The following is a 330,488-nucleotide window of genomic DNA, read 5'->3' as shown; positions in this document are numbered from 1 at the left end:
CCTGAAAGATGATCAGGTTGATAGGTCAGAGGTGGAAGCATGGTGACATGTGGAGCTGACTGATACTAATAGATCGAGGACTTAACCATCGCTTTAAAAAAATGAAATACCTTCTTATTATCTAGTTTTGAAGGAATGAAAATTTCTTCTTGCATTTTCTCAAAAAGACGTTATAATAATATATGTCTTGAAAAAATGTTAACATTGTTTGGTGACGATAGCGAAGAGGTCACACCCGTTCCCATTCCGAACACGGCAGTTAAGCTCTTCAGCGCCGATGGTAGTTGGGGGTTTCCCCCTGTGAGAGTAGGACGTCGCCAAGCTTATATTGTTCCGCAGTAGCTCAGTGGTAGAGCATTCGGCTGTTAACCGAACGGTCGTAGGTTCGAGTCCTACCTGCGGAGCCATTATTGGAGAGCTGTCCGAGTGGCCGAAGGAGCACGATTGGAAATCGTGTAGACGGGTAACCCTGTCTCAAGGGTTCAAATCCCTTGCTCTCCGCCATTTATACCTGGCCCGTTGGTCAAGCGGTTAAGACACCGCCCTTTCACGGCGGTAACACGGGTTCGAATCCCGTACGGGTCACCATTTAGACAACATATTGGAGGATTAGCTCAGCTGGGAGAGCATCTGCCTTACAAGCAGAGGGTCGGCGGTTCGATCCCGTCATCCTCCACCATTTTTCAATAACATCAAGTTGTTTCTGCATAAAGGATTGATTATTTCAACCCATTGAAACGCTCAACACGAAAACTTGATGCATAAAAAGAAACATTATTACCGTCGCGGGGTGGAGCAGTCCGGTAGCTCGTCGGGCTCATAACCCGAAGGTCGCAGGTTCAAATCCTGTCCCCGCAATCTATGGTCCCGTGGTGTAGCGGTTAACATGCCTGCCTGTCACGCAGGAGATCGCGGGTTCGATTCCCGTCGGGACCGCCATTTTTATTGTTTGGCTCAGTAGCTCAGTCGGTAGAGCAAAGGACTGAAAATCCTTGTGTCGGCGGTTCGATTCCGTCCTGAGCCACCATAGTAGTGCCGGTGTAGCTCAACTGGTAGAGCAACTGACTTGTAATCAGTAGGTTGGGGGTTCAAGTCCTCTTGCCGGCACCATGTTTCATCCATATGCGGAGGGGTAGCGAAGTGGCTAAACGCGGCGGACTGTAAATCCGCTCCTTCGGGTTCGGCAGTTCGAATCTGCCCCCCTCCACCATCTTTATTACAGGGGTATAGTTTAAAGGTAGAACAGAGGTCTCCAAAACCTCCAGTGTGGGTTCGAGTCCTACTACCCCTGCCAATTTCAATCCTATAATGGCGATTGTGGCGAAGTGGTTAACGCACCTGATTGTGGTTCAGGCATTCGTGGGTTCGATTCCCATCAGTCGCCCCATTTTTAAAAACATGGTATAATGATTACAACGTTATTGGGCTATAGCCAAGCGGTAAGGCAACGGATTTTGATTCCGTCATGCGAAGGTTCGATCCCTTCTAGCCCAGCCATATGCGAAAGTAGTTCAGTGGTAGAATACAACCTTGCCAAGGTTGGGGTCGCGGGTTCGAATCCCGTCTTTCGCTCCAAAAACGTTGGCGGCATAGCCAAGCGGTAAGGCAGAGGTCTGCAAAACCTTTACCACCGGTTCGATTCCGGTTGCCGCCTCCAACAAACATGCCGGTGTGGCGGAATTGGCAGACGCGCACGACTCAAAATCGTGTTCCTCTGGAGTGCCGGTTCGACCCCGGCCACCGGTATCATGAAAGCTTATAGAATCAAGGTCTCAACTTAAATGTTGAGGCCTTTTTTCTTTGTCTTTAATACGACAAAACTAATCCAGAATCGTGTGCGGCGAATCGTGTGCTTAGGAGGTCGTAATGAGAAGACGTAAAGAATTAACAGAAGATGAACTAAGAATTATTAAGAAGAAGATTTCAGATGAAGAAGCATAAGAAGCCTTTTTTAAGGATTGCTATTTAAGAAACTTAAGACGAGCGACGATTGAATACTACAAAAATGAATTTCATGGAGCAAAGAAGATTATTAATAAGCAGCTCGTTGAATCGTACAAAAGGACGTAGAAAGCTTAATTCTCCAGAGTAAGGAACTTAATGAAAGTTACTACTATTAACACCCGATTAAGAGCTCTAAGAGCATTCTATAACTTTTTATGTAAGAGCAAACTTATCGATAAGAACCCAATGAAGAACATCAAATTATTAAGGATTGACAAAGACAATTGAAGCATGGACAAATTGATCCTTATGAGATATTTGAAGGAAGATTAAATGATTCCAATGTTCAATTAGTTAACTGGTAAGATTTATATAATCCCTAGAAGTCTCAGGATGCTCTGTATTGGTTTCCAATAAATTTTATATAAATTATATAGGGAATAGTTTAATGGCCAATACAGAGTGATTATTAATCCCATCTAATCAATTTAGATTTAGATGATTTTTATGATTTATAACTTATGCTCAATTTTTTTATTATAAAATATAAAATTTTATATCTATCTATATGGTTACTTAATAGTTTAAGATTATTTGTTAATAGTTTATGTTAATATAATAATGGTTAGCTTATCCATAAAAGGATGTAACTGAAATGAGTGATAATCTAACTATGACTCGGAGGAACTTATAATGAATAAATTTAGATGGTCAATGGTTGGACTTATAGTAGCTGCAGCAGCTATTTCAGTAATAATAAAAATCAATCAGAACGCTAAAAATTATGAAGCAAAGCAAGAAGATACGGCTCCTGTTTTGGAGACAACGGAAGTGGAATACGAGACAACTGAAGAAGAAGATACGGAAGTAGAAACTATAAAAAATGAACAAATTCTATATGAACTAGGTCTTGGCCCATCTTCAAAAAGAGAAGACGTTATGAAAACAATGCATAGTATGACTCATCAAAAAGTAGTTTCTGAAGAAAAATGGTACAACCTTGAAATGAATTCTGAAAACATCAATGCAGTCTATGAATTCATTAATGATAGCGAAGTTATCGACTATAAAAGTGAATTGCTAAGAATCGTAGGAAACTGGAAAGAAGGAAACTTCGACAATATAGTGGAAGACCACAATTACCTTTGGGGAGAACAAAATGGAAATGTTGGTAAAGCTACCGGAGTTCTTACTCCTGAACAAGAAGCTGAATTTATCGAGGAGAACTTTTAATAAGCAGAAAAAAAACGGCCTATCGTGAAGTGAACCCAAAAAGTTAGACACTATATTTAGTTAGGCTACCTTGAGGGCATGAACCCGGTAATCAACCGGGCTCAAAGAGCTTCTTGAGGAAATAAAGATTTGGTTGGATGATTTAGTTGTACTACCCGATATATCTAGTTAGAAGAGCTGATATTCTTCAACAAACTAGGCTGATGTATGTAAAAATTTTAAATGAAGAGATAGGGAGTCTAATTAGTGGGCTCTTTCTTTTTTGATTATCATACAAAGAAAGTGCATCCCTAATAAAAAATATCCGTTTTATTTTTTCAGTGCTATTTGGGAGGAGGTTAATACTAAGACAAAGATTTACAGGTGTAGTCGATAGTTATTGTAATAATCGATAACAATCGACACGTCTTTGAGGTCATGAGTAATGGCTGTTTAACTGATAAAAAAATGATTTTTTCAACAACCGTTGATATTACTGATTATATAGCGTTTATGGAATATAATAGGACTCAAAAACGTGTTCCTCTGGAGTGCCGGTTCGACCCCGGCCACCGGTATCACCAATAGCGAAGAATCGCTATTACATCAAGCTTCACACTTAATTGTGTGAAGCTTTTTTGTGTTCATGTCGCATTACAGAATATGTACAAATAATGTGCGGGGGTAGTATGCAATGGTTTTTAATCACTCAAGAATGAAGGGAATTGAAACCAAGGAGCATACAAAATCGAATCAAACAGTTGGCAGCTTATCGGAGATCAAAAGGTGATAGAATCTTATGCACTGAAATCGTTTATTTTATCAAAGTGCACGTTTGTTCTAACGATTAAAAATAAAAACGAATGGGTCAAAGAGCACTAACTCTACCATTCGTTTTTTTTAAAAATAATTTAGATTTCAATATTCATAGCATTTAGGTCTGCTTCCGTATAGCCAGAAGAGGATAGTGCGATTTCAATTTTTTCAGCAGCCTTATAATCAAATAATTTAAATTTAGACATTAAAGCAAAAGCATTTTGATTTTCAATTGCCAAGGCAACAGCTTCCACGTCTTGCAGTAATTTCAGGTCTTCAATGTAGAATTGGGCGGTTCTCATCGCTAAATACTCATTCATTGTAGTCGAACTGTAGAAAAGTCTTGTTAAAGTGGCGATTGCGTTAGGAACGAAAATCTTATTCATAATTACCCCTCCACTATTCGTAATATTCTGTCATTTGATTCACCATTAGTATGAGTCACACTAAAAATGTTGTCAATCTTTATCTTTTGAGCATTTTTACTCACCATTTGTTTAAAGTAAATCTGTACTCAAATTAAGTAAATAGAAAACAGACACTTTTCCAGAGGCAAAGTGATGCACCAAAGCGCACTAAGTAAGCAAAAGAATGAATGTTGCTGAGTTACGAAACGAAGATCCTTTCTGTGTTCTAACATTTCAAAGGGCTTATGAAACAACAGATCGTTATAAACTGTGAAGAAGGCGGGCTTCCACGTTACGCAGCTCTCCAGATGAAACACTATCAGCCACAATTATTTGCAATGTTCTCGTAGCTGTCATTCGTTTGTCTGGATGCTTCATTTGTAGACGCTGTTGTATCGCCCGGAAAAGTTCATTATTTTCTGGACGGTTGGCGTTATAGATTTCTTGTAAACTCTTCGATTTTCCCATGGCTTTTCCTACTTTCCATCAAGTGTTAAATACATATGAAAGCTTATGCGATAATATATATTTCCGTATAAGCTCTTCTAATTCCTTCTTTTTTAAATTAAATCTTCTTTAAAGAACAGTGAAGTTGCTTCGATTTTTTACAAGGCGTTGGCTTATCTGTCTTACAGCTTGACCTTTGACGTATATGTTGTTGTTTTTCTTTGTCTTTATGGAAATAATTCAGAACCTGTACATCTAAATTTAAAACTAGGAAAGTTGCAGATTCCTGGTTTTTTAAATAATATCGATGAAATATGGTAATAAATAATAAAACCACTATCTAAAGAACACTTCACAAAACAAATTTTCTAAGGGGCGGGAAATTGTGAACAATATGGGATGTCAATGCAGTTCCAATGAAGAATTACAGCAACTGGTCGATGAGGCAAAAAAATATACAAATATGGGAACAGTGGCAGACTATATACCGGCTCTTGAAAAGGCGAATCCTGGGGATTTGTCTGTTGCAATTTACTATCCTGACGGAAAAGGATATTGTGCTGGGGATGTAACAGGTAAAATGACCCTGCAAAGCATCTCAAAAGTTTTGACACTTGCTCTGGTATTGATGGAAAAGGGAGAGGAATATGTCTTTTCCTATGTAGGAAAAGAACCTACCGGCGACCCTTTTAACTCGATTGCCAAGTTAGAGACAAACAAGCCATCCAAGCCGTTAAACCCGATGATCAATGCAGGAGCATTGACTGTGACCCACATGATTGCAGGTAACAGTGTAAATGAGCGATTTCAGCGTATTTTACATTTTATCCGGGAGTTGACGCAAAATCCTGCTATCGGTTTTAATGAAGATGTTGCCCGGTCAGAATACAATACAGCAGACTTAAATAGGTCGTTAAGCTATTTTTTAAAGCAGCATAATGTAATAGATGAGGATGTGGAGGAGTTAATCGAATTGTATTCGAAGCAGTGTGCCATTGAAATGGACAGTCAGGATTTAGCGAGGATAGGCTGTGTGCTGGCCATGAATGGGAAAGATTTACTGACGGGAAAGCAAATCATCCCCGGGGACATTGCCCGTATTTGCAAGACATTCATGGTTACTTGCGGCATGTATAACGCATCAGGTGAATTTGCCATTAATGTTGGCATACCGGCTAAAAGCGGTGTGTCAGGGGGAATCATGGGGGCCGTCCCCGGAAAATGTGGGATTGGAATTTATGGTGCAGCGCTGGATGAGAAGGGGAACAGCGTTGCCGGGATGAAAATCCTGGAAATGATGGCGAAAAAGTATTCCTTAAGTATGTTTAATTTGTAAACATTGAAACCATTACAGAGTCTACCGGATGATATTAATTAATTTTTTTATTCGAAAGTTGTCTGGATTAAATCGTAAGCATACGGCTTAGGAGAGTCAGAGAAGAGAGAGAATGAAGTTTGAAATAGAGCTTTTTCGTTATGTTATGTTATGTTGTGATGTTACAGGAAGATGAAAAGGGCCTATCAGATATAAATGAGTTTCAGTTTAAAGCCTTAAAGAAACAAGCATTTACTTCCAAGGAAAAAAAGACCTCTGCACATAAGGGCAAGGTCTTAAGCTGGTTATAACAAGTTGGAGAAAAGAGATACTTTTTTATATAAAGCATTTACCTCTTTATTTCGATGTTCCCCGATTTCATTTCTTAGCTGGCCTTCCATATCGGTCATTAAATCAGCTAATTTCAATGCCTTTTGTCTGTCGGAAATATTGCTGCGAATGATATATTCATATTTTGCATTGTATTCAGTCAGTGACATTTCTTCCGTCCTCCCATAGTACAAAGTCATTTAAACTGTCCTCTGTTACTTCATCAGCAATCCCAATGTACTTTAGTGTAATTTCAGGATATGAATGGTTAAGGATCATTTGTAACTCAGCAAGGTTCTTACTTCGTTTATAGTGCCAGTACCCAAATGTTTTCCGCATGGTATGGGTACCGACGCCCTCGATGTCCACCATGTCCGCTGCTTTATTAAGCTGTCTGTAAGCCTGTATCTTACTTATTGGCTTATCGCCCTTGCGTGAGGGGAAAAGCCATTCACCATCAATGGTGGCTATATAGGCTGCCAATTCATTACATACATTGTTAAGCTGTATCATTCTTGGCTTTTTTGTTTTCCCTTCCTTGATGACTACCTCCATCTTGCATTTAATGTCCTTTATCTTTAGCGATAATAAATCAGTTACACGCAAGCCGGTATTTATGCCTAACAAGAACAATATGTAGTCTCTCTCGCTGCAATGTCTTTTCAATGACCATTTCATATCATCTAATTTTTCCAATGATCTGATTGGTTGAACGTCTATTAAATGTTCTTTCGGCAAATGTGTTCACCCTAATGGAATCAGTATTTTGAATGTATACTTTTAAGAGTAACACTGAAAAAGGATGGAAGTCAATTTGAGGAGTATACTGATATTTTTTTGGACTGCCCATTTTATAGGGTTCGGAGTATTTTAGTTGTTTAATGAATAATAGCAATAAAAACTTCTGGAACTTGATATAACGAAAATAGTAATATTTTTCTAAACTAGTGTTATTGATGGATATTTATTAGATGAATTAATTCATTGTGAATTTATTATGCTTTAGCAGGATTGGGGAAACCACCATGAAGAAAGTTTTAGCTATATTGAAAAAGGTACTGCCTTTAAGGTCAAGGTTGATTACTATGGCAATTATGATAGCCGTTTTTTACTGCATGTTCTTGTTCGCAGACCTGGAGAATGAAAAGGCAGACAGAGAGCGTCATAACGAGCGATCAGTGAATTTTGAAGAGATGAGCGATCAAGAGTCTGAAGAAAATCCAGCAGGTTCTTTGGTGAACTATTGTAAAGATAGCGCTAACGAAAGACGTTCCTCCAGTTGGTTTGGTATTGAAGAAAACGAAATGGAACCTAGCGAATACACGGTCGAATGCATTGAACACTTGGAATAGCAGCATTATGAATCACCCGGAATTTTGAAATTCAGGATTCACATCAAGGACATCCGGGACGTCAGGCTTATCGGAACAAGATGCGATTTGGGAAAACGTAATGACATTGCGGAACATTACCAGGAGGTCACATCCAAAGATTTTCTGGTTGGCTTAATGGAATGCACGGAGAATAATAATTGGTTTGGAAAATAAGGACTTCACTGAAATGATTGGTGACGAACCGGGTACACAGCGGGGGAGGCCCTATTTGTTGCATCATTGACATTAGCCTGTTTGGATCTTAACCAAACAGGTTTTTAGATGAAAGGAAATCCAAAGGAAAAAATGGAATAGAATATAATGAAGAATGAAGGAAAATTTTTCACCCCCATATCTTTTTCTCTTTCTGAAACGTTTATAGGATAGAGGGTGTTGAAGGAGTGAGAAAAATGATAAACAAGTTAAGGGAAGATATTTCTGAAGAAAAGGATAACGGTGCGATTTTGCGTGAAGTCTATCCTGAATTGATTAGGTTTTGCCGATTCCTGACCCAAAATAATTGGGATGGGGATGATTTGGCACAGGAAACGATATTGAAGGCAATGCAGGGCTATGGGAAGAAAACGGAGATAACAACAGCTTTATTGAAGACAATAGCCCGAAATTCCTGGATTGATACGATACGAAAAAGGAAAAAAGAATCCTTAGACGATCTGTTGGATACCGAACAGCAGGGGTCAGTTGGGGAAAATGTCTTTGAAACGGTTGAATATATAATAAAATCCCTTACCCCGAAACAAGCTGTAGTGTTCATATTAAAGGAAGGATTCCTCTATCGGTCAAAAGAAATCTCAGATTACTTGAACACCACGGAAACGGCTGTAAAGGCCATCTTGAACCGTGTGAAAAAGCGTTTTGACAATGACGTTGAAGAGCGTAGGTTGTCTTGCGTGGAAGATTGGCAGGATGAGGAGGAACAGAGGCTCATGTCCCTGATGACACAGGCTTTAAAAGCCCAAAATCCTGATATCCTCATTAGAAGCATCCCATCTTTCAAATCCCTGAACAGTGAATCGATGATTCCTAAACTGATGAATCGTTCGATTCTTTCCAAATCAAGCTTCACTCCTTCAAACACACTCTCAATGGCTGCATAGCCAATTATATTGTTAGGAGGAAGAAGAGATATGACCACCATTCCATATGTAATTGAGCAATCAAGCAAGGGTGAGCGCTCGTACGATATTTATTCCAGACTTCTAAAAGACCGTATCATCATGATTGGGGAAGAGATCACCGATCATTTAGCCAATAGCGTGGTTGCCCAATTGTTATTCTTGGCAGCTGATGCACCTGATAAAGAAATTACCATCTTCATAAACAGTCCAGGGGGATCGACCAGTGCCGGTTTCGCCATTTATGATACGATGCAATATATTAAGCCTGATGTCCGGACTGTATGTACGGGGATGGCTGCATCATTCGGTGCCATGCTTTTATTGGCAGGTACGAAAGGGAAAAGGTGCGCTTTGCCAAATAGTGAAATCATGCTTCATCAACCGCTTGGTGGGGCGAGGGGGCAAGCCACGGAGATTGAAATTTCTGCCCGAAGGATTTTGAAGCTAAAGGATCATATCAATCAAATCATCTCGGAAAGGACCGGTCAGTCTATCGAAAAGGTGGCGAAGGACACAGATCGTGATTATTTCTTAAGCGCAAATGAGGCGAAGGATTACGGTATAATCGATGAAATAATCGTTCAGGCTAATTAATCCTGATAAAAACGCCATGTAAGCTCAAAATAATCTGGACGAAAACGAAAGGAAACTGCCGATATCATATCGGCAGTTTCTTTTTACCCTCTTACATTACTCCATATATTTATCCACAAAACCCCATATCTTGTTCCAATACTATTTTGGATCCACTACCTCAGCTTCACAATGCCCGGCACCCGGTATTATCAATTTTTCTTGAAGTGACGTATGAATCTTCTTGAAAAAATAGAATGGTACCTTGGGTAATTATCGATATCTGAAACTGTATTTCTTATTGAAGGGCTGAGAAGGTTGGATGTCTTCCTTTTCTGGATAGTCCATCCATTTAATATGTTAAAATAAATATTATCTGACATTATCAATATCTTGGAGGAAGTTTTTATGAAGAAAACGCAAAAGGTTTTACTTATTAGTGGAATCACTGCTGTTGCATTATTCGGGGTGGGGGTTGCTTCCTTTAAAATCATGGAGAACTCCAATGAGTACGAAAAAGCTCAACTGGTAATTGAAGCCAGGGAAGCCAAAGAACAAATTGAAAGAGAAAGAGAAGATGAAAAAATCGAAGCCCAAAGGGAAGCGAAAGCGAAAGCTGCGGAACTTGAAGCGAAAACAGCGATATATGATGGGATCGAATTTGAAACAGGACTTGATGAAGGCTCAACCGAAACGGAAGTGATGGACGTCATGCATAAAATGACTCATCAAAAGGTTCGCTCGCAAGATAAATGGGGAGCTATACCGATGTCCCCTAAGATTATTGAAGAAGTTTATAAAATAGTGGATTCAAGTGATTTTCAGCATAGAGATAGATTGCTGGCCATCGCTGGCCGGTGGCGATACTTTGATTTTAGCATGATCGTTCAGGACCATAACTTCTTTTGGGAAGACAAAGAAGGCACCGTTGGAAAAGCCCATGGAACATTAAGTCGGGCAGAAGAGGTTGAATTCATTGAAGTTAATTTTAAATGAGGGGAAAGTACTGAAAATGCCAAAGGGCGGGTGGCAAGACCTGTTCAAAAAGAAAACACTCAAACCTCCTGCAATAAGGCCAGTTCCTCAGGAGGTTTGAGTATTTTCGAACCTTTCACTCGATACAGGTGTTTATTTTTTAATAATTAGTCTGCTGGACTCGTTCTCCTTGTTTACGGGAACGTCTTTTCCGACAGTGACCCTGCGAACGACTCGGTGCTGGTCCCCGTAATCGGCAATAGCGTAATGCTGCGTGGCTAGGTTATCCCAAATGACCACGTCCCCTTCACTCCATTGCCAACGCACGGTATTTTCTAAGCGCGTGACGTATGAATCGAAGATACTTAATAATCTTTCGGATTCGCTTGTTGTATATCCTTCCACTCTACCAGCAAAGCCACCTAATAACAAATGCCTTTTTCCGGTTTCTGCGTGCACGTGAACGACTGGGTGCCTTGTTTTATAAATGGTTGATTCGAATATATCACGATATTTCTTTTTAACCTCATCATCGATGTTTTCAGTTGGTTTGAATTGAGCATAATCATATTCATTTGTATGGATCGCCCATAGTCCGTCAGCTAATTTCTTCAATCCATCCGGCAGGTCCTCATATGCTTCATTCGTATTTGCCCAGACTGTATCTCCGCCAACGTCAGGGATGGTTACACCTCTTAAAATGGAGTATTTTGGAACTTCTGGAACGAAAGTGACATCAGTATGCCAATGGTTTGCTTTTGCACCCCTTTCCGAATCAAGTTCGAAAATATAGTTAGTATTGTCTTTGACCGGTACTGTAGGATGTGCATAAGGCTCACCCAATAGTTTGGCAAATGCTTCTTGGCTGGCATCGTCCAAATGATTTTGTCCTTTGAAGAATACGACTTTATGATCGTATAATGCTTGTTTGATTTCATTGAAAATAGCTAAATCCAAGTCTCCGCTTAATCGGACTCCTTGAATTTCCGCTCCAATCCTTCCTGCTACCGGTACGACTTTTAATTGTTGTGTTTTAGTTTCCGTCATAATCAATCTCCTCCTGTAAGGTATGTTTTTTTATTTTTTAAAGGCTTCATCAATGTATTCATTGTGGATCTGATTTTTAAAATTAAATGATTTCTTGATAAAACCCACACCAGCTAAAGTATCGATGGATTCTTGTTGTGCTTTGATGGCATCTTCGGTAAAGAAGATATTTGGTTCTTCGGCCGTTATTATTGTCTTGACCGTACCCACAGGCAATTTAGTTTCTTTGGAATAAATTTCAGATGCTTCATCTGGATTTTCAATTTGCCAGTCGGCAGCTTTTTTATAAACCTTTAAATAGGCCTCAACAATTTCAGGATGCTCTTCGGCAAAGCCCTTACGTGCAATGATTGCACCAGGAGCCAATATTTTTCCTTTTACTTTAAGTGCGACAGCATTCCCTTTTTCAATATTATTAAGGTAATAAGGGTTCCATATCGCCCAGGCGTCCAATTGTTTGGTTTCAAAAGCTGCTTGAGCATCATCCGGTTGTAAATTGATGAGTTTAATGTCATCAGTCGTTAAACCATGGGCTTTCAAAGCCTTGATTAAATACACATGACCCGTTGTCCCCGAGGCAACCCCCACCGTTTTTCCTTTTAAGTCTTCAATCTTCTTTATGTTACCTTCTGCTTGAGCCAGAATCCGGACAGATGACTCACCCCGACCTGTTTGTGCAATCACTTCGAATGGCAGATTCTTATCAATGCCGGCAATCAGTGCACCATCCCCTAAAAAAGACAGGTCAACCCGATTGGAAGCAAGGGATTCCAAAAGCGGAGGACCACTCTGGAATTCACTCCACTCGATTTGGGCATTCAGTTTAGAAAACTCTTCGTTGAACAATCCCTTTTCCTTTGCAACGACCAATGGTCCCATCTTGCCATTTAAGGCAATATGAACTTTCAGTGGATCACTTTTCCCGGAAGCTTTGCCGGCATCGGAATTACAGCCTGCCAATACAGCGATGCTAATGATGGCAAGTAGTACTGCGGTTAACCTGTTACGATATTCCTTCATGAATTCCCTCCTTTTTTAATACACTTACCACATCTGGATAGTCAGATTAATGACAAAAAAGAGATTCAACGAAGAGTATGCCGGGGTTACTCTTCATTGAATCTCCGGTAGTCCAGTTGATTCACTTGACCTTTATTTAATTGGCTCCAGTGTAAAGCGGATTTGTGTATGAATGCATCTTAACAGCTGTTAGAATTATCTGTCAATTACTTTTTACGATTAATCCGATAAAATAAATTGGTATTAGGTGTTGATTATAAATAATCGATAAGTTAATATAAAATGAAATATTGAATCGACTAGTTAACTAGAGATTCAGCAAAGGGACAATTTGTGCCTTATTGCTGGATCTCTATTTTTTTATTTGAGAAAGGGTGAGGATATTGGTTGCGACATTAGAAATTAATCAAGTAAGCAAAACATTTAAGAATGAGAATGAAAGTGTCCATGTTTTGGATAATTTAAATTTGACCGTCAACAATGGTGAATTCGTCACCATCATTGGTCCGAGCGGCTGCGGGAAAAGCACATTATTAAAGTTGATCGCAGGACTTGATTCAGACTTTGACGGCGCGATCATGGCAGGGGATCATCCGGTTAGCGGCCCTTCTAAAGACCGTGGTTTCATTTTTCAGGAGCATCGCTTATTTCCTTGGCTAAACGTGGAGAAGAATATTGCAGGTAACCTTCCATTAAAGAAACCGGACATTCGAAAAAGGGTGGATGATTTGATTTCACTTGTTAAACTAAAAGGATTTGAAAAGGCGTATCCACGCCAATTATCCGGTGGAATGTCGCAGCGTGTTGCCATTGCCAGGGCTTTATTACGTAATCCGGAAGTATTATTGCTGGATGAGCCATTCGGTGCATTGGATGCATTCACGCGAACGCATCTTCAAGAGGCTTTACTAGAAATATGGGAGAGGAATAAGACAACGATGGTGCTTGTCACCCATGATATAGATGAATCCATCTTTTTATCGAGGAAAGTGGTCGTCATGGATGCAAAGCCTGGACGGATTAAAGCTATCGTTCCAATTGATTTGCCATATCCAAGAACTCGAACAAGCAAAGCGTTTCAGGAATTCAGGTCCGTCATATTAACCCAACTTGATCATCATTCAGTAGAAGTGGAAGATTGGAGCATTTAAATAAAATTTTGAAAAAAGGAAGGATGAAAATTATGTCTACACAGACCGTTGCTCAAAACAAGCCGCTTGTCATAAGGGAAACGACAAAGCAATCCAAACTCGCCAAATCGGCATTGCGGGGTTCGGTCCTTCCCTTTGTCGTGTTGATTGCATGGCAAACATTAGGATCGGTTGGCATCCTGCCTGCCCAATTATTCTCATCACCTTTATTGATCGTCAGGACTTTCATTGATCTCGTTCAGTCGGGGGAAATGGGCATCCATTTACAAATCAGTTTAACGCGGGCTCTTCTAGGCTTTGCATTAGGTGGTTTTTTAGGATTATTGTTTGGAGTCATCGTTGGCATGCAAAAAAAATCCGAGGAATTTTTAAACCCAAGCATTCAAATGTTACGAACAGTCCCTTTACTTGCGATTACCCCTTTATTCATTATGTGGTTCGGATTTGGTGAACTGTCTAAAGTGCTGCTTATTGCTTTAGGTGCTTTTTTTCCTTTATATTTACAAACTTTTTTGGGCCTTCGGAATGTGGATAAAAAACTGTACGATGTTGCCCTAATCTTGGAGTTTAGCCGTCGGGAACAAATAACGAAGCTCATGATTCCGGCAGCTTTACCAAACATATTACTTGGTATCCGTTTAGCCTTAAGTGCGGCTTGGATGTGCCTGGTCGTCGCTGAATTGCTGGGTGCGGATAGAGGGGTGGGCTTCATGATCCAGGATGCCCGTTCATTCATGCAAACGGACGTCGTATTCGTAGGCATCATCATTTTTGCCCTCGCTGGTAAAATCTCCGACTCGTTTGTCCGCTTTTTAGAGAATCATTTGCTGAAATGGCAAGATAGTTTTAAAGCCTAATTGAAAAAGGATGACCGCCCGGTGATGGGTGGTCATCTTTTTCTTATTATGTTATGGATATATGTTTAATCTATTTCTTTATATAAGGGCAAATAAATGGTGAACGATGTTCCTTTGTTCACTTCGCTCTGTACCACGATTTTCCCTTTGTATTTTTGAACGATGGAATAACAAACGGTCAGGCCGATACCGGTTCCCCTATCTTTTAGTGAATAAAATGGGGTACCTAGTATTCCAAGCTGTTCTTTTGAGAGGCCAATTCCTGTATCCGTTATTCGTACTTTTGCCATAGTGCGTTCCTGCTCTGTTTCCACCTTAATGAATCCGGGTTTGTTCATTGACTCAATTCCATTTTTCATGATATTGACCAGTATCTGTTTAAGCTCGATAGGATTCATGTTAATGTGCAGGTCGTCACGGAAATCCAGGAGAAAGCCTATGTTGCGATTATTGGCGAAACTGGTTAAGAGTTCGGAAATCTTTTGGATTTCATAATTTAAAGGAATGACCTGTACATTATCCGTTTGCGGTTTTGCCAAAGACAAATAGTCATTGATTATCACTTGTGTATATTCAAGTTCTGTAAGCATGGTCTGTACATAAAATTTTTCCGTTTCATTCAGTTCCTTCTCTTGATCTAATAACTGGGCAAACCCTTTCACGACTGTAATCGGATTACGTATCTCATGTGCAATGGTGGCAGCTAGCTGTCCGACTGAGTTCAATTGCTTAGCCTGCTGTATTTCCTTATGAAATGCATTAGTGGATTCCATCCTATTATTGGTTCCTATGAATACGAATACCAATATGATTTGTATGGCGATGAAATTAAGCGTGTTGCCGAAACTATCCAAAGCGACATATTCATAAGTGTATTGAAGATCCGTTTTTGAAATGATCAAGATGGAAGCGGGACCTAATATGATATTTAAAGCAGCGACAACATAAAACCCGATTTTATCAAAGAGAAAAATGGGAAACAAGGGTGCTATAGCAAATAAAGCCAGCATGATTGCAGTATCTGGGAATATCCAGAATTTGCTATATGAATAAACAGTAATTAAGAAAATGAATAGGGTCTTATAAAAATTGACTTCTGTTTTTAAGAAAAATAACAGAGAAATTATCATCCCCGATATTAAAATGACCTGTAATGTCATCTCGTAGGGATTATCTTTCCAACTTATAGGTGATACAGAAATCCCAACTAATAGTAAAAAGGATATCATTGCCATGAATGCCTTCAGTATAAATCGGTGTTTGTTTTGATAATATTGATAATTTTTTAACATAATTCCCCTTAGGATTAATATTCTGTTTGTTTAATAGTAATATGATACTAGTTTTTTGTAAATCAGAAAAGATAGATTTTGTCACTAAATAGTCACTCTGCCTATACTTTAGAAAGGGCATGGTTCGGGTGGAGTTTAGTAGCGGGAAGGGGAGGTCAGGGAGTTGAGGTAAACAGTCCCTCCAGGCCCTCTTGGTATGTCAACATTGGTACATCTCATCTAATATCTGGAATTTATCGTCTCTAAGTTTGGTTTAATATGGATATGGAAGGCTTAAAGTGTCAATGAAACGGTTAAATAACGGAGTAGTAAGGAGTTGTGTAATGAGAAAGGTTTAGAAATATTTAGTTATGTTCATTTGGGCGACTGTTCTTTTCTACTATTTCAATATGTACATCCCAAAAAACTTTTTATATTTTCTTATTGGATTACCAGTATCCATGTTTAGCACATTTTTCATTTATGATTTTAAAAAAAAGAGGATTTTAACGGGTTTTTAATCATTTAAGCTGTCATCCGAATTTTGAATTAGGTACAACAAACTACATGAATGCCCTGTGTTTGATAGGTTATTTTAACCATTTTAACTAATATATTATTTCTTTACATTATATTTGCTGTAAGTTCACATTCCCCTTCTAAAATGATGGTAATAGTAGGAGGGAGAGAGGGAAAATGAAAACGAATATAAAGAAATTCGGTTTTTGTATGATGAGTGCGGCTTTTATATTGCAGGCTACTTCCATCGGGGCCCTAGCTGCAAATGGAAATCATTCCAATTCATCTATTTATGAGAAGAAAATCGTGAATATCGCACATAGGGGAGCTTCTGGTTATGCACCTGAACATACCATTCCCGCTTATCAATTGGGAGAACAAATGAAAGGCGACTACATAGAAATCGATCTTCAAATGACCAAGGATGGAAGATTGATAGCAATGCATGATGAAAAGGTGGATCGTACAACGAATGGTACTGGGCTTGTGAAGGATTTAACGCTGGCAGAAATCAAGAAACTGGATGCCGGTACATGGTTCAATGAAAAATATCCGCAATTGGCAAAAGAGGTATATGAAGGGTTAACGGTTCCCACTCTTGAAGAAGTCTTTAAGAAGTTCGGAAAGCAGGCCAATTACTATATCGAAACAAAGTCCCCTGAAGTATATCCTGGAATGGAAGAGGAACTTCTGCAGGTTCTGGAAGAATATAAAATGGTAGATTCAAAAGGCCGTACCAAGAATGTATTAATTCAATCGTTCAGTAAAGAAAGCCTTATGAAGGTTCATGACATGAATCCAAAGTTACCGCTTGTGCAACTTTTTTCTTATAAGAACCCAGCAACCATTTCCGATGAAGAACTGGAGTCCATTAAGGAATATGCAATTGGCGTTGGCCCGAACTTCAATAAGGTAGACGGACAATATGTGAAGATGGTTCGCGACCATGACCTCCAATTCCATCCATATACAGTAAATGAAAGAGCGGATATGAAAAAGGCTCTTGAATGGGGTGCAACGGGGCTGTTTACGAATTATCCCGATGTATTCAACGAGGTACTAAGTGAGTATAAGCACAATAATAAAGTTCCTAAATAAATGGTTTCATAGGTGAGTCCCGGTTTTCCGGGGCTTTTTTTGTCATCCAGGTGCGGCATGATGAAGAGATTCTTGGGGAATTAGATGTTCATAGGCTTAGTAGTCTTTTTTGACGGGTATATCAAATGTATTAAGAATATTTTAGGAGGTTGAATATGAAGGCTGTAACTTTTCAAGGAGCAAAAGATATACAGGTAAAACAAGTTGAAGATCCGAAATTTCAGCAAAAGGATGATATCATCGTCCGAGTGACTTCAACGGCTATTTGCGGGTCCGACCTTCATATATATCAGGGTGCTTTGCCGACGCATAAAGATTATGTCATTGGCCATGAACCGATGGGCATCGTCGAAGAAGTGGGTCCGGAAGTAACAAAGGTGAAAAAAGGGGACAGGGTTGTCCTGCCTTTCAACATTTCTTGTGGGCACTGTTATTATTGTGAACATGATATGGAGAGTCAATGTGATAATTCCAACCCCAATGAAGCGGTGGATACAGGCGGGTACTTTGGTTTTACAGAACGATATGGGAACTATCCAGGCGGGCAGGCAGAATATTTAAGGGTACCATATGGAAACTTCATGCCGTTTGTCATCCCGGAGTCATGTGAACTTGAAGATGAAGCGCTTTTGTTCATGTCCGATGTGCTGCCAACCGCATATTGGAGTGTAGAGAACGCTGGCGTCAAGAAAGATGATACGGTAGCGGTATTGGGCTGTGGGCCGATTGGCTTGATGGCTCAGAAGTTCGCTTGGATGAAAGGAGCAAAAAGGGTCATTGCCATTGACAATCTTCCTTATAGACTCAATAAGGCTAAACAGATGAATAAGGTTGAGGCGTATAACTTCGATGAATATAACGATATGGGCAGCTACATTAAGGAAATCACTTCAGGCGGGGCAGATGTGGTCATAGATTGTGTGGGAATGGATGGCAAGAAATCAACGATAGAGGCGATTGAGCAAAAGCTGAAACTTCAGGGTGGAACGTTAAGTGCGATCGAGATTGCACTTAACGCCGTACGTAAATTCGGCACGATTCAACTCACTGGTGTATACGGATCCAAATATAATATGTTCCCATTAGGCAATTTATTTGAGCGGAATATTAATCTGAAAATGGGACAAGCACCGGTCATTCACTACATGCCCAAGCTTTTTGATAAGATCACGGCTGGAGAGTTCGACCCCACGGAAATCATATCCCATAAAGTCCCTCTAGAAAAAGCGAGTGAGGCTTATCAAATCTTTAACGATCACGAAGATGAATGTATTAAAGTGGTGCTAAAGCCATAATGTGAAGCTTATAAAAGTCCAATGCCTTGAGCTGCATTGGATTTTTTAGTTGAATTCATAAATAGATTAAAGTTAATGGTGTATTATCGATAAACGTATAAATGAGGTATGAAATATGAATGATAATTATCAGGATTCGTGGCTTTCGTATCAACGAATCCCGAAATATGACGATTGACCCTTCAGTGTTGAAGTAGCGTATGAATTGAAAAAAGAGTTGCTATAAAAATAAGATGCAAGTGAACTTGAATAAGGGTTTTTGGTAATGAAAAGTACTATTTATATTATATAATGATACTGTCAAAAGGAGGACGTACAGATGGTATATAATTCGGCAACAGAACTTTGTGAAGGGTTTGGGTATCCGCCCGTTCACGTTAAATTGACGATAGAGATCGTCGATAAGAGATTGGGACCTGTAAAGGCGGAAGCAGAGATTGCCATCAAGCCTGTTAAGTCAAAGGAATATCTGGAAGTATTGGTTGAAGAATTGGAATCGGATCATATCTTTGCTGATGAAAATGGCAGTATCTATGGCAGCTTCGGCATCGATCAAAGCATCCAGATATATGATGAAGTCCTGACTACCATTCCGTTCGATGAGTTGATCGGAAATGAAAATTGGAAAGAGACAGTTAAGGAATCCATCACTGCGGATAAGCTGAGGGAACAACTGGGGAAATCTCTCAATGATTATCAATTCAGTGATTTGAGCGGAAAATATAAATTCAGGAAAAGATGTACGATAACAGAACTACAATTCATAGATTAAACGATAAATGGAGAATGCGAAATGCGTTCTCTTTTTTCGAAGCTATCAGAATTAACGCTGGATCTTTAAGAATTTTTAAACATATACACAATGTCAAGGAGAGTTCAGTAAGGGTTTAATGGTTTCAACATACTTTTTTTGATAGTTTTACATAGGGTAATATATTGATAAGGGCTTTTTACAAGAAAAAGAAACGTATATTTTAAAAGATAAAAAGGAGAAGATATGAAAATTGGTTTGGTACGGCATTTTAAGGTGGCACATGAATTTCCTACTGGGAGATATGTGACGGCGGATGATATGAAGCAATGGTTTGAGGACTATGATGCAGCCGATATTATTTATGGAACGACTTTATTTGGCGTGGAGGAATGGCAGGAATGTTATTGCAGTGATATGTCGAGAGCTGTCAAGACAGCGGAACATATTTATCCAGGTACGGTTCATCGGATGGAGGAGCTGCGGGAAATACCTTCCCCGCCTCTTAAAGGAAGGGTAAAGCTGCCATTCATCCTTTGGGCCATCTGGATTCGCTGCTGCTCGGTGTTCAACAAGCAAACAAGGGCGGAAATTAAGATCGCAGAGCGTAGGATCAATAAAGTATTGGATGAAGTCTTTGCAAAGGGGGAAAGGGATGTTCTGATCGTGAGTCATGCCGCCCTCATGGTATATATAAGGAAAGAGCTGATCCGACGGGGGTTCACCGGTCCAAAATTCAAGATTGCCAGTAATGGAAAGCTGTATGTATTTGAAAGATGATAAGTGGATTAGGGTTTCCCAATAGAAAAGGTAAGTCATTTTCCGAATAGTTATTCTTTTTTTATCGGTTGTGGTTTATTATTGTAATAGTGTAATTTTTACGAATTCAATAATAGGGAAAGAGGGGTGGACATTTTGCTGAAGGCAGTTTTTTTTGATTTAGATGATACATTACTATGGGATCAGAAAAGTGTAAAAGAGGCTTTTGTGGCCACATGTGAAGTGGCCAAGGAGAAATATGATCTGAATGTCGACGAGTTTGAAGAAGCTGTGCGAAAGGAAGCGCGTGAGCTTTATTCTTCTTACGATACATATGCATTCACACAAATGATCGGAATCAACCCATTTGAGGGGCTATGGGGAAATTTTCAGGATGATCATGATGAATTCCGGAAGATGGCCGGGATTGCACCGGCTTATCGGAAAGAAGCGTGGACGAGAGGGTTATTGGCATTAGGGATCGATGACCCGGAATTTGGGATTGAACTGGCAGAACGTTTCCCTGCGGAGAGACGCAAAAAGCCATTTATCTATGAAGAAACATTCCGTGTTCTGGATGAATTAAAAGGGATGTATAAATTGCTATTGCTTACGAACGGATCTCCTGAGCTGCAAAATACCAAACTTGAAATTACTCCTGAACTGGTTCCTTATTTCGACCAAATCGTGATATCAGGTGCATTTGGAAGAGGTAAACCGGATGCCTCCATTTTTGAGCATGCTTTGGAAATCATGGAGCTTGATAAGGATGAAGTATTGATGGTCGGCGATAATTTAATGACCGATATCCTTGGAGCATCACGAGTAGGTATAAAGTCGGTTTGGATAAATCGCCATGATAAGGAACGGAATGAAGTGATTCCAACCTATGAAATCAAGCATTTAGAGGAGCTTTACCCAATCCTTGAGAGCCTGGGGAATTAATTAACAATCCTCTCCAAACAACAAATTTTGGAGAGTTGTAATGAAAATATTAGGTCTTTCAAATTATTTACAGAATGAAAAGGGTGATATATAGTTACCCTGTAATCAATTAAATTATTCAGACTAGGGGTGTCCAATAAAAGTTGGGCTGAGAGAGAAGCGCTTAATCTTCTTAACCCTCAGGACCTGATCTGGTTCATACCAGCGTGGGGAAGTTAGAATCTACTAAACAATGACTTTTCAATTGGTCATTTCTGTAGTCATACTAACGTTAGCCAGGTCTTAAATATGAGATCTGGCTTTTTCGTGCGAAATGGATTGGATTTTGTCCTTTTTAAATGAACTTAAAAAGGAGAAATGAAATCATGATGAGTAATTCTGTAAATGACATGAACGTTTCAATTATGTCCAGTTTTGCCGGGAGTAAAAAAGTGTATGTTGAGGGATCTAGACCCGATATTAAAGTACCTATGCGTGAAATTAAGCTAAGTCCGACTACAGGGTCATTCGGCGAAGAGGAAAATCCGCCTTTGCGAGTTTATGACACAAGCGGTTTTTATACGGATTCAGATTATCCCATTGATATTCGTAAAGGTCTTGCCCCGATTAGACGAAACTGGGTTCTGGAACGGGAGGATGTTGAAGAGTATGATGGCCGTGAAATAAAGCCTGAAGATAACGGGTATAAAAAAGTTGAGTCACAATCCAACGCCGAAATTTTTCCGGGATTGAAAAGAAAACCATTACGTGCAGTGAAAGGGCAAAACGTAACCCAGCTCCATTATGCCCGTAAAGGTATCATTACTCCAGAAATGGAGTTCATTTCGATCAGGGAAAATGTAGCCCCTGAGTTTGTAAGAGAAGAGGTAGCTAGCGGGCGGGCTATCATTCCGGCAAATATTAACCATCCTGAAAGTGAGCCAATGATCATCGGACGTAATTTTCATGTGAAAATAAATGCAAATATTGGGAATTCCGCTGTTAGTTCATCGATTGAAGCTGAAGTGGAGAAAATGACTTGGGCTACACGTTGGGGTGCAGACAACATAATGGATCTTTCCACAGGAAAGAATATTCACACGACCAGGGAATGGATTATCAGGAATTCACCTGTGCCAGTTGGGACGGTTCCGATATATCAAGCATTGGAAAAAGTGAATGGAGTCGCGGAAGATTTAAATTGGGAAGTTTTCCGGGATACATTAATCGAGCAGGCTGAGCAAGGTGTCGATTACTTCACCATACACGCCGGTGTGCTTTTGCGATACATTCCCATGACAGCAAAGCGAGTTACGGGAATCGTTTCCCGAGGGGGCTCCATCATGGCACAATGGTGCTTGGCGCACCACCAAGAAAGTTTTCTCTATACTCACTTTGAAGAGATTTGTGAAATAATGAAGGCGTATGATGTCTCTTTCTCTTTAGGTGACGGCCTCCGTCCGGGCTCCATTGCAGATGCAAACGATGAGGCTCAATTTGCTGAATTGGAAACACTTGGGGAACTGACGAAGATTGCTTGGAAGCACGATGTTCAAGTCATGGTGGAGGGACCCGGTCACGTACCGATGCATTTGATTAAAGAAAATATGGATAAGCAGCTGGAGGTCTGTCAAGAAGCACCATTCTATACCCTGGGACCATTGACAACGGATATAGCTCCTGGATACGATCATATCACTTCTGCGATTGGTGCTGCCATGATTGGATGGTTTGGAACGGCCATGCTTTGTTATGTGACACCGAAAGAGCATCTGGGACTTCCGAATAAAGAGGATGTTCGTGTAGGGGTCATTACTTATAAAATTGCAGCCCACGCAGCTGATCTTGCTAAAGGCCATCCCCAGGCACGAAAACGGGATGATGCCCTTTCGAAGGCTAGATTCGAATTTCGTTGGAGAGATCAATTCAATCTTTCCCTCGATCCTGAAAGGGCAGTTGAATATCACGATGAAACACTTCCGGCAGAGGGTGCCAAAACAGCCCATTTCTGTTCAATGTGCGGACCAAAATTCTGTAGTATGAGGATTTCTCAAGACATCCGTGATTTGGCGAAGGAAAAGGGTCTGGGTTTTGAGTCGGTAATCGATGAAGGTCTTAAAGAAAAAGCGAATGAATTTAGGAAAACGGACGGCGAAATCTATCTATGATTCCGACGAGAGGGAGAATTCGATGAATCGGGTAATCCAAATAAAAGTTGAAATGAAACAGTTGGAAACTCAATTGGAACAGCTGAAAAGGGAACTGAACATTTTTCGAGAGAATTGTAATCATGAATTTGTAAAAACTGATTATAGTCAACAATGCACAAAGTGCCACTTAATCGAAAGTCTGCAATGGTAATGATTCCTTAATCGTCCTTTCATTATCGGAATTAATCCCTTAATCATGTTGGGCATCCAATCACGATGTCAACATGATTAGGGGATATTTCATTATATTTACATACTTGTTTTATTAATATGAAGAGGAGGAGGGACAAGCCAGCCTTTTTCCTTATTCAATCTTAGGAAGTCAGCACCCAATGCAGCTTTATTCGTATGGAATTGTGCGAACATCTGTGCAATATCTTCTCGGATGCATTGACCCATGATTTGGCTGCAAGCAACTAATCCTGCATTAATATCGATTGATACTGAAGCAGAGATTTCAGGATCTTGAAGACGTGCCCCGACTGGAATATCCTCCAAATTAGCTTTAGGCCTTTCAGGTGGTGATGGAGGCAGTCCTACGTTATTTTCTTTTAATAATGATTCAAGTTGGTCATGTTCCTGTTTCCCTTGATTGATCACTTCAACAAGTAATTTATGCAGGTCCTTGTCGCCAGTATGATTAAGCATAGTTTGATGACTGGCAATCAGCCCTTTTGTAGTTGTTAGAAATGCCCATGTTCCAAACACCTCTCCGTAATGCATAGGCTCTTCTTTCGGATTTCCGCTTAAAATTCCCATAACCATCCTCCTTGAAATTCACTATTTAACGCATTTAAGTTACCCTGAATTCATCCAAGTATGCATCAAAGATGTTTGAATGTTAGAGGGCTTTTAATGCTTAACCTTTTATTCCTTGTAGCCATTCTTGATAACATTCATCACAGAGCATTTCATTTCTATCCGTGTCAGTAACTTGAAACGTTACGACATGGATTTTTTTTTCTTCCGTGTCATCACTACAATAGAAGCATTGATGTGTCATTGGAAATCCTCCCAAACATATAAAGTGTTTATAGTTTAAAACGCCACGTTTTTTTTATACAGAAAACATGATGTAGCAGCTTATTGGTCTTCTTGGAAGAGTTTAGATTGAATAATCCAGTTGGGGTTTAACATACTAAACTTGTTCGCATCATTGATAAAACGAGGAGGGAAATACAATGCAAAACCAATATCAACAAGGTCAAGTACACCAGAACATGCAGACGGGTGCCATTCCCCCACAAATGAATCACGGTGGTCACGAAGTATTCGATGTACATGAAGTGTTGTCGGGAACGATTGGTACTTTAAACACGTATACTCTTTTGCGTCAGCATATCCAGGATCAGGAATTACTTGATATTCTGGATCGTCAATATCAGTTCATCCAAGATGAATATAATATTTCACTGGAGTGCTTCCAATCGGGCCAGGATCCTTCTAAACGGACTCAGAGCTACAAAATGAATCAAGGTAACGATTTTATATATGGATTGACACCAACTCAGCCAAAGAAACCTTTGCAATCCGTATCGGAAATTACGGATGAATGCATTTCAGGTTTGATGCTTGGAGCTGTTAAGTCTGCAGCATCCATGAAAGCGATGGCAGCGCTTGAAATAACGAATCCGGTGGTTCGCCGCGTATTTGCAGATTCCGTTCCGAACTGCATTGAAATGGCATATGAGATTTCGATATATCAAAACAAACATCATTACTATCAAGTTCCGCAGCTTGCACAGCAGGATATGCAGCAAATGTTGAATTCATATGCTCCCGCACAAGGAAATAACAACAACATGAGTCATTAAAAGCATTTGTCAAGTACAGAAAGAAGGGATAGGACTATTTGTCCTATCCCTTCTTTCTTACTGTTTCATCTGATTTATATCTTGGATGCATTCCTGGACGAGGGTTACAGCCTGACTCATGGCGGCTCCTCCGCCGAATGCTGCGGTCACACCAATTGCTTCAAGAATTTCCTGTTCGGAACAGCCTTGATCAAGACATCCTTTTGTATGGTAGATAATACAGTATTCATCTTGTGAATATAAGCTTATTCCTAATGCAATAAGCTGTTTTTCTTTCTGGGATAATTGACCTTCTTTAAAGCACTCTTCCGTAAACGAATTGAATTTCTCTGCGAGAACAGGCATTTTATGCGTAAAGGCACCGATTCCAGCTTTATAATCACGAAGAGCATTTTCAGTAGAATTGTTAGCTTCAAATTCCATTTTCCATTCAGCTCCATCCTAAATTTTTTTTTTCATCAAAAATTAGTATGAGCTAAATGTTGGACGATTAAACAGAAACATAGGAGTTTAACTAAGTAATATGTAACCGTCCTTCCTACAAGGCAAGTGATTCCTTGGGCCGGGTGGCTTTGAACCATTGATAGCAAAGGATGCAAATAAGTGCAACGTCAATGGCATCACCGGCATAGTACATTAACATTCCTCCATTTTCCGCTTGTTCCTTTGTGACTCCGCTTGGAGGATGGGCAAAAATATACTTAGAAAGGATATCATGGCCGGCCAGTGAAATTGTAAATACGACAGCACGAAACATGAAGCTGAATCTGTGGGGCGTCGGGTCCATATAAATCATAGACGCAGTGAATAGATAGCCCGCTATGAACACGTGAAAATGCACTAATGCATGTAGAAGGGCATTATGATGCATCAACCCATATAACTCAGTCGTATAAAGTATCCAAAGCCCCCCAATATTAAGCACAGAGGCAGTGATTGGATTGCTTATAATGCGCAGCGGCCAACTTTTCAACACCTTTGAAAGGCGTCTTGCTGATTGTACATCAAGTGTTCGCAGTGCAAGAGTAATAGGTGCAGCAAACACTAGTAGGATGGGTGCAATCATTCCAAGCAGTAAATGACCAACCATATGCGCCGTGAAGTCCATATGCGCGCGATTGGCTATGGGACCTATAATTGCAGAGGCTGCACAGATGGTGCCAAGAATCAAAAAGAGCGTACGGAATAAGGGCCATTTTTTATAGCGGCGGTTCGAAATTACGGCAGCTGCGATATAAATCACTATCACAAGCGCCAAAAGAATCAATAAAATCGGTTCAAAACCAGCCCCATTATCATGAATATGACCATTACTGTGCATTGCTGGTATCTTCTTTCATTTTAAGTAAGCTGCGCCTTGTTTGAATGACGAGGATAATGCCGATCAGTATCATGATTGTGGCTGCAATGTTCCAAATCAAGTCGTATGGGAGAATATCGACATTGTAACGGATTTGATGGAGGCGCATGAGCTTGTGCTGGATGATTCCGTCATATAACTGGAAAGAACCTGCCCCGAGCAAAACTCCCCCTATCCACCTTTTCAGCCATAATCCCTTTCGACGGCGAAGGTCAGCGAACATGAATAACGACCCGACCGTTGCGAACCAGCTTAGGGCATGAAATAAACCATCCGAGACCAGCCCAATATTGGATGTGGACTTGTCATAGAAATGGTGCCAATGCAATAGTTGATGAAAGATGGCCTCATCGATGAATGCCACCAATCCGATCCCGAATAGACAACCGGACCATAGATTACGAGAGGAATAAGTATAACGTAATTGTGAAATAGATTGATCTTTTTGATTTCGGGGCTTGAAATCCATTTTCCATCCTCCTTTTTAATCTTCCTATATATGGTTATTTCTACTTTACCCTGTATTGTAAAGTTATAGACAGGTAAATGGACCTTTTATAAATCTTATTTATTGAGCGATTCATAGCCCAAAGATAATCCTTGGCTTTTTAGTTCAGTAATCATTGTTAATGGTATGTAAATTTTTTCTAATTATTGTTCATTATAACTGGATTCAGGTTTCAAGCATGGACAGGCGGGTAATAAAAAACCGTACATCATATAAAAAAGGAGGAGTTAATATGTTTCGCCATCAAAAAGAATTGCAATTTGAAGTTAAGGTAGATCGACCAGATCCGATGCTTGCACGTCAAATTCAGGAAGTGTTAGGTGGACAGTTTGGGGAAATGACTGTCATGATGCAATATCTTTTTCAGGGTTTCAACTGCCGTGGAGAAGAAAAATACAAAGATATGCTGATGGATATTGGTACAGAGGAAATTGGACATGTAGAGATGCTTTGTTCGCTCATTAGTCAATTGCTTGATGGCGCTTCTCCGGAAGATCAAGCAGAAGCCGCAAAAGATCCTGCTACAGCAGCCATCATGGGTGGAATCAATCCCCAGCATTTGCTCGTAAGTGGCCTTGGGGGACTGCCAACCAACTCGAATGGGGTGCCTTGGAACGGATCTTATATTGTAGCCAGCGGAAATCTATTAGCGGACATGCGATCGAATCTTCATGCTGAAAGCCAAGGACGCCTTCAAGTGGCCCGTTTATATCATATGACCAAAGATGAGGGGGTACGTGCCACCTTCCGTAAAATGTTAGCCCGTGATCGTTACCACCAATATCAATGGATGGCGGCCATTGCAGAACTTGAAGAAAAAAATGGCGTTGTCGTTCCCGCGTCATTCCCACCGGAAGCGGAAATGGAATCTCAACCGGAAGCGTACGAATTCTGGAACTTGTCAGAAGGTAATGAATCAGCAGACGGACTGTGGGCAACAGGGAGCGCCCCAGATGGTACAGGAGATTTTGTTTATGTAGCTGAACCAGTTGCAAAAGGGCAGATCCCTAACCCTAAGGTTCCGGCAGCACAATTGCATCATGACCTGGATAGAAGTCAATCGCTTAATAAAAGGTAATAGAAACTTTTCAAAAAAAGCTCGATGGCCCCTAAAGGGACATCGGCTTTTTTTATTCTATATGTTTGCCAAAACCTAATTATTTGCTTGTGGATATTTTTTGGAGTAGCATAGTTTCCATCTTCAAGACAAAACATTTTAAAAGCGTGGTCACTAATTTAATAGTAAGGAGTGGGACAAATGAAAGCAGTGGTAGTTAAAGAACCGGGTGGAGCAGAACAATTACTATTAAAAGATTTTTCCAAGCCCATGCCCGGAAAAGGGGAAATATTAATTAAGGTGAAAGCCTCTGCTATAAATAGAACGGATATTGTTTCACGAGAAGGGAAATCCGGTTATATGGCCAATCCAATATTGGGGATTGAAGTTTCTGGGGAAGTGGTGGAAACAGGGGAAGGTGCAAATATACAATTAGGGACAAGGGTGATGGGCCTTGTAAACGGCGGCGGTTATGCTCAATATGCCTTGATGCCGGCTGATAGAGCGATGAAGATCCCGGATAACTTGTCATTTGAAGAAGCGGCAGCGATTCCTGAAGTATTCTTGACGGCGTACCAAACCTTGTTTTGGTTAGGGGAATTGACGGATCAAGATACGGTATTGATTCATGCTGGCGGAAGCGGTGTAGGCACAGCAGCTATCCAACTGGCAAAAAAACTGACAAAAGCAAAGATCATCACTACAGCCGGCTCAAAGGAAAAATTGGATTTCTGCCACTCATTAGGAGCGGATGTCTGTATCAATTATAAAGAACAATCTTTTGATGAGGAAATAATGAAAGCTACAAATAATCAAGGAGTGGATATTATCCTGGATTTCATCGGTGCTTCTTACTGGGAGAAAAACCTTAAAAGCATAAAAACTGATGGACGATGGGTACTGATAGGGATTCTAGGAGGAACTGTAGTCGAGAAGGTGAACTTGATGGAACTTCTCTTAAAAAGAGTTCAATTAAAAGGCACTCTATTAACGCCTCGGAGTGATGAATATAAAAAAGAGCTAACGGAAGAATTCGTTACAAAGGCCATGCCGTTGTTCCTCCAACATGAAATCAAGGCAATCGTGGATCATGTCTTCCCTTTTGAAGAGGTACAAAGGGCGCATGAACATATGGAAGCAAATAAGAATTTGGGTAAAATCATTTTACAGGTAAATGAATGATTAAAGAAAACAGCTTCGAAGCATGTATGGAGAAAGTTACCCAGAATTGCTACATTATTGGGCGGCCTCTTTTCATGGTGCTTGATAAGGAAAAGGTGGAATATGGGTTTTGTTAATGGCATATCGTTGAAGAATGAAATACGGGCAAAGTATAATGAATATATACAAAGTCAAGATGCTCTTCATTGGTATCTGTTAAAATGGGGGAATCGTAATGAATGAACTCAATGCATTATTCAGGAAAAGAATAGGGCTCCAGGAAGATGTGAAACTGACATTTGGGAAATTAGATGAAATTCTGGATAAAACTGCGAAAACCATTCCGTTTGAAAACTTATCAATCATGGCATCCCATCTAAGTGATATCAATAAAGCCAATATCATGAACAAAGTCCTCGTGAGGAATGAGGGTGGATTATGCTATGAATTGAATGCAGCCCTTTATTTTTTCCTAAAGGAAAATGACTTTGATGTATTCTTGGTTCGAGGTGTCATCTATAATCAGGGGTGGATGACCATAGGAAGGACCCATGTTACCATTCTATTGAACCATGAGGGCCAAACCTATCTGATCGATACGGGTTTTGGCGGGAATCTGCCTTTAAAACCAGTTCCGTTGAACGGAGAAACGGTCATTTCCCAAAATGGTGAATTCCGAATAAAAAAAGAAAGTACCGACCATGGAGATCATATTCTTGAATTAAAACTGAAACATAAAGATCGCGATTGGAGAATAGGGTATGCATTCGATTCTTCAAAACCCGTAGGAAATGTAGCGGAACTTAATGAGGTCCAAACGATCATCAGGGAAAATCCCCAATCGCCATTCAATAAGCATCCATTAATCACCCGTATGACAAACAACGGGAACATCACTTTAACTGATACATCCTTTACACGGTGGGATGATGGGAAAGTGACGAAAGAAGAAATAGATGGAACACGATTTAAAGAGTTAATGAAACAGCACTTCGATAGATAGTGGAAAAGGACTGAATATCAAAGGAGTCCATACCGAAAGACTGTCCATTCTCGACAGTCTTTTTATGAATACAATGATCGTCGAGATCCAGCTAGATGCTTGCTCTGATTAGGCATGGCAGCCAGTCGGCGGAAAGGGAGCGGATTTCTGAAAACTATAGGCAAACTCGCTTCTTCGAATTTGTCTACAGTCTGAAAATATTCATTATGGATTGTTTTTACTATTCATTCAATAGATTTGAATTCAGTGGGGTGAGAAGGATATGGAGAGGAAGAATCGATTGGTTTTTACTAGATCGAATGCTGCTGCTAAACGAAAATTCGATGAAGCGATCACCATTTTGGAATATAGCGTAATGCTCGTTGAGCTCTTTGGATTAGAAGAGTTCAATAATATAATTGCCGGACAGTTAAGGCTGATTTTATGTGAAACGAAAAATACGCGCATAAAGCGGGAAAAGGTCACGATTGATCAATCCTTAATAAAGAAAATCAATCCTAACCCAAGATTGTATCCTATTAAAGACTCCATTCAAATGAGCAATGTTATTACGGAAGACATCTTCGATTATACTAAACAGAGGATTGAGCTAAAGCTTTGGAGAAATCAAATTATCTATAAAACCGATATCGAAGGAAAAATACAGGAAATTAAAATCATTGATTTTATTAAGGAAACAGCTAATAAGATTGGCGGTGCACAAGCTGAATCAAGTTTCCCTAATAAGTCCATTGTTTCGGATGGTCATACCAAAATCATGTTAAGAGGAATAGCGAAAGGGTTATTCAAATCCATAGGCAGGGATTATAAAAAACATGCCTCCATGAACCTTTCACATATCATGCAAAAAATCGAACAATCAGCTTTGGGAGACTAAACATAAGAAGGACTTTTGGCAAAGTCCTTCTTGCTTGGTTTCCAAGCAATATCCGTTAGGATTGAATACCTCAAATAACCTCTATCAATAAACCATCTCTTTTTACTTCTGTTAAACCACTCCCAATAGCATGCTGTTCACTTTTATTATTAAAGGTATATAGAAGAATGGGGAATTCCCTGATTAGATAACAAACAAACATTGAGGCCGTATATGTAAATGTAAAGACTTATTAAATTTACACTAAAATCCAGCTATAGACGCTTGAGATAATTTATAATGATATTCCGAATATAGTTTCACGTGGAAAAATAGACTCAATATTGAACCGTACCCCATACAAATAAATCAACTAAAGATAAATAGAAAGAGATGATGATATGAAGGATTTTGATGAAAACCTTCCTGACGAATGGCTGGAACTAGTAACATTGGCAATGAAATCGGATGTTACAAAAGAGCAATTCAAAAAGTTTCTTCAAGAAAAGTCGAATAGCAATAAAAGTAGCGATTGTGGTGGCTAATGAACGCCTGAATTGAGGCAGGACTATTGCAAAAAAAGTATGATGCTTCATTTCTTTTGCCACGAGTGTACTCCATATTTTCTGCATATTTAATTGGTAAGATGGATGTAATCATAAGGGAGGTTTTATTCAATATGAAAAAAAGAACAAAATTGCCTATCATCTTATCATTATTAGCAGCCCTGTTTTTAGTCCTTGGCGCATGTTCCAACAGCGATGATAAAAACAAAGAAGAAAAAAAAGAAAAGGAACATAGTGAAATGGACATGAACCATTCTAGCACGGGTGATGTTCCAGAAGGATTAAAAGCTGCAGAAAATCCAACCTATGAAGTTGGAAGTCAAGCGATTATCGAATCAGGTCATATGGAAAGCATGAAGGGGGCGGAAGCAACAATAGTGGGTGCCTTTGATACGACTGCTTATGCAATTTCGTATACGCCTGCAACTGGCGGAGAAAAAGTTGAAAATCATAAATGGATCATTCAAGAAGAAATCAAAGATGCAGGTGAGAAAACATATGAACCCGGAGCGGAGGTCACAGTTAATGCTTCTCATATGGAAGGAATGAACGGGGCTGTCGCTGAGGTTGAATCTGCTGAAAAAACGACTGTTTATATGGTCGATTTCACACCGACTACTGGCGGAGAAAAAGTGAAGAATCATAAATGGGTAACGGAAAGTGAATTATCAGCATCTGAATGATTTAACATCATGATTTGCAAAACAGAAGAAAAAAATAAGTCTAGGTTATCCTTCATGGTTATGAAACTCTCACTAGGTTGAAGAAATTTGCGACACTCCTGCCGAATAACTGGCTAGCCAAGACCCCATAGACGCTTGCTTTGATGAATCTTGGCAGACAGTCGGCGGAAAGGGAGCGGATATTTGAAAGCAACTGGAACGCAACTCGCTTTTCTTCAAGTTCGTCTACAGTCTGAAGGAATGGTAAACAAACCATTCCTTTTTTTGTGATTGAATTATCTTGAAAATTATTTTGCTCTGTTAATATGGATTTATAGAAATGTAAAAATGGGGTGCAAGTATGATGACTGGATTAACTATCAGACCTTTTATGGAAAATGACTATGAGGCGCTGAGCAATTATTGTTTACCTATAGAACAAGCAATCTATACTTCTTTACCTTTGAAAGTTATCGAAGACTTCAGGAAGGATAAATATAACCTCCCCATGGTCATTTATTTAGATGAGAATTTGATTGGATGTTTTGCCTTATATACGGATAAAGCGGGAAATCAATATACAAGTAATGAGAATGCGATTCTTCTAAAATCATTCTCCTTGGATTTGCGCCATCAAAAAAAGGGGCTAGCTTTTAAGACTTTAAAAGTGTTGCCTGATATGATCAAACTAAGTCATCCAGATAAAGATGAGATTATTCTAACAGTGCATCATTCGAATGTTCCAGCGATAAATTTATATAAAAAAGCTGGATTCATTGATAAAGGATACAGATTCAATGGGGAAGAAGGGGAGGAATTTATTTTCCACTTTGCTCTGGATTAAACAAATGAAATACTTCGGGAGAGTAAGATAAAAGAAAGACAGGCACCCATGAGACGATCATCAGAAAACATAGGAAATGGACAGTCCACGGAAAGGGGGCGGATTTCTGAAATCAATGGGAACGTTTTTCAAAGAAAAAAACTGTAGGCAAACCCGTTTTTCGAATTTGTCTACAGTCTGAAGCATTTAAACGATGCTTATTTATTTGGAAGGTATTCCATACGATATGATTCAGAATTCATGGAATCCATCCTGCAATTTCTAATAACGTCAGAACGATCTCAAAGACAATGAGGATTACAATGATCCATTCTACGAATAGTCCCCTGATCGAATGGCTGATGTTAGAAAACCCATCCATAATGTTATATAAAATTTCGGTTTTACTTTTCAAGATTTTATACCGATCATTCAATTCAAAAAAATCAAGCATGCTGTCATAAAATTCGCCGGCAATGCTGCTTGTCCATGTAATATCAGGTTTGTCCAGAATCATGATGTACGCTAGGGTATTATACTCGTGACGTACGATTTTTGCAGTCGTCCTCGCTAGTTCCTTATTACCGATTCTCAGCTTGCCTTTTTCCAGTCGGTCTATCATGGCTTCGAGCTTGTCGTGGATTTTTCCGAGTTGTTCCTCAGTTTTTTCAAGTGCCACCGATTTTGCGAGAATGGTGGAAATTAATTCAGGGTAGAAAAATTCATATTTAGGCACAACTACATATTCGTCCGTCAAATTGATGTTTTCAGTTTCACTGAAGTGAAGGCTGTAATCGTCTGTATATCTATCTAAATTGTCGAGATCAATAATCGGCTCGAAAGAATGGATAAAGGATGAAAATTCCTTAATCTCATTCGGGTGTGAGTAATTGATGAAGACAATGCTGCCAAAGGAAAAAACCAGCACCTGCTGCGATTCGTCCACATTTTTATTAAGGATGGAACTTAGAATATCGCCTTTAAGGATTAAAGGCTCTTCCCAGGTGAATTTTTTTGGAATGCCGCAATGAATGGCGATTTTGTTCAAATCGATTTCATTAGTGATTGCAAATGCTTTAAAGGTAATTGGTTCCATCTATATCACTCTCTTCAACAAATTGGTCTTTTTTCGATTCTATTCTATTCTTACAAAAACATGCTTGAATAATTCTTGAAGGTAGAAAAAAGTTCACTGACTGTTCAAGTGAATATAGAAAGAGATCCTTATGATCTGGTAACTAAACGAATAACTTCCATTAAGGATAAAAAAATTTCAACAACAGAAAAATATGATTTCACTGTTTTTAAATAACCAATATTCCATAAATTTCTTCAGAAGGTATATGGATAAAAGATGAAAGTTTCGTAGAGATGTCATGAACATAAATCCCGCAATCCAGTAATATGTTCGTATGTTTTTTTAATAAAACCGGTATGTGCCTACTCTCACTTTGGCCAATGAACATCGTTTGATTTCTAACTGCTAAACCGCGAGTATAACCAAAGCATTTAAAAATATCTTCCTCATTTCTTTTTACTAGGAATTCACCTGAAACACAATAATACATCTTATTATCATAATGAAGTACGCTGTGAGGTTGAAGTAATTTATCATGACAAATCTTAACCACGTTTCTTGCCTGTAAAGAATATTCAAGAATCTTACCTTGGTGGATTGTTTTATTAGTGAAATAACTTGCTAAAGAGAGGGGATTTTTCCTTGGAGGATATGAAAACATTGATACATATAGCTTATCATTTGCTATATACAAATCGTTGACGTGGCAAACATCGTCATTTTCAGGTGAAAATCTAATTTCATCAATTCTTTCCAAATCGTTTTCCAAATCATAAACACCAATTGAGTTAGTTTTGGTTTCAATAATATAAGCCTTATCATTATCTATTGCTACACCATGTAAATCTAATTCTGTAGATAAAGCCTTATTCTTAATAACCTTTAAGCTTTCATCCAAAATGAAGATTCCATGAGAATTGGAAATTACGACAAAAGAGCTGCCGTATTTTGTAATGCCTGTGCATCCAACATTTAAAATCTTTTTTATTTCATATTGTTGTTGTTTAAATTGGACTAAATATAGACCGCCTTTATGATTGCAGCATGAAATTAATATTTTACAATCATCTATGGGTATCATGTATGATCGCACCTCATTTTTTTAGACAATTTGTTTTCTTATATAGTATGAATTTTTATTGTAATGGTGTAGACAAGTTATGGGGGGGAATAGTGGACTTTTTATAACTGATTAAAACGTTTTGAAATGGGATTTATGTCCTGAACTTTCAAGTCCTATTAATAGACTTAAAATACACTAGTTTATATGCAAGAGGGCGTTTCCGCTAAATGGAACGCCCTCCTTCTTTATGTTGCTGTTTATATGCCATTAATGAAACTTTACAAAAGCCTATAAAAGTTCATGAAAACTTTACTTTTATTTACAGAATTCTCATATTGATGTCAATATTCAGTAATACATGTTTGTTATAATCGGTTGACGGTTTTAAAGGTGATTGGAAAAGAGTCTCTTAAAAATCCTTCATTTACAGATAAGTAGCAGGCCGATTGAAGATGACTGAATAGTAGGAGTGAACAAAAATGGAGGAATCTATAAATCTATATGAGCTTACATTTAGTGAAAAAGATAGATATGTAATCATTACGAATGCTTATCCACATGAAGATCAGTTATATCGAAATGGGTTTATCCACCGAAGAGTCAAGGCTTATCTGGATGAGGGTTTGAAGGTTGATGTCTTTGTTTTGCATCCTGCCTATAAAAAAGCAGAAAAGTATACGTATGAAGATGTGCCTGTTTATCGTGGAACTGAACAGCATCTGCGCATTTTCTTAAATCATAAAGTACATAAAAAAGCGCTCATTCATTTTGTTAATCCCAAAATGGTACAAGCGATAAAAGAAACGAACACAGATTTACCGATAATTACCTGGATACATGGATTTGAAACGGAGGCATGGCATAGAAGGTGGTTTAATTTTCTTGAAAGCCCTGAAAGCTTGCGGAAGATACTTGAAATGTCGGACGACTATTATGTAGCACAGCTTTCTTTCATGAATTGGTTTTATCAAACGAATGAGTTGGATACAACCTTTGTTCATATTTCCAAATGGTTCAAAGAACATATAGCGGAATGTGATGCAAGAGCAGAATCGAAAAATTCAGTAATCATTCCTAATGTAATAGATGACAATCTCTTTACCTTTATTGAAAAGCCAGTTGAAATGCGGACAAAAGTCCTTTCAATCAGGCCATACGCTTCGCGAAAATACGCCAATGATTTATCGGTGAAAGCAGTTCTTGAACTATCGAAGAGACCATACTTCGATAAGTTGGACTTTGCATTTTATGGTGATGGAAAATTATTCGATCAAACCGTTGAGCCAATCAGGGATTTTGAGAATGTAACGATTCATAAAGGTTTCCTATCTCAGGATCAAATCGCTGCATTACATAAGGAGTATGGGATTTTCCTTTGCCCGACCCGTTTGGATTCTCAAGGGGTTTCAATGTGTGAGGCAATGTCGAGCGGGCTAGTGCCGATTTCAACAGATATTACGGCAATCCCGGAATTCGTTAAACATGACGTTTCTGGCCTTCTAACAAAACCTGAGTCTCCTATCGAAATTGCTGATGCAATAGAGCGCTTATATTACAACCCGGACGTATTTTTAAGAGTGTCAAAACAAGCTTCTCAGTCGATTAGAGAAAAATGCGCGGTAGATGTTGTTATTAAAAGAGAATTGGAGATTATCCAAGGTTAATGGAAGGGAGTTTTTTCAATATGGACGAACGAAACGAATATTGGAAAACTATGTACGAGGAACTCGAATTACAAATGAAAGACATGATGTCCATGACATTGGAGCTCATAGAGGGCAATGGCACTGAAAAGCAAAAAATCATTGAGAACATTACAAAAGAAAACAATATGCTGCGAGAAGAATTAGAAAAAAGTAAGATCGCTCAAAAAGAAAATATTAAGCTTAACAAAGAAATAAGAAGACTTAAGTTACTAGAACACAAATTCAACGTTACATATGCAGGGAAATTCACGTTAAAATATCTTGCGCTTAAATCATCTATTAAAGAACAAATAAAAAAATAAAGATTCATATCAGATTTCAGTCATTGGAGTGAAAACTTTGAATTCACATGAACTAGTTGAAAACAGAAAAATGAAGGTACTTCTATTTGGCTTTATTGACATGAATTCAATGGATGGATCTGCAGTATTTTTATCTTCCTTAGCATCGACCATTGCGCTAGATTCCAACATCGAAGTTGACTTACTTCTAGCTAGCCCAGTCAAACGTGATATCCTAATTCAGCCTCTTGAGAAATTTGATAATATAACCATTCTCAATCCTTTTGTCGATCCTTTTTTCAGTGCCACCGATGATGAATGGGTAAAAAAAGGTGTCATTGATTTTGATATAGCTGAAATGCTCATTACTCATTATTGGAGTCAAAAGGGATATGATTGGCTATTTGTTAGAAGCATTGAGACTGTTGAAAAAATAGCAAAGCATAAGCATATCATAAAGAATACTTTAGTTTATGCTACAGGATTGACTCACATAGGCCAGGATGTTGATGAAGAAAAATTTGAGAGCATCAAAAATATATATGATCAGTGTGCGTATTTCTTATGTCAAACAGAAGAGATGTGCGAATTTGTCATTGAGATTCTTAATTTGAATAAAGAAAAAAACAAAGTTTCCCTGCTTACCCCGATGATACCAAACATTGAATCAGCAGAAGGGCAGACCCGGTTAAAAAACAAACTTGTATATACAGGAAAATTCGACCCTGATTGGAAGACCATTCCGATCATTACTGCTTTTAAAGAATTAAAGCGCGAAATTCCGAATCTTTCACTTGATGTTGCGGGGGATAAATTCAAATGGGTTAAGGATGATTCTCAGTTTAAGGAAGAAGCGGCATACCTTCTTAAAAATACAGATGGTCTTACATGGTACGGGGCATTGACAAGGGAGAATGCCCAACAATTAATCGTGAACAGTGATATTGGGATAACCTGGAGAAGTGAGGAAATGGACAGCAGTCTGGAACTGTCTACAAAGCTATTGGAGTATGGGATTTTAAGGAAGGCTGTAATAATGAATCCAACCAAAATGCATATAAAGCTTTTTGGCGAAGATTACCCGTTATATGCTGTTACAGAGAAGGATTTTCGTGACACTGTCAAATTAGCACTAAGCAATAAGGATATATATGAGTTTGCGGCAAAACGAATGTATCAGGTCAGCAGGCAGTTTTTATTTTCGGAAGCAATAAAAAAACTGCAAGTACTATTATGGAGCAAGCGTATTACAGATTTTGTAGAGCAAAGCACAAATATGTTTTATATTGATGTAGATGACTTTGATGAACTGAATAAGCATGCACCATCAAATAAAGTGAAAAAATTCTCTGCAGAGTTAAATATTGACGAAGTTTTCACCTGCATCGTCAAAAACATACCAGAAGAAATAAAGCGAGTCGAAAAACTGTTTAAACTGTCTGGATATGGTCAAATCATTTCAGCAGAAAAAGCCGGATGTTATACATTTCTCCACATCCATAAAAGTTATGGAAACTTTGAACAAAATTTTCAAAATAACATGCCATATTTAAAAACTATAGGATTTGAAACCTATGGAAATCCTAAATTAAAGCCAAAAGATGTGGAAATTTCAATGAAGGAACGGGCAACTGCTGATAAAGAAAAATATGATATGAAAGGGAAAAATAAAGAATTAGCTAAAGAAGTAAAGCAATTAAAAAAACTGAACACAGTTCAACTTAAACAAATTACTAAGCTAGAAAAACAAAACCTGGCACTTGGACGTAAATATGATTCACTTTCGAAGTCGAAAATGGGTAAAATGACATTCAAGTATTGGGATTTAAGAAAAAGGCTTAACTTTTAAGAAGGTAAACCTGCAACAAAATAATAGACCATGCAATGGAGGACACACTTCTTAAATATATATTTTCAAATGAAAGCCCCTGAATGCTGCTTTGCTAACAGGGGCTTTTGTCATTTATCGAGAAAAGGAGCAAGGATTCTTGCAAACTTTTTATGTATGTTATCGATTTCTGCAGTATGTATAAAGCTGAAAGCTCAATAAACTATCTGTGAATTCCCTTTAGCGGTGTTATAATATTCTGAAAAAGGAGGAGAGATGATGGAGGAGATTGTGGTAAAAGCGATTCAAGATGATTATCCAGATGCATTTGCATGGTGTTATGGATGCGGTCGTTTAAACGAAGAGGGTCATCACTTTCGAACCGGTTGGCAAGGTGAGCAAACAAGGACAATTTATACACCACGTCCAGAGCATATCGCAATTCCTGGATTTGTTTATGGCGGCTTGATTGCTTCTTTAATTGATTGTCATGGAACAGGCTCCGCTGCATTGGCAATGCATCGTAAAAATGGGCATGAAGTTGGAGATGGAGTGGAGCCTCCCAGGTTTGTGACTGCATCACTGAAAGTGGAGTTCGTAAAGCCAACCCCAAATGATGTGCCATTAACAGCCGTTGGGACGATTCATGAGGTTCATCCAAAGAAATGGAGAATCGAAACAGAGGTATTTGCCATCGATAAACTTTGCGCCCGTGGAGAGGTCATCGCTGTGGTGATGCCAAGTACTTTTACAAGCAAAGAGTGATCCGGACCCTTTGAACAGGCCAATAGTAAGCTGATTGATAAAAACGGATTCAAAAGCAGAATTAGGTTTTTTTTATTAAAGGGCCGTCCAATTATTTGGACGGTTATTTAGTGTATCTGAGTATCCATTTCAAGCATTTTCATACCATTATATGATCATCTGGACCGTATTCTATCTCTTCTTTCGCTTCCAAGTGAAAATATTGAATGATGGACTTGATAAAAGAAGGAATTGAGAGCGGATGTGGATTTAAATAAAGAGACACCCCTCCCTGGTCGTAACGGCTCCAAGTCATTTCTTAATTTTGTATCATTATCATTTCATCATAGATTAAGTTTTGTCTAAGCTCAGTTGCTGTTTGCATGGATATTTGCTCATCTTCAACCATTTGCTGAATGATATCACGTTCGATTTGCATTGCAATCAACTGAAAATGACTCACCATCTCTTCAAAGCGATTTGCTTCTTTTTCACTTAATGTTCCGAATGGATTCAAATAACGATTATATCTTTGAATGACAAGCATCACTTCATGACGGTTTTCAGGTGTAGTTTGCTGTTTGATCAATGAAATGGCTTCCTTTGAAGCTTCTTTTTGGGCTTTACGGAACTCCCGGATCAGGTCCGAATTTTTAACGATGGAGTCCTCTAATTTCGCTTCCCATTTCTTATCCCATTTGACATTGATCTTTTTCTTGAAAAGAATCGCCTGCAAATTGATCCAAGCCCTCTTCAGCGAAGATTTTTGCATATAATTTAAGGTTCTTGAAAGATACACTTTATAAAGTTCTAAGGCTGTTTCAGATATAGTTCCTTTTTCGACTAATCCAGAAACGACTTCCAATTCCTTATTGGCCCCTTGCTCCACTAAATCGCGTATTGTCCGATTATCGGGTCTGGTCGTGATTCCCCGTTCCAAATCAATCAGTTGTTCATTCAAATCTTCCATTACTTGATTGACAGCTTTCTGATTATCCATGGTTGCTTCTTTGCTTAGCTGATCGATCGTTTTATTTAAAACAATTTTATATGCCTCCTCAGAGGTTAGGCGTTCATCTTTGAATTCAACCGGTGTCTTTACCAGTAATGGCAAGAGAACCGTAGCCAATGTGACGCTTAACAATATAACGCAAGCTGCGATGAACAAGACTGTATTACGCATTGGGAATAAAGTGTCATCTGGCATGAAATATGGTATGGATAAAGCTGTAGCTAATGTAATCGTTCCATGAATGCCGCAAACGGATGTCAAAAATGCAAATCGTGGTCTTGAAACATTCTCCTCATCAGTGTCCTCGCTATCTTCTGGGTGAACCCTGGACATAATGAATTGCTCTAATGGATTCACTCTGTTTTTTGTAAAAGTATCATGCAGAATGTATACCCAAATAAAACGGATCACCAATAATAAAAGAACAATCAAAACACTTATCCCAAAAAGATTACCCCTATTTATGTTCGACTCAATTTCCTGATAAACAATCGGCAACATAAATCCTAATAAAGCAAATACAAGTCCATTCAAAACATAACCTAATACAGACCATGTATTAGATGATACAATTTGCAATTTAGTTGTGGAATTCTGAAGGCGATCCCGCTCGATGCCATGAATTACACCTGCGGCAACCACTGCCAAGATTCCGGAAACATGGAATTCTTCAGCTACCATATATATGACAAAAGGCGTAATTAGCTCAATAACAATAGACATGGAGATTTCTTCAAGTCCATGAATCCGTAAAAATAATCGTAATTTAACGATTAAGTAGCCCAATAGGATACCTATGAAGATACCGCCTATAGCTACAAACATAAAATTAAGCGAAGCATCCTTTATTGAAAATGCTCCAGTTAAGGCAGCTGCCAGGGCAACTTTAAAAGCCACGATTCCAGCAGCATCATTGAAAAGTGATTCACCTTCAAGGATGGGCATCATATTTCCGGGCAATTTCAATCCTTTTGTAATCGATTGTACCGCTACAGCATCCGTAGGGGTAATTGTAGCTGCTAAAGCAAAGGCGACAGCCATCGGCATATCAGGTATTAACCAGTGGATGAAAAAACCTCCTGCAAAAACAGTCACAAATACTAACCCAAAGGCCAATAACAGAATAGGCTTACGCAATTCAAGCATTTCTTTACGGGACGTATTTTTTCCTTCTGTAAAGAGTAACGGAGCAATAACACAGATCATGAATAATTCTGAATGAAAATCCAACGATAATTGAAATGGCAATAATGAAAGCACTGCTCCCATGGATATCTGATATATCGGTAGTGGAATACGAGGCCATATGGCATTTAATATTGTAGCGATTATTGTAGACACCAATAATCCGAGCAATGTGATTAAGAATGACATAGAATCTCCCTTATCTTCTAATGTTTTAGTCTGATTGCCCATGAAACTTATTTAAAAAGAAAAAAAGAGGTATTTTAAAGCGAATATCCATCCTTAAAAAATAACCCCCATTTTATGGTCTTGCGTAGCTTGTTCAAAAACAATATTTAGCCAGAGACAGTATTTTAATATGTAGCCTCGGTTTTTGATATACCCCTTAGTTATTAATTACAAACAGGATATCACAAGAGTTTACGGTTTATTCAAAATCAACTTATAACATAGCTTTTCAATTATGCTAATGAAAATTAAGTTCATGCTTGGGCACAGGATTTTCTGTATAAAATACCCTTAATGAAGAAACATAGAAAAATGGAGTTAGAGCGACCTGCAAAAAAATGGGGGTAACCAGCTTGATTCGAAATGTGGGTAGATTGTTAAGGAAAACGAAAGAAAAAAAATCCAGTGTACAAAATAATTACCAAGATTCCAAGCCTGCAGATGCACTTGATGCGAATTTCATCCGAAATGTAGAAACACTTCGTTCTGTTTATGATAATTGCTCGGATGTCATGTTCCGCCCGTTCTCCATTTTCGGAAAAACACGCGCGATGCTCATTTACATTGCGGGACTCTCAGACATCGAGGCGATAGAGCAATATGTGCTATCTCCACTCATGCAAGAGTCATCAAAAGAACCACAACCATTAAATGACTTTATTGAACATAAAATGCCTGTTCCTAAAGTGGTAAAAGTGAATATGTTGGCGGATTGCATTGAATCGATTTCCTCTGGAAACCCGATCCTTCTATATGAAGGGGAAAGCGATGGATTTTCTCTAGGATTGTCCAAATGGGAAAAGCGGGCGATTGAAGAACCTGTGGCAGAGGGGGGAGTTAGGGGGTCACGAGAGGGATTTATTGAATCTTTAGAGGTTAATACGTCCCAATTGCGACGCATTATTAAAAGTCCTGCCCTTAAAATACAATCAATGAAGATCGGAACTCTTACCAGGACGAATGTTTCGATTGCTTATATTGATGGACTTGCGGATAAAACACTGATTGAAGAGATTACAACTCGGTTGGAACGAATTAAAATAGACGGTATTTTAGAAAGCGAGTACATCGAAGAAATGATTGAGGACAATCCGTATTCCCCTTTCCCTCAGATCATGACGACAGAACGGCCGGATGTAGCCTGTTCTTGCTTGCTGGAGGGTCGGGCTGTCATTCTTGTAGAAGGAACCCCTTTTACTTTAATAGCACCAATATCCTTCTTTTCTTTGATTCAATCACAAGAGGATTATGCTCAACGTTTTATGGCAGGCACTTTTATCCGTTGGTTACGTTATATTTTTATGGGTTTATCTCTTTTGCTTCCGTCCCTATATGTCGCTATTTTGACGTTCCATCATGAGGCGGTCCCAACCGCACTCCTGCTAAGCAGCGCGGCATCACGGGAATCGGTTCCTTTTCCTGCAATAGTAGAGGCATTGGCTATGGAAATTACCTTTGAAGCACTAAGAGAGGCAGGGGTTAGATTGCCGAAGCAGGTAGGTTCTGCTGTCAGCATTGTTGGAGCGCTAGTGATTGGCCAAGCTTCCGTACAAGCGGGGTTGGTTTCAGCGCCCATGGTCATTGTAGTTGCGATTACGGGAATCGCTTCTTTTATGATGCCTCGTTATATTGCCGGAATTGCTTTCCGGATGCTGCGTTTTCCAATGATGCTGCTTGCCGGTACATTAGGACTGCTTGGTATCATGATGGGGATCATTGCCATAGTCATTCACTTATGCAGCTTGCGTTCCTTCGGCGTTCCCTACTTAACGCCACTGGCACCGTTAAAAGGTCAAGAGCTGAAAGATGTGCTGTGGAGAGCTCCTTGGTGGATGATGACTACACGTCCGCGCCTCACAGGGGATTCTAATGTATACCGTCAACCCGCTGAGCAAGGACCAAATCCAAAAAGGGGAAGTGAAACGGAGTGAATAATGGTTGGAGGCGAACAAAGATATTGGAGAAAGTAAAGAGGCGTCATTTCATGAAAAGCGTCCTTCTTTTGCTCGGTATTTGTGGAACAACCCCTTTTCTAAGCGGTTGTTGGGATCGAGTGGAAATCACTGATTTGGCGATTGTCACAGCAGCCGCCATCGATAAGAAGGATAATGATCAAATCGAACTATCCGTCCAAGTTTTTATTCCAAGTTCAATAAGTAGTGGAGGCGGCGGTCAAGGAGGAGGGAGCAGTCAAGGAGGGGGGGCGGTTACGACATTGGTGAGATATGAAAAAGGCTCCAATATTTCAGATGCATTGTCTAAGCTTCAAAGCAAGCTTCCGCGAAAAGTATTTTGGGGACATTGTAAAATATTTGTATTCGGTGAAAAGTTAGCGAAGGAAGGAATTCAAGAGCAGCTGGATTTTTTGCTGCGCCATCCGCAGCCAAGAGAGAAAGCATATGTGTATGTCAGTAAAGGGAAAGCAAAGCCTATCCTTGAATCTTTGCCACCCTTGGAAAACTATTCAGGGGAAGTGCTTAGAGAACTATCTGATTTACATATCGGGATGCTGGTCACAATGCAGGATTTAGATGAAATGTTAACGGGTATACCTCAAGCGGCCGCACTTCCATTCGTTAAAATTTTACCACCAGGGAAAGGGCAAACGAAATTACAGGGAATTCCTTACATTGTCGGGACAGCTGTGTTCAAAAAAGATAAAATGACTGGGATGATGACGGAAAAAGAAACAAGAGGGCTATTGTGGTTAAGGGATGAAGTGGAATCATATACCGTGACCATAAAACCCAAAGGGGTGAAAGGGAAGATATCTTTAAGTCCAGTGTCAGCCAAAGTCAAGATCATTCCGCAAATTATCAATGAGAAATGGAGATTATTGGTGAGGGTAAAAACAGATGGATCTGTTATACAGAATGGAACGAATTTAAACCTTTCAAATCCTAAGTCTCTAAAAGCTGCAGAACGAGCATATCAAAAAGATATAGAAAAACGCATTGAGATGGCTTTTCTGAATACTCAGCATAAGAAAGCGGACATTTTAGGGTTAGGTAAAGATTTTTATAGGAAATATCCTAAACAGTTTAATAAGGTCGATAACCAATGGGATGAGATATTCGCGGAAATGGAAGTGGAAGTCGATGTTGCGGCCCATATTCGCAGACAGGGCTATATAAACAGACCGGCGGGTATGTCTGAGAAAGAGGTGAAGGACAAGTGAGATGGGGGGCCTTTATGTGTACAACCGTGATCGTAACTCTAATCATTTTGTTTGAATGGCCGAAAATGAAACAAAACCCTAAAAAAGATAAAATGGCATTTCTTACACTGCTCCTCACTGGCTTGGCTCTGTCCATGTTCAATCTCCCACAGATGTCAGGACCCACTCAATGGATCGAAGTTTTTTTCAGGCCTTTTGGAGAGTTTATGGAAAAGTGAGTCTATCAGTAGGTTGCGTGATTTCAAATTATGACAGAAAGGAGGAAGCAGATGGAGAAAGGGAAAATTTCATCATTACAGATGGCATTCATGATGTATCCGACGATTGTGGCAACGGCTATTATCGGGGTTCCCAGCATCACAGCGAAATATGCCAAAACTGATTTATGGCTGTCCCCCATTTTTGCTGCGCTCATTGGGTATCTTACGGTTTATATCGCGTATAAACTGCACCAACTTTATCCACAACAAACGGTGATTCAATTCGCTGAAAAGATCATTGGTCGGATTCCGGGGAAAATTTTCGGTTTTTTACTCTTGTTTTTTTATATCCAGAACACGGGGCTAATCGTTAGAGGATACGCAGAATTTATTGTCGGCTCTTTTCTGGTACGTACCCCGATTAGTGTGATCATGGCATCGATGGTGCTTCTGAGTGCGTTCATCGTACGCGGGGGAATAGAAGTGTTGGGGCGAGCTGCTGAATTGTTTGTACCTGTTTTCATTTTTCCAATCTTTATCTTAATCCTCTTGCTGATTCCTGATCTTGAAGTCAAGAATATATTCCCGATATTGGCGGATGGTATAATGCCCCCAATCAAGGGTGCGATTGTACCGGGGGGATGGTTCAGCGAGTTTTTCCTGATCATTTTCCTTCTTCCTTTTTTGGCGGATATGAAAAAAGGGATGAAATCCGGTATGAAGTCTGTGTTTGCCGTGATGATGACGTTAATTGGTGTGAATCTTACGGTTCTTTTTGTACTTGGGTCAACAACATCCACAAAGCTTTACCCCTTGATGAATGCATCTCGATACATCAGTTTGGCCGACTTTTTTGAACATGTAGAATCCGCTGCCATGGCGGTATGGATAGTGGGGGCGTTTGTGAAAATTTCCGTTTTTTATTATGCATCTGCTTTAGGTACAGCGCAGTGGCTGAATCTCTCCGACTTTCGTCCTATTGTATGGCCGATAGGGATTTTGATTGTCATATTCAGTTTGTGGTCGTTGCCTAGCTCTGTGGATGTCAATCGTAATGATATCAATGTCTTCCCTTTACATAGTATTTTGATGCAAACGATTATTCCTCTGTTATTGTTGGTGATTGCTGTTGTAAGGAAAAGAAATCGTAAAGAAACCGAAACCAGCTGACTGGGCATTTTTTATGCTAAATATCCTATCGATAATGTGCTATCTATGTTCGTACTCGCGCAGAAGGCAGGACCAACTGAATGGATTGAAACTCTTATTAGCCGTTTGAAGAGTTTATGAAAAAGTAAATCTATCAGTGGGTTGCGTGATTTCAAATTTACATACTCTCACAGAAAGGAGGAAGCAGATGGAGAAAGGTAAAATTTCATCTCTACAGATGGCATTCATGATGTATCCGACGATTGTGGCAACGGCCATTCTCGGTGTTCCAAGCATCACAGCCAAATATGCCAAAACTGATTTATGGCTGTCCCCCATTTTGGCGTCTCTCATCGGGTATGCGACAGTGTATATCGCTTGTAAACTGCACAAATTTTATCCGAAACAAACGGTTATCCAATACAGTGAACAGATCATTGGTCGGATTCCAGGGAAAATTCTCGGTTTTTTATTCTTGTTTTTTTATATCCCGATCACAGGGCAAATCCTAAGAAGTTACGGAGAATTTATTGTCGACTCTTTTCTGGTCAAAACGCCGATTAGCGTGATCATGGCATCGATGGTACTCCTCTGTGCCTTTATCGTACGCGGAGGGATAGAGGTGTTGGGGAGAGCTGCCCAATTGTTTGTTCCTGTTTTTATCTTTCCAATCCTCCTTTTAATCGTCTTACTGGGCCCTGATCTTGAATTTAAGAATATATTCCCGATATTGGGGAATGGAATTATGCCTCCAATCAAGGGTTCGATTGTACCGGGTGGATGGTTCAGCGAGTTTTTTCTGATGATTTTTCTCCTCCCTTTTTTAACCGATATGAAAAAAGGGATGAAATCCGGGATGATGTCTGTTTTTGCCGTGATGATGACGTTAATTGTGGTGAATCTTTTGGTTCTTTTTGTACTCGGGTCAACAACAGCCACAAAGAATTATCCCGTGATGAATGTATCTCGGTACATCAGTTTGGCCGACTTTTTTGAACATTTGGAGTCCGCCATCATGGCCGTATGGATAGTAGGAGCGTTTGTCAAAATTTCAGTGTTTTATTATGCGGCTGCTTTAGGTACCGCACAGTGGCTGAATCTCTCCGACTATCGTCCTGTTGTATGGCCGATAGGGATTTTGATTGTAGAATTCAGCTTTTGGTCGTATCCCAGCTCTATGGATGTCAATCGATATGATGTCATTGCATTCCCATTTCATGGAATTTTGATGCAAACGATTATTCCGCTTTTATTATTGGTGATAGCTGTTATTAAAAGAAATAGAAAGAGAAAGAGAGAGGGAAGCAATTCAAGCTAACCTTTTCTGTCACTTGATTTAAGAGACTTTAAAGAGTATGTAATTAAAGTCATGCCCCATTCGAAAAAAGATACTTTTCGAATGGTTTTTTTATGAGAAAACTTAATATCACCAAATGTATTTTGCAGAAGGCTAAAAATAATTAACAATTTTTTTCAAACCGTTTTGAAGTTTGTCCCGTTATCTATAGTACAAAGGCTTTTTAGAAGGGAGAGAAGAAAGACTTGAAAAAGGTCATTTTTGTTGGATGGATATCATTGATGCTAGTACTGTTAGGATTTTCACCGAAAATGGTTCCGAAACAGGGGCAAGCTTTCAACGACGTCGTAAAAGTCTATGGACCAGGTGGACCTCTTGGACCTATCAAGGAATTGGCGGAACAATTCACCAAAGAAACGGGCATAAAAGTTGAAGTAACAGCCGGACCCGAAAATAAATGGATTGATCAAGCCAAACAGGATGCGGATATCATTTACGGAGGGTCCGAGTATATGCTAACAGATTTTATGCATAATCATCCGGAGATCCTTGATGGAAAAAACCGTACAGAATTGTATACACGGTCAGCCGGCATCCTGGTTAGAAAAGGAAACCCAAAGAATATACAGTCCTTGGAGGATTTAACGAAGAAGGGCGTAAAGATTGTGGATGTTAATGGAGCCGGGCAACTGGGGCTATGGGAAGATTTGGCTGGAAGAAAAGGATTGATTCCTGAAATTAGCAGGAATATTACCATTTCAGTGAAGTCCAGTGCAGAAGCCATCGATCTATGGAAGGAAAATTCTAAATTAGACGCCTGGATTACATATGAATCCTGGCATTACCGTCTGGCGGATGTGACGGACCTGGTTCAGCTCCCTGAGGAAGACAAGCTCTATAGAGGAACCCCGGTAAGCATAACAAGTAAGAGTGAAAACAAGAAAAAGGCAAAACAATTCATTGATTATCTTAAAACGGAAAAATCCCATCAAGTATTTCAAAAGTGGGGATGGAAGTAAAATGGCGAGGAGTGAGAGTATATGAAAAAGTGGATGGCATTTTCAGTTTTTATGATGGTCCTAGTTTTGGCGGCATGTGGAAATGAAGCTAATGATTCACAACAAAAGGATCAAGTGGTTAGTGGTACTGCCGAAGAAAAAGCAGTAAGCCTAAAATTATTGGAAAGTGAAACAGCAGGCGAATACCTGGCTGATTCCAAGGGAATGACACTTTACTTCTTCAAAAATGATAAATCAGGAAAAAGCAATTGCATGGGTGATTGTCTGAAAAAATGGCCGCCGTTCATGGAAAGGGATTTTTCTGCCCCTAAAGGATTTGACGAAAAAGACTTTGGAACCATTAAAAGGGAAGATACAGGGGAAGAGCAGGTAACGTACAAAGGATTTCCACTCTACTATTTTGTGAATGATAAGGCAGAGGGAGATGTCAATGGCGAAGGTGTGAAAAATGTTTGGTATATTGTAAATAACAAGACGGTTTTTCCAAAATAAGAAAAAGGGGACGAACACTGATGATCGTTCCTGTTATACGTTTTTTCCAAATTTACTTGTGAGGAGTTGCAGGTGCGATTGAAAGAAAAACTTGATAAGGAATTGATGGCATTAGTAATGAAAAAGCATCGTCCTGCTCTGGAAGAACTTTATGACCGGCATATTAAATTAATCTATGGTTTTATTTTTAAGTTCACAAATGGAAATGCAGAAAAAACTAAAGAGATTGTGCAGTTGGTCTTTTTAAAGCTCTGGACCACAAAAAGCAGTTACAATCCCGAAAAGGGGCACTTTGTAAGCTGGCTTTTGACCGTTACACGAAATGTGTGTGTGGATTATGTCCGTAAAGACAGCGTTCATATCCGGAATAATAAACACATGGACATGAGTCGTCCAATTGACATAGAAGATCCGAATAATGATATAGAAAATGGGCTATTACACAGTGAAATTGCCAATGCAAAAAGTAAGTTAAGCAAGCCGCAAAAAAGGCTGATTGATTTACTGTATTGGAAAGGGTACTCGTTAACGGAAATTGCCAAAATTGAAAATGAACCGGTTGGTACCATCAAGAGCAGACTTCACCAGTCGCTTAAATTGTTGAAAAAGTATTTGGAAGTAGGTGGTTTGTAAATGAATACAGAGTGCGCTAACCTGCTTTCATTTTTATCGGGTGAACTGGGAGAAAAAGAAAAAAAAGCATTCGCGGAACACCTAACACAATGCTCTGAATGCACTAGGGAGTATGAACAAATGACGGAAGCCTGGAATTCATTGAAATGGGATTTCAAAGAAATAGAACCTTCTTCTTCCCTGAAATCAGAGGTTATGAATTTTGTCTTTGAGAATGATGATGAAGTTCCGGTGAGAAGGGAAAAGAATTGGAGTAGTTTTTTCTTTAAGCAGTTTACACCAGTAACTTCAGGACTCTTGCTGGCCACCCTGGTTTTGGCGTTTGTGCTGTTATATTCCAATATCCAACTGAAAAAAGAACTTGCAGCTGACGATTTGCCAATGGAGGTTAAAACGTCGCTATCTTTGCAGCCTGCAGATAAGACCGCTGTAAATATGAATACGGACGGTGCTGCATACATTTTGCAGCAAGGTGAAGAAAGAAGGTTAATTGTTCAGATTCAGAATTTGCCTAGCCTTCAAAAGTCCGAGGTGTATCAGGTGTGGTTGCTGAAAGATGGAAAACGGACAAATGCAGGAAGTTTCAAGCCTGATGAAGCCGGCACAGGATCATTGACTTACAAACTGTCCATTAATGATAAATTCAATCAAATTGGTATCACAAGGGAACCAGATTCAAATAGTACAAAGCCGAGAGGCGAGAAAATAGTTGGCTCTTCATAAAAATAAGAGACTTGCCCGCAAAGGGGAAGTCTCTTATTTACTGTTCGTACCTGAATTTAATAGTTAAGTGATTGATTTAAAATGGAAGCCCATATGAATTGGAATATAAGTGTTTACCATTCACTATCGATCACTAGCAACGAATAACAAGCATGTTTGCTTGGGGGCAAATGGACTTCTTTAAGGATGGACAGACATTGTCATTTTCATGGTACCTATTTATTCATTAAGTCCTCACAGTATTCCCGGATCAATGCCGAGGCTTTCGTTTGGCTGATAGAGAGGTCCTTCGCGACTTTCCTTGATGATTTATATGTTTGGTAAGATTTCCTGATCAATATCCGTTTCGTTTCATCAAGTGCTTTATCGAGAGAAGTGGGGAGATCAATCTGTGTGACCTGTTCAACGTTCTCGGTTATCATTTCAGGCAAGTCGGACATCAGGATAACGGAGTCACTTATTAGGACCAACCTTTCAATCAAGTTTTCGAGCTGGCGTACATTGCCGGGCCATGAATAATGAATTAATAGGTTCAAGCATTCTTCCGAAATGACTTTATTTTCATGATATCTTTCATTGAACTTATTTAAAAAGTTGTACGTAAGGGGAATGATGTCCTCTTTACGTTCTCGCAATGGAGGCAATTGAATATCAATCACATTCAATCGGTAAAATAAATCTTCCCGGAATCTTTTATCATTGACCATTTCTATTAAGTTCTGGTTTGTTGCAGCGACGATGCGGATGTCCACTTTTTTCATTTCACTGCCGCCGACAGGAATGAATTGTTTATCCTGGATTACTTGGAGGAGCTTTGCCTGCAGAGCGAGCGGTATTTCCCCAATTTCATCAAGAAAGACAGTGCCACCGTCTGCGGATTCAATCAATCCGCGTTTTCCAGTTTTGTTTGCACCGGTAAAAGCTCCTTTTGAATAGCCGAATAGTTCGGATTCGAGCAGTTCTTCCGGAATGGCTGCACAGTTGATCGTCAGGAAAGGTTTGCTTTTCCGCTTACTGATCCGGTGGATGAAATGGGCAAGCACTCCTTTACCCGTTCCAGATTCCCCTTGGATCAAAATCGTGGAATCCGTCGGCGCCACCTTTTCACAAAAAGTGAGGATGCGGTTGATTTTACCGCTGTTAGTAATGAATCTCCCCGTTTCATCTTCGTCATGAGTCAATTTTGACTCACTACTGACTTCATTTGCTTTTAACATTTTATATGTTTGTGTTTCTGTGGATGTAGTGACGACCAGTTCAATTTCCCCCGCATCATTTAAAATTGGAATCGCTGATGTCATCAATTCTGCCCCAATATATGTTTGTTGTTTCATGTAGCAAGGCTTTTTCCTTTTAAATACTTCAGGCACGATGGAGGGCGTCCAGTATCCTTTTTCAAATAAGTCCACATTATATTTGCCAATGACATCAGTAGGTTTAAGCCCATAATGGCGCTCACATGCCTTGTTGACGTAAAGAATCCGCTTTTCGCCGTCAAGGACGAAAATCTCATCTGAGGAATGATCAAGAATTTTTAATAGAGTTTGGAGCGTCATCTCGACACTTTCAGTAGAATCCGTACTTTTCATAAGGTAATCCTCTCTTTTCAAAAGGGAATGAGTGAATTCTGAATAAGATTTCATCAAATTTGAGTTAATTATAACTCGATATGATAGCGTTTTCAAAGTGAATTCTAAATATTTCGTTTATCAAAAGCGGTTTCCGTGGTTGGCACGCATATTGCATTATATAAAGTTATCAATTGCTGAAATTGACGAAGTGCTAGGTTTGCATCTCAATAATTATTGCATGAATTGACATGTAAACATAGTAGATCCAGTAAATGGAATTATCTTAAGGAAGACATCTAGGGGGGAATGAGTTTGGAAGAAAAGTATACTGACATCACTATTATCGGGGGAGGACCGGTTGGTTTGTTCACGGCTTTTTATGCGGGGATGCGCCAAGCTTCAGTGAAAATCATTGAAAGTCTCCCACAATTGGGAGGGCAGCTGTCTGCTTTGTACCCTGAAAAATACATTTATGATATTGCGGGTTTCCCGAAAATTCAGGCCCAAGAGCTCATCGATCGATTACTGGAACAAATGGGTCAGTTCGAAACGGATATTTGTCTTAATCAATCTGTAGAGACCATTGTTCGTACTTCGGATGGGATGTTTGCCATTACCACATCCGAAGAAACACATTATACGAAAGCGATAATCATCACTGCTGGGAACGGGGCATTTCAGCCTCGGAAATTAAAAATCGAAGGCGAAGAAAGATTTGAAAATGCCAACCTTCATTATTTCGTCCAGAATATGAGTCAATTCGCTGATAAGAAAGTGGTTGTTTTCGGTGGCGGTGATTCGGCAGTCGACTGGTCACTAATGCTTGAACCGATAGCTGAAAAAGTGACACTCATTCACCGAAGGGATAAATTTCGTGCCCATGAACACAGTGTAGAGCGTTTGAAACAATCCAAGGTGGAGGTCCTGACTCCTTATCTCCCTGCCGAACTGATTGGAGAAGAAAATATAGAAAAAGTGATTGTGACAGATGCGAAGAGTGGAAAACCGCTTGAGCTGGAAGTCGATGACGTACTTGTCAATTATGGATTCGTATCATCAATAGGGCCAATAAAGGATTGGGGACTTGAAATTGAGAACAATTCCATCGTTGTCAATTCTAAAATGGAAACGAATATCAAAGGTATATACGCCGCAGGAGATATTTGCACGTACGAAGGTAAGGTAAAGCTGATTGCTAGCGGGTTCGGTGAAGCTCCAACAGCAGTGAGTAATGCAAAAGTTCATATCGACCCGAGTGCGAAAGTTCAGCCGCTGCACAGCACGAGCACAATGGGAGGAAAAGAGAAAAGCAAAGCGTCCGTTTAATTATGTAAATGGGGGGGAAACCACATGGCTACATACACAATAGTTGACCAGGAGACATGTATCGCTTGCGGGGCATGTGGAGCGACTGCACCGGAGATTTTCGATTATAACGATGAAGGAATCGCCTTTTCAATCCTGGATGCCAACACAGGAATAACTGAAGTATCCGAAGATCTGGAGGAGGACTTGGAAGATGCTTTTGATGGTTGTCCGACAGATTCAATTAAGTTGGCCGCGGAACCTTTTGCCAATATACCAGTGACAGCCGGTTGAAACGGAAGGTCGGATCAATTAGATATCAATCTTTATATCTAGTATGGCAGGAATGCTTGTAATCATTTTTTAGGGGGAAATAATGATGGCTTATAACAAGGTGGAAAATGCTACAAATCGTACATTTGAAAGAACATTGACATATGACAAATATACGGATCCAAAAGTTCTCGAAAAGGAAATCGATTTAGTATTCTCTAAATCTTGGCAGCTTGTGGGTCATGTCAGCCAATTGGAAAAAGTGGGATCATTCTTTACGACAGAGGTAGCCAATGAGCCGATCATAGTGAACTGCGGCCAGGATGAGGTGATCCGTGCTTTTTATAACGTTTGTCCGCATCGTGCTACTAAGCTTGAAAAAAGTGAATCAGGCAAGAAGAAAATCTTACAGTGCAGTTATCATGGTTGGACGTTCAAATTGGATGGGAAATTGAACAAAGCGCCGAATTTCAAAGGCGAAGATGAAGCATGTGTTCAAGATGCCTGTTTACGCTCAGTACGCATGGAAATCTTGGAATCTCTAATTTTTGTAAACTTGGATGATAATGCGAAACCGCTAAGTGAATCTTACGGCGATTTCTTTGACCGTTTAAGTAAATACCCGTTTTTAAGTGAGTTAAAAAGAACAAGTCAAAAAACGAGGGTTATCAAGGCAAACTGGAAAGCGTTCATAGATAACTATTTAGAATGTGATCATTGTCATGTAGCACATCCAAGCTTTGTTGCAGCACTCGATATGGATGATTACCAAATCATTACTTGCGATAACTATTCGCTGCAAGGTTCGATCGTTAAACCGGATAAAAATTACGGAACGGTCGATTTAAATCAGGCGGAAATGCAAGGTGGATCCTTTTTCTGGCTGTGGCCTAACTTGATGTTGACCATTTATCCAGGTCCCGGAAATATGGCAACCATTCAAATGGTTCCGATTGATCACGAAACGACTTTGGCTGTTTACACATATTATTTCCGCGATGAGAATTTGACTCAGGAAGAGAAAGATCTTGTTACGTTTGCCGAACAAGTCCGACAGGAAGATGTGGAACTAGTAGAGCTGGAACAAATTGGTTTCCGCTCCCGTGCCTTTAACAAAGGCAGATATTCCTCTTCGGAAAAAGCGATTGTTCAATTTCATGAAATGGTATTGGAGGCCCTAAATGAGTAAATTAGCGAATCAATTAAAATCAATGAAACAATATCTGATGATCAATGGTGAAAAAGTGGAAACGGTAAGTTATGCTCCGCTATATTCCCCTTATTCCGGGGAAGAAATCGCCCAAATTGCCATGGCGGATAAAGATCTGACGGAAAAGGCGATTGCAGCCGCCTACAATGCACGCGAAGTCATGGCAAAAATGCCAGCTTATCAAAGGGCGGATATATTGGAGAAGGCTGTCGCGTTATTATTGGAGAATGCGGAAGAAGCGGCAGAAATCATATCCCGTGAATCAGCCAAACCGATCATGTTCGCAAAAGCGGAAGTTGGAAGGACCATTGAAACGTATAAGTTCTCGGCTGAAGAAGCGAAACGGATTCACGGTGAAACAATTCCTTTTGATGCAGCCATAGGCGGTGTTGGCCGAATTGGTTACACGTTAAGAGAGCCGATCGGAGTCATAGGAGCCATCACCCCATTTAACTTCCCGATGAATTTAGTGGCGCATAAAGTCGGACCCGCAATAGCTGCAGGGAACACCATCGTGTTGAAGCCTGCTTCGCAAACTCCGCTGTCTGCACTTTTCATCGCAGAAATTTTTGAAAAAGCGGGTCTGCCGGCTGGCGTATTAAATGTAGTGACAGGTCCGGGCAGCACGGTCGGGGAAACGATTGTAGAAAACGATCGTGTAAGCATGATCACATTCACAGGCAGCCCAAGCGTTGGAATCGGCATCCGCAACAAAGCGGGTCTGAAAAAGACCACACTTGAACTTGGCTCGAACTCGGCTTTAATCATTGATAAAGATATAGATATCGATAAAATTATCGATCGCTGCATCATGGGTGCCTTTTCCAATCAAGGGCAAGTCTGTATTTCATTGCAACGTGTATATGCACATGAAGAAGTGTATGAAGAGTTTGTCGAAAAATTCACTGCAGCGGCCAAAAAACTTAGAATTGGCGATCCATTAGATCCGGATACGTATATTTCCTCCCTAATCTCCAAAGGGGAAGCGGCCCGTGTATTGGGCTGGATTGAGGAAACTAAAGGCAGTAAGGCAACGATTGCTGCAGGGGGGAAATTGCAAGGTGACATTCTTGAACCGACAATCATTACAGATGCGGATCATACGCTAAAAGTTTCATGTCAGGAAGCATTTGCTCCGGTAGTCATTGTCAATAAAGTGGGTTCAGTGAAGGAAGCGATCGATCAAGTGAATGATTCCCGCTTTGGTTTGCAGGCCGGTATATACACGAACAATGTGAAAAACGCATTGTACGCTTCACGGGAATTGCATGTAGGCGGAGTGATCATCAATGATGTACCGACCTATCGTGTCGATCAAATGCCATACGGCGGAGTAAAAGAAAGCGGGACTGGCCGTGAAGGCATTAAATACGCTGTGGAAGAAATGACCGAAATGAAATTGGTAGTTTGGAATCAAGACTGAAATCGAGGAGATCATTTATGAAACAATTCAAAATTGCGGTCATCGCAGGAGATGGCATTGGCCCTGAAGTGATTAATGAAGGCATAAAGGTATTAAAAAAAGTGGCTGAACTGGATTCAGGTTTTCAATTGGATTTCACATACTTCCCATGGGGCTGCGAATTTTATGCCGAAAATGGTAGAATGATGGATGATGATGGGATCGATAAGCTGAAAGCTTTTGACGCAATTTATTTGGGAGCGGTCGGGTTTCCGGGAGTTCCAGACCATATTTCACTATGGGAGCTATTATTGAAAATCCGTAAAAGCTTTGATCAGTATGTAAATATCCGCCCAGTGACATTGTTAAAAGGGGCTCACTTGCCTCTCGTTGATGTGAAACGTGAAGATATTGATATGCTGTTCATCCGCGAAAACAGTGAAGGTGAATATTCAGGAGCAGGAGATTGGCTGTTTAAAGGGCAGGAACATGAAGTTGTTCTGCAAAACGGTGTGTTTTCCCGTAAAGGGACGGAAAGGATCATCCGTTATGCTTTTGAAACCGCGAAAAAAGAAGGCAGATCGCTCACGAGCATTTCTAAAGCCAACGCCCTGAATTATTCGATGGTTTTCTGGGATCAGGTATTCGAAGAGGTCAGCAGGGAATATCCTGAAGTCGAAACGGCTTCATATCTTGTCGACGCAGCGGCAATGCTGATGATCAAAGACCCGAAGCGCTTTGAAGTCGTTGTAACTTCGAACCTGTTCGGTGATATTTTAACAGACTTAGGGGCGGCTCTTGCTGGGGGAATCGGCCTTGCTGCCGGTGCCAACATTAATCCTGAAAGGGAATTTCCATCGATGTTCGAACCAATTCACGGCTCGGCTCCTGACATTGCCGGCAAAGGTATCGGAAATCCGCTTGCCTCCATTTGGTCAGCAAGCCAAATGCTCGACTTTTTTGGCTATGAATCACATGGTAAGGTTGTTCTTGATGCGATTGAGCAACTGTTGCTGGAAGCCCGGGTGCTCACGCCCGATATGAATGGAACGGCATCCACTTCCGAAGTGGGGGACCGGGTAACGGATATCATCGAGTCAATCATTTTATCCAAGGTCTGACGTGTTTAATATGATTGCATGGTCATCTGAATATAATGATGCATCCAAGTATTAAGCAATCGTTTATACAAAGGAAGAGGCCAAGGCTTGGATAGAAAAGCACTTGGTCTCTTGTTTTTACGAGCAAGGAGCACGGAATACACTAATCAATGGTATAGCTAAGAGGAGCGGTCATGATGAAAAAAGTTGAAATGGTTGTCGAAAAAAATGTGCCATGCACCATGAGGGACGGAACCGTACTTTATGCTGATGTATACAGACCTAATTTGATTGGGCAGTTTCCTGTTTTATTGACCAGGCTTCCGTACAGTAAGGACTTACCGCAATACTCCCATCGTTATTTGGACACCAATCGTCTTGTTGAAAATGGATTCGTTGTCATCATTCAGGATGTGAGAGGACGCTTTCAGTCAGAAGGAGAATTCAAGCCATTCAGCCAGGAAGCGGATGATGGATACGATACAGTGGAATGGGCGGCTTCACTCTCGTATTCCACAGGGAAAGTGGGCATGTTTGGCCTATCCTATTATGGTTACACGCAGCTGCTTGCAGCGGAAAAAAAGCCTCCACACTTAATCGCCATTTTTCCAGCAATGACGCTGAATGACCAAAGAAATGGAACGGTTTATCGTAATGGGGCTTTTGCCCTCGGCCTTTTTGAAACGTGGACATTGGAATCGATCGTGCCTGATTTACTGAAGCGGAAATATGAAAAAAATAAGGAAAGAACTTCTTCTTATCGAAAGCTTGCTGACGCCCTCAACAACATTGAGGAATTGTATGCATATGCACCTATTAATGATTGGCCGCCATTAAAGGTTCTGGACGATGATAACTTTTTCTTTGAACATTTGAATCACCAAATCGAAGACGAAACTTTTTGGCAGAATTCAAGTATTACTGAGAAATTTGATAGGATACAGCTGCCAGCTTTTCATTTGGGCGGTTGGTATGATTGTTTTATCGGCCCCACTCTGGAAAATTACGTGGAAATGAACAAAGTGAATGACCAACTAAGCAAAACACAAAAACTAATTGTTGGACCATGGAGCCATGGCCTTTTTTCTTCGATCCAGGGGGAACGCTCTTTTGGAGTGCACGCGTCTGGGGATTGGATTGACCTTGAAGAAGATATTACAACCCTTCATATTCGCTGGTTTAATCACTGGCTGAAAGGCATCGATAATGGTATTGAGAAGGGACCGCCCGTGAAAATATTTGTAATGGGGATTAATGTATGGCGTGATGAAAATGAATGGCCGCTTGAACGGACAGAATATACGAGTTATTATTTGCACAGTAAGGGAAAAGCGAATACGAAAACAGGTGATGGGCGCTTAAGCAGAAATGAGCAGGAGGGGGAAAAGTCGGATTCATATATATATGATCCCCGAAACCCTGTACCGACAAAAGGTGGAGCTACACTTTTTTCAAGCCCACTTACAATGGGGCCCTATGATCAGAGCGAAATCGAAAAGCGGAACGACGTGCTCGTTTATACTTCAGAGCCATTGATAGAAGCACTTGAAGTAACAGGTCCGGTTAAAGTGAAGTTGTTTGCATCAACTGACGCAGCGGACACTGATTTTACTGCAAAGCTTGTGGATGAATCACCGGATGGCAAAGCGATTATTTTAACCGAGGGAATCGTCAACGCAAAATACCGGAACGGCCATCATGCTGAAAAAGAACTGAATGGGGAAATCGTTGAATACGAAATTGACTTGTGGGCTACAAGCAATGTCTTTCTTCCGGGTCATCGAATCTTGCTTGAAATTTCATCAAGCAGTTTTCCGCAATATGCCCCAAATCCGAATACAGGGAAATCAATGATCGAAAGCAGTGAAACAAAAACGGCCAGACAAACGATTCATCATAGTAGGGAATTTCCTTCTCGCATTCTATTGCCAATCATTCCTACAAGTGAAAAATGATTATTAATGCAGAGAGGAGAGACTTCATTATGTTTGGTTTTCAACATTGTCACCTGTTTTATGAGTTAAAAACAGTTCAGGTGAGGCGATTAAAACTCAAGAAACAGATGATCAATATTAAAAACAAAATTGTAAAAGTCTTAAATCACTAATATTGATAGGGGTAAAGGGTGAATGGTTATAAATAAAAGCCATTGGCATAACTCTTGCAAATAATAGAATGAAGGGGGTAACAGTTCATCCATTATAATAGATTCCAGGCATAAGGAAATGACCGGACAAATGAAACATATTTTTGTCTCTTATGTTATTTGTAAGCCAAGGAAAAGGTGATTACCTGGAATCTGATCTGCAACTTTAACTAGAGAGAAAATGATAATAGTAGTTTGAAAATTTGTAATGTTTTATCTTTTTTAAGTTAGTAGTGTTAAGGAATAAGATTTGCATTACCTATTATTTTAAGCGCTTTCATAGGCCGTTTCATTAACAGATTTATTAAGAGGGGGACTTCAAATGAAGAAAATCATTGTGCTGCTCAGCGTCATACCCGCAATTGGCTCACTATCTGTGGTTAATCGTGTAGAGCCATATATATTAGGTTTGCCCTTCATTATCTTTTGGGCCACAGCCTGGCTTATTTTGACATCCATCTGCCTTTATATTAGCAGCGTGATCTGTGATAGACAGGAGGAGAATAAATGAACAGTTCCATATTAATCATCACCATGACTCTTGCTTTGGCTTTTTACTTAGGTATCCGCGCAAAAAAGGGGCGCGAAATGAAGCTTGACCAGTGGGCAGTCGGGGGAAGGAACTTTGGTTCTTTAATCATGTTCGTTCTGATGGCAGGAGAGATGTTTTCGACGTTTGTGTTTCTTGGAGCCAGCGGAGCGGCATACCGTATGGGCGGTCCCACTATCTATATATTTTGCGCTCTTACTTACATCGTTCCTTTCTGGATATTACCCCCTATTTGGCGCTATGCGAAAAAACATAATGTGCTGACGCAATCTGACTTTTTCGCAAAAAAGTATAATAGCAAGTCATTGGGTTTTCTGGTTGCTGTTATTGGAGTCCTATCGATGATTCCCTATATCGTATTACAATTAAAAGGCTTTCAGATCATTGTTTCCGAAGCATCATATGGATTGATTCCCCCAACGGTTGCTGTTTGGATCGGAATGCTATGCGTAACTGTTTTTGTGTATGTGTCAGGAATTCACGGTTCGGCATGGACGGCAGTATTGAAAGATATCCTCATTCTTGTCGTAATTGTGTTTTTGGGCATATATTTGCCCATACATTACTTCGGCGGAATACAACCGATGTTCGAAACCCTAGAAGCAACAAAACCGGGATTCTTATTGCTTCCTGATGAAGGGCTGAGCATCTCTTGGTATATTTCCCTTTGCCTGACCATCGCATTGGGCCAATATATGTGGCCGCATTGCTTTGGAGCGAGTTTATCTTCCCAAAACGAATCAGCTCTGAGGAAAAACTCTGCCATTTTACCTCTGTATCAAATTATTCTGGTTTTCATTCTTTTTATCGGGTTTACGGCGGTTTTGCAGATACCGAATTTACAAGGCGGAGATACGGACCTTGCCTTATTTAAAATCGCGAAAGATGCTTTCCCTCCCTGGATTGTTGGTGTTGTCGGAGCAGCAGGCATGCTGGCAGCCCTTGTACCATGTTCGATGTTAATCTTGACGGCAGCCACGATTTTATCAAAGAATATTTACAAAGCTATTAAGCCTGACACATCGAATGAACAGCTTGCCAAACTAACTCGTATATTTGTTCCAATCGTATCATTAGTCTCCTTGATCTTTACATTCTATGGAGGTAATACGATGATTGCGTTACTGACCATGGCTTACAGTTTTGTCCTGCAACTTTTCCCTCCTTTAGTATTCAGCTTGCTTAAGAGAAACCCGGTAAGTAAAGCGGGAGCTTCTGCAGGAATGATTTTAGGGGTGGTGTTAGTCGCTTACTTTACGCTGGCAGAGGCAACAATGGCCACTTTATTACCAAAGGCACCGCATTTCATACAGGATCTTGATATAGGAATCGTCGCCATTACCTTTAACCTTATCGTCATGCTCGCTGTCAGTGCTTTCACAAGAAAAGACCAACAAACGATTCAGGAAGAAGAACCGGTTAAACGAATAATCACTTCTTGATCAAAGGAAGCGTGGTATGTTAGAAACCGGCTTACCTTCTATGACTATCTATAAAGAACTGGGAGTCATCCTCTATAAAGAACCATACAAAAAGGATAGCCTTTGAAGCTATCCTTTTTGTAGTTTTCCAAGCTCGCAGTATTTATTTACTATATATCTGATAAGTAATACGTAATTAAAGGAAATGTGTTAAGTTGGAATAAAATGATTATGGAGGCAGCGATGAAATACGAGATTATCTTATTTGATGTTGATGATACATTGCTAGACTTTGGAATATCGGAAAAAAATGCACTGCATGAAGCTTTCTTAGAGTTCGGTTTGCCTACAGGGGCGGAGGATTATGCGGGATGCTACCAAGAAATCAGTAAGGCATTATGGAGGGATTTGGAACAGGGGCTTATTGATTTAACAAATCTGGGAGTGGAAAGGTTTAAGCGGTTGTTCCTGAAGCATGGGCTTGATATCGATGCGGATGCGTTCGGCCGTGTATACCTAGGACATTTGGGAAAGGAAATACATCTTGTGCCCGGGGCTTTGGAGGTTTGCGAGAAGCTTGGAGGATGCCGGCTGGCCATTATAACAAATGGGTTCACGACAGTGCAGACAGCAAGAATCGGGGGGTCACCCCTTTGCAATACCTTTGAAACTTTGATAGTTTCCCAAGAGGCTGGGTTTCAGAAGCCTGATAGAGGGATTTTTGATTATGCATTTTCCAAATTAAAGATTACAGATAAATCAAAAGCGTTGATAGTGGGTGACTCCTTGACATCAGATATACAGGGCGGATTGAATTATGGAATGGATACATGCTGGTATAATCCCCATCAAAAGGATAATAATCTGGGAATCAACCCCACCTATGAAATCCGGACGTTGACCGATCTTTTGGAGATTGTAGGAATTAAGGACGTTTAGACAGGTATGTGCTTTCTAAAAAGCAGAGGCCGGTTGTCCAAGTGATAGGACGTACGGCCTCTGTTATTACTCATGCCAGGGATTTTAGAATCAGTTTAAATCCAGCTCCTGTGGCTTGAGTGTTTGATCACTTTTGATCCTTCTGCTGAAATGCGGTGATAATATACAAAGCGCCAGGGAAATTGCGAGACCTGCCATCATGAATCCGCCAAATACCAAAGGGGATGGGCCATATGATTCCGCCATGGTGGTCCAAATCAGCGGACCGAAACCTGCAATGGCTGCCGCGACCTGATAACCGACAGATAATCCAGTATAACGGACCTTGGCTGGAAAGAGCTCCGAGAATAACGTCCCTTGTGTAGAAAAAATGGCTCCCCAGATGACACCGAGTACAACTGCCTGCATAAAGTAGAACCAGCCGACCCCTTGCCCAATCATTGTGAAATATGGGATGGCCAAGATGAAAAGGAGAATCAGGCCCCCAAAATAGATGATTTTTCGGTCGATAAAATCAGAAATGTAACTAATGACAGGAATGGTTACTAGCATTGTAGCGCAGCCAATCGTTAAACCGGTCAAGGCTGAATCTTGGGAATAACCAAAATACAGTGTAGTAAAGACGAGAACATAGGACATGATGAATACATTGAAGAACCCATCCCCAATTTTTAGTCCGATCACTTGCAGCACACTTCTCCAATCGTGTTTCAACGTTTCAATAATGGGAACCTTCGCAAGATCGCCGCTATCTTTCTGCGCTTTAAATTCCGGCGTTTCTTCAATGCCACTCCTTACCCAGATTGCCAATGCAATCAGTACACCGCTTAAAAGAAATGGAATCCGCCAACCCCAAGCTAAAAATTGGGCATCGGTTGTTAAGGAACTGATGAGGGTCAGGCTGAACGAACCGGCAACCAAACCGATGGGGACTCCTAGTTGGGGAATGGATCCATATAGTCCACGGACACCCTTTGGAGCAGATTCCGTTGCCAATAGGATGGCTCCGCCCCATTCGCCTCCCAAGGAAATTCCCTGAATCAACCTCAGCACCACCAAGATGGCGGGGGCGGCCAACCCAACCTGGGCATAAGTGGGCAGAACACCGATGAGCATCGAACTCCCTCCCATACCAATAAGAGTGAACATGAGTGCTGCCTTCCGTCCGATGCGATCACCCATATGACCGAATAGGATACTCCCGATTGGACGGGCTGCGTAACCAGCCCCGAAAGTGACGAAGGCGAGAAGAAGTGAAATCGCAGGATCATGATTGGGGAAGAATAGAGTTGTAAAAACCAGGCCCGTTGCTGTCCCGTATAAATAGAAATCATACCACTCAATAACGGAACCGGCTAAACTTGCGAAAAGAACTCGACTTTTTTTCATGATAAATGCTCCTTTAATGCTAAGTTTTTCATCAAAATCGTTTTCAACAATAATAAAGCCGAAAAGAACAAAAATGATGGTTAAGGAATATAAGTAAAAAACTGGATTATTTAGATTATTTTAGAGGGCTTGTCCATACTGGTCAATATATTTCTGACTTTTCTGAAAAAAATGAAGCGAATAACTTAGCTCCCATTACCTGTAATGGAATATAATTAATTCTAAAGTAATGGAAATAAACGATTCGATCTTCCCGGATAAAATGAAAAGTATTAAATTAAAATCATTTAGTATTTTTTATGTATGGAAGAGTGGCAAAGTGGAAATCATGTGGATAAGGAAATAAAAAAGAGGAAAGGAGAAGTTAATAAATAATAATAATCTCCAAGTTATTTAGTATAATAGAAAAAAGGTTAAGGAGTTGGTTTCGTATGGAGAAGCAATTGCCAGGAACATCGCTTGAACCTGAAGAGATGGCTGAAATGGTTTTGAAAAAGGCCCTTAGTGATTACCGGAAAGCACAAATCGAAAAAGAAATCGATCACTCTTTAAGAAATCGTGATAAGGAAGAGTTCCTGCGATTAACTGAAATATTGAAGGGTATTTCATGAAATTTTCTACACTGTGAACAAGACAAGTAGTAATTGATTAAGAAAGTGCACTTAAAAGCCAGCATAGCTTGATAATATAAATATGAGGTTTTATATAACTGGAACATTCTAATTAAATAGCAATCTTTAGTATTATAATATTTTACATTGTAAGCGCTTTCTTGTATAATCAAATAAAGAAAACAATGGAGAGAAGTTATGTAAGTCCGCTTATGGCGGAATTCCCAGGTATTAGTGGCTGAAAAGGTTTATGCACCGGGATAAAAACTAAAGGGGGAAAAGTTATGAAAAAGAATGGAGTGTCGTTAGTTGAATTTGTTCAGGAGGATCGTTTCGAACTAAGCTCCTACATTACTTCTTTATTTAATAAACTGAATGACTATGTTCCCAAAAGTCTTAAAGATAAAAGGTGAATGACAATAAAAAATGGATCAGGAAGATATGCCATAATTTCCTGATCCATTTTTTTGTTTTTGGGATTTAGAGTTTTAAGTAGTGCACTTAAGTCGAAGTCTCACCAATTGACAATGAGAATCGTTAACGAATAAAATGATTCATTATAAGTATATCGATTGAAGTTGTTCAGATTGTTCGTTCAGATGAGAAAAATGGTGGTGAAAGAAGGTAATGCAGAACAAGTAGTAAAACGGTTCAGTGGGGAAGGGATCATAGAAAAGCAGGAAGGGTTCATCGATTTAAGTGTGATGGTGAAAAAAGTGCGACGCGGGGATGAAGAGGTCATCATTATGATCAATTGGGATTCGGAGGCGCATTGGAAGCAGTGGGAAAAGAGTGAAGCCCATATCGCAGGCCATAAAGCGAACCTTGGGAAACCAAAGCCTGAATATATCGTCAGTTCGGAAGGTTCATTATATGAAGTGAAAGCTATAAAAAAGGCAGTGAAATAACCGACTATAAGCTAGCCTGTTTTAAATTCGGTACAATAGAAAAGATATTTCCTAAGTTACTGGGTGGAATATCCCATTTCTCATTCATCGTGTTAGAACAAGGATACGGAATGGTTACCGTTTACATATAATAGCTTACCTTCACTAAAAATTCAGGCTCCCATTATGGGTGCCTCTTTTTGTTGATGAAATCATCCCGGGATTGGTTATGTAATTCCTATTCTGCTGATATAGTAAAATATCTTTTGTTTTTATTAAAATGGAGACAATCATGGAAATGTAAAGAAAAGGGGAGCAGGAAGTTAGTCTGAAAAGTTTACATATATGAAATAAATAGGGATGTTGTTCTTAGGTTAGCTGGAATTCCTATGATAGTGTCAATTGAGCTTAGAAATATTAATATACCAAAATACCTTTACCGATATTGATAAAGTATTGGTTAGTTTTTAAGAACCCCTGGAGATGTTTTTTATTAAATATTCAAGCCTATTCCCATATTTATCAATGTTTTGAAACAAAAGAAGAGAGAATATTATAAAAAATCCAAAAAAAGTGTTTACAGGGAAAAATTTTCATTGTAGTATTTCCTTATAAAGTAAATGAAATCGATTTCATCCCGACTCAAGTTTATGTACAAGCTATATCAGAAGTGGAGTGGATTGGTCCTTACTTTTTCTTCAGGTAGATCTCCTGAAAGAAATGAAATCGATTTCATTTCTCGGAGTAAGAGCTTGAATATTGGGATTGAGCTAGAAAATTAATTGTTTGATCCTAAAAAGAAACATGGATGGATTTTTTCCATAGTCAAATGAAATCGATTTCATTGACGGCGATGTTCTAACAAAATACTTTATTTTAAGGAGGAAAAACATGTCTTCAGTAACACATGAGGTGAAAAAATTAAAAAATTTTATAAATGGTGAGTGGATTGAATCCGCTTCAAAGGAAACGGAAATCGTGTTCAACCCTGCAACTGGTGAGGCGATTGCCGAGGTGCCACTTTCAACTAGGGAAGATGTGGATCGTGCGGTTCAAGTGGCGGATGAGGCTTTTAAAAAATGGTCGCAGGTTGCTGTCCCGAAACGGGCTCGCATATTGTTCAAATATCAGCAGCTTCTTGTGGAGAATTGGGAAGAACTAGCTAAACTGGTCACTATCGAAAATGGTAAAAGCCTATCGGAATCGATTGGTGAAGTACAGCGGGGCATCGAGTGTGTCGAGTTTGCGGCGGGTGCACCTACGCTGATGATGGGCAAACAGCTTCCGGATATCGCGACAAACATTGAATCGGGTATGTACCGTTACCCAATTGGTGTAATCGGCGGTATCACTCCATTTAACTTTCCGATGATGGTCCCTTGCTGGATGTTCCCGCTTGCGATCGCATGTGGCAATACATTCGTGTTAAAGCCATCTGAACGTACACCTTTACTTGCAGCACGCATTGTTGAACTGTTTGAGGAAGCAGGTCTTCCTAAAGGAGTACTGAACATTGTTAATGGAGCACATGACGTGGTTAATGGGCTTCTGGAGCATAAAGATGTGAAAGCTATCTCCTTCGTCGGTTCACAGCCAGTGGCAGAATATGTGTATAAAACAGGCACGGCTAACTTGAAGCGCGTCCAGGCTCTTGCGGGAGCGAAGAACCACTCGATTGTCTTGAGAGATGCCAATCTTGATATGACGGCCAAGGAAATAACAAGTGCGGCTTTTGGGTCGGCCGGTGAGCGTTGCATGGCCGCTGCGGTTGTTGTCGTAGAAGAAAGTGTAGCCGACGAGTTAGTTGGAAAATTGAAACAGGCCGCTGATGCGATTACGATCGGTAATGGTCTGGATGACGGCGTTTTTCTAGGACCTGTGATCCGGGAAGTAGCTAAGAAGAGGACCATCAATTACATCGAATCAGGTATAGCTCAGGGTGCGACCCTTGTACGCGATGGCCGTAAAGATGAGGCAGCAAGCGGCAATGGATATTACCTCGGGGCAACGATTTTTGATCATGTGACACAGGAAATGAAAATCTGGCAAGATGAAATTTTTGCACCAGTGCTATCCGTTGTCCGTGCCAAAGATTTAACGGAAGCCGTTGAGATTGCCAATGCATCAGCACTGGCAAACGGGGCTTGCCTTTATACGGACAGTGCTGCTGATGTACGCCAATTCCGTGAAACGATCCATGCCGGCATGTTGGGCATTAACGTGGGTGTTCCTGCACCGATGGCATTCTTCCCATTCTCTGGTTATAAAGATTCATTCTATGGTGATCTTCATGCAAATGGAACCGACGGTGTGGAGTTCTATACACGTAAAAAAATGGTGACTGCACGCTACGTGAAATAAGTGAATGAACAAAGCATTGCAAGATGGCCCGTTTGGATACGGGCCGGCTTTTAAAAACAAGGAGGTACATATGAGTAAACTGCTTCAAAAACCGGGAAAACAAGAGGTCGCTGAAGGTGTTACAGTCGTTCAAGCAGTTACGAAAGGAAACTCCCCTTTAGAATTTGTTGAATTCAAAATAGTGGAGTTGACTCCAGGTGCTCGATATTCAGAATTTTTAATCAAGAAGGAATGCTGCATTGTCGCTCTTACGGGAAAGATCAATGTGACTGTGGGCGAGGATGTATACCATGATTTAGGGACACGTGATAGTGTATTTGATAAAGTGCCGACTGATAGCATTTACGTGTCAAATGATAAGGGTTTTGAATTGGAAGCGATAACCGAGGCCAGAGTGGCACTGTGTTATTCTCCTTCTGATAAGCAACTTCCGACTAAATGGATTAAAGCGGGAGATGTTGACGTGGAACATAGGGGCATTTTGAGCAATAGGCGGATGGTGCATAATATATTACCGGATTCAGCTCCGTATGCGAATAGCCTTCTCGTGGTTGAAGTATATACAGAAAGCGGAAACTGGTCGAGCTATCCTCCGCATAAACATGATCGGGATAACTTGCCAAATGAGTCATTATTGGAAGAGTCCTATTATCATGAAATGAACCCGCCTCAGGGATTCGTCTTTCAGCGAGTATATACAGATGACCGTTCGATCGATGAGACCATGTCCGTCGAAAACGGCGATGTCGTACTTGTACCGGCCGGTTACCATCCGGTAGGGGTGCCTGACGGTTATGAATCTTATTACTTGAATGTCATGGCCGGTCCGACAAGGACATGGAAATTCTACAATGATCCAGATCATGAGTGGATCCTGAATCGTTAAAGGAAAAGGAGATGTTAACCGGATGAACCATACTTTTAATCTCGATAAGGAATTTGACTTGATTGCCATTGGCCGTGCCTGCATCGACTTGAATGCCAATGAATATAATCGTCCGATGGAAGAGACCATGACATTCACAAAATACGTGGGCGGTTCACCTGCCAATGTTGCCATCGGAAGTGCAAAATTAGGCTTGAAAGTCGGATTCATCGGTAAGCTTGCCGATGATCAGCACGGCCGTTTCATCGAGCGGTATATGCGTGAGGCAGGTGTTGATACATCGAATATGGTTATCGATCAAGAAGGGCATAAAACGGGACTCGCCTTCACGGAAATTAAAAGTCCTGAAGAATGCAGTATCCTCATGTATCGGGATAATGTAGCCGATCTTCATTTAGCACCTTCGGAAGTGGATGAAGAATATATAAAAAAATCAAAGATCCTATTGGTTTCAGGAACGGCTTTAGCAAAAAGTCCATCACGTGAGGCAGTTTTAAAAGCCGTAAGCCTTGCGAAAAGAAATGATGTAAAAGTCGTTTTTGAATTGGATTACCGTCCTTATACATGGAATTCCATTGAAGAAACCTCCGTTTACTATTCGTTAATCGCAGAGCAATCAGACATTTTGATTGGCACGCGTGATGAATATGATGTAATGGAAAATACCGAAAAAGGTACAAATGAAGAGACCGTCCGTAACTTGTTTAAACATTCCGCAGACCTGGTGGTCATCAAACACGGTGTTGAGGGTTCGTATGCCTATGCCAAATCAGGAAAAGTATTTAAAGCGAAGTCCTATAAAACGAAAGTATTGAAAACATTCGGCGCAGGGGATTCATATGCTTCCGCTTTCCTATATGCGTTAGTGAGCGGCAAAGGTATTGAAAGCGCTTTGAAGTTTGGCAGTGCTTCCGCTTCCATAGTAGTAAGCAAGCACAGCTCATCTGAGGCAATGCCCGTAGCAGAAGAAATCGAGGGTTTGATTGCCGAACGCGTGTAAGGAATTTATCTACATAGAGGGGTGAACAGAAGATGGGAACAGTGAGGTTGACGACAGCCCAGGCTTTGATCAAGTTTTTAAATCAGCAGTACATTCATGTTGATGGTGAGGAGTCTCCATTTGTAGAAGGGATATTTAATGTATTCGGCCATGGGAATGTCGTTGGTATCGGACAGGCACTCGAACAGGATGCTGGCCACTTGAAAGTGATTCAAGGAAAGAATGAGCAAGGGATGGCCCATGCAGCAATTGCCTACAGCCGGGAAATGCTTCGAAGGAAAATTTATGCAGTCACTACATCTGCCGGGCCAGGCTCGGCAAACTTGATAGCTGCGGCGGGGACTGCACTTGCCAACAATATTCCTGTCCTCTTACTTCCTGCCGATACATTTGCGACACGTCAGCCGGATCCGGTTCTTCAGCAACTTGAGCATGAGCATAGTACGGCCATTACCACAAATGACGCTTTTCTGGCAGTATCAAGATATTGGGATCGCGTCACTCGCCCTGAGCAGCTCATGTCCAGTCTGATCCGGGCCTTCGAGGTGATGACCGATCCCGGCAAAGCCGGGCCAGCGACGATATGCATCTCACAGGATGTAGAAGGGGAAGCATTCGACTTCGATGAATATTTTTTTGAAAAGCGCGTCCATTATTTAGACCGGAAAGCCCCGGTTGAACGGGAACTGCAAGGAGCTGCCGAGAGAATTAGAGCAAGTAAGAAGCCGATCATCATCGTCGGTGGCGGAGCAAGATATTCCGGAGCTCGGGATATTTTGATGAAGCTGGCGGAAAAGCATAACATTCCACTAGTGGAAACACAGGCAGGTAAATCGACGGTGGAATCAACTTTTCCTAAGAATTTGGGCGGAGTCGGCATTCTCGGTACGATGGCTGCCAATAAGGCTGCCCGCCAAGCAGATCTCGTAATTGGTGTCGGGACCCGCTATACGGACTTTACGACTTCTTCCAAAACTGCATTTGATTTTGAAAGGACAAAGTTTTTGAACATTAACGTCAGCCGCCTTCAAACCTATAAATTAGATGGATTTCAGGTCGTCGCCGATGCAAAAGTGGCGCTTGAAAACCTTGAAGCGTTACTAGTGGGCTATGAAACCGAATATGGGGAAATGCTTGGAGATTGGAAGGCGGAGTGGCTTTCCGAACGGACCCGTTTAAGTTCAGTCACTTTTAGCCGTGAAAATTTCAAGCCTGAAATCAAAGGCCAGTTTTCACAGCAAGTCTTGAATGAATACTCGGATGCATTGAAAACTGAATTGGCCCAATCCACTGCGATGATCGCAATAAACAATACGGTCGATCCGGAAAGTGTGGTGGTCGGTTCAGCCGGATCACTTCCCGGTGACTTGCAGCGCCTCTGGCATTCAAGCGTGCCAAACACGTACCATCTTGAATATGGATTCTCCTGCATGGGCTACGAAATTGCAGGAACTTTAGGAGCTAAGCTTGCTCATCCAGACCGGGAAGTCTATGCAATGGTAGGGGACGGCAGTTTTCTGATGCTTCATTCGGAATTGATCACAGCCATCCAATATAATCATAAAATCAACATTCTATTGTTTGATAATTCAGGATTTGGCTGCATCAATAATCTGCAAATGGAGAATGGCAGCGGAACATATTGCTGTGAGTTCAGAACACATGATAACCAAATCATGAATATTGATTACGCAAAAGTGGCGGAAGGGTATGGAGCCAAAACTTATCGGGCCAATACTGTCGAAGAGCTGAAAGCTGCATTGGAGGATGCAAAGAAACAAACGGCATCTACATTAATAGAAATGAAGGTTCTGCCGAAAACGATGACGGATGGTTATGACTCCTGGTGGAATGTTGGCGTGGCAGAGGTCTCGGAACGGAAAAGTATACAAAGGGCATATGAAGCGAGACAAGAGAAATTAAAAAAGGCCAAACAATATTAAAAGGGGGAAGCGGAAATGGAGAAGATTTCGTGGGGGATTGCCCCAATTGGCTGGCGTAATGATGACATTCCGGAAATCGGAGCTGAAAACACCTTATCCCACCTTTTAAGCGATATTGTCGTGGCTGGATTTCAGGGGACCGAAGTAGGAGGTTTCTTCCCGGAACCGGCTGTCCTGAATAAAGAGCTGCAGCTTCGGAACTTAAAAATAGCCGGTCAGTGGTTCAGCAGTTTCATCATCCGTGATGGCATCGGCAAAGCAGAACGGGATTTCCATGAACACTGCAAATATTTACAGGCTGTCGATGGAGATGTAGCGGTAGTATCCGAACAGACTTACAGTATCCAAGGCGGAAGGTACGATGTATTTAAGGAAAAGCCCCACTTTACTGATGAAGAATGGGGAATATTGTGTACGGGCCTGAATCGGCTCGGGGATATTGCAGGACTTTACAACTTAAAACTGGTGTATCACCACCACATGGGGACAGGGGTCCAGACACTGAGTGAAATTGACCGCCTTATGGAAAATACCGAAAAGAAAGTGCAACTGTTATATGATACTGGACATATTTATGTATCGGATGGCGATTGCATGTCCCTTTTGCAAAAGCATATCTACCGCATTGGGCACGTTCATTTCAAGGATGTGAGGCATAACGTGCTGGAGCAGTGCCGGAAAGTTGGAAAATCATTTCAAGAATCTTTTTTAGCCGGCATGTTCACAGTGCCTGGTGACGGCTGCATAGACTTTGTGGAAGCTTACCATATATTACTTGAAAATCATTATAAAGGCTGGATTGTAGTAGAGGCGGAACAAGATCCGTCCGTTGCCCATCCATTGGAATACGCTTTAATCGCTCGCAAGTATATAAATGACAGGCTGCTCCTAATTCAAGATTAAAAACCGGAAAGAAGTGATTAATTTGAGTAATGATGGAAATCAAATGGCATTCTTACGCAAGATTATTATTATCTCGACGTTAGGCGGTCTTTTGTTCGGATATGATACAGGTGTCATAAATGGTGCCTTGCCGTTCATGTCCGAAGCGGATCAACTTAACCTTAATTCACTTACGCAAGGACTTGTTGCCAGTTCACTTCTTTTAGGCGCGGCACTTGGTGCGTTTCTGGGAGGGAGGCTCTCTGATTATGCGGGCCGGCGAAAAAACATTCTTTTTCTTTCGGTACTTTTTTTCTTTTCCACCATTGGATGCACGTTTGCACCGAATGTTACGGTCATGATTGCCTGCCGTTTTCTACTCGGCCTTGCGGTAGGCGGAGCGTCAGTAACCGTTCCTACTTATTTGGCGGAAATGTCTCCTGCTGAACGACGCGGCCGGATCGTCACCCAAAATGAATTAATGATTGTTAGCGGACAGCTGCTCGCATTCACCTTCAATGCCATTCTTGGGACAACGATGGGTGACAGTTCACATGTTTGGCGTTACATGCTGGCCATAGCATCACTTCCCGCCATACTTCTTTTCTTTGGAATGATCAGGTTGCCTGAAAGTCCAAGGTGGCTTGTGTCCAAGAACAAAAATGAAGAGGCCCTGAAGGTTTTGAAAAGAATACGTAAAATGGATGAGGCGGAATCGGAATTTCAGGGAATCAAAGCGACATTCGAAAAAGAGAACCATGTTAAAAAAGCAACATATAAAGATTTGACCGTCCCATGGATACGGAGAATCGTCTTTCTTGGAATCGGGATTGCCATCGTTCAGCAAATAACGGGTGTTAATTCCATCATGTACTATGGTACCCAAATTTTAAAAGATGCAGGGTTTGAGACAAAAGCAGCTTTAATCGGGAATATTGCAAACGGTATCATTTCCGTTTTGGCCACGTTTTTAGGTATTTGGCTGCTTGGTAAAATCGGGCGCCGTCCAATGCTTTTAACCGGTTTGATCGGGACTACGACCACATTGCTATTGATTGGGATCTTATCTTCCCTTCTTGAAGGGACGGCTGCCCTTCCCTATATCATTTTGTCCTTGACTGTCACTTTCCTTGCCTTTCAGCAGGGGGCCATTTCACCGGTTACCTGGTTGATGCTTTCAGAGATCTTCCCGCTTCAAGTACGTGGGCTCGGTATGGGTGTCACCGTATTTTTCCTTTGGGTCGTGAACTTTCTAATCGGCTTAACATTCCCGGTTTTACTAGATAAAGTCGGATTGTCTACCACATTCTATATCTTTTTCGCATTAGGCATCATGGCTATCATCTTTGTGAAAAAATGTTTACCTGAAACGAGAGGGCTTACACTTGAACAGCTTGAACAAAACTTCCGCAATCATGGAAAAGAACCTACAAAGGAAATGACACAAATAATTTAAGAGTTATAGAGTAATGGACCAGATTTGTATAATAGGAGGAATATGATCATGACATTAAATTTTGGTGTAATAGGAACGGGAGCCATCGGCCGGGAGCATATTAAAAGAATTACAGAAAAATTATCCGGAGGGAAAATTGTGGCTGTAACCGATGTGAATGAAGAGGCGGCAAAGCAGGTCGTGAAACAATATGGACTTGAGGCACTTGTATATCCGGATGACCAATCACTGGTAAACTCGGAAAATGTCGATGCTGTGCTTGTTACGAGTTGGGGTCCTGCTCATGAGCAAAACGTATTGAATGCGATTGAAGCTGGCAAATATGTGTTCTGTGAAAAACCACTGGCAACAACGGCGGAAGGCTGCAGGAGAATTGCCGAAGCGGAAATGAAACACGGGAAGCGTTTGGTGCAAGTTGGTTTTATGCGACGTTATGATAGCGGTTACGTACAACTGAAAGAAGCCATTGATAGAAATGAAATTGGCGAGCCGCTCATGGTCCGCTGTGTACACCGCAATCCAGAAGTGGATGAAAAATATACGACGGAAATGGCTGTCGTTGATACATTGATTCATGAGATTGATGTATTGCATTGGTTAATCAGCGATGATTACAAATCAGTTCAAGTCATTTACCCGAAGAAAGCAAGCCGCGCGCATGCTAATTTAAAAGATCCCCAACTCATCATATTGGAAACGAAGAGCGGGATTGTCATTCAAGCTGAAGTATTCGTGAATTGTAAATATGGCTATGATATCCAATGTGAAGTCATTGGTGAGGACGGTGTTGCATATCTTCCTGAACCAGCGAGCATCGTGACAAGGAAAGGCGCAAAACGGAGCACGAATATCTTGGTAGATTGGAAAGATCGTTTTATGGATGCATATGACATAGAATTGCAGGATTTCATAGATTCAATTATAAAGACAGGTCAGCCGAATGGTCCGACTTCATGGGACGGATACATTGCTGCCGTAACTGCTGATGCTTGTGTAAAAGCACAAGAGTCCGGACAGAAGGAATCAGTTGACCTTGAAGAGAAGCCCGTTTTTTATACAGGAAAAATCACTGTACAGTGAACGTAACTAAGCATTGAAACGAAAAATAAATTATAGGGGGAAAGATCAATGAAACTAGCTTTGGATCCTACGATGTATGCCAATTTATCATTAAAAGAAATGGTCGATAAAACAGCGGAACTAGGCTATGAATATATCGAACTGTCACCGAGGGAAGATTTCTGTCCATTCTATAAATATCCTAAAGTGGATAAGGAACAGATTAAGAATTTGAAACGCTGGTGTAGCGACGCAGGTGTGAAGATATCATCCTTACTTCCGCTTTACTACTGGGCAGGTCCTGATGAGGAACGGCGCCAGGCCGCAGTCCGTAATTGGAAACGTGCCATTGAAGTTGCAGTGGAATTGGATGTTGACTTGATGAATAGTGAATTTAACGGATCTAAATTCAATGAAGTTATCTGTGAAGAGAAATTCATTAAATCAATGGATGAGCTCCTCCCGGTTTTTGAAAGGGAAGGCATTAAACTGAATTTGCAGGCACACCCATTCGATTTCATCGAAACGCATGAGGGAGCGATGGATATGATCCGTGCCCTTGACCGCCCGTGGATCAACCTTGTGTATTCAACCGCACATACATTTTTCTATGATGATGGCAAAGGCGATATCGCCCCTATGTTCGATTCTGCCGGGGATCGCCTGCAACATGTCCTGTTTGCAGATACATTCAATCATAAAGCATCCAACGGACTCCGTTATATCGTCAATCCTCCAGGTGTCGAGGCAACCGTCCACCAGCATTTGAATATCGGCGAAGCGGAAGTTGACTTTGATACGATCTTCAAAAAACTGAAAGAAATGAATTTTGACGGCATCGCGACAAATGCAGTATTTGCTTGGATCGACAAAGCAGACTGGTCAAGTAAGCTTATGCTTCAAAAAATGAGAGACGGATTGGGTTTAGCAGAAAGAATTGGAGGCTGACAGAATGAAACTTTGTTTTAACCAAGCGACAACACTTGAAAATTCCACCTTGGTCAAAGATCTCAAACACTGTGAAAAGCATGGTTACGATTATATCGAAATCCGTACCATGGATAAATTGCCTGAGTATTTGGAAGAGAACTCTATTGAAGACCTAGCTGAATTTTTTAACGCAAATCATATTAAACCACTTGCCTTCAACGCGCTCGTATTCTTTAATAACCGAGATGAAGACGGGCATAAGGCGATAATAGCCGAATTTAAAAACATGATGATCATGGCGAAGAAATTGGGTGTGAAATATGTGGTGGCGGTTCCGCTTGTAACGGAAGCGAAAATATTGAAAGAAGAAATTAAAAACAGCTGTGTGGAAGTATTGACTGAGCTTTCCGAGATTGCTGAACCGTTTGGCGTTAAAATTGCAGTGGAATTTGTCGGGCATCCGCAATGTACTGTGAATACATTCGGTCAGGCATACGATATCGTTGAAACAGTCAACCGTGATAATGTTGGGTTGGTGCTGGACTGTTTTCACTTCCATGCTATGGGTTCCAGTTTGGAAGACTTGAAGAAAGCGGATGGGGAGAAAATCTTCATTTTACACATTGATGATACAGAGGATTTTCCGATCGGCTTTTTGACGGATGAAGACCGGGTATGGCCTGGGCATGGTGCCATAGATTTAGACAGCATATTATCCATCTTGAAGGGAATTGGTTATTCTGACGTCGCCTCTGTGGAATTGTTCCGTCCAGAATATTATAAACTCGATGCTGAAGAAGCCATTAAGACCGCAAAAGAAACGACAATTCAAGTTATTTCGAAATACTTTGCACTACAGAACGCCTGAGTGGATCATGATAATCTCGGGAAAAAGGGGGTGATGGATTAATGCCTTTAGTATCAATGAAGGAGATGCTTTTAAAAGCAAAAGCAGAAAGGTATGCTGTGGGTCAATACAATATTAATGGTCTGGCATTCGCACAGTCGTTTTTACAGGCTGCCAATGAGGAACGAGCGCCGATCATACTTGCAGCATCGGACAGGCTTGTTGATTATCTTGGCGGATTTAAAACGATTGCCGCTATGGTAAAAAGCCTTATCGAAGATATGGATATTACGGTTCCGGTTGCCCTTCATCTTGATCATGGAATGGATGTGGAACGCTGCAAGAAAGCGATCGATGCGGGTTTTACTTCGGTCATGATCGATGGCTCACATCATCCAATAGATGTAAATATTGAAATCACCAAATTGGTTGTCGACCATGCCCGGCAGAGCGGAGTTTCCGTTGAGGCGGAAGTGGGGACAGTCGGTGGGACGGAAGATGGCCTCGTCAGCGGTATTCAATATGCAGATCCCCATGAATGCACGAGGATTGTAAAAGAAACGGAAATAGATGCACTAGCGGCTGCTTTGGGTTCGGTTCATGGCCCATATCAAGGGGAACCTAAACTTGGTTTTGCGGAAATGGAATTAATTTCGAACTTGACGAATGTACCTCTCGTCTTACATGGAGGCTCTGGTATTCCGCTGCACCAAATCAAAAAAGCAATTGAACTTGGACATGCTAAAATAAACGTCAATACCGAAAGCATACAAGTGTGGGCAAAAACGATTCGGGAAGTATTGGCCGTTGAAGGAAAAGTATACGAGCCTCGCGCCATCATCACACCGGCGAAAGAAGCTATCATCTCCGTCGTTAAGAGAAAAATGGCAGAGTTCAATACAAGTGGAAAGGCTTAAGAATGAAAAGGTGTTCCCGATTACGTTGCGGGCACCTTTTTGTATATTCACTTTCTGCATGATGGTGAAATAGTTCTCTGGTCAGAGGAGGTGTTGCAATGACTTTATTACATATCGCACGAAATAGATTTTTGTTTTTAGTGCTGTCATTCATTTTTTGGTTTTCCAATTTCATCTATATTCCCATTTTATCTCCTTACCTTGAGACGATTGGAGGGGATTATACATTTATCGGCATTGTATTAGGCAGTTATGGGCTGATGCAATTTCTCTTCAGGCTTCCGTTCGGAATCTTTTCCGACCTCATAAAAGTTAGAAAACCTTTTATTATCTTTGGTATGGTCGTGAGTACGTTGAGTTGTGTGACTTTCGCATGGGCCGATAGTTTAGGCTGGATCCTTTTGGCCCGCTCGTTAGCTGGAGTTGCCGCCGCAACGTGGGTAGCGTTCACCATTTTATTTTCCAGCTACTTTTCAGAACGTGATCTTCACCGAGCGATGGGCAGTATCTCGTTGGCTGTGGTTCTGGCACAGCTGCTTGGAATGGCGGTCAGCGGATACATTGTCGATTTATGGGGATGGCACGCGCCTTTTTGGATGGGAGGGTTCATCGGTTTCGTGGGTATCGTCCTTTCACTTTTTATTTACGAATCGAACGAAGATTTTCAGAAAGAGCCTATTCAAATGAAAGAGCTTGTATCAGTCATGCTTGAACCGGCACTTTTAAAAGTATCATTTCTATCCATTCTCGCACATGGCATCATCTTCACGACAATGTTCGGCTTCACCCCGGCATATGCTTTAAAGCTTGGGGTCCAGACTGATGAGATCAGCATGGTCATCTTTTCATTCATGATTCCTCATGCCATTGCCACCATGCTTAGCGGGAAAACATTCGTACCATTACTCGGACAATGGAGGTTACTGAAACTAGCTTACGGCCTAACGGCCATTTTTACAGCATGTACGCCATTAATAGATACAAAAGAAATGTTTTTTTTGCTTCAAGGGTTGAATGGATTCTCATTGGGCACTCTTTTTCCATTGTTTTTAGGAATGGCGGTGGAATCAATTCCCCTTGAAAAAAGGGCAACGGCCATGGGGGCATATCAAGCAATCTACGCGATTGGTATGTTTGCTGGACCCTTCCTTGCAGGAGTATTGATTTCGCATTTAGGTCTTTCAGCAGGATTTTATTTCGCGGGATCATTAGGTTTAACGGCTGTGTTCTTTATGATTGTATGGAGTCGCCTTGAAAGGAAAGCAACAAAACATGATTTAAAATTGAACTAAGCGATTTTGAAAGGATGCTAGTTTTAGGAGGCGCACTTATGAAGGTTGGTTTAGTTACTGATATTTTAGGTTATGCCATTTTAAGAGATGCTGGATACGTGAGGATCTGGGAATAGGGACACACGAGCTTGGAAGCGGCAATTGGTCGGATGCCCCACATCTCGATCTCGATGGACTTCTTGGCAGTGCGGCAAACGAAAGCAATTTTTAACTGAATTAAATGTAAGGGGAATTCGATATTTTAACATGAAGTCTAAATTACTTTATAATGGAATTAATGAAAATGACAAAAAGAAATAGGCAGGTGGAGATAATAGTATGAAAATGAGCGATGTGGCGAAATTGGCCAACGTATCTCCTGCAACCGTTTCAAGAGTGCTCAGACAGCCGGATTTAGTCAGCGAGGATACCAAACAAAAGGTGCTGCAGGTGATTGAAGAGATGAATTACAAGCCTCACATGATTGCCAGTCAGTTCAGGACGAAAGAGACAAAGATCATTCTGGTCGTCGTTCCGGATATAACAAGGCCTTTTTTTTCCGAAGTGCTTCGGGGCATTGAGCATACAGCTGTAGAACATGGCTATCAGGTTATATTGGGAGATACGGAGAACGACATTGAACGGGAAAAGGAATACATCGATTTGTTATACAAAAAGCAGGCAGATGGAGCGTTACTCCTTACCGCTAGAATGAATAGGGAAAGCCTGGAAGAACTATCAAATCAATTTCCGATTGTACTGGCCTGTGAATACGTGGACGGTCTGGACATTCCAACTGTTTCGATCGACAATATAAGCAGTGCCAGAAAAGTAACGGAACATTTAATCAAGCTTGGATATACACGGATTGCCCATATAACAGGGCCTATGAACATCATTCTTAGCCGGGATCGACTAGGGGGATTTCAGCAGGCAATGATGAATCATCACTTGAAGGTAAACCCGGAATTCATCCAGGAAGGGGATTATGGCATTGACTCAGGTTATGACCAGATGGTGAAATTATTATCTCTGGAAAACAAGCCTGAAGCAGTGTTTGTTTTTAATGATGAAATGGCGCTGGGAGCTGTAAAGGCAATCCATGATCATGGGTTGAGCGTTCCCGAGGATATTGCTGTCGTTGGTTTTGATAATTTGAAAATAGCATCGATATTTCATCCGCATATTACGACCATTGACCAGCCTAAGTACGAAATAGGGAAAATGGCAACGAACTTATTGCTGACCTTAATGAAAGGCGGAACCATTGAAAAGAAAAAATTCGTTCTGGAAGATGAGTTGATCATCCGCGAATCTTGCGGCTCCAAATTGGAAAAAAGCTTGAAATCATAAATTGTTTGGCAAGATTGCTATGTTAATAAATGAATGGCTTCCTTTTATGGGAGCCTTTTTGCATTTCGACTAAGATGGGAAAAAACTACATTTGGGGAGTTGGCCAAATTATGCTAGGAGGATTTTTCAATGATGTAATTGTAAATTTATCAGCAGGGGATACAATCTCCCTTCAGCTATTTGGTTTAGTGGCTACCGTTGTCTTAACAGGTGGGGGATCTGCAGGGGCTTCACTGACGATCATCCGTTTGAATTAATGTGAGTTGTAACATTAATAATTAGGAAACGTGATATTTTGAATCCCCTTCAACTTGAATAGGGATTTTTTTTGAGGGGCTTCTTATTGGAATTATGGTCGATAATCTTCATAGTTTCACTTCGAATTGCTGTCATATAAGGCTTCAAAATGCGCCCTTAGCTTTAATTAGCTAAGGACCATTCATGGTTTGCAGGGATTTTAGTCAGATGCATTTACAAATACTCTTTGTATTTCTTTAATTTATAGATGACTGTTGGCTGGCTGATGCCTAAATGTTCTGCCATTTCGTATGTGGTTTTACATTGTTTCCATGCTTTTGCAATCAGTTGCCTTTCAACCTTTTCCAGTGTCTTCTTTAAATCGAAATTCTCTCCACATTCCTGTTCGATTGCCAGGAAGGTGGAATCTTCAGGCTGTTCTATTTGCCCTGTGATGGATTGGGGAAGGTGTTCGGGAAATATAATGGGCTCTTCGATGGTCAGGATTAACCGTTCAATTAAGTTTTCTAATTCCCGTATATTTCCGGGCCAATGATAATGAGTCAAAACTTCATAAGTCGATGGGTGGATTTTTTTGAATTTCTGGTATTTATCATTGGTTTTCTGTAAGTAATGCTGAATTAAGAGAGGGATATCTTCTTTACGTTCATGTAATGCCGGTATTTGGATGGGAATCACATTCAAACGATAAAATAGGTCCAATCTGAACTTACCTTGACTTACCATCTCCTTCAAATCTTGATTAGTTGCTGCAACCAGGCGGAAGTTAATATGGTTTTCTTTTTTTCCGCCGATGCGCTTTATCTTTTTTTCCTGTAATACTTTCAGTAATTTAGCTTGCATGGCAAGTGGGAGTTCCCCGATTTCATCTAAGAAAAGAGTCCCGCTGTCAGCCTGCTCAATCAGGCCTTGCCTCCCTTGTTTATTTGCCCCTGTAAATGATCCCGGCTCATAGCCGAATATTTCTGATTCAAACAAACTTTCAGGTATCGTGCTGCAATTCACTTCGATAAAAGGTTCTTTCTTTCGGTTGCTTTGGTCATGAACAGCACGGGCGAAAGTGCTTTTCCCTACCCCGGAAGGTCCTAATAAGAGAATCGTGGCATCGGTTTTTGAAACATTATGGATCGTTTTTAAAATATGCTTCGTTTCATTACTTCTGGCAATCAAATAATGGTAATCCAGTTCCTTTTCTCTTAAATCCTCGACTTCCGTTTGATAGCCTTTTATTTTTCGTTGTAATTGCTCAAATTGATCCTGCAATTGCAAAATCTCGGTTTGATCCTGACCATAGCTGATTACCCTAACGAGAAGTCCGTCCTTATTAAAAATGGGATAGCCAGTCGACATGACAACATGACCCGTTTTCGTTTCTTGCATTATGCGCTTCGCTTTCTTTTCTTTTAAAACAATCGCATTGATGGAGGGTGTGAGAAGGCCTTCACTTTCTAATTGATAGACGGAGGTACCGATATAAGAGTCACTTTTCATACCATAAATCTCCCAAAGCTTTGGGTTGGAATATAAAATGATCCCATCTTGATCGGTAATGAGAATGTTATTATTCGATGTTTCAATAATCTTATTTAGTTCTTCCTCCAGCATATCATCGTACATAAGTTCCGCTCCTTTGGGTTGTGGGATGCTGTTTAATTAAAATATAAATCAAAAAGTCTAAATAATCAAAAATTAAATTAAAAAACAAGAAAATGATTAATTTTTTAATCAATTGAATGAAACAAAATAATGAAAAGCCTCATATACCACAGCGAAATAGTTGGCCTGAATCTTGCTTATGTAATAGATAAGAAGAGAATTTCCATAGCCATTCTATTAGAAAAGATGGAAGTTTGTAGGAAAGCTGCAATTGCAGTGAAGTGAAAAAATTATGGCAGAATTAGAATTTAGGAGGATGTTACATGATGAAGTATCAACCGAAAGACTCATTCAAATCACCCCGTTTTTGTGGAGTGCGTACGTTTATGCGGCTCCCATTTGTTGAACGGGTAGATGAACATATGGATTTTGTCATTACGGGGATTCCTTTTGATTCCGGGCAATCATTTAGAACGGGTGCGAGATTCGGACCAGAGGCCATTCGCGATTTTTCAATCCTTTTACGTCCTTATAATCCAGAACAAGATATTAATATTTTTGACTATATATCAGGAATCGATTATGGGGATATTCCGATCATTCCGGGGTATATTTCTGAAACATATAAAAAAATCGAAGAAGAGCTTACCCCCGTCATTGAAAAAGGGATTATTCCCATTTCATTGGGAGGCGATCATTCCATTACACTAGGGGAGTTACGTGCGATCGTAAAAAAACATGGACCTGTTGCCTTGCTTCAATTCGATGCTCACTCTGATACTTGGGATAGTTATTTTGACCAAAAGTATAATCACGGAACCGTTTTTCGCCGTGCAATAGAAGAGGGTCTCATCGATGTATCGCGATCTCTTCAAATTGGTATGAGGGGCGGTCTGTACGGACCGGAAGATCTTCAGGATGCCCGGGATTTAGGTTTGGGCGTTTATACGACAAACGATTATAAACGTATCGGGGTCGAAAAGATGCTGGGGGTCATTCATGAGCGTGTTGCGAATGGCCCGGTATTTTTATCTTTTGACATTGATTTTTTAGATCCGGTCTATGCTCCGGGAACGGGGACCCCTGAAGTTTCCGGTGCCAGCATTGATGATGCTTTAGCCTTAGTGAGAGGCTTGACGAATATAGATTTTGTTGGATTCGATCTTGTTGAGGTTTTACCATCATACGATCACGGACAAATCACGGCTGCCGCAGCCGCTAATATTGTCTATGAATTCATCACACTCATCGCTCTCGCAAAAAAAGGGAAACTGGAGAAAAAAGAGAGAGTCGGAGATTTGGAAACCCAGCTTAACAATTAGTTTCCTCATTTAACTGTAAAGAAGGAAGGAATCGTTGAAATCCTTTCTTCCCTCTTTACAAAGCGAAAAGAACAATACAAGCCCAAAAGGAGATGTGTAAATGCATATTTTGGATATATCGATCATGATTCTATATTTTTCTGTTTTAATCATTGTGGGAGTAATCGGATCCAAACGGGCAAAAACAGCAGATGATTTCATTGTGGCAGGACGTAATCTTGGTCATTTTATGTATTTATCCTGTTTAGCGGCTGTGATATTAGGGGGTGCTTCTACTCTAGGAACAGCAAAGTTAGGTTATCAGTTTGGGATATCCGGTATTTGGCTAGTGGTGATGATCGGGCTCGGCATAATCGCTATCGGGTTGTTTTTAACAAATAAGATATTTAATTTAAAAGTATTGACGATCAGTGAAATGCTAGAGAAGCGTTACAACTCTCAGACAAGATTGATCAGTGCCCTTGTCTCTGTTATCTATACATTCATGCTGACTGTAACGCAAGTGATTGGGATGGGGACAATTTTACATGTTTTGGCTGGGTGGAATTTAACGGTTTCCATGATAGTCGGGGGTGGGATCGTATTATTTTATACAATATTAGGAGGTATGTGGTCAGTCACCATGACTGATGTCGTGCAATTCGTCATCATGACGATCGGGATTTTCTTTATCATGCTTCCGATGAGCATCTCTAAGGCAGGAGGGTGGGGCTCGCTTAAAGAAAATCTCCCGGCCTCACATTTCGAGTTAGGCAACATTGGCGGAGAGACAATTTTTCAATATTTCCTATTATTTACTCTAGGGGTAGTTGTTGGCCAAGATATTTGGCAGCGTCTTTTTACCGCACGAACCAAAGCTGTTTCTCGTGGCGGAACGGTTGGAGCGGGACTATATAGTGTTTTTTATGCGATTGCAATCAGTATCATTGGAATGTGCGCTTTTATTATCCTTCCTGATTTAGGCGATCCCCAAAATGCATTTACCAGTATAGCGATGGAAACTTTACCTGCAGGCCTATTGGGGGTTGTCATTGCGAGTGTGGTATCGGCCCTAATGTCTACAGCTTCAGGAACTTTGCTTGCTTCGTCCACTTTAGTTGTTAATGACATCATTAAAAAATATATCGGTCCGGGAATGAATGAACGTCAATTTTTAAAAACATCCCGAATTACAACTTTAACGATTGGTGTATTGACCATAATCGTTTCGATATGGATTCAAGATATTTTAGTTGCATTGGATGTAGCTTACGCAATTTTATCCGGTGCTGTGTTCTTTCCGATCATCCTTGGTTTCTTTTGGAAAAGGGTCACGGCTACAGCAGCATTTTACTCGATTCTGTCCAGCATGATCGTTATTATTGTCGGATTGGTGATTAATGGACCTTCCTCCACTCAACCAATCCTGTACGGGCTCGCTACTAGTTTTGTCGTCATCACTACGATCACTCTCCTAAGTCCGAATAATGATCACAGAAACAAAAGTGAAGTAAAGCAAGAAATAAAGGGTAAAGCTGACATGGACACAATGGCTAATTGATGGTTCGGCAAAAAAACGGAAAAATTGAGGAGGAAAGTAAAAATGACAAAGACAATTTCCCTGCAACCCGCAACATTCAATACATTGGAAGAAGAGCGCATTCACAGGAAGGAACGGTTGGCAGCTTCATTCCGTCTTTTTTCAAAGTTTGGTTTCGATGAAGGGATAGCAGGCCATATAACGGTCCGTGATCCTAAATATACAGACCATTTCTGGGTTAATCCGTTTGGGATGCATTTTAGTCAAATTTCCGTTTCGGATCTTATATTGGTCAATCATAAAGGTGATATTGTAGAGGGTGAACATTCTGTGAATGGTGCTGCCTTTGCCATTCATTCTGAAATTCATAAAGCGCGACCGGACGCCATTGCAGCGGCACATGCTCATTCAGTCTATGGAAAGACATGGTCTTCCTTAGGGAGACTGTTAGATCCGATTACGCAAGATGCCTGCCAATTTTACAGAGATCATGCATTATTTGATGATTTTACTGGTGTGGTTTATGCATCCGAAGAAGGGAAACGCATTGCTAAGGCTTTAGGTCAATACAAAGCTGTCATCCTCCGCAATCATGGATTGTTAACTGTAGGCCAGTCTGTAGATTCAGCTGCGTGGTGGTTCATAACGATGGAACGTTCATGTCAAGCACAGATAATGGCTGAGTCCGTAGGTAAGCCTATTTTTATAGAAGAAGAGTATGCAAAGTTGACGGCAGAACAAACGGGAACGGAATATGAGGGATGGCTGAGTTTTCAGCCTCTTTGGGACAGAATCAGAAAAGAGCAACCAGATTTCTTGAAGTGACCATGAAGCAAGGCATGGTATAATCCACAACGGATTGTTTTCCCATAAAAGAGGGAAAAAGGTATCGTAGGTTCTTGAGGAGGTTTTATAATGTCCGGTTCTAAGAAAACAGCACCTTCACTTTATATCAGGGTCGATATACCGGAAAAATACATCAATCAGTTTAAGGAGATTTGTTCAGAAGTTGTTGTCGAGCCATGGGAATTCGGTGAACCTGAACCACAGCCAAAAGTTGATCTATCGAAGTTTGATGTCATTTATACGCTTGGGCTTCATGATAATCTTAACATTATAAAAAAAGCTCCAAAGATTAAATGGGTCCATTCAGACACTGCTGGAGTGGAGGCCATGCTGAATGAAGATATACAAAACAGCGATATCATCATCACCAATGTCAAAGGCTGCACATCTGTTCCGATAGCGGAGCATACAATTGCGATGCTTTCTTCATTAGCAAGAGGTGTACCGACAATGATCAGAAATCAAATAGACAAAACTTGGGTTGAAATTCCTGTGAAAGATCTCGAGAATGCGACAGTGGGGATAATTGGGTATGGTGATATTGGCTATGAGATAGCAAAGAGATGTAAAGCACTAGGTATGACCGTTATTGGGTGCCGCCGGAATCCCTCCAAGAGGAACACAGAATATGAACCTGCTGATTTGATAATGGGTATGGATCAAGTGGATGAGGTCCTTTCCAGGTCCGACTTTGTCGTCTTGGCCCTTCCGTTTACAAAAGATACATCATACTTTTTTAATAAAGAACGCTTAAATAAAATGAAAAAAGGCAGCTATGTAATTAATGTCGGCCGAGGTAATACGATTGTTGATGAAGATTTAATTCATTCCTTGAGCAATGGGCACATAGCAGGAGCGGCTCTAGATGTGTTTGAAGTAGAACCTTTACCTAAGGACCACCCTTTCTGGCAGCTGGAAAATGTCATGGTTTCCCCACATAACGCTTACAACTCTTCCAAACACCTAGATCGGGTAATGGAATTATTCCTGAAAAATTTAAAGCTTTATTCTGACGGTAAACCCCTAATGAACGTTGTAGAAAAAAAACTTGGTTATTAACAGTAATCGGACTTTTGAAAAAAAATTCGAATGGAGTACAAGGGCAGACCCTGAAAAGGGTTTGCTTATTTTTTGTTTAAAAGCCACTGCTTCATCTTTTTCTTGTATAGGACAATCTCTGATCAGGAAAAGCTGGATATAAGGAGGCGATGTATGAATGGGTACTTTCGAAGTTATTTCCCTGATGCTAAGCTTTGGCATGTTTGTAATTGCTATTCTTGATTTCAAAAATCATGACAAGAATCCTTGAAGATATTAAGGCTGGCCGATGTGTTTGATTAATAATGGAAGCGTTTTAAAAAAATGCCGGGTTGTTTAAGAAGGTATTGATTTTCTCGATTTTTTAAATTTGCAGAGAACACCATTAGGAGGTGTTCTTTTTTATTTCCAATGAGTTTCAAGCATATTCAATGCATACATAAGTATCATCTTTGACAAAACAATGATATACAAGTATAGTCTCTAATAGACCGGTTGATATAATTTAAAGGAGTGATCCAGCTATGGCAGAGAAACGAAACTCTAAAGACATTCTTATTGAAGCTGCTTCCCGGCTTTTTCGAATACGTGGATATTATGGTGTAGGGCTTAAGGACATTATTGAGGAAAGTGGTATCCCAAAAGGTTCTTTGTATCATTATTTTCCGAAAGGCAAAGAAGAATTGGCGATAGAGGCGATTATTCATACAAAAGAATTCGTGATAGATGAAATTCAACGGTGCTTTGATGAAATCGATGACCCCATCAAAGCCATTCAGGCTCATATTTTTCAATTATCCGAGGTATTTGGGGATAGTGAAAATCTATTAGGACTGCCAATCGGAACGATTGCAGCGGAAACATATACGACGAGTGAGCAGATAAGAACGGCCTGCCAAGAAGCGATAGAAGATTGGCAATCCATATATGTGAAGAAATTACTCGAGGCGGAATTCAGTGAGAAACGGGCAAAAGAATTGAGTATCGTAATTAATGCTTTGATTGAAGGCGGTATCCTTTTATCCTTAACGGCGAAAAGCGGGGAACCTCTCCAGGCCATTGCCGAACAGATACCATTATTGCTGATAAATAAATAAGTCATACGAAAAAATTATCTTAAGCTAGGTCGAACAGTTAGTAATTGGAGGAAATATTTTATGTCTACAGATGCAACTCAGCAACAAAAACCAGTCATTAGAACGACTCCCATTTTAATTGCATTTTTAATTGCAGGGTTCATTGGGTTATTCAGTGAGACGGCATTAAACATGGCGCTGGGCGATCTAATACAAGAGTTCAATGTCAGTCCTTCCACCGTGCAATGGCTGACAACGGGTTACCTATTAACATTGGGGATATTGGTTCCCGTTTCGGGACTCTTGATTCAGTGGTTCAATACTCGTCAATTATTCATTGCCTCAATGGTGTTCTCCATCATTGGGACGCTCATTGCAGCAATTGCACCTGGGTTCGGCATCTTGATGCTAGCCCGTGTCATCCAGGCAATCGGAACGGGTCTTTTATTGCCTCTCATGTTCAATACCATTTTATTGATTTTCCCTATTCATAAAAGGGGAGCGACGATGGGATTGATGGGGCTGGTGATCATGTTTGCCCCAGCAATCGGGCCGACAGTTTCAGGTTTGATTATTGAAAACCTGAAGTGGAATTACATTTTCTGGGTATCTTTGCCGTTCTTTGTGATCGCTTTACTATTCGGTCTCAAGTATATGCAAAACGTTTCAATGATCACCAAACCTAAAATTGACGTACCATCCATTATTTTATCGACCATTGGTTTTGGCGGAATTGTTTATGGCTTTAGTATTGTCGGAGAACAAGGATGGAGCAATGCGATAGTTCTATCCACGATCATTGTCGGACTTATAGCGCTCTTCCTGTTTGCTGTAAGACAATTCAACATGGATAAACCGATGATTGACTTGCACGTTTTTAAATACCCGATGTTCACATTAGGTTTAATAACCGTCTTCATCACCTTCATGATCATCATGTCATCCATGATTCTCTTACCGCTATACCTGCAAACAGGGCTTGCATTAGCTGCTTTTTCTGCTGGGCTGGTACTATTACCGGGTGGAGTGCTTAATGGTATCATGTCTCCGGTTACGGGGCGCATTTTTGATAAGTTCGGGCCAAGAGGGTTAGTGATCCCTGGCTTCATTATCATGATTGTCATGTTATGGACCTTGACGAACGTAACGACTGAAACGACGATCATTATGGTAGTCGTCATGCATTCCCTACTTATGATTGGTGTTTCGATGGTCATGATGCCGGCTCAGACAAATGGGCTGAATCAACTGCCGAAAAATCTTTATCCGGATGGAACGGCTCTAATGAATACATTGCAACAAGTATCGGGGGCCATCGGTACAACCGTTGCCATTACAATCATGTCAGCATCCCAAAAAAATTATATGGCAAATGCAGAAGATCCGTTCGATCCATCTGCCATCAGCGGTTCATTGACTGCAGGCGTTCAAGATGCCTTTATTTTCGGTCTTGTCCTTGCAATCATTGGTTTGATCGTGTCTTTTTTTATCAGAACAGCACGAGACTAATAAGATATTAATAAAGAAAAATAAATTAGCCAGCAGGGAAAAGAGTTTCTCTGTCTGGCTTTTTTATTGGCCTTTATTACCATATTTTATCAAAAGCTCTAAAATCAGAGTGAATTATTTGAAAATTAACCACTTATCGGATAATCTTACACAATGATAGTTACTAAAATTTAGCTCAGGTAAAGCGGTTAACAGGAGGGACTTAAATGAAAACAATAAAAACCAAAATGTTTGAACCTGTAACAATAGGTGCATGGAACTTAAGAACAAGAACGGCAATGGCTCCTATGACACGGTCGTTTGCCGATAACGAAACTGGTGTTGTGAATGACCTGACCGTAGAATATTACCGAAAACGGGCTCAAGATGGAATCGGACTTATCATTACTGAAGGTGTAGTGATTTCACCAAGAGCAAAGGGCAATCCTGGAGTTCCCGGTATATATACTCAAGAGCAAATCAACGGGTGGAAAAAAGTAACGGAAGCGGTACACGCAGAAGGCGGAACGATTATTGCGCAAATCTGGCATGTGGGCCGTGCAAGTCACCATGAAATTGCAGGAGGACTTCCTCCGCAGGCTCCGTCACCTATCGCTGCAGAAGGTAAGGTTTCACGATTCGGCAAACCTTTTGACATTCCTGAAGAATTGACAGAGACGGATATTGCAGAAGTTGTGAACCAATATAAACAAGCTGCAAAGAATGCAATGGATGCTGGTTTTGACGGCGTTGAAATTCATGGTGCACACGGCTACTTAATAGATCAGTTCAATTCTGACACCTCCAATAAAAGGACCGATCGGTACGGTGGTGATTTAAAACAGCGCCTGACTTTTATGAAGGAAGTGCTAAAAGCAGTTATTGATGCGGTTGGAGTGGAACGTACCCTTATTCGTTTCTCGGCTTTGAAAATTGACCAGCCGTCATACATGTGGGAAGACCCTGAAAAAGCGATCCAAACATTTATTGAAGCGTTCAATGAAACAGGAGTCAAAATGATTCACCCATCCACGATGGAATTTACCAAACCGATTGCAAGAGGATTGACCATGCATGAATTGGTACGCAGCCACTGGGATGGAATTATAGTCGGTGTGGGAGGGCTTGATCCTGAAATAGCAGAAGCCGCACTGGAAAAAGGCATCATTGACGTTGCGGCGATTGGACGTCCGCTTATAGCCAACCCGGATTACCTGGCACGAATTAAACAGGATGAAAAACTTGTTGATTACGAGGCGAAGAAACATTTAGGGCAACTGATTTAATAGAGATAAGATATAAGGAAGGGCTTGTTCATGACAGGACACCGCAGCAACCATACTTCCTTTTCTATAACAGATGCGATTCTTCTTCAAGAAGGGTCGCCTTTTCTTATGAACCTAAAAGGGGAGAGTGGATGGTATATCAATGGAACGTATCATGGTTATCGGAGTGTCCGCGGGTGTCGGAAAATCTACTTTTGCAAGAAGACTTGGAGATAATTTGAATATCGATGTACATCATTTGGATACATTCTACTGGATGCCTGGCTGGGTTGAAGCTCCTTCAGAGGATTTTATTTCTGCTCAGAAGGAAGTATTGAGTCATGACAAGTGGATAATGGATGGCAATTATAGTAATTCTTTTCATTTACGTTCGAAGCTTGCCGATACGATAATTTATTTAGAACTTCCTCTAAGTGTTTGTCTTTACCGGGTGATAAAACGTTGGTTGTCTAATATAGGTAAAACAAGGCCGGATATGGGGAAAGGCTGCAATGAAAAATTAGACTGGCAGTTTATTAAATTTATCATGACCACTTACTTTCCTCGCAAGAAAGAAATGAAAATCAAATTTGCAAATCTTCAAAAGAGTGACCCTGAAAAGGTAATAGTTATATTAAAAAGCAAGCCCGAAATTGAAGGATATTTGTTGAATATGAAGGGATAAGCTTTTTTATCACTTAATTTTGATGACACTTAGAGATTTCAGAAACTGCCCTTAACAAAAATTCGGAATTAATATAAAGCCCAAATGGAAAGGGATCTTCCAATCGAAAATCCCTGAAACTGTAGACAAATTCGAAGAAATCGAGTTAGCCTCAGTTTTTTTATGGCTTGTACAATATGTTTCCGCTGCAGGCACTCGCTTCCGCGAGCGGTCAGGGAGCCTCCTCGGCTTGCGCCTGCGGGGTCTCCCTAGACGCGCTTTCCCCGCAGGAGTCTCTGTTGTACTTGAGTATTGGAATACATTTATTCTGAATGTTGATGATGGACTTTCTTACTTAAAGATGTAAAATATAGATTTAATTGAATTCATCTTATATACATAATGGAGCTTAATAAAGGTTAAAGCGATAATACAATCAGGAGGAAATTTTCAATGGCTTTGTCCGAAATGAATAGTAAATTGTTTAGAATGATTAATAATCTAGGTAAACAATACCCCGATTTAAACCCTTTCTTTGTATTCATCGCTGAATACATGATTTTTTTCTTAGTATTGGCTGTCCTGATATTTTTGTTTTCTCGAAGAAATAAAAATAGAATCATGGTAATCTGTGCAATTATTACATTGGTTATCTCAGAAATATGGGCGAAAATAGCAGGGCAATTCCACACGAATTATCAACCATTTGCTGAGTTGCCCAACGTTAATAAGTTAGTTGAAAAAGCAGTCAATAATTCCTTTCCAAGCGACCATACGATTATATTTTTTTCCTTTTGTATAACCTTCTGGTTATTCAAAAGGGGTTGGGGGTTTTTATGGGGAATTTTGGCTGTCCTTGTAGGTATTTCGCGAATTTGGGTAGGTGTCCATTATCCAGCAGATGTTCTTGTCGGAGCCATCATAAGTATCGTTTCAGCCACAATCGTTTACCAAATTGTTCTTAAGTTAAGTCTGACTAAGGAATTTTTTGGAAATCACGAGAAGGGCGAACAATCCATTCTATTTGCCCTATCCAAACAAAAGAAGGGTAAGTCAAAGGACATTTAAAAAAGAGTTACTTGAAATACTACCAGATTAGCAGACCAAATCGATCATTGTTTCACTTGCACTAGTTGTTATAAGTCTTGTTTCAAGAACCGAACGGAAAGAAGCAGGAAGCAAATGGAGCAGGACAGAAAATGATGTATTTATAAACAAAAGAAAAACTTTTGATGTTTTTTGATAAAAGAATTATTATCCATTAGTTTTAACCATTCTTCAACTAAAAGGTCGATAGTAAAACAAAGGGTTGCTGCGGCAACCTTTTTCTTATGGAACTAGAACTAAAGGGGTAAATGTATACTACCTTTACCTTTTTGGGTGCAAGTGGTTCGGCTTATGGGGAAGGTGGTTCCATCTTTAGTATCGTGACATATGGCTGTCTGGCTACAGTCATCTCCTATTGGACATTTCCGGCAATCTGGAGGTATGCAAAGAAACACCCATTAGTTTCCCAATCTGATTTTTTTGTGAAAAAATATCAAAGTCCATATCTTGGTGTGCTTGTTGCTGTAATAGGTGTTATAGCTTGTACTTGCTACTTAGTCCTGCAATTGAAGGGTTTAGGATATATCGTTTCTGCAACATCCTATGGGGTCATTTCTTCTACAGCTGCCATTTGGGTTGGAGCAATTGGTGTTACCATTTTTGTAATGGTTTCCGGTATTCACGGTTCTGCCAGGACAGCTATTTTGAAGGATATTCTGATTCTTGGCGTTGTTGTATTTTTAGGAGTTTATTTCCCACTTCATTATTATGGCGGTCTTCAACCTATGTATGAGGCCGTTGAACAGGCAAAGCCGAACTATACCATACTTCCAAATCAGGGAATGAGCGTTTCGTGGTATATATCCACTGTTATATTAAGCTCTATTGGATTTTATATGTGGCCGCACGGGTTTTCCCCTATATATGCTGCCTCTAGCGAAAAAGCTTTACGAAAAAACGCAATCCTAATGCCAATGTACCAATTGATTTTATTGTTTGCCTTTTTTGTCGGGTTTGCAGCGATCTTACAGATGCCTGGATTAAAAGGCGGCGACGCCGACCTTATCTTGCTGCAGCTTTCTAAACAAGAATTTGATCCATGGTTTGTAGGCTTAATCGGTGGTACTGGCGTGTTAGCCGCTCTAGTCCCAAGTTCCATGCTGTTGATGTCTATATCAACATTGCTTGCGAAAAATGTATACAGCGTATTCACTCCATCTGCAACGGAAAATCAAATTGCAAAACTGGTAAAATATTTGGTTCCGCTTATTTCTCTAGTAGGGATTTACTTGACCTTTAAAGGTGGAAACACCCTCTTTAGTCTCGCTTTAATCGCCTATAATTTTATTACACAACTTGCTCCTGCCTTTTTCGCAAGTTTGATGAGAAAGAATTTTGTAACCAAACATGGAGCATTTGCAGGGATTATAACAGGAGGAGTACTAGTCTCCATTATGGAACTAGGGAACATAAAAATCAGTCAACTATTTCCTTATCTTCCTCAAGCAATTAAAGATCTGAATGTAGGAATTATTGCCCTATTTGTTAACATTGTTGTTTTAGTGGTGGTCAGCCTGATGACAAAAAACTTTACTTATACTCATCAAGATACTGATGATTTGGATACATCAACAGTAGACAAGATCCTAATGCAAAAAGAATCAAATAGCTAACTCACACGAATTTAAATTCACTTCCGATATGTATATGAAAAGCGAATGCCCTCCAATTAAACTTTTCTGGGAGCGTTTTGTAGGACTGCATTTACAGTTCGGATAACGCTAATAATGAATTGGACTTTTTGGAATCAAAGGTGTCCAGTGGACACAGGGTAATTAAGCGAGTCTCCATTTTTGGATTAAAGGGGGAAGGGGTAACTTTGAGAATTGTCCTATTTGATTGCTTTCTGCCAAATAACTAAGAAGATTATCTGCAAATGAAACAAACCGGTCTGAATATGGCCGGTTTGTTTCATTTAGTTACTCTGTTTTAGAGCTCTGATCTTTATTTCTTTTATTTCCTTTGCTGTTGTCCCCACTAACAGGAGCTTGCCCGTGTAATTGCGGTGAATTTTGGTTACGGCTGCCTTTATTAAATTTTTTTGTCATGTCTAACATCTCCTTTCTTTTTCAAATACAGTTTGTCCCTTTTTGGTGAACTTATGTTTTTCACTTGAAAGGAACATCTTTATCAAGTGATATTTTTCATTCACGGCTAGTAAGGTAGCTCAGTAGGAGGATAGGTGGAATAATCATTACCTATTGAAAAAAGGGGCTCAGCTGCAGGTTGGTTAGATTGAGTTACAGAGGTCTGATTTAAAGTCCTAAAACGCTTGTCGGACCTCCAAGTTTATCGATCTGCATTTCGCCCTTGAGGGATTTAACATAGACAAAGTGTGCAAACTGGCTGTTATGACTGTTGAAAGTTCTAATTATGAAAATGAAATAAAAAATTTAAGGAATGTTTGGGAACTAGAGGATCTTTTTAACATAAGTTCATTCAAGAGGGTTAAATTACATAGTTCTTACTTTATTTTTAATAAGCTTGCAGTAGTAGTTTGTAGCTCTGAAAAAAAGAACAGTATATACAGATAAATGATTTCAAGGATACATGTGGCATTCTTTTTTAAAGCAAGTATAAGCATCTTCATAGTGATCTTTCCTTTCTTATTGTAATTTCATCAATTATACTAATGAATTTATACAAAATCTTCCTCTTTGTTAGATTACCTGCCATTGTTTTTCTGGATGTAAGATTTTGTTGAAAAAGGAGCGTTCACCATGCCAACTGATGAATCCCCATGTAGATGAAGGAGGGCTATTTTACGTGGACAATATTTTCAATAACGCCTGATTTCGCTTGCTATTTGGGAATCCAATAACTGATTTGGGTAAGGGGCATCATGCTTTAACTTAAGGACAGAATATGTACTTATGGATTACTTTTATCCACTCAAAATTACAGTCATAGGTTCCTGTTCCATTTACAGTGATCAAACCAGGTAGAAAGTCGCAACGTTGCTTTTCTGTTCCGAGGGTTTTAGTATCATTACTCGATAAGGTCAATAAAGGAATGCTCCTCACACTTCATTACTACACAGATTAAAAAAAGTAGAAAAAGTCGATTCCGGGTTGAATTAGATGCCCTAACTTAATCACATATAAGAGTTGTTTAATTAGCTAAGCATTTTCTTGTATTTCTCAAGATTTAACTGTTATCAACCAGGCAATCCATCACCATAAATCAGGCATCATAAAACACCAAATCCTCCTTTTGATCTCATGTAACACTGCCATGCCAGGTGTTCGGAAAATGACGAATCATGACATTGCCATATTAGAAATAAAAGCTCTAATGTGAGTGGTAATGAGCAAGAAGTTTTATTTTTTTAACATTCGTTGAATTCTGAAAACTATCGTGTTAAAATTTGGTAGCACCAGCAATCATATTACGTATTTACATATTAATAGGGCCCTATTATTCAGAAGATTGCTAGATTTTTTCACATCTAGACTTTAGTGATTTACTGCGTAAAAATAAAATCAATAGATTGGAGCTAAGTTAATGGGTGTAGATACTAATGCACGTACGAAGAATAAATTAAAAGTTGATTATGTGTTTACAGATGCAGAGAATCAACTTCTTACAAATAAATTTTTGGATTTAAAATGTAATCCTTATGAAGATTACACTTCCTTTCGTTCAGAAATCGAAAACATTGTCGAAAACGATGTTGAAATAAAAGATATTGTGGAAAAAGTAAAAGCTACCGGCAATAGGATTTGGAAGGAAGAACCATACTTATACCTGCAAAACTGCCCTATAGATAAAGATGTTCCTATTTTTGACCATGAATCACCAGTTCAATCAAAAAGAGAGCTTAAAAAAACATATGTTGGGGAAGGTTTTCTTCAATTTTATGCTCAAGTCATGGAAATGCCAGCTATTGGATATATAAATGTAAATGATGGCGATGTCTTTCAAGATATTTATCCCATGAAATCTTTATCAGAAACACAATCACAAAAAGCACTGGTAGCTTTAGGATTCCATAAAGACTTAGCAAATCATTTCGTTCGGCCTGATTTTGTGAATATGTTATCAATGAGGGCCTATGAAGGAAATCAAATCTTTACAACATTCGTCAAAAATATTGATTTAATTCAGAAACTTGATCCTTCTGATTTAAATTTGATGCGTCAAGAACTCTTCTATACACCTTTTGATGATTTATCGACATATGGTAATCGTACTGAATTAGGGCGTGCAAAAAATCACGCCATCCTATTGAATGAAGAAGAATTTGATATTGCATATTTTGAAAATCGGACAGTTGGTCTTACGGAAGAAGCCCAGGTAGTTGTAGATAAAATAAAAGTTTTACTACATGAATTAAAGGCTCCACACCTACTAAAAGCGGGTGAATTCATTTCCTTGTCAAACAATCATTCTATTCATGGTAAGGATGTTGAAAAAATCACGGATGTGGAAAAGCAAAGAACTCGTTGGATAATGAAAACCGTTAATTTGTGGAGTTTAGAAGAACATAAAGAGCACTATGTAGATGGTACAGATTGCATTGTAAACGGATAAATAATAAATCTGTCGGGAGTTAGCTCCCGACAGGTTTATTCCTCTAATAGCTTTGAATTTATAATACATACTAAGTTGCCCAAAGGAGGACAGCGTTATTGATTTTCCAATACGCTAAATTATTATGAATAATAGGTTTCTTCAAAATGCTTTTGAACTTATGGTAACTATATATCCCAATAAAATTGCAATAAAAGATAAAGATATGGTTATAACATATAAGGAATTGGATAGTTGGGCAAATGCTCTCGCGCATTTGCTTGTAAATAAGGGTATTAACGAAGGAGACCGGGTCGCCATTGCAGCAGAAAGATCCATTTCATTAATAGCTGCCATGCTTGCAACGCTAAAAGCGGGTGCTGCTTACGTACCACTTGACCCCTCTTATCCATTAGACAGACTGAGATATTGTATTGAAAAAGCAGAGGTTAATGTATTAATGACTGATGGTTCCGTTCCTGATTTAACCTTTAATCGGAATTCAATAGATTTAAGAGAGCATTCTAAAATTAGGGCGGAAGATCCTCCAATGGTTCTGATTAATAATGAAACGCCAGCCTATATCATTTTCACATCGGGTTCTACCGGACGACCAAAAGGTGTAGTTATTCCGCATCGTGCCATTGTCAATCATATGCAATGGATGCAAAAAGAATTTTCTTGGACTGGGGATGATGTTTTTTTACAAAAAACTGCATCGGGATTCGATGCTTCTGTTTGGGAGATATTTGCACCACTATCGTCTGGTGGTACTATGGTTATCGGTTCATCCAACCCATTTGATATTGCAACTGATATCAAAAGGCATAAAGTTACAGTTGTACAGTTTGTACCAACTGTACTTAAATTATTGTCAGAACAAGAATTATTATCCGATTTTACATCCTTGCGCCTTTTGTTTTGCGGTGGTGAATCATTGCAAACATCATTAGTAAATAAAATCCAAAAGAATTTACCAATACCGATTATAAATTTATATGGTCCTACTGAAGCAGCTATTGATACTACTTATAGAGTTTGTTTGCCAGGTGAAAATCATCTTTTTAGAGAAATCGATTTGGGACAGCCAATCGATAATGCTTCAGTATATGTTGTCGATGAAGAGTTGAATTTATTAGGTGCTGGTTGCGAAGGGGAACTGCTGATTTCTGGTGAAGGTCTAGCTTTGGGGTATTTTGGTCTTCCCGATGTTACAAAAGAGAAGTTTGTTATATGTCCTTCTACAGGTCAATTGTCTTACCTCTCTGGAGATCTTGTTTATATTAGAGAAGATGGTAATTACGAATTTCGAGGACGTAAAGATTTACAAATAAAGTTAAGAGGACTTCGTATTGAACTTGGTGAAATTGAAGAAACCATACGAGGAGTATCTTTCGTTAAAGACATAGTTGTAGAGGTTCGTGAAGAAGTCGAAGAACAATGGCTTGTTGCTTATATACGATGTGATTCTAAGACTTGGGATGAGATTGGTTTAAGAAGCTATATTGAAAAACGTTTGCCTTCCTATATGATTCCTAATTTTTTTGTCCAGATGGATAGTTTCCCTTATTTAGAGAATGGGAAAATGAATCGACGACAATTATCTTTAATACCTTTTAGAAGTAATAATGATTTTGGCGGTATTCATGATAAATGGGAGCAAGTCATTGCGAATATTTGGGAAGATGTCTTAGGAGAAAAAGTTTATTCTGCTACAACTGCATTTGCCTCAGTAGGAGGGCATTCTTTACTGGCAATTCGACTAGCAAACCTTCTTTCCGCTGAGTTTCAAATATCGTTAACACATGGATTTGTCTTTTTGTATCCAACAATTCGAAAACAAGCAGATTATCTGAAAACGAATATTTCAAAGAATGGCAAGAATGCTGTAGTACCTAAGAAATTGGAAAAGATAAACCGAAAATCTGATGCTAATCTTGAAGCTCCATTATCGTTGGGACAACAGGGAATACTATTCTTTGAACAAGAAAAAGGAGCATCTCAATATCATATAGCATTTCTGTTAAACTTTGAAAAAGGTAAAACTACAAAAATAAAAAAAGCAATTTCCTATTTACGAAGAAGACATCCGATTTTATCATCACGAATTATATTAACTAACAATGGTGATTATATACAGAAATATGACAGTTCGCTGAATTCTGAAATAAGTGAACAAACAGTTGAGGAAACGGGCTTAAGAGAAGTAATTCAAACTGAAGCAGAAAGGAAGTTTGAATTAAATAAGGGAGGATTTCGTGCCTCATTATTTAGTACTGACAAGGCGGAATATTTATTATTAACTTTCCATCATCTAATAGTTGATGGTTGGTCATCCCAGTTATTTGTAGACGAGTTGCATGAACTTATTGAAACCGATCTAGTGGAAAATACGGAAATGAATGCTGCATTCTTTCAATTTGCACATCATCAAAATTCAATGGATTTTAGTGAGGGCCTTGAATTTTGGAAGGAGTATCTAGAACAGATTCCGAATCAATCAAGATTTTCAACAAGTATGATGAAGGGGAGTACCCAAACAATAAATGGTAATCATATAAAGTTTTCGCTGCCAAAAGAACTAGAGCAAAAGATACTTTCTTTTTGTCAGAATACATCAATTACAGAATTCTCCATTCATCTAGCAATGGCAGCTTATGTCCTTGCTAGAATGAGTGGTCAACGAGATATTTGCATTGGGGTACCAGTAGCAAATAGAACCTACGAACAGGATTTTGAAGCTATTGGGAATTATGTTAATGTTGTTCCGTTTAGAATTAACTTTACTGAGGATGCTACATTAAAAAGTATTTCCGAAAAGATTGCACAGGATTATGCGGAGATAATAAAGTTTGAGCATATTCCCATTGAAAAAATTATTCCTGCAGTTCTAAAGAGTAGAAATAGTGACTATCGGCCACTATTTCAAGTTATGTTTGTATATAATAGATTTTTGAAAAAGCAACCCTATACTCAATTTAAAATGGAATCGGTTTTAAGTGATACTTCCAAATGCGATCTTAGTTTTATCATAGAACATGATGGAGAGAATTCAACATTCACAATAGAATACTGTAATGATTTGTTTACGGATCATGTAATCTCGGAAGTGAAGCAAGAATGGATCTCTCAAATGCAAAAAATAGCTGATGAAACCATTAAATTTGAAATCCAAGAAAATAGTATTGAAGCTACAATGATAGAAAATGACAAAAACTATCATGCGGATAAAGAAACATTAATGAAAGTTCAAAACATATGGAAGGATATCTTCAGAAACTCAGACGACAATTTAAATAGTAACTTTTTTGAAATAGGTGGCCATTCGTTGTTAGCCATGAAATTTATTGCTCAGCTAAATAAGAAATTCGAGCTAACTTTACCAGTATCCATTGTATTTGATTATCCCACTATACAAGGAATAGCTCATGTTATAACAAACTCCATTAAACCTAATGGCGTAGTACATGTTTCACCAGCTGAGAACCGTCAAAAAATATGGTTTATTCACCCAGCTGGCGGAGCACTTTGGTGTTATAAAGAAATGGCTGCGGAATTAAATGAAATGTTTGACGTATGGGGAATTGAAAGTGCGGAGATTCCTGAAAGTGATAAATATGAAGATGATTTATTAAATATGGCTAAACGATATGCTTCTTATATTCTATCTGTTCAACATGAAGGGCCTTATTATATTACGGGCTATTCGTTCGGTGGTAATGTGGCTTATGAAATAGCTCGTTCCTTTGAGGCTGAAGGAAGAGACGTTGGTTTATTAACATTATTAGACTGTCATTTCAGTAAAGCTCGTGAGTTCGACAAAATGGAGTTTGTTAAATCATATGCTTTAAAGTTTACAAATGGAGCTAATGATAAGTTTAATCCGGATGAGTTAACCCTCATGGACAAAGAAGAACTATTGGAATTCCTTTTAAACTTAGGAAAAGATGGCGGTCATCTCCATATGGATGCAGAAGTTGAGGATGTTAAGAGTGGCTTGGGAATTTGGGAAGCAAATAATGTCGCTATTCATCGGTACAATATATCAGGATCTTTTTATGGTAAAGTTCTGTTTATACGAGCTGAAGAAAATGAGCATGATACCACTGTAGGTTGGGAAAATTACTTGGTTGGGGAACTAACAGTGCGTTCAGTTCCAGCTCAACATTTTACGATCTATAAATCTCCAAATGCTGAAAATGTTGCTAAGATTATTATGGAACAAGTTGCATCTTTAAGATATGTATAAATTTAAGGAAAAAGGGTTTTTAGTATGAAAAAAAATCATATGCGTTGGAGATTTTTTGCTGAGGGTATTCAAAACACTTTATTTTATATGTTATTTCCATTTATTGTTTTATATTTAAACGATGCCTGGAACCCTTACCTAGCATCTTTTGGTTTAGCCATAATTTCAGTATTGGGTGTAATATCAGGTATTTGGGGTGGGATCTTTGCAGATAGGATAGGAAGAAAACCTATGATGATATCTTCAAGTATAGGTTTTCTGGTTGCGACTATATTATTTATCATTGGAAGAATAGCTGGAAGCAATATAATGGTGTTTGGTAGCTTCGGTTTAATGAGTATAGCTTATTCTTCATATATACCTGCAGGAAGAGCTTATATATCTGATTGGCTCGATGAAAAGGAACAAAAAAAAGCTTATGTATTCACCTACCAGATATTTAATGTTGCGGTGACGCTTGGTCCACTTATAGGAAGTTTTATATTTGATTCCATGCCTATTTGGTTTATCGGAACATCCTTAGTATCTGTTCTGACTTTAGTATATATATCACTATGGAAAACTCCGGAATTTCAGGTTAATAGAAAATTAAGTAATGAAGAAAGAATAAATGCAAATGGTAAGTTTACAAAAGCAGTAGTGCTTATAGGAAAAGATAAACGTCTTTTAATTTTTGTTGTTGCCAGTGTATTTGCAGCTCAAGCTTTCATGCAGTTAGAAATATTGCTTCCGTCAACTTTACTAGATCGTTTAACTGAAAGTACATCAATATTCGGTTTTACAATTAATGCTTCTCAAAACTATGCTTCACTGTTAATGACGAATGGGATTTTGGTAATTATTTTAGGCAGTATGGCGGCTAGACTTTCTTCAAAGTATAGCACCCGTTTTGGGTTTGTCGGTTCCAGTATATTGTATGCTTTCTCCATGGTCATCTTTGGTATTTCTCCAAACTATATAGGTTTTTTTATAGGAGTCTTAATCCTTACAGTAGCTGAATTACTTGTTGTTAGTACACAGGATTCTTACATTGCTGGTATTGCGCCTGCTAACCAAAAAGCACAGTACTTTGCTGCGGCAAATATACGATATTCAATAAGTCGAATATTTGCTCCACAATTACTAGCATTTGTACCATTAATTCGGCATGAGGGAGCTTTTCTGGTCGCTGCTTTTTCTTCCTTAATAAGCGCATTCTTATTTTTCATGCTCTTTCAAAAAAGTATATTAGCTTATAATTCAAAAGTTGGACAGAGTATATCGGAGAAAATATAAAAAAAGGCAGAAATATTCTGCCTTCAGAATGTAGACAAACTCGAAGAAATTCGAGTTTGTCTACATTTTTTTTACGGTCTGTACATTGATTTCCACTCCAGGCACTCGCTTTCGGCGGGCAATCCGCCCTCTGCGCCTTCGCGCCTGCGAGGTCTCCCCTGGACTCTCTTTTCCCGCAGGAGTCAGCACTTCACGTTCCACTCAACTTTGTTTTACCATTAAAATAGAATTGCCTAAAGTCTTCATTGTTTTAAAATACAATTAATAAAATTGAGGTGATGAGGATGCTTTCTAAATATAGTTCCATTCAGCGAGATCAACTGGTGCCAGCGAACCACTTGGTTCGTAAAATAGGGGGGGAAAACAATTGAAGAAGTTGAAAACAAATATGGCTTCCCGTTGGTTCTCCATGGTAAAGTGCCTCATTTCTCTACTTCAGGGAAAATCATGAACGACGCTTTAAAACTTCTCAACTCATTCATTAAACTATTCAATTCTATAATTTCGATATTATCAGGGAATTCTAAATGATTTTCTTTTCTGTTATTAATACAAACACTTATGGGATACCCAGGGCCAAGATGATACAACTTAAAACGATAGTTAGACGTATTTCCAATTTTTAAACCTAGTGTTTTTAGCTTTGGAAATTCCTCAGTTGGTAGTTCTAAACTATATCGATTCCTTTTATTCAAGATTGAAAAAGTATTTGGGGAAACCAAAAAACCTGAACCAATACATTTTAACCAGCTTTCCTTCAGTGTCCACATTTTAAAGAAAATTTCGATTTGTTTAGCTTTGGGTGATTTAATTAAATACCTTAATTCTTCACTGCTAAAAGTACTTTTGGCAATTTCAAAGATGTTGAAATCTTTGACTTCCTCTATATCAACGCCTATGGGATCATTATGAATGCCAACAACAACCCAATCACCTGAATGGGAAATATTAAAGTGAATTCTTCCTCCTGCTAGATTGGGTTTCCCATTTTTATCTAAAACAAATTGGATATTTTGAAACGGTTCTTTTAACCTGTCACTTATGAACCACTTAGCTAATAGCTCCCCAAATAAAGAACGGTATTTATCCTTTATCTTTTGTAATTTTTGTATGCTTAATTGTCTTTGTCCAGGACACAAATTGAGCATTTCTTCATAAGTATTTTCATTCAAATTAATTGGTAATTTTAAAGCGATAATCTTCAATTTTGATCTCCTTATTCACCCCAATATTGTAGGCACGAGAATCATTTGAGTGATCTTTGCACACCCGGGGGAGACAAAAATTTCAATTGGTATTTTTACTGGTGATGTCATTTTTGTTTAAAAATTCAATGATTCCACTCACCAATCCAGGGGATAATGGTAGTTCAGGATTTGTATAGGTTGCTAGATTTCCCGCTCGATCTGCAGGGGCTTCTTTCAATACATGATTCATCTTTTCGAGTATAAGTAATTCAGAATCGCTTTTTTCCTTATGTAACGCTTTTGCGTTAGTTGCAGGCACTTGAATGTCTCTATCGCCGTTTACGATTAGAACAGGGATATTCAGTTCCTTTACTGATTCTAGCGGGTTATATCCAATCCAAGAAATCATGTAAGGTTGAACAGAGGGGCGGAATACACTTTGCAGATCAGCACTGACAGTCTCGACTTGTTTTCCTTGTTTTAGCTTTGCCAGTATATCTTTGGATTCCGTTAATAACGATGGTGTAAGCTGCTCTTCAAGCTGTTTGATGAGTACTTGGTCAATAGGTTCGCCTGCACCCGCCAATGAAATGAATATGTCTGTTTCTGTTTTCTTTGCAGCTGCCATTCCAATTAAAGAGCCTTCGCTATGGCCGATGATGCCGACCTTGGAAAAACGGCCATCCTTTTTGGCAAATTGGACCCAAGCAGCTGCATCATCAATATACTGTTCAAATCTCAGGTCCTCTTCTTTTCCTGCCAATTGCATATTTTCACCAATTCCGCGCTTATCATACCTGATGCTTGCAATCCCTTTTTCTGCAAGACTTTCGGCTAACATTTTCAAACTATTATTTTTTCCGGGATTTGCAATGGTGTTACCATCTTTATCGGTCGGTCCGGAACCCGCAATTATAATCATCACAGGAAATGGCCCTTCATGTTTTGGTGTTTCTAAAAGGCCTTTAATGGTTCCATTCTTTAAGTCGGCCTGCACGATTTCACCTGATTCTTTTTCTTCAACTGCCTGATCGGATTTCTTGAGCAATTCAAAGGGGAAGGCTTGCCCTTTTTGAACAAATGTTCCTGAAATCTTTTCCTGATTTACTTTCCCATCAAACGTAATTTGCTGATTTTGGATTTTCATATCAAAAAACAAGTCTGATTCACTTAACCTTATACTTGTTAAGGGGAATTCGTTCAACCCTTGTACAGGAATACTTATCGTTCCATCTTTCTTCGTAAAATGAACAATGATTGGAAGCGGTTGATTTGGGATCTTAATATCTCCCTCCCACCTGCCTTCAATAGCATTCAATGAGCTCACTTCCTTCGATTTCTCTTCCACCTGTACCTCGTCCTTGGTTCTGCAACCTACCATTAATACAGCAGCACTTATGATAATACATATAATCGACAAAAGTCTTTTCATTTGAGCAAGTTCCTTTCTTAACATAATTAGACTCAGTGATTGGATATCTATCTTCATTATAAGTAAGCTTTAATATGAAATACCAATATTTTCCCTTGCGGTTGCATTTGTTTTTCCGTTTTTTAGTGAAGAGGGACGAAAAAAAAATATCGAAGGGACATTCAATCATCGGGAGAGCAAAAGTGGGTGTTGTTTTCATTAAAGATCGTGAAATCATTTCAAAATTAGAATTATTTGAATCAAACATTGACATCTAAAAGAAACTCTTTTAGAGTGGATGTGTAAATTAAATATCCTCGTTAGGTGAGGCTCCTGTGTAGGAGATACGCTACTGCCCAAAAATGTCGAAAGACGCCAATGGGTCAACAGAAACCATCGACATAAGGTGGTTTTTAATGTAGCTGGCTTTGTCCTATGCCACACAGTGCTAAAGCTCTACGAATGGAGGAACTGGATTTATGCTTGTATTTGTCATTCAGTCTTATACGACTGTTTGTATTTGTCATCCAGACAATGTACGCATATATACCGTATTTAGCACCTTCATTTGTAATGGAGGTTTTTTTATTTTTTCCTGGGGGAGAGGAATTTGGATAACTATTCACGACGACATACACGTGAATGAAAACAAGATTTTGGAAGGGGAATAAATATTTTTTTTACTCTTAATATTTAAGGGAAATATTTTTTGGCTCCCCTAAAAAGGAGTGAGTGACGAAATGATAAAAGTCCTGACGGAAGATCAAATGACTTTACAAATCATAAAAGTGTTAAAAGAAGGAAAAAAGAATGAATTTCTAGCAATATTAGAAGAACTCCAACCATATGACATTGCGCGGATTTTTGAGGGGCTGCCAGAAAAACACCATACACGTTTCTTGTTGTTACTTGATTCAGAACAAATCGCTGAACTGATTCAAGAAGTTGAGAAAGTGCATCAATTAAAAATCCTTAGTAAATTAGGAATAGAGAAATCCGGTCATGTAATGGATCTAATGGATAATGATGATCTAGCTTCATTGTTAGAGGACCTATCCCCTGGAAAAATTGAAGAACTTCTTTCAGGCATGAAACAAGAAGAATCAAAAATCGTTCAAAATATCATGAATTATCCCCCTGAAACGGCAGGGCGAATAATGACAAACCGTTTTGTCTGGATCCCCCAACATTATACGGTTCGTGAATCAGTTGAAAAACTGAAAATCTTTGCGGAGTTTTCGGAAACGATCAATTATCTTTATGTAATAGATAATGATAAAAAATTAGTAGGTGTTGTCTCATATCGGGATTTAATAATAAATGATGAATCTGAAAAAATTCAAGATATTATGTATAGCCGGGTTATCTCCGTTTCTGCTTATGAAGACCAAGAAGAGGTAGCTCGTGTTATTGAGCGATATGATTTTTTAGCAATTCCTGTAGTTGAAAAAAATAATGAGTTATTAGGAATTGTAACCGTCGATGATATCATTGATGTTGTCATTAAGGAAGCGAATGAAGATATTGAAAAATTATCGGCATCCGGTAAAGCTATAGACTTTGATACGAAGGCGCACGTGGCCGCATATCGTCGGCTTCCCTGGCTTATTTTACTTTTATTTATCGGATTAGTGTCTGGAACCATTATAAGCGGTTTTGAAGAAACATTGTCCAAAGTTGTTGCACTTGCCTTCTTTATGCCGATGATCGCAGGGATGACTGGAAATACAGGTACTCAATCTTTAGCTGTTGTTGTAAGAGGCCTAATCACTAGTGATACGGATAAAGGAGTCGTGACCAGACTTATTATACGGGAATTGAAAGTTGGATTGATAATAGGCATTACCTGTGGAATATTGATTTCCATCATAGCTTATGTTTGGCAGGGAAATCCGGTTCTGGGATTAGTGGTTGGAAGTTCGTTAGTGATGACCCTAGTTATCGGGACTTTAGCCGGGACCATTATTCCTTTGATATTATATAAATTCAACATCGATCCTGCAGTTGCTTCTGGTCCGCTAATTACAACACTAAATGATATACTCTCGTTACTTATTTACTTTGGAATTGCCACGATGTTTATTTCAAAATTGATGTAGACTATCCATTAAACCAAGTACTGTCCAGGCTGATGTTTTAAATCGGGATTGTGCGGAGCTTGATCATCTGCCAAGCAAACAATAAAAATAGAGTTTTAAGCTGCGGCCTTTTCTCGGTATCCAATCGGGGAAAGGCCGTTAAATTTTTTTGGGAGTGAACCGTATATTGAAATGAAAAATATGGGACATAATAGGCTGTAGCAAGTTTGGGGTTTTCAGGAAAGGCTACATAAAGAGTGTTATGGAAGCAATAGCCAACCATATTCTTTGACCTATGAACTTCATCAGTGATACGCTTCTTTTCGAAATTACGTATTCAAACCAAGGAGGAACAATGATGACACAAACTAAACAACAAATAATCACCCTGGCAAATCGTCCAAAAGGTATGCCTTCGAAAGGGGATTTCAACTTTGTTGAGAGTGAAGTTCCCACACCAAAGGATAATGAGATTTTAGTACGTACACTATATTTATCTGTCGATCCATACATGCGTGGCAGAATGCAAGATACCAAATCATATATTGCTCCATTTGAATTGAATAAGGTCATCACGGGCGGCGTTGTTGCTGAAGTTGTTGAGTCCAAATCGAATTCCTTCAAACAAGGGGATGTCGTTGTTGGGAATATCGACTGGGCAGAATACACAGTTGTCACCGAAAAGGAAATCCGCGTGATTGATCCCAAGGTGGCTCCGGTCACAACTCATTTAGGGATTCTTGGAATGACCGGCTTAACTGCTTACTTTGGTTTGCTTGATATCGGTAAACCTCAAGAAGGTGAAACGGTAGTCGTTTCAGGAGCGGCTGGAGCAGTTGGTTCAGTAGTCGGACAAATTGCTAAGATTAAAGGTGCGAAGGTTGTTGGCATCGCTGGTTCAGATGAAAAACTTGAGTATTTAACGAAAGAGCTCGGATTTGATGGAGCCGTAAATTATAAAAGTGATAGCTTTGCCGCAGATTTAGCCAATGCTGTTCCCGATGGAGTCGATGTTTATTTCGATAATGTGGGCGGCGAGGTGTCCGATGCTGTTTTCACACTTTTGAATGCGAATGCCCGAATACCATTATGCGGAGCGATTTCCTCGTATAACGCAGAAGGAAAAGATCTAGGACCGCGTCTGCAATCGGCGATGATCAAAACGAGTGCACTAATGAAAGGTTTCACAGTTGGAAATTATGCCACTAGATTCCAAGAGGGTGCTACGGATTTAGGTAAGTGGCTTCAAGAAGGAAAGCTGAAGTATGAAGAAACGATTATTGAAGGGTTCGAAAACACGCCTGATGCATTTTTAGGTTTGTTTAAAGGAACGAACCTCGGTAAACAGCTTGTAAAAGTTGCGGAACCTGAATTCGCTCAACTATAAGTTTTCTGGAAATAAAGCTGAGGAAGGTCCTTTGTTGGGATTTTTAAGCAGCTTATGACAAAGCGGCCTTTCGATTTTCAATCGGGGAAAGGCCGTTTTCCTTTCAAGTTAAAATATGATCCTTCATTACCTTTAGTGGTATCTTTTGATCCATATGAAGGATATTAATTATTGGAAGTCACTTCATCAGACATAGCTTTCACTACAGAGGTAATGGAATCTTTAATGAAAGGATAAATTTAAAATGAGTGAAAATAAGCATAGGTCCTCTTCCGAATCTCTGAAATTGGATACGATACATACGACATTTAAACAGGTTTTTGAAATAAAAAAGAATCCATTTCCTTGGATAAAAGCACTAAGTGCAGGTATAGCTGCTGCACTACCTGTTTCATTGGCTTATTATTCGGAAATTTAGCGTACGGTTTACTTGCAGGGATAGGAGGTTTCACTTATTTATACGTTTTTAACCAACCGTATCACCAAAGAGCTAAAAAGATTTTCTTTGTGATGGTGGGTCTTGCTTTATCTGTTGTTTTAGGGACGCTTTTGGCTCCATACCATTTGGGGACAGCCATAATGATGGGTATCATCGGGGCCAGTGTTTTTTTTATAATTGGTGCATTAAAGATTACCGGTCCTTCGGGGGTATTCTTCGTCTTGAGCTTTGCGCTTGCGACAGGTATGCCCGTTGACCAAAGCCTGGCCCCATTGAGTGGTGGCCTCTTAACCGTCTACAATGCATCCCTTGGTGAGATATTCAAAAACAAGGCGAGATTGGAATCTCTTTGGCCCGTTATATTTTCGATAGAACAGTTGGGGTATTATCTAAATGCCAGCTTAAAATCCTCTAAACGGCCAGTCCTTTCAGAGCGGGAGCTTGCTCAGTTGCTGTATGTTTTCGAAACCATGGCGATAGCGGCCGATAAAAGTCGATCACTTACGAATAAAGAAGTGCCTGAAATTGAAGGATACTCAAAAATCCGCCAGGAAATTTTGGACCTACAAGATGCGCTTCAGTTTTGCGGAGAAGCAACTAGCTAATCAATCTATTGATCCTCTTATGGGAGTTCATATTTGAATCCTTTTCTTTAAATGAGTGATTCTTCGCCCTTATTAATAGGATGAAATTGGAAGAATTATAGAAAAGTTTGTAAAAATGCCAGTTTTCATTATAAAATGTAATTACAAAGAGAAAGGTGATGAACCATGTCAAACGTTGCTAAATTTCGTGATTTTTTAACTAGTGAGAAAATCTATATGAATGAGTTGAATGAAGATGGCACCACCTTTTTTAGGGCTGAGCAAAAGTTAAAGGACGGGTGGAAGGTCCTTTTAGTATTTGCTTTCAATCAAGATGAAAATGTGGCGGACTTATTTTGCTTTAATGTCGCCGAGTTGAAGAATCCTGAAAAGAAACAGGATGTACATACACTGTTGAATGAATATAATGCTAATTTTAGGTATTCTAAGCTGTATGAGGAAAATGGGACCATTTCCATTCGGTATTCATACTCCATTGAGGGGGATATCGTACCGGATCTGGCGTTCAGGAAGTTAATCATGCTGCTTGAAACGGCACAGCAGGTTTATCCGCGGTTAATGGAAGTCATTTGGTCTTAAATCATCATATATAGGATGAAAAAGTTCTCTGAATCAGGGGACTTTTTAACATTTTTACTAGAGTGAGTGAATATATTAACGTTACAATACGGTAATTATTAATTTTTTTTAAAAGAACTATTGCATTTTTTCACATTAAACTATATAATTAATTTTGTTGATTGGTAATTCGACAAACTTCTACAAGAATATGCGGGTGTAGTTTAGTGGTAAAACCTCAGCCTTCCAAGCTGATGATGAGGGTTCGATTCCCTTCACCCGCTCCAATACATACTCATAACGTAGGGTTTCGTTACCTGGAGAACGAAGCTTTGCGTTTTAATATTATTACAAGAATTCTACTGTTTACAGTGGGATTTTTTTATTGTCCAAATAGCCTGCATTTTATCTAAGCGGTAATACAGTATGTTATGCCCGAAAACCGAGTTTTTATTTTTTATTACCTCCATCCTGGAGAGTGGGGATTTCGATTCAGCACAAACTTAGTCAATGTGATTAACTACGTTAGTAGAATCAGTTTGACTAAGTTTGTGCTTTTTTTTGTCCAATCTGGCAAGTCGAAGTCTGTTTAGCGACAAAAAGGGATTGGGAGTCCGAATAGTGAGGTGTAGGTTGAAACAAAAGTGCTCCGGCTGAAATCAGCTGAAACGTTTTATTAGAAAAAAATTGTAGGCAATCTCGCTCTTTATGTTTTTTTACTGTAATCCTTAATGAATGGAAGGAATTTGTGACACTCCTGCCGAATAACCGGCTAGCCGAGATCCCACAGCGCTTGAGCCGAGGAGGCTCGGCAGACAGTCCGCGGAAAGGGAGAGGATTTCTGAAATCAACTGGAATGTAATTCTAAGAAAAAACCGTAGGCTGGACTCATCCGAACCAAGTTTAAGACTAGGCAATCCTTTATGCTCTTAAATTCCAGTGATTTTTATTGCCTTTTTTCAGGGTATAGATCGATCGGTTGAATAAAAGGATACTAGCGCACTGGTTTTATTAATTGGAAAAATCATAAAAAGACCCCTTCCGATTGTGGAAAGGGTTTATTTCCGTTCAATTTTTAATTATCCTTCTACAATCGAGTAAGTCCCTTCACCACCATGGATTTCAAGGAACATGTCCATCAGGGATTTCGTCAGCTGATCTGCTTCCGTGATTGGAGTATCGGGTTGTAAATAAATGATTTGGATGGCTTTTTTCGTTTCTTCGGTGACTTTCGTGCGTTCTGCATCAACGTAAGGGCTTCCAAATGCGCCTACATGATCGGCAGATGTAATCATATTCTCCATGGAATTCAAGCGGCCGTTCAAACCTTCATAACCATCTGACGCCTCGCCGATCTTAATCGAGATGTCCCCTGATAATTTTTCCGCATCATAAATGCCGATCGGGACTTCATATAACAGCGAGAAGAAGTTATTTAAATCGATGGCGGAATGGATGGGTGTCAAGTAATTCTGTTTTTTTACTCGACGGTAAAGGGCTTCCACGGAGGGGCGGTACCGTGACGGATTTGTTCCAGTAGCCTTGAAAATCTCCCGCCACACTTTAATGCCGGAAAAGTCGGTCAATTCCTTTTCTTCAAGGTCGAAGAAAAGAGCTTCCTGAAATAGTTGAAGTCTTCCTTTCACCATTTGCGGGGAGGGAGCTACTTCGATGTTTTCATATGTAATGATCCCAACTTTGAATTGAGGGATTTTACTGCTAAGATTAGCTGATACGTTAATTTCCAACCGTTTCACCTCCAAAAATGATTGCAATTAGTTTATCATAGATAGCAATGGTTTGAAAAAGATTCAAGCTTTCAATGGGAATACTGAATGAACGTAGGTGATTAATATGGATATGAACAAATTCAAGCAAGAAGTGATTTTATATAGTAAGGAAATCGGCATCGATAAAATCGGCTTTACATCGGCCACGGCCTTTACCGAATTGAAAGGTCGGTTGATACGTCAACAGGAGCTGGATTATCAGTCAGGGTTTGAAGAAGCCGATATAGAAAAAAGGGTAAGGCCTGAATTGATATTCGATAAACCGCAATCCATCATTTCGATTGCGCTTGCTTATCCTTCGAAATTGAAGGATGCTCCGCAAAGTACAAAAAGTGAGCGCCGGGGAATCTTTTGCCGGGCGTCTTGGGGAACGGATTATCATACCGTTCTTCGTAATAAATTACAGTTACTTGAGGATTTCATTAAAGATAAAGTGCCAGGGGCAATGATGAAATCCATGGTTGATACGGGCGAATTATCAGATAGGGCAGTGGCTGAGCGTGCAGGTATTGGCTGGAGTGCAAAAAACAGTATGATCATCACACCGGAATTCGGGTCTTATGTATACTTGGGAGACATGATAACCAACCTGCCATTTGAACCGGATCAACCGATGGAAGATCAATGCGGGACATGCAATAAATGTGTCGATGTTTGCCCGACTGGTGCGCTCGTTCAGGGCGGGCAGCTAAATTCCAAGCGTTGCATTGCGTTCTTAACGCAGACAAAAGGTTTCCTTCCGGATGAATTCAGAACGAAAATAGGCAATCGTTTGTATGGGTGTGATACATGCCAGACCGTTTGTCCGAAAAATAAAGGAATGGATTTTCATTTTCATGAAGAGATGGAACCCGACCCGGAGCTGGCGAAACCGCTGTTGAAACCCCTGCTTACGATTTCAAATCGGGACTTCAAAGAGACATACGGCCATGTATCTGGCTCTTGGCGCGGTAAAAAACCAATCCAACGAAATGCCATTTTAGCATTGGCCCACTTCAAAGATGAAACGGCATTGCCTCAATTGATACAGGTCATGAAGGATGATCCGCGGCCTGTCATCAGGGGGACGGCGGCCTGGGCAGTTGGGAAAATTGGCCGGAAGCAGGCTGTTTTCGCATTGGAAGAAGCACGAATGAAGGAAACGGATGATGAGGTATTGGCGGAAATTGAGAAAGGACTGCAGTTTACCTTGGAAACAAAATAATATTTAAAATGCAGCCGCCCGGTAAATATTAACGGGGCGGCTTTTTTGGCTTAAAATATTCCGTTACCTTCAAGGAAACCTTTTTAAAAAGTATCATTATATTTATAAAGTTGAAACTCCCACATTTTATGAAATTGTGTTTTTGTCCATGCCCTCATACATACACATTAGCATAGATGGTAAGAAGGAGGGCATGAACTTGAGGGAACAATTGAAACGCCTTTTACAAGAAAGAGTGGAGTTCTATACTTCCGATGATCTGCAACGGGGTGAAAGGAAGTTACATTTGAAGAAGGAAATGATGAGGAACCGTGCTGCGGAAATTGTTCGGGTGAATGCGGCAGGCAAGGTACAATCAAAGAGAAGGGAAGATAATGATACAGTCCTGACATATCACGTGCACCTGCAATATTTATTGAAACAGGAGGATTCATTTTATATAGAAGAAGAAATGGAAGAAAGGGAGGCGCGGTTTCGAAATGGGTATATGGTGGATGAACGTGAGCTGATTCCCAGCTTTGAAACCGAAGAGGCACCGTCAAAATGTGATCCAGGCGCAGATCGTCTCGCATATAAATATGATCGGATGAAGGCTGTCCAATATGCCGAGCGTTGGTGGAACGAATTCAATCCGGCTTATCATAAATTCACTGATGATTGTACGAATTTCATTTCACAATGTTTACATGCAGGAGGAATACCGATGTGGGGGGCCCCAAACAAAAGTAAGGGCTGGTGGATAAGAGGGAAAAGCTGGAGTTATACATGGACGACGGCACATTCTTTATATCATCTGCTTAAAGCCGGGAATGCCATCAGGACAAAGCAGGTCGAGTCGGCCAAGGAATTGAATTTGGGAGATATCCTCTGCATAGATTTCGAAGGGGACGGACGGTTTGATCATAACTTGATCGTAACGGCGAAGGATCAGGACGGGATGCCGCTAGTGAATGCACATACGATGAACAGCCGACACCGGTATTGGACATATGAGGATTCAACCAGATACACACCGAACATCGTTTATAAATTCTTTGTGATTTTGAATGGAGGGTGATTGGTTTTTAGTCTTTTTTGTTTAATGCTATAATTAAGGTGAAGTTCAAACTAGAGGTGAAAATGAAGTGTCAATACATGTAGTTTTATATCAACCACAGATTCCAGCAAATACAGGAAATATCGCAAGAACGTGTGCAGGGACGGATACGTCTTTACATCTCATTCGCCCGCTCGGTTTCTCGACGGATGACAAACAGCTCAAACGGGCCGGGCTCGATTACTGGGAGAATGTAAAGATCCATTATTATGATTCGTTAGAAGAGTTTTATGAAAGAAATGCCGGCGGTGAATTTTATTACTTGACGAAATTCGGGGAGCAGCCACATTCCAGCTTCGATTACAGTGATCAGGACAGTGAGATATACTTCATTTTTGGCCGTGAAACGACGGGTCTCCCGAAAGAGGTGATCCAAGAAAATATGGATCGGTGCCTGCGGATTCCAATGACGGATAAAGTACGTTCACTTAATCTGTCGAACACGGCTGCCATCTTGGTTTATGAAGCACTTAGACAGCAAAATTACCGTGATTTGGATTTAAAAACAAAAGATTGAGTTTCATCAATACTGTCATCGGGGGTATTTCAGCCCCGATGATGGATACATATTCTTTAGGGGTGGGAGCATTGAATAACATTATTGAGAAGATTTTAGATCACCGTTCCATACGTTCTTTTGAGGACAAGCTGTTGTCTGAGGAGCAAATCGATACGATTGTTGAATGTGCCCAAGCTGCATCGACTTCAAGTTATATTCAAGCGTATTCAATCATAGGGGTAACCGATCCGGAAAAGAAAGCCAAGCTTGCTGAACTTGCCGGACCACAAGCATATGTAGAGAAGAATGGACATCTATTCGTCTTTTGCGCCGATTTATATCGTCAGGATATGGTTTCCGAAATGGAAAACACGGACCTGTCCGAATCAATTGAAAGTACGGAGAAATTCATGGTTGCTTGTATTGACGCTGCTCTTGCGGCTCAAAATGCGGCATTGGCAGCAGAATCGATGGATCTTGGCATTTGCTATATAGGCGGGATCCGCAATAATCTCCCAGAAGTGTCAGCGATATTGAATATACCGCATCGCGTTATACCATTATTCGCTCTAGTGGTCGGATATCCGAAAAACCGTTCGGATAAAAAGCCGCGTTTGCCGCTGTCCAATATCTATCATGAAAATGGATATCAGGAGGATAAGCAAGAGTTCATCGGACAACTTGAAGAGTATAATGAAACGATTTCCAGTTATTACGAGCGTCGGACTGAAGGTAAACGAAAAGACACCTGGACCGAGCAAATGGCTGGAATGCTTGGAAAGAAAAGCAGGTTGTACATGAAAGATTATGTTGAGAAGCAAGGATTTAAGAAACATTGATTGTGCGCTTCCCATAAGGGACATCTTCCAAAGTCCTGAGTATGGACCTAGCAGTAAAGATCCCGGAAACATTTCCGGGATCTTTACTGTGTTCATTTGTCATTCGGTAATACGGACCGGCCCAAAAAATCCAGTCAGGATTTCTTCTTATATGCCCATGAAATTACCATTGACAATATATTTAGATAGAATTATAGTAATTAAGTAGTGGATAATGATAATCATTTTCATTTGAGTGTTTACTTACCTATTTTTCAGTAAATGGAGGTTGAAAAATGGTTCGCCTATATACAGAGGATTTGAATATTGGTTATGGTGAACGTTTAATTGTAAAAGATCTCAGTGTGGAAATTCCAGATAAAAAAATCACGACGATCATCGGTTCAAATGGATGTGGGAAATCGACACTTTTGAAAGCGATCACCAGAATCATTCCAAATCAATCAGGTACGGTTGTTTTAGATGGGGTGAATATTTCAAAAGAAAGCACTAAGATCCTTGCAAGAAAAATGGCCATACTTCCGCAGACACCCGAGAGTGCAAGCGGTTTGACGGTTGGGGAGCTCGTATCATATGGGCGCTTTCCCTATCAAAAAGGTTTTGGGCGCCTGACCCAAAAAGACTATGATGTGATTGATTGGGCACTTGAAGTGACCGGCACGAAAGACTTCAAGTTCCGTCCGGTGGATGCTCTATCAGGAGGTCAGCGCCAGCGTGTTTGGATTGCGATGGCCCTTGCCCAGGAAACGGAAATCATCTTCCTTGATGAGCCGACTACCTATTTGGATATGGCTCATCAGCTGGAGGTTCTAGAATTATTACAAAGGCTGAATGTAAAACAGGGACGTACAATTGTCATGGTTCTTCATGATTTAAACCAAGCTGCTCGCTTTGCCGACTATATCATTGCCTTAAAGGACGGGGAAATAGTCAAATCAGGAGATTGCGAAGAAGTCATCACTCATGAAGTGCTTAAGGAAGTATTCCATATTGATGCGGTAATCGGACGAGATCAACGAACGAACAAACCAATGTGCAGCACATACAATTTACTAAAAGGAGATTTGACACAAAATGAAAAAGATAATTATCCCGTTTATACTGCTGTTAGTGTTAATTATTAGCGCTTGCGGTAACGAGTCAGCCGAAAAAGAAAAAAGCTCGGCTTCCAAAAAGGAAAAATCAGGTACCATCACATATCAATCTGAAAATGGTCCTGTTGAAGTTCCGGCAGATCCTCAGCGTGTTTTAGTACTATCTACTTTCGCAGGTAACGTAATGGCTTTGGATGTTAACCTTGTAGGTGTCGATTCATGGTCTAAAATGAACCCGAACTTTAAGGAATTAAAAGATGTCGAAGAAGTGACGGACGAAGACCTGGAAAAGATCATCGAGTTGGATCCGGATTTAATCATTGGTTTATCAACGATTAAAAATGTTGATAAATTAAGTGAGATTGCTCCGACCGTAACGTATACATACGGAAAAGTGGACTATTTAACACAGCACGTAGAAATTGGCAAGCTTTTGAATAAAGAAAAAGAAGCCCAAGCTTGGGTGGATGATTTCAAAAAACGGGCAAAAACAACCGGTGAAGACATTAAAGCCAAAATTGGTGAAGATACAACCGTTTCCGTATTCGAAAAGTTTGACAAACAGTTCTATGTATTTGGAGATAATTGGGGTCGTGGAACGGAAATCCTTTATCAGGAAATGAAGTTGGCCATGCCTGAAAAAGTAAAAGAAGCAGCGTTGAAAGATGGTTACTTTGCTTTATCTTTAGAAGTCCTGGCAGACTATGCTGGTGATTATGTTATTTTGAGTAATAATAAAGACGAGGACAATTCATTCCAACAAACTGATACGTATAAAAACATTCCTGCTGTTAAAAACAATAAACTATTTGAAGTGAATGCGAAAGAATTCTACTTCAATGACCCAATAACATTAGATTATCAATTAGACTTCTTTTCCAAAAGTTTTCTTGGAAAATAATACAGCGAGGGAGAGGGATTCAAATTCCTCTCCTTTTATTCTATAAAAAAGAGATGAGAGAGACAGATGACTAAAGAAAATCAACGTTTCATCCCATTTATATATAAACTGATCATAGGGATTGCTGTATTTATAGGCATGTTCATTCTTTCAATGGCATTTGGTGCAGCGGATGTTACTGTAAAAGATGTCTGGCAAGCACTGACATCAAATGCTGTCGGTGAAAAGCTTTCAATCATCCGGGAAATCCGTTTCCCTCGTGAAGTGGGTGCAATCTTCGTGGGTGCAGCGCTTGCCGTTTCTGGTGCCATCATGCAGGGAATGACCAGGAATCCACTTGCCGATCCGGGGTTGCTTGGATTGACGGCAGGAGCCAATGCAGGTCTCGCCATTACTTTGGCATTTATTCCAAATGCCAATAATTTAGGGATCATGATTGCGTGTTTTATAGGTTCCGCTGTCGGGGCAACCATGGTCTTCGGAATCGGTGCGATCAAAAAGGGAGGATTTTCACCATTAAGGATCGTATTGGCTGGTGCTGCAGTCTCTGCATTCCTATTTGCCGTTTCGCAAGGGGTCGGCATTTATTTCAAGGTATCAAAAGATGTATCGATGTGGACAGCTGGCGGGAATATTGGAACTTCATGGGAGCAGCTTCGCGTAATCGTCCCGTTCATTATAATAGGAATCCTGATCTCCCTTATCTTTTCCAGACAGCTCACAATACTTAGCTTAAGTGAAGAAGTGGCGGTAGGCTTAGGGCAAAAGACAACACAAATAAAGGCGTTTCTTTTCGTAGTTATCATTCTCCTGGCAGGTGCTGCCGTTGCGCTTGTTGGAAATATGGTGTTCATCGGGTTAATGGTCCCCCATATTGTTCGGGCTATCGTGGGTACGGATTATCGATTCATCCTTCCTATGTCTGCGATTTTGGGAGCCACTTTCATGCTGCTTGCCGATACGATCGGCCGTACCATCAATTCTCCATATGAAACACCTGTGGTAGCGGTTGTTGCGATGATTGGTTTACCTTTCTTCCTCCTAATCGTGCGTAAAGGAGGTAAAGCATTTTCATGATCCAGTCAGCATTAGTCAAAAAACAGCGATGGATAATAGGTGCATTAACTGCACTAATCATCATTACGATCATTATAGGGACGTGTTCGGGATATTCCAATCTTTCTTTAGGGCGACTGATTCCAACGCTTTTCGGGCAAGGGACGTTTAAAGAGGAATTCATATTATTTTCCGTCAGGTTACCGCGAATCATCATCACCCTTTTAGCAGGCATGGCCCTTGCACTGTCGGGAGCCATTTTGCAAGGAATCACACGTAATGATTTAGCCGATCCCGGAATCATCGGGATCAACTCAGGAGCAGGTGTTGCCATTGCCGCTTTCTTTCTGTTTTTCCCAATTGATGCAGGTTCGTTTGTTTATATGATCCCGCTTGTCGGTTTTATCGGAGCGTTATTGACGGCCTGTATAATATATACCCTCTCATTTAAGCGAAGGAGTGGCCTTGAACCCGTTCGGTTAGTGTTGATTGGCGTTGGTTTTTCAATGGCACTTTCAGGCCTGATGATTGTCCTCATTTCATCAGCGGAACGAGCAAAAGTCGATTTCATCGCAAAATGGTTAGCGGGAAATATATGGGGCACGGATTGGCCCTTCATTTGGGCAGTTCTTCCATGGTTAATCATCCTCATTCCATTCACTTTATATAAAGCAAATCGTTTGAATCTGCTTGGTTTAAGTGAACCGGTCGCAATCGGGGTCGGTGTATCGATTGAAAAAGAGCGGATCGTATTGCTAATCACAGCTGTAGCACTGGCCGCGGCTGCCGTTTCTGTTACAGGCGGAATTGCATTCATTGGACTCATGTCCCCGCATATAGCTAAATCTTTGGTAGGACCTCGAAATCAACTATTCATTCCGGTTGCCATTTTAATCGGTGGATGGCTATTGCTGCTTGCCGATACGATAGGCCGTAATATAGTTGAACCCGAGGGGATTCCTGCAGGTATCATGGTTGCATTGATCGGTGCACCTTATTTCATGTATTTATTGTTGAAAAAATAAGTTGTTAAAATCCCTTGAAATCATTCAGGGGATTTTATGTTTTTTGAGTCCTTCCGTAATTATTTGTTTTAAATCATGTATTATCTATATCTAATTATTTCATCAGGATTCAATCGTTTCGCTTCGAAATAAAATACTTGAATAAACTTTTTTGTATTTACCCGGGTAGGTGTAAGAACTATTTTTGAATCATTTTGCAGTTCTTTCATCTTTTGGCGAACGACTGTGAAATCAAAAAATTTAGAAGCGTAATTTTCAAACTTCGGATTCGAAAAATCCGTTAAACCGAGCGAAGCAAAATGATTTAACGAATGGTTGATCGTTCTGCGTATTCTCTGTTCGGCAGCTTTTATTTCCCGATTGATATCAACCGGCAAAGCTGATGTTCCGAGCTTTTTTTTGGTGATTTCTACAAAGATCTCTTTAAGGGTAGGGAAATGCTGTCCAAAAGTAAAAGTCCGTTCATACATAAATAAATATTGAAGCATTTCGATTAAATCTTTTGCCCCATTTTCTCCCACGATCCCTAATTCCGATAAAAGGAATTCACCCACCTCCCTTATACTTTTTTCATTAAAATTATTTGATTTATCAACAACTTTTGGCTGCTCAAAATTCAATACACTATTTAAGGAGGCTTGGATATTAGTGATCGATCTTTCTAAATGAATGCGTTCCATAACTTTTCGAATGACTGTTAGTATTTCAATACGATTGATTGGTTTACTAATATAATAATCGATTCCGAGCGAGTATGCCTCACCAATCAACTCCTTGGATTCAACCTGCGAAATCATTATTATTTTCCCGTTAAATGTACTTTTTATATGACGAAGTGTCTCAATGCCATCCCGGATGGGCATTAATAAATCAATAAATAATATATCAATTTGTTTTAAATTCAAAATATGTCCTTCTAATAGACTGCCATCTTCCGCTTCCTCCACCACTTCTCCTAAATCTTCGTTCTCTATAATTTGGCTTAAGTTTGAACGTATGGCACAATCATCATCTGTTATAAAAAAACGCATGGAATCACCCTTTCTGAATCAACTTCTGGATTGGTAACTTTATTGAAAAAACAGCGCCATTAAAACTATTCTCAAACAGGATATCCCCCCCCAGTTCTTTCACGACTTCTTTAACATATGAGAGTCCAATCCCTGTTGAAGGTGTCCCGAACTGATCATATTTTGATGTGAATCCAGGTTTGAATATAACGTTCTGATATTTTTGAGGGATCCCAGGTCCATTATCAGCAACTTTAAATTCTAAATTATCATAAAGCTCACACAAATTTAAACTAATGATTCCCTTTTCTTTAATTGCTTCGACTGCATTGGCGACTAAATTATTTAAAAGAGATAATACGGTATATACATGATAATGTGAATCGTTGTTTCCCTCTAATGAGTATTCAAATTGAATATCCTTTCCTAATGATAAGGCATATTTTTCATTAATTCGGATAATTAAATGAAAAAGTTCAACAGCATTCATATAATCTTTAAAACTCTCATTGGAGATCAATTTGGAGAGACCAGCAAAAATTCGTTGATTATCTTTCTTGACTTCATGCATTTCACCAGCGATGCGCAATGCTTTTTGACTATATTGCTGTGTAAGAACAAGTGGTTGATTTTCCCGTTTTTCCAGTGCTTTTAATTCGCGATACAAATCATACGATTCCTTTGTAATATTCTCTGCATTTTTTAATGTTTTTTTTAAATGAATCGTTTCCTCATATAAATTGGAAATGAGCATCAGCATATGTTCATTTTGTTTTCTGATTTGCCTCTCCCTTGATTGTGCTTCATAAAGTTTCATCATATTAAAAAAGCTCAAAACGATAAAACTGTGGCCGAATGCGATCACGATCATCTCATTTAGTGAACCAAACGTAATCGTTGTATCTAATACAATATATTGAAAGATTAATTCTACGGAGTCGGACAATATTTCGATAATGAGACCAATAAATCCAATAATCAAAGATCTGTTTTGAAAGCGGTTGATTTTCGCAAAATAAAATAGAACGGAATAGGTAAAATAAAAGAAAAAACTAGGATAATGAGCGTGAAAAGCAGAAATCCAGGAGAAATTATCCTGCATGAAAAAGTCGATTAGAATGCGAAATACCACAACCATTGTTCCTGTCAAGATGCCCGAAAATATGGCAGGTGTTTTTTGTAATAATAGTAAAAAGAAGAAAAATGCAGGCACACCAAAACTTACTCGAAACGTTTCATTGAAAGGATAAAAACTCAATTCGCCTGCTAATGGCACAGTTAACAACATCAAAGCAAGGACATAGACCTCTTTTTTCATTAACGTACTGAGATACAAGTCGTCACCTCCTAATTTGTTTAAAAAATCAGTATACAGTTTCATCGGCTTCAATACAACGCTTACTTTGTTCCTGAATTGAACGGCTTATAATCAATTATGGCAAAACTAATCTTTTTTTCTATCCACAAAAAATGGTAACGGGACATGTGAGATGATCACGTTTTTTTAGTGGATTTTATTTTTTAGATTTTGTAGGTTTTCGTATGATTATGTAGTTCCCGATTTAAAATTAACGGTAGATAGAAATTTTTGAAAGCGCTTAACAATTTTTAGAATATTCATTATTTTTTCATCGAATCTATTACATGTAAGCTTGATGGCATTCGGTAAAACGTTCATATAGAAAATATAATGATACAACAACTTAAGAGGTGGAAGAATGTGATTGAAGAATTGTCGAAAGAGTATGACATTCACGTTAATAGTCAAAGAAAATCCGACTTAGATGAATGGGTAGCACATTACAGGTCCTATGCTATTGAAGGACAAACCGCTAATTATATACCGGCATTGAGAAATGCACCTTTATCGCAATTGGGCATTACCATACTGGAGCCGGGTGGAACAATGATCAAGTCAGGAGATTGGGAAGTTCCTTTCACGCTGCAAAGTATTTCAAAAGTGCTTAGCTTCATAGCCGCATGTTTGGGTCGCGGCATTTCTTATGTGTTAGATAGGGTCGATGTGGAACCGACTGGGGATGCTTTCAATTCAATTATTCGTTTAGAAATGCATAAGCCGGGAAAGCCGTTTAATCCTATGATAAATGCTGGGGCGATTACCGTAGCTTCGCTTCTCCCAGGGGATTCTTCACAAAAGAAATTGGAATTTCTCTATGTGCTATTTGAAAATTTGTTAGGGAAGCGCCCGGCAATCAATGAGGAAGTGTATCAATCCGAGTGGCAAACCTCTCATAGAAATAGAGCTTTAGCTCACTATTTAAAAGAGACGAATTATTTGGAATCGGAAGTAGAGGAAGCTTTAGAGGTTTACCTCATGCAATGTTCCATAGAAGTAACCACAGAAGACATAGCCCTGCTTGGACTGATTCTTGCTCAAGATGGTTACCATCCCGTTCGTAAAGAACAAGTAATCCCAAAAAAAGTGGCTAAGCTGGCTAAAGCATTAATGCTTACTTGCGGTATGTACAATGCTTCGGGGAAATTTGCGGCTTTTATTGGGGTGCCAGCCAAAAGTGGAGTATCTGGCGGGATTATGGCACTAGTTCCTCCAAGTGCCAGAAGCGGAATGCCTTTTCAAGATGGATGTGGCATTGGTATTTATGGACCAGCCATCGATGAATATGGGAATAGCGTAGCAGGTAGTTTGTTATTGAAACAAATGGCACAAGAATGGGATTTAAGCATTTTCTGAAATGCAGAAAAATTTGGTTCCGGTGTAATTAATAGAAGCAATAAGGGGACATCCTTAAGATTTCCTCATCAATTTTCAAACTTTTACAAGAGGTGATGTAAATGCAGCAATTACTTTAAGATGTAATTGGACGCACTAGCACAAATCATTAATCCAGTTACTTTTAAACGTAAAATAATTTTGGAAAGAATGGTGAAAAATATATGAATAATATGCAGCGAAAGATGGGAACATTTTCGTTAATGATGGTAGGACTCGGGTCAATTATTGGTTCAGGTTGGTTATTCGGAGCTTGGAGAGCGGCACAGATTGCAGGACCCGCTGCCATTATCTCTTGGATTATCGGGATGGTTGTTATTTTATTTATCGCACTATCTTACAGTGAATTAGGGTCTATGTTTCCTGAAGCTGGGGGAATGGTAAAATACACGCAGTACTCTCATGGTTCTTTTTTAGGGTTTATTGCAGGCTGGGCAAACTGGATTGCAATCGTTTCCGTAATTCCAGTTGAAGCGATTGCTTCTGTTCAATATATGAGCTCATGGCCATGGGAATGGGCACAGTGGACACATGGTTTAGTAGAAAATGGAAGTCTTACTGGAGGAGGCTTGGCAATTGCCTCTGTATTGCTGATCGTCTACTTTTTATTAAATTACTGGACAGTCAGTTTGTTTTCGAAAGCTAATTCATTTATTACAGTCTTTAAGGTCATTATTCCTGGACTTACGATTGGCTCACTTTTATTTGCCGGGTTTCATGCATCCAATTTTACATCTGCAGGAAGTATCGCTCCTAATGGTTGGGCAAGTGTGCTTACTGCTGTAGCAACTTCTGGTATCATCTTTGCATTTAACGGTTTTCAAAGTCCAATTAATATGGCAGGTGAGGCAAAGAATCCTGGACGTTCGATTCCATTTGCAGTAATTGGCTCCATTTTAATTGCAACGGTCATCTACGTTTTATTACAGGTTGCGTTTATTGGAGCCGTTGATCCGTCCATGATTGTGAATGGATGGCAACATTTGAATTTCAATTCACCGTTTGCTGACTTAGCAATTGTTTTAGGCATAAACTGGTTGGTTATTTTACTATACGTAGATGCTTTTATTTCTCCTTCCGGGACAGGAATAACATACACGGCGACAACGTCACGAATGCTTTATGGAATGGAAAAGAATAAATATTTACCAAGCGTGTTTGGAAAACTGCATCCTCTTTATGGTATCCCGCGTCAAGCCATGTTTTTTAATCTGGGTGTATCTTTCTTATTTTTATTCATGTTTAGAGGCTGGGGCGTATTGGCAGAGGTTATTTCAGTTGCGACTTTAGTCTCTTATATTACAGGTCCAGTTACTGTTATGACATTAAGACGCACAGGTCAGAACTTGTACAGACCATTACGTTTAAAAGGATTAAGCATCATTGCACCGCTGGGCTTTGTTTTTGCTTCTTTGGTTCTATATTGGGCAAGATGGCCGCTGACAGGTCAAGTATTATTTATCATTATGGCTGGTCTTCCCGTTTATTTCTATTATCAATCAAAAATAAAATGGAAGGGATTCCGTCAAAACTTTTCAGCAGGGCTTTGGATGGTTGTTTACTTACTCTGTATGATGACCATTTCATACTTAGGCAGTGAAAAGTTTGGTGGACTAAACATAATCCCATTTGGTTTGGATATGGTCATCATTACATGTTTATCACTAATATTTTATAGTTGGGCAATAAAGAGTGGGTTCCAAACGGAATATTTGGAACAAGGGCAAAAAGTAAATGAAGACTTGAGATCGATGAAGAATAACATTACAGCTCAAACTGATAAAAAGGACGCTGTATAAATGGTGTAGCCACTTCATTGATTGGCATGCTCTAACTATTAATATCGATGAAGGGTGAAAAAAAGGGGACGGCAAATTTAATTTGCTGTCCCCTTTTTGGAATTTAAGAAGAGCTGTTATTTTTTTATTTCACACCTGGTTTATCATTATACCCGGCAGTGAAGATAGCGGCTAAAAATGTAATGGTAACCCCAACGATAATAACTGTGCCCATGCTGTGACCTCCCTTTACCCATATTGTCCCACTTAAGTATAGGCTTAGTATACCCTAATTTTTAGCAGTAGTGCACACAATTTTTCTTGTCAGCATAATTCTCTTCAATTCTTCAATGATTAAGCCTGTTTCGATACATGGAGAGCCAAGGGCTATTCGAAACAATGGCCGGCGACTTTTTAAAGTCTGACATGTTTGTCAGACTTGGAGCATAGATTTAAGTATTCTCTGAAAGTGACAGGGGGAGGTTCCTTAATGGATATTTTAAAGAAAATCGAAAAATTTAGAGAAGATGAACAGAAGCTGAAGTGGGAAGGCACCTTCGCAGAGTACTTAGAAATATTGAAAGAAACGCCTTTAGTTGCTCAATCTGCTCATTCACGTGTATACAACATGATCAGAGATGCAGGGATAGAGGAAGTAAATGGGACAAAGAAATACAATTTTTTCAGCGGTCAGTTGTTTGGCCTTGAAGATTCACTGGAAAGGCTCATCGAGGAATATTTCCATCCGGCGGCAAAGCGGCTCGATGTCCGTAAGCGGATATTGCTTCTAATGGGTCCGGTGTCAGGCGGGAAGTCCACACTCGTTTCTTTACTGAAGCGTGGCCTTGAAAATTATTCACTAAAAGACTCTGGTGCCATTTATGCAATAAAAGGATGCCCGATGCATGAAGATCCACTGCATCTCATTCCGCAGTATTTACGGGATGATTTCTTTGAAGAATATGGAATAAGGATAGAAGGAAACCTATCGCCGCTGAATGTAATGAGGTTAGAACAGGAGTATGGAAGCAGGATTGAAGATGTGATGGTCGAGCGTATTTTCCTTTCGGAGGATAAGCGTGTTGGAATTGGAACATTCAGTCCTTCAGACCCTAAATCACAGGATATTGCTGATTTGACGGGCAGCATCGATTTTTCGACCATTGCCGAATACGGATCTGAATCAGATCCGCGGGCCTATCGTTTTGATGGCGAGCTGAACAAGGCGAACCGCGGGATGATGGAGTTCCAGGAGATGCTAAAATGTGATGAGAAGTTCTTATGGCATTTGCTCTCATTGACACAAGAGGGTAATTTTAAAGCAGGACGTTTTGCATTGATCAGTGCCGATGAACTCATTGTGGCTCATACGAATGAAACGGAGTATAAAGCGTTCATTTCCAATAAGAAAAATGAAGCATTGCATTCCCGTATCATTGTCATGCCGATTCCATATAATCTGAAGGTTACCGAGGAAGAAAAGATTTATGAAAAAATGATCCGTGAAAGTGATGTCTCGGATGTTCATATAGCTCCGCATACATTAAGGGTGGCGGCAATCTTCAGCATCATGACACGCCTGAAGGATCCCAAAAAGGGCGATATCGATTTAGTGAAAAAGATGAGGCTTTATGATGGGGAAAATGTCGAAGGATTTAATTCCGCAGACATCAATGAATTGAAAAAAGAATATCAGGACGAAGGAATGAGCGGAATCGATCCGCGTTACGTGATTAACCGAATTTCCTCTACGATCATTCGTAAGGATAATCCATCCATTAATGCATTGGATGTACTTATGTCATTAAAAGCAGGTCTTGACCAGCATCCGTCCATTACGAACGAACTTCGGGAGAGGTATTTGAATTTCATTTCACTGGCACGTAAAGAATACGATGCCATTGCAAAAAATGAAGTCCAAAAGGCATTTGTTTATTCATATGAAGAGTCGGCGAAGATCCTCATGGATAATTATCTGGATAATGTCGAAGCATACTGCAATAAATCAAGGCTGCGCGATCCATTGACTGGGGAGGAAATCAACCCTGATGAAAAATTGATGCGCTCGATAGAAGAGCAAATTGGAATTTCCGAGAATGCAAAAAAAGCATTCCGCGAAGAAATATTGATTCGCATTTCTGCATATGCGCGTAAAGGTAAGCGATTCGATTATAATTCCCATGATCGTTTACGGGAAGCAATCCAGAAAAAACTATTCGCTGATTTGAAGGATGTCGTTAAGATCACTACTTCAACGAAGACACCAGACGAAAGGCAACTGAAGAAAGTGAACGAGGTCATCACGAGACTTATCGACGAGCACGGTTATAATTCCACATCAGCCAATGATTTGCTGCGCTATGTGGGTAGCTTGTTAAATCGGTAATCCATACTTTTTTGCCCCTGCCCCCAATTGGGCAGGGGTTTATGGCCTTTTGCGGAAGGTAAAATGAATGAAAGGTGGACTTCTGAATTCCCTTAAAATCATGCATCTTTTGCTAAAGGGTGATTATAGAAGGCAAGAGATTAAAGCACCGGGCCCTTCTGAGTGGGAGGGAGTCCGGTGCTTTGATTTCTATTTAGTTACATTCAAGCCATACTGTTCAATAAGTGTAATAAGTTGATTCGGTGATAGTTTTTCTTCGCTATGATCGATTTTAATTTCACCATCATCAACATCGATGATCGCGCGTTCCACACCTTCCGTTTTCATAAGTATGGACTCCAGATTTAAAATCGGACCTTCTGACGTTGCTTCCTTTACATAAAGGGTAGTTGTTTGCATATTTCTTACACCTCCTTACATTTGCTCATAATGTCTTTATCTATACCCCATATTTCCATTAGATATGTTACGTTTTGGATTTGGAAATATTGGGTATCAATAAGCAGAGGTGATTGCAAATGAGTAAGGAAGAATTGAAAAAAGAACATGTTCCGGAAAATAGCTCCATGGCTAAAGATTATGAAGAGATGAAAGAACTTGGAAAGCAGATGGAAAATCAAAGGACGAATGAAGAATTGAAAGAGTGGGATAAACGCCCAGGTACAGTTCAACATGAAATAGAGGAAGATAAAGATTGACGAATATCACAACCAGAATCATTCTATCTGTGTAAAAGGGTGTCCAGAAAAACTGCTGGTGCACCCTTTTTGTTGTATTCATTGCTTTTTTGATATGTCCCTGGAAGTCTCTGTTTTGCAGCAGACAATTACGCTGGCATTTAAGTTATCCTATAATCCGACAAAAGAAAACCTGCTAGAAAACGAACAGACCTGATGATCATCAGGTCTGTTCGTTTTCTTGAAATGTTTATTTTGCAGTAGCATTTTTTAAAAACTTTAAAGGGCCTCTAATGCCCATATCAGGACTTGTCTAGTTCGTAGGTAAACGTCCATTATTGAATTTTGTTGTAAATTATCCAGCATCGCTGCATAAGATAGAGTAATACTTTTCTTTTAATCCGTTTTTTCGCACTGTATTTTTGATTGGAAAACCGGAATGATGTGGGCTTTCCCACACTAATTTATTATATGAAGGAATGATGAAAAGCGTGCAAACATTTTTAAGGGGGGAAGAGAATGTCGGAAGAGAGTAATCAACAGTATGTTATCTCACAGGAAAATTGGTCCCTCCATCGGAAAGGCTATGATGATCAACAACGTCATCAGGAAAAGGTGCAGGAAGCGATCAAGAATAATTTGCCTGATCTAATTTCAGAAGAAAGCATCGTGATGTCCAATGGCCGGGATGTTATCAAGATTCCCATTCGCTCCTTGGATGAATACAAAATTCGTTATAACTATGATAAAAACAAACATGTAGGGCAAGGCGATGGAGACAGTAAAGTGGGGGATGTGGTCGCGAGGGATGGCTCACCGTCCGATGCCGGGGCCGGTAAGGGTCAAGGTGCAGGTGACAAGGCCGGCGAGGATTATTATGAAGCCGAAGTGTCGATGATGGAATTGGAGGAAGCACTGTTCAGTCAATTGGAACTCCCTAATCTTCAGAAGAAAGAACACGCAGAGCACACGCTTGAGCACATCGAATTCAACGACATCCGCAAGACAGGCCTAATGGGAAATATCGACAAAAAGAAAACGATGATATCGGCTTTCAAACGGAACGCTTTAAGGGGGGACCCAGGTTTTCATCCTATTTATAAGGAAGATTTTAAATTCAAAACCTGGAATGAGATTCAGAAACCTGATTCCAAAGCGGTTGTACTGGCAATGATGGATACTTCCGGAAGCATGGGGTTATGGGAAAAATATATGGCTCGAAGCTTTTTCTTTTGGATGAACCGTTTCTTGCGGACAAAATATGAAACGGTGGAAATCGAGTTCATTGCCCATCATACAGAAGCGAAAGTTGTTCCGGAAGAGGATTTCTTTTCAAAAGGGGAAAGCGGCGGTACGATTTGTTCGTCCGTATACCGAAAAGCATTAGAACTTATTGATCATAAATATGACCCCGCGAAATTCAATATCTATCCGTTTCACTTTTCCGATGGTGATAACCTAACATCCGACAACGTCCGCTGCGTTAAGCTTGTTGAAGAACTCATGAAGGTTTCCAATATGTTCGGTTATGGTGAAGTCAATCAATACAATCGTCATTCGACATTGATGACAGCTTATAAGAACATCGATAATGAAAAATTCAGGTACTATATCCTTAAGCAAAAGGCTGACGTTTTCCATGCAATGAAGAGCTTTTTTAAAGACGAGGAAAGTAAGAAGTATGCTTAAAGAAATAAGTTAGCTTGTTCTGGATTGTAGGGAAGCGTCATTCTCTCTACAATCTTTTTTTATTTTTCGTTCAATTCCCTATTATCGTTTGGCATGTGAATTCGTTTTATTCCAATGCTTTTTGTATGCGAGGTTCATTAAGTTACATATAATTTTATGAATGAACAAATATTCAAATGAAGCACAAAATAAAAAATGGTTTACCTAAAAGGAGAAGGTGAAACTTACTTATCTGACAGAGTTTAAGGTTGATAATTTACTAAAGATAAGGGAGCCACGAAATGACCGAAGCGAGAACGCCATACATTCCTTCTCAATTTAAACCACAGACCATTCTCTTTATTCGAAATTAAAACCACGAAATAGGAACCTGTCGTACTGCTATCAGTGGCTGGTATGTAAATGGCCCCGGTACAATACCGGGGCCATGGCCGTTTAGAACCTTTTATACCTTTACTGGCTTTATTGAGTAGTTACATATTCATTATTTCCTGCACGCATTCCAACAATGAAAATAAGTGCCGATATTGCGGCCAACATCAATAAGGGAACTGTCCAGCTGTGTGTAATGTCATGGAGCAAGCCGAATAATACTGGTCCAATGGCAGCTAAGAGGTACCCGAATGATTGAGCCATTCCTGATAATTCCGTCGCCTCATGGGTGCTTTGTGTTCGAAGACTAAAGAACATCATCGATAAACTGAATATGGTTCCAACTCCAATCCCGATCAATATCATGCATACTGGTATGAAGAGAGTGCTTCCATATAATATGCCGAATATCCCTGCAATAAGGAAGACGACAGGCGGGACCACTAACAGTCGCTGACTTTGTAAGCGTCCAGCTAAAATTGGCACAAGGAATGTTATTGGAATGACTGCAAGCTGCATGATGGATAGCATCCAGCCAGCTTCATCAGCGTTCAGGCCTTTTTGCTCCAGGATTTCCGGCATCCAGGTAATTACTGTATAGAAAATAAACGATTGCAAACCCATGAAGAATGTAATCTGCCAGGCTAAACCAGAACGCCATAAGTTAATCTTTTTATCCTTTTGTGCCGTTTGTACATCCTTACCTGAGTTGAATGGCCGTCTTATTTGCGGCATCCATAAGAAAACTGTAATAAGTGATAAAATTCCCCAACATCCAAGGGCACCAGCCCATCCCAATCCCGATGATGAAGCAAGGGGAATGCTGATCCCGGAACCTATTGCGCCACATAAATTCATGGAAACAGCATAGGTTCCTGTCATCAAACCGATGTTCCTGGCAAAGTTATGTTTAATCAGACTTGGTAACAATACATTGCCTATTGCAATGGCTAAGCCTATTAAAATGGTCCCTATGAACAATGTCGGCACTCCGCCAACTGAGCGTATCCCAATTCCGATTGTTAGTAATATCAAGGAAAGGAAAAGCGTAAGCTCCATTCCAAAACGCCGTGCTATCCTAGGTGCAAACGGTGATAATAAAGCAAAGGAAAGCAAAGGCAATGTCGTTAATGAACCTGATAATGTATTTGATATCCCCAAGTTATCACGGATCGAAGTGACAAGGGGGCCAACCGATGTTAAGGGAGCCCTCAGATTTGCCCCGAGAAGAATGATTCCGATGATGAGTAGTCCAACTCTGGGTTTAATATCCATCTTTGTTTGTTCTAGTTGATTTGCCGCTTGATGAATGCCCATAATCTCCTCCTTACTTACTCTAAAGATTTTTTGAATTGTGCAATGTATTCATTCACTGTTTCGATTGCCCGGTTCACATCTTGTTCGATGATGGCATCTACAAGTTTGCAATGAATGTTCAAATGAAAGTTCATATCAGAACTCATTTCCACTATCTGATGGATGGATTCATGCAGGGAGTGTTCCATATGTTCGTACAAATCAATCAATAAATCATTATGTGATGAACCCATAATCGATTTATGCAACAGTATATCGGCTTCCTCGTAAGCCTTGATATCCTTTGCTTCGGCCGCTATACTGCATGCTGTTATATGAAACCGCAATCGTTCTATATCTTCTTGATTACGTCTTAATGCCGCTAACTGGGCTCCCTCTCTTTCAAGGGCATGACGGACCTCTAACGTTTCTAATAAACTTGACTGCTGGATCCTTCTTTCAAAAGCAGCCCCCAAGGCACTAGATGACCTTACGAATGTCCCCTTTCCTTGTTTCGTTACTAAAAGCCCTGCATAAACAAGTGATCGTACAGCTTCCCTTAATGTATTTCTGCTTACATCGAACTGTTGGATCAAATCCATTTCAGGGGGAATTTGATTTCCAATTTCCCATTCACCTGATTCGATTAACGATTCGATTTGGGAAACCACTTGCTCTACAAGTGATAATCGATTTGTTTTAGATATGGTCAAGATATACACCTCGGATTTGTAGGATGATTGGTTCATTGGTTATTTTAACATATGTATGTTGGGAAATGGAGCAAACGAGTATTTTAAATCCAAATTTGTTTCCCTTTTATCTTCAGAAAAAAATTTCAGAAATCTGCTCCCTTTCCGCCGACTGCCTGCCTCATAAAAGCAAGCATCTAGCGGGGTCTCGGCAAGCCAGTTATTCAAATTTCTTCAATCCAGAGAGGGTTTCATCCCAAAAGCCGTAACCCAGGTTTGTTTAAAATCATGGTTAGGGGTGAGACCATTTCTATTGATGGAACAGCCAGACTATAGACAAATTTAAAGAAACGCCAGTTGGTCTATAGTTTTTAAAAAAACATTCCAGTTTATTGGAGCGAGTCCAAGGGAGACCCCGCAGGCGCAAAGGCGCCGAGGAGGCTTCCGGACCGCCCGCGGAAAGCGAGTGCCCTACGTTCCAATCGACGTTCAAATTGTTCTAGCACTAAAAAGACTGTAGGCAAACTCGATGAAAATCGAGTTTGCCTACAGTCTGAAGTATATATTTCTATTTTTTTTGTTTGACAATAAAAGAAAGAAGGATAAATATCACTAACGTGACAAGACATACTGTGGTTCCAATGATGTTTTGCTTATTAAAGATAAATGCCAAAAAGATAATGCTTAATGCCGTGATGGCTAATATAGTTGTAAATGGGTACCATTTTACCCGGAAACCTGGTTTGCCAATGTATTGCTTACGCAACTTCAGTTGTGCTGAACAAATACTGATCCATAATAATAAAACTGTGAATCCAGGAATGGCCATAAGGTAGCTTAAAATCAGGTCGGGATACAAATAGGATAAAAACACACCAGCCAATATGCAAAATGTAGTTAAAAATATACCATTAAGCGGGATACCCTTTTTTGTTGTTTTTAAAAATACCTTAGGCGCTTCCCCGTTTTGGGAAAGAGTGAACAGTGTCCTTGAAGTAGCGTATATACCTGAATTTGCAGCTGATAAGACAGCGGTTAAAAGAACGAAATTCATGATATCGGCGGCTCCGGGAAGACCCGTTAAGCTGAAAACCTGAACGAAAGGACTTACTTCAGTACTTACTTGGTTCCAAGGTATTACCCCGCAAATAATAAGTATCGGCAAGACATAGAAAAGAATCACCCGCCACACTGTTCCTTTAATGATTTTTGGTATGACTCGCTGACTATCTTTTGTTTCCGTAACGGCTACACCAATTAATTCTGCACCACCATATGAAAACATTACCACTAAAAGTGCACTTAACATTCCGTCAATTCCTTGGGGGAAAAAACCACCATGTTCCGTGTAATTAGAAAATGAAGCCGAACTAGGAAAAAGTCCTAGCATGATCAAAGCTCCTAAAATAATAAAGGCAATCAAGGTTATTATTTTAATTCCTGCGAACCAAAATTCGAGTTCTCCATAGTATTTTACTTGAAACAAATTTATTCCTATAATTACGGAAGCGCTAAGTATACTTAACAGCCATAATGGTACTGTAGGAAACCAGTATTGTAGAAAGCTTCCGGCTGCGACTATTTCCACAATGATCACGATAATCCAGTTAAACCAATAGAGCCATCCGACAATGAAGGATAGTTGAAACCCAAAGGCTTTATTAATGAGATGCTGTACGTTCAAATTAGGAAAAGCGGTTGCCATCTCTCCTAATGCGGCCATTACAATAAATAACAATAGCCCCCCTATTAAATAGGCTATTACAACACTTGGACCTGCCATATTCAATGTATCGGAACTCCCCTTAAAAATCCCTGTTCCTATCATTCCGGCTAAAGCAATGAACTGGACATGCCTAGGCAATAGGCCCTTTTTTAAATCTTGATGAGTCTTCTCCATTTTATTCATGCCTTTCCTTTTAATAAAATAGTCTATCAGTAAAACCAGGAAGTTCTTTTGTTATCGAACGCTTTCACGTGCTAAAGTACTATGTAAATATATCATGAATCGGAAAAATGTCAATTTAGGCAGGTGAACTGGAATAGATTCCTAATCAGCAAAACAGGAATGGTTTTTATTATCTAAAAGTATTTGGATTTTATGAAATAAATCAAAGGAAAAATTAACAAATCGGCGCAAGGCACTTCCGCACTCTATTGAATTAAATACGTATTGAAAAGAGAGAAAAATAATTCTGTTTAATCGCATTATTACTGACATTTTGTTTGGTAGTGAATAAGATGATGCAATCAGTTCAAGTCCTTGCATAAAAATGAATAAGGAGATGTTTCATATATGTCAGGTTGTGATGGCGGTTTTGGATTTGGCGGAGGTTTCGCCTTTATAGTCGTTTTGTTTATCCTTTTAGTAATTGTTGGAGCCAGCACTTGCGGCGGCGGATATGACGGCCGGGGCACCCAGGGTTACGGAACATACTGCTGAATAACAAAAAAACGACCATTCAAGGTCGGTTCCAGTTTGTAGACAAAAGTGGTTCGGAATTAAAAAATTCCCAATCCAATGAAGACTTTAGACAAAAGGGTCTATCTATAAGTTAAACAAAGTTGATTGGAACGGAAGGTACGAGACTCCTGCGGGAAAAGTGAGTCCAGGGGAGACACCGCAGGTGCAAAGGCGCCGAGGAGGCTCCCGGACCGCCCGCGGAAATCGAGTGCCTGTAGGCAACGTTCAAAGTGTACATAGCGGGAAAAGCTAACGAGACTATCCGTTTTCATATAAAAAGGGGAGAGGGGGCGGCTGTAGGTGTTCGGTTTCTTGTATCGGTTCAATTTCGCTTAGAAATTCCAAATAACCGGTATATACCTGCGAGGCCATCCCTAAATAGTGCAATTCAGTGTGGATGATTCCCTTCCTTGGTGAATGGAGCATATACATTTTTTCATCCCTCCTTTCAAAAAAGAATAGGCCAGTCTGTTAAAGGAGTTAATCCAACCAATATGAATGTTATGTTTATAGGGGTTGATTTCTATCACTTTAAAAATTGGATGCTCCAGGCTCGGAGGCTTCTGCATCTCTTTCTTCTATTACCATGCGCAGTCCACTCTTGGGTCTGAGTGTAAGGGATGGAAGGGGGGTCACTTCATGATGATCAGGTGCAAGCTTTATCCTATACCGCTTTGCAATGCAGGCCAGGACAAACACCGCTTCCATCATGGCAAAATGATTGCCGATACAAACCCGCGGCCCTCCGCCAAATGGAAAGTAAGCGAACGCAGGCAGGCTTTTCATGAAGTTATTTTCAAATCGCTCAGGAATAAATGATTCCGGTTGATCAAAATACTCTGGATCATGCTGCATCACATAAGAACTTATTAGAATCATATCGCCTTTTTTAAAGCGATATCCTCCTATTACGACATCCTCCGTCACATCACGGGATAAGATATACAGTGGCGGGTACAGGCGAAGTGTTTCATGAATGATATTTTGAGTGTATGGTAATTTCATGAAGTCTTCAGGCTTGGGTGTCCGGTGACCGATTATGCTATTCACTTCACTGAAAAGCTTGTCTTGAATTTCTGGATGCTTCGAAATTGCGTACATTGCCCAGGAAAGAGCATTTGCTGTCGTTTCATGACCTGCAAGGAAAATAGTCATTAATTCATCACGGACCTGATGGCTTGTCATACCCAGTCCGTCGTCGGCATCACGTGCGTCCATCAGGATCCCAAGCATGTCTTCATGTTTTACTGTGTCGTTCTTCCGTTTTTCAATAATGCCGTAAATCACTTTATCAAGTCTTTGTATCGCCTTTTTATATTCACGGTTGATTTTGGTAGGTACCCATAATGGCATACGGAAAATCTTTCTCATCCTTTTGACGGTAATTCTTAAAGCGGTTTCCAGCGGTTTTCCAACAATTTCATACCCATCCTTGAATTCCATGCTGAACATCGTCTTGCTGATTATCCCGAGAGTGATGTCCATCATATCCTTCGTTATGATCCGTTCCTCATCATGTTGCCAAGTTGAAATATAATCCATTGTGGTATCAATCATATCCTTGGCGTATTGGCTAATATGATTCTTTTTGAAAGAGGGTTGGATAAGCCTTCTCTGTCGCATATGAAAGTCTTTTTCGCTTGTAAGTAGACCTTCACCGATAAGCGGTTTTAAAACATTGAAGTCCTTGGATTTGATGAAGGATTTTTGTTTTGTTACGAGTATTTGTTTTATTAAATCAGGATTTAAAACGTGATAAACATTTTGGAATGGGCCTAAACGGAATTTAGCGACTTCTCCATATTCCTTGGCCAATCGGGTCAGAAAACCTATTGGATCTGCTTGAAACTCCTTTGTATGTCCGGAAATCAGCCTTCCTTTTGGAACCTTTGGAGAATTAAGGAAGACATCATCATCGTGGTTCAATGTGGTTTTTCCCCTTTCTTTAAAATAATTACATGTAATCATTCTATGAGGATCAGCTAAATTGGTTTGGACAAGTCGTGAAAGAAAGGGCGGATAATTCTATGGAAGTAATAAGGTTATATAAGATAGCCATAAAAAAACTCTGGCTGAATAAAGCCAGAGTTTTTCATGAAAGCTTTAGATTTAATGATGTGGGATTTAACTTCTTTCTTCATCGTCCCTATGTTGGAAACGATCATTTTTTTCATTAATGGGCCCGCCAAATTCTGCATTGATATCCTTAACCACTTGATCTAAAAATTCATCTGATATTATTGGATTATTAGTTTTTTTATGCATGTACAATCCTTTCTGGATATAGTTGTTTGGATAATAATGAAGGATACGTTATCAACATAACCTCACTTTTAATAAATTATTCTCTCTTTGTCCAACATTTTCCCTTGCATTTACATCTCACGGAAGCATTTATAAAAGACTGTTATATTTAGCTTAGTGATTATGGTACGTGGAAGTTACCACCAAATGGGTGAATCCAATGTGGAAATAGCCCAATCACCTCTAGGTAATTGGGCGTGGATTATATTTATTCATTATGGGAACAGCTGCCTTATATATGTTATTAGCTGATCACGAAGTTCAGGTCGTTTCATGGCGAAATCTATTGAAGCTTGAAGGAAGCCGAATTTATCGCCGACGTCATATCGATTTCCTTCGATGATATACGAGTATAATGGTTCCTTTTCTAACAAAAGGTCTAAAGCTTCGGTAAGCTGGATCTCCCCCTTCCGATCGGGCTGTACGGTTTCAAGGATTTCAAAAATCTCAGGTGATAAAATATATCGGCCAATAATCGCCTGTGTTGATGGTGCATCCTCCACTTTTGGCTTTTCCACTAAGTTTCTTACCAGAAATAAATCCTCATATCGTTCTTTGAAATTTACGATCCCATACTTGGAGACATCGGCAGGTGACACTTCCTTACATCCGATAATGCTCGCTTGAACCTTGTTATACCGTTCCATTAACTGCTTCAAAGCTGGAACCTGGCTATCCACGATATCATCACCTAACAGGACGGCAAAAGGTTCGTTACCAATAAAAGTTTTGGCACATAATACTGCATGGCCCAGACCTAAAGGTTCCTTTTGTCTTACATAGTGGATATCCACCATGTTGGAAATGTTCTCCACGATCTTAAGCAGATCATTTTGACCTTTCATTTGCAGAAGCATTTCTAGTTCAATGGATTTATCGAAATGATCTTCAATGGCACGTTTGTTTTTACCCGTAACGATGATAATATCTGTAATCCCTGATTGAACCGCTTCCTCGATAATATATTGAATGGTCGGCTTATCGACAATGGGCAGCATTTCCTTTGGTTGAGCTTTCGTAGCAGGTAAAAATCGAGTTCCTAAACCGGCTGCTGGAATCACCGCTTTCTTTATCATAGCCCAGCCCCTTTTTAAGGTTCTTTTATATGCTTTTTGTTCTACCCTTCATTTTATGTGGCCATTGGTTGACCTATATCAAAAAAGGTTAAAATAAATCCCTGAAAAAGAATAGATTTACCTTTGAAGCAAATATTATGGATATATGAATTTGGTCAAGAGGTGTATATGTTGCCAATTGAAAAACAAGAGAGAAAACAAATCCTTTTTGCCTTACTCGTCATTGTTTTATATCTTTCTCCTTTATTCATCCTTGGAGAAAATGCGCATATTCGCGTACATGATAATTTGGATTCCAACCTTGCCTGGTATAAAGTCCTTTCAGAAAGCGGTGAGTTATTCGGTGCGATAGACGCCAAAATTCCCCAGATCATGAATGGTCTGCCCCGAAATGCCTTTGGCAGTGAGTTCAGTATTATCGTGTGGCTTTATGCACTTTTTCCGACAATGGCTGCATATGCAATAAGTCAGGCATTAACAAGATTCATTGCATTCTTTGGTATGTATATTTTATTAAGGAAACATTTGGTTACAGGAAGCCGATCAGGTTGGATCAGGGTTGGGACATCCTTGGCCTTTGCCCTTACCCCATTTTGGCCATCGGGAATGCTCAGTACACTTGGGATGCCGCTTGCACTTTGGGCTTTTTTGAATATTCGCAGCAAGGACCATTCGTGGAAGAATTATTTGGTCCTTACACTTTTACCGCTTTATTCAAGCATCGTGCTTGGTTTTTTCTTTTTCCTTGTTGCAATGGGCTTTCTTTGGCTAACGGATGTGATCAGGAGAAAAGGGTGGAATATAACGTTCCTTCTTTCGATTGTGTATATGACCTTCATTTTTGGTTTGGTGGAGTATCGTTTGGTATCTTCATTTATTTTTGATTCGGAGCCAAACAGCAGAGATGAATATTTTCACGCAAGGCTGCCGCTCGATTGGGTCATACAGCTTACTTTCAAAAATTTCGTTCTTGGACATACGCATGTCATGACTGTACATGCGCTTATCATCCTGCCGATTACAGTCTTTGCCCTTTATATCATTCTGACCAAAAAACTGTGGAGACAGGAAAAGGTATATGTATTTTTATTCGGCTTGAACTTTGTACTCTCAGCATGGTACGCATTCTGGTTTTATAAAGGCTGGGTTCCTTTGACGGAAAGGTTTCACACCCTGGATACCTTTAATTTTGCCAGATTTCACTTTTTAAGGCCGATGGTGATTTACTTGGGCTTTGCCCTCGCGATAAAAATCATTTGGGAACACAGCGATTATGCTAAGAAAACCCTCTCTATTTTCATCGCCGTTCAAATTATGATCTTAATGGGCTTCAATGAAGAAATCACTTACAATAAAAAACCATCTTTTAAAGAGTTCTATTCAGAAAGCCTTTTTCAGGAAATAAAAGATCATATTGACCTTCCACAGGAAGAGTATCGTGTTGCTAGCATTGGGCTGCATCCTGCAATCGCACAATTTAATGGATTTTACACGCTTGATAGCTATAACAATTTCTATCCGCTTTCTTACAAACATCAATTTCGTCAAATAATTGAAAACGAATTGGCTAAGAATAAAAATATCAGAATTTACTTTGATGAATGGGGAGGACGTTGTTACCTATTTACCGATGAGCTTGGAAAGCATTATATGTTCAAGAAAGGCTCGAAGAAAGAGCTGGAAAATTTGGACCTTAATATGGATTCGTTTAAAGGATTAGGTGGCAAGTATATATTTTCTGCCATCCCAATCAACAACGCGAAGGAAAACGGATTGGTAATAGATAGGGTTTTCACAAAGAAAGGAAGCATATGGAAAATTTATTTATACAGAGTCATGTGAAAAGGGGGGAATAGAATGAATTCACCGATAGTAACGATTGTTGTACCTTGTTATAACGAAGAAAGCGTATTGCAGGATACCATTTCCCAGCTTTGTGGATTGATGAGGGGATTAGTCGAAGAAAACGTTGTTTCTGGTCAAAGTAAAATTCTGCTGGTTGATGATGGAAGCAAAGATCAAACTTGGAAGATCATTTATAAGGAAACGATCAATAATGAATTTGTTCGCGGGCTAAAGCTTTCCCGGAATGCAGGACATCAAAATGCACTCCTGGCAGGATTGTTTACAGCCAAGGAAGCCTCGGATTGTGTGATTTCCATTGATGCAGATTTACAGGATGATATTCAAGTCATCCCTGAATTCATTCGGAAATTCAATGAAGGATGTGAAATCGTATATGGTGTCCGCCAGAAAAGGGACCTTGATTCATTTTTTAAACGAACATCTGCAACCGGTTTTTATAAATTGATGAACAAGATGGGGGTTAACCTTGTCTATAATCATGCCGATTTCAGGCTAATGAGCAAAAGGGCAATCGCGGAGTTGGAACGATTTGATGAAACGAATCTTTTTTTACGGGGGATTGTCCCACTCATTGGGTTTAAGACGGACTCTGTTTATTATGACCGAAAAGAAAGATTGGCTGGAGAAACGAAATATCCATTTAAGAAGATGGTTGCTTTTGCGCTTGATGGCATTACTTCCTTTTCAGTTACACCGATCCGGCTTGTATTATGGCTAGGATGTCTTTCCTTTTTCATTAGCTTACTCTTTGGGTCTTACTTTTTATGGTTAAAGTTTTACGGGCAGACCGAATCTGGTTGGACCTCATTAATCACCTCCATATGGTTGATCGGCGGACTGCAGTTGATTGCTGTCGGCTTGATTGGGGAATATATCGGTAAAATCTATAATGAATCCAAACGCCGGCCTAAATATATTGTTGATCTAGATCTATTTAATCCGCTCGATTTAAAAAAACGGGAGCAACTAGACGATGAACGGAACAGTATTGAAAAACTATCTAAAACACACTAACTCCTTTATCCGTTTTTTATTGGTTGGAATAGTCAATACAGCGGTTGGACTTTCCATCATGCTTTTTCTTATGAATGTTCTTGAATTATCTTACTGGGTCTCCACCTTTTTCGGCAATGGTACGGGAGCTGTAACGAGTTTTCTTTTGAACAGGACTTTTACCTTTAAAAGCGATATAGAATGGCGGCGAGGAGTTGCCCGTTTCTTTTGCGTCATCCTGATTTGTTATTCCGCCGCTTATTCTATAGGCCAAGCTATTGCAGAATCACTGGAAGGATCCGTTCATTTATCCCTACAACAAAATTTGGCTGTTCTCATAGGAACAATCTTTTATACAGTGCTTAACTATCTTGGCCAGAAATACTTTGTCTTTAAAAAAAGCAATTTGAGACCCATTCAAGAAGGAAGGAATTAATTAGGGTGAATCAGTGGAATAGTGCCCCTATTGGACGGGAATTAAAGCGGAATTTGATATTTAATGCAAGTTTACCCTTTTAATGACGATCCGAGCTGGGGCAGATCTGGTTAATTTCTTTCATCGCCATCTCCATGATGCTGGTTATCTTTTCCTTTTCGAACCACCTTTTGTTCATTGACTCCTGGATTATTTTACCTTTATTTACCTCCTTTCCTACCTTCGAATCATGTCATTGCATGACTTATGTAATATACGTCAAGAATAAAACCTCGCTTACAAAGAATAATTCTATTTTTGTGTAAAATTTTCATTTACTTTTCCATTTCACGGGAGTATGATAATCAACAGTTTCATATTTCTAAATCGCTTAAACCTTATGGTGCGGGGGACCCGTTATTGGGATTGTTTACAATCCAAGGGGTGAATCCTTTTTAAAAGGTAGGGCTACTCTTAGGTCCGAATCCGACAGCTAACCTCGTAAGCGTTATATGAGAAGGAAAGTGGAGCTTGTTAGACAAAAAAAATTGATGTCTACAGGTCTATTTAACTATGACTTGTAGGCATTTTTATGTTTCGTCTTGTTTTTCGCTACAGCTGGGTAACATAAACTTATAAATTAACTTTGGTGGTGAATTCTTGATGTTATCTTCTATAAAGAGGTTCTTGATTGGGAGGCCTTTAAAGTCAAATGCACTTGGTGAACAAAAGCTTAACAAAACAAAGGCTTTGGCGATATTATCTTCTGATGCTTTGTCTTCGGTTGCATATGGGCCGGAGCAAATATTGATCGTCCTGATCACGGTCGGTGCTGCAGCATTCTGGTATTCAATCCCTATCGCGATCGGAGTATTGATCTTGTTAACTGCTTTGATTTTGTCCTATAGACAAATCATTTTCGCTTATCCGCATGGCGGGGGGGCCTATGTGGTTTCAAAAAACAATTTAGGTGTCAATCCAGGGTTGATAGCCGGAGCATCCTTATTGGTTGATTATATATTAACGGTCGCTGTAAGTGTTTCTGCTGGTACGGATGCCATCACGTCCGCTTTTCCCGGCCTGCATGATTATAATGTCGTCATAGCCATCATTTTCGTCATTCTACTTACAATCTTGAACCTAAGGGGGGTTACGGAGTCGGCATCTGTTTTGGCCTATCCGGTGTACCTATTCGTTTTAGCATTGTTCATCTTGATCGGTGTTGGAATTTACAAGATTTTGACGGGAGGAGTCTCACCGGAATTGCATGCGTCAATCGGGACACCGGTAGCGGGCATCAGTTTATTTATACTGCTAAGGGCATTTGCATCAGGAAGCTCCGCATTGACAGGGGTCGAAGCGATTTCCAATGCAATCCCGAACTTTAAAGATCCAGCCCCGAATAATGCTGCGAAAACTTTAATAGCTATGGGTTCCTTGCTAGCTGTATTATTTTCGGGAATCGTATTCTTAGCCTATTATTTAAGCATTGTTCCTAGCGCAGAGGTAACGGTCGTCTCCCAGATTGCTGAGGAGATCTTTGGACGGAATTTCATGTATTTCTTCATTCAAGGTACGACTGCCTTGATCTTGATACTTGCGGCAAATACTGGCTATTCGGCTTTCCCTCTGCTTGCGGTAAATCTGGCGAAGGATAAATTCATACCAAGGGCGTTTACGATCAGAGGGGACCGATTAGGGTATTCCAATGGAATTATCATACTGGGACTTGCATCCATCATTTTAATAGTGGCATTTGAAGGACATACAGAAAATCTCATTCCGCTTTATGCGGTAGGCGTATTCATTCCATTTACGTTGTCCCAGACTGGCATGATTGTTAAATGGGTTCGAGAAAAGCCAAAAGGCTGGATGATGAAATTAACCATTAATTCAATTGGTGCCATAATTAGCTTGATCGTCACGATGATATTCTTTTTAACCAAATTTAATCAGGTTTGGCCTGTTTTGATTTTTTTACCTATCATCATTTTAATTTTTCACCGAATTAATAAGCATTATAAAGCAGTCGGTGACCAACTAAGGATAACAACATGTGAGCCGATCTCACCAATTGAAGGAAATATCATTATTGTCCCTGTGGCAGGTATAACTCATGTGGTTGAGAACTCTTTAAATTACGCAAAATCTCTTTCAGCACATCAGGTCATTGCCGTTTATGTCGCTTTTGACAGAGAAGATGAAAAGAAATTCGGAGAAAAGTGGAAAAAGTGGCAGCCGGATGTCAGACTCGTTACGCTGAATTCATATTACAGAAGCATCATTCAGCCATTGACTAAATTTGTGGATACAGTTGAACATAAGGCAAGTGAATCCAATTATAAAGTTACGGTGATCATCCCACAATTCATTCCGAAGAAGGGCTGGCACAATATACTTCATAACCAATCAAGTTTACTGATCCGCGCCTACTTACTTTATAAAAGGAATGTGGTTATTACGACAGTGCCATATCATTTGAAGAAATAAGTTCCATATCTATAACTGGAAGCAAACCTACATAGGTTTGCTTTTTTTATAATCTTATAAAAAAGACAGCAGTACAGGTTTCTTTTCTCCAACTATCGCTCCCGATATTTATCAGCATCGGAAAGCCCTCTTTGTGTTGAACACTATTTTTGCAAAAACACTTCATAAAATTACCAAGGGTCAATCCAAATAAAGCGAACATATTAAAAAGAAGACAAAATGAAATTTAGTGCTTAGTTTTGAACTTACATATATGGGGGTTGAAAATGGATATATTATTAGCTCTCTTGCCAGCAATATTCTGGGGAAGCATCGTTTTATTTAATGTGAAACTCGGGGGTGGGCCCTATAGTCAAACACTGGGTACAACGATTGGCGCCTTGATTTTTTCAATAGGTGTTTATATTTTTGCCGATATTAAGTTGTCATTTCTGGTGTTTGGAGTCGGGGTTGTTTCTGGATTGTTTTGGGCCGTTGGACAAGCTAATCAGCTTAAGAGCATTGATTTAATGGGAGTATCCAAAACGATGCCGATATCTACTGGAATGCAGCTCATTTCAACGACTTTATTCGGGGTCATCGTTTTTAACGAATGGTCTACAATGAAAGCGATCATTTTAGGCGTCTTGGCATTAGTCTTCATTATTATAGGAATCGTCTTGACCTCACTGGAGGATAAAGAATCAAAAGAGGGAAAATCGGGAAACTTGAAGAAAGGAATTGTTATTCTCCTCATCTCGACATTCGGTTATTTGGTTTATGTGGTCGTGGCCCGTCTTTTTGATGTTGATGGATGGTCAGCATTGTTCCCTCAAGCGATAGGGATGGTGATAGGCGGTCTATTATTGACTTTTAAACATAAACCGTTTAACAAATATACGATTCGCAATATCATTCCGGGATTGATATGGGCTGCAGGGAATATGTTTTTATTCATATCCCAGCCCCGTGTGGGAGTGGCCACTAGTTTTTCCCTTTCGCAAATGGGCATTGTCATCTCAACTCTTGGCGGGATCATCATTTTACGTGAAAAGAAAACGAAGCGCCAACTAATTGGAATCATAATCGGAATTATCTTGATCATCATTGCTGGGATTATGCTCGGAATGGCAAAAAGTTAATTGGAGGGTGATTGTATGTATACAGATTTAGAAGGTAAGGTCGTTGTTATAACCGGTTCATCCACTGGTTTAGGAAAAGCGATGGCCATTCGCTTTGCTAAGGAAAAGGCAAAGGTAGTGGTTAATTATCGCACTAAATCAGAGGAAGCGGATAGTGTAATGGAGGAAATCAAAACAAATGGCGGGGAAGCTATTGCAGTAAAAGGCGATGTCACCGTTGAAGAAGATGTGATTAACCTTGTTCAATCAGGGATAAAGAATTTCGGGAAACTCGATATATTCATCAATAATGCAGGAATTGAAAATCCGGTTCCGTCTCACGAGATGCCGTTAAGCGACTGGAATAGGGTAATCAATACCAACTTAACGGGAAATTTCTTAGGCTGCCGTGAAGCCATCAAGTATTTTGTCGAGAACGACATTAAAGGGAATGTTATAAATATGTCCAGTGTACATGAGATGATACCCTGGCCTTTATTCGTTCATTATGCGGCAAGCAAGGGCGGAGTGAAGCTGCTTACGGAAACCCTGGCTCTTGAATATGCACCAAAAGGGATTCGTGTGAACAGCATTGGTCCTGGAGCCATCGCCACGCCAATAAATGCCGACAAGCTTGAAGATCCCGAAAAGAAAAAGGATCTTGAAAGCATGATTCCGATGGGGTATATCGGAAAGCCTGAAGAAATTGCTGCGGTTGCTGCATGGCTGGCATCTTCAGAGTCCAGTTATGTAACGGGCATCACTCTTTTCGCTGACGGCGGAATGACAAAATACCCAGCATTCCAAGCGGGAAGAGGATGAATTTTGTTTAATGATAAAAAAAGAATCCCAGCAGGATCAAACCTGCTGGGATTCTTTTTTTAAAGCATTAACGAGTATGATGATTATACCAGCTAATGAAATTATCGACGACCGTATCGATAAACTGGACAGTCGACTGATGTGTAAGCCTGCCTTCGTTATCGATTTTGTCATGCACTGCACCAACATATACTTCATTCCCGGGAAGGAGTGGGGAGGAGATGCCTATTGCAAATAAGATTTCACGCAAATGCAATTGAGCTTTAACCGTTCCTAATTGCCCCATTGATGCACCCATGATCCATGATGGTTTTCCGATCAAAACTTTATCGACACGTGATAACCAATCGATTGCATTGCCCAATACTCCTGGAATCGTACCGTTGTATTCAGGTGTTACCCACAAGACTGCATCTGCTTTGGCCACTTTACTTTTAAATTCTTTTACAACTAATGGAGGGTCATTTTCAATATCTTGATCATAAAAAGGTAAATCCCGGATGTTCAAGATTTCGAGATCGAACCGATCTTGATATCTAGATTGAATATATTTGGCAAGCTTAAGGTTGTAAGACTCTTTACGGATACTTCCCACTATTGCAACAACTTTCATCTTCAATACCTCCAATGATTTTTATAATGGATAATCATGTAAATTTGTTCCACTTAACCATTATAATTGGAATATAAATGAAAGGGAAAAAGGATGCTTGGGAAAAAGTTGAGTTAGAGCTGAATAAACAAAATTCCTCTCGAACATTCATTCACTTAGGGTTACCCTGCAAAGTCAGACTCGAAAATTAAAATAAATTTGTTTGTGCCTACCCAATCCCATTACTCGACCTCTCCCAACAATATTGCATTTGTTTTTAATTTAATATTATGGCCACTCCTATAGGGATTAAGGCAAAATCCTTTCAGAAAAAATGAAATAAGACGCTTGAAAAAGTAAATAATGAAATTTCATAAAGGGGTAAGTAAAATGAGTTTGTTTGCTTGATAACTATTTCACTAAAATGATAGGAGGGGATGAAGTTGATCTTTCGTACCATTGATACGGACAAAGACAAAGATATTATCGTTAAATTCAGGAAAGATTCCTTTGTTTTAAGTTTTGGATCTGAAGCTGGTTTTGGAGATGAAAATACATATCTGCAACGAATGGGAGAAAGGGTCCGCAAATTTCCGGATGGACAGGTGATCATTGAAAAGAACCAAGTACCGATTGGACAAATGGAACTTCAAATTCGGGAGTATGAAGGAACTGAGATTGGCTATGTAAATTTATTTTATCTTATTCCCGAATACCGCAGTAAAGGCCTTGGCAAGGAATTGGTTCGCTACGCAGAAAACTTTTTCAGGCAATTTAATGTCTCCGAATATCATTTAAGGGTTTCTCCGGATAATGGAAGGGCGATTCGTTTATATACGAATTCAGGCATGATCAAGATAAGGGAAGAAAATGAAATATACACCGTATGGAGAATGAGCAAATCATTATAAAATATAATTTTTAATTATATTAATATAATATAAAACCATCAATTCACTATCCTGTGAAAATATTTTAAGCGATGAAGAATATGGTTGACTTTAAAGAAATTAGAATATATAGTGAAGGACATAATTAAATAAAACGTTAATTCTTATCAAGAGATGTGGAGGGACTTGGCCCTATGATACCTCGGCAGCGGGTTTTTACTTTTGTAAAAATACTGTGCTAATTCCAACGGACGAAAGTTTGAAAGATAAGAAGGAGCTTTACTTAGATAATTAATTTAAGAGTTTACTCTTTTTTATGTCTAAAAGAGGCCTCTTCTGTCTGATGACGGAAGAGGCCTCTTTTGTTTATTCAAAATGTATATGGTTATTTGGAGAATTGGTGCAATTACTCATGAGTTTCGCAGATTTACTCGTGAGTTTCACACAATTACTCGTGAGTTTCGAATATAACCCTATCATTATGAAACTTTGCAAAGCTCTTCTCTCTGGATAATGAATTCGTACAAATAAACAGCATGGGGGGAGATTGGATGATTGAGTTTCAAAATGTTAAAAAGGTTTATCAAACAAAGAAACAGACTGTCGAGGCTTTGAAGGGCATTGATTTGACAGTGGAAAAGGGGGATATATTCGGTGTAGTCGGTTATAGCGGGGCCGGAAAGAGTACGTTGATCAGGCTGGTCAACTTGCTTGAACAACCTTCAGATGGTTCGGTGATTGTTGGGGGCAAGGATTTAACCAAATTAAGCCCTAAGGAATTACGGGCAGAAAAGAAAAAAATCGGGATGATTTTTCAGCATTTTAACTTGCTAAACTCAAAGACCGTTTTTGATAACATTGCCATGCCGCTGGTTTTATCGGGAACTCCGGCTAAGGAAATCAAAAACCGTGTAGGCGAGCTGTTGGAGTTCGTTGGCTTATCGAGCAAGGCAAAGAGTTATCCGGAACAATTATCCGGCGGTCAAAAGCAGCGGATCGGCATTGCGAGAGCTTTGGCTACGAATCCATCGATCTTATTGTGTGATGAAGCTACATCGGCATTGGATCCACAAACAACGAGTGCAGTTCTGCAGCTCTTAAAAAAAATTAATAAAGAATACAATATCACCATTCTGCTAATCACTCATGAGATGTCTGTAATTCGGGAAATTTGCAATAAGGTAGCGGTCATGGAGGGCGGATGTGTCGTTGAACAAGGTTCGGTTTTCGAAGTTTTCGCGAAGCCGCAAACGGATATTGCAAAAAACTTCGTGAGAACGGTCATACATGACGAGATTCCACAAAGTTTTTTAAAAAGCATAGGGGCGCACATTCCGATTATTTGGAAAATTAATTTTATTGGGACTACTTCGGGTACTCCTTTACTGTCTACCATCTCGAAGAAATATGATATTCATTTAAGTGTCTTATCGGCCAATATTTCTGAAATTCAGGAAACGCCTTTTGGGAATTTGATCATCGAAGTGACCGGAAGCAAAAATGAGGTGGATAAGGCTTATCAATATATTAAAGATGAGGGGATTCTCGTCCAGGAGGTGCAGATAAATGGGTAATACGCTTTGGGGAATGGAAATAACGGCAGAGCAGCTGTCGACAGCTTTCGGTGACACACTTTATATGGTAGCCATCTCATTGGTATTTTCCGGATTGATTGGGCTTCCGCTCGGTATCCTGCTTGTCATTACAAGAAAGGGTCACATCCTGGAGAATAAATGGATTTTTAATGTATTGAACCCGATCATCAATATATTGCGGTCGGTTCCTTTCATCATCTTGCTTGTAGCACTTATTCCGTTTACCAGAATGATTGTAGGCAGTGCGATTGGAACGAATGCGGCCATTGTTCCGCTAATCTTTTACGCGGCTCCTTATATTGCCCGGCTTGTGGAAAACTCCCTGTTGGAAGTGGACAAAGGGATCATCGAGGCAGCTCAAGCGATGGGTGCGACGACATGGCAAATCATTTATCGCTTTTTGATTCCCGAGGGACTTAGTTCGTTAATCCTAACATTTACAACAGCGACAATCGGGCTTGTTGGATCTACGGCCATGGCAGGTGCCGTCGGTGCAGGCGGGGTCGGGGATTTAGCCTTGGCTTACGGTTATCAAAGGTTCGATACGATGACGATGATCGTCACAGTAGCGGCGCTCGTGATCATCGTTCAATTATTGCAATCCACTGGGAATTTTGTTTCAAGAAAAATCAGAAGAAGATAAAAATAACAGGAGGTAGGAAAAATGAAAAAAATCTTATTAACGATCATGGTATTGGCATTGGCCATCGTGGCTGCAGCATGCGGGAACGATGAGGGTGCATCAGGCGGTTCTGATGATGTGAAAACAGTGAAAGTCGGTGTCAGCAGCGGAGATACGAGAACATGGGAATACATTGTCGACTTAGCGAAAGAGGAAGGACTTAATATCGAACTAGTCACTTTCAATGATTATATCCAACCGAACCTTGCGTTAAGTGAAGGTGAAATTGATGCCAATTCGTTCCAAACGGTCGCATACTTCGATGAATTCGTTCAAGATCAAAATCTGAAATTGGAGGCCATCGGGTCGACTGTCATTGCACCTATGGGCCTTTATTCGAAAAAACACAAAGATCTTAAAAGTCTTCCAGATGGTGCTACGATAGCCGTACCGAATGAAGCGACAAACTTTGGCCGTGCACTGCTCCTACTTCAGGAAGCTGGATTGATTACATTGAAAGAGGAATTCAATGGATCGGGATCATTGGAAATCATTAAGGAAAATCCGAAAAACTTGAAAATCCAACCTGTTGCTGCCGGTAATACACCGCGTCTATTGGATGATGCCGATGCTTCAGCCATTAATAATAACTTTGCCGTCGAAGCAGGCCTTACTTTGAAAGATTCATTATTCCATGAAAGTAAAACCGCGAAACCATATATTAATATCATTGCGGTTAAAAAGGGAAATGCCGATCGTCCTGAGCTACAAAAATTAGTGGAGCTTTATCAATCGAAAGAAGTGGAAGCGTTCATTGAAAAAACGTTTAAAGGAAACACCATTCCTGCATATGTTTCTGTAGATGAATTAGTGAATTACCAGGATGCTTGGACAAAACCAGCTAATGAAAAGTAATGATTTAGAACAAGTGAAGGAAAGCCGGATGGATTCAAAATGCCTATCCGGCTTTCTAAACCAAAAAAAAGGGGCGATAAGAATATGGCGAGAGAATTAGTGCAGAAGCAGCATCAGCAGATCATTGAAGATCACATCGACTTTCATTCCAAATTATATATCGAAACGAGTCAAGCCATTCATGCTAAACCCGAAATTGGGAATCAAGAATTCTTCGCTTCGGATACATTAACAGGAATTCTTCGAAATGAAGGATTTGAAGTGACCCGCAATATAGCCGGGCATGAAACAGGCTTCATCGCCAAAAAAACCTCTTCAAAGAAAGGTCCCACAATTGCCTTTTTAGCCGAGTATGATGCATTGCCGGGTTTGGGTCATGCTTGCGGCCATAATATCATCGGCACAACGAGTGTTGCAGCGGGCATTTCCTTGGCTCAAGTTCTGGAGGAAACGGGCGGTGAGGTGATTGTTTTCGGAACACCGGCAGAAGAGGGCGGGCCGAATGGAAGCGCAAAAGGCAGCTTTGTGAAGCACGGTCTATTTGATGGGGTGGATGCGGCCATCCTTATCCATCCTGCCGGGAAAACGGGTGTCACAAGTCCGTTTTTGGCTGTCGACCCCCTTGATTTTCATTTTTACGGAAAGTCAGCACATGCAGCCGCTGCACCTGAAGAAGGCGTGAATGCACTTGACGGGGTGATTCAGCTGTTCAATGGAATTAATGCTTTGCGTCAGCAGCTCCCGCCTGAGGTCAAGATCCATGGAATCATTACCAATGGCGGGGACGCGCCTAACATCATTCCTGAATATGCTTCTGCCAGGTTTTACATTAGAGCAACAACATGGAAACTTTGCCAAGAAGTATCCAATAAAATACGTGCTGTTGCTGAAGGTGCAGCACTTGCAACAGGAAGTACGGTAAAAGTTGAACGTTTCCAAAATGAAGTACTTGATTTTGTCATTAATCCAGTTCTGGATGAACTGTTAAAAGAAGAGCTCTCTCAATTAGGGGAAGTTGTGGCCCCTCGAAAAGAGAGTGGCTTTGGCTCGACTGATGCAGGTAATGTAAGCCATGTAGTGCCGACAGCGCATCCTTATATAAAAATTGGACATGATGAGCTGATTGCCCATACGAATGAATTCCGCGACTGTGCCAAATCTCCTGCTGGAGACAAAGCCATCCTGACCGGAGCAAAAGCTCTTGCACTTACAGGTTATAAATTGATTTCGGATAAAGACCTGTTGGATAAAGTGAAAGCGGCATTTCATGAAGCGAAGAAAAAATAAATAAGATGCAGGAAAAAAATGTTGACTGCGGAGCATAGAGTTAGTATTATAACGATACCAAGTAATTAAATAGGAATTATGGGTTAATTGACCGGAAAACCGGAGACTTTCTTTCATGTAAAGAGGTGTCTCCGGTTTTTTTTGTGAATGGGTAAGTCGAATGATTATCAAAAGGAGGATTTATCATGGGGATATTATTACGTAAAGCCATTGAGAAAAAAAGAAACTTCCTGATTAACAAGTTGATTAACAAGGGAGTTTATAAAAAGAATGACATCCATCTATTTGAATTAACCTTAACCGATTTAGAGAATGAATATATTAAAATAAGTAAAATCGAAGAGAAGGAATCCGACGATCATTCCCCCTGTCTAAGTATACATTTCGTATAATATCAGAATAAAAGGAGAGGGTGAAATGAGGAAGGGCGTGGAAGAAAGGCGGAAGGAATTAATTTATAAACTTATGATCCATACTGTAAATAAGACTGTGGAACAGCTTATGAAGTTAACCTTAAAAGAATTGGAAACAGAATATAAAAGGGTTCAAAATGAATGTCATCCCCATAGTGATGCGGGTTCGATACAATGGATCACTACAAAACGGCATTAGGTTGAATGTGTAACCTCAATGTTGCATAAAAAATTTCATCATTTTGCTAACGGCTGCTTGTGCTGATTCTGCATGATATTTTGAATTGTAAGGGTCACTGAATCCATGTTCTCCCTTGAATTTATGAACCTCGACATTCGTTCTTTCTAAAGCTGAAATTAACTCGTCTACATTAAATGATGGCTCTTCTAGTGGGAAAAATAGCAGTACAGGACATTGTGGTGCTAATTCTGCATAATTCCTAATACGTGAACCGTAGTAACCAACTATTCCATCGACACACTCTTCCTCACAGCACAACCAAGCTACAGTTGCCCCTGCACTGAATCCAAGGATGAAAATCTTTTGGTATTCATCTTTTATATTCGATAATATACCCTTTATCTTATGTAAAGCGCCTGTGAAACCTACGTTCTCCATAAAATGTTGATAAGCAACTTCCTCTTGGGAATAATCAAAAGGCGTCTCCCGGTCTAACAAATCCGGACAAATCACATCAAAATCATGATTTGATAATGACTCATAAAAACCCTGTATATGTTGGTTCAGTCCATAAATTTCATGAATGACAATGATGACAGTATCGGACTTTTTCTGTATGTGCATCATTTTTTACCTCCTTATACGAATCCCTTCTATTATAAACTCTATATCCGAAGGGGGATAGCATCGATTTTTTAATAAGCGTCGTAACTTTATTTCAAATCACTTACACTCTCTCCGTCCATGTTAATGGATACTCTAGTGCCTTCAGATTCTGGGTATATTTCAAAAGTGTAAACGAGTTTATCCGAATCAGAGGAATAAGAAAACGTTTCGTAAGGGATTATCTCTTGGATTGTAAAGCTTATTGGGATGCTTTCATTCTCTTTAAGGTTGTTATGTGCACTAGGCATTAATACGAAGATTGCCTTCTCTCCAACCTGGAGTTTAGGAATATTCCATTTTGAACCCGGGGCATACCATTTTGAAATGATTTCATCATCCGTAATCGTATGCCAAACAGTTTCTTGGTTTTCATGAATTAGAATAGAGTTCCTATCATTATTCATTTGACTAACCTCCGTATTTTTCTTGGATTATATAGAAAGTTTAGGAAATATACAAGACCCCACTAAGCTTCTTTAACCACGTGACAATATTGTAAGATGGCAGCTTAAACTGTTAGGAAGAACGATGGCGATTTATTTCCTTTCTCTTTAATATGTAAGAAAAAGAGGAAGGTTGGGTATGAAATGGACTTTTTTGAGTTGAATATCGATGTATTCAGAATGATCAATGACTTAGGGAAACAGTACGATTATTTAAACCCTTCTGCCATTTTCATTGCCGAGTACATGGTATTTTTATTAGCATTGGCAGTCATCTTAATATGGTTCACTCGAAATGAACTGAGTAGGATGATGGTTGTTTGTGGGATGATTACGTTTGTAATAGCTGAAATGATGGGAAAAATGGCAGGGAGATTGCATTATAATAATCAGCCATTTGCCGAATTGGCCAATGTTAATAAGTTAATTGAAAAAGCAGTGGATAATTCATTTCCAAGCGACCATACCATCTTGTTTTTCTCGTTTTGTGTATCTTTTTGGCTTTTCAAAAGAGGATGGTGGCTGTTATGGATCATGCTGGCTTTCCTTGTTGGCATTTCCCGTATTTGGGTAGGTGTCCACTTTCCGGCGGATGTGCTGGCAGGAGCTATACTAAGCACCATTTCAGCCTTGGTGGTTTACCTTGTTGTTCCTAAAATAAGCCTGATTCATAAAGTATTATTGGGGTATGTGCGGTATGAACAAATGGTTCTATCCCCGTTAACTAAATCGAAGGAAAAAAAATCAAAGGATTTGTAAGCGGAACAAAAAACAGGGTTGCTCAGGCAGCCTTTTTTTATAAATACAAAAATACCCATATGATGATACTGATGGTAAAATTAAGTGAAAGCAATCCATCGCAATGGGGGGACTTAATATTGATTGATATCCAAGAAATCAAAGACATTATCAGGCATCGCTATCCATTTCTTTTAGTTGATAGAGTTTTGGAACTGGAAGAAGGAAAGAGGGCGGTGGCCATTAAAAACGTAACGGCAAATGAAGAGTTTTTTACTGGTCACTTTCCCGATTACCCAGTGATGCCAGGTGTGTTGATCGTGGAGGCATTAGCACAGGTAAGTGCTGTTGTCATGCTTACAAAAGAAGAAAATAAAGGGCGGATCGGGCTTTTGGCTGGGATCGATGGATGTCGTTTTAAAAGGCAAGTAAAACCAGGGGACCAATTACGTTTAGAAGTGGAGATTACTCGCTTGAAAGGTCCTATCGGTAAAGGAAAAGCAAGGGCTACTGTCGAGGGGGAAACTGTATGCGAGACAGAGCTCATTTTTGCTTTTGGTGATTGATGGTGATACCGATAAAAAAAGCTTACGGGTATGTGACAAGAATCAATAATGGAGAAACACAGGTATTGGTTTTTCAACATCCCATTAAGGAAGCCGGTATACAGATACCCAAGGGAACAGTGAAGCCTCAAGAAGATGCTTACCAAGCAGTGATTAGGGAAATGAAAGAAAAAACAGGTCTGGAAAATTTTCATGTGGAGAAATTGATTGCAGAAGATTTTTGGGAGAACGTTGATGGTGCCATACATAATAGATATTTTTATCAAATAAGTGTATCGAATGTTCCTGATGAATGGGACCATCAGCCGACGGGTGGAGGAGATGAAGCGGGGCTGACATTTCATTTCTTCTGGATTTCATCCGAACATGAAGTGCAGCTTATCAAAGGGCATGGAGATTATTTAAACCAGATATTTACCTAACCAGCAGTTTATCACAACCGGCCAAGATCATTATTGATCTTGGCCTGCTGTTTTTTAATGATCAGGTTTGTTTCTCGGTAATGAAAGTTTTTACGGTTGGCGGTTCATATGTATTGAATTGATCAAGAAGTCCATTTGGTTCAACATCCACCAGCGCCATGGAACGGAATTTTTCATGCAGGAACTGTTCGTCGGCCATATGATTGAATAAAGAGACCAAAGGATCATAATAGTGATTGATATTCAAGAGTCCGCAAGGTTTTTGATGAAGACCAAGCTGAGCCCAAGTGAAAATCTCAAAGAATTCTTCCAATGTTCCTGGCCCGCCTGGCAAGGCCATGAACCCATCTGCAAGCTCAGCCATTTTTGCTTTTCTTTCATGCATGGATTCCACGACGATCAGCTCGGTTAGGTTCTTATGTGCTATTTCCTTTTTTTCTAGAAAATCTGGCATTACGCCAATTACATTTCCGCCTGCTTCCAAAACGGAATCTGCAACTGCACCCATGATTCCTACACTTGAGCCTCCATAAACAAGGGTAATCTTACGTTTTGCCAGTTCCGCACCCAGTTTTTTAGCACCTTCTACATAGATAGCAGATGCACCTTTGCTTGATCCACAAAATACAGCTAGACTTTTCAAAATATCACATCTCCCATTTAGTAATCTTCCTTTCTTATCATACAAAATTAAAGGGGATTTGTTAAACTTGAATTAAAAAATGAGGGGTGGATGGATATGAACGTCACTGAATTTCAACAATGGGTAAAAGATTATTATGAAGCACGAGGATGGTCAGAATTGGACATTTTCATTCGCATTGGCTTTTTGGCTGAAGAAACTGGCGAGGTTGCACGAGCCATTCGCTCCCTTGAGATTGGCAGGGATAGACCTGATGAAGTTATTGGTTCGTATGGAGAGAACATACAGGAGCTAACCGAAGAATTGGGAGATGTGTTAGGAAACTTGATTGTGATTGCGAACAAGTACAATATCCCCTTGGAAGAAGTGTTCAATGCCCATAAAAAGAAATTATCTGAACGCTATAATCATGCATAAATTCTTTTGATTTAATTGGTGAACATGAAAATCATCCTGGTTTAAACTTGAAGAGCTGTCAATCAGCTCTTTTTCTTATGGGTCAAACGATAGTTGTTTGTTCCATTTAATTCCCTTAAAGGAAATCCTTTCAGCCTTTTATCCCCCGCCATTAACAAAGAATTCACAAAATATGGGTAGTATGCGCGATTGAGATTGGATTTTATTGGGTATAAACTTGGATTAAAGGAATGAACGTTCATTCCGCACCTTGGAAAAAAGGGGGAATCATTATGATCACGGCAGCAAATAAACGAGACAGTATAGTAACCAGCGCTTTAGTGCTTTTCGCAGAACGGGGATATGATGCGACGACAATTCCGATGATTGCTGCATCGGCAGGAGTTGGAGCGGGTACCATTTATCGTTATTTCGAGAATAAGGAAGTGCTGGGCAACAAGATTTTTCAAGAGTACTTGGATATTTTCACTGAAACGGTCAAGGATGGGTTTCCTAATGATGATTCAATTCGCAATCAGTTTCACCATATTTTTAAATCGATGGTTCACTTTACAACCGAGCAGGACCAAGCTCTTTATTTTATTAAAATCCATAGTGGAGCCCATTTTTTAAATGAAGCTAGTCATGCTTGCTTTCAAGGGCTATTGAATTTATTTAAAAATTTCTTTGATTCAGGAAAAGAGAAAAAAGAAATTAAGGAGCTTCCTTCTTCAGCTTTGATTGCCATCATTTACGGAGCATTTCTTGAGCTTGAGCGTCTTGTTCGCATCGGAGAATTAGAACCTGACGCAAAACTTTTGGCAGATGTGGAAGAAAGCTTTTGGGATGCAGTGCGATTGCACGCTTGAGACACTTTTAATATAAACGGAATGAACGTTCATTCCGTTTTCTAAACTATTGTAAAGAGGTGCTAATAAAATGGAAAACACAACTCAGTTTCCGCAGCCAAAGACATATGGCCCCCTAGGCAGCCTGCCTATCATTGATAAGGATAAGCCACTTCAGTCTTTCATGAAGCTGGCACGAGAACTTGGGCCGGTTTTTCAGTTCCAATTTCCGGGACGAATCACTACATTCGTATCCAGTGCTTCCCTCGCTAAAGAAATTTGTGATGAAACAAGGTTCGATAAGAAAGTCGGTCCAGCCCTGCAAAAAGTGAGAGCGTTTGGAGGCGATGGCCTTTTCACAAGTGAAACGACGGAGCCGAATTGGAAAAAGGCCCATAACATCCTGCTGCCCAGCTTTAGCCAGCAAGCAATGAAGGGCTATCATGCTAAAATGGTGGATCTTGCTACCCAACTCATTCAAAAATGGGCTCGCCTGAATCCGGCTGATGAGATAGATGTTCCTGAAGACATGACACGATTGACCTTGGATACGATCGGACTCTGCGGGTTCAATTATCGCTTTAACAGTTTTTATCGGGAGACCACCCATCCTTTTGTCACCAGTATGGTGCGTGCATTGGATGAAGCGATGAGCCAAACACAGCGGCTTGGCATCCAAGATAAACTGATGATCAAATCTAAAAAACAATTCAGGGAAGACATTCAATATATGTTCTCTCTAGTGGATGAATTGATTGCTGACCGAAAACAAAATGGTGATCAGGGAGAAGATGACCTTCTTTCCCATATGTTGAAAGGGGTCGACCCTGAAACGGGCGTATCACTGGATGATGAAAATATTCGTTTTCAAATCATTACCTTTTTAATAGCTGGGCATGAAACGACGAGCGGTCTCCTTTCGTTCGCCATCTATTTCCTCATGAATAACAGAGACAAGTTAAAAAAAGCGCAGCAGGAAGTCGATGAAGTGCTTGGTGATGATGTTCCTGATTACAAACAAGTGAAAAGGCTGAAATATGTCCGGATGGTGCTGAATGAAACGCTTCGTCTGTGGCCGACAGCTCCGGCGTTTTCCGTTTATGCCAAAGAAGATACCATGCTGGACGGAAAATACAATGTGAAGAAAGATGATGTGTTCTCGCTGCTCATTCCCGAGCTTCACCGTGATCCATCCGTTTGGGGTGATGACGTTGAATCGTTCATTCCTGAGCGGTTCGAGAATTTGGAGTCCATCCCATATCATGCTTATAAACCGTTTGGAAACGGGCAGCGCGCCTGTATCGGACAGCAGTTTGCCCTTCATGAAGCGACACTGGTGCTTGGCATGGTTTTACAGCACTTTGACTTGATTGATCATGAAGATTATCAATTGGATGTTAAAGAAACTTTGACTCTTAAACCGGACGGATTGACCATGCGCGTTTCACCGAGGAAGCCGGCGATGTCGTTTACCGTTGCTTCTCCAGAACCAAAATCTGCGGAAAAAGGAGCTACTGCATCTCCAATCGCATCAGCACATGGCACACCATTACTCGTCCTGTTTGGATCAAACATGGGAACAGCGGAAGGGATTGCTCGTGACCTTGCCGAAACAGGAAAGCGACAAGGCTTCAATGCCGAGGTTGCCCCTTTAAATGATTACACCGATCGGCTTCCCCGAGAAGGAGCCGTTCTCATAGTCTCGGCATCTTATAATGGAAATCCCCCTGATAATGCAGGTGACTTCGTTTCCTGGCTGAAGGAAAGCCAGGGTGACACATTGGATGGTGTTCACTATGCGATCTTCGGCTGCGGGGACCGCAATTGGGCCAATACGTACCAACGCATTCCAATCTTCATTGATGAGCGGCTGGAACAAAAAGGAGCAATGCGGCTGTCAGAAACAGGCTATGGAGATGCAAGTGATGACTTTGAAGGAGATTACGAGAAATGGACAGAAGCCCTTTGGCCGAATCTTGCCGAAACCCTGAACATTGAAGTGAATAGGAATGATCGGGTAGTCAGCTCGATTACGATGAACTTCGTAAGTGATGTGAGCGGCACACCACTTGCCCGCACCCATCATGCGTTTACATCCATTGTAAAAAGGAATTTTGAATTACAACATGAAGATAGCGGAAGAAGTACACGGCATATAGAATTAACTCTGCCAGAGGGAATACATTATCAGGAAGGCGATCATCTCGGGGTTCTTCCACAAAATCCATCGGAACTTGTTGAGCGAGTGCTCAGTCGATTTAACCTAAATGGCCAAGATTACGTGAATCTGACTGGGGATTCCGGAAAAGCTGCCCATCTTCCTACAGGAAAACCGGTAAAACTCGAGGAGTTACTATCAAACTATGTGGAGTTCCAAGAGCCCGCAACCCGGTCTCAAATAAGGGCGCTTTCCACTCATACGGTATGCCCTCCACATGTAAAAGAACTTGAAGATCTTCTTTTGGACAGTACCTATAAACAAGAAATCCTGAAAAAACGCATAACCATGCTTGACCTAATAGAAAAGTATCTTGCATGTGAAATCCCGTTTGAACGTTTCCTGGCTCTACTGCCACCTTTAAAAGCAAGATACTACTCTATCTCAAGCTCACCACTCCACAACGAAGGAGAAGCAAGCATCACCGTAAGTGTCGTCCGTGGAGAAGCTTTGAGCGGCAACGGGGAATACAAAGGAATTGCATCGAATTATTTGGCAGAACGCTCCCAAGGAGACAAAATAGCCTGCTTTATCAATACGCCGCAATCCAATTTCCAGCTCCCAGAGCAAACAGGAAAACCAATCATCATGATTGGCCCTGGAACAGGAATTGCACCATTCAGGGGATTCATACAGGCACGTCGCGTTTTAAAGGAAAAAGGTGAAACGCTAGGGATTGCCCACCTTTACTTTGGATGCCGTAATCCTGAACACGATTTTCTCTATCAAGAAGAACTCGTGCAAGCCGAACAAGAGGGCCTTGTAACACTGCACACCGCGTACTCCAGATGTCCCGGTCAAGAAAAAACATATGTCCAGAACCGATTAGCGGAAAACGCCCATGACATCCTTCCTTTATTAAAAGAAGGAGGACACCTATATATCTGCGGAGACGGAAGCAAAATGGCGCCCGATGTTGAACGAACCTTAATTGACAGCTATATGCATATCTATCAAACAACGAGAGAAGAAGCCACAGAATGGCTGCAATCATTAGAGGAGAATGGCAGATATGCGAAAGATGTTTGGGCAGGAGCATAAATAGGAGGAGCAGCGATTCTTAAGGGAATCGCTGCTTTCTTTATGAAAATACGAATAGCGGAAATTCGCGAGAAAACAGCAAAACTCACGAGTAAATAGTGCGAATTCACGAGTAAAACAGCAAAACTCACGAGTAAATAGCTTAAACTCACGAGTAAAGTGCGAATTCACGAGTAAAACAGAGCAAAGTACGAGTAAATAGTGCGAATTCGCGAGTAAAACAGAGCAAAGTACGAGTAAATAGTGCGAATTCGCGAGTAAAACAGCGAAACTCACGAGTAAATAGCTTAAACTCACGAGTAAAGTGCGAATTCACGAGTAAAACAGAGCAAAGTACGAGTAAAGTGCGAATTCACGAGTAAAACAGCAAAACTCACGAGTAAATAGCTTAAACTCACGAGTAAAGTGCGAATTCACGAGTAAAACAGAGCAAAGTACGAGTAAATAGTGCGAATTCGCGAGTAAAACAGCAAAACTCACGAGTAAATAGCTTAAACTCACGAGTAAAGTGCGAATTCACGAGTAAATCAGCAAAATTCACGAGTAAATAGCTTAAACTCACGAGTAAAACAGAGCAAAGTACGAGTAAATAGTGCAAATTAACGTGTATATCGCCCAAACTCTCGATTATATCGCTCAAATTAACGGTATATCGCCCAAACTCTCGATTATATCGCTCAAATTCACGAGTTTATCGCCCAAACTCTCGAATATATCAATCAAACTCACAAATATATCGCTCTATCTCACGAGTGAAGTAATTATTTTGCGCTAATAGAAGAATTGGAACTCATGGGAGGGCATTCATACATTGACAGAGAGCATTTACGGATTCTTTATTCATTGTTAGAATTTGAGAATGTGTTAATACTTTGGAGGCAGTAGAAGTGAGGAATGCCTGGTCAAGATCTTTCCTTTATAAATGGTTTAAGTATTTTTTAGCTTCACTCTCATTAACCAGCCTAGTCATGGTGTGGCATTAACTAACAATAAAGGGGTCACCTAAAAAATGTTTAAGTATACAGTTTGTTTTGTGAAGAAGAATAATGAACTTCTCATGCTTAACCGGGAGAAAGCTCCGATAATGGGTGTTTGGAACGGGGGGGGGCAAAATCGAGAAAGGTGAAACACCTGATATTGGTGCACAGCGTGAGGTATTTGAGGAAACTGGGATAGAGGTGGAGCCCTTTTTTTCTAAAGGAACGGTAACCTGGGAGACTCCAGAAGGTGAATTGGATGGAATATATGTATATTTGTATATGGCTGATGAGGATTTAATATATGAAACACCGAAAAAAACGCGGGAAGGCATTCTTGATTGGAAATCCATTGATTGGATACTTCATCCACTTAATCTCGGAATTGCTGAGATGGTCGCACAGTATTTGCCGGTATTAATGAAAAAAGAAGGTAACTATACATTCACTTACAAAAATGGTCAAATACCTGAAATCACCCTTACTTAAAAAAGGGATACTGCCAACTTGAGTAGTATCCCCTAAAACTCATTTCTCGAATATCGTCCCCTTTTTGAATTTAGATTCCTTAAAGGCGAACTTCATCAGAATAATATAGGCAATGCCTGTCACAATAACGCCGATGATCCAGGCCAGCTCGACTTTAATAAAGGCAGCGCCGGCACCGAAAAGCATGGCGAGCAACGCGCATGGATTATATCCTGCAAATGGCCCATCCTCTTTGTATAAATCGGCAACATTCATTTTTTGCTTTCTTAATATATAATATTCGACTAATAAAATCGAAACGATCGGACCCAAAAATGCGGAATAAATAAGAATGAACAAACCGAGGCCCTTCGCCGAAGAATCCTGTACAAGCACCCAAGGGAATGAGCAAAAGGCAAGAATTCCGGTTATGATAACGGCAACCTTATATTTCAACTTTGTAAGCAAAGTAATGACATATGTTGGCGGAATAATATTGGCAACCATATTTACCGCAATTGCACCTATAACGATAAATGCAGAAACGCCTACTGTGATATAAGGATTATCCACGACAATTGCAAACGCCTTAACGGGATTGGAAATGCCGGTAGCTGAAGCAAGCATTACACCGATTGTCAGTACGAAGCCGTATGCTAGTAAAATGGGCGAAAAATACAAAAACCCTCGTTTTGCATCACTGATGCCAGACCTAAGCTCTCTTGAATAGTCCCCTGCGCTTAAAAAGATAGCCGCATAATTCCCTAAAAACATCATGATGAAAGCAAAGAACGGCAAGCCCCATGACCCTTCAGCGTACACCCATTTTTCCGCGATGACCTCGCTATGTGATGTAAGCAGAATACCAAATACATAGACTAGCGCTAGCATGATAACAATGGATGCAAGCATTTCCACCCATTTGATGGCATGGAATCCATACAGCGAAAGCACAATTTGCACCAATTGAATCGCGACAAAGCATATGACGGTATTATCAAAAGCACCACCTGTAATGACCTTCGCGATTTCGTTTAAAGCAGTACCGCCGATCCAACTTTGAAAACCGTACCAGATGATGGCCGGGATTCCGCGCAAAAGTGATGAAATGATGGAGCCTTTCATCCCGAAGGACATTCTGAGCTGAACAACATAGGGAATACCCGTCCTGTATCCAATCCTATCATTTAAAGCAAAAATCACGGAAATGATAGCGATGGCAATGGCAGCTGCAGTAAATGTCTGTATGATGTTCAACGTTGCGGTTCCCGCTACGACCAAGCTGGCCCCAAGTGTCATATTCCCTAAATTGACGCCGTCTCCAATCCACATGAATGTATAGGATATCGGGCCAACCGTCCTATCTTCTTTTGTTCTTGGCTTCAAAGATTCATCTAAATCCGCAGCATGGTGGAACTCCGCCTCTTCTAAAGCATGACTTTCTAGATATGTAGACAATTTACACTCAACTCCTATTCGTAGTGTTATATGATATATCTAGTGATGTAATAAAAACTAACATGAGAAAAGTATACAGGTTTCATATTTAGTAATCATTAGAAGAAGTGTGAAATTTCAGATATTATTTTGTGCTTTTTAACTAAAAGAATATCAAATGAATTCTTGTAATTAACTGGGGGTAAATGAGTCTTGCTGTCTCGTTATTTGTTTGCAGTAAGTAGGTTGCTGAGGTAGCCTTTTTCTTATGGGAAAAACGGGGCAGGGTAATGTTAAACCTTGAAATTCGTTAAAAAATTATATCAGTGTGTAGAGATATTGGTCTTTTTTATTGACCAAAAATATATGTCTCACGATACGTCTGCCATCTGAAATATTTTTAATGGGGATGATCATATGCACGATGAAACAAGATTACCGCGAAATGGAAAAGACTTTGTATTATTCTTAGCGATTATATCAATACTTTCAGTCAACATTATCCACCACTTATTATGGGATTTAAATTTGGATTCAGTAAAGAAGTGTATTTGGAAACCTTACGAGTAATTCCATTTGTATGGATTTGTGTCATTTTATTAGTAACACTTGTTGTAAATCCTCTAGTTAATAAACTCGTACAAAAGTTTATTGAACCTACGGACGGTTTTAATGCAAGGGTGTTATTCACGATATTATTCAGCGTAACCATCCTGTCCATTTTACTGACGGTTATCGGATCTTGGATTGGCATGAGGGAAATTAGTTTGGAGCCGATTCAGACGTTCTTTTATGACTGGCCACGCAACTTTTTCATCGCATTTTGGGTTGAAGCTTTGATCGCACAGCCGATAGCAAGATTTGCAATGAAAAAATTACATGCAAGCCAGGCCCGTAAAGCAGTAAATGCGTAACATTTAACTAAATTAAAAGCCCATATAGCCGATTGGTTTTATTAAAAAACCAGTCGGCTTTTTCATGCAGAAAAACATATCATTCGTTTTTGCAGTATGAGTCCTACAGAGGAAGATAGCTATATTTTATATAAAAATTACTATCGGTAGGGTAGTGGATAAGGGAAATTTAAACAATTGAAAAAAACTCTAATTAAAGAGTCTGGAAATTTTAGTTATGGCATTTTAATTGGTGAATTTAATTGATAATAATCCCTATATGAACGATAAGATACAATTTTTTTATCCTGAGAATGTGCATCTAACTGCAAAATCTTAGATTTATTGGTTTCTAAATAATAATTATATCCTTCTGTTTCTAAACTATAGAAGGCATAGGAAATTCCAAGCATTTGTTTCTTGGTGACTTTTACATCAGGGTGATGTTGTATTAGATCAGCTAATTGTTGTACAGTTGTTGATGGAATGTCTGCGATATTAAATAATGTTTCCTTAATATTAGTCTTTACTTTATTCAAAGTTGTTTTTGCCTTATGTTTGATTTTGGAATGTCTTGACATAAATATCACTCCTACTCTGAGTATAGTTGGGATTTATTATGCTTATTTCCAATCAGCAAACAAGGTAAACACAAATTTGCGTTAAAAACTATTTGAAAAATGTTCAACCATAAATATTTGGCTGACTATAATAATTTTTGAAGGGGAATTTAGTGATACTTTATGGATTGGCATAGTCCTAACTGTTCTTGTTTATGTTCTTGGTGATTTGTTTATTTTCCGTAATATCAGGTGATACTCAGTTACACAAAAAGAAATATAATTGTAGCTGTATCCGATGAGATTTTAACATTGCAATGGTTTATTTAATGGGACAAGATATATTTGTAGGTGACAATGACCTAATTAATGCAGCACTTCTTTGCTAATGTTGTCGACATGGGAGAATGGTTCGTTCTTTTATAAGTATCTCGATAACAATGTATTGGACGAGAAACCTGTCCATCATAGAGCAACTTCCTAAAGAAAGGGACTCCACAAAGGGTCCCTTTTTAAAATGTATTAATAAAGCTTGAGATTAAAGATACAGTTAAAAAAGAGTGATTGTTTGCAGGCAATATGTTAATAACTTTTACTGCAAGTAAATCAAACAATTTGTTTTAAAACTTCCTAGTATTTTAGTGGATATAATGCATCAGAAAGGGCTTGTTCAACTCGGTGCTTTTGTTCACGATCAAAGGTTGCGGCGGTCTTTTTTATTGTGCTCGGGGCAGGTTAGTTAAAGGTTCGCGAAGGGCGAGCGATGATATATGGATATAAACAATCGAAAGGAATATTGTGATATAGAAATGTTTCAAATAAGCGGGGTTTATTATTTATCGTGACTAAACTTTTTTGTAGTTTAAATCTTGAAAAAGCGGGAAATGTTACTTATACCAAAAAAAGGAGGTAATATAATGACTAATAGCACTTTCTTGCCAACTAAAAGTTCTTCCCAAAATGTAGAGGCAGAACTAAGAAATCAAGAGGTAGAACTAAGAAATCAAGAGGTAGAACCAAGAAATCAAGAGGTAGAACTAAGAAATCAAGAAGTAGAACCAAGAAATCAAGATAGGAATCTATTTTTTAAAGGAGTCATTGTAGGAGGAATCATTGGTGGGGCTCTATCTCTTCGTGATTACCGCACAAGAATGAAGGTGATGGACACAGCTGCAAGTATGAAGGAATCTACAGTAGAATTAATCTCACAGGTGAAGGAAAATCCTAAGGATACAAAGGAAGAGCTCGTTCAACGATTTAACTCAGCTTCTACATCCCTCAAAGAAGCAATTCAGGAAGCTCAGTCCATCTATAACTTGGTAGATGATCAATTGTTAGGTATAACAAAAGGAAAGAAATCGGTCGCTAATAACATTGCCAATGCAGCAAATTTAGTGGATGTAGCGGTTGAAGCGAAGGAGAAAGCGAAAGAAACTGTTACTAAAGTTTCGGAGGCTGGAAAATCTCTAACAGGGTCTCAATTGACTATCTCAGATAGGGAGAAACAAAATATACAAAAATAGCAGACAAAAGGTACAATCAGCCGCCATCCCTGGTGGCTTTTTCTAATTGAAAGGGAAATTCGCTAAGTGTGAAGAAATGCTTAAACGAACAGGTGCTTTACTTCAATAACTAAGTCGTTGCATCAACCTTTATGCAATTGAAGGGACAGGTAAAGGTAGATTTTGTTAATATTAATAGTTGAAGAATATATAGAATATTCGGTTATCATAAACTTGGAGGTGTGGAGGAGGAAAAATGAAGATAATAGAACTGCCAATTGAATTTGAATTTAATGGGCAAAAAAATTACATTAATCCTAGCTTGATTATTTTGAAGAATGAACTAACCTTGGTCGATACAGGGTATCCAAATTTTTTACCTTTAATTGAAAATGAAATTATAAAAAATGGTTATGAAATGAAGAATTTAAAAAATATAATCATTACTCATTATGATATTGATCATATAGGTTCCTTATATGATTTCAAGGAAAAGTATCCTTTGATTAACATTATAGCCAGTGAAGTAGAATCAAAATATATTAGTGGTGAAATGAAGTCAGAGAGATTGGTTCAAGCCGAAGAAATGCTGGAAAATATGCCAAATCAAGAAATCGAATTCGGTAAATGGTTTATACAACAATTAAAGAATTTGAACCATGTTTCCATTGATGAAAAGGTACATGATGGTGATTTGATTTTAGATAACGAATGTAGAGTAGTAGCAACACCAGGGCATACTTCAGGGCATATTTCTTTATATATTCCAAATTTAAAAAGTGTAATAACAGGTGACACAGCTGTTAAAGAGAATCATGAATTGGTCATTGCTAATCCACACTTTTGTTTAAATGTTAAGGAAGCAGAACAGTCTTTAATAAGGATTAAAAATCTTAAAGCTGAAAATTACTATTGTTATCATGGTGGAAAATTCACTTTATAATTGGGTTTTGCTTAAGATTGGAGCTGTCTTTAGGCAGCTTTTTCTTATGTGCTTGAAGTATTTATTGCGGGTTATGACAGCTTCGCTGGTACTACGTAAAAACCGAACTTTTTACAGTTCGGTCAAGCAAAGGTGGGGGGATATAACCTTTGGAAACTATATTGTTTACTAGTTTGAATATTTTTGTAGAATCATAATATATTAATAATTCTGCTGTTCACTTCCAACAGGAAATGAAACCCCCATATTTCGTAAAGCTTCTTTTGCTTGATTTAAATAGGATTCTGCTTGTTCTTGCCATTTGATAATCACTTTAATAAAGGCTATATATTCAGGTCTTGCATTTTCTTCCATTATTTTTAATCCTTCACTTACTTTTTTATCTTGGGTTTGAGCGTTCATTATACAAGCTGTCATTGTTTCTATAATGGTTTGCTGTTGCTCACCATTTTTTAGCCTTTGGGCTGATCCCACTGCGGTTACACGGTGATATGAAGCAGGGATTAGATGGTTATGCATCTCGCGACTTCCTTTTAAATCTTTGGTTTCTGGTATATGGAAAAGCTCACTACTCATAGCACATACCATTTCTTCAGCATATAAACTTTGATGTAACATATATAAAATAGGTTCCCAGTTGTTTACTCGATAATAATAATCATTCGGATACAAAAAAACATCTCCTCTTTCAGTACATTTTATAGTTATCATTTAGGATCGAAATTAATGAAATTGTATTATCCATCATATGTTTATTAATTTTGTCCAGTTCAAATAATATTGCAAAGGTTACACATGATAACTTATTCCTAAATGTCAACTGAATATGTACCTTTACCGCCTATATGAGAAAATACATATAAATCCAACATTTTATCCTCTGAACAGAGATGGAGACTATTGCTGTCATTTTTATTTTGGATTTGGTGGAGGTTTCGCCTTAATAGTCGTTTTGTTTATACTCTTAATCATTGTTGGATGTGGTTGTTTGTAAGGCGGGAGATGGGGATAAAAAAGCTCGACCTTTATTGGTCGGGCTTTTTAAATTTAATCTAAGTATCCTCAATTTTTGAATCAGTTGAGATACTGTTTTAATATTTCTAATCCTATTTTTAACTCATCGAATGAGTTTGTTGAAGATAGTGCAATACGCAAATACATATCAGGGGTGGTCTGTCCGCTTTGAAAACGATTGGAATGAAAAACTCGAATACCGCGCCTTTTCAAATCCGTTTCCAGCTGTAACGCATCATTATGTCCTTTAATTGGAAGCCAACGATAAAGACTGAGAGGATGTCCAACATCCTTTTCTAAAGGAAAATATTCCGAATAAATATCATTTGCAGTCTGTGCAAGCCGTTTCTTTTGAGAAACAATTTCATGAGCCTTTCCTGATAGGATTAGCTGTGTGATAACCTCTGCATCAAAAGAAGAGGTCTTTACATTAATGTTGAAAATGGCCTGGGCAATTTTCTTGCGAAAGGCCTCCCCATAAACCATATAGGCAACTCTCAATCCAGAACATATTGACTTAGAGGTGCCGCAAATATAAACGCTATGTTCTGGGAGTAAATGGAACATTGGCTGCCGGTAGTCGGAGATAATGCCTGCAGTCAGAAATGCATGAATATCATCCTCAATCAAAATTAAACGATGCTTTCGGATGACCGCAGCTAATTCTTGCTTACGAATATCCGACATCATGATTGTGGTTGGATTGTTGCAAGAGGGCATCAGGAAAATGCCGTCAATATTTGTTTGACAACTCTGCTTTTCAAGTTCATCTGGCAGCATTCCATAATGGTCTCCGGGAATGGGCACTAACTTAATATGAAACATCTTTGCCAGCTCGATAAAGTTTGAATATGTGTATAAGTCGGTTGCAATTCTATTACCAGGCTCAAACAAAGCAGCCAAGGCTATGGCCAATGCATTTTGGGCACCGGAAACGATTGCTATATGCTCTTGATCCGCATGAATGCCGAAAGATTCCATCCAGTTTAGAGCTGCTGTTTTTTGATGTGGAATTCCAGTCGGATCGTTGTAATTCAGCAGCTGCTCCAAATAACTTTTGTTCACAGTTTTTTGTAAAGTTTCTGATACAATATCATTGGTTTGCTCAAAAGATGCCACAAAACCAAGATCAATGCTGTTTGCCGTTTTATCCGCGGAAATGGTTATAGAACGAGTGGCATTAGGAGCCACAAAGGTTCCGCTTCCCGTAACGGCATATATCAATCCCTTTACTTCGCATATTTTGTAGGAACGGGTAATCGTGGTGAAGTTTAAGTCTAGAAAATCTGCCAATTCTCGTTGCGGGGGCAACTTGGTTCCAGGTGCTAAAAAACCATTTGTTATATCTTGTTCAAGTAATGATGCAAGAGATTTATAAAAAGGACGCTTTAATGCTTTCTTATCAGGTTTCCAAGACATTGGATAATTGTCAAATGAATTTACGGGCATAGTTCACCTCTACTATCTTATTCCATACAATCATATCATTATTTGTATGGAATTCTAATGATGAAACGGTATGATTTGAGTTGGCTTTAAATGAATATAAGGTGATTAGCCTATCAGAACCCCCGTTTTGATAAAAAGGGGGAATTTTATTTTAAATTGTAATCCATACAATTAACTTGTTTTTTGTACGGATTTTGTATGTTAAGTTTAAATAAATTTAGCCATCAGGATGTGATTTAAATGAAAAAACGAACTCAAATGATAACTGCATTTCGTGCGGCTTTTCCGTACACAGTGCCCATTTTGGCAGGCTTTTTATTTTTAGGCATCGCTTATGGAATCTTTATGAATTCATTAGGGTTCAGTGCGATTTACCCGATATTGATGAGTCTAACGATATTTGCAGGATCAATGGAGTTTATTGCAGCCAATTTATTGCTTGTCGCGTTCAATCCGATTAACGCCCTTTTTCTAACCTTAATGGTGAATGCACGGCATTTGTTTTATGGCATATCCATGCTTGATAAATATAGGGGGACCGGTAAGAAAAAGCTGTATCTGATTTTTGGGCTTTGCGATGAGTCTTTTTCCATCAATTGTACCGTTGATGTACCGAAGGATGTAGATAAGGGCTGGTTTATGTTCTTCGTGACACTGCTCAATCATTGCTATTGGGTGATAGGATCAGCGATTGGCGGCATTTTTGGCTCTTTTGTTAAATTCAATACAGAAGGACTCGATTTTGTTATGACGGCTCTCTTTGTAGTGATTTTCATTGAACAATGGATGAAAGAGAAAAAACATCATAGTGCTCTCGCTGGGCTTGGGCTGTCAGCTGTCTGTCTTATTATTTTTGGCGGAAGCAATTTCATTATCCCTGCCATGTTTGCCATTTTGGGGGTACTCACCTTACTTAGAAAGCCATTAGAGAAAGTTGAGGTGAGTACCATATGACAATGACTTTAACGCAGCAAATCATTACAATTGCGATGGTTGTTTTAGGCACAATGCTTACAAGATTTCTTCCCTTCATCGTTTTCCCATCAGGTAAACCAACACCGAAGTATGTACAGTATCTCGGTAAAATGCTGCCATCTGCAGTAATTGGGCTTTTGGTCATTTATTGTTTAAAGGATGTAAGCTTACAATCCGGAAGTCACGGCATCCCTGAATTTATTGGGGTGGCGGTAGTTGCCCTGCTTCACGTTTGGAAGAAAATGATGCTTCTCTCCATAGCGGGGGGAACGATTGTCTACATGCTGCTGGTTCAATTGGTTTTTTAAATGGATAATAGTCAGCACATCCAATTCACTGATATCAATGGTATTGGAAGGGGCAGGTAATAGTGAAGAAGAAAATTGATGAAGATAAAATTCATGAAAAACACTATGAACAAATTCATGAACAAGTGAAAAACGATCCGTATGCTCTGTCGTTAGGCATTCAGTTAACGAATTTCGAGGCAGGTTTTGCAGAAGCAACGTTAGAAGTGCAAAGCACTATGGTAAATGCATATGGAACTGTTCACGGGGCAGTCATTTATGCTGTAGCAGATCATGCTTTTTCCGTAGCCTGTAATGCCTATGGAAAAACATCATTAGGCCTCTCCACAACCATCCAGTTTATTGAATCAGCTAAACCCGGAGACAAGATAGTAGCCCGTGCAACGGAAGTCAAACGAAACTATCGGACAGGATTTTATCGAATAGACGTCTTTCATGAGGAAAACCTGATTGCAACCATGGAGGCAGTGTCATACCGTAAGGATCATTATTTTATTGAACTTGATGAACAAGATTAAAGCAGTTTAATAGTTTGTTCAGAGCTGTCCTCAAGACAGCTTTTTCATATTAAAGGGTGCTGTTTGTTCTTTGTTCATGTTGTTTAGTGAAGGAATCCTCGATAATATATATTTTGAACGTTGGTAATTTTGTTAAAAAAAGGTATTGTTCCGAATCATTTACATTGCTTTTATTTTGCGAGAAAATAAAGGTACAATTAATACTTATTTAGCTTAGGATTATAGACTATAAACGATAATGAGGTAGGAAAAAATGATTGCAAAAACAGAAGAAGATTTTAATGGTTTGAAGGAAATTGGCAAAATTGTTGCCTCGATAAGAGATGAATTGGTACAAAGAACAATTCCGGGGATTACGACCAAAGAACTTGATGATGTAGCCGGAGAACTTTTAGAAAAGGCAGGTGCAGTTTCGGCTCCAAAAGGTGAATATGATTTTCCAGGCTATACTTGCATTAGCACTAATGAAGAAGTAGCACATGGTATTCCGGGTCTTCGGGTTATTCATGAAGGGGATCTAGTGAATATTGATGTATCTGCTTCAAAGAACGGTTATTTCGCAGATACAGGAATCTCATTTGTAGTAGGGGAGGGTGACGAAGTATTAACGAAATTATGCGACGTTGCTAAAAAGGCATTTGAAGCAGGTCTTAAGAAAGCAAAACCCGGTTCCAAAAAAAGCAGAATCGGAAAAGCAGTATTCGAAACAGCGGGACAGCATGGATTCACTGTTATCAAAAACCTTACAGGACATGGCGTTGGACGTGGTATACACGAAGCACCTGACCATATTTGTAATTATAATGATCCATGGGATAATGAACTATTAAAGGAAGGGATGGTTATCGCATTCGAACCATTTATCTCAACCTTTGAAGAAGAAGTATTCCAAAAAGAAGATGGTTGGACCTATGCAACAGAAAAAAGCTTTGTAGCTCAATTGGAACATACGATTATCCTTACTAAAAATGGTCCGATTATTGTCACCCTTTAATTCAAGCTTAGACATAATGTATAAACATAAGTATTTCGTATACCGTGTAGTAAATTTAAATGGGGTAACGTATAAATTCGTAGAATGTTACTCGCTCTAAAACAAGAAGGATTCGATCACCCACGCAAAAATAAGGGAGTTGCTTTAGCAGCTCTTTTTCTTATGGAGTTAAAGGGGCAGGGAAATACGGTAACTTTATTTGGAAACTATGTTAAGATTGGGGTATTAATGTTGAAAGGCGTTAGAATATGAGTCAAGACAATCCAAAAACGAAGATATACTTTTGGCTATCTGTTACGCTTTTACTCTGTGGAATTATTTCTTGGATTCCTTATTTGGTCTTTAAAATTGAAGTATCTTATGGGATGCTAACATTTGTTCTTAACCCAATTGGAGTAATATTAGGTCCTTTTTCAAACAATAGATTAATAGCCTTAAGCAATTTATTTATGGTCTTTAGTTTTATTCCTGTTATGATATTTGTATATCTAACAAGAGGGTACATTCCTATGCTAGATAGGCTTTTGTTATGTGAAAATGACACTCCTTCTAAAAACAATAAAGAAAAACTTATTGTGTCGCAGTTCGAAAAAATTGTAGTAATAAATAGGATGATAATCGTTCAACTAACAGGTGCTTCACTTCACTAAGGAAGGTTGCTGCGGCATCCTGTTTCATATGAAACTAACGGGGTCAGGTTAGTTCAAGAAGAAAAAGGGAAGATACTAATCAATTAGACTTCCGCTTTACGTTATAAGAGAATAGAATATAAATAAAAAGGTGATTACAATTAAAAAAGTAAAAAGTATCCTATTTTTTCTTCTTGGATCCATATCTCTTTTGATTGGTATTGCAGGGACTGTGTTACCAGTTCTGCCGGGCGGTCCGTTTTACTTATTTGCTGCTTTTTGCTTTGCTAAAAGTTCCAAGTCGATTGAAAACTGGTTCAAAAGCACTTCATTATATGAAAAATACGTTGAAGCATTCCTGCAAAAAAAAGGTATGACTCGAAAAGAGAAAATCAGAATCAATTTAATTGCCGATTTCTTCATCGTAATTTCTGTATTTTATGTGGACATCCCATTAGTGAAAATCTTATTGGTAGTGCTCGCCCTCTACAAACATTATTATTTCATAAAAAAAATTAAGACAATTGACCGAAACAGTACGGGAAAAAGAGCTTTTTGAACCTTCAACTAATGGAGTTGCTTCGGCAGCTCTTTTTTTAATGGAGCTAAAGGGACAGTATAGTTAAATAAGAACAAAGAGGAAATCCCATGGTTCTAAGCGTTATAAGCACCAGTAACAAAAGGCATTGTTTCTTACCATCAGTTCGGTAACAAAGTGCCAACATGCATTAAGTGGGTCCCTGCATAACATCATGTGCGTAAACGCTAGTTTTGCTGACAAGTGGTAGTTTGTTATAGGATAATGGTGATATATTTGATGGGCAAAATATTAGGGTAAAACTCCATAATGAAGGAAGTGCTAAATGATGAATTTAGAAATGGTTATGCAGGAGCTTGAAGCCCTTGGCAAGGAACGAACTAAAAAAATGTACATATCCAATGGTGCACATGAGCCGCTTTTTGGCGTGGCTACAGGCGCCATGAAATCAATTGTAAGGAAAATAAAAATAAATCAGCATTTAGCTGAAGAGCTTTATTCGACAGGCAACTATGATGCAATGTACTTTGCAGGCATTATTGCAGACCCAAAAGCCATGACTGAGTCTGATTATGATCGTTGGATGGATGCTGCGTATTTTTATATGCTGTCCGATTATGTAGTGGCTGTAACTTTATCAGAGTCAGATATTGCACAAGAAGTTTCTGATAAATGGATTGCAAGCGGTGAAGAGCTGAGAATGTCAGCGGGCTGGAGTTGCTACTGTTGGCTTTTAGGTAATCGACTAGACGTTGAATTTTCAGAAAGCAAGATTTCCACTATGCTTGACCTTGTGAAAAATACGATTCACGATTCGCCAGAAAGAACGAAATCCGCTATGAATAATTTTCTATACACCGTGGGGATTTCATATTTGCCTCTCCATGAAAAGGCAGTCGAGACCGCAAAAGCAATAGGAATAGTAGAAGTCAAACGGGACAAGAAAAAAAGCAGTTTTCTAAATGCTTATGAAAGTATTCAAAAAGAAGTCGGTAAAGGAAAGCTTGGTTTTAAACGCAAGCATGTAAGATGTTAAAATTAGCCTCGTGAATTTGAAGTGTAATTTCAATAATGGAGCTTGCTTTGGCAGCTCTTTTTCATTGTTGATGAACCAATACACAATAAATGTGGGGTGAATTATACTTGAAGTCATTTCAACTGAACGAAAAAACAAGATCTTTTTTATCGGAATATCAATTATTTGAAGATGACTTGATACAACAAGTTCAGTTGCAGCACCGTTTGGAATTAGTAGCAGCATTTGGGATTCAAAAAGGAATGCGTGTATTAGAAATAGGTTGTGGTCAAGGGGATACAACCGTTGCAATAGCAGACGCAGTAGGGGAAAGCGGATGTGTTGTCGCAATAGATATTGCTAATCCCGATTACGGAGCACCGTTAACATTAGGTCAAGCAGCAGAGCGTATTAAGAAATCTTCATTAGGAGAACGTATTGACTTCCATTTTGAAATGGATTTTGATTTTTTTGAATCACCTATACCATTTGATGTGGCGGTTTTATCCCATTGTTCATGGTATTTCAAGCAACCAGAGGATTTATTGAATTACTTTAAAAAAATTCGTAAATTGGCAGAACATATATGTTTTGCAGAATGGGACCTCGATTTTACCTGCATTTCTCAACGTCCCCATTTTTGTGCAGTTTCCATTCTGGCATTGTATTCAAACTTCGTAAAGAATGAAGGAAATATCCAAAACTTGTTTCATAAAACTCAAATTCACCAGCTACTCCAACAAGCAAATTTTGAAGTGGTAAAACAACTTACAGTCGATGCAATATTATTACAAGACGGTCACTGGGAAAAAAGTTATGCAAATAGTATCCGTGCAGAATTTATTAAAGTTCCTTACATGATACAAACGTTGATAACTGGTTATTATGAACTGATGAACAATTCGAATGATAAGGAGAATTCATTAAATAGTTTCATTGTTTGTGCAAAGTAATGAGTTCCTCATTTGAAGATATGCTTTTTGGTACTTTAACAAACGAGTTCAAAATCCAGAGCTGCCGAATTGGTTGCTTTTTTGCTTATGCTGATAAAGGAGTAAAAACATTAAATTTGATTAATTCAACTAAAAGTATCGCTTTAATGAGCTGTGACGATCACAATCAGCTCGTTTTCTTATGCAACGAACGGGTGCGAAGTTCATTAGTCTCACTAAAAATAATCAAACTGAATACTAAATCACAAGAAAATCCATTTTGATCAATCTTTTTTCAAAATGGATTTTTTTATTTACGCTAATATCGGGGTTAAAGAGGACATTTTGATTAATCATTATTTCAAAGCTACAGCAGTTAAAACATTTCAGTAACTTCCCATGATTCGACTATTTGATGCGCCAACCTTGGATCATATCCTTTACCCATCAGATAGGCAATAGCTGCAATTTCCATCATTGCATGAGGGACAGATGTTTTTTGAGCTTCGTTTAAACCATACTGTACCCAAGGGCCAACCTGTGACAATGTCTCTTGTTTGAGCTGGTGTGGGTTAGTGTAAGAAGGATACACAATATTACATCCTTTCAAAAAATATAGTTAAATATCACAATCCTATTTTATGCACCTTAACTCATCTCGTGTTCGATAATCTCTAATTTTATAGATAAAAGTTATGGGTCAAAGGATGTCCTTCTTCAACAATGAAGGGAGGGGAGTTTAAGTGGGAAATTGCACAAGTGTTACTAATTAAAGTATTGTAACTTCCTCGAGAAGAAACAATCAACCTAAAAGAATGTAAACTAAATCAGGTTCAAAGTGAAATTTTTGAAATTGGTTAAACTAGGGGTATCGATTGATCCTTCAAAGATTTATAAAAAACGTTGACAAAGTCCACTAATCGCAATAAAGTATTAGTGGATAAAGTCCACTAAAAAGGAAGTCTATAATGAATATAAATAAAAATACCATTGCAGATATCCGGCAATTCAACAGATTTTATACGAATATACTTGGTGTGTTGGATAAGCATATTTTGGATACCGGATATTCTTTCACTGAGGCACGGGTAATTTTAGAAATCGGTTTGATGGAGCAGTGTATAGCAAACAATTTAGTTGATAAACTGGAAATTGATCGCAGCTATATGAGCAGAATAATTAATAAGTTAAGAAAAGATGGACTGGTTATGAAGGAAAACTCGGCCCTGGACAACAGAACTAGTCTAATTCGGCTGACTCCTGAAGGGTTGACTCTTTTTGACCAGCTAAATGAAAGATCTGATGAACAATTAGTGAGGTTATTCCAAGGATTATCACAAAACGAAATAAAAGAAATCCATGCTTCTATGATGTTCATTCAGAAGAAATTGGATAGTTTGGGGAGATTATAGGATGATACGTTTTGAAAATGATTATACAGAAGGTGCTCATAAGCGAATTCTGAAACGATTAATAGAAACCAATGAAGAACAAACACCCGGATATGGAGTGGATGAACACTGTGAAAAAGCGAGAGCCTACATTCGAAAAGAGTGTGATGCTGCAAATGCAGATATACACTTTTTAGTAGGAGGAACACAAACGAATACAACTATTATCGCTTCAATTTTGCGGCCGCATCAAGGTGCAGTTTCTGCAATTACCGGTCATATCGCGGTACATGAAACAGGAGCAATTGAAGCCACCGGTCATAAAGTGCTTACTTTGCCGAGTGATGATGGAAAAATTCAAGCTGGACAGGTGAAAGAATTATATGATGCTCACTGGAATGATGTTACTCATGAGCATATGGTACAGCCAGGATTGGTTTACATTTCTAACCCTACAGAAAATGGAACGACTTATAGTAAAGCCGAATTGGAAGCTTTAAGTGAAGTTTGCCGGGAATGTGGTTTGCCATTGGTATTGGATGGCGCTAGATTAGGGTATGGCTTGGCTTCGAAAGGCAGCGATTTAACCTTGGCGGATGTTGCAAGGCTATGTGATGTGTTCTATATAGGGGGAACGAAAGTTGGAGCAATGTTTGGTGAAGCGGCAGTCATCATGAATGACGCCCTGAAAAAGGATTTCCGCTATTTCATCAAGCAAAAGGGAGGGATGCTGGCTAAAGGGAGACTTTTAGGGATCCAGTTTGAAACCTTATTTGAAGATGGCTTATACTATGAAGTTTCTAATCATGCCGTGGAAATGTCAATGATGATTCGAGAAGCATTTGTTGAAAATGGATTTTCATTACGATATGATTCCACATCAAATCAGCAATTTCCCATCTTGCCGGAAGATGTAATACTGGAATTAGGTAAAAAGTATTCATTCTCCTTCTGGGAAAAAGTCGATGCTACACATAGTGCTGTGAGATTTTGTACCAGTTGGGCTACGAAAAAAGAACATGTTGACATGCTCGTAGAGGATATCAAGGCAATAAAAGGAGAAAAAAATGGCCACGATAGAGTTATATTTAGAGAATAGTTATCTAAAAGAATGTTCGGCAAATATCGTTTCAATACAAGACCGGTTTGTTGTGTTCGATCAAACCATTTTTTATCCAGGCGGCGGTGGGCAGCCTTGTGACCGGGGGATCATTAAACAAGGTGATGAAACATATAATATATTAACAGTAAACAAAGTAGATGGTGAAATTATTCATGAACTGGAACGTCCATTACAGGACATTGATCAAACAGCAGAAATGCAGATTGACTGGTCTTGGCGGTTTCAGAATATGCAGTATCACACATTATTGCATGCCATTTCAGGTTATTTATATAAACATTACAATGCTTTAGCTACAAGCAGTCAAATTGACAAAGAACATGCGAGATTAGAGCTGTCTTTTTCTCCTGGAATAATGGAAGAAATCCCATTTGATTCATTAGAACAATCGATAAAGAAGGTACTGGCACAACCCCATAATGTTAACACGAAAACAATTACCAGAGCTGAAGCAGAGCAAAAAGAAGGGGTTATTAAAACGGTCATTAATTTACTGCCAGCTTCGCTTAACGAAATTCGAATCGTTCAAATAAATGATATTGATGAGCAAGCATGTGGCGGAACCCACGTCAACAACACAAATGAAATTAAAGACTTTTCCATTATGAAAATTCAACAAAAAGGTCCCACGAAAAAAAGGATCAAAATTCAACTATTGGATTAAATTGAATGAGGAATATAAAGATACGTTTTTGTAATTTGGTATTAAGCTAAGTCGGAAGCATCGTCCCTGTTTTTTAATTCAATTGACTATCAATGATGTAAATGATTATTATTACTACAAGAGTTAATTCGCTTAAAGAAGGTGTTGGACTAATATGACCTGGGTTTTGAATGTTTCAAACCACCTAATCGGTAATGCAGAATCTCTAGCTGAAGAAATTGTTGCAGGTGTTCTGCATAGTATGGAATTAGAAATTCCACTGTGGGAAAAAGAGCAAGCCATAAAAATGTATATTGAATTTATAAATTTTTTAGGTGATTCACTTTTGGTCATGGATGAGGGAGTGCCACAAACACTCATTGAATGGAGTAATAAGAACGCAGCTGGACAGGTATCCCCCGAAGGGAAAATTTCAGAGATAATTGTTCGTTATCCGCCAACGAGGGACATTTTTACCGACATTATTACGAAAATCAGCTTAGAGTTTGAGCTTTCATTAAAAGATCATTCCTTCATTATTAAGCGGATAAACAATATGTTGGACATAAGCCTTAATGAAACCATTTTTGCTTTCGAACGCCTTTCCGACGAATATAAGGAGAAAACGCAAAGAGAACTGGATGAACTTTCAGCGCCAATTGTAATGATTAAAGATGGTATGGCGGTACTCCCATTGATTGGTATTATAGATTCATATAGGGCGAATTACATTATGGAAAAAGTCGTACCAAAAATTTCTGAACTACGGTTAAACTATGTGATTGTTGACTTCTCAGGCATATTGAAAATAGATACAGATATTGCACGTCATCTTCATCAAATAGGACAAATGCTTGATTTGCTAGGAATACAAACCCTTACAACAGGGCTACGCCCTGAATTAGCCAAAACCGTTGTAAATAGCGGAATTAATATGTCGGAAATTACTTCTTTCGCAAACGTTAAGCAAGCATTAGAAAGCATTAAATAATACTATTATACCAGCAATATATCTGCTGGATTTTTTTATTCAATGGCTCGGTTAAAACAATTATGTTATGTTTCTTCTTTAGTCCAACGGGGCAGGTCAAGTTCAACAGGTGATTGCTTATTGTCGTGGTTGTTACTGTTTAATGTCAGTGGAGGCTGTTGAACTTCTAAGATCCAAAGGTGTTAATGCATTTCGTTTAGAGGAAGGTATACATGATTGGAAGAAATTTCAGAATGATAAATGAGGTTTTGACAAATGTCTAGTAAAACATATCAAATGAACCAGAGTTACGTAGATTCTCAAGAAAAGCAAAAAATGTTATACAAACGTACATTAATTATTATAAGTATTTCACAAATTTTTGGCGGTGCTGGGTTAGCGGCTGGAGTTACGGTGGGGGCACTTCTTGCACAACAAATGCTTGGCACAGATGCATTTGCTGGACTTCCTTCGGGTTTATTTACTTTAGGGTCTGCAGGGGCTGCTTTAATCGTAGGTAGACTTTCTCAACGTTACGGTCGTCGTACAGGTCTAACAGCTGGTTTTATGATTGGTGGACTTGGAGCAATAGGAGTCATAACCGCAGCTATAATAAATAGCGTTTTCCTTTTATTTGCTTCCCTGCTTATTTATGGTGCAGGAACAGCGACAAATTTACAAGCTCGTTACGCTGGTACGGACTTAGCAAACAATAAACAACGAGCTACTGCTATTAGTATTACTATGGTGTTTACAACATTTGGTGCAGTTGCAGGTCCGAATTTAGTGAATGTAATGGGGGATTTTGCTCTTTCTATTGGCGTTCCATCACTTGCTGGTCCTTTCATTTTATCAGCAGCAGCATTTATCTTAGCAGGTCTTGTACTTTTCTTTTTGCTTCGCCCAGACCCATTAGTTATAGCTAGAACAATAGAAGCGTCCAACCAGGAAAGTAATCGAATGGAATATTCGACTGATACTGAACAAATAGAAAACAAAAGAGGTATTATGGTTGGTGCGACAATTATGGTTCTTACTCAAATTGTAATGGTGGCTATTATGACAATGACACCAGTTCATATGAGACATCATGGACATGACTTGGGTGAAATAGGTCTCGTTATTGGATTTCATATAGCTGCAATGTATCTTCCTTCACTGGTTACAGGTGTCCTTGTTGATAAGTTTGGCCGTACTGCCATGGCTGTTGCCTCTGGAGCTACGCTGCTTCTGGCAGGTTTAATATCAGCGATTGCACCAGGCGATTCTATGATTCTTCTAGTAATTGCTCTTTCTTTACTAGGATTAGGATGGAATTTTGGTTTAATAAGCGGGACTGCTCTTATCGTTGATTCAACTGACACTTCAAATCGGGCTAAAACTCAAGGTACAGTGGATGTTTTAATTGCATTATCAGGAGCTTCTGGCGGCGCCTTATCAGGAATGATTGTGGCCGGTTCAAGTTATACAACATTATCATTTATTGGAGGTTTATTATCTTTATTATTGATTCCAGTGGTAATCTGGTCTCGGGGAAGTAAAAAATAAAAAACTGATTTCTCTACGAAATCAGTTTTTTTTTTGATCTAACAAGTGCTTTACTTCATTGCCAGGAGCTGATCTGCAGCTCCTTTTCTTATGCAACAAACGTGGCATAATGCCCCCTCATATAGCAACATTTGTGGTACCTCAACCACCGCGTAATACTTGCCCCCTTATTTTCTTCAGTATCGACTTCAATCGTTCCATTGTGGAATTCACTTTCACTGTATATCCGTAATGCACTTAAACCCGTTTTTCAATTCATATAAAAGGCTTGAAAGCGATTCTAGTTGCTATGCTGCCGTGCTTTTTTTCATATATTAGGACAAGTCACCATGCAATGAAAGACTCTCTATTATGTTAGGAGGGCAGTCAGTGTATCTATTGTAGGAACAGTCGGGTTTATAGGTTTACTAGCACCTCATGCAGCTAGGAGAATGGTTGGATTTGAACATGGGAAGGTTATTCCAGTCAGTCTTTTTCTTGGAGGAATTCTTTTAACTTCGGCTGATCTTATAGGAAGAATTGTTTTAGCTCCTAAAGAAATTCCTTCTGGACTTGTCGTTGCTCTAATAGGCACACCATATCTCTTATATTTACTGAGAAAAATATAGAATACGCCTCCTTTTTCTTTTTGAATTTAATAACTTCGGTATACCTTATATAAAGTTAGGTGACGACGTGTAAATTAAGGGGCGGAATAATACTTAAAGTAAATAGGGCTTTTAACATGAGAGTTGCTCTGGCAGCTCTTTTTTTTTATGGAGCAAACTGGGTCAATAGCGTCTTTATTTTTAAAATTTTACATGCAATAATTTGTACATTCGTAAAAATAACAAAAAAGTACCGAGGGGAAGTTTAATAGTCAAAGAAATTATTTTTCTGAAACTCTTTATCTTGTCTGATTCAAAAAATGATGGCGGCTATGATGTTCGGATTTTTGCACCTAATGAAAGTTTCCTTTAAAGAAGGTTGCTGAGGCAGCCTTTTTCTTATTGAACGAACAGGTGATACAAAATGGGCAAAGTCTACACAAAAGGAGGTCTTCCAAATGAGTAAAGAATCAATACTAATCGTAGAGGACGAAGAAAAAATCTTAAGATTGCTTGAATTGGAGCTTGAAATCGAAGGCTACCAAGTCGGAAAGGCAATGGACGGAAAGAAAGCCCTTGAAGCGTATCGGTCACGAAAGTGGGATTTGATCTTATTGGATGTGATGCTTCCAGGCATAAGCGGGATTGAGCTGCTTCGGAAAATTCGTACGAAAAACAATTTCACCCCTGTCATCCTGTTAACTGCAAAGGGCTCGGTTGAAGATAAAGTTTCCGGTCTTGATCGCGGTGCGAATGATTACATCACTAAACCTTTCCAAATTGAGGAGTTACTTGCCCGAATTCGTGCGGTTTTAAGAATGCGGACAGCAGCACCTTCAATGGAAGCTGAAGACGATGGATGGCTGAATACTGCTGATTTAAAGGTGAATGTCAAAACACGCGAGGTCATTAGAGGTGAAAGCGAAATTGACCTAACGCCAAAGGAGTTTGATTTACTTCATTATTTACTGAAGAATAAGCGTCAAGTGCTAAACCGGGATCAAATTCTCGAAGCGGTTTGGGGGTATGATTTCTATGGAGAGACAAACGTGGTGGATGTGTATATCCGATATGTTCGCAAAAAGCTCGAATATGGCTTTGATACGCCGCTTATCCATACTGTAAGAGGCGTTGGCTACGTCCTGAAGGATGCAAAATGAGACTGCGCAAGAAAATAAATTTATATACAGCGGTGCTATTCATTTTCCTGCTCCTATTGATGAATGTTTCCATTTATTTTGTCTTTAGTAATCTGATGATGGTGAATGAACTTAATCGTGCGAAAGCGGAGACAGAGAAAATTGCCTTTGATGTTAGTGAAAATGTTAATAATATATCTCCAAATGATTTACTTCGATCCTATCTGCCTATAGATGGCATGATTGGTATTGTAAAAGAGGGTCAACGAAAAGGTACAGCCGTTACATCCAATTCTGAGAAACAATTAAGCAATCGCAATAGCAGTTTTTATCCCGGTGAGAAGAGCGCGATCATCACTTATCATCAGAACAAGTATGTATTCGTTTCAAACCCGATCGTTTGGGGGGATGGGAGTGTAGTTAATCTTCAAATCACCAAAAGCATTTCGGCAACCGAGGAAATGCTCGCTGTTCTGCGCATCGTATTAATCGCTGTAACCATCATTGCCATGATACCTGTTCTGATATCAAGCACTATTCTTAGTAACTTCATCGCCCGTCCGATTCGATCGATGATTGATACGATGAAAGAGATTCAAACAAGCGGACAATTTAAGCGACTTAGCCTGGAAGAAAAAGCAAAAGATGAACTTGTGGAAATGGGGAAAACCTTTAATCACATGATCGATTTGCTGCAAGCCAACTTCGAAAAACAGGAGCAATTCGTAACAAATGCTTCACATGAATTAAAAACACCGCTAACTGTCATCGAAAGCTATGCAAGCCTTTTGAAAAGAAAAGGGTTGGAGCGGCCTGAGTTGTTTGATGAATCCATAGAGGCCATTCATTCTGAAGCCATTAGAATGAGAGAGATGACAGAACAAATGCTTCTACTTGCAAAGCATCAGGAAAAATGGAATATAGAGAAGGAGAACGTCAATCTGACCGATATCATGTCAGACTTAGCAAAAGTATATAAAAATGCGTACAATCGAACAGTGGAGATTTATAGTAGCGATGCAATTGAAGCACTTACGGACGTGCAAAAGTTAAAACAGCTGTTGTTTATTTTTTTAGACAATGCAAGAAAGTATAGTGATGAGCCTATCTCAGTCTACATAGGACAAACAAGTAGAGAAGCATATATCCGCATCGAAGACAGAGGGGATGGAATTCCCCAGGCTGAATTGTCAAAAGTGTTCGATCGCTTTTATCGTGTAGATGAAGCAAGAAGCCGAAAGCAAGGCGGATCAGGTTTAGGGCTTTCCGTGGCAAAGGAAATTGCTGATGCAATTGATGTACGGATTGAAATGGATAGTCTCGAAGGCAGGGGAACGAACGTTACTCTTTTATTTAATTAAACTAGAATGACGTTGGATGGGTGATACGATGAAGAATGGAAGAGTGCTGATAACAGCTGGATCAACTCTCGTTTTTGGTCTGCTATTATTCGTCGGATTTCAATGGTGGGCTCCACCATTATCCGCGGAAAGCTTGACGGAAGAAGAAGTGAACCAGACAGCAAAAGATAAATATCCTGGAACCATTATAAAGACAACGAAAACTGAAGGTGAAGAATATCAGATTGAAATGCAGCTTGAAACCGGGGTATATCTTATTAGTATGGATGCGAAAAACGGAGAAGTTCGTTCTTTAAAAAAAGAAACCATAGGTCATGCAGCAGAAGAATCGGCGGAAAAAACACCCCAAAAGCAACTAACCCAAAATGAAATAAAGGCGCGTATTTCCTCACAAGGCGATCTGGAACAAATTGATTTGGTGCAGGAGAAAGACAACTCCCATTATAAAGCAGTGGTAAATAAGAATAATGAAAAAATCACATTAATTCTCGACCCATATACAGGAGCTATAATTGACTCGACAATGGTAGCAGATAGTATCATTACAGAAAACGAAGCAATCGCGATTGCCGAAAAACATGTAAAAGGAACAGGTGATGATACAGAATTTTATCAACCTTCAGATCAGACACCTTATTATTTGGTCGAAGTTGAATTAGAGGACGATCGAGACGCAGTCGTTCAAGTGGACGGCTACACAAAGGAAGTAAAAACAATCACATGGGAAGATGATGAAGTGGATGATAGAGACGGCCCCGAATAAATCAGGGCGTTATTGGAACAAAACATAAAAAAGGGTGATGCATAGTTAAATATGCATCACCTTTTTTTAGTAAGAAAAATGCAAAAAAAAAGAGAAGGAACTGTAATAATTCTCACCATTTTCTAATCCTTCTATCATTTAACTCTAATTTAATATCTTTAACATGGAATAAAGCACCAAATGATAAAACGGAGCCAAATAAGACCGTTTATGAAAGGCATCTGGATTATTGTACATAGAACCTCATATTTCAACACGAGAAAGGAGAATAAATAATGTCAGTTATTTCCAGCATTCTGGATTACAACAAGACGTTTGTCGAACAAAACAAATATAAAGAGTTTCAAACGACAAAGTATCCAGATAAAAAGATCGTCATCATAACGTGCATGGATACCCGTCTGTTGGAATTGCTTCCAAAGGCGATGGGGTTAAGAAATGGAGATGCGAAAATCATTAAAAACGCTGGAGCTATTGTTTCTCATCCTTTTGGCAGCATTATGCGCAGTATCCTTGTCGCTGTTTATGAGCTAAAAGTGGAGGAAGTGTGTGTGATCGGACATCACGGATGCGGTATGGTGGGGCTTCAATCCTCTTCACTTCTTGATGCCGCAAAGCAGAAGAAAGTCAGTCAGGAGCAAATTGATGTCCTTACAAACTCTGGTATTGATTTATCAAAATGGCTGTCAGGCTTTCAATGCGTTGAGGAGAGTGTAACGAATAGTGTCCGTTTGATTGAAAACCATCCATTATTACCGGATTCCATCGCCGTTCACGGTATGGTCATCCATCCCGAAACGGGTAAATTGGATCGAATCATAGATGGATATAGAAACGTTGTCAGCAAGGGCGAAATACAAATTCAATAAAAGAAGGAGCGATAAAATGATAGATTCTAGCAGGCTTGAAGGATACAACTTAGGCCATTTTCAGAAAGACCTGGTTGCCGGGGTGGTGGTTGGGATTGTAGCGATTCCTTTAGCGATGGCCTTTGCCATTGCTTCCGGAGTAAGACCGGAATATGGACTGTACACATCAATTATTGCAGGAATCATGGTCTCCCTTTTTGGAGGATCGAAATATCAAATTGCAGGCCCGACTGGGGCCTTTGTCCCGGTCTTGTTAGGTGTGGTCATGCAGTACGGATATGAAAAACTGTTAATCGCCGGCTTCCTGGCAGGTATCATGATATTTCTTATGGGTGTCTTCAAACTGGGAAGATTCATCAAGTTTATTCCCCGTCCAGTTACGATCGGCTTTACTGCTGGAATTGCTGTGATTATCTTCTCTGGCCAGATTGCCAATTTCTTTGGGCTCAGTAATTTAAAAAAAGAAGAAGCTTTTCTTTTAAATATGAAAGAAATCTTAATGAACTTCAATACAGTGAATCTCTATAGTGTACTGGTAGCTATCATAAGTTTAACTCTCGTCATATTAACTCCAAAATATTTACCGAAAATCCCTGGAGCATTGCTGGGATTGATTGTATCAACTCTAGTCGCCAGCTTATTCTTTCCAGGTCAGGTAGCTACCATAGGATCGGCTTATGGCGCCATTCCTAATGCATTGCCCCAGTTTCAGTTTCCCCAGATCACTGGCGGTCTGGTGATTGAACTCCTTCCAGCTGCTTTGGTCATTGCCATGCTAGGAGGAATTGAATCACTATTATCCGCTGTAGTGGCAGATGGTATGACCAACAGTAAACATAACAGCAATAAAGAGCTGATGGGGCAAGGATTGACCAATATGATTACGCCTTTATTTGGAGGAATTCCGGCTACAGGCGCCATCGCGCGTACTGCAACGAATATTAAAAACGGTGCAGTCTCCCCTATATCAGGTGTGATCCATGGGCTGGTGGTATTGCTCGTGTTAGTCAGCTTGGCTCCTTATGCTTCAGCCATTCCTTTGGCCAGCATGGCCCCCATTCTGATGTTTGTCGCCTGGAACATGAGCGAACGCAAAGAATTTTCGCATATCTTAAAAGCAAAAACCATGGACTCGGTCGTATTGATCGTTACCTTCGTGTTAACCGTATTGATTGACCTGACAACAGGTGTAGGGATCGGATTACTATTAGCCATTCTATCGTTCGTTAAACTGATGAGCGGTACATTGAAATTATCAAAGGTATTACCAGATCCAGCTGATAAACTAGTTAAACCAGAAATGGTGCAACAAGGTTCAAGCTGCCCGCAGATTAACATTTATACGATAGAAGGACCTTTATTCTTTGGTTCAATCGAAAGGCTGCAAGAAGAAATCGAGGAAATAATGCGTTCTAAACCAAAAGTCCTGCTATTAAGAATGAGCAATGTTCCATTTATTGATACATCGGGAGAAGCCCTTTTAACCGACATCGTGAAGCAATTCAAGTTTCATAAACTACAAGTGTTGATTTCCGGAATTCAACAGGAACCTAAAGAAATGCTGAGAAAAACTGGATTTATTAAACTGGTTGGTGAGGAACAGTTCTTTTCCAGTACGGGTGATGCCATTAATAAAGCTTTATCCAAACTGGATGAGAACCGTTGTAAAGGGTGTAAACAGTTTTCATTTGCTGAATGTACCGCACTCTCACAGCAAGTTCAAAGGCCTGCGTTATTAAAACAGAAACGAAAACGGGAGATAGGATTAACTTGAATCCTAAAGAATAGAAAGGCATCCGCTTTTGGCAGATGCCCTTATTCTTAATCAACTATCTTCTTAATTCGCCATGTCTATAAATGAATACGTAGTAGTCAGGAAGGTTACAAGTAGAAGTAACTCAAATACAAATAGATTCATAAAGACACAATGGAGAGGGAGGGACAGCTGCCATTTACATATTGTGGTCAGTAGCTTCTACAAGTACCTTTGTATGGCACGGGTCAATTTACTGAAGTTAACTTTCGTTAAACATCATAAACCCATACTATTGACCAACAAACCGGTGGGATTGTAATTGATTCAACAGTTTTCCCCTTGTAGGGAGCCTCTCAGCCATAGCGAAAAGCCGGATTTCAATACTTGTTGAATCCGGCTTTTCGTTATTACTCCTATTTGAAGAGTTTTGGGTAGACATGGTGAATAGTGGTCAAAGTATAAACCATAGTATCGTCATTCATAAATGATATTCAATTAATAGAATCGAGGTGTTTAATCTTAATATTATTAAAGACCGCTTTGCCTCCCTCTGAGAAGAGGGATATTCCTTTATCATCAAATTCAGGGAATATTAAATTTGAATGTGCAATCTTTCCATCATCCACAAACACCTCAATACTTGTTTTATCAATGAGGATCTTTAAGTGAACATGTTTCTTGCTAGAATCATATGGAGCAATACTTTTAATATATTGATTACTTGCGTCAGGGTGTTCGGTAAAAGTTCGATTGACATAAGAGTAGTTTTCTTCTGCAAAAATTCCTACGTCAATGTGGCGTGTTTGATCTGCTGATTCCCGAAGCCTTAAGCCTACATTGTTTATGTCTGACCAGTTGATATCGGTCTCCAATTGATATACATCACCTTTTACATCTAGTGTTTTGGAACCATTCACTTCAATTTTTTCATAAGAATCCGTTGTACTCGTCAATTCTTTCAATGCTTCGATAGGTTGTGAAGATAAATAATATAGGTTGTTGCCTGCATGTTTTAGCCCGATTTGGCGAACGATGGAATCCATTCCATTAAAGCCTTCTTTTAGGGTCGGAGTATTATCGGCATAGGCCCAATTATTCATCCAAGCCAGAGCATACCGTTTGTTATATTTATCGCTTTCTGTCCCATCTTCAAATGTAACTCCACCATACCAATCGAAGCCATAATCTAACCATTGCGGTTCATTGTGATCTGGGAAGAATTCCATTCCATCAAAGCTTCCAGTCCAATAGGCGTATGTGTTTGGTTTACCATTCGATTGCCCATTAGCACTGACACCAAGAACCCATTTTAAAGTCCCATCATCCGCCCGTAACAAATAAAGGTCCGGGCACTCGACAATACCTATGTTTTTCGTGACAAAACTGCTCATATACTGCCAATCTTTTAGGTTGTGAGACTTATAAAAACCTATTTTTGTTCCTTCAGCCATGACCATTATCCATTTATGATCATTGTCATCCCAGATGATTTTTGGATCTCTAAAATCTTTCGTTCCTGGATTTGAAATGATAGGATCATCACTGTAGGAGGTAAATGTTTTACCGTTGTCCGTACTATACCATAGAAATTGTTCCTGTTTACCGCCATCCTTGGAAGGCTGCGTAACAATTGCCACAAGAGCATCTTTTCCAAAGCCTGCCGTATTTTCCTTGTCCACAACGACTGATCCCGACCAAGGATCTCCATTATCATTGGTATATTTCGGAATGGCTATTCCTTGATCACTCCAATGCACCAAGTCCTCTGAGGTTGAATGACGCCATTCTGTTCCATTTCCATCCGGATAATCCCCATTATAGAGGTAAAAGTAATGGTACTCTCCATCAATAAAAATCGGCCTCTGAGGATCGTTTTTCCATTTGTCAGGTACAGTGAAATGGTAGTTAGCTCGATACGATTCCTCTTCATGCTTAACTGGTAAAGTTGATTTGACTAAATAGACTAATAATCCGGCAATAAACAATCCAAGTATTAATACAGCCAACGACTTAAAACCTTTCTTATTAAAAACTATTTTGTCCAAGTAAATCACCACGCTTTTATTTTTCCTATTTTGTTCCTAAGATAATGTAAAACTTATTTAATTAAAAAAAGAAAATGTCAATTTTACTGACATTTTCTTTTTTTTGTTAATTTTATGAAACTTCGGGTAAACATTAAATTATTGGTTATTCGTTAGTTGACCCTGTTCCTGAATACTATCTTCTATCACAGCTGTATTTGGCCCTTCAATGTTAAGTGAAAAACTTGGGGCAAAGGTGGATTTATGGTCTTTAAAATAACCTCTATTTGTCATGTAACTTGTGATAACTACATTATCGCTTTCCGGTTGTGGGATAGCATAGTGAGCGTATGTCCAAGTAATATCATAAGGATCAAGATCTTGGTGTAAGACAATTCCTGTTTTATTTAATGGTTTGTATGGGCCAGTTAAAGAATTTGCCACGTAGCCTAACATGTAAATATCTTTATCATCAATTCCATCAATGGTCATTTTTGATCCTCTTGTACTTGTGAATAAATACCATTTTCCGTCTTTTTTAAATATGTTAGGACGTTCAATTTCATCTGTTACTGTATTCGAAACAATCAAGGGTTTCATTTCATTTTTTAATGTATAATCATCGTTTATTTCAATGATGCCAATTGCACCATTTGCTAATTCAGCTAACCCTTTTTTAGAGCTTTGCAGAAGTTTATCCTTTTCAGCTTGGAAGAATTTATTGCTGTTGCCATAGTAAGCTCTGTTGTAAAGTGATTCTTCTCCTTGGTAACCATATTCAGTCCCAGTATTCGCTTCAAAAACAAGGTATTTACGACCATTATCTTCAATATAGTGAGGATCTCTCAATGTATGATTATCACTAAAATTTTCATCACCGAAAGCTTTATCATGTGATTGATAAAACTTGCTGTCTCCGCCTTCATAGATGGATTTGTAATCTTCTACGCCATCCACTTGCAATGTATTAGCACCTGACTCAGATAAGTTTACTTGAGCTGTTGTTAATGTTTGTTTACCGTATTGCTTAGTATCTGGTGAAAACTGTCCGCGATTTGTATAGAATAAGCGAACTTCTCCATCAGACGTGAAGGTTGCAGAACCGGACCACTCTTCTGCTTGATTTTTTAAATAAGGATCATTTGGAACATTCTTATCATTATCATCAAATACTCTGCCAGCATTTTTCCAAGCATCAATGGATGTTTCTCCAACTTTTTTGTAGAACAAGTAAATGAACGTATCACTACCATTTTTAGGGTCTCCAGCTAAACCAAAAACGATATGATAGCCCTTATATTCTGCCACTGTACCATCAGCGTTTTGTAATGGCCAAGTATCCCACACATCCATATCGATTAAATTACCTGATTCGTCATACTTTTTTGCTGAGGGAATGTTTTTTATTGTTGATTCGTCAAACTTGGGAACTGTAAACCTCGCATCGCCTTGTTGATTAATCATTTTTTGCATGTCGTAACGAGTGATTTGTGAAGTGCCATACTTTTCATTGTGATCTAATGGGTCTTTTGCTGCCGCGAAAGTTTCTGAGCGACTGCCTCCTAATAAGATAACTGTACTAAGTGTTATTACTGTTGCTTGTTTGGCAAGCCTGTTAAGGTTCATATGCCTTCCTCCTAGAATGTTTATTAGTATATAAAAATAAAGTCTAGTGGAACGATTACTTTTTGGGAGTAACAGTCCCGGCTGTTTGAAGTACTAATAAAATTATAGGTTAGTCTTAATTCTATGGATATGTCATATATTGATTAGAATTTAGTCTTATATTGATATCGTATTTTTCGACGTACAAAAAAATGCCCCAACAAAGGAGGCAAGAAGTGTACAGAAGTCCTATTTTATTCGCTTGAAGCCCTATCCCATGACTTCTGAAACTCATGCAGTAATTGATCACGATTAAGCTTGTTTCCTACATATAGTTGCATGGCAGCTGCAAACTCTTCTCTTATTCCGACAGGGAAATTAAACCAGTTGGAGTTTAACGTTTTTCCTTCTTTATAATACTGAATTGTTTCATCAGCAAGAGGTCCTAAATTGTCAGCTTCAATGTTAGTAAAAGCAGGAATGAATTTAAAGCGTTTTGTCAAAAACATTTTGCCTTGTTCAGAAGAAACCATCCAATTTAAAAATCTCTTCGCTTCTTTCTTCTTTTCTGGTGTGGTTTGTTTGTTTACAACCCAATAATTCGGTACGCCGACCATCAAGGCTTCCTTCTTAGGTTGATCATTTATTGGTATTGGCATAAATCCGATGTTCATATTCGGTGATTGTTGATCGATCATCGGCTGTATCCAGTTTCCTTGTTGAATAATCGCTGCATTTTTTGAAGTGAATAGATTCACTTCCATGTTGTAATCTGTTGATAGCGGGTTACTGTTTCCATACTTTAATGTTACATCCAACAAATTGATTAGATCATTGAATTTTTGATTATTATATATTTTTTCAGTTCCATCATTTAGGCCTTTTATAAAAGCCGGTGGATCTTCTTGCTCTGTAAAACCGACATTCATTAAGTGGTCACCCAATTTCCACTCTTCATAATATCCAGTTGCAAAAGGAGTAACCCCTGCTTTTTGCAATTTTTCAGCGACTGCTATCAATTCGGTCAGCGTTTTGGGTAATTCATCGATTCCTTCCTTATTAAATATATCCTTATTATAGATGAATCCGTACCCTTCCAGATTAACCGGCATCCCATGAATTTTCCCATCGAATTTCATAGGGGTTAACGCATCTTCATATGAATGTTCGACCCAGGGTTGGTCAGAAAGATCCTCCAAATATTTACTCCACTGTTTGGCACTTTCGTATCCGCTGTTTGTGAAAATATCAGGACCATTGCCAGTGGCCATTTTTGCTTTCAAATCAGCAAGGTCATCCATAGCCCCGCCTACTGTGTGAACCTTTATATCTACATTTGGATTTTCTTTTTCATAAGCAATCACCATTTGTTCGAACTGCGTAGAAATTTCAACTTTCGGATTCCTTACGCTCAAAGTGATTTTTCGCTCTGAAATTTCAGGTTTTTTTGTTCCGCTCTCGGTCTTTGTTTGACATGCACAAAGTGATAGGCTTAATATTCCGATTAAAACTATGTTTAGTATCTCTTTTTTCATCATGTCACCCCTGTAATTTTCTAATTAAGGTGAATTATTTAATTCTGATCTGCATTCTTTTCACCGTTTCGGTATTCGAATGGTGTCATGCCAACCACTTTTTTGAATAGTTTTGAAAAGTATTTCTCATCCTGATAGCCGAGCATTAAAGAGATGGAGTAAATACTTTTTTCGGTTTCTCTTAACCAACGTTTTGCTTGGTCAGTTCTTAGTTTAGTGATGTATTTGGACAGGAGCATTCCGGTTTTTTGTTTGAACTTTCTTGAGATATGTTCGCGACTTAAGAAGAATACATTCGATAGCTTTTCTAAACTCAATTCTTCCATGTAATATTTTTCAACATATGAAACTATGTCCTCTATGCGACGTGCAACATCCAAGTCATCCAAACGGTGGATGGATCTGAAATTTTGATTTTTCATTGCTTTTTGTAATGACTTAAAGGAATTGTGAATGTCCCCTAGTGATTCCAAGGGCTCGCCACAAACAAGGCGAACAGGAATATCAAATTGATGACTGATCCATTCTTCAACGGATAACCAATGGTCAGGTATGGTGATCACTAGACAAAGATTATGATCATTCTGAAGCGCAAATACATTTCCGATTTTCCGCTCAACAAGTTCGTCAGCAAGTAACTGAATGTAGGGGGCAGGATTGTGCATTTGATAAAAGGAAATTAATGTAAGGTTGTATCCATCTGCTTTTGGAACATATGACTCAATATCGTTTTTGTCGAAGTGTTCCCCCATACAAGCGGCAGTAACTAATTGATTGCCCCGAAACCTTTTAACATCTTCATATACACCGGTATCTTTATTAGCACGAACTTCCTCTTCATTCGCCCATGATTTAACGGCTTCTTCCAGTGTTTTGTTAAATGCATCAGCTTCAATCGGTTTCAACAAATAATCGAAGCTGCTAAACTGAATTGCTTTACGCATAAATGAATAGTCGTCAAAACCCGAAATTAAAATCACTTTACCAGGATAAGAAATGGAATCTAGCCACTCGATTAGTTCCATACCGCTCATTCCAGGCATTTTCACGTCTGTAAAGATGATTTCCGGACTTTCCTTCTCTATCATTCTTTTTGCATCATCGCCATTACTTGCTTCTAATAGATGGGTGATACCGTATTTTTCCCACTGCCCCAAATGGCGTATTACGTCACGTACATTGAACTCATCATCGACAATTAAAGTTTTCACAGATTTCATCTCCTTATATGAATGAGTTTTTGAATAGCTACGAAGCAATCTATTCATTAGCAAGCGGGAATTCTAGTGGAATCAATATTTTAACGGAAAATCCTTGTCCTTGATACGTATCCACATCTAGGCCTGCTTTTGGTCCATAATTTAGAACTAAACGGTCATAAATATTTTTCAGACCGATATGATTATGTGAATATGTGTTTTCATGGGGGGACGCATATATATTTTCTCTTAATGTTTGAAGCTCCGCCTGAGTCAAACTAGGACCGGTATTTTCAACGATGAGGTGTAAAAATTCTCCTTGTATTTCTCCATAAATAGTTAAATGAGCATGATAGAAACCTTCTTCATAACTGTGTTTAAAAAAGTTTTCAACGAGAGGCTGAAGAATCATACTTGGAATCGTCATATCAAGAATCGTCTCGCTTATTTTAATAGAATAGTTCACATTGTTTCCAAAACGCTCCATTTGAAGATTTAGGTATGCTTCTATATAATTCACTTCATCTCGAACCAACACCCATTGATTCGCCTTGATGGAGTAGCGCATCATTTTAGATAGCGATGTCAATAATTGGTAGACTTTTGGGGAATTAGATCTTAGGGCAACTGCACCAATAGATTGTAACGAATTAAATAAGAAATGCGGATTAACCTGAGATTTTAATGCTTTGAATTGGTTTTTCCTATTTTCTATTTCGAGTTTATATTCTCTTTCAATGTGTAGATTGATTCGGTTCATCATATCCTTCATATGTTTTTCAAGCTCACCAATTTCGTCTTTTCTTCCATCATCAAAGGGGACATCCATATTTCCACCTTTTATTGTTCTGACTTTCTTGCTAAGAAGTTTAATGGGACGAGTAATTCTGTATGAAATAATACCAATCATTAGTAGCCCTAACAAGCCAACTATTAGTCCAACAATTATATTTGTATAGGCAGTCTTCCGGACATCGTCGAATAATACATGATTAGGGGTTATCTTAACTAATTTCCAATGATTTAATTTTCCTGATAATGTTTTGGTTAAGATAATATCTTCACCCTTAATCTGCTTTTTAAAATCAGGAGTAACGGATTTTCCTATAAGGGACCGATTATTTGCATACATGACAATGTTATGCGAATCCATAAGTATTACAGATTCTTCATCCTTTTGAACAAGGCTGTTACATATACGGGCATAGGCATCTAAATCTATATCAACTGTAATTATTCCGAGATATTCGTTTGAAGGCACATCGACTATTTTATGGTGAAAAGTCATCACCATTGTTTCGTCCGACTGCGGAATGATCGCTGTGTCATTGTAATTTTGAATTTGATGTGGCGGCTCAATCATGTAATTAGAGTTAGAGCTATAAAATTGTTTTATCGGATCCTCATTTAATAAATCGGGTTGAGGTTTCCGCGCACTGACCGTCGCATTATAAACTGTAAACGATTCTTTATCCTTATCAATATAAAACCGAACTTGACGGATTTCGTTTCGCATCAGATAAAAGGTTTCTATACTTTTTTCCATTGCAACCGGGTTAAAATATATCGAATCTTCAAAACCATTCTTAAAAATCCGGAATAAATCGGGATTTCGATATAATATATATGGAAGATTAATCATGTCATCAAAGTATTGCTCCAGTTCTTCAGCGTTATTCTGAAGTTGTTCTTGGCTATTTTCAAGCTCATGTCTCTCCACACTATTTTTTGTATAGCTGTAGATCAGAAACACTGATAGAAAATACGGTAAGATGATAAAAAGAAGTAACATTAACAATAAGCGACTTTGAATGGTTTTCACAGAAGGTGCCCCTTTCGCTAAAGGCCCATTTTTTATTTCATGCAGAGTTTATATAAACGTTACAAACAAATAATCCTTAGCTCCATTACTATGATGCAGTATTTTTGCTTTATTTAGTCTTAAGAGTTTATGAAGGGATTGCTCTAGATGGAATCACTACAGTGATGGCGGCCCGCATAAATTAATTAAGAGATTTAGTCAGTCTTGAATTACTATTTTAAAACTATATCAAATAAACACGTATCGTCAAACATACAAGTGATGCACATTGAAGACATGCATCAAATAACTATTGATATTAAAAAACGAAAAACTCATAATTTATCATTTTTCAAAGTTAGAAGAAAGGAAGAGTATAAATGATTACGAATATAGGAGCTTGTCTAGAAGAATTTTGAATGGGTGTGCTGACAAATCAGGTGAATTACAGTTAAAATCGATTACTTTGTACTTTCATTTTTTAGTTAGGGTCAACTTTTCTTCTACAGGCTAAAAGGTTTTTCAGATACCTTTAAGATAAAGCAAAACGCATGCCCAAGTATTAAGAGCATGCGTGGACTTTTATTCTTCTATGATATCCAACTCTTTCAGGGCTTCAAGAGTAATCGTTTTGGCTTTGCTTCCGCTGCCGTCGATGTTCGTTGCGAAGGCCCATTTTTCTTTGTCCGTTTCGATGTAACCCACATACCAGCCCAATCCCATATCAGAAAGGCGTGTCCCGGTTTTTCCATGGAGAACATATGAGTCTGCTTCTTCATTTATCATGATTCTCTTGACGGTTCTCATATGCAGCTTATCGATAGGCAGTTTTTCTTCTACAAGGTTTTCGATGAATTGGACTTGTTCCCGGGCAGAAATCTTTATGCTGCTGTCGAGCCAAAACTGGTCGATCCCCCCGGAGATATCATGATTGCCATAATCTATCAGGTTCACATATTGCTGCATATCTTCCGCACCGATATCGCGGGCCATTGCTTGATAATACCAGATCACTGAATGCCTCATGGCTGAAGCCAGCGTATGATCTCTGTTCCAATCCTCAAATTCCCTGATTACACCATCCCAACGCTTCACTTCATATTCATCGCTTACCGCTTTTGTCTGTAAGCCGATTAATGCATTCGCGACTTTAAATGTCGATTCTGGAGTGTAGCGTACCTTACTTCTCTGTTTATTATAGATAAATACTTTATCATTTTTTAAGTTTTGAAGTACCATCGTGCCTTCCGCTCCATCGAAAGACTCCCCGATATCCAGTTCTTTCACCTTTTGATCGTTTGCACTTGCATGAATCGTACTCATGGAACCAGTGACTAGCAGGACAAGAATGAAACATAACGCTTGGATTTTCATTACACACTCTCCTTTAAGGCTGGATTGATCGATCATCAGAATAATTTCCATAAAATAGGTTTATAGCCTAAAGTATACCTATTTCTGATAAAAAACGAAACCTAATTCTTGGATTCTGTTTAGATAGTATCGATCAAGGAGGAGTTCAGCAGGTAGCTAATGAATACTAAGAGCAAAAGAAAGAATGGGAGGAATCTATCATGGAGGTTAACCAAAGAAAAATAAATAGTAATGAAAAAGAAATTACATACACACATATTGAAAACGGAAGTCCAGCCGTTTGTTTTATGTTTTCAGGAGCGGGGTACACGTATGAGAAGCCGTTATTCTATTATTCGACGATGATCATGCTTCAAAATCAATATGATATCGTACATATTCATTACGCTTACGACCAGGATATTTTCAAGCATCCATTGGTGGATATTACAAAAGTGATCGTTAATGATATCAATCCCGTCATTACGGAAGTACTTCAAAATCATGAATATAAAGGAACAGTATTTCTAGGCAAATCACTTGGCACCATACCCATCATCAATGGAATCATGAAAAGTGAGCGGTTTATGAAAGCCAAAATGATTTTGCTTACGCCGCTATTGAAGTTCGATTCGATTTTTGATGGGTTATTGAGCAGCAATCATTCAGCACATATAGTTATAGGAGAAAAAGATCATCATTATATTCCAGGTAAAATTCAAGCGATTGAAAGTAAAACGAATATAAGCATGGATAAAATCCCACATGCAAATCATTCATTGGATATTGAACCTTTCGATACTTCAAGGACGATTATCATGCTAGAAGGTGTAATGAATAGAATGGAAGAGTTTTTAAAAATATAGGTTAGCGAAATACAAAAGGGATTCAATCCATGGGTTGGTGGGGGAGAATGTTATAATAAGCGTATTGTAGTTTGGATTTAAGAGGGGAGAAAAGATGGAGGGAACCAATACATTTCATTCAATTGATGAATATATTATACAATTTCCCGAAGAAGTTCAGGAGATATTAAAAACGATAAGAAAAGTCATAAAGGATGCAGCACCGGATGCAGAAGAAAAGATAAGCTATCAAATGCCTACCTTTGTTTTATATGGAAATCTGGTGCATTTCGCTGCCTATAAAAAACATATAGGATTCTATCCAGCTCCAAGCGCGATCTCTGCTTTTGAATCTGCTTTATCTGAATATAAATGTTCAAAAGGGGCTGTTCAGTTTCCACTAAACAAGCCAATTCCTTATGAATTAATAACCGAGATGGTTATATTTAGAGTGGAACAGAATAGAAAGAAAGCAGAAGGGAATTTGAAAAAGAAAAAATAACAAAAACTATTATCGGAATTCACCAAATATTTAACAATTGATTGTGAGATTCAAGACCGAAAGAGAAAGGTGGAAATATTATGTTCAAAAAATTATTCAGTAAAAAAGAGAGTGTGGAACAACTGCTTGCTCCTATAAATGGACAAGTAATAAATATTGAAGATGTTCCAGATCCGGTGTTTTCCGGTAAAATGATGGGGGACGGAATAGCGATTCTTCCTGAGGAGGGGTTGGTCGTATCTCCAATCGATGCAGAAGTGATTCAGGTTTTTCATACTAAACATGCGCTAGGCCTACGCACAAAACATGGCATAGAAATGTTGATTCATATTGGATTGGAAACAGTTAACCTTAATGGTGAGGGATTTGAAGTCCATGTTGCAGAAGGGCAAAATGTAAAAGCAGGAGACAAGCTTGTTACATTTGATATCGAATTTCTGAAAGCCAAAGCTCCAAGCATCGTGACTCCGATTGTTATCACGAATGGCGAGCTAGTTGAAAAACTGGAAAAAACAAATAGTACCCAAGCAAAAATTAATGAAACGGAGATTATGAGTGTTTATTTGAAATAAAAGAAAAGGTACCATTAGACTTCGTGCCTTCTAGTACATTAAAAACAGTCCTTACTGGCGAATGCCGGCAAGGACTGTTTTACTATATCTGCAAGATTTCAGCTTCACTTAGCACAGTGAGCTATTCCAATTGCACATGCCCTAAATCACTATTGAATGATTTAAGATCATTAATTAACTGGTTAATATTTTTGCTTGGACCGCTATCATATAGAGCATTTCTAAATCTTAAAAACTTGGTTCCCTTTTCTATTAAACTATTCAATAGCACATTTTCAGGGAATCTTAGTGTGGATTTCTTAGGAATATCATTCCATTCTTTACTAGCAAAACCATGGTACCATATAAATAATATAGCTGGATTTTTTTCTATTAGCTTTTTCATTTGCCAATCCATAAAACGTTCGGAAAAGCCGCAGTTGCCAATACCGGTATTTAAACAATCATACATTGCCTGTAAAATTGAAAGCCAAATACCATCAACATCATCCCAATCATAAAAGCCCGAGAGAAATTGATTTTGATAAGAGATAATGACTGTGCCGTATAAGGAAGTTCCTTTTGAAGTAAATAGCTGTTGATTTCCCAATTGCTAGGACGAAATGATTGGGATTGATCCTGGTAAAACAACTGAAATCAAAACCAAAAACAGTAAAGAAAATTTTCCGGATACTTCATGTTTTAATACTAATTTTCATATGCATACCTCCTTAAAAGTAATTAATTTTAGAGCATGGTTATATAGTTTTTATTTCAAAAAAGACAAAATGTGTTTTAGTTTTGAAACCATCTGGTATATGAATTTCAATTTTTAGGCGCCATCCAATGTTGAAGCAGCAAGGGGAGAGGGATATACTTCTTGAAAATTTCTTAAGGTAAACTCACAGGTTGTTTTAAAATTGAATCAGCCTGTTTGAAATACTTTAATTAGGTGAATTATGAATGTTCCCCGTGACTAAGGTTGTATCTGTTCAATGTGAATGCAATCACTGCTCTAAGCAGGATAATCGAAAAATGCAGCGAATAGTAGGTGAGTGAACAAATAAATCAAGCGAGGGTGAATTGGATGGGAGTTCAAGCAGAAAAGATCTTTGTAAACTTGCCTGTTAAAGATTTGGATGCCTCAGTAGAATTTTTCACAAAGGTCGGCTTTGAGTTTAACGAGCAAATGACCAACGAAAATGCGACATGCATGGTTATCAGCGAGTCCATATATGTGATGTTATTGGTGGAAGATTACTTTAAAACATTTACCAAGAAAGAAATCCCGGATTCTGCAGCGAGTACCGAAGCCATCGTTGCCCTGTCCGTTAAAAGCAAGGAAGAAGTCGATGAGATCGTGAATAGGGCACTGGATGCTGGCGGAAAGCCTTTTAACGAAGCCATTGATCATGGTTTCATGTACGGTTGGAGTTTTCTGGATATCGACGGACATTCTTGGGAAGTATTTTACATGGACGAAAGCGGATTTAACCAAAATTAAACCAAAAGCAAGGCACAATCCTTCACGAAGGACTGTGTCTTTTTTAATGTTAGTAAGCGATCTTAGCTGAAGTTCATTCATAACAATACTGGGCGAATATCCTTCCACTCATAAACCAATAGATTCAATTCAGCGCCAGCCATTTTGATTTTTTCTGTTTTAAACAATTCAGCACCAAATGCCTCATAGAAGTATCGAGATTTATTATCTTCTAACACCTCAACGAAAATTGTCTTGAATCCCAGTTCTTCGAATTTAAAAAATAATTCTTTGATGAGTTTCTTACCTATCCCCATTCTTTGAAAATTTTCGAGGATATATATAGCAGTTAAATCACCAGAATTCTCAACTTGATTCGTATCCCTTTTCCCGCCATCTATAAATCCAACTATTTTTCCTTCGTTATTTTCTGCGACATAAACATAATTTTCATCTCTATTTATATTCTTTATCCATATGTCTTTCCTTTTCTCATAAGACAGATTATCTAAAAAATCACTCGGCATTATTTCTTTATAAGTAGTTCGCCAGCAATCCACATGGACTATTGCTATACCTTCCGCATCAGCAACCGTTGCCTCTCTTATTAGCATAGTGGTTCCTCCTTTTTTAAGTTTGCTATATTTCTTATAATTTACTAATATTATCCATTTTGCAACTAATCGGCCCGAGATATTCCAAGAATTAACTTTGTATGTTACTATTTTCTATAGTTTGCTTAATGTGGAAGAAGGTATGAGATGAAGCGGATTTTCCGTAGTAAAGTATTTTATTTATTAATCTTCTTGGTTACCTTGGGGATTGTGCTGGTTTTTAATAATGACAAAGAACCGACTGAGAAATTAACTGAAGATGAATTTTTTACAACTTTAGAGGATGGGAAAGTGACATTTTTAGAGTTGGAGCCACAAAAAAGTGTTTATGAAATAAGAGGTGGGCTGGTAGGGTATGAAAAGGATCAATACTTTATCGCGTCTGTACCAAATAGTGAAATTTCACTAGATAGAATGAATAATGCTGCAGAGGAACATGATATAGAAAAAATTGAGATTACGCCAGAAGACGAGACAAGTGGATGGGTCTCTCTTTTTACAACGACCATTCCGTTCATGATCATTTTCATGCTGTTTTTAGTCATATTACTATTTACAGTTGTAATAAAAAGATTGGACCGTCATAGATAATGGAGTTTTCGTCGATATATTCCTATTTTCGGAGATAAAACTATAGATTTCGTCGATATATTTCTAATTTCGCAGATAAAACTGTAAGTTTCGTCGATATTTCTGTTGAGTTGTGACTTCTGCAAAAAAAGGGATAAACATATAATTTGATATTGAAGATTCCAGAATAGTTTGATAGAATGAAATAAATGAAAAAGACTATGTGCAACTGGCGAAACACGGATAACCGTGAGGGAACACATAGTGTCGTAGCCGTTCGCCTGGGCAGAGGTAAGGGATTTTATCCCTTGCCTCTTTCTGTATATTAACAGATATTGAAGGTTTAAAGTCAGTATTTTGAAATTTCAAAACTATCATATTCAAAAGAGGAGCAAACAAAATGAGCACAATTCTTTTAGAAAAAGTGAAAACGATCAAGGCGTTAAATAATATTGCCGAAAGCGGACTGAATGTATTCAACAAAGGGGATTTTACGGTTGATAATGACAGTGAAAACCCTGATGCAATCGTTCTTCGCAGCTTTAACATGCATACTATGGAATTCGGCGATCAGTTAAAAGCAATCGCAAGGGCAGGGGCTGGAGTCAATAATATTCCGGTCGACAAATGTACCGAGCAAGGAATTGTCGTTTTCAATACACCTGGTGCTAACGCAAACGCTGTAAAAGAAATGGTGCTAACGACATTAATGGCTTCATCTCGTAACCTTTTTGCAGGTGTGGCTTGGACAAAGACACTAGAAGGCGAAGGAGAACAAATTCCAAAGCTTGTTGAAGCAGGAAAGAAACAATTCGTTGGTAAAGAAATCAAGGGGAAAACTCTTGGCGTAATCGGTTTAGGAGCGATCGGTGCACTTGTAGCGAATGATGCGCTTGATTTGGACATGGATGTCATTGGGTTTGACCCGTTCATCTCTGTTGATACAGCTTGGAATTTGTCACGCAATGTACAGCGCGCCATGACGATTGAAGAATTGTTTGCAGAATCTGATTATATTACAGTACACGTTCCATTAACTGACGACACAAGAGGAATGTTCAACCAAGAAACATTCAGCATCATGAAGCCGGGCGTACATATCTTGAATTTCTCACGCGGCGAGCTAGTGAATGAAACTGATATGCAAGCTGCACTTGAAAGCGGAAAAGTAGGCAAGTTCATTACAGACTTCCCGAATGAAAACGTGCTGAAAATGAAAAATGTCGTTCCAATTCCGCATCTTGGTGCCTCTACGCTAGAGTCAGAGGAAAACTGTGCGATCATGGCAGCTCGTCAGTTGAAGAGCTTTTTAGAAACAGGGAACATCAAGAACTCTGTGAATTTCCCGAACACTTCCCTTCCTTATACAGGAAACCGTCGTGTGGCAACTTTCCACGAAAACGTTCCGAACATGGTTGGGCAAATCACGCTGGCTGTATCAAGCTTTAATCTGAACATCGCTGACATGGTTAACAGAAGCCGTGGGGGATATGCCTATACGATCATCGACATTGACGGTGAAGTAAACGGCGATATCATTCCTGGATTGGAAGAAAAAATCAAACAAATCGAAGGCATCGTTACAACTCGTATTATCTAATTGGAACCGGAAGAAAGATGATTAATAGTGAAAGCCTCAATTCCTTTAAGGAGTTGAGGCTTTTTTAGGCTTTGTTTATTAAACTAAAAATCTGTCAGGGTTTCACCTCCGTTTTTTCTTCATAATGTACAAACAACATCAAATAGAGTGCGAATAGAAGATGCAAATAAAGTGGAATATCCTTATCGTTTTGAATGGCAACAAATACGTAAATTCCATATAGCAATATAGGAATGGTTAAAAGGATTCTGAGCTTAGTCATATGCCATCCTCCCATTTATCCTCAAATATTAATACATCAAGCATTTGAGCCACTTGAAAATCCTTTTCTGCTATTGCATGTATTAAACTTGTACAATTATTTTCCCTGAGAACATCTGCTAATAATTGTAGGTCCATGGTCATTACTGATGTTTTCATAGTTTCATCCTCCCAATTAACTAAATATTCTGTCACTTCTGTTAATACAATAGTATGAAGTACAGTGCAAATGCTGTCAATCTATATTCCATCTGTACTCATTTTAAGTTAATGGAATTATAATTTATCTACCAAAATAACTATCTCATATATATATATCTACTTAGTGAGTTAGGCAAAACGGTACCCAACAGGGGAAGCATTGCGATCAGCTGAACGCCAGGGAGCAACGTGTTGCGAACCTTAATCAATGTAACCTTACATTCTCAGCCAACCTGTCAGTTCAATATGACTTTTGTTTATCCCTCTAAGTAAAAGAATCGCCCCTATGAAATACAGAGACGATTCCTTATGTTAAACACCCATTCTACACAGAAAGGATTACCCTATATTGTTCTTCCCCAAAAATTCTGATGCTGATGAAGGATATTCGTTGTTAAAAAAGCTCCAACAGGAGGTAATTGCCCGGTATAGGCATTACCGCTAATAGGAAATTCATTCAGAGCTATATCAGTAGTGGCAATCCATGATCCGGACTCACCTGCGTGCAGAGAGGGAGGCTTCATAAGAAAACGTCCTTGAAGAATGAAATGTCGAATTCTACTCTGTTGATCATCAATTATGGTTAAGTTGCCGGAGAAAGTGGCATAAGGTGAATCAAATGCGATTTGTTTGGTGCTTTCATTCCAAAATCCATTAATCGGAATGGGTCTGCCACGAAAATTAACCGTACCAACCACCCTATTTTCTATAATGGAGTTAATGGTAAGTGTGCCCCAAATAATCGTTCTGCCAGCTATTGAAGAGTGGATACCCCATACAGATGGGAATGGAAAGCTAATTGAAGCAGTTCCCTGTGAAGTTACCAATGTTATGCCCTCCTTAAAGGTGGTTTATTTCTGAGGAAGCTCCCTTTTTTAAAGGAACAATCCAGTATATGCAGCACGAGCAGAATAATCCAATAAACAAGGGTGAGTGGGTTGAACAAGTTGGGCAGGGAAGGAATGGAGGGAAATGAGGTATCTACGGCGAAAGTACACTATAGAAATGTGTTGAAAATAGGAAGAGCATCTAGGTGACCATGTAAACGGATTTAAACTGCTAATGAACCGATGTTGAAGACAAAAGCATTAAGAAAAGCAGCTTTTGAAAAAAGAAACTGTAATAGATCGTAAAAAAACATGAAGGAGTGACGGATATGCACAAAAGAGATTGTTCCAAATTGAAGTGTCAGTGTTTCATCGTACCTAACTATATTCTTGAGAATTTGGCACAAAATGAAGTGGAAGAAGCACGGATCAGTTTAGCGAAAAGCCGTCAAATGCGCAGGCGCAGAATTTTGAAAGAATACGATATTGACGGTGTTGTCGCTTTAACTGATGCAGGATCTGGGCGTCATGGTGAATCTGCCCGCCATGTTTATGATTGCAGGGGAGGAACGAAACTCCGGGAGAATGAGGCTAGGAAAGAAGGAGATCGATCAAGTGCAGACCCGGTAGTTAACGCTGCATACGATTATAGCGGAGTTGTGCGTGATTATTTCAAGGATGTCTTGCACCGTAATTCAATTGATAACCAAGGCCTTGATATCATTCTGAACGTTCATTATGGCAATAAATTCACGAATGCCTATTGGGACGGAGATGAAATGGTATTTGGTGATGGCGATGGGGTCATCTTTAGCAATTTTGCCAATTCACTCGATGTAATCGGACACGAACTGACACATGGGGTTACCCAGTTCACAAGTGGATTGGAGTATGAAGGTCAGTCGGGGGCTTTGAACGAACATCTTTCAGATGTATTTGGAGTTGCCATAAAACAATTTCATTTAAAGCAAACAGCAGGTGATGCCGATTGGCTGATCGGTGCTGATATAATGGGACCAACACTGAAAGGGCAGGCCCTCCGTTCGATGAAAGCGCCAGGTACGGCATTTGACAATAAGTTAATGGGTAAAGATATTCAGCCTGATCATATGAAGAACTTCTATAAAGGAGAACGCGATAATCATGGTGTCCATATCAATAGCGGCATACCAAACAAAGCCTTTTATCTAGTATCGATGGAGATCGGAACAGACAAAGCGGCATTGATTTGGTTCAACGCGATGCAGAATTTATTTGCGACGGCGAATTTCAATCAATTCGTGCAAATTGTCATCAAGGCAGCGCAAAAACTTGTTGATAGCGGAGAAGTTACGAAAACAGCGATCAAGACAATTGAAAATGCTTTTAAAGCCGTTGGACTGCCTGAGTAGTCATATTCCATGAATAGGAGGCTCCATCTACCATGCATATCAAATTTAGCTGCATAGGGGGATTTGCCAACCTCGACTTGAATTTTCAGATAGATACAGAGAAATTGCCGAAAGAGAAAAATGAGGAATTGCAGAACTTAATGAAGACAGCTGACTTACCTAATGCTAGCCAAAGTAAAATGGCTGGAGCTAAAGCACAAGGGTTCGACGCGTTTTCATACCAGCTGGATATAGCCGATGAAAAGAAGAAGCAGTCTTACACATTTACTGACATAACAGCTCCAGAGGAAGTAAGACCCTTATTGGATTATCTACGGAATTTAGCAATTGAAATAAAAATGGCAGAATAACCAAGAAAAAGTCTATCATCACGATAGACTTTTTTTGTGGCCTTAAAATTTCACAAAAATGTCATTTTATTTCACTTTTATATGAATTTTGACTGTTTGTTCTCTAATTGGACACATATTAACAAGAAAATAGCAATTTAGAACAGCAGATTTTAAAAGGAAATTCGAAAGTATAGACCTTTGATGGGATTTTGTAAAGAGTCAGCCAATCAAACAGGCGATGCAGTCACAAAAGGGAATGAATTTTGAAAGAGGTAAAATTAGATGGATTTTACAAAAAATTCATAAAATAGGATAATAGTCGCATGGAGGTGAATGACATATCAAGAAATGAAAGTGACGATAGACGGAAATCAAAAAACCCCTAGGTGAGTACGTCCTGGAAGACATCACCTAAGGGCTTGGGAGCAGGAGTATACCTGCCTCTATATCCAGTATACTCCAAAAAAAATGAATGGGGAAATGGGGAGTGAATGGAAGGATGATACGAAAAAACTATTTATTGAATAAGGAAACGGTGGGATTGATGGAGCGTTACGATTCCAATGGTGTGGAGATGTCCACGGTAGTGGAGGGAGAGAGCACATTCCATGTTGCCCAACCGCGCCAGGAAATCCTGAATAACACGTTAAACTACTTTGGGTTGGATCTGGATGGCGGACTTGCAGCAGCCAAATCCGTGCTTGGCGGAAAATACAGGCTGCCAGTCTGCATAAACGCCCAGCAGGGAATGGTCTGGTTCTCCTCCCGCTCATTCCGGAAAAGAGGAGGAGTCTGGTTTTCCTACATCCACATTCGTGACTTAGAGGAAATGAACGAAAAAGAAACGCTGGTCCACACAAGCTATGGACATTGCCTTCCTGTAAACTTAAGCAAAAATCAGCTCGCCTTCAAAAGGGACCAAGCATCCTATCTGCATACGACCTTCCATGAACGCTCATTGGGCAAAAAGACCTTTTATTACGAACCGGGAAGCGGAATCACCTTTTGCAAAGAACCCGGGGAGGTCCATTACAGGGTGAAAGGGAAGGGATAATAAGATGAGAGGAAGACCGCCGAATTGGCGGTCTTTTCTTAGGGGATTAGATAAAGTGAGAGCGGGTTTTATTTAAGTAAACTCTAACTATGGAAATATAGTTATTGTAAAAAGTGAACTGATACATTATGATTAGTAAATAGTTAATATTTAGGGAAGGGAGTACATATTTTGAAACGAACATTTGCTATTATACTATCTTTTGGACTAGTTTTAGGTCTCTCGTTTGGCGCGAATGACGTTGCCAGTGCCAAAACAAAGGTGAAGACTTATAAAAACTGTACAGCATTGAATAAAGACTACAAAGGAGGCGTGGCACGTACATCTTCCGTTAGAAATAAAGGAGGAAAAACGAAATACAAGCCTCACGTTTCAAAGGCGCTTTATGATGCCAATAAAAAAAGCGATCGCGACAAAGACTTTATCGCTTGTGAAAAATAAGAATTATTCAAAGAGACCTTTTATAGGAAGGTCTCTTTAGTTTGTAGACAAAAGGGGTTCCATCTGAATTTTTAAACAAAGTTGATTGGAACGGAAGAGTCCAGGGAAGACCCCGCAGCGCAAAGGCGCCGAGGGCGGACCGCCCGCGGAAAGCGAGTGCCCGGAGAGGAGAGTTCATTTTGTACAAAACTAAAAAACTGAAGCTAAAGCCTATACAGGTCTTTAGCTTTTTTCTCGCGCTTAATCTTCCACTAACAGATATACTTTTTATCTTTCAAACCGTCCAGAATGTGTATTTTCTCGATTTATAAGTGCATCCCCAAGATTGATTCTGCTCATAAGTCTTTCATGGTCCGAAGGAAAACGTTCTTTAACATTTGCAACTCCCTCTATTGTTGGGGTATTACCATTAGGCATAGGACGTTCTTCTCTTTGAAATCCGGGGTTCAAACTATCATTAATCATTACGGGTCTGTCAATTGTATCGTTGTCATCATTATTAGTAGTGGGATTATTAGTTGGGTCTCTATCAAGGTTCCCGGCATTATTAAATGGATCATTGTTATTATCTTGTGGCATATATTTCACTCCTTCGCTTATATTATCCGCTGATAGCATTAATCTATTCGCACGCTGTACTTATCCTTATTTATATCGTAACAATCCTGTCTTTTCTAATCCGCAACAACGCCAATTCTCTTGAATTTGTCAACAAGTACGAAGGGTCAAAAGTTTTTTTTATGCTTTTAAAAAAACTTCTAAATATTATGATTGACTTACATTTTAATTTGTCTTACAATTTCAATGTAAATAGTCAAAACATTCAATCAAATGGAAGGGGAGCTTTTTTAACAAATCTGATTCACTTCATCATGAAGCATGACAACATACAGCACTGTAAACTTTAGGTCAATTCCGGAAATGACCTAAAGCTCTGTCATAATTTCAATATCTGATTGTCCAGAGTTATCAAAGTATTAATGCTTTAGAAGAAATGAAAGCGAATACATTACTCTTTGGAATGGAGTGAATAACATGAAAAATCAATCTAATCTTGCTGAATCCACTGTGATTGTTCCTGAGGTCGTAAGTAAGAAACCAAATTTCATCACGAAGTTTAAAACATCCTATGGTCCGGGAATCCTTGCCGTTTTAACATGGCTTGGAGCCGGGGATCTGGTGACTTCTTCTGTTGCCGGGGCAGATTATGGATATAGTTTAATGTGGATTTTAGCACTGTCATTAATCCTTCGTTTTCTTATCGTAAATGTTATCGCCCGGTTCCAGCTTTGTAACACAGAGGGGTTAACCATACTTGAAGGATATGGACGTATCCACCCATTTTTCGGTTACTTCATGTTTGGTTATGCATTAATAATGGGTCATCTTTTTAATGCCTATATGATTAAGGGAGCGGGAGAGGTATTATCGACCCTGTTCCATGTTAATCAGCCATTCTTAGCTTCAATGGTAGTTGTAGGATTAGTTTTTATGCTTATAGGCAGGAATATATATAATAGAATTGAAAGTGTAATGAAAGTGCTTTTGGCATTATTGACCATTGCTTTCTTGTTCCTGGCCATTCAAGCTACACCTGATGTGGGGCAAATCATTAAAGGGACAGTTGGTTTTAGCATTCCAAGTGATACTGGCGTTCATGGAGCATTATTGGTAGCGGTTTCAATTATCGGTGCAGTGGCAGGCTCGATTTCGAACTTTGTTCATCCATATTTCATGAGGGAAAAGGGCTGGACGAAACCGAGTCATCTAAAGGTCCAAAGAAATGATTTACTGTTTGCCATCGGAGTTTGCATCGTAATCAACTTGGCCATTTGGGTTGTTGGAGCAGAAATTTTAAAACCGAATGGAATTCATGTGGAAACGATCGATGACTTGGCAATGGCATTACAAATGTCGTTAGGACAATTTGGCTGGTACATTTTCTATCTTGGTGTTTTTGGCGTATTATTCGCGAGTGTAGTAGGCAAGTCAACTGGTTTTCCAAGATTGATTGTAGATGCCTTTTACGTAATAAATAAGGATCGTCGCGAAAAATACAATGGTAAATATGAAAAAGATCCAATGTATAAATGGGTAATGATTTTTGTATTGGTTACGCCAATCATTTGGTCCATTCCCGGCATGCCTGGTTTCATTGCATTGACAATTGGCGTTAATGCAATAAACATAATCGGTTTTCCGGTAATCGCAATTGGCATGCTGGTGCTATCAAATAAAAAAAGCTTGATGGGAAAATATAAAAACAATTGGTTCGAAAATATCATTCTAACTTTAGCTTCCGTTTTAGCGGTTTGGTCCGCCGTTCAATTAGCTACTACCTTTTTATAAGATAATGGTAGATTATAGATAGAGGCGTAAAACATAAAGGTTATGTCGACTTTTGATCCCGACGGGGTCCTACTTTATTGGAAGTGAGGTATCGATGATGAAACCGAAAGTAATCATTTATAAGAAAGTGGATCAGGAAGTGCTGCAATATATTCAAGAGACTTGTGATGTCGTTTATTTTGAAGGTCTTGACTCACAAAATCACTCTGAATTCCTTCAAGAGCTGAAGAACGCACAAGGTATATTAGGTTCAGGATTAAAAGTGGATAAAGCTTTACTGGATCAAGCACCGCAACTAAAAATCGTCTGTAATTCATCGGTTGGTTACGACAATTTGGATGTAACCGAGCTGTCCAATCGGGGAATCATGGCTACGAACACTCCCGAGGTATTGAATGAGACGGTCGCAGATACGATTATGGGCTTGATGCTGTCCACAGCGAGAAGAATGCCAGAGTTGGATCAAATGGTAAAGTCAGGGCAATGGACATCGAACATCGGGGAAAAATCGTTTGGGTTGGACGTGCATCATAAAGTATTAGGCATTATCGGCATGGGTGGGATAGGCTCTGCCGTTTCAAAAAGGGCCCGTTTTGGATTCGATATGAACATCTTATATCACAACAGATCCAGAAATGAAGAAGCGGAACAAAAGTATGGAGCTACATACTGTTCTCTGGAAGATCTGTTAAAGCAATCTGATTTTGTCTGCTTGATGACACCGCTGACTCCCCAAACTGAAAAAATGATGGGGGAAAAAGAATTCAAGCTCATGAAAGAGTCCGCGATCTTCATCAATTGTTCAAGAGGGAAAACGGTGGATGAAGAAGCCTTGATCACTGCGCTTAAAACCGGTGAAATTCACGCGGCAGGACTGGATGTCTTTGTACAGGAGCCCGTCAAGGAGGACAATCCTCTGCTTTCCATGAAGAATGTCGTCACTTTGCCTCATATCGGTTCCGCAACATATGAAACCCGCAAGAAAATGGCGATGCTGGCAGCAACCAACCTTGTAGCAGGATTACAGGGAGAAACCCCGCCTACCTTGATCAAAGCTGTGGTAAAGGTAAAGTAATTTATAATAGAATGGATTACTCTGGATAGCCTTATTTGGGGGCTATCCATTTTTTGGTACTGGATTATTATGTTTACTCATCCTGCAATGCAAAAAAAAGCCCTCTCTATAAAGGAGGGCTTTTATATCAATTCCCCAGAACTTTGTTATTCATCAACCACTTCTGCCATTCCATCAAAATCGGAAGTTACGATCGATCAAATAGCTCTGCTCCAGAAATACCAGGGTTTGTCATCTCGTAAGGATTTAAAATAAGATCAAGCTCTTCCTCTGTTAACACGTCATACTGCAGACATAGTTCACGTACTGATTTTCCTTTTAAAATGGCTTCCCGTGCGATACGCGCTGCCACTTCGTATCCAATATGCGGATTAACGGCAGTGATAATCCCTACGCTTTTTTCCACATTCCCTTTTAGACGGTCTTCGTTTGCTTCAATATCTACCAGACAGTAGTCTGTAAAGGCACGGAATGCATTGTTCATAATGCTGATGGATTGAAGCAAGTTGAACACAAGCACAGGTTCCATCACGTTCAGTTCAAGCTGACCCGCTTCAGATGCCAGGCAAATGGTATGGTCATTGCCAATAACCTGGAACGCTACTTGATTGATCATTTCAGGCATGACCGGATTGACTTTTCCCGGCATGATGGATGAACCTGGCTGACGGGCCGGCAAGTTAATTTCCGCAAGGCCTGCACGGGGACCTGAGGCCATTAAACGTAGGTCGTTCGCGATTTTGGACATATTCATCATACATATTTTCAATGCAGCAGAGACTTCTGTATAAGCATCTGTATTTTGTGTCGCATCTACAAGATGTTCCGCCCCAACAAGCGGAAGCCCGCTAATATCCGCCAAATGTTCAACAACACTTTCGATGTAGCGAGGGTCTGCATTTAATCCTGTTCCCACAGCCGTTGCACCCATATTTATTTCATATAAATGCTGGCGTGATTGTTGAATGCGTTTAATATCACGCTCTATTACTCGGCTATATGCTTCAAACTCTTGACCAAGACGGATGGGTACTGCATCTTGAAGGTGTGTCCGTCCCATTTTAATCACATGGTCTAATTGTTGGGCCTTTTTCCTGAAAATAGTAAGCATATATTCCATCGTATTAAACAATTTTTCGAGTGAAATAAGAGTGGCGATATGAATCGAACTCGGGAACACATCGTTTGTTGATTGTGACATGTTCACATGGCTATTTGGACTTAATTGAACATAGTCCCCTTTCTCTTTTCCAAGTAATTCGAGTGCACGGTTAGCAATGACTTCGTTTGCGTTCATATTCATTGATGTACCTGCACCGCCCTGGATGGGATCCACGATAAAATGATCATGCCATTTGCCTTCGATTACTTCGTCTGCTGCCTGAATGATCATTTTACCAAGACCATCGTACAAGCGTTTAGTGTCCATATTTGCTAAAGCCGCTGCTTTTTTCACGATAGCCAACGCTCTAATCAATTCTTCATGAATGCGATAGCCTGTAATCGGAAAGTTTTCGACTGCACGCAATGTTTGGATACCGTAGTATACATGCACTGGTACTTGTTTTGATCCCAAGAAATCTTTCTCAATACGTACGTTATGATTTATATGGATTGTTGACATCGTGTTTCCCCCTTTAGAGTTTATGCTACGTCTGATTGTTTAATAGAACCAACGTAATGGTCTGCTTTTTCCTGGTCAAATTCGCCTTCCCACTTCGACATGACTATCGCCGCCAATGAGTTCCCCACGACATTAACCGCTGATCTTCCCATATCCAAAATTCGGTCGATACCGGCAATGAACGCAACACCTTCCACCGGCAGTCCCATAGAACCAAGTGTTGTTAAAACAACAACAAATGACGCACCTGGAACGCCAGCCATTCCTTTTGACGTTAACATCAATACCAGTAACAACGTAATCTGTTGTGTAATGGATAGATCAATACCATACATTTGTGCTACGAAAAGTGAAGCAAGTGCCTGATATATCGATGAGCCGTCTAGATTAAACGTATAGCCTGTTGGAATAACAAAGGAAGTAATGGATTTCGGGCAGCCAAACTTCTCCATTTTGTCCATAAGCCTTGGTAATACCGACTCTGAACTTGCTGTTGTAAATGCCAAAATCAGTTCATCCTTTAACACTTTCAGGATAACAAAAATGCTTGTCCCAGACATTTTCGCTATAATTCCAAGAATGACGAACACGAAGAATATCATCGTCACATAAACAGCAACTACTAGATTCCCTAAAGGAATTAATGTTGCGATGCCAAATTTGGCAACGGTTACACCAATGAGTGCAAACACACCAAAGGGGGCAAATTTCATGACTAGATTCGTGACCCAAAACATTACTTCCAACACACCTTCAAAGAATCCAAGGATAGGCTTTCCTTTTTCGCCTATAGCAGCCACACCTAAGCCGAATAAAACAGAAAAGAAGATAATCGGTAATAAATCCGCTTGAGCCATTGATTCAAATACATTTTGAGGAACAATATGAGAAATTGTTTCTCCAAAGCCACTGCTTTCAGCCGTCTTTGTTGTTTCTTCATATTTTGAAATATCACTTTTTTCAAGATTGCTTGTATCTAAACCAGACCCGGGATGGAACAAGTTTGCCGCCAGTAATCCAATAACAATGGCAATTGTGGTGACAATCTCAAAATATAGAAGAGTCTTCCCGCCTAATTTTCCCAGTTTTTTTATATCGCCGACTCCCGCTATGGAGACTACTAATGCAGCCATGACAATCGGGATGACAATCATTTTAATTAAATGAATGAAAATGTCGCCGATAGGTACCATAATGGCCATGGCTGTTTCATTACCATGGAATAAAGCACCGACAACGATACCTAGTACAAGTGCAATAAAAATTTGAGTAGCTAAACCAAACTTTTTCATTTAAATTCCTCCTATGATTGGTGTTTTGTTGTTAGCGCTTTCAATTTTTAGATTATTTTAAGTTTATGATCATCCTACTGGAACCTACTGAAACCTACTGATACTTACAAGGGCCAGAAAAAATAATAATTTCAGTCAAAACCCTTCTCTCTTTTTTCCCATTTCATATGTTATGTTTTTAATATAGTGACTGGGGAGGGACCGGATTGAAAAAGAGTATAAGGATATTACTATTGATTATGATTGCGGTGCCTCTTGCGGGTGAATTCAAGTTTTATCCATTCGATGATACATTCAGAGTCAGTTTGGGAACCCCCGTATTTTTCTTGTTTTTACTATGGGGGAGGGGGATCCACCCGATTATTGCAGGCATATTGACGGGAATGAGTGTGTTTGTTTTTCGTTTTTCACTGGCTGTCGGGATACGGGACATATCTGTTGAGGAAGCGATGTATCTTTATGTTCCCGCCTTTTTCTATTACTTCATCTACGCGTTCGCATTTCATAAAACGAAATTGAACGAACGGCATGATCAGCCGTTTATGATCGGGCTTTTAGGGGTATTGATCGAGCTTTTAGCAAGTGTATCGGAAATGGCGATCCGTTCCTTCTTGGCGAATCAGGGCACACCCTTGCTAGCCATTGACCAACTCGTTTTAATCGCCTTTATTCGAAGCTTTTTCGTCCTCGGCTTTTTTAATATATTAAAGCTGAGAGAAGCAAAATTCGCAGAAGCGGAGCAGCGCATGCAAAAGGAACAAATGCTGCTTTTCATTTCAAGTTTGTATGAAGAATCGGTTCAACTGAAGAAAACGATGCAAAATGCGGAAGAAATCACCCGCACTTGTTATGACTTTTACCGTCGGTTGAAATCAGAGGGGACTAATGGAAGCGATCCGCAAACTGCGTTGCAGATTGCCGGTCTCGTGCATGAGATCAAAAAAGATAACCAGCGGATTTATGCGGGGTTGTCGGAACTCATGTCTTCCGAAAACCTGCAGGAATATATGAATATCGAAGAGCTTGGTAACATCATGATCGTGTCCAATAGACGATATGCAGAGTCCCTTCGCAAAGATATTTCATTTTCCTTGCATATAGATGATGACCATCCGCCCTACCATGTATATATGGTATTATCATTAATAAATAATTTATTGGCAAATAGCGTGGAAGCCATTAAAGAAGAGGGATACGTATCCCTGCATGTGAAAAGGAAAGATCATTTCGTGGAGTTTTGCATCAGTGACAATGGCCCCGGCATTGCACCGAAGCAGAAGGAAGTCATTTTTACAGCAGGATATACAAAGAAATTCGATTCGGCGGGAAATCCTTCGACGGGGATCGGTTTATCGTATGTGAAACAAACTGTTGAAAAATTTGGAGGACATATCAGGCTAATGGATAACTATAAAGAAACCGTATTCGTCGTTGGACTTCCGATTGATGCGATTATGGAGAAAGGGTTAACGAGATGAATTATTTCATTATAGATGACGATCCTGCCATTCGAGGAATGCTGACAGAGATGATTGAAGACGAAGATTTAGGCAAAGTGGTGGGAGAAGCAGAAGACGGATCGTTAGTGAATAATGGCTTGCTATTTTTAAAGAAAGCAGACGTTGTCTTAATTGATTTGCTCATGCCAATAAGGGACGGAATTGAAACGATCAGGGCTCTTGCTGATGAATTTCAAGGAAAGTTTGTGATGATTTCGCAAGTGGAATCGAAGGAACTGATTGGAGAGGCATATAGATTAGGGGCGGAATACTACATTACAAAACCGCTGAACCAAGTTGAAATTTCATGCATATTAAACAAAGTGAACGAGCGAATACTGGTGGATCAATCGATCCAGGGCATTCAAAAATCGTTGAACGTGTTTACGGGGCGCCCGAAGTCTTCGAAAGTGTCCTCCTTTCATACAAAAAATATCATGGAAGCCGGACGTTCCTTAATTTCCGATTTAGGTATGATTGGCGAAGGGGGAAGCGAGGATTTACTAAACATTTTAAGGTTCCTCCAAAATGAAAAGCAAAGACTCGGTCCCGCCTACACGTTTCCATATTTAAAGGAAATTTTTGCTGGGATTGCTGCTGAAAAGCTGGGAGATCAAGCGAAAGAGGCCGAAATCCAGAAAGAAATGAAAGCTTCTGAGCAGCGTGTCCGCCGTGCCCTTAACCAGGCGCTCATCCATATCGCTTCATTAGGATTGACGGATTATATGAATCCAAAATTCGAAGCCTATTCATCCACATTTTTTGATTTCTCGGAAGTCCGCAAAAAAATGCTGGAGCTAGAAGACAAAAGCAAAAAAGTAAGCAGCCAGAGCCGCAATAACATGAAAAAGTTTATCCAAGTGCTGTTTATGGAAGCAAGGCAGATGATGAAATAATAAACCGGAAACACAAATGGAATAGATTGAAAATTCACAAATACATTTTCGTATAAAGACAAATCCGTTTATATGGATTTGTCTTTATGTTTTTTTCTCCGTATTTTTTATGAACAGTATGACTTTCTTTCACATCTACAGAAAAAACGAGCAATGAGGCTTTCAAATATGTAGACATAAAAATAACCAGTCAAGCTACTGGCTCAACTGGTTACTGACTTTAAATGTTAAATTATAGTTTAAAACGACGGTTTATTATGACAACTGTTATGAAATATACATTGATATAATTCAGTAATTATGATAAATTAGTATAGAAACACAATTTATAATATATAAAAACAGTTTACCCCTTACTATGAGTATAAGGTAAAACTCACCTCTAGTCAACCCCCATTTTCTCATTTTTTAAAGGAGTGTCTGATATGAACGATGAAATTCGGCAGGAGCAAGAACGTTTGGATGAGGTGATAGAAACAATCACGAAACAAATCAGCAAAATAGAAGGAGAGACTTCACAGCGCAGAAAAGAAGTTGTTAATATCCGTAAACACTTTTGGGATGACCTCAAGGTTAATATCGATACTTTCGATGATTACCTCGAGACCATCATTGGCTTAAGGCAGCAGGCTCAAGCCTTGTCACAAAGCGAAGGCGCACATCGATATTCCTTCAAGAGGTTGTCTACACTGCGCCGCATGCAGGAAGTGCCTTATTTCGGCCGGATTGATATCACTGAAGAAGGGTCTTCACATACGGAGCATATTTATATTGGGACCTCCACTCTTACTGATACAACAGGAGAAAACTTCATTGTCTACGATTGGAGGGCCCCGATTTCGAGTGTTTATTATGACTATCCTCCCGGTCCCGTGGAATACTCAACTCCCGGAGGCGTAATTCGGGGGATGCTGGAGAACAAGTGGCAATACATGATCAAGGGAGGCGTTATCGAATCAATGTTCGATACGAGTCTCACCATTGGCGATGAGATACTGCAGCAGGTGCTTGGCAAGGGAACGGATAAGCATATGCACAGTATTGTGGCCACCATTCAACGGGAGCAAAATAGGATCATCCGGAACGATCGCGGACGTCTGCTCATTGTTCAAGGTGCCGCTGGAAGCGGCAAGACTTCAGCTGCCCTCCAACGGATCGCTTACTTGCTCTACAAGAATCGAGAAAGGCTAAATGCCGATCAAATCATTCTATTCTCTCCTAACTCAATGTTTAATAACTACGTATCCAATGTGTTACCCGAACTTGGCGAAGAAAATATGCAGCAGGTAACATTCCAGGAATACCTGGATCATCGTCTGACTGACTCGTTTCACGTTGAGGATCCTTATGAGCAATTAGAATTTTTGTTGACTGCAGCGGATGATCCTTCCTATAGCACTAGGACAGCGAGTATCCAATTTAAGGCATCAATTCGCTTCTTTGAGATCATCAAGACATACAAACAATCACTGGAGCTATCTGGAATGATCTTTAGAGGGGTAAAGTTCCGAGGGGAAACGCTCGTCTCCGCCAAACAAATCTCGGAAAAATTTTATAACACAGACACCACGTTAAGATTTCACAATAGGATTGAAAAGCTGAAAGAGTGGTTATGTGAGTTACTTGATGAAAGGGAAAAGTTTGAGTTGAAACAACCTTGGGTCCAGGACGAAATCGAGTATCTTAGCAAAGAAGACTATCAGAAGGTATACACCGACTTAGAGAAAAAACGCGGCCTTAATGAAGATTCCTTTGACGATTATGAGATAGAGCATAAAATGCTCGCGCGTATGATTGTTCGCAAGAAATTGAAGACGTTACGCAAACGGATAAAAGCACTTGATTTTATCAATATTAAGGGAATATACAAGCAACTTTTTAACGAACAAATAAGGAACGAACTGTGGAATGAGGGTGAAACAACACCTGCCGAAAGGGAAATTTGCTTATCAACGCAAAAAATGCTGGACGAAGGTAAATTGCATTACGAAGACGCGACTCCATTTTTGCTGCTGAAGGAGTTAATTCAAGGATTTCAGACGAATACTTCTATAAAATACGTGCTTGTAGACGAAGCGCAAGATTATTCCCCGTTTCAATTCGAGTTTTTGAAACGGTTGTTTCCTTCTGCAAGGATGACCGTGCTTGGTGACTTTAACCAAGCAATATTTGCTCATGCCAGCGAACGGGTAGATTTCCAGACTCTTACCAGTTTATACGGAATAAGTGAAACCGAGAGTATAACCTTGGAGCAAAGCTACAGATCCACAAAGCAGATTATAGAATTTACACGTGAACTAGTTCCTGAAGGCCATCGAATTAAGGCATTCGACCGTGAAGGCGAGAAGCCTGTGCTAACCCAAGTGTCCAGCCGTGATGAATTGCACCGTAAAATCATGTCTAAAGTCAAAGACTTTCAAAGTCGTGAGTATAATACAATCGCAATAATCTGTAAATCTGCTGCCGAAAGTGCCGCTGCATACGATGCCCTTAGTGTCCACGGTGAAATTAAACTCGTACAGAAAGGCACAAATGAATATGAACAGGGTGTAGTTGTTATTCCGGCTTATTTGGCCAAAGGTATCGAATTTGATGCTGTCATCATTTATGATGCATCTATGCAAACATATGGTGATGAGAGCCTGCGTAGATTGTTCTACACCGCATGTACCAGGGCTATGCATGACTTGCAGATTTATACGGTTGGCGAACCGAGTCATTTCTTACAAAACGATGCAACGAAGCGTTTTCTTCTGACATATTAGTGCTTCCTTTTTTCTCCTTTAATTTTATTGTTCTTTTATCAAATACTATAAGAGAATCTTAAGAAAAGGAGGAGATGAATTGCCTAACGAGAAAGAAAACAAATCTGTAAGACTTGATCAGGCGGAAACGGGAGAAAGTCATGTGACTGATGCATCAACAATTGAACCAGTTAATGATGGTCATTATCATTATCCAGGGCCCATTGAAGAAGGCTATAGTGGAAATACAGGAAGAGCAGTACAGCCTGCCGGGAAAAAAAATCCTGATATTCCTCTGAACAAAGACACATTTAATTACACTCGCCTTTTAAAGTAGATTCTTTCAACATAGTAGGGTGTTTAAGGTCATTACATTATAGGATTATCGGTTCATGGTAATGCGATTTCCATATTCGAAATATCGAAAACAGCTTTTTTGAAACCTGTGTAGACTTTAGTTCTATGCAGGTTTTTTATTGGCTAATTTTTATAAGTTCCTGATTACAGGGAGACGTTCACAGAAAGAAAGTCCTTCGTTTTTAATTTATAACAGTTCGGACATAATATACTTGGAGGTGAAGGAAATGAGTAAAAAGACAGGAAGAGGCCGCATCGCACCAAGTGTTAACCCGCAGGGACATGGAAAAGATGTGGAATTCTCCACAGAGCCAAAAAGCGAGCTTGAAAACAAGGCAAAAAAGTCCAATACAAAATAAGCGTATTGGGCAAAATTATGGTCATATTTTGTAAAAAATGCCCTTCTCTTAATGGAGAGGGGCTTTTATAATCTAAAAGAAGGCTCAATCTGCAGATGATTGAATATCCAACCCTATTTCGTGTCAGTTCATGATTTTTGTCGATGAATCATAACGTTTGTGGAGCCGTGAAATGTGAAAGAATAGCAGAATGAAGCTGCCTTTTAAAAAAACACCAAATACATACTATGCGGGGTAGGTCGAATACAGTGCCTCAACGGTCGAATATATGCGGGGTAGGTCGAATACAGTGCGTGAACGGCTTAATATTGTGTGGTTTAGGTCGAATACTGTACGTCAACGGTCGAATATTGTGTGGTTTAGGTCGATAAACTGCGTCAACAGCCCAAGACAGTGCAGCTGTTCGAATAAAGTGCTCCGATTTTATGGTTTTTTACTGCGACACTCCGCTTGTGTCGAGGAGGCTTGGCAGACAGTCGGCGGAAAGGGAGCGGATTTCTGAAATCAATTGAACTTTTTAAATAAAAAAACTGCAGGCAAACCGAGTTTTCATCGAGTTTGTCTACAGTCTTAAAGCCCGCCGATAATGGCGGGCCTTTTTAATAATCTTCATGATAAACGGGAAGTGTTACTGAAATCGTTGTTCCCTTATTCAAAGCGCTAGTTATATGAAGTGTACCATTCATCGTTTGGATGGTCTTGACAGCTACCATTGATCCCAACCCAGTCCCTTTTTCTTTGGAACTGTAATAAGGCTCGCCGAAACGATTTATTTGTTCTTTGTTCATTCCTACTCCATTGTCACTTATTTCGATAATGATGTCTAAATTATTTACATAGGAAACAATACTAAGTTCCCCGCCGTTTGGCATCGCCTCTATACCATTTTTAATGAGGTTTAGGAAGCATTGCTTGAAATGTTGAATATTCCCCCGGGTAATGCCTGGAGTCAACTGTTCAGATATAGTAACTAAATTCATGTTAGCCAATGGTTTTATCATTTCAATTACATATCCTATTTCACGGTTAATTGAAATATTTTCCACTTTTTCGATTGCAGGTTTTGCAAATGCCAAGTATTCACTAATAATGGATTCTGCACTATTAAGCTCCCTAACAACATGTTGTATATATTGTTCTCTTACTTCTTGAGTAAGATCAGCAGCCTTTAGCAGTTGAACAAATCCTTTCACAACTGTTAAAGGATTTCTAACTTCATGTGAAATACTTGCTGCAAGCTGACTGACTACCTCCATTTTTTCAAGCCTTACCATTTGTGTTCGGATCAAAATGGCATCTTTTAAAATTTCTATGATATATAAAGCCAAAACGATAATGAAAGGAGGGAGGATAATAAAGTAAAATACATACGCCTCCGTTATTCGAAAATGATCAGACATACCGAGTGAAATTAAGCTGGTTAGTATTCCTAGAAACAAAATTAATAGTATGGAGCCATTTAGCTTATTTTTTCTATTAAAATTTTTGAATTTGGAAGAAAATAGAGCCGTTATAATAAATATAACGATATAAACAATTAACGTTAGGAAATTGAAACCATAGAAAGCAAACCTAAAAGTTAATATGATGACTAACAGGGCAGCCCCTACAGGCCAACCTCCATAAAGTGTCCCTATTATAAAAGGAATTTGCCGGAGATCATGGACACAATATTCGTCGATATAAATAGGAAACTTCATACATAAAATAATAGGAATGCTCATGCATGCAGTGATAAGGGACTTGCCATACTGACTTAACCTTTTGCCATGTTCTAATAAAATGTAATAAATCAAAATACTTACTAAGATATAAAAGAGATTATCTAATATGTTTTGATTAATATAAATAAAATTCATTGAATTCTCCTAAAAAATTAACAGTATGGTCTATTATACAAGAATAACACTAAAAAGGAGAATTTTAATAAAGTAATTTATTGACAGAAAGACATTTTAATTCAAAAAAAGAGTTTTTCGGGGGAAAAAATGCAACTTGAATTATTTACCGATTTATCATTTGTAAATTTGGTTTTACATAATAAAGGAAATATAATAGAGGCAGAGGTGATTTTCATTGAAAAAATGGACAAGAGACATAGAAATTAACGCTCCAATTGAACAGGTTTGGAAGTTTCTTGATGGTTCTGTAGAAAATATGCAAAAAATCATGCCTCAAGTAGTTGAACACAAGCCCGTTAAAATAACGGAAGAAATGGTTGGAAGCGTATATCGCCAAAAATATAGAGAAGGAAAACGAACAGAAGAGTATGATATAGAAACATTGGAATATTTGAATGAAACTAATGAGAAAAAGCTAAAAGTAGGCTTCATACTTGCAAAAATGTTTGAAATTACAGCTTTTTATGAACTAAATAAAATCAATGACAATAGGACTTCCTTTACATATACAGTCACCAGTCGACCATTAAAATGGTTTTTGAAATTACTTTTATTATTTGCCACCGATAAAGTGGTAGTCGAATTTTTAGAACGTGTCAAAAAGGTAGCTGAAGCAGAAACAAGTGGGTCATGAATGAATTAAGTCAATCTTCCGCATTATAGGGGCATACAACTTGCCCATGTTGGAGGGTGTGCTTTGATCGTTTCATTCCACTGCAGGCACTCGCTTTCCGCGGGCGGTCCGCCCTCGGCGCTTTTGCGCCTGTGGGGTCTCCCTTGGACGCGTATTTCCCGCAGGAGTCTCGCACCTTTCGTTTCAATCAACTCTGCGTGAAAACTAAGTCGACACAGCAACACAGATAGAAAAGAATCCATCTTTTTTCAAGGTGGATTCTTTTATTTGTCGTAAAATATAGGGTCTGAGGAGGAGTTTTTGACTGGTGCTTACTCCAAATAGGGAGTTGCTTGAAGTTATTTTTCTAAAGTTATGGTATCGGAGTAGGAGTAATGGCAGGATTAGAAGATGATAAGTAATTCTAAAAAACAGTGGTTAAAACAAAATTAAAATTAGGTGGTGAATTTTGATATTGATGTCTACAAATAAAGAGAATTATAAAAAGGCTTTAAATTTCGGATTATTATTTTATGCGATATTCGTGGGGTTAAGTGGAACAATTTCCTTTGCAGTTCTATTATTTTGGGTTGTCCCAAAAGATCAAATATCAACAATATTAGTTCCTTTACTTTTCATAGCTTTATTTCTCTATGGTACTTGTGCTTTATCTATATTTATTCGTTCAAAAATCAATAAAAAATGAGTGATTATTAGTTGAAACTTTTCCCAATATAAAAGGTAATTGATGGTGGCTAAATTTGATTATATAAAAAATAGTAATCATAGTTTTTTCTTCAATGCAACTGATATCACATGAGTATTTGGTTTAATTAATATTATTAAATATTCCATATATGAAAATCCTGAATTCAATTTTGGGATATTTCAATCTGAATTTTTGGTTATTATAGCATTATGATAAAGCTTCTTATACCGCTGCTTATAAGAAATACTAACAGGAAGAGGAGTAATGAAAACGATGGGTAAGAAAAAAGTTCAGTTACTTGCTTCACTATTATTTATAGTTAGTCTTTCTTTGATAGTTTCAACTTGTTCCTTCCAAGAAAGATGATGTAAGTGACGTAAGTTCGGAGGATAAAAAAAATCTAAAGGTAATGAAATGGATGGTACTTTTGCGGTAGATGTGGATGTTCCACAAGAAACTGTAGGTGATGCGGATTACTTTTTTATCTGCTTTGTTCTATTTAACGATATTCGCCTCTGGGAGAAAGAACAGAAAATTCTAAGGGGCTATGGGTTGGTCCAGGTAGATCTAAATCGAAAGCAATTTCAAGATTAAAAAGCGGGTACACATCTATTGCCTTACAATCCTAAAACCAACTGTTGTTGGCAGGGGTACGGTTAAAGCTAAAACATTTGGTAAGTATTCTACTGCAATTGATGATAAAGTAAAAGTGATTGAAAAAGTTAGCAGTGGAGCTGTATGTAGCAATGGATGAAAATCATGCGTCTGTAGTGCCGACCACCATGAGCAGTGCCGTACCATTCGCCGGTAAATAAAGACCTTTGTAAAAACCAGCCGCCGAGACTTGGTGAACATCACCATTCTTTGCAGCTATTTTAATGATTAACGATCCATCGTTTCTATTTTCAATGCCAAATAACCGACGAAGCGACTTAATGAAGTAGTTGGGAAATAATGGGTCATCATGAGTTCCTTCTGGATTTAACTCAAATAATAGACCGCAACATGTACGAGCTTCCGTTATACCTCAATCTCCATCCCGATGTTCCGTTCTTTCGATTGGCGGTAAACACCTTTTGCCACAGCGAGGTCAAAGTAAGCAGCACCGACCGATTTAAAGAAGGTAATTTCCTCATCATTTTCCCTGCCTGTTTTGGTCCGCATTACAAGTTCAAAAAGCTCCCCGTGAATATCATTGAACGACCAATTTCCCCGATTGGCTGCATGAATGAGTTCTCCTGCTTCATCCTTCACGCCCGCCAAATCGTCGACGATAATTTTAGCAGCGCGTGAAACCGTGGTATTATCCACTTCTTTCATATACGGCAAATAAGACCCGACCCCGTTAATGTGTGTGCCCGGCTTTAAATCCAGCCCATTAAATACAGGCTCGTTCGAGCGGGTTGCACAGCAAATGATATCTGCTTGACGAACAGCTGCTGAAACATCTTCGAAAACTTCAAAAGGAACGGTTACACCGAATGCCCGCAGCTTTTCACCAAATTTCTCCGCTTTCTCTGGTGTACGATTTACTAATAATATACGCTCAATGTCCCTTACGGCTAACACACCAATTGCTTGTTCAAATCCCATAGCCCCTGTGCCGATAATCGTGAGAACCCGGGCGTCTTTACGAGCAAGAAAGTCTGTGGCAATGCCGCTCAATGCCCCCGTTCTGAGACGTGTTAAATAGGAGGCATTCAACAACGCTAAATGTTCGCCATTTTCCGCATCTGACAGCAAGATGACTCCTTGTGTTGTTGCCTTCCCCCTTGAAGGATTCTTTGGAAAAATGGTAACAACTTTGACCGCCGAAACTTCTTCAGATAAATCAGCGCTGGGCATGTAAAGTGCCGATGCCTCGTGTTGAGGGAAAGCAAGAACGGTGCGATGAGGGTTGTCTATTCGTTGAGCACCATGTGCACGTAATACGGCCTTTATATCCGCTATTGCGTCCTTCATTCCATATGATTGTTGAATTTCCTTCTCACTTAATACCAACATTCAATTGTCCTCCTTGAAGTAAAAGATTACATGGCACTAGTATTATGCGTTTCGTCTAATTTCTGATTGCTGCGATCCTTAACTGCCCAAATCGCCGCTAGGGAAAGGACAGATGCAAAAATAATATAAATGGCGACAGGAACATAGGAGTTATTAAACCTATTAAGTAAAGCCGTTGCAACTAGCGGCGCTGTTCCTCCTGCCAGAGCTGCCCCGATTTGATATCCAAGCGTGATGCCGGTATAACGAATCCTTGCATCGAAAATTTCCGAGAACATCGTTCCAAGAACAGCTGTGATGGGAGCCCAAATAACCCCTAAACCTATCACTGTTGCAATGATTAATAGGAGTACCGATTTTTGCTGCAGCAACCAGAAGTATGGGAATGCAAACAGTGCCATCCCAATCGTTCCGCCTATAAACAGCTTTTTGCGGCCAATTTTATCGGATAACATCCCCATGAATGGAATTAAAATTGTCGTTATAATTGTTGCAATCATGACTGCAGTCAATGTAGCTGTCCGTGAGAAACCGAGATTTGCAGTAGCATATGATACGACAAATGTGCTGAAAATATAAAATGGCGCTGTTTCTACCACTTTGGCCCCCACGGCAATAAGCACTTCACGCCAATAATTCTTAAGGGTTTCAACAATCGGCAGCTTTGGAACTTCTCCGGATTCCTTCACTTTTTTGAATGATGGTGTTTCATCAATTCCTTTACGAATCCATAGGCCAAAAAATACTAGCAGAGCACTAAAAATGAATGGTATACGCCATCCCCAAGTCATGAATGCGTTTTCGGGAAGCAGTGTCATAATAGATAAGGCAACGGTTCCTAGCAGCATTCCTATCGTAACACCCATCTGAGGAATGGCTCCGAACAAGCCCCGTTTCTCAGCGGGGGCATATTCAACGGCCAATAATAGCGCGCCTCCCCATTCACCACCAATTCCCAGACCTTGAACTAAGCGCAACGTGATCAATAAAATCGGCGCCCAAATACCAACGGCTTGATACGTAGGAAGAAGCCCCATCCCAAATGTTGCGATTCCCATTAAACTAAGTGTTATAACAAGTGTTTTCTTTCTCCCGATACGATCGCCAATATGGCTAAAGATCACTCCGCCAAAAGGGCGGATGAAGAATGCTAACGCAAAGGATGCATAGGAAAGCAACAGCCCTATTGTCGGATCCTCATTCACGAAGAATAGCTGGTTAAACACGAGAGCTGCAACGGTCCCATATAAAAAATAGTCAAACCACTCAATTGAACTTCCGACTAAACTCGCGACTAAAATTCGCCGCATTTGTTTCTTCTCCATCATGAGTCACCCCTTTAAAATTGAAGTATCACTTCAATTTATGATTTCCTTCATTTTAAATAATTTCAAATTTTCTGTCAATATTTTTTAATAAGTTATTAATGACGAAGCATTCATCAAATTTTGTAATGTATAATGAAGCTAGATACTATGTAAAAAAGGGGGCATCTGTATGCCTTTTGATTCAATCGGGAAAAAACTCAAATTATTGAGGAAAGAGCGAAAACTAACATTAAAGAGTCTGGCTGAACAAACAGGCGTTTCGATCAGCTTTTTATCACAAGTAGAACGGGGAAAATCAAGCGTCACATTAGAGTCATTAAAAAAAATCGCTGATACATTGGATGTCAACCCAAGCTTCTTTTTTTCAGAGGACCGCTCCCAAGAAAATTCAGATTATAATCATGAACAATTTCATTATCAGAATTTATCCAGCGGCATTCGTGATGCTGTTTTTTCGCCTATTCTAGTCACGTTAAAGCCAGGGGAAAATAAAGGAAGCGCTTTTTCTCATAGCGGACATGAATTTTTATTCATTATCGAAGGGAAGTTAACAGTGGAAATAGAGGGAGAAAGAATAGAACTCCATGAACAGCAGTCGTTCATGTTCGATGCTAGAAAAGCCCATTACTGGTTTAACTTCTCGGGTCAAATTGTCCGGTTTTTGGTGGTGTCGTCGAAATAAAGGCAAGGTATATAATGAAAGAAAAGGAGAGTAATCATAGAAGTAAAGAATCAATGAAAATTTTCGAGTAGACGAGTTAATAAAAGCTCCTTATTATTCGGCTGCGTATATCGCAATTGTCCGCTTGGTTTTTAGAGGTAAGCACCTATTTTTTTAAAAAGAAAGAAGTATCAAAGAACAACTAACGTTCTTGATACTTCTTTCTTTCATTTTATTTGAAGGATTAACTGTAATCCCTTTTAATAGGACATGGAAAGTGAGGTATCCTAGAAAGCATACCAAGGCGTTCTTAGCTTTCTCTTATGCTGCTTTCTTTTGTTTTTGGTCCAAGCGATGACTTAGGAAAGTTAGAAGACTTGCTAAGATAGCAACCAGACCACCGACCCATGTCACATTAAGCAAATTTCCCTGATGGTAAACAACTCCGCCCAGTGCGGAACCAAAGGCGATACCGACATTGCTTGCTACTGGCATCAGTGAAGCAGCTAGTCCTGTAGCTTTTGGTTGATAAATACCGGCAAGGTCTATCAAATAAAGCTGGGTGGATGTTGTTAAAAGGATGGCCATTAATGACATCAAGCCAATGTTAATCAATCCAAAGATAAAATGATTTGTCGTCCAATATAAACTGATCAGAACGATTGCTTGCACGAGGAAAACAAACCGGAGGCGTCCGATCGCATTGTAGCTGGCAATTTTACCCGCGAGTATGTTGCTGAAAATGGAAATGAACCCGTAGCCAAACAAGATTAAACTGATTGAACTTCCTGGTGCTTCCATTCCTTTCAGGATCGGAACAAGATACGTATAAACGGCATACGTCGCTCCAAATCCAAGAGATGGGATGAAAAAAGCCATTAAAATTCGCGGGTGTGTTAACAAAGAAAATTGATCACGCATCGAACTGCGAATTGTACTGTGCATAGTAGGCAATACGAAGAAAGATGCCAAAAACGCAATAGCTCCGAGAAAAGTCGTTAACAGGAAGGATGCATTCCAGTCGTACCATTCAGCGATGACAGTGCCTATCGGTACTCCAATCACGTTTGCAAGCGTAAAGCCACCGAAAACGAATGATATAGCAAGTCCGCGTTTAGCGATCGGCATGGTTTCACTTGCAACAACCATGGCAAGTGAAATTAAAACCCCTGTTACAATCGCAGTCAGCATCCGAAGTGCAAGGAGCATGATGTAGCTCGTCGAAATCACGCACAAAGCATTCAGGACGATGAACGAACCTATCAAAAACAACATCCATTTACGCTTTGGAAAATGACTCGTTGCCGACATCACGAGCGGTGTGGCAACGGCAAACGTAAGCGCAAACGCAGAAACGAGTGTGCCTGCTTTGGCATTTGTGATATGGAGACTCGAGGAAATATCGGTTAAGATCCCGACGATAACAAATTCGCTTGTCCCGAGAACAAATGTTAATAAAGTAAGTGTTAAGATGAGCAACCAATGTCGCTTGGATAATTCTGTGGCGTGCATAAATACCTCTTTTCTTAGATGAATGTAAATGTGTCACAGGGTAGATAAACAATTTAACTATAATACCACAAAACATTTTTACGAGGAAAACCCTTGCTTAGTTATCGTTGGTTATTTTTCGATAAATGATAACCATTATCAATTACTCTATTATTTTGAAAGGAATAATCCGATTAATAGATAATACTCATATCTAAGAATGGTATATAAAAAGCCAATAAAATGAGGGAGCTTATTAGGGTTGGAAGTCTTTAACTGTTAATTTGTGTCTTTGCATTAGGTCCTCATTAGTTGATAAAATGATTTATCAGCTGTGTTTCTTTGATGAAACGATAATGAGGAGCGATATGCTTACCTTTCAACAAATAGAAAGTGGGATTTTATGATTAACCTGCATCAAGTGAGTAAAAAATTTTCACAGTTTCAGGCAATTAAGTCTGTTACTTTAACAATACCTAAAGGTGAAATTCATGGAATAATCGGAGCAAGTGGAGCAGGGAAATCAACGTTGCTGCGGCTAATGAATTTGTTGGAGACCCCAGATGCGGGCGAAGTGGAGGTAAACGGCCAAAGATTGAGAACATTGAACAATAAAGCACTTCGAGGGGCACGGAAGTCGATTGGCATGATCTTTCAGCATTTTAATCTCGTGGCAAATAAAACGGTTTATGACAATGTGGCAGCCTCTTTAGAGCTGGCAAATTATCCAAAGAAGGAACGTCGGAGCCGTGTTGTAGAGTGTCTTCAATTCGTCGGATTGGAGAAGGAAATGGAGAGATATCCTGCACAATTAAGCGGGGGACAAAAGCAACGTGTTGCCATTGCAAGGGCATTGGCAAATAACCCGCAAGTGTTGTTATGTGATGAACCGACCTCTTCCCTTGATCCAAATACAACGGCTGAAATATTAGACGTGCTAGAGAACATAAACAAACGCTTCGGTGTGACGATTGTCATTGTTAGTCATGAGCTGGATATCATTAAAAGTATATGCAATCGTGTTACGATCATGGCAGATGGAGAGATTTATGACACTGTATTAATCGAACCAACAGGGATTCAAAAAAGGGATAATCGTCCAGAATACTTCATCGAACAATTAGCAGAGAATGGTGGGCTAGGTCATGCCTGAGATTTTAGTTCAATATGAGGCAGAAATTTGGCAGTCGATTGGAGAAACCATTACGATGGTTGGTGTGTCCATTTTAGCTGCGACTTTGATTGGATTGCCTGTCGGGACCTTGCTATTTCTTTATAGGAAGGGTCATTTGCTTGAAAATAAGTGGGCTTTCTCGAGTTTAAATTTACTTGTAAATATTATCCGTTCATTCCCATTTTTGTTATTGGTTGTTTTTTTAATCCCGTTTACAAGACTCATAATCGGCACAGCCATTGGTACAGCAGCTGCTTGCGTTCCATTAGCGATCATCGCCATTGCCCATTATTCGCGATTAGTCGAGCAATCTTTATTGGACGTGCCAAAGGGTGTAATCGAGGCAGCCATTTCCATGGGGGCTTCCGTTAAGGATGTCATCTTTAAATTTCTTTACGTGGAGGCTCGTTCAGGGCTTGTCCTCGGACTAACAACATCGATTATCAGCTTTATTTCCTATTCAACGATCATGGGAGTGGTCGGAGGCGGCGGTATCGGCGACTTTGCCATCAGGTATGGCTATCAGCAGTTTAAAACAGAGCTAATGATTTATATGATTATCATTATGATTATTCTAGTACAGCTTATCCAATTCATTGGCACGGCTGTAGCCAGAATGATTGATAAAAGATAAATAATGGAGGGAAACATCATGAAAAAAATACTCTTTCTCATGGCAGCAATCATGTTGCTTTTAGTGGGTTGTGGAAAGGCGAATGAAGAAAAAGAGAAAGAAAATGCGCAGAATCAGGAGAAGGAAGAGGTAACATTGAAAGTGGCCTCACTCATTCCCCCAATGACGGAAATTCTTGAGCTTGTTAAACCAAAGCTGGCAGAGGAGGGCATTAACCTGGAAATGGTTGTATTAGGTGATAATGTGCAGCCTAACACCGCACTGGCGGCAGGAGAAGTGGATGTGAACTTCTTTCAACACGTTCCATATATGGAGGAATTCAATCGAAACAAAAATGCCGACCTTGTACCAGTGAAACCCATTTATTTTGCCAATTATGGGGTGTATTCCAAAGAATACGATTCAATCGATAAATTGCCAGAGGGTGCCGTTATTGCCATTGCAAATGATGTGTCGAATATTGATCGTTCATTGGCATTGCTGGCACAGCATAAAGTTATCACTTTAAAGGAAAAAAAGGGTCCATACTATACAATGTCTGATATCACTGAGAACCCTAAAAACTATAAGTTTAAAGAAGTCGATTTATTAATGCTAGCGAGAACGTATGATGAAGCAGATGCGATCGTGATAACACCTGCTTATGCTGCACCGCTTGGTTTGACACCAAAAAATGACGCTCTTCTCACAGAAGGTGTTGAAAATGACTTTGCGATTACATTAGTGGCACGCAAGGATAACGTGGATTCCGAGCCAGTCCAAAAGTTGGCCAAGGCCATGACAAGCCCAGAGGTACGTAAATTTTTAGAAGAGAAATATAGTGAAACGGCCATACCGGCATTTTAATTTTGCTACAAGGAAAGGGCTATTCCTTCAACAGGAATAGCCCTTATTTACGGATTAGTTTAAAATACTGTCCAGCTTGCCAATTTTGTGGCTCCTGGAATATTACAAAACATAAAGAAATATTCTATTAGCCTATCCTCTTTATACTAAAACTATTTCCTTCATTATTAATCCGTTTAGTAAAAATCCCCCTCATTTCTTGAATAAATATAGAAACTCTTCTAAAATATATTTAGTCCATAATTTTACAGTGAATAAAAATATTACATACAAATGAAATCTAGTTATAAGAAAAGAAGTTGAAAGGACTTTCCATTATGTCGATGATTTACGAATCTCAAACACTAGTTTCTGCCATGCAAACGCGTGTCGGACAATATAAGGACTTGAAAGAACAGCTCACAGAATTAAAAAAAGGATTTGAGAGTATCGTTCATTTGGATGATGAGCTGCAGGGTCAAGGCGCAGAGGCAATCAAAGGGTTTTACAAAGCACAAATCGATGTCGTGGATTCTTGGCTGCGCCTGATCAATCGGCATATTGCCTTTTTAAGTGGAATTCAAGGAGATACAATCGAAGCGAATCTTAGTGAAACCATAGTTACGGTTCCTTTTTTAGAGGAAGAGCTGACAAACGCCAATCAAAATTCCAAGGAAATGGTCATAGCCCAAAAACATGATCTGAAAAAAATATTGGCTGGAATTGATGATATCATTCAGTTAGAGCCTTTTTCCGATGATGCGTTCTTTGAAAATATCGAGAAGGCTGAAACAAAACGGACCGAAACGATAGACAAAGTAAACGAAATTGATCATAAGTGGACGGCTGAATATGCTAAATCCGAAGAGGACCAAGCGGCAGTGATGGCACTCATGGAGCAATTGAAAGTATCCAGTACAAGGGGAGGAGTAGTATCCCCGCTCTATTTTAATGCAGCAGCTTATAAAAATAGTGAGGCCTATAAAAACCTGGAAGTAAGGAAAAAAGAAACCGCGCAATATCTCAAGGTTAAGAAAGAGGAAGCGGAGAATCGCCGGATCAAAGACTTGAAGGCGCAACTCGATCATGTAACAGATCCAGATGAGTTTCTCAAAATCGCCAAGCAGATCGGGTATGAAAACTTAGCGCCCACCCAGCAGCAATATGTCATGCAGCTAGAAGCGTCCAAGCAAACCGCAGACATTACAAAAGGAATCGGCGTAGGCCTTTATGATGTAGGTAAAGACTTCGTGACAGGAGTTTGGGACTTTGTCACAGATCCCGGGGAAACAGTTGAAGGCGTAGTAGATTCAATCATGCACCCGATAAAAACCTACAAATATATATCCAAGTCCATCTCGGACTCATATGAACGGGATATGGTAAATGGCGATGCCTATTCGCGGTCTCATTGGGTAACTTATGCCCTCGGAACTGTCGTCACATCAGTAGTAGGAACAAAAGGAGCAGGAGCTGTAACGAAGACTGGGGTAGCGACTACAAAAGCCGCAGCAGTAAAAGGTGCAACGAAGGCAAAAGAACTGGCCACTATCCCTAACCTATTGCCATACAATCCTAAAAACCAACTGTCGTTGGCAGGGGGAGTACCTTATAATGTGGTTAATGGGGTTGGGTTGAAGGATCAGTTAATTACGATGGCGAAAGTGGAGTCTGAAGTTAGTGGAGATGGTGGGAAAAAGTTTACTATAGATACTATGAGGCATGTTTATCATGGAGAGATTAATCGACGTGGAAAAGCTGTTGGTTATCATCACGAGAGTATGATGGGTGGTAAGATAGTTCCAGGTACTGAAGAAACTCCAGATATCAACGGAGTATATAGAGCTAAGGTGGAAGTAAATGGAGTGATGAAGATTGCAAAGTCAACTTTCTTTCCAAAAGATTGGGACAGGGTGAAGGTGAATAACGCTATTAACGAGGCTTTTGAAAACAAAATAAAAGATGGAAATAGATATGTTGGCAGAACTTCATCAGGAATTGATATTGGAATGTACTTAAACCGTGATGGGACAATAGCTACTGCATTTCCTTTATATAAAAATTAAATATCGGGAGATAATTAACTAATGAAATATTCGTATGAATTTACAAGAAACCCATTAGGATATCTAAGGATAATCCTACCACAAGAAATTAACCTTTTCTCAGACTTCATTGAAGATATTGTATTAGAAACAGAAGTGGATGAGTATCTTGATATTGTTCGCAAAGTAATGGAAGGTGAATACGATGAATTTGAAATAGAAGGGAATGCTACCAGTGTCTTGATAAAAAAAGATACGACGGTTCTTCACCACTTTTATATCTTCGATAAGCCAAATGAGAATGAAATGGAAACTGAACAATTTAAAGAACTTATGCTAATATGGAGAAACAAAATTCCAGAAAGATACAAAGAACCTAAGGGTTAAATTTTATAGATCTAAATAAATAATGGGATATCCAAAATAATACACCTTTATGTAATCCTATTATCTGACTGGTTATCCAAATTAATACTAAAGGTGTGATGTTATGTTGTCTTCTAACAAATTAGAAGAACCTGTTTTTCAGTTCTTGGCTGGAACTTTTCATCAGGATATTGAATCTCCAGAAGAGGCATTAGAAGAATTATTAACAGAGGAAAGTAAAGAGTATCTGGAATCTGCTATTGTCTTTTTAACAGATTTTATTGGAAGTAAGTTTTCAGATATCGAAAAAAATGAATACATTCAATCTTGTGCAGATGGAGTGTACTTTCCCGCTCTTGATTTAGAACCACTTCAGTGGCTCTATCAAGTAATTGAACAAATAAAAAAAGCTGTTAAAACAAAATAGACTTATTATGAGGAAAACCTTGATGGCTAAAAGCCTTTCAAGGTTTCTCTTTTGTTTTGGGCTACCTAGTGCCGAGTAAACAGCTTTTGTTTTGGGATTTTGTCACAAATCCTGGTGTAGCCACTACAAAGCGGCTACAGTAAAAGGCGTTACGAAGGCAAAAGAATTAGTCTCAATTCCTAATCTATTGCCTTACAATCCTAATAACGAACTATTTTTGGCAGGGGGAGTACTGAATGCAAAAAGAGGAATTAACAAATTTTATTAATGAACATAACGAATCAGATGACTTTACAGGTGGAGTAGCTGAAAGTCAAGTCAATGTCGTCCAAAATGAGTTAGGGGTGGAATTACCAGAAAGTTATAAGTGGTTTTTAACGACCTATGGTTCTGGTGGATCATTTGGTGTAGATATTTTAGGAGTGGCTAAGTCAAATAGAGCTTCTGTTGTTGTTAACACGAAGAGTTATAGAGAGTCAGGATTGGATAAAGATTTAGTGGTTATTGAAAATGCTGGAGAATATATATATTGTTTAAATACAAGCAAAATGGAGAATAATGAGTGCCCAGTAATAGCGTGGAATAGACAAGGGGGACTTGATGACTACAATACAGCAAAGAACTTTTATGAGTTTTTATCACAAAGGTTATTGGATGCAAAAGAAGCATGGGAAGAAGATTTTTAATATAGATAACTAGTAGCAAATTATATATGGGACATGCCTTTTAGGTTTATGTGGAAATTAATTGGGAAGTTAAATATATAAGAAAACGTAGTTTCGAAAATTTGCATAAAAGGATGTGGTTATAAATGAATAATGATATACCTCTTAAATCAGAAACCCCAATATTAGGAACAGACCACACTATGTTAGATTTCTGGCAATGGGGATTTTCAAAAATTTTAACAAACAACCTAAGGGGAATTTTTGCTGAGTTTTTAATTGGAACTGCTCTTGGCTGTTTAAATCAATTACGAGTTGAATGGGACGCATATGATTTAGTTTATAAAGGCATGAAAATTGAGGTGAAATCTTCTGCATATATCCAAGCATGGCATAAAGAAAAATATTCAAACATCAGTTTTAGTATTGGGGAAAAAAAAGAATATGATTATGAAACAAATACATATAGCCCTACCATAAAACGGCATGCAGATATATATGTCTTTTGTTTACTAAAAGAAAAAAATTTAGAATTAATTGAACCATTAAATATAACACAATGGGAATTTTACGTTGCATTAACTAAAAACTTAGATTTGCATTTTCCCCATCAAAAAACAATATCTTTAAATTCACTAAAAAAAATAGCACAACCAAGTACATATGAAGGATTAAAACAGACAATAGATGGTCTATTGTAAGAGTTTTTTTAACGTCTCTTGGTGTTTTGGAATAATAACAATTAGGGATAATTAAGATAAATAATATAACAGCAAAAATGGTCTTTTAAGAAATATGTAATATAAAAAAAGATAAAGACTTACTAAAACTACTTGATGAAGTAAGAATAGAATATATTTTCCTATCTGATAAAATAGTTGAAGAGAAACCATCGCTTTTAGAAACAAGTTAGAATACTGTATTATTGTTCCACGATTTAATAAAATTATATAATTAATATCTAAAAATCCTCTTATTTATATAACCACAGTCAGGAGCAAATCATGAGCATCGAGAAAAAGCTAATTGTCAATTCAGACAAGGGGAATTTATTAAATGAGTTAATTTCTTCAATAAATGAGTGTGAAAAGTTTTATTTCAGCGTGGCCTTTATTAATTATAGTGGACTACAGCTTTTATTAGATACATTTAAGGGAGCGGAGAAAAGGGGAGTAAAGGGGAAGATTATTACTTCTACTTATCTGAATTTTACTGAAGCGAAGGCTTTAAAGAAAATAAATGAGTTTAGTAATATTCATTTGAAAATTTTTGAAACAGATAAGGCGATTGGTTTTCATACGAAAGCGTATATTTTTGAATTTCAGGATCGTTATAAGGTGATTATTGGTTCTTCTAATATTACTCAAAGTGCCCTTAAGAGTAATATTGAGTGGAATGTTGAGATTATTGCTAAAGAAGATGCTCAATTTCTTAAAGATGTTCTTAAGGAATATGATGGCTTATGGAATAGTAGTGTCGTAGCGGATGACAATTTCATTAGTAAGTATGAAGAGTTTTTGAGTAAATTAAAGGGCTATACGAATACGCATCAATTTATTTATGAAAGCTCTGAATATATCATTCCTAATAACATGCAAAAACGTGCGGTTGAAAACCTTGAGAGGATTAGATCGTTTGGGGAAAAGAAGGCCTTAGTTATAGCAGCAACAGGGACGGGTAAAACATATATGTCTGCTTTTGACGTAAAGGGATTCAAGCCTAAAAGATTACTGTTCATTGTACATAGAGAAGAAATATTAAAAAAAGCAAAAGAGACCTTTGAAAAGCTCCTTTCTAATGAAAAACTGACATTTGGATTACTGACTGGGAATCAAAAGCAAAAAAACGCTGATTATACTTTCTCCACCATACAAACTGTGTCTAAATGCTACGAGGAATTTAAACGAGACGAATTTGATTATATTATTTTTGACGAGGCTCATCATGCGACAAGTCCTAGTTATCAAGCAGTGCTAGAATATTTCGACCCACAATTCACATTAGGAATGACAGCTACTCCAGAGAGAAGCGATCAACAAAATGTCTTTGACCTATTTGATAATAATGTTGCATTAGAAGTTCGTTTACATGAGGCTTTAGAGGATGAACTTGTGATTCCCTTTCATTATTTTGGTATTACCGACATTGAGGGAATTGATTTAAGTGATGTAGATATTGACGATGTAGCGGAGATAACGAAGAGATTAAAGGTTAACGAGAGAGTCGACTTTATTATTAAGAATATGAATTTCTATGGCCATGACGGTGAAAAAAGAAAAGGTCTAGGTTTTTGCGTAACCGTTGAACATGCACAATATATGGCACAAGAATTTAATAGTAGAGGTATTCAAAGTATCTGTTTATCTGGTAATGATTCAGTCGAGCAGAGAGCGTATTATATAAATAAGCTAGAAGATGACCATGATGATTTAGAATTTATTTTCACCGTTGATATTTTTAATGAGGGTGTTGATATTCCTTCTGTTAATACTGTCTTAATGCTTAGACCTACTAACTCTCCGATTGTTTTTATTCAACAGCTGGGAAGAGGACTTCGTAAACATAAAGACAAGACCTTCCTAACGGTACTTGATTTCATCGGGAATCATAGTAAAACGTTCTTAATTGCAATCGCTTTGAATGGAAGCCGTTATTATGATAAAGAGAGCTTGAAGGTTGCTATAGCGACTGGTTTTGCAAATATTCCAGGTTGTACGCATATTCAAATGGATAAAATTTCTGAAGAACGGATATTAGCGCAGATTGATAAGGAAAACTTTAATTCTTTGAAGTATTTGAAGGAAGAGTACTTTGAATTTAAGAAAATGAATCAAGGTAAAATTCCTTTATTATTAATGGATTATATGAAATTTGATGGAGCTCCAGATCCGATTAAGTTTATTAATCGCGATAAAACCTATTTGCAATTTGTAGCTAAGGTAGAAAAAGAAGATTCCTTGAAAAGGCTATTACTAGACGAAGCTTTTGAAGGAGTATTAAGAGAATTATCGTGTAAGTTACCTCTAAAGCGAGTGTATGAATTTGCTATTGCTAAATATCTATTGGATCATGATGATATTTCTTTAGAAACCGCAAAACGTGAGATATTGAAGTTGGCTAAAGAGGTAGATGAAGATAGCGTATTGCATGCCTTGCAGTGTCTAAATCAGGATTTTTATGATCCAGGTCAGAAAAAGAGGAACTTGAAGTTATTTGCTCTTGAAAATGGTCATTTAACTAAGACATCTTCTTATCAAAAGGTTCTACAGAATGAAGAATATAGAACGTATATCGAAGATCTTATTATTTATGGAATCTTTAGATATGAAAAGGAATTTAAAGAAGACTACTATGGTGTGCCACATTTGAAGTTGTATGAGCAATATCAAATGGGTGATGCTGCATTACTATCAAATTATCGCAAAAGTCACAGTGCCTTTAGGGGTTCTGGTTTACTTTCAAATGGAAATCACTACTTCTTATTTATTGATTTGCACAAGGAAGAAGATATTAAGGAAAGTATTAATTACCACGATGAATTTATAAACGAGCGCATTTTTCAATGGCAGACTCCAAATAGTACTGCCCCAATTTCTGAGAGAGGAAAAAATATTGTATTCAACCAGGATAGAGGGATACATTTACATTTGTTTATTAGAAAGTATAAAGAAATAGACGGAAAGACAGAACCGTATATTTATATCGGTAAGGGTAACACGGTGGAATATGAAGGGGAAAAGCCAATTACCGTTACAATGAAATTAGAGAATGAAGTCCCAGCTAGTTTATATACTGAGTTCACTAAAAGAGTATAGTCTTCTCATTTGAGAAGACTATTTTTTTTCATTTATTAATTGTTCCACAGCTGGAATGTCTGCAGGGGCCCATTTTAGAGAACTTAGATTCTCTCGCTTTAACCATATCAGTTTAGAATGCTCATTGGCAGTTGGGGTACCTCCAATGATTCTACATTTTATTGACAGTAGGTTAATAATGAAGGTTTTATACTCATGCGTATTATCATTAAAGATTGAAGTCTCTGTTTCAACCTTGCATTGTAATTCCTCATCAATCTCTCTTTTTAAAGCAGTAAAAATATCTTCTCCCATTTCTACTTTTCCACCTGGGAATTCCCACATATTCGGGATGCTCATAACTGGAGAGCGTAACGCACATAGTATTTCATCTTTTTCATTTTCAATGATGGCTGCAACTACTTTAACTTGCTTCTTCATGTTATCCTCCTATAGGTTTGCTATGATTAAATAATATCATGATTAAGTGAGGTTTGTGATAAATACAAAAATTGGGTAAGTGATATAATTGTAATAAATTTTGAAAATCTTTCGGATTCAGCATTAAGGTAAATGAAAAGTTAAAAATGGGAGTGAAAAGATGGAAATAAACAGAATAAAGTCAGTTCTTAAGGCATGGCTCTTATTAGAATCATTAGTACCAAGCGAGGTTCCTGGTAAAGGTGATATAAAAGGAAATTATTTTAAAGATAATCAAAATAGGGATAAAACACGTTTGATAAAGTTTCATGAGAACCCTTGGGAGAAGGATCAATTAAAAGATAAAGACAAATATCAAGTTCGATACCAGTATTATCTATCCTGTTTTGATTATCATAAACTTGTCCGTTTTTTACGCGATAATTTTAAAAATAAGGACGAGATTATTAATAAGGAGCGTAAAACTTTATTTAGTTTTTCCTTTTCGGTGGACAACAGGGGGCAATATGTAAAAAATTCTATGTTTGTTCCTTTTCTTATGTATGTAATGAAAATGATGATGGAAAATTCAAAAGTGAATTACCAGGATCTCAGCACACCTTTTCGGAGCCAATTGGAACTGTTTGAGGAACAGGCACAGACCATCTTTATTAATGGAGTAACAAAAGAGTCTTTAATAAAGATTCAGCAAGTTTACCAGCAGTATTTTCATCGATTAGAAAATGAACAACTAAACTATTTGGGGATGGAAGTTACTAATGCAGACCAAGAACCTAGATCTAAGAAATTTAACAGCTTCTACCAAGAAGACTTAGAACAAATACTAAAGAAAGGAGAGAATGAAACACTTGGTCAGTTTATTGAAGGAAAAGGGATTGAAGAACGAATAGATATTAATGAAAATCAAGGATATATTGAAGAAGTCTTACAGCCTAAAAACATGCCAGATGGTCGCTGGCCGTCACCAGTAGATCATAGATTGTCATTAATGCAGCAAGTAGCTGTAAATCAAATCTTAAAGAATGACCAAAAAATTAGTTCTGTCAATGGACCGCCAGGAACAGGGAAGACCACGTTATTAAAAGATGTTTTTGCTAACATTGTAGTCGAAAGAGGAAAAGGAATGGTGCAATTTAATAATCCCACTGATTGTTTTAAGAAAGTAAAAACAATCAATCTAAAAGGTTATCACTATCCTATCTATTTATTAGATTCAACATTAAATAAGTATTCTATGGTTGTTGCTTCAAGCAATAATGGGGCTGTTGAAAATATCTCAAAGGACCTTCCTAAAAAGGATGAAATTATTCGTCATGCTGGAAAAAGTAAATTCAAAGATTATGATGAATTGTATGCTAAAGAGGCGAAAGATTTATCTATGTACCCATCAGCAGCAAAAGAACTTTTAGGTGACAACAGTGATACCTGGGGACTTTTTTCTGGCGCTCTTGGAAAATCTGATAATATATCTAAATTTGGTTGGAAGCTATATGGTAGTAATAACAATGGAGATGCTTTTCTCCATCAATTAGAACAGGATAGTAAGCAAGTAAAATTAAAAGATTGGGAAGATGCTGTAAAGGATTTTCAGAATATTTTTGAATTGGTAAGAGAAAAAAAAGAAAAACTTCAAAAATTTTCCAATGATTACAAGAGCACACAAGCTTCAGATATGTTATTAAAAGAGTTAGAGAATCAGCTACCTATTCATGAGCAAGAACAAATGAATATAGAGAATGAGATGAGACATTTAGAACAGCAAAAGCGATTGACGGAACAACAAATTAAAACCTTACCTAAGCAATCCCTTTTGCAAAGAATCCTATTCAAAAAAAATATAAAAAAAATTGAATTGGAAAAGGAATTAAATGTTATTATTTCATTCTTAAAAGAAGTAGAAAAAGAGCTTTACCTAAAAAGAAAACAACTTGAGGAGACTAAAGGGAAGGTAGAAGGATTAAAAGAAAAACTAGCTACTTTTGCAGAGCAGTTAGATTATTATAAAAATCAAGGACTAACTTTACCTGAGGAAGGCTACTGGTCAAATTCGAAGCAGGCATACGAACGGCGCCAATTAAATACAATTTGGCTTACCGACGAACTAAATTTCACAAGGGGATTACTGTTTTTAAAGGCCATGAAACTCCATAAATTAATGCTAGCTTTTAATTTTGAAGCAATCAAATCTACTTTGCGCTTATTAAATAATCGTAAACAATTGAATCTTAATGATAAGGATCATAGATTATATCTTAAGAATATTTGGAAGTCAGTTCATTTAATTACACCGTTGGTCAGTACAACTTTTGCAAGTTTTAGCTCTATGTATAAAGGTGTAGAAGAAGAATGTATAGATTACTTGTTTATAGATGAGGCAGGACAAGCAAGTCCCCAGCAATCAGCAGGTGCTATATGGAGATCAAAGAGAGTAATAGTAGTAGGTGACCCAATCCAAATTGAACCAGTTGTAACAATCGATGAAACAATTTTAGGGGATATTAGAAAGTACTCCAATGTAGATGATAAATATATTGGTACGGGTGCCTCTGTTCAAACATTAGCAGATCTAGCAAATCCGTACGGAATGCTTAACAATTATGATCAATGGATTGGAACACCATTATGGGTTCACAGAAGATGCTTAGATCCTATGTTTACCATTGCGAATGAAATAGCCTATGATAATAAAATGGTATTAGCTCAAAAGAGTCGAGGGAGGAGTGCCTGGTTTGATTGTAAAGGATTGGCTGTAAATCGACAGTTCGTAGCAGAGCAGGGAGATTTAGTGGCAGATCATATTGTTGAGTTATGGGAAAAGGCCTCCACTCCTCCTGATGTATATATAATCTCTCCCTTTACTGCAGTGAAAGATGGTATCAAACAGGTCCTAAAACAGAGGCTGAAAAATATGCAAATTTCTAATGAAGAAATTGAGGATTGGTTGGGGAAATCTGTAGGTACTGTTCACACATTTCAAGGGAAAGAAGCTGACATTGTATATTTGGTAACTGGTACAGATGAAAATAATGATGGAGCGGCTAATTGGTCATGTTCAAAGCCTAATTTACTAAATGTAGCTGTTACACGAGCTAAAAAGGAGTTTTATGTAATTGGTGATTATCAACGCTTTTCTAACAAACCCTTCTATGCATCTATCATAGAAAACATAGATGGGGTTAAAAGTGATAATAGGTCAACATTACACATCTAAATTTTATATGAAAGGGGTTATTAACTAAATTTGTTATTTTGAAACTCGTTTTTTAAATGCAAACAGGATTTATTAAAGGTGGATGTCTTGATATTTAAATTAAACGATGCAAAAGAAGTGATATGTGGATAGAGTCCGCGACAATTGAAAGCTATAAGAAAAAGAGACATCCCCCAAAGGAATGTCTCTTCTCTTTTTATAAACTAATCACACTCATCATCCCCTCATGCGTCGCTTCCTCTATCGTCCGTGGCCCAAGGCAATCCCCAATCTGTTTTACAATAGGCGCATGGCCTTTCATTTCTTCGAATAGTTCTGTGTTGGGTATGCGGCCAAGGGAGAGGACGATGGAGTCCCAGTTTGTTAGTTCTTGTTTTTGTTGGGTGAATAGGTTCCGGATGATGACTTGATTTTCTTTGATTGCCCCGATGTCGTAATGGGGTAGGAGTGTGACGTTTAGGTTGTATAGTTTTTTTAGGTATTCGTTCCTGAGATATTGGTGGACGGTTTCGCCGATGTGCAGTCGTGATGATATGAGTGTGACTCCATGTCCTTTTTCGGCTAGGTAGATGGCTGCTTCCATGCCGGGCCAGTCACCGCCAAAGTCGAATACCAAGATGTTTTCCCCCACGTTTTTGGTTGAGCTGAAGAGGTCATCACTCATGATGATCCGTGGGTCATCGATTCCTTCGATGGCTGGTGTATAGGGCCGTGAGCCTGTTGCACAGATGATGGCGTCCGGGTTCGATTCGGATATTTCTTGGGCGGTTGCGGTTTTGCCTAATTGCACATTTATATTGCTTCTCATTAGTTTCCTGGAGTAGTTATCGAGCATTGATTCTGCGAGTTCATGCCTCATTGGTGCTTTGCGCATGGTGCGAAGCAGGCCGCCGATTGATTTACTTTGATCGATCAGTGTCACGGAATGACCGAGATAGTCCGCTGTTATGGCTGCCTGTAATCCGCCAGGTCCGGCGCCGATGACTAGGACATTCTGTTTGTTTCTTGTTTTCTTTAATTCTGGTAAGATCCATGCTTCTTTACCTGTTGTTGGGTTTTGGACACAGCCAATCGGCAGTCCTTTATGATAGTGACCGATACAGGCTTGTAAACAGCCTATGCATGCATCGATTGCTTGCAGGTCGCCGTTTCTTGCTTTGTTGGGCATATGCGGCATCATGGGGACCGATTGCCATATCAAGTGTATTTTCAAAGAAGGTAACGAAAGAAGGCGCCTTTTGGAGCATCGTATTCGGATTCGTTGGCGTGATACTCGGAGAAAGTCTCGGCATGTTCGGAATCAGCCTTCCCGTTTACCTCAATCCTGTCATCATTGGTTTACTCTTAAGCATAGGCGCACTTATCATTGGCTCCAAGTATGGAACGATCACCATCGAAGAAAGGGAGTTTCAGGCAAATATCCTTCAAACCCCCATTGAAATAGACGAGCAAAAAGAAATGAACATCACCCGCAGATACCCAGCTTATTTAATGATCAGCGGCGTCATGATCATCATGGTTACACTAGTGTTTTATTATTGGCCAATCAATATGAATTGATTGAACGAAACTATTGTACTGGCAGGGGGAAATCCCTGCCTTTTTTGAATGAAAAAAAGTGTCCAGGTTTCCCTAGACACATTACGGATGAATAGTAACTGGTGTCCCGATTGGAACAATTCTTGATAATTCCTCCACGTCCCGATTATGCATGCGAATACAGCCTTTTGAGACGGCTTTACCGATCGAGCTGGGATCATTCGTTCCATGAATGCCGTAGTGCTCCTTGGATAGACTCATCCACATTGTACCGAATGGGCCTCCGGGGTTGGGGGCTTTATTAATGATGATGAATTGCCCTACTGGTGTACCGAAAAGCATTCTTCCAACAGCGATTGGATATTGTTTTTGCAGTACTCCATTTTTAAGCAGTCTTAGCCTGCGATTGTTAACGGACACATCGATCTGAAATGGAATGGTATCAGCAGGGGGAAAACCAGGGATCATGATGGGTTGACCAGGATAAATGACATTTGGATTTATGTTCGGGTTAGCAGCGATGATGGCCGATAGCGGTTTCCGATAGTCCCTGGATATCTGTGTCAGTGTTTCACCTGGTTTAACTGTATGAATCAGTCTGAACACCTCCATAGGTTATAGTTGTCATGTTTCATTCTATGTGATTTTTCAAAAGTGTTTCGTAAATCGTTGTTAGCTGTTATCTGTTTTTAATGAAACTTATATGTTAAGTAACTTAGCCGAAAAGAAACCGAAATGAACTTTTGTTAAAATAAGTTTTTATCGAAATGGATTTTTGTTAGTTAAAGAGGGGGAATAAGGGTGGAGGAACATGTGAAAAAGGCTTTAGTAGAATGGAATGAAGAAATCAGTGATGTGTTAAATGGGATAGAAAAAGAGTATGAAGAAGTTAAGCGTGATCTTCAGGTTTATTCCTATAAATTCAATATTACCAAACAAGTTGTACAATCCACTATAAATGATGAAATTATTCGAAACATCCGTGAGCTCTATCATAAACCTTTCGAGCAAAAATTGAACGAATTGAAAGAGTCTATAAAAGAGCTGGAAGAAAAGAGAAAGGTTTTTCAAATGTTTGTCGATAAAATTGAAAAGGTTAGTGAAAGAGAAGAAGGAAAACCGCAAATATCAGTCATATAAGGCAGCGAAGGCTAGGATAATCATAGCGACTCTACTATTCTATACACAAAAACCATGGCAGCGAATATAACTGCTTTTTTTTGCTGGAATTCAAAAAAAGTAGCCCCTTGTTTACCCCAACATCTACCCGGGTACACTATCCTATAAACAGGTAATGGGGGAATTCTATGTGGAATGCGGTCTTTTGGGGAGGGGTTTCGGGTTCTGCAGTCCTGATTGGCGCACTAGCCGCCATCTTCATTCCGATAAAGAAAAACATCATTGGCTATATTATGGCTTTTGGTACGGGTGTATTGATTGGTGCCGCGGCATATGAACTGCTTGCTGATTCGGTGAGTGATGGAGGAATCTGGGCGACGGGGATCGGATTCATAGCAGGGGCCGCCGTGTTTACTGCCTTGGATTTTCTTATTTCCAAAAAAGGTGCGGATAAAAGGAAACGGTCCAATAATAGTTCTTCGAAGGAAGCGGGCCTAGCCATTTTCATCGGGACGGTGATGGATGCCATACCGGAGTCGATCATGATTGGCGCAAGCTTAATAAGCGGCGGCTCGGTAAGCTGGCTATTGGTCATTGCCATCTTCATCAGTAATATTCCGGAGGGGCTCTCAAGTACAACCGGTCTGCTTAAAAGTGATTATTCCAAGAAGAAAATCATGCTGCTGTGGTTTTCCGTCCTGATCATTTCGGCACTATCCTCGATGTCGGGCTATCTATTCCTCGATCATGCCCCGGATTATGTCCTGGCGGCGATGGCAGCCTTTGCAGGCGGCGGAATCATCGCCATGATTGCCTCAACGATGATGCCTGAAGCATTTGAAGACGGAGGTCCGATCACGGGCATATTCACCGCTGCCGGCCTGCTTATCTCTTTGGTTCTGGATTCGATGTGAGATTGTCCCCTTGGAAGGAAGGGGGCAATTTTTTTTTGTATAAATTCTATCATAGAAGGAAATGCACAAGGAAATCTATCTCGAAAAAGAATTGTTGGTGTTAAAATATCATTTCAAATCATACACTCTTCATATAGATTTTAGACATTGAGGAGATGTTAGAAATGAACTTCGAGATGCAAATAGCGAATATGTTGGCGGATAATATAAATGGTTTCATTACATTCGTCCGGGAAAATCATGAAAATGAAAACAATTGCTTTTGTTTAAATAGAGATAAAATGTATCAATTGAAGCTTCTTGTCGAGGAGTTTAAGTTTCAAGTATTGGCAGATGAACTTAAACGAATCAACAGGTTTACCTGGGATGAAAACTACACGCATTTATTAGTTGATAGATTCAGGAATGGAATGGGCATCATTGAAGAATACGTAGAAAATAACTACAGTGATTTATTCATTTTTACCGCTAGAATTTACACATTGAATAGCCTCAGCTTAACATTTTGCAAGGAGGAATGTCTGTGAAGAAAGCGGCTACTGAATCACGTGACGTCATACCCCTTTAGATCCTTTGCCTAAGGGGTATTTTCATGTCCAAAAGGGTAGTTAAAACATGTGCAAGGTTTTGTCAGGGTTTATCATGATCAACCAAAGTAATGACTACATTACCCTTTTTATGTCCTAGCTCTACATATCTATGTGCCTCGGGAAGCTGTTCCAGCGGGTAGCGTTTATCAATGACCGATTTTATTTTGCCAGTTTCGATAAGCTCCTTGAGGAGTAGTAAATCTTCCGTAAGTACCTTTGCTATTCCTTGTCCTTCAACGGACACGTATCGCCCGTTAGGGGTTAGTGCTTTTTTGCATGTGGCTTTTGAGCTTTTTCCGACTGCATCAAAGATGATGTCATATCGCTCTTGTCTTTCCGTGAAGTCCTCTTCCGTATAATCAATCACTTTATCTGCTCCCAATGATCTCACCAAATCAAAATTAGCGGCACTGCATACTCCGGTAACTTCTGTTCCAAAGTATTTGGCAAGCTGTACGGCTGAAGTCCCTACCGATCCGGATGCACCGTAAATGAGGACTTTTTGTCCGTCCTGGATATTGGCTTTTCTGAAAAAATGCAGAGCTGTCGTTCCCCCAAAAGAAACGGCGGCCGCTTCCTCATAGGTCAAATTGGCAGGCTTCAGTGCCATGGGCCCGTCTTCAGGTAAACAGGTGTATTCGGCATGTGCCCCAAAATTCATTCCAGTCATGGCAAAAATCTGGTCACCTTTTTTGAATTTTTTCACATTCTTCCCTGTTTCCTCTATCTCCCCGGCCAACTCCACTCCGAGTATCGGTTTTCGCGGTTTTCTAAGACCCAGGAAGATCCGCATCGGCAGCCATAACAAGAAAGGGCTATTGAAACTCCGGACTCTTATGTCCCCTGAAGCCACTGTTGCCGCATGGACCTTTACCAGAACTTCATTGTCCTTGGGAGTTGGTTTAGCTACCTCTTGGAGCTCCAGTACATCAGGTGAACCGTATTTCGTGCATATCATTGCTTTCATCTCGAGTCTCCTTAGTTTTTGGATTCAATCTTTTAATACTATGTAATAAGTTGCAATATAAAACTACATTATGGAAGCATATTCATGATCACCGTCATAAAATCATTGGCTGTCTTTGTCATCATTGCCCTCTATACTTGGTTTAATGGTAATTCACGAGTAAAAGCTTGAAATTCACGAGTAAAACTCCAAAACTCACGAGTAAAATCCTAGAATTCACGAGTAAATCCCCAAAACCTGCGAGTAAAACCCTAAATAAAGCTAGTGAGGTATCCATACTTGATGTATGGATATCTTTTTTTATACATATTGCAATTTATAAATTATAAAATGTAATATATATGTTGCAAAAAGTTAAATGAATCATATAATAAGGGTAAGCGATGGAATTATTGGAGGTCGATCAAAGATGAATCTATTCAAACGAACAAAAAAGATCACGGATGAGCGGGTTGAGAATGTAAGAAATAAGATTTATAAAGAAATGTATTACGTCATTTTGGCCATTTGCCTGGTGAGTGCACTTTTCAAACTATATAAATATGGTGCAGGCAGCGGGGAGTTATATCTGGAATTCGTGATCATTGTTGCAGGAGGGCTGTATTACTTAGCTCGTTCCATTTTCTTAGGTGTATTCTGGGATGAAGTGGAGATGCATGACCGCACCAGCAAAACACCGATGAGCAGGAAGACGATTCTTGGGACGGTTGCTTTAGCACTCATCATCGCTATATTCATGGGGGTGAATAGTGCTTTATCCTATGCCGATAGCAGTTCCCAGGGCGTATGGTATTTTGTATTGGTATCGTTTGTATCCGTTATGATCTATTTGCCGATTTTACTACTGTTTTTTGGTGGTATATACTTATTGGCGAAGAAAATCGGAATGAAGAATAGCTAAGATAATAAGAAATAGTAGGTGCTTTCCCTTGAAGAATATAAAACTGAAGCTTGCGAGAGTAGAAAAGGACTTGTCACAAGAAGAACTGGCCAAGATTGTCGGCGTATCCAGGCAAACGATAGGATTGATTGAATCCGGAAAGTATAATCCCTCATTAAGTTTATGTGTCGGAATTTGTAAAGCATTATCGCGTACATTGGATGATTTGTTTTGGGAGGAAGACTGATTAGGGGTATCCATTGACTTGGATATCTTTTTTTTAGGAATTTATCATCAAAAAATGGGGGAAGGTATAGCATGTAAGCAAAAATCTAACATTCGAGAGGGATGGTTTGATGGATCGTACGATTGGTTACTTACGTGAGATATTGTCTAACTATACGGACCAATATCCTGAAGCGCAGGAAATTTATAATAAAATCAAAAGCGGAAAATTTCATTCTGAAGAAGAACTCGTCAATAAACTATCCGGTAAAGAAGCCAGTCTCCTTAACCATATTCTTCCTCAGGAAATTAAACATGCGAAGGAAGCTAGTGATACGGAACGGGTCACGCAATTATCAGAGGTATATGAACTGATTATTATATGATAAAACCTTGTCCATGATGATCATGGACAAGGTTTTGTTGGTTTTATTCCATTTCACTAAGTGAATCCATATGACTGGCTATCATGGCGATGATCGTGCTTGCTTCTTCCTTGCTGAAAATGAAATTCGTTTCATCCTTTATCAGGTCATCATCCGCTGTCCGAATCCGATTGATCCGTTTCAGCACACCATCACCTGTTTCCTGGACGATACCGAATTGATAGGTGACCTCGACTTCATTATCCTGGATATAGGCGGTCACTTCAGGCGTTTCCCAATCTACATCGATTTCGTATATTTCGGAATCGTCGGCGTCTGAATCATACAAATCATCATTATCATCATCCATATCCATATCATATTCGTAATCGTACTCATCATCATCCTCTTCCAAATAGTTATGGAAGCTCTCATGGATAGCATCGACGATATCTTCAATGTCCGAAAGGATGACCTTGCTGATCTGCCCTAAATCCGGATCGAACGATTCCATATAAAATTCTTCATTATACGGATCAAAAAACAGCGTGGAAAAATAATCCCGCTCATTGTCATCCAGCTCTGTATAAAACTCGATGCGTGGATGCTTAGATCCGCGCTCCACGATCAAACTGCCATTGCGGTCGTATTTTTCACAAATTGATTTAAGATGATCCTGCAATTCCCCGCTTACTCTGTCAAACCATTCTAATGACATCAACATCCACTTCCTTTCGTGATTATTATTTCCCAGAAAAGGCGAATTTGACGTGCCATTTAAAACCAACTGCAATTTATCTTCGCATCAAAAACGTCAGTTATAAAAAAATAATTTAAAGGGAAAATTAGATGAAAAGTAAAAGCGATAGGGAAAATTCCAGGATTTATGAAACAAGCAACCAGGGCGGGATAAGGCTCAGGAATTCCTGCAGCAACAGATTTAGTAAAGCAATGCAGTTTGCAAAAGGCTCAAGGATAAACATTCGTTAGGAACTCCCTTCATTATTTTAGAAGGGAAATTTTATTAAGCTTCCCTATACCTTTCAATAATAAAGTCAATAAAATACCTGCTTGCTATTGGCAATACCCTTTTATCTTTGTATGCCAAAGTAATTGTTCGGATAATAGAAGGGGAGATGGCTTTCGTTACAATATTATAGGGACATTTAGTTAGGAGCAGCTTCGGTAAAATCGAAATGCCAAGCTCCTGTTCAATCATGGACATAATCGCATAAGGATCATATACCCGGTATTGTGTATCAGGTTCAAAATTGTTCTGTTTAAAAATTATTAATGGTTCATTGATAACTCCCTCATCCAACAGAATATAAGGATCTTTTAGCAATTCTTTCAATGAGACTTTAGTGGAAGACGCTAAAGGATGATCTACTGGCATTACAGCCAGCATTTCGTCTTCTTGCAAGGGAATCGTAGTTAGATCTGTAACATTTGAATTCACAAAGCCAAAGTCTACGCTGCCTTCTTTAATCCAGTTTGAGATTTCCGTGTAATTTCCTTGATGTAATTCGAAATGAACAGTTGGGTAAAGTTCCTTAAATTCTTTGATCAATCCCGGTAGCCAATGGCATGTAACACTGGAAAATGTGCCAACTCGAATAAGGCCGCTTTGCAGTCCCTCCATCTCTTTATGCTTTTCAGTCAGTTCCCTATGTGAATTACAAATCTTCCTGATATATGGCAAAAATTCCTCGCCATCTGGTGTCAGTGTAATCCCCTTTCGAGAACGTAAAATAAGAGTGGTGGAAAGCTCTTCCTCTAATGAATGCACCATTTGGCTAATGGCGGACTGTGTATAGCCAAGTTCTTCAGCAGCTTTTGTAAAACTGCCTGTTTCTATGGTTTTGATAAAAGCATAATACGAATTCAATCTCACTAACCCCTTTGCATTAGAAATTCTAATAGATTTATTATAAAAATTGGTTTTTCTAATGTAAATGAAAGAAATAAAATATAGTTGGGAACAGAACAACAGAAAATTAAAAATATCAAGGAACCTAAAATTATTAAATCAGGAGTTGAAGTAGAAAAATAATGAATATTAACGTTAAATACAGAAATATTATTTTTGCATTTTTAATGGCATTTAGTATGTCCTTTTTTATTTCATTTATATTAGTCTCAATAAATAGGGGTTATGATCATACATTCCTATCTACATGGTTAAAAACTTGGTCACAGGCTTTTATCTGTGCTTTCTTTGGAGCTTACTTTTTCCCGAGAGTAATACAACAAATAATGAGAAGAATTAATTTTGTAGAAAAACCGTTAATAATTGAGAAAGATTTTAGAAGAAGAAAATTGATAATGGCCAGTAGATAATTAAAATTTCGGTAATAAAATGTGGTTTAAGGATTTCCTGAAAAACAGTAAAGAATATGGATTTTAAAAAATACTGATATAGAGCTGCCCAAATGATGGGGAGCTTTTTATGCGTTTCCCTGAAAAAGTTTCAAGACCATGCTACTTTCATCCTGTAAAAGTTTATATAGAGTGTGAAAGGGGGTGAGTGATATGGCAAATCAAATTCCAGTATCAAGTACGTTGCGGATCGATTTTGAGACGGGGTTAAATGAAAAAGGGGCTCTCGTTTTCAAGCGGAGGACATTTTCAAACATCAAGGTCGAGGCGACTGCGGACCAGTTGTTTTCGACAGCAGTTGCAATCGCAAGTGTACAGAATTATCCAATGGGTGAAGTGACCCGGGTGGATACGTATTCTTTGATTGGCTAATCGGTTTTTCGAAAGATGTCGAAAGAGGGGGAGGTGATTGAAATGGCTAAAGTATTGGAATTGATTTTCGTTACAGCGGAAGGAAAGTCAGCGACGATTTCCGTTGATAATCCGAAGGAGCCGGTCGGAGTAAACACGGTTAAACAGGCAATGGAAAAAATCATTGCGGGGAATGTGTTCGTAACATCCTCCGGGAATATCGTCGATTTGAAGGCGGCGCGCCTTGTCGAGCGGAATGTGGAGGAAGTGGAACTTATTTAACGAACGGGAGGTTACACACTTGAAGTGAGGTGAATAAAAAGTGGATCAAATTCTGCCATTTGTCAGTGATATTGGGTTCCCGATCATTGTTACCCTTTATTTGCTTCATAGAATTGAAACGAAATTGGATACTTTGAATGAAACCCTTGTAGAGCTGCCAAATCGCTTGCGAGAAGGGATTCCCAAGTAGGTTAGGAAGCATCATGAGTGATATCATTCATGATGCTTTTCCTTTTGAAATGGAAAAGTTTTAATAGATTCTAGTTTTATATCAAAACTATCGGGTATACATAAAACTGTAGCTAGTTCAAAAAAAGTCCAAATAATAAGGAGGAGTTTTAATGACTAACAACAATGAAAAAATGAGCAGGGAAGAAGCTGGCCGTAAAGGCGGGGAAGCGACAGCAAAAAATCATGATAAGGAATTTTTCCAAGAGATTGGTCAAAAAGGCGGAGAGGCCACTTCCGAAAATCATGATAAGGATTTCTATCAGGAAATTGGCAAAAAAGGCGGAGAGGCTAGAGCCAATCAACGTGATGGGTCCGATGATTGAAAAATGAGCAGGGAAAAGCAGGACTCAAGGGCGAGGGAAAAAGTCGCCGCTAAAAAAACGACCTGAAGTTTTTAGCTGAATCTAGTTTTATAGCTGTTCAAGCGGGTACATGCCATATGTAGCTAGTACATGAAAAATCCAAATAATAAGGAGGAATTTTTAATGGCTAACAACAATGAGAAAATGAGTCGTGAAGAAGCAGGACGTAAAGGTGGAGAAACAACAGCAAAAAATCATGATAAGGAATTCTATCAAGAGATTGGCCAAAAAGGCGGAGAAGCAACATCCGAAAATCATGATAAAGAATTCTATCAAGAGATTGGCCAAAAGGGCGGAGAAGCGACATCCGAAAATCATGATAAGGAATTCTATCAAGAGATTGGCCAAAAGGGCGGAGAAGCGACATCCGAAAATCATGATAAGGAATTCTATCAGGAGATTGGTAAAAAAGGCGGAGAAGCGACATCCGACAGTCATGGCAAGGAATTCTATCAGGAAATCGGCGAAAAAGGCGGAGAGGCACGGGCCAATCAACGTGATGATTCCGATGATGGAAAAATGAGCCGTGAAGAAGCAGGACGCAAGGGCGGGGAAAAAAGCCGCCGTTAAAATATAATCCAGAAACTTATAAATGACCGAGGGAGGAACCATTCCCTCGGTTTTTTTATGCCAGCACAGCACATTGCAAAGTGTGCTTAGGGATTAAAGTGGGTAAAGAAATAACACCAAGAAAAGGAAGAGGTGATGAAGAAGTTGATTGCCCATTATTCATTTCCCCGTTTAAAAGTAGGCGGAGTTACATTCACTGCAAGGCATTCATTGCTTGCTCTTGGTCTTGCGGGAATCGCTTATCTCATTTCCAATAAGAGAAAGCATCAAGCGGTATTCAAAACGGCTTCATTGATGTGTAAGATCGAACGGAAAGAAGATGCCATTAAGCTTATTTGGCCTGATCAAGGCGGTTTCTATCGGGTATTTAGGGGGCAAGATCTGATTTACAGCGGCTCTGTGCCAAGTATTGCAGATAGGGGACTGACTCCAGGGACCATTTACACGTACACGATAGATAGCTTGAATGAAAAAAATCAGGCAGTGAACAGGATGAAGATACAGACATCAACGACCGCCCAGAATAAAAAAGAAGATAATATCCTTTTGGATTTGGTATTCACCACGATTGTCGCAAGAGGCCAAGCCAGCCTGGAATGGGAGCCCATCAAAGGAATAAAAGAGTATACGATTTACCGAAACGGCGTGGAAATCGGGAAAGTGGGTGGATGTTCCTTCAGTGATCGAAGTATTAGTGAAGATCAGGAATACACATATACCATAAAAGCTAAGCGGCCCCTTCCACGGTCAGAGCAGGAGTCTTATGCCGTGAAATCACTTGTAGCGAGTATTGTCGGAGCCGTAAAAAAAGGTTCATCCCAAGCACAGACTGCGATCGAGGAAATAACGAATACGAAAAAGATTGGGCCTGTAAAAAAGCTTTTACAGCCAGTTGAAAACGACGTGGACGGTAAAAAGAAAAGAAATTGGCAGCTGCGCTATTCCACCTTTTTACCGGAAGAGTGGCTGAAAAACCCCAATCTTGCATCAAAGGTTCCCTTTTTTAAAGGTGACAATCGCGGGTTTTATCCTGAATCACCCCGTTTCCGGACTAGAGTCGATGTGTATATTCACGAAAAGGAAAGAAAAGCCGAGATTGAATTTTCCAAAGCGGTCGGGAAAAGTGAAGCCTACAATCATGATGGCGATTTCCTCCAAGAAGGAGTGGCCTCGGATGAAGACATTGTAGTGAAGCACGTATTATCCAATCATGAAAAAACGACCATTCAGCTGACACACTCTGTAGGCAACCCAATCATCATTTCTCCTGCCGTGGATTATAAAGTGATCGGGACCTTTTACCGAAATGGCGAAATCAATATAGCCGGCTATCATGATCAGGCACCGCATCACGAAGTCTACCTCAAGGAGGCAGATGATCCAGACTGGGAACCCCTGCACCTGGCGGAAAACAAAGGGCTCGAAATGATGGCGCATCCTACGGCCAATCATTTATGGAGATACTCCACATTTACACAATGAAAAGGACGAAAAGCCTTGATCGCTGATCGTCCTTTTTTTGTGGATAATAGAAAATTGACCATTTCTAATACAACAAACAAAAAGGACCTCGAATATCTTGAAGTCCTTTTTGCTTGTTGATGAGGTCATTTATAAAAATCGCTTTCGAACACTTGGCGACGGCAGCATACAGCTTTCTTCTTTCTTTCCGAACCATTTGTAACGGTTCCTGGCAATGAAATCATAAACGAAGTTCCGGATGAAGCTTGGAACGATGATGAAGCCGTAAAGCAACTTCCATGCCCCTTGTAAGCGTCGGCATATCCTCAAGGCTGCAGACGATTTATAGTAGGCCTTATCCCTTTCGATCAGGACCATGCTATCCATATCTGCAGGAACATCATACTTCTTCAGCAACTCTTGTCCCGCCTCACTTTGAAGCGAAGCGTAATGAAAAAGCCCCTGCGGATCCCGTTTTATAATGAACTGGACACTCGAATCGCAAAAGTTGCATTCACCATCAAATAAAATGATAGGATTCATGAACATTCCTCCTATAGAGAGACGTTATCATACTTATGCTTATATAATACACTACCCGTTTTGGTAAGGCGAAAACGTATGGAACTGCTTGGGATTTGATTTTGGAAGTGATTGTTCGTTCCGGCAAGTCATTAACGGGTGCGTTAGCACCATTAGAAGGCTTCAATTGGCGGGTGGAGTCTCTGTTATCAAACTGTTATTTTCCATTAACTATACTGTAAACAAGCTATGATATGGTAGATACTCCAATGAAGTTCCTTAAGTAAAAAGCCGGCAATCCTATATTAGAGGAAAGCCGGCTTTTTGATTCAAACCATAATTGAGGATTAGAAGATATAACTAGTAGTTTCTTTATAGGGGGTAAGATTTAATGAAGCGTGATCCGTATTTTGATAATGCGAAAGCTGTTTTAATCGTCCTAGTTGTTTTGGGACACACATTAGCTAGAATGGTGGAAGAAAACGAATGGATTTTAACTATTTATTTGTTTATTTTTTCATTCCATATGCCAGCTTTTATTTTAGTATCCGGCTATTTTTCAAGAAAGATAAAAAGTAAAAAGGACCTCTGGGGGCTAATTAAGAAAATATTAATTCCCTATGTAATATTCCAGGTGATTTATACCTTCTATTATCAGAAGTTATTTGATGAACCAATTGAATTCACAATTTTGACTCCAAGATGGGCCTTATGGTTCCTAATAAGCTTATTCTGCTGGAATATTTTATTGTTTATATTTTCGTCTAGAAAATATGGAATCGTTTTTTCAATAATTGTATCTCTAATAATTGGTTACTTTGGTGAAGTAAATGAATGGTTAAGTTTATCGAGAACGTTCTTTTTCTTTCCTTTCTTTTTAGTTGGACATTTTTTAGAAAAAAATCATTTTGAATGGGTTAAAAAGAAAAGTAATGCCCTAATAGGCTGGGGGGTACTAGGGTTAATCTTTACCGGTATTTATTTCTATGGGGAAATTACTTGGAGAGAGTGGTTTTATGGCCGTTTAGGTTATGAGGAATTAATGGGAGGTTCCATTGCCCCCGGTTTTATATATAAGTTGATCGTTTATTTAATTATGGGAGCAGCAACTTATTGTTTTTTCTGTATTGTTCCTAAAAAGCATACATTTTTTACTGAAATAGGGTCCATTACATTAGCTATTTATCTTTTTCATATGTTTTTTCTGGAATATGTTTATAACTCATTTATTTATGATTGGATCAAAGAAAGTGACCAATATTATGTTTTATTGGTCATACCTGTAACCATTATATATATATTATCAAGAAAACCGATTGTAAAAGTGGAATGTGTGTTAATAGGAATGAAATTGAAAACATAACAGAATTTCAACACCTATAAAGTAACTAGCCCTTCAGTTTGAAGGGTTGAGTTAGTAGACAAAAGGGGTTTTATCTAAATTACAAAACAAAGTTGATTGGAACGGAAGGTGCGAGACTCCTGCGGGAAAAGCGCGTCAAGGGGAGACCCCGCAGGCGCAAAAGCGCCGAGGAGGCTCCCGGACCGCCCGCGGAAAGCGAGTGCCTGGAGTGGAAATCGACGTTCCAGGTTTTATAAACCTAAATAAAATTGAGACAAACTTGTTCTTCATCGAGTTTGTCTACAGTCTGAGCCCTTCAGTTTGAAGGGTTTTTTTCATGAAAAGATTTAGTGATTTACAAAAAAATCTATTTAAAGGGGAGTGAATGGGGCCTCCAATAAAAGGGCAATACCCCTTATAAAGTTATTGTAGGAAAGAAAATGAAGATAATTACCCGAAATGTTTCCAAAATTATTAAGGAGTAATTACTTTTGTATTTCACTTTCAATAAATCAACTCTAAACATTCAGATTTATTTTATTATGACTATATAGGATTTTACTATCACTAAAGGAGCGGCATATGAAAAAGTTTTTCTTCATCTTCATTTTGGCTTTAATCCCCTTCGCCTCTACGACAGTAAGTGCAGAATCTGACTTACCCCTCAATAGTGAAGCCGGTATCATTATTGATGCGAAAAGTGGAAAAGTATTATACGAAAAAAACATGAATAAAAGTATGTATCCAGCCAGTCTAACGAAAGTTGCCACGGCTATATATGCTATAGAACACGGGGATATGAACGAACTAGTGACTGTAAGCAAGAAAGCAGCGAAGGCAGACGGGTCTTCGGTATTTATTGAACCTGGGGAGGAAATAGAGCTTTCCCAATTAATTGCAGGCATGCTAATCAACTCCGGAAATGATGCAGCCATCGCAATTGCCGAGCATATGTCTGGCAGTGAAAAACTGTTTATGGAAGATTTGAATGAGTTTTTAAGAAAAGAAGTAAACGTCACCGATACTCATTTTACGAACCCCCATGGATTGTTTGACAAAGACCATGTAACTACAGCCAGTGACCTTGCGAAAATTACCCAATATGCAATGAAAAATGAAACTTTCCGTGAATATTTTGGGAAGAAGGATTTACCATGGGAAGTGGAAACATGGGACACAACTCTAATTACCCATCATAAAATGTTAAAAGGTGAACTCCCCTATAAGGGAATGACCGGCGGGAAAACCGGTTTCGTCAGTCAATCCGGCTACACCCTGATTTCCACTGCCACCAGAGGAGAACAGGAATTGATTGCTGTCACTCTAAAAGCTCCTTCAGACAAGGTTGCCTACGCTGATACCAAGCTTTTATTCAACTATGGCTTTGATAACTTTAAATCAGGCAAAATTGATAAAAAAAGCAAACTTTATTCAGTGGACTACTCTCATTCCTACACGCTGAACGAAGACTTATACTATACTCATTTAATCAGTGATCAACCTAGTCTAAAAACCAGTAATGATGGAATTCTCTCAATCATGAACCAAGAAGGGGAAGCAATAGAATCCTTTGACCTTAAAACGTTCGCTGATGTTAAGAACACAGTATTGCCTGCCCCGATTAAAAAAGAAGCAATCAATGAGAAGCTTATAAGATTTTCTATCCCATCTCTAAGATGGGGAGGCTTTTAAAATACGTTACTAAAGAAACTCACAGACTGGCTAACAGAGGCGTTCATGTCTATACATACCCAGCTTATAAATATATAAACAATAAAAGAGTGCCCTTATCATTCATGACTGATAGGTGTACTCTTTTATTTATTAACCCTTTTTATGATTTAGGTCTTGATGATTCGAGGACAGGAATATTCTAATCGTACTGCAAAAAGGTCCTGTTCATAGATAGAACAAAAATTAATTATGTGAATCAAGAGAATATTACTAAATTCCTAAAATACGCGGGGGTTAAGAGCATGTCGCATTTGCTACATAAAGTGTAATAAAAGCTAAAGATAATCAACCGAATTGGAAATGGAGTATAGGACCATAATAGTATTAAAAAAACTATTAGGGATGATTTCATGATGTATATCTATAATGATTATGGGGGTACACATACCACGTCTATGGCTGCCGCATATCATTTAAAACAATTACCTCAATCGGAAAGTACACTAACTAAGGAAGAAATATTAAATGTAAAATATTTTAATAAATTAACGAAAAAAGATTTTGGAAAGCTAATTTTTCGCGGGACCGATGAAGATGGCAACTCAGTTTATACAATTGGGCATAAAAGAGAAAAACTTGTGGTTCCAGCATTAAAAGAATTGACATTACTACTAGAAGAGAAATTTCATTTTAACGAAAAAATAGTATTCTCCCATACATCACCAACTGTACCTATTGCTATGTCTATAGGGGGATACCTATCAAGAGAATTAAAAATTGATTTTATAGGTGTACCATTATTAGTTATAGGTGCAAAACAATGCTGTGATAATATTTTTCGGTTGGTTGAAAATACGAAACAAATAGGGAAAGCAGCGAATGGGGAAAAAGTGATTATATTAGAGAATGAAATATATAAGTAATACCAATTAATGAATACAGGTTGTTAGAAATCCAAGTCAACAATTGATGTTGGCTTTTTTTTGCGCTTATGGAAGAATATACTCTGTACAAGATGTGGTGCTTGTTCAATGAACTTAATCAAACAATAAACCACCACCCGAAAGTGGAGGTTTATTGATTGAATCGAGGAAATTACTGTTCCTTTAAGCTGGTTACAGAAACACTTTGTTTTTTATTTGGATCATCAAGGGGATGGATTGTAGCCGTTCCATTTTGTTCATCGACGTGCTCGATGTAGATACTTTCCTCATTATAGGTTACATTAACCATATTTGGTGAAGAAGCAATTTCTTCTGCTCGTTGTGCTTTCATTTTAGCCACCTCCTTTGATTTTACAACATGTATAATATTTGTTTCGGATTACTTAGTTATACTTGTTGTATTAAAATTCTTCCAAGAATTCCTTAAATCCTTACTTAACTAACTGGTGCGTTAGCTGAAGATCGAGTTATATTTAAGGCTTTCGGCAAGTTAGTTCAAAAGATTAAAATCAGTGATTTGTTATAATTACAGAAAATTAAAAAAGGTTAGAGGGATGTAAAATGAATATTAAGGGGTTTTCGATTTCCACTAATAAAAAGTATTTAGATGTGGATTTAATACATGATTTTTTGAATCAGGAAGCTTACTGGTCAAAGGGAATACCCAAGGAAACAGTAATAAAGTCTATTGAAAATACGACCTTATGTTTTGGGGTTTATAAAGGTGAAATAGGAAATGAAGATAGTGAACAAGTTGGATTTGCAAGGGTAATAACCGATTTAGCAACCCATGCGTATCTTTGCGATGTGTTTATATTACCTGCTTATCGTAAATTAGGATTATCAAAATGGCTAATGGAGGTTATCACCAACCATTCCGAACTAGAAGGGGTTCGCAGGTTTATGTTAGCTACTAATGATGCACATTCATTATATAAAAAATACGGTTTTAATCAGATAGATAATCCAGAGCTATTTATGCAAAAAGTACGTAAATCCCCATCTCAACAATAAGAGTATTTAACAGGTGCGAAAGTTCTCTAAGGGGCAGTGACGAATTGCTCTTTTCTTATAGTGCAAAAGGGGCAATAGCTGAAGTAGAAATTCTGACTTATATGCAGGAATACAGTAAATTTACGAAAAGATATGAGATGAATTAAAATGGAAAAATTTAATTTGATTAAGCAAAATCATAGTGTAGTTCCAAATTATAAAGTAGATGATAAGGAAGTTTCTTTTGAAATATACATTAGTCCCAAACAAGAGGTCTGCATTATTGGGAAATTAGATAATAACTATATATGCTGGTGTTCTATAACTACTATTTCTGACTACGAAAATAATTCTGCTATTTTTCAATATGTATCGAATCTCCAAACCAAAACGATATCAAATGATTATAAAGCTTTAGGAGATCGGTATAAAGAAGTGAAAAATTGGCATAGAATGCAGATTAGTAAGAGACCTTATCAAGATCAGTATCTTTATTATTCTCCAGTAAATTCTTCGTTCTTTACGGAAAGTAAATTTTTCGGAAGAGAAATCTATACATTTTATAAACAAGAGAGCCAAATGTGATTACAGGTTAATTGATGATGCTTATATAACTATTTTAAAAAGATATAAAGGCATTTTAAATAAAGAAAACCAAGAATATAGTTATTATTACGAAATGAACCCACTAATTAGGATAATAAAAGATGAAAGTTACATAAAACTATGTCCTATATCAGAAATCAGACAATTATATTTAGAATGCCTTGAAAAATGTGATGATTTATATAACCGATATATGACAGAGGTTCGTTGAAAAACATTTTGCGGATTGGTTTTGAGGGTAGTCCTTTATAAAAAATAGAACTAATAAAATGCCCTTACAGTGTGATAGTTTTCTGCTTTTTTATTGAAAGTCTATAAGAAATCGTGAAGGTTTGTACTTAAACTAACGAAAATGTTTATACCCTGCATAATCGTGCACAGAATGTCGGATGATTAGTTTCAACTCCTGCTATTCTGTTGATATAAGGGAGGTCATTGAATGGATTTGCTCAAAAATATGAATGGTGCCATTAAATTCATTGAAGAAAATCTTACGAACGAAATTGACTTTAAAGAGGTTGCAAGGCTAGCTTATTGTTCGGAGTATCATTTTAAAAGGATGTTTTCGTTCCTTGCAGGTATTTCACTATCCGAGTATATCCGCCGAAGACGCCTTACACTTGCAGCGTTTGAGCTTAAAGGTAACAACATAAAGGTCATTGATATAGCGATAAAATACGGATACAGCTCACCGGACTCTTTTGCGAGAGCGTTTCAACATTTGCATGGCATCACACCAACAGAAGCGAGAAGTAATGGCCATTCACTTAAAGCCTATCCACCGATGTCCTTCCAATTATCCATTAAAGGAGGCAGTGAAATGAACTATCGAATTGAAGAAAAAGAGGCATTTCATATAATTGGAATTAAAAAAAGAGTTCCAATCATTTTTAACGGGGTTAATCCAGAGATTGCATCCATGTGGAAAAGTTTAGACGAGAAAACGATAAATGAACTTAAAAACCTTTCGAATGTCGAGCCATTAGGACTGCTTAGTGCATCTGCGAACTTTTCCGAAGGAAGGTTTGAAGAAAAAGGGGAGCTTGATCATTATATCGGCGCAGCAACAACGAGGGAATGTCCAGATAACTTAACACAGCTGAAAGTGGATGCATCTACATGGGCGGTATTCGAAGCAGTCGGACCCTTTCCTGAAACACTGCAAAATGTATGGGGCAGGATTTATTCCGAATGGTTTCCATCCTCTAACTATGAACAAAGAGAAGGGCCGGAAATCCTTTGGAACGAAAATAAAGACATAACCTCACCAACATTTAGAAGTGAAATATGGATCCCCGTTATGAAAAAGTAAATATAGGCAAAAGATTTATCCGAAGAGCTGTCTTAAGGCAGCTTTTTCTTATGGGAAAAACAGGCAGGTTAATGGAAAAGATCAATGATAGATACATTTCAATATAAGTCACCGTTCGGTCCAATTGGAGTTTTAGCTGATAAGTTATTTTTAGAGAAGTATATGAGAGAATTTATCGTTTCTCCTGCAAAAGCACTGAAAAAGATTGCCGAGAATATGAACTAGGTTCAATAGTGGCAGGTCAGTTCATCAAGAAAGCTGGTAGAAGCAAGAAATATTGAATTTGACCAAACTATCACACTTAATAATTATGACATCTGTGACATTGAACTACATGAGAAAACACTACTGGTAATAAAAAAGTAGTTATAGAACTAATGGGTGCTTTAGCTGAAGTTCGTAGCTGTTTTTATCACCGGCACCCTGAACGTTAGCAAATGGCTCGGCTCAGCGGTACAACCGTGTTAGGCCCGCGGATACAACCGGCCTTTATTTATAATTACGGATCAAATCGTTTAGCTGCGAGTTGATCTTTTTATTTGTTTTTATAAGAATAACACAGGTAGAACAAATGTTCCAGTGTAAAAGTGTAAATATATTACTTTTTTTGAAAAATCAGTTTTGATAAAAAGTATTGTTGATTTTCTTGAAGACTAAAGGGGCAGGTAACTAGGCAGCCGTAGTGTTTTCGAACTTCGCAAGGGACCTATGCTATAATTATCCAAAAAAAGGAAAGAATTATTTGACCGCACTAATTATCTCTATATATTTAACTATTACACTTGTATCGCTATTTACTTTCGCTGGACCTTATTCTCCATTGGTGGGACTTGCAGTTGGATTGCCTTTACATTTTCTAATATTACTTACACAAATATATAAAGAACTAAAAGTGATATCTAAAAAACTATACGAATAATTTTGTCAATTCTACGTTCTGTGCAGTAGACATGAGTTATGGTTAAACCAAAAAAAGAAAGGGGTGAAGTCCTTTGGGTTACAATATCGGTGATATGGTATATCAACTTATTATGTTTGTTTTGTTGATTGGGATGATTTTTGCTGTTTACTTTTTTGTTCGATCTCTTCTTACAAGGTCAAAAAAATCCAATAGCATAGAACAAAAACTTGATAGAGTAATTGAGCTGCTTGAAAAGGATAAAAGAGATTAATTTCTTTTAATCCTTCTCTTTTTTTTGTTCCTACACAGTTTATGGTCACTCTAAAATACTAGCGGCCCAGGTTAGCCCAATAAGAAGTCGAATATACTCTAGTGATTTCATCTAGTGCAAAAAAGATTATGGAGCAAATAACCGCAAAGATAAAGAAACCTCCTGGGTCAATAAAGTATGTAGCCAATCCAAAACCAATATGTAATGCTCCAGATAACCAGAAACGAATATTGAAAAACTTCATTGAACTAAATTCGGCAATTAGTGAGACTGGTAAGCCATAAAAGAAATTTCCCATTAAACTATAAAAAAGCACAATAAGAATAATCTGAAAGAAATCTCCATCTAATTTAAAGGATGGTTCTTCAAAAATCGAGACTAGAAATAAACCGAATGTAAAGGTCACTGATGAGTAGAATGCCACTTTAATTTTTCTGAAATGGTCTTTAAACAGAAGCTTCCTAATCACAGGAAATAAAAACGCAATCGTTATAAATGCAAGTAAGGTTTTAATTATGATTGGTGTAGTAGAAACAAGAACTATTGTCAACAGAACAAGCACGGAGAAAACAAGAATATAAGAATTTCCTTTTATCATAAATACCTCGGACCTTTTTAACTTCATTGTACAATAAGCTGAAGTTAGTAGGATATTACAAAACAATAATTATCTTCACAGAGTAAATCCTTTTTGAAGTTTTCGTTTTTTAAAGTGATAAGGTGTCCGGCAGTTCTGCGCTGTGTCAGGCGAAGCTGCATGAAATCTCCAAACAGCAAAAATATGCTGTTAAACTGTTTTATTTCAGATCACCTAAAGGTGGTTAAAAAAGTTTTCGGTGATTTCTGTGTCATTATCCTAATTAGAACATAAGTTGAATTAACCCATTTAATTTTTTCCTCCTAAAACAAATAAGGAGATGTTTCTATTGTCAAATTGTGGTCATGAATCAAATTGCGGTTGCGGTAATGATGTTGGTGGATTTGGTGGCGGTTTCGCTTTTATAGTCGTATTGTTTATACTTTTAATCATCGTTGGAGCTGCTTGCTTCGGCGGTGACGGAGGTTACGGCGGCCCCGTACAAGGATATGGCGGATTCTGCTAAAAAATGTATTTAAAAAAGCCGACCTTTTATTGGTCGGCTTCTTTTATGGCTGATTTTTATACTATCGCCAAGTAAGCTTAATGACTGAATCGATAATTTCATTCCAGTCTTCACTATGAATCTCGTGCCCTGATCCATCAAGAGTCACTAATTCTGCATGAGGGATGGCTTTTGCAAGAGCAAGCCCGTGCTCGTATGGCAAGGCTGGATCTTCTGTGCCATGAATAATGAGGACAGGTACGGAGATCTCACCCATTCTATCGAAATATTCGTCCCCGCCAGCAAGCATAGCATGATTGAATCTGCTCTGTAGCTGTTTGGCACGGTCCGCCTCTCTTTTTGCCAGTTTATACAATCTTTCCTGTTCATAAGGTTTGGAACCGGCTAAAGTTTTCCATCCATCCGCAAGAAAAGCGATGACCGTCTCCCGATTTGACCAATCTATGGAAGCGCTTTTCGCATGATGATCCAATATGCTTTGGTCCATTGGAGGAAGTTTTTCCATTACAGTCCCGAACACACTTGATGCAATCAGCGTAAGCGTAGTAACGCGTTCCGGATATTTTAATGCAAGTATCTGGCCAATCAAACCGCCTAGGGACATCCCGACGATAGACGCCCGCTCTATGGAATAAGCGTCCAGGACGCCCGCGGCATCATCAGCCAAATCCGTTATTGTATAGTTGGAGGTACCGGGTTCATAAACGGTAGATCGTCCCAGATCCCGATGATCGTACCGAATGACAAACCTCCCCGAATCAGCGAGGCGGAGACAGAAGTCAGCATCCCACCAGTCTAATGAAGACATTGCTCCCATGATCAAAAGCACAGCAGGGTCCTTAGGGTTTCCAAAACTTTCTGTACATATATCCACTTTATTTATTTTCAGTATCTTTTCACTCATGTTTTTTACCTCCGTATTAAATATTATCCAATAGCCGATACGATGGCGCAGATCAATAAATTCTTTCCGGAGCATGATGATTGGCCTGCGCTTTTAATTATCGCAGTCTAACCCACTTAATAATCATGACGAGGCCTCCTTTTAATATTTGTAAAATGGGAGGTATCCCTATATTACTGTAACATGGGGGATTTCTTTGTGTCACCAAATTTTCCCACATTTCCATGAAGACGGAAAACCCCGAATACAGAGCACCTTTTTTGGTGTCCTTTATTCGGGGTTTTTAAGATGCATTTTATTGAGCTGTATATCCGCCATCTAACACGACTGCCTGGCCTGTGATGCCCCGTGCTTTGTCGCTTGCGAGGAAAATGGCGTAGTCGGCAATTTCACTTACATCGAGTAAGCGGTTTTGCGGGACAAGTGGATAGATGACCTCTTCCAAAACGCTTTCCAGTGGTACTTGCCTTGTTTTCGCCAGGTCCTCCAGTTGACCGCGGACGAGAGGCGTGTCCACGTATCCTGGGCAAAGGGCATTGACGGTTATGCCAAAAGAGGCGCTTTCCAAGGCGGCGACTTTCGTCAATCCGATTACACCGTGTTTGGCACTATTGTACGCTGCTTTGTTGGCGAATCCAATCAGACCGTTAATGGAAGAGATGTTGATGATTCTGCCGAAGCCCTGTTCTTTCATGATGGGCAAAACGTTCTTAATTGAAATGAATGGCGCGGTCAGCATGATTTTGATCATCAGTTCGAATTTTTCAGTTGGAAACTCTTCAATTGGTGCAACATGCTGAAGGCCGGCGTTATTGATAAAAATATCTATTCGTCCATATTTGTCTTTAGCTTGTTTGATTAGTTGGATAATATCCTCTTCACTTGTTACGTCAGCTTTTAAGCCGATAACCTCCAAGCCGTTGTTCCTTAGGTCTAGAGCAGCTTTTTCAACTGTGTTTTGATCAAGGTCGGACAAAACGACCTTTGCGCCATTTTCAGCAAATATCTTCCCAATCTCAAAGCCGATCCCTCTAGCGGATCCGGTAATTATCGCTACTTTATCTTTAACCATATTACATTCCTCCAATAAAAAATGTAATGGTCCAGGTCTGTCATTTTATGTCGTAAACAGGGAATATCTCACAGAGTAAGCTCCATTGGAAATATAAAGGGAAGGTTATTAAAAATATGATTTAGGTTAATGAGTAAGAGTCTATCATGATTTTCTTGATAACAAAAGAATTTTATTTCCCCTTATCGTTGGCATAGATATTGCATATATAAAAAGGTGAGTAAATAAAGGTAATTAAAACGGAAAGGGGAAGCTGGATGATTAAAAAAATAGCCATTATCGGTTCAGGTGTAATGGGAAGTGGAATCGCTCAGTCTTTTGCGGTTAGCGGATATTTCGTCACCATTAACGATATAAAGGAAGAGTTGCTACACCGTGCGCAAAACCGAATTTCTGAGAATCTATCATTGCTCATTGAGGAAGGGGTTTTGACTGATCAGGAAAAGCAAGTCGCTTTAGCCCATATTACATATAGCGTGGATTTGGAAGGGGCAGTAAGGGATGCTGATTTTATCATTGAGGCCATTCCAGAAGTCATTGAGCTGAAGTTGAATCTATATGAGCAAATGGAGGAAATAATCAAACCGGATGCCATTGTTGCTTCAAATACATCGACCTTTCCGATTTCTCAATTGATGGAGAAGGCCTCGTTTGCGGACCGGATGGTCATCACACATTTCTTTAATCCTGGCCATTTGGTTCCATTGGTTGAAATTGTTCAGCATGACGAAACAAAGCCGGAAATCGTCAAGACAACAATGGATTTGATGCGTAAAATCGGCAAGTCTCCGATTCTCTTGAAAAAAGAAATAGCAGGATTCATTGCCAATCGTCTCCAGACTGCCTTGATGCGGGAAGCCTTTTATCTATTAAAAGAGGGCGTTGCCAATGCTGAGGATATCGATACAGCGATAACGGCTGGACCAGGTTTTCGATGGGCATTTACCGGGCCGATCGAGATTGCTGATTTTGGCGGACTGGATACATGGCAGCGTGTTTTCGAAAATGTTTCACCGGTATTGGATCAGAGTAAGGAAGCCCCTGATTTGATTCGTGATTTGGTGTTTGAGGGAAAGCTTGGGACGAAGTCGGGAGAAGGGATTTTTACGTATGAAGAATCTACCGTTTCTCAGAAAATCAATGAGAGGGACCGTAATTTTATTAAACTGGGAAAATTAAAAATGGAGAAGGAGGAAGTATTATGAGGGAAGTAGTGATTGTAGGGGCAGCAAGAACACCAGTTGGGGCGTTTGGAGGCAGTCTTGCCAATGTGTCGGCGGTCGACTTGGGAGTCGTGGCAGCTAAGGAAGCGATTAAGCGGGCAAATATCTCGGCTGATTTGATCGATGAGGTATTGGTTGGAAATATTCTCTCTGCTGGATTAGGGCAAAATGTGGCACGTCAGGTTGCGATTCATGCAGGGATTCCGGAAACGACGCCGGCCATGGCCATTAATAAACTTTGCGGATCTGGTCTCCGTACGGTCATAATGGGAGCGCAATTCATTGCCCTTGGTGATGCAGATGTGATTCTTGCCGGGGGTATCGAAAGCATGAGCAATGCCCCGTATTTACTTCCAAATTATCGTTTTGGGCAGAAAATGGGTAATGCCGAAGCGGTGGATTCAATGACTTATGACGCCTTAACGGATGTTTTTAATCAATATCATATGGGCGTGACTGCGGAGAATATTGCCGAGCAGTGGGAAATCAGCCGTGAAAAGCAGGATGAATTTGCTTTAGATAGCCAAAGAAAGGCTGAAAAGGCGCAGCTTGAAGGACGGTTTGCAGATGAAATCGTACCTGTTGAATATAAACGCAGAGGAAAGACGATCTTGGTGGACCAAGATGAACACCCGCGCCATGGGCTGACGATAGACCAGCTAACGAAGCTGCGTCCTGCTTTTAAGGAAAATGGAACGGTTACGGCAGGAAATGCATCCGGAATCAATGATGGGGGTGCGATGTTGGTCCTGATGTCTAAAGAAAAAGCGGATGAGCTGGGATTGGAAGCATTAGCAACAATCAAGTCATATGCAAACGCCGCGCTTGACCCGAAAATCATGGGATACGGTCCAGTGCCTGCGACAAGAAAAGCTTTGGCAAAAGCGGGATTGACAATAGATGAAATTGATTTGATGGAAGTGAATGAAGCCTTTGCGGCACAGTCACTCGCCGTGGTTAAGGACCTTGAACTGGAGCCGGAGAAAGTGAATGTAAATGGCGGGGCGATTGCCCTGGGTCATCCGGTAGGTGCTTCCGGTGCCCGGATCTTAGTGACTTTATTGTATGAAATGAAGCTTAGAGATGCAAAAACCGGCCTTGCCACCTTATGTATCGGTGGCGGACAGGGAACTGCGCTGATTGTGGAACGGTAATGACTTGGCCTCATTTTCCTATGATATAATGGAGGAAACTTCAGACGGGTTAAGGAGAATAGGAATGGCCAGCGATAATAAAACTATTCAATTGGAATTAGTGAAAGCGATATTGGAAGAATTGCCTTTTGGTGTTTTGGTGACGAAAGACGAAAAAGAAATCGTTCTAAGCAATCGCGTATTATCAGAGGCTTTTGCTGAGAATCAATTTGAGATGCAAATAAATTTGATTTTAGAAAAAAACCTTGTACCAGCTGTAAACACTCCGATCCGTTTGAATGATAATAATGGGATTGTCAGAAAAACCATCATTCAAATGGGTGATGAGGAGTATCAGATTTACCTCCTATTGTTTACAAATAATAAAAGTGATTTTCTTAATATCGATAATCATGAAGAACTTCTGTTTAAGGATATTATCGAGTTTGCCTATGACGGCTTGGTGATGGTCGATACGGAAGGGTATGTCCAAATGCTGAGCCACGCTTATGCGGATTTTCTTGGGGTCGATCAGGAAAGCTCGATAGGGAAACATGTAACGGAGGTCATTGAAAACACCCGTATGCATGTGGTCGCCAAAACTGGCAAGCAAGAGGTCGCTGAATTACAAAAAATTAAAGATAATTATATAATTGCGACCCGCTCCCCGATACGGAAACAAGATAAATTAATAGGAGCGGTCGGAAAGATCCTTTTTAAGAATGTCGGGCAATTTACGGCTCTTTCCAAGCGGATAAATTCACTTGAAGTAGAGCTGAAGAAGTACAAAGGCGATTTTCGCGAGAGAAATAAGGCCTCATATACGTTTGATCATTTGATGGGAAGAAGTCCTGCTTTCATGGAAGTAAAAGGTCAAGCCAAAATTGCGGCTAAAAGCGACTCGAATGTGTTGATTTTGGGCGAAAGCGGAACAGGCAAGGAGCTGTTTGCCCATTCCATTCACAATGATAGCAGACGGGCCATGGGTGTGTTTGTCAAAGTGAACTGTGCCGCCATCCCGGCAGAGCTGCTGGAGTCAGAGCTTTTTGGTTATGAAGAGGGTTCTTTCACTGGTGCAAAAAAAGGCGGAAAAGCAGGTAAGTTCGAAGCGGCTGAAGGCGGAACGATTTTTCTCGATGAAATCGCTGAGCTTCCACTGCATATGCAGGTGAAGCTGCTCCGTGTTTTACAAGAAAAAGAGATTGAGAGAGTGGGTTCTACGGGAAGTATTCCGATTGATGTACGGGTCATCGCTGCAACGAACCGTAATCTGGAGGAAATGGTCTCGAAAGGGGAATTCCGGCTTGATATGTATTACCGGTTGAAGGTCTTGCAAATTCAGGTTCCTTCCTTAAGGGAGCGACCGGAGGACATTGAAATACTGGGAAATCATTTTGTTGAAAAGTACCAGAACCTTATGAAAAAACGCGTAATGGGAATGAGTGATCAAGCATTACGGCTGCTTCGTCTTTATAAATGGCCGGGGAATATTCGTGAGTTGGAGAATATCATTGAACGCGCAATGAATATTGTTGAAGAAGGGGAAATGATACGTTCCAAGCATCTCCCTAAAGAAATAACGGGTCATAAAGAATCAGTCTCGATCCGCACTTTAGCTGAAGTAATGGATGAAACGGAACGGGCTGCAATCGTTTCATGTTTGGAAATGACTTCTGGCAATAAATCAGAAACGGCAAAGAGACTCGGAGTGAGTCGAACAACATTGTATGAAAAAATGAATAAATACGGTTTATGATTGTAGAAAGTGTCCTTTTGCGAAGGATACTTTCTAAATTTTTAAAATAGTAGATTGGAACGGAAAGCGAGTGCCTGGAGTGAACGCAGCGTTCAAAGTATAGAAAACCTAAAAAAATGTAGGAACAGAGGTTAAATCTAAAGTTTTAAAAAAGTTGATTGGAACGGAAGGTGCGAGACTCCTGCGGGAAAAGCGAGTCCAGGGGAGACCCCACAGGCGCAAAAGCGCCGAGGAGGCTCACGGACCGCCCGCGGAAAGCGAGTGCCTGGAGAGGAAATCAACGATCAAATTGTACAATCCGTAAAAAAAACTATAGACCAACTCGATTTTCATTGAGTATGTCTACAGTCTGAAGTACCCTTTAGCCAAAGGGTACTTTTTTATGATTTTTAACCTCCTCATAAGGATAGACACGCATTTGTGCATATTTCACACTAGCAGATAATGAAGTGTGTTCGGAAATCCGTACATAAAACAAGATGGAATTTAAATGTTGTAAGAAAAGGCTTACACTTTTTTGGAGTTTATACGTGTGTGTACTGAAACCTTGACAGTTTTAAGGGATTTAGCTTTGAAAAGGGAAATAAAATGTTGGAAAAGGCTTTAAAAGATGAGATTTTTCATTGTATTTAAGTTGGCACAATAATTGCATAATTACTTTAGTGAATGGCCTATCTGTCATTTTATATTGTGTTTCCACGTAAAATGAAAAGGGATTTCTTAAATTAACAGAATGTTGAAAGCGTTCTCAAAAATTGGAAGATCATTCAGCCTGACTTGGGGAAGGCAGGCTTGGATGGTAAAAGCGGAAAGATTAAAAATGTGGAATTTAGGAGATTAATAGTTCTATTTAAATGCTGCCGAAATAATTTTGGGGCAAGGGGAAAAAAGGGGGAATTGATTTGGTGATTCAAATTTTAGCCATTGTTGTGGCGCTGGGACTTTTAATCTTTTTAGCCTACCGGGGCTATCCGGTCATTATCATAGCGCCGGTTGTTACTTTACTGGCTGTCATCTTATCCGGTGGACATTTGCTGCCGAGTTACACAGAGACATATATGACGTTTGCGGCTAGCTATATAAAAGCGTTTTTTCCGATATTTTTATTAGGGGCCGTATTTGGAAAAGTCATGGAGATGAGCGGTGCAGCTGCATCCATCGCCAAGACCATCGTAAAATCACTAGGTTCAAAGCAGGCCATTCTTGCTGTAGTGCTGGCGTGTTCGGCGCTGACATATGGCGGGGTTTCATTGTTTGTAGTGGCATTCGCCGTTTATCCATTCGCAGCGGCAATTTTTAAAGAAGCAGACATTCCAAAGAGATTATTGCCAGGAACTATAGCATTAGGCGCTTTCACTTATACGATGGATGCCCTTCCAGGAACACCTCAGATTCAAAATATCATTCCAACGAATTATTTCGGAACAGATACGTATGCAGCTCCAATAATGGGGATTATTGGCGCGATCATGGTATTCACTGGAGGAATGATCTGGTTAGAGCGTCGCCGTAAACAAGCGTTGGCAAATGGTGAAGGCTATGGGGAAGGACATATTAATGAGCCAGAAAGTGCAGAACAGCAAAACCTGCCTAACTTTTGGCTGTCCATCGTGCCGCTCATCCTTGTCGTAGCATTTAATTTTGCTTTCAGCCGCAGTGCCATTTCGGTTAAGCACTGGTATGATGCATCGATGTTGAAGGAAACTTTCAACATTGCCGATGTAAGCACAGTCACTTCATCCTGGTCTTTGATTGTGGCACTGACAATCGGTATCATTGCAGCGATGCTTCTGAATGTTGGACGCATCAAGGTCAAATTGGCAAGTGGATTAACAGCTGCGGCAATGGGATCATTGCTTGCGATATTCAATACCGCTTCTGAAGTTGGTTTTGGGAATGTTGTGAAAACGCTACCTGGATTCTCGGTCATTCAAAACTGGGTGTTCAATGCAAGCGGTAATCCACTCGTATCCGAAGCTATAGCCGTCAATGTGCTGGCAGGGATTACCGGATCTGCATCTGGTGGACTTTCGATTGCGTTGGAAGTAATGGGAGGTCACTATTTGCAGGTGGCCCAAAGTGTCGGAATCACACCGGAAATGCTTCATCGAATAGCATCCATGGCATCTGGCGGAATGGATACGCTGCCGCATAATGGTGCCGTCATTACCTTACTTGCCATTACTGGACTGACACATCGTCAATCTTACAAAGATATCTTTGCGATTACGATTTTGAAAACAGTGACCGTGTTCATCATTGCTTTTGCAACTTCACTGTTTATTTAATAGAATAGTATTTAGAATGGAGATGATGGAAAATGAGTAAATTATTAACATCTTTTGATAGCGCTATTCAACAAATCGAGGATGGAGCAACCATTATCGTTGGCGGGTTCGGATTAAGCGGGATTCCAGAAAAACTAATCATTGCTTTGCGTAACAAAGGTGTAAAGGATTTGACGATTGTCAGCAATAATTGTGGAGTCGACGATTGGGGTCTAGGTCTTTTGCTTGAAAACAAACAAATCAAAAAAATGATCGCTTCTTATGTAGGGGAAAATAAGTTATTTGAACAGCAATTTTTAAGCGGCGAGTTGGAGGTCGAGCTAGTTCCCCAAGGAACGCTGGCCGAGCGTTTAAGAGCGGGCGGAGCGGGAATTCCTGCCTTTTATACAGCTACAGGAGTAGGAACGGAAGTCGCAAAAGGTAAAGAACATAAAGAATTTGATGGCCGCACATACATTATGGAAAAAGGAATAGTCGGAGATTTTGCCTTTGTAAAAGCCTGGAAGGCAGATCATTTCGGTAATCTTGTATATCGGAAAACAGCAAGGAATTTTAACCCAGTCGTTGCAACAGCAGGGAAAGTCACGATTGTCGAAGTGGAGGAGCTCGTGGGTACAGGGGAGCTCGATCCGGATGAAATTCATACTTCAGGAGTTTATGTACAGAAAGTGCTTGTAGGAAATGACTATGAAAAACGAATTGAAAAACTTACAACTGCTAACGCATAAAAAGGAGGAGTATTCGAATGACAAGACAACTAATCTTAGAACGGGCCGTTAAAGAAATCCAAGATGGTATGTGTGTAAATTTAGGGATTGGAATGCCGACCTTGATTGCCAACATGATTCCGAATGACTTTAATGTCATGCTTCAATCGGAAAATGGCTTACTGGGAATCGGACCTTATCCACAAAAGGATGAAGTCGATCCGGATTTGATCAATGCAGGAAAAGAAACAGTAACCGTAAAAGCGGGGGCATCATTTTTTGATAGCGCAGAATCGTTCGCGATGATTCGCGGCGGTCATATCGATCTAGCCATTTTAGGCGGGATGGAAGTTTCCGAAAATGGGGACTTGGCAAACTGGATGATTCCAGGGAAGATGGTAAAAGGAATGGGAGGAGCGATGGACCTCGTCCAAGGCGCAAAACGTATTGTTGTCATTATGGACCATGTGAACAAGCATGGGGAATCCAAAGTGAAAAAGAACTGTACATTGCCATTGACGGGAGAAAAAGTCGTACATTGCCTGATTACCGAATTGGCTGTTTTTCAATTTACAGAAGCTGGCATGGAATTGATTGAATTGCAAAATGGCGTAACACTTGATGAAGTGAAAAGCAAAACAGAGGCTGACTTTACGGTAAGCCCCTCTATTGAAATTAAAGCGTAAGTTAAAGAGAATAATAAAATAATACATTATAGACTGCTTTCATTCGCAAACGGGCGAACGGAAGCAGTCTAATTTTTTGTCGTATTTTTGGATAATATTATTTTATGTTAAGGCTGTCATAAGTTGGGGGGGATTCTAACAGGGTGAGTTATGACATGGCGAACGAGAGAAGACCGCAAAATGTGGTCTCAGGTATAATTTCGAAGAAAAGTTTGCCTGCAGTTTTTTATTAAAAAAAGTTGCAGTTGATTTCAGAAATCCGCTCCCTTTCCATTCGGCAGGAGTGTCGCAAATTTCTTCCATCCAATGAGGATTTCATAAAACTAAAAAACCATTAAGTATAACTACTTTTGTTTTAAATCATGGTTCTGGAGACCATTCCGAACTCCCTTTTGTCGAAAAACTAAGACCGCAAAGTACGGTCTCTTTTATTTGGTTTCAGCAATATAAAAATTTTCCTACCATGCTACTTTTCCAATAAAAAGGCTTATATAAAGTTTGATGGGAATTTAAAAGGAGGGATTATAGTGAAAGTAGCATTACGAACATTATTGGATCGATCAGTGAAAAAGATGGGTAAAGGGATGAATCCTGTTGTGAAGGCATCAGCATTGGAAATGGTGGAACGTGCTTATAATGAAGGGATAACTGTACAGATAAGTGCAGGTTATCGCTCTTTGGAAGAACAAGCCGCGCTTTATGGTCAAGGGCGAGTTTACAGCTACAATGGAAAAAACTATAGTAATTTAGCTAAACCTATTGTGACGAACGCTAAGCCAGGGCAATCTTATCATAATTTCGGACTGGCTATTGATTTCTTCATTGTGAGTGAGGATGGCAAGAGAGCGATATGGACAGTGAATGCACATTGGCAGCGCGTGGCTGCCATAGGTAAGGATTTAGGATTCAATTGGGGCGGGGATTGGAGATCATCCAAGGATTTTCCCCACTTGGAGATGACAGGCGGGTTATCTTATACTCAGTTACAAGCAGGTAAGAAACCTCACCTTACCTTTAAATTAGAAAATACGGATATACCGAAGACCAGCAAAGGAGATAGCCTTATAATTTCCATCCAAAAAACGTTAAATGGCCGATATAAAACGGCTATTGAGGGTGATGGGTTTTATGGCCCCAAAACTCGATCGGCCCTTATAAAAGGTTTACAAACGGAATTGAATAAGCAATTCAATAAAAAGCTTGTTGTCGATGGGAAATGGGGACCTAAAACCAAAAATGCAATCGTCACCATAAAAAAAGGCGCTAGCTGCAATATTACATGGATCCTGCAAGCAGCGCTCTATATGAAAGGATTTAACCCTGGGCTCCTTGATGGAGAATTCGGAGGGGAAACCGAGGCAGCATTATTCAAATTCCAAAGAGCAAGCAAGATATCCGCTGATAAGCTTGCAGGTAAAGAAACATGGAATGATTTGTTTTCTTGATAGAGAATCCATACTGTTAGCAGAAAGTTAAAGCTGTGGCAAGAGTGCACCAACTACCTTTTTTCATTACTTATACTTTCAAATATTAATTATGGATTGCAAAGTTCTTAATATTCCTTTAGAGTACGTACCTGTCGCTATTTTAGTATGAGCTTCCTTGGCTTCTTGAGTTGCATTCCCTACAAGGTAACCATGTTTAACACTTTTTAACATGAGCAGATCATTTCCGCTATCCCCGAAAGCAAAGGCATACTCCCGACTCAGCCCGAATTTGTCTAGCATAAATCGTACAATCTCATTTTTACCAGTACCTAATGGAATAAAGTCTATATCATAACTATCTTCAGGATCGCCGGCAAGGGGATTACAACGATTGATATTTACCCCTATCCCGTACTCTTTGGCCACCCTCTGGATAGTGGATAAGTTCTTCTTGTCGACAGATTCATGTTGTATTTTATAATAATAATTTCTTTTATAGCGTGAACTTCCCATTTGAGTTTGAGGAATCAATGGTATATTGCCGTTGAGTAGAATATTATAAATTTCATCGACTTTCCGTTTATTAAATTCTTCGATATTAATCTGTGAATGCCAATCTGGATCCTTTTCCAAAAAGTTATTTTCTGAGAAATAGGTGATTTCGGTACCTAAGTCACTTGCAATAAAATGCGGGAAAAATCTGAACCCACCATGTTCCATTTTATGTAATATTGATTCGATACTACTCCCAGTGACCCAGCCAAAGACAAGTTCTTCATCATTACTTTTTGCTTCTAAGTAATTTTCAAGTTCATATAAATCTTTCTGTCTCTCGTGACTCATGGAGTGAGGATAATAGGTTTCATCAAAATCACAGAATACAATGTATTTTGGGTCATCAACATTTGGCAATAACTGAAACCCGCCCTTTTTATTCAATAACAAAACAATCCCTCCATTAGCTAAAAATATCCGCTTCAATAACTTTTTAAAAATACATATCAGGAAAATATTGATATTATTTGATATGTTAGGAACGGTTTAATAATAACTTCTGAAATCGATAACATGTCAACCACTTATTACAAGGATGGGATTAAATGATGAAAATCAGCGAGATTGCCAAGATATGCAACGTTTCTAAAACAACGGTATCTAGAGTCTTAAATAATCATCCATATGTATCAAAAGAAAAAAGGGAACAAATCTTAAAGGTCATTGAAGAGCTTGATTATGCACCAAGTTCACTTGCCCGGAATTTTAGGACAAATAAAACCAAAACGATTGCAATATTAGTCCCAAGATTTGATCATCCATTCTTTGCCCAATTGGTTAAAGGAGTATCTCTAGCAGCATTGGAAAATGATTATAAAGTTCTTATATTTCAAACCTTTTATGATTCGAAAAATGAATTAGATGTTATGGGAAAATTAAAGAATAGAGAAGTAGATGGGGTTATTTTAGGAGCGTTAGAAAATGAATGGAATTTAATAAAGCCTTATTTGAAATACGGCCCAATTTTACTGTGTAATGAATACCATCATTCCGCCTCTATACCAATTATTGGTTATGACGAATTCGAAGCGACATACAAAGCTGTTAATCATTTAATAAAAAAAGGCCATAGGAAGATAGGTTTTTGCTACGATACTTCTTATAGTCAGGCTCAGATTCAAAGAAAAGAGGGGTTTTTAAAAGCTTTAGCAGATAATAATTTACTATATAATGAAGACTGGATATTTGGACATGGATTTAATATTGAAGATGGATTTCGTATTTGTGATGAAATATTAAAATTAAAAGAAAAACCTACTGCCTTATTTACCGGAAATGATCAGGTCGCAGCAGGAATTATTAAAAAGGCAACTACGTTGGGCTATAAAATACCGGAATACCTAGCTATAGTTGGTTATGATAATCAATCTATTTGCCAAGTCACAACCCCCACCATCACCACAATCGATATACCAATTATGGAATTAGGACAACGCACTGTAATAGAATTGATTAAATATTTAAGTAATGATTTGAAATTAAAGCGCGACGTTATTAAATTGCCAACCAAACTTAAAATCAGAGAATCAACCTAACCAACAATAAGATATAAAACTTCATATTCAGGTTTTATCCTTTTAGACAGACACTTAAGAAATTCAAAAAGAAGCGGAGTTCAGCAGTATGTTAGCGGATGGGATGTAATCCGTCCTACCCGGGAATAATTCGACTTTCCCGGGAAATAATTCACCTAAACTCGGCATAATTCGACTTCCCCCGGAAAAATCCTAAAGAATTCATTCAAGTTCCAAGCACCAATCATTGCATTGCATAAAGCTCCCCGGCGGGTATTCGAATTCACATTCGGAGATGAGGTTGAAGCCGAGCTTGCGGGAAATCGCATTTGATGCAGGATTATTGATGGAAGGGAAAGCGTGAATATATTTGTATTTTCGTTCGGCTTTGATTTTCTCTATCATTGCCTTCACGGCATGAGATGCGATTCCTTTTCCTTGGAAGGAAGGGAGGACGCTCCAACCGATTTCGTACACATTTTCATCGTTCCACACTGTTTGCCAGTAGCCAACGGAACCGGCCGCCTCTGCCTCTGGAAATGAGTTGATGCTAAACATGCATCCTTTATTTCCAATCTGTAGATACCGTTGATGGCGTTTCAGGATTTGTTCATTACTTTCTGGTCCGCCAAGATGTTCCATCATTTCTGGGGCATTTAGTTGAAATAGTAATTCAAGGTCTTTATCTTCCCACGGTTTAATTTCTATTTTCGTTTCTTTGCTTTGTTCTGAAATCCGACTCACCCCTGAATTTTATATTTTCTTATATAATCTTCTTGGCTAAATGCGATATTCCTTTATTTGACCTTATTATTCTATTGCCTTTATGTTGAAGTTTGATTTTAATAAGAATAAAGAGATGAAAGTTTCCCATTAAATGCTATAATTTACAGGTGATTCTATCAAATGACAGAGAACGGAGATGAAGAAATGAAATCTTCAGTAAATCAGTTTTCCACTCAATTTGAATGGATATTGAATGTGATCAATGTGGGGGTCCATATTGTGAATAAAGATGGGGATACGGTTTTTTACAATGAAATGATGGCACATATCGACGGGCTTGATCGTGAGCAGGTGCTGGGGGAGAATATTTTTCAGCTTTATCCTTCATTGACTGATGAATCCAGTACGCTGCATGTAGCATTGGAAAAAGGCAATGAAACCATTGAGTCCATTCAAACATATGTCAACTTAAAGGAGAAAAAGATAACGTCCATCAATAGTACGTATCCTTTGTATGAGGATGGTGAAATTATTGGGGCAGTGGAAATCGCAAAGGATATTACGAAGGTCATGAATATGTATGACCAAATTGTCGATTTGCGTTCCCAGCTGGCTGAGACCCATAGGAAAAATAAGTTCTCTGAAGGGACGGCGACCTATCATTTTAGTGATTTGATCGGTAATAGCCCTGCTTTTCAGCAAGCGGTTTCATTGGCGAAAAAAGCGGCCCGTACACATTCCCCAGTCATGATTTATGGACCAACAGGGACAGGGAAGGAACTTGTCGCGCAAAGTATACATAATGTAAGTGCTCAGAGAAATCAGCCTTTTATCGCGCAAAACTGTGCGGCTGTTCCCAAGGAATTGATGGAGGGTCTGCTGTTCGGCACGACGAAAGGGGCTTTTACCGGAGCGATGGATCGCATGGGCATTTTTGAGCAGGCAAATGGCGGTACCCTTTTCCTTGATGAGCTGAATAGCCTCGACCTCGGCCTGCAGGCAAAATTGCTGCGAGTGCTTCAGGAAGGTGAGGTGCGCCGTGTTGGAGGTTCGAAGGAGCAAAAGATTAATGTGAAGATCATTGCTGCGATGAACATTTCTCCGGAAGAGGCGTTGGAGCGGGGAATCATTCGCTCGGATTTATTCTTTCGCCTCAATGTCGTGACGATCCAGATGCCTTCCCTTTCGGAGCGTAAAACGGATATTCCGGAAATCGTCAATCACTTTATTCAAAAATTCAACAAATCATTTTTTACGGAAGTGCGCGGGATCAGTCATAAGGCGATGCAGCGGCTTCTTCAATATCCATGGCCAGGGAACATTCGTGAACTGGGACATGCCATCGAGTTGACCTTTAACGTCATGGACGCAGGGGAAGATATGATTGATGAACATCATCTTCCTGCCTATCTTTTCCCTTCAGGAAATTACGCAACAGCAAATGAGCAGAGCCATCCTACGCCATTGAAAAACAGGATTGATTTACCTGTTGTTCTTGAAGAAATGGAAAGGGAAATGATCATCAACATGTTTGAGAAATATAACGGGAATATCAGCAAAACGGCAGAAGCCCTCAATATTAAAAGACAGGGACTGCAATATAAGTTAAACAAGTACGGCATTGAAAAAGTTTATACGGCAGGATCGAAGGAATCCAAGTAAATTCAGGTTTTTTGGAAACGCTATCACTATCTTGGTAATGATGTAACTTGAAGAGGGTTCTCTTGTAAAGAGATCCTCTTTTTTTTTTGATTTTTTGCTTGGCGCAAAGAATTTGGCTGCAAAAAATTATGCGTAATGAAAAATATCTTGCGATTTTAAGCTTGGTTTGCCCCCTTTTGCTTATGTTTTCCTTGTTATCAATGTTGGCATCATTCTTGCGAGAGTATATAGATAAGTTCTTAGAATAAAGGGGGCATTATTAATGAATTTGATGGGAATGGATGTAAAACATAAAGAATACCTAGGTGGACGCAGGCATTATAATGATATCGAATTGTGGAAGGATGTAACGGAAGAGCAGTGGAATGATTGGATTTGGCAATTGACCAATACGATTAAAACACTGGATGATCTGAAAAAGGTCGTCAACCTGACACCGGAAGAAGAAGAAGGAGTCCGGATTTCGACTCAAACGATTCCATTGAACATTACACCTTATTATGCTTCTTTGATGAATCCCGATGATCCTCGCTGTCCGATTCGTTTACAGTCGGTACCGCTTTCGGCAGAAATGAACAAGACTAGATATGATTTGGAGGATCCGCTGCATGAGGATGAGGATTCCCCAGTTCCAGGATTGACGCATCGTTATCCGGATCGCGTTCTGTTCCTTGTAACGAACCAATGCTCCATGTACTGCAGATATTGTACGCGACGCCGCTTTTCAGGTCAGGTCGGCATGGGTGTTCCAAAGAAGCAGCTTGACGGGGCGATTGAATATATCCGGAACACTCCGGAAGTGAGGGACGTACTGATCTCTGGAGGAGACGGCCTGTTGATCAATGATAAGATCCTTGAATACGTATTGAGTAACCTACGTGCCATCCCGCATGTGGAAATCATTCGGATCGGCACACGTGCACCGGTCGTTTTCCCGCAGAGGATTACCGAAAATTTATGTAATATTCTGAAAAAATATCATCCGGTTTGGTTGAATACGCATTTCAATCATTCACTTGAACTGACGGATGAAGCGAAAAAAGCATGTGATATGCTGTCGATGGCGGGAGTGCCGCTTGGTAATCAGGCAGTCATCCTGGCTGGTATCAACGATAGTGTACATATCATGAAAAAGCTTATGCATGACTGTGTAAAAGCAAGGGTAAGACCTTATTACATTTATCAATGTGATCTATCTGAAGGGATTGGCCATTTCCGGGCGCCGGTTTCAAAAGGACTGGAAATCATTGAAGCGCTGCGTGGCCATACATCAGGATATGCAGTGCCAACCTTTGTGGTGGATGCTCCTGGCGGTGGCGGAAAGATTGCCTTGACTCCGAATTACCTTCTTTCGCAAAGTCCGGATAAAGTCGTTTTACGGAACTTTGAAGGAGTAATCACAAGCTATCCGGAGCCGAAGAATTATGTTGCCGGCAGTGCGGATGCTTACTTTGATGAAGTGTATGGTACTGCGGATAGGAAAGAAGCCGTCGGGATTTCCGCTCTCATGACGGACGAGAAATTCAACTTGGTGCCGGAGGGCCTTCGTCGTCTTGACAAGAGAAAAGCTTATGAAAGCACTGATGAACATGCTTCCTTGAAGGATCGCCGTGATAAACGGGATGAAATGAAGGAAAAATTAAGGTTAGCCCAAGAAAAAAAGAACGCCATGGCCGCCAGTGGCTCGGTGAAATCTGATGGCAAGGAGGAATGAAGATGGACTGCTTGTGGTGCAAAACCCCAAACGTAGAAGAAAGTGAAAAGAAGGACTGTTACTGGATCATGCCTGACGGGAAACGCTCAATAAAAGTCCTTCAAGTTCCAGCCTTGAACTGTCCTGAATGTGGAATCTATGTGTCTGATTCGATGAATCAAAAGGTGGATGAAGCCTTATCCATCTATGATGTGAGTGAATATCCTGATGAGTTTACGTATGATCAGCTTCTTCAGGCACCTATCAAAAAATTATTTAATTGGAAATAGAATGCCGGGAGAAGCGGATGATATGCATCTCTTCTCCCGAATTCTTTAAATAAGGGGGGTACATAATGCCTGTTCAAAAGCTGCCTTTTTTCACCCAAATGGAGACTGGGGATTGTTATACGATGGAACTCTATCATGATCATGCCAATCAGCGCTTACGCATGGATGATTATCGGGGAAATATCAACAAAGCGATCGATCGGGCCCTTGCCATCGCAAAGGAGCAGGGCTTTACTAAAGTGATACTTAAAGCCAGGAATGAAGATTTATCCGCTGCATTGAGTCAGGGATTCATGCTGGAAGGAATATTGAGCAAGTATTTCAAAGGGAATGATGCCTATTGCATGGCCTTCTATTTAACGGATGAAAGGCGAACAAGCGACTTTTGGGTCAAGGAAGATAAAGTCATCCAAGATGTCAGTCAGATTCCTAGACTGATTGAATCTCAGCAAATACCTAAGGATTATATCCTCCGGTTTGCTACGGTTGAAGATGCAAAAGAGCTGGCGAATTTATATGGTGCCATCTTTGAAACCTATCCTACACCGATGAATGATGAGCGATATATCAAGAAAGTGATGGAGGAAGGTACGATCTTTAGTGTTATCGAATATGAAGGAACCATCGTGAGTGCTGCATCCGCTGAAGTGAATGAGATGTATCACAATGCTGAATTAACGGACTGTGCAACAATTCCTCAGCATCGGAAGCATGGTTTCATGAAGGTGCTCATCTCCGCCTTGGAACAAGAATTGTTCAGGAAAAACATTTATTGCTCTTATTCATTAGCGCGTTCATTGTCAATGGGCATGAACGCCGTCTTTCATCAGCTGGGATATGAATATGGTGGCAGATTAACGAAGAATTGCAATATTTGGGATAAGTATGAGGACATGAATATTTGGGGTAAAGATTTATCCCTCAAGTAGGAGGATTGTTTTTATGGCTAAATACACATGGGTTGATAAAGAAACCTGTATTGCGTGCGGGGCATGCGGTTCAACAGGTCCTGAGATTTATGACTATGACGATCAAGGGATCGCTTTCGTCATCTTGGACGATAATCAAGGGATTGCCGAGGTTCCTGAAACCTTGCATGATGACATGCAAGATGCCATGGAAGGCTGCCCTACAGAATCCATCCTGATTCAGGATGAGCCTTTTAGGATCGGTTCCTTTTAGAACTTAATTGATTAATAGATATTGCACAGTGGGTACGAACGTTAAAAGGAGAGATGACATGACACGCAATTATTTGATTAAGCCTACTTTAGATCATGACTATCCCACTATCTCTCATGGGAATGGAATTTATCTTTATGATATAGATGGAAATCAGTATATAGATGGATCATCAGGAGCAGTCACAGCTAGTATTGGACATGGCGTATTGGATGTTGTCGAGGCAATGACGGAGCAGGCCCGCAAAGTTTCTTTTGCATATAGGTCTCATTTTACGAGTGAAGCCGCAGAGGCATTGGCCAAAAAGCTAAGTGAGTTGGCTCCAGGGGATTTGAATTGGTCATTTTTCGTGAATAGTGGATCGGAAGCGACCGAAACGGCGATGAAGATCGCGATTCAACATTGGCAAGAAAAAGGGTTTGAGCGAAAAAACCGCATTGTCTCCAGGTGGACGAGTTATCACGGGATCACGATGGGCGCTTTATCGATGTCCGGCCATGTACCAAGAAGAAAGCGTTTTGTGCCGCTATTGGAGGATTTCCCTAGCATTTCGGCTCCATACTGTTATCGCTGTCCTTATAATAATGAAACTTCCGGATGCAAGCTTCAGTGTGCAAATGAACTGGAGACAGCCATTCAAAGGGTCGGATCCGAGAATATCGCCGCCTTCATCGCAGAACCCATAATCGGAGCATCCGCTGGTGCTGTAACACCGCCGGATGGCTACTATCAAAGGATTAAGGAAATCTGCGAAAACTATGACATTCTTTTTATTGCCGATGAGGTAATGACGGGAATCGGACGGACAGGAAAAATGTTCGCGATGGAACACTGGGGAGTCACTCCGGATATCATCGCATTGGGTAAAGGAATGAGCGCAGGCTATACTCCAATGGCAGCCACAATGGTTACTGACCGTGTCATGGAGCCCATTTTAAAAGGCTCGAAATCAATCATGGCTGGACACACATATAGTGCAAACCCTCTATCTGCTGCCGTTTCATTGGAAGTGCTTTCCTACATTGAGGGAAATGACCTGGTTCATGCAGCGGAAAATAAAGGTCAATATCTGTTTAAGAAGCTGCAAGGATTGGCTGAGAAATTCGACATCATTGGTGATGTAAGAGGGAAAGGGCTGCTCCTTGGGCTTGAGTTTGTCTCCGATCGGATTTCAAAAACTCCATTCGACTTGCAAATCGGCCTGACTACAAGGCTTGTCAATAAGGCTTTTGCAAAGGGGTTGTTAATCTATCCTGCTGCAGGTGCGATTGAAGGAATCGCTGGCGATGCGGTTATTTTATCTCCGCCATTAATCATTACGAATGAAGAAATCGATCGCCTCGTCAAGATACTCGAAGCTTCCCTCGCAGAGTTGCAGCAAGAATTGTACGCGGAAGGTTTGATTGAGGACATGCAGGCTATTTAGGAGGAACGATATGAAGCAGGTCATTACGAAGAAAAACAAAATTGTGACCTTGGAAGAAGCACTGGAGCATATTTCCGATGGATGCACACTCATGTATGGCGGATTTGGAGGGGTGGGAACTCCTCCTACGCTCGTACAGGGTATCCTTGCCAAGGGCGTTAAGGAATTGACCTTGATTGGCAATGATACTGGATTTCCTGACATTGGCATAGGCCGGCTTGTGACTGCTGAAAGGGCAAAGAAAGTGATCGCCTCGCATATCGGATCCAATCCTAATGCTGGCAGGCTCATGACTGAAGGAAAGCTGCAAGTCGAATTTTCACCGCAAGGGACATTGGCCGAACGGATTCGTGCAGGCGGTGTAGGCTTAGGCGGGATTTTTGTCGATGTCGGGATTGGTACGATCGCCGAAGAAGGCAAGAACAAGATTAAGATAGAAGGAAAAGAATATTTGGTGGAAACCGCTTTGACGGCTGAAGTCAGCATCGTCCATGCCAAAAAGGCAGATTCGCTTGGGAATTTAGTGTACGACAAGACTGCATGTAACTTCAATCCGCTGGTCGCGATGGCTGGAGCCTTCACGATTGCGGAAGTGGAGGAAATCGTTCCTGCAGGCGAATTGGATCCGGAATGTATTGCCACACCAGGCATTTATGTAGATATGGTGATTCCGACAAAAGGGGTGAATTGGAAATGGGCATGGCAGTAGATGTACGAAATCGCATCGCGAAACGCGCCGCCAAGGAAATTCATGACGGATTGATCGTCAACTTAGGCATCGGCATCCCTACCCTGGTGGCCGACCATATACCTCAAGATATCTCTGTGCTGTTCCATGCGGAAAACGGAGTTCTCGGTACAGGTCCAAGTCCTGATCCAGGGAAAGAAGATCCTGCCCTCTGTAACGCGGGAGGGTTTCCAATCACCACTGTAATGGGCGCTTCATACTTTGACAGTGCAACTGCATTTGGAATGATCAGGAAAGGATACATCGACATCACCATACTTGGAGCCCTGGAAGTGAGTGAAAAAGGGGATTTGGCGAATTGGATCGTCCCAGGAAAGCGGGTGCCGGGGATGGGCGGGGCAATGGAACTTGCCCAGAAAGCCAAAAAGGTGATCGTCCTGATGAATCACGTGAATAAGCAGGGGGAATCGAAGATATTGAAGACTTGTACGCTTCCATTGACGGCAAGGCAGAGTGTGGATTTAATCATTACGGATATGGCAGTCATGGAAGTTACAGAAGAGGGATTGGTGCTAAAGGAAGTCATGGCGCCTTATACAGTGGATGATGTGCTAAGGAATACGGAGGCAACGTTGAAAATCCATGCTGCTGTCAACACCATTGAATAGGTAAGAGGAGGAAAAAAGCATGAATGAGGTTGTCATCGTTGCTGGAGTACGAACTGCAGTTGGATCCTTTGGCAAATCACTACGGAATGTTAAAGCCACCGAATTGGGCCGTCAAGTATTGGAAGGTTTAATGGATAATTCTGGGTTAGGTAAAGAAAAGGTAAATGAAGTGATTTTCGGACATGGCTATGTCCACGGAGGCGGACTTAACTCGGCTAGAATTTCGTCGCAGATGGCATGTTTCCCACACAGTGTCCCAGGCCACGTTGTAATCAAAGCATGTGGATCAGGTTTAAAGGCCATTACCAACGCCGCTTTAACTATCGCTGCTGGTCAAGAAGACGTAATCATTGCCGGCGGAGTGGAGAGCATGAGCAATGTGCCTTATATCGTGAAAAATAGATGGGGCGGTAAATTTGGAAACGTAACGATGGAGGATGCTCTGCTGGCAGATGGATTAATATGTTCCTTGGGAAATGAACATATGGGAATAACTGCCGAGCGCTTGGCTGAAAAATACGGTATCCGTCGTGAAGAACAGGATCAATTTGCTTATCAAAGCCACAAGAAGGCTTGGAAAGCTATAGTAGAGGGTCGCTTTGATAGAGAAATTATTTCGCTTAAAATCAAGGATCGAAAAGGACTTCAAATCTTCAACCATGACGAAGGGGTACGCGAGGACATTCATCTAGATCAACTAGCCAGTCTTCCAGCAGTATTCAAAAATGAAGGAACCATTACGGCAGGAAATGCCTGTCCTATGAATGATGGAGCTGCAGCTGTACTATTAATGTCCAAACAGCAAGCAGAAGAAAAGGGATTAAAATCGCTCTTGAAAATAAAGGCTTTCGCCAGTGCAGGAGTTGAACCTGGAGTTATGGGGATTGGACCCGTACCAGCGACTCGAAAGGCATTGGCAAAAGCAGGTCTATCGTTAGAGGATATAGGACTGATTGAACTTAATGAAGCCTTTGCTGCCCAAGCACTTGCAGTGATCAAGGAGTTAGATTTGAATCAGGATATTGTCAATGTCAATGGAGGGGCAATTGCACTTGGTCACCCTGTAGGAGCAACAGGTGCAAAATTGACAGTCACACTGATGCATGAAATGTTGCGTTCACAAGTTAAGTACGGAATGGTAACGTTGTGTATGGCAGGTGGAATGGGACTTTCAGTAATCTATGAGAATATGTGTATTTAAGGAGGATAAATGTGCCGGATATAAAAAAACGGATAAACCAATGGATAGAGGATCATCGGGAAGAAGGAACAAACCTATTGCAAAAAATGGTACAAGCCCCGAGTACGCAAGGAAATGAAGCAGGGGCACAGGCCATCGTCGCACAAAAGCTGCAGGAAATGGGTTTGCAGATCGATAGTTGGGAACCTGACGGCGGAGAGCTGAAAAAGCATTCTTATTTCTATTCTCCACGCAGTGAATTTTCCAACAGCCCCAATGTGGTAGGTATCATGAAAGGGACTGGAGGCGGACGTTCCATCATTTTGAACGGACACATCGATGTGGTCCCGGATGGAGACCGGGATCAGTGGGACGACGACCCATATAGCGGAGCGATTAAGAATGGAAGAATGTTTGGACGCGGAGTAACCGATATGAAGGGTGGAAATGTATCGCTGATCCTTGCGATGCAGGCATTGAAGGAAAATGGGATCCAATTAAAGGGGGATGTCATATTTCAAAGTGTGATTGAAGAAGAAAGCGGCGGAGCCGGAACATTAGCGGCCGTCCTGAGGGGATATAAAGCCGATGCCGCCCTGATCCCTGAACCGACGAATATGAGGATCTTTCCGAAACAGCAGGGTTCGATGTGGTTCCGGATCCATGTAAAAGGACGGTCAGCACATGGCGGAACAAGGTATGAAGGCGTTAGTGCGATTGAAAAAAGCATGGCAGTCATCAATCATATTCGTGCCTTGGAAGACAAGCGAAATGCACGTATCAGTGATCCGCTTTATCAGAACACGCCTATTCCGATTCCTATCAATCTAGGTGTCATTGAAGGCGGTAATTGGCCGTCATCCGTTCCCGACCTTGTGAAAATCGAAGGAAGGATGGGCGTTGCGCCGGAGGAAACGATGGAGCAGGCGAAAGACGAAATGGCTGCCTGGTTATTGCAGCTGGGGGAAGTGGACCAATGGTTCAAGGAAAACCCACCAGTATTGGAATGGTTCGGGGCACGTTGGGTTCCGGGAGCAATCGACGTAGAGCATGAATTGATGAATGCGCTTGTTCATCAATATCGGCAAGTGGCCGGACAGGACCCTGTCATTGAAGCATCCCCTTGGGGAACGGATGGGGGATTGCTGACACATGTCGGTGAAACGCCTGCAATCGTGTTCGGGCCAGGAGTAACCGAGGTTGCCCACTATCCAAATGAATACATCCTGCTCGACAACGTTTTCTCCACAGCGGAGATCATTGCTCTTACTTTAATTCAATGGTGTGGAATGGAGACTGAGCAGGATGGGGTCACCAAGGCCGGGAATAGGGAGACGATACCAGGCAATGGCAATTAAACTGGAAAGCATCCCAGCAAGTAAAGCGAAATATTTCAGACAAAGCGGTTGTTAAAAACTCTTATATATCTTGAACTTTTAACTATAAAAGAAAATGAGGTAGGAACCATATGGATATGAATCTCATTGATAATCAAGAACCGACAGTTAAAAGGCATCCCCATAATCAAGAACCAACAGTTAAAAGGCAACTGAAAGCAAGGCATATGACCATGATTGCCATTGGCGGTTCAATAGGAACCGGATTATTCCTGGCAAGCGGGGCAACCATCCAGAGCGCAGGGCCTGGTGGTGCCCTGGCTGCATATGCCTGCATTGGAATCATGGTTTATTTCCTGATGACGAGCTTAGGGGAAATGGCGACATATATGCCTGTGTCGGGATCATTTTCCACCTACGCCACACGCTTTGTTGATCCCGCATTCGGCTTTGCACTTGGCTGGAATTATTGGTTTAACTGGGCAGTCACCCTTGCCGTGGAAATAGCTGCAGCAGCCATCATCATGAAATTTTGGCTCCCTGATGTACCCAGCCTTATATGGAGCGCATTGTTTCTTGGAATCGTCTTCACCCTCAACGCCCTATCCATTAAAAGCTATGGTGAATCTGAATATTGGTTTGCACTAATAAAAGTCATCGCCATCATTTGCTTCATCATTATTGGTTTATTGACCATATTGGGGATTTTTGGCGGAAAGGTGATCGGATTTGAAAACTTCACCATGGATGAGGCACCATTCAAGGGAGGATTTTTATCGATCATCTCAATCTTTCTAATCGCGGGATTTTCTTTTCAAGGAACTGAACTTGTTGGTATTGCTGCCGGAGAAAGTGAAGAACCCGAAAAAAATGTTCCGAATGCGATCCGCCAAGTATTTTGGCGCATCCTCTTATTTTACATCGGGGCCATCCTGATACTCGGCCTCTTAATCCCTTATACGAGTCCAAGTTTGTTGAACGGAGATGTCGAAAACATTTCTGTAAGCCCTTTCACGCTTGTCTTTGAACGGGCAGGACTGGCATTCGCAGCATCCGTCATGAATGCGGTCGTGTTAACCTCCTTACTATCAGCAGGGAACTCGGGGCTATATGCATCAACGCGGATGTTATGGTCGATGGCAAAAGATAAACAAGCTCCCAAATTCCTGGCTAAAGTCAACCGCAGGGGAATCCCGATGAATGCTTTGATCATGACATCCTTAATTGGAGGACTCGCCTTCTTGACCTCCATTTTCGGGGACCATGTATTTACATGGCTATTGAATGCATCCGGGCTGACCGGCTTCATCGCCTGGATTGGAATCGCCATAAGCCATTATCGCTTTAGACGTGCCTATGTTGCACAGGGGGGTGACCTAAACGAATTGAAATATAAAGCAAAATGGTTTCCATTCGGCCCGATTCTTTCATTCACCCTGTGCATGCTCGTCATAGCAGGACAGAATTATGGAGCATTCCTAAGCGGCAGCATCGACTGGTATGGCGTCGCCGTCTCCTATATCGGATTACCGATATTCCTGGTAGTCTGGTTAGGATATAAGTTTTATCACAAGACCAAATTAATAGCATTAAAAGATTGTCAATTCGATAAATCAGATGTGGCTTGATACCAATGGAAAAAACCTGAACTCCCCTTTGGGAACTCAGGTTTTTTTATGAGGATTTGTATGAAAATCCAGTTATATCTCCGAAAATCCAGTTATATATTCGAAAATAGAAATATATCTTCGGAAATCCAGTTATATCTCCGAAAACAGAAATATATCTCCGAAAATCCAGTTATATCTTCGAAAATAAGAATATATTGACGAAAGCGGCAATTATCTCATTAAAGTTCGCATTGTTTCTTCCATTCCTTCTTTGTATGGAGTTTTAGGTATGGGGCCGATGCGGTTTTCATATTTTTCTCCATCCAGGATGAATCCTTCTTTGGTTAAATACATGATTTCCACTACTTCTTTCATGAAAGGGTTGAACAAGCCAAGTATCTGAATGATGTTTTTTGTAAGGGGAAGAACCATCTTTTTCTGTCCCGTTACCTGACGGGCAATTTGGATGATTTCGTTTCCGGAAATCAGACCAGGCCCAGGGATGTTCCAATTTTCTCCATAGGAGTCGTCTTTTTCTGCAATTTCCACGATCATTTTTGCTGCATCCGGTAAGTAGACATATTCTCTTGGTGTTTTTAAGTCCCCGATAAAGACGGTCGTTTTATTTGCAGCGAGCCCATTCAATGTTGGCTGAAGGTAGGAGTTCTGTGAGGTAGCGCCATAATAGTCTGGCAGCCTGACAATCAATGCTCTGGCATTTTTCCATTTTTGGCTGAATATGAGCTTCTCGAATTTCAACCTGATTTGCCCTTTTTTTGTATGCGGCTGTTTTGGATGGTTTTCATCTCCTTTCGCAACTTGGTGCCCATAGATATATATCCCATCTACAATGACAATCTTCTTACCTAAAATATCGGTTGCCTTCATGACACTTTCCCCAAGTGAAAGGAGTTTTAAAGCCATCTCTTGATAGGGAACGTTGGCACATTGGAAAATGACTTCCGCATCTTTTGCAGCCTCTACAATGGTTTTGTAATCAAAGATGTCACCGATTCTGTATGTTAATTGTTGCGAATGACCATGCTCTTTCATTAATTGCTCTAGCTTACTTCTTGAACGCCCGAAAGCGATGACTTCTGTGCCCCTTGATAACAATTCTGAAACAATGACTTGACCTGATCCGCCGGTTGCTCCTAAAACAATAGCTTTCTTCATATTTTACATCCCCTTTTGATTTATTGATCAATCACTAAATAAAGATTCAAAATAAGAAACCGATGAAAATCGGTTCTTACCTGCCCCCGCCATCTATAAGCTCGGGCATATTGATGAAGTGGGAAATATTGCAGAGTATCCCCCTCGCCAGGAAGGTGGTCACTTGGTCCTCGGCATTCGGAATTCCAGCAGATTGAAATTTTTCAAGTGTGTGATTTCTAATGCGTGCTAACCCTGATCGAGTAGAATTTCTTATTGCGTCTTCCGTCACTGAAAGTCCTATGACCTGCAGGGCGATTTCATTGGGATTGGATTCAGTCAATTCTTCATAAACCTGGATCATATGGTTAACAAGGTCTTCGGGTCCTGCTTCAATTTTAAAGGCTTCAAGGATCCTTTCGTATGCCCGATCCAGAGCCGCTACGAATAACTCCTCTTTAGTTTTAAAGAATTTAAACACATATGGCTGGGAGATGCCGGCTTTTTCTGCAATGAAGGCAGTCGTTGTATTGTAATAGCCTTTTTCTGCAAAAACCTCCAAACCAGCTTCCAGAATGTCATCTTTTCGGTTCTCTTTTTTGGGTCTGACCATTGGTATCCTCCATAATTTCATTAATTAGTGATTAATCAATCACTAATTAATATCATAATATCGCAGTATGGTAATTTTTGCAATAAGGTATTTGAATCATTTTTTTGCAGCTGAATAATTGGGGAGGATGCGCAATACTATTATTCTATGTATGATAATACTTTGGATGAAAGGAAACTGATGATGAAAGAGGCGTTTCGCGGTTCTGGAATTGGAGTCATTTTCATGGCGTTCTTCGGTACACTGTGGGCAGGTACCGGTGTGATAGGATTGCAGGGGTGGGGGTTTCCCTACGTGGAACTCGCAGCCATATTGGTCGGAATCATAATGGTTATCGGAGGCATATCATTAATTCATGCATCACAAAAAATGTCCAATCAAGTTTCAGAAAATGGGGCTAGGCGTCTGAAGCGTATCGGATTTTTGTTTAATATGGTCTTCATTGCCGAAGGTTTGCTGATTGGAATTGCCATTGCCATCTGTAACTTGATAGATCATATTGATCTTATACCGGGCGTCATCGCCATTATTGTTGGGATTCATTTTTTACCTTTGGCATCACTTTTCCAAATCAAGATCTACTATGCAACAGGAGTGCTTCTCTGTTTATTGGCGCTTATCACATTGCTTATTGTGCCAGACACCGTCAAGTTTGGGGAGCATCAAATCCTTGCACCGTTATCATTGCTCGGCTTCGGATGTGCGCTAATTCTCTGGACCACTGGACTTACGCTATGGCTTGGAATAAAGAATTCAAGTCGAACGATAGCCGATGAAGATTGAACTCATCAAAAAACCCGTCATGATGAACGGGTTTTTCATTTCGATTAATTTTTCATCCAGGTCAAGAGCCTGACAATTTGAAATGGTTCATTCCAAACGAGAATGAAACTTAAAAGAAAGAATGCAGCCACAGCCAAAAATTTCGACTTGCCTTTTTCATTTTTATAGATGGCCCCGAAACTGCATAACATACCAATTAGTAACGCTCCGAATCCTGAAATCATAAGCAGCTCGGAGGCTTTTGGTAAAGCAAGGGAACAGCAAAATGATAGTGTACCAATCACTGCAAATCCGATAGACCAATTGCTTAAACTTTTCATAGAGACTCCTTTTTACTAATTATACCAATTTATTGTTTATAATGAAATTAATAAATTAGAGGTTGTCACTTATGGGAATATATTGTAATATATATAACAATATAAAAATCCATTTACATTTTAGAAGCATTGATAAGGACATGAATCATTTTTACGGTCTTCAGAGAGGGAAGGGCAGCTGCGAACTTCCTGGCTTAGGAAACTGATTTACCGCCTTTGAGTTATATCGGTGAACAAGAGTAACTGATATCGTCTAAGCTGCGTTACAAGCTCCAGAGCCATGAGTGTTTTTTGCTTATGGGAAATTGGGTGGAATCACGGGTAACGCACTCGTCCCTTACTTAGGGATGGGTGCGTTTTTTTATTATTATAATTATTGCCATGATAAGGACATGAATCATTTTTACGGTCTGCAGAGAGGGAAGGGCAGCTGCGAACTTCCTGGCTTAGGAAACTGATTTACCGCCTTTGAGCTATATCGGTGAACAAGAGTAACTGATATCGTCTAAGCTGCGTTACAAGCTCCAGAGCCATGAGTGTTTTTTGCTTATGGGAAATTGGGTGGAACCACGGGTAAAAACGCACTCGTCCCTTATATAGGGATGGGTGCGTTTTTTTTATATATAAAAATATTGCCATGATAAGGACATGAATCATTTTTACGGTCTGCAGAGAGGGAAGGGCAGCTGCGAACTTCCTGGCTTAGGAAACTGATTTACCGCCTTTGAGCTATATCGGTGAACAAGAGTAACTGATATCGTCTAAGCCGCGTTACAAGCTCCAGAGCCATGAGTGTTTTTTGCTTATGGGAAATTGGGTGGAACCACGGGTAAACGCACTCGTCCCTCGCATAGGGATGAGTGCGTTTTTTTATTATTAAAAAAAGGGGTGTTTATGTGATGGGTGAAAAAATGATTAAAGTTCAATTCCCGGATGGGCAGCAAAGGAAATATCCGCAAGGGGTGACAGTGGAAAGTGTGGCAGGGTCCATCAGCTCAAGTTTAAGGAAAAAGGCAGTAGCAGGAAAACTGGATAAGCAACTGGTTGATCTAAGTCACAAGCTTAATAAGGATGCCGAACTGTCGATCTTGACTCTGGATTCGGATGAAGGATTACAAGTATTACGACATACATCGGCGCATGTTTTGGCGCAGGCTGTGAAAAGGTTATACCAAAACGTGGAATTAGGGATGGGGCCAGTCGTGGAAGATGGTTTTTACTATGATTTTAAGTTAGACCATCCTTTGAGCTCAGAAGATCTACAGGCCATTGAAAAAGAGATGGAACATATCATAAGTGAAAATCTGGAAATTAAAAGGATCGAAGTGACTTATGAAGAAGCTGTGAATTTATTCGAGGGCAGAGGGGAGTCATTCAAGTTGGATTTAGCAAAGAACATCCCTAATGGTGAAAAATTAACGCTCTATCAACAGGGGGAATTCGTCGATCTTTGCAGAGGGCCGCACCTTCCATCCACATCATTTGTAAAATCGTTCAAATTGACTCGCGTATCTGGTGCCTATTGGCGGGGAGACAATCAAAATGAAGTTCTTCAAAGGGTATATGGCGTGGCTTTCCGAAAGAAAAAAGATTTACAGGATCATTACAAATTCCTGGAAGAAGCGGCCAAACGCGATCACCGTAAATTAGGGAAGCAGTTGGAGTTATTCATGTTTTCGGAGGAAGCCCCTGGAATGCCGTTTTATTTACCTAAAGGACAAATCATTAGAAATGAATTGGAGAAGTTCTCGCGGGAGCTTCAGACTGAAGCTGATTACGACGAAGTTCGGACTCCTTTCATGATGAATCAGCGGTTATGGGAACAATCGGGTCACTGGGATCATTACCATGAGAATATGTACTTCACTGAGGTGGATCAAATAAAATTCGCGATGAAGCCAATGAACTGTCCGGGTCATATGCTTATTTTCAAAAACAGTCTTTATTCTTACAGGGATTTACCGATCCGGATGGCCGAATTCGGTCAAGTCCATCGTCATGAATATAGCGGTGCATTGAACGGGATGCTGCGTGTCCGTACATTTTGCCAGGATGATGCCCACATTTATGTTCGGCAGGATCAAATCGAAAGTGAAATTAAACAAGTGTTTCATCTGATTGATAAGGTGTATCGCACTTTTGGATTCGAGTATTCCGTGGAGCTCTCCACTCGTCCAAAGGATTCAATGGGCGATGATTCCCTTTGGCAATCTTCTGAAACAGCCTTGAAAAATGTTCTGGAAAGCATCGGGATACATTATCAAGTAAATGAAGGGGACGGGGCATTTTATGGACCGAAAATTGATTTTCATATTAAAGATACATTAAAACGAAGCCATCAATGTGCAACAATTCAGCTTGATTTTCAAATGCCTGATAAATTTGATCTGACTTACATTGATGAAAATAATGAAAAAGTTCGTCCGGTCGTCATTCATCGTGCCATTTTTGGATCGATCGATCGTTTTTTCGGAATTCTGATAGAACATTTTGCCGGTGCTTTTCCGGTATGGCTTGCCCCGGTGCAAGTACAGATCATCCCTGTCTCACAAGTTCATTTGAACTATTGTTTAAAGGTTCAAAAAGAACTGAAGAATCAAGGCATAAGAGTGAAAATTGATGATCGGAATGAAAAGCTGGGGTATAAAGTCAGGGAAGCACAGATGGGGAAAATCCCATATATGCTGGTTCTTGGAGATAAAGAAGAGAAAGAAAATGAAGTAAATGTCCGGAAATACGGGGAACAAGAAGTTGAAAATGTCGCAATAGAAACGTTCATCAAGCAAATCGTCCAGCAAATAAAAGAACGCAGCATCTAACAAAAAAGCAGCTTAATCCGGAATTCACGAGTAAATACGCGGAATTCACGAGTAAATATGCGAAACTCACGAGTAAAAGCACAGAACTCACGAGTAAATGCCCATTGGATTAGGTTTGGATAAAAAAAGACAGCCGAAATAACTCGGCTGTCTTTTTTCTATCTACAAATCCATACCCAGCCAACACCAGGAATGAACTGCTGGAAACAGTTACCACCCGGTCCGCCTTGACCGCCACCTTGACCGCCACCTTGACCGCCGCCTTGACCGCCGCCTTGACCGCCGCCTTGACCGCCGCCCTGGCCGCCGCTACCGACAGGGCAGGTTAATCCTAGATATTGTAATCCGACTATATCTGTATGATGAATCTCATTAGGGATGCCACCTTCGAGTATCTGTACCATACCAGTAGCAGCATTGAACCCCATCAAAATAAAGGTGTGCTGGCTGTTACCCCAAAAACCTCTGAAACAATGACCTTGTCGGCCTGCGTTTAAATGGCTCTGAATAGTGGCTAATGGAACCAATGTTTGTACTGGCATCCTGTCATCATAATAAGGCAAATTGGCATAAGAATTATCGTAATAATATGGATCATTATAATATGGAACATTATAAGAGTAATAACCGTAATTATTATACATTTAAGAAATCCTCCCTTTGTGTTTACCCTTTCAGGCTATGAACAAAGGGGGATAAGTGTCCGACATGGACAAAAATGGAGACTAAAATGGGCGGCCTATTTTATATATTTTATACGAATTTACGAGTAAACTCTTACATCTCCTAAACTCTTTATGTAAATAAAACCTTGGCTGCTTGGATGGCAAAGTAAATGCCGATCCCTATAAGGGATATTCCTGAAATGATCGAAATGCCCATTAGAATGGGTTTGGATAAAAAGCGTCTGAAGGTGCTGGCGATGATGGCCATAGCGAAATCCCAGGTTAAGAGGCCGACAAGGATCCCTGAACTGTATAAAAGTAATTGATCCATATCATATTTTGAAGCGGAGTTTGCAAGAATGGATCCATAAATCCCCAGCCAAAACAAAATGGATAAAGGATTCGAAAGGGACATGATGAATCCTGTCAGGAATGAAGAAAGAAGGGAATCTTTCGCTTTTCGTGCATTCACTTCAATCTTACCTGCACTTAACAGACTTTCAATTCCGGTATAGGTCAGGACAAAAAATCCAAAAAGCCATAAAAATGTCTTCATGAAGGAGTTGTCCAAAAAGTGGGCGACTCCGAAAAAGACGAGGGCTATAAATACAAAATCCGCTAAAATGGCACCCCAGCCAAAAACCCAGGCATGCCAAAAACCTTTTTTTATTCCTTTGTCCAATTGAGCAGCATTTATGGGACCGATAGGAGCCGCAAGTGATAAGCCTAATAATACATAGCTGAAAAAAACACCCAATTCATCACCTCATCGTTTGTTACATCTTCACTTATTTGAATGTATTCAGACAATTGGACTTGTACCACATTTTTGACCCTTTTTTTGAATGGATATGGTGAATCATTGTCCGGTTTGCTGCTTATGGATGTACTTAGTCGTGACATGTGTGTTTTTGTAACAACACAGAAAACTCCTTCATAATGTAATTTAGTCAAATGGAAAGACGCCAATTTTAATGCATGCGCTATTCAAAGCGGAATTGGAGGATAATTATGCCTGAATTATCGATGCCGAATAAATACAAAACAATTCTTGATATCATGCATACGGATATTGCAATAAATGAAATTAAGAATCATTTTGAAGAAGGAATTTCAAATGCGTTAAACCTGATTAAAGTATCAGCACCTATCATTTTAAATGAAGGTAATGGTATAAATGACAATTTAAATGGTGTGGAGCGGATTCTTACCTTTGAAGCTCTGGATGTTAAGAATAAACAAATCGAAGTGGTTCAATCTTTGGCAAAGTGGAAAAGAATCACTCTTTCTAGGTATGGTTTGGCGTGTGATGAAGGCATTTACACAAATATGAATGCGATAAGACGTGATGAAAAACTGGATCATTTACACTCGTTATTTGTGGATCAATGGGACTGGGAGAAAGTCATAACGAAAGAACAACGTAACGTAGATACATTAAAATCTGAAGTGAAAAAAATATATAGAGCCATTAAATCGACCGAACGTTATATGTTTGAATTCCATCATCTGCTTAAGCCTGTGTTACCTGATGACATTCACTTCATTACGACCCAGGAGTTGGAGGATTTATACCCGAACCTGACTCCGAAGGAAAGAGAAAATGTCATAACGAAGAAATATGGTGCGATTTTCATCATGAAAATTGGCGGAGAGTTACAATCGGGGGAAAAGCATGATGGACGTTCACCGGATTATGATGATTGGGACCTAAATGGAGATATCGTTTTATGGAATCCACTCTTGGAATGTGCTTTTGAAGTTTCTTCAATGGGAATTCGAGTAGATGAAAAGTCACTGTTAAAACAATTAAGATTATCCAAAAACGAAAATCGTAAGGTGCTCGATTATCATAAGGCCGTATTGGAAGGAAAGCTTCCCTATTCAATAGGCGGAGGAATAGGGCAATCCAGACTATGCATGTTTTTGCTGAAGAAAGCACATATTGGCGAGGTTCAGGTTTCGGTATGGAATGACCAAATATTAAACGACTGTAAAAAGAGGAATATTATTCTTTTATAAAGACGAAAGCGGGAAACCATTCTTAAAAAGAATGGTTTTTTTGTTTTAACGGTCAAAAGGGGTAATTTTGGGTGAAGCGCTACTGAATAAATCTTTCTGCGCTATAACATAATAATTGAAGACATCTAATAATGATGCAAACCAAATTGTTTCACAATGGTTACCTTTTATGCAATAAGTTGCTTTTATAATGAATGAGGAGTGTAAGTATGGAGGGTCATGAGAAGCAAAATAAAGATGTAAGCGTGTGGTGTCTGATCAGTATGGCATCGATTCCATTGGTAATGACACTTGGAAATTCAATGCTTATCCCGGTTTTGCCCATTTTCGAGGAAAAGGTGGGGATATCTTCATTTCAATCAAGCATGGTGATAACAAGCTATTCCGTAGCATCCATTTTTTTAATTCCCATAGCGGGTTATTTATCAGATCGATTTGGACGAAAAATGGTGATTCTGCCAAGCCTGATCCTAGCCCTTATCGGCGGCTTGATCGCAGGTTATGCATCATGGAAAATGGAAAATCCATACACATGGATCATCATTGGGAGGGTATTGCAGGGGATTGGGGCGTCTGGGGCTTCGCCCATCATTTTGCCTCTGGTGGGGGATCTATACAAGGATGATGATGAAAAAACCAGTTCTTGTTTAGGAATCATAGAAACTTCGAATACATTTGGGAAAGTACTGAGTCCAATACTGGGTTCCCTGTTTGCTGCATTTATCTGGTTTTTACCATTCTTCTCGATTTCATTCTTCAGTTTAATATCTATTGTCTTGGTCTTTTTCTTTATAAAGGTACCAAAGGAAAAGGATGATCCGAAGAAATTCAAAGAATTCTGGCATGATACGAAAAAAATATTCAAGCAGGAAGGAAAATGGTTATATACAGTTTTCCTGATTGGTGTATTTGTCATGTTGGTTTTGTTCGGTGTTCTTTTCTTTTTGTCTGATAATCTGGAAAAAATCCACGATTTGCATGGAGTTAAAAAAGGTTTAGTGATAGCGATCCCGCTGTTTTTCCTTTGTGTATCTTCTTATGTTGCCGGGAAAAAAATCAAGGGTGAGTTACCAATCATGAAAAAGATCATCATGATCAGTATAGCTGTCCTTTCAATCAGCCTTGTATTTGTCGGTTTTACAAAAAACACGGTTTTCCTTTTATTACTCGTAACGAGTTTGGTGGGCATAGCGATTGGTGCGTTATTGCCGACACTCGACGCAATCATCACTCAAAATATAAAAAAGGAACAGCGGGGGACAATTACCTCCTTCTATATGTCATCAAGGTTCATCGGAGTTGCGGCAGGGCCTCCGGTCATGTCCCTTGTCATGAAAAATCATATCAATTTGACCTATATCATTTCAGGGATCATTGGTATAGGCATCGTATTGATTGTTATGAAATTCATTAGTTCAGACAAAAAAGAAGCTGCTGCCTAATAGGTTTCTATAGAAATTCTCCGAAAAAGCCGGGCTTTACCACGGCTTTTTTTGTTTGTAACTCGGGAAAATTTTTTTGGCATGTGGTTATAGGCTGAGGGTTGTCACATAAAATGTACAAGTCATGAACTAGCTCGAAGGAGTGATGCTTTTTGAGTGTACATTTACTGCTGAGTTACTTTTTCTTGGGACTTACCCTAGCAGCACCGATCGGTCCAGTGAACTCTGCTCGTATCGATAAAGGAATCAAGAACGGGTTTTGGCATGCCTGGATCGTTGGGGCAGGGTCGATGATTGCAGATGCCTTGTTCATGATTTTAGTGTATGTAGGTATGGTGCGGTTTTTAGAAATTTCGATCGTCCAGATTTTTCTGTGGCTTTTTGGGGGATTCGTGCTTATTTATTCTGGGGTCGAAAGTGTTTTACGGGTAAATACGATATTATTAAATGAATATAGGAATAAAGATTCATTAATTTCCTGTTTTTTGACTGGGTTCATCATGTCTGTGACCAGTCCATTATCCATTTTATTTTGGTTGGGGATATATGGATCTGTTTTAGCTAAAACAGCTTCAAGTTATGGGACATCCCAACTTTTCATTTATAGCGGGATGATTTTCTTTGGGCTTACCTGTTGGGATTTTTTTGTTGCGGCATTAACGAATGGGTTTCGCAGGTTCTTAAATGAAAAAAGCTTAATGGCCATTTCGGTCATCTCTGGATTATCATTGGTAGGCTTTGGGGTTTATTTTGCTTATCAAGGTATTTCTGCCATCATATCATAAAGCAGAATGCTTTAGTTTATTACATAAGGTAGGGTATTTGAAAACTTCTTCCTTGCATAATTCATTGTGGCATTATCAACACTATGAATGATGGAAGGAGGGGGTAATGTCATGACGACAAAAGCCAATTGCAGTTCAGCGAAAGGGAAGGCTGTCCAAGATTCTAATGCATCAGGTGAACAACAAGGCGATATGAAATGGTGGCAGCTATCATTGGTCGGTGTAGGCTGTACGATCGGGACAGGGTATTTCCTCGGATCGACCATAGGGATTAAAACGACGGGGCCATCCATTGTATTTTCATTTGTATTGGCTGCACTAGGTACCTACATCGTTTATAATCTGCTTGCTAAGATGACGGCGGCCGATCCTCAAGAGGGTTCTTTTTGTTATTATGCCAATAAAGCATTTGGAAGATGGGCTGGCTTTAGCTGTGGCTGGAATTATTGGTCCTCCAATATATTGATCATGGGAAGCCAGCTTACTGCGCTTTCGCTATTATCTCAATTTTGGTTCCCAAAAGTACCGCTGTGGCTATTTGCATCCGGATTCGCAATTGTTTCAATCGTGGTGGTATTGTTGGGAACAAAAGGGTTTGACAGGGTGGAAAACATCCTTGCGGTAATTAAGACAGCAGCAATCGTAATGTTTATCATTATAGCAATATGTGCCGTTTTCGGCTGGTTTGGTCTTGATGGAGGGAAACCGCCATCCTTTCCGAATAAGTTCAATGAATTATTCCCAAAAGGGCTAAAAGGGTTTTGGACATCACTTATTTATGCTTTTTATGCGTTTGGCGGCATTGAGGTCATTGGACTGATGGCGATGCAGCTTAAAAAGAAAGAAGATGCGCCAAAGGCAGGGACGATCATGCTCTTGGTTCTTACCATCATATATGTGATTTCATTGGGGTTAGCCGTAACCATGATTTCGTTAGGGGCATTCAGTGAAAAAGAAAGTCCATTCGTTTCGGCATTGGACAGTTATCATCTGACATTTTTCCCGCACGTTTTTAATGGTGCGATCATCATTGCCGGTTTCTCGACGATGACCGCTTCACTATTTGGTGTAACCAATCTATTGGTAACGCTCTCCAATGACGGGAACGCACCTTCATTATTCATGCAAAAGATCAAGAAATTCAAGGATCTTCCACTGCCTTCACTGGGTCTTGGAGCCTTAGGACTTTTAGGGTCAATCATCACTGCCTTGCTCCTGCCAGGCAAGATTTATGAATACATTACAACATCTGCTGGAATATTACTTTTGTATAACTGGGCATTCATCATTCTTTCTTCATTCAAAATCTTGGAAAATAAGATTTGGAGTAAGATTACAGCCGTTTTCGGACTGCTTTTAATTTTAGCGGCGGTCAGTGGCACTCTGCTTGAAAAAGAGATACGTCCAGGTTTTTTCATCAGCCTTTTATTCATCGTGATCATCGGTCTTGCCGCCGTTTTCATGAAATTCAAGGTTTGGAATAAGAACAAGGCGATGGCCGCAAAAGCGAGTAAATCGGAACTTGATTGAAAAAAGGAACTCGACTATACGAAGTCGAGTTCCTTTTTGTGTGCTTTCGATTTGGTGCTAAATTTCAATGATGATCGGAAGGATCATTGGTTTTTTCTTAGTTTGAGTAAAGAGATAGTGCCCCAATTCCTTCTTTATGGTTTGTTTGATGATGTTCCAACGGTATATTTTTTCACTTTGTAAGTCGTTGACCGTTTTCGTGACAAGACGATTCACATGTTTAAGGAGGTCCTCCGAATTTTGAACATATACAAATCCACGGGAAATGGTATCGGGTCCTGATACTATTTTTCGTTCCGTCTTGCTTAGTGTTATGACGATTACGAGCATGCCATCTTCGGAAAGCTGCTTACGGTCCCGCAGAACGATTTCTCCAACATCACCAACACCGACACCGTCAACAAAGGTATTGCCGGCAGCCACCTTTCTCGTTTGACGGGCAACGGAGTTTTCAATATCCACCACATCGCCATTACTGATAATGAAAGTATTGCCCTTCTCTACCCCGACAGATTCAGCTAGTAATCGATGCTGGTGCAACATCCGATATTCACCGTGAATGGGAATGAAATACTTTGGTTTCATCAGGGTAAGCATGAGCTTCAATTCTTCCTGATAGGCATGTCCGGATACATGCATGCCTGTTACAGTCCCAGAACCGTAAATGACTTTGGCACCAAGTTGAAATAGGTTGTCGATGATTCGTGAAACATCCCGTTCATTTCCGGGTATTGGAGTGGAGGCAAGAATCACTGTATCATCAGGCAATATACTCATATCCCGATAATTTGAACTGGAAAGGCGGGAAAGGGCAGCAAACGGCTCTCCTTGACTGCCTGTACATAAAACCGCGACCCTTTCAGGAGCATAATTATCGACTTCATGTGGTTGGATAAGCATCCCATCAGGTACCTCGAGGTAGCCGCGTTCAATGGCAACGGATACGACGTTCACCATGCTACGTCCAATTAAGGCGAGTTTCCGGTTTGTCTTCTGTGCAGCATTCACAACTTGTTGAACGCGATTGACATTTGAAGCGAAGGTCGAAAGAATGACTTTCTGTTTTGCCTGCATGAAGGCCTCTTCAATATGGCTGCCAACGAGATGCTCCGAGGGACTGGAGCCAGGACGTTCTGCGTTCGTGCTTTCAGATAATAAAACCAAGACACCTTCACTCCCGATTTTGGCCATTTTATGGATATCGGGATACTGATCATTCATGGGAGTCAAGTCAAACTTAAAGTCCCCTGTATGAACGACCGTGCCTTCTGGCGTATGCATGGTGACTCCAAGGCAATCGGGTATACTATGATTCGTTTTGAAAAAGTCCAGAACCATCTCCCCAAATTCCAACCTTGAATCCGAATCAATCTGGATTAATTCCGTATCACCCAAAAGGTTATGTTCTTTTAACTTCAATTCAATTAAACCAAGTGTTAAACGTGTGGCATAAATGGGTACATTCAATTTTTTTAAGAAATAGGGGATACCGCCAATATGATCTTCATGCCCATGAGTCACAATCAAAGCGTGGATCTTCTCCTTATTCTCCTGAAGAAAGGAAATATCGGGAATGATCAAATCGACTCCTAATAAACTTTCATCAGGAAACTTTGCACCACAGTCAATAATGACGATATCGTTAGAATATTGAACCACATACATGTTTTTACCGATTTCATTCACTCCGCCCAAAGCCAGTATGGACAAAGCATTCTCTTTCACACTCAAGTAGATAGACCTCCCTTTATTATGATAAGGATAGTGTTTCCTTAGGTCCCATTTATAAAACCAACTCTTTTTATAAAATCACGGCAATTCAAAAAGCCATAAAAAAACACCTACCGTTTTCGGTAGGTGCGTGTATCTTCAATCTTCATCTGCTCAAGCAAGAATTGATGCTTTCTTCAAAAGTCTCAATGTATGCCTGAACCTGCGCTGCATATTGAGTCCTTAAAGTGTTCAGCAAACTTTCAATCAAGAATTTTCGCGGTTTGTCTGACTGCATCAGCTCATCCTGGATAAAATCGACCAATTCCATTGCCCTTGTTCGTTCTTCACCGCAAGGAAAAGCTTTGATTATCGCTTTTTTCAATTCCGTGGTGGAGTTCAGCAAATCATTATGGCAAGGATCAAGATGGTTTTTAAAGTTGGGAAACCACGTGTCCATAAGTTCCGGATCAAGGATCTGTTCCCCACTTTCAGCCAATTCATTGACTAAATGGACAATTCGGTTCATGCAATAGCGGATAAGCTGTATTTCCGGTGTACCGACCGGATTAGCACGATAACTAAAATGATTCATGTGGGTCATCATCGCATGAAAGATAATGACGCTATCTAAAAGATAGGGTTTTTTGCTTTCCCCGAAAATATCGAGAAAACGGGTATACATCCAGCGTATGCTCAACAATAGGGTCTGATTGATGAATTGTTTTAATTCATCATCGTTGGAAACACGGACTTCTTCGATCAGGATTAGCAATTTACTTTGCTTGTTCACCGTCATCTGCAGTTCGAGCTGCTGGATGAAAATTTCAATATCGGCTGAATCTTGACCAATCAACAGTTTTTCCCGGTCGTGGCGAATCTTTGTATAGACGGAGCGGAAAATGGCTATAAATAATTCACCCTTTGAAGGGAAATAATTATAAAATGTACCTTTTGAAATACCGCTGCCTTCTAGAATGTCCTGAATGGATGTGGCTTGGTAGCCTTTATCAATAAACAGCTTATGAGCCGTATCGATGACATTCTGCCTTCGATTATTCATCATATCACCTAATTTTCATTATACTGCTTGTATAAATGTAATCGTACTCTATATTCCATCACAGCACAAACCCTTATTTTAACCAGTAAATTTTTATTGCAAAAAATGAACTAGGGGTATATTATTGATTTTATGAGATTGGGTTATACCTGTCGTACAATTAAATGAACCAATAGTTTGAATGGAGGAATAGATAAAAAGTGAGTACTGCACAATCTACTGAAAAAAAGGGGGCGTATGGCATTTTGGCCATACTGATGGTCGGGGCGTTTATATCGATACTGAATTCAACCCTTTTAAATATTGCACTGCCATCAATCCAAATAGACCTGGGAATAGAGACTTCCACAGTCCAATGGCTGACAACGGGCTACATGCTCGTGAACGGAATCATGATTCCGACAACGGCCTTCTTAATAAGAAAATATTCGGTACGTAATCTGTTCCTTACAGCCATGCTCCTATTCTCAATAGGGACGATCGTTGCAGGTGTAGCGCATGCATTCCCGCTATTATTGAGCGCACGTATGGTTCAGGCTGCCGGTTCGGCAATTATGATGCCATTATTAATGAACGTACTTTTAACTGCTTTCCCTGTTGAAAAACGGGGCTCGGCAATGGGACTATTCGGTTTAGTCATGATGTTTGCCCCTGCAATCGGGCCGACGCTTTCAGGCTGGATCATCGAACATTATGATTGGAGAATGCTATTCCATTTCATTACTCCGTTAGCTTTACTAGTGCTTATTTTCGGCTTCTTTAAACTTAAAGACAAAAAGGAAAAAGTCGATATTAAAATCGATAAATTATCGGTCATCCTATCAAGCTTGGGCTTTGGCGGCCTGCTTTATGGGTTCAGTTCGGCAGGCAGCAAGGGTTGGGATAGCCCTTGGGTTTATGGAACATTGATTGTCGGTGCCATTTCCCTGATCCTTTTCATTTCACGCCAGCTTAAAATGGAAACACCGATGCTTGAATTCAAGATCTTCAAACATCCGATGTTCGCTTTATCTGCTACGATTTCAATCGTGCTGAATATGGCCATGTTCTCGGGAATGATCTTGATGCCGATGTATATACAAACCGTCCGTGGCATTTCACCATTTGATTCAGGATTGCTGATGCTTCCTGGTGCACTATTAATGGCCATCATGTCACCGGTCACCGGAAAGCTCTTCGATAAGTTCGGTGCCCGCATACTTGCTTCAACCGGTTTGTTTATTACTGTGGTGACGACGTATTTCTTCAGTAAATTAACAATGGATACTTCTTATACGCATATTGTGATTCTATATTCCGTCCGTTTATTCGGTTTGTCCATGGCAATGATGCCGATCATGACAAATGGGTTGAACTCGCTGCCAGCCCGTATGAACCCGCATGGAACAGCGATGAATAACACGCTGAACCAGATTTCAGGCGCTATCGGTACTGCATTGCTTGTTACGGTCATGTCTAACCATGCAGCATCTTCAGGTGAGAGTTTAATGACCAAAGCGATGAGCAAATTAACAAGCCAGCCCACTGCTGAAATGATGGAACAAATGCAAGCCCAAATCGGAATGCAGGCGATGCTCGATGGAATTAACTTCTCCTTCTTTGTATCTACCTTCATTGCTGCTGTGGCGCTGATTCTGGCATTATTCATTAAGCGTGCATGGCCAGCTGAAGAAAAACCAGCTATGAAAAAAGATCAAACCGCTTAAATGAAACAATAAAAAGCCCTATGCCACCTGAATCGTCAGGAAGCATAGGGCTTTTTTTTATAACTTCCTCCATCTAGTTTGATTTACAGCGGAAATTATTCGACCTACCACTATTTAAATCGACCCATGAATCAAGTATGTTTTACCCGGTGATTTCACTTGTATACAAAAAAGCGCAGTGCCATTTGCACTGCGCTTTTTTTACATCAAGATGTCACTTCCTCTGAAGTTACTTTTGCATGCTGGATATGACTGGCTATCCAGCCAATGATCGCCGCAGAAACGAGATAGGCAAGTAAGATCCAAATCTGCGCCTGCAAGTTTTCCCAGCCGCCTAAGGAGATGACCTCTTGAAGTTCCTTTAGTGAGTGGGCCATAGGTAAAAATTGACCGATTTTCGTCAATATCGACATGCCCAGTTCGCCTGGGAATGTTCCGCCGCACGTAGCCAATTGGAACACGAGAAGGGTCACGGCCGCGAATTTTCCGACCACTCCGAATACGGTCACCAGCATAAGAATGAACGTCATGAAGGTAAATGAAACGATGATGCTAGATAGAATGAATACAGGGACACTTGCTACATGTAAATGGAATCCAAGCAGGACCACTGCATCCACTAGAAGTGCCTGAATCAAGCCGATTACATATACCAGCATTAATTTATTCGTAAAATGAATGGTTCCGGTAACCCTAAGATTCTGCCTGCGGCCAAGCGGCAAGATATTGGAAGCCATGATGCCGCCTACATAAAAGGCCAATGACAGGAAATAAGGGGCAATTCCGGTTCCATAGTTAGGAACTTCAGATAAATTGGATTGGACCAATTGCACGGGTTCAGAGAACATTGAAGTGGTCGAATCGTCGTACTGTAGACTAGCCGTTTTATCGGCAGCTTCATTAAGCTTGGAGGATAACTTGCTTGAGCCCGTTTCCAGCGAAGCCAGTCCGTCTTGTAGTTCCGTCGATCCACTGGCTAGCTGGCTGCTTCCGCCAGCTAGCGAAACGATTCCGGCATTTAAAGTGGAGAAACCATTTGTCCATTTAGAGAAACCGTTCGCGAATTCTTCAGATCCCTCGTTTAATTGCTTAGCACCTGAGGTAGCTTGTGCCATTCTATCACCAAATGCATTCATCCCGGTTTGAATGGTCTCTTGTCCATCAGCCACTTTATTAGCACCTTCGCCCAATTGCCTTTGACCGGCATTTAAAGTGGCGGCTGTTTTGGATAAACCTTCTGATAAGGCAATGATTTGCTTGAAGTCTTGATCCTTTATTGCATCAGGATGACTTTTCATATAGGAATCCAATTGTTTCTTAAGAGTATTCGCTGTATCGGCAGCCTGTTCTTGCCCTTGCATCAATTTTGCATTTCCGGCTGACCAGTCCTCAACACCCTTACTTACTTCATTCATCCCATTTTCCAATGAGTGATGTCCATCCGATAGCTGCTTCATGCCGGAATACAAGTTCTGGGAACCTGATGTTATTCCTTTCGCACCATCAGCTAAGGCTTCTTGTCCATCCAAGAGCTTGGTGCTTCCTGTTTGCAGTTTCTGGGCGCCATCATTCAAATCCTGAATGCCATCATCCAATTTCTCACTGCCGCTTTTCGCATCCGCCGTTCCTTGATGAAGCTCTTCCGCTCCATCCCCGGCATCCGCCAAACCTTTAGAAACCTCCTGGAATTTTGAAAGGATGCCTTCAGAATAGACTTTTGTAATGCTTGCGTTGATTTTTGCAGTCATCTTTTCAACAGCAGTTGAGCTGATCTGTGAGGCAACGAAGTTTTTACCTGGATTAACACTATACAACAGTTTAGCTCTTTCCGGTTTTTCATCCATTAAAGTCGTGACATTTTCCGAAAAATCCTCCGGGATCGTGACAACCATATAATAGGTACCATCTTCAAGACCTATTTTAGCCTTCTTTGCCGTGATAAAGTGAAAGTCCAATTCTTTTTGCTTCTTCAATTGTTTAACGAAATCATCTCCAGCTTGGACTGGCTTATCATCCATTTCCGAACCATTATCGAGATTGACCACTGCTACAGGGAGCTGATCCAACTGTCCATAAGGATTCCAATATCCAGCCAAGAAGAAACCAGAGTAAATCAATGGAACGACCAAAAGGAAAATCAAGGCGATTCTCCCGTGTTTATGTTTCCACATTGCTTTTATATCTTGAAATACAAGTTGTAAACCTTTCATTATTGAGCCTGCCCTTTCTAACTAAGAGATTATTTCATGATAATGGCTTTTTTAGATACTGTATAATACATAATTGATTATGTAATAATAGATTTAAATCTATGTGAAAAGAGTGGGATAATGGAAATATTACAGCTGCAGTACTTTCAAACCGTAGCACGACTGGAACATATGACGATGGCTGCGGAACAACTTCAAATAGCTCAGCCTTCCCTCAGTAAAACCATCTCCCGGCTTGAAGAGGATTTGGGTGTCGCACTGTTCGATAGGGAACACCGGAAAATCAAGCTCAATGCAGCCGGCCGAATATTCTTGAACCGGGTCGAACGCGCTTTTGCGGAACTGAATGAAGGAAGGCGCGAAATAGTGGAATTAGCAGATCAAGACCAAAAGAACATCACTTTGGCCGTTACCATTCCAAGGGTCCTGCCTGATTTATTGGGTACATTTTCATCTCAATACCCGGATGTCCGTTTTCAACAATTCCTAAAATCCATATCATCAATGAAGCAGCTTTTAATTGAAGGAGAAATCGATTATTGCATATCATCCGTTCCGATCGAAGGCCCAGACTTAAAGTGGGAACCGCTGATCACCGAAGAAATATACTTGATCGTGCCTCCCAATCATCGGCTGGCAGGCAGGGAAAGCATTACACTCCAAGAAGTGAAAGATGAACCATTCATCAGTATGAATACAGGCTTCGGGTTCCGCCGTCTAACCGACCAATTTTGCCTCGAAGCGGGATTCGTCCAGAACATCGCCTTCGAAGGAGATGAACCAGCTGTCATCTCGGACCTTGTCAGGAAAGGGTTGGGTGTCGCCTTCGTATCCGAATTGACATGGCTTCATCAAACCGGATCATTATCCCATAAAATCCGAATAACAGAACCTGCTTGTCAAAGAACAATAGGGCTCGGCTGGTCAGAAAAACGCTACTTCACCCCAGTAGCCAAGCAATTTCGGTTATTTGTCATGGATTACTTCGCTGCCGCCAACTCCGCTAGATTAAAGGATGAACCAAATGTGGTGAAGGCCGAATAAATCGCCGTAAGGCTGAAATAATCGGATGAAGACAGGATTAAATCGCCGTTGGGACGAATAAATGGGTGAAGGCATAAAAAGTATAATTTAATTATAGTGAACATAGTATTTTAGGAGGTTTTTTTAAAATAGATCGGGTTCAAAATGATGGATCCGATCCTGGGAGATGAGCGGAGATGGAAATACGGGTTAATCAAATTGAGTTGAATGGACTCACGTTTCAATATCGGGAGAGCGGGGATGTTTCTGCACCGCCGCTTGTTGTTCTTCACGCGCTGGGGAAAAGTGCAGATTCATGGGATCAAGCGGCTGCCGCATTAGGAGAAAATTATCGTGTTTTAGCTTTAGATCTACGGGGCCACGGTGGGAGTGCGAGAACTAATACATATACTTTTGAATTGATGTGCGATGATTTGCTTCATTTTGCGGATGCGCTTGATTTGGGAAGGTTTTCGCTGATGGGGCATTCCATGGGGGGAACAGTTTCCTATCTATTCTCGCAAACTTTTCCTTCGAGGATAGATAGATTGATTGTTGAAGACACGCCTCCTCCTTTTTCGGATAAGCCAATGGAGGTTCCGTCCAAACCTTCTGTACCTCTGCCGTTTGATTGGCAGGTAGTGCCTTCGATTCTACAGCAGCTTAATGAACCCGATCCCAAATGGTGGGCGCGCCTTACCGATATTATGATGCCGACGCTTGTTATAGGGGGCGGGTCGAGCCATATTCCCCAAAACAAATTGCAGGAGGTATCCGAGCTTATTCCGAATTGCGAATTGGTGACGATAGAGGGTGCCGGACACTTTGTCCATGAAGATAATTTACCAGCTTTCTTGGCTGCCGTAACAAGTTTTCTTTCCAAAGGACAGGCGCTTTAAAGCAGGAATAAGAGGGTTGCCGATGCAGCCCTCTTATTCCTGCTTTAAAATTTATGGTTTATTTTAAAGACGGAATTTACCGATTTATTATTCAGGATTTCAAGCAACTGTTCAGCCATATAGCCAGCGCTATATTTAAAGCCAGTGTTGACCCATTCGATGATCATGCCTAATATCGCATATGCTTGGTAACTGGAGGCAAGTTCTATATTGATCTTAGGGTTCGGCCGGTAATCTTCCAGGTCCTCCAATGGAAGTTTCTTTAACTCATTACAAATCCGTTCCAGTAATGTAGGCCATGCATTCGACTTTAGGATGAGGGTATAAATGTTTGCATAGTTAGCTACATGTTCAAATATTTTGATGACTGAAGCCGTTAGTTCATTGATGGTGAAAGTTTCAACGTTCTTATAAGGTTCCCGGTAAGATATGATCAAATCGGCAATCACGTCCTCCATGACCTCTTCAAGCAGTTCCTCTTTGTACTGATAGTGTTTATAAAATGTACCCCGATTAAGGTCGGCGAGTTCTACAATGTCAGTAATCGATATATCCCTGAAATCCTTATTTTGCATTAATGATATGAGGGATTCTTTCAAAGCCATTTTGGACTTCCTGATCCTTCTATCAATCCCAGTGTTATTATCAGTCATTTTCTTCACCCTTTGTTCGTTATCGTGTTTTTAATAAACATAATGACCATTTTCTGTTCATTGTTCAACATCGAGGTCATCATTTGCTGATTGTATAAGCCTACTGAAACTAATTATACTATAAAGGAAGGTAGTTAATGAACATCTGTACAATAAGTATCACTTCACTAGAATGAATGGGGGAGTTCAAATGAAATTACAAGACAAAGTTGCAGTTGTGACAGGAGCAGCATCAGGCATGGGGAAACAAATTGCTATAGATTACGCTAGAGAAGGAGCTAAAGTCGTCGTATCGGATTTAAATCTTGATGGTGCGAACGAGACGGTAGAAGAAATAAAAGCGAATGGCGGAATGGCCTTTGCCATTAAAACGAACGTGGCGGTGGAGGAAGATATTCAACATTTGATCGATACCACGGTCAGTACTTACGGTACGGTGGATATTTTGGTGAATAACGCGGGTATCATGGATGGCATGGAACCTGCTGGAGACATTGAAGATTCTAGATGGGATCGGATTTTTGCCATTAACACGACAAGCGTCATGCGTTCGACTAGAAAGGTGTTGCCGATCTTTTTAGAAAAACAAAAAGGGGTCATCATCAATATTGCTTCTGCTGGCGGTTTGTACGGTGCTCGAGCTGGAGCAGCATACACTGCCTCTAAACACGCAGTGGTCGGGTTCACAAAAAACACGGGCTTCATGTATGCCAATAAAGGGATTCGCTGCAATGCAATAGCACCAGGCGGAGTTGAAACCAATATTGGTTCCAGCATGACGAATATCAATGAGTTTGGCTTCTCTCGCCAACAATTGGGTATGGCTATCAATCCACGCAATGGCAAACCTGAGGAAATCGCTAAAGTTGCATTATTCCTTGCTTCAGACGATTCCAGTTTTGTTAATGGTACTGTCATCACCGCAGATGCTGGTTGGAGTGCATATTAAGCCCGTAAATTAAAAAGAATGGTCAAGAACTTGGTGACTGATATATGCATTCCTGCCAGTAAGCAGGGATGCATTTTTTTTGAGTGAAGCATTGGCAGGTTCATTGGATGGGGAATTTGGTTAGCCAGACAATTTGCTAGAGGAAGTTTCACTTCATTCGGTAGTCCTGACATCGTCATTTCAATTGAAAGTGGATAAGTGGGGGCTGGATAGTTCAACTACTATCCAGTTTTTCTCTCAAAAAGAATTATGCTATCAATTGGATTTAAAAGATAAGTTGAACTCTGAAATCTCGGAAGCAAAATAGGTTTCCAGAAAAAATCCACTTTCCCTATGAAAAGGATCATTGAGTGATCCTTTAGTTTGCTGCGATAACTCTCAAACGATATATTAATTGGCGTGAGAATATTGAAGGACTTTCTGACGGACGTAATCAAGGTGCTTGTACATTTGGCTAAATGCTTCATGCGGATCATGTGCTGCAAGTGCCGCATAGATGGCTTTATGATACTTTACAGTCAGTTCCCGTTCTCTGAATTGAATCAGGCTATTAATTTTATTATGGGTAATCAATAAGGAATCGATCATGCCTTCAATAATGGGATTGTTCGCACTTAAAGCGATGATCTTGTGGAATTCTTTATCGGCCTCTCCATAATCGTTGTCTTCACTATTGGCAATCGTGTCAATCGTAACTTGCAGTTTCTCCAGTTGTTCGTCTGTGATTTTCTCGGCAGCCATTGTTACTAATCCCAACTCCAATGCCATTCGCGCTTCGATGATCGCTGGTAAATTATCCGTAGCCAGCGCCAGCATGACAGAGAATGGATGTGTACCGATTTTATCGTTAAAAAAGGTTCCTTCACGTGTTTTCCGTGTAATGACACCTAGTGTATCAAGTGCACTCAGCGCCTCACGTAAAACAGGCCGGCTTACTTCAAGTTCTTTCATAAGTTCCATTTCAGGAGGCAGTTTGTCGCCCGCTTTCATTTGTCCGCTGACGAGCAGATGCACAATTTGATCCACGACTTGTTGTGAAAGAGTGTTGCGATGTACCGATTGTACGCCTAATTTCTTTGACGATTCTTCCATTGTGTAACCCCTTTTCTGTTAAATCCTATATGTATCCATACTGTAAGACTAATTATATAATATAATACACTTATTTGCATGTGAGGATAAGAAGACCTATGTCCAAAAAAAGTAAAATGCGCCCCTCTAAAGAGAGAGACGCACGCATTGTTGGAAAAAATCATCTGACAAGGCAAGGAGATTTTGGATTGAACTTCCATCCGGAAACCAGGTATTGCATAGCCATTGAATCATCACGGGCACCAAGTCCTTTTTGTTTATAAAGCTGGTGTGCCTTCTCGATTTGTTCCATATCCACTTCAATTCCAAGTCCAGGTTTGGAAGGGACATCGACCATTCCGCCGACAATTTTAAAAGGTTCTTTCGTCAAACGCTGCCCATCCTGCCAAATCCAGTGGGTATCGATCGCAGTGATTTTTCCTGGTGCGGCTGCAGCAACGTGTGTAAACATGGCAAGTGAAATGTCAAAGTGATTATTGGAGTGTGATCCCCATGTCAATCCCCAGTCGTTGCACATTTGAGCGACCCGGACGGAGCCGTGCATCGTCCAAAAATGCGGATCGGCAAGAGGGATGTCCACGGATTGAAGTTGAATGGAGTGCCCCATTTGCCTCCAGTCCGTTGCAATCATATTCGTAGCGGTTGGAAGGCCCGTTGCACGCCTGAATTCCGTCATGATTTCCCGGGCGGAAAAACCATTTTCCGCTCCGCATGGATCTTCCGCATAAGCTAAAACATGATGCTGATCCCTGCAAAGTTTAATCGCATCCTCAAGCAGCCAGCCGCCATTTGGATCAAGCGTGATCCTGGCTTCAGGGAAGCGTTCGGCAAGTGCCGTCACCGCTTCGATTTCTTCCTCCCCGCGTAAAACCCCGCCTTTCAATTTAAAATCATTGAATCCATAGCGAGAGTGGGCGGCTTCTGCCAAGCGGACAATCGATCCGGGTGTCAGCGCTTCCTCATGACGGAGGCGAAGCCAGTCATCTTCCGCTTCCGGTTCGCTTAAATAACCAAGATCTGTTTTATTGCGGTCACCTACATAAAATAAGTAGCCCAGCATTTCCACCTTATCACGCTGCTGTCCTTCACCGAGAAGGGCTGCGACAGGAACACCTAAATATTGGCCAACTAAATCAAGAAGTGCCGCTTCCAATGCTGTTACGGCATGAATGGCAATACGGAGATCGAACGTCTGAAGGCCGCGCCCTCCGGCATCGCGGTCCGCAAACTGCTTACGGATGGTATTTAGAATGTTGTTGTATGTCCCAATGGACTGGCCGACAACCAATTGTTTGGCATCTTCGAGTGTTTGGCGGATTTTTTCGCCCCCAGGAACTTCACCTACACCTGTATTACCCGCATTGTCTTTTAGAATGACAATGTTCCGGGTGAAATATGGAGCATGGGCACCACTCAAGTTCAGCAGCATGCCGTCATGGCCCGCAACTGGAATAACGCTCATTTCAGAAATTACCGGTGTGCCGATTTTTACATTATCCTTAAGTAATTGATTGTTCATAATTTTTCCCCCTACTAGAATAGTTAGTTGACTATGACTTTAACTCTACACGTTTAATTTCACCAACCAGGAATAAATAACTTAAAATTGCGACAAGAGCATTGGCACATACAAAGACTAGCGCCCCATTGAACGACCCTGTCGTGGCAATGATATAACCGATGATGATCGGTGTTGTAATGCCGGCAATGTTACCGAATGTGTTGAAAAGCCCCCCGCTGACACCGGACATTTCTTTTGGTGAGGTATCGGCCACTACCGCCCAGCCGAGTGCCCCAAATCCTTTACCGAAAAACGCAAGGGCCATAACGAAAATGACAACCCATTCCGTATCTACATAGTTTGCTGCTACCAAGCTCATCGATAGAATCATCCCAACAACAATTGGCACTTTTCGGGCGACAGTCAATGAGAATCCCTTCCGTAACAAGAAATCCGAGAATGTGCCTCCGAGAATGCCGCCAAAAAATCCACAAATGGCCGGAAGGGAAGCGACGAATCCAACTTCAAGAATGGTCATGCCCCTTTCTTGTACAAGGTACACAGGAAACCATGTCAGGAAAAAGTACGTTAATGTCGTAATGCAATATTGTCCGAGATAAACACCTAACAGCATGCGGTTTGATAAAAGCTGCTTAATATGATTCCAGTTGACGCCTTTCTTTTCCTCCTTATTTGTACTGCTTTGATCCATATTGATCAAAGCGCCGCCAGCTTCGATATATTCAAGCTCAGCTTTGTTGATACGAGGATGTTCCTTCGGGCCATAAATCGTTTTCAGCCAGATGAAAGCAACGATGATTCCTAAGGCACCCATAAAGAAAAAGACATATTCCCAACCAAATTTATATGTAATGTATCCCATGATCGGTGCAAAGAGAACGGTTGCAAAATACTGGGCGGAATTGAAAGTGGCAGCCGCGGTTCCGCGTTCATGGCTTGGGAACCAGGTAGCAACGATGCGGCTGTTGGCCGGGAAGGAAGGGGCTTCTGCCAATCCAACTAAAAAACGCAGGCCGAACAATACCATGACAGCTGTTCCGGCAGAACCGAAAAAACCGAGAAATCCTTGTAAAAGCGTAAAGGTAGACCATAACGTGATACTCCAAAAGTAAACCTTTTTTGAGCCAAAACGGTCTAAAAGCCATCCGCCTGGAATTTGTCCTGCTACATAAGACCAAGCGAAAGCGGAGAAAACGTAGCCCATCATGACTGAATCGAGACCAAGCTGACCAGACATGTCCGTACCCGCAATGGATAGCGTCGCACGATCGGCATAATTCAAAGCAGTGACCAAAAAGAGCATAAAGACAATGAACCATCGTGTGCGTGTTTTTTTCTGGGCACTTGGCAGTTTAGGAGATGGTTGAAAAACTTTTTCTTCAGCGTTCATATACTCACTTCCTTAATCGTATTTAATTATATTTTCATTTGATACCGCTTACAATGTTAACCGTTTCCTCCTTTGTGAAAATTCTTAATATTTAGTTTTGTCCAATGGTAAGACAAATAAAATTGTTTGTCAATGGCTTTTTTTCGTAAATCGTTTTTCATTTTAGCTCCTTAATTATCGTGTTTTTTTGTATATAGTAGAAGCGAAATTATTGAGGTTTGAGGTAATGTTCGTTTTTTCAGAAAATAAAAAAAATAAGATTGACCAGAAGGTCTATTTGTCTTACAATAAAACAATAATACGCAAGGGGGAATAAATAATGAATAAGACTCGCAAGGCACCTAAAGGAATTCTCGGATTTCCCGTGGCACCATTCACAACGAGTAATAAGCTTGATGAACAAGCACTCGCCCAAAATATCCAATTTTTATTAGATGAGGGACTCGAGGCTATTTTCGTGGCATGTGCAGCAGCGGAATATCCTTCGTTAAGTAAAGAGGAATATGAAGCGATGGTAGAGGTAGCCGTATCCGTCACGGCTGGAAAAGTACCTGTATACACAGGGGTAGGCGGGAATATTCAAACTTCCCTCGAACTTGCCAGAATATCAGCGGATAGAGGGGCAGACGGTTATTTAATATTACCTCCATATCTCGTTACTGGAGAACAGGCAGGTCTGGCTGCTTATTTCAAAACCATCGCAGAAAGTACAGACTTAAATTCCATAGTATATCAGCGTGATAATGTTTCATTTTCACTTTCAACTTTGGAAGCGCTTGCTGAGGTCCCGCAGGTGGTCGGCGTCAAAGACGGCCTGGGCAATATGGAGTTGAATGGACTCCTTACACAAACCTTCGGAAAACGTTTCGGCTGGCTGAACGGAATGCCGCTTGCGGAAGTCACCATGTCGGCCTACGTTCCACTTGGCTTTGACTCATATTCATCAGCGATATCCAATTACATCCCGCATATCTCACGAAAATTCTATAATGGCATTTTGAGCGGAGATCAGGAAAAGGTCAATGAAATTTACCAACAGGTCATCATGCCAATCAACAACATTCGCCGTCAGCGAAAAGGGTATGCCGTTTCTCTCATTAAAGCAGGCATGGAGATTATGGGAATGCCGGTTGGGCAAACAGTCAGATTACCGATTCTTCCGGTGGAAAAAGAACATTATGCAGAAATGCAAACAATATTAGAGAATGCCTTAAATCGTTTTCCAAAAGAAACACCAATTCAATCAATATAATAAGGGTGGGATTATATATGATAACTACAGTTCAAACAAAAACGTATCTTAACTATATTAACGGTGAATGGGTTGCCTCTATTTCAAATGAAGTTGAAAAAAGTTTAAACCCGGCAGATAAACAGGCAATTGTCGGATATGTACAAAAATCTACCAAGGATGACTTGAACCTGGCTGTGGAAGCTGCGAAAAAGGCGAAAGAAAAATGGCGCAAACTAGCTGGTTCAGAGCGCGGGGAGTATCTATATAAAGCAGCGCAAATTCTTGAAAAGCGGATTGATGAAATCGCAGAATGTGCAACACGGGAAATGGGAAAGACCTTTGCTGAAACAAAAGGGGAAACGGCACGCGGTATTGCGATCCTGAAATACTATGCAGGAGAAGGAATGCGTAAAGTGGGGGATGTCATTCCATCCACCGACAGTTCAGCGCTTATGTTCACGACGCGAGTCCCGCTTGGTGTTGTGGGCGTCATAACACCTTGGAATTTCCCAATTGCCATCCCAATCTGGAAGATGGCTCCTGCTCTCGTATATGGGAATACGATTGTGGTCAAGCCAGCCACCGAGACGGCCATCACCTGTGCGAAGATCATGGAGTGTTTTGAAGAAGCCGGTTTACCGGCGGGTGTAATCAATATGGTCACAGGACCGGGCAGTGTCATCGGGCAGGGCATCGCTGATCACGAAGATGTAAACGGCATTACCTTCACCGGCTCAAACGGCGTTGGAAAAAGGATTGGACAAGCGGCGTTAGCACGCGGAGCGAAATACCAGCTTGAAATGGGCGGGAAAAACCCGGTAATCGTTGCAGCGGATGCGGATCTTAATCTGGCTGTAGAAGCCGTCATTACAGGTGCGTTCCGTTCAACGGGGCAAAAATGTACCGCGACAAGCCGTGTCATCGTTGCAGCTGAAGTTTATGAAGAGTTCAAGCAGCTGCTGGTGAAAGAAACGAAAGGCATTTCCATCGGGGATGGATTGGACAGCGGGACATGGATGGGACCATGTGCTAGCGAAAATCAATTGAATACGGTTCTTTCCTATATTAAAAAAGGAGTGGAAGAAGGCGCTGCACTTCTGATTGGCGGGAAGCGTGCTGAAGAAGGCCCTCAGGCAAATGGCTTTTATGTAGAGCCTACGATTTTTGATAACTGCACGTCAGATATGACGATTGTACAGGAAGAAATTTTTGGTCCGGTGATTGCTTTATTGAAAGCTGATTCAGTTGAAGAGGCCCTGCAACTTGCGAACAGCGTGGAATACGGCCTAAGTGCTTCCATTTTCACAGCGAATATCAAACATTTGCTTTCATTTGTTAACGATATGGAAGCGGGTTTGATTAGGGTTAATGCTGAGAGCGCAGGCGTTGAATTGCAGGCGCCATTTGGCGGCATGAAAAACTCCAGCTCCCACTCCAGGGAACAAGGAGAAGCAGCAAAAGAGTTTTTTACATCCATTAAAACGGTGTTTGTAAAATAATAACCGGCCCGTGTATCTTTAGTGGTGTCTGTTAGCTTTAATAGGATGAAGGAGTGGTAAAGTGGATACGAAAACGCAACTGACGGAAGTACCGCTTTATATTAAGGTAAATAAGATGGACAATGTCGCCATCGTGGTTAATACAGGGGGCTTGGATCAAGGAACCGTTTTCCCTTGTGGGCTTGAATTGAAAGAAAGAGTACCACAAGGTCACAAAGTGGCTTTAATGGATATAGTCGAGAATGAAGCCATCATACGCTATGGGGAAGTTATCGGTTATGCGGCTGAATCAATCAGTAAGGGCAGTTGGATTGACGAGTCGTTGGTGATACTGCCGGCTTCTCCAGATTTAAAGGCATTACCGGTAGCAAATGATATACCGAAAACTTTACCCCCACTTGAAGGGTATACATTTCAAGGATTCCGCAATGAAGATGGCAGTGTTGGAACCAAGAATATATTAGGCATTACAACTAGCGTTCAATGTGTAGTGGGCGTTCTGGATTTTGTCGTGAACCGGATAAAAAAAGAGCTACTCCCGAAGTATCCCAATGTTGATGATGTTTTCGCCATAAATCACAACTACGGGTGCGGAGTCGCTATCAATGCACCGGAAGCGGTTATTCCCATTCGCACGATACAGAACCTTGCGAAACACCCGAATTTCGGCGGGGAAGCCCTGGTAGTTGGATTAGGGTGTGAAAAACTTTCTCCAATGAGAATAAATCCAAGCGGGGATGATTCAGATATCATTTCACTTCAGGATCAGCAGGGATTTGCGGGAATGGTCGAATCCATTATGGAAATGGCCGAGGAACGCTTAATCAAGTTGAACCGCAGGCAGCGGGAGACATTTCCGGTTTCCGAATTAGTCATCGGTACGCAGTGCGGAGGAAGTGATGCCTTCTCTGGTGTGACAGCTAACCCTGCAGTAGGATATGCTACAGATCTGTTAGTTAGGGCAGGGGCAACCGTTCTATTTTCTGAAGTCACAGAAGTACGGGATGCGATTCATCTATTAACGCCTCGTGCAGTGAATGAAGAAGTGGGGAGAGCTTTAATAAAGGAAATGGATTGGTATGATAACTACCTTGCTTTGGGTGATGCCGATCGAAGTGCCAATCCGTCGCCTGGAAACAAAAAGGGCGGGTTGGCCAATGTAGTGGAAAAATCATTAGGCTCCATTGCCAAATCCGGGACCAGCCCCATTTCAGGCGTACTGGCTCCAGGTGAAAAAGCAGCGGAAAGAGGACTGATTTTTGCCGCTACACCAGCTAGTGACTTTGTTTGCGGAACACTGCAGCTTGCTTCCGGTATGCACCTTCAAGTTTTTACAACTGGAAGAGGCACGCCTTATAATCTGGCAATGGCTTCTGTCATCAAAGTTTCTACACGAAATACATTGACCGAGAAATGGAAAGATCTGATTGATATAAATGCTGGAACTATCGCTACTGGTGAAGCAACCATAGAAGATGTAGGATGGGAAATATTTCACCTTATTTTGGAAGTAGCCAGCGGTAAAAAGAAAACCTGGGCAGAGCATTGGGGCTTGCATAATGATTTGGCACTGTTCAATCCTGCGCCAATTACCTAATAATGATTTACTGGACGGACTTCCTTTTAATAGAGGAAGTCCGTCCTTTTTTCTTTCAGAAAAGAGGACCGCCGGACTATTGGCAGAAGTTATTAATGAACGAATGATTTTCATCAGGGTGATACTTAAGTACACATGAGGAGGGATTGCATGGTCACATTCAGGAATGCGACAGCAGAAGACTTAAGTGAAATCGTACAGATGCTTGCGGATGATGTTTTGGGGAGGGAGAGGGAGCGGTATGAAAATCCGCTTCCTGAAAGCTATTTAAAAGCATTTGAATCCATTGATGCAGATGAGAATAATGAATTGATCGTTGCATGTCTTGGTGAGGAAATCGTTGGGGTGCAGCAAATCACGTTCACTCCTTACATTACCCATCAAGGCGGTTGGAGAGCTACGATCGAAGGGGTTCGGACGGCATCTTCAGAACGAGGGAAAGGTATTGGAAGCAAGTTGATTCAATATGCGATTGACCGTGCAAGGAAGCGGGGCTGCCATATCATTCAGCTGACGACCGATAAAAAGCGGGAAGAAGCGCTGCGTTTTTATGAACGTTTAGGATTTAAAGCCACTCATGAAGGCATGAAAATGAAGCTTTAAATTGACGGTCTTTTATCCCTTTTTTTTGTCCATAACAATTTGTCTGGTATTATATGTTAATATTATTTGTGAGATATTAATAGATGTATATAGAATTTAAAAACTGATGAAAGGGTGAGCTCGATGGAAAACGAAGCATGTATTCAGAAGAGGTACGGTGTAATTAGTTTTACTTCATTCATCATTGGAATCATTTGCTTTTTTACTGTTTTTATTACACCTATCAGAATGGCAAATATCGGGAGTCTGACGGGTGATTATATAACACTTTTCCTTACGATTACCGGCATCGTCCTATCTGTCATGGGAATTTTGAAGAAAACGGAGAAAAAAGTGATTTCTATCATTTCTTTGGTTTTTTCCTCATCTTTCTTTATATTTTGGGTTATCGTCATCACTTTGCTGTTAACTGGTGAAATAGAATTGCCCCGTAAAACAAATTAGATAAAGGGGTTGTATGTAGGTCTAAGCTAATGGGGTCTGACTATAAAGGGGCGGTTCAATGATAAGAGGTTTATATGAAGCACATTTACCGGTTCGTGATTTGAAACTTTCCATTGAATTCTATGAGGGGCTTGGTTTGCAGTTGGATCATAAGGTTGAAGACAGCCTGGCTTTTCTATGGATTGAAAAGGATAAAAGTTGGTTGGGGCTTTGGGAAACGGAAAAAGTGAAAGTTGAGTATCATCCCTCCTTACGGCATATCGCTTTTCAAGTATCATTGGAAGATTTAAAGTGCTCAGTCGCATGGCTTGAAGATAGAGGCTATGCGCCAAGAGAGGCTTTTGGATTTCTACCAATTGAACCTTTCGTGATGCCTCACGGGGAATATGCCCACGCTAAAATTCACTTTAATGATCCAGATGGGAACAGTTTGGAGTTAATTAGTAAACTGGAGAATCCAAAAAAAATCAAGAATCGTATGTATTTAAGTGAATGGGAACATGAATACAGAATTGAAAAAAACGAATGACAGATAGGCGGGAATTTCAAGAATATTAAATAATCATGTCAGAACAGAATTGGGGAATCATAGAATGAATGTCAAAGCGGAATTATATTGGAATGCATTTTGGCAGGGGAAAGAAGAAGAAAAACCCCAGTCAGTCAGTGCGTGGCAATTCGGGGCCGATCCCGATCAATTGGCTCAATTAGTGATGGATGGGATAAAAACGGCTACATGCTCTGGGTATGTTTTTTATGAAGTAGAAAATGAACCATTACCATCCGTGGGTGATTATAGCATTATTTTAAGTAGTGAGGATGAGCCCTTAGCGATCATCCAAACAGTGAAAGTCGAAGTATTGCCCATGAATGAAGTGAGCGAAGAGTTTGCGATTGCAGAAGGGGAAGGCGATCGAACATATACATACTGGTGGGACGCACATGAAAAATTTTTTAAAGAAGAACTGGACAAAATCGGACACACCTTTCAAGTAGATATGCTGCTAGTGTGTGAGCGTTTTGAATTGATACATGTAAAGTGAGTGTAGACGGCTCGTTCGGAATAGAGCAATAAGTGTTTTCTTTCAGTGATTTGCTATAATAGGTCATTGGATTAAAAAACTTATAGAAAGATAGGTATTTGCATGAAAAAGAAACTGATATTCATTGGATTGGGAATCCTGGTTGTTTTCCTGCTATTGTTTGGTACGTATAAATTAATGAATTCAAGAACATATCAGATATTCGGTGGATTAACGGATAATGTCGAGACGAATGAAAAAGTGGTCGCTTTGACTTTTGATGATGGCCCATCGAACAATGTAAATCAAATCCTTCCGTTATTGGATAAATACGATGTAAAGGCTACATTCTTCCTGATTGGTAACGAAATCGAAAAGTATCCAGAGGAAGCGGGAAAAATAGCGGAAGCAGGACATCAGATTGGGAATCATACGTATTCCCACAGGCGGATGGTGTTTAAATCCGCCTCTTATATCAAGGCGGAAATCGAGAAAACGGATAAATTAATTCAAAACTCCGGATATAAGGGTGAAATTGATGTCCGGCCGCCAAACGGGAAAAAAATCTTAGGTTTGCCTTATTATTTAAATAAAAATGATAGAGAGACCATTACCTGGAATCTGGAACCAGATAGCTATTACACTACCGCTTCTGACAAAGTGAAGTATGTGAAGGAAAATATAAAACCAGGTTCGATCATCCTGATGCATCCGATGTATGATGATACGGGTAAAGAACTTCAAGCGATTGAAGGGATCTTAAAAGAGTTAACGAACAAAGGGTATAGGTTTGTAACGGTCAATGAACTTCAGGAAATGTAGTTTCATTTTACCGTCCGAACGATTTTTAAAAAATCGGGTTGCTGCGGCAGCCCTTTTTTTGATATACAGAATAGTACAAAACGTGTGCTGCATATTGTTTCTTAACGGAATGTTGATGTTAGCATGCATTCGCATGATTTTTCCTTAGTGTAAATAAAGCTATTAAAATGGGGCTGGTTACTTGTACCGGAATAAAAATACCGCTCTGATCATGATTTTGTGTTTCCTGTTATTCCTATTTCTTGTCGTGCTCATTTTTCGCCACATCACGGTATACTTCGTGTATAGCTCGGGTATCGGCCCGTTATTGCTTATCGGGGTAATGGTTTTTGCTATCGTTATGCTTTTTTTCAAAGGATATAAATAGGTTTGTACAATTTGAACGTTGCTTTCCTCTCCAGGCACTCGCTTTCCGCGGGCGGTCCGGGAGCCTCCTCGGCGCCTTTGCGCCTGCGGGGTCTCCCCTGGACACGCTTTCCCCGCAGGAGTCCCGTACCTTACGTTCCAATCAACTTAGTTTTAAAATTTAGAAAGAACTCCTTTTGTCTAAAAACTAGAGGCTGCTGCGCAGCCTTTTTTATGTGGAAAAAGCTCTCTGTATCGAGATACATAAAAAAATATAAAAATCAATAAAAAATTAACACTCCGCCATTAGTAATATATGGTAATATTTGAAATGGGATTATTTTCTTGTAAATTATAATCAGGGGTGATATGTACGTGGAGTTTTTTACTAAGTGGTCGTTTAAGAACAAGGCTGCCGTTTCATTGGTAACCATATTTATTTTGTTGATAGGAGTTGTCAGTTATTTTAAACTGCCGATGGAATTTTTACCATCCGCCGATAATCCTCAAGTTACGATTATCACAATGGGGCAGGGCACTGATTCGAAGACAATGGAAGCACAAGTTACAGATCCAATTGAAAGAGCAGTTACGGGAGTTAAAGGAAAGAGTTCAATATACTCCACCACTGGAGATGGATTTTCAAAAGTAGATCTATTCTTTGAAGCAGGATCGGATATGAAACAAGCGAAACTTGATGTTCAAGAGGCTTTAGGCAGTGTAGCATTGCCGCAAAGCATGGCAAAGCCTACTGTTACACAGTTAAATACATCTATGATTCCCATTTCATTTGTAGCTGTTACTTTTAAGGATGGATTAACAGCTGAAAATATAGACTTTACCAAGAAAGAATTAGAGCCTCTGTATAAAGATATTAAAGGGGTTTCGGATGTACAGACATTTGGAATTTCGCAATCCGTTCTTTCAGTCAAAGTGGATAATGAAGAATTGGCGAAAAAGAAAGTCTCCATTCAAGATGTCATGAGCGTCCTTAACGGTCAGAATGCAGCTCTGGCCGTTGGCGAAAAAGTGATTGATGGGAAGGCAAGTAACATCAAGGTTATCGGGGATTTAACAAGTATTGAAAAATTAAAAGCGTTAAAGGTAACTCCAAATGTCGCACTTGGAGAGATAGCAAAAGTTGAAGAAGCGAAGGATGGCAACCTCATCAGTCGTTTTAACGGTAAGGAAAGCATTGACTTAAGCATTATCAAGGACAGTCAATCAAATGCTGTCACAATCAGTAAAGAGGTTGAAAAAGTAGCAAAAGAAATTAATGAAAAGTATAGTGACCAGAAATCGACCATTTATTTATCCACAGCTGATATGGTGGAGACTTCCGTTCAGACGATGGTAAAAGAAGTTCTGCTAGGTGCGCTATTCGCTACGATTGTAATCATGGTCTTCTTACGGAATGTACGATCCACATTCATTACAATCGTTTCCATACCGTTATCTCTTGGCTTTACGTTATTTTTGCTGTCATTGTCGGGTGTGACGCTGAATATTTTGACGCTGGGCGGTGTCGCTGTAGCGATCGGGCGCTTGGTGGACGATAGTATAGTCGTTATTGAAAATATTTTCCGGAAAATGCAGCAGGAGAAGATTTCAGTCGAATTGGTGATGGATGCAACTAAAGAGGTGGGAGTGGCGATAACAGCTTCAACCCTTACTACTGTAGCCGTTTTCTTGCCGGTTGCTTTATTGAATGGAGGGCTTCAGGAGTTTCTTCTTCCTTTCGCTTTGACGGTCACTTATTCTTTGCTGGCTTCATTAATTGTGGCATTGACGGTTGTTCCGTTAATGAGCGCAGGATTGCTGAAAAGGACGGAGCTGCCAAAACATCGACCGGCCAAGCGTTTTACGAAGCTGGTTACCTGGTCACTAAACCATAAATGGGTTGTCTTGATTGTTGCTTTGCTGTTGTTTGTCGGTTCCATTGGTACATATTTTGCCATGCCAAAAGGGGCGATTGATAATTCTTCAGCAGACTATGTCTCCGTGACATTAACTTATCCAAATGATCAGCCCTATGAGAAAGTAAAGGAAAAAGCGATTGAACTTGAGGAATCGATGCAGGATATGAGTGAAGTGGATAATATTTTCATGCAATTAGGAAACTCAGCCGAGACAGCCCAATATGGGGCAGTTACATCACCTACAGAAGCAACTTTCGGCATCCTGGTGAAGGATAAAGCAAATGTAGATACAATCCTGGAAAAAATGGAAAAGGAACAAGAAAATTACCCTGATGCGAAGCTTACGGCCACCGCTTCCTCGTTTATGATGGGGGCATCAAAGACGAACATTACGATAGATGTGATCGGCAGTAATGTTGAAGATTTGGAATTGACGGCCAATAAGGTCAAAGAAAGTATTCAGGATATTAAAGGGATTGAAGATGTTACAACAAACCAAGACGAAAAGAAAACCATTTATTCATTCAAGGTAGATCCGGCTAAAGGCAATACAGAACAAATCGGTCAACAATTAGGTATTATGCTTAATAAAACGGCTATCGGCCATATAACTTTGCAGGATAAGCAGACACCTGTCGTCCTTGAACCCATCTTGGATCCTAAAAAACCAGAGGATTTAAAAAGTATTCCGATTATGACAGACGGCGGTCTAGCTCCGGTGTCTAAGGTTGCATCTTTAAATAGCGAAGAGAGTGCAACAACGCAGTTTCATAAAGATGGAGAAACATATCTTCAATTAACGGCAACGGTTGATCCGACTAAGCTTTCCGATATTGCAAGCAAAATAAATCTTGAGATATTTGGAGATAAAGAGAATAAAGGCCTTGATATTCCGAATGATGTAGACATTTTAGTCGGGGGAGCGAGTGCTCAGCAGACAGATGATTTTTCCGATTTGTTCCTTACGATGTTAATATCGATCGGCATCGTCTTTTTAATCATGGTTATAACATTTAAATCGATCAAAGCACCGATCGCCATTCTATTTTCCTTGCCATTCGCTGCTATTGGAGCGGTATTAGGATTGGTTATCAGTCGAATTCCAGTGGATATTACAGCACTGCTGGGTGCTCTCATGTTGATTGGAATTGTGGTGACAAACGCGATTGTTCTTCTGGATCGAGTCAAACAAAACGAAGAAAAAATGATCATCCGTGATGCGATCGTCGAAGCGACTGCCACAAGATTCCGGCCGATCATAATGACGGCTGTAGCAACGATTTGTGCCATGCTGCCGCTTTTATATAAAAAAGCGGAAACAGGAAGCTTGGTTTCACAAAGTTTAGCGATCGTTGTCATTGGCGGGCTAGCTGTGTCTACACTGCTCACACTTATCGTCATTCCATGTATATATGAATTGCTTTACTACAAAAAATCGAAAAAACAGAGAAAGAAAAAGAGAGAACCCGTTAACGAACAAATCGAGATGTAAGGAAGCTTTAATAAAAAAGTTTGTAGAGGAAGCAACGCTTTCTCTACAAACTTTTTTTCTATAGTTTTTTAAATAATGATTGACTTTCCTTTAACCTGTAACTAAAATGATTACAGCAGACTCATGCAATTGCAGGAAGCAATTGACTTTGTAGTTACTGAATGCAATGTACTTATATTGGTATTTTTTTTGTTTCGTATTGTAACTAGTTTGGTTACAACTTGAGCTAATGATGAAAAGTGAGGGAATATATTATGACAGTGAAAATTAAAGCGTATTCTGATTTTATTTGCCCATTTTGTTTTTTAGGTAAAGGTCCTTTGGACGAAATCGTAAAGGAAAAGGATGTAGAAGTGGAATGGATGCCATTTGAATTGCGTCCGAGTCCATATTCCAAAATTGATCCATGGAAGGAACCCGATAAGTTGAATTCATGGGATTCTTACATTCTTCCTGCTGCGAAAAAGCTAGGGGTTGATATGCGTTTACCCCGTGTCTCCCCGCATCCATATACACATTTGGCGTTCGAAGGGTGCCATTTTGCAAAGGAGCACGGAAAAGGGAACGAGTTCCACAACAGAGTATTTACAGCGTTTTTTCAAGAGGAACAAAATATTGAAGATATTGAGGTATTGACAAAATTAGCGGGTGAAGTTGAGCTTCCCGTAGATGCTTTTAGAGAAGCGTTAGAGTCACGAAAGTATCGGGAAGTACACCAAGAAGCACTCAAACATGCTTATGAAGAAGCAGATATCAGGGCTGTCCCAACGTTTATTATTGGTGATGAAGTCATTCAAGGACTAGCCAGCAAAGAAAGGTTAGCGCAAGTCATCGAGAAGGAAGAAGCAAAAAATAAACGGAATGAATTTGATGGCTTGCAATGTGATGGCAAGGGGAATTGCTAAATGTCTTTTGAGTTATTAAATAAAATTAAATGAAAATATCATTTGGAGGAATCAACATGTCAGCAACTACAACAAATGTAACAGAAGCAATCATCAACCGTCGTTCCATCCGTAAAGTGAAAAAGAACGATAATATTACGAAAGAAAGAATTAATGAAGTGTTAAAAACGGCTTTACATGCACCAACTTCATTTAATATGCAAAGCGGACGATTGGTGGTAGTGATGGATGACCAGCATGAAAAGTTCTGGGATATTGTAAAAGAAACACTTCGTTCCCGTGTTCCGGAAGGAACTTTGCATCTACAGTAGAACGAATACAAGGATTTCGTGATGGAGTGGGCACCGTTCTATTCTTTGAAAATCAAGAAACGATAGAACAAATGCAAGAAAAAGCCCCCTCATATAAAGAACAGTTTCCAAATTGGTCCCATCAAGGAAGCGCTATGCTGCAGTATGCAATATGGATGACTTTATCAGCGGAAGGCATAGGGGCATCTTTACAACATTATAATCCGATCATTGATGAAGAAGTGATGAAGACTTGGAATCTTCCGGGGAAATGGTCGTTGATAGCTCAAATGCCATTTGGTGAGCCGAATGAACAACCAGGAGAAAAAACGTTTCTGCCTTTCGAAGATATTGTGAAATTTTATTAATTATAAGTTAAAGGTTTAGGATAATAGATTAATCAAAAGCCCGTTTACTCTATGAGTAAAAAGGGCTCTTTTTTTAGTTTGAACGTCCCAGCAGCATTACAGAAATAGGGAAAATGAAGCTAAAATATCCGTTCCAGATATTCATCAGCATATAATAGCGGAGGTAAATAATTGACAATGAGAATCATTTTCATTTATAGTGAGATGTGTAATGAAATCAATTCTCAATTAGGAAGGTGATATAGATGAAGGTATTCATTGGTTATGTCAGTTTATCCGGTAATACCGAGAAAATGGCTATAAACATAAAGAATAGAATGAAGGCTGTCGGCTGTGAAGTATATATGGAAAGATTGGATACTGTTGAAGTTGATGCTTTAAAGGATTTTGATTTGGCCTTTATTGGTTTATATACATGGAATCTAGAAGAGTTACCGTATGAAGCAAACGAGTTTTATGAAGAAATTGATCAAGTGGACTTTGCTGGAGTGAAAGTTGCATTCTTTGGTGCCGGCGACCTGACCCATTCGAAACCCTGCGCCGCGATAGATATCCTTTCCGATAAAATGAAGCAATTTGGATTTGATGTATATGATCGAGTATTGAAAATACACCATGAAAGCAGTACATACGAACAATTAAGGAAATGCGAAGACTTTGCAGAGCATGCCCTTATATGGGGAAGCAATAGGAAGAAGTGGAGATTCTACATGTGGGATCGGATGCTAAGCAGCCCCAAATACCAAAAGTCTGTATTTTTGTTAAGGAGGGTCCTTGATGATTACCCAATTAAGTACAAAGGGAGAAGCAAAAAAAGAGGAACTTATACAAGAACTTCTGAAATTCGGGATTTTTAAAAAATATAATAAACAACTTTACGAGCTTCCGATAGTAGTTTTACAGAAGGAATTCAATCACTTGAGAGGTGAATTAAAAAATGTCTAGGAGAAAGAAATCTTATACTGAACTGCTAAAAGAAAACCGCGAACTTCTGTTGCATGACAAAATAGAAGTGGAACGCATCTATACAAAAATCGATCAAAAAGCCATCAATGAAAAAAAGGAAAGTAAGCAAGTACAATCATGACTAGTTAAAAATCAAAACCGAAATCCATTTTTTGATTTCGGTTCAGTTTGTCGACTGATTTCTGAAAACAACTGAAACCTTTTTTGAGGGTTTAT

307 protein-coding genes, 16 tRNA genes, 2 rRNA genes, 6 pseudogenes, 5 riboswitches and 3 other annotated features are annotated in these 330,488 nt (G+C 39.7%); of the genes and pseudogenes, 247 read left to right on the top strand and 84 right to left on the bottom strand.

Annotation, left to right across the window (positions count from 1 at the left end):
• The 18 genes from ACIQZD_RS06840 to ACIQZD_RS06755 form a co-directional block, all read left to right on the top strand.
• A 23S ribosomal RNA gene (locus tag ACIQZD_RS06840) occupies positions 1–89 on the top strand; the annotation flags it as partial.
• A gap of 118 nt (positions 90–207) precedes the next feature.
• Positions 208–323, top strand: a 5S ribosomal RNA gene (gene rrf, locus ACIQZD_RS06835).
• A gap of 9 nt (positions 324–332) precedes the next feature.
• Positions 333–407 (top strand) — tRNA-Asn (locus ACIQZD_RS06830).
• Positions 408–412: 5 nt separating this feature from the next.
• Positions 413–504: transfer RNA gene (locus ACIQZD_RS06825), tRNA-Ser, on the top strand.
• Positions 505–513: 9 nt separating this feature from the next.
• A tRNA-Glu gene (locus ACIQZD_RS06820) sits at positions 514–588 on the top strand.
• A gap of 15 nt (positions 589–603) precedes the next feature.
• Positions 604–679 (top strand) — tRNA-Val (locus ACIQZD_RS06815).
• Between the two features lie 105 nt (positions 680–784).
• Positions 785–858, top strand: a tRNA-Met gene (locus tag ACIQZD_RS06810).
• Positions 859–863: 5 nt separating this feature from the next.
• Positions 864–939, top strand: a tRNA-Asp gene (locus ACIQZD_RS06805).
• Positions 940–951: 12 nt separating this feature from the next.
• A tRNA-Phe gene (locus tag ACIQZD_RS06800) sits at positions 952–1,027 on the top strand.
• A 7-nt stretch (positions 1,028–1,034) separates the two neighbouring features.
• Positions 1,035–1,110 (top strand) — tRNA-Thr (locus tag ACIQZD_RS06795).
• Between the two features lie 16 nt (positions 1,111–1,126).
• Positions 1,127–1,210: transfer RNA gene (locus ACIQZD_RS06790), tRNA-Tyr, on the top strand.
• Between the two features lie 10 nt (positions 1,211–1,220).
• Positions 1,221–1,294 (top strand) — tRNA-Trp (locus ACIQZD_RS06785).
• A gap of 17 nt (positions 1,295–1,311) precedes the next feature.
• Positions 1,312–1,387, top strand: a tRNA-His gene (locus ACIQZD_RS06780).
• A 35-nt stretch (positions 1,388–1,422) separates the two neighbouring features.
• Positions 1,423–1,497 (top strand) — tRNA-Gln (locus ACIQZD_RS06775).
• Positions 1,498–1,500: 3 nt separating this feature from the next.
• Positions 1,501–1,575: transfer RNA gene (locus ACIQZD_RS06770), tRNA-Gly, on the top strand.
• Between the two features lie 8 nt (positions 1,576–1,583).
• Positions 1,584–1,657 (top strand) — tRNA-Cys (locus ACIQZD_RS06765).
• A gap of 8 nt (positions 1,658–1,665) precedes the next feature.
• Positions 1,666–1,746 (top strand) — tRNA-Leu (locus ACIQZD_RS06760).
• An 891-nt stretch (positions 1,747–2,637) separates the two neighbouring features.
• Positions 2,638–3,177: a DUF6241 domain-containing protein gene (locus tag ACIQZD_RS06755; RefSeq protein WP_402899798.1), complete on the top strand. Its 540-nt coding sequence runs from the start codon at positions 2,638–2,640 to the stop codon at positions 3,175–3,177.
• Positions 3,178–4,067: 890 nt separating this feature from the next.
• Here ACIQZD_RS06755 and ACIQZD_RS06750 read toward each other — a convergent pair.
• Positions 4,068–4,358 (bottom strand): hypothetical protein, encoded by a 291-nt coding sequence (locus ACIQZD_RS06750; RefSeq protein WP_350300231.1) that lies wholly within the window; start codon positions 4,356–4,358, stop codon positions 4,068–4,070.
• 282 nt (positions 4,359–4,640) lie between these two features.
• Positions 4,641–4,847, bottom strand: coding sequence for a hypothetical protein (locus ACIQZD_RS06745; RefSeq protein WP_402899793.1), 207 nt, complete (start codon positions 4,845–4,847; stop codon positions 4,641–4,643).
• 373 nt (positions 4,848–5,220) lie between these two features.
• Here ACIQZD_RS06745 and glsA point away from each other — a divergent pair, with 373 nt between their 5' ends.
• Entirely contained in the window at positions 5,221–6,162 is a 942-nt protein-coding gene (glsA, locus tag ACIQZD_RS06740) for a glutaminase A (protein WP_402900008.1), read from the top strand.
• Between the two features lie 284 nt (positions 6,163–6,446).
• On the opposite strand, the gene ACIQZD_RS06735 is transcribed toward glsA, so the two are convergent.
• Both ACIQZD_RS06735 and ACIQZD_RS06730 read right to left on the bottom strand, forming a co-directional pair.
• Positions 6,447–6,641, bottom strand: coding sequence for a hypothetical protein (locus tag ACIQZD_RS06735; protein ID WP_063235353.1), 195 nt, complete (start codon positions 6,639–6,641; stop codon positions 6,447–6,449).
• Complete coding sequence (locus ACIQZD_RS06730; RefSeq protein ID WP_402900005.1) at positions 6,628–7,149, bottom strand: tyrosine-type recombinase/integrase; 522 nt, start codon at positions 7,147–7,149, stop codon at positions 6,628–6,630. The genes ACIQZD_RS06735 and ACIQZD_RS06730 overlap by 14 nt, the downstream gene beginning before the upstream one ends.
• A 347-nt stretch (positions 7,150–7,496) precedes the next feature.
• Between ACIQZD_RS06730 and ACIQZD_RS06725 the strand changes: the two genes are divergently transcribed.
• The 4 genes from ACIQZD_RS06725 to ACIQZD_RS06710 all read left to right on the top strand — a co-directional run bounded on the left by ACIQZD_RS06725 (position 7,497) and on the right by ACIQZD_RS06710 (position 10,552).
• The gene (locus tag ACIQZD_RS06725) at positions 7,497–7,823 is read left to right on the top strand and encodes a hypothetical protein (RefSeq protein ID WP_402899789.1); all 327 of its coding nucleotides are present in this window, start codon (positions 7,497–7,499) and stop codon (positions 7,821–7,823) included.
• A 431-nt stretch (positions 7,824–8,254) separates the two neighbouring features.
• On the top strand, positions 8,255–8,962 hold the full coding sequence (locus ACIQZD_RS06720; RefSeq protein ID WP_402899787.1) for a sigma-70 family RNA polymerase sigma factor: 708 nt from the start codon (positions 8,255–8,257) through the stop codon (positions 8,960–8,962).
• Between the two features lie 30 nt (positions 8,963–8,992).
• Positions 8,993–9,577, top strand: a complete 585-nt coding sequence (gene clpP, locus ACIQZD_RS06715; protein ID WP_402899785.1) for an ATP-dependent Clp endopeptidase proteolytic subunit ClpP — start codon at positions 8,993–8,995, stop codon at positions 9,575–9,577.
• A gap of 387 nt (positions 9,578–9,964) precedes the next feature.
• Entirely contained in the window at positions 9,965–10,552 is a 588-nt protein-coding gene (locus ACIQZD_RS06710; protein WP_402899782.1) for a DUF6241 domain-containing protein, read from the top strand.
• A gap of 132 nt (positions 10,553–10,684) precedes the next feature.
• Here ACIQZD_RS06710 and ACIQZD_RS06705 read toward each other — a convergent pair whose 3' ends face one another.
• Both ACIQZD_RS06705 and ACIQZD_RS06700 read right to left on the bottom strand, forming a co-directional pair.
• Positions 10,685–11,578, bottom strand: a complete 894-nt coding sequence (locus ACIQZD_RS06705; protein ID WP_402899779.1) for a TauD/TfdA dioxygenase family protein — start codon at positions 11,576–11,578, stop codon at positions 10,685–10,687.
• A 30-nt stretch (positions 11,579–11,608) separates the two neighbouring features.
• Entirely contained in the window at positions 11,609–12,598 is a 990-nt protein-coding gene (locus ACIQZD_RS06700; RefSeq protein ID WP_402899776.1) for an ABC transporter substrate-binding protein, read from the bottom strand.
• A 380-nt stretch (positions 12,599–12,978) separates the two neighbouring features.
• Between ACIQZD_RS06700 and ACIQZD_RS06695 the strand changes: the two genes are divergently transcribed.
• Both ACIQZD_RS06695 and ACIQZD_RS06690 read left to right on the top strand, forming a co-directional pair.
• A complete protein-coding gene (locus tag ACIQZD_RS06695) occupies positions 12,979–13,749 on the top strand; it encodes an ABC transporter ATP-binding protein (protein ID WP_137019912.1) in 771 nt (256 codons plus the stop codon).
• A 23-nt stretch (positions 13,750–13,772) separates the two neighbouring features.
• A complete protein-coding gene (locus ACIQZD_RS06690; protein WP_402899773.1) occupies positions 13,773–14,606 on the top strand; it encodes an ABC transporter permease in 834 nt (277 codons plus the stop codon).
• Between the two features lie 65 nt (positions 14,607–14,671).
• Here the strand turns inward: ACIQZD_RS06690 and ACIQZD_RS06685 are convergent, their stop codons facing one another.
• Positions 14,672–15,898 (bottom strand): ATP-binding protein, encoded by a 1,227-nt coding sequence (locus ACIQZD_RS06685; protein ID WP_402899770.1) that lies wholly within the window; start codon positions 15,896–15,898, stop codon positions 14,672–14,674.
• A 675-nt stretch (positions 15,899–16,573) separates the two neighbouring features.
• On the opposite strand from ACIQZD_RS06685, the gene ACIQZD_RS06680 reads away from it, so the two are divergent.
• From ACIQZD_RS06680 to thiC, 6 genes are all read left to right on the top strand, one after another.
• Positions 16,574–17,494, top strand: coding sequence for a glycerophosphodiester phosphodiesterase (locus tag ACIQZD_RS06680; protein WP_402899767.1), 921 nt, complete (start codon positions 16,574–16,576; stop codon positions 17,492–17,494).
• 155 nt (positions 17,495–17,649) lie between these two features.
• Positions 17,650–18,789, top strand: coding sequence for a zinc-dependent alcohol dehydrogenase (locus tag ACIQZD_RS06675; protein ID WP_402899764.1), 1,140 nt, complete (start codon positions 17,650–17,652; stop codon positions 18,787–18,789).
• A 319-nt stretch (positions 18,790–19,108) separates the two neighbouring features.
• Positions 19,109–19,561 (top strand): hypothetical protein, encoded by a 453-nt coding sequence (locus ACIQZD_RS06670; protein ID WP_402899762.1) that lies wholly within the window; start codon positions 19,109–19,111, stop codon positions 19,559–19,561.
• Positions 19,562–19,786: 225 nt separating this feature from the next.
• Positions 19,787–20,320, top strand: a complete 534-nt coding sequence (locus ACIQZD_RS06665) for a histidine phosphatase family protein (protein WP_402899760.1) — start codon at positions 19,787–19,789, stop codon at positions 20,318–20,320.
• A gap of 135 nt (positions 20,321–20,455) precedes the next feature.
• On the top strand, positions 20,456–21,244 hold the full coding sequence (locus tag ACIQZD_RS06660; protein WP_402899757.1) for an HAD family hydrolase: 789 nt from the start codon (positions 20,456–20,458) through the stop codon (positions 21,242–21,244).
• A gap of 115 nt (positions 21,245–21,359) precedes the next feature.
• A riboswitch (TPP riboswitch) is annotated at positions 21,360–21,474 on the top strand.
• A 135-nt stretch (positions 21,475–21,609) separates the two neighbouring features.
• Entirely contained in the window at positions 21,610–23,391 is a 1,782-nt protein-coding gene (gene thiC, locus ACIQZD_RS06655; protein WP_402899754.1) for a phosphomethylpyrimidine synthase ThiC, read from the top strand.
• Between the two features lie 291 nt (positions 23,392–23,682).
• Here thiC and ACIQZD_RS06650 read toward each other — a convergent pair whose 3' ends face one another.
• Together ACIQZD_RS06650 and ACIQZD_RS06645 are read right to left on the bottom strand one after the other, a co-directional pair.
• On the bottom strand, positions 23,683–24,192 hold the full coding sequence (locus ACIQZD_RS06650) for a DUF3231 family protein (protein WP_402899751.1): 510 nt from the start codon (positions 24,190–24,192) through the stop codon (positions 23,683–23,685).
• Between the two features lie 100 nt (positions 24,193–24,292).
• Positions 24,293–24,436 (bottom strand): hypothetical protein, encoded by a 144-nt coding sequence (locus ACIQZD_RS06645; RefSeq protein ID WP_241593859.1) that lies wholly within the window; start codon positions 24,434–24,436, stop codon positions 24,293–24,295.
• Between the two features lie 178 nt (positions 24,437–24,614).
• On the opposite strand from ACIQZD_RS06645, the gene ACIQZD_RS06640 reads away from it, so the two are divergent.
• Positions 24,615–25,247, top strand: a complete 633-nt coding sequence (locus ACIQZD_RS06640; RefSeq protein ID WP_133352230.1) for a spore coat protein — start codon at positions 24,615–24,617, stop codon at positions 25,245–25,247.
• 57 nt (positions 25,248–25,304) lie between these two features.
• Here ACIQZD_RS06640 and ACIQZD_RS06635 read toward each other — a convergent pair whose 3' ends face one another.
• The 3 genes from ACIQZD_RS06635 to ACIQZD_RS06625 form a co-directional block, all read right to left on the bottom strand.
• A complete protein-coding gene (locus tag ACIQZD_RS06635) occupies positions 25,305–25,670 on the bottom strand; it encodes a carboxymuconolactone decarboxylase family protein (RefSeq protein ID WP_101223416.1) in 366 nt (121 codons plus the stop codon).
• 115 nt (positions 25,671–25,785) lie between these two features.
• Entirely contained in the window at positions 25,786–26,568 is a 783-nt protein-coding gene (locus ACIQZD_RS06630) for a cytochrome c oxidase assembly protein (RefSeq protein WP_402899742.1), read from the bottom strand.
• Positions 26,558–27,076 (bottom strand): DUF2243 domain-containing protein, encoded by a 519-nt coding sequence (locus tag ACIQZD_RS06625; RefSeq protein ID WP_402899739.1) that lies wholly within the window; start codon positions 27,074–27,076, stop codon positions 26,558–26,560. Before ACIQZD_RS06625 ends, ACIQZD_RS06630 begins: the two co-directional genes overlap by 11 nt.
• 271 nt (positions 27,077–27,347) lie before the next feature.
• Here ACIQZD_RS06625 and ACIQZD_RS06620 point away from each other — a divergent pair, with 271 nt between their 5' ends.
• The 7 genes from ACIQZD_RS06620 (at position 27,348) to ACIQZD_RS06590 (ending at position 33,264) form a co-directional block, all read left to right on the top strand.
• Positions 27,348–28,193, top strand: a complete 846-nt coding sequence (locus tag ACIQZD_RS06620) for a manganese catalase (protein ID WP_034305265.1) — start codon at positions 27,348–27,350, stop codon at positions 28,191–28,193.
• Between the two features lie 180 nt (positions 28,194–28,373).
• Positions 28,374–29,354 (top strand): NAD(P)H-quinone oxidoreductase, encoded by a 981-nt coding sequence (locus ACIQZD_RS06615; protein ID WP_402899735.1) that lies wholly within the window; start codon positions 28,374–28,376, stop codon positions 29,352–29,354.
• 214 nt (positions 29,355–29,568) lie between these two features.
• Positions 29,569–30,336 (top strand): arylamine N-acetyltransferase family protein, encoded by a 768-nt coding sequence (locus tag ACIQZD_RS06610; protein ID WP_402899732.1) that lies wholly within the window; start codon positions 29,569–29,571, stop codon positions 30,334–30,336.
• A 262-nt stretch (positions 30,337–30,598) separates the two neighbouring features.
• The gene (locus tag ACIQZD_RS06605; RefSeq protein ID WP_402899729.1) at positions 30,599–31,213 is read left to right on the top strand and encodes a hypothetical protein; all 615 of its coding nucleotides are present in this window, start codon (positions 30,599–30,601) and stop codon (positions 31,211–31,213) included.
• 380 nt (positions 31,214–31,593) lie between these two features.
• Positions 31,594–31,737 carry an anti-repressor SinI family protein gene (locus ACIQZD_RS06600; protein ID WP_137019873.1) on the top strand — a complete coding sequence of 48 codons (144 nt, stop codon included), beginning with the start codon at positions 31,594–31,596 and terminating at the stop codon, positions 31,735–31,737.
• Between the two features lie 134 nt (positions 31,738–31,871).
• Positions 31,872–32,441, top strand: coding sequence for a YdhK family protein (locus ACIQZD_RS06595; protein WP_402899725.1), 570 nt, complete (start codon positions 31,872–31,874; stop codon positions 32,439–32,441).
• A gap of 340 nt (positions 32,442–32,781) precedes the next feature.
• Positions 32,782–33,264, top strand: coding sequence for a GNAT family N-acetyltransferase (locus ACIQZD_RS06590; RefSeq protein ID WP_402899722.1), 483 nt, complete (start codon positions 32,782–32,784; stop codon positions 33,262–33,264).
• Positions 33,265–33,502: 238 nt separating this feature from the next.
• On the opposite strand, the gene ACIQZD_RS06585 is transcribed toward ACIQZD_RS06590, so the two are convergent.
• Together ACIQZD_RS06585 and ACIQZD_RS06580 are read right to left on the bottom strand one after the other, a co-directional pair.
• Complete coding sequence (locus tag ACIQZD_RS06585; RefSeq protein ID WP_402899719.1) at positions 33,503–34,339, bottom strand: RMD1 family protein; 837 nt, start codon at positions 34,337–34,339, stop codon at positions 33,503–33,505.
• 208 nt (positions 34,340–34,547) lie between these two features.
• Positions 34,548–35,402 (bottom strand): DUF4915 domain-containing protein, encoded by an 855-nt coding sequence (locus ACIQZD_RS06580; protein ID WP_402899716.1) that lies wholly within the window; start codon positions 35,400–35,402, stop codon positions 34,548–34,550.
• Between the two features lie 461 nt (positions 35,403–35,863).
• Here ACIQZD_RS06580 and ACIQZD_RS06575 point away from each other — a divergent pair, with 461 nt between their 5' ends.
• From ACIQZD_RS06575 to ACIQZD_RS06560, 4 genes are all read left to right on the top strand, one after another.
• Positions 35,864–37,048, top strand: a complete 1,185-nt coding sequence (locus tag ACIQZD_RS06575) for a glycosyltransferase family 4 protein (RefSeq protein ID WP_402899710.1) — start codon at positions 35,864–35,866, stop codon at positions 37,046–37,048.
• A gap of 20 nt (positions 37,049–37,068) precedes the next feature.
• Entirely contained in the window at positions 37,069–37,392 is a 324-nt protein-coding gene (locus ACIQZD_RS06570) for a hypothetical protein (protein ID WP_402899705.1), read from the top strand.
• Positions 37,393–37,429: 37 nt separating this feature from the next.
• A complete protein-coding gene (locus tag ACIQZD_RS06565) occupies positions 37,430–39,220 on the top strand; it encodes a glycosyltransferase family protein (protein WP_402899702.1) in 1,791 nt (596 codons plus the stop codon).
• Positions 39,221–39,478: 258 nt separating this feature from the next.
• Complete coding sequence (locus ACIQZD_RS06560) at positions 39,479–39,964, top strand: PaaI family thioesterase (protein ID WP_137019880.1); 486 nt, start codon at positions 39,479–39,481, stop codon at positions 39,962–39,964.
• A gap of 298 nt (positions 39,965–40,262) precedes the next feature.
• Here the strand turns inward: ACIQZD_RS06560 and ACIQZD_RS06555 are convergent, their stop codons facing one another.
• Positions 40,263–42,329, bottom strand: a complete 2,067-nt coding sequence (locus tag ACIQZD_RS06555) for a Na+/H+ antiporter (RefSeq protein WP_402899698.1) — start codon at positions 42,327–42,329, stop codon at positions 40,263–40,265.
• 377 nt (positions 42,330–42,706) lie between these two features.
• Between ACIQZD_RS06555 and ACIQZD_RS06550 the strand changes: the two genes are divergently transcribed.
• The 8 genes from ACIQZD_RS06550 (at position 42,707) to ACIQZD_RS06515 (ending at position 51,059) form a co-directional block, all read left to right on the top strand.
• The gene (locus tag ACIQZD_RS06550; RefSeq protein WP_402899695.1) at positions 42,707–44,299 is read left to right on the top strand and encodes a spore germination protein; all 1,593 of its coding nucleotides are present in this window, start codon (positions 42,707–42,709) and stop codon (positions 44,297–44,299) included.
• A gap of 53 nt (positions 44,300–44,352) precedes the next feature.
• Positions 44,353–45,546 carry a Ger(x)C family spore germination protein gene (locus ACIQZD_RS06545; protein ID WP_402899692.1) on the top strand — a complete coding sequence of 398 codons (1,194 nt, stop codon included), beginning with the start codon at positions 44,353–44,355 and terminating at the stop codon, positions 45,544–45,546.
• Between the two features lie 269 nt (positions 45,547–45,815).
• A complete protein-coding gene (locus ACIQZD_RS06540; RefSeq protein ID WP_402899689.1) occupies positions 45,816–46,916 on the top strand; it encodes a GerAB/ArcD/ProY family transporter in 1,101 nt (366 codons plus the stop codon).
• Between the two features lie 187 nt (positions 46,917–47,103).
• Positions 47,104–48,213 (top strand): GerAB/ArcD/ProY family transporter, encoded by a 1,110-nt coding sequence (locus tag ACIQZD_RS06535; protein WP_402899686.1) that lies wholly within the window; start codon positions 47,104–47,106, stop codon positions 48,211–48,213.
• A 224-nt stretch (positions 48,214–48,437) separates the two neighbouring features.
• Positions 48,438–49,211 (top strand): extracellular solute-binding protein, encoded by a 774-nt coding sequence (locus ACIQZD_RS06530; protein ID WP_402899683.1) that lies wholly within the window; start codon positions 48,438–48,440, stop codon positions 49,209–49,211.
• Positions 49,212–49,232: 21 nt separating this feature from the next.
• The gene (locus tag ACIQZD_RS06525; protein ID WP_402899680.1) at positions 49,233–49,703 is read left to right on the top strand and encodes a COG4315 family predicted lipoprotein; all 471 of its coding nucleotides are present in this window, start codon (positions 49,233–49,235) and stop codon (positions 49,701–49,703) included.
• A gap of 78 nt (positions 49,704–49,781) precedes the next feature.
• Positions 49,782–50,336, top strand: a complete 555-nt coding sequence (locus ACIQZD_RS06520) for an RNA polymerase sigma factor (RefSeq protein ID WP_402899677.1) — start codon at positions 49,782–49,784, stop codon at positions 50,334–50,336.
• The gene (locus ACIQZD_RS06515) at positions 50,337–51,059 is read left to right on the top strand and encodes an anti-sigma factor domain-containing protein (protein ID WP_402899674.1); all 723 of its coding nucleotides are present in this window, start codon (positions 50,337–50,339) and stop codon (positions 51,057–51,059) included.
• A gap of 215 nt (positions 51,060–51,274) precedes the next feature.
• Here the strand turns inward: ACIQZD_RS06515 and ACIQZD_RS06510 are convergent, their stop codons facing one another.
• Entirely contained in the window at positions 51,275–52,648 is a 1,374-nt protein-coding gene (locus ACIQZD_RS06510) for a sigma-54 interaction domain-containing protein (protein WP_402899671.1), read from the bottom strand.
• Positions 52,649–52,936: 288 nt separating this feature from the next.
• On the opposite strand from ACIQZD_RS06510, the gene ACIQZD_RS06505 reads away from it, so the two are divergent.
• The 9 genes from ACIQZD_RS06505 to ACIQZD_RS06465 all read left to right on the top strand — a co-directional run bounded on the left by ACIQZD_RS06505 (position 52,937) and on the right by ACIQZD_RS06465 (position 62,976).
• Positions 52,937–53,956 carry an NAD(P)/FAD-dependent oxidoreductase gene (locus tag ACIQZD_RS06505; protein ID WP_402899668.1) on the top strand — a complete coding sequence of 340 codons (1,020 nt, stop codon included), beginning with the start codon at positions 52,937–52,939 and terminating at the stop codon, positions 53,954–53,956.
• A 24-nt stretch (positions 53,957–53,980) separates the two neighbouring features.
• Positions 53,981–54,229, top strand: coding sequence for a ferredoxin (locus tag ACIQZD_RS06500; protein WP_402837061.1), 249 nt, complete (start codon positions 53,981–53,983; stop codon positions 54,227–54,229).
• Positions 54,230–54,314: 85 nt separating this feature from the next.
• Entirely contained in the window at positions 54,315–55,397 is a 1,083-nt protein-coding gene (locus ACIQZD_RS06495) for an aromatic ring-hydroxylating oxygenase subunit alpha (protein WP_402900001.1), read from the top strand.
• Positions 55,390–56,841 (top strand): aldehyde dehydrogenase family protein, encoded by a 1,452-nt coding sequence (locus ACIQZD_RS06490; protein WP_402899665.1) that lies wholly within the window; start codon positions 55,390–55,392, stop codon positions 56,839–56,841. Before ACIQZD_RS06495 ends, ACIQZD_RS06490 begins: the two co-directional genes overlap by 8 nt.
• A 17-nt stretch (positions 56,842–56,858) precedes the next feature.
• On the top strand, positions 56,859–57,941 hold the full coding sequence (locus ACIQZD_RS06485; protein ID WP_402899662.1) for a tartrate dehydrogenase: 1,083 nt from the start codon (positions 56,859–56,861) through the stop codon (positions 57,939–57,941).
• Positions 57,942–58,114: 173 nt separating this feature from the next.
• Entirely contained in the window at positions 58,115–59,875 is a 1,761-nt protein-coding gene (locus ACIQZD_RS06480) for a CocE/NonD family hydrolase (protein ID WP_402899659.1), read from the top strand.
• Positions 59,876–60,388: 513 nt separating this feature from the next.
• Positions 60,389–60,577, top strand: coding sequence for a DUF3311 domain-containing protein (locus tag ACIQZD_RS06475; RefSeq protein WP_137019896.1), 189 nt, complete (start codon positions 60,389–60,391; stop codon positions 60,575–60,577).
• A complete protein-coding gene (locus tag ACIQZD_RS06470; protein WP_402899655.1) occupies positions 60,574–62,058 on the top strand; it encodes a sodium:solute symporter family protein in 1,485 nt (494 codons plus the stop codon). Before ACIQZD_RS06475 ends, ACIQZD_RS06470 begins: the two co-directional genes overlap by 4 nt.
• 222 nt (positions 62,059–62,280) lie before the next feature.
• Positions 62,281–62,976, top strand: a complete 696-nt coding sequence (locus tag ACIQZD_RS06465; RefSeq protein WP_402899652.1) for a YjjG family noncanonical pyrimidine nucleotidase — start codon at positions 62,281–62,283, stop codon at positions 62,974–62,976.
• A 90-nt stretch (positions 62,977–63,066) separates the two neighbouring features.
• Here the strand turns inward: ACIQZD_RS06465 and ACIQZD_RS06460 are convergent, their stop codons facing one another.
• Complete coding sequence (locus ACIQZD_RS06460; protein ID WP_402899649.1) at positions 63,067–64,365, bottom strand: MFS transporter; 1,299 nt, start codon at positions 64,363–64,365, stop codon at positions 63,067–63,069.
• A gap of 431 nt (positions 64,366–64,796) precedes the next feature.
• Between ACIQZD_RS06460 and ACIQZD_RS06455 the strand changes: the two genes are divergently transcribed.
• The 15 genes and pseudogenes from ACIQZD_RS06455 to ACIQZD_RS06385 form a co-directional block, all read left to right on the top strand.
• A complete protein-coding gene (locus tag ACIQZD_RS06455; protein ID WP_137019900.1) occupies positions 64,797–64,976 on the top strand; it encodes an IDEAL domain-containing protein in 180 nt (59 codons plus the stop codon).
• A gap of 587 nt (positions 64,977–65,563) precedes the next feature.
• Positions 65,564–65,884: an antibiotic biosynthesis monooxygenase family protein gene (locus ACIQZD_RS06450; RefSeq protein WP_402899645.1), complete on the top strand. Its 321-nt coding sequence runs from the start codon at positions 65,564–65,566 to the stop codon at positions 65,882–65,884.
• 870 nt (positions 65,885–66,754) lie between these two features.
• Positions 66,755–68,224, top strand: a complete 1,470-nt coding sequence (locus ACIQZD_RS06445) for a CoA-acylating methylmalonate-semialdehyde dehydrogenase (protein ID WP_402899642.1) — start codon at positions 66,755–66,757, stop codon at positions 68,222–68,224.
• Positions 68,225–68,294: 70 nt separating this feature from the next.
• Complete coding sequence (gene iolB, locus ACIQZD_RS06440; protein WP_402899638.1) at positions 68,295–69,110, top strand: 5-deoxy-glucuronate isomerase; 816 nt, start codon at positions 68,295–68,297, stop codon at positions 69,108–69,110.
• 22 nt (positions 69,111–69,132) lie between these two features.
• Entirely contained in the window at positions 69,133–70,110 is a 978-nt protein-coding gene (gene iolC, locus ACIQZD_RS06435) for a 5-dehydro-2-deoxygluconokinase (RefSeq protein ID WP_402899635.1), read from the top strand.
• Between the two features lie 32 nt (positions 70,111–70,142).
• Complete coding sequence (gene iolD / locus ACIQZD_RS06430; protein WP_402899632.1) at positions 70,143–72,053, top strand: 3D-(3,5/4)-trihydroxycyclohexane-1,2-dione acylhydrolase (decyclizing); 1,911 nt, start codon at positions 70,143–70,145, stop codon at positions 72,051–72,053.
• 15 nt (positions 72,054–72,068) lie between these two features.
• Complete coding sequence (gene iolE / locus ACIQZD_RS06425) at positions 72,069–72,956, top strand: myo-inosose-2 dehydratase (RefSeq protein ID WP_402899629.1); 888 nt, start codon at positions 72,069–72,071, stop codon at positions 72,954–72,956.
• Positions 72,957–72,978: 22 nt separating this feature from the next.
• A complete protein-coding gene (locus ACIQZD_RS06420; RefSeq protein ID WP_402899626.1) occupies positions 72,979–74,391 on the top strand; it encodes a sugar porter family MFS transporter in 1,413 nt (470 codons plus the stop codon).
• Positions 74,392–74,439: 48 nt separating this feature from the next.
• Positions 74,440–75,471 carry a bifunctional inositol 2-dehydrogenase/D-chiro-inositol 1-dehydrogenase gene (iolG, locus tag ACIQZD_RS06415; protein WP_402899623.1) on the top strand — a complete coding sequence of 344 codons (1,032 nt, stop codon included), beginning with the start codon at positions 74,440–74,442 and terminating at the stop codon, positions 75,469–75,471.
• A 48-nt stretch (positions 75,472–75,519) separates the two neighbouring features.
• Positions 75,520–76,398 carry a sugar phosphate isomerase/epimerase family protein gene (locus ACIQZD_RS06410; RefSeq protein WP_402899619.1) on the top strand — a complete coding sequence of 293 codons (879 nt, stop codon included), beginning with the start codon at positions 75,520–75,522 and terminating at the stop codon, positions 76,396–76,398.
• Between the two features lie 4 nt (positions 76,399–76,402).
• Complete coding sequence (gene iolI, locus ACIQZD_RS06405; protein WP_402899616.1) at positions 76,403–77,248, top strand: 2-keto-myo-inositol isomerase; 846 nt, start codon at positions 76,403–76,405, stop codon at positions 77,246–77,248.
• 41 nt (positions 77,249–77,289) lie between these two features.
• On the top strand, positions 77,290–78,144 hold the full coding sequence (gene fba / locus ACIQZD_RS06400) for a class II fructose-1,6-bisphosphate aldolase (protein ID WP_402899613.1): 855 nt from the start codon (positions 77,290–77,292) through the stop codon (positions 78,142–78,144).
• A 98-nt stretch (positions 78,145–78,242) separates the two neighbouring features.
• Complete coding sequence (locus tag ACIQZD_RS06395; RefSeq protein WP_402899609.1) at positions 78,243–79,436, top strand: MFS transporter; 1,194 nt, start codon at positions 78,243–78,245, stop codon at positions 79,434–79,436.
• 318 nt (positions 79,437–79,754) lie between these two features.
• On the top strand, positions 79,755–80,768 hold the full coding sequence (locus tag ACIQZD_RS06390; protein WP_402899606.1) for a LacI family DNA-binding transcriptional regulator: 1,014 nt from the start codon (positions 79,755–79,757) through the stop codon (positions 80,766–80,768).
• 131 nt (positions 80,769–80,899) lie between these two features.
• A pseudogene (locus ACIQZD_RS06385) lies at positions 80,900–81,025 on the top strand (BclA C-terminal domain-containing protein); the annotation flags it as partial.
• A gap of 214 nt (positions 81,026–81,239) precedes the next feature.
• Here the strand turns inward: ACIQZD_RS06385 and ACIQZD_RS06380 are convergent.
• Complete coding sequence (locus tag ACIQZD_RS06380) at positions 81,240–82,643, bottom strand: sigma-54 interaction domain-containing protein (RefSeq protein WP_402899603.1); 1,404 nt, start codon at positions 82,641–82,643, stop codon at positions 81,240–81,242.
• Between the two features lie 302 nt (positions 82,644–82,945).
• On the opposite strand from ACIQZD_RS06380, the gene speB reads away from it, so the two are divergent.
• The 11 genes and pseudogenes from speB (at position 82,946) to ACIQZD_RS06325 (ending at position 94,560) form a co-directional block, all read left to right on the top strand.
• On the top strand, positions 82,946–83,944 hold the full coding sequence (gene speB, locus ACIQZD_RS06375) for an agmatinase (RefSeq protein WP_402899600.1): 999 nt from the start codon (positions 82,946–82,948) through the stop codon (positions 83,942–83,944).
• 100 nt (positions 83,945–84,044) lie between these two features.
• On the top strand, positions 84,045–85,484 hold the full coding sequence (locus ACIQZD_RS06370; RefSeq protein WP_402899597.1) for a sodium:solute symporter family protein: 1,440 nt from the start codon (positions 84,045–84,047) through the stop codon (positions 85,482–85,484).
• 24 nt (positions 85,485–85,508) lie between these two features.
• Entirely contained in the window at positions 85,509–86,288 is a 780-nt protein-coding gene (locus ACIQZD_RS06365) for a class II aldolase/adducin family protein (RefSeq protein WP_402899594.1), read from the top strand.
• A 90-nt stretch (positions 86,289–86,378) separates the two neighbouring features.
• Positions 86,379–87,368, top strand: a complete 990-nt coding sequence (locus ACIQZD_RS06360) for a D-2-hydroxyacid dehydrogenase (protein ID WP_402899590.1) — start codon at positions 86,379–86,381, stop codon at positions 87,366–87,368.
• Between the two features lie 157 nt (positions 87,369–87,525).
• Complete coding sequence (locus ACIQZD_RS06355; protein ID WP_220126990.1) at positions 87,526–87,618, top strand: putative holin-like toxin; 93 nt, start codon at positions 87,526–87,528, stop codon at positions 87,616–87,618.
• A gap of 253 nt (positions 87,619–87,871) precedes the next feature.
• Positions 87,872–88,444: a TetR/AcrR family transcriptional regulator gene (locus ACIQZD_RS06350; protein ID WP_402899585.1), complete on the top strand. Its 573-nt coding sequence runs from the start codon at positions 87,872–87,874 to the stop codon at positions 88,442–88,444.
• A gap of 60 nt (positions 88,445–88,504) precedes the next feature.
• Positions 88,505–89,932 (top strand): MDR family MFS transporter, encoded by a 1,428-nt coding sequence (locus ACIQZD_RS06345; RefSeq protein WP_402899582.1) that lies wholly within the window; start codon positions 88,505–88,507, stop codon positions 89,930–89,932.
• 218 nt (positions 89,933–90,150) lie between these two features.
• A pseudogene (locus tag ACIQZD_RS06340) lies at positions 90,151–91,197 on the top strand (alkene reductase); the annotation flags it as partial.
• 142 nt (positions 91,198–91,339) lie between these two features.
• Positions 91,340–91,861, top strand: coding sequence for a P-loop NTPase family protein (locus ACIQZD_RS06335; protein ID WP_402899579.1), 522 nt, complete (start codon positions 91,340–91,342; stop codon positions 91,859–91,861).
• 432 nt (positions 91,862–92,293) lie between these two features.
• Complete coding sequence (locus ACIQZD_RS06330) at positions 92,294–92,908, top strand: undecaprenyl-diphosphatase (RefSeq protein ID WP_402899577.1); 615 nt, start codon at positions 92,294–92,296, stop codon at positions 92,906–92,908.
• A gap of 287 nt (positions 92,909–93,195) precedes the next feature.
• Complete coding sequence (locus ACIQZD_RS06325) at positions 93,196–94,560, top strand: sodium:solute symporter family protein (protein ID WP_402899575.1); 1,365 nt, start codon at positions 93,196–93,198, stop codon at positions 94,558–94,560.
• A gap of 306 nt (positions 94,561–94,866) precedes the next feature.
• Here the strand turns inward: ACIQZD_RS06325 and ACIQZD_RS06320 are convergent, their stop codons facing one another.
• Positions 94,867–94,995, bottom strand: coding sequence for a hypothetical protein (locus tag ACIQZD_RS06320; protein WP_255256698.1), 129 nt, complete (start codon positions 94,993–94,995; stop codon positions 94,867–94,869).
• 1,456 nt (positions 94,996–96,451) lie between these two features.
• Here ACIQZD_RS06320 and ACIQZD_RS06315 point away from each other — a divergent pair.
• From ACIQZD_RS06315 to ACIQZD_RS06305, 3 genes are all read left to right on the top strand, one after another.
• Complete coding sequence (locus tag ACIQZD_RS06315; protein ID WP_402899572.1) at positions 96,452–97,480, top strand: hypothetical protein; 1,029 nt, start codon at positions 96,452–96,454, stop codon at positions 97,478–97,480.
• 124 nt (positions 97,481–97,604) lie between these two features.
• Positions 97,605–101,708 (top strand): non-ribosomal peptide synthetase family protein, encoded by a 4,104-nt coding sequence (locus ACIQZD_RS06310; RefSeq protein WP_402899569.1) that lies wholly within the window; start codon positions 97,605–97,607, stop codon positions 101,706–101,708.
• Positions 101,709–101,732: 24 nt separating this feature from the next.
• Entirely contained in the window at positions 101,733–102,983 is a 1,251-nt protein-coding gene (locus ACIQZD_RS06305; protein WP_402899566.1) for an MFS transporter, read from the top strand.
• 422 nt (positions 102,984–103,405) lie between these two features.
• Here the strand turns inward: ACIQZD_RS06305 and ACIQZD_RS06300 are convergent, their stop codons facing one another.
• Both ACIQZD_RS06300 and ACIQZD_RS06295 read right to left on the bottom strand, forming a co-directional pair.
• A complete protein-coding gene (locus ACIQZD_RS06300) occupies positions 103,406–104,188 on the bottom strand; it encodes a 4'-phosphopantetheinyl transferase family protein (RefSeq protein ID WP_402899563.1) in 783 nt (260 codons plus the stop codon).
• An 82-nt stretch (positions 104,189–104,270) separates the two neighbouring features.
• A complete protein-coding gene (locus ACIQZD_RS06295) occupies positions 104,271–105,602 on the bottom strand; it encodes an alpha/beta hydrolase family protein (protein WP_402899558.1) in 1,332 nt (443 codons plus the stop codon).
• A gap of 288 nt (positions 105,603–105,890) precedes the next feature.
• Positions 105,891–106,056, top strand: a riboswitch (M-box (ykoK) riboswitch).
• Between the two features lie 265 nt (positions 106,057–106,321).
• Between ACIQZD_RS06295 and mgtE the strand changes: the two genes are divergently transcribed.
• From mgtE to ACIQZD_RS06265, 6 genes are all read left to right on the top strand, one after another.
• Positions 106,322–107,680: a magnesium transporter gene (mgtE, locus tag ACIQZD_RS06290; RefSeq protein ID WP_402899554.1), complete on the top strand. Its 1,359-nt coding sequence runs from the start codon at positions 106,322–106,324 to the stop codon at positions 107,678–107,680.
• Positions 107,681–108,017: 337 nt separating this feature from the next.
• Entirely contained in the window at positions 108,018–109,046 is a 1,029-nt protein-coding gene (locus tag ACIQZD_RS06285) for an NADP-dependent oxidoreductase (protein ID WP_402899552.1), read from the top strand.
• A 244-nt stretch (positions 109,047–109,290) separates the two neighbouring features.
• Positions 109,291–109,464, top strand: a complete 174-nt coding sequence (locus ACIQZD_RS06280) for a hypothetical protein (RefSeq protein ID WP_402899549.1) — start codon at positions 109,291–109,293, stop codon at positions 109,462–109,464.
• Positions 109,465–109,553: 89 nt separating this feature from the next.
• Positions 109,554–110,090: a hypothetical protein gene (locus tag ACIQZD_RS06275; protein WP_402899546.1), complete on the top strand. Its 537-nt coding sequence runs from the start codon at positions 109,554–109,556 to the stop codon at positions 110,088–110,090.
• 165 nt (positions 110,091–110,255) lie between these two features.
• The gene (locus tag ACIQZD_RS06270; protein ID WP_063235961.1) at positions 110,256–110,669 is read left to right on the top strand and encodes a YbjN domain-containing protein; all 414 of its coding nucleotides are present in this window, start codon (positions 110,256–110,258) and stop codon (positions 110,667–110,669) included.
• A gap of 192 nt (positions 110,670–110,861) precedes the next feature.
• Positions 110,862–110,935, top strand: a tRNA-Gly gene (locus ACIQZD_RS06265).
• Between the two features lie 792 nt (positions 110,936–111,727).
• Here the strand turns inward: ACIQZD_RS06265 and ACIQZD_RS06260 are convergent.
• Positions 111,728–112,396, bottom strand: a complete 669-nt coding sequence (locus ACIQZD_RS06260) for a B3/B4 domain-containing protein (RefSeq protein ID WP_402899542.1) — start codon at positions 112,394–112,396, stop codon at positions 111,728–111,730.
• Positions 112,397–112,502: 106 nt separating this feature from the next.
• On the opposite strand from ACIQZD_RS06260, the gene queG reads away from it, so the two are divergent.
• The 8 genes from queG to ACIQZD_RS06220 all read left to right on the top strand — a co-directional run bounded on the left by queG (position 112,503) and on the right by ACIQZD_RS06220 (position 120,152).
• Positions 112,503–113,642, top strand: coding sequence for a tRNA epoxyqueuosine(34) reductase QueG (gene queG, locus ACIQZD_RS06255; RefSeq protein ID WP_402899539.1), 1,140 nt, complete (start codon positions 112,503–112,505; stop codon positions 113,640–113,642).
• A 199-nt stretch (positions 113,643–113,841) separates the two neighbouring features.
• On the top strand, positions 113,842–114,699 hold the full coding sequence (locus tag ACIQZD_RS06250) for an amidase domain-containing protein (RefSeq protein WP_402899537.1): 858 nt from the start codon (positions 113,842–113,844) through the stop codon (positions 114,697–114,699).
• Between the two features lie 67 nt (positions 114,700–114,766).
• The gene (gene trmL / locus ACIQZD_RS06245; RefSeq protein WP_402899534.1) at positions 114,767–115,255 is read left to right on the top strand and encodes a tRNA (uridine(34)/cytosine(34)/5-carboxymethylaminomethyluridine(34)-2'-O)-methyltransferase TrmL; all 489 of its coding nucleotides are present in this window, start codon (positions 114,767–114,769) and stop codon (positions 115,253–115,255) included.
• A 71-nt stretch (positions 115,256–115,326) separates the two neighbouring features.
• Positions 115,327–116,076 (top strand): oxygen-insensitive NADPH nitroreductase, encoded by a 750-nt coding sequence (nfsA, locus tag ACIQZD_RS06240; RefSeq protein ID WP_402899531.1) that lies wholly within the window; start codon positions 115,327–115,329, stop codon positions 116,074–116,076.
• Between the two features lie 275 nt (positions 116,077–116,351).
• Positions 116,352–117,200, top strand: a complete 849-nt coding sequence (locus ACIQZD_RS06235) for an ABC transporter ATP-binding protein (protein ID WP_402899528.1) — start codon at positions 116,352–116,354, stop codon at positions 117,198–117,200.
• On the top strand, positions 117,151–118,071 hold the full coding sequence (locus ACIQZD_RS06230) for an iron-hydroxamate ABC transporter substrate-binding protein (RefSeq protein WP_402899525.1): 921 nt from the start codon (positions 117,151–117,153) through the stop codon (positions 118,069–118,071). Before ACIQZD_RS06235 ends, ACIQZD_RS06230 begins: the two co-directional genes overlap by 50 nt.
• 66 nt (positions 118,072–118,137) lie before the next feature.
• A complete protein-coding gene (locus tag ACIQZD_RS06225; protein WP_402899522.1) occupies positions 118,138–119,148 on the top strand; it encodes a FecCD family ABC transporter permease in 1,011 nt (336 codons plus the stop codon).
• Positions 119,145–120,152 carry a FecCD family ABC transporter permease gene (locus ACIQZD_RS06220; protein WP_402899519.1) on the top strand — a complete coding sequence of 336 codons (1,008 nt, stop codon included), beginning with the start codon at positions 119,145–119,147 and terminating at the stop codon, positions 120,150–120,152. Before ACIQZD_RS06225 ends, ACIQZD_RS06220 begins: the two co-directional genes overlap by 4 nt.
• An 80-nt stretch (positions 120,153–120,232) precedes the next feature.
• Here the strand turns inward: ACIQZD_RS06220 and ACIQZD_RS06215 are convergent, their stop codons facing one another.
• Both ACIQZD_RS06215 and ACIQZD_RS06210 read right to left on the bottom strand, forming a co-directional pair.
• Positions 120,233–121,183: a response regulator gene (locus ACIQZD_RS06215; protein ID WP_402899516.1), complete on the bottom strand. Its 951-nt coding sequence runs from the start codon at positions 121,181–121,183 to the stop codon at positions 120,233–120,235.
• 4 nt (positions 121,184–121,187) lie between these two features.
• Complete coding sequence (locus tag ACIQZD_RS06210) at positions 121,188–122,450, bottom strand: ATP-binding protein (protein ID WP_402899998.1); 1,263 nt, start codon at positions 122,448–122,450, stop codon at positions 121,188–121,190.
• A gap of 435 nt (positions 122,451–122,885) precedes the next feature.
• Here ACIQZD_RS06210 and ACIQZD_RS06205 point away from each other — a divergent pair, with 435 nt between their 5' ends.
• The 3 genes from ACIQZD_RS06205 (at position 122,886) to ACIQZD_RS06195 (ending at position 128,078) form a co-directional block, all read left to right on the top strand.
• Positions 122,886–123,875, top strand: a complete 990-nt coding sequence (locus tag ACIQZD_RS06205) for a glutaminase (protein WP_402899995.1) — start codon at positions 122,886–122,888, stop codon at positions 123,873–123,875.
• A 203-nt stretch (positions 123,876–124,078) separates the two neighbouring features.
• Positions 124,079–125,713: a glutamate/serine transporter AimA gene (locus tag ACIQZD_RS06200; RefSeq protein WP_402899513.1), complete on the top strand. Its 1,635-nt coding sequence runs from the start codon at positions 124,079–124,081 to the stop codon at positions 125,711–125,713.
• 469 nt (positions 125,714–126,182) lie between these two features.
• On the top strand, positions 126,183–128,078 hold the full coding sequence (locus tag ACIQZD_RS06195; protein WP_402899510.1) for a PrkA family serine protein kinase: 1,896 nt from the start codon (positions 126,183–126,185) through the stop codon (positions 128,076–128,078).
• Positions 128,079–128,267: 189 nt separating this feature from the next.
• Here the strand turns inward: ACIQZD_RS06195 and ACIQZD_RS06190 are convergent, their stop codons facing one another.
• On the bottom strand, positions 128,268–128,477 hold the full coding sequence (locus ACIQZD_RS06190; protein WP_137019792.1) for a hypothetical protein: 210 nt from the start codon (positions 128,475–128,477) through the stop codon (positions 128,268–128,270).
• A 119-nt stretch (positions 128,478–128,596) separates the two neighbouring features.
• On the opposite strand from ACIQZD_RS06190, the gene ACIQZD_RS06185 reads away from it, so the two are divergent.
• The gene (locus ACIQZD_RS06185; protein ID WP_063235975.1) at positions 128,597–128,776 is read left to right on the top strand and encodes a hypothetical protein; all 180 of its coding nucleotides are present in this window, start codon (positions 128,597–128,599) and stop codon (positions 128,774–128,776) included.
• 498 nt (positions 128,777–129,274) lie between these two features.
• Positions 129,275–130,444, top strand: coding sequence for a sporulation protein YhbH (yhbH, locus tag ACIQZD_RS06180; protein WP_101223356.1), 1,170 nt, complete (start codon positions 129,275–129,277; stop codon positions 130,442–130,444).
• A gap of 462 nt (positions 130,445–130,906) precedes the next feature.
• Here yhbH and ACIQZD_RS06175 read toward each other — a convergent pair whose 3' ends face one another.
• The 3 genes from ACIQZD_RS06175 to ACIQZD_RS06165 all read right to left on the bottom strand — a co-directional run bounded on the left by ACIQZD_RS06175 (position 130,907) and on the right by ACIQZD_RS06165 (position 134,704).
• Complete coding sequence (locus ACIQZD_RS06175; protein WP_402899992.1) at positions 130,907–132,091, bottom strand: CynX/NimT family MFS transporter; 1,185 nt, start codon at positions 132,089–132,091, stop codon at positions 130,907–130,909.
• 56 nt (positions 132,092–132,147) lie between these two features.
• A complete protein-coding gene (locus ACIQZD_RS06170; RefSeq protein WP_402899505.1) occupies positions 132,148–132,825 on the bottom strand; it encodes a FadR/GntR family transcriptional regulator in 678 nt (225 codons plus the stop codon).
• A 547-nt stretch (positions 132,826–133,372) separates the two neighbouring features.
• Complete coding sequence (locus ACIQZD_RS06165) at positions 133,373–134,704, bottom strand: amino acid permease (protein ID WP_402899989.1); 1,332 nt, start codon at positions 134,702–134,704, stop codon at positions 133,373–133,375.
• A 396-nt stretch (positions 134,705–135,100) separates the two neighbouring features.
• Here ACIQZD_RS06165 and ACIQZD_RS06160 point away from each other — a divergent pair, with 396 nt between their 5' ends.
• Positions 135,101–135,247, top strand: coding sequence for a YjcZ family sporulation protein (locus ACIQZD_RS06160; protein WP_402899502.1), 147 nt, complete (start codon positions 135,101–135,103; stop codon positions 135,245–135,247).
• Positions 135,248–135,526: 279 nt separating this feature from the next.
• On the opposite strand, the gene ACIQZD_RS06155 is transcribed toward ACIQZD_RS06160, so the two are convergent.
• The 4 genes from ACIQZD_RS06155 to galU form a co-directional block, all read right to left on the bottom strand.
• The gene (locus tag ACIQZD_RS06155) at positions 135,527–135,700 is read right to left on the bottom strand and encodes a hypothetical protein (protein ID WP_402899499.1); all 174 of its coding nucleotides are present in this window, start codon (positions 135,698–135,700) and stop codon (positions 135,527–135,529) included.
• 99 nt (positions 135,701–135,799) lie between these two features.
• Complete coding sequence (locus ACIQZD_RS06150) at positions 135,800–137,194, bottom strand: cytochrome P450 (protein WP_402899496.1); 1,395 nt, start codon at positions 137,192–137,194, stop codon at positions 135,800–135,802.
• Between the two features lie 198 nt (positions 137,195–137,392).
• Positions 137,393–137,533: a bacitracin ABC transporter ATP-binding protein gene (locus ACIQZD_RS06145; RefSeq protein WP_402899493.1), complete on the bottom strand. Its 141-nt coding sequence runs from the start codon at positions 137,531–137,533 to the stop codon at positions 137,393–137,395.
• A gap of 254 nt (positions 137,534–137,787) precedes the next feature.
• On the bottom strand, positions 137,788–138,648 hold the full coding sequence (galU, locus tag ACIQZD_RS06140) for a UTP--glucose-1-phosphate uridylyltransferase GalU (RefSeq protein WP_402899490.1): 861 nt from the start codon (positions 138,646–138,648) through the stop codon (positions 137,788–137,790).
• Positions 138,649–138,816: 168 nt separating this feature from the next.
• Here galU and ACIQZD_RS06135 point away from each other — a divergent pair, with 168 nt between their 5' ends.
• The 6 genes from ACIQZD_RS06135 (at position 138,817) to ACIQZD_RS06110 (ending at position 146,334) form a co-directional block, all read left to right on the top strand.
• Positions 138,817–140,490: a DUF6044 family protein gene (locus ACIQZD_RS06135; RefSeq protein ID WP_402899487.1), complete on the top strand. Its 1,674-nt coding sequence runs from the start codon at positions 138,817–138,819 to the stop codon at positions 140,488–140,490.
• 15 nt (positions 140,491–140,505) lie between these two features.
• A complete protein-coding gene (locus ACIQZD_RS06130; RefSeq protein WP_402899484.1) occupies positions 140,506–141,528 on the top strand; it encodes a glycosyltransferase family 2 protein in 1,023 nt (340 codons plus the stop codon).
• Positions 141,488–141,943: a GtrA family protein gene (locus tag ACIQZD_RS06125; RefSeq protein WP_402899481.1), complete on the top strand. Its 456-nt coding sequence runs from the start codon at positions 141,488–141,490 to the stop codon at positions 141,941–141,943. Before ACIQZD_RS06130 ends, ACIQZD_RS06125 begins: the two co-directional genes overlap by 41 nt.
• A gap of 357 nt (positions 141,944–142,300) precedes the next feature.
• Positions 142,301–142,446: riboswitch (cyclic di-AMP (ydaO/yuaA leader) on the top strand.
• Positions 142,447–142,585: 139 nt separating this feature from the next.
• Complete coding sequence (locus ACIQZD_RS06120; protein WP_402899986.1) at positions 142,586–144,412, top strand: APC family permease; 1,827 nt, start codon at positions 142,586–142,588, stop codon at positions 144,410–144,412.
• 266 nt (positions 144,413–144,678) lie between these two features.
• The gene (locus ACIQZD_RS06115; RefSeq protein ID WP_137020629.1) at positions 144,679–145,533 is read left to right on the top strand and encodes a RhaT/GlcU family sugar-proton symporter; all 855 of its coding nucleotides are present in this window, start codon (positions 144,679–144,681) and stop codon (positions 145,531–145,533) included.
• Positions 145,534–145,548: 15 nt separating this feature from the next.
• Entirely contained in the window at positions 145,549–146,334 is a 786-nt protein-coding gene (locus tag ACIQZD_RS06110) for a glucose 1-dehydrogenase (protein ID WP_402899476.1), read from the top strand.
• A gap of 67 nt (positions 146,335–146,401) precedes the next feature.
• Here ACIQZD_RS06110 and ACIQZD_RS06105 read toward each other — a convergent pair whose 3' ends face one another.
• A complete protein-coding gene (locus ACIQZD_RS06105) occupies positions 146,402–146,947 on the bottom strand; it encodes an NADPH-dependent FMN reductase (protein WP_402899473.1) in 546 nt (181 codons plus the stop codon).
• Positions 146,948–147,369: 422 nt separating this feature from the next.
• Here ACIQZD_RS06105 and ACIQZD_RS06100 point away from each other — a divergent pair, with 422 nt between their 5' ends.
• The 7 genes from ACIQZD_RS06100 to ACIQZD_RS06070 all read left to right on the top strand — a co-directional run bounded on the left by ACIQZD_RS06100 (position 147,370) and on the right by ACIQZD_RS06070 (position 152,847).
• Positions 147,370–147,837 (top strand): GNAT family N-acetyltransferase, encoded by a 468-nt coding sequence (locus tag ACIQZD_RS06100; RefSeq protein ID WP_402899470.1) that lies wholly within the window; start codon positions 147,370–147,372, stop codon positions 147,835–147,837.
• 140 nt (positions 147,838–147,977) lie between these two features.
• A riboswitch (SAM riboswitch) is annotated at positions 147,978–148,089 on the top strand.
• A gap of 278 nt (positions 148,090–148,367) precedes the next feature.
• Complete coding sequence (locus tag ACIQZD_RS06095; protein WP_402899467.1) at positions 148,368–149,390, top strand: methionine ABC transporter ATP-binding protein; 1,023 nt, start codon at positions 148,368–148,370, stop codon at positions 149,388–149,390.
• 13 nt (positions 149,391–149,403) lie between these two features.
• Positions 149,404–150,054, top strand: coding sequence for a methionine ABC transporter permease (locus ACIQZD_RS06090; protein ID WP_214751530.1), 651 nt, complete (start codon positions 149,404–149,406; stop codon positions 150,052–150,054).
• A 21-nt stretch (positions 150,055–150,075) separates the two neighbouring features.
• Positions 150,076–150,948 (top strand): MetQ/NlpA family ABC transporter substrate-binding protein, encoded by an 873-nt coding sequence (locus ACIQZD_RS06085; protein WP_402899464.1) that lies wholly within the window; start codon positions 150,076–150,078, stop codon positions 150,946–150,948.
• Between the two features lie 84 nt (positions 150,949–151,032).
• Positions 151,033–152,235 carry a M20 family metallopeptidase gene (locus ACIQZD_RS06080; RefSeq protein WP_402899461.1) on the top strand — a complete coding sequence of 401 codons (1,203 nt, stop codon included), beginning with the start codon at positions 151,033–151,035 and terminating at the stop codon, positions 152,233–152,235.
• Between the two features lie 185 nt (positions 152,236–152,420).
• Entirely contained in the window at positions 152,421–152,627 is a 207-nt protein-coding gene (locus ACIQZD_RS06075) for a Fur-regulated basic protein FbpA (RefSeq protein WP_402899458.1), read from the top strand.
• A gap of 25 nt (positions 152,628–152,652) precedes the next feature.
• Positions 152,653–152,847, top strand: coding sequence for a Fur-regulated basic protein FbpA (locus ACIQZD_RS06070; RefSeq protein ID WP_402899455.1), 195 nt, complete (start codon positions 152,653–152,655; stop codon positions 152,845–152,847).
• A 15-nt stretch (positions 152,848–152,862) separates the two neighbouring features.
• Here ACIQZD_RS06070 and ACIQZD_RS06065 read toward each other — a convergent pair whose 3' ends face one another.
• Entirely contained in the window at positions 152,863–153,456 is a 594-nt protein-coding gene (locus ACIQZD_RS06065) for a dienelactone hydrolase family protein (RefSeq protein ID WP_402899452.1), read from the bottom strand.
• An 86-nt stretch (positions 153,457–153,542) separates the two neighbouring features.
• Positions 153,543–153,899, bottom strand: coding sequence for an SRPBCC family protein (locus tag ACIQZD_RS06060; protein ID WP_402899449.1), 357 nt, complete (start codon positions 153,897–153,899; stop codon positions 153,543–153,545).
• Between the two features lie 183 nt (positions 153,900–154,082).
• Between ACIQZD_RS06060 and ACIQZD_RS06055 the strand changes: the two genes are divergently transcribed.
• The 3 genes from ACIQZD_RS06055 to ACIQZD_RS06045 all read left to right on the top strand — a co-directional run bounded on the left by ACIQZD_RS06055 (position 154,083) and on the right by ACIQZD_RS06045 (position 155,664).
• Complete coding sequence (locus ACIQZD_RS06055) at positions 154,083–154,697, top strand: undecaprenyl-diphosphatase (protein WP_402899446.1); 615 nt, start codon at positions 154,083–154,085, stop codon at positions 154,695–154,697.
• 119 nt (positions 154,698–154,816) lie between these two features.
• On the top strand, positions 154,817–155,242 hold the full coding sequence (fabZ, locus tag ACIQZD_RS06050; RefSeq protein ID WP_402899443.1) for a 3-hydroxyacyl-ACP dehydratase FabZ: 426 nt from the start codon (positions 154,817–154,819) through the stop codon (positions 155,240–155,242).
• A gap of 2 nt (positions 155,243–155,244) precedes the next feature.
• Positions 155,245–155,664, top strand: coding sequence for an NUDIX hydrolase (locus ACIQZD_RS06045; protein WP_402899440.1), 420 nt, complete (start codon positions 155,245–155,247; stop codon positions 155,662–155,664).
• A 61-nt stretch (positions 155,665–155,725) separates the two neighbouring features.
• Here the strand turns inward: ACIQZD_RS06045 and ACIQZD_RS06040 are convergent, their stop codons facing one another.
• The gene (locus tag ACIQZD_RS06040) at positions 155,726–156,307 is read right to left on the bottom strand and encodes an LOG family protein (protein WP_402899437.1); all 582 of its coding nucleotides are present in this window, start codon (positions 156,305–156,307) and stop codon (positions 155,726–155,728) included.
• A 96-nt stretch (positions 156,308–156,403) separates the two neighbouring features.
• On the opposite strand from ACIQZD_RS06040, the gene ACIQZD_RS06035 reads away from it, so the two are divergent.
• From ACIQZD_RS06035 to ACIQZD_RS06020, 4 genes are all read left to right on the top strand, one after another.
• On the top strand, positions 156,404–156,724 hold the full coding sequence (locus tag ACIQZD_RS06035) for a MazG nucleotide pyrophosphohydrolase domain-containing protein (protein ID WP_402899434.1): 321 nt from the start codon (positions 156,404–156,406) through the stop codon (positions 156,722–156,724).
• A gap of 272 nt (positions 156,725–156,996) precedes the next feature.
• A complete protein-coding gene (locus tag ACIQZD_RS06030) occupies positions 156,997–157,572 on the top strand; it encodes a TetR/AcrR family transcriptional regulator (protein WP_402899431.1) in 576 nt (191 codons plus the stop codon).
• A gap of 70 nt (positions 157,573–157,642) precedes the next feature.
• Positions 157,643–160,810 carry a bifunctional cytochrome P450/NADPH--P450 reductase gene (locus tag ACIQZD_RS06025; protein WP_402899428.1) on the top strand — a complete coding sequence of 1,056 codons (3,168 nt, stop codon included), beginning with the start codon at positions 157,643–157,645 and terminating at the stop codon, positions 160,808–160,810.
• A gap of 1,088 nt (positions 160,811–161,898) precedes the next feature.
• On the top strand, positions 161,899–162,276 hold the full coding sequence (locus ACIQZD_RS06020) for an NUDIX domain-containing protein (protein WP_402899425.1): 378 nt from the start codon (positions 161,899–161,901) through the stop codon (positions 162,274–162,276).
• A gap of 39 nt (positions 162,277–162,315) precedes the next feature.
• Here the strand turns inward: ACIQZD_RS06020 and ACIQZD_RS06015 are convergent, their stop codons facing one another.
• Positions 162,316–163,713 (bottom strand): NCS1 family transporter, encoded by a 1,398-nt coding sequence (locus ACIQZD_RS06015; RefSeq protein WP_402899420.1) that lies wholly within the window; start codon positions 163,711–163,713, stop codon positions 162,316–162,318.
• Between the two features lie 530 nt (positions 163,714–164,243).
• On the opposite strand from ACIQZD_RS06015, the gene ACIQZD_RS06010 reads away from it, so the two are divergent.
• Positions 164,244–164,606 carry a hypothetical protein gene (locus ACIQZD_RS06010; RefSeq protein WP_402899416.1) on the top strand — a complete coding sequence of 121 codons (363 nt, stop codon included), beginning with the start codon at positions 164,244–164,246 and terminating at the stop codon, positions 164,604–164,606.
• 215 nt (positions 164,607–164,821) lie between these two features.
• On the opposite strand, the gene ACIQZD_RS06005 is transcribed toward ACIQZD_RS06010, so the two are convergent.
• Complete coding sequence (locus ACIQZD_RS06005) at positions 164,822–165,166, bottom strand: hypothetical protein (RefSeq protein WP_402899413.1); 345 nt, start codon at positions 165,164–165,166, stop codon at positions 164,822–164,824.
• An 896-nt stretch (positions 165,167–166,062) separates the two neighbouring features.
• On the opposite strand from ACIQZD_RS06005, the gene ACIQZD_RS06000 reads away from it, so the two are divergent.
• Together ACIQZD_RS06000 and ACIQZD_RS05995 are read left to right on the top strand one after the other, a co-directional pair.
• A complete protein-coding gene (locus ACIQZD_RS06000) occupies positions 166,063–166,668 on the top strand; it encodes a hypothetical protein (protein ID WP_402899410.1) in 606 nt (201 codons plus the stop codon).
• Positions 166,669–166,903: 235 nt separating this feature from the next.
• Positions 166,904–167,590 (top strand): MBL fold metallo-hydrolase, encoded by a 687-nt coding sequence (locus ACIQZD_RS05995; protein WP_402899407.1) that lies wholly within the window; start codon positions 166,904–166,906, stop codon positions 167,588–167,590.
• Positions 167,591–167,791: 201 nt separating this feature from the next.
• Here the strand turns inward: ACIQZD_RS05995 and ACIQZD_RS05990 are convergent, their stop codons facing one another.
• Positions 167,792–168,262: a hypothetical protein gene (locus tag ACIQZD_RS05990; RefSeq protein WP_402899404.1), complete on the bottom strand. Its 471-nt coding sequence runs from the start codon at positions 168,260–168,262 to the stop codon at positions 167,792–167,794.
• Positions 168,263–168,470: 208 nt separating this feature from the next.
• On the opposite strand from ACIQZD_RS05990, the gene ACIQZD_RS05985 reads away from it, so the two are divergent.
• A complete protein-coding gene (locus tag ACIQZD_RS05985) occupies positions 168,471–168,584 on the top strand; it encodes a YjcZ family sporulation protein (RefSeq protein WP_402899980.1) in 114 nt (37 codons plus the stop codon).
• Positions 168,585–168,664: 80 nt separating this feature from the next.
• On the opposite strand, the gene ACIQZD_RS05980 is transcribed toward ACIQZD_RS05985, so the two are convergent.
• A complete protein-coding gene (locus ACIQZD_RS05980; RefSeq protein WP_402899401.1) occupies positions 168,665–170,053 on the bottom strand; it encodes an aminotransferase-like domain-containing protein in 1,389 nt (462 codons plus the stop codon).
• 240 nt (positions 170,054–170,293) lie between these two features.
• On the opposite strand from ACIQZD_RS05980, the gene azlC reads away from it, so the two are divergent.
• From azlC to ACIQZD_RS05940, 8 genes are all read left to right on the top strand, one after another.
• A complete protein-coding gene (gene azlC / locus ACIQZD_RS05975; protein ID WP_402899397.1) occupies positions 170,294–171,007 on the top strand; it encodes an azaleucine resistance protein AzlC in 714 nt (237 codons plus the stop codon).
• Positions 171,004–171,336: a branched-chain amino acid transporter permease gene (locus tag ACIQZD_RS05970; protein WP_402899392.1), complete on the top strand. Its 333-nt coding sequence runs from the start codon at positions 171,004–171,006 to the stop codon at positions 171,334–171,336. Before azlC ends, ACIQZD_RS05970 begins: the two co-directional genes overlap by 4 nt.
• 62 nt (positions 171,337–171,398) lie before the next feature.
• Positions 171,399–171,854, top strand: a complete 456-nt coding sequence (locus tag ACIQZD_RS05965) for a PaaI family thioesterase (protein ID WP_402899389.1) — start codon at positions 171,399–171,401, stop codon at positions 171,852–171,854.
• A 253-nt stretch (positions 171,855–172,107) separates the two neighbouring features.
• Positions 172,108–172,848: a type I methionyl aminopeptidase gene (gene map / locus ACIQZD_RS05960; RefSeq protein ID WP_402899386.1), complete on the top strand. Its 741-nt coding sequence runs from the start codon at positions 172,108–172,110 to the stop codon at positions 172,846–172,848.
• 248 nt (positions 172,849–173,096) lie between these two features.
• Entirely contained in the window at positions 173,097–173,498 is a 402-nt protein-coding gene (locus ACIQZD_RS05955) for a hypothetical protein (RefSeq protein WP_402899383.1), read from the top strand.
• Between the two features lie 130 nt (positions 173,499–173,628).
• Positions 173,629–174,036 carry a YbaN family protein gene (locus ACIQZD_RS05950; RefSeq protein ID WP_402899380.1) on the top strand — a complete coding sequence of 136 codons (408 nt, stop codon included), beginning with the start codon at positions 173,629–173,631 and terminating at the stop codon, positions 174,034–174,036.
• A gap of 307 nt (positions 174,037–174,343) precedes the next feature.
• A complete protein-coding gene (locus ACIQZD_RS05945; RefSeq protein ID WP_402899977.1) occupies positions 174,344–175,051 on the top strand; it encodes a DNA alkylation repair protein in 708 nt (235 codons plus the stop codon).
• A gap of 107 nt (positions 175,052–175,158) precedes the next feature.
• The gene (locus ACIQZD_RS05940; protein ID WP_402899377.1) at positions 175,159–175,983 is read left to right on the top strand and encodes an SAM-dependent methyltransferase; all 825 of its coding nucleotides are present in this window, start codon (positions 175,159–175,161) and stop codon (positions 175,981–175,983) included.
• 355 nt (positions 175,984–176,338) lie between these two features.
• Here ACIQZD_RS05940 and ACIQZD_RS05935 read toward each other — a convergent pair whose 3' ends face one another.
• Positions 176,339–176,554, bottom strand: a complete 216-nt coding sequence (locus tag ACIQZD_RS05935; protein ID WP_402899374.1) for a hypothetical protein — start codon at positions 176,552–176,554, stop codon at positions 176,339–176,341.
• A gap of 376 nt (positions 176,555–176,930) precedes the next feature.
• Between ACIQZD_RS05935 and ACIQZD_RS05930 the strand changes: the two genes are divergently transcribed.
• The 11 genes and pseudogenes from ACIQZD_RS05930 (at position 176,931) to ACIQZD_RS05880 (ending at position 188,130) form a co-directional block, all read left to right on the top strand.
• Positions 176,931–177,374 carry a MarR family winged helix-turn-helix transcriptional regulator gene (locus ACIQZD_RS05930; protein WP_402899371.1) on the top strand — a complete coding sequence of 148 codons (444 nt, stop codon included), beginning with the start codon at positions 176,931–176,933 and terminating at the stop codon, positions 177,372–177,374.
• A 1-nt stretch (position 177,375) separates the two neighbouring features.
• Positions 177,376–178,452 carry a threonine aldolase family protein gene (locus ACIQZD_RS05925; protein WP_402899368.1) on the top strand — a complete coding sequence of 359 codons (1,077 nt, stop codon included), beginning with the start codon at positions 177,376–177,378 and terminating at the stop codon, positions 178,450–178,452.
• Positions 178,421–179,140, top strand: coding sequence for an alanyl-tRNA editing protein (locus ACIQZD_RS05920; RefSeq protein WP_402899365.1), 720 nt, complete (start codon positions 178,421–178,423; stop codon positions 179,138–179,140). The genes ACIQZD_RS05925 and ACIQZD_RS05920 overlap by 32 nt, the downstream gene beginning before the upstream one ends.
• Positions 179,141–179,294: 154 nt before the next feature.
• Positions 179,295–180,110: an STAS domain-containing protein gene (locus ACIQZD_RS05915; protein ID WP_402899362.1), complete on the top strand. Its 816-nt coding sequence runs from the start codon at positions 179,295–179,297 to the stop codon at positions 180,108–180,110.
• Positions 180,111–180,365: 255 nt separating this feature from the next.
• Positions 180,366–181,637 (top strand): MFS transporter, encoded by a 1,272-nt coding sequence (locus tag ACIQZD_RS05910; protein WP_402899359.1) that lies wholly within the window; start codon positions 180,366–180,368, stop codon positions 181,635–181,637.
• A 374-nt stretch (positions 181,638–182,011) separates the two neighbouring features.
• Positions 182,012–182,245: pseudogene (locus ACIQZD_RS05905) on the top strand (iron chelate uptake ABC transporter family permease subunit); the annotation flags it as partial.
• A gap of 437 nt (positions 182,246–182,682) precedes the next feature.
• On the top strand, positions 182,683–183,384 hold the full coding sequence (locus ACIQZD_RS05900) for a response regulator transcription factor (protein ID WP_402899356.1): 702 nt from the start codon (positions 182,683–182,685) through the stop codon (positions 183,382–183,384).
• A complete protein-coding gene (locus ACIQZD_RS05895; protein WP_402899353.1) occupies positions 183,381–184,724 on the top strand; it encodes a sensor histidine kinase in 1,344 nt (447 codons plus the stop codon). Before ACIQZD_RS05900 ends, ACIQZD_RS05895 begins: the two co-directional genes overlap by 4 nt.
• Positions 184,725–184,752: 28 nt before the next feature.
• Positions 184,753–185,487 (top strand): PepSY domain-containing protein, encoded by a 735-nt coding sequence (locus ACIQZD_RS05890; RefSeq protein WP_402899350.1) that lies wholly within the window; start codon positions 184,753–184,755, stop codon positions 185,485–185,487.
• A 275-nt stretch (positions 185,488–185,762) separates the two neighbouring features.
• A complete protein-coding gene (locus tag ACIQZD_RS05885) occupies positions 185,763–186,356 on the top strand; it encodes a beta-class carbonic anhydrase (RefSeq protein WP_402899347.1) in 594 nt (197 codons plus the stop codon).
• A gap of 16 nt (positions 186,357–186,372) precedes the next feature.
• Positions 186,373–188,130 (top strand): SulP family inorganic anion transporter, encoded by a 1,758-nt coding sequence (locus tag ACIQZD_RS05880; protein ID WP_402899344.1) that lies wholly within the window; start codon positions 186,373–186,375, stop codon positions 188,128–188,130.
• Positions 188,131–188,603: 473 nt separating this feature from the next.
• Here the strand turns inward: ACIQZD_RS05880 and ACIQZD_RS05875 are convergent, their stop codons facing one another.
• The 6 genes from ACIQZD_RS05875 to blaOXA form a co-directional block, all read right to left on the bottom strand.
• The gene (locus ACIQZD_RS05875; RefSeq protein WP_402899341.1) at positions 188,604–190,118 is read right to left on the bottom strand and encodes a glycoside hydrolase family 32 protein; all 1,515 of its coding nucleotides are present in this window, start codon (positions 190,116–190,118) and stop codon (positions 188,604–188,606) included.
• A gap of 177 nt (positions 190,119–190,295) precedes the next feature.
• A complete protein-coding gene (locus ACIQZD_RS05870; RefSeq protein ID WP_402899338.1) occupies positions 190,296–191,762 on the bottom strand; it encodes a glycoside hydrolase family 68 protein in 1,467 nt (488 codons plus the stop codon).
• Positions 191,763–191,995: 233 nt separating this feature from the next.
• Positions 191,996–193,276 carry an ABC transporter substrate-binding protein gene (locus ACIQZD_RS05865; RefSeq protein WP_402899335.1) on the bottom strand — a complete coding sequence of 427 codons (1,281 nt, stop codon included), beginning with the start codon at positions 193,274–193,276 and terminating at the stop codon, positions 191,996–191,998.
• Between the two features lie 38 nt (positions 193,277–193,314).
• A complete protein-coding gene (locus ACIQZD_RS05860; RefSeq protein ID WP_402899332.1) occupies positions 193,315–194,487 on the bottom strand; it encodes a response regulator in 1,173 nt (390 codons plus the stop codon).
• A 49-nt stretch (positions 194,488–194,536) separates the two neighbouring features.
• On the bottom strand, positions 194,537–196,297 hold the full coding sequence (locus tag ACIQZD_RS05855; protein WP_402899329.1) for a cache domain-containing sensor histidine kinase: 1,761 nt from the start codon (positions 196,295–196,297) through the stop codon (positions 194,537–194,539).
• Positions 196,298–196,858: 561 nt separating this feature from the next.
• A complete protein-coding gene (gene blaOXA, locus ACIQZD_RS05850; protein ID WP_402899326.1) occupies positions 196,859–197,650 on the bottom strand; it encodes a class D beta-lactamase in 792 nt (263 codons plus the stop codon).
• A 200-nt stretch (positions 197,651–197,850) separates the two neighbouring features.
• Here blaOXA and ACIQZD_RS05845 point away from each other — a divergent pair, with 200 nt between their 5' ends.
• The 3 genes from ACIQZD_RS05845 to ACIQZD_RS05835 all read left to right on the top strand — a co-directional run bounded on the left by ACIQZD_RS05845 (position 197,851) and on the right by ACIQZD_RS05835 (position 199,548).
• Positions 197,851–198,495, top strand: a complete 645-nt coding sequence (locus ACIQZD_RS05845; protein WP_402899323.1) for an alpha/beta hydrolase — start codon at positions 197,851–197,853, stop codon at positions 198,493–198,495.
• Positions 198,496–198,589: 94 nt separating this feature from the next.
• Positions 198,590–198,976: an iron chaperone gene (locus tag ACIQZD_RS05840; protein ID WP_402899320.1), complete on the top strand. Its 387-nt coding sequence runs from the start codon at positions 198,590–198,592 to the stop codon at positions 198,974–198,976.
• A gap of 80 nt (positions 198,977–199,056) precedes the next feature.
• Positions 199,057–199,548, top strand: a complete 492-nt coding sequence (locus tag ACIQZD_RS05835; RefSeq protein WP_402899317.1) for a PTS sugar transporter subunit IIA — start codon at positions 199,057–199,059, stop codon at positions 199,546–199,548.
• Between the two features lie 121 nt (positions 199,549–199,669).
• Here ACIQZD_RS05835 and ACIQZD_RS05830 read toward each other — a convergent pair whose 3' ends face one another.
• Positions 199,670–200,137, bottom strand: a complete 468-nt coding sequence (locus ACIQZD_RS05830; RefSeq protein ID WP_402899314.1) for a hypothetical protein — start codon at positions 200,135–200,137, stop codon at positions 199,670–199,672.
• A 477-nt stretch (positions 200,138–200,614) separates the two neighbouring features.
• On the opposite strand from ACIQZD_RS05830, the gene ACIQZD_RS05825 reads away from it, so the two are divergent.
• Complete coding sequence (locus tag ACIQZD_RS05825) at positions 200,615–201,031, top strand: VOC family protein (RefSeq protein ID WP_402899311.1); 417 nt, start codon at positions 200,615–200,617, stop codon at positions 201,029–201,031.
• A 77-nt stretch (positions 201,032–201,108) separates the two neighbouring features.
• On the opposite strand, the gene ACIQZD_RS05820 is transcribed toward ACIQZD_RS05825, so the two are convergent.
• Positions 201,109–201,624, bottom strand: a complete 516-nt coding sequence (locus ACIQZD_RS05820) for a GNAT family N-acetyltransferase (RefSeq protein WP_402899308.1) — start codon at positions 201,622–201,624, stop codon at positions 201,109–201,111.
• 147 nt (positions 201,625–201,771) lie between these two features.
• Here ACIQZD_RS05820 and ACIQZD_RS05815 point away from each other — a divergent pair, with 147 nt between their 5' ends.
• Both ACIQZD_RS05815 and ACIQZD_RS05810 read left to right on the top strand, forming a co-directional pair.
• Positions 201,772–202,215, top strand: a complete 444-nt coding sequence (locus tag ACIQZD_RS05815; RefSeq protein ID WP_402899305.1) for an ATP-dependent metallopeptidase FtsH/Yme1/Tma family protein — start codon at positions 201,772–201,774, stop codon at positions 202,213–202,215.
• Between the two features lie 194 nt (positions 202,216–202,409).
• Positions 202,410–202,488, top strand: a riboswitch (ZMP/ZTP riboswitch).
• A 106-nt stretch (positions 202,489–202,594) separates the two neighbouring features.
• Positions 202,595–203,794, top strand: coding sequence for a phosphoglycerate dehydrogenase (locus tag ACIQZD_RS05810; RefSeq protein ID WP_402899302.1), 1,200 nt, complete (start codon positions 202,595–202,597; stop codon positions 203,792–203,794).
• 94 nt (positions 203,795–203,888) lie between these two features.
• Here the strand turns inward: ACIQZD_RS05810 and ACIQZD_RS05805 are convergent, their stop codons facing one another.
• The 3 genes from ACIQZD_RS05805 to ACIQZD_RS05795 all read right to left on the bottom strand — a co-directional run bounded on the left by ACIQZD_RS05805 (position 203,889) and on the right by ACIQZD_RS05795 (position 205,083).
• A complete protein-coding gene (locus ACIQZD_RS05805; RefSeq protein WP_170971670.1) occupies positions 203,889–204,056 on the bottom strand; it encodes a hypothetical protein in 168 nt (55 codons plus the stop codon).
• Positions 204,053–204,214, bottom strand: coding sequence for a hypothetical protein (locus tag ACIQZD_RS05800; protein ID WP_402899298.1), 162 nt, complete (start codon positions 204,212–204,214; stop codon positions 204,053–204,055). The genes ACIQZD_RS05805 and ACIQZD_RS05800 overlap by 4 nt, the downstream gene beginning before the upstream one ends.
• 386 nt (positions 204,215–204,600) lie before the next feature.
• Positions 204,601–205,083, bottom strand: a complete 483-nt coding sequence (locus ACIQZD_RS05795; RefSeq protein WP_402899295.1) for a hypothetical protein — start codon at positions 205,081–205,083, stop codon at positions 204,601–204,603.
• A 329-nt stretch (positions 205,084–205,412) separates the two neighbouring features.
• Between ACIQZD_RS05795 and ACIQZD_RS05790 the strand changes: the two genes are divergently transcribed.
• The 4 genes from ACIQZD_RS05790 (at position 205,413) to ACIQZD_RS05775 (ending at position 208,301) form a co-directional block, all read left to right on the top strand.
• Positions 205,413–206,474, top strand: a complete 1,062-nt coding sequence (locus tag ACIQZD_RS05790; protein ID WP_402899292.1) for a M4 family metallopeptidase — start codon at positions 205,413–205,415, stop codon at positions 206,472–206,474.
• A gap of 32 nt (positions 206,475–206,506) precedes the next feature.
• A complete protein-coding gene (locus tag ACIQZD_RS05785) occupies positions 206,507–206,824 on the top strand; it encodes a protealysin inhibitor emfourin (protein WP_402899289.1) in 318 nt (105 codons plus the stop codon).
• A 481-nt stretch (positions 206,825–207,305) separates the two neighbouring features.
• Entirely contained in the window at positions 207,306–207,860 is a 555-nt protein-coding gene (locus tag ACIQZD_RS05780; RefSeq protein ID WP_402899286.1) for a competence protein ComK, read from the top strand.
• A gap of 171 nt (positions 207,861–208,031) precedes the next feature.
• The gene (locus ACIQZD_RS05775) at positions 208,032–208,301 is read left to right on the top strand and encodes an excalibur calcium-binding domain-containing protein (RefSeq protein WP_402899283.1); all 270 of its coding nucleotides are present in this window, start codon (positions 208,032–208,034) and stop codon (positions 208,299–208,301) included.
• A gap of 267 nt (positions 208,302–208,568) precedes the next feature.
• On the opposite strand, the gene ACIQZD_RS05770 is transcribed toward ACIQZD_RS05775, so the two are convergent.
• Positions 208,569–208,880, bottom strand: a complete 312-nt coding sequence (locus ACIQZD_RS05770; RefSeq protein WP_402899280.1) for a hypothetical protein — start codon at positions 208,878–208,880, stop codon at positions 208,569–208,571.
• Positions 208,881–209,336: 456 nt separating this feature from the next.
• Here ACIQZD_RS05770 and ACIQZD_RS05765 point away from each other — a divergent pair, with 456 nt between their 5' ends.
• Both ACIQZD_RS05765 and ACIQZD_RS05760 read left to right on the top strand, forming a co-directional pair.
• Positions 209,337–210,650, top strand: a complete 1,314-nt coding sequence (locus tag ACIQZD_RS05765; protein ID WP_402899277.1) for an Nramp family divalent metal transporter — start codon at positions 209,337–209,339, stop codon at positions 210,648–210,650.
• Between the two features lie 97 nt (positions 210,651–210,747).
• Entirely contained in the window at positions 210,748–211,725 is a 978-nt protein-coding gene (locus tag ACIQZD_RS05760) for a 2-hydroxyacid dehydrogenase (RefSeq protein ID WP_402899975.1), read from the top strand.
• A gap of 187 nt (positions 211,726–211,912) precedes the next feature.
• Here ACIQZD_RS05760 and aspA read toward each other — a convergent pair whose 3' ends face one another.
• Both aspA and ACIQZD_RS05750 read right to left on the bottom strand, forming a co-directional pair.
• Positions 211,913–213,349: an aspartate ammonia-lyase gene (gene aspA / locus ACIQZD_RS05755; RefSeq protein ID WP_402899274.1), complete on the bottom strand. Its 1,437-nt coding sequence runs from the start codon at positions 213,347–213,349 to the stop codon at positions 211,913–211,915.
• A gap of 20 nt (positions 213,350–213,369) precedes the next feature.
• Entirely contained in the window at positions 213,370–214,641 is a 1,272-nt protein-coding gene (locus ACIQZD_RS05750; RefSeq protein WP_402899271.1) for a cation:dicarboxylate symporter family transporter, read from the bottom strand.
• 206 nt (positions 214,642–214,847) lie between these two features.
• Here ACIQZD_RS05750 and ACIQZD_RS05745 point away from each other — a divergent pair, with 206 nt between their 5' ends.
• From ACIQZD_RS05745 to sspL, 5 genes are all read left to right on the top strand, one after another.
• Positions 214,848–216,119: an ATP-binding protein gene (locus ACIQZD_RS05745; protein ID WP_402899268.1), complete on the top strand. Its 1,272-nt coding sequence runs from the start codon at positions 214,848–214,850 to the stop codon at positions 216,117–216,119.
• Positions 216,116–217,036, top strand: coding sequence for a response regulator (locus ACIQZD_RS05740; protein ID WP_402899265.1), 921 nt, complete (start codon positions 216,116–216,118; stop codon positions 217,034–217,036). Before ACIQZD_RS05745 ends, ACIQZD_RS05740 begins: the two co-directional genes overlap by 4 nt.
• A 425-nt stretch (positions 217,037–217,461) precedes the next feature.
• Positions 217,462–219,801, top strand: a complete 2,340-nt coding sequence (gene helD, locus ACIQZD_RS05735) for an RNA polymerase recycling motor HelD (RefSeq protein WP_402899262.1) — start codon at positions 217,462–217,464, stop codon at positions 219,799–219,801.
• A 79-nt stretch (positions 219,802–219,880) separates the two neighbouring features.
• A complete protein-coding gene (locus tag ACIQZD_RS05730) occupies positions 219,881–220,117 on the top strand; it encodes a hypothetical protein (RefSeq protein WP_402899259.1) in 237 nt (78 codons plus the stop codon).
• A 247-nt stretch (positions 220,118–220,364) separates the two neighbouring features.
• On the top strand, positions 220,365–220,496 hold the full coding sequence (gene sspL / locus ACIQZD_RS05725; RefSeq protein ID WP_061464729.1) for a small, acid-soluble spore protein L: 132 nt from the start codon (positions 220,365–220,367) through the stop codon (positions 220,494–220,496).
• Positions 220,497–221,095: 599 nt separating this feature from the next.
• Here sspL and ACIQZD_RS05720 read toward each other — a convergent pair.
• The gene (locus ACIQZD_RS05720; protein ID WP_402899254.1) at positions 221,096–222,355 is read right to left on the bottom strand and encodes an ATP-binding protein; all 1,260 of its coding nucleotides are present in this window, start codon (positions 222,353–222,355) and stop codon (positions 221,096–221,098) included.
• Between the two features lie 217 nt (positions 222,356–222,572).
• Between ACIQZD_RS05720 and ACIQZD_RS05715 the strand changes: the two genes are divergently transcribed.
• Positions 222,573–223,031: an SRPBCC family protein gene (locus ACIQZD_RS05715; protein WP_402899251.1), complete on the top strand. Its 459-nt coding sequence runs from the start codon at positions 222,573–222,575 to the stop codon at positions 223,029–223,031.
• 1,708 nt (positions 223,032–224,739) lie between these two features.
• On the opposite strand, the gene ACIQZD_RS05710 is transcribed toward ACIQZD_RS05715, so the two are convergent.
• Together ACIQZD_RS05710 and ACIQZD_RS05705 are read right to left on the bottom strand one after the other, a co-directional pair.
• The gene (locus ACIQZD_RS05710; protein WP_402899248.1) at positions 224,740–225,723 is read right to left on the bottom strand and encodes an ornithine cyclodeaminase family protein; all 984 of its coding nucleotides are present in this window, start codon (positions 225,721–225,723) and stop codon (positions 224,740–224,742) included.
• A 26-nt stretch (positions 225,724–225,749) separates the two neighbouring features.
• On the bottom strand, positions 225,750–227,048 hold the full coding sequence (locus ACIQZD_RS05705) for an MFS transporter (protein WP_402899972.1): 1,299 nt from the start codon (positions 227,046–227,048) through the stop codon (positions 225,750–225,752).
• A 172-nt stretch (positions 227,049–227,220) separates the two neighbouring features.
• On the opposite strand from ACIQZD_RS05705, the gene ACIQZD_RS05700 reads away from it, so the two are divergent.
• A complete protein-coding gene (locus ACIQZD_RS05700; RefSeq protein ID WP_402899244.1) occupies positions 227,221–227,733 on the top strand; it encodes a helix-turn-helix domain-containing protein in 513 nt (170 codons plus the stop codon).
• A 300-nt stretch (positions 227,734–228,033) separates the two neighbouring features.
• On the opposite strand, the gene ACIQZD_RS05695 is transcribed toward ACIQZD_RS05700, so the two are convergent.
• Positions 228,034–229,224, bottom strand: coding sequence for an MFS transporter (locus tag ACIQZD_RS05695; RefSeq protein ID WP_402899239.1), 1,191 nt, complete (start codon positions 229,222–229,224; stop codon positions 228,034–228,036).
• Positions 229,225–229,606: 382 nt separating this feature from the next.
• Here ACIQZD_RS05695 and ACIQZD_RS05690 point away from each other — a divergent pair, with 382 nt between their 5' ends.
• The 9 genes from ACIQZD_RS05690 to ACIQZD_RS05650 all read left to right on the top strand — a co-directional run bounded on the left by ACIQZD_RS05690 (position 229,607) and on the right by ACIQZD_RS05650 (position 239,154).
• Positions 229,607–230,356: a methionine ABC transporter ATP-binding protein gene (locus ACIQZD_RS05690; RefSeq protein WP_402899236.1), complete on the top strand. Its 750-nt coding sequence runs from the start codon at positions 229,607–229,609 to the stop codon at positions 230,354–230,356.
• On the top strand, positions 230,349–231,011 hold the full coding sequence (locus ACIQZD_RS05685) for a methionine ABC transporter permease (protein WP_402899233.1): 663 nt from the start codon (positions 230,349–230,351) through the stop codon (positions 231,009–231,011). Before ACIQZD_RS05690 ends, ACIQZD_RS05685 begins: the two co-directional genes overlap by 8 nt.
• Before the next feature lie 18 nt (positions 231,012–231,029).
• Positions 231,030–231,857 carry a MetQ/NlpA family ABC transporter substrate-binding protein gene (locus ACIQZD_RS05680; RefSeq protein ID WP_402899229.1) on the top strand — a complete coding sequence of 276 codons (828 nt, stop codon included), beginning with the start codon at positions 231,030–231,032 and terminating at the stop codon, positions 231,855–231,857.
• 317 nt (positions 231,858–232,174) lie between these two features.
• On the top strand, positions 232,175–233,902 hold the full coding sequence (locus ACIQZD_RS05675; RefSeq protein WP_402899224.1) for a T7SS effector LXG polymorphic toxin: 1,728 nt from the start codon (positions 232,175–232,177) through the stop codon (positions 233,900–233,902).
• Between the two features lie 21 nt (positions 233,903–233,923).
• Positions 233,924–234,268, top strand: coding sequence for a tRNA-Val4 (locus ACIQZD_RS05670; RefSeq protein ID WP_402899221.1), 345 nt, complete (start codon positions 233,924–233,926; stop codon positions 234,266–234,268).
• 103 nt (positions 234,269–234,371) lie between these two features.
• Positions 234,372–234,674 carry a contact-dependent growth inhibition system immunity protein gene (locus ACIQZD_RS05665; RefSeq protein ID WP_402899218.1) on the top strand — a complete coding sequence of 101 codons (303 nt, stop codon included), beginning with the start codon at positions 234,372–234,374 and terminating at the stop codon, positions 234,672–234,674.
• 236 nt (positions 234,675–234,910) lie between these two features.
• Positions 234,911–235,360 (top strand): SMI1/KNR4 family protein, encoded by a 450-nt coding sequence (locus tag ACIQZD_RS05660; RefSeq protein ID WP_402899215.1) that lies wholly within the window; start codon positions 234,911–234,913, stop codon positions 235,358–235,360.
• A gap of 125 nt (positions 235,361–235,485) precedes the next feature.
• Positions 235,486–236,040, top strand: a complete 555-nt coding sequence (locus tag ACIQZD_RS05655; RefSeq protein ID WP_402899212.1) for a hypothetical protein — start codon at positions 235,486–235,488, stop codon at positions 236,038–236,040.
• A 303-nt stretch (positions 236,041–236,343) separates the two neighbouring features.
• The gene (locus ACIQZD_RS05650) at positions 236,344–239,154 is read left to right on the top strand and encodes a DEAD/DEAH box helicase (RefSeq protein WP_402899209.1); all 2,811 of its coding nucleotides are present in this window, start codon (positions 236,344–236,346) and stop codon (positions 239,152–239,154) included.
• An 18-nt stretch (positions 239,155–239,172) separates the two neighbouring features.
• Here the strand turns inward: ACIQZD_RS05650 and ACIQZD_RS05645 are convergent, their stop codons facing one another.
• Positions 239,173–239,574, bottom strand: a complete 402-nt coding sequence (locus ACIQZD_RS05645; protein ID WP_402899206.1) for a (deoxy)nucleoside triphosphate pyrophosphohydrolase — start codon at positions 239,572–239,574, stop codon at positions 239,173–239,175.
• Positions 239,575–239,734: 160 nt separating this feature from the next.
• Between ACIQZD_RS05645 and ACIQZD_RS05640 the strand changes: the two genes are divergently transcribed.
• On the top strand, positions 239,735–242,785 hold the full coding sequence (locus ACIQZD_RS05640; RefSeq protein ID WP_402899203.1) for a DEAD/DEAH box helicase: 3,051 nt from the start codon (positions 239,735–239,737) through the stop codon (positions 242,783–242,785).
• Between the two features lie 196 nt (positions 242,786–242,981).
• On the opposite strand, the gene ACIQZD_RS05635 is transcribed toward ACIQZD_RS05640, so the two are convergent.
• Complete coding sequence (locus tag ACIQZD_RS05635) at positions 242,982–243,953, bottom strand: NAD(P)/FAD-dependent oxidoreductase (RefSeq protein WP_402899200.1); 972 nt, start codon at positions 243,951–243,953, stop codon at positions 242,982–242,984.
• Here ACIQZD_RS05635 and ACIQZD_RS05630 point away from each other — a divergent pair.
• Complete coding sequence (locus ACIQZD_RS05630; RefSeq protein ID WP_402899197.1) at positions 243,938–244,345, top strand: hypothetical protein; 408 nt, start codon at positions 243,938–243,940, stop codon at positions 244,343–244,345. The genes ACIQZD_RS05635 and ACIQZD_RS05630 overlap by 16 nt on opposite strands.
• A gap of 81 nt (positions 244,346–244,426) precedes the next feature.
• On the opposite strand, the gene ACIQZD_RS05625 is transcribed toward ACIQZD_RS05630, so the two are convergent.
• The gene (locus tag ACIQZD_RS05625) at positions 244,427–244,921 is read right to left on the bottom strand and encodes a L,D-transpeptidase family protein (RefSeq protein ID WP_402899969.1); all 495 of its coding nucleotides are present in this window, start codon (positions 244,919–244,921) and stop codon (positions 244,427–244,429) included.
• Positions 244,922–245,125: 204 nt separating this feature from the next.
• Here ACIQZD_RS05625 and ACIQZD_RS05620 point away from each other — a divergent pair, with 204 nt between their 5' ends.
• The 3 genes from ACIQZD_RS05620 (at position 245,126) to ACIQZD_RS05610 (ending at position 246,884) form a co-directional block, all read left to right on the top strand.
• Positions 245,126–245,464, top strand: a complete 339-nt coding sequence (locus tag ACIQZD_RS05620) for a hypothetical protein (RefSeq protein ID WP_057276953.1) — start codon at positions 245,126–245,128, stop codon at positions 245,462–245,464.
• Between the two features lie 167 nt (positions 245,465–245,631).
• The gene (locus ACIQZD_RS05615) at positions 245,632–246,357 is read left to right on the top strand and encodes a ZIP family metal transporter (protein WP_402899193.1); all 726 of its coding nucleotides are present in this window, start codon (positions 245,632–245,634) and stop codon (positions 246,355–246,357) included.
• A 164-nt stretch (positions 246,358–246,521) separates the two neighbouring features.
• Positions 246,522–246,884, top strand: a complete 363-nt coding sequence (locus tag ACIQZD_RS05610; RefSeq protein WP_402899190.1) for a hypothetical protein — start codon at positions 246,522–246,524, stop codon at positions 246,882–246,884.
• A gap of 103 nt (positions 246,885–246,987) precedes the next feature.
• Here ACIQZD_RS05610 and ACIQZD_RS05605 read toward each other — a convergent pair whose 3' ends face one another.
• On the bottom strand, positions 246,988–247,914 hold the full coding sequence (locus tag ACIQZD_RS05605) for an NAD(P)-dependent alcohol dehydrogenase (protein ID WP_402899187.1): 927 nt from the start codon (positions 247,912–247,914) through the stop codon (positions 246,988–246,990).
• 409 nt (positions 247,915–248,323) lie between these two features.
• Between ACIQZD_RS05605 and ACIQZD_RS05600 the strand changes: the two genes are divergently transcribed.
• The 3 genes from ACIQZD_RS05600 (at position 248,324) to ACIQZD_RS05590 (ending at position 249,405) form a co-directional block, all read left to right on the top strand.
• Positions 248,324–248,815: a DUF6773 family protein gene (locus tag ACIQZD_RS05600; protein WP_402899184.1), complete on the top strand. Its 492-nt coding sequence runs from the start codon at positions 248,324–248,326 to the stop codon at positions 248,813–248,815.
• Positions 248,816–248,843: 28 nt separating this feature from the next.
• Positions 248,844–249,041, top strand: a complete 198-nt coding sequence (locus ACIQZD_RS05595) for a helix-turn-helix transcriptional regulator (RefSeq protein ID WP_034309784.1) — start codon at positions 248,844–248,846, stop codon at positions 249,039–249,041.
• 109 nt (positions 249,042–249,150) lie between these two features.
• A complete protein-coding gene (locus tag ACIQZD_RS05590) occupies positions 249,151–249,405 on the top strand; it encodes a sigma-G-dependent sporulation-specific acid-soluble spore protein CsgA (protein WP_402899181.1) in 255 nt (84 codons plus the stop codon).
• A 43-nt stretch (positions 249,406–249,448) separates the two neighbouring features.
• Here ACIQZD_RS05590 and ACIQZD_RS05585 read toward each other — a convergent pair whose 3' ends face one another.
• A complete protein-coding gene (locus ACIQZD_RS05585) occupies positions 249,449–250,102 on the bottom strand; it encodes a hypothetical protein (RefSeq protein ID WP_402899178.1) in 654 nt (217 codons plus the stop codon).
• A gap of 306 nt (positions 250,103–250,408) precedes the next feature.
• Positions 250,409–251,272: a LysR family transcriptional regulator gene (locus ACIQZD_RS05580; RefSeq protein WP_402899175.1), complete on the bottom strand. Its 864-nt coding sequence runs from the start codon at positions 251,270–251,272 to the stop codon at positions 250,409–250,411.
• A 164-nt stretch (positions 251,273–251,436) separates the two neighbouring features.
• Between ACIQZD_RS05580 and ACIQZD_RS05575 the strand changes: the two genes are divergently transcribed.
• The 7 genes and pseudogenes from ACIQZD_RS05575 (at position 251,437) to ACIQZD_RS05545 (ending at position 255,041) form a co-directional block, all read left to right on the top strand.
• Positions 251,437–251,724, top strand: a complete 288-nt coding sequence (locus ACIQZD_RS05575; protein WP_402899172.1) for a DUF2798 domain-containing protein — start codon at positions 251,437–251,439, stop codon at positions 251,722–251,724.
• A gap of 192 nt (positions 251,725–251,916) precedes the next feature.
• A complete protein-coding gene (locus ACIQZD_RS05570; protein ID WP_402899170.1) occupies positions 251,917–252,135 on the top strand; it encodes a DUF1659 domain-containing protein in 219 nt (72 codons plus the stop codon).
• 42 nt (positions 252,136–252,177) lie between these two features.
• The gene (locus tag ACIQZD_RS05565) at positions 252,178–252,396 is read left to right on the top strand and encodes a DUF2922 domain-containing protein (RefSeq protein WP_387544819.1); all 219 of its coding nucleotides are present in this window, start codon (positions 252,178–252,180) and stop codon (positions 252,394–252,396) included.
• Between the two features lie 40 nt (positions 252,397–252,436).
• A complete protein-coding gene (locus ACIQZD_RS05560) occupies positions 252,437–252,586 on the top strand; it encodes a YvrJ family protein (RefSeq protein WP_101223211.1) in 150 nt (49 codons plus the stop codon).
• Positions 252,587–252,737: 151 nt separating this feature from the next.
• A pseudogene (locus tag ACIQZD_RS05555) lies at positions 252,738–252,935 on the top strand (KGG domain-containing protein); the annotation flags it as partial.
• 177 nt (positions 252,936–253,112) lie between these two features.
• The gene (gene gsiB / locus ACIQZD_RS05550; RefSeq protein WP_034309759.1) at positions 253,113–253,559 is read left to right on the top strand and encodes a glucose starvation-inducible protein GsiB; all 447 of its coding nucleotides are present in this window, start codon (positions 253,113–253,115) and stop codon (positions 253,557–253,559) included.
• Positions 253,560–253,694: 135 nt separating this feature from the next.
• A complete protein-coding gene (locus ACIQZD_RS05545; RefSeq protein WP_402899164.1) occupies positions 253,695–255,041 on the top strand; it encodes a DUF3238 domain-containing protein in 1,347 nt (448 codons plus the stop codon).
• A 129-nt stretch (positions 255,042–255,170) separates the two neighbouring features.
• Here the strand turns inward: ACIQZD_RS05545 and ACIQZD_RS05540 are convergent, their stop codons facing one another.
• Positions 255,171–255,563 (bottom strand): thiol-disulfide oxidoreductase DCC family protein, encoded by a 393-nt coding sequence (locus tag ACIQZD_RS05540; RefSeq protein WP_402899162.1) that lies wholly within the window; start codon positions 255,561–255,563, stop codon positions 255,171–255,173.
• A 370-nt stretch (positions 255,564–255,933) separates the two neighbouring features.
• Here ACIQZD_RS05540 and ACIQZD_RS05535 point away from each other — a divergent pair, with 370 nt between their 5' ends.
• The 3 genes from ACIQZD_RS05535 to ACIQZD_RS05525 all read left to right on the top strand — a co-directional run bounded on the left by ACIQZD_RS05535 (position 255,934) and on the right by ACIQZD_RS05525 (position 259,481).
• Positions 255,934–256,905 carry an acyltransferase family protein gene (locus ACIQZD_RS05535; protein WP_402899160.1) on the top strand — a complete coding sequence of 324 codons (972 nt, stop codon included), beginning with the start codon at positions 255,934–255,936 and terminating at the stop codon, positions 256,903–256,905.
• Positions 256,906–257,466: 561 nt separating this feature from the next.
• The gene (locus tag ACIQZD_RS05530; RefSeq protein WP_402899157.1) at positions 257,467–258,576 is read left to right on the top strand and encodes a D-alanyl-D-alanine carboxypeptidase family protein; all 1,110 of its coding nucleotides are present in this window, start codon (positions 257,467–257,469) and stop codon (positions 258,574–258,576) included.
• 392 nt (positions 258,577–258,968) lie between these two features.
• Positions 258,969–259,481 (top strand): DUF3189 family protein, encoded by a 513-nt coding sequence (locus tag ACIQZD_RS05525; protein ID WP_402899154.1) that lies wholly within the window; start codon positions 258,969–258,971, stop codon positions 259,479–259,481.
• Positions 259,482–259,653: 172 nt separating this feature from the next.
• On the opposite strand, the gene ACIQZD_RS05520 is transcribed toward ACIQZD_RS05525, so the two are convergent.
• Positions 259,654–259,833 (bottom strand): small acid-soluble spore protein H, encoded by a 180-nt coding sequence (locus tag ACIQZD_RS05520; protein ID WP_101223203.1) that lies wholly within the window; start codon positions 259,831–259,833, stop codon positions 259,654–259,656.
• 230 nt (positions 259,834–260,063) lie between these two features.
• Between ACIQZD_RS05520 and ACIQZD_RS05515 the strand changes: the two genes are divergently transcribed.
• From ACIQZD_RS05515 to ACIQZD_RS05495, 5 genes and pseudogenes are all read left to right on the top strand, one after another.
• Positions 260,064–260,516 (top strand): GNAT family N-acetyltransferase, encoded by a 453-nt coding sequence (locus ACIQZD_RS05515; protein WP_402899150.1) that lies wholly within the window; start codon positions 260,064–260,066, stop codon positions 260,514–260,516.
• Between the two features lie 147 nt (positions 260,517–260,663).
• The gene (locus tag ACIQZD_RS05510; protein ID WP_402899147.1) at positions 260,664–261,080 is read left to right on the top strand and encodes a hypothetical protein; all 417 of its coding nucleotides are present in this window, start codon (positions 260,664–260,666) and stop codon (positions 261,078–261,080) included.
• A 460-nt stretch (positions 261,081–261,540) separates the two neighbouring features.
• On the top strand, positions 261,541–262,413 hold the full coding sequence (locus ACIQZD_RS05505) for an AraC family transcriptional regulator (RefSeq protein ID WP_402899144.1): 873 nt from the start codon (positions 261,541–261,543) through the stop codon (positions 262,411–262,413).
• Between the two features lie 84 nt (positions 262,414–262,497).
• Positions 262,498–262,638, top strand: a pseudogene (locus ACIQZD_RS05500) (cell division protein); the annotation flags it as partial.
• A gap of 767 nt (positions 262,639–263,405) precedes the next feature.
• On the top strand, positions 263,406–263,585 hold the full coding sequence (locus ACIQZD_RS05495) for a DUF4083 domain-containing protein (RefSeq protein ID WP_402899140.1): 180 nt from the start codon (positions 263,406–263,408) through the stop codon (positions 263,583–263,585).
• Positions 263,586–263,643: 58 nt separating this feature from the next.
• Here ACIQZD_RS05495 and ACIQZD_RS05490 read toward each other — a convergent pair whose 3' ends face one another.
• Complete coding sequence (locus tag ACIQZD_RS05490) at positions 263,644–264,183, bottom strand: hypothetical protein (protein ID WP_402899137.1); 540 nt, start codon at positions 264,181–264,183, stop codon at positions 263,644–263,646.
• Between the two features lie 328 nt (positions 264,184–264,511).
• On the opposite strand from ACIQZD_RS05490, the gene ACIQZD_RS05485 reads away from it, so the two are divergent.
• On the top strand, positions 264,512–264,688 hold the full coding sequence (locus tag ACIQZD_RS05485) for a YjcZ family sporulation protein (RefSeq protein WP_402899134.1): 177 nt from the start codon (positions 264,512–264,514) through the stop codon (positions 264,686–264,688).
• A 61-nt stretch (positions 264,689–264,749) separates the two neighbouring features.
• Here ACIQZD_RS05485 and mleCBF read toward each other — a convergent pair whose 3' ends face one another.
• Entirely contained in the window at positions 264,750–265,592 is an 843-nt protein-coding gene (mleCBF, locus tag ACIQZD_RS05480; RefSeq protein WP_402899131.1) for a CBF family alpha/beta fold macrolide esterase, read from the bottom strand.
• 295 nt (positions 265,593–265,887) lie between these two features.
• Positions 265,888–266,664: a 3-hydroxybutyrate dehydrogenase gene (locus tag ACIQZD_RS05475; protein ID WP_034309729.1), complete on the bottom strand. Its 777-nt coding sequence runs from the start codon at positions 266,662–266,664 to the stop codon at positions 265,888–265,890.
• A 257-nt stretch (positions 266,665–266,921) separates the two neighbouring features.
• On the opposite strand from ACIQZD_RS05475, the gene ACIQZD_RS05470 reads away from it, so the two are divergent.
• The 7 genes from ACIQZD_RS05470 to ACIQZD_RS05440 all read left to right on the top strand — a co-directional run bounded on the left by ACIQZD_RS05470 (position 266,922) and on the right by ACIQZD_RS05440 (position 275,902).
• Complete coding sequence (locus ACIQZD_RS05470; protein ID WP_402899127.1) at positions 266,922–267,869, top strand: 3-hydroxyacyl-CoA dehydrogenase family protein; 948 nt, start codon at positions 266,922–266,924, stop codon at positions 267,867–267,869.
• Positions 267,866–269,041 carry an acetyl-CoA C-acetyltransferase gene (locus ACIQZD_RS05465; RefSeq protein ID WP_402899124.1) on the top strand — a complete coding sequence of 392 codons (1,176 nt, stop codon included), beginning with the start codon at positions 267,866–267,868 and terminating at the stop codon, positions 269,039–269,041. Before ACIQZD_RS05470 ends, ACIQZD_RS05465 begins: the two co-directional genes overlap by 4 nt.
• Positions 269,042–269,105: 64 nt before the next feature.
• Positions 269,106–270,776, top strand: coding sequence for a sigma-54 interaction domain-containing protein (locus ACIQZD_RS05460; RefSeq protein WP_402899121.1), 1,671 nt, complete (start codon positions 269,106–269,108; stop codon positions 270,774–270,776).
• A 902-nt stretch (positions 270,777–271,678) separates the two neighbouring features.
• Positions 271,679–273,064 carry a GntP family permease gene (locus tag ACIQZD_RS05455; protein WP_402899118.1) on the top strand — a complete coding sequence of 462 codons (1,386 nt, stop codon included), beginning with the start codon at positions 271,679–271,681 and terminating at the stop codon, positions 273,062–273,064.
• Positions 273,065–273,096: 32 nt separating this feature from the next.
• Positions 273,097–273,792 carry a CoA transferase subunit A gene (locus tag ACIQZD_RS05450; RefSeq protein WP_214745013.1) on the top strand — a complete coding sequence of 232 codons (696 nt, stop codon included), beginning with the start codon at positions 273,097–273,099 and terminating at the stop codon, positions 273,790–273,792.
• A gap of 17 nt (positions 273,793–273,809) precedes the next feature.
• Complete coding sequence (locus ACIQZD_RS05445) at positions 273,810–274,457, top strand: 3-oxoacid CoA-transferase subunit B (RefSeq protein WP_402899113.1); 648 nt, start codon at positions 273,810–273,812, stop codon at positions 274,455–274,457.
• A 527-nt stretch (positions 274,458–274,984) separates the two neighbouring features.
• Positions 274,985–275,902 (top strand): peptidoglycan-binding protein, encoded by a 918-nt coding sequence (locus ACIQZD_RS05440; protein ID WP_402899110.1) that lies wholly within the window; start codon positions 274,985–274,987, stop codon positions 275,900–275,902.
• A gap of 78 nt (positions 275,903–275,980) precedes the next feature.
• On the opposite strand, the gene ACIQZD_RS05435 is transcribed toward ACIQZD_RS05440, so the two are convergent.
• The gene (locus tag ACIQZD_RS05435; protein ID WP_402899107.1) at positions 275,981–276,829 is read right to left on the bottom strand and encodes an HAD-IIB family hydrolase; all 849 of its coding nucleotides are present in this window, start codon (positions 276,827–276,829) and stop codon (positions 275,981–275,983) included.
• 155 nt (positions 276,830–276,984) lie between these two features.
• On the opposite strand from ACIQZD_RS05435, the gene ACIQZD_RS05430 reads away from it, so the two are divergent.
• Entirely contained in the window at positions 276,985–277,974 is a 990-nt protein-coding gene (locus ACIQZD_RS05430; protein ID WP_402899104.1) for a LacI family DNA-binding transcriptional regulator, read from the top strand.
• A gap of 201 nt (positions 277,975–278,175) precedes the next feature.
• On the opposite strand, the gene ACIQZD_RS05425 is transcribed toward ACIQZD_RS05430, so the two are convergent.
• On the bottom strand, positions 278,176–278,688 hold the full coding sequence (locus ACIQZD_RS05425; RefSeq protein ID WP_402899966.1) for a GNAT family N-acetyltransferase: 513 nt from the start codon (positions 278,686–278,688) through the stop codon (positions 278,176–278,178).
• Between the two features lie 171 nt (positions 278,689–278,859).
• On the opposite strand from ACIQZD_RS05425, the gene ACIQZD_RS05420 reads away from it, so the two are divergent.
• The 11 genes from ACIQZD_RS05420 to ACIQZD_RS05370 all read left to right on the top strand — a co-directional run bounded on the left by ACIQZD_RS05420 (position 278,860) and on the right by ACIQZD_RS05370 (position 290,433).
• Entirely contained in the window at positions 278,860–280,341 is a 1,482-nt protein-coding gene (locus tag ACIQZD_RS05420; protein ID WP_402899101.1) for a sigma-54 interaction domain-containing protein, read from the top strand.
• Positions 280,342–280,618: 277 nt separating this feature from the next.
• The gene (gene kamA, locus ACIQZD_RS05415) at positions 280,619–282,055 is read left to right on the top strand and encodes a lysine 2,3-aminomutase (protein ID WP_137020585.1); all 1,437 of its coding nucleotides are present in this window, start codon (positions 280,619–280,621) and stop codon (positions 282,053–282,055) included.
• Positions 282,056–282,057: 2 nt separating this feature from the next.
• Positions 282,058–282,324: a YokU family protein gene (locus ACIQZD_RS05410; RefSeq protein WP_402899098.1), complete on the top strand. Its 267-nt coding sequence runs from the start codon at positions 282,058–282,060 to the stop codon at positions 282,322–282,324.
• A 65-nt stretch (positions 282,325–282,389) separates the two neighbouring features.
• On the top strand, positions 282,390–283,253 hold the full coding sequence (ablB, locus tag ACIQZD_RS05405) for a putative beta-lysine N-acetyltransferase (protein ID WP_402899095.1): 864 nt from the start codon (positions 282,390–282,392) through the stop codon (positions 283,251–283,253).
• Positions 283,254–283,266: 13 nt separating this feature from the next.
• Positions 283,267–283,506, top strand: coding sequence for a ferredoxin (locus tag ACIQZD_RS05400; protein ID WP_249597255.1), 240 nt, complete (start codon positions 283,267–283,269; stop codon positions 283,504–283,506).
• Positions 283,507–283,564: 58 nt separating this feature from the next.
• The gene (locus tag ACIQZD_RS05395; RefSeq protein ID WP_402899090.1) at positions 283,565–284,932 is read left to right on the top strand and encodes an aspartate aminotransferase family protein; all 1,368 of its coding nucleotides are present in this window, start codon (positions 283,565–283,567) and stop codon (positions 284,930–284,932) included.
• Positions 284,933–284,942: 10 nt separating this feature from the next.
• Positions 284,943–285,641, top strand: coding sequence for a CoA transferase subunit A (locus ACIQZD_RS05390; RefSeq protein WP_137020565.1), 699 nt, complete (start codon positions 284,943–284,945; stop codon positions 285,639–285,641).
• Positions 285,626–286,288, top strand: a complete 663-nt coding sequence (locus ACIQZD_RS05385) for a 3-oxoacid CoA-transferase subunit B (protein WP_402899085.1) — start codon at positions 285,626–285,628, stop codon at positions 286,286–286,288. Before ACIQZD_RS05390 ends, ACIQZD_RS05385 begins: the two co-directional genes overlap by 16 nt.
• 19 nt (positions 286,289–286,307) lie before the next feature.
• A complete protein-coding gene (locus ACIQZD_RS05380) occupies positions 286,308–287,489 on the top strand; it encodes a thiolase family protein (RefSeq protein WP_402899082.1) in 1,182 nt (393 codons plus the stop codon).
• Positions 287,490–287,500: 11 nt separating this feature from the next.
• The gene (locus ACIQZD_RS05375) at positions 287,501–288,826 is read left to right on the top strand and encodes a peptidase (protein ID WP_402899079.1); all 1,326 of its coding nucleotides are present in this window, start codon (positions 287,501–287,503) and stop codon (positions 288,824–288,826) included.
• Between the two features lie 116 nt (positions 288,827–288,942).
• Positions 288,943–290,433, top strand: coding sequence for an amino acid permease (locus ACIQZD_RS05370; RefSeq protein WP_402899961.1), 1,491 nt, complete (start codon positions 288,943–288,945; stop codon positions 290,431–290,433).
• Positions 290,434–290,646: 213 nt separating this feature from the next.
• On the opposite strand, the gene ACIQZD_RS05365 is transcribed toward ACIQZD_RS05370, so the two are convergent.
• Positions 290,647–291,591 carry an SDR family oxidoreductase gene (locus ACIQZD_RS05365; protein ID WP_402899075.1) on the bottom strand — a complete coding sequence of 315 codons (945 nt, stop codon included), beginning with the start codon at positions 291,589–291,591 and terminating at the stop codon, positions 290,647–290,649.
• 76 nt (positions 291,592–291,667) lie between these two features.
• A complete protein-coding gene (locus ACIQZD_RS05360; protein WP_402899070.1) occupies positions 291,668–292,183 on the bottom strand; it encodes a TetR/AcrR family transcriptional regulator in 516 nt (171 codons plus the stop codon).
• A 180-nt stretch (positions 292,184–292,363) separates the two neighbouring features.
• Here ACIQZD_RS05360 and ACIQZD_RS05355 point away from each other — a divergent pair, with 180 nt between their 5' ends.
• Positions 292,364–292,966, top strand: a complete 603-nt coding sequence (locus tag ACIQZD_RS05355) for a DUF7010 family protein (RefSeq protein WP_402899066.1) — start codon at positions 292,364–292,366, stop codon at positions 292,964–292,966.
• A 44-nt stretch (positions 292,967–293,010) separates the two neighbouring features.
• On the opposite strand, the gene ACIQZD_RS05350 is transcribed toward ACIQZD_RS05355, so the two are convergent.
• Complete coding sequence (locus tag ACIQZD_RS05350; RefSeq protein ID WP_402899063.1) at positions 293,011–293,286, bottom strand: hypothetical protein; 276 nt, start codon at positions 293,284–293,286, stop codon at positions 293,011–293,013.
• A gap of 120 nt (positions 293,287–293,406) precedes the next feature.
• Positions 293,407–293,627 (top strand) — a binding site (T-box leader).
• A 31-nt stretch (positions 293,628–293,658) separates the two neighbouring features.
• Positions 293,659–293,882 (top strand) — a binding site (T-box leader).
• Between the two features lie 32 nt (positions 293,883–293,914).
• Positions 293,915–294,136: a binding site (T-box leader), on the top strand.
• 61 nt (positions 294,137–294,197) lie between these two features.
• On the opposite strand from ACIQZD_RS05350, the gene thrS reads away from it, so the two are divergent.
• Positions 294,198–296,105: a threonine--tRNA ligase gene (gene thrS, locus ACIQZD_RS05345; RefSeq protein ID WP_402899958.1), complete on the top strand. Its 1,908-nt coding sequence runs from the start codon at positions 294,198–294,200 to the stop codon at positions 296,103–296,105.
• A 158-nt stretch (positions 296,106–296,263) separates the two neighbouring features.
• Here the strand turns inward: thrS and ACIQZD_RS05340 are convergent, their stop codons facing one another.
• A complete protein-coding gene (locus tag ACIQZD_RS05340; RefSeq protein WP_402899060.1) occupies positions 296,264–296,647 on the bottom strand; it encodes a hypothetical protein in 384 nt (127 codons plus the stop codon).
• Positions 296,648–296,900: 253 nt separating this feature from the next.
• Positions 296,901–297,527, bottom strand: a complete 627-nt coding sequence (locus ACIQZD_RS05335; protein WP_402899057.1) for a LysE family transporter — start codon at positions 297,525–297,527, stop codon at positions 296,901–296,903.
• 269 nt (positions 297,528–297,796) lie between these two features.
• Here ACIQZD_RS05335 and asnA point away from each other — a divergent pair, with 269 nt between their 5' ends.
• The 4 genes from asnA to ACIQZD_RS05315 all read left to right on the top strand — a co-directional run bounded on the left by asnA (position 297,797) and on the right by ACIQZD_RS05315 (position 302,549).
• Entirely contained in the window at positions 297,797–298,792 is a 996-nt protein-coding gene (asnA, locus tag ACIQZD_RS05330; protein WP_483878401.1) for an aspartate--ammonia ligase, read from the top strand.
• Between the two features lie 209 nt (positions 298,793–299,001).
• Entirely contained in the window at positions 299,002–300,234 is a 1,233-nt protein-coding gene (locus ACIQZD_RS05325) for an MFS transporter (RefSeq protein ID WP_402899052.1), read from the top strand.
• A 152-nt stretch (positions 300,235–300,386) separates the two neighbouring features.
• Entirely contained in the window at positions 300,387–301,019 is a 633-nt protein-coding gene (locus ACIQZD_RS05320; RefSeq protein ID WP_402899049.1) for a LysE family transporter, read from the top strand.
• A gap of 192 nt (positions 301,020–301,211) precedes the next feature.
• Positions 301,212–302,549 carry an amino acid permease gene (locus ACIQZD_RS05315; RefSeq protein ID WP_402899955.1) on the top strand — a complete coding sequence of 446 codons (1,338 nt, stop codon included), beginning with the start codon at positions 301,212–301,214 and terminating at the stop codon, positions 302,547–302,549.
• A 57-nt stretch (positions 302,550–302,606) separates the two neighbouring features.
• Here the strand turns inward: ACIQZD_RS05315 and ACIQZD_RS05310 are convergent, their stop codons facing one another.
• Together ACIQZD_RS05310 and ACIQZD_RS05305 are read right to left on the bottom strand one after the other, a co-directional pair.
• Positions 302,607–304,280: a ribonuclease J gene (locus ACIQZD_RS05310; protein WP_402899046.1), complete on the bottom strand. Its 1,674-nt coding sequence runs from the start codon at positions 304,278–304,280 to the stop codon at positions 302,607–302,609.
• A 145-nt stretch (positions 304,281–304,425) separates the two neighbouring features.
• A complete protein-coding gene (locus ACIQZD_RS05305) occupies positions 304,426–305,325 on the bottom strand; it encodes a TetR/AcrR family transcriptional regulator (protein ID WP_402899043.1) in 900 nt (299 codons plus the stop codon).
• A gap of 254 nt (positions 305,326–305,579) precedes the next feature.
• Here ACIQZD_RS05305 and ACIQZD_RS05300 point away from each other — a divergent pair, with 254 nt between their 5' ends.
• Positions 305,580–307,028: a DHA2 family efflux MFS transporter permease subunit gene (locus ACIQZD_RS05300; RefSeq protein ID WP_402899952.1), complete on the top strand. Its 1,449-nt coding sequence runs from the start codon at positions 305,580–305,582 to the stop codon at positions 307,026–307,028.
• A 206-nt stretch (positions 307,029–307,234) separates the two neighbouring features.
• Here ACIQZD_RS05300 and ACIQZD_RS05295 read toward each other — a convergent pair whose 3' ends face one another.
• Positions 307,235–309,238, bottom strand: a complete 2,004-nt coding sequence (locus ACIQZD_RS05295) for a YhgE/Pip family protein (protein ID WP_402899040.1) — start codon at positions 309,236–309,238, stop codon at positions 307,235–307,237.
• 120 nt (positions 309,239–309,358) lie between these two features.
• Here ACIQZD_RS05295 and ACIQZD_RS05290 point away from each other — a divergent pair, with 120 nt between their 5' ends.
• Positions 309,359–310,282: a LysR family transcriptional regulator gene (locus tag ACIQZD_RS05290; RefSeq protein WP_402899037.1), complete on the top strand. Its 924-nt coding sequence runs from the start codon at positions 309,359–309,361 to the stop codon at positions 310,280–310,282.
• A gap of 176 nt (positions 310,283–310,458) precedes the next feature.
• A complete protein-coding gene (locus ACIQZD_RS05285) occupies positions 310,459–311,160 on the top strand; it encodes an alpha/beta fold hydrolase (protein ID WP_402899034.1) in 702 nt (233 codons plus the stop codon).
• Positions 311,161–311,204: 44 nt separating this feature from the next.
• Here the strand turns inward: ACIQZD_RS05285 and ACIQZD_RS05280 are convergent, their stop codons facing one another.
• Positions 311,205–311,813, bottom strand: a complete 609-nt coding sequence (locus ACIQZD_RS05280; RefSeq protein ID WP_402899031.1) for a TetR/AcrR family transcriptional regulator — start codon at positions 311,811–311,813, stop codon at positions 311,205–311,207.
• Positions 311,814–312,003: 190 nt separating this feature from the next.
• Here ACIQZD_RS05280 and ACIQZD_RS05275 point away from each other — a divergent pair, with 190 nt between their 5' ends.
• The gene (locus ACIQZD_RS05275) at positions 312,004–312,762 is read left to right on the top strand and encodes an SDR family oxidoreductase (protein WP_101223162.1); all 759 of its coding nucleotides are present in this window, start codon (positions 312,004–312,006) and stop codon (positions 312,760–312,762) included.
• 390 nt (positions 312,763–313,152) lie between these two features.
• Here ACIQZD_RS05275 and ACIQZD_RS05270 read toward each other — a convergent pair whose 3' ends face one another.
• From ACIQZD_RS05270 to ACIQZD_RS05260, 3 genes are all read right to left on the bottom strand, one after another.
• Positions 313,153–313,854 carry a FadR/GntR family transcriptional regulator gene (locus tag ACIQZD_RS05270; RefSeq protein WP_063232459.1) on the bottom strand — a complete coding sequence of 234 codons (702 nt, stop codon included), beginning with the start codon at positions 313,852–313,854 and terminating at the stop codon, positions 313,153–313,155.
• Positions 313,855–314,014: 160 nt separating this feature from the next.
• Positions 314,015–315,373, bottom strand: a complete 1,359-nt coding sequence (gene gudD / locus ACIQZD_RS05265) for a glucarate dehydratase (RefSeq protein WP_402899026.1) — start codon at positions 315,371–315,373, stop codon at positions 314,015–314,017.
• Positions 315,374–315,404: 31 nt separating this feature from the next.
• A complete protein-coding gene (locus ACIQZD_RS05260; RefSeq protein ID WP_402899023.1) occupies positions 315,405–316,766 on the bottom strand; it encodes an MFS transporter in 1,362 nt (453 codons plus the stop codon).
• Between the two features lie 319 nt (positions 316,767–317,085).
• Between ACIQZD_RS05260 and kdgD the strand changes: the two genes are divergently transcribed.
• From kdgD to ACIQZD_RS05190, 14 genes and pseudogenes are all read left to right on the top strand, one after another.
• Positions 317,086–318,018 carry a 5-dehydro-4-deoxyglucarate dehydratase gene (kdgD, locus tag ACIQZD_RS05255; RefSeq protein WP_402899020.1) on the top strand — a complete coding sequence of 311 codons (933 nt, stop codon included), beginning with the start codon at positions 317,086–317,088 and terminating at the stop codon, positions 318,016–318,018.
• Positions 318,019–318,035: 17 nt separating this feature from the next.
• Positions 318,036–319,499, top strand: coding sequence for an alpha-ketoglutaric semialdehyde dehydrogenase GucD (gucD, locus tag ACIQZD_RS05250; protein ID WP_402899017.1), 1,464 nt, complete (start codon positions 318,036–318,038; stop codon positions 319,497–319,499).
• Between the two features lie 61 nt (positions 319,500–319,560).
• Positions 319,561–321,096, top strand: a complete 1,536-nt coding sequence (gene garD / locus ACIQZD_RS05245) for a galactarate dehydratase (RefSeq protein ID WP_402899014.1) — start codon at positions 319,561–319,563, stop codon at positions 321,094–321,096.
• 150 nt (positions 321,097–321,246) lie between these two features.
• Positions 321,247–321,699 (top strand): GNAT family N-acetyltransferase, encoded by a 453-nt coding sequence (locus ACIQZD_RS05240; protein ID WP_402899010.1) that lies wholly within the window; start codon positions 321,247–321,249, stop codon positions 321,697–321,699.
• Between the two features lie 123 nt (positions 321,700–321,822).
• Positions 321,823–322,143 (top strand): hypothetical protein, encoded by a 321-nt coding sequence (locus tag ACIQZD_RS05235; RefSeq protein WP_402899007.1) that lies wholly within the window; start codon positions 321,823–321,825, stop codon positions 322,141–322,143.
• Between the two features lie 58 nt (positions 322,144–322,201).
• Positions 322,202–322,672, top strand: a complete 471-nt coding sequence (locus tag ACIQZD_RS05230; RefSeq protein ID WP_402899004.1) for a VOC family protein — start codon at positions 322,202–322,204, stop codon at positions 322,670–322,672.
• Between the two features lie 64 nt (positions 322,673–322,736).
• Positions 322,737–323,186, top strand: a complete 450-nt coding sequence (locus ACIQZD_RS05225; protein ID WP_402899001.1) for an ASCH domain-containing protein — start codon at positions 322,737–322,739, stop codon at positions 323,184–323,186.
• A gap of 102 nt (positions 323,187–323,288) precedes the next feature.
• Entirely contained in the window at positions 323,289–323,987 is a 699-nt protein-coding gene (locus tag ACIQZD_RS05220; RefSeq protein WP_402898998.1) for a polysaccharide deacetylase family protein, read from the top strand.
• 720 nt (positions 323,988–324,707) lie between these two features.
• On the top strand, positions 324,708–327,743 hold the full coding sequence (locus ACIQZD_RS05215) for an efflux RND transporter permease subunit (protein ID WP_402898995.1): 3,036 nt from the start codon (positions 324,708–324,710) through the stop codon (positions 327,741–327,743).
• Between the two features lie 254 nt (positions 327,744–327,997).
• Positions 327,998–328,648 carry a DsbA family oxidoreductase gene (locus tag ACIQZD_RS05210; RefSeq protein ID WP_402898992.1) on the top strand — a complete coding sequence of 217 codons (651 nt, stop codon included), beginning with the start codon at positions 327,998–328,000 and terminating at the stop codon, positions 328,646–328,648.
• A 56-nt stretch (positions 328,649–328,704) separates the two neighbouring features.
• Positions 328,705–329,306 (top strand): annotated as a pseudogene (locus ACIQZD_RS05205) (nitroreductase family protein).
• 245 nt (positions 329,307–329,551) lie between these two features.
• Complete coding sequence (locus ACIQZD_RS05200; protein WP_402898990.1) at positions 329,552–330,163, top strand: flavodoxin domain-containing protein; 612 nt, start codon at positions 329,552–329,554, stop codon at positions 330,161–330,163.
• Positions 330,084–330,251 (top strand): Fur-regulated basic protein FbpA, encoded by a 168-nt coding sequence (locus ACIQZD_RS05195; RefSeq protein ID WP_084786080.1) that lies wholly within the window; start codon positions 330,084–330,086, stop codon positions 330,249–330,251. The genes ACIQZD_RS05200 and ACIQZD_RS05195 overlap by 80 nt, the downstream gene beginning before the upstream one ends.
• A complete protein-coding gene (locus tag ACIQZD_RS05190) occupies positions 330,244–330,393 on the top strand; it encodes an FbpB family small basic protein (protein WP_148357550.1) in 150 nt (49 codons plus the stop codon). The genes ACIQZD_RS05195 and ACIQZD_RS05190 overlap by 8 nt, the downstream gene beginning before the upstream one ends.
• The last annotated feature ends 95 nt before the right edge of the window (positions 330,394–330,488 follow it).

The organism is Peribacillus sp. NPDC096447 (genome assembly GCF_044762725.1).
GTDB lineage: Bacteria > Bacillota > Bacilli > Bacillales > DSM-1321 > Peribacillus.
Note: the sequence above shows the minus strand (reverse complement) of the source record. Positions and strands in the feature narration are given on the sequence as shown.

Excerpts from the sequence above, each read along its gene's own strand:
- ACIQZD_RS06395 (WP_402899609.1), top strand. The coding sequence starts at position 78,243 with ATGACTTTATTACATATCGCACGAAATAGATTTTTGTTTTTAGTGCTG.
- ACIQZD_RS06355 (WP_220126990.1), top strand. The coding sequence starts at position 87,526 with ATGGGTACTTTCGAAGTTATTTCCCTGATGCTAAGCTTTGGCATGTTT.
- ACIQZD_RS06500 (WP_402837061.1), top strand. The coding sequence starts at position 53,981 with ATGGCTACATACACAATAGTTGACCAGGAGACATGTATCGCTTGCGGG.
- ACIQZD_RS05450 (WP_214745013.1), top strand. The coding sequence starts at position 273,097 with ATGAGTAAATTATTAACATCTTTTGATAGCGCTATTCAACAAATCGAG.
- ACIQZD_RS05360 (WP_402899070.1), bottom strand. The coding sequence starts at position 292,183 with ATGGTCAGACCCAAAAAAGAGAACCGAAAAGATGACATTCTGGAAGCT.
- ACIQZD_RS05815 (WP_402899305.1), top strand. The coding sequence starts at position 201,772 with ATGAAGCGGATTTTCCGTAGTAAAGTATTTTATTTATTAATCTTCTTG.
- ACIQZD_RS06110 (WP_402899476.1), top strand. The coding sequence starts at position 145,549 with ATGTATACAGATTTAGAAGGTAAGGTCGTTGTTATAACCGGTTCATCC.
- ACIQZD_RS06515 (WP_402899674.1), top strand. The coding sequence starts at position 50,337 with ATGAATACAGAGTGCGCTAACCTGCTTTCATTTTTATCGGGTGAACTG.
- ACIQZD_RS05190 (WP_148357550.1), top strand. The coding sequence starts at position 330,244 with ATGTCTAGGAGAAAGAAATCTTATACTGAACTGCTAAAAGAAAACCGC.
- ACIQZD_RS06610 (WP_402899732.1), top strand. The coding sequence starts at position 29,569 with ATGAATGAACTCAATGCATTATTCAGGAAAAGAATAGGGCTCCAGGAA.
- ACIQZD_RS06455 (WP_137019900.1), top strand. The coding sequence starts at position 64,797 with ATGGAGAAGCAATTGCCAGGAACATCGCTTGAACCTGAAGAGATGGCT.
- ACIQZD_RS05980 (WP_402899401.1), bottom strand. The coding sequence starts at position 170,053 with ATGCCCGTAAATTCATTTGACAATTATCCAATGTCTTGGAAACCTGAT.
- ACIQZD_RS05380 (WP_402899082.1), top strand. The coding sequence starts at position 286,308 with ATGAATGAGGTTGTCATCGTTGCTGGAGTACGAACTGCAGTTGGATCC.
- ACIQZD_RS06490 (WP_402899665.1), top strand. The coding sequence starts at position 55,390 with ATGAGTAAATTAGCGAATCAATTAAAATCAATGAAACAATATCTGATG.
- ACIQZD_RS05895 (WP_402899353.1), top strand. The coding sequence starts at position 183,381 with ATGAGACTGCGCAAGAAAATAAATTTATATACAGCGGTGCTATTCATT.
- ACIQZD_RS06215 (WP_402899516.1), bottom strand. The coding sequence starts at position 121,183 with ATGCGTTTTTTTATAACAGATGATGATTGTGCCATACGTTCAAACTTA.
- ACIQZD_RS05235 (WP_402899007.1), top strand. The coding sequence starts at position 321,823 with ATGGAAAACGAAGCATGTATTCAGAAGAGGTACGGTGTAATTAGTTTT.
- ACIQZD_RS06510 (WP_402899671.1), bottom strand. The coding sequence starts at position 52,648 with ATGAAAAGTACGGATTCTACTGAAAGTGTCGAGATGACGCTCCAAACT.
- ACIQZD_RS05530 (WP_402899157.1), top strand. The coding sequence starts at position 257,467 with ATGAAAAAGTTTTTCTTCATCTTCATTTTGGCTTTAATCCCCTTCGCC.
- ACIQZD_RS05720 (WP_402899254.1), bottom strand. The coding sequence starts at position 222,355 with ATGAATTTTATTTATATTAATCAAAACATATTAGATAATCTCTTTTAT.
- ACIQZD_RS05750 (WP_402899271.1), bottom strand. The coding sequence starts at position 214,641 with ATGAAAAAGTTTGGTTTAGCTACTCAAATTTTTATTGCACTTGTACTA.
- ACIQZD_RS05290 (WP_402899037.1), top strand. The coding sequence starts at position 309,359 with ATGGAAATATTACAGCTGCAGTACTTTCAAACCGTAGCACGACTGGAA.
- iolI (WP_402899616.1), top strand. The coding sequence starts at position 76,403 with ATGAAACTTTGTTTTAACCAAGCGACAACACTTGAAAATTCCACCTTG.
- ACIQZD_RS05590 (WP_402899181.1), top strand. The coding sequence starts at position 249,151 with ATGGATCGTACGATTGGTTACTTACGTGAGATATTGTCTAACTATACG.
- ACIQZD_RS06035 (WP_402899434.1), top strand. The coding sequence starts at position 156,404 with ATGAACGTCACTGAATTTCAACAATGGGTAAAAGATTATTATGAAGCA.
- ACIQZD_RS06465 (WP_402899652.1), top strand. The coding sequence starts at position 62,281 with ATGAAATACGAGATTATCTTATTTGATGTTGATGATACATTGCTAGAC.
- ACIQZD_RS05390 (WP_137020565.1), top strand. The coding sequence starts at position 284,943 with ATGAAGCAGGTCATTACGAAGAAAAACAAAATTGTGACCTTGGAAGAA.
- ACIQZD_RS06445 (WP_402899642.1), top strand. The coding sequence starts at position 66,755 with ATGTCTTCAGTAACACATGAGGTGAAAAAATTAAAAAATTTTATAAAT.
- ACIQZD_RS05705 (WP_402899972.1), bottom strand. The coding sequence starts at position 227,048 with ATGGAGAAGAAACAAATGCGGCGAATTTTAGTCGCGAGTTTAGTCGGA.
- ACIQZD_RS05880 (WP_402899344.1), top strand. The coding sequence starts at position 186,373 with ATGATAGATTCTAGCAGGCTTGAAGGATACAACTTAGGCCATTTTCAG.
- helD (WP_402899262.1), top strand. The coding sequence starts at position 217,462 with ATGAACGATGAAATTCGGCAGGAGCAAGAACGTTTGGATGAGGTGATA.
- ACIQZD_RS06730 (WP_402900005.1), bottom strand. The coding sequence starts at position 7,149 with ATGAAATGGTCATTGAAAAGACATTGCAGCGAGAGAGACTACATATTG.
- ACIQZD_RS05910 (WP_402899359.1), top strand. The coding sequence starts at position 180,366 with ATGTCTAGTAAAACATATCAAATGAACCAGAGTTACGTAGATTCTCAA.
- ACIQZD_RS05675 (WP_402899224.1), top strand. The coding sequence starts at position 232,175 with ATGTCGATGATTTACGAATCTCAAACACTAGTTTCTGCCATGCAAACG.
- ACIQZD_RS05210 (WP_402898992.1), top strand. The coding sequence starts at position 327,998 with ATGACAGTGAAAATTAAAGCGTATTCTGATTTTATTTGCCCATTTTGT.
- ACIQZD_RS06185 (WP_063235975.1), top strand. The coding sequence starts at position 128,597 with ATGAGTAAGGAAGAATTGAAAAAAGAACATGTTCCGGAAAATAGCTCC.
- ACIQZD_RS05740 (WP_402899265.1), top strand. The coding sequence starts at position 216,116 with ATGAATTATTTCATTATAGATGACGATCCTGCCATTCGAGGAATGCTG.
- ACIQZD_RS05650 (WP_402899209.1), top strand. The coding sequence starts at position 236,344 with ATGAGCATCGAGAAAAAGCTAATTGTCAATTCAGACAAGGGGAATTTA.
- ablB (WP_402899095.1), top strand. The coding sequence starts at position 282,390 with ATGCCTGTTCAAAAGCTGCCTTTTTTCACCCAAATGGAGACTGGGGAT.
- ACIQZD_RS05700 (WP_402899244.1), top strand. The coding sequence starts at position 227,221 with ATGCCTTTTGATTCAATCGGGAAAAAACTCAAATTATTGAGGAAAGAG.
- ACIQZD_RS06310 (WP_402899569.1), top strand. The coding sequence starts at position 97,605 with ATGAATAATAGGTTTCTTCAAAATGCTTTTGAACTTATGGTAACTATA.
- ACIQZD_RS06380 (WP_402899603.1), bottom strand. The coding sequence starts at position 82,643 with ATGTACGATGATATGCTGGAGGAAGAACTAAATAAGATTATTGAAACA.
- ACIQZD_RS06700 (WP_402899776.1), bottom strand. The coding sequence starts at position 12,598 with ATGAAGGAATATCGTAACAGGTTAACCGCAGTACTACTTGCCATCATT.
- ACIQZD_RS06280 (WP_402899549.1), top strand. The coding sequence starts at position 109,291 with ATGAGTGAAAATAAGCATAGGTCCTCTTCCGAATCTCTGAAATTGGAT.
- ACIQZD_RS06745 (WP_402899793.1), bottom strand. The coding sequence starts at position 4,847 with ATGGGAAAATCGAAGAGTTTACAAGAAATCTATAACGCCAACCGTCCA.
- ACIQZD_RS05610 (WP_402899190.1), top strand. The coding sequence starts at position 246,522 with ATGAACTTCGAGATGCAAATAGCGAATATGTTGGCGGATAATATAAAT.
- ACIQZD_RS05275 (WP_101223162.1), top strand. The coding sequence starts at position 312,004 with ATGAAATTACAAGACAAAGTTGCAGTTGTGACAGGAGCAGCATCAGGC.
- ACIQZD_RS05690 (WP_402899236.1), top strand. The coding sequence starts at position 229,607 with ATGATTAACCTGCATCAAGTGAGTAAAAAATTTTCACAGTTTCAGGCA.
- ACIQZD_RS06555 (WP_402899698.1), bottom strand. The coding sequence starts at position 42,329 with ATGTCATTCTTAATCACATTGCTCGGATTATTGGTGTCTACAATAATC.
- ACIQZD_RS05370 (WP_402899961.1), top strand. The coding sequence starts at position 288,943 with ATGAATCTCATTGATAATCAAGAACCGACAGTTAAAAGGCATCCCCAT.
- ACIQZD_RS05710 (WP_402899248.1), bottom strand. The coding sequence starts at position 225,723 with ATGTTGGTATTAAGTGAGAAGGAAATTCAACAATCATATGGAATGAAG.
- ACIQZD_RS06615 (WP_402899735.1), top strand. The coding sequence starts at position 28,374 with ATGAAAGCAGTGGTAGTTAAAGAACCGGGTGGAGCAGAACAATTACTA.
- ACIQZD_RS06115 (WP_137020629.1), top strand. The coding sequence starts at position 144,679 with ATGGATATATTATTAGCTCTCTTGCCAGCAATATTCTGGGGAAGCATC.
- ACIQZD_RS06460 (WP_402899649.1), bottom strand. The coding sequence starts at position 64,365 with ATGAAAAAAAGTCGAGTTCTTTTCGCAAGTTTAGCCGGTTCCGTTATT.
- ACIQZD_RS06350 (WP_402899585.1), top strand. The coding sequence starts at position 87,872 with ATGGCAGAGAAACGAAACTCTAAAGACATTCTTATTGAAGCTGCTTCC.
- ACIQZD_RS06575 (WP_402899710.1), top strand. The coding sequence starts at position 35,864 with ATGGAGGAATCTATAAATCTATATGAGCTTACATTTAGTGAAAAAGAT.
- ACIQZD_RS05835 (WP_402899317.1), top strand. The coding sequence starts at position 199,057 with ATGTTCAAAAAATTATTCAGTAAAAAAGAGAGTGTGGAACAACTGCTT.
- ACIQZD_RS05460 (WP_402899121.1), top strand. The coding sequence starts at position 269,106 with ATGGCCAGCGATAATAAAACTATTCAATTGGAATTAGTGAAAGCGATA.
- ACIQZD_RS06120 (WP_402899986.1), top strand. The coding sequence starts at position 142,586 with ATGTTATCTTCTATAAAGAGGTTCTTGATTGGGAGGCCTTTAAAGTCA.
- ACIQZD_RS06080 (WP_402899461.1), top strand. The coding sequence starts at position 151,033 with ATGGCGAGAGAATTAGTGCAGAAGCAGCATCAGCAGATCATTGAAGAT.
- ACIQZD_RS06640 (WP_133352230.1), top strand. The coding sequence starts at position 24,615 with ATGCAAAACCAATATCAACAAGGTCAAGTACACCAGAACATGCAGACG.
- ACIQZD_RS05885 (WP_402899347.1), top strand. The coding sequence starts at position 185,763 with ATGTCAGTTATTTCCAGCATTCTGGATTACAACAAGACGTTTGTCGAA.
- ACIQZD_RS05670 (WP_402899221.1), top strand. The coding sequence starts at position 233,924 with ATGAAATATTCGTATGAATTTACAAGAAACCCATTAGGATATCTAAGG.
- ACIQZD_RS05445 (WP_402899113.1), top strand. The coding sequence starts at position 273,810 with ATGACAAGACAACTAATCTTAGAACGGGCCGTTAAAGAAATCCAAGAT.
- ACIQZD_RS06070 (WP_402899455.1), top strand. The coding sequence starts at position 152,653 with ATGAGGAAGGGCGTGGAAGAAAGGCGGAAGGAATTAATTTATAAACTT.
- ACIQZD_RS05605 (WP_402899187.1), bottom strand. The coding sequence starts at position 247,914 with ATGAAAGCAATGATATGCACGAAATACGGTTCACCTGATGTACTGGAG.
- ACIQZD_RS06195 (WP_402899510.1), top strand. The coding sequence starts at position 126,183 with ATGGATATTTTAAAGAAAATCGAAAAATTTAGAGAAGATGAACAGAAG.
- ACIQZD_RS06650 (WP_402899751.1), bottom strand. The coding sequence starts at position 24,192 with ATGGGAATTTTAAGCGGAAATCCGAAAGAAGAGCCTATGCATTACGGA.
- ACIQZD_RS05540 (WP_402899162.1), bottom strand. The coding sequence starts at position 255,563 with ATGAATCCTATCATTTTATTTGATGGTGAATGCAACTTTTGCGATTCG.
- ACIQZD_RS05790 (WP_402899292.1), top strand. The coding sequence starts at position 205,413 with ATGCACAAAAGAGATTGTTCCAAATTGAAGTGTCAGTGTTTCATCGTA.
- ACIQZD_RS05490 (WP_402899137.1), bottom strand. The coding sequence starts at position 264,183 with ATGATAAAAGGAAATTCTTATATTCTTGTTTTCTCCGTGCTTGTTCTG.
- ACIQZD_RS06590 (WP_402899722.1), top strand. The coding sequence starts at position 32,782 with ATGATGACTGGATTAACTATCAGACCTTTTATGGAAAATGACTATGAG.
- ACIQZD_RS05295 (WP_402899040.1), bottom strand. The coding sequence starts at position 309,238 with ATGAAAGGTTTACAACTTGTATTTCAAGATATAAAAGCAATGTGGAAA.
- ACIQZD_RS05900 (WP_402899356.1), top strand. The coding sequence starts at position 182,683 with ATGAGTAAAGAATCAATACTAATCGTAGAGGACGAAGAAAAAATCTTA.
- ACIQZD_RS05525 (WP_402899154.1), top strand. The coding sequence starts at position 258,969 with ATGATGTATATCTATAATGATTATGGGGGTACACATACCACGTCTATG.
- ACIQZD_RS05665 (WP_402899218.1), top strand. The coding sequence starts at position 234,372 with ATGTTGTCTTCTAACAAATTAGAAGAACCTGTTTTTCAGTTCTTGGCT.
- ACIQZD_RS05230 (WP_402899004.1), top strand. The coding sequence starts at position 322,202 with ATGATAAGAGGTTTATATGAAGCACATTTACCGGTTCGTGATTTGAAA.
- ACIQZD_RS06005 (WP_402899413.1), bottom strand. The coding sequence starts at position 165,166 with ATGTCAAGACATTCCAAAATCAAACATAAGGCAAAAACAACTTTGAAT.
- ACIQZD_RS06680 (WP_402899767.1), top strand. The coding sequence starts at position 16,574 with ATGAAAACGAATATAAAGAAATTCGGTTTTTGTATGATGAGTGCGGCT.
- ACIQZD_RS05470 (WP_402899127.1), top strand. The coding sequence starts at position 266,922 with ATGATTAAAAAAATAGCCATTATCGGTTCAGGTGTAATGGGAAGTGGA.
- ACIQZD_RS06470 (WP_402899655.1), top strand. The coding sequence starts at position 60,574 with ATGAACAGTTCCATATTAATCATCACCATGACTCTTGCTTTGGCTTTT.
- ACIQZD_RS05845 (WP_402899323.1), top strand. The coding sequence starts at position 197,851 with ATGGAGGTTAACCAAAGAAAAATAAATAGTAATGAAAAAGAAATTACA.
- blaOXA (WP_402899326.1), bottom strand. The coding sequence starts at position 197,650 with ATGAAAATCCAAGCGTTATGTTTCATTCTTGTCCTGCTAGTCACTGGT.
- ACIQZD_RS05465 (WP_402899124.1), top strand. The coding sequence starts at position 267,866 with ATGAGGGAAGTAGTGATTGTAGGGGCAGCAAGAACACCAGTTGGGGCG.
- ACIQZD_RS06570 (WP_402899705.1), top strand. The coding sequence starts at position 37,069 with ATGGACGAACGAAACGAATATTGGAAAACTATGTACGAGGAACTCGAA.
- ACIQZD_RS05870 (WP_402899338.1), bottom strand. The coding sequence starts at position 191,762 with ATGAACCTTAACAGGCTTGCCAAACAAGCAACAGTAATAACACTTAGT.
- ACIQZD_RS05645 (WP_402899206.1), bottom strand. The coding sequence starts at position 239,574 with ATGAAGAAGCAAGTTAAAGTAGTTGCAGCCATCATTGAAAATGAAAAA.
- ACIQZD_RS06335 (WP_402899579.1), top strand. The coding sequence starts at position 91,340 with ATGGAACGTATCATGGTTATCGGAGTGTCCGCGGGTGTCGGAAAATCT.
- ACIQZD_RS05300 (WP_402899952.1), top strand. The coding sequence starts at position 305,580 with ATGGTCGGGGCGTTTATATCGATACTGAATTCAACCCTTTTAAATATT.
- ACIQZD_RS05800 (WP_402899298.1), bottom strand. The coding sequence starts at position 204,214 with ATGAAAACATCAGTAATGACCATGGACCTACAATTATTAGCAGATGTT.
- queG (WP_402899539.1), top strand. The coding sequence starts at position 112,503 with ATGGATATGAACAAATTCAAGCAAGAAGTGATTTTATATAGTAAGGAA.
- ACIQZD_RS05780 (WP_402899286.1), top strand. The coding sequence starts at position 207,306 with ATGATACGAAAAAACTATTTATTGAATAAGGAAACGGTGGGATTGATG.
- iolG (WP_402899623.1), top strand. The coding sequence starts at position 74,440 with ATGACATTAAATTTTGGTGTAATAGGAACGGGAGCCATCGGCCGGGAG.
- ACIQZD_RS05995 (WP_402899407.1), top strand. The coding sequence starts at position 166,904 with ATGAAGATAATAGAACTGCCAATTGAATTTGAATTTAATGGGCAAAAA.
- ACIQZD_RS05575 (WP_402899172.1), top strand. The coding sequence starts at position 251,437 with ATGAATATTAACGTTAAATACAGAAATATTATTTTTGCATTTTTAATG.
- ACIQZD_RS06295 (WP_402899558.1), bottom strand. The coding sequence starts at position 105,602 with ATGAAAAGACTTTTGTCGATTATATGTATTATCATAAGTGCTGCTGTA.
- ACIQZD_RS06145 (WP_402899493.1), bottom strand. The coding sequence starts at position 137,533 with ATGCATAAAAAAACTAATAATCCAATAATATCAGATGAATTTTTAGAT.
- ACIQZD_RS06475 (WP_137019896.1), top strand. The coding sequence starts at position 60,389 with ATGAAGAAAATCATTGTGCTGCTCAGCGTCATACCCGCAATTGGCTCA.
- ACIQZD_RS06000 (WP_402899410.1), top strand. The coding sequence starts at position 166,063 with ATGACTAATAGCACTTTCTTGCCAACTAAAAGTTCTTCCCAAAATGTA.
- glsA (WP_402900008.1), top strand. The coding sequence starts at position 5,221 with ATGGGATGTCAATGCAGTTCCAATGAAGAATTACAGCAACTGGTCGAT.
- ACIQZD_RS06605 (WP_402899729.1), top strand. The coding sequence starts at position 30,599 with ATGGAGAGGAAGAATCGATTGGTTTTTACTAGATCGAATGCTGCTGCT.
- ACIQZD_RS05535 (WP_402899160.1), top strand. The coding sequence starts at position 255,934 with ATGAAGCGTGATCCGTATTTTGATAATGCGAAAGCTGTTTTAATCGTC.
- ACIQZD_RS05355 (WP_402899066.1), top strand. The coding sequence starts at position 292,364 with ATGATGAAAGAGGCGTTTCGCGGTTCTGGAATTGGAGTCATTTTCATG.
- ACIQZD_RS06330 (WP_402899577.1), top strand. The coding sequence starts at position 92,294 with ATGGCTTTGTCCGAAATGAATAGTAAATTGTTTAGAATGATTAATAAT.
- ACIQZD_RS05545 (WP_402899164.1), top strand. The coding sequence starts at position 253,695 with ATGAAGAAGTTGATTGCCCATTATTCATTTCCCCGTTTAAAAGTAGGC.
- galU (WP_402899490.1), bottom strand. The coding sequence starts at position 138,648 with ATGATAAAGAAAGCGGTGATTCCAGCAGCCGGTTTAGGAACTCGATTT.
- ACIQZD_RS06625 (WP_402899739.1), bottom strand. The coding sequence starts at position 27,076 with ATGGATTTCAAGCCCCGAAATCAAAAAGATCAATCTATTTCACAATTA.
- ACIQZD_RS06495 (WP_402900001.1), top strand. The coding sequence starts at position 54,315 with ATGGCTTATAACAAGGTGGAAAATGCTACAAATCGTACATTTGAAAGA.
- ACIQZD_RS06705 (WP_402899779.1), bottom strand. The coding sequence starts at position 11,578 with ATGACGGAAACTAAAACACAACAATTAAAAGTCGTACCGGTAGCAGGA.
- ACIQZD_RS05955 (WP_402899383.1), top strand. The coding sequence starts at position 173,097 with ATGAGTCAAGACAATCCAAAAACGAAGATATACTTTTGGCTATCTGTT.
- ACIQZD_RS06755 (WP_402899798.1), top strand. The coding sequence starts at position 2,638 with ATGAATAAATTTAGATGGTCAATGGTTGGACTTATAGTAGCTGCAGCA.
- ACIQZD_RS05655 (WP_402899212.1), top strand. The coding sequence starts at position 235,486 with ATGAATAATGATATACCTCTTAAATCAGAAACCCCAATATTAGGAACA.
- ACIQZD_RS06060 (WP_402899449.1), bottom strand. The coding sequence starts at position 153,899 with ATGAATAATGATAGGAACTCTATTCTAATTCATGAAAACCAAGAAACT.
- ACIQZD_RS06320 (WP_255256698.1), bottom strand. The coding sequence starts at position 94,995 with ATGACAAAAAAATTTAATAAAGGCAGCCGTAACCAAAATTCACCGCAA.
- ACIQZD_RS05280 (WP_402899031.1), bottom strand. The coding sequence starts at position 311,813 with ATGACTGATAATAACACTGGGATTGATAGAAGGATCAGGAAGTCCAAA.
- ACIQZD_RS06065 (WP_402899452.1), bottom strand. The coding sequence starts at position 153,456 with ATGATGCACATACAGAAAAAGTCCGATACTGTCATCATTGTCATTCAT.
- ACIQZD_RS06645 (WP_241593859.1), bottom strand. The coding sequence starts at position 24,436 with ATGACACATCAATGCTTCTATTGTAGTGATGACACGGAAGAAAAAAAA.
- fba (WP_402899613.1), top strand. The coding sequence starts at position 77,290 with ATGCCTTTAGTATCAATGAAGGAGATGCTTTTAAAAGCAAAAGCAGAA.
- ACIQZD_RS05220 (WP_402898998.1), top strand. The coding sequence starts at position 323,289 with ATGAAAAAGAAACTGATATTCATTGGATTGGGAATCCTGGTTGTTTTC.
- ACIQZD_RS06125 (WP_402899481.1), top strand. The coding sequence starts at position 141,488 with ATGAACGGAACAGTATTGAAAAACTATCTAAAACACACTAACTCCTTT.
- kdgD (WP_402899020.1), top strand. The coding sequence starts at position 317,086 with ATGAATAAGACTCGCAAGGCACCTAAAGGAATTCTCGGATTTCCCGTG.
- ACIQZD_RS05915 (WP_402899362.1), top strand. The coding sequence starts at position 179,295 with ATGACCTGGGTTTTGAATGTTTCAAACCACCTAATCGGTAATGCAGAA.
- iolD (WP_402899632.1), top strand. The coding sequence starts at position 70,143 with ATGGGAACAGTGAGGTTGACGACAGCCCAGGCTTTGATCAAGTTTTTA.
- mgtE (WP_402899554.1), top strand. The coding sequence starts at position 106,322 with ATGATAAAAGTCCTGACGGAAGATCAAATGACTTTACAAATCATAAAA.
- ACIQZD_RS06505 (WP_402899668.1), top strand. The coding sequence starts at position 52,937 with ATGAGTTTGGAAGAAAAGTATACTGACATCACTATTATCGGGGGAGGA.
- ACIQZD_RS06055 (WP_402899446.1), top strand. The coding sequence starts at position 154,083 with ATGGACTTTTTTGAGTTGAATATCGATGTATTCAGAATGATCAATGAC.
- ACIQZD_RS06235 (WP_402899528.1), top strand. The coding sequence starts at position 116,352 with ATGGTTCGCCTATATACAGAGGATTTGAATATTGGTTATGGTGAACGT.
- ACIQZD_RS05385 (WP_402899085.1), top strand. The coding sequence starts at position 285,626 with ATGGGCATGGCAGTAGATGTACGAAATCGCATCGCGAAACGCGCCGCC.
- gucD (WP_402899017.1), top strand. The coding sequence starts at position 318,036 with ATGATAACTACAGTTCAAACAAAAACGTATCTTAACTATATTAACGGT.
- aspA (WP_402899274.1), bottom strand. The coding sequence starts at position 213,349 with ATGTCAACAATCCATATAAATCATAACGTACGTATTGAGAAAGATTTC.
- iolB (WP_402899638.1), top strand. The coding sequence starts at position 68,295 with ATGAGTAAACTGCTTCAAAAACCGGGAAAACAAGAGGTCGCTGAAGGT.
- ACIQZD_RS05565 (WP_387544819.1), top strand. The coding sequence starts at position 252,178 with ATGGCTAAAGTATTGGAATTGATTTTCGTTACAGCGGAAGGAAAGTCA.
- ACIQZD_RS06285 (WP_402899552.1), top strand. The coding sequence starts at position 108,018 with ATGACACAAACTAAACAACAAATAATCACCCTGGCAAATCGTCCAAAA.
- ACIQZD_RS06360 (WP_402899590.1), top strand. The coding sequence starts at position 86,379 with ATGTCCGGTTCTAAGAAAACAGCACCTTCACTTTATATCAGGGTCGAT.
- ACIQZD_RS06690 (WP_402899773.1), top strand. The coding sequence starts at position 13,773 with ATGAAAATTATGTCTACACAGACCGTTGCTCAAAACAAGCCGCTTGTC.
- ACIQZD_RS05765 (WP_402899277.1), top strand. The coding sequence starts at position 209,337 with ATGAAAAATCAATCTAATCTTGCTGAATCCACTGTGATTGTTCCTGAG.
- asnA (WP_483878401.1), top strand. The coding sequence starts at position 297,797 with ATGCCGAATAAATACAAAACAATTCTTGATATCATGCATACGGATATT.
- ACIQZD_RS05890 (WP_402899350.1), top strand. The coding sequence starts at position 184,753 with ATGAAGAATGGAAGAGTGCTGATAACAGCTGGATCAACTCTCGTTTTT.
- ACIQZD_RS06105 (WP_402899473.1), bottom strand. The coding sequence starts at position 146,947 with ATGAAAGTTGTTGCAATAGTGGGAAGTATCCGTAAAGAGTCTTACAAC.
- ACIQZD_RS05410 (WP_402899098.1), top strand. The coding sequence starts at position 282,058 with ATGGACTGCTTGTGGTGCAAAACCCCAAACGTAGAAGAAAGTGAAAAG.
- ACIQZD_RS06600 (WP_137019873.1), top strand. The coding sequence starts at position 31,594 with ATGAAGGATTTTGATGAAAACCTTCCTGACGAATGGCTGGAACTAGTA.
- ACIQZD_RS05520 (WP_101223203.1), bottom strand. The coding sequence starts at position 259,833 with ATGAAAGCACAACGAGCAGAAGAAATTGCTTCTTCACCAAATATGGTT.
- ACIQZD_RS06325 (WP_402899575.1), top strand. The coding sequence starts at position 93,196 with ATGTATACTACCTTTACCTTTTTGGGTGCAAGTGGTTCGGCTTATGGG.
- iolC (WP_402899635.1), top strand. The coding sequence starts at position 69,133 with ATGAACCATACTTTTAATCTCGATAAGGAATTTGACTTGATTGCCATT.
- ACIQZD_RS05930 (WP_402899371.1), top strand. The coding sequence starts at position 176,931 with ATGAATATAAATAAAAATACCATTGCAGATATCCGGCAATTCAACAGA.
- ACIQZD_RS05285 (WP_402899034.1), top strand. The coding sequence starts at position 310,459 with ATGGAAATACGGGTTAATCAAATTGAGTTGAATGGACTCACGTTTCAA.
- ACIQZD_RS05945 (WP_402899977.1), top strand. The coding sequence starts at position 174,344 with ATGAATTTAGAAATGGTTATGCAGGAGCTTGAAGCCCTTGGCAAGGAA.
- ACIQZD_RS06210 (WP_402899998.1), bottom strand. The coding sequence starts at position 122,450 with ATGTTGTTAACTGTGCCATTAGCAGGCGAATTGAGTTTTTATCCTTTC.
- ACIQZD_RS05510 (WP_402899147.1), top strand. The coding sequence starts at position 260,664 with ATGGAAAAATTTAATTTGATTAAGCAAAATCATAGTGTAGTTCCAAAT.
- ACIQZD_RS06030 (WP_402899431.1), top strand. The coding sequence starts at position 156,997 with ATGATCACGGCAGCAAATAAACGAGACAGTATAGTAACCAGCGCTTTA.
- ACIQZD_RS06720 (WP_402899787.1), top strand. The coding sequence starts at position 8,255 with ATGATAAACAAGTTAAGGGAAGATATTTCTGAAGAAAAGGATAACGGT.
- yhbH (WP_101223356.1), top strand. The coding sequence starts at position 129,275 with ATGTCGGAAGAGAGTAATCAACAGTATGTTATCTCACAGGAAAATTGG.
- ACIQZD_RS06540 (WP_402899689.1), top strand. The coding sequence starts at position 45,816 with ATGGAGAAAGGGAAAATTTCATCATTACAGATGGCATTCATGATGTAT.
- ACIQZD_RS05825 (WP_402899311.1), top strand. The coding sequence starts at position 200,615 with ATGGGAGTTCAAGCAGAAAAGATCTTTGTAAACTTGCCTGTTAAAGAT.
- ACIQZD_RS06175 (WP_402899992.1), bottom strand. The coding sequence starts at position 132,091 with ATGGATATTAAACCCAGAGTTGGACTACTCATCATCGGAATCATTCTT.
- ACIQZD_RS05570 (WP_402899170.1), top strand. The coding sequence starts at position 251,917 with ATGGCAAATCAAATTCCAGTATCAAGTACGTTGCGGATCGATTTTGAG.
- ACIQZD_RS06200 (WP_402899513.1), top strand. The coding sequence starts at position 124,079 with ATGAATAATATGCAGCGAAAGATGGGAACATTTTCGTTAATGATGGTA.
- gsiB (WP_034309759.1), top strand. The coding sequence starts at position 253,113 with ATGGCTAACAACAATGAGAAAATGAGTCGTGAAGAAGCAGGACGTAAA.
- ACIQZD_RS05195 (WP_084786080.1), top strand. The coding sequence starts at position 330,084 with ATGATTACCCAATTAAGTACAAAGGGAGAAGCAAAAAAAGAGGAACTT.
- ACIQZD_RS06525 (WP_402899680.1), top strand. The coding sequence starts at position 49,233 with ATGAAAAAGTGGATGGCATTTTCAGTTTTTATGATGGTCCTAGTTTTG.
- ACIQZD_RS06630 (WP_402899742.1), bottom strand. The coding sequence starts at position 26,568 with ATGCACAGTAATGGTCATATTCATGATAATGGGGCTGGTTTTGAACCG.
- ACIQZD_RS05760 (WP_402899975.1), top strand. The coding sequence starts at position 210,748 with ATGAAACCGAAAGTAATCATTTATAAGAAAGTGGATCAGGAAGTGCTG.
- ACIQZD_RS05585 (WP_402899178.1), bottom strand. The coding sequence starts at position 250,102 with ATGTCATTAGAATGGTTTGACAGAGTAAGCGGGGAATTGCAGGATCAT.
- ACIQZD_RS05805 (WP_170971670.1), bottom strand. The coding sequence starts at position 204,056 with ATGACTAAGCTCAGAATCCTTTTAACCATTCCTATATTGCTATATGGA.
- ACIQZD_RS06305 (WP_402899566.1), top strand. The coding sequence starts at position 101,733 with ATGAAAAAAAATCATATGCGTTGGAGATTTTTTGCTGAGGGTATTCAA.
- ACIQZD_RS05350 (WP_402899063.1), bottom strand. The coding sequence starts at position 293,286 with ATGAAAAGTTTAAGCAATTGGTCTATCGGATTTGCAGTGATTGGTACA.
- azlC (WP_402899397.1), top strand. The coding sequence starts at position 170,294 with ATGAAAAAACGAACTCAAATGATAACTGCATTTCGTGCGGCTTTTCCG.
- ACIQZD_RS05395 (WP_402899090.1), top strand. The coding sequence starts at position 283,565 with ATGACACGCAATTATTTGATTAAGCCTACTTTAGATCATGACTATCCC.
- ACIQZD_RS06585 (WP_402899719.1), bottom strand. The coding sequence starts at position 34,339 with ATGGAACCAATTACCTTTAAAGCATTTGCAATCACTAATGAAATCGAT.
- ACIQZD_RS05785 (WP_402899289.1), top strand. The coding sequence starts at position 206,507 with ATGCATATCAAATTTAGCTGCATAGGGGGATTTGCCAACCTCGACTTG.
- clpP (WP_402899785.1), top strand. The coding sequence starts at position 8,993 with ATGACCACCATTCCATATGTAATTGAGCAATCAAGCAAGGGTGAGCGC.
- mleCBF (WP_402899131.1), bottom strand. The coding sequence starts at position 265,592 with ATGAGTGAAAAGATACTGAAAATAAATAAAGTGGATATATGTACAGAA.
- ACIQZD_RS05315 (WP_402899955.1), top strand. The coding sequence starts at position 301,212 with ATGAAATGGTGGCAGCTATCATTGGTCGGTGTAGGCTGTACGATCGGG.
- ACIQZD_RS05400 (WP_249597255.1), top strand. The coding sequence starts at position 283,267 with ATGGCTAAATACACATGGGTTGATAAAGAAACCTGTATTGCGTGCGGG.
- ACIQZD_RS06135 (WP_402899487.1), top strand. The coding sequence starts at position 138,817 with ATGTTGCCAATTGAAAAACAAGAGAGAAAACAAATCCTTTTTGCCTTA.
- ACIQZD_RS05970 (WP_402899392.1), top strand. The coding sequence starts at position 171,004 with ATGACAATGACTTTAACGCAGCAAATCATTACAATTGCGATGGTTGTT.
- ACIQZD_RS05420 (WP_402899101.1), top strand. The coding sequence starts at position 278,860 with ATGACAGAGAACGGAGATGAAGAAATGAAATCTTCAGTAAATCAGTTT.
- ACIQZD_RS06315 (WP_402899572.1), top strand. The coding sequence starts at position 96,452 with ATGGGTGTAGATACTAATGCACGTACGAAGAATAAATTAAAAGTTGAT.
- ACIQZD_RS05270 (WP_063232459.1), bottom strand. The coding sequence starts at position 313,854 with ATGGAAGAATCGTCAAAGAAATTAGGCGTACAATCGGTACATCGCAAC.
- ACIQZD_RS06710 (WP_402899782.1), top strand. The coding sequence starts at position 9,965 with ATGAAGAAAACGCAAAAGGTTTTACTTATTAGTGGAATCACTGCTGTT.
- ACIQZD_RS05340 (WP_402899060.1), bottom strand. The coding sequence starts at position 296,647 with ATGCCAGTACAAACATTGGTTCCATTAGCCACTATTCAGAGCCATTTA.
- ACIQZD_RS06390 (WP_402899606.1), top strand. The coding sequence starts at position 79,755 with ATGAAAATGAGCGATGTGGCGAAATTGGCCAACGTATCTCCTGCAACC.
- ACIQZD_RS05325 (WP_402899052.1), top strand. The coding sequence starts at position 299,002 with ATGGAGGGTCATGAGAAGCAAAATAAAGATGTAAGCGTGTGGTGTCTG.
- ACIQZD_RS06560 (WP_137019880.1), top strand. The coding sequence starts at position 39,479 with ATGGAGGAGATTGTGGTAAAAGCGATTCAAGATGATTATCCAGATGCA.
- ACIQZD_RS05225 (WP_402899001.1), top strand. The coding sequence starts at position 322,737 with ATGAATGTCAAAGCGGAATTATATTGGAATGCATTTTGGCAGGGGAAA.
- ACIQZD_RS06345 (WP_402899582.1), top strand. The coding sequence starts at position 88,505 with ATGTCTACAGATGCAACTCAGCAACAAAAACCAGTCATTAGAACGACT.
- ACIQZD_RS05430 (WP_402899104.1), top strand. The coding sequence starts at position 276,985 with ATGATGAAAATCAGCGAGATTGCCAAGATATGCAACGTTTCTAAAACA.
- ACIQZD_RS06620 (WP_034305265.1), top strand. The coding sequence starts at position 27,348 with ATGTTTCGCCATCAAAAAGAATTGCAATTTGAAGTTAAGGTAGATCGA.
- ACIQZD_RS05615 (WP_402899193.1), top strand. The coding sequence starts at position 245,632 with ATGTGGAATGCGGTCTTTTGGGGAGGGGTTTCGGGTTCTGCAGTCCTG.
- ACIQZD_RS06545 (WP_402899692.1), top strand. The coding sequence starts at position 44,353 with ATGAAAAGCGTCCTTCTTTTGCTCGGTATTTGTGGAACAACCCCTTTT.
- kamA (WP_137020585.1), top strand. The coding sequence starts at position 280,619 with ATGGATGTAAAACATAAAGAATACCTAGGTGGACGCAGGCATTATAAT.
- gudD (WP_402899026.1), bottom strand. The coding sequence starts at position 315,373 with ATGAACAATCAATTACTTAAGGATAATGTAAAAATCGGCACACCGGTA.
- ACIQZD_RS06550 (WP_402899695.1), top strand. The coding sequence starts at position 42,707 with ATGGGGGTAACCAGCTTGATTCGAAATGTGGGTAGATTGTTAAGGAAA.
- ACIQZD_RS05820 (WP_402899308.1), bottom strand. The coding sequence starts at position 201,624 with ATGCTAATAAGAGAGGCAACGGTTGCTGATGCGGAAGGTATAGCAATA.
- thrS (WP_402899958.1), top strand. The coding sequence starts at position 294,198 with ATGATTAAAGTTCAATTCCCGGATGGGCAGCAAAGGAAATATCCGCAA.
- ACIQZD_RS06165 (WP_402899989.1), bottom strand. The coding sequence starts at position 134,704 with ATGGAGAAGACTCATCAAGATTTAAAAAAGGGCCTATTGCCTAGGCAT.
- ACIQZD_RS05635 (WP_402899200.1), bottom strand. The coding sequence starts at position 243,953 with ATGCCCAACAAAGCAAGAAACGGCGACCTGCAAGCAATCGATGCATGC.
- ACIQZD_RS06410 (WP_402899619.1), top strand. The coding sequence starts at position 75,520 with ATGAAACTAGCTTTGGATCCTACGATGTATGCCAATTTATCATTAAAA.
- ACIQZD_RS05840 (WP_402899320.1), top strand. The coding sequence starts at position 198,590 with ATGGAGGGAACCAATACATTTCATTCAATTGATGAATATATTATACAA.
- ACIQZD_RS06635 (WP_101223416.1), bottom strand. The coding sequence starts at position 25,670 with ATGGAATTTGAAGCTAACAATTCTACTGAAAATGCTCTTCGTGATTAT.
- ACIQZD_RS05240 (WP_402899010.1), top strand. The coding sequence starts at position 321,247 with ATGGTCACATTCAGGAATGCGACAGCAGAAGACTTAAGTGAAATCGTA.
- ACIQZD_RS06085 (WP_402899464.1), top strand. The coding sequence starts at position 150,076 with ATGAAAAAAATCTTATTAACGATCATGGTATTGGCATTGGCCATCGTG.
- ACIQZD_RS06685 (WP_402899770.1), bottom strand. The coding sequence starts at position 15,898 with ATGTTAAAAAATTATCAATATTATCAAAACAAACACCGATTTATACTG.
- thiC (WP_402899754.1), top strand. The coding sequence starts at position 21,610 with ATGATGAGTAATTCTGTAAATGACATGAACGTTTCAATTATGTCCAGT.
- speB (WP_402899600.1), top strand. The coding sequence starts at position 82,946 with ATGATGAAGTATCAACCGAAAGACTCATTCAAATCACCCCGTTTTTGT.
- ACIQZD_RS06750 (WP_350300231.1), bottom strand. The coding sequence starts at position 4,358 with ATGAATAAGATTTTCGTTCCTAACGCAATCGCCACTTTAACAAGACTT.
- ACIQZD_RS05695 (WP_402899239.1), bottom strand. The coding sequence starts at position 229,224 with ATGCACGCCACAGAATTATCCAAGCGACATTGGTTGCTCATCTTAACA.
- ACIQZD_RS05865 (WP_402899335.1), bottom strand. The coding sequence starts at position 193,276 with ATGAAAAAAGAGATACTAAACATAGTTTTAATCGGAATATTAAGCCTA.
- ACIQZD_RS06480 (WP_402899659.1), top strand. The coding sequence starts at position 58,115 with ATGATGAAAAAAGTTGAAATGGTTGTCGAAAAAAATGTGCCATGCACC.
- ACIQZD_RS06090 (WP_214751530.1), top strand. The coding sequence starts at position 149,404 with ATGGAAATAACGGCAGAGCAGCTGTCGACAGCTTTCGGTGACACACTT.
- ACIQZD_RS05685 (WP_402899233.1), top strand. The coding sequence starts at position 230,349 with ATGCCTGAGATTTTAGTTCAATATGAGGCAGAAATTTGGCAGTCGATT.
- ACIQZD_RS06370 (WP_402899597.1), top strand. The coding sequence starts at position 84,045 with ATGCATATTTTGGATATATCGATCATGATTCTATATTTTTCTGTTTTA.
- ACIQZD_RS05770 (WP_402899280.1), bottom strand. The coding sequence starts at position 208,880 with ATGCCACAAGATAATAACAATGATCCATTTAATAATGCCGGGAACCTT.
- ACIQZD_RS06270 (WP_063235961.1), top strand. The coding sequence starts at position 110,256 with ATGTCAAACGTTGCTAAATTTCGTGATTTTTTAACTAGTGAGAAAATC.
- ACIQZD_RS05505 (WP_402899144.1), top strand. The coding sequence starts at position 261,541 with ATGGATTTGCTCAAAAATATGAATGGTGCCATTAAATTCATTGAAGAA.
- ACIQZD_RS05365 (WP_402899075.1), bottom strand. The coding sequence starts at position 291,591 with ATGAAGAAAGCTATTGTTTTAGGAGCAACCGGCGGATCAGGTCAAGTC.
- sspL (WP_061464729.1), top strand. The coding sequence starts at position 220,365 with ATGAGTAAAAAGACAGGAAGAGGCCGCATCGCACCAAGTGTTAACCCG.
- ACIQZD_RS06665 (WP_402899760.1), top strand. The coding sequence starts at position 19,787 with ATGAAAATTGGTTTGGTACGGCATTTTAAGGTGGCACATGAATTTCCT.
- ACIQZD_RS06160 (WP_402899502.1), top strand. The coding sequence starts at position 135,101 with ATGTCAGGTTGTGATGGCGGTTTTGGATTTGGCGGAGGTTTCGCCTTT.
- iolE (WP_402899629.1), top strand. The coding sequence starts at position 72,069 with ATGGAGAAGATTTCGTGGGGGATTGCCCCAATTGGCTGGCGTAATGAT.
- ACIQZD_RS06220 (WP_402899519.1), top strand. The coding sequence starts at position 119,145 with ATGATCCAGTCAGCATTAGTCAAAAAACAGCGATGGATAATAGGTGCA.
- ACIQZD_RS06580 (WP_402899716.1), bottom strand. The coding sequence starts at position 35,402 with ATGATACCCATAGATGATTGTAAAATATTAATTTCATGCTGCAATCAT.
- ACIQZD_RS05475 (WP_034309729.1), bottom strand. The coding sequence starts at position 266,664 with ATGGTTAAAGATAAAGTAGCGATAATTACCGGATCCGCTAGAGGGATC.
- ACIQZD_RS05925 (WP_402899368.1), top strand. The coding sequence starts at position 177,376 with ATGATACGTTTTGAAAATGATTATACAGAAGGTGCTCATAAGCGAATT.
- ACIQZD_RS05640 (WP_402899203.1), top strand. The coding sequence starts at position 239,735 with ATGGAAATAAACAGAATAAAGTCAGTTCTTAAGGCATGGCTCTTATTA.
- ACIQZD_RS06595 (WP_402899725.1), top strand. The coding sequence starts at position 31,872 with ATGAAAAAAAGAACAAAATTGCCTATCATCTTATCATTATTAGCAGCC.
- ACIQZD_RS06225 (WP_402899522.1), top strand. The coding sequence starts at position 118,138 with ATGACTAAAGAAAATCAACGTTTCATCCCATTTATATATAAACTGATC.
- ACIQZD_RS05600 (WP_402899184.1), top strand. The coding sequence starts at position 248,324 with ATGAATCTATTCAAACGAACAAAAAAGATCACGGATGAGCGGGTTGAG.
- ACIQZD_RS06025 (WP_402899428.1), top strand. The coding sequence starts at position 157,643 with ATGGAAAACACAACTCAGTTTCCGCAGCCAAAGACATATGGCCCCCTA.
- ACIQZD_RS05305 (WP_402899043.1), bottom strand. The coding sequence starts at position 305,325 with ATGATGAATAATCGAAGGCAGAATGTCATCGATACGGCTCATAAGCTG.
- ACIQZD_RS06095 (WP_402899467.1), top strand. The coding sequence starts at position 148,368 with ATGATTGAGTTTCAAAATGTTAAAAAGGTTTATCAAACAAAGAAACAG.
- ACIQZD_RS06485 (WP_402899662.1), top strand. The coding sequence starts at position 56,859 with ATGAAACAATTCAAAATTGCGGTCATCGCAGGAGATGGCATTGGCCCT.
- ACIQZD_RS06230 (WP_402899525.1), top strand. The coding sequence starts at position 117,151 with ATGAAAAAGATAATTATCCCGTTTATACTGCTGTTAGTGTTAATTATT.
- ACIQZD_RS06130 (WP_402899484.1), top strand. The coding sequence starts at position 140,506 with ATGAATTCACCGATAGTAACGATTGTTGTACCTTGTTATAACGAAGAA.
- ACIQZD_RS06735 (WP_063235353.1), bottom strand. The coding sequence starts at position 6,641 with ATGTCACTGACTGAATACAATGCAAAATATGAATATATCATTCGCAGC.
- ACIQZD_RS06155 (WP_402899499.1), bottom strand. The coding sequence starts at position 135,700 with ATGTATATGCTCCATTCACCAAGGAAGGGAATCATCCACACTGAATTG.
- ACIQZD_RS06675 (WP_402899764.1), top strand. The coding sequence starts at position 17,650 with ATGAAGGCTGTAACTTTTCAAGGAGCAAAAGATATACAGGTAAAACAA.
- ACIQZD_RS05920 (WP_402899365.1), top strand. The coding sequence starts at position 178,421 with ATGGCCACGATAGAGTTATATTTAGAGAATAGTTATCTAAAAGAATGT.
- map (WP_402899386.1), top strand. The coding sequence starts at position 172,108 with ATGATTGCAAAAACAGAAGAAGATTTTAATGGTTTGAAGGAAATTGGC.
- ACIQZD_RS05200 (WP_402898990.1), top strand. The coding sequence starts at position 329,552 with ATGAAGGTATTCATTGGTTATGTCAGTTTATCCGGTAATACCGAGAAA.
- ACIQZD_RS06725 (WP_402899789.1), top strand. The coding sequence starts at position 7,497 with ATGAAGAAAGTTTTAGCTATATTGAAAAAGGTACTGCCTTTAAGGTCA.
- ACIQZD_RS05680 (WP_402899229.1), top strand. The coding sequence starts at position 231,030 with ATGAAAAAAATACTCTTTCTCATGGCAGCAATCATGTTGCTTTTAGTG.
- ACIQZD_RS05810 (WP_402899302.1), top strand. The coding sequence starts at position 202,595 with ATGAGCACAATTCTTTTAGAAAAAGTGAAAACGATCAAGGCGTTAAAT.
- ACIQZD_RS05260 (WP_402899023.1), bottom strand. The coding sequence starts at position 316,766 with ATGAACGCTGAAGAAAAAGTTTTTCAACCATCTCCTAAACTGCCAAGT.
- ACIQZD_RS05660 (WP_402899215.1), top strand. The coding sequence starts at position 234,911 with ATGCAAAAAGAGGAATTAACAAATTTTATTAATGAACATAACGAATCA.
- ACIQZD_RS06670 (WP_402899762.1), top strand. The coding sequence starts at position 19,109 with ATGGTATATAATTCGGCAACAGAACTTTGTGAAGGGTTTGGGTATCCG.
- ACIQZD_RS06535 (WP_402899686.1), top strand. The coding sequence starts at position 47,104 with ATGGAGAAAGGTAAAATTTCATCTCTACAGATGGCATTCATGATGTAT.
- ACIQZD_RS06075 (WP_402899458.1), top strand. The coding sequence starts at position 152,421 with ATGGGGATATTATTACGTAAAGCCATTGAGAAAAAAAGAAACTTCCTG.
- ACIQZD_RS06190 (WP_137019792.1), bottom strand. The coding sequence starts at position 128,477 with ATGCAAACAACTACCCTTTATGTAAAGGAAGCAACGTCAGAAGGTCCG.
- ACIQZD_RS05515 (WP_402899150.1), top strand. The coding sequence starts at position 260,064 with ATGAATATTAAGGGGTTTTCGATTTCCACTAATAAAAAGTATTTAGAT.